Origin of the sequence: Sporosarcina luteola (genome assembly GCF_023715585.1) — a bacterium.
In the GTDB taxonomy this organism is placed as follows: Bacteria; Bacillota; Bacilli; order Bacillales_A; family Planococcaceae; genus Sporosarcina; species Sporosarcina luteola_D.
Window position 1 is genome coordinate 980,297 of sequence record NZ_JAMBOK010000001.1, and the last position, 461,373, is coordinate 1,441,669.

Genomic DNA, 461,373 nt, shown 5'->3' on the forward strand with positions numbered 1-461,373 from the left:
CAAAAATGGAATTGCGATAATCTGCTTCCTAGAAAAAAGTTGATGATAACAAAAAGAAAAGCGAAGACGTTCGCCCACGCAAAATCGTTCGCTGTCAGTCTTCCTCTTCTTTGCAAAAACAATACTAAACTATAAAGGATAATAACGAGGAAAGACCCGATGATCTTCATATCGGAAATCGCCCATTCATCAAGGGCAACTGCTGCCCATTGAGTCCCAAGCACGAGGCTGATGAATAGCATTGGTATGCCTGTATAAATTGACGCTTTCATGCCAGATAACGATTGTTGAAGGGATGGAAGTCGTCCAAATTGCTTTGTCCATTTCTTCTTCTTCAACACTTTATAAACAAGCAAATAAAGAATGGCGAAAACGGAGGACATTGCAAATGCTGCATACGATAGAATTGCAAAGGTGATATGTATGAATAGCAATTCCGAGATGAGAGATTCACCAACGGGAGATTTTTCAATCTGCACCGGAGTAAATGTATGAATTGTCATAAAGATGAATCCGATCACATTTAAAAAGAAGACAGCGAACCCGACCTTTGTAAATACTTGGAGGATCATTGATAAGGAAATGAGCAGCCAAGCATAGAAATAGATCCCTTCGTAAAGGGAAAGGACCGGGAATCGCTGTGTATCAATCACCCGCGCGATAAGTAAGCCGCTCTGCATCAAATAGACGACCGACAAAATTGAAAAAGCGCTGCGATGGGCGATTTTATTGTTATTCAAATAATCGATGAAATAAAATACGAGGCTCACCGCATACAGGACGACGATTACTTCGTGGAATCTCGCCATAGTCATTTCGGCCATGATGCAACCTCTGCCTTTCGCATGGATGTATAGCCCCGGATTACACCTCGGCTAATTTGTGTGTAGCAGTATCAAGGGATTTGGCTTGTGTATGGACGATTTCTTCTTCCTCGTCTTCTTCAACCAATCCGAATATTTGCTTGAATAGAGCCAGCTTTTCAGCTGCCTGTCCATCCAATGCCAACTCTTTTGCCTGCAGGATCGGCTCCTTCAACATTTGGTTGACAATAGACTTTGTATGCTTATTCAATAATTTCTTTTCACGTGCGGTGAGATTCGGCATTTTATTTTCAATGCTGGCCATCGTCTCAGCCTGGATACGGAGCGCCTTTTCGCGTAACGCGGAAATGACTGGCACGACACCGAGCGTTGCAATCCATTCCTTGAATTCGACGATCTCCTCTTCAATCATCAAGCCAATCTCTTCAGCGGCACGTTTACGTTCCGCCAAATTCGCTTCGACAATTCCTTGAAGGTCGTCAATGTCGTAGAGGAAAACATTCGGTAAATCACCGATTCTCGGGTCCAAATCCCTCGGCACGGCAATATCAACCATGAAAATCGGCTTTCCTTTCCGGAGCTTCTCGACGTACTTCATCAATTCGAAATCAATGACAAATTCAGTTGCACCTGTGGAGCTGATTAATACATCCGCTTCCAAAAGCGTGCATTGCAATTCCTGCATCGGTTTAGCGACACCTCCGAATTGCTCCGCCATTTCTTCCGCTTTAGATAGCGTACGATTAACGACAGTCACTTTACCGGCACCGCTGCCATGCAAGTTCTTAATGGCCAATTCTCCCATCTTCCCTGCTCCAAGAATAGCGATATGCTTTCCATCCAACGAACCGAAAATCTTCTTTCCAAGCTCCACTGCCGCGTAGGATACGGAAACGGCATTATCGGCGATCGCAGTTTCTGAATGTGCCTTCTTCGCGAGTGTAATCGACTTTTTGAACAGCTCGTTAAAGACAGTTCCTGTCGTACCGATTTTTTGCCCTTCCAGGAAACTGGTGCGGACTTGGCCTAAAATTTGAGTTTCGCCCAGCACCATAGAATCGATGCCCGCTGATACACGCATCAAATGTTCGATTGCTGCATCATTTTCATAAATAAGTAAATGAGGCGTTAATTCCTCAAGTTCCATGTCGAACCAATTAGCTAAAAACCGTTTTACATAATAGCGGCCCGTATGGAGTTGATCAGCAACAGCGTATATTTCAGTACGATTGCAAGTGGAAATGATTACATTTTCCAAAATGCTTTTCTCTTTTTGCAAAGCTTGCATGGCCATTGGCAATTCAGCTTCTACAAAAGACAATTTTTCCCTGATTTCTACTGGAGCTGTTCGGTGGTTGACACCGACCACGATTGTATACATAAGGTGTTCACACCTCTCCCGTTCTTTTTCACATATACGATTATAACATATTACGCTGTATCTAACGGATGATTTTGTGACTAACTCTTGAACCATCAACGGTCCGTTCCCTGTTTTTGTAGTAATTCTAATCTATTTCCGGTTTCTTTATAATTTAAAATCCGGATGAACGTTTGTTATCATCCGGATAAGAACTACATTCTATTTTCAATCTCGCGCCATGCTTCATCGATCCCCATGCCTTTTTCAGAAGAAAACAGTACTAACGGATCGCCAGCACGCATATTCAATTCGTTTCTCACGATTTTTTTATGCTTCTCCCATTTGCCTTTCGGAATCTTATCCGCTTTCGTTGCGATGACGATTGTAGGAATGTCGTAATGACCAAGAAAGTCATACATGACACAATCATCTACACTTGGAGGATGCCTAAGGTCTACAATAAGGACGACAGCCCTCAATTGCTCCCGACCGGTTAAATACCGTTCAATCATTTTCCCCCATGCTTCCCGTTCCGATTTTGACACTTTCGCATAGCCATAGCCTGGGACATCGACGAAGAATAGTTTCTCTTCAATTTTGTAGAAATTCAACGTTTGGGTCTTTCCCGGTTTCGAAGACGTTCGGGCTAAACTTTTACGTCCAATCATTTTATTAATGAACGAAGATTTTCCTACATTTGATCGGCCTGCCAATGCAAACTCCGGAAAACCATCATCCGGGTATTGCTCAGGTCTTACCGCACTCATGATCATTTCAACTTGATTTACTTTCATTCGGAAGCCTCCTCCAATGCGTACGCCAATACTTCTTCAGCATCTGAGACAAGCTTGAATGTCAGCTCACTCCGTACACTTTCTGGTATATCTTCAATATCACGTTCATTTGCAATCGGCAAGATGATCGTCGTCAAGCCAGCACGATGTGCACTTAACGACTTTTCCTTGACGCCTCCAATTGGCAACACCCTGCCTCGGAGCGTAATCTCGCCTGTCATTCCGACTTCACGTCGAATCGGACGCTTCGTCAATGCTGATACGAGTGCGGTCGCAATCGTGACACCCGCGGAAGGTCCATCTTTCGGAACCGCCCCTTCAGGAACATGTATGTGAATGTCGCACGATTCATGGAAATTAGGATTGATATGAAAATCCACTGCCTTGGATCTGACATAGGACAATGCCGTTTGTGCTGATTCTTTCATGACATCCCCCAATTTGCCTGTCAATATCAGTTTACCTTTGCCCGGTGACAATGAAACCTCAATTTGGAGTGTATCTCCTCCAACCGTTGTATATGCCAATCCGGTTGCGACGCCGACTTGGTTTTTCTTCTCAGCTTGCCCGTAGCTGAATTTCCGCTTGCCTAAAAGAGTTTCAAGCGTCTTTGCACTGACAGTGACAGTTTTCCTTTCCCCGGTAACAATCTGCTTTGCAGCTCTTCTGCAAATCCTGGCGATCTCCCTTTCCAGGCCACGGACACCAGCTTCCCGTGTATAATAGCGGACGATATTTTGAATCGCTTCGTCATTAAAGCGGACTTGCGACTTAGTCAATCCATGCTCCTTCAACTGCTTTGGAATGAGATGGTTTTTCGCGATTGTCCGTTTTTCTAATTCCGTGTATCCAGGAATGGATATGATTTCCATGCGGTCCCTTAACGGACCAGGTATGGAGCTTAGATCATTCGATGTCGCTACGAAGAGTACATCCGACAAATCATATGGCTCTTCTATATAGTGGTCACTGAACGTTGAATTCTGCTCTGGATCAAGTACCTCAAGCATGGCGGATGACGGATCCCCTCTGAAATCGTTGGACATCTTATCAACTTCGTCAAGGAGGAAGACCGGGTTGATCTTACCCGCTTTTTTCATGCCTTGTATAATTCGTCCCGGCATAGCACCGACATAAGTACGGCGATGCCCTCTAATTTCAGATTCATCACGAACTCCTCCGAGGGATATACGGACAAATTTACGGCCCAATGATTCCGCGATGGATCGTGCCAATGATGTCTTCCCAACTCCTGGCGGTCCATCGAGGCATAGGATCGGTCCACGCAATGAGTTGGTCATTTGCCGGACGGCAAGGTATTCCAAGATACGTTCCTTCACCGATTCGAGTCCCTCGTGGTCGCGGTTCAATATTTCCTCGGATCTGGAGATATCCAGCTGATCCTTCGAGGCTGTTGACCACGGCAATGCGACAAGCCAATCGATGTAATTCCTGATCACACCACTTTCAGCGGAAGCGGAATGAGCCTTTTCATAACGATCCAGTTCGCGGAATGCAGCCTGTCTAACATTTTCAGGCATACCTGCCTCTTCAATCTTTTTCGTTAACTCAACGACCTCAATGCTCTTACCGTCTTTGTCGCCAAGCTCTTTTTGGATCGCTTTCATCTGCTCGCGCAGATAAAATTCTTTCTGCGTCCGTTCCATCGCTTCCTTTACACGTGCATTGATCTTCCGCTCCAATTCGAGGATCGCCTGCTCGTCGTGAAGTTTATTGATAAGGAATTCCAATCTCTTCTTAACATCTGTTATTTCCAATATCTCCTGTTTGGCAGACAGCTTCAACGGCAGATGGGAAGCAACCATGTCTGCCAACCGTCCCGGCTCTTCGATAGAAGCAATTGAATCGAATGTTTCCTGGGAAATTTTAGCGGAATAATTCGTGTAGTTTTTGAAGTAAGGAAGTAAAGTACGCATAAGTGCAGTGCATTCAGCATCCACTTCCGTATCATCCGGAATTCTCTTTACATCCACGACAGGATAAAGGTCCGCCTCTTCATAATTGGACCATTCCGCCCGTTCGATTCCTTCAATATTGAGTCGATATGTGCCATTGTTCAATGCTGTTAATGACTTCACATGAGCTAAAAGTCCGATTCGATATAGATCATCGGCATCCGGATTTTCAACACTTGTCTCTTTTTGTGAAGCCAGCATGATGAGATTGTCATTCGCAATGGCATGTTCAATCGCAAAAACGGAGCGCTCTCTCCCGACGTCAATATGTAGAACCATCGTCGGGTAAACTAACATTCCCCGCAAAGGCAATAAAGGCACATTCAGCTTTTTTCGATTCGGCATGCGGAAGTCACCTCCATAAGTTATGTATGTCCATTAGTCATTTTTCTATAAGGTGGAAAAAGCCGACAACCGATGAGCGAATGATTCGCATCGTCGGAGTCAGCTTTACCCCTCCATTTATCAGGCCGTATTTTTCTCTTGATCGAGCTCCATCTGGGTACCATCTTCTCGATAAAGGATAGGACTTGATTTCTTCAGGACGGAATCTTTAGTAATGATGCATTCGGTGACTTCATCAAGTGACGGAAGTTCATACATGATATCCAACATGATGTTTTCGATAATCGACCGCAATCCACGGGCACCCGTCTTCCGATCAATCGCTTCCCTAGCGATTTCAATCAGTGCATCATCTTCAAAACGCAAGGCAACGCCATCCAATTCGACCATCTTTTGATATTGCTTGACGATCGCATTTTTCGGAACTGTGAGGATTTGGTAGAGAGTGTCTTCGTTCAACTGTTCCAACGTTGCAATAACCGGCAAACGGCCGATGAATTCAGGGATCAATCCGAAACGCTGAAGATCCTCAGGAATAAGTTTTGAAAGCAAAGAAGCTTCCTCATTTGACCCCTCTTCAACATTCGAACCAAAACCGATCACTTTCTGTCCAGTACGGCGTTTGATGATTTCTTCCATTCCATCGAAGGCTCCGCCGACGATGAAGAGGATATTTGTTGTATCGATTTGCAGGAATTCCTGGTGCGGATGCTTTCGGCCGCCTTGTGGTGGGACGCTTGCAACAGTTCCTTCTAAAATCTTCAAGAGGGCTTGCTGTACACCTTCACCGGATACATCACGCGTGATCGATGCATTTTCCGATTTACGGGCAACTTTATCAATTTCATCGATATAAATGATTCCTTTTTCTGCACGCTCGATATCAAAATCGGCAGCTTGGATCAATTTCAATAAAATATTTTCAACGTCCTCACCGACATAGCCGGCTTCCGTCAAGGAAGTTGCATCTGCTATCGCGAAAGGAACATCAAGGATGCGTGCCAATGTTTGTGCCAATAATGTTTTACCGCTTCCAGTAGGTCCAATCAGCACGATATTCGATTTTGCAATCTCCACATCGTCGACCTTACTGTTCGTATTGATCCGCTTGTAGTGATTGTACACCGCAACAGCCAATGACTTTTTCGCACGGTCCTGACCAATAATATATTCATCCAAGATCCCTTGGATTTCGCGTGGTTTCGGAACATCCTTCAACTCGAAGTGCTCATCAAGTCCAACTTCTTCCTCGACGATTTCCGCACAAAGTTCAACACACTCATCACAAATATAAACACCTTGGCCAGCAACAAGTTTTCTCACCTGGTCTTGGGTTTTACCACAAAAAGAACAACTTAAATTATCTTTTTCGTCATTAAATTTGAACATCAAGCTCACCCCTATTCAAGTGACAATCTTACAAGATTCCCCCGGTTTTATCAACTATTTAGAACTTATCCTCTATAGTTGCCCAAAAATCCTTACCTATGAAAAACAAGGCACGGAAACCCGTACCTTGTATTTTTCACCAACAATTATTCAGCGACTTTTGCATTTTCCACTAGCAATTCAACAGTCTTGTTGAAACGCAAGTCGTTTTCAAGCACTCTCGTTCCGCCTAATGTCTGCTTGATCTGATCGACGTCCATACCGAATTGCTCAGACATTTTCTCTAGTTCAGCATTGATTTCCTCTTCTGTTACTTCAAGGCCTTCAGCAGCTCCGATTGCTTCAAGTGTCAAGGAAACGCGAACGCGGCTAAGCGCATCGTCTCTCATTTGCGCACGTAAAGCTGCTTCATCTTGTCCTGAGAATTGGAAATACAATTCAAGGTTCATCCCTTGCATTTGGAGGCGTTGACCGAATTCGTCCATCATTCGATCCACTTCGGAGTCGATCATCACTTCCGGGATATCGATTTCGGCATTGCGTGCTGCAGCTTCTACAAGATCGTCACGCATTGCTGTTTCAGAAGCAGTTTTCTTCTCTTGTGCTGTTTGCTCTTTCATTTTTGCACGAAGCTCTTCAAGGGTTTCGACACTCTCATCGATTTCCTTTGCAAGCTCATCGTCCAGCTCAGGAACTTCCTTGGACTTGATTTCATGAACTTTCACTTTGAATACCGCCGGTTTGCCTGCTAATTCTGCAGCATGGTACTCCTCAGGGAAGGAAACTTCAACGTCTTTTTCTTCGCCTTGTTTCATACCAACAACTTGCTCTTCGAATCCTGGGATGAATGAGCCAGATCCGATTTCAAGATCGTATCCTTCAGCTTTCCCGCCCTCAAAAGCTTCACCATCAACAAAGCCTTCGAAGTCAAGGTTGACAGTGTCGCCATTTTCGACAGCGCCGTCTTCCTTCACTACCATTTCAGCCAATGCTGATTGACGATCCTTCAATTGTGCTTCGATCTCTTCATCCGTCACTTCAGTTTCCTGACGTGTCACTTCAAGACCTTTGTATTCGCCTAGTTTCACTTCAGGCTTTAATGTAACATGTGCTTTGAATACGAGCGCTTTGCCTTTTTCCATCTCATCGATCTCGATTTCAGGTTGAGCGATCGGCTCGACATCCGCTTCATCAAGCGCGTTTGAATATGCTTCAGGCAGGATGATGTCAAGTGCATCGTTATATAGCGATTCTACGCCGTACATTCTTTCGAACATTTTACGGGGCATTTTCCCTTTACGGAACCCAGGCGCTTGAACTTTCTTTACTACTTTCTTGAAAGCCTCATCAATTGCTGCATCCACTGTTTCAGCAGGAACTTCTACTGTGAGTGTTCCCTTATTGCCTTCTTCTTTTTCCCATTTAACAGACATTTAAATACCTCCGAATCATTATGACCAGTATATTTTCTCACGTTTATACGCTATTTACAACCCTTACAGTATATCATAGTCTTTTGATCTTTCAACAGATTTACTGCACATCACTTGTCCGGCTGTTGGTCAACTCTTCTGATCCAGGACATCAGATCTGTTGCTTTGAACGGTTCCCCCGTGAACATGCTTTCTATGTATTGCGTATATGCGTCCGCAACTTCGGAAGTTGCATATCCATCCCAGCCAAATGGGTAGGCGATTATGCCATAACGAAGACTGGCGTCGATAGCCATTTGCATGCGCGAGGGATCCTTCTCGAAAAACTCCCCGATTTGATTCACCACTTCAACGGAACGCTCATCCTGACTCGGCAGCTCAAGTTCCGCTGGGATGACACGTTTCGACCTTCCAAACTTCCGGACCGTCACTACCCCTTCATAGCCCCATTCACGCAGCAGGACAAGCGCATACGTGATGACGATCGGGTGCAAGGTTTCTTCTTCGACAATTTGCGACAACAAGTCTATTGTGGCCTTGTCCAATTCCCTGTTTTCAAATAAAGCAAGGATCTCCTGTTGTGTTTCTGTTGTCCCTTCCATGAATTCTTCCATGGTGAACGTTTCCAATTGTCGAGGTTCCAATTCCTCCCGTATGTATTTTGAGGATAATCTTTTATTCAACTCCCGTAAGTAATTGAATTTCTTCTCCATGTTTGGCGGAACGATATCTTCATCAAGCAGGGTTTCGATCGTCATCTCGACTTCTTCATAATCTTGCAGCTGGATGCTGATTGCTAAATATAATTCCATGGCGTCCAGATACTCTGTTGTTCCGCTATGTAATAATTTCGTTGCCACTTCTTTTGCCATAGGAAAATCTTTTGTTTCATATAAAGAAACTGCGTATGGCGCCAATATGCGGGTGTTGTCAGGATCAAAATGATACGCCTGTCCGAAAGCCTCCACAGCTTCCGCATAGTCTGTATCTTCCACAGCATCCAACCCTTTTTCAATCAAGCGTTCCAAGGCGCCAGGAAACACGACGATGTTATCCTTTTTAATTAGCCTTCCATATCTATGTCTCACTGGATTCACCTTCCTTCATCCATCCACTATACCATATAGCATTTTCCAACCGGAAATGAATTATTCACTCCTTGTTACATATGTTCATGTCTGAAAATTTATCGATGCATTTTTCCACAAACCAGCTTCGATCTTTCGATTTTATTAAACCCATGAAATGGAACTTAGTAAGTAAGCACCAAGGGATAATTCTCACGTCCATTCCTTTTAATTAACAAACGTTTAGTATCAAGTAACTGTATTGGGGAATTTCATCCGTTTTGGTAATTATTGTCTTGTTTTGACGATTTTTTCAGTATAGTATTTCTTGTGTAACAGCGCAGAAAAAAATTAAGGAAGGCGGGAATTCCCAACGATGAAAAAATTATTTTTGTATCCGTTTGCAGTTGTATTGTTAGGCTTGTTAATGGGAGCATGCTCTGAACAAGCAACAGAGACAACGGAAAAAACCACATCAGAAAAAGAAGAAGCAGCTGACAGTACCCCAACAGAAACTGAGACAACAGATGCAAACGACTCGAACGATTCAACGAACATGCAATGGTCTTACGATGAAGAAACAGGTCCGGATAATTGGGGGGAGTTGGATCCTTCATACTCAGCTTGCGCAAAAGGAAATGAGCAATCACCAATCAATATCGAATCCTCGCAAGTTAAAACAAATGAAGTGCTAGATAGCTTTAAAATTCAATACAAGCCGTCACAGTTTTCATTTATTGATAACGGACATTCCTTGCAGGCTAATCCTGAAGCACCGGACAATAGCATTGTCATCGATGGAACAGAATACAAACTTGTTCAATTCCATTTCCATACACCAAGCGAGCACCAAATAAATGGTGAAACCATGGATATGGAACTTCATCTAGTACACCAAGATGCAGACGGTGGACTTGCAGTACTCGGTTTAATGATTAAAGAAGGAAAAGAAAACGAAACACTTGCAGCTATTTGGGATGCATTACCGATGAATGAAACAGAGAATGAAATTGATTTAAATGAAACGATTGATTTAAATGCCTTACTTCCTTCGGATCAAACAACTTACACTTACAACGGCTCATTAACGACACCGCCTTGCACAGAGAAGGTGAAATGGATTGTTTTTGAAGAACCAATTGAAATGTCAAAAGAACAAATTCAAGCTTATCAGGAGACTTTCCCTGAAAACCAACGTCCTGTTCAACCAGTAAATGACCGCGAAATAATTGAAGTAGATGAAGTAGATTGAAATAGATAGTAATCGTTTAAAACATCTAGCGCTACTACAAGGATGGCCTTTCATCACTCCTCTGGATTGATGAAAGGCCATTTTTATCAACTAAAACTCAAGTTGAGTAGGTTATATATGTGTTGCGCCCATTTTCCTTCGCCCTGTACAAGGCGTTGTCCGCATTCGTCATTAACTCGTCCATCGTAGTTCCGTCTTGCGGAAACATGGCGATGCCTATACTTGAAGTAGTTGTAAAGGAATTCCCCCTTATTTGCCATGCTTCTTGTAAGCTCTCCAAGACTCGTTCTCCAATTGCCATCGCCTCGTTCTCTTCGGTATCTGGAAGTAGCACGAGAAATTCATCCCCACCTAGACGTGCAAACACATCACTCTCCCGAAGTGAGTGTCTCACCCTCTTAGAAAGTCGTTTCAACAACTCATCACCGACGGAATGGCCATGATGATCATTCACCCACTTGAATTTATCAAGATCCATATAGAGTAATGCACAATTTTCTTTATTTCGCTTTGCTTCCTTTAAAGTTTGGCGCATGATCTCCTGAAAAAGTCTGCGATTCGGCAATCCTGTAAGCTCATCATGAAAAGCCATTTGCGTCAGTTTCTCGCGCATCATCTTTTTTTCTTCGATAACACGGGAGACGACCAAAATAAAACCTTCACCATTCTTTTCATCTACAAAATACGTACCTTTTGCTTCAAGCCATATCCATTCTTTTGTTTTATGCCTATACCTGAACTCCATTTCGGCAGATCCCTTTGATTGGTGCAAAGAAAAAAACTGCTCTTGAATTGCCGGCAAATCTTCCGGATGCACAATGTCTATAGCACTCTTCCCTTCGAAATACTCCAGTGGAAACCCTAGGACAGGGGTAAGTGAGGGGGATCCATAGACGATTACTCCGTCTTTATTTATGATTGTTACTAAATCAGTCATATTCTCGGCTATTAAACGATATTTTTCTTCACTGCGGATCAAGGCCTCTTCAAATCTTTTCCTCTCTGAAATATCACGAGAAATACCGGAAAAAGCAATAATGTTGCCATGTTCATCATGAAGCGGAGATAGCGTTATACTGACCGGGATAAATGTGCCGTCCTTTTTCAAACATTCCACTTCGAGCCCACGGATGCTTTCATTATTTAATACCCGTGCACGGTCTCTTTTTACTTGCTCTCTTTGTTTAGCTGGTATTGTCGGCATTGGTCTTCCTACGATTTCTTCTGCTTTCCATCCATACATTTCTTCGAAGGCTCGATTCACCTGTACAACATTTCCGTCCAAGTCGATAATATCCATTGCTTCGGCAGATGACTCATAAAAAAACATTAACTTTTCCGCAGTTTTTCGAAGTTCATCCTTTGCTTGGACGTGTTCAGTCACATCATTTATGACAATCATTATTTTGTTTGGCTGCTGACCTGATTCACATATGGGAAGGTTTTTCACATACAAATGAAGCAACTTCCCCTCTTTATCATAAGCACTTACACTATAAGAACAAAAGTCCCCATTTAATGTTTTAGCGAAAGATCTAACTATGTCATCAATACTTCTCGGGGCAATTATCTCTTGAAAATCAATGTCCACCCATTCGGATGCTGTATAGCCGAATAAATCCGTTGCCGCCATATTGACATCAAGTACTTCTCCCTTAGCATCTAGCAGGAAGATAGGATCGGGATTAAAAGTCAGAACTCTATTCATCACATCAATCGTGATTCCTTCTAATAGTTTATCCATTTATATTGCCCCTTCCTTCGTGATCACTACGTAACAGTCGTTATGAAAAAGTGTCTGGCTCAAGAAATTTGCAATCATTTATGAAAACAATAGATTCTACCCATTCTTGCAATTATACTATAACTAGTTTTAAAATCCTATATAGCACATACAAATAGATAGTTTGAACCAATATAAAATTGGGTATGTTAACCACAGAGAGGTGAATACTATGAAGGATTTATTTTTACTGGAAGTGGAAATCCAGAAATTGCAGAGTGATGTAAATAGATGTCCTGATAGCTTAAAGCCTACTATTTGGTCTGATATACAGTTACTTAAGGATGTAATTGATTACTGTAATAATAGAAGTTAAATAGATTTCTTGAATAAATTAAGGATGGCGTTAAACTTTGACTTTTCGAAGTTTAACGCCATCCTTATTAATTTTCTATGCATTCGCCCCAGTAAGGTGCGCATCGAACGAATCAATAATCGTTAGGAAATGGTCTGCTTCGCGGTAAACGTGGTCCGCTAATAACGGATGGATAATGCTCTTTATTTTACATTCCTCGATTAAATCTCTTGCCGTCTTTTTGAAATCGCGAAGGGAAACGACAGACACCCGATTTTGATCAAGAAATTGGTCCAACAACGGAACGGTTTGGGAATACGGTCTCATTCCGTCTAAATCTCTAGCTTGGAACAGTAACTCATCAAAATCATTGCTGAAATTCCTTGCGATGTCCACTAGCTTTCTTTCCGAAGGATCGAGTAGATGACCGATGAATTTTGCATGATCGGCCATAATTCGTAAAAAGAACACATTCTCTTTGATGATTGCATCTGCAAGTGGCACTAATTTCCCTTCATTCAACTCAATGAGTCGCTTCCTAAAATAATTGGCTTCCCGACTAATATGGTCAACCAATAACGGGAAGTTGTTTCCACCGGGCAATTGGCAAGAAAGGATCAACCCTAACACTTTCCGTTTAAAAGCGTAAATATTTGCCGCTGCCATCTGAACTTCCGAATTGAACCTTCTGATCGTCATTGGGTCTGTTTGATTCGTAAAAGCATGCGACTGTTGTTCAATCCGTTCAAATAACTGAAAAAAATGATTCGCTTCTGCGATTAGCTGAGTATCTTCGCATCGAAACCCCAATCTGAGAAATAGGGAATGTTCTTTCATGATTCGTGACCAAAACCGAATTTCCTCCAGTGACCGTTCCACAAACTCTGTTGGCGATATGTTGGGACCGCCGGCTTGATACTCTTCATTCCAATACAAACGAATCTCCCCCTCGTATGCAAACGTACTGAATCAATCTATTCCGGGTAAAGTTGTCCCTATTCCAAAAATCTTTTTTGAGACTTAACTTTTCAAATGCACAAGGGATTTTCTGTAATTATTCTATCTCCTCAATCGGTTGAAGTTTCTCTTCAATTTCATTCCGACGCTCTTCTAAAAACGGCGGCAAGTCTAATTTCTCACCCAGCGTTTCAATATTTCCGTCAATTGTAAAACCCGGTCCGTCTGTCGCGATTTCAAATAGAATTCCGTTTGATTCGCGGAAATATATGCTCTTGAAGTAAAAGCGGTCCACGATACCGGATGAATGAAAGCCTTTTGCCCGGACTTGCCCATCCCAATAGGCAAGTTCTTCTTCGTCTTTGACACGGATCGCTAAATGATGAATGCTGCCGCGTCCAGGCTTTTCGGATGGACCGTCTAAAAATCTCACTACAATTTCACCGAAAACTTCACCTTTAACCGATTGAAAGATCGCCTCTTCTTCCGTACGTAGCACTTCCATATAGCCGAATATTTCTGTAAGTGTATTTGCAAGTTTATCGAGCCTGCGCACAGTTATTTCAACTGAACCCATGCCTAAAATTTGATGTTCTTCCGGTACCTTTGATTTTCCCCATGTTTCCCAGTGCTCGACTTTTTCGTCATTTGACACAAGAAGCACCATCCTCAAGCCTTCTGAATCCTCAAAGTGCAAAGCAGGACGATTAGCATACATTGTAATGTCACTATGTTGTATATTAAATTCTTCAAAACGCATTTTCCAATAAGATAAGCTTGTAGCGGATGGGACAAGTAATCCGATTCGGGTGATGGCATTTGTTCCGCGGTGCGTACTTCCTGCAACTGGAATTTCAAAAAATGATAATTCAGTGCCAGGACTTCCAGTTCGATCTCCATAAAACAAGTGATACATTGACGGATCGTCTTGATTTACCGTCATTTTCACACGCCGTAAACCAAGTACTTCTTTATAAAAGTAATTGTTTTGACTTGCATTTTTAGTGATCATTGAAATGTGGTGATGTCCTAGAATTTTGTACATGAGTTTTTTCCTCCTATTTATCGTTCGATTAGACAAGTGAGAAGATAAGAAATTCTTTATAACTTAACTAATTATGATGCAAGAAAAGCATCTCGAATTCTAACTATATGCTTGTCAGTCAGAATATGACGGCACATTTTCCCATCAATAAATGTAAACAGCCAATTACCAGAGTTACTCTAGCAATTGGCTGTATTGACGATAATCATTTCTCCCAAATTTCAATCCATCTTCCTTCTGGGTCAGTAATCCAAACAAAGGTCCCATACTCGCTCTTCTCAGGTTCTTTTATATGTGGTACACCAATTTTCTCGAAGTGCTCCATCCAACCTTCTATATCTTCCACTTGGAAATTTAGCATTACAGATTGTTCAACAGGGAAATAGCTATTTTCTTCTTTGAAAAGAGAAAATATCGTTTCATTATCTAGATCTGATTTGATAATTGTGCCATTCCATTCGCCCATCGAAAATCCCAGCGTTTCTTCATACCAGTTCTTTACATAATCTACGTTTTTTGACCTCAAAAAAACCCCGCCAAAACCTTTTATCTTCATAACACACTACCCCCACTCTTCTTTGTGAACAAACTGTTCCCGCTAATGGTATGTTCAACAAAACGAGCATAAATCCCTTTTTACATCTCGCACTGATTCATACAGCCAAATTAAAACAGGCAGTTCCCCCTACCCGTTATGGGCGGCGGAACTGCCTGTCCAATTAGATTGAATCACTAACAGGGTTAACCTGCGTATGCTTGCCTATGTCTTCAGTCCGGAAGCGGCCTTCCCATTTAGCCATAACAACCGTAGCCATTGCGTTTCCAAGTACGTTGACAACTGTTCGACCCATATCGAGCAATCGGTCGACTCCTGCGATGAAAGCAAGTCCTTCCAATGGGATCCCGACTGTGCCTAGTGTCGCAAGCAATACGACGAATGAGACGCCAGGTACACCTGCGATACCGTTGGAAGTTATCATCAGTACTAACACTAATGTAACCTGTTCCATGATGCTCAGGTCGATGCCATACATTTGCGCTATGAAGATTGCCGCAAGTGCTTGGTAAAGTGTCGACCCGTCCAAGTTGAATGAATAGCCCGTCGGAACAACGAATGACACGATGTCCCGCGGTGAGCCGAATTTCTCCATCTTCTCCATGAGCTTCGGTAGCACAGTTTCAGAACTAGATGTAGAATAAGCCAAAATAAGTTCATCTTTCAACAGTTTAATAATGCTGAAGATGCTTGAGCCGACTAACTTCGCAATTCCGCCAAGTACCACGATTACGAAGAAAATCATCGTTGCATAAACGAGAATCATTAATTTCCCAAGCGGCACGAGCGATTCCAGTCCGAATTTCGAAACCGTCACACCTATCAAACCGAATACGCCAATCGGTGCGAATTTCATAATCAGGTTCGTAACCCAGAACATCGCGTCTGCAGTGCCTTGGAAGAATGCCAGCACAGGTTTGCCGCGCTCTCCAATAGAAGCAACACCTAATCCGAACAATACAGAGAAGAAGATAACCGCAAGCATATCGGCTGATGCCATCGCTTGGATAATATTGCTCGGCACGATACCGACAAGAACGTCCATAAATCCTTCGTTTTGTACACTTTCAGTCGTTTGGACATAGGAGTCGATATCGCCTTTTGCCAATGTCGACATATCAATGCCTTCACCTGGTTTAAAAATATTCGCGGCAGATAAGCCGACGAGGATAGCGATTAATGAAACAACTTGGAAGTAAAGCATTGTCTTTCCGCCAAGTTTTCCTAATTGCTTCAAGTCGCCAGTTCCTGCAACACCTACGATCAAAGTTGAAACGATGATCGGTACAACAATCATCTTAATCATGTTAATAAAGATAGTACCTAACGGCTGTAAATACGTCTCTATTGCCGGATTGCCATAAAAGACCGCACCAACGATGATTCCTGCTATTAATCCGACCAGTATTTGATACGCTAATGGAAATTTGAATTTCTTTTTCATAAATATGCCTCCCTTATCTACCAATGAAAGCGTTTTCTCACTTTTTTCAAGTGTAAGGGCGACTTATCAAATCCGACAAAATCCGACAATGTATTTCATTATTTATTTGAAGGAAAAATATTCATTTTCGCTTATACCTTTCGCTCGTTTCAATATAGAGCACTTGAAGGAACTTCTTACTGTTAATTTTTAATCGAGAAGGAGCTGGGAGGTCATCTTCTATTTGTTTCATACGTAGGCGAATGTCCTGGAAGTCAAAATAGCGCGGTGCATAATATTCGAATTGAGGCGATGTATAATCGACTACTCCCATCGAGGCTAGGTTGTTGACTGCGGCTGCAATTGTTCTGCGGATCCGCTGCTCCATCGCCTTGCTTTCTTTCGCAACATCAACATTTTCAAGATTCCTGGCAGCCGCCTCGTATAACTCCTTTAATGGAGGTAACTGCGATGGCCGTTCTTGTTGCTGCATGAGCAAGTCCATAATGGCTACGATATCATCGCTACCCGCTTCTCCGACAATCCCCATATCATTTAAAATGGATCGGACAACCTCACTTACACTGTGCCTGATTGGTTGTTCACCAGCCGATCCGATATCCGCAAGCGATTCCCGAATCGTTTGCAGTGATTGATGAAGCCGATAGTTTTCCTCAGTCTTCGTTAAAATGCTTCGGACCTCCACACGATTAATTGGCTTATGGATAAAGAACTCTACACCTTTTTCATACGCTTCGCCAACCATTTCCTTGTTGACGATTTGTGAGATCATGATGAATTGGCCGCTGAATCCCTGCTTTTTCAATTGCTCCATTGTTTCAATGCCATCTAATTCAGGCATGAGAAAATCGATTAGTACAACGTCCGGCTGTGTGGAGATGATGGGCACAAGTGATTTCACCCCATTTTCCGCCTCACCTGCAACATAGCCAAGCTCCTCTTCTACGATAATTTGTTCAAGCATTTTCCGACATGCCAAATCATCATCTACGATAAAATAACGCACGATAGATCACCTCATTCCTAATGTATGGGAAGGAATCCGTATTTGAATAGCCGTTCCTATTTCTAGTGATTCAATATGGATCTCCCCTTGCAGCGTTTGAACAATCTGTTGGACATGGGATAGACCAATGCCAGTTGCCGCCACGCCCTGCTCATTGAACTTCGTTGTATAGCCCGGTTCAAACAGTATTGGGATGTCTTCTTTTCGAATCCCTTTGCCTGTATCCCGGATCGTGATGCACAGATCATCCGCTTCATCGAATACTTGAATGTCAACAGTGCCCTTATGCGCGATCGATTCAACGGCATTAGCCGTTACATTGTTCAATAGAGCTAACAGCGGGATATGCTTAGCCGTTTCATAATCAACTGACATGGTTAAACGGAAATCGACAGTCCTCTTCAATAACTCGCTATATTTCCGATTCGATGTAATTACGAGTTCAAACAGATCGGACAAAAGAAAGAAATCAGCGCTCTTTTCTTTTGTAATGTTAGACAATCCTGCTACGATACGCTGATTGTCTTTTTTCACTTCATGGATTTCTTGCGCAATGGCAAGCGCCTGCACACTCAGCTCATGTAGATCTTTCTGCTTCAACTTCCGGTATAAGTCATGGCTGGCGGCCGTTACTTGTTCGATATGATTCATCGACTTCTGTAAATATAACGACTCTGCATACAGATTCGAACCGATTCCGAGCATTTCCCGTACGCGATTTTTCTGCTCAGATATCATAATTGAACTATAGAGGCCAACAACGAAAAAGCTGCGCAATATCGCCACACCAGCAATCAACGCCAAGTCTTTCAACAGTAGACCATCCCGGTCTAGCATGACTATGCGCATGATGCTTTCCGAACTGTTCCCGACAAACTCAAATAATGAAGCCCAAGCCCCTAATATGAGCGGAGAGTCGCGATACTTGTCAAAATGGATGATATGAAAACCCATCGCAAAGACAACATAATATAACATAGTAGGCAAATGATGCTGGAAACCATCCAAAAAAGAAACAGACGTCGACGTCATTTCAACACCTGTTCGAAAAACAACGACAGTCAAACCAGTCACCACCCCTGTCAACGGGAGAGATCCCGCTGGACGTATGAGGAGGAGAAGGAAAAAAGCAATGCTCCCTAAACCAAAACGAAAAGACTCTCCATTGAAAGGAATAAGTTTAAACTCCCCTGCAATTGCCGTCAATAAAGCCGTCAACAATAAGGCTGCAGTATCGATTTTATGTTCTTTTTGGGTTAATTGCTTATTTATCATATACTATCTCCTATTATAAGAAATAATCTTCTTTGGAAATTATAGCATGACAGGTATTCAATCGTTTTATAAATGTATTATTTAATAAAGAAAAAGCGATGCAAACGTTACTATTTCAACGCTTGCATCGCTTTTAAACTTATAAGGGAATACCCTGTGTTATGAATCAAATGCATTTAATGCATTTACACTGTGAGCCAACGCTGAACCTGCTTTTAATGCAGTTGCTACCATAATTGATTCTGCTACTTCTTCCTTAGAAGCGTTCGCATCCTTTGCACCCTTCGTATGGATGTCAATACAGTACGGACATCCTGTAGTGTGTGCTACAGCTACTGCAATCAATTCCTTCTCTTTTACACTTAAGATGCTTTCTTTCATTGATTTCGTATCAAAATCAACAAATGACTTAAAGACATCCCCATTTAGTGTTGAGAACTCCTTTAATCTAGTAAAATAGGATGCTTTGTATAGATCATCGTCGTCAGTTTGGTCGTATGCATTTAAAGCATTCACACCATGAGCAAGAGCCGATCCTGCCTTTAAGGCCGTCGCCACTAGAATCGCTTCCGACATTTCTTCCTTCGAAACTTCTTCTGATCTCGCAGCTTTCACATGAACTTCAATACAATATGGACATCCTGTTGTATGTGCTACAGCAATAGCAATTAGTTCTTTTAACTTTTTAGTTAGTTTCCCTTCAGATAGGGCAAGTTTGTCAAATTGAGCAAAAGCCTTGAATGCTTCTGGAACTAGGTCACTTAGTTCACCAAGACGATTAAAATATGATTTTTTATACAATGCTTCATTACTCATCATTATTTCCTCCTCATTATTTTCTATTTGTTATTTGTAATTCTCAACTTCCAAAATCAGACGTTTAATTTCTGAAGTTCCCTAGCCTTCAATTCCCGACGAAGAATTTTTCCGCTGATCGGTGTCTTCGGCAATTCCTCGAGAAACTCAATTTCTCTCGGCGCAGCATGAGCAGCAAGCCCACTTCGTACAAAAAGACGTAATTCTTGTAGCAGCGCATCACTCGCTTCATATCCATCCCGTAAGACGATAAATGCCTTCACGATTTCTCCTCGCACCGCGTCTGGCTTCCCAATGACACCCACCTCTGCAACCGCTGGATGTTCGATTAGTTTACTTTCCACTTCAAATGGGCCGATTCGCTCGCCCGAAGAATTGATCATATCATCGCTCCGGCCTTGGAAAAAGATATAGCCGTTATCATCGATCGTCGCCAAGTCGCCTGATACATACCATCCTTCGAATGGGAAGTACGTCGAATACTTGGCAGGATCGTTCCACACTTCCCTCATTATTGCAGGCCAATTCGCTTTCAAAGCTAAGTGTCCTACTTCGCCAGGCGCAAGTTTTTCACCATCATCTCCTAGAATTGCCGCTTCAATTCCCGGAAACGGTCTTCCCATCGACCCTGGAATTATTTTGTCGGAGGGCAGATTCACAATGAGCTGGGCTCCTGTTTCTGTCATCCACCATGTATCATGTATTCTGTTCGACAACGTTTTAATCCCCCAACGTATCACTTCGGGATTTAACGGCTCACCCACGCTTAACACATGTCGGATCTTCGACAAATCATAGTTTGATGTCTTTTCATCTTCTTCCGCCATCAGCATTCTGAAAGCCGTAGGTGCACTATACCAAACAGTGACACCCGATTTTTCCAATACAGAAAACCATTCATCGGCATTAAATCTGCCACCGTGAATGACGATCGTTGCCCGATTCAACAAGGGAGCGAAAACACCATACACCGTCCCCGTTACCCAGCCAGGATGTGCCGTGCACCAATATACATCGTCTTCTTTCAAATCCAACACCCATCTGCCTGTAATGTATTGTTGGATCATCGCTCGATGAGCATGGATAATTCCTTTTGGCCGACCTGTCGAACCACTCGTATAATGAATATTAAGCGCATGGTCCAACTCCACCCACTCGATGAGATTCTCTTCAATCTCAACTGCTCGAGCCTCGGCAAACAATGATATTTCATCATCCTTGCATTGTTCTGGCTCTGCCGTTATGAACACCGTTTTCAATGATGGCAACTCGGCACGCGGAACCCGTTTTATGAATTCAGGTGAGGCAATTAAATACGTTCCCTCACAATCGGCAATCCGCTCCTTCACTGCATCTTCCATAAACGCTTCAAATAGCGGTCCGACAACTGCGCCTAGTTTAATGGCAGCGAGCATCGCGATATGACAATCAGGATGCTTCGGTAGAAAGATAAAGACGAAATCTCCTTTTTTCACCCCTTTCTTTTTCAAGACAGTTGCCCAAAGATCGGTTTTCTCTTTCAATTCGCGGTACGTTACTGTGTACTCTTCATTTTCTCCAAAATAATGCAGTGCGATTTTATCTCCGTGCCCCTCCACTACATGGCGATCCACACATTCATAAGCCATATTCACTTTTCCGGTATCAGACCAACTGAAATTTGATTCGATACTTTTCCATGTGAAATCTTTTCTTGAAGGAAGTTCAACTGTAATGTTGTAATTTCCTTTTTGTGGATAAATCACTTCCTCATTTGCCATGTTAGACAACCTCCTTCTCGATATGTAAAAGCTCAAGGATTTCTGCTTTTTTAGCCGCTAAAAACGAATCGCCTCGATCTCTCGGCTTTGCTACATCAATCGACAATTCCGCTTGCAATGTCCCAGGCTGACCACCGAGGATAAAAATTCGATCGCATAAGTAAAGCGCCTCGTCTATGTCATGTGTAACGATTACCATCGTTGTTAGACGGTTCTTTTGGATCTTCAACAATAAGTCTTGCAGCTGCATTTTAGTAAAAGCATCCAACGCACTAAATGGCTCATCAAGAAGCAAGACATCCGGCTCGCCAATAAGTGCACGGGCAATTGCGGTTCGTTGTGCCATCCCACCTGACAAGTCTTTCGGATAATGAGCATCGAAGTCAGACAAACCGACAAGATTCAAATACTCCTGGATTGTTGCTTGTTTCTCCTTCTCATCTTTCGCTCCGAATAAAATATTTTCTCTTACAGTAAGCCAAGGCATCAGTCTCGGCTCTTGAAAGATCATCCCGATTGGCTGCTCTCCTACACCACCAATTTCAATTGCCCCATCATAATTCTGATCCAGTCCGGATAAAACGCGCAGCAGTGTACTTTTTCCGCAACCACTTGTTCCTAAAATCCCAACAGTCTCTCCTTCTTTAATGGAAAATGAAATGTTGTTAAATCCTGCAAGTCCGTTATTAAATGTCCTAGTAGCCTCTTTTACTTTCAACATTGCAATCCCTCCATCATAGTTGGTTTTGAAGATTGTCTTGCCACTTCAATGCACGTGCTTCCAGTGTTTTCAACAGAGAATCAGTCGCTTTCCCTAACAGTGCAAATAAAATAATGCTGGCAATAATGAGCTCCGGTGAGTACGTATTCTGACCAACGACTAGTAAATACCCAAGGCCTTGACTGGCACCCATCAGCTCGGCAGCTACGACGAACATCCAGCCTAATCCGACACCACTGCGCAACCCTACTAGGAATGATGGAAGTGAAGCGGGCAAGATGATACGGCGAACAATTTGCAACGGAGTGAAATGGTAGATCTTCCCGACTTCAATCAACTTGCGATCCACACCTTGAATACCTGAGACAATATTCAAATAAACCGGAAAGAATACACCGACAGCAATTAGCATCACTTTTGATGATTCTCCAATTCCCATCCAAAGAATAAACAATGGAACCCAAGCTAAAGAGGGAATCGCGCGAAATGCTTGAATTAATGGGTCCATCAGCTGTTCAAACCATTTAAAATACCCAACAATAGATCCCAATACAACCGCGGCAAATGTTCCTGCCAGAAACCCGATTAAGACCCGAAAGAACGTGATCCCCACATGTCCCCAAAGTGTACCTTCTTGTGCTAATTCGATTATCTTTTGCAGAATGGTTGTTGGAGCGGGAAAGACATAGGCATCAAGCCAATTTAAGCGGATAGCGGTTTCCCAAACGACTAAAAGAATGAACGGAATGAGTAAGCCAAGAGCTAACCCCCTCACCTTATTTTCAAAGTTAACGTTGACCGACTTTTTTCCTTTAGTTTTAAACAATTCTCTTTCGTCAATATTGACCGTCATGTCCATTCCCCCTAATTCATTGAATTACTTTTTTTGAATACTGATCATTAATTAATTCTTCTACAATTTTTGCGACATCCACATTGCCGTTAATCACATTCTCTGATTGCAACACTTCACCAGCTGCAGTTAGTGATTCAATTTGCTTTGAACCGGGGATTGGATCTGAAAAATCGTTACGTTCTAGACTCTTCTGGGCTACTTCCAATGGCATTTCTGCTTCTTTCGCAAGTATGTCGGCTGCCTCATCCGGGTTTTCGATAACCCATTTCCGAGCCTTTTCGTAGACCTCAATCACTGTTTCTACCACTTCAGGATGTTGCTCGGCAAAGTCAGAACGGACATTCAGCGTTCCGTACGTATTTTTTTCATGGTCACGTAAAAATAACTCGGCACCAGAATCCACTTCAACTTTTGCCATATGTGGATCTAGCCCTGCCCATGCTTCCACTTGACCGGTTAGAAGAGCGTTTGCTCCATCAGAGTGCTGCAAATTCACAATTTCCAAGTCCTTTGACGACAAACCAACTTCCTGTAACGAACGGAGAAGGAATATATACGGATCTGTTCCTAGCGTCGCAGCTACTTTTTTTCCCTTCAATTGTTCGATTGATGTGATTTTGGAATCACCTGTTGCCACAAGTGCAGTCCATTCCGGCTTTGAATAAATATAGACCGATTCAATTGGCGACCCATTAGATTTGGCGATTAATGCAGCAGCACCAGCCGTCGAGCCGAAATCGACGCTCTTCGAATTTAAAAATTCAAGCGCTTTATTGCTTCCATGGCTGAGTACCCATTCCACTTCAATCCCTTGTTCCTTAAACGCATCTTCAGCCCAACCGAATTCTTTCAGCGCAAGGCTAGTTGGTGAGTAGTATGCATAATCCAGTACTACTTTCTTCAACTCTCCCTTTTCCTTCCCTTCACCTTTTGAACAAGCTGTCATCATTAGCGCTGCCCCGATTACCAGTAGCACTCCTGCAATCCATTTCCTCATGTCTATTTCCTCCTAAATTCGTTTTTTATATTGGAATTCATAATAACCTAATTAATATTGTTCATATTGGTATAGTCGGATTTAGCTTTATGAAATTCTAGTTTCCTTTTAATGAATATGAAAAACCCTCTTCATAAGAAGAGGGCTGCAAAAATTCCTCCTCTTATCTTCCAGGCTTAAAAACACCTGTAGGATGTAGCACCTTTTCAGATGAATTCATCTGTTGGTTGCCGGGCTTCTTCGGGCCTATTCCCTCCGCCACTCTAAATAAGAGATGTATGTAGTTGTTAGAATCATTTTTATAACTTCAACTGATTGAAAATTAGTATAAACATATATAAATAAATTGTCAACCATACAATTCATATTATATTAATAATTTAAATTAATATTCGGATTTAATTGCACGCCATGTCTCCTTTTAGGCGCCCCCTTTAGATTTCAAATGCAGCATAACTTCCCTCATCTTCAAAATCTTTCACCATGACAACTTTATCGGAAAACTGTTCCACAGTATTCGTGCTGTTACCTATAATAAAGGATAGGACATTAAAGGCTTTCTCTTTTTTCTTCTTATTGAACTCCTCAAGGAATGAATCTTTTATGCTGTCTTCACCATCCGTCACAAACACTACATCAGCTTTTTTAAAACGGCTTTCATTAATAACACTTAGCGATTTACCAAGAGGCAAAGAAAAATCCGTCCCACCGCTCAAAAAGGTTTGTGCCAGATTCACCATATCCGAAATCTTTAATTTTCCCTTTTCGTATGTAAATACTTGCAAGCGCGTGGAAAATAAAATCAAACAAAAATCCCTTCTCTGCTTTCTGGCAATCGATATGAGGGCTAACGTAAACCCTTTGGATTGAGAATCAAGGTGCTGCATACTACCCGACTGATCCAAGCAAAGTATGATTGGACCTTTCCCAAGGACCTCTTTTCCCTCCTGTTCATATAGCATCGTCTGACCTTCTGCAAACCGACGAAGAAAGTCGTTCCTCGTTATTGGATGCATGTAAAATCCCAGCTCCATCGGCAACAACCGTTCAATATCGCCACCTATTGTGACTCCACTTCTTTCCATCGCATCGTTATATTCGGCCTTTTGTTTTTTACGGGCTGCCTGTTTGAATCGACCAGCCCAGTCTGCAATTTCTTTCATTTTTTTATCAGAAGCTATCTTCTCTGCTAGCGACAGTTGGTCTCGAAGAGGAACTTTTTTCAGTTCTGCATCCCCGCTGCCCGCTCGAGTGCCACCGAACAATGATTTCAAACCCTCCTTCACCTGCTTTGTTTCGTGCAACGCTTGAACCAATGCTTGTGAAAAGCTATTACTATTGCTTTCGAGTTTCTGTTTCAATTTCTCATCAAATCTATCCATTAACTCTGTAATTTTCTCTTCGATTGCACGACTACCATTTCCCGTCTCATCATGCCACTCCTGCCTTTGGAGTTGCCTTTGCACCGCAAGGATTTCCTGCATCTGCTCTTTCAATTCTTCGGCTTGATTTTTTTGGTCAACCAGCCATTGGTTCATCTTCTCTCCGAATTTCACCGTGCCGATAGCTGACGACAAATCATCCAATCGGGTGGTGGTTCGGAAGGTATCAAAGTTTTCGTCCGCCATGATTCTTTCCATGAGTGATTTATTAACCTTTAAAACACTTTCTAGGTCCTCTTCAATAATCTCAGGTTTCATCTTGTATAAGGAAGCCCAAATGTCTGCCAGTAATGAATCGAACATCGGCAGTACACCTTCAGCTCTTACCTTTTGAAGACCTGAAGACATATCGAAAATATCTCTGAAACGTCTTTTATCGAACGCGTCCGTGTTCAAGACCGACCGAATTTCAGTGCGTCTATTACGACTGTTCAAGTAGAACACTCCTTTTCACATTTTAAAGAAGGTGCTAGCGGATTCCTTCTGTTCCTTTCGAGCTTCAAAATACCAAGGTTCTAAAATGTTATTCAAGATTTCATGTTCCATCGTAGTCAATTTAGTAAGTAATGCATCAATATCATCTTTTCGACTATGATAATCACTTTTAAGTTTTTTCAAATCTTCCACTAAGGCTTTCATTTTGTGAGTCGCTTCCATTCCAAATTCGGTCGAAGGATCCTGAAGAATGGTGTAAAACACTTCGTATGCTTCATCTTGTATGGATTGAAGGGCCTGCGTAACGACATCTTGTGAATGATTGCGGATAATGGTAGACACAGCATCTTTTTGGTCTACCGTTTGCCAAAGGACATTTTCAAGGATGACAATGTCGGATACATTCACAACTTGTCTCTGGCTTATCACCGCCTTCGCTTGAAGTACGGAAAGTGACTGTTTAAATCGCCTGTCAGAAGGGCGTATCCCTTCGTCACGTAATTCATTTCGAATCTCCGAGAGTTTTTCATACACTTCATCCGGTATTAAAACACTATCCGTCAACAACTGAAGTTGAATCAATTCGTCCATCGTCATGGAAGGCATAGAATGATTCCTCTCAGTTCCCTTCATCATCGAAACAAAATTCGTTTGATCTGCAATATAATCCAACTCGAATCGTAGTAAGAACCTGTCAAATAGAGCTTCCAGTCCTTCCCCTTCTTCAGGATATTCATTAGAAGCCCCAATAACTGAAAGTAACGGTGCCTTTTCCGGCGCTCCGCTATTATAAAATATCCTCTCGTTTATAAGAGTCAGCAAGCTGTTCAAAATTGCAGAATTGGCTTTAAATATCTCATCCAAGAAAACAAGATGTGCTTCCGGCATTTTAGAAACTGTATTCCGCTTGTATATGCCTTTTTCAAGATCTTTCAACGACAACGGACCAAAAACTTCTTCAGGTGTGCTGAACCTAGTTAATAACCATTGGAAGTATTCTGTTCCGTGTACGATCTTCGCCAACTCGACAGATAATGCAGATTTCGCAGTTCCGGCGGGTCCAATCATGAGCATATGCTGTCTCGAAAGCAGAGCGACAAGAATCCCTTCAACCTCGTTCTCCCGTTCAAAATACTTCGCATTGAGTGCCTGTCTAATTTCCTGTAACTTTTTCAAATTCGCCATAGCCATTTTCTATATCTCCTTACTTTTTGCAATGTGTATAATAATTTCTTTACTTATAGTCTGAAGGATACGAAGTCATTTTAATCTGCCGATCACTAAGTTTTTATCCAAGCGAACGCCGCAATGATAAAAAGCGTTGCAACCGTTGAAGTCACAACGGTTACAGCGCTTTTTATCGAAAATTATTAAATACTTCCTAAGAGAACCTAAATATTTGCCGAGTAACGTTTTTGTTACTGCATTTCCAACTATCTTGTGTTGTATTTGTGTTGTATTTAAACAAATCCGATCCTTGACTGATCTCCTCTTTATGTTTAATAACCCTAAAAAATCTTCAACTAATTATCGTCTCTCCAACCAGTCATAGAGCCAATATCGATCGACCTAGCAAAACTAATTGGTTTTCTCTTTTACCAAATAAACTTCCTTTGTAATAAATCACTAAAATAAACGCAATAATAGCTGATATATTTTGAATAACGGGCAAATCTCCTGATAGTTTTACAAAAAGGGGCATGCCAACAAATCCGATAGATGAAATCAACATTAATAAATTACCCTTAACAATGTTGCTCAAAAATTACATCCCTATAAAAACTACTACGTACGTTTTTTACTTTCACTATCAACAAATTCACAATATTTGTAGTTAATTTACCTTACTAGACATCATATTCTATTACCGGGATCGGGAGGTGATAGATCATATTAAATGTTTTTTTCATTTACTTTATCCTTACGTCATTCTCATATCTATCTGCAATCTTTGTTATTAAAATACCTGCCCCCCAATATATTAGTGCCACCATTAAAAACGCTTCAACAAAGCGGAAATTCTGAGCAGCCATAATTTTTGCTTTTGCAAAAATATCTATGACGGTTATTAAAAAACCGAGTGAAGTAGCTTTAATCGCCACAGTAAAGGAGTTTGCAAAATCGGGTACCGCATGTACAAATGCCTGTGGAACAATAATTCTAGTAAAGGTTTGATAAAAACTATAACCTAAAGAATGGGCAGCCTCAATTTGTCCATAATCTACGGCTAAAAATGCCCCCCTTATAATCTCCGATTGAAAGGCAGATAATGTTAGGCTAACAGTAACAATTAAAATGATAACCGGTGACATATTATTCATATTGTAATTAATACCGAGCAGCGATATGATGAGTTGCCCCATGGCTGGCAATGCATAGTACATTAAATATAGAAAAACAACCATGGGAGTACCTCTTAAAAACAATTTGAACAACCCTATTAGTTGAATTAAAACTGGAATCTTATATTGTTGTATTATGGCTATCACTATACCTAAAAGCGTTGATAAAATAAGTATAGTAACCGCTAACAACAAGGTTTTTGGAAGTAAACCCAGAATTCCTAAAAACATATCGTATGAAGCCTTTAAGTCAAACATTATACCCCCCCTAATTATTCTTATACTACTATCTAAATGATGTTTTCTTCTCAAGTTTTTTAATCAAAAAATCAGCCGTAAAACACATTGCAGAAAACATCAAGGCGATAACAAAGTATATAAATACTTGATTCGTACCATAAGATCTTGATATAAATAATTCAGCAACCCCCATAATATCAATTACACCAATCGCAAAGATAAGCGATGTATCATGGATTAAATAAACTAATCCATTTCCATATCCGGGGAGGGCGACAGGTATTACCTGCGGAAGTATAATTCTAAAAAATTTTTTAGTTGGCGTATAGCCTAAACTATCAGCTGCCTCATGTTGACTTTTATCGACGGACAGATAGGCTGGACGAAATACCTCAGAAATATATCCTGAATGATAAAATCCCATTGAAATGATCGCTGCATGCATTGGGCTTACATCTACCGAATTAAAGCCCATAAGTGATAAAATCTTTGGGATACCAAAGTACGCGATGAAAAGTAATATTAATCCGGGGACGCTTCGGGCAAATGAAACATATAAATCTGCCATTTGACTAATTACCGGAATCTTTTTTATTCTAAGGAATGTTAATAAAATAGCAAAGAGTAATCCAAGTGCTGCCGATAAAATTATTATTATAATATTAATGGGGAGTACTTTTAAAAATTCCAATAACAATTCTAACGTACTCATTTCCAAAGTAATTCCTCCCTTAAATGATAACGTTTCAATTTACTTATGTAATTGCTGTCAATAAATTTTATAATAAAGCCATTAGGGAGTTGTATACTATTATCGTTCAAGGTACACCTGTTTTAATCTTTGTTTACATCCATATCCTCTTTACCTCATTTGATCCCCAAATCAAAGGAGTCTAGAGAATATGGATGTGTTTTTATAGATTGGGGGTATCCAGTACTTAACTAAATAACTTCAGAAGTGATCTCTATCCTCATTTGTCATATTGAAAAACATCTTCATCGTAAAATTCAACAGACAGCTCGGAAAGCTTTCCGGAATCTTTCAATTTCTTTAATCCTTCATCTATTGCTTCCTTCAATTTCTCGTTTTCTTCTGATTTGTGTATCATAAAGAAGGTCGGAATAATCTTTATAGGGTCAGTTGCACGAACAGCTAATTTCTGATCTTCTATAATCTTAATTTGTCCGTAACTTGATGGATAAAACAATGCATCATATTTACCGTTCGATATTTCTTTAAGCCTATCTGCCATAGGTATACCAACATCCGCCAGATCGTATTTAAGTTTATGTTCCGGGTGCTCAGCTTCCCAATCCTTGACTGTTTTCAATGTCGCCCCGGCTGGGGAAAGGGGTGAAATATTCTTTCCGACCAGGTCTTCTATTCCTTCTATGCCGCTATCCTTCCCAACATAAATTTTAATCAAAGCCCGCCCATTAGATTCTGACGGGATTATATATTGTTCTGCACGTTCTTCCGTAAAACCAAGGCCTCCTGCGAGCATATCGTATTTACCGGTTGCTAGCCCGGTTTCACCTGCCGAATCTTCAACAGCAACCAATTCAAATTTATATCCATCTATTACTTTGTCAAGTTCTTTTATAATTTCTGGTTCATAACCAGTGACTTCGCCATCCTTGTCAATCCAACTTAATGGTTTTGAAGTATGCCCGGTTGCCACTTTGATAATTCGAACGTTTTTATCTCCATCACTTTCAGCTTTTGTTTTATCATCATTCGAACATGCGACAAGAAATATTAAAACGAATATACACAAAGTAAATGAAATTAGCCTTTTTCCCATTTAAAATCATCCCTTTTCTGTTATTTTTCTTCTTTCCTAAATTCCCTAGGCATGTCTTGCACTCTCATTCTTTGATTACATAAATTTAAATTCGGAAGTCCCAAATACTAATGAAGCCGTATTTCAGTCGAGTAACCAGTTAGTGCATTTTTTGCAATTCTTGATTTGAATAGAACTTTTTCAAAAACTGTCTTGTTCTTACATTCTCTGAACCTACAAAAATTTGTTCCGGAGATCCTACTTCAACAATGTGACCATTTTCCATAAATACAACTTTATCCGAAATACTTCTTGCAAAGTCCATCTCATGTGTCACTAAGAGTGTCGTCATCCCTGACTTTGCCACTTCTTCGATTACCCGCAAAACCTCCTCTACTAATTCAGGATCAAGCGCTGATGTTGGTTCATCAAATAAAATCAATTCTGGTTCAAGCGCTAGACCACGTGCAATACCTACTCTTTGTAATTGTCCTCCAGATAAACTAGATGGATATTCATCTATTTTGTCTATTAAACCCACTTTTTCTAATTGCCTATAACTATTCTCATATGCCTCATCCTTTGACTTCTTTTGAACTGCAATTTGCGCATCCATCACATTTTGTATGACCGTTTTGTGTTTAAAAATGTTGAACATTTGGAATACCATGGCGGTTTTTCGGCGAAGTCTAAGGATGTCTTGCTTTTTTATATTTTTATAGTCTAAATTTAAATCTCCAAGTTGAATTTCGCCCTCATTAGGTTTTTGTAAATAATTAATACATTTTAACAAGGTTGTTTTACCTGTTCCGCTTGGTCCAATAAAGGAAACTACTTCCCCCTTCTTAACAGATAAATCGATTCCTTTTAAAACTTCATTTTTATCAAATGATATGTGCAAGTTTTTTATGTTTAAAATAATTACTACCTCCCAAAATGCATAATAATTATAATTCGACTTTGTTAACCGCAGACATGTCTAGCAGATTTTCCTTGGTCAAACCATTGAAATTAATTCCATCTTTTCTGTAATCGCTATCCATAAGTAACGATGCTGTACTAATAATTGAGTCAGTATACGGTGTTTCAACCCCCAATATTTTTCCTAACTCTGAAATGGGGACAAGACCAAATGGTATATCTTCTGTCATATACCTGTAATCCAATGTAGTAGGAGCATTTCCGGTCGGGAATAAACCTGGTAGAGCTTCATATAGGGTTGGATAATTTGTTTCATAAAATTCATTCAATACAGTCAAAATACTTTGAGTATCAACTTTTAGCTGACTTGCTATTTGTAGTCTCTCTATATCCAACTTTTCTACGTAGTTAACTGAATAAGGAGATGCACCGTCTGTATAAAACTGAAATGTCTCGGATGCGTCAATCCTAGCTGCGTTAAATAGCGTAATTGGGGGATGTATAACAGCATTCGAATTATTTAATGATGTTTCAAAAACACTGTTGCCTAGAATTAATTGTGGAAACCTATTCATAAATGATGTCGCAATAGGATTTTCTTTACATAATGTACTTATCAGCACGTTGTGTTTGATTTTATTTATATATACTGACCCGGCATTATCCGCTATGCTAACAAAAGGCATGGCGCTGGTTTCTGCCACTGTGATGTTTTTGTTTTTTATCAAGTCACGGCCAAGTATGCGCTTACATTCCGTCGCACCCCAGTATCCCGGAAAAAATATAATTGTTTGGTTGTTTTTCAGTAAAGGTTTAATTTGACTTATAATTGGTTCATGTCCCATAGCCGTGGTTGAAATAATGATGAACTCAGCATCTGAAATAACTTCATCCATAGATGTAGATGCTTCCAACATTGCTTTTCCTGAATATACTCCTTTAACTTCTAATCCATTTGTTGATATTCTTTGCGCCTTACTTGAGTCACGTGTATACAACTTCACGCTTTCCTCTTTCAATGTAAGATATCCTGCTATAGCCTGGCCCGTATTACCACCACCAATTACTGCATATGACATAATTGTTTCCTCCCCTTATGCTGATCCTAAATCAATTATAGTTAATTACCGCTGTGAATTTTTGTAGTTTTCCACTGTTTTTATTGCTTGGTTCATAGAGCCTAATATATGTTTGTTAACTGCTGCTACTGCATTTTCCTTATCCTTTTTGATAATGTAATTAAGAATAATCTCATGCTCATCCACTGACTTTTTAGTGTCGATAATACATTTATGTGCTAAGCGCCTATATCTGTTGATTAAACTATTTATCTGTGATAGAAACCTAACTGCAATTGTATTGCGACTGACTTTATAAATATATTCATGAAATTGGCCACCATAATTATCAATAGTCTCAAAGTCTTCTAAACTTGAAGTCATTCTAAGAATTTCAACAAGATGTGTTAGGTGTTCAATTTCCCTTTCAGTAATGTTATCAATGGCATTTTCAATTACTATACCTTCTAAATTACCTCGAATAATAAATATTTCCTTTACTTCCTGTATTGATATAGGTGCAACATTCATTCTGCCGTTAATACCTCGGCTTATTAATCCCTCCAGTTCCAATCTTTGTAAAGATTCTCGTAATGGTGTCCTGCTAATCTCTAACTCTTTTGCCAACTCTTCTTCCACAATAGGTTGGCCGGGTTCAAGAATACCTTTTACTATTTTTTCCCTCAATTCATTGTAAGCGAGGTCTTTAGTAGATACCCTGCCAGTCATTACTTCTTCGAACACATTTATCAGCACCTTTAAAATAATTGTATACATTTATAATGTTATGCTAACACATAGAATATTAGAAGTAAAGAGAATATTTAGCAACTTTCGAAATATTGTTTTTCGAACAAAGTTATACTGCTTTATTGAGATGGGGAGTTATAGCGAATGAAAATGAAAAGGAGTAGCAAATGCTACTCCTTTTCGTTTAATTTTAATCCATTTAGTGGTGGTGATTTACTTTTTATTTAACGATGTTTTTATTTCAGCATTTAACATTTGGGAAAGATCCTGTTTTTTTGTGAATACTTGGTTGTTAATAGTTCCTAAAGCTTCCGAAAAGAGCTTGTAGTGAGCGGCAATTGCCTTCTCCTTTTAAAAGAGGCGTTAAGCTCTTTGGTTGCCAGTGTGAAATCCAAGTCAAATATCCCCATTTTTTCATCATGAAAAAACCCTCCATTCATTTGAATTGGAAGATAATCTCGTGTCTATTCATACGTTAAATTCAAAGCTACAAAGAAGAGATTCTGCACCAGTGACCGAATCCCTTCTCTTTTTCAAACCCTTTCACATCAAGGCTTGAACTGCATTTTTAAATACGTCCTAGGAAGACGAAAATCAGTACCAATAAACGTCGTTATGATGTTGTTTCCTGGAACATAGTGTGTTGTATTTTATATAATCTCGTCAATAATTTCTTGATCTAGTTAATGCACAAATTGCGCCCACTACTCTTCATTTTTAGTCCTTAATCATTGGTTACTGTTCTCCTTACCTAACGTAGTGATTAACTTATCTAATTTTCCTTCTATTCTTCTATTGATTCGAATTTTTTTTTGTTGATTAATCAATAGTAAACTAAACATTAATGCTAGAAAACAAATGAATGAGATGCCCAATAATACCATCATATTTATTTAACTCCTTTAACTAAAGATAAATGATTTCTAAAGCTATTTCTCTTGGAATATACTCCACAACCCATAAAAAAGCTTCATCTTTGACTGAACTTTTTGCGAGTGAAGTTGACAAAGACAAATTGGAATTATATTTAGGCAATGCTAATGGTTGTGCTGGTAATTTGAAATTATATTTGCATTACCACTATTATCCGTAAGGTATACATTGGATGAGATATCAGCTTGCTAAAGTTATTCAAAATTATTTGAATGAAACACCCACTCTCTTTTGATATTAACACACAAAATTTAACACTAGTATTGGGAAAATTCTTTAGGTTATACTTCTTAATTTCGGACCAAGCCGAAATAATGGGCTTTCACAATTCATTAAGGGTGTTCGCTGAATCAAATTTCCACAAATTCATTCGGGTATTATTAATAGTTTCTGGCAAGCAGCGTTGATCTACTGAACACACAAGGTTCACATCCACTATTTGGGCTTGCCCTCAATTTGAATGTCAGCTTTCAGGGGGAGAACTGGGAACAGAAGATAGTAGATGCCCTCTTTAGCCTTGCTTCCACAAACTCTAATACATGAAGTACATTCTCCTCAAAGAGCCCCGTTTATAGCCCTTCGTTTAGAGACAGTAGATCAATCTTTTTATACTTCTAAATTAACTTGGAGAAGCCGCCATCTACCCCAAACTTTGAGGACATGGCAAGTACGTTGAACGTGTGAAATTTGTGTAAAAATGATTTCATTTTCTATCGTTTCTAAAGGTATTCTCCAAAAACAAAGAATGACCGCAAACGCTGTTATATCAACGTTTGCGGTCATTCTCTTTAACGTGTTCAGTTTTTACTTAATTACGTCCCAGGAGGGATTCGAACCCCCGACCCACAGCTTAGAAGGCTGTTGCTCTATCCAACTGAGCTACTGAGACAAGTTCGTTTAGCAACAGCTGATTGCTAACGACAAACTTTATTATAGGCAGGCTCACTGGAAAAGTCAACACTAATTTGCGATATTTTTCATATCCGCTGTAATTATGGTATCCATGTCCATGTTTTTGAAGTAAATCCGGTAGCCATCATCCCATTCAATTTCTGCAAAGGTAGGCTGCTTGCCCGCCCTTGGAAGCAATGTGCTTCCTGGATTGACAAATAATATCCCTTCCCTCAATTCAGCCGCATATGAGTGGGAATGGCCGAACAGTACGATGTCTGCACCGAGTTCCTGCGCTCCATAATACAAAGGCAGCATTGTCCGTTTGACGTCGTGTTCATGTCCGTGCACCATCCAAATCTTCTTGCCGCCAACTTCTACGATTACCGAATCAGGAAAACGCAGATCCCTATCACAGTTTCCCTTCACGATATGGATTGTATGCACTAGCGGTTCATCCCATGATAATTCACTGTCACCACAATGAAAAACGGCATCCGCCTGCAACGCGGAAACGGTCTTCACCGTTTCCTTATCGCCATGCGAATCACTCATCGCAATAATCCTCATTGCCCTTCTCCCAATGAATCCAATAGCTGCGGCAAATGCTCTTTCAACTGTCGAATAGCTGCACCCCGATGGGATATCTGGCCTTTTTCCTCAGGTGTCAATTCAGCCATCGCCCGTCCTTTGTCCGGCGAATAAAAGATCGGATCGTAACCGAAGCCGTTTACACCTCTTCTCTCTTCGAGAATCAATCCTTCACAGCTTCCCGAAAACGTGACAGTCTCGATACCCGGCCCAGCGACAGCAAGGACGCAGCGAAAACGCGCCGTACGCTTCTCCTCCGGTACTCCCTGAAGCTCTGACAGCACCTTGTCGATATTGGCATCATCATTCTTCGGCTCACCGGCATAACGCGCAGAATAGACGCCTGGAGCCCCTTGCAGCTTATCGATTTCCAATCCACTATCATCCGAGATGACCGTAATGCCTAACAGTTCCGAGACCGTCTCTGCTTTCAAGATTGCATTTTCCTCAAATGTAACGCCTGTCTCTTCCACATCGATGTCTTGTTCCAGGTCGTTCAATGTTTGCACTTCAAAACCGTATGGGCCAAAAAGCGTTTCGAAATCCTTCGCCTTCCCTTTATTGTTCGTCGCAATCAAGATCTTTTTCATCGTTCTTCGTCATCCTTTCCGCCAATAAGCGCACCGATTTCGCCTAGCGCTTCTTTTTGGATGCTGATCAACCGCTCTATTCCTGATTCCGCAAGTTCGACAAGATCATTCATTTCCTGCCTTGTGAACGTCGCTTCCTCGCCAGTTCCCTGCAATTCGACAAATTCCCCAGCGCCCGTCATGACGACGTTCATATCAACAGCAGCAGTCGAATCCTCGGGATAATCTAAATCAAGGATCAAATCACCTTCAACCGTCTTACCTACACTGATTGCAGCCAAGAAGTCTTTAATCGGAAAGCGGCTAAGTTCCTTCTCTTTTGCTAATTTGGAAACAGCGATGCTCGTTGCAACAAACGCTCCTGTAATGGCCGCTGTACGAGTGCCTCCATCCGCTTGGATAACGTCGCAATCAATCCAGATGGTACGTTCACCAAGAGCACCCAGGTCGGTTACAGCACGCAGTGCGCGTCCGATCAACCGTTGGATTTCCATCGTCCTGCCACCGACTTTTCCACGTGAGGATTCCCGTTGAGTCCGCTGGCCAGTAGCACGAGGGAGCATCGAGTATTCAGCTGTCACCCAGCCTTGTCCACTTCCTCTTAGAAAAGGCGGGACCCTTTCCTCAATAGACGCAGTGCAAATCACTTTTGTATTTCCGAAAGAGATCAATACTGATCCTTCAGGGTGAATCAGATAATCCGTTTCAATTGTCACTGGCCTTCCCATCTCTGCAGTTCTTCCATCATGCCTCATATTGGATACCCTCCACAATTCAATTTCAGCATCCATCTTACCATATTCATTTTCGCCATAGCAAAAACCCGGTTGCCTTTATTGGCAGCCGGGTTTCCCTAGTATAATATGTCTGACGTCGGGGCTTTCGATGCCGAGCCAGTCGGTTGCAATCGATTTAAACCCTTCCAATCGTCCTGTCGTGTAAAATATCGGTTCTTTACGTGCACCTGAGATGTTTGCAAGGTTGAATCCAGCTAACGTACTCTCCACATCCCGAACTGTCTCATATGCAGATGACACAATAGTTACACCTGCAGGCAGTTGTTCCTGGATTTGATCGTGCAGAAGCGGATAATGCGTACAACCTAAAATGGCGGTATCAAACTTCATGTGTGCAAGCGGCTCCAATGATTTTTGCATGATTGGCTGAATGTTTTTTTGTTTGTATTGACCACTTTCAACTAGGGGAACAAACTCAGGACAGGCTAGCGGGATGATTTCCACATTAGCCGAGATAGAGGAGATGGCATTCTCATATGCCTTGCTTTTGATTGTGCCAATCGTGCCTAACACTGCGATTTTTCTTGTGGATGAGACATGCACAGCCGCCCTGGCACCCGGTTCAATGACTCCTAACACGGGGAATGGGAAGCGTTCACGCAGCATATCCAACGTCACCGCGGTAGCCGTATTGCAAGCGACGACTAACATCTTGATACCCATTTCGGCAAGTGCCTCAGCCATCTCCATTGTAAATTCCTTCACTTCTTCAACTGAACGTGGCCCATATGGACAACGCGCATCATCACCTATATAAAGAATGGTCTCATTGGGTAAATAATGGTGTATTTCCTTAACGACGGTCAATCCGCCCACACCGGAATCAATGACACCGATCGGCGCTTCATTTAAAATCTTCAATCCTTGATCATCTCTTTGTGCAGTTTTGTCAACAATCGTGAAAACTCGTTTATTTCCATCTCTGAAAAGTCCTCGAGAACTGTATTTAAGTAATTCCGTCGTTTATCGATCACTTCTTCGATGATGCGTTCACCCTCGCCTAATAAATGAATGCGTACGACACGGCGATCCTGTTCATCACGCACCCTCTTCACGAGCTTGTTATTTTCCATGCGATCGACGAGATCTGTCGTCGTGCTGAATGCCAGATACATTTTATTCGACAAATCGCCGATGGTCATGTCCCCATGCTCGAACAACCATTGCAATGCAATGAATTGTGGAGGTGTAATCGTATAATTGCTTAAAATTTTACGGCCTTGCTGTTTAATGATTCCAGATATATATCGGAGTTCCTTTTCCATCCGAGCAATGTTCTCGGTGCCTTCAAGACTCATTGCGTTTTGTTCCGCCACATATACCAGCTCCCTGAAAACGAATACTGTCTACTTATTGTCACCTTTTTCGTCATATAACGCAACAGTTTAAGGAGGATAATAAGTATTTAATTATTTCAGGAAGCTGAGCATATTTATAAATATGACGGTTCATAATGAGTCAGGCCTCAAGGAACGACAATAGATTTTCTCAATTTAGTTTCAGTTCCCCTAATCGCAACAATTCGACAATCGCTTGAGCCCTTCCGGATACTCCTAATTTCTGAATGGTATTCGAAATATGATTCCGGACGGTTTTTTCGCTAATGCCGAGCCGTCCTGCGATTTCCTTCGTCGTGTGATCATCTACTAATAGATTGAAGATTTCTCGCTCCCTTGCTGTAAGCAAAGAACGGTTTTTCATTTCTCCTGTCAAGACGCGCCCCCTCCTATCCACGTTCACTTTACAATATGTGAGGAAGGTTTAGGCTGTGCCGGCTCGTTCATCATTTTACAAGGAAAAACCGGATTTTTGATCACTTTTCCAAGGAACCGATTTACCTGTTGTCCTGTCAATTTGGACAATCGTTCCCCTTCCGGTAAATACGAGTTCCCCCTTTGCGTTCTTCGCCATATAATGAATGTCCACTGAGCTGTTCCCGACGGATGCCGCTTTGACGTAAATCGACAATTGTTCATCGAAGAATACTTGTTTCATATAGTCGCATTGAAGGTCTGCAACGACTGGTATTGACTTTCCGTTCGGGTCAAGCCACTCAACCATGTGACCGACATGCTTTAAATATTCGATCCGCGCATATTCAAAATATGCGAAGGTGACTGTATTGTTTAAATGGCCGTACATATCCGTTTCAGAAAAACGCACGGTAACTGGTACTGAAAATGTGAACTCTTCCATCCATTGTTGCATGTTATCGATATATGTAATTCTCAACTATCCCACTCCCCTTTTATCAATTACGCCTCGGCGTAATTGCGTCCGGATTTTGAATTGTGCTTGAGGGCGACAGGATGTCGTTCATGCAGTCGTTGCGACAGGACGTCGCGCACTTAGACTGCCTTCCATAACACCTTTCAAAATCCGTGACATCCGCCGGAGGCTTTATCTTTGTTCAGCTGGCCAATGGACATCCACTGGACAGGGGATAAAACTTGATTTCATCCCGCCAGCTATTAAGATAGGTTTTTGCTGAACAAAGATAAAATGAATGAACATTCATTCTATTATTATAGCAAATAGATTGTGAATATCCAATAGTACGAGAGATTTACACTGCATGCAGCTCGCAATAGACACGGGATCGGTCTATTTAGGCGCTTGACCGGCTACTTTAGGCGCGGGACGAATCTTTTTAGGCGCGAGACCGAATACTTTAGGCGCGGGATTACTCTCTATAGGCGCGGGAACGGCCACTTTAGGCGCGAGATCAACTGCTTTAGGCGCTAGACCAACTGCTTTAGGCGCAGGAACAACCACTTTAGGCGCTAGACCAACTGCTTTAGGCGCAGGAACAACCACTTTAGACGCGAAATCAACTGCTTTAGGCGCAGGAACAACCACTTTAGGCGCGAGACCAACTGCTTTAGGCGCAGGAACAACCACTTTAGGCGCTAGATCAACTGCTTTAGGCGCAGGAACAGCGCTAGACCACCTGCTTTAGGCGCGGGAACGGCTACTATAGGCGCGACACCCGCCTCTATAGGCGCAGCACTCCTCTCTTTAAGCGCGAGACTGCATTTCCACAAAAAAAGAACTGTCGCAGCAAGTCATTTTTGACTTTCTGGACAGTTCCATTTAAATGTTTATCAGTCAACCATATGGTCGCTTCCGAAGAAGTTTTTAAACATTTGTACCGTCGTTGCGCGGTTCATTGCAGCGATGGACGTTGTTAAAGGAATACCTTTAGGACATGCGACGACACAATTTTGCGAGTTTCCGCATTCGCCGATTCCTCCGTCGGACATGATTGTTTCCAGGCGCTCGTCTTTGTTCATCGCACCAGTTGGATGCGAGTTGAACAGGCGGACTTGGGACAATAGTGCAGGTCCGATGAAGTTCGTTTTGTCGTTGACGTTAGGGCAAGCCTCTAGGCAGACACCGCATGTCATGCATTTGGACAATTCATAAGCCCATTGGCGTTTACGCTCAGGCATACGAGGACCTTCGCCTAAATCGTATGTTCCGTCGATTGGAATCCAAGCTTTGATCCGTTTGAGGGAATCGAACATGAACTCACGGTCTACAACAAGGTCACGCACAACTGGGAATGTTCTCATCGGCTCCAGGCGGATCGGTTGTGTAAGCTGATCGACCAAAGCTGTACAGGATTGGCGAGGGCGTCCGTTGATCACCATTGAACATGCGCCGCATACTTCTTCAAGGCAGTTCATGTCCCAGTTGACTGGTGTCGTTTTCTTCCCTTCGGCATTCACCGGGTTGCGACGAATCTCCATGAGAGCGGAAATGACGTTCATATTCGGTCTGTATGGGATTTCAAAGCTTTCCATATATGGTTTTGAATCAGGAGTATCTTGTCGCTGAATTTCAAATTTGACCGTTTTTCCTGCAGTTTGCTGTTCAAGGACAGCAGTTGTTTGCTCAGTCACTTAAGTCAATCTCCTTTCTTCGCTGAATAGTCACGTTTACGCGGCGGAATCAAGGATACATCCACTTCTTCATAAGAAAGGATCGGCGCAGATTTCCCGTCGAATTCTGCGATAGTCGTTTTCAAGAAGTTTTCGTCGTCACGGTTCGGGAAATCTGGTTTGTAATGTGCCCCACGGCTCTCATTACGATTCAGTGCTCCCAACGTGATGACTCGTGCCAAGTATAGCATGTTTTTCAACTGGCGAGTGAATGTTGCGCCTTGGTTTGACCATTGTTGCGTATCCACAATATTGATGTTTTCGTAGCGCTCAAGAAGCTCTTGGATCTTGTAGTCCGTTTCTTGCAATTTATCGTTGTATCGGACAACCGTTACGTTATCTGTCATGATTTCGCCGAGTTCCCTATGCAGAATATATGCATTCTCGTTGCCATCCATCTTTAACGTATCGTCCCATTTTTGCTGTTCGTCTTTCACAGCAGATTCAAACAAGGATGATGGAAGCTCATCTGCAGTGCGTTTTACGCCGCGCATATACTTGACCGCTTCCGGACCTGCAACCATTCCGCCATAGATGGCAGATAGCAAGGAGTTTGCTCCAAGACGGTTTGCACCATGTTGGGAGTAATCACACTCACCTGCTGCAAACAGTCCAGGGATGTTTGTTTGCTGCTCGTAATCGACCCAAAGTCCGCCCATTGAATAATGGACCGCAGGGAAGATTTTCATTGGCAATTTGCGTGGATCATCGCCAGTGAATTTCTCATAGATTTCAATGATGCCGCCCAGTTTGATATCAAGCTCTTTCGGATCTTTATGGGAAAGGTCAAGGTATACCATGTTTTCCCCGTTAATGCCCAACTTCTGGTTTACGCAGACATCGAAGATTTCACGTGTCGCAATATCACGCGGTACCAAGTTTCCGTAATCCGGATATTTCTCTTCAAGGAAGTACCATGGCTTACCGTCTTTATACGTCCAAATACGGCCCCCTTCTCCACGGGCGGATTCACTCATAAGACGGAGTTTGTCGTCTCCCGGGATTGCAGTTGGGTGAATTTGGATGAATTCACCATTCGCATATTTAGCCCCTTGTTGATAAACTATCGAAGCTGCGGAACCAGTATTGATTACTGAGTTTGTCGATTTACCGAAGATGATCCCAGGTCCGCCAGTCGCCATAATGACTGCGTCTCCAGGGAACGCCTTGATTTCCATGGACTGCATGTTCTGCGCTTTGATCCCACGGCAAATTCCTTCTTCATCCAAGATGACGCCAAGGAATTCCCAGTGCTCATACTTCTGAACAAGACCCGCCACCTCATGACGGCGAACTTGCTCGTCCAATGCGTATAGAAGTTGTTGGCCTGTCGTAGCGCCAGCAAATGCTGTACGGTGATGCAACGTACCGCCGAAACGACGGAAATCCAATAATCCTTCAGGTGTGCGGTTAAACATGACACCCATCCGGTCCATCAAGTGGATGATTCCTGGAGCCGCCTCTGCCATTGCTTTAACTGGAGGTTGGTTCGCTAGGAAATCCCCGCCATATACAGTGTCATCAAAGTGGATTGCAGGCGAGTCGCCCTCACCTTTCGTATTCACTGCGCCGTTGATGCCGCCTTGCGCACAAACGGAGTGGGAGCGTTTTACCGGAACGAGTGAGAACAGGTCTACCCCGACTCCTTCTTCCGCAGCTTTGATAGTTGCCATCAAGCCGGCAAGTCCGCCACCGACGACAATCAATCTGCCTTTTGCCATTGTTGATTCACTCCTCAAATTTTACATATACTTGTAATTCAATGACCATGATTGTTATTAGACAAACGCCAATAATGCTTGTATACCTATTACGGAAAGAACTAAGAACGCAGCAATCGTAATGTAAGAAACAATCTTTTGTGAGCGTGGCGATTGTGCAATCCCCCATGTCACAGCGAACGACCATAGGCCATTTGCTAAGTGGAATGTCGCTGACAGTACACCTGCTATGTAGAACGCAAGCATGAACGGATTAGAGAGGATCTCTTCCATCATGTTGAAGTTCACTTCTGCCCCAAGTGCTTTTTGGATTCTAGTTTCATAGATATGCCACGCTATGAAAATGACTAGGAAAACGCCTGTTACACGTTGCAGCATGAACATCCAGTTACGGAATGTTCCGTAGCGCTGAACATTGTTTTTCGCAGTGAAAGCTATGTACACACCATAAAACGCATGGAACATTAACGGAATATAGATAATGAACCATTCCAAGAACAGGACGAACGGCAAGCTCCCCATGAAATTGGATGCGTTATTGAACGCTTCTTCACCGCGTGTTGCAAAGTGGTTGATGACCAAGTGTTGAGTGAGGAACAACCCAACCGGAATAACTCCGAGCAATGAATGCAGCCGGCGCAAGTAAAAATCTGATTCTCTCGACAAGTCTTTTACCCTCCCTTATTAAAGAGATATGCCAGAAATGCCTCGTCACTGTTTGTACAAATGATAGACGTTGACGGCATGCCTCTTAATGGTACAATATGATAACATGTTCATTGTACTCCTCACTTTTGAGGAGGTCAAGGCGATCTAGGCTTTTTGAAGACCATTATCAAAAAGTTCAATCCATGACCCGATTCTCCTGAAAGGACTGCATAATCGTTGGATAAACTAACTTATGAATCTCCGACACGATTAGGATATGAAATCATAAGAGACCATGTGCTCCCGAACATATTAGGAAAGCATGAAGATGAAATCCTTTATTGGTCCGGAAAAGAGATAGCTAGAAAATTCCCTATATTTTCAATTGATGAATTGCCGGATTTCTTTCGGGAAGCCGGTTGGGGTCCCCTTGTCCCTTACAAAGGGAAAACAGCAAAAGATGAAGCTTTATTCATTCTGGAGCAAAGTGACACAACGCTGCTTAAAAACAGATCTTGTCATCTGGAAGCCGGTTTCATCGCCGAACAGTTCCAGAAACTGAATGGTTACCTCACTGAATGCTATGGCGAAAAAATCCCAAAAGAGAACCACGTGCGATTTCTTGTTAAATGGGATCCAAAGTCGCAAGTATGACTTGTTCTGCTTACTAGCCATCTACTGTGGAAATGCGTGATTGATAGACACCAAAAAAGGGGCTCATCTGCAAAAGATGAGAGCCCTTTTTCATTTCTCCTCTTTGAAGTACTCCACCACCGATTCGGCGACCTTCATTGGAAGCCCTGCATCGTTCAACTCAAGGGCCGTTGCTTCCCGTATTTTCTTAACAGAACCGAAATGCTTCAGCAGCTGCTGTTTCCGCTTAGGTCCGACACCAGGCAATCCATCCAAAACTGAAGTCAAGGAATTGGTATCCCTGCGTTTCCTATGGAATGTTATGACGAACCGATGCACTTCATCCTGTATTCGCTGAAGTAGATAAAATGCTTCACTCGTCCGTTTTAACGGAACGACTTCCACTGGATTCCCATACAGCAATTGGGCGGTCTGGTGCTTGTCGTCCTTGGCAAGTCCGGCAATCGGAATGGACAAACCGAGTTCATCCTCGATCACTTCACGGGCGATTTCCATCTGCCCTTTCCCGCCATCGATGATGATCAGATCCGGCAATGGTAGATTATCTCTTAACACCCTTACATACCGTCTTCTGATCACTTCTCGCATTGCTCCATAATCGTCATGGGCTGCGGCTGTCTTCGTTTTGTATTTCCTATAATCTTTGCGGTTCGGTCTCCCATCGATGAATGAAACCATGGCGGATACCGGATCTCCCCCCCCGGTATGGGAGTTGTCGAACGCTTCAATCCGCAAGGGAGTCGAGATCCTCAACGCCTCTCCCAGATCTTCACAAGCACCGATCGTCCTTTGCTCCTGGCGTTCAATCAGCTGGAATTTTTCACGCAAAGAAATTTCAGCGTTTTTATTCGATAATTTCACGAGATCCTTTTTCTTTCCACGTTGCGGGATGAATACATTCACGTTCAATAGTTGCTGAACAATTTCCTGGTCGATCCCTTCCGGCAGTAATATTTCCTTCGGCAGAAGGTGACCGGTCTTACCGTAGAACTGACCGATGAACGTCAACATCTCTTCCTCAGGGTCCTGATACAAAGGGAATATGGAAACATCCCTTTCAATCAATTTGCCTTGTCGCACAAAAAACACTTGGACGCACATCCAACCCTTTTCAACCGCGTAACCGAATACATCCCGATCAGTAAAGTCATTCATCATCATCGTTTGTTTCTCCATGACCGCTTCGATATTGACAATTTGATCCCGGTATTCTTTAGCACGTTCGAATTCCAGGTTCTCTGCAGCCGCGGACATTTTCTCCGTCAACTCATTCTTAACGCTCTTGTAACCGCCGTTCAGGAAACGGCTGATGTCGTCCACCATTTCCTTGTATGTTTCCTGCTTGATTTCATTCACGCACGGAGCGAGGCATTGGCCCAAATGATAGTACAGACAGACCCGGTCGGGCAGCTGATGGCATTTGCGGTAAGGATATAATCGATCCAACAGCTTCTTCGTTTCATGCGCCGCTGTGGCATTCGGATAAGGACCGAAATACTTACCTTTATCCTTTTTAAGTTGTCTCGTCACAATCAGCTTAGGATGCCGCTCGGAGGTGATTTTTAAATAAGGGTACGTCTTGTCGTCCTTCAGCATGATATTGTATTTCGGGTCATACTGTTTAATGAGGTTCAGCTCAAGAATGAGCGCCTCGATGTCAGATGTTGTAACGATATATTCAAAGTCCTCGATTTCCCCGACGAGGCGCTGTGTTTTCGCATCATGGGATCCTGTGAAATAACTGCGGACCCTATTTTTCAGTATTTTTGCCTTGCCAACGTAAATAATTGTGCCTTGGCGGTCCTTCATCAAGTAGCAGCCTGGCAAGTCCGGCAGCAGGGACAATTTATGCTCTATTTGTTCTTTCATCATTCTCACCTACCAAAAAAACCGGGTTCCAATGAAGGTTCCCGGTTTTCAAGTAATTCATTACGCGTGTTTTTCAATCAGTTCAGCAAGTTGTTCTTTCGGTTGGAAACCGACAACTTTGTCGACAATTTCCCCGTCTTTGAAGAGGACAAGTGTCGGAATTGACATGATGCCGTATTCACCGGCTGTTGCTTGGTTTTCGTCAACGTCGACTTTAACGATTTTCGCTTTACCGTTCAGGTCGCCGTCAAGTTCTTCCAATACAGGAGCGATCATTTTACAAGGTCCGCACCATGTTGCCCAGAAGTCAACAAGGACGAGGCCGTCTTTTGTCTGTTCTTTAAAGTCTTGGTCAGTTGCATGAAGAATAGCCATATGATTATTTCCTCCTTTAGTAAATCAAACTATGATTGCATTATAGCATGTCAAATATAGCCGAGCGAAACATCTGCTTATAGCAGGCGAAAGGCCCCCGCTATTGCAGGAGCCTCTGAAATATCAATTCGTTTTGACTTTCTTGATTTCTTCAATCATCATCGGAATGACTTCAAACAAGTCTCCAACGATGCCGTAGTCTGCTACTTTAAAAATATTTGCTTCTGGGTCTTTGTTGATGGCGACAATCACTTTTGAGTTGGACATCCCGGCCATATGCTGGATAGCGCCTGAAATTCCCGCTGCGATGTACAGATCAGGTGTTACAACTTTACCAGTCTGTCCGATTTGTAATGAATAGTCGCAGTAATCCGCATCACATGCTCCTCGGGATGCACCGACCGCTCCGCCGAGCAAGTTTGCCAATTCTTCAAGAGGTGCAAAACCTTCTGCACTTTTCACGCCGCGTCCGCCGGCAATGACGACTTTCGCTTCCGAAAGATCAACGCCTTCTGTCGATTTGCGTACGACTTCACTAATGACCGAGCGAAGGTTGGTAATGTCGACCGAAACAGAGGAGACATCACCTGAACGGCTATCATCCTTGGCAAGCGGTTCGATGTTGTTTGGACGGACTGTAATGAAGAGAAGGCCGTCTTTGTTCTTTACCTTTTCAAATGCCTTGCCGGAGAAGATCGGACGGATGAAAACTGCGTCATCGCCTTCCCCGTCAATTGCCGTTACATCGGATATCAACCCCGATGCTAGCTTACTAGCAATCTTCGGAGATAGATCTTTCCCTAATGCCGTATGTCCGAATACAATGGCGTCAGGCTTTTCCTGATCATAAACCGCCATGAATGCTTGACCGAAGCCGTCTGATGTATAGTGTTTCAAATGCGGATGTTCCACCGTGATGACACGATCCGCACCGTGTTTGATCATTTCTTCCCCTAATGATTGAACTGCGTCGCCAAATAGCAAACCGACGATTTCCCCGCCGCCCGCCACCGTTTTGGCAGCTGCAATCGCCTCGAATGAAACGTTACGCAATGCCCCTTCACGAGCTTCACCAAGTACTACTACTTTCTTAGACATATAGAGTCCCTCCCATTACGATATGAAATCAACGATTAATCAATTCTTGCTATCAAAGCACCTTTGCTTCTTTATTCAGAAGATCCACAAGCTCTTTCACTTGGTGGGACAAGTCGCCCTCAAGGACGCGTCCCGCCGCTTTTTGCGGAGGAAGATAGATTTCGATTGTTTCCGTCTTCGCTTCCACGTCGTCCTCATCAAGATCCAAGTCGTCCAATTCCAGTTCATCAAGAGGCTTTTTCTTCGCCTTCATGATTCCTGGCAAAGAAGGATAGCGAGGTTCGTTCAAACCTTGCTGTGCTGTGACGAGTAATGGCAAGGAAGTTTCGATTGTTTCGGAATCCCCTTCTACGTCACGGATGATTTTTACGGAAGTGCCTTCGATTTCAAGATTTGTAATTGTCGTTACATAATTGATTCCCAGAAGTTCTGCAACACGTGGCCCCACTTGTCCTGAGCCGCCGTCGATTGCGACGTTCCCCGCAAGGATTAGGTCCGCATTTTTGTCTTTCAAGTACTCGGCGATGATTTTAGCAGCCGTGAACTCGTCCATCTCATCCAAATCATCTTCTGTGTTGATAAGGACCGCTTTGTCCGCCCCCATTGCAAGCGCTGTACGAAGTTGCTTTTCGGCCTCTTCGTCGCCGATCGTGATGACGGTCACTTCACCGCCGTGCTCATCGCGTACTTGGATCGCCTCTTCAATTGCATATTCGTCGTAAGGATTGATGATGAATTCAGCGCCGTCCTCAACGATCTTACCGTTTGATACAGCGATTCTTTCCTCCGTGTCAAATGTCCGTTTCACCAATGCATAAATGTTCATCTTGCAGACCTCCCTGGCTTTTTTAATTCCCTTTGAAATGTGGTTCCCTTTTTTCAATGAATGCTTGAATGCCCTCTTTTGCATCCTCAGAGACGAATACTTCACCGAACGAATCGGCTTCAGCCTTCACCCCTTCGTAGAACGAGTCTGTTTTCGTATATTGGAGCATGCGGAGAGCTGCCTTCATGGCAATTGGACTCTTCTTCGCAATTTTCGTTGCGATTTCCATTGTCTTCGGAAGCAGTTCCTCATCCGGGAACGCACGATTGGCTAGACCCCACTGGACCGCCTCTTCCCCAGTTATGGGTTCACTCGTTAACAGCATTTCCGCAGCCTTCGCCATACCGACATACCGCGGCAAGCGTTGCGTTCCTGCAAAACCGGGAATCAATCCCAATTGCAATTCCGGCAATCCGAGTTTTGCCCTCTCCGTGACAAACCGGATATGGCATCCCATCGCCAATTCGAGACCCCCGCCAAGCGCAGCGCCGTGAATTGCAGCAATAATCGGCTTTTTGAAACTTTCCATCCGTTCGAAGACGTCCTGTCCAGCTGAAGCAAGCTGCGAAAATTGTTCACCGGACGTCACTGTCGTGAATTCCTTAATATCGGCGCCTGCCGAAAAGAATTTCCCGTCCCCATGAAGTACGATGACTCTTACGGAATCATCATTCTCCACCTTGTCGAGCATTTGATCAACCTCTCGGATAAGACCGCTTGATAATGCATTGGCAGGCGGTCTATTGATTGTTGCAACCGCAACTCCGTCTTCAATCGCAATTTTCAAGAACTCCATTCATTCCCCACCCTTTCCGAAATGCCTATTCATCATCGCTCATTCATCGTATGTGTTTACGCTTTCATTCCATTTAAAAGTAAGCGATGGACTTCTGGTGCCAATTTCATCAAATCGTACTTTTGATCATTCATCACCCAGGAGGTAATGGTTTCGTCAATCGTCCCGAATACCATTTGGCGTGCCAACCGAATATCGATTTGCTGGTCAAACTCACCTTTTTTGATTCCTTCTGTCAGGATGGCATCGAGCAAAGTCAAGTATTCTTTCAAAACCTCATTGATTCTGTACCGAAGATCTTTGTTTGATTGCCGAAGTTCCAATTGCGTTACAATGGCTAGGTGGCGGTCGCCATTGAGCAAACTGAAATGGTTTTCTATCATCTTTGCAAGCATTTCTGTCGCAGAGATTTCTTTTTTCAGGATTTCCTGTACGTTTTCTACGAAAACCCCCATCTTCTCCCGGAAAACCGAGATAAGGATATCCTCTTTATTTTTGAAATAGAGATAGATCGTTCCGTCCGCGACGCCCGCTTCCTTGGCGATTTTCGAGACTTGCGCCTGATGATAACCATTTTCGGCAATGACGATGACGGCCGCATCCACTATCTGTTTATATTTCGGTTTATCACGTTTCATTTTTTCACCACCAAAAAGAAAATATGAATGAGTATTCATTCATATTTTCATATTAATCGTTAATTTGATTGTCGTCAAGTCTTTCATTAAGAAGTTTGCAATTCCTGCGCCAACTTCTTTTTCTCCTCATCAACGAGGGCACGCCGCAATATTTTTCCGATTGCGGTCTTCGGCAACTCTTTCCTGAACTCATACTGACGCGGCACTTTGAACGATGCCAATTGTTCACGGCAATAGGTATTCAATTCTTCTTCGGTCACAGATTCTCCTTCTTTTAGAACGATATATGCTTTTACGGTCTCTCCCCGGTAAGGGTCGGGAATTCCCGCGACGACACATTCTTGAATCGCCTCGTGCTCGTAAAGGACTTCTTCGATTTCACGCGGATAAATATTGAAGCCGCTTGCAATGATCATATCTTTTTTCCTGTCAACGACATAGAAATGGCCTTCGTCGTCCATATACCCTAAATCTCCGGTCAATAGCCACCCGTCTCGGAACGTTTCGTTAGTCTCTTCTGGTCGGTTCCAATAACCTTTCATCACTTGAGGACCTCTGACCGCAATTTCCCCGACTTCCCCGTTCGGCAAAGGTTCTGATGATTCCGGTCCTAAGATGCAGGCATCCGTGTCAGGCCAAGGAACTCCGATAGACCCCTTTACACGTCTTTCTTCCCATACAAAATTCGCGATGGCAACAGGCGACGTCTCCGTTAATCCGTATCCTTCCACGAGCTTCCCGCCAGTCACCTTTTCGAATCGATCCTGAAGTTCGACAGGCAATGCAGCCGATCCACTAATGCACGCTTTAATGGATGATAGGTCATACTTCGCGAGATCAGGATGATTCAGCAATCCGATATAGATTGTCGGAGCACCAGGGAAGAGCGTCGGTTTTTGTTTATCGATCGCCTTCAATGCAGTATCGAAGTCGAATTTAGGTATCAGCACCATTTTATTGCCTAACATGACAGATAAGACAAGGACTGTCGTCATGCCATACACATGGAAGAATGGCAGGATTCCCATGACTGTCTCTTCTCCGTCTTCACATTTATACAACCACGCATTGCACATCTGCGCATTGCTGATCAGATTGGCATGCGTCAGCATGACCCCTTTCGGCGGTCCTGTCGTGCCACCGGTATATTGAAGCAATGCAATGTCTTCGTCGAAATTAAAATCATAGGAAACCGGATTGGGTTTAGCTATTTTCATTATTTCCGTGAAAAGATGGTTCATGCCCCGGTGCTCCACTTTCACAATGATGCCATGCTCTTTTTTCTGGATGAACGGATAGATAAGATTTTTAGGAAATGGCAAGTACTCTTTAATTCCGGTAATGATGACATGCTCCAATTTCGTTTCCTTTACGATCTTCGTAATACGCCCGAAAAGAATATCAAGCGAAATGATAGCCTTTGCCCCAGAATCCGACATCTGATAAGCCAATTCCCTTTCTGTATAAAGCGGATTCGTCTGCACGACAATTCCTCCGATATAGAGGATGCCGTAGTAGGCGATTGCACTTTGCGGACAGTTCGGGAGCATGATTGCAACACGATCCCCTTTTTCAAGGCCAAGTGAACGCAAATAGTTTGCAAATTTCAACGCAGACTCATGGAACTCTTTATAGCTTATGTCCTTCCCCATGAAATGCATGGCCGTCTTATCAGGAAACTTGTTTGCTGATCTCGTCAGGAATTCTTGAAGCGGAATCCGATCATAGACAATCGTCTTCGGTATTTCTGCTGGATACATATCCAACCAAGGTCTTGCTGTCATTGTAACCCCCCCTTTTCCCATTCCAATACTTTGAAAATTCCCTCTTAAAATATTATATCGATAAATGAATCCGCTTTCAAATAGAATATTACTTTTCCTGTGAAAAAATGCCTTGACCGGCAAATTTCAGTCAAGGCGTATTTGTGAACATCCAGTAAATTCCTACTAGAATGAAAAGAATACAGACAACGATTAATATCTTAGACAATTTCTCCATATCAAGTCTCCTATGAAATGCTGGCACCGATTACAAACGACAAGCCTACAGATATCGTCAGTGAAATGAATCCGACTGAGCGGTTATCCTCTTCGATCTCCTTATCAATCTGGAACCTCGGTGTAAGGAATTCAAATAGCACATATGCTACTACGAGCAGGAAAAAACCGAACAGGCCCCATCCAATCATTTGTGGCAATGAATTATGCTGCTCGATTGAATAGCGGAAGATATTTGCCACTCCAAATATCTTCCCCCCCGTCGCCATGGCGACCGCTACATTCCCTTTCCGGATCTCTTCCCAGTTATTATATTTTGTCACAAGTTCAAATAGCACCATCGAAAAGATGAGGCAAAGGACTACAACGCTGAAGTAGCCTGTCGTTTCTACGAGAGGATGACTCCAAAAACCGATTTCCGTCATTTATTTTGACTCCTTTGAAATTCATTCATCCAAACGTTTACGGATAGGCGCCCGAAAAGTTTCATTTCGCTTTACTGCTGTTTACTTTAATTCGACGACAGTCACTCCATGCCCGCCTTCGCCCGCTTCTCCATAACGGTAGCTTTTTACACGAGGATGATTCTTCAAATACGTTTGCACACCTTGCCGCAAAGCTCCCGTCCCTTTTCCGTGGATAATCGACACTTGGTGATAATTGGACAGCAAGGCATCGTCCAAATATTTTTCCGTACGATGCAAGGCATCTTCATATCTTTCTCCACGAAGATCCAGTTCTAGTTTAACATAGGAATCTCTTCCTCTGACAGATGCTGAGACGACAGTATCTTTTACTTTTTCGGGCTTCGTATATTCCAGCACGGATTCGTCGAGTTTCATTTTCAAGATCCCGATTTGGACGATCCATTCATTTGCTGACACCTTCTCGACCAAGGTACCCTTCTGTCCGTATGTGATGACCTTCACTTCGTCACCGGCTTCAAGAGGCCTCGGTGCAGCTTTCGCTTTAATCTTTTTCTTCTTCTCTTCGGGAGCTGCTCCTTCCAGCCTTTTACGTGCTTCAATCAGTTCATGCTCTTTGACGTTAGCTCCGGCGTTCAAACGCAATGCACGTAAATCTGAAATGACAGCTTCCGATTCGGCGCGTGCATCGTCTACGATTTTCTTCGCTTTCCCTTTTGCATTCTCGATGAGTTTTTCTTTCATAGCATCGAATTCGGATACTTTCGTTTCCAATTCACGTTTTAATTTTTCCGTTTCGATAAGCAATGCATGCGTCTGCTCGGCATCCTTTTCAGATTGAACCCTGCTCGATTCTAATGAAGCGATCATTGAATCGACTTCACCGCGATCTGTTCCTGTGAATTTCTTTGCCCGTTTGATGATATGTTCATGTAGACCGAGCCGCTGTGAAATTTCGAATGCATTACTTCTTCCAGGAACTCCTATCAATAAACGATAAGTCGGGCTCAACGTATCAATATCGAATTCCACACTGGCATTCGCCACACCCGGACGATTATATCCATACGCCTTCAACTCCGGATAGTGGGTCGTCGCCATGACTCTTGCCCCTGTGCCATGCACTTCATCCAAGATGGAAATAGCCAATGCCGCCCCTTCCTGCGGATCAGTGCCCGAGCCTAGTTCGTCAAAAATGAGCAGCGACCGGGAATCAAATTTCTTCAGGATATCGACAATGTTCACCATATGCGATGAAAACGTACTTAGGCTTTGTTCGATGGACTGTTCATCGCCAATATCCGCGTAGACAGAGTCGAAGACGGCAACTTCAGATCCGTCCAATGCAGGAATCGGAAGTCCCGCCTGAGCCATCAATGTGCACAAGCCTACCGTCTTCAATGTGACGGTCTTCCCTCCTGTATTCGGACCTGTAATGACAATTGTTGTAATCTCTTTGCCGAATTCAATCGTATTGGCAACAGCCTGTTCGATCGGCAGCAAAGGATGACGCGCTTTTGCCAGCCGGATATAGCCTTCATTATTTACGGTCGGTTTCGTACATTTATGCGCAATTCCATACTTTGATTTGGCAAGGATGATATCAATTTCCGATAAAATATCGACAAGGACAAAAAGATCATGGGCCACCTCTTGGACTTTGACAGACAGCTCCTGCAAAATCTTTTCAATTTCATCCTTCTCTTTCATTTTCAAGTTGCGGATTTCATTATTTGCCTGCACGACACCATCCGGCTCGATGAACAACGTATGCCCCGATGATGACATGTCATGGATGACGCCCCCGAAGTGGGATCTGTATTCCGACTTGACAGGAATGACGTATCTGTCATTTCTGATCGTCACGATGGAATCTGAAAGCATTTTCGATGCGTTCCTTCCCCTCGTATAGCCCTCAAGCTTTTCCCGTACACGTCCCTCCTGGATGCGCAAGCTCTGCCGAATAGATCGAAGCGTGCCCGATGCACTGTCGACAACATGCCCATTGTCGTCAATCGCGGCATTAATTTCATGCTCAAGTCCTGTAAGGATTGGCAAAGCTTCTTTCTTAGCTAGAAAATGCGGAATTTCAATATCTTCGTCTGCATCCACCGCTTCGATGAACTGTCTCAAAATCCGGCTCGCACGTATCGTATTCGCAGTTTCCATCAATTCATATGCACTAAGTACACCGCCGATTTGTGCTCGTTTTGCATGTGGTCGAATGTCGCTGATTCCACCCATCGGCACGTTACCACGCACTCTCAAGATTGCAAGCCCCTCGTCCGTCTCTTCAAGTAAACGAACCACTTCCTGGTAGTCGCTAACTGGAACCAGTTTTTCCATATATGTCCGTCCCGCAGATGATGTGCAATAGGTTGCTACAATATCCCGGATTTTATCAAACTCAAGTGTTTTTAAAACACGTTTTTCCAATGCATTACACTTCCCTTCATTTCCGTATAATTTCACGGATGAATTGTTCAAGCGGCCACGTATTTACGACCGTCTCTTTTTTCAACCACGCTTTTTGCGCGTATTTCACACCAATTTTCATATGCTCCAATTGATCGATTGCATGTGCATCCGTATTGATGGCAATTTTGACGCCCGCCTGCTGTGCCATCGCCAAATATTCAACAGCCAAGTCGAAGCGGTGCGGATTGCCGTTTAGTTCAAGAACTTTATCATACGTCTTCGCCCATTCAATTAATTGAGGCACGTCAGGGTTATAGCCGTCCCTCTGGCCTATAATCCTACCAGTTGGATGAGCGATCATCGTAACATACGGATTTTTCATTGCCGCATGCAGCCTGTCCATGATCTTTTCCTGCGGCTGATTGAAATTTGAATGGATGGACGCGATGACGAAATCCAGCTCCTGTAATAAATCATCATCAAAATCAAGAGATCCATCCGGAAGGATATCCATTTCCGTCCCACAGAATATCTCAATATCGTCATATTCCTCATTCAATTTCCGGATCTCTTCAATTTGGCTTCGGACCCTCTCAGGCGTCAATCCATTTGCTATCTTCAAGTATTGTGTATGATCTGTAATTACCATATGGGAGTAGCCCCGATCTCTGCATGCTTCGACCATCTCACGAATAGAATATCCACCGTCAGACCACGTCGTATGCATATGGAAATCGCCTCGAATATCCTCAAGCGTTACCAGTCCCGCAATTTCATGCGCCCGATCGATTTCCTTCCCGTCCTTCCGTAAAGAAGGGGGAATGAAAGGCAGATCAAAGAAGGCGAAGAAATCGGATTCAGATTCAAATGTCTTTACTGTTCCATCTTCCAATTCAACACCGTATTCGCTAATCTTCATTCCTTGTGACTTGGCAAGTTGACGCATCTTCACATTATGGTCTTTCGAACCTGTAAAATGGTGCAACGCCGTCGCAAATTGTTCCTCAGTCACAAAGCGGAAATCTGCATCGACCAGTTCAGCCATATCGAGAACGACCGACAGCTTGGAGTCGCCCGCTGCGACCGTTTCCTCGATCGGCATAACTTCCATCAACTTTTCCCGAACAGCAGCAGGTTCATCCGTTACAATGATGAAATCGACATCGCTGCTTTCCTCTTCTGCACGACGGAAACTTCCTGCTACCGAAAAACGGATGATTTCCTTTATTCCACGTAATTCATCCTCAATTGCTTTGACAATCGATTCCACTTGCCAGACCGGCAGCTTCCCTTTCTTGGTACCGAGCTGTTCAAGTTCGTGCAGGATCTTCTCTTCAGTCTTTTTGCCGAATCCGGGAAGGCCGCTCACTTTGTTCGCTTCACAAGCAAGACGCAACGACTCAATGGAATCGATACCGATCGCTTCCCTAAGTTTGGCAATTCTTTTACCGCCTAGTCCAGGCACTTTCAATAAAGGGATAAGCCCTTTTGGAACTTCCTCTTCAAGCTCCTTCAACAGGTCGGACTCGCCCTTTTCCATCAGATCGATGATGACTGCGCCTGTCCCTTTACCGATCCCCTTTAATTTCAATATATCATCCATTTCCGCTAGGCTCCGCGGATCGAGTTCAAGCACATTCGCCGCTTTCCGGAATGCCCCCACTTTAAATGGATTCTCCCCTAATAACTCCATATATAGTGCGATTTTTTCAAATGTGCGAATGATTGTTTTCTTGTTCATGCGTCACCACTCCTCCATTTACCTAAATCGTTTTCGAAAAAAGGCTTCCCCCCAACCAAGGGGGGAAGCCGTTCAGAATGATTGTATAGGACAGCCTACGTTTTTGCACGGGCCGCAATACATCACTTCATATAGATATACCACCATTTTTTCACCGTTTCAGAAATGATCGGCGTATGTTCAAATATTGCGTCTGCCAACAACGATTTTCCAATCATCTCTTGAATGGAATCCATCGGCAGCATTGACAGTAGATAGAGTAATAGGAATATGAGAATATAAAACTCGATGAAACCTAGTACTGCTCCTCCAAAACGTGATAAAAAGCCCAATACCGGCAGGAACTTAAGGAAATCAAACATGGATGCAACCAACTGCAATACAAATTTGACTACGATAAAAATGATGACAAATGCAAGGACCCTATAAAATGTCTGATCCAGATCAAGCTGTTCAACTGTCCAGCTCAATTTGGATGCCGCCGTCACGCCGGGGTATGGAATCCATAAGACAAACTTCTCAGACAATGGTTTATAGTATATGTAAGCAATGATAAGGGCAATAAAGAAGCCTGTCATATGTATTATCTGTACGATAAGCCCACGCCTAAAACCGGTGATCAATCCTCCCAGAAAGAGGAATAATAGTATTAAATCAAGCATATACGACCGTCAACCCTTCAACTTATTCAATTCTTCTTCAAGGAGCTCAATTCGTTCTTTCAGTTTCAAATAATCGTGCACACTATTTACAGCGGTGAGGACCGCAATTTTTGAACTGTCCAAATAAGGATTTCGAGAACTGATTTCCTTCATTCTCTCATCGACCATCGAAGCGACGAGCTTGACATGACTGCTCGTTTCACTGCCGACAATAGTATACGTCTGTCCATATATGTCAACCGCAACGCGCGTTTTTTGCTCGTCTGCCAATGATGAACCCTCCCTAAATCAATTACGCCTCGGCGTAATTGCGTCCAGATTTTGAATTGAGGCCTACAGGAAGTAGGTCATGCAGTCGTTGCGACAGGACGTCGCGGTCTTAGACTGCCTTCCTCATAACTCCATTCAAAATCTATGACATCCGCCGGAGGCTTTTAGTTGCTTCAGCCAGGAGCTGATGCAACTAAAAAGTTCTGTACCCAATCATACCATGAAATTGTTTTAGTTGAAAAGAGAAGGTAATGGTTTCACTGTTGAATTCCATTTCAGGTGGACTTACAAAAGCACAACATACATCTAACTTCAGGATTATTGTACAATACGGATAGATGGTTATGGAAGGGACGATATATATGAGCCAAAGTGTTCTTCAATTGGATAAAGCTAAGTTGGAAAAATTGATCTCCCATTATGCTGCCCTTAAAGTTATCCGAAATGCACCAGGCGTTGTTTTTGCGGCAAAGCTGCCGGATACGGCGATTACTGCATATAAATCTGGCAAAGTATTGTTTCAAGGCGGAGGCGCAATTCGGGAGGCTGCACTTTGGGGAAGTGTTGAGGGGCAGTCCTCTCCTAAGAAAACAAGCGTGAAAGGTGAAACTTTGCCTGAGCGTTTTTCCGAGCTTTCCGTCATTGGATCTGATGAAACAGGAACAGGGGACTTCTTCGGTCCCGTTACAGTTGCTGCATGTTTCGTCAGTTCAGATCAAGTCAAACTGGTACGTGAATTGGGCGTGAGGGATTCGAAGCAGCTGACCGACGATTTGATGCGGAAAATAGCTCCTAATTTACAAGCAACGCTAATCCACAGCGTCTTGACTTTGACAAATGAAAAGTATAACGAAGTGCAGGCAAAGGGATGGTCGCAAGGCAAAATTAAGGCGTTGCTTCATAACCAGGCATTGAAGCATGTGTTGCGTAAAATGCATGAAGAAAAACCCGATTATATTCTGATTGACCAGTTTGCGGAACGTGGCATTTATTATAGTCATATAAAAAGCGAGCCGGAAATCGTTCGTGAAAACGTCTTGTTTTCGACAAAGGCGGAAGGATTGCATGTAGCAGTTGCTGCTGCATCCATTATTGCAAGGGTTGCTTTTTTGGAAGAGATGGATCGATTGAGTGCGGCAGCCGGCGTCACACTTCCTAAAGGTGCAGGACGCGGTGTGGATGAAGCTGCGGCAAAGATTTTATTAAAAAATGGAGAAGCCGCTCTGAAATCGATGACGAAATGGCATTTTGCCAATGCAGAAAAAGCGAAAAAGATTGCGGCAATGAAAAGGTGATTGTTCTTTGGGCGCATGAAGGCTCTCTTTGGGCGCGTGGGTGCTGATTTTGGGCGTGGAACTGATTACTTTAGGCGTGAAACGGCTGGCTTTGAGAGCTTGAAGGCTCTCTTTGGGCGCGCGGGGGCTGACTTTGGGCGTTGAACTGATTGCTTTAGGCGCGAAACGGCTGGCTTTGAGCGCTTGAAGGCTCTCTTTGGGCGCGCGGGGGCTGACTTTGGGCGTGGAACTGATTGCTTTAGGCGCGAAACGGCTGGCTTTGGGCGCGGGACGGCCGGCTTTGGGCTCAGAGCTGATTGCTTTGGGCGCGGGACGGCCGACTTTGGGCGCTTGAAGGCTCTCTTTAGGCGCGCGGGGGCTGACTTTGGGTGTGGAACTGATTGCTTTAGGCGTGAAACGGCTGGCTTTGGGCGTGGAATTGATTGTTTTGGGCGCGGGACGGCCGGCTTTGGGCGCTTGAAGGCTCTTTTTAGGCGCGCGGGGGCTGACTTTGGGCGTGGAACTGATTGCTTTAGGCGTGAAACAGCTGACTTTGGGCGCTTGAAGGCTCTCTTTGGGCGCGGAACACCCCACTTTGGGTGCAGAATGCCCCTCATTGGACGCGACAATAAAAAAACCGCTTATGGAGATTACATTCCCCATAAGCGGTCTTTCATTTTATCCGCGAAGCTGTGCGCCTGCTTCCTCGGTTAATGCTTTCAATACCTTCTCATGTGCTTTGACGACTTCTTCGTCCGTCAATGTTCGTTCCGGGTCGAAATAAGTCATTGAGAACGCAAGTGATTTCTTGCCTTCTTCTACTTTGTCCCCTTCGTATAAATCGAACAGCTTCACATCTTTCAACAATTTGCCTCCCGCGTTACGGATGATCGTCTCCAGCATTCCTGCTGAAGTTTCGCTCGCAACAACGAGTGCAATATCCCTTGAAATGGATGGGAAACGTGGAACCGGGACATATAGAAGCTCGTCCGTTTCGACAGATAAGATTCTTTCAAGATTTAATTCCATGACATATGTCTCTTTCAAATCGCGTTTCTTCTGCTCTGTCGGATGGATTTGGCCAATCATGCCTATCCGTTCTCCGTTCAATAGAACAGCAGCCGTCCGTCCTGGATGCATGCCATCGATTACTGCTTTTTCAAACGACAGGCCTTCCAACAACCCCAGAAGATCCATCATGCCTTCTACAATCCCTTTGACTACGTAGAAGTCAACTTTCTTCGTCTCCGCTTGCCAAGCATGATCGACCCATTTGCCTGTAAGAACCGCTGATACGTGTTCAACTTCACAAGGAAGGCCATCTTCTTCTTCACCGAGGAAGACAGAGCCTGTTTCGTAAAGTGCAACTGAATCGATGCGACGCGCGACGTTATACGTAGCCGCCTCCAACAGATGAGGGACCAAGCTTTGACGAAGTACGCTCCGGTCCTCGCTCATCGGCATCAGCAATTCCGTTACCGGAGCCGTCTCCAAAGCAAACGCTTGCGCTTGCGCCTTCGACGTCAATGAATATGTGACTGCCTGATAAAGCCCCGCCCCTTCCAGGAACTGACGGACAATCCGACGCTTCGCCTGGTACGGTGTCAACCCGCCCGGTGTCGATTCGGATACAGGGAGTGTCTTCGGAATCTCATCATATCCGTGCATACGTGCAATTTCCTCTATAATATCTTCCTTGATCTTCAAATCCTGCCTGCGTGTCGGCGCATCGATGACCAGCTGTCCATTGATTGCCTGTGTAGGAATGCGTAGACGGTCCAAAATGGTGAGCATTTCGTCCATCGATATTTTCATGCCGAGGCGGCTATTGATGTAATCCGGTGAAATTGTAATGCGTTCTGCCGTTTTATCAAGTTCATCAAAGATGACTGATCCAGCAAGCACTTCCCCGCCTGCCAGCTCTGCCATAAGCTGAGCTGCACGTTCTGCTGCTTCCTGAACCCGGTTCGGATCGACGCCTTTTTCAAAGCGTGTACTTGCATCGCTTCGAAGTCCGACTTCTTTTGAAGTGCGACGAACTGATGATGGGGCGAAATAAGCGGATTCGATGACGACAGTTGTTGTTCCATCATGAACCTCCGAATTCGCTCCACCCATGACGCCTGCTAGAGCGACAGGCTCTTTTCCATTCGTAATGACAAGATTATGCGAGTTCAATTTCCGTTCAACATCATCCAACGTCGTCATTACTTCGCCCTCTTCTGCATGACGAACAACGATTTCACCCGTCTCAAGGCGGTCATAGTCGAATGCATGCAACGGCTGGCCATATTCCATTAAGACGTAATTCGTAATATCGACGACATTATTATGAGGACGGACGCCTGAAGCCATCAACGCATTTTGCAGCCATAGTGGAGACTCTGCCACTTTAATATTTTTCACGACTTTCGCTACGTACATCGGATTGTCGACTGTTGCATCTACACGTAGCTTCAGCAAATCTTCCGCTTTTTCCGTAGCCGTAGGATAATCAATCTCCGGAAGCGCAATCCCTTGTGATAAAATCGCGCTGACTTCATAAGCGACACCTAACATGCTTAGCGCATCTGAACGGTTCGGTGTCAAGTCAAATTCGAGCACTGTGTCGTCCAAACCAAGCAATGGTAGAGCATTTTCACCTGGCACTGCGTCTTCAGGCAGCACATATATGCCCTCCGCGTACGCCTTCGGAACAAGTTTCCCTTCAATTCCAAGCTCTTGCAAAGAACAGATCATTCCATTTGACTCTTCGCCGCGCAGTTTCGCTTTTTTAATCTTAAAATTACCTGGGAGAACCGCTCCTGGCCGCGCAACGATCACTTTTTGTCCTTGTGCGACATTCGGAGCCCCACAAATGATCTGTGTCGTCTCTTCCCCGACATCTACTTGGCAGATGTTTAATTTATCCGCTTCCGGATGCTTCACACACTCCACCACATGTCCGACAACGACATTCGTCATCCCTAGCGAACGATCGATGATGGAATCCACCTCGATGCCTGAACGTGTAATTCTTTCCGCTAAGTCTGCAGGATTGATCCCATTTATGTTGACGTACTTATTTAGCCATTTCGTTGATACTAACATCTAATCTCCTCCTTAAGCTTCCGTCCGATGGAATTGTGATATGAAGCGTACGTCATTCGTATAGAAATGACGGATATCTTCCACACCATATTTCAGCATCGCAATCCGCTCAGGTCCCATGCCGAATGCGAATCCTGTTACGACTGCAGGGTCGTAGCCCGCCATCTTCAGTACATTCGGATGCACCATTCCTGCGCCTAAAATTTCGATCCACCCTGTCTTTTTACAGACATTACAACCGTCCCCGCCGCATTTGAAGCAGGAAATGTCCATTTCAACGGATGGTTCAGTGAATGGGAAGAAGCTAGGCCGCAGACGGATTTCCCTTTCCGCACCGAACATTTTCTTTGCGAACAGGTCAAGCGTCCCTTTCAAGTCGCTCATACGGATATCTTCTCCTACAACGAGCCCTTCGATTTGCGTGAATTGGTGGGAGTGCGTGGCATCGTCATTGTCCCGGCGATACACTTTGCCAGGGCAGATGATTTTAATTGCACTTCCGCCTTTTGCCTCCATCGTTCTTGCCTGTACCGGCGAAGTATGTGTACGAAGAAGAATTTCCTCGGAAATATAGAAGGAATCCTGCATATCTCGAGCAGGATGTCCTTTCGGCAAATTAAGCGCTTCAAAGTTGTAGTAATCCTTTTCAACTTCAGGGCCTTCTGCGATTTCATAGCCCATGCTGATGAAGAAGTCTTCAATTTCTTCAACGACGCGTGTCAATGGATGATGATTGCCCGTTGGAGCCGGACGGCCAGGCAAAGTGACGTCAATCGCTTCTTTTTCCAATTGCGCATTGATCGCCTCTTCTTCCAGCTTTATCATTTTCGCTTCCAGTGATTCCGTCACCGCTTCACGGATGACGTTGACGAGCGCCCCCATTTTAGGACGTTCTTCAGCTGGCAGCTTCCCCATCCCTTTCAACAAATCAGTAATGGGACCTTTCTTGCCGAGGTAAGCGACACGGACGTCATTTAATTCTTTGACGGTCGATGCTTCCTGGATTTTCGTCAATGCTTCTTCTTTCAATTGCTGCAATTGTTGCTCCATTGTCATTCTCCTTTCAAAATAAAAAAACCCCGCCCCAAAAAAGGGACGAGGACGAGTTCGCGGTACCACCCTGATTATTATGCAGAACGCATAATCACTTCATTTGGAATAACGGTCCTCTACCGGCACGCCTTTACAGTTTGCACTGGTCCAAGCGGCAGCTCGCGGGGTGAACTTCAACAGCGTTTCGCCTATCCGCGCTCTCAGTCAAGGCGCCGATTTCCTGTCGGTTTCATACTGTCTACTTTTCCCGGTCATAGCCATTCGAAAGTTATATACACTTTTACTATACCAGATTTCGTTTTGTTCATCAACACCGATATCATTGTTTTCCGTACGTATAAAGCAGGATTCCCGCGGCAATGGCGACATTCAAAGATTCGGCCTTGCCATACAGCGGAATTTTCACGACTGCATCGGCTTTCGATAAATAATCGGCGGCAACTCCGCTTCCTTCATTTCCAACAATAAGTGCAAATTCACTCAACGGATTTACAGTGAAATGATCGACCGCATTGTGCAAACCTGTTCCGATGACTTTAATGCCTGCCGACTTTGCCCGGTCGATCCATTCGCCGAGTTCCCCTCTCACGACAGGGATATGGAAATGCGAGCCTTGAGCAGAACGAACCGTCTTAGGGTTGAATGGATCCGCCGAGCCTTTTCCAAGAATTACGGCATCCATACCAGCCGCATCCGCTGTCCGGATCATCGTCCCGACGTTTCCGGGATCCTGCACGGCATCGATAAGTAGAATCTTTTTCCAGCTATCAGCTTCTTCGTCTACTAGTTCCGGTTGGCGGCAATGGGCGAAGATTCCTTGTGACTGCTCTGTCTCTACCAGTTCTTTTGCGACCGCCTTTGTCACTTGAATCATTTGGAGATTATCGGTTTTCCAACCGGCAGGCAGCTCCAAATCCTCCCTGACAATCAAATGAAGGATTGTTCCTTCCTTCTTCAATGCTTCTTCGACGAGATGGAAGCCTTCAACGAGGAATTCTTCAGATTTGTCGCGATCTTTCTTAGAGGTGACAAGCTTTTTCCAATGTTTTACGAGCGCATTTTGTGTCGATTCGATTCTTTTCATGTATTGTGCGACATCCTTTTTCTTCTAGTGTAACAAATGTCCGTATAGTTGGCGATCATTGTGTCCAAAATGATATCAGGAGGATGATATGATGAATTTTCAAATTCGTGACGCCATCACCGCTAATATGACAAATAACTCCGCGACTGATATTCGGAGCGTTGTTGAGGATGCATTACAGCGAGGCGAAGAACATTTATTGCCAGGTCTAGGTGTATTTTTTGAAAAACTGTGGGTCAATGCCGATGAACAGGAAAAATCGAAAATCAGCGGCGAACTTGCCCAGGCGTTCTCTGCGGGTTCCTAAAAACGTTAAAAGCCACCCATTGGAGTGGCTTTTTACGTTGGTGCCTATAGCAATGCAGCCAAAACAGCTTTTTGTGCGTGCAAACGATTCTCTGCCTGCTGAAAAACATACGAATTTGGACCGTCAATGACGGAAGTTGCAACCTCTTCTTCGCGGTGGGCGGGTAAGCAATGTAAAAACATATAGTCTTTCTTTGCATTTGCAACTAGCTGATCGTTTATCTGAAACCCTTTGAATGCTTCGAGACGCGCAGCAGCCTCTTCCTCCTGCCCCATGCTCGCCCAGACATCCGTATAGACGACATCTGCGTTACTCACCGCTTCAACAGGATTATATGTCTGCATGACAGATCCGCCATTTGCCGAGGCGATTATTTCTGCTTTCTCAAAGAGATCCGAGTTGAACTCATACCCTTTAGGCGTTGCGACCGCCACATGCATCCCCATACTTGCCGCACCGATGACCAGCGAATGGGCCACATTATTTCCGTCGCCTACATACGCGAGTTTCTTGCCGGCAATAGACCCCTTCACTTCAATCATCGTCAATAAATCCGCAAGTGCCTGGCATGGATGGTACATATCCGTCAGTCCGTTAATGACGGGAATTGATGAATGTTTCGCCAGCTCCTCTACCATTTCATGTGAATTTGCACGGATCATAACAGCGTCCAAGTACCCGGATAATACTTTTCCGGTATCATGCACCGATTCTCCACGTCCGATTTGAAGATCATTGGCATTCATATACATCGCATGGCCGCCAAGCTGCACCATGCCGACTTCGAATGAAATCCTAGTACGTGTGGAATGTTTTTCGAAGATCATGCCGAGTGTCTTCCCTTGCAGTATGGGGGGAATTTTCCCTGCAATTGCTTCTTTCTTCATTACCAGCGCTTTTTGCAATAAATAATCGATTTCTTCACTCGTATAATCCAATAACGTCAACAGATCACGGCCTTTTAGCTGACCTTCAATTTTTTTCGCTGTTTTTAATGTGGATATATGCATTTTCACCAAAATGATCATCTCCATCCTGAATATGGTTTGTACGTTCCATTATATGTCTGCATAATTATAAAGTCAATTGAATTATTATGAGCAAATGAAAAATAGGTAGTCAGTCAGAAGTATGCTTTATTATTGGTTTTTTATTCATTGAATAAGAATTTACCAATATTCATTTATACATGAATCAATGCATAAAAAAAAGACCATGCCTGTTGCAGGCACGATCTTTTCTAGGTTATTTATTCAAAAATGATTTTATCAACTGTGTCGCGGTCGAGCTTCTTAATTACTTCCACAATCAGTTTAACCGCGTTTTCGTAATCATCCCGGTGCAGCATCGCAGCATGGGAATGAATGTAGCGAGTTGCGACGCAAATAGCAAGAGACGGCACGCCGTTTCCGCTAACGTGGATGGAACCTGCATCTGTTCCCCCGCCCGGAATCGCCTCGAATTGGTATGGGATGCCGTGTTCTTCTGCTGTATCGACGACTAGATCACGCAAACCTTTATGGGAGACCATCGATGCATCATAGAGAAGGATTTGAGGGCCGTCGCCCATTTTGCTTGTCGATTCCTTTGACGTGACGCCAGGCGTATCTCCCGCAACGCCTACGTCAACTGCGAAGCCGATATCCGGCTTCACTTTTGCAGCAGCCGTTTTTGCACCGCGCAAGCCGATTTCCTCTTGCACCGCACCGACGCCAAATACGATATTCGGGTGATTTTCACCTTTCAGCGCTTTTAGAACATCGATTGCAATTGCACAGCCAATTCGGTTATCCCACGCTTTCGCAAGCAAGTATTTATCATTGTTCATGACCGTGAATTCGAAATACGGGACGACCATATCGCCAGGCAGAACGCCCCATTCCATCGCTTCTTTCTTCGATTCAGCTCCGATATCGATGAACATGTCTTTAATGTCCACCGGCTTTTTCCGGGCTTCCGGAGAAAGGATGTGCGGGGGCTTCGATCCGATGATGCCCGTCACTGTGTCCCCTTTACGCGTAACAATCGTCACTCGTTGGGCAAGCATGACTTGCGACCACCATCCGCCGACCGGTTGGAAGGAAATGAATCCTTTATCGTCAATTTTCGTTACCATGAAGCCAACTTCATCCAAGTGGCCCGCCACCATAACTTTCGGTCCATTTGCATCACCGCTTTTTTTGGCAATCAAAGATCCGAGTCCATCGTATTCAATTTCATCAGCGTATGGCTCGATATATTTCTTCATGACTTCACGCGGTTCACGTTCATTGCCGGGAATCCCCTTCGCGTCCGTCAACTCTTTCAGCATAAGTAACGTATCATCCATCTTCGACATTTATTTCGACCTCCTAATAAAAAACTTCAAATTCAGTATAGATGAAAGATAGCAACAATGGAAGTGCTTTCACAATCACAATATTTCTTTGCGAAGCTGTCCTGCACTCTTCGGAGAAAGCAGTCCTGGGGCGACGTCAAACACGGTTTTTGCGCCTATATCCCCTTTTTCATTCAACCTGTAAGCCGCCCTCGCATAAGCGACGAGTACGCTGGATGTGAATTCAGGATTGCTGTCCAATTTTAATGAAAACTCCATAACCTGATTGTTCGCAGCGCCGGTTTTCCCGCTGCGGATGACAAAACCGCCGTGAGGCATTGCGCTATGGTCTTCTTTCAATTGCTGCTCAGTAATGAAATGGACTGTCGTATCATAATCTGTAAAGTAATTGGGCATCGTCACGATCGCTTGCTCCACCTCGGCTGCGTCGGCACCTTCTTCCAATACAACATAGCATTCACGTGTATGCTTGTCGCGCGTCGTCAGTTCGGGCTGTGATCCGTTGCGCACCTGTTCGACTGCCGATTCAACAGGAATCGTATATTGAACTGCCCCTTTGACCCCCTCGATCCTCCTGACAGCATCCGAATGTCCTTGGCTCAACCCTTTCCCCCAGAATGTATAGGTTGCACCCTCAGGAAGAATCGATTCTCCGTAAAGTCTGTTGATAGAAAATAGTCCTGGATCCCATCCTACGGAAATGATAGCCGTTTTACCATTCGGTCTAGCGGATTCATCTACCGCTTCAAAGTATTCGGGAATTTTTGCATGTGTATCAAAGCTATCGACCGTATTGAACAGCTTCGAAAGCGCAGGTCCTTGTTCAGGAAGATCATCTTTCGAACCCCCACATAAGATCAGTACGTCAATATCATCCACATATTCTTCGATTTCATTCAAACGCAAAACAGGTGCTCCGCTATTCACTTTCAAATTTCCCGGTTCTCTACGGGTGAATACGCCGACGAGCTCAAGATCATCGCTTTGAGCAATTGCCGACTCGACCCCTTTGCCCAAATTTCCGTATCCGGCGATGCCAATTCTGATTTTCGTGTCCACTATGACCATCCCTCTCTTTGCAAGTATTCTCTCATTTTATCGTTTCGCCACAATTTTGGCTAATTATTCTTTTGTTCACAAGCTGTCCTTTTGCCTATTCCGGCATCCATGGTAAAGTAGAATCTGAGTCAATTTTATGAAATGAGGATTCCAGATGCGTGCTTTCGTTTATATAATCGTCTTTTTTTCCTTCTTTGATTTATTTTCACAACTGCCTATCATGAGCCCTTTTGCTTTGTCCTTAGGCGCTTCATCATTCATGACGGGTTTGGCTGTCGGAATGTATTCATTTTCTAATACAATCGGGAATGTCATTTCCGGATTTATGACAGACCGAAGAGGACCGTTCGTCATTCTGCTTATTGGATTATTTGCATCGGGTATTTCCCTGCTTCTTTATTCCTTCGTAATAGGACCAGGTTCCCTTCTCGGGATTCGCTTCGTCCATGGCTTCATGGAAGGGCTAATCGTTCCTGCCGCCTTTACATTCCTCGCCAATCGTGCCGAAGAGTCAAAACGAGGCCGAAGTGTAGCCATTTCAGGCGCCTTTGTAGGAATGGCGGCAATCATCGGTCCTGCCTACAGCGGCATTGTCGCTTCAAAAACGGGTGCTCCATTCATTATGACAGTTAACGGCGTCATTATGTTCATCCTTGCGATCGCTGCATTTTTTGTTCTGCGATCTGTTTCATTTAAAAAAAAGCAAAGGACAAAAGAAGAAGCAAAGCATTTCAGAGTCCGGTATTTGTTCAAGCATCCCGGCATGGTCCGTGCTTTCGCAGGCGCGTTTTTCCTTATGTTTTCACAAGGTGTGTTGGCTTTAGTCTTGCCATTGAAAGTCGAGGCGCTCGGATTTGATACAAAAGCGACGGGCATGCTGCTCAGCACGTTCGGCGTCGTCGCCATCCTGATATTCCTGCTGCCGATCAACCGTATTTTCGATAAAGTGCGTCCGATGCTCACATTGGCTTTCGGCATCTCGATGATGGGGGTAAGCATGATTTTCCTTAGTCAAGTTTCGGAATTGCAGCTCCTGTATTTGGCAATGGCATTGTACGGAATAGGTTTTGCATTTCTATTCCCTTCCATTAATTCTTTGCTCATCGATTCTTCATCACCGGAATTCCGTGGGAAGGCTTACGGCTATTTCTACGCATTCTTTTCCATCGGGGTCGTCGCAGGCTCAAGTCTCATCGGCTATTTGGATTTGACATTCAAGGGCGGGTTCATGCTCACTGGCATCATCCTAGTATGCGTCGCCGTTTATACGATCCTCGGAATGAAAAAGAGTCTGCTATTGACAGAGGAGCCTTGATAGGTTAAAGTCTTACACGAAATGAATAACCCTGTTCGGGAGAGGTTCATAGCGACCCTCTATAAAAAACTATGGATGACGGAATTTTCGCCATGTCCATTTACGCGACATGGCTTTTTTTGTTCTCTATGGCCCCTCCCTGACAACTATAATCATGGAGGTTTTTTAATTGGCTGGAAGAGATGAAAACACATTAACGGATTTAACTTTGCTAGGGAATCAAAATACAAGATACGCCTATGAGTATGACCCTACCATTTTGGAATCCGTCGATAATATGCATACGGAACGGGATTTCTTCGTCAAATTCAACTGCCCCGAATTCACATCACTTTGTCCGATGACAGGACAGCCGGACTTCGCAACCATGTATATCAGTTTCGTGCCGGATAAAAAATTAGTCGAAAGTAAATCTTTGAAATTGTATTTGTTCAGTTTCCGAAATCACGGAGACTTCCACGAGGACTGCGTCAACATCATCATGAATGATCTGATTAAGCTGATTGACCCACGCTATATTGAAGTATGGGGCAAGTTCACTCCGCGTGGCGGACTTTCCATCGATCCTTATTGCAATTACGGAAAGCCAGGTACGAAATACGAAAAAATGGCGGAACATCGAATGATGAACCATGACATGTATCCCGAAAAGATCGATAACCGTTGAGGGGGAAACAATGAAATGCGTTATTATTTAAGCGGGATTTTTGTCGGCCTGTTAATTTTATCGAATATCGTGGCGGTCAAATTGATGAGCATCGGCGATTGGATCGTAATACCGGCAGCTGCCATCATCTATGTTTGCACGTATCCGATATTGGATGTTTTGACGGAGGCCTATGGAAAAGACGCTGCAAGGAAGACGGTTCAGACTGGCTTCATCGCACAGCTTTTAGCAATCGCCTTTATTTGGATCGCAATTCACTTGCCGGCAGCCTCTTTCTATGAACATCAGGAAGCTTTTGAAACGATTTTCAAAGCGGGCTTCCGCGTGACAATCGCAAGCTTAGTTGCGTACCTGATCAGTCAGAACCTGGATGTCACCATTTTCGATAGATTGAAAAGAAAGCATGGCACGAAAAAGTTATGGGTTCGGAACAATGTGTCTACGATGGCGAGCCAACTCGTCGACACGACGATCTTCATTACAATCGCTTTTGCAGGAACGATGCCGATAGGTGCTTTGTTAGGAATGATCGCAAGCCAATACGTTTTCAAATTCATCATCGCCGTTTTGGATACGCCGATCGTCTATCTGCTAGTGTCTGTATGCAGGAAAAAGGAACCTGAAATTACCGGCCAAGCGATTTCAGTGCAAAACTGATTTTAAAGCATGTGTTAATGAAAACTTACCATGGAGTATTGAGAACTTCATGGCCATAAGTTTCCAATTGAAATGCATAAAAAACAGGTGAAGGAGATCATTACTGCGATCCTTCACCTGTTTTGCATTTATTCAACTCATTTAAGTAGAAAAAGCTTTGATTTCTTCCATGAATGCCTCACCGTACCGCTCGAGCTTCGCCGCCCCGACGCCGTTCACTTCAAGAAATTCTTCTTCCGTAACCGGCATTTTTGCCGCCATGTCCCGCAATGACTTATCCGAAAAGACGACGAATGGAGGGACTTCTGCCTCTTGGGCCAGCTTCATGCGAAGGGCTCTCAGCTGGTTGAATAAAGGATCGTCTTTTGCAATCTGCTTCGTTTCGACGGTACCTTTTCTAAACACCTTTATTTTACCAGTCAATACATCCTTGCCTTGTTCAGTAACATAGATGATTGGGAACTGACCGTTTTCCACGCCCAGATAGTTCTCAGAAATGATGAATTCGATAAAATCGGAAATGTCTTTCGCATTCCGTTCTTTCATCAGACCATATGTCGTCAATTTATCAAACCCGAACTCCAACACTTTTTTATTCCGTGAACCCGTAAGAACTTGCGCAATCATCGTTTTGCCGAATCGCTGCCCCATTCGTATGACGCAGGACAGCACTTTCTGCACATCTACCGTCACTTCAAAGCTCTCACGGGTGTCTGTACAGTTTGCGCAACGGCCGCAATCCTGTACATCCGTCTCCCCAAAATATGAAATGATGAACTTTTGAAGACATGATTCGGTATGGCAGTAGTCGATCATCGACTGCAGCTTCTCAAGCTCTGCGGGAATCCGATTTTGATCCTGCGATTGGTCAATGAGGAACCGTTGGGTGATGACGTCCTGCGAAGAGAATAAAACGGTGCACTCACTATCCAGTCCATCCCTTCCTGCACGGCCTGCTTCCTGATAATAACTTTCCATGTTTTTCGGCATCTGATAATGGATTACGTAACGGATGTTGCTTTTATCGATTCCCATCCCAAATGCATTCGTTGCAACCATGATCGTTGCCTCATCCATGAGGAACCGGTCCTGTTCCGCTTGCCGGACAACATCCGAGAGTCCTGCGTGATATTTCGCAACAGGGACTCCGCTTCGTTCTAGTGTGGCATGAATCTGGTCAACCGCTTTACGTGTGGCGGCATAAATGATGCCTGCCTCACCATCATTCTTTTTAACATAATCCTTGACGAACTTGTCCCTGTCCTGTCCTTTTATGACAGAAAAGGTGAGATTACTTCTCTCAAAGCCAGTCATGACTGTGTTTTCATGTTCGATATGCAATTGGCCGCAAATATCTTCCCGGACAGCAGGCGTTGCAGTTGCGGTCAAAGCTAAAACGACTGGTTTCCGTTCGAAGGAAGATATGACTTTGCTCAACATCCGGTAACTCGGCCTGAAATCATGTCCCCATTGTGAGATACAGTGTGCCTCGTCGATGGCAATCATCGGGATATCCATTTTACTGATCTGCTGAATGAATGAAGGGGATTCAAATCGCTCAGGAGCTACATAGAGCAGACGATACATTCCTTCTAGTGCATTTTCAACCGTCCCGAAGTATTCTTCCGTCGATAACGTACTATTGATGTACGCTGCTGGTATATCGATCTGATGCAAGGCGTCCACTTGGTCTTTCATCAATGAGATTAGTGGGGATACGACAAGTACTGTGCCTTCCATGACAAGCGCAGGAACTTGATAGCAGATGGATTTACCGCCACCGGTGGGCATGACGCAAAGTGTATCTTTTCCATCAAGCACATTTCGGATAGCTTTTTCTTGTCCCGTGCGGAAGGAAGAAAATCCGAAATAGGTAGATAAGACGGAGTTAATTTTTTCGATCGGACTCACCTCTCATTATCAATCAAAGAAAAAAGCACCCATTTTCGGCGCTTTCACCTTTCTTACTTCTGGAACAACCGCTCTTCATCGCGGCTATGTATTTCATTGACTACGAACCGTGCATAAAACTTCTGTAAACTGTCAAGCTGAGTTTCCATTATGCATTAGATGCTTTCTTATAGAATAACAGACATTCGTACAAGTCACCAATTGAAATACATTTATATATGTCCCAACTGGATTTCCGCTTCAGGCGGTCGCTTTCCGGGGGGCGGGCGGTGAGCCAATCACCAGCGAAGGGTTCGATTTGCCGTATTTCTGCGCTTTTTGCAGAAATTAAGGCAGCCTTCATCCTGCTCGCAACGCTTCGCTTGTGCTCGCAAACGCCGTTCTTCGTAACGGCGTTCGCTGATCCCCCCAGGAGTCGCCGCCTTCCGCTACAATCCAGAATATATACTACTCGTTTGCCTATTTACTTACAGAATTGTTTAAATGTGATTTCAGTTTTCCCAATGCGTTATGTCCCTTCTTACATGAGTAAGGAATTTTCACTTCATTCACCCATGAAATTTCCCTCTGTACTTTATTGCAATGGAATAGTCAGCTCGATATTTTCTCCAAACGGATTGAAGTAATAGCTGAAATATATTTTTGCTTTGCCTTCATATTCTTCAAATTGCGCCGTTTCAATTACGTACTCATCATCTCGTGAAATTGTGTAACCTTTAAATTCTAACGGCGTTCCATCTTCTTTCACACCATCAAATAGCCTTAAGAGACTACCTCCATTATCCCATTTCTTTACAGCAACTGATACATGATTCGACGTTACGGAAATGTCCCAATCAAAATAACCAGGCTTCGTGAGTACTTCTTTTGTGCCAAAATCAACTTCTATAAAATCCTCGCCCTTTGGAACAGCTTGAACAGCACCTATGTTAATCGTAAGTGAATCTGACTCATGAAAGTAATTGCTTTGCACATAGAGCGTAACTTTTCCGTCGCGAATATCTCCCTGCTTAGCAATGCCATTTATAATACCACCTCTTCGCTCACCACTATCTGTTATGACTGAAATATTATCAAACGCTAATAGTTGCATTGTATTCGCTTCCTCTATTTCAATGTCTATAGCCGTTTTTAATGGCGTACGGCGAATTTGTGTAATCGTAAATTTTTGACCATCAATATCTACAGTACGATTTGCAGCAATAACTTTTTCCTTTGCCATTTCATTTTGTAGTGTAAAAGGGATCTCTATTTCAATATTCCCCTTATCTACATCATGAAAGTGGAAAACGGCTCTAAAATCTTTCGAAGCATAAGCGATTGGCTCTGAAAAATTATATTCTACATAAGAAGAAATGTGTTCTTGCTGACTTGTATTCATGACAAATGAACCTGGGCCTGGTAATTCATCATCTCCTTGGAACACTTGAACTTCATTTAAATATAAATTCGTCATATCAAATAGAGCATCAGCGTCATAAAAAAGTACAAGACCCGAATGATCTGCAATTACGCCTTGCAATGTAAGCGATAGACCATTTTTAGAATTGAGGACATTAACTTCTTCATAATAATCATTGTCTACTATATCTTTCATTCCGGCATCCAGTGAAACCGCAGAGACAAGTGCTTGAAAGCCAGGTATTTTTGCAACATAACTAGCAATCGTAGGAGAAACACGAATTGTAAATAGAATACTTACGCAAAGCAAAGTAACTATGGCAACTGATAAAATGCGCTTTTTTGTTCTTTTTTCCCGCTGAACTTTACGCAAAGCATCCATACGAATTTGTTGAAGCTTCTCTTTTGGAACGTCAATCGATAGTTTACTCATAGCCAGTCCTCCTTTGCTCCAGCAGAATTTCTAAGCTTCTTTAATATGTGGTGAAGCTTAGACTTTACGGTACCCTCAGGAATTTGGTTTAGCTCAGCAATTTCTTTGTTTTTTAGTTGCTGAAAATATTTCATATAGACGAGTTGCTGCTCCGACAAAGATAATTGTTCCAGCAGTCGTTCAAAATCAGAATAGATAACCCATCCAGATAAGTGATGTTCCTTAATTGGAACGGTTGGTCGTCGTTTTCTTAAATGGTCTTTACAACAATTGATTAAAACGCGAACGAGCCATGTTCTGGCATATTCTTTCTGTTTAACGGTATGCATTTTTTTTAGTGCCTTGTACGTAAGATCCTGCATGACATCTAACGTGTCTTGATCATTTTTCATGTATGTAAAAGCCATGCGATATAAAATCTCTTCGTCCATTTCAATCAGTGAGAGTATCGCTTGATGATCCCCAAGAATTGCCCGCTGCACGATTTCAGCTTCCATCCTCCTCGCCCCCTTCCTTCATTAGACGCAACGTTTCTTAATTTCGTTCAAAAAAGTCATCATTATTTAGAAAATCATTATATGCATTACGATTATTTCAACTTAAACGACTGCTTATGCGGTATTTTTTTGCATTATTTTACAATCAATTACTTTTCCGGTTTTAAGTAATTATTAGGAGACACCGTTGATTGAAGCGGAGGGCGGCGACTCCGGCGGGAACAGCGCGAGCTGAAGACCCTGGACTGAGCGAAGCGAGGGAAGCGACTGAAGCCGTGCCCGCGGAACGCGTCTGCCTGCAGCGGAAATCAACATTTCTAAGTATATTAATTCTGCACGAAATGAAAAAAGACTGTAGACAAACACCATAACTTTTGGAGTTTATCTACAGTCTGAGCCGTCCTCAGAATGGAAAACGATTTCAAGCCTGCACACATTATTCAATTGAAATCGAAATGATACCAAAAGTATGCCAGTGTGCTTGCAAACCGCATCATTTCTACATAAACGGAGGCGAGAGGATTTGAACCCCCGCGGCGCGTGAACGCCCTAGCTGATTTCGAGTCAGCCCCCTTCAGCCAATCGAACCAAGAAGAGTTCGATTTGCCGTATTTCTGCGTCTTTTTGCAGAAATTAAGGCATCTCTCTTAAACACTTATCAAAGTAAGTTACACCTTTGCGATTCTAACATTACTCACCATTGCCAACCCGAGGACGACCATGATAATGACGAAAAAGGGAGGTCCTATATAAGGGCTCAGAAAGTATGACAATGTCAATAAAACGCCAGCTGCTGTAATCGGAAGTCCATAAAAGGACCCGTCAAACTCCTTGACATTGTAGCGAGCGAGACGGACGGCTCCAGCGGCGATGTAAAAGACTGTTGCCGCAATTCCAACCCATAGCATCGAAGATAAATCAGTCATATAGATTAGAAGCGCAGGAGCTACCCCGAATGATACAATATCACTTAAGGAATCCAGTTCTTTGCCAAACAATGATTCAGAGTGAAAGTGCCGCGCTGCCATGCCATCGAACCGGTCAAACAAAGCTGCAAGAAATATGAACACCAGGCTCATATGGCCAAGATCCCGGGCGATAAGGATAATCGCTATGATTCCAAAGCTTAAGTTTGTAATTGTAATTGCATTCGCCACTTGGCCTTTTATTTTCGTATAATCTAAGTATCTAGATAAAAACATGACGATACCTCCAGTATTGTTATCCTACTAAACTACCAATCACAAACATAGGAGACGGTTGAATTGAAAAAAATAGTATTTAAACGCTTTGTCGAATTAAGCGGACATCCCACATCTTCCACTTTATTAAAAACAATTGCCACCTCACGCCTAAGCCGGAAACTCATCAAACCGTTTGCGAAGACATACCATATTAACGAAGAGGAAGCAGAATTTCCAATCGATCAGTATGATAGCCTTCAAGCTTATTTTACGCGCAATTTGAAAAAGGGTTCACGGCCGATCGACAGACGTCCCAATACCCTAATTTCCCCGGTTGACGGTGTCGTCACGGAATTCGGAACGATTGGCATGAATCAGACGTTTATGATTAAGAACCATCTATATAGTATAAACCAGGTTTTGGGAGATGAAAAGAGAGCAATTCCATTTAAAGGTGGATTCTTTTATATTTTTTACCTCTCCCCCAGCCATTATCACCATTTCCATTATCCCTACGACGGTGAAATTGTATCGAGATATGCGCTCGGTACAACTTCCTATCCGGTAAATGATCTAGGCTTACGGTTAGGCAACCAGCCTTTTGCGACAAATTACCGAATCATTTCTGAACTGATGACGACTCATGGCAGGATGGCAATGATTAAAGTCGGGGCTCTGAACGTGAATAGCATTCATATCTTGGATTCCTCCACTTCATGTGAGAAAGGCTCAAAGTTCGGTCACTTCTCATTCGGATCAACCGTCATTTTATTCTTAGAGAATAACGGCTCTTTCCGTCCTACAATTCCGGTGAATTCCGAAGTGAAGATGGGACAATCCGTCGGGGAATGGGAGAACTAGTAATAGCTTTCACTCTATAAATGTTATTTATTAATAATCATTATAATTAACTGTGGATTTCGCCTACAGGCTATGCTATATTGAAAAATAAGGATAGTAGATTATTAATTCAAGGGGGCATTATCAATGACGAACAATGATAATCATTCTCAAAAGAAGTTGACGACCGCTGCCGGTGCACCTGTTGTGGACAACCAAAACTCGATGACTGCGGGGCCTCGTGGGCCTGTCCTGTTACAGGACGTATGGTTGATTGAAAAGCTAGCGCATTTCGACCGCGAAGTCATACCTGAACGACGCATGCATGCGAAAGGATCAGGTGCTTACGGAACTTTCACGGTGACAAATGATATCACCCAATACACAAGGGCTAAGTTATTCTCCGAGATCGGCAAAAAGACGGATATGTTCGCCCGATTTTCAACAGTTGCAGGCGAACGAGGTGCTGCTGATGCTGAACGCGACATCCGTGGATTCGCGCTTAAGTTTTATACAGAAGAAGGTAACTGGGATCTGGTCGGAAACAATACGCCCGTCTTCTTCTTTAGAGACCCCCTTCAATTCCCTGACTTGAATCATGCCGTCAAAAGGGATCCACGTACAAATATGAGAAGTGCGACAAACAACTGGGATTTCTGGACTTCCCTTCCTGAAGCATTACACCAAGTGACCATCGTCATGAGTGAACGCGGAATTCCGAAGACATATCGCCATATGCACGGCTTCGGTAGCCATACGTACAGCATGATCAATGCCAACAATGAGCGTGTGTGGGTGAAGTTCCATTTCCGTTCCCAGCAAGGGATTGAGAATTTGACGGACGAGCAGGCAACTGAATTGATCGGCACGGACCGTGAAACTCACCAACGTGATTTATTAGAAAGCATCGACAACGGCAACTTCCCTAAATGGAAAATGTATATCCAAGTGATGACAGAAGAGCAGGCATTGAATATGCCTTATAACCCGTTCGATTTGACGAAAGTCTGGTATAAAGGTGACTTCCCTCTTATCGAGGTTGGCGAATTCGAATTAAACCGTAATCCGGATAATTACTTTGCAGAAGTGGAGCAGGCCGCGTTTACACCAGCGGCGATCGTACCGGGTATCGGCTTCTCACCTGATAAAATGTTGCAGGCAAGATTATTCTCTTATGGTGATGCCCAACGGTATCGCCTCGGCGTCAACCACCATCAGATTCCGGTCAACTCTCCTAAATGCCCATTCCATAGTTTCCATCGTGATGGCGCGATGCGGGTGGACGGCAATCATGGCAGCAGAACTTCCTATGAACCGAACAGCTTCGGAGAATGGAGAGAACAGCCTGATTTCAAAGAGCCGCCGCTTAAAATCTATGACGATGCAGCGCACTGGGATTTCCGTCAGGATGACGATGATTACTTTACGCAACCGGGCAAGTTGTTTAATTTGATGAACGAGGAACAGAAGGAATTATTATTCGGTAATACCGCCCGCAACCTTGGCGACGCCCCGAATGAAATAAAATACCGCCATATCCGCCACTGTTACCAAGCGGATCCCGCTTATGGTGCAGGTGTAGCCGCTGCACTTGGCATATCAATGGACGATGTATTGGTTAAACAAGAAGTTACGAGCAATTGAAACAAAAAATGCCAACGACAGGATTTCTCCTCTCGTTGGCATTTTTCTTGCCGCAAATCAATAAATATATATGACTTGAAAATCTTCTATAGCTCCATTGAATAAATCGGCCAACCCCTCCATATCCTATGGGATAAAGTGAAACTTCAATCAGTGGGTTTTTCCACTGATTAATTGAACAAAGGCTAAGTACGCAACGTCCTGTTGCAACGCCTTTGTGACCTGCTTCATGCAGGCCCGAACCAATCGGGCATTTACTGGGTGTTGATTTCCCACTTGTGGCAAATCTTACAGCCAGTTAGTGCGGGATATACGCCAATTATGTCAGGAGTGATACATATGGAGACGGTCAAGGCGATGCCATCATCCAAGGACAGGTTATTGAATACGTGCTTTCTTCTATTTTGCCTATGCATGATCGATGCAATCTTCACTGATTTCGGCATCCGTTACGGTCATATTGAAGAAGCAAATCCATTAGTCCGTTCCCTTTATGATCTGAATATCATTGCATTCTATTTACTCAAGTCAAGTCTTCCAATTATACTCTTCCTATTTATGAAATACATGAAACCATCATTACTTGTAAAAAACTTGCTCATTGTTGCACTTATCATCTATACAATTGTAACCTTTATCCACATTTCCTGGATCATTGTCGTCACTGCATTCATTTAGCTGATGGGCTGATTGCATTGAATATATTTGCCACAATCAAACCGGTGATGAGAGCAATGACGCTCATTACAAACGGCGTCCCGCTTTCAGGGATGCCCGGGTAAATGACAAATATCGAACCGATGATCAAGCCGATAATGATTGCGAACATGGCATGAGTGAATTTATTCAATAAATAATGGATTGCCTTGCTGCTAATAATGAAGCCTACAATGACTCCAGCACCGATAACAATGATGATAGGAATATTAAAGGTGGATAGTGCGTTGATTGCCGTTGCGTAAACACCGAGCAGCAGCAAAACAAACGAACCGCTCACGCCAGGCAACAGCATGGCCATGCTTCCTGCCCACCCTGCCAAAAACAATCCGACCGTGTTCTGCAAAGTTAATGATGTAATAATTCCTGTTTCTGCGGGCTTGATGAATACGGTCGCAGCCAAAGCAGCACCGACGAGCAGCAAGAGGATGAAATGGCCGATCTTAAAGTTCTTCCTGACACCCGCCTGCCTTGAAATGTACGGCACGACACCGATAATCAGTCCCAAGAAGAAAAATTGTGTAGGTTGGGGATATTCTTTCAACAAGAAGTCGATGACCCTGCTGAAGAGCAGCAATGTCAAGCCGACCCCGATGCCTAACGGAAGTAAAAAGCCGATATGCTTTTTCCACTCCCGGCTGAAAAAGCCGCTGATTGCAAGTAATAATCGATCATATATGCCAAGAATGAACGCGATTGTCCCACCGCTCACTCCCGGAATCAAGTCGCTAATTCCCATCAGGAATCCGCGATAAATGTTTTTCCATTCCATACTGCAGTTCCTCCAATATCTTTTCAATGATAGTAGTATACCATTTACCGTTTGCGGTAAGCCATATAAAGTCCATTCCAATGTTTTTTAAAACTCCAACAATCAACCAATATTACTCTGAATAAAAAACGCTCGGGCGTCAAACCACACCCAAGCGTACATAATTTATTATATAGCAGCTGATGCTTCGTTACGTTTAGCTGCAATCGCTTCAATTCTGTTGTTGAATTCATCCACCGTCATATTCTGTTCGACAAAGTAGCGGTTGCGCGGATGTGTACGGCATTCGTCCGAACAGCTGCGCATATAGAAATGCTCGTTTTCTTCAGAGCATAAGATTTTCGCGTTACACTCAGGGTTGGCACAGTTCACATATCTCTCGCAAGGTGTACCGTCAAAATGATCGCGACCAACGATGACATGTTCAACTTGATTGATCGGAACCGCAATCCTTTCGTCGAATACGTAGCATTGACCGTCCCAAAGCTGGCCTTTCGCTACTGGATCTTTGCCGTAAGTGACAATTCCGCCTTGTAGATGGGCAACGTCCTCGAAACCTTCACGCTTCATCCAGCCTGTGAACTTCTCACATCTGATTCCGCCTGTACAGTACGCAAGAACTTTCTTCCCTTCAAACATTTCCCTGTTTTCTTGGACCCATTGTGGAAGGTCACGGAATGTCTCGACATCAGGTCGAATAGCGCCTCTGAAATGACCAAGATCATACTCGTAATCATTTCTCGTGTCCAACACAATCGTGTTTTCGTCTTGCATCCGCTCCAGGAACTCTTCAGGCTTTAAATATTCGCCAGTCAATTCCAACGGGTTGATGTCATCCTCCAAGCTCAGGTTAACGATTTCCTTCCGATAGCGGACGTGCATTTTCTTGAACGCATGTCCATCTGTTTCATCGATCTTGAACCAAAGATCTTTGAAGCGTTCATCGCTATGCATCTTCTCCATATAAGCATCCGTCTGTTCAATTGTACCGGAACATGTACCGTTAATGCCTTCTTCCCCGATTAAAATACGTCCTTTTAATCCTAATTCCTTACAAAACTCCAAATGCTCGGCAACAAATGTTTCTGGGTCTTCAATGTGTACGTATTTATAGTACAACAATACCCGATATGCTCCTGTTTCCATTTCTTCGACCACCTTCTGTTTGTTTTCTTTGCAGTAGAAATAACAGCTTGATCGGTTTAACAATATTTGATTGTAAACACTTAACAGCTCACCCGTATTTGCAAGATCCGGGCATTTGACAGTATACCATAAAATTGTACTGCTAAAAAGAAGTTTCTCCTCATTAAAATTTTATAAACTCCATATCATTCGACCTTATTTGCCCATCCCCAAACGGTACAAAAGTGTAGTATACTTCTAGTATAAAAGATTCGACATTTTTCCCGATTATCTGAAACTATCCATAGAGTCACTCCGTCTAACTTTACAGGAAGCTCAATCAGGAAGGTTGATAGAATTCTTACAAGAAAATCAAAAAGGGGCCTCGCGAAATGAATAGAAAGCGCCATAACGCGCGATCTGTAGGGATCGACATCACTTTTTCCATTGCTATTGTCCTACTGACAATAAGCGCCATACTCCTCGTCTTCATGACAGAAAAAGACGGGACCGCGTCACAGCCTGATGAGAAGGAGACGATTTCCTCCATCCCTGTGGAAACGGAACAAATAGATTCAAACTATCCAGGCATCAAAATTATTACAAAAACATCAAACGACAAAAACGCTCCTTATGCCATTCAATATCCACAGAGCATACATACCAGTTTCAATACGGAAGTCAAAAGCTATATAGAAGAAGTCCAAGCAAGATACCTTGAAACGATGATTGAGAAAAAACGTCTTGATGGAAAAACGTCGGGAGAATTGAACGTCTCCTACGAAACGCTGCCCCACTCTTCAGGGATTTACTCATTTGTCGTTCTCACTGGCAGCAGCTTCAGCGAATCAGAAGCAGGTAAAATGGAAATCCGTTCATTCCATTTGAATCCAGAGACAGGAGAAGATTTTTCTATTAAGGACTTACTGGCAGGAGATTCCAACCGCCTCCAGACGCTCGCTTCATCTGTGCGCCGGGCGATTCACAAAGATGAAACGCTGCAGGAACATCTTTTTGAGGATGATTTGGAGAAATATACAGAGCCTCGCTGGATGAATTATCGAAATTTTGCCCTCACAGAGGATGCACTCATCATCTACTTCGATGAAAACACGATAGCGGATAGCTTGGTTGGACCACCGATCGTCTCAGTTCCTGTGGACGCTATAGACGAATTGCTATCTTCGGCGTTCAAGCCCGAAGACATGGAAGATGCGATTGAAATCCCGAATCAGGGGTCAATGGATTCATCGAAAGAAGAACAAAACGGTGAGCATCCCGACAAATCAACAGAATCGGATACAGTAAGCGATGAGCAATCTAAGGATTCTCCACCAACTGGAACCGTCCGTAAAAAAGTCGCTTTGACATTTGATGATGGTCCAGATCCAAAAGTGACGAGACAAATATTAGAAACCCTTCAAATGCACGATGCCAAAGCAACATTCTTCATGCTCGGCAGCCGTGTTGAATACTACTCGGACATCGTCAATGAAATGAAGGATGCCGGCCATGAATTGGGCAACCATACATGGAACCATGCAGATTTAACAAAGTTAAGCCCTGAGCGCATTGCAAAAGAGATCGATAAGACTTCTGCAATGATCGAGGATGTGACCGGACAAAAAGTCGAAGCATTTCGACCTCCCTACGGAGCCGTCAATGACGCTGTCAACAATATGACCGGATTGCCGATCGTATTATGGGACGTAGATACACAAGATTGGAAGTATCGCGATCCCGCTAGAATTCTTCAAGTTGTTAAAGAGAATGTGAAGGATGGCAGCATCATACTAATGCATGACATCCACCAATCGACAGCCGACGGACTTGATGCCGTTCTACTGTATTTGAAAAGTGAAGGTTATGATTTTGTTACCGTTAAGGAATTGGAAGAGACATCCCTCTGAACAACTACTTGTTCAGAGGGTTTTCTTTGTTGACTATATATTTTATTTTCGAATCCTGTTATAATGACATTAGAACAGAATGGAGGGTCTGATATGTTCATTCAAATCGAACCGACCTCAGAAATCCCGATATATACCCAGTTGGCGAATCAATTGATAGAGTTGATTGCTTCCGGGACAATAAAACCTTCCGAAGCTTTGCCTTCCGTCCGGTCCCTAGCAGCAGACCTTGGCGTGAATATGCATACAGTGAACAAAGCGTATCATGAACTCGAGAAGAAAAATATAATTGAGATCATCCCGAAATCCGGTGCTGTCATTAATTCGATATCGCCTAAGGGGCCGAGCGATATGCAATTGGACCTTATCAAATTGCATTTGAAGCCTCTTATTGCAGAATCGATTGTATATGGCATGGACAAGGAACAGATTTTATCAATCACTTCATCAATCATTTCGGAAATTACGGAGGGATGAACAATGGCACTTTCAATATTCTTGGCAATCATCTTATTTTTGATTGTTATGCAGGCAGCTATCCCTTACCTTTTGAAAAATACGGTCGTTTTCGGAGTGACGATACCCGAGGGGCATACGGATGACAAAACGCTTGCAATGTACAAGAAAATCTATTCGGCAACAATATTCATCCTTGGTTCAATAGGTCTCCTCGTTTATGTAGTTTGGGCACTCGGAAATCAGGTGCAAGAAGACAAGATCGTTTTCACTGGATTGGCCCTTCAGTTTGGAATCCTGCTGATCAGCATGGGCCTTTACTTGTATTTTCATATTAAGACAATGAAAAGAAAACGGATGCATAAATGGGGAGATAACTTAAAAAGAGTGCGGGTCGCAGATTTGACGAGCCGCTCCAATGATGAAATGCTCCCTTCCCTCATGTTTGCTTTGCCTGTCCCGATTACACTCGGTTTGATCGTCTATACAGCGATTCAATACGGTGCCATGCCGGATATGATACCGATCCACTGGGGCCCTGACGGACAACCGGATGCATTTAGTGAGAAAACCCCATTTTCCGTTATTGCACTGCTGCTGATTCTAGCAATCATGCAGGTTATGATGCTCGCAATCAATTATTTTACGAAGAAATCCGGTGTGAGACTGAATGCGTCGAAAAGGAGTACTTCGCGCATCCAACAATTATCGTTCAGAAAGTACACGAGCTGGCTGCTATTTTTAGTATCCATATCAATGACGGTCCTTATGGGCTTTTTCCAATTGACAACCATCCATGAAAATTTGGGAGGGGCTACCCTCATGATGGTGATGCCTTTAGGATTCCTATTTATTATTTTAATCGCAACTGCAGTCTACGCATTCAAAGTCGGCCAAGGGGGTTCCCGTGTCCAGCTTGAAATTGACGAGGAACCCATCGCAGGTGTAACGGATTATGACGATGACGCCTATTGGAAAGCAGGCGTATTCTATGTAAATAAAAATGACCCTTCCATCTTTGTAGAAAAGAGGTTCGGGGTTGGTTGGACATTGAACTTCGGAAATCCAATCGGTTATTTGATCATCATCGGTCCAATGCTTGTCATATTGACAATTTCATTTTTACTCAATTAAAAAAACCGGCTTTCGCCGGTTTTTTTAGTTGAAGACACTTGTACTGTGCAATGGTTGCAGTCTTGCTTTCGGATCGATGAACGCTTTTGCATGGTTTACAGCCGTTGGAGCTTCGCCTAAACCGACAGCAATCAGCTTCACTTTCCCGTCATATGTCGTGACGTCCCCTGCCGCATAAATGCCTTCTATATTCGTTTCCATTCTAGAGTTGACAACGATTGAGTTGCGGTCCATTTCAAGCCCCCACTCTTTAATTGCTCCGAGGGATGAAATATTACCGTAATTGACGATGACATGGTCTACGTGCAATGCTTCTTCTGAACCGTCCTTTTGGGCGATGATCACTTCATTGACAATGCCATCTTCCCCGACAATCGACTTGACAGCACGGGATGTGAGAACATTTACTTTCGACGACATCAATTGGTTAACGCTTGTTTCATGCGCCGTAAACCTTTCGCGCCTGTGGACAAGTGATACATTCGAAGCGATATCTTCAAGCATCATTGCCCAGTCCACTGCTGAATCCCCACCGCCGCATACAAGTACGTCTTTTCCTGTGAACATGGACAGGTCTTTAATTCCGTAATGCAATGTCTTGCCTTCAAACTCAGCTTCTTCAGCCAAACCAATTTTACGCGGTTGGAAAGCGCCGATTCCTGCCGTTAAAAGAATTGTGCGTGTCAGATGGGTTCCTTTATCCGTTTGGAGGATGAAGTGGTCGCCGTCACGTGTCACCGTTAGCGCAGTTTCACCAAGGTGAATTTCAGGTTTTGAATAATGTGCTTGTGTAACTAGGTTTGCAACTAGATCTTTCGCCAGGATTTTTGGAAAGCCGCCAACGTCATAAATAAACTTATCCGGATACAGCTCAATTAACTGTCCGCCAAGTTGCGGCAAGCTGTCAATGATTTTAACCGACATTTCCCGCATGCCCGCGTAGAACGATGCAAAAAGTCCTGTTGGTCCCCCGCCTATAATTGTAATATCGACTATCTCATTGCTCATCTATAAACACTCCAATGTACTTTGAATTTGGATGGATGTAAGATAAATCCGTTTAATCAGTATCCCTACATATCTACTCTACACATTATCTATTATTTTTCAATAAAAATCACATAATTTGACTTGACGTAATCGGATTTTCAAATCGATAAATTCATTGAATCATTGGATCAGCAACCACCGTAAGAAGGGTGCCGTTCCAATGAGTTTTTTCTTACTCTTCTTCTAACTGATCTTCACAAAAAGCGGCTAGCTGGACAATTTCTTCATCGTCGAGATCAAAATCGATCATCGCCTCTGTCGATCGCTCGAAAAGATGATACGATGCCACTTTTCCTTCTTTCCCATCGACGACATAAATGACACGAATGCCAGTCCCCTTTTCATTGTAAAGTTCATCTTCTTCATCGAATTTTACATATATGCGAAATTCGTATCGATTTCCTGTCAGTATGCCTGTCGGATCGATAAGTTCGATCATGCTATATTCAATTATTTCCACTTGGTCTCATCCTCACATAATGTTTTCATAACCATCTTACAGCAAACTGGACGAAATGGTCACGTAATCACTTTCAACAGATGATCAATTCTGACCCACAAAATTTCTTTTGCATTTTCACAATGATTAGTTAACAATGAAGACAGTGAATGATATTCACATTATTAGATATCGGGGGAATGACGATGCTTACTTTTGAAGAATTTAAGTACAAAAGACCTGACATGAACAGTATCAAGCAAGAGTTCAATGGTCTGCTGGAACAATTCCGTTCAGCAAAGTCTTTTGAAGAACAGAATGGTGTAATTGAAAAACTGAATGCTATCGGAAGCGATTATTCCACTCAATCAAACTTGATGTACATCCGTTCATCCATCGACACGAATGATGAGTTCTATCAAAAGGAACGGGAATATTTCGATGACATAGGACCGGAATTCCAGGAACTCGGTACCGCATTCTATAAAGAGTTGGTGAAGACACCTTACCGTAAAGAATTAGAAGAAAAATGGGGTACCCAGTTGTTTGCTCTTGCGGATAACGCAATCAAGTCCTTCTCGCCGGAAGTCCTTCCCCTTCTTCAACAAGAAAATAAACTTACTTCCGAATATGCAAAGCTCGTTGCTTCCGCACAAATTGAGTTTGACGGAAAGACATTGACCCTTGCGCAGCTCGGACCGTACGCTGAGTCAACTGACAGAGGTGTCAGGAAGTCTGCAATGGAGGCTTCCTATTCGTTCTATGCGGAAAACGGTGATGCGTTTGACCGCATCTATGATGAGCTCGTCAAAGTAAGACATGAAATCGCAATAAAATTAGGATTCAAGAACTTTGTGGAGCTAGGTTATGCACGTATGAACCGGATCGGATATGACGCAGATATGGTGAAAAACTTCCGTCACCAAGTGCGGGACTATATTGTTCCGCTCGCGACGAAGTTATACGAACGCCAGGCTGATCGTATCGGTGTTGATAAATTGAAGTTCTACGACCAGTCCCTTAACTTCCTGAGCGGGAATGCCACACCTAAAGGTTCAGCTGAATGGATCATCGAGAACGGGAAAAAGATGTACGAAGAACTTTCACCGGAAACCGATGAATTCTTCAAGTATATGACGGAAAAGCATCTTCTCGATCTTGAAGCGAAGAAAGGGAAAGAGTCCGGTGGCTATTGCACGTTCATCGATAATTATGACTCACCTTTCATCTTCTCGAACTTCAATGGCACATCTGGGGATATCGATGTGCTCACTCACGAAGCCGGGCATGCATTCCAAGTGTATTCAAGCCGCAATATCGGTATTCCTGAATACGTCTGGCCAACACATGAAGGAGCAGAAATTCATTCCATGAGTATGGAATTCTTCACTTGGCCTTGGATGGAGCTGTTCTTTGAGGAAGATACTGAAAAATATAAGTTTGCTCACTTGAGCAGCGGTCTTTTATTTCTACCATACGGCGTGGCGGTAGATGAATTCCAGCATGCCATCTATGAGAATCCAGAAATGACGCCTGAAGAACGTAAAACGGAATGGAAGCGGATTGAAAAGATGTACTTGCCGATGCGTGATTACGATGGCAATCCTTATTTGGAGGCAGGTTCTATCTGGCAGCGCCAATCGCATATTTATGAAGTTCCATTCTACTATATTGATTACACGTTGGCTCAAATCTGCGCGTTTCAATTTTGGAAGCGTTCGTTTGAGGATCGCGATGCGGCTTGGAAGGATTATTTGCATTTATGTAAGCTTGGCGGATCGAAGCCGTTTACAGAGTTGGTAAAAGAGGCTAATTTGCTATCTCCTTTTGAGGATGGCTGTGTCGAATCCGTTGTTGGTACGATTGAAACGTGGTTGAATTCTGTGGACGACAAAGCTTTATAAAAATTTGAAAGGGCTGCCGTATTAGGCAGCCCTTTTCAAATGGATTACATCAATCCGATCGCATTTCCATTATCGTCTATATCCATTAGTAATGCAGCCGGCTTTTTCGGCAATCCTGGCATCGTCATGATATCTCCAGTCAGGCAGACAAGGAATCCTGCACCAAGCTTCGGAATGATTTCACGGATCGTAATTGTGAAATCTGTCGGCCTCCCAAGTTTCTTAGGATCATCCGAGAAGGAATACTGCGTTTTCGCCATACAAACAGGAAGGATATCCCATCCATTCTGTTCGATCTGCAATAGATCCTTCCTCGCTTTTTCGGTGAGGACGATGCCCTTTCCGCCATAAGCCTTTTGAACAATTGCCGTTATTTTATCAATGACAGGCTGTTCCACATCATATAAAGGTGAAAATTCATTCGGTTCCTCCAGCATTTCTAAAACATGCTTCGCCAAATCCTGGCCACCTGCTCCGCCTTGCCCCCAAACGTCCGTAATTGCTGCACGGACACCTTTCGATGCACACCATTTCATAATGAAATCGAGTTCCGCAACCGAATCTGTAATGAACCGGTTCAATGCGACAACAGGCTGCACACCGAAGGAACGGACGGTTTCCACATGCTTTTCTAGATTTACGATTCCGTCCATTACTGCTTGTACATTTTCCTTCCCAAGCTCCGTCTTCGCCACTCCTCCATGCATTTTCAAAGCACGGATCGTCGTTACAAGAACAACTGCGTCTGGTGCGAATCCGCCTTTACGCGCTTTAATATCCATAAATTTCTCGGCGCCGAGATCTGAGCCGAATCCCGCTTCTGTCACAACGATATCTGCCAATCGTCTCGCTGTATTTGTTGCCATCAACGAGTTGCAGCCATGCGCAATATTTGCGAATGGTCCACCGTGAATCAACGCCGGCGTCCCTTCAATCGTCTGGACAAGATTTGGTTTGAATGCTTCCTTCAACAATAACGTCAAAGCTCCTTCAACACCCAAATCCCTTACAGTGACCGCTTCTCTATCATACGTATACCCGATCACCATCTGTGAGAGGCGTTCCTTTAAATCTGTCAAGCTTGTCGCCAAGCAGAACACGGCCATGATTTCAGAAGCGACGGTAATATCGAAGCCGTCTTCTCTCGGCACACCTTGTCCGGGACCTCCGAGACCGATTGTAATATGGCGCAATGCACGATCATTCATATCCATTGCACGCTTCCATGTAATCCTGCGCGGGTCGATCTGCAATACGTTGCCTTGATGGATATGATTATCGATCATCGCACTAAGTGCGTTATTTGCTGTCGTGATTGCATGGATATCCCCGTTGAAATGCAGATTTATTTCTTCCATCGGCAGCACTTGTGCATACCCGCCGCCAGCAGCGCCGCCCTTCACACCCATGACAGGTCCTAGGGATGGCTCCCGGAGAGCGATCATCGATTTTTCGCCTAGTCTTGCCAGTGCATCCGCAAGTCCTACTGTCACTGTCGATTTTCCTTCACCCGCAGGCGTCGGACTGGTTGCAGTCACAAGTACGACTTTTCCAAAGGATTTCGCGGCAGGCAATTTGGACACATCAATTTTCGCTTTGTACCGTCCGTATGGTTCAACAGCCTCTTCGGGAATTCCCGCATTCCTCGCGATATCCCCGATCGGCTGCATCACAGCAGAAGCAGCTATCGCTAAATCTGTTAATGGTTTTGCTTTTTCTGTCAAAATGTCCACACCCTTCTCAATGCATTCCCTAGATTATTATCGCTTCAGTTAGCTTACTCCTTTATGCTTAACACAAGTTTTCCAAACTGTTCACTGTTCTCCAAGTCCCTGAAGGCATCCAATCCATTCTCAAGACGATATATTTTGTCGATGACAGGTTTTACCCCGTATTCTTCAACATGTTTCAACATGTCCCGAAGCTCTTCCCTGCTGCCCATCGTGGAGCCGAACAGTTGGTATTGTCCATAGAAGAACTTTCGAAGATCCAGTTCGACGACGTCATCTGTCGTAGCACCGAATACAACGATTCTTCCTCCAGGTTTCAAGACGTCCAATGAACGGTTGAATGTTGCCTTGCCAACGCTTTCTATTACAAGGTCAATTGTTTCATCCGCCAGATCCTCTGTCCATTCACCGTTTGTATCAATCGCTAAATCAGCGCCGAGTTCAAGCGCCTTCTTACGTTTTTCTTCAACGCGAGAACTGACGATGACACGTGCTCCTGCATTTTTAGCAAACTGGATAAGATAGGTCGCAACTCCACTCCCGGCGCCCGGAATGAAGACGGTATCCCCTTTCTTCAACTCCCCTTGTGTAAATAATGCCCGGTAGCCTGTTAATGCGGCTAATGAGAGTACTGACGCCTCTTCCATTGATAGATTGGCGGGTTTCTTTTCAATCTGCTCGGCAGAAATGGCAATTCTCTCAGCGAATGTACCGTGATCAGGCATGCCTAAAATATCGAATCCTTCAGGCGGGGCATAACTTTTCCCGAACCAGCGCAGTGATGGATTGATGATCACTTCATCACCGATCTTCCAGTTGCCGACACCTTCACCTATTGACTCGATCACGCCAGCCCCATCTGAACCGAGAATCAAAGGCTCCTCCTTATCCCCACGTCGTTCAGGTATCATAATATCCCTTCGATTCATACCAGCGGCATGCAGTGCTACGACGACTTCACCTGTACCAGCAACCGGCTCTTCCATCTCATCGATTTTCAATTCACCATTTACATGAATGAGCGCTTTCACAACACAACCCCCGTTTAAAATATTCTATGAATTGTATACTATTCCATCATACAACATCCACCCGTCATTTTCATACGGATAATAAAAAACGCAAAGAAGAAATCTCCTTTGCGTTTTCGGTTGTCTATTCAATTGATGATCTCAATGTAACAACAATCACTTCAGGTCGATTGAACACCCGTATCGGAGCAAGGCTGTTACCTAGACCGCGGCTTACAACCATGGACGTTTTATCCTCTTCATAGACGCCTGACGTGTATTTTGGCAACCACCCTTGACCAGGTGCGACCAATCCTCCAATGCCCGGCAACCTTATCTGTCCACCATGGGCATGCCCGCTGAAAACCAAATCGATTTGACTGTCAACATATACATCAAATTGTTCTGGCCTATGCGATAGAAGGATCCTATACATATTTTCAGGAACATTCTTGAATGTTTTTCCTATGGCTTGTTCAACATAGGTTTTCTCATCAAGATTGCTGGACAAGGGGTCTTCGATTCCACCGATGGCAATCTTTTTACCTTTTCGACTGTTAATTGTCACCGATTCATTTGATAACACCTGCACACCTAATCCCGCCAGCTCACTTTTAATGTGCTCTTCGTCATTCGTAGAAATTTCATGATTACCTGTGACGAAATAGAAAGGCGCTGTATCATGCAGCTGCTTGATGATTTCCAAACTATGCTTTAAATCATATCGGTTTCCGTCGATGAAATCCCCTGTAATGAAAATGGCATCAGGAGACAAGGCTTTTACCTTATTCACCAAGTCCAGATTATTAACCCCAAACTCTGAATCATGGATATCAGATAGCTGGACAATTCGATATTGATCGAAGCTCTCGGGGAGACCGGATGCGTTAATCTCCACCTCAGTCACTCCGATTGTCGTATTCTCTTTATAAATATATATGCCGAATAGCAGGATTAGGATGAAGAAAAATAAGGTGCCTTTGTATTTCCTTTGTTTACGTAAGTGCATTTATATTACTGCCAACGTTTCTTGACTTTTGCAAGCTCCAATAATTCAAGTACATCCTTTTTCGGTAATTCCGTCAAAATGGAGAGGAGTTCACGTTCTGCTAATCTTCTTCCTCGGCCGCTTCGATAACGCTCTTTATTTTCAGCGTCTATGGAGTTATATAGTTCAACCAGCTTTTCTTCTTGTTCATCCGACTCTTTAGCGATGATCAGATTTTCACGCAGCCGCTCATAAAGCATATCTACGTTTGATGAGTTGTTTGCAGTGAATGCCCTGGATGTCTTAGGGTCACCCAGAATCAATTCATCTGTTGAGACGTTGAATCTCTCGGATATTTTTGCAATCCAAGCGGCGGAAGGAGCATTCTTACCTTTCTCCCAGTCTTTTATTCTACTGGCGGATGTACCAATCGCTGCTCCAAAAGCCATCATAGAAAGGCCTCTTTGCTCTCTCAAGGTCTTTAGTCTTACGCCGAAATCTTCTTTACTCCAATCATTCACGGTGATGCCTCCTCCTATTTACTTATCTCTATATTATTTTTCTTAGTTCCTTCTGTCAATCTTAATTTATATTTCTATCAAGTTATCAGTAACCTGTTTGTTGACGCTTGTAATTTTCCTCATTTTTATCAACATAGGCTTTCATTATTTCATTATATGAAATGTCAAGCCTTCTCGCTATTGCACCATAATGAATCCAAATACTTTTATAGCTTTCCATATTAGTTGCCACTAAGAATTCCTGAACTGCATTTACCGTTTGCAAGAAGGTTTCCGTCAAATCCCCTTCAACTTCAGCTACCGGCCAAACATCTAAATTATCTAGCTCTTTTTCAATTCCGAGCGACAGAAGAAAATGGATGGAGTCGACATATTCTTCTAGAATAATGTTCCGCTCTGATGGTCCTTTTGTACTCCAAAACTTAAAGCACCTTGTTTCGTTGGCCAGTTCTGCAAGTTCAACGAGAAGAGCCAATCCTTTTTCTTTGAAAACATCTTTTGTTACGAGTTGATTCTGTTGAATGTAAGCGTCAAGTTGTCGCTGCATCGTGAATAATGTTGCCAATTCCATAAAAAAACCTCCGAAATCGTAAGTATCTTGAAACCAAACTGAATCTCATCCGTACAAGTAGAAGACTATATCTATTTTTAGTGAGGGGATGCTGTTATGGGATTGTTGATTCGCTTCATCATCATTGCATTCATCGTCTATTTATTTTATCGCGGTATCCGTTATTTATTGGATCCGAAACGGAAATTGGATGAGGCGTATGAACAAGAGCAATATTATTTCTATGATGATGTGAAAAATGTCAGAAAGAACTTTTTCATCACATATAAAGGCGCCCTCTTTGAAGGTGAAAAATATTTAGGGACAACGGAAAATTCTTTTGATGTCGTGTCCATTTTCGTTTGGGTAAAGGATGATGCAAAGCTTCAAGGGTTTACGAAGGATGATTTTCACTTCTTATCCTCCGAAATTACTTCCAATTATCCAATGGCTGAAATCAGTTGGAAAAACCCCATAGAAGCATTAATGAAGGCCCGTTGATCTAGCGGGCTTTTTTTATTTTTAGACATAGTCCATTCCGAATGGATCTATGCCTAGCAGATAGACAATTATTCCTATGTACAGAAGCGCTAGCAGCAGAAAACCGATTCTGAATTCTGTATGGCGGGTTTTATGGCGGAAGGCCAACATTCCCAGATACGAACCGATTCCTCCGCCCACAATTGCAAATAGCCACAATGTTTTCTCCGGCACTCTGCGTCCCCGCTTCTTTGATTGTTTCTTATCATAGCCCATCATTATAAATGACCAAATTGATATAAATGTAATCCATGTAATTAGTAATGCACTCATATAGTCAACTCCCTATCTTCTATTCTACACTTTATTGATCGTACATAGGAAGAAGAACTATCGTAAGTTCATTAGTTTTCTTTTATTTTTTACATCACAACAAAAATGCCCCGCTGCCGACTGAGGGCGCGGGGCTGTATGTTAGTAAATCGCTTATTTCGCGACTGACTGTTTTGCTGTTTCTGCAAGTTGTGCAAATGCTTGTGCATCTGTTACTGCAAGATCAGCAAGCATTTTGCGGTTCACTTCGATGCCAGCCACTTTAAGGCCGTGCATCAATGTGCTGTATGAAAGACCATTCATACGTGCTGCTGCGTTGATACGTGTAATCCATAGTTTGCGGAAATCACGTTTTTTCTGACGGCGGTCACGGTATGCATAGTTGAATGATTTCATGACCTGTTGGTTTGCTACTTTGTAAAGTCTATGTTTTGATCCAAAATAGCCTTTAGCTAATTTCAATACTCGATTACGGCGCTTGCGCGACACTGTTCCACCTTTTACGCGTGGCATAGTTCATTACCTCCTGCTATTCCTAAAGAATGTTTTAATGGTTAAAAGATTATTTCATGTATGTGATCATTTCACGGATACGTTTGTAGTCGCCAGAAGAAACAAGTGAAGCTTTACGCAAGTGGCGTTTCGCTTTAGTAGACTTGTTGGCAAAAAGGTGACTTGTGTACGCACGGCCGCGTTTCACTTTACCAGTTGCAGTTTTCTTGAAACGTTTCGCGGATCCGCGGTGAGTTTTCATTTTTGGCATGATCTGTTCCTCCTAAATCGTTGGTGTTACTTTTTTTCGGCAGTCGGGGCAAGTATTAGGAACATGCTCCGGCCTTCCATTTTCGGTTTCACTTCAACCGTTGAGAATTCCTTGCATTCTTCTGCGAAGCGGTCCAAAACACGTTGACCGATTTCCTTGTGCGTAATTGCACGACCACGGAAACGGATTGACGCTTTCACTTTGTCTCCTGCTTGCAGGAATTTGATGCCGCTGCGAAGTTTCGTTTGGAAATCATGTTCATCAATAGTAGGGCTTAAGCGCACTTCTTTGAGGTTGATGATTTTTTGGTTCTTTCTGACTTCGCGTTCTTTCTTTTGTTGTTCAAACTTGAATTTGCCGTAGTCCATTACACGTGCTACAGGCGGCTTTGCTGTTGGAGCGACAAGGACAAGGTCCAAGTTCGCGCGTCCTGCAATTTCAAGAGCCTCATTGCGTGTTTTGATTCCAAGCTGGTCGCCGTTGTGGTCAATCAGACGAAGCTCGCGGGCACGGATGCCCTCATTTACGTACATGTCTTTGCTAATAGTAATCCACCTCCGAATGTTGTATCGCGAATACACGGTTTGGGTATACCGTCTAATAGCGCGACGGTCCCATGGTTCATTCGTTTAATAAGAGCCGGACAATAAAAAAAGTAGACAAAAGTGACTTTTGTCTACCCGCTTATGTGTACATGCAAATAATTGCACGGCACGTTCACTTATGTGCAACCTGTCAACAACGATATGCGTCGATCAGGTGAGAAGCGGGCAGCTCCTTCTTATACCACAAACTGTATTCATTAACCTTAATAAGTCTACCATCTAGAACTTTTATTGTCAACAAGAAACTTTTAAACAAAAAATGCAATACAGTTGATTTCCGCTTCGGGCGGACGCTTTCCGCCGGCATGGCTTCAGCCGCTTCCCTCGCTACGCTCAGTCCAGGGTCTTCAGCTCATGCTATTCCGGCAGGAGTCGCCGCCCTACGCTTCAATCAACGGAAAATAATCTTACTGAATATCTCTGTTTTAAAATCTTGCTAAAAACGCCTAAAACAGTTCGAACGTTTATAAATGCCAGTCAACATGCAAAAATGCTACTTTGATAATAATTTTTAAGTGCTTTTATTTGTTCAAAGGCATTTGGCGCGTTTTTGGGTGTTGATTTACTATTTACATGCCCGCGTCCACGGATTAGCTATCGTGGGATACGTCTGCTTTCAATAACTTCAGGAAATCGTCGAATGGCATGCTTTCGGATTTTTGTTCGCCGTATTTTCTTACGTTCACTTCGCCGGATTCGACTTCTTTGTCGCCGAGGACGAGCATGTAAGGGATTTTTTGGACTTGGGCTTCACGGATCTTGTAGCCGATTTTTTCGTCGCGGCTGTCTAGTTCGATTCGGAATCCTGCTGCCACTAGTTTTTCACGTACTTCATTTGCGTAGTCGAAATGTGCTTCTGGTGAAACTGGGATCACTTCGACTTGAACTGGTGCCAGCCATGTCGGGAAGGCGCCTTTGTATTCTTCGATCAAGAATGCGACGAATCGTTCCATTGTTGAGACGACGCCGCGGTGGATGACGACTGGGCGATGGTGCTTGCCGTCTTCTCCGACGTATGTGAGGTCGAAGCGCTCAGGAAGCAGGAAGTCGAGCTGGACAGTTGAGAGTGTCTCTTCCATACCGATTGCCGTTTTCACTTGTACGTCCAGTTTCGGACCATAAAATGCTGCTTCTCCGTCCGCTTCCACATAAGGAAGGCCCATTTCGTCCATCGTTTCTTTCAGCATGCTTTGTGCGCGTTCCCACATTTCGTCATCGTCAAAGTATTTCTCTGTATCTTCCGGATCTCGGTACGATAAACGGAATGAGTAATCTTTAATGTCAAAGTCTTTGTAGACATCGATGACGAGTTGGACGACACGTTTGAATTCTTCCTTGATTTGATCCGGACGGACGAAGATATGCGCGTCGTTCAGAGTCATGCCGCGGACACGCTGAAGTCCCGATAGAGCACCTGACATTTCATAGCGGTGCATCGTGCCAAGCTCTGCAATGCGGATCGGCAAGTTCCGATAGGAGTGAATGTCGTTTTTGTAGATCATCATATGGTGCGGACAGTTCATCGGACGGAGAACGAGATCTTCATTGTCCATGCTCATGACAGGGAACATGCCGTCCTGGTAATGGCCCCAGTGACCGGATGTCTTGTAGAGCTCGACACTTCCGAGCACCGGTGTATAAACGTGGTCATAGCCGAGTTTTTCTTCTTTATCGACGATATAGCGCTCAATGATGCGGCGAATTGTCGCGCCTTTCGGAAGCCATAACGGAAGTCCTTGGCCGACCTTTTGGGAGTTCATGAATAAATTCAGTTCTTTTCCGATTTTCCGATGATCGCGTTCCTTTGCCTCTTCTAGCATCCGGAGATGTTCTTGAAGCTCATCCTTTTTAAAGAATGCTGTACCGTAAATACGTTGAAGCATTTTATTTTTGGAATCACCGCGCCAATACGCACCCGCGATGCTCAGTAATTTGAACTCTTTCAGTTTGCCCGTCGAAGGGACATGAACGCCACGGCATAGATCAAAGAATTCGCCTTGCTCATAGATGGATACTTGCTCGCCCTCCGGAATTGCCTCCAACAGTTCAATTTTGTATGGATCGTCAATTTCCTTGAAGCGCTTTTCGGCTTCGTCGCGGGACACTTCAATGCGATTAATTGGGAGATTCTCACCAATGATCCGCTTCATTTCCTTCTCAAGTTCAGGAAGGTCTTCAGCTGTGATTGGTGTCGGTGAATCGATATCATAATAGAAACCGTTATCAATGACTGGACCGATGCCTAGTTTTGCGTCCGGGAATTTCCTTTTAACTGCCTGTGCCAATAGATGTGCAGTACTATGACGCAAGATTTCCAATGCTTCAGATGATTGCGGTGTAATGATTGCAATATCACCATCTTCTTCAATCGGCGTTTTCAAATCAATGAGCTGATCACCGATTTTTCCTGCGAGGGCGCTTTTTCGAAGTCCAGGGCTGATAGAACCCGCCACGTCTTCTGTTGTTGTGCCTTGCGGAAATTCTTTTATCGCACCATCCGGAAATTTCAATTGAATATTTTCTGCCATTGTCAACACTCCTCACTTATTTTTTTGAACAAAAAAAGCCCCATCCCTAAAAAGGGACGAAGCTGTTGCTCGCGGTTCCACCCTTCTTCCTTCTATCCGGTCATACGAGAGACCGGAAAGATGAAGCTCGAAACGGCTAACGGGCCGGGTCCGTCATCGGTTACTGAAGTAGTTCGCCGATGCTGCTCCAAGGTGGTAAATCGATCATCTTCACTTCAGGGCTTCCAGCCAAACGACCCTGTTCTCTGGTAGTGGATTAACCGATTCATGTCCTCTTCTACACATTTCGAATATAATATCCATTAGTATAAGGAATGTTTACGAAATTTGCAAGTGGATAAATCCTCCTACATTTCTCTTCGGTTTTTTCCTTTCAACTGGATAGGTTTTGATACTGTTTTAATTCGCTCCATAATTCGAGCGGCTTTGACTTCTTCCTTCTCGCCACGCTGTGTGTACGTCAAATGGTGCTGAAGTTCACCGAAATTGAAATTGGAAGTGAAGAATGTTGGTAGTTTTTCCGCCATCCGGTATTGTAAAATCGTTCCGATCACTTCATCACGGGCCCATGCAGACATGGACTCCGCGCCAAAATCGTCCAACATAAGCACGTTTGCTTTCTTCACGAAGTCAATTTTTTCATTTAACGTCTGATCCTGTATTGATTGTTTCATTTCCCTTAAAAATTCGGGGAGATAAACGACAACAGTCCGTATGCGAAGATTGGCAAGTTCATTTGCGATTGCCCCTAAAATAAAGGACTTTCCTGTACCGAAACGACCGTGAATGTAAAAGCCCCTTTCAGGCAACTTTCCTGTTTCGCTAAATTCACCAAAGAACTGTGCCGCGGCCTCAGCAACAATATACCTGCTGCTATCGTGTTCGAGATCCACATTATTCAGGCGCGCTTCCATGACATCCTTCGGCATGTACATGCTTTCAATCATATTGGATATATTTCGACGTTCGTCGTCGACAAGTTTATTCGGACACTTTACATAGTCGAGATCGATGTATCCTTGACTCATGACAAGCTTCGGCTCGAAGCCTTTCATCACGTTGACACACTCTTCAACATTCGGGCATTTCCCGCAATTGTGGGAAGCCGTTGTATATTCATATAGCTTTCCTAAACTTTTGTTGACGACAGCTTTATCGATTTCATTCGAATGATCGGTGATGAACTGTTGGACGCCTGGGGACTCCATCACTTCATTCCTTAATTGTTCATATCTTGACGTTAGATCTGAAGCGTTGAATACTCGCTTCATTGTATTTCCGATTCTTTCCAACTTTATTTCACCCCGCTTGATATTGCATTAAGTTTTTCCTGGAGCAGTCTTTTGCGTTCTTCATCAATTGATGGTTCAGCATCAGATGCGGTTTGCTGATCCTTCTCTTCATCTTTCTGATAAAACCATTCCGGTACTTTCTCGACCCTTGTCGGTTTCCGGGCGGTTGATTTCTTACTTCCTTCATTTTGCCATTTAATGTACTGGTCATGTTCGTTCCGCGAAATTTCCATTGCTTCTTTTGCAGTTGCAATTTTTTTGTTTGCCCAATGGGATGCGATTCTCTCAGCATAATTTTTTGTGATTTTTCCGTCGTTGCGAATAATTATATAGTGCAGCAGCACATTTACAACGCCAACCGGGAAGCCATGGACGGTTATAAGTCTTTCAGCAAGTTCAACGTCAACAGGAAGTGGTTCATTTCCCGTATAGTCTTTCAGCATTTCACGTGGCGCAGTATTTTCCATATAGAAGATGAATTTATCTTCACGAGATTTCGGCTCTTCAGTTGAGATAGCCGGTTCCTTCGCAAAGACCTTCTCAATCGTCGGGACGTTTTGTGAAATATTTGTCTTATAATAATCGACAGCGGCTTTTCTGACTCTGTTTTCAGGCAGCCTTAGGTTTTCGTCTAACGCCATCATGACAACTTTTTGCATGTCAATCGGTGTTAGAGAGTAAAGGAATGCCAATTTCTCGATCAATTCCTTCGACACTGAAGCAAGGGATGATTTTGGCACCATCTGTTCTGAAAGTCCCGAACGGAATAGATTGAAATCAAAATCAGAATAAGCGAACGGGATGCCGGTTGGTTCATTGCGTCCCGCCATTGGGCCACCCTCATCCATCCCTTCCGAAGAACTGTATCGAATAGGCTTGAACACATCCAGGAATGTGCGTGACACTTCCTTATACTGCTCATCGAGAGGATCATCAACCAGAAATCGGGACCTCAGGCTACGATACGCCTGCTCACCGATTTTACTGAAAAGAAATGTGGATAATAGCGGATCATCGAAAAATGACTTTGCATCCAACGGTGGCAATAGTTCGTAACAGAATGTTCGATCCTGATCTACTTGTTTGCAATAGGTACGCAGCAAGCCGATCGCCTCAAGGGATATTCTAGCCTCAAAAACTTTACCTAATGGCATTGTTAATAAATTCATTAAATAATAATGACTGAATTCACTTTCTGTTTCACGCTCTGCATCGGCCCAAAGCGACATGAAGAGGCTCATGGCTTCAGGTCCGATCAATGGTTGGTAGAACAAAGTGAGGAGTTGCCGGTCATAATCCGAAAATGGGTGTGACAACTTGATTGTAAATGTATCGACTGGTTGTAATTCCTGGTAAAGCATTTTGTCGGAACCCCTCTTTCCTTCCTTAATTCAAAATTAGTTTTCATCCTTTTTCTTCTGCAAGCTCTGCAGTTCATCGATAAAAACGGTAATATCTTTGTATTGCCGATAGACAGAAGCAAACCGGACATAAGCGACTTCATCGACATCGGCCAATTTTTCCATAACCATTTCACCGACATCCTTGGAATCGATTTCGACAGTTCCCGAGCTTCGTAATTCTTTTTCTATTAAATAAACGATGTTTTTAACCGCTTCGAGGTCAACCGGACGCTTTTCACAAGCACGTATTAATCCTCTCAACAATTTTTCACCGCTGAACTCTTCCCGCGTCCCATCCTTTTTCACAACGATGAGCGGCATCTCTTCCACTTTTTCGAATGTCGTGAAGCGGAAAGCGCATTTCTCGCATTCACGGCGTCGTCTGATCGATCGATTCTCTTCAGCAGGTCTGGAATCGATGACCCGAGTGCCATTATAATGACAAGCTGGACATATCATTTTTGCTTCCTCCGCAATTCCGTATAGTATATCGATTATAACAGAAATTCATCAACAAAATCGAAATGGATTCATTAATAGTGATTCAAGTTGTTGTGGCTTTTTAAAAAGTAGAATCTTCGAAGTGTTGATTTACGTTCCAGGCGCACGCTTTCCGTGGGGCGGGCGGTGAACCAATCGAACAGCGAAAGGTTCAATCGGTCATAATTTCTGCGTTTTTTTCAGAAATTAAGGCATCTTCCAATTCCCTGCTCGCAAACGCCGTTCTTCGTTACGGCGTTCGCTAATCCCACAGGAAAAGCCGTGACGAAGAACGGCTTTTGCGAACATAAGCGAAGCGTTGAGAGCACATCTTTGCACTTCGGCACCTTCCACTCCAATCAACAGAGATAAATTCTAAAAGTTTAAACCCGTAGAACAACACTATTGAGGGTTATTTATTACCAATTATTGCAACTTATACTCGCTAAGAACGTATCAATATTAATAATATTGTTGTTCCACGAGGCAGTATAGTTGAATAAGGAAAGATCTAAAGACCAATATAGAATCAAGAATAATAGGAGGTAAAACGTGGCTAATGAATTAGAGGAACCAATAGACTTTGTTAATATCGAAGGACGTAAACTGCATATCAATATTATTGGTGACGGAGAAGCTATCGTCTTCCTCCATGGTGGTCCTGGAAGTGAGCATCGTTTTTTTCTTCCTCATGTTTTACCGTTAACCCAAAAGTTTACACTGGTTTTTTATGATCAAAGGGGTTGCGGTAAATCGGAACACGCTAAAAGCAATACATACTCCATGGCAGATGAAGTAAAGACATTAGAATTATTACGCAAAGAATTGAAGTTAGAAAAAATGAATCTTTTCGGAGAGTCTTGGGGTTCTATGCTTGCCTTACTTTATGCAACTACCTACCCGGAAAGAGTTAATAAAATTCTTCTAACAGCTGCTATAGGAATTTCGGGAAAAGGATATAAAACCTTTGAAAAAACACTTTTGAAAAAAATCTCCATTAAGGATAAAATAAAGCTTTTTAAGGCAGATAAAAAAATAAAAAAAGGTTCTGGAACCTATGAAGATATTTTAAATATTCTAGACCCATACTACGTATTTTCACCAGATAGTTTAAAAAGGAAAGAGAAGTCAAGTATGAATAGCTGTGTTAATCAAATAATTGGAAAGGATATTGAGAAGAACTATGACTTGGAAAACGAAATCCATAAATTATCTGAAATACCAATTCTAGTCGCACAGGGAAGTCACGACATTATAACACCAGCAAAAATTAAAGAGTTATTAATAAAGTATATACCACATGCAAAATTAATCGAAATTAAAAATTGCGGTCATTGGACTGTTGTGGAAAAGCCAAACAAAATGAATGCGTTAGCAGAAATTTTTTTCAGTCTCCCAACTTGTTCAACCAACGAGTGATTTATCTTTTCATGTCTTAACTGTTACCATACAGCTTAGAATTTCAAGTACATTCCAATTGATTGGAGTGGAGATCGGCGACTCCTGCGGGAACAGCGCGAGCTGAAGACCCTGGACTGAGCGAAAGCCGTTACGTAGAACGGCTTTTGCGAGCACAAGCGAAGCGTTGCGAGCACAAGCGAAGCGTTGCGAGCACAAGCGAAGCGTTGCGAGCACAAGCGAAGCGTTGCGAGCATAGGCTGCCTTAATTTCTGCAAAGAACGCAGAAATTAAGGCAAATCGAACCCTTCGTTGTTCGATTGGCTGAAGCCGTGCCCTCGGAAAGCGTCCGATCGGAACGGAAATCAATAAGTATTTGTAGCAAACTAGAATTAATAAAATCAACGCCCAAAAATTTTAATTATAAATCAAAAAATAGAACAAAATCGTCCAAGCTGATATCAGCCTGGACGATTTTCATTTTAACAATCAGGAATTTACTTTGGATTTCATTGCATTTCCAACTTTGATAGCCAATTCAACAACGCGGGCGGAGTAGCCCCATTCATTGTCATACCAAGCGAGCACTTTCACTTTGCGGTCGCCCATGACAATCGTCGAAAGACCGTCTATCGTTGCAGACTCTGTAGTCGTGTTGAAGTCGATCGATACAAGTGGTTCAGTCGTGAAACGAAGGATTCCCGCCATTGGACCTTCCGCAGCTTTGATGAATGCCTCATTCACTTCTTCCACTGTTACATCTTTCTTCACGTCAACGACGAGGTCGACCAATGACACGTTCGGTGTCGGAACACGCAGCGCCATTCCGTGGATTTTCCCTTCAAGCTCAGGCAGGACAAGCGATAACGCTTTTGCCGCACCAGTAGAAGTCGGGATGATCGACTGAGCACAAGCACGTGCACGACGAAGATCCTTATGCGGATTATCCAGGTTTTTCTGGTCGTTTGTATAAGCATGAACAGTTGTCATTAATCCGTTTTCAATGCCGAATGTATCATTCAATACTTTTGCCACCGGAGCAAGACAGTTTGTCGTGCAGCTCGCATTGGAGATGACATCATGCTTTTCAATATCAAGCTTGTCATCATTCACACCAAGAACGATTGTAACGTCTTCATTTTTCCCAGGGGCTGTCAGAATGACTTTCTTCGCTCCTGCATCCAAATGAAGGGCAGCTTTGCTACGTTCATTGAATACGCCAGTAGCTTCAATGACGATATCGACACCAAGCTCTTTCCAAGGCAACTTGGACGGATCGCGCTCAGCTAGTAATTTGACCCGCTTTCCGTTGACAACAAGAGCTTCTTCCTCCACAACGACCTCACCGTCAAAAACTCCATGATTAGTGTCATACTTAATCAAATGGGCCAGTGTTTCTGCCGGATAGGATGCATTTATCGCTACTACATCCACGTCATCCTTCGTGATAATTTGTCGGAAAACCATGCGGCCAATCCGCCCAAAACCGTTTATCGCTATCGAAGTAGTCATGAAAAAATCCTCCTGCGTAATGTTATATACTTTTTATCGTTTATCCGTTAATTAGTATAGCACATTTTAACCGCGTGGAAAGAGTTTGTGAATGAAATAGCAATGTTCCACTTTTCAGAGAATAGAATAATAAAAATCAAATTTGAGCTTTCCACTCAAGTAATATTTCATCAAGTTGATTTTCGGTTTCTTCCAATGTTCCATTATTTATTATGATTGCATCCGCGCCCAATTCCTTTTCGGCAATCGGAAGCTGCGAGTTGATGCGGGCATCCGCTTCCTCTGTAGAATAGCCGTTTCTCGCAATCAGACGCTCCCTTTGAATGGTTGGGGTTGCTGATACGACAAGTATTTTATCCACATACGACTGAAGCTTGCTTTCGAATAGAAGGGGGATATCCATGATGACTGTATTTGCTCCTTTATCCAACCATTCTTCCTTTTGCCGGATCATTTCCTCACGGACAGCCGGATGGACAATCCCGTTCAGCATTTTTCGCTTCTCCTCGTCATTAAAGATGAGACTGCCGAGCTTTTCTCTGTTCAGCGCCCCGTCCGGCAGGAGTACATCCGCGCCGAACGCCTGAGCAATTCGATCAAGAACAGGACTACCAGGCTCCACGACGAGCCTTGAAATTTCATCCGCGTCAACAATCGGAAATCCTTTTTGTTTCAGCATCCGCGACACGGTGCTTTTGCCGGTCGCAATGCTTCCTGTCAAACCGATAATCATTGGAATCATCCCTTCCTCACCTTTGGCATTGGGGGCAATATACAGAGGTCCTGCCGGCGATTTTCATGCTTTTCGTCTCTTTGCCGCATGTTCCACACTCTTTCTTTCCATACATTTTCAAACGGGTCTGCATCGTTCCTGCTTCCCCGTTAATATTCCGATAATCCGAGATGGAGCTTCCTCCCGCATCAATGCTTTCTTGCAAGACATCAACGATTTCCCGGAATAATTCCCGTTTCCTTTTTTCACTTATCCGTTCCGCTGCCCTTCCCGGGTGGATTTTCATTCGAAAAAGCGCTTCCGTCGCGTAGATGTTTCCGCAACCTGAAATGACATGGCCATCCATGATTACTTCTTTGATTGGCTTCCGCGCATATTTCGGCAACGAGGCCATTGCGATGAAATGATCTTCAGCTGAAGCATCAAAAGGTTCTGGCGCCATTTTCAGCAATGGTATATAGTCCCCTTCCTTTTGCAACAGCCGCAGTTCCCCGAATCGACGGATGTCGGAATAGACGAGCAGTCCTCCATCCGCCATCTTGAAAACGACATGGACATGGTTTCTGAATTTCTGTTCCACAACGTCTTCCAACGTATCTACATTGAACCAGGCACCAGACATGCCGAGATGGCTGACGAGCAAGTACGGAAGCCCGTTCTTTTCCATATGGAAATAAATATATTTACTTCTTCTTGTGATGTTCACAATCGTCATGGAGGCAAGCTCTTCGATGAAATCTTCAAGGGTTATCCCTTTTACAATCGCTTCCTTGCCCAATTCTTTGGATCTCCTTATTACATCTGAAACTTGCACTTCAGAAATGGTGCGCCCGATGGAGACGGATGATAATTCGCGGACGACACCTTCCACTTCAGGCAGTTCTGGCATTTCTATTCCTCACTTCGTTTCGTACCAAGAATGACCAAACGCCCACTCGGCTTTTAAAGGAACATCGAGGGGCAATGCAGATTCCATCACTTCCGGCACGATTTTCTTCAGTTTTTCGATTTCTTCTTCAGGCGCTTCAAAGATCAGTTCATCATGCACTTGAAGGAGCATGCGCGTCTGCATGTTTTCCTCCTGCAGTCTGGCATCCATATCGATCATCGCCTTTTTGATGATATCGGCGGCAGTCCCTTGTATTGGCGTATTCATTGCCGTCCGTTCCGCAAAGCTCCGCAAGTTGAAATTGGCACTCGTAATATCAGGCAAGTATCTACGTCTGTTCATCATTGTGACGACATAGCCTTTCATTTTCGCCTCGGAGACGATATCTTCCATGTATTGCTTCACTCCAGGGAATGTCTCGAGATACGTGTCGATGAATTTACCCGCTTCCTTCCGGGTGATGTTCAAGCTTTGAGACAGACCGTAATCGCTGATGCCGTAGACAATTCCGAAGTTGACCGCCTTCGCAGTCCGCCTCATGTCTGAGGACACGGCATCTTTATCCACACCGAAAACGTCCATCGCTGTCTTCGTATGGATATCCTCCCCTTCCCGGAAAGCCGAAATCATTTTCTCGTCCTGGGACATATGGGCAAGGACACGTAATTCAATCTGTGAATAGTCGGCTGCGAACATAAGCCAGCCCGGTTCTGATGGAACGAATGCCGCACGGATCTTTCTACCTTCCTCGAGACGGATCGGGATGTTCTGCAAGTTCGGATTGATGGAGCTTAATCGTCCTGTTTGCGTCAATGCCTGTTGGAATCGAGTATGGATTTTTCCGTCCTCGTGGATCTCCTTCGACAAACCTTCAATATAAGTCGAGTTCAACTTCCCGAGCTGACGGTAGGTCAAAATGAAACTGATGATTTCATGCTCGCTTTCAAGCTTCTCCAGCACATCTGCCGCAGTCGAATAACCCGTCTTTGTTTTTTTGATTGGTGTCAATCCAATCTTTTCAAAAAGGATTTCTCCTAACTGTTTTGGTGAATTTATATTGAATGGTTGTCCAGCCATCTCATAGATGATTGATTCGAGTTCGGTCAATCTCGTGGATAGCTGAAGGCCGATTTGCTGAAGGATGCCTAAGTCCGTCTTAACACCCGTCGACTCCATCTTCCCAAGGATTTTTGCAAGTGGCATTTCTAGCTCGCGGTATAATCCGAACTGCTCGTTTTCCCGCAATTTATCTTCTAGTACCGGCTTCAGCTTCCATACCGCTTGTGCCTTTCTGCCGGCATGGTCCGCAAGCGTTTTTTCGTCAGGCAATGCTTTCTTTGCGCCTTTACCGTACACCACTTCATCATGCTGGACATCTGAATAGTTAAATTCCTTGGCGACGGAAGCAACATCCGTATAAGAGGTGGATGGATTTGCAATATAGGTCGCCAGCAATAAATCGAATTCAAATCCATTCACTTCGATGCCATATCGCAATAATGACGCAAAAGCCGCTTTTGAATCGGTCGCAAGCTTCCTTTTCTCTTCATCACGCAGCCAATCTTTTAGACGGTCGGAATGTTGCAAGACCGCGATTGGAATGAATAGTATTTGTTCGCCGTCCGTCATGCTGATACCTGTAACTTCCGAGGACAAGTAATTCTCATCCATCATTTCGACATGGACCGCCATTTCATCCGCGAGTTCTATTGTGTCAGGATTTGTGACGATTTGAACGTCAATTTCCTTTACAGGTTCACTTTCCGTTTGCGGAGCCATTTTTTCAAGCAGCGTCTTGAATTTCAGTTCCTCATAGATCGTCTTGACGTTTTCATCATCCGGTCCTGTATACGTCAAGTCGTCCATCGAAATTGTAATTGGGGCATTCACTTCAATTGTCGCAAGCTTTTTGCTCATGATTGCCTGCTCTTCATTTTCCGTCAAGTTTTCCTTCAATTTCTTGCCTGAAACGGAATCAAGTGATTCATATACATTTTCGACTGAGCCGTATTCCTTCAAAAGTTTAAGTGCAGTCTTTTCGCCAACACCCGGGACGCCAGGGATATTGTCGGAAGGATCTCCCATAAGGCCTTTCATGTCAATGATTTGAAGCGGTGTAATGCCGTATTTCTCCATGACATGTGCTGGTGTGTATTTTTCAAGGTCAGTAATCCCTTTTCGTGTAATGCACACCGTCGTATGGTCGCTCGCGAGCTGCGTCAAGTCTTTATCACCTGAAATGATGACGACTTCCACGCCTTCTTCGTCACCTGACTTGCTTAATGTCCCGATAATATCATCCGCCTCATACTGATCGAGTTCGTATTGCGGGATTTGATAAGCATCAAGCAATTTTCGCAAGTAAGGGAATTGCTCGGAAAGCTCAGGTGGCGTCTTTTGACGGCCGCCTTTATACTCCGTGAATGTGGAGTGTCTGAACGTCGTCTTTCCCGCATCCCAAGCGACGAGCATATGAGTCGGCTTTTCCTCAGCCAGTATGTTTTGCAGCATCATCGTGAACCCGTACACCGCATTCGTATGGATGCCTGTATCGTTCGTCAATAAAGGCAGAGCAAAAAACGCACGATACGCCAAGCTATTTCCATCTAAAAGAACTACTTTCTTTTTTGTCACATGCTTCCACTCCCTTGTTCGTTCCAATTATCAATTGCGCCATGGTGTAATTGCGTCCGGATTTTTATCGAGCTTGAGGCCTACAGGAAGTAGGTCATGCGACCGTTGCGACACGATGTCGCGCATTGGTCGCCTTCCAAACTCCCTTGAAAATCCGTGACATCCGCCGGAGGCTTTAACTTAATCCAGCAAGGATTGCTGATTAAGTTAAAAAAGTCATCTTCATTTATCTTACCACGTGGGCAAGAGTAAATGAAAATGACGTCATCTATTATTCCAAGTATCCTGTCAGTATTTTCGCGTATGGCGAGTCCGCCGGCATGATGATCATCGTTTCTTCCCCGATTGTCCGTGAATAGGACTGCAGCGTACGGTACAGATTATAGAACTCTGGGTCCTTTGAGAAGGTGTTATTGTAGATTTTAGCAGCTTCCGCTTCCCCTTCAGCATGGATGATGGCCGCTTCTTTTTTGGCAGTGGCAAGCATCTCCTGTACTGCCCGGTCTGTTTCCGCCTCTATTTTCTTCTTCTCCGCATCCCCTTCTGACAGATATCTCTGTGCAGTCGATTCACGTTCCGAAATCATCCTTGTGTAGATGGAATGTTCGTTCTCCTCCGGAAGATCGATTCGTTTCATTCGAACATCAATCACTTCGATGCCGAAATTGCCTTCATCTAAAAACTCGTTCACTTTCTTCGTGACAAGATCATTCAAGTTGCCTCGCTTTGAGTTTTCTTCATTGACGACATCTACGTAATCGAGTCGCCCCATCTCGTTCCGAATGACGGAATAGATGAATTCCTCCATCCGCGCTTCTGCATTGATGATGTTTCGCGCGTTGGAAATCATCTTCCTAGCATCCGTAATTTTCCACACGGCATAATTATCAATGATAATACGCTTTTTATCTTTTGTACTGATTTCCGCTTCTGAAACATTGTAGGTCATTTGATTTTTTGGCAAGCTTGTCACTGATTGAATGAAAGGTATTTTCATACTCAGTCCAGGCTCATCTATAATTCTTGTTATTTCACCGAATTGGCGAACAACCCGATATTCAGCTTCTTTTACAACGAATACATTCGCAAGTAGAATAATCACAATTGCAAAGATAACCGTCAAAGTGATTGCTGTCTTTACAAATCTCCTTGTATTAAATGGTTTTTTTGGAGTAATGACCTTGTCTGAGCCAGTCGCCTTTTTCTTTTGTCCACGCTGCATTTCCTTGAATTTATCTTCTATGCTTTTGAATGGGTTATTGTCGTTCGTCATCAGTTTCCGCCCCCTTCCGTTTTTTGGTCCGCAGGTGGTGGTGTTTTGATCTCGAGTTGCTGCAATGGCAAGTATTTCAACGTTTCGCCATTATCGTTCATAATATAGATTTTTGCTTTTGGCAAAACCTGCTCCAATGTTTCAATGATCAAACGCTGGCGGGTAATCGCCTTGCTTTTTGCGTATTCCGCATGCAAATCATTGAACAGAGCGACATCACCGTGAGCTTGCTCAATACGGGCCTTCTTTTGTCCGAGCGCACGCGATTTAATTGCATCCCGTTCTCCGATTGCCTCACTTTCACGCTGATTCTTATACTTTTCGGCTTCATTAATTTTGGTACTCTTAGTCTCACGCGCATCTGTAACGGCAGTGAATGCAGCGCGTACTTCCGCGTTCGGCAGCTCAACATCCTGCAATTTAACGCCTTGAATCGATATGCCAATGTCGTAATTTGTCATAAGTGTAGTCAATAATTCACGGGTCTTTGCCTCAATTTCCGCTTTTCCATCTGTCAATGCCGCATCGATCGTCGAACTTCCGATGATTGACCTGATGGATGCAGATGTAGCATCATGAAGTATTTCTTGAGGGTCTTGCGAGTTGAATAAATACTTTTCCGGATCTGTAATCTTCCATTGGACAACTAAATCCGCAAGAACGATATATTCATCACCTGTAATCATTTTCGTTTCTTTATCAAAGGATACAAGTTCCCCATTTGGATCTTGTTTGTAACCGAACTGAAGACTAAATGTCTCTTTTGAAAGTTTCTCAACATGCTGAACCGGCCAGGGCAGCTTGAAATGCAAACCGGATTCTGTCACTGGTGTACCCGCTTGACCGAAAGTGATGACGATGGCTTGCTCAGACTCATCCACCGTGTACCACGTCGTAAACGCAATGATGAGCAATAACACTCCAGTAATTACAAGCCCCGCAGCGACCGATGCTCGGCGTGTACTCATTTGAATTCCCCCTTTATGTATGTATCTACTGTACATACGGTCAAGGGACAGTTTTGGTTTCAAAAAAATCCGCTAAAGCAGACTTTAGACTGTAGTCAAAGACAAACAACATGAATTTGGGTGTTTGCCTACAGTCTCTTTTCTTTTAAATATAGAGATAAAGCTACAATGTTGATTCGCGCTGCGAGCGGACGCTTTCCGCGGGCACGGCTTCAGCCAAGCGAACCCTTCGTTGTTCGCTTGGCTGAGGGCAAGCCCCCCGGAAAGCGTCCGCCCGGAACGGAAATCAACGTTATTTCAATCTACTGACAGTTAAAATGTACATGTTTAAGTAAAAGGGTTGGAAATCTATGATTTCCAACCCTTTTGTCTAGTCTGAATTCCACCTAAGCGGATTTCTTTGGTAAACGTATAGTAAATATAGACCCTGCGCCTAGTTCACTTTCAACTGAAACCTTTCCGCCATGAGCCTCAATCAGATGCTTAACGATTGCTAACCCAAGACCTGTGCCGCCTGAATCCCTGCTTCGCGCCCGGTCCACTCTGTAAAACCGTTCGAACAGCCTCGGCAGCTCCGTCGGATCGATTCCCATCCCCTCATCCTTCACTTCGATTACTGCTTCATCATAAGTTTCCGATACATTTATGGTTATTGTCGTATGCTCTTTCGAATAATTGATAGCATTGGTCAACAAATTCACCATCACTTGGATCAGTCTGTCTGCATCCGCATCAATTATAATTTTTGATTGATTGTTTAGTACAATGTCCATATTCTTTCTTTCAAGCAATCCATTAATGATCTTTACCGCGTTGTTAACGACATCAGGGACGAAGACCTTGCGATAGTGCAGCTGAAAACCTTCTCTTTCTATTCCCGACAACTCCAAAAGGTCGTTAATCAATACATGCAAACGATCGCTTTCCTTTTGGATGATTCCAAGGAATTCCTTAGATATAGATGGATCATTCATTGCACCGTCCAACAAAGTCTCGGTAAATCCTTTAATGGATGTGATTGGCGTGCGCAGTTCATGGGAAACATTTGCGACGAAATCTTTGCGGATCTCCTCCAATCTTACGAGCTTTGTAATATCATGTGTCACAACAATGATGCCGAGCCAATTGCCATGACGCCCGATAACAGGCGCTCCATAAACATTAAAGTGGGATTGACCGTTCCTGATTTGCCTTTCGTGCACTTGCTCTGTTAAAAAAACGTCTTCAATTAATCTTTCGATGCCTGTTGGCAAGCCGATATCCATGTATGTTTTTCCGATTAATTCATCCCGTTTAAATCCAAACGTTTTTTCAAATACACCATTTAGTAAATTGACAGACCCCTCCCTACCGAACATAAGGAGACCATTGCCCATGCTTTCAATTAATGTTTTCAGTCGTTCCTTTTCCATTGCCCGTAATATGGAAGTCTCCTGCAAATTCCTCGCTACCTGATTAACCGCGATGCCGAGTGAATTATAATTTCCCAAATCATCAATCGGCGTCCTCGCCAAATAATCGCCGCGCGCAACTTTCTCTACCGTATTCGTCACTAGATCGATCGGCTTTGCATACTGCCTAATGACACGGGCACTTAGCATCAGGGAAAGAAGATAAGTTATGGGTAAGATGACAAGTAGAAAAATCCAATACTTTTGTTGGACCTGATATGTTATTCCATCGTCAATCATATGAAAAAACTGGCCAAGGACAACGCCAAGACCAGTCAACAGAATCAAAAGTATGATGGCAAAAGCGATAAAGAGTCTGGAATTGAGACCTTTCATTTTGACTTCTGCTCCTCGAATTTATATCCGATTCCTCTGACCGTCTTAATGAAAACAGGTTTTCTCGTGTTTTCCTCGATCTTTTCACGTAAATGGCTGACATGCACATCAACAATCCGTGTGTCTCCTGCAAAGTCATAATTCCAAACCGCGCTCAATAATTGATCGCGAGTGAGTACCCGGTTTTTATTTTGCATGAAATAAACAAGCAGTTCAAATTCCTTCGGAGTGAATTCCAATACTTCTTCATCGAGATAAGCTTCGTACTGCTCAGGATGGACTGTCAAAGATGCCGAACGGAGGATCTGACCTCCTCCTTCTTCATCAGAGCCAGTTCTCTCTCCGCTGCGTCGAAGGACCGCCTTCACTCTTGCGATCACTTCACGCGGACTGAACGGTTTCGTCATATAATCGTCCGCGCCGATTTCCAATCCTAAAACTTTATCCATCTCTTCACCTTTAGCCGTCAACATGATGATTGGCGTATTAATATTTCGTTGCCTCAGGATTTTGCATACGTCTATTCCATCCATTTTCGGCAGCATGAGATCGAGCAAGATCAAGTCGGGATTTTCATTTTCCACTTTTACTACCGCTTCTTCACCATCAGCCGCCATAATTGTTTCGAAATTGGATTGTTTTAGATTATAGTCCAATAATGTACGAATCGGCTGCTCATCGTCTACAATCAGGATTTTATGCACGATATTCCTAATCCCCCTTAAATGCTCACTGTTATTTGCTCTGTGTTTAAGCTTAGAAGTTTTCCATTGCATCCGAAGTCAAGTCTTCTTGGATGGAGGGCGGGGTGACCGTTATCGTCCCTGAAATGACGTTTTTTCCTTCTTCATTCACGGCTTCTACGCGAATCACGACAGACCCCATATCTCTTTCCACGCGGATCACTTCAAATAGAAAATCGATTGTCTCATAATGATGCACATGATGCGGGAAAGCCAAATGCTGTTCTGTAATATGCGAACCGGGACCAGGCAAGTATTTTGAGATGGCGGAAGTGATAATGCCGCTCAACATGATGGTTGGTACGATTGGTTTTTCAAACTTTGTTTGGGAAGCGTAATCATGCTGAATGTACAGTGGATTCGCATCGTTTGTCAATCCTAGGTAGAGAAGTAAATCCTTATCCTCGATCTTTTCGGTAAGCTTCAGCTTTTCCCCTTCAACGATCCTTTCAATTTCCCTTCCAATCCGTCTTTTTTTTCCTAATATCAAGTTGATTCCCCCTTCATTTACTTGCATGGAATTAGCATTATAGAAAGTGTATCAATTTTCGCTCCAAAAGAGAAGAATCTTGGTGGGCATCAAAAAACCGGGAAGCGTCAAGGCTTCCCGGTTTAAAAATCATTGTAGGTTTTTAATCAATTCATCCGCAAACTCGGATGTTTTCACTTCTGTTGCTCCATCCATCAAACGAGCGAAGTCATATGTGACAACTTTAGATGCGATCGTTTTCTCGATAGAAGTAGTGATCATGTTTGCAGCTTCGTTCCATCCCATATGCTCAAGCATCATAACGCCTGAAAGAAGAACGGAAGAAGGGTTCACTTTGTCTAGACCTGCATATTTCGGAGCAGTACCATGTGTCGCTTCGAAGATTGCATGTCCAGTCAGATAGTTAATGTTAGCACCTGGAGCGATACCGATTCCGCCGACTTGTGCTGCAAGTGCGTCGGAGATATAGTCGCCGTTCAAGTTCATTGTTGCAACAACATCGAACTCTTTCGGACGAGTTAAGATTTGTTGTAGGAAGATATCGGCGATTGCATCTTTAACGATGATTTTGCCAGCAGCTTCTGCATCAGCTTGTGCTTTGTTCGCTGCGTCTGTCCCTTCCGCTTCTTTGATCTTGTCGTATTCGTTCCAAGTAAACACTTTATCGCCGAACTCTTGCTCCGCAACTTCATAACCCCAGTTTTTGAAAGCACCTTCAGTGAATTTCATAATGTTCCCTTTATGGACAAGAGTTACAGACTTACGGCCTTCTTTAAGTGCATAATTGATGGCACCGCGAACAAGGCGCTTTGTACCTTCTACGGATACAGGTTTAATGCCGATACCGGAAGTTTCAGGGAAACGGATATTTTTTACACCCATTTCATTTTGAAGGAATGAAATCAATTTCTTCACTTCATCTGTACCTTCCTGGTATTCAATACCAGCGTAAATATCTTCAGTGTTTTCACGGAAGATGACCATATCGCAATCTTCCGGGCGTTTAACAGGTGATGGAACCCCTTCGAAATAACGAACAGGACGCAGGCATGTGTAAAGGTCCAACTCTTGGCGAAGTGCTACGTTCAATGAACGGAAACCGCCGCCGATTGGAGTTGTCAAGGGTCCTTTGATAGCGATCAGGTACTCCTCAATCGTGTCAAGCGTTTCTTGCGGCAGCCATTCTCCAGTTTCATTGAATGCCTTTTCTCCTGCAAGAACTTCTTTCCATTCGATTTTCTTTTGGCCGCCGTAAGCTTTATCGACTGCCGCTTCCAACACGCGGGAAGCCGCATGCCAAATATCAGGACCAGTGCCGTCTCCGATGATGAAAGGGATTGTTGCGTGATCTGGAACGTTAAGAACTCCGTCAGTTACTGTAATTTTAGCCATTTTACTTTCCTCCATTTCAAGATGAGGGGGCCGATAGTTGTCCTACCGCCCCGATGTATACTTGTGATTCCGGCAGATAATATCCGGAACAAGTTATCTTTCGTTGATTGGCACATATTTTTGCATGTCTGGTCCGATATACTCTGCACGTGGACGGATTAGTCTGTTATTGGAGTATTGCTCCAAGATGTGCGCCGTCCAGCCTGAGAATCTGGAAACCGCAAATATCGGTGTGAATAGATCGTGATCGATCCCGAGCGAATGATATACCGAAGCCGAATAGAAATCAACGTTCGGTGGTAGATTCTTCTCGCCTGTCACGATTGATTCGATTTTAAGGGACATATTATACCATTTCTTTTCTCCGCGGAGTTCTGTCAATTTTTTTGACATCTCACGGAGATGCTTCGCACGCGGGTCGCCTTTACGGTATACACGGTGGCCGAAGCCCATGATTTTCTCTTTATTGTCAAGTTTTTCTCTGATGTATGATTCAACTTTTTCTTCGTCGCCGATTTCCATGAGCATCTTCATGACCTGCTCATTTGCACCACCGTGAAGTGGGCCTTTCAGCGCGCCGATTGCTGCGGTAATTCCAGAATACATATCTGAAAGCGTTGCCACACATACACGTGCAGTGAAAGTGGATGCGTTCAATTCATGGTCGGCGTGAAGCACTAACGCTTTGTCTAATGCTTCGACTGCGATATCTTCAGGTTCTTCACCTGTCAACATATATAAGAAGTTTGCTGCATAGCCAAGTTCCTTTTTCGGGGCTACCGGCTCTTGACCTTTACGGATGCGAGAGAAAGCAGTAACGATCGTTGCCACTTTCGCTTGAAGCTTGATTGCTTTTTCATAATTGGCTTCATCAGACATATCTTCTGCGTTTTCATCGTATAATCCGAGTAGGGAAATTGCTGTGCGCAATGCCGCCATCGGGTGAACTTCGCCGATAGGATATGTCTTAAAATGATCGAGTACAGGCTGTGGAACCGACATATTATCCGCAAGTTGCTGTTTTAATTCCGCTAGCTCGTCCGCTTTCGGCAGACGCTGATGCCATAATAGATAAACAACTTCTTCAAAGCTTGCATTTACTGCCAGATCATCGATATCGTAACCGACGTATGTAAGGGTGTCATCAATAATAGAGCTGATGGCGGATTGTGTCGCTACGATTCCTTCCAAACCTTTTGATGCTGTCATTTAAATCGCTCCTTCAGTCATTATTGCCGTTCATCTACAAAGTCTTGCAAATACGGCAAATCTACTTTTTATTTAGTACTGTCTGAAACGCTTACAATTCCATTATAGCAAATCGTACAGTTTTGTGAATGGAAACGAATGTTTTCTTCATAAAATAATAGAAAAAGGATGAAAACTTGCTAAAAAATCATATTAAACAACAAACTATCCAAACTTTGGCCATGCAATGGATTCCTGCTATACTCGCAGGGGTTTTCATTTATATAGTTCCTCCCGTAGGGATAGCAATTATCATCGCCTACTTCACCGCTCCTATTTTACTAGCGGTCAGAACGATGACAAAACTCCCTTTAACGATCGCCACTTTTTTCGTTATGCTTTCGATTCTGTTCATTTTCAGCTCGTTTAGTTTCATAGCATTGCACGGACTCATGGACACGGTGCCTCTTCTTGAAAAACATTTGTCCACATTCACCGGTAAAACAAATTTGACAGGAAAAGTCCTTTCATTTGTCGAAGAGAAGATCATCGACTATGGACATGCGTTGCTCGAATACGCAATTACGTTCACCGCCACTTTTTTTCAACGGATTTTCAGCATGTTCATCTTTCTCGTCGCCTATTTCTTCGCATTGCGGGAATCAGGTAAAAACAAGTTTTGGTTTCTAGTCTATTTCCCTGTCAGCATGCGTGCGTCAGCCAAACGTATTTTCACAAAGTCCGGCGAATTGTTCGGCACTTTCGCTTTTGTGGAGGCCCGATTATTCTTGCTAACGTTCATCATCCTAATCATTGGGTTCTCGCTCCTCGGATTTGAATCGCCGATAGGAACTGCATTCCTTGTCTCCATCGCCGATAGTTTGCCATTATTGGGCATCGGTTTATTTCTAATCCCGATGGCAGCATTCTTCCTCTACTCCAACCAACTGTTCATTGGTGTATCGCTCGCCCTGCTATATATTTTCGTCGTTGTGACGAGACAAATAGCTGAATCCTATATGTGGGCTTCCGCATTTCGCGTCAAGGCGATTCATGCCTTTTTCATCACGGTATGTTCTTTGTACTTGTTCGGATTGCCAGGCATTCTCTTAACTCCATTCCTTTTATTCGCAGCCCTTAAACTGAAAAAGCATTCGTCTTTCAACGAATGACAATCCTGCCTTGTTTCATTTTTTTGTAAATCCAACCGATGATAAAGGGCCGGATTATTTTCCGAGGCCATCTGAATAACAGCAAAAGCCCCGCAATATCAGTTAGGAATCCGGGCATGATCAATAAAATAGCGCCAAAGAAAATACAGACGCCATCAATTACGGCATTTCCGGGCGCCTCCATCGTTCCCATCCTGTTCTTTAAATCTGTCAGAGCCTTAAAACCTTGCCGTTTTGCAAGATAAGCCCCACCGATTCCACTAACAACGATAAGTAGAAGTGTCGGCATGATACCGATTGTGTTGCCCGAATAGAGCAAGATCATTATTTCCGCGGCTGGTATGAGGATAAATAACGGCAGCAGCCATTTCATTCTACAACAACTCCAATCCTAAAAAGGCCGCTTCCGAACTAAATCGGAAGACAGCCTAAATACATTTTTTTATAAGACTCTTGCATGTCCATTATAAATGACTCCCGATTCCGCATCCATCGTTATGTCTTTTCCAGTGACAATTAATTCAGTCGCCTTCTCGACTCCGACAATGACAGGAATGCCTAAACTAAGACCGACAACAGCCGCATGACTTGTCAAACCGCCCTCTTCTGTTATTAAACCTGCGCATTCTTCAATTGCAGGCATCATATCACGGTCAGAAGAATAGGTGACAAGGATCTTCCCTTTCATGTTATGCGCCAATGCTTCCTGAGCATTATGAGCGACAACAGCTTGTCCGAAAGCAACTGATTTTCCGATCCCTTGTCCTTTCGCTAACATATCCCCGATGACATGGATTTTCATCAAGTTCGTCGTTCCAGCTTCCCCGACCGGCACGCCTGCTGTAATAATGACAACATCGCCATGGGTTACATATTGGTGCTTCACACTTTCCTCGACGGATTCCTGCAAAATCTCATCGATGGAATTCACTCTTTTGCCGATGACTGGATAGATTCCCCATACTAGCGATAATTTCCTTGAGCATTCGTCCGAAGCGGTAATCGCAATGATTGGGCAACCAGGGCGGTATTTGGCGATCATTTTGGCGGTATGACCGCTTTCTGTAGGTGCAAGCACTGCTTTCACCTTTAAATTGATTGCCGTATAAGCTGCAGCCTGTCCGATCGCTTCCGTCATATTGCCGTGTTTTTCCCGGCGGCGTGTAGAGACGACAGAACGGTAATCGACTGCGTTCTCAGCTGTTTTTGCAATCCTGTCCATCGTACGGACGGATTCAACCGGATAGAGTCCCGCTGCTGTTTCCCCTGATAGCATGATTGCATCTGAGCCGTCCAAAATTGCGTTCGCAACGTCACTAGCCTCGGCACGTGTAGGACGAGGATTCCTCTGCATGGAATCGAGCATCTGCGTCGCAGTGATGACCGGTTTGCCAACCTGATTGCACTTTTCAATCATATTTTTTTGGACAATCGGGACTTCCTCTGCAGGGATTTCCACACCTAAATCGCCACGCGCAACCATCAATCCATCGGAAACCGTCAAAATATTATCCAAATTGTCGACGCCTTCCCTGTTTTCGATCTTAGGAATGATATGGATATGCCCCCCATTGTTATTCTCAAGCAATTCCCGTATCTCCATGACATCTGAAGCTCTTCGCACAAAAGAGGCTGCGATGAAATCGACATTTTCTTGGATTCCGAATAAAATATCCTCTTTGTCCTTCTCGGTAATTCCAGGCAGCTGTACAGAAACGCCTGGAACATTCACGCCTTTTTTGTTTTTCAAAGTACCCGAGTTGACAACAACCGTATGGATCAACCCTTTTACCGGATCCTTTCCGGCAACCTCCAATTGAATCAACCCATCATCCAAAAGAATGACAGACCCTTTATCCACATCTTCGATTAGCTTCTCATATGTAACTGAAAAAACATTGTCGTTCCCTTCCACTTCAGTCATCGAAATATCGACATGCTGGCCGGTTATCAATTCAACCTGCCCGTTTTTCATCGAATGCGTCCGGATTTCAGGACCTTTCGTATCAAGCAGGATTCCGACAACCTTGCCTGTTTTCTTCGATGCTTCCCTAATGGATTGAATCCGGGCTTTATGCTCTTCGTGCGAACCATGTGAAAAGTTAAGCCGTGCTACGTTCATTCCTGCCTCAATCAACTGTTCAAGCAGCTCCGGTGATTCGCTGGCTGGTCCGATTGTGCACACAATTTTTGTCTTTCTCATCACAAAACGCCCCTTCGTATTGTACTCATCATATAGAGTAATTTGGTCAAATCGACAATTCTTTGGATAACTTATACAGGTCCATATCCAAAGTATGGTCTGTTGTTGCAAATACCACTTCTAAATCATAGTCTACCACCTTATGGTTTTGCATACCAATGGCTACACCGCCACGTCCTTCACTCAGCACTTCGACAGCTCTTGCCCCATATTGGCTCGCAATGACCCGGTCGCGGGCTGACGGCGAACCCCCGCGTTGGATATGTCCCAAAACGGAAACACGTGTTTCAATTCCCGCATTCTCCTTCAACAACTCTGCTAAAGCCGACCCGGACATGACACCTTCAGCGACAACGATGATGCTATGTTTTTTTCCACGGCCCGTGCCGCTCTTCAATCGACGTATGATTTCATCCATATCATAGCCTTCTTCAGGGATCAGGATCGTTTCCGCACCACCTGCAAGTCCTGCCCAGAGCGCTAGATCTCCGGCATCCCGGCCCATCACTTCAATAATGAAAGTGCGTTCATGCGATGTAGCGGTATCCCGAATCTTATCGATTGCGTCTATGACCGTATTCAAGGCAGAGTCAAATCCAATCGTGAATTCCGTGCCATTAATATCATTGTCGATGGTGGCAGGTACACAAACACATGGAATTCCCAACTTCACTAATTCGAACGCACCCCGGAATGATCCATCCCCTCCAATTACGACGAGGCCATCGATTTGATGTGCCTTCAACTGACGGACCGCTTCCATACGGCCTTCCTCTGTCATGAACTCCGGCGAACGGGCGGATCTAAGCATTGTACCTCCGCGCTGAATGATGTCACCAACAGAACCGAGCTGCAGCAATTCAATCTTTCCTTGGATGAGTCCTTGATAACCATTGAAAACACCAGCAATGTCAAATCCGTCATGTATCGCTTTCCGCACAACTGCACGGACAGCAGCATTCATGCCTGGCGCATCTCCCCCACTTGTCAATACACCGATCTTTTTCAAATGGATCACCCCTTCGTGTTTAGTTCACCTATGTATTGTAATTCATTTCTCATAACACGAAAAGAAAAGATGCGGGGAAAACCCGCACCTTATCATTCTGAAAACACACCAATAGCACGAAACTTATTATAACGGTCATCGATAATTTCATTTGCATTCATTTCGCTAAGCGAGTCTAGTGAAGTTTTCAACACTTTCCTCATTTCAACAGCTTGCGCTTTCGGATCACGATGTGCTCCCCCAAGCACTTCTGGAATAATTTCATCAATGATTCCCATTTCCTTTAGATGTGGAGCAGTAATTTTCATCGCCTCTGCGGCCTGTTTTGATAGGCTTGCATCCTTCCAAAGAATGGACGCTGCACCTTCAGGGGAGATGACGGAGTACGTCGAATGCTCCAACATATGGATATGATTAGCGACACCTAGCGCGAGTGCTCCACCACTTCCACCTTCACCAATGACGATTGAAACGACAGGCACTTTCAATCCAGCCATCTCAATGAGATTCCGGGCGATCGCTTCACTTTGGCCACGTTCTTCAGCCGCTTTTCCGGGATAAGCCCCTTTTGTATCGATAAAGCAAATGATCGGACGGCCGAACTTTTCAGCCTGCTTCATTAACCGTAATGCTTTTCTATATCCTTCCGGATGGGGCATCCCAAAGTTGCGTTTTACGTTTTCTTTTGTATCTTTCCCTCGCTGATGCCCGATCACTGTCACTGGCATCGATTCGAAAAATCCGATTCCACCTATGATTGCTGCGTCGTCCCCAAACGATCGATCTCCGTGCAGTTCCATGAAATCTTCGAACAGTTCGGCGATATAATCCTTAGTCGTCGGGCGTTCCGGATGCCTTGCCACTTGAACACGGTCCCAAGGCTCCATATTGCTATAGATTTCCGTCTCTAAATTGCTTAATCTCGTTTTCAATTTCCCGATCTCTTCGGAAAGATCCACCTCATTCGTAGAAGTGAACTCTTCAAGTTCATTGATCTTTTCCCGAAGTTTCACAATCGGTTCCTCGAATGCCAACGTCTTACTCATGTTAATTTGCCTCCCTTACGTGCAGCCCGACCAGTTTAGCAAGGGTCTCCGTCAAATTACGGCGATCGATGACTGCATCGAGTTGTCCATGTTCCAAAAGGAATTCGGCTGTCTGGAAATTGTCAGGCAGCTTTTCCCTTACCGTCTGCTCGATCACCCGTCTACCTGCAAACCCGATCAGTGCCTTAGGTTCAGCTAGATTGATATCGCCAACGGACGCGAAGCTTGCGGATACGCCTCCAGTTGTCGGATAGGTCATAACGGAGATGTACAGCAGCCCTTTGTCAGCATGGCGCTGCAATGCAACACTCGTTTTCGCCATCTGCATTAAGGACAAGACACCTTCCTGCATACGTGCTCCACCGCTTGCGGAGAAGATGATGACGGGAATACCTTTATCAGTAGCGGCTTCAATAGCCCGTGTAATTTTTTCGCCGACGACCGATCCCATTGAGCCCATCCGGAAATGTGAGTCCATTATCGCCACTGCTACTTCATTTCCGCCGATTTTTCCAATTCCAGTAAGAACAGCTTCGTTCAATCCGGTTTTTTCCGAATCCGATGCAATCTTTTCGGTGTAGGACGGGAATTTCAATGGGTTTTCCGATTTTAAATGGTCATCCATCGATTTGAATGTGTTTTCATCAAAAAGACATTCGACACGCTCCCAAGCCGTCATCTTAAAATGATGATCGCATTTCGGACATACTTTTGCTGTTTTTATTAAATCCTTCGTTAAGATGATCTGCTTGCAATCGGGACATTTCGTCATAATACCTTCCGGTACATCGTTTTTCGCATCAGCCGAAGGTATCGTTATCGCCTGCTTCTTTTTTGTAAAAAATTCACGGATCATTCTTCGTTTTCCCCCTCGATATGTTCAATCCACTCGTCATATGCACTTATCGCTTTTATGACGTCTCCTTCAATTAAATGCTTGAGCAAAGATCTTACAAGGTCGTTTTCTTTCCCTGCTGTCATCTGCTCGTACGGAACTTTGCTATATCGTTTCAGTATAAACCAAATTTTCAATGATAATCGGTTGTCAGTCGCGACAATCATTTCCCGAATGATATCCTCACGGAAAACCTCGCCGTCCTCATCGAGCTTCATGATCAGCCCTTCCCAGACAGGCAAGTTGCGTTTCTGCGCTTCCTCGCAAATCGTCCGGATTGCCGCTTTTTCATGGATGATGCGTGTATCTGTTACATCCATTGCCGCTTTCGGCTGTTGCATGACAAACGTCGAAAGCACTTCGACGAGCTGATGCTTTTTAAAATCTGCAAGGAAAGTCCCTTCACCGCGCCGAGTTTCAATCAGACCAAGCAGCTCGAGGCTTCTTAGTGCTTCACGGACTGTCGACCTTCCGACTTGCAGACGTTCCGCCAAGACACGTTCAGATGGTATTTTGTCACCTGACTTGATGCCCTCTGCCTTGATCATCAGTCTGAGTTCGTCAACGATGTCCAGGAACATTTTAGATGATGGTTTTGTATTTTGCATTCGGCCGCCCCTCTTGGAATTCATAATCCGAGTGGTCTGACCACTTCTTTTACTAGCATACAGAAAAGTCATGGCATCGTAAAGAGAAATCTAGGAATTCCTGATGAAAGGACAAAAAGAGACATGATTCAACATGTCTCTTCAGACTTAGACAAACACCATTTTGGGTGTTTGCCTACAGTCTCTTTACTTTTAAAATAGAGATAAAGCTACAATGTTGATTTGCGCTGCGAGCGGACGCTTTCCGCGGGCACGGCTTCAGCCAATCGAACAACGTAGGGTTCGATTGGCCGTATTTCTGCGTTCTTTGCAGAAATTAAGGCAGCCTCCACATCCTGCTCCCTTAGGGTCGCAAAAGCCGTTCTTCGTCACGGCTTTCGCAGGAGTCGCCGCTCTACGCTCCAATCAACGGTGTTTCCTATATAATGAATAACGCTATGGATAAACATTCGGCTATTCAATTCTCAAATATCCATTAAAGCTTCCTCAAAAAAGCTTGATAAATGGCATGCAAAAACGTTTAGTAGTTTAAGTTAATTCATTCTTTAATTACTTTAACTTCTTTTATCGCACTTATTAAGTCAGTTGTGTTTTTACTAATCAAATGCCCTTCTACAAGTGACATATCATACTCTCCATTTGAAAATGGTATAAAATTTAAATCCTTTTTGTCTTTTTCAAAATAAATAGTGTATTTATTTTTACTCGCTGTATTTAATTCCCAACTAGCACCTACACCTATTACAACACTATCTGATATTTTCTCTGCATAATAGCCTTCCTTGTCCTCAACTAATTCTCCAACAAAAAATATATCCTCTCTCGACTGTACTATTAATAACCTTTCTCCTCTTATCGTTACTATTAAATCGATATTCCCTTTAATTTCTTCCTTGTCAATCAAATAAATTAAAGCTTCCTCTTGTGAAGAGAAATGTTCTATCCCTATTTCAGAACAGGCAGAAATGAAAAAAAGTACCAGTAACATTGAAATTAGTACTAATCTTTTTATGACAATTACCACCTTCACGGATTAATTTAATAATAAAACCGTTACTTAAGGTGACAATATTTATTCACATACATACCAAATTACTCTCTTATTTCCTTCAATTAAACCTTGATGCTAAATGAAGAGCTCCCGTTGATTGGAGCGTAAGGCGGCGACTCCTGCGGGATAAGCGGGACAGGTGAGACCCCGCAGGTAGCGAAGCGGACGAGGAGGCTCACCGCCCGCCCCGCGGAAAGCGTCCGCCTGAAGCGCAAATCAACAGTTTAAGTGAAACAACTATAAGGTAATTTGAGAAATTCTAAACCCTGTTAATCTGTTGAACGATCAGTTGTGCCTGGCCGTTGCGTTTTTCCATTGTCCCTGTGATTTGCACCATAGCTAGCTCTTGTATATGAATATTGCATGCGGCGTATTGTCTTGGAAAAATCGTACAGGATAGTTCTCCTGTTTCGTCCTGGAGAGTCAGGAAAGCCATCGCTTCGCCTTTTTTTGTACGAATCCGTTTTACTTCCCTAATCATTCCGGCGACTTTTAGCATCGTCCGTTCTTTTGCATCGGGAATGAGTACTAAATCCACCACTTGTTCCTCCAAGATCTTTTTCATTTCCAGTGCCGGGTGTTCGGATAAATAAAAGCCGAGCACTTCCCGTTCATATTCGAGCATGGCAAACCTCGGCATTGACCCGCCTGGAGAGTATTTCGGCTTAGCTACTGAATAAATGATTTCGTGGAGCAAATCATCTCCATCGGGACTGACGAACTGTGCATGATTGCGGGCAGCTTCAATCGATGCCAGCAGGACGGACCGGTCTTCTTCGAAATCATCAAGTGCTCCCGCTTTTATGAGAGGGATGATCGTTTTTTCAGTAAAATAAGTTCCTCCGATTGCTGCAGAAAAATCGAAGAGCGTCTTCCATCCTTCAGGCGTACGCGCGTCTTTTATGACATTGTAAAAAGATGGTGTCACGCCTTTGATTGACCCCAACCCGATACGAATAGCACCTTTCTCGACGATGTGGGAGTATTTGCTTTTTTGAATGGAAGGAGGCAGGATCTCAATTCCTTTCCCCCTGATTTCATGGATGTACTCCATTGTCTTCTCTTGGTTTCCGGTGGCCATCGACAACAGCGCAGCATAAAAATAAGCGGGTGCATTCGCTTTTACGTACGCCAACTGATAGGAGATCAATGAGTATGCAACCGCATGGCTTTTCGGGAACCCGTAATCCGCAAATTTGACGATCAAATCATAGATTTCACTTGCGGAGCCTTCAGGGAAGTTATGTTGGACAGCACTTCTTACAAAGTGTTCCCGTTCCTGACTCAGCACTTCGCGTTTCTTTTTGCTGACTGCCCTTCGTAACAGATCCGCTTCCGCCATCGTGAAGCCCGCAATCTGAACAGCGATTTGCATGATCTGCTCCTGGTATACGATGATGCCTTCAGTTTCCTGCAGGATCGGCTCTAGTTGCGGGTGTAAATAATTGATAGTTTCCTTATTATTCTTCCTTCTGCTGTATAGAGGAATATTTTCCATGGGGCCTGGCCGGTATAATGCATTGATTGCGTACAGGTCGCTGAATTCATCAGGTTTAATGAGCCGTAACGCATCTCTCATTCCGTCCGACTCGAATTGGAAAATTCCCGTCATGTCGCCATTCTTGAACAGATCAAAAGTCTTTGCGTCATTCAGAGGAATCTCTTCGAAATGAAGGTTCTTGCCCGTGTCGTATTGAATCATCGATTGGATACGATCCATCAGCGTCAAATTGCGCAACCCTAGGAAATCCATTTTCAATAAACCGATTTCCTCCACATCCCCCATTGCCCATTGAGTCAGATAAATATCATCACCGCCATTTTGGAGCGGTACATTTTCGACTAACGGCATCGGAGACAGGATGACCCCCGCTGCATGGGTGGAAGCATTCCTCGGCAAGCCCTCCAGCGTTTTAGCCGCTTGATACCATTTTGCACGGACAGGATCCATCGCAATCCAGTCTTGAAGGGCTTTAGACTTGCTTACAGACTCTTCCAGCCTTCTACTATGCCCCTCCTGGATCTGTTTTGATAAGAATGACATTTCCTCATTGGAAAAGTCAAATACCCGGGCAACGTTTCTTGCGACAGATTTAGATGAGAGTGTGCCGAAAGTAATGATTTGAGCAACGTGCGCCTTCCCATATTTCTTTGCGACATAATCGATCACTTCAGATCGCCGGTTGTCCGCAAAATCGATGTCGATATCAGGCATTGTAATTCTTCCCGGATTGAGGAATCTCTCGAAAATGAGCCCGTATTTGATTGGATCGACATCCGTGATTCCCAGGGAATAGGCGACGAGGGAACCCGCTGAGGAACCCCTACCCGGGCCTGTCAATATCCCGTTCTCATTTGAAAAACGCATGAAGTCCTCAACAATTAAAAAATAATCTGAGAAGCCCATGTTTTCTATGACTGTAAGCTCTGTACCAAGCCGTTCATAATAAGTCGGGCTGACGGTTCCGAGCCGGCTGATCAACCCTTCCTCGCAATTCTTTTTCAGCAATGAAGCTGCCGTGTGCCCATCAGGCACCGGAAAGGCAGGCATCAACGGACGGCTAGGCGGCAACTTCGCATTGCAGGACAACATGATTTCAGCCATCGCTTCAATCCATTCAGGATGATCGGAAAACCAATGCTGCAACTCTTGCTCGTCCGGAACGTGAGCATCATAGATTTCCTTTTTCGGCCTCGATGGGTCATTCAGCTTGTAACCTGAACGTATTGCCGCAGCTACTTCAAAAGCGAAGGCATCCTCTTGGTCAATATATCTTGATTCGTGAAAGGCGGTAATGAATGTATCCGTCTCCTCGGCAATACGCTGAATTTCCTCTTCGGCGTGGTGCTTCACTCCACCTGGCCGGGAGATTCCGACATAGACATTCCTACATGCTTTTCGGATCTTCAGGATCGTATCGGCTCCACGGCTATCATTCCAAGAACTATCGGTCATCGGACAAATGAAGACACACCCCTCGCTATACGCTTGAAGCCATTTAAGAGGCAGTGTTTCAGGCTCCTTTGTAGAAATCGCACTGCTGATTTTAAGAAGGTTGCTATAACCTCTGTCATCTTTCGCGTAAGCATATAGCAGAAGCTCGTGACTGTCATCCAACTCCAACAGGATCGATAATCCGATGACAGGATGGATGTCGTATTTCTCCATCACTTTGCAAAATGAACGGACGCCATACATCTTCGAATTGACAATCCCAACAGAGCGAGCCCCTCTCCTTTGCAGAAGCGGGGCCAAATGATCAAGTTTTATAATGCCGCGCAGCAGATCGGCGCCGGTCACAATTTGTGGATAGACAAGTACCAATGCAAATCCCTCCGAACCGTTACTTCACTGCACATAATTCTTTCAATTTCGCAATGACCTCATCCGCTTTATCCCACGAATAAATAGACGCCCCCGAAGCGAGCGGATGGCCCCCACCGTCATATTCAGCAGCAAGTTGATTGATAACCGGACCTTTAGAACGGAATCGGACACGGATCTGATCATCTTCTTCGACAAAAATGACCCATGCGCATATACCTTTTACATCCCCGAGGGCTCCGACAAGCTGGGATGTCTCACTCGCTGTTACGCCGAACTTTTCAAGAATCGATTTGTCGATTTTAATGAAAGCAGCCCCATTGTCATCAATCGTGAATTGTTGATACATATAACCTTTCAAATTCAGTAATCTACGGTCTTCTTCATACATTTCCGCAAAGAGCTTCGTCCGATCAAAATCATATTTTATCAAACCGCTAGCAATTTCGAACGTCCTCACAGTCGCACTCGGGAAAAGGAAGCGGCCTGTGTCTCCGACGATTCCGGCGAATAGCAAGCGGGCACAAGCTTCCGACATCTTCCATCCATAATGCTTTTCTCCTTCTTCAAATAGAAGATAAATCATTTCGGATGTGGAGCTTGCATCAGTATCCACCCATCTCATATCTCCATATGGGTCGACATTCGGATGATGATCGATCTTCAGTATAAGATCGGCATTCTTATAAAACTCTGCATCGATCCGCTCTGTATTGCCTGTATCGGTAACGATGACAAGTGCGTTTTTATAATCATCAGGTCCTACTTCATCCTGACCAGCCAAATACGTTAGCATGTCGTCGTGTGTCCCTGCAGCATACACTTTCTTTGCCGGATAATTGGTTGATATCAATTCTTTCAAGCCGACTTGCGAACCGTATGCATCTGGGTCGGGCCGTACATGACGATGGATGATGATTGTGTCGTATTGTTCAATTGTGTCGATGATTTGTCGTTTCAATTTGCCATTCCTCCGGTTTTAATGATTTCTGTTCGCATTTACTGAAAGAAGCCGCTACAATGAAAGAAGTTATTTTATGGAGGCTCTTTTATGAAAACACTCAATTTTCTACTTGTATTTCTTATTATTGCATCAGGCGTTTATTATTTTTATTTCAAGACCCGTCAATTTAGAACACGTCAAGTGTTTCCCATCCGGAAACAGTACTTCGCAAGCAAAGCCGGTACATTTTTAGGGGGATTACTATTCTTTTTCGGAATAAACCAGCTTCTACTGTTCGAAGGGGTTGCAACGTATCTCGTTTCCAGTCTTTTCATCGTACTAGGCGCCTATATCATTTTCTTTAATACGAAAGCTGCGAAGCATTATAAACAATTTATTGATGAAGAGACTAAGTTGAATGAAAACTGATGCGACTGCCGCATCAGTTTTTTTCATTTCAATCATCGATCGAAAAGCTGATACATAACCATCGCTTTGGCGATTAGTTCCGAATCCGAGAAGAGATCGAAGTCCACTTTAACGAATCGCCTGCTCATATGAAGGATTCTCGGTTCAACCAGTACAGTACTTCCGAGCTGAACATGCTTAATGAAATAAATGGTCATATTTTCGGGAACACTTTCTCCCCTTTTCCGCATTTTGATAGCTCGGTTTCCGACATCCGTCAATAGCGTCGTCAGTGCCCCGTATGACAGAGACCCTAATTGGTTTGTCATTTGTGGAACGACAGTGAATTCGATATTCAGCGGCTGATCAGCTACGGCTTTCATTTGGCCCTTGACGATATCATCGATTTTTTCCCCTTGCTGCGGTTGCCTTTGAGTCATCTGAAATGCTTTCAGGACATCTTGGCGGCTGATGATTCCTTCAAGGATTCCACTATCGCTGACGACAGGCATTAAATCAATGCCCTCCCAAATCATGCTATGCCCCGCGGATGCTACGCTCGTTTTCCCATTCACAGTAATGGGGTTTTGTGTCATCACTTTCTCAATCGGGTCGGTCCCAAGCTTACCAACAGCATCACGGGAAGTTACGATTCCAATCAATTTTCCATTTCGATCAATGACAGGATATCCCGAGTGTGCCGTTTTCTGGTTCACTCCATTGAAATGAGCTACATTGTCCTTCGGCGAAAACGTGATTGTTTCAGCGAGAGGGGTAAGGATATCCTCAACAAGTAGAATTTCCTTTTCTATCAATTGGTCGTAAATTGCTCGGTTCAACATCGTCGCAACTGTGAATGTGTCATAACTGGATGAAATGATCGGTAAATTCAATTCATTCGCGAGTTTCTTCGCTTCGTCGGCAACATCGAAGCCTCCAGTGACAAGGACGGCGGCACCTGCGCTGACTGCAAGTTCATGCGCCTTGAGCCTGTTCCCGACGATCAATAAGCTGCCTGCATCTATATACCGCTTCATATCATCGAGCTGCATCGCCCCGATGACGAATTTGGTCAAAGTCTTATGTAGCCCGTCTCTTCCTCCGAGTACGACTCCGTCTACAATATTAACAACTTCGGCAAATGTCAGCCTTTCGATATTCTCTTTTTTCTTCTTTTCAATTCGGATCGTGCCAACACGCTCAATCGTATTTACAAGCTTCTGGTTTTCAGCTTCTTTTATTGCCCGGTATGCCGTTCCTTCACTGACGGATAAGGCTTTGGCAACTTGACGGACTGATATTTTCTCGCCGACTGCCAATCCTTCGATATAGCGTAATATCAGCTCATGTTTTGTCGACATTATTTCACCTTTTTCTCTTTTAACCTGTTCCCATTTTATCATACATCGGAAAGAATAGTATTTGCAGGAAGACTCAGGTCGATAAATGATTTCGTACAGGCGTAAAGAAAAACCGATCCGGCAATGTGCAATCCGGATCGGTGACGGTATTTATAATTCCAGTGAATCTCCTGCTGTCATAATGTTCACTTCATGGTTAACGACGAGATCCTTGAACGTTTGCGGGTCTTGTCTAATTGGTGGGAATGTGTCGTAGTGGATAGGAACGACCACTTTCGGGTTCAGCAATTCAACTGCTGCCGCCGCATCTTCCGGTCCCATCGTAAAATTATCGCCGATTGGTAAGAAAGCGACGTCGATGGAATTCTGTCTTCCGATGATTGCCATATCGCCGAAAAGGGAGGTATCCCCAGCATGGTAAATCGTCTTCCCTTCCGCGGTGAAAAGAATCCCTGCGGGCATGCCTGTATAGATGATTTCGTTCTGATTAGTCGTGTAGGAAGAGCTGTGGAACGCTTGCGTATATTTCACTGTCCCGAAATCGAATGTATGGGATCCTCCGATGTTCATGCCATGCGTGGAGAATCCTTGCCAACCTAAATAGACGGCCAGTTCGTTCGGTGCAACGATAAGTGGATTGCATCGTTTCGCTATGTCAAACGTATCTCCGACATGATCGTTATGTCCGTGCGTCAGCAGGATAACATCGGGATTCTGAACTGAAGCGTCCAAATCCGTCAGTTCATTACCAGTAATGAACGGATCAATCAGTATGGTCTTTCCTTCCGTCTCAAGTTTCACGACAGAATGTCCGTGATAAGAAATTTTCATTTTCAAATCCCTCCAAATCTGTTCATATACACTATACTTCTTTATCTTACCGGAAAATCCTCTTTTTTGATATGATATGTATGTTGAGGAAGTTGATATCGGAGGGATAAGGTTGAACAAAATTAATGAAATCAAAAGTTACTTGCTAGAAAATGATGTGGATGCAGCTTTCATTACAACTCCGGACAATGTTTTTTATGTTTCCGGATTCCGGAGTGAACCGCATGAAAGGCTATTAGGTGTGATGATCTTCAAGGATGCTGAACCATTTGTCATCTGTCCTCTAATGGAAGTGCCTGATTTGAAGGCGTCCGGTTGGCCATTTGAAGCCATCGGACATCAGGATACGGAAGATGCTTGGGAAGTTCTCGCAAACGCCGCCGCGAAAAGAGGAGTTCCACTTCAGACAATTTCAATCGAAAAATCCCATTTAACCGTCGAACGGCTAGAACGAATGGAACAGCTCTTCGAAGGAGCGTCATTCCAACGTCTCGACGAACAGCTGAATAAAATGCGGAATGTCAAAAGCGAGGACGAGCTTGAAAAGCTGCGCAAGGCAGCAGCATTAGCAGATCACGCAATTGAAATTGGCTGTAAAGAAATCGCTGAAGGAAAAACTGAGCTTGAGATTCTCATGGCAATTGAATTTGAAATGAAGAAAATGGGCGCAGAAAAGATGTCCTTCGATACAATGGTATTATCCGGGCCGAAAACCGCTTCCCCGCACGGAACACCGGGGGACCGTAAGATTCAAAAAGGTGACTTCATCCTGTTCGATCTTGGTGTCGTATACAAAGGTTATTGTTCAGATATAACAAGAACAGTCGCATTTGGCGAACCTTCCGAAAAACAGCGTGAAATTTATGAAACTGTCAAAGAGGCAGAACAGACAGCAATCGACATGATCCGCCCGGGCGTTAAAGCAATGGAGTTGGATAAAGCCGCAAGGGACGTCATTGCGAAAGCCGGGTATGGTGACTATTTCACGCACAGACTCGGACATGGGCTCGGCATTTCCGTTCATGAATTCCCTTCGATTACAGGGACAAATGAAATGGAACTCGTAGAGGGAATGGTGTTCACTGTCGAACCTGGGATTTATCATCCTGAAATCACTGGAGTGCGAATCGAAGATGATGTAGTCGTTACGTCTGATGGTGTGGAAGTGCTAACGAAATTCCCGAAAGAACTAAAGATTATCCAGCCTTGAATAGTACAAAAGCGAAGGGCGCCTGCCTAGCAGAGGTTCGCAGTCTAAGTGCACCGCGTCCTGCGGCAACGACTGCATGACCGGCTTCCTGCCGGCCTCAGGCATAAGGCAAAGATGCGGCTTGGCGCTTTTTGCCACAGAGCAACTTTGACTTATGACCCGAGCCAATCGAACTGCGAAGGGTTCGATTTGCCGTATTTCTGCGATCTTTGCAGAAATTAATGCATCCTACCAGCGCCCGGAGTCTAGACGAAAAAATGCTGTCCGAAATTAATCGGACAGCATTTTTTATTATTTGCTAAGCAGTGCCTCTGCCGGAACATACTCCAAGCCTTGTGCGTCTGCAACAGCTTTATAGGTTACGTGGCCTTCCAATGTGTTGACCCCTTTTTGCAATGCAGCATTATCCAAACAAGCTTGTTTATAGCCTTTGTTCGCAATTTGCAATGCATATGGAACTGTAACGTTCGTCAATGCCATTGTCGAAGTGCGCGGCACAGCTCCCGGCATATTCGCAACCGCATAGTGGACGATGCCATGCTTCTCATAAGTTGGATCATCATGAGTCGTCACGCGGTCTGATGTTTCAAAGATGCCGCCTTGGTCGATCGCGATATCCACAAGAACTGAGCCCGGTTTCATCGATTTGACCATCTCTTCTGAAACCAATTTCGGCGCTTTAGCACCCGGAATCAATACACAGCCGATCACGAGGTCCGAATCCTTGACTGATTCAGCGATATTGAACGGGTTGGAAACAAGTGTCTGAATGCTGTCGCCAAACAGTTCATCCAATTGGCGAAGACGATCCACAGACAAATCGAGCACAGTAACTTTCGCTCCCATGCCGACTGCGATTTTCGCAGCGTTCGTTCCGGCCTGCCCACCACCGATTACTGTAACTTTTCCACGGGATACACCTGGGACTCCTGATAGAAGAATTCCCTTTCCTCCGTTGATCTTTTCAAGATATTGCGCACCGATTTGAGTTGCCATACGCCCTGCAACTTCACTCATCGGGGCTAGTAGCGGTAGAGTATTATTCACTTGCACAGTTTCATAGGCGATGCCGACAACTTTGTTGTCTAGCATTGCTTTTGTCAATTCCAGTTCAGGAGCCAGATGCAAATAAGTGAAGAGAATTAGCCCTTCACGGAAATAGCCGTACTCGGAAGCAAGCGGTTCTTTTACTTTCATGACCATATCTGCATCCCATGCCTCTTTCGCAGTAGCTACGATCGTGGCACCAGCTTCGATATAATCCTCATCTGTAAAGCTGGAACCTAGTCCTGCACCAGTTTCAATGAGTACTTCATGGCCTGCTGACTTCAAGTTGAATGCGCCCGCAGGTGTCATCGCCACCCGATTTTCATTATTCTTCACTTCTTTTGGAATCCCAATACGCATTTCTGATCCTCCTATATATAAGAAAGTTAATTGGCCATAAATCGACAATTCGACAAGACCAAGTACTAACAATTCTATCAGAAGTTAAAAGAATTTGCGCTATAAATATAATAAACAAATTCTTCAACATAATACTATTCTATTTTTATTCTGAGAGTTCCAAATTAAGCTCCTATGTTTTTTGAAGTTTGTAGAGGGAATAGTAAGGGTAACCCCGACATTTTTTAGACAAATTCCAGCGATTTCATTTTGAATTTCCAACAAAAGAAGAGGGTTTATTCAATCTATATCGAAGTTAGTAAAAGTAAATATAAATATATTGGATGGAGTGATTGGAATGGTTTTAAAATACGAGCAAATTATCGTGGCTGTGGATGGTTCGAAGGAATCCAGTTGGGCATTCAAGAAGGCAATGGGCATTGCAGCGCGCAATGACGCAACATTGAACTTGGTGAACATCATTGATACTCGTTCCTATGCGGCTGTTGAAGCATACGATCGATCCATCTCGGAACGGGCGCATAAATTTGCAGAAGAGCTGCTAATGGAATACAAGCAAGAAGCAGAGGCAGCCGGGTTAAAGAAGGTAAACATCGTCGTGGAATACGGTTCCCCGAAAACGATGATTTCCCGCGATCTATCGAAGAAGCTTAGTGTGGATCTGATTATTTGCGGTGCTACCGGTTTGAACAAAGTGGAACGTTTCCTTATCGGCAGCGTTTCTGAAAATATTGTCCGTTCAGCGGCTTGCGACGTTCTAGTCGTCCGTACACCGGAAGGAATTTGACAAACAAGTTAAGAACCTGCCCATTATGCCGGGCAGGTTCTTGTCTTATTTTAAGTAGTCCACTGTATTATGTATGTCTACTCACCTCCATGTTCTCCGATGATTTGCATGGCAATGCCTGTCAACTCGTCATGCTCAGTAAATCGTTCTGATAGCATGTCGGTAAGTATATGTTTCAGGAAGTATTTCACACAATTCATGTCATCAAACAGCAGGATTGTTCGCAACGCTTCTTCGTATATCTCTAAAAACAATGGCTCGGGATTCGCCTTTTGAATTTCACCGAATGCTTCATAGAGCAAATCGATCTTATCGGCTACGGATAAAATGCGCCCTTCCAATGTTTCATCTTTACCTTCTTTAAATCGCTCCAAATAAATGGCTTGAAACTCTTGTGGTAGTTCCTTTTCGACAAACTTCCTAGTCATCTCCTCCTCCACTTCACTGAATAGCTGCTTCAACTCTTGCGAAGCATACTTTACAGGCGTTTTTATATCCCCAGTAAAGAGTTCCGCGTAATCATGGTTCAATGCTTTTTCATATAGGACTTTCCAATCCACCTTCTGCCCGAATTCCTCTTCGACTGTTCCTAGAAATTGAGCTATTTTCGTCACCTTAAATGAATGACTGGCAACGGAATGATGCTGATATTTGAATTTTCCTGGACAACGAATTATCTGTTCCAGATCAGATAAGCTTTTAAAATATTGATGTACACCCATCCTTTTTATCACCACTTCTATATTTTTTTGGGACATTCGTATTGAAACTTGTCTTTCAGTCCAATCATAATTATGTCTTGGATAAATGCTTTCCCTTATTCTCACTAAAGTATGCAGGAATGCGGCAACATCACACAATCAATTTAGGAATCCAGCTCATTGAACGCATGTAAAAACCCCTCCCAATCCACGAAAGGATCGGAAGGGGTAAATAAACAAGCTAACTAAAACGACCCGCTTTAGTCATGCGGGATGTAACAGAATTTATAATTCTTCACTTACCCAGTCATCTATCTGTTCAAGGAACCGCGACATCGCTAGTTTATCCGACATATTCGGCACTTTCGAAAGAAGAACATCCGGTTTGGCTTTCATTTCAGCATACGGTTTCTGCAGGATGAAGACACTCTTCTCGTGTGCGGCGCTTCTGAATAAGGAATCCGGTAATTGAAGGACTGCCCTGATGACAGCATTCTTCTTCAAATAGCGATGAAGTTCTGCAGATTGATCAGATTCAAAAAGGGATGCCGGTGTTAGGAATAATGCGTATCCACCTTCCTTTAAGTGATTCATCGATTGTTCTATAAATAAATGATGGGCAAATGCATGTCCTTCCGCAGGCATCATTTCAAAGCTGATGGCATTGTCGTCATCTGGATAATAACCGACCGGAAGATCACATACGACCAAGTCGACAGGATCTACGAGCAAAGGCCGCAATGCATCTTGTACAAAGAAGCGGACAGGCTGTTCGAGGAGCTCAGCAGTGACGGCAGACAATCTGACGAGAAGTTCATCAATTTCCACGGACGTCGCCGTTGCTTTATCTCCAATTGTATTCATGACTGTGAATAGCAGATTGCCTGTTCCTGCCGCCGGATCAAGCAAGGCAACTTGCTCCTTTTGCTGCATCAATTTGTTTGCAAAATGCCCGATGAGCATGCCAATTGCATCTGGCGTCATCTGATGATTCGGCTGCGCTTGCTCTTTCATTCCTTTTAAAACAGCCAGTTGGATCCCTCTTCGGATTTCCTCTTTTGTCACGGAAGGAGACAATCGGGGCATTCTTTCCCCTGACAGCCATTCCTGACATGCCTCAATGACTGCTTCTAAATAGAGGTCTTCTTTGTTTGATTCTGCGTGTTCATTTAAAAATGTGAAGATCTGTTCAGTGTTTGTAACCATATCGTATCCCTCTAATCCAAAATATCTCTTGCTAAAAACCATTTATAACGGTAATGTGGCCCACCCGTTGCCGAGTGGGCCAAGTAATCATTTTGTCAATTCGTTAACGGCTGCAATCGCCTTTTCATAATCCGGATGGTCTGTGCCTTCCATTACATACTCGACATAAGTGACTGTATCGTTCTTGTCGATGACGAAGACTGAGCGAGCCAACAGTCTCAGCTCTTTCATGACGACACCGTACGCTTCCCCGAATGAAAGATCGCGATGATCCGACAATGTCTGGACATTGCTGACACCTTCAGTTGCACCCCATCTCGCTTGCGCAAAGGGAAGGTCGACGGAAATTGTGAGCACTTCCACGTCATCTCCGAGTGAAGTTGCTTCTTGGCTGAATTTGCGCGTCTGTTCAGAACAGACACCGGTATCGATGGACGGAACAACGCTTATCAAGCGGATTTTCCCTTTTGAATCATTCAGCGTAACCGGTTTTAAATCATTGGATAGTACTGTGAAATCTGGAGCTTTGTCGCCTACTGTTACTTCTTTACCGAGCAATGTGACCGGGTTTTGTTTGAAAGTGACATTTACCATGAAGACGCCTCCTATTCATTTCACTTCATTCTACTAAACAATTGTTCCAGCATGCAACTCTTCGCCCCTGCGCTCCTGCCTCGTTTCAATTACTTCAATTTCAAATGCATGTTCATGGATGACGTAGGTGTCAGCGAAAAGGTCGTGCAATGCTTCTTTTTTAGGCATGAAGACAACGAGCAGGTACGGGATTGTCAGGAGTTTTGAAATGAAACGGCCAATCACTTCCCTGAAGAGTACTGTTCCCCACGTAAGTTTTCCGTCGTCTTTTGTGACAACTTTTATCCCCAAAATCATCTTTCCTACCGTCTGACCTGTAAATTTCGTCATAAGTGCGAAATAGGCAAGGAAAAGGATAAGGAGTGCGATTTTGTAAGGACTGAATAAAAGGAAAGATGGATTGGAAATTTTAAAATCCAATACCCTGAATATCGGTTTGATGAAAATTCCGCTGATTGATGATACGACAAGCAAGTCAATGACGTATGCCCAGAAACGTGTCCAAAAACCGGCAAATTTCGGTATGAACCGCTCCGTTCGGACAATCTCGTATGCTGGAAGGCGATCCGGCTCAGGAACGTCACGCATCGACAGGTTATTTTCAAAATGATCCGCCATGCCTTATCCCCTCCTTATTTTTCACCATACAAGTACATCATCCGCGGTGCATCGTAATCAGAAAGCAATTTCCCGATCAATTCCGACTCCATATTCCGACCGAAAAGATTGCCGACTTCCACGCCAAAGAGTGATCCGAAGCTATCCATCGGAGCATATTCAAAGACCGTAGCGCTTTCCAGCTTGTAATCAGCCTTCATTGCATCAATGACATCGCCCATCTTGCCGAAATCATCAGCAAGACCTGAATCAATCGCCTGTCTGCCATTCATTATCCTTCCATCAGCAACTTTCTTCACTTGTTCTACAGACATATTGCGTCCTTCCGCAACAATCGCCACGAACCGTTCGTAAGAGTCGTTGATCATTTCTTGAAGCATAGCGTGCTCTTCCTTTGTCATTTCGCGTGAGCCGCTCATAATGTCTTTATAAGGGCCTGTTTTGATCGTGTTGAAGTCAATTCCATACTTTTCCGCAAGCTTTGCATAATTGACGCTTTCCATGATGACCCCAATTGATCCGGTAATCGTTTCGGGGTGCACGAAGATTTTTTCTGCAGGCGCAGATACATAATAACCTCCGGACGCGGCAAGTCCTCCCATTGCTACGTAAACGGGAATTTCCCTTTCCATCTGGATCGCTTTGATCGCATCATAAATATCCGATGATTCCACCACTCCACCGCCTGGCGTATTCACTGATAGGACGAGACCCTTGATCGTTTGATCGTTCAAGATGTCATGCAGCTGCGACATGAATAATTGGTGATTGTAACCGCCTGATGTGAACAAAGAACTGCCGACATCCTGGATGACACCATCTAATCTTAGAACCGCAATTCGATCCGTGCCTTTTCCTTGTTCGATGACCACTTCGCTATAGCCTGTTTTTCCTGCAGCCATTTCTTCCATGAAGCCGCTGAAATCCCGTGTGAATAGATACGAAAGTGAGTTGATGCCTATTGAAATGAAAACAAGCACTGCAGCTACGATGATCGCAATCCACCGTTTTATTGCCATTATGTAATTCCCCCTTCTTTCTTCCACCATTGTATACGTTTCGTACCCAATAAATGTTTCATTTTACTTGGAAGGATGATGAGCACTCCTTTTTGTTGCAATCGATTCATAAACTTTTGAAACCGTGAAGAGGAGAAGTGCAGACCATATCAACGAAAATGATAATAGTTCAATCCCGCCGAATGATTCCTTGTAGACGACTACTCCAAGGAACAGCATAAGCGTCGGTGCGATGTATTGAATGAACCCCGCGACATATAATGGAATCATCCGCACTCCTTGAGCGTACATAACGAGCGGAAGCGCAGTCGCGATGCCTGTAAGGATGAGGAGAATATCTGTTTTTACATCCGCATGTAGAAAGACGGCCTGTCCTTTGATAAAGAGGAATATGTAATATCCGACTGCGAAAGGTGTAATGAATAATGTCTCGATTGCAAGTCCGCGAAGTGCATCCAATTTAATATTTTTCTTAATGAATCCGTAAATCGCAAACGTAAAAGCAAGACATAAAGCAATCCATGGAAATTTCCCGTAAGAAACCGTCAGGATGATGACACCTGTAAAAGCAAGAAGGAAAGCGACTATCTGAGATGTCGATAGTCTCTCTTTCAGAAAGAAAATGCCGAGCAGAACAGATACGAGAGGATTGATATAATAGCCAAGGCTCGTTTGCACGATGTAATTATGATTGACCGCCCATATGTAAGTGAACCAATTTGCGGTAATTAGCACGGTTGCGATGAAAAGGCCCCAAAATTGTGACTGGCTTTTCCATAACTCTTTGATGTCAGTTATTAGCTCTTTGCCATTTTTCATAAGCAAAACAACTAGAACTGTGGAAACGAATGCCCACACAATCCGTCCCGTTAAAATTTCATCACTTTGTACATGTTCAAGATGCTTCCAATAGATCGGCATGACTCCCCAAAAGAGAAAGGCTCCGACGACCCATAGGACACCAATTTTTTCAGACTGCATTCTGGCACCCTCCTTTCGAATAGGACAATTATAGTCCTTCCAAAACCGTTCGTAAACCCATCAAGGAAAAACCGTCCATGCCATTCCGGCTTTGGACGGTTTAAGCAATTCATTTATTCTGCTCTTGCTTCCTTAATTCCACGCGCATGATTTTACCGGAGGCCGTCTTCGGCAAGTCATTAACAAATTCGATTTTTCTCGGGTATTTATAAGGAGCTGTAAGTGTTTTAACGTGTTCCTGCAATTCTTGTACTAGCTTGTGATCTTGTTTCATTGCAGGATTTCGCAGGACGATGAACGCTTTGACGATGCTGCCCCTCACTTCATCGGGACTGCCGACAACTGCACATTCTCGTACTGCCGGATGCTTCGTCAGCGCATCTTCAACTTCGAACGGCCCGATCGTATAACCTGAGCTGATGATAATATCATCGCCACGCCCTTCAAACCAGAAGTAGCCATCCTCATCGAGCCGTGCACGATCCCCGGTTACATAATATTCTCCCCTGAATTGCATTTTTGTCCTTTCAGGGTCGTTCAGATATTCTTTGAAAAGGGCAGGCGTCGAAACGTGGACGGCAATATCCCCCACCTCTCCGGCAGAAACCGGCTTGCCTTCATCATCAATGATCTCCACACGGTTCCCTGGCGTCGGTTTCCCCATCGAACCAGGTCTTGCTTCCATTTCTAACATCGTTCCGACAAGCAGGGTATTTTCCGTTTGTCCATACCCATCCCTGACCGCAAGATTGAATGTCCTTTCAAAGATATCGATCACTTCCCTATTCAACGGCTCACCCGCGGATACGGCGCTGCGAAGGGAGGAAAGGTCATAGTTCTGTAAGTCTTCGGCTTTTGCAATGAACCGGTATTCCGTCGGCGTACAGCATAGCACATTCACGGCGTATTTTTTCATTAGATCCAAATACGTCTTCACGTCGAATTTCCCGTCATAAACAAGTCCTGTCGCTCCGCTTCCTAGAACGGATAGGAAAGGGGACCAGATCCATTTTTGCCATCCAGGTGCAGCAGTCGCCCACACAACATCATCTTCCTTGATGCCAAGCCAATTTGGTCCTGCGGTTCGTAAATGTGCGTAAGCCCAAGCATGCGTATGGACGACTCCTTTCGGTTTACCTGTTGTACCTGATGTATACGACAGGAACGCCATATCCGTCCCCTTCGTTGCAGGCGCTTCGAATTCCGATGATGCCGATTCCATCATTCGTGTCAATGATTTCTGTCCATCACCTGCTGTTCCGATTACAAACAATTGGACGTCTTGCAAATCTCGCACGTCTTTGAACTGATCCATGAATGCATCATAAGCAACGATCGCTTTAGCTCGACTATGTTCCAACCTGTATTCGATATCCGATGATCTAAGCATTTCAGAGCTTGGAATGACAACAATCCCTGCCATCAATGCACCGATATAGGTTACATATGCTTCAATTGTCCGGGGGACCATGACAAGGATGACATCCCCTTTGCCCAAGCCGTTTTCGATAAAGACATTTGCACATTTTTTTGCAGAAGCCATTAATTCACTATATGTAATTTCTTTTTCCTGTCTATCGGAATTAATATAAATGAGCGCACGCTTATCTTCTCCAGTGGCGAATTTTTCAAATTCAGAAACAAGATTATAGTTCTCCGGTGCAAGTAATTCTTCACGCTTCATCTAATTTCCCCCTTTTCGTATGCTTCAATTATACAAACGTCCAGCGGAAATTTCAAAACATATTCATTTTTCTTGCAAGACCAATGAATAACCGAGTCGTTTGATGTAAAGAATGAGGTGTAATACATAAAGAAAACTGCCCCGGTAGCCCGGGACAGTTTCACTACTCGTTATTTTTTAGAAACCCTTCATTTGTTGTTGGGCTTGACGCACTAATCGCTTAGTAATTTCTCCGCCGACGGAACCGTTGGCACGCGATGTGGAGTCTGGTCCAAGGTTGACACCAAATTCAGCTGCGATTTCGTTTTTCATTTGGTCAAGCGCTTGTTGTACCCCTGGAACTAGAAGTTGGTTTGAGTTGCCGCTGTTGTTGTTAGCCATGTTGTTCTCACCTCCTTGTGCATATAGAATGGACCGTTTCCGGAAATTCATGCAGGAGGTTTAAATGGTAATTATTACCCTTGAATCAAAGCAGATCCTCGAAATCGTCCTTCTCGTTCTGCCGCCAAACTTCGATGACTTCTCTATTTCTAACCGCTTCTTCAATCAATGGTTGAAAATCAAAAAAGCTTTCAAAACGATGGACTTTTTCAAGTTTCGGTTTTGTTTTTGGATTGCTCGGGGTAAAAATTGTACAGCAATCCTCATATGGTCTAATTGAAGTTTCGTAAGTCCCGATCTGTTGGGAAAGCTCGATAATATCCAGTTTGTCCATAGCAATCAAAGGACGAAGAATTGGCGTGGCAGTCACTTCATTGATAGCAGTCAGGCTCTCAAGCGTTTGACTCGCTACTTGGCCGAGGCTTTCCCCGGTGACAAGCGCCAATGCACCGATTTCATCTCTCACTTTATCGGCGATTTGAAGCATCATTCTTCTCGTAGTTGTCATCGATAAATTATCCGGCACTTGTTGGACAATGGCTTGCTGCAATTCCGTAAAAGGAATGACATGAAGACGTACCGGCGCACCAAACGAGCACAGTTTCTCAGTCAAGTCCAACACTTTTCGCTTTGCCAATTCACTCGTATACGGTGGGCTTGCAAAATGAATTGCATCAATTGACACACCGCGTCTCATGAGAAGATATCCCGCGACCGGACTATCGATGCCTCCCGAAAGCATTAGCAATGAATGCCCGTTTGAACCGACCGGCATGCCGCCCGCGCCTTTATACACTTTGGACGTCAGGAAAGCACCTTCCTTCCGGATATCGACATGCAGCAGGATATCCGGCTTTCTCATTTGAACGACAAGCTCGGGATAATGGTGCAATACATGTCCACCGAGTAATTGCTGCAGTTCTGCTGTCACGTATGGGAATGTTTTATCCGCACGTTTAATTTCCACTTTGAACGTTTTGCCTGCCGTCTCTTCAGTACCGACCACTTCGAGAGCCTTCTCTTTTATGGCGTCCAAATCAGCGTCGCACATAGCAACCGGACTGAAAGACTGGATGCCGAAAATATACGGCAGCCGTTCAATTGCCTTCTGCATATCGGACTCTTCATCCGCGATTAAAAACATGCGGTCCCGCTCGGCACGCAATTGAACAGAATGCAGATCACTCATTGCACCCTTTATGTTGTTTCGTAATTTACGCACGAAGTGATTGCGGTTACGCCCTTTAAGCGACAATTCTCCGTATCGTATTAAAATTCCCTTCCATTTCATTCGTTACATCCCCTTCTCAATCAATTCCATAAAGCTTTTTAGTACTTTTATGAATTCGTCAATTTCGTCTTTTGTATTAGTGTTGCCGAAGCTGATTCGGATGACACCGTTTTTAAATTTATTTTCCAATCCGATTGCTTCGATGACATGTCCGGCATTTTTATTTTTCGAGGAGCAGGCGCTTGACGTCGATAGGATGATTCCATTCTCTTGGAAGTAATTCACAGCCACTTCTCCATTTATCGATTTGAATGAAATCGATAAAATATGCGGAGCACCATAGTCGGGCGACAGGATGCGTATGTTTTCATACAAACCGCAGACATCCATCAACAGATTCCGCCACTCCCGGTAATCTGCCCTTTCTTCATGGATACTGCTTATTCTCATCGCCTTCGCCATGGCGACAGCATTCGGAACAGAAACTGTACCACTTCTCAAGCCATTCTCTTGGCCGCCGCCAAAATTGATTGCACGTGGTGTTACGTTTTTTTTCAAAAGCAAAGCACCGGAGTTTTTCAGTCCGTTCATTTTATGCGCTGAGATGGTTATGGCATCCAGACCTAATGATTCCATGCTGACAGGCAACTTCCCGAAACTTTGGACGCAATCCGAGTGAAAAAATGCACGGCTTCTTTTTTTGATCAATTCGGCGCACTGCCTGATCGGTTGTATTGTTCCAATCTCATTATTGACATGCATGATACTGACAAGGATGGTATCCTTTCTGAGTTTCTTCTCCAATTCCTCGATTGAAATAAGTCCTTGGGCGTCCACCTTCAAATAGTCCACTTCAAATCCGATCTCTTCCAACTTTTTACACGCATTTATGATGGAAGGATGTTCGATTTGGGTTGTGATTACATGATTGCCTCTTGAAGAGTATGCCTCAGCAATGCCGAGAATAGCCAGATTATTCGCTTCCGTGCCACCAGACGTAAGGATGACTTCTCCGCTTTCATTATCGACAAGCTTAAGCATTTGTTCTTTTGAACGCTTTAATAAAGCTTCTGCTTCCCTTCCTAACACATGCAGCGATGCGGGATTCGCATAATATTTCATATTAGCGGCAATGAATGATTCGAGGACGCTATCATTCGGCCGCGTCGTTGAGCTGTTATCAAAATAAATCATATGAAATTCCCTTCCTTTTTAGCGTGACAAAGCCACCCGCACTTAGTATGCCGGTGGCCCGTTACTGTCAACCAACTATCGATTATTCCTACCATTAAACTTGTTCCTTCAACATTTCTTCAATCCGCTTCATTGCACCCGGCTCGACTGCCTCCACGGCTGTAGCCGCGTCTTCAAGCGCTTTCGCATAGCGGAATTGTCGGAAGGATTCTTCTGCATCGAGCAATCTTTCGTGCATTTCCGGATTGGATGCACGGTAGCGATTTCCGTATTGGATAATCCTCTCTACAAGCATGACGTTTTCGAGAAGCTCCTCGACTTTTTCGTTCACTTCTTTTACAACGTTTTGCGCATTTGCTAAATACCCTTCAGCAACTGACATATTCAAAGGGATATCCTGCAAGCTTTGACTTACAAGGAAAAGCTGTTCCTCCGCTTCTTCAAGCCTAGCGTCCATTTCATCCGGAATGCCTGGAATATTGCCTCTGTGAAGTTTACGATCAGCATTTTGCAGCTCCCTTGCAAGATCTGCCAGTTTGTTTCTTACATTATTTTCATCGATCCGTAAGTTTTTCATCCGATTGGCAAGACTTTCTTGTTCCTCTGCAATTTCCTCAAGTTCATCGGAAATCCCTTTAAGTTCAGCTTGTATGTAGGAATAGGCGGAATCTTCTTCCTCCATCATAATCTTCAACGCGTCAAAACGATTTTGAATCGTTTCCAACCGTTTCATGCTCGCTTGCGGCAATTTTGCTTCTTTTTCATCCAACCGATAACTTTGTTGGACATAGACGGCTTCATCGGATGTTTCTCTCGTCAATTGTATGATGGCATCGAGCGATTCTTCAATTTCAGAAAAATGAAAGTCAACGTAATGCTTGGCATTGACTTCCTTCTCCAATGAATCGTAGAAGGCATCGATTCGGTCGTTCATATCCATAACATTTTGCCGTACAGCATCGATGTCAAGCTGGGCCAATCGCGTCAATTGTTCGCCGATCCCGTCTTCGATTTCATCTAACTGCTTCTGCAGGTCGAGATGCGCCAGGTTATATGACTGTTCTTCCATTTCCATGATGCCGAGCCGAAGTTCACGTATGGAAGCCGGCATCTTGTTTTGGAGTTCAGTCAGTAATGAAGGTATCTCATGGATTAATGTCGAAAGCCTCTCCCCTTTTGCAGATAGGGTAATGACAATTTCACGTGCCAGCAAATAATTCCCATTCGCCGTCAATTCGTCATATTCCTCGAATTTAGGAGTGAAGGACTCAAGTTCTTTTTCCAATGGCACAACAGTCATACCGTAAGAATGTTGATGGGCTAGAATTGATTTTCTGGCCAATCTGTATTGCTCGCGGAGATTCTCCATTTCGATCCTGTTCTTTTCCTCGCTGCCAATCAATTCATTCAGCTCGTCCAATATGTCGTTTTTCCTCTTATCACAGTCACGGATTTTTTCTTGGATCTCTTTTTCCGTTGCTGTCGCCTTTTTAAACCGGAAACGATCGATCATATCTTCCGCATCAAAGAGCAACGAATCGATTATAGGCATATGTACATCAACGACTTCAGTCCATTCATTTCTCCACCGCTCGAACTTCTCCTCAGTTTCTCCTGTCATATTCAATTGTTTAACTTTCATCATCTCTTCAAAAATCGGTTTGTTTTGAATTTGCATCTTTTCATGTTCCAGTTTGTTGATTTCACTAATATGTTTACGCCTGAACAAAAAGGCGATGGTAATAAGTACAAGTAGAACAATTATTGGAATGATGAAGTATTTCACCATTGTGATCCCCCTATTCCGAAGTCACTGAAATATACTTTTTCCTGCTAGTTAAAACAATATTATCTTATATAGTAACATGTTTAAAGACTTTTCATATGAATTTGGGCGAATTATAGGGAAAAAGTTGTTTTCCGCGCTAAAATCCGCGAAATTTGTAGAATCTTCATGGGAGACTTATACTTAATGTGACTATATTCAGGGGGTGCTATTTTGTTTACTGCAACGAATTATTCGGACATTCCGAAGGAGAAGTATGGACAACTGGCAAAACAGCTGGATGCCTTACTTTCAGGGGAGAGCAACCGCTATGCGAATTTGAGCAATGCATCAGCTTTGCTGAATCAATTCTTTGATCGCATTAATTGGGTTGGTTTTTATATGATGGATGGCGAGGATGAACTTGTGCTTGGTCCATTCCAAGGATTGCCTGCTTGTATACGCATTCCGTTAGGGAAAGGTGTATGCGGGACTGCAGCGCAAAAACAGGAAACCATTTTGGTTGCTGACGTAAATCAGTTTCCGGGCCACATCGCATGTGATGCTGCATCACGTTCAGAGATCGTTGTACCTTTGATGAAAGACGGCAGAGTGATCGGGGTTCTTGATATCGACAGTCCCGAGTATGATCGTTTTAATGAAGATGACCAAGCGGGACTTGAGCACTTTGTAAGCGTGCTTGTTACCCATATATAAGAGAATGAAAAATTGCCCGGCGACTGTCAACGCCGGGCAATTTTTATGCATGTGTCGAATATTTTTGTGTCAATGCACTGAAGGCGGAATCTAAGTCTGCGATAAGATCGTCTGCGTGTTCGAGACCGACAGATAGACGGAGCAAAGAATCTTCAATGCCCATTTGCAGTCGGTCGGCCTCCGGGACGCCTGAATGCGTCATCGTAGCTGGATGTTGCATGAGCGTTTCGGCATCACCAAGACTGACAGCTATTTTGATCAACGAAAGGCTGTCCATGAATGTTTGTGCGCCTTCTTTACCGCCTTTTACTGTAAATGAAATTAGCCCCCCGCCAGCTTTCATTTGTCGTTTGGCAATATTCAATTGCGGATTGCTTTGATCGAAAGGATAGAAAATATTTTCGACAAGCTTTTGTCCTTTTAAATAGGCAAGTATTCTTTCCGCATTTGCCGTATGCCTTTCCATACGGACAGGCATCGTTTTCAATCCACGGATAAGCAACCATGCATCAAACGGGGACATGATTGCTCCGTAATCTTTTTGAACGGTCATTTTCAGCTTTTGGATTTCTTCTGCATCCTTTCCGACAAGCAGTCCAGCAATCACGTCTCCATGTCCGTTAATATATTTCGTTGCGCTATGCAAAACAAAATCTGCTCCGTAATCGATCGGGTTCTGTAAATAAGGGGATGTGAATGTGTTATCTACGACAACTGCCAATCCGTGTTTCCGGGCTACCTCGCAGACCAATTTCAAGTCTACCAATTCCATTGTTGGATTAATCGGCGTTTCCACATAAATGCATACTGTTTCAGGTCTGATTGCCTTTTCAATCTCTTCCTCGGTCGTCATGCTGATCAAGCTGTGGGATATATTATATTTCTCTTTCATGATTCCTAGTAAACCGAATGTACATCCATAGATTCCCCTCGAGCAGATAATATGGTCGCCCGCTTTCGTCAGGTGGACGAGTACGGAGCTGACTGCCGCCATTCCGGAGCCGAAAGCGAGGGCACCTGCCCCATTTTCAAGAGCGGCCATCCTTTCCTCAAGGATACGGACTGTCGGATTGCCGAGCCGTGAATAAATATTGCCTGCCTCCTCACCCGAGAAGCGCTTTTCCCCTTGTTCTGCAGTTTCAAAAGAATATGTCGAAGTCTGATAGAGTGGCACAGCCAAGCTGCCATGGTGTTGAGTGTCATCATAGCCTTCATGGATTACAAGCGTGTCTTTGTGCAGTTTCGATTTATTCATTTCCATTCCGCCCTTCAGTATTGTAAGCACTTACATTTCCTAATTTCATTTTACCCGCTTTCACGAAAAAGAAAAAGAGCAACTTCAGCGCCATTTTAGCGCTGAAGCTGCTCATGCAGAATAAACCTGTTCTTCCCATGGTTTTTTGCGTAATAGAGAGCTTGATCCGTCGCTTGGAAAAGCTCCTTATATGATTTGCCGTCAGTAGGAGACCAGCCACTCAAACCAATCGATACTGTCACGCGCGGATCGGTCGCCTCAGGGATTCCTTCGACAAGTTGTTTGGCCAAATCGAGACCTTCTTCAACTGTTGCGGACGGCATGAAGAGTGCGATTTCCTCACCGCCCCATCTGCTGGCGATTCCCCGACCTTCCACTTTCGAGATGATAAATGCCGAGATCTGCTGTAATACCATGTCCCCTGTCGTATGGCCGCAAGAGTCATTCACCACTTTGAAATCATCGACATCCATCAGGATGAATACGCCGGATTCCTCTCTTTCGATCGTTGCTGTAACAATTTCATCTAAATACGAACGGGTGAATAATTTAGTCAGATGATCCTTATTGACAAGCTCTTGCAACTGATCGCGCAGCATGATGTTGGAGATCGCCAGCGATGAATGGCCGATGAGGGAGCGCATCAATTTAAAACTGTCAAATGAAAAAAAGTATTCTTTCCGGTGCATGAGGATTACGAATCCGATCACCTCGCCGCCATTGCTGATTGGAAGGGCGACAAGCGATTTGAACTCATTGATCTCATCCGTTTGTATATTGGCATCGAAAACTGCTTCTTCCCCTTCTCTGAAACGTGCTGAAACTGAATCTATATATCTTTCACCTGCAGTTTCTTTGAAGAGTGTCGTGGACGAAGGCGAGATGGAATAGTTGTATCGGTCTTCATAAAAGATAAAGGCCATTTCATGCGGGCGGAATGCATTCATAAACTGTTCTTTGAGAAAAGCGATCATTTCATCTAGATCCAAATTGCTGTTCAATTTCCTTGACGCTTCATTCACTAATTGCAGATCATCCACCAGGCGATGGGATTGGTCGTAGAGACTGGCGTTTTCGAGTGCATTGCCTGCACCATTCGCCATCGATCGGACAAAACTCTTCTGCGCAAGAGTAAATTCAGTGTTCTTCGGCGCGGTTATCTGCAAAATACCGTAAATCCCCTGCCTTCCTCGAATGGGTGCATTCAGTAGACTGCTTGCAATATCAACCGCGTTCTCAATCGTCAAATCCCCTGACAGGAATGCATCGACTGCAGACACTCTTTCATTGGCATAGTCAAACAATCGATACTCATTCGTCTTTCCTTTCTGTTCATTTGAAAGGAGCAGATTGACATCGTACGCAGGAAAGGATCCGCAAACCGCTTCCATTAAGCCTTCAAGAATGACATCGCTTTCCATCGTAGAGTTGAAAAGTTCAGCCACTTCAAATAGATGTCTAAATGTCTTTTCACTTTCCGAAATCTTATGCATTTGTACAACTTGGCCAATGAATGTACCAAACGCTTTCTTCAGCGCCTTCAAGTAAGGTGTCTGAGCAAATGCATGCCATTTATCACTCGCCCTGAAAAGAATTGCGGCAAGAGGAGCAAGTTGGACATCCCTGATGATGAGCGAATCATCCGCAAACTCGTATTCCCTGTCTGAAGAATGCGAGATGAATGATACATTGAAGATTGGATGGTCTTTCGCATATGTTTCCAGTCCGCAATTGTTCTGAGAAGATGCAGTATTGAATAGCGGTATAAACCGATTATTATCGTACAGCAGTATTTCAGCATCCTTAATTTCGAATTGACTCATGAACAATTCTTTGAACTTAAGAAGTTTTTCTCCTAAAGGATCTTCATCAGTAAGATTTGACATTAAATCAAAAATGGAACAATTCACTTCATATAATATTAATTCATGAACGTTCATTTCCATCACCCTCATTCACGTTCCCCGTATTTCTACCTATTCCACTATTCTAATACATATAACCTATTATTAATAGTTTTTACATTGATTCTTCTCGTAGATTATGACGGCGAGGAAAAGAGCTTGACTCACCTCCGCATAATTGTTATGATGTTCCTTGTGTAAAATAGTTGCAGCAGTTGTATGATCCATGCTGTCCAGTCTATTCCTTTTAGTAAGGTGCATCGCGTAACCTCGTGGCTGCTGAGGCGAGGATGCAAGATTATAGAATGGCACACGGATTGAATGCATCTGGTTCTTATTTTACAACAAAATAAAACCAAAACAGAGGAGGAGTCTCTCATGGCTCGTTATACAGGTCCATCTTGGAAACTTTCCCGTCGTCTTGGCATCTCGCTAAGCGGAACTGGAAAAGAAATCGAAAAACGCCCTTACGCACCGGGACAACACGGTCCTACTCAACGTAAAAAACTTTCCGAATACGGAATGCAATTACAAGAAAAACAAAAACTTCGTTTCATGTTCGGCGTGAACGAACGTCAATTTAAAACTGTTTTCAACAAAGCTGGTAAAATGCCTGGTAAACACGGTGAAAACTTCATGATCCTTCTTGAAACTCGCCTTGACAACCTTGTATACCGCATGGGTCTTGCACGCACTCGCCGTGCAGCTCGCCAACTCGTCAACCATGGTCACATCCTTGTTGACGGCAAACACGTTGACATCCCATCTTTCAGCGTAAAACCTGGTCAAGAGATCTCACTTCGTGAAAAATCTCAAAACCTTGATGTTGTTAACGAAGCTCTAGAAGTGAACAACTATGTTCCTGAGTACGTTACTTTCAATGCTGACACTAAAGTCGGTACATTCGTACGTATGCCTGAGCGCAGCGAACTAGCTGCTGAAATTAACGAAGCACTTATCGTTGAGTTCTACTCTCGTTAATCGCTTCCTTACGAAAACCCCGAGATTGCATTTGCAATTTCGGGGTTTTTTCTGTGATTTATTGTAGTTCAATTAACGAACTTCTCTGTCTTCCCGACCGACTCCCAGTAGTCATTGCGCAGCTGTACTTTTAAGATCTTTCCGGAAGCATTTTTAGGTAGTTCATCAACAAAGGTGACTCCTGTAATCGCTTTGAAATGGGCGAGTTTGTCTCTAGTGAATTGAATCAGGTCTTCTTCTGTAGCGTTATGTCCTGATCGCAGAACGACGTAGGCATGAGGTGTTTCCCCCCATTTTTCATGGGGAACTGCAATGACTGCCGCCTCCAGAATAGCTGGATGGTCATATAAAACACCTTCGACTTCAATGGAGGATATATTTTCTCCACCCGAGATAATGACGTCTTTTTTCCGGTCGACGATTCCTATCGTTCCATACTCATCCACTACAGCCATATCACCTGTGTAAAGCCAGCCATCACGGATGGCTTCCATTGTCGCTTCTTCATTTCTCCAATAACCTTTCATGACACCATTTCCACGGACAATGAGTTCTCCAATTTCCTTTTCATTCCAAGCCACTTCTTCTCCCAATTCATTTACGACTTTTACATCAGTACCAATCATTTGGTGCCCCGCTTTTGCTTTTAAACGAGACTCTTCATCTCTTGTAAAATCTTTGAAGTGCGTTTGGATTCTTGAGATGGTACTTAACGGACTAGATTCCGTCATGCCGTACACTTGAACAAACTCCCACCCTAGTTCATCTTCCACTCGAGTGACAAACGCTGTTGGCGGAGCCGATCCCGCTATAAATACACGAGTGTTTTGCTCAAGATTCAACTGGTTGTCATCGTAGTATTGCAATAAGGAATTCAAGACCGTCGGAGCCATATGCATGACGGTGACGCCGTGTTTTTCTATCACATCAAAAATAGTTTGCGGCGAGGCTTTTCGTAAACAGACTTGAGTTGCTCCATTAGCAGTGTAGTAGAACGGGGAGCCCCATCCATTGACGTGAAACATCGGCAATACATGTGCAAGTACATCTTGATCTGTTACCCGTAAATGATGCATACATGTTAACGCATGAAGGTAGTTGTTTCGATGCGTCAACATCACGCCTTTAGGATTGCCAGTTGTTCCACTCGTGTATAGTAAGCTGCATACATCTGTCTCTTCCAAGTCTTCACGTTGGAATGCTGCTTTTGAATGAGATTGTAAAAATTCATCATAATTCAATTCATCACAGGAGCCGTCATAATAATGGACTATAATCTCCTCAACGGTTTCCAGCTTTTCTCTAACCGGCAGAATTAAATTGTATAAGTCCTGATCAACAAACAAAACTTTTGATCCGCTATGATTTAAAATATACAGATAATCTTCTGGTTTTAGTCGGATATTCAATGGTACCATGACAGCACCCAGCTGAAACACACCATAGAAACCTTCTAGCATTTCTACTGTATTCGGTGCTAAAAAGGCTACACGGTCGCCTTTTTTTACTCCTAACTTACGAAGGCCGTCTGACAACTGATTGACACGGTCATTCATTTCCCGATAAGTAAATACCCGGTCTTCACAGATTATCGCTTTTTTTTCTCCATAGAGTTTAACGGCATGATCTAAAAACTGTGTGACTAGTAAAGGTACTTCCATGGATATCCCCCCTATTATCATGCGTACAGAATCATAGCATTATAGAACAAATACTATCATAAAATTCAGCCTTTTGTAAATTGGAGGGGGCTATTTCCCCCTCAATACATCTTTCAACTGTTCAAGTACAACTGCAAAATCCTGCTTCTCACCTGCTTGCCTGAAGTCACGGAACGGATCCCCAATCGTTTTCATTCGCTCCACTACAGTGTTGATTGTAAACTGTTCCGGCCGTAATGATGCACCAACTTCATCCCAGTTCAATGGTGTGGCAACAGTTGCCAATTCATTTCCCCTCGGTGAGTATGGAGCGACAATGGTTTTTCCTTCGTGATGCTGCACATAGTCTAGGTATAGTCTGTTTCCTCTGTTCTTTTTCAGGCGCTCAGTTGTGAACCATTGCGGCTCTTGGTCGCATAGGAAATCCGCGATGAATTTTGTGAAGATGCGGGTGTCGTCGTATGTGAATGTATTGAATGGTAGCGGAATATATACTTGCAGACCTTTGCCGCCGGATGTTTTGACGAATGAGGCCAGTTGGAACTGATCGAATATGATTTTTAAGCGTATTGCCGCTTCTACGGAGAGTGTAAAATCCTCAACGGATGGAGGATCTAAATCGAAGACGATTTCGGTCGGCATCCTTGTATCAATCGTTCGGAATGGGATATGGTATTCGATTGCAAGCTGATTCCCAAGCCACAGCAAAGTTGTAATGTCATTGCAGACGATATAGTCAATGTCCTCATCTCTTGACGTCTTCACGAAGTCAGGAGCGTAATCCGGTACGCTTTTCTGATAAAACTTCTCGCCCGGCACGCCGTGCGGATAACGGATTAACGTGAGATGCCGTCCTTTCAGGAAGGGAAGCATGAATGGCGCCGCTGATTGTAAATAAAGTAAGTAATCGTCCTTTACCATACCTACCTTCGGCCAAACCGGTTTGTTTGGATGGGTAATTTGGACACGCTCGGGAATCGGGTTCACTTGCCTAAGCAATTGACGCCACTGGCATTCTTCGGGGTTCACTTCAAACCGAAAAGAATGGAACCTCGGCTCGCGCAAGTGTTTTCCATCAAAGCTAATGCAATTAATATTCGCACAAATGGAAGGCTCGATTTCGTAAACGGAGTCTCCAATATGGTGTCCGTTTGCAAGAAACAACTCACTCAGCGTCTTCATTTCCTTATCTGACATTCCGTGCTTGAATGTCGTTATCTCAAAAAGCTGATCACCTCTGTAAATCGCACCTGTAAAAAATCCGTTCACTTGTTCATATTTCGTTATAATGACTGTGACCAGTCGCCAGTTTTTCACTTTCAACCATTGATTCGTCCGTTTTTCTGGGCTCCAGAAACTCTCTCTCCTCTTAGCAACTGCACCTTCCCCATTGTTCAGCTGGACTGTATTCCATAATTCCTTTTCGTCTGTAAACGTTTCAATTAATTGTATTAGACATTCGTGTCGATAGCTTACAGCAGTTGGCAGCCCAATCTGTTCAAAACAGTTCTTCAGCTGCACCTTCCTCTTTTCAAGTGCCGTGCCCGAAACATCTTTTCCTTTCAGCAATAAAAGATCAAAGACGATGTATTGGCAAGGGAGTCCTCTAGAATGCTGGGAAATGACTTCTTTTTTTCTCATTCTTCCCCTCGTTTGTACAATGGAGAATTCACTACTAAAATCGTTTTGAAGATTGACCACTTCCCCATCAAATGTAATCGGGAGAAACGGTTTAATCAAATGCTCAATGCGGCGGCAATTCTCGATAATTTCCGGAAATATTTCATTCAACAGTTTTTCGTTTCTGCTGTATAGCTGAATCCCCTCGTTATTCCATTGCAGAATCGCACGGAATCCGTCGTATTTCGTTTCATACAGCCAATCTTTCCCAACAGGCAATTCTTCTGCATCCATCAGTAACATCGGTTTCATCTAGATCGCTCCAAGTTTTTGTTAGTGTTTGATGAATCGGATTTCGTATACATAAGAATGAGTCAGCTTTCCATACTAAGAATAAAAGCGGGTGATTTCATTGCATACAGTTTGGAAAGGCAGCATCAGTTTCGGTCTTGTCAATATTCCGATCAAGCTTCATACAGCTACCGAAAACAACGATATTAAATTGCGCCAGCTTCATAAAGAATGTCATTCTCCGATCAGCTATCAGAAAGTATGTCCGATTTGTGATAAGGAAGTGAAGAGTGAAGAAATCGTAAAAGCGTATGAGTATACGAAAAACAAGTTTGTCGTACTTGATGATGAGGAACTCGAAAAGCTGAAGAAGGAAAATGAAGACAAAGCAGTGGAGATCATTGATTTTGTAAAGTTGGAGGAAATCGATCCGATCTATTTTGAACGGAGCTATTTCATGGCACCTGATGCAAATGGCGGCAAAGCTTATGCACTATTACGCAAGGCTCTGAAAGAATCAGGGAAAATCGGTGTGGCGAAAATTATTATCCGTTCGAAGGAGCAATTAGCTGTTGTCCGGGTTTATAAAGACGCTTTGTTAATGGAAACGATCCACTTCCCGGATGAAGTACGCAATGTGCAGGATGTCCCAAATATTCCGGCTGAAGACTCTGTTGTGAAAAAGGAACTGGATACGGCACTACTGTTAGTTGATCAATTAACAACCGCGTTCGATCCCGATAAGTATACGGACGAGTATAGGACTGCTCTAATGGAATTAATTGAAGAGAAAAAATCAGGCAGTGTCACTGTCGCAAAACTGGAGAAACAGGCAATATCGCCTTCCAATACGACCGATCTGATGGCTGCGCTGCAAGCATCGCTCGATAAGACGAAAAAGAAGAAGCCCGCTCCAAGAAAAAAAGCAGCAGCGAAAATGAAAGCGTAGAAATTTCGTGGGCGAACGAAAGGTTATCGCCAACTCTCGAGGGTTTACCACCCTTTCCAACACACAAAAAGGCCATCCCCAAAGGATGGCCTTTTTGCATTAGATGAATTTCACCATTTTATAATTCTTCTTGCCTCGACGCACGATTGTGAACGCATCGTCCAAACGGTCCGCTGCAGTGACTTCATATGCGGTATCCGTCACTTTTTCACCATTTAAGGAAATTGCGCCGTTTGTCACGTCTTCACGGGCTTGCCGCTTGGAAGAGGAAACACCCGCTTCGACGATGAAGTCTACGATATTTTTATCGGCCTTCTCAAGTTCAGCAGTCGGTACGTCTTTGAATGCATCTTTCATTTCCGCAACTGTCAACGCCTTCAAGTCTCCGCTGAATAATGCTTGCGAAATGCGGACTGCTTGGTCTAGCGCTTCTTGGCCGTGGATAAGACGTGTCATTTCTTCCGCCAATGCTTGTTGGGCTTTACGTAGATGTGGTTCATTCTGAACGGATGTCTCGAGCGCCTCGATTTCTTCCCGCCCCATGAACGTAAAGATTTTCAAGTAGTTGATGACTTCGGCGTCTGCAGTGTTGATCCAGAACTGATAGAACTCATAAGGCGACGTCTTTGTTGCATCAAGCCAGACAGAACCGCCAGCAGTTTTTCCGAATTTCGTGCCATCCGCTTTCGTTATGAGCGGCATCGTGATTCCGAATGCTTTCGCTTCTTCACTATGTGTTTTCCTGATGATTTCAAGTCCTGTTGTAATATTGCCCCATTGATCTGAACCGCCGATTTGCAAACGGCATTTGTACTTGTCGTACAAGTGGCTGAAGTCCGCGCCTTGGATCAGCATATACGAAAATTCCGTGAAGGAGATGCCTGTTTCCAGACGGGAAGCAACATTCTCTTTTGCGAGCATATAGTTAATGCTTAAAAGCTTTCCGTAGTCACGGAGGAAGCTGATAGCAGACATTTCTCCAAACCAGTCTTTATTGTCGACTAAGATAGCTCCGTTTTCACTTTCAAAATCAAAGATGTGCTCCAATTGCCGGCGGATGCCCGCAACGTTTTTCGCGATTTGCTCATCTGAAAGAAGCTGCCGCTCTTCCGCCTTGAATGAAGGATCCCCAATCATGCCGGTTGCCCCGCCCACCAGAACGATGGGACGGTGGCCGTGTTGCTGAAAACGGCGAAGTGTCAAAAATGGTACAATATGACCGATATGCAAACTGTCCGCCGTCGGGTCTGTTCCACAATATAATGAAATCTTTTCCTCATTCAATACCTTTTCAAGGCCTTCCTCATCCGTCTGCTGATATAGCAGGCCTCTCCATTTTAAGTCTTCCAGCAATTCGCTTTTCATTACTATCCCTCCTGTAAATTGAAAAAGCCCCTGCACGATTCAATCGAATCATGCAGGGACGTTAAATACAAAAATTAACGCGGTACCACCCGGCTTGAGAATAAATACATTCTCCGCTTTAAGACGCATTAACGCCGCGTACGCGTCACACTCCAAAGCTGTAATTCGCAAACGTTCTACCGGACAGCTTCCACCAACCGCTGCCTCTCTATACGGATCGACCGCTCCTACTCCGGCTTTTTCACCATGTGATGAATGATATAGATTTATTGTAGTCTAAATTATCGTTTTGTCAAACATTTTCTATTGATTTTCACGAAATGTGCTATAATAGGAAGGATTTTAGGGGGGATGAAAACTTGAGCGAAAAACGTAAAAACAAGATAGATCTAATAGAAGAAAAATTTGAATCGATGAAGAAAAAAGGATGGGCAAAGAGCCTCCGCATCACATCAGGAGTCATCTGGAACCTCTTTCTCCTCTTCCTCATCTTCGGGTTGACGCTTGGCGTTTTTGCCGCCTCAGTCGGAGCCGGTTATTTTGCATCACTCGTAGCGAAGGAACCGCTTCGATCTAAAGCAGAAATGCGAGATGATGTCTTCAATTATGAAGAGACTTCGGAAATTTATTTTGCCAACGATATATATCTAGGTAAAGTGAATGCCGATATCGAACGGAAAGAGATAACGTTGAAAGATGTTTCACCATTTGTCATTGATGCGGTTTTGGCGACCGAAGACGAGTATTTTGAAACACATCAGGGAATTGTCCCAAAAGCGATTTTCCGAGGACTGTTTCAAGATGTAACGAATTCTTCTAGTCAAACGGGTGGCTCAACACTTACGCAACAACTTATCAAAAACCAGATTTTGACGAATGAAGTATCCTATGAGCGGAAGGCGAAAGAAATCCTCCTTGCCATGCGGCTTGAACATTTCATGGATAAAGAAGAGATTCTGGAAGCCTACTTGAATATCATTCCATATGGTAGAAATGCAATGGGACAAAATATTGCGGGGATCGAAACTGCAGCTGAAGGTATTTTTGGTGTAACCGCAAAAGAGCTTAATCTTCCCCAAGCTGCCTATATTGCAGGAATTCCGCAAGCACCTTTTGCTTACACGCCTTTTATGAGCAACTATTATGGAGGCGGTTTAAAGAAAGAGGAAAATATTAAGCCTGGAATCGACAGGATGAAAACAGTCCTCTTCCGTATGAAGGAAACGGGCTATATTACTGATAAACAGTATGAAGAAGCGATTGCTTACGATATCACAAAGGACTTCGCTAAAAAGACGAAACGCGCTACCGAACGATATCCATACTTGACCCAAGAAATCCAAGGGGAGACAATTTTAATTCTTGCAAAAATCTTGGCAGAAAAGGATGGTATCGATCCGGAACGGGTTGACTCAGATGAAAAAGTAAAGGATAAATATAAAATTCTTGCAGAACGCGCAATGCGTACTGGCGGATACCGAATTTACTCGACTGTTGAAAAAGACCTCTATGATGAAATGAATAAAGTCGGGCAGGAATTCGAACATTACGGTTTCACGTATACACGTGAAGAGAAGGATTACAGCACTGGGGAAACCATTTTGAAGGATAACCCCGTTCAAGTTGGTGCAATCATGATTGAAAATAATACAGGACGGATCCTTTCCTTCATTGGAGGACGCGATCACCAACTTATCAATACGAACTATGCTACGCAAACTCATCGGTCAAACGGCTCAGCGATGAAACCGCTTCTTGTCTATGCACCTGCGATTGAATATGGGGTCATCGGTGCAGGAAGCCCTGTCGTCGATGTCAAATTTGAAATTCCGGGTTGGAAACCTGCAAACTATAATGCCGATGTGGAAAACGGCATCATCCCTGCAAGGAAAGCATTAGCTCAATCACTGAACCTGCCAACGGCCCGATTATATAAGCAAATAGTGGACAGACGGCCTGCTGAGTTCTTGGAGAAAATGAATTTCAGTCAGCTGCAAAAGGGGGACTACACAAACTATTCCACCTCTATCGGAGGAATGGCTAAGGGTGTAAGTGTCAAGGAAAACACAAATGCATTCGCCACATTTGCAAATGGCGGCAAATTCATACAATCGTATATTATTGAACGAATAGAGGATATGGCTGGCAATGTCGTTTATCAACATGAAATCGAGCCTGTCGATGTATTCAGTCCGGAAACATCTTATATTATTACGGATATGCTACGGGACGTTCTGAAGCCTGGAGGAACGGGTCAGCAATTGCCTGGCTTCATGAATTTCAAAACCGACTTGGCCGCGAAGACAGGTACAACGAATGAATACGCGGATGCTTGGCTTGTCGGTTATAACCCGAACGTTACACTAGGAATATGGTTCGGCTATTATGACCAGTCACGGAAATTATACACACGTGGATCCGGGCAAATGCACCCTACGACACGTACAACGATGTTATTTGGCAGATTGATGAACAGTGCAAATAAAGTACGGCCTGACCTTATCGGTGCAGGAAGCACTTTCAAACAACCTGCAGGCGTAGTATCCAAACCATTCTGCGGAATTTCCGGATTGGCGCCGTCTGCAGCATGTACATCAGCCGGGTTGGTCAGGTCGGATTTGTTCAATTCTAAAGTGATGCTTCCAACAAAACCGGATGACAGCATTATCAACGCTTCCTATGTCTCCGTCAAAGGAAGCCGTTACATGGCGCTTCCTTCTACGCCTGCTGAATTTATCGTTTCAGGCGGAACGGGAGTCAACCAGGCATTCATCGACCGGATGCTAGGTCCATGGGGCGGAGATGCTTCGAAGCTCTTCCCATCTATGTCTGTATTTGCTTCAGGCGTAGTTTCCGGCGCATCCTTTATTGCCGATAATTCTGCACCGGCAGGAGTCAGTGCATCGCTTACCGGATCGACAATGGTCTGGTCAGAGTCCCCATCGAATGACGTAATCGGTTATTATGTATATCGAAACAATGAACGGATTGCGACGGTAAGAGATGGATCTTCCAAATCGATTGCTGTCGGCCCAGGGGATTATTATGTCAGAGCCGTTGATATTACTGGACTGTTATCAGAGAACTCCAATATCGTAACTATCGATAGCCCAGAGCCGCCACCTACTCCGAAAGTGCCGGATGATAAGAATATACCTCCCGTGACACCTCCAGGAAATGAAGGGAATGGCGGTGGCAACGGAAACGGCAGCGAAGACAGCGGGAAAGATGATGGAAATGCTGGCAATAATGGAAATGGCACTGGTAACAATGGAAACGGAAATGGCAATACTGGAAACAACGGAAACGGCAACAACAACGGAGGAGGCACCAAACCTCCATCCGATGATGGTGATGATGGTGATGATGAGTAACAGGTAAATTGAAAAGGGACTTCCGAAAAAAATCGGGAGTCCCTTTTCGTTATATCCACGTCAGTCTTCCATCGTTGACAAGTCGCCTGTCGGCAAGTTCAGTTCCCATGCCTTCAACACACGGCGCATGATTTTTCCGCTTCTTGTCTTCGGAAGCTTATCTTTGAATTCGATTTCCCTTGGCGCAGCGTGTGCGGCAAGTTCCTTTTTGACAAACTGCTTAATGTCAGTCTCCAATTCTTCGGAAGGTTCATAGCCTTCATGGAGTGCGACAAAGGCTTTAATGATTTCACCACGGACCGGATCAGGCTTCCCGATGACTCCCGCCTCGACAATCGCCGGATGCTCAAGTAGCTTACTTTCCACTTCAAACGGTCCGACCCGTTCGCCGCTCGTCATGATGACGTCATCGACCCGACCTTGGAAGAAGAAATAACCGTCTTCGTCCATATAGGCGGAATCCCCGGAAACATACCATTCATCATTCAAGAAATAGGAATCGTATTTCTCAGGATTATTCCAGATTTGCCGCATCATTGCAGGCCAGCCTTTTTTGATTGCCAAATTGCCCATCCGATTCGGCGGCAATACTTGCCCCCGGTCATCGACGATCGCCGCTTCAATTCCTGGAACGGCTTTCCCCATAGACCCCATTTTAATTGGCAATGAGCCAAAGTTGCAGATCGTTTGGGCTCCTGTTTCCGTCATCCACCAAGTGTCATGGATCCGCAGCTTGAACACTTCCATCCCCCACCGGATGACTTCAGGGTTCAACGGTTCGCCGACTGAAAGGATATGACGCAATGAGGATAGATCGTATTTCTCCAACGGTCCTGCACCTGCGCCCATCAGCATCCGGAAAGCAGTCGGTGCGCTGTACCAAACCGTTACACCATACTCTTGAATGGATTCGTACCAGCTGTCTGTAGAAAATCTTCCGCCGACAATCAGTGATGTAGCACCTGCCAGCATCGGTCCGAAGATCCCGTACGCCGTGCCAGTTACCCACCCCGGATCCGCTGTGCACCAAAAAACATCTTCATCCTTCAAATCCAATACCCAGCGTGCCGTCATCAATTGCTGAACCATCGCTTCCTGAACATGTAAAACGCCTTTTGGTTTCCCCGTGGAGCCTGACGTATAGTGGAGCAGTGTCGGAGACTCCTTATCCATCCATTCTACTTTGAAGTGGGAAGACGCACTCTTCAAATGTTTGTTGAAATCTATATGTTTTTCATCTTCTTCAATCTGTTCGCCGACTAAGAAGATCGTTTTCAAATGAGGCAATTTGTCAACTGGAATCCTGTCCAACAATTCGGGCGTCGTTACAATCGCTTTCGCTTCGCTGTCGGAGAGCCGGTCATATACCGCACCTTCCATAAACGCTTCAAAGAGCGGTCCGACAATCGTCCCCATTTTCAGCGCTCCCAGTATCGCAAAATACAGTTCAGGAGAGCGGGGCATGAAAACGAATATACGGTCCCCTTTTTCCAACGTTGAATGGTTCGTCAGTACATTTGCAGCTTTATTGGACATTCGTTTCAGTTCATTATACGTATACGATTCTTTACGCGTCGCATCTTTGTAGAAGAGCGCCACTTTGTTTTTTCGATAGGAATCCGCATGACGATCTACAGCCTCGTGGGCAATGTTGATGAGTCCGGTTTCATGCCAGCTAAATTCCTTCTCTGCGTCAGACCATTTAAATTCCTTTGCTGTTCGGTCATAATCCTGTAATTGATAATCCCCCTGCATTACAGGCAAGTTATTGATTTCCATTCCTATCACCCTTTCGCGAAACATTTACCTCTATTATTCTACCTTACTTACTCTTTATTTGCGAATAAATTACTATTTTTAGTATTGTTATTTAATTTACTGTCAAGAAGTTATTTGCCTTGGACATAATTGTTGTATACTGTGAATAAGGTCTATTTAATTGTAGGACGGTGAGCAGGTTGGAACATAAGAAAACGTATAACGCGATGGAACTCAAACATAAGAATGGCGACTTGATCATTGAAGGCCCGATTCCCGGCAATGAATTGGCAAGCCTTGAATTCCATGAGCATTTGGTCTCTTTCAGACCGCCTGAACAGCAGCACAAGGCGCTTATTGAAATCGCCGATCTCCCCGAAGGTCGGATCATCATCGTCCGTGATATGAATCAAATCGTTGGATATGCAACGTATTTGTATCCGGATCCGTTGGAAAGATGGTCGAAAGGCAAAATGGCAAATCTCATTGAATTGGGAGCCATTGAAGTAATTCCAAAGTTCAGGGGGGGCGGTGTCGGAAAGGCATTGCTCGAAGTGTCCATGATGGACGATGCAATGGAGGACTATATTATTCTAACAACCGAATACTATTGGCATTGGGATTTAAAAGGGACAAAACTGAATGTATGGGAATACAGGAAAGTGATGGAGAAGATGATGAATGCGGGCGGATTGGAATATTATGCGACTGACGATCCTGAAATAAGCTCACATCCCGCAAATTGCCTTATGGCCAGAATCGGCAAGAGGGTAGATCAGGAATCGATTCAACAGTTCGACAGTCTACGTTTCATGAACAGATTTATGTATTGATTGGAGGTTAATCTAGTGTTAATTGAAGAGATTATGAAAAGGGACGTCGTTTCCCTTTCGCCTGAGCATACCGTGAGCGACGCTTTAAAGATCATGCAAGAAAAGAAGATCCGTCATCTCCCAATCGTCTCGGACGCTAAAGGGTTGGTTGGCGTCGTAACAGACCGGGATCTGAAGGAAGTCGTCCCTTCCCTTTATTCCGGTTCCAACGATGCAAACGTCTACAAACTCCCATTATCTGATATCATGTCTGAAAATCCGATCAGTGGCCACCCAATGGACTTTGTCGAAGATGCAGCAGTCATTTTTTACGATAACCAAATCGGCTGCCTTCCAATCGTTTCGGGCGGAAAGCTTGTCGGCATCATCACAGAGACGGATCTGTTGTATAAGTATATCGAATTGACTGGCGTCCACCAGCCAGGCTCACAGATTGAAGTCCGTGTACCGAACATACCGGGCATCCTCTTTGAAGTGTCAAAAGTGTTCCATCAACATAAATTGAATGTGCTAAGTGTTCTTGTATATCCAGATAAGGAAAATGAAGATAATAAAATACTTGTCATTCGCGTCAAGACGATGAATCCGCTGACTGTCATAAATGGCTTGCGGAATAATGGGTTTGAAGTGCTCTGGCCGAATGTACCTGGCATTGACTTATGATGAAAGATGCTGTTTTCATTTATTCCGAAGAACAACTTGGCTATTCTTTTTCTGACACTCATCCATTCAACCAAAAGAGGATTGTATTGACGTTGGATTTATTGAGGCAATGTAATGCCATTTCCGATGATGAAATAATTGTTCCGCGAGTCGCTACTGACGAGGAATTATTATTGGTCCATGACCCGAAGTTCATCGATATTGTAAAAAGGGCTGGCCGGGGGCTTATAAGCGATGAAGTCGGCTCCGTATATGGCATCGGAACCGAAGACACCCCTATATTCCCAAACATGCACGAAGCGAGTGCCATGCTTGTTGGAGGGACGTTGACCGCAGTCGACGAGGTAATGGAAGGAAGAGCGAAATACGCTGTAAACTTGGGAGGCGGTCTCCACCATGGCTTTCAGGGCAAGGCTTCGGGGTTCTGCGTCTATAACGACAGTTCGGTCGCCATCAAATATATACAGAAAAAATACGGGGCGCGTGTGCTGTATATCGACACGGATGCGCATCATGGCGATGGAGTGCAATGGACATTTTATGATGATCCGAATGTCTGTACACTTTCCATACATGAAACAGGACGATATCTTTTTCCAGGCACTGGAGCGATAACCGAACGTGGAAATGGCGATGGGTATGGGACTTCATTCAACTTCCCGATTGATGCATTCACGGAGGACGAGTCATTTCTTGAAATATACAAGACGGCTATCGAGGAAGTCGCCGCTTTTTTCAAACCGGATGTCATCTTGACCCAAAATGGGGCGGATGCTCATTATTTTGATCCCCTCACCCATTTGTACGGAACGATGAAAATTTATGAAGAAATACCTCGCATTGCACGCAAAATCGCAGATCGATACTGTGAAGGAAGATGGATTGCCGTAGGCGGCGGGGGCTATGACATATGGCGGGTTGTCCCGAGGGCATGGGCTCATATTTGGCTAGCAATGAAACAGTTGCCGGCTCCTACAGGTAGATTGCCAGAAACGTGGCTAACTGCCTGGCAGGGCGAATCCCCTGTACCTTTCATTGAAACGTGGAAGGATCCAAATCCGTTGTATGAGCCGATTCCTCGGAAAGCAGAAATAACCGAGAAAAATGCTCAAATGCTTGAACGCGCCTTGCATATAGTGAGGAGTCAACAATCAGTAGTGGAGATCAAGCCGTTGTGTGATTAATTGAGCCCTTGATGGAATAAATGAGCCTTCACATGAAAAAAGCTGTTCCGGATTTATCTCCGGAACAGCTTTTTCATTTCGTCGACTGACGTTCTTCCTTATGGTACGGTAGGATGACATTCAGATCATCGACTTCCTCACCGTTCATCAATTTCGTCAATAATCTCATGGAAACCGCACCCAAGTCGTATAAGGGAACGATAATGGCAGTTAATTGCGGCCTTACTGCACGCGATAACAATGAATGCTGGAAACAGATCACTTCGTAATCATTGGGCACCGAATAGCCATCATCCCGGATTCCATTTAGCACACCTACAGCAATGTCATCATTGCCCGCAAAAATGGCGGTCGGCTTCTCTTCAAGACTTCGGATGACTTTCCACTTTTCATATGCATCATCATACGAGTTATCCGTTTCAATGAAGAATTCTTCAAAAAGAGGAAGACCAGCTTCCTTCACTGCCCGCTCATACCCTACTTTTTTGCATAGCCGATTAATATCCCTCGACATCGGACCACTCACATGCACGATTCGTTCATGGCCATTATCAATCAATTTCTTCACCGCTTCATAGGCCGCTTCCTCATGGTCTATGTTCACCGTCGGCAAGTCGGTGTTATCTCCCAGTGTACCTGCTAATACAATCGGAACGTTTGCCGTCGCCATTTCCGACCGGATTTCATCTGTCAGGGAATCACTCATGAAGATGAGACCATCAACCTGTTTTCCGAGATGGTCCTCCAATAGCTCAAGCTCCCTTGTTGCTCGCTTATCCGAGTTGGACAGTATGATATTGTATTCGTACATCGTCGCAATATCTGCAATACCGCGTGAAAGTTCGGCATAGTAGCTTTTTGAAATATCCGGAACGATGACACCGACTGTTGTCGTTTTCTTACTAGCCAGCCCTCTCGCTACGGCATTCGGGCGATAGCCAAGTCGTTCAATACATTCAAGCACCTTTTTACGTGTTGCCGGTTTTACGTTCTGGTTGCCATTCACAACACGGGAAACCGTAGCCATGGAAACATTCGCTTCTCTCGCTACATCATATATAGTTATTGCCATTGACGAATCTCCTTCCCATCAGTATGTATTCGCTTACTCTCATTATAAACAAAACACCGGATCCTTGAAAGGTCCGGCGCTGTTTATAGAATAATACAAATGTAGTCAATTACGCCTTGGGGTAATTGTGTGCGGATTTTTATCGAGCAAGCTCGATAAACTCCTCTAAAAATCCGTGACATCTGTCGGAGGCGTCTAACTTAATCCAACCTGCCAGGGCTAGATTAAGTTAGACTGTTTGATGGGTGTTCATGAATCTTTGAATTTCAGCGTAGAACTCATCGAATTGTTTGATATCCATCTGCTGTGCTGCATCGGATAATGCAACAGCCGGATCAGGATGCACTTCCGCCATGACGCCGTCCGCGCCGACAGCAATCGCCGCTTTCGCAGTAGGAAGCAGCAAGTCTTTTCTGCCTGTCGAGTGAGTGACGTCTACGAATACCGGTAAATGCGTTTCCTGTTTCAAAATCGGTACTGCCGAAATGTCCAATGTGTTCCGTGTAGCCCGCTCATATGTACGGATTCCACGTTCGCATAGCATGATCTGGCTATTCCCTTTGGAAATGATGTATTCAGCTGCATTGATGAATTCATCAATTGTTGCAGCAAGTCCACGCTTTAGAAGGACTGGTTTATTCACCATGCCTGCTTCCTTCAGCAATTCAAAGTTCTGCATATTGCGCGCCCCGATTTGGATGACATCGATATAATCGAGTGCTTCTTCCAAATGGGATGGCGTAATGATCTCTGTAACGATTGATAAGCCTGTTTCATCGGCGACACGTTTCAATATTTTTAAACCCTCAAGTCCAAGTCCTTGGAAATCATAAGGGGATGTACGCGGTTTATAAGCGCCGCCTCTTAACATCGTCAAGCCCTTCGCTTTGATGGATTGAGCGACTGCCAAAACTTGTTCATATGATTCAACGGCACATGGTCCAAAAATGAAAGTCGGTTCCCCATTCCCGATTTTTTGCCCGTTTACGTCCACAATTGTGTCTTCAGGCTTTCGTTCACGGGAAACAAGCAATGCATTGCGTTGCTCATCCTCCTGGATTTCGAGGGCGGACATGAAGATGCCTTTAAAGATTTGTTCTAATACCCCGTTTGGAATCGGTCCGTTGTTTGATTGAACCAAAGCGTTAAGCATTTCCCTTTCGCGGATCGGATCATATCTGTTGACACCTTGCTTTTCCTTTACTTTGCCAATTTCCTGGACAACTGATGTTCTTTCATTAATTAAGTCCAATATTTTGGTATTCAACTCATCTACCTGACCACGAAGCTGATCTAAATCGTTTTGTCTCATCGTTATGTCTCCTCCCCGCACACATCATTCCCTTTTCGAAGTGGGAAATCTATGTTACATTTTTGTATAATAGAACTAAGTATAATGAAAAGTATTTGAAAAGTCACGTCATTTTTACAAATTGTTAAATTTCGTTAGTAGTTAACGAAAAAGGGGTGTATTATTCTGTCGAAAAAACTTTTCGCACTTGATATCGGCACGCGTTCTGTCGTTGGCATCATCCTGACCGAACAGGAAGGAATTTACCACGTTGCCGATCTCGTCATAGTCGAACATAAGGAACGCTCGATGATCGATGGGCAAATACATAATATTGTAAGCGTCGCAACTGTTATTTCAGAAATTAAATCTATCCTGGAAGAGCGCCATGGGAAGCTAGAGAGAGTAAGTGTCGCTGCAGCAGGACGGGCTTTGAAAACGATGGAAGGATCTATGACGATTGATATTGTGGGGAAACCCCTTTTCACTTCCGAAGATATAAACCGTCTTGAACTGGCAGCGGTACAAGTTGCCCAACAGAAATTACTATCTACAGCAACGACTGCTGACGATTACTACTATTGTGTCGGGTATTCGGTTCTTCATTACAAGTTGGATGGTGACGAAATCGGAAGTCTGATCGATCAAGCCGGAAGGTCTGCAACCGCCGAAGTCATTGCGACATTCCTCCCCCGCGTCGTCGTCGAATCCCTTCTATCCGCGTTAAAGCGTGCAGGACTTGAAATGGAGGCATTGACGCTCGAGCCGATTGCCGCTATTAATGTCCTGATTCCCCCATCAATGCGCAGGTTGAATGTCGCACTTGTAGATATCGGGGCAGGTACATCGGATATTGCTATTACAGATAATAATACGGTCGTCTCGTATGGCATGGTGCCGATCGCGGGCGATGAAATTACAGAGGCGCTCAGCAACCATTTTCTTCTCGATTTTCCGGTAGCTGAAAGTGCAAAACGTTCACTGTCAACAAATGAAAAAATTACCATTTTGGATATCCTTGGATTTGAACAGCAAGTGCCTTCAGCGGAAGTGGTTGCAATCATCAAGCCTGCAATCGACAAGTTAGCGTCGAGTATCGCTGATGAAATCATAAGGCTCAATAACAATAAATCGCCGCAAGCCGTCATGGTTGTCGGGGGAGGAAGCCTTACACCTCTTCTGCCAAAGGAATTGAGCAGCCGGCTTGATTTGCCTGAGAACCGTGTCGGAATCCGTGCACTTGATGCGTTGTCGGATATCACTTTGTCAGACGGCATCGTTTCCACCCCTGCACTTGTCACACCAATCGGCATCGCTATTGCAGCGAGAAGAGCACCGATCCATTACATGTCGGTCAATGTCAATGAAAAGACAATCCGCTTATTTGAACTGAAAGAGATGACAGTCGGCGATGCATTGCTCGCCGCAAATATTAAAGCAAGACAACTCTACGGAAAGCCAGGGATGGGAATGTCAATGACTTTGAACGGCGAGCTCATGACGATCCCTGGTGAACACGGTAGATCAGCCAAAATAGTATTGAACGGTAATCCTGCAAGCACGAAAGATTTGATTGCGAATGGCGATGAAATTACGTTAGAACGCGGCAAGGACGGAAAAGATGCTTCCCTCACCATTCGTGAACTGATCGGTGACATTCGTCCATTCGAAGTGACTGTCAATGGAAATAAGCATACGATTGTGCCGACTATCGAGTGCAACGGCGAGCCGGTTGAGCTCGATGCGGCTATTCATGATAGGGACCAAGTCGTATATTCCCATTCCACAAAACTGAATGACGTGCTCTCAGAAATCAACATCGAAACGTCCAGCCCTTTTGAAGTGTACATAAATAACAAACGAATTCTCCTGGAAGACTGGTCTACTACATTCTTACTAAACGATTTGCCGGTTACCCCTCAGCATCCCCTTAAAGATGGGGATGTAGTCCAGTTCGAGGCGCATGCTTCACCGACAGTCGGGGAAGTTATTTCTTCCCTGGATCAGCCAACTCGATCGGTCGCCTCCATTACATTCAACGGGCAGCCCGTAACGATTACAGACAGCGGGTCTTCTATTCTATTGAATGGTCGGCGAGTGGACAATTCAGCCAAAGTACTTTCTGGAGATCGGCTTTCGATAGAGGAAACGGTTCACCGTCCATTTTTATTCAGTGACATCTTCCTATTCATCGACTATTCTTTGCCGACGACGGCACCCACTTCCTATCAGCTGCTGCGCAACGGAGAACCGATCGGATTCAATGATCCCATCTTCAGCGGAGATGCATTGGAAATCAAGTTTAGCTCATGAATTGCCTATGCTAAAAAGCCAGACAGCCGCTTCATTAAGGGCTGTCTGGCTCTTTTAAATTCACTTTTCTTTCTCTACGGAAATATGGTTTTGGTTCACATTCTTTTCTTGACCATAATTCTCGCTATTGTCATAGGAAACATCACTGTTCCCTGTAGTTACATCCTCAGCGGCTTGTTTGTCCTGCTCCGCTGTAGATCCCGCAAAATCGATTGCTTCCTCCCCTTCGGAAGAGGCTGTACCATCGTCCATAGGGACCGACGTTTTATTTGCCATCGATTTCACTTTGTCCACAATCTGACCGGATTGCTCCTGAATTGATTTCGTCAGTCCATCCGTCTTCTCCTTTGCAACCGAAGTGATTTCCGTTGCTTTATCCTTCGCAACTGCACTCAATTCGATTCCTCTATTCTTCAGATGAACCGCCTGCTCCGAAAAATCGTCGCGCATTTCCCTGCCCGTCTTCGGTGCTAGGAATAATGCCGCGGCAGCGCCGATAACGCCTCCTACCAGCGCGCCCAAAAGAAAGCTCCCCGCCCCAGTATCGTCCTCATCATAGAAATCATCCGTATTGGAACGGTATGGATAGTTGACAGGCAAGTGGGAAGGTTCACCGAAAGTGTTCTTATACTCCTGGTTCCCGTAATATTGGTGATCATAATGAGCGTCATTATAGTTCGGTTTCATTTTATCAGTCATGTGAATTCCTCCAGTATGTTTTTTTCTAACGCGTGAGATCAGCGTCCGTCCGGGCTTGGCAAACGCTTCTGCCCCTTGTCCGGTTGATAAACAGTCCAGCCTGATGATCTTTCCGTTTTCATATCTTTCACTTTCCCGATAATGCCGAATGCGACGTTGCTCCATTGAACAACTTGGGCTATTTTATCACTGTTCTTCTCGGCTTCAACAGTGATCGAATTGGTGACTCTGCGAACTGAATTGTTCAAATCGCTGACAGAGTTCCCTACCCCTTTCACCGCCTCTACGACAGTGTTCAATTTTTCGGATTTCTCCTGAATATCCTCGGCAAGGGCATTTGTCTTATTAAGGAGTTCAGTCGTTTCAGACGTGACCCCTTCCAACTGGTTCGTCAAGCCATCCAATGTTTCGGAAACGCTTCGTAATGTCGTTTTCAATGAACCTAATGTCATTGCAAGGCTGATACATAAAATCAAAAATGCTATTGCGGCAACAATGGCAGCAATGTACAGTAAAACTTCCATGGCAATCCTCCTCCCGATGAACATACATAAGTAATTTCTACCCTTTAAAGTAGGCAAATAAACTTCGCCTACTCTAACCTTTTTCGACATCCTTTGCAAAAATCCTTCATTTTTTCCGAAATAAAATATTTCTGGATAATGTGTATACTGTTTAGGCATGATTGGAAATAGTATTAAATCTAACTCAAATGCTGGGTGATGTGATTTGCACATCACCCTTGTACCTTAGAATTTTCTATATTAAAAAAAGACCATAGACAAACAAATAGACAAACACCAGTATTTCCGGTGTTTGTCTATGGTCTGACAGCTTGATCCCAGGTGGATCAGGCTGTTTCTTCTTTCTTCGTATGTTCGGCGAAGACGTTCAAATACTTCTGGATGTCGCCAGCGCCCATGAAGAGGTACACTGCATTTCCATGCTCATCAAGGTCTTCGATATTCCCTAGTTCAAGGTGTTTTGCACCAGGGATTTTGCCAATGAGGTCATCAATCGTCAAATTGCCTGATTGCTCACGCGCAGAACCGAAGATGTCACATAGATAGACATGATCTGACGCCGCAAGACTGTCGGCAAACTGCTCCAGCAATGCCGCGGTACGCGTGAACGTATGCGGCTGGAAGATCGCAACGATTTCTTTCTCGGGATATTTCTGCCTCGCAGATTGCAATGTTGCCTTGATTTCCGTCGGATGATGGGCATAATCGTCGACGATAATCCGCCCAAAAGATTCCTTCACAGTAAAGCGTCTTTTCACACCATTGAAAGTGGCCAATCTCTCCTCGATGCCATCAACCGGAATGCCTTCGTAATGGCACAGGGCAATGACACCCAAGGAATTCAAGATGCCGTGGTCGCCCGACAATGCGATAGTGAATGAATGGAAGAATTCATTTCGTACATATACATCAAATGTGGCACCCTTTTCGGATTTCACGATGTTTTTTGCAGAGAAGTCATTTATTTCATCAAATCCGTAATAGACGACTGGGACGTTCGCTTTAATCTGCTGTAAATGAATATCATCTCCACAGGCAATGATAGCCTTCTTCACACGTAACGCCATTTGGCCGAATGCATCCAACACATCATCCAAATCCTTAAAGTAATCCGGATGATCAAAATCAATATTTGTCATGATGGCGTAGTCAGGCTCGTAGGCTAGGAAATGGCGTTTGTATTCACACGCTTCAAAAACGAAGTATTCACTGTCCTCGACACCTCTGCCAGTACCATCACCGATAAGGAAAGATGTCGGAGCATTCCCGGAAAGGACATGCGCAAGCAACCCGGTCGTAGATGTCTTTCCATGGGAACCCGTAACACCCACTGAAATGAATTTCTCCATGTATTTGCCTAAAAAGTCATGGTAGCGTATTACTTCAACACCCAATTCATGTGCTCTTTCAATTTCTGGGTGACTATCAGGGAATGCATTCCCTGCGATGACAGTCATTCCGGGCTTAATATTATTTTCATTAAAAGGTAAAATCGTTATAGCTCTTTCATGCAATGGGTCTTCCGTAAAGAAATATTTCTCCACATCCGAGCCTTGCACTGCATATGCTGAATCGTGAAGGATCTGTGCAAGGGAACTCATCCCGGATCCTTTGATTCCTATAAAATGGTACAATGTCATAATGCAACCTCCCGGGATCATAGCTGTTCCCACATTCTGGTTCTTCGGCTGTTTGGAATGGCCGATTCCCCAGTCATTTTTAGTATTTTCTACTCCCGATTCCACTTCATAAGAATCGTCTATCATGTTTTCACATTTCATTAGGCTTTTCATTGCCATTCAAAAAATAATCTAATTCACTTTCGGACAAATAGACTTCCCGTGCTTTACTTCCCCTTTGTTCGGAAATGAAACCTAGTTTTTCCATCCGGTCCATCAATTTAGCAGCACGGTTATAACCGATACTGAAGTTACGCTGCAATAGAGACGTTGAAGCACTGCCTTGATCAATAATGAATTGGCATGCTTCTGCAAATAAAGGATCAGTTTCCTCTTCTTCCATTGTGTTTGCCAATAAATCCTCTTGACCGAACAGGTAGTCCGGCTCTGCTTCGTTTTGAACGTGTTCTATTATACGTTCAATTTCAGCATCCGTGACAAATGTACCTTGCAGCCGCACCGCTGAAGATTGACCGTTACCGAGATAAAGCATATCGCCTTTCCCAAGCAGCCTTTCAGCTCCCGGTGTATCGATAATTGTCCGAGAGTCGATTTGAGAGGAAACGGAAAACGCTATGCGTGTCGGTACATTCGCCTTGATCGTCCCGGTGATGACATCAACCGAAGGGCGCTGTGTAGCAATGATCAAATGAATTCCGCAAGCCCTTGCTTTTTGGGTGATCCGGCTGATCGATACTTCCACGTCAGCTGGAGCCATCATCATCAGGTCCGCCAGCTCGTCAATGACGATGAGAAGATACGGCATCTTCAGAGAGAATTTCCTGTCCTTTTCTGCCATTTCATTATAACGCTCAATATTCCTAGCGCCAACATGGGCAAACAGTTCATACCGGCGTTCCATTTCTCCGACCGCCCATTTCAATGCAGCAGTCGCGGCCTTCACATCGGTGATGACCGGGCTCAATAAATGAGGAATCCCGTTGAATGGCGCAAGTTCCACCATTTTCGGATCGATCAGCAGCATTTTCAAATCAGCAGGTGAAGCTTTATATAATAGACTGATCAGGATCGAATTGATGCACACCGATTTACCGGAACCGGTTGCACCGGCAATCATTCCATGCGGCATCTTTCGTAAATCCAGAGTTACAGGTTCACCCGTCAGGCTAAGTCCAAGTACCGCCTCCAGAGGAGATTCCGAATCTTGGAAGCGTTTTGTTTCAATCACTTCCGAAATCCGGACGGCCCTTGGCTTCCGGTTCGGGATTTCGATTCCAATGGAACTGGTCCCGGGAATCGGCGCCTGGATTCGGATATCTTCAGCTGCCAGTGCCAATTTCAAGTCATCGGTCAGATTTCTGACCTTGCTCACTTTCGTTCCGTGCCCCACCGTCAATTCAAATCTTGTAACGGTTGGTCCTTGCACCGCCTCAATGACATTTGCCTGCACGGCGAAATAGGAAAGTGCCTCTTCAAGCTTATCAGACTGAGACTGAAGCCATTCCGTGTCTTCTACATGTTCTTCAGGTTGTATAAGAAAGCTTTTCGAAGGGAATGCATAATAAGGTTGTTCTTCCAGGTCTTCGTCCGGCTCCTCAGGTGTTGTGATGTCCAAAGCCGGTTCTGTTCGAATCGGATCTTTTTTTGTGGAATCAAGGGCAGGCTGACTGTTGGCTTTTTTTGCACGTTCTTCGAATTTCAGCTTATCATTTTTCAACATAAGGACATTAAAAGGCACAATACTTTCTTTCTTCTGTTCAGGAACAGGTACTGGCTCTCTCACTTCTTCAATTACTGGTTCCGGAGCGGATGAGGGCTCTATGATTTCCTCGTTCAACGCTTCTTCAGTGGATGCAGGGAATTCTTCTTCAGCTATCCCTTCTGAATCACTTGAAGCCTCAAACTCTTCTTCCACTGCTGGATCAGACATTTCACTGATTTGCCATTCCTGCTCAGCGGCATTCGGTTCCGTGTCTACTTCCATCTCATCCGGTTCTGGGGATTCCTTTTCTACCAGTTCACCAATTTTCGTTTCGACTATCATTTCTTTATCCGAAGTATGTGCCTGATCATCTAAATCAATGCGATGAATTTCATCTTCTGCAATTGATTGTTCAATAATTGGTTCGACAACTTTTTGTTCAGCTTCCGGTTCTATTCGGAGTGGATCCGGAGTTTCAACGGATTCCGTTTCCACATCTTCTCCTTGAATGGCATCGAACTGATCTTTTTTCGGCCTTGAATAGCCATAAACCGGTGATGGCACCTCCGTAGGAGTGAAGGGACGGTTACTCCGTTTCTGTATAATTGTCTTTTTGTTCGTCTCAGTTTCGTCAGCTTGCACCTTTTTCGCTTTCGGCGCTGGCACAGATTTCATTTCTTGTTTTGTATTGTATTTCATTGGGGCAGTTGCCCGGTGTATAGTCGGTTTCTCATTTCCACCTGGCCATCTTTCATTTTTATATAACGGCACAGGTGTGAAATCATCATCATTAAGTTCAGTGACTAAATTGTCCGCTTTCCTTCGCTCGTTTTCCGGGTCCGGTTCCCACCCATAGATTTCAGCATCGGTTATGATTGGAAAACGGAAAGCCGGCTTTTCGGCTTGTTCTTGCTCTCTATTTTCTTCGTACTCAATTTCTTCAAATGTTTCTTCGAATTCTTCATTTTTATCTGTTTCAAATATACGGTTCATCATTTTTTTAATCCAAGTCAAATCTATCACTCTTTTCAAGTCGATCATTCTATTTTAGCAGGTTTTCATCGATTAAATCAATCAGATGGCCAAAATAAGAAAAACGTACTGTTTTGGACAGTACGTTTTTTAATATCAAGCTGTAAAAGGTTCACCGGGCGTTGCATCTTCGGCAAGGACCATAATCCCTTTTTCAGCAGGAGCATCTGGAATGCCAAGTTCTTTCGCTGAACAGATCATCCCTGATGAAGCGATTCCCCTTAGCTCCGCATCTCTTATGACCATTCCAGATGGCATGACTGCCCCCACTTTTGCTACGACAACCTTTTGTCCCTCTTCGACATTAGGCGCTCCGCAGACGATTTGCAAAGTTTCATTCCCGACTTCTACCTTGCATACGCTTAGTTTATCTGCATTCGGGTGTTTTTCTTTAGCTGCAACGTGGCCGACCACGAACTTCGGGGAGAAATCTACATCTAATTCAAACTCCACCCCATTGGCTTTAAGTGCCTCCTGCAGTTGCCCGACAATCTCTTCAGTCGTTTCAATTTGTCCGTCCTTTTCCGGCTTCACGTAGCTCGATGCATGGAAGACGTTGAATGCTGCCACTTTACCCGTCGCTGCATCTTTAATAAGTGTGATATCCTTCTTGCTTTCAATTTCTCTATCTTGCGGGCGTTCTGTCGTCATTTGAACGAGGAGTACATCGCCAACTCCATTTTGATTGTAAAAAATATTCATTTCTTTTTACCTTCCTTTCGGGCAACCCGATTTTTCGCCATAATGAAAATCGGTTCCAATTTACCATCTTCATAGATGAATGACAAGGAGGTGACAGGCACTGCCCCTACCGTGAAAAATTGCATGGTCATTTGGGCAAGTACGTCATACCCCGTATCATTCCGGATGTCGCCAATGATCAGAACGTCCTGGTGAGGAACCGATACGGTCATATGCCCTTCAATTTTCCCTTCCATTTCCTTCAGGAAGGTTTGATTCAATATACGGCTTGCATCATATCCGTCATTATTATTAACAAAATAGAAGAAGTTCCCCGCCACTTCATCCTTCTTCATATTCGTTGGCAATGATCTAACTTTAAAGAGGGCTGATTCCATTATTTCCGATTCCGTCATGCCAATGGACTCGAGCATTGATTCATCAATCAGACGGTACGTCGTGCCCAAGTCGAGCGCATAGAAAATTCTCGTTTCAGCTGTATGGTCTTTCGCTACAAAGCGGTCCCCTGCTTTTGATGTTTGCGGGAAAGAAGTTGAGCGGATGACGGGGTAGATTGCATTTTCTTTTACGAACCCTTCAGCCTGCTCTCTCTCCATCGCTTTAAACGTTTCGCCGATCGTGTAGACGACTTCATTGATAGCGGCTTCTTTTTTCATTTCATATTTGGCGAGGATTTCCGGCAAGGAAATATCCATCCCTTTCTTCAGAATGGAATGCTCCAAACGGACCTTATCGGTTTTCCGATCGAAACGCCATTGGAAGTGTTCGGATGGCAGATGCTCTTTTAATAGTTCCACTAATTTTTGTGAATTCACGCACTTCACCCTTTCTTCAAAAATAAACGGCCGCTCGCCGCAAATGCGCCGGGTGACCGAAAGTTTAAGCTTATGAGCCCTGCTCGATGGAGCGTACAATTTCCATCATCTTGCCCATATTCGCTTCAATATTTTTGTTTTTCGTAATGGTCGTTATCTTTATTCCGCCGACGCTCGCAATGAGCTCCGCCTGATCTTCGCCTTGCCTTAGTACAGAGGAAAAACCAAAATAGCCATCTTCAGTGAACACTTCCTCAAACCGCTCTTTGTCCTCCGTCTTAGTAGACAATTCATAAAAGAGCCTGCTATCCCTGGACTCATTCGGGTTAATGAAAAGGAGGAATGTTTCATCGCCCTTTTTCAAAACGATATTCTGGGCATCGGACTTCTCGTCTATCGTAAATCCGGCCGGTTTATAAAACGAAACGCCATATACTTCATCATTCACATGTTGGTCATGCAATTGAAAAGCCTCTTTTGCCGCTGCTATGCCTGCTGCCGCTTGTTCTTCAAATGTTTTACCACACGCGGCTAATACTATTATGGATAGGAGTGCCAGGATTAAGAACTTCCAGAAGCGGAACATTCAGCTTCCTCCAATCGTACATTATTATTCAGTTACCGCTACCTATTTTATAGATTATCATGTCTATATGCAAATCAAGCGGTTTACCTTCATACACCTCAGTAAAGGTAAAGCCTCCGGTGGATGTCACGGATTTTTAGGCGTTCTTGTAGTATTTCAATTGACCGATCAATAATTGCATGACATGTTCGAATAGCTTGTCGCGTGTGACCGCCTGGGCGGTGAACATACCGATTGCACCATCGCTGTAACGGATGCCGCTCGCATTGAAATATTCATCGACCACAACACCCAATTCTCTGTCTTTATTCAGTTCTAAAGAAATTTCTTCTGGCAAGGGGATTTGGGCTCCGCCGGCAGTGAATGATTTCCCTGAAGGCAATACAAGCGCCCCCCAATTACAGACGAACATTTCACTTCCGATGATGCGCACTCCACCTTCCAATCCGATTCCAATTGCGGCCTTTTCTTCATTGGCGGCATTTGCTGCGCGGTTCAACGCACCTGTTCTAGTTTCTTCGTCACTGAAAGGTTGATCTTTCACGCCGGAAGGGACTTTCACTGCGAACAACCCACTTCCGGGAAAATGGCTTTCGATCACTGCCCGTGCCGCTTTGACTTTTGCTTGATTGGTGGAACCTATGATGAATTTCATGCTGTTCTCCTTTCGAGTCAGGAAAAAGCCATCCTATACTGAAAGGATGGCCATATTTATCATTCGCAATGCAATTAGACATTGCCCTTGATAGTTTCGACGGTCGTTTTATCGCAGGCTTTCACTAATTTGACGAGTAGCTCTTTCGCTGCCGCATAATCATCGGTATGGATGATGGAAGCGGATGTGTGAATGTAACGTGAACAGATTCCGATTACAGCACTCGGCACGCCTTCATTTGAGATATGAACTTGTCCTGCATCTGTTCCTCCCATGGAGATGAAATATTGGTATGGAATATTGTTCGTTTCCGCCGTATCGAGGATGAATTCGCGCATGCCGCGGTGTGTCACCATTGAACGGTCGAAGATGCGCAGCAATGTCCCTTTTCCAAGCTGGCCGAATTCGTTTTTATTGCCAGAAGCGTCATTCGCCGGGCTCGCATCCAAAGCGAAGAACAGATCAGGATTAATCATTCGGGCAGCTGCCTGGGCCCCGCGCAAACCGACTTCCTCCATGACATTCGCTCCGGAATACAAGTTATTCGGAAGCGTTTCTCCGTGTACTTCTTTCAATAGCTCGATGGCCAGACCGCAGCCATATCGATTATCCCATGCTTTCGCTAAGATTTTTTTATCATTGGCCATTGGGGTGAACGGGCAGATCGGTACAATTTGCTGGCCAGGACGGATACCAATTTTTTGGGCATCCTCTTTATCATCTGCACCGATATCGATTAGCATATTTTTAATGTCCATCGGTTTATTTCGGACTTCATCACTGAGGAGATGTGGCGGTATGGAGCCAATGACGCCGACGACTGGCCCTTCCTCTGTAATGATCTGAACTCGCTGAGCCAACAGCACTTGGCTCCACCATCCCCCAAGCGGTTGGAAACGGAGCATGCCGTTGTCAGTGATTGCAGTGACCATGAAGCCTACTTCATCCATATGTCCGGCAACCATGATACGCGGACCTTCTTCAGGACCTTTCCGCACGCCGAAAATTCCGCCTAGGTTATCCTGGATAAGTTCATCGGAATATTTTCCGAGCTCTTCGCGCATATAGTTGCGGACCATATGCTCGTTTCCCGGCGCTCCAGGCAGCTCGGTCAACGTCTTGAACATCGTCAACGTTTCGTTGTTCATGAGAATTTCCCCCAATTCAATAGATACTCCTTCTAGTATAGTGCACGAATTTGAAACTTTCCATAATAATATTTAGCTTTCCGAACTAGTTTTTCGAAGAGAGATTTCATCCGTACTCCCCTAGTCCAATAACAGTTAAACATTTTTTTGAAATATGGTACACTTGTTGAAGATTGATGGAGGGGGTTCTCAGACATGAAAGTGAAGGATTTTGTAGCAGGAGTTTTAACAGGCGTTGCTGCCGGGCTCGTTGTCAACCAGGCAATCGGGAAGATGAACCCGAATACTCCGGCTGAGCATGTCTTGGAAGCAGTGAAGGATGCGTTCAAAAAAGAAGGTCCGATAGACGGATCGTGGATTGTCATGAAACCTGAACAGTTTACAAACAACGTTCTATCGATGGAAGTGTACCGTGGCGGCGTTACTAGAATCCGTAATGGCGAACTGGAGCAATTTGAATTTGCAGCCAACTCGCAAACAGGCACCGTCGTCGAATTGATCCAAAAATGAACGTGCGAGTCCGCATACGAAAAGCAGCAGGCGAAAGAGTAGAATGCTCCTCACCTGCTGCTTTTTTTGATTTACCTCGTACGCTCGACCGATTCCGTAATTTCTTTGCCGCTTTCATCCCACTGGATGAGACGATAGACAGCGTCATGATAAAAGATAAACCGATAACCGTTCGCTAATGCTTCTTTCATAAGTCTTTCCTTCGCAAAAATCGAAGTCATCGGGTAGTCGTCGTAAGCTAAAACCCATAATGGATTGCTATGTGCATGCGTCGGCATGATATCCCCCATATGCAGGATTGTTTCTCCTTTTCGAGTCAGCTTAATGACACTATGTCCGTCACTATGTCCCCCTGTATGGATCATTTCAATGCCTGGCAGCACTTCGACTTGATCCTCGAATGTTTTCACCTGATGCTGGACGGTCTCCCAGTTCTCCTTCCAGTACGTATTCCTTGAACGGATATTAGGATTTCGCATTTCATCCCACTCGACTTGCGAAACATGAATTTCCGCATTCGGAAAAATGGAAACGAGCTCCTCATTCGCCCACCCTGTCAATCCTGCAGCATGGTCATTATGTAAATGGGTCATGAGGACAATGTCGATATCGGCAGGCGTCAATCCAAGCTCTGCCAAGCTTTCCTCCACTCGTGTTTCAGAACGGACACCGAGATTCCGCTTTTGCTTGTCCGAGAGCTTCCCTTTCCCGATCCCTGAATCTATTAGGATATGTTTCCCTTCATAGGAAATGTAGATCGGATCAGTCCGAAGCTCGATCAAGTTATTTTCATCAACCGCATATTTACGCGACCACAACGCTTTCGGAACAACTCCGAACATCGTACCCCCATCGAGGAAATTGACTCCCCCATCGAGCCAAACTAGTTTGATATCATGAAAATTGTATGTATCCAAACAAAACATCCCCTTTCAGTCATCAATTGTTGAACATTGCTTCCAACCGGTAGATTGGCTGCCCCTTTGCTGAAAACTTCTCTTCATACTCTGTCATAATATTATCTTCAGGCATTTCCGCATGCAAATCGAGCGATACATCCTGTAGGATCATTCCGTAGGCCGACATGGAAACGAGCGAGTACTCGAAAAGCTTCCTGTTGTCCGTCTTGAAGTGGATTTCTCCTCTATTCTTCAGTACCGCCTCATAGCGGGCTAAAAACGATTCGTGGGTCAAACGCCTTTTTGCATGTCGGGATTTTGGCCACGGATCGGAAAAGTTCAAGTAAACCCTGTCCAATTCCCCAGCTTGGAATAAATCCCCTAAATTCGCACCATTTCCTCTAAGAAGCCGTAGATTGGAAGGCTTCTCCGTCTCTATGACTTTCTCCAGTGCGGACACGATCACATTGTCGAAATGCTCGATTCCGATATAGTTGATGTCCGGATTAGCGATGGCCATCCCGATGATGAATTGACCTTTGCCCGTCCCTACTTCCACATGAATCGGATTTTCATTGCCGAAAACCGATTTCCAATCTATAGTAGTTCCTTCATCTTCGTGGATCAGCACATCAGGATGCTCTGCCATGAAATCTTTTGCCCATGGTTTATTGCGAAGCCGCATAATCATTTACACTCATTTCTATTCAATAGTATCAGGTTGTCCCTGCTCAATCTGTTCTTCAAAAAGTCTGCTCACTGCAGTGGTCTGTCCGACATCCAAAATCGATTGCGCGGCTTTGAATTGGTTGAACTTCATCGGCACAGTCGATTTCCGGAGAGAAGAGAACCACTCCTCGTACATTCTTCGGTCAATGACAGCCGTATCGAATGGCATGCCCGGATAGTCAATGTAACCATTCCTGGAGATAATCAATTTCTTGATAGGAAATTCGATATTCTGTGACGCGAAGATTCCCGACACGATCTTTTCCATGCGGTTCAGTCCGATGAGCGGATTCAATACCCTGGATTCCTCGTCCCCAAATTTCTTCGTCCAAAAACGTTCGCCATCACCGATGAAAGCAGCAGCGTCCTCTCCTTCCAACACCGATATGCATAAGCATTCAATCGGCGTGATGAGAAGAATGTCAAGTTCGACCGGCGCTTTTTTCACTTTCAGGATCGGATAATAAAACAGAAGATAGCTGTCAGGAAGCCGCTGTGTAAAGCTCCTCAGCAATGAATCCCTCATAAAACCTGCATCAAGTTTGGATCTCTCCAACATTGTAGAGCTAGCCCACTTCAGTTGGAAGTGATACAGCTGGTCCAAGTAAAGCTTCCGAAGCTGCTCTAAATTTTTAGGATGATAAATGATGTTTGGATTAAAATCAAAGACATCTGCCTCATCTTGTCGTTCTTTTTCAGCCTCTATCGGCCCCACATCTTCCGAACGGGCTTTCCGATTGCCGAACAGGCGGAATAGAGGGGAGTACCATTTCCCCTCCTCTGTCTGCTCCACCGGCTCTTCAGGCTCTTCAGGGATTTGCCTCCAATCGGAAAGGTCGGCTCCGTGTTCCCATTGTGTTTTCATTCGTATCCACTGGGAGTTTTTTAATCGTATATATTGTGTTGGGTACCGTGATAGATCATTTTCGTAGCGAGAGACATAATCAAGCAGTTTGACGAGCTGCGCCAATTTCATCCACTCCGATCAGTATGAAAATGTTCATCATTCCCCAGCTACGGACAACGGAATCTGCCGTGCAAATGCTTCCTGCAATCTTCTCGTCACCGCTCCCGGCATTCCTGCACCGACCGCTTTTTCATCGATTAATACGACTGGGGTGATTTCCGAGGTTGTCGATGTAATGAAAAATTCATCCATCCCGTACATCTCTTCCGGTGTGAATGCCCTTTCTTCGACTGGAATTCCGTTTTCCTTGCAAAGCCTTAACACCACTTGGCGTGTGATGCCGTTCAAAATGAGATTTGTTGCCGGATGAGTAATGACAACGCCGTCTTTCACGCCGAATGCATTGGAGGATGATCCTTCCATAACTACACCGTCGCGAACAAAAATCGCTTCTGCACAGCCCGCTTCAAAAGCCTCTTGTTTGGCCAGGACATTGGCGAGCAAGTTCAAACTTTTAATATCACAGCGGAGCCACCGAACATCGTCAACCGATTTCACGGAGACTCCGCCCTCAATATTGCTCAAAGGCCGTGGATTATGGATTGCATATGCGGTAACAACCGGAGTCACGGCTGCCGCAGGGAACTGATGAACCCTCGCAGAAGCCCCCCGTGTCACTTGCATATAAATATGGCCGGTTTGCACTTCATTCACCTTAATCAGTTCCTTCGCAATGTCGATCAGCTGCTGTTCCGAATAAGGAATCGCCATTTTGATTTTCGCCGCGCTTTGGAAAAGGCGTCCAAAGTGCTCTTCAGCAGTATACAATTCGCCGTCATACACTTTGACGACCTCATATACACCATCTCCGAAGTAATATCCCCTGTCATCAATCGAAATGTTCAAACTGTCCTTGCTTGTAAATTGACCATCGATAAAATAGGTTGTCATTGGTTTTCCCCTTCCCCTACATTAGACGCCAGACGGCTGATCGCTTCCGTGTAAATGGCGGTCGCCTTCACTAGGTCCTCTATATATACATATTCATCCGCCTGGTGAGCGACATCTTCCCTGCCTGGGAAGAGCATGCCGAAAGCGACACCTTTATCAAGTACGCGCGCATACGTTCCGCCGCCGATTGACAGCAACTCCGCTTCTTCACCAGTATAGGACGTATAAATCTCTTGCAATGTTTTGATGAACGGATCATTTGCATCGACATGGTGGGGCTTCGAGTTGGACTTCACTTCCATTACGAAAGATGTATCCTTAATCCGATCGTTGCACGTTCCGATTTTCTCTTCAAAAGGATAGGTGACGGAATAGCGCATGCTCACTTCAATCCGGCCACCTTGTTCGGGAGTGAATGAGACGATGCCGGCATTCAAGGTCGTGTCGCCTGATATTTCATCATTATAGGCCAAGCCTAAAAAGCGGCCGCGTGTTTCTGCCCCAAAAGCATCAAGAATGAATTGTGTAAAATCCTTTGATTCGCCTTCTTCGAAGATTTTATTCAGGAATGTCGCAAGAAGGACAGCGGCATTTACACCATTATCCGGCTCCATTGCATGTGCGGACTTGCCATGGAAACTTAAAGATGCTTCGCCGTTTTCCTCGACAATCGAAGCTGCAATACCATGTATATTCGTGAAGCTTTCAAATTTACTTTGGATATCCTTGAAGTCGAAACCTTTAATGTGCGCTTCAGCATGATCGGGCACCATATTCGTCCGATCCCCGGATTTGAAATACTGAAGCTGTCCATCTGCTATCTCAGCTTTCTGGTTAAAGACCAACGTAGAAATCCCTTTTTCTGCGTTGATGATCGGGAAATCTGCGTCAGGCGCAAAGCCGATCGTCGGCATCTCTTCTTTTTCAAAGTAACGCTTCACACAGCGGAAACCGCTCTCTTCATCCGTTCCGATAATGAGGCGGACTCTTTTATTCAAAGGAATGCCTGCTTCCTTCACCTTTTTCATGGCATGCCAGGCAGCGATTGTCGGCCCCTTGTCATCAATTGCACCGCGGCCGAACAGCTTTCCGTCCTTTACCGTACCGTCAAAAGGACCGAATGTCCAATTGGCGCCAGCAGGCACGACATCTACGTGGCAAAGGATGCCAAGCAGCTCGTCTCCCTCTCCCATTTCAATATGGCCGGCCATATCATCAATATTTTTCACAGTGAATCCAGCTTTCCTCCCTTCCTCCAAAAGCCAATCAAGCGCACGCTTAGGCTCCGGCCCAAACGGCGCTTCCTCTGTAGCTAAGCTTTCATCCAGAAGGGACGGAATGGAAACCAACTGCTTCAAATCATGAATCAAGAGTTCTTCTCTCTCCGACACTTTCTCTTTCCAATTCACCAATCCAAGCACCTCTTTCCTGATACCCTATTTTCACACGTTCAGCTTAGAAAATAAAGAGCAAAACATTTCTTACAGAACTTTTACAAAAAGTTCATGTACTATTTGCAAAAATGAGTTATACTTACATTGTCAGAACATTGCATCTGACGCAACGTTCTGATGAAAGGAGTGCATTGTCGGGGGCTATTTCAACTAGCATAGGTACATTCAATAGTCTCATGCCCATCGTTTTGGAAAATGAAGATGAAGGAGTGGTTCCAAAGTTGAATCCAGCTACTGGTCGTATGCTTACCCGCATCAAGGATGTATATTTATATATCCTTGACAGGGGTATTGTCACAACGGAAAATGTTGTCGAAGAATTCGGCATCACTAACCGCACAGCGCAAAGGGACTTGAATGTCCTGGAATACAACGAGCTCATCACAAGCCCTGCCCGCGGAAAATGGACAACAACACAGAAAAAAGTTAAATTGCCCTCCTGACATCACTTCAAAACAAAAGCGAAGGGTGGCGGTTAACTGCGACAGGCATAAGGCGGTTCTGCAAAACGGCGATCTTTGCCCTTTAGCAGAGCTGACTTATGACCCGAGCAGTTGCCACCCGGAGTCTAGACGTTACTAAGATAAGAAAAGGCTGAACCGCTTCAACCGGTTCAGCCCTTTTCATGGCGGAGCATTGCGACTTCCTCTTCAGTCAGCTCCCTGTATTCCCCTAAACGTAAGGAGTCATCCAACTCCAACGGTCCCATCGATAGACGTTTCAAATAGACGACCCGCTTCCCGACCGCTTCGAACATCCGCTTCACTTGATGGAACTTCCCTTCAGTGATCGTCAACTCGATTTCAGAAGTTTCACCTGAATGTAAGACGCGAAGCTGGCCAGGTTTTGTGAAATAGCCATCGTCCAATGTCAATCCTTCGGCGAACTTTTCAATATCGGTTTCGTCGACCCGGCCATCGATATGAGCGTAATACGTTTTCGGAACTTCCTTTTTCGGCGATAATAACTCATGCGCCAGCTTGCCGTCATTTGTAATCAATAGAAATCCTTCCGTATCCTTATCGAGCCTTCCTACCGGAAACGGTTCGAAATGCCGGTGTTCCCCATCCAGCAGATCGATGACGGTACGGTCCCGATCATCCTCCGTAGCGGAGATGACGCCTTGCGGTTTATTCAACATCAAATAAATGAACTCTTTGTAGACGACCTGCTCACCGAGGATCGTCACCTCATCCATTTCCGGATCTACGTGAAGAGCCGGATCCTTAACCTGTTCGGAATTTACCTGTACGGCGCCTTTTTTCAATAGCTGCCGAACTTCCTTACGCGAGCCAAATCCCATATTCGCCAATAATTTATCAAGCCTCATTGATTGTTCACCCTCCAAAACCAAGCTTCTTTGTTATCCTTGTCAACCGGTCACCGAACAGCTTCTGTGCAAGCCCGGATTTTAAAGAAAGTGCTCCATAGACTACTACTCCGACAAGCGCGCAAATCATTACATAAAGCAGCGCCTGCATCTTGCCACTCACAGGACTGAATGCGAGCAGCCCTTTTAATGTATAGTGAACGGCAATGAACATGACAACATTGAAGAGCCCGATGAGGATCAATCGCCTGAACACCATTCTCGAATGGTAATGAAGGACTCTTGAAATGACATAAATATTGATCCCCACCGCGATTGCATATCCGATTGCCGTAGCTGCAATTGCGCCGTTCACTTCGAATAGTTTAATGAGCGGGATATTCAAAATCATTTTGAATAATAGGCCGGTCAATGAAGTGAAGATGATCCATTTATGTTTGTCGATCCCTTGAAGGATAGCGGCTGTCACGGAGTAAAGGCCGAACAGGATTGCTACAGGTGCATATGCCGTCAGTACATCGGCACCGATTGGATTTTCACTATAGAAAAATGTATAGATTTCATTTGAAAGGATCATCAGTCCAAGAACCATCGGAACTGTCAGAAACAGCATGATCTGATACGTTTGGTCGAGCGACCTGGTAATTCCCTTCTGATCATTTTTCGTGTAAAAACTTGTAATGACAGGAATTAACGCCATTGAAAACCCTGTCGCAACCATTACAGGTATCATGACAACTTTATGTGTCAAAAAGTTGAGCATCGTAAAATACATAGTCGTGACGTCTTTTAAACCGATCGACTTCATCGCATCTTTGAACGTGATCATATCTACAAATTGATATAAGGGATTGATGACGCCGACGAGAACGAATGGGATTGTATAACCGATAACTTCTTTGTACATATCGAAAAAAGTAATATTACTTGCCGGTGGACTGCTATCATACAGTTGCTTGAACTCGGGTTTATATTTCAACCAGTATTTATACAAAACAACTAGCCCCGCCAACGCACCGATGAAAGCTGCAAACACAGCAAAGTTAACAGCTGTCCTGGGCGAGAGATCCAAAACATTCACTACGATGAATGCTCCAAGAAGTACAACAATGATCCTAACAATTTGTTCGATAAGCTGTGAAACGGAAGTAGGCAAAAACTTCTGATTTCCTTGCAAGTAACCGCGGACAATACTCATAAGCGGGACAACAAGCAATGCGTAGCTCACCCAACGAATAACGGATGTGACCTCTGCAATCGTAAAATTCTTGTCGTCAGGATCTATGACAAGATGCGCTATCGGTTCCGCCATGAAAAATAAAACCAAGAACGATAAAATCCCTGTAATGACCATGACGAGCATCCCAGATTTCATCAATTTCCGACTGGTTGCATAATCTCCGATTGCATTATATTTGGATATGAATTTTGAGATGGCGAGCGGCGCTCCTGATATAGCGACTGCTAGCGCCAAATTGTAAGGGATATATGCGTATTGGTATAATCCGATATTTTTCTCCCCAACAATCGCATAAAACGGAATGACGTATAAAAGACCGAGCGCCTTCGATAAGAAGAGCCCGATTGTTAAAATAGCGGTGCCTTTTACAAGATTTGATGACATATTTGATCCTTCCAATCTTAAGAACTACTCAACAAAGGTACATACCAGTTTACCCCTCACCGGCGCTTTTCACAATGATTAACTGAATCCAGCCTGTGTCCCCTTCTATCAAATAATAGCAGGATGATTGCATATTCTTCCTAAATCAGTGGAAATTAACCTTAGGCTGGATTCAGTTATCCTCCGGAGGATGTCACGGATTTTCAAAGGAATAAGAAGGCAGTCTAAGTTCGCGACGTCCTAGAGGAAGGCGTCCTAAGTGCGTGACATCGTGTCAAAACGGTCGCATGACTTGCATCCTGCAAGCCCCAACGACTGCATGACCCACATCCTGTGGGCCTCAAGCTCGAAAAAAATCCAGACGCAATTACACCAAGGTGTAATTGATTGGACTACCCATGTATAATAGAGAAAAACTGAAAGTGTGGTTCCATATATGTATGACGTCATAATCATCGGTGGGGGTCCCTCAGGACTGATGGCCTCGATCGCTGCAGCCGAACACGGCAATAAAGTACTTCTTCTCGATAAAGGGAAGAAGCTTGGAAATAAATTATCCATTTCTGGCGGTGGGAGATGCAATGTCACGAATCGATTGCCATTAGAAGAAATCGTGAAAAACATCCCAGGCAACGGAAGATTTTTGTACGGCCCATTTTCCGTCTTCAATAATGAGGATATCATTGCCTTTTTTGAAGGACTCGGGGTGCCGTTGAAAGAAGAGGATCACGGCCGGATGTTCCCTGTCTCGGACAAAGCGAAAGACGTTGTTAATGCGTTGCTTTCGGAAATGGATCGGCTTCACGTCGAAGTGAGATTGTCGACACGCGTGAAGAAATTATTGATGGATGATGAAAGGATTTTGGGCGTGCGGCTTGAAGATGGTGAAGAAATCCGCACAAGAGCAGTTGTTGTCGCGGTAGGCGGTAAGGCTGTTCCGCAAACCGGAAGCACTGGAGACGGGTATCCTTGGGCGGAAAAAGCCGGTCATACCGTAACAGACCTTTATCCGACAGAAGTGCCATTGCTGTCCGACGAACCATTCATCCAATCCAAGGAACTGCAAGGACTTGCATTGCGCGATGTGGCTGTCTCCGTATTGAATGCCAAAGGGAAAACCTTGGTTACTCATCAGATGGACATGTTGTTCACCCATTTCGGGTTGAGCGGGCCTGCGATTTTACGTTGCAGCCAGTTCGTCGTGAAGGAACAGATGAAAAATGGCAGGAAGCCCGTTGAAATGCGGATTGATTCACTCCCTTCGGTGAATGAAGAAAAGGCGTTTCAAATGATTCATACGATGTTGAAAGATGATCCAAAAAAAGCGGTGAAAAACAGTCTGAAAGGAATTGCACCCGAACGGTGGCTGCTGTTTTTATTTGACCGGGCAGGCATTGATGAAGCTGATATCGGTGCAGGACTTTCAAATGAAAAGATCCGCAAGCTAGCCGGGCTGCTGAAAGGATTTCCGATGACTGTGAACGGCACGCAGCCGATTGAAAAAGCATTCGTTACAGGCGGAGGCGTTTCAACGAAGGAAATCGAGCCAAAAACAATGGCATCACGGAAGAAGGCTGGACTTTTCTTCTGCGGAGAGATTTTAGATATACATGGTTATACGGGCGGGTATAATATTACATCCGCGCTCGTTACTGGACGGATTGCTGGGATGAACGCCGGGGCGTTTGCGCAAGATGAAGGCTAATATGCTTACAACATCGGTTTCAATGAAGCCGATGTTTTTTTGACGCTTGGAATGGCTTGCTTTGGACGCGGGGAGCCTTGCTTTAGGCGCAGGGAGCATTGCTTTAGGCGCGGGAAGCCTTGCTTTAGGCGCCGGAGGCATTGCTTTAGGCGCGGAGTGTCTTGCTTTAGGCGCGGGAGGCTTTGCTTTGGGCGCGAAGGGCATTGCTTTAGGCGCGGGAAGCCTTGCTTTAGGCGCGGGGGTATTGCTTTGGACGCCGGAGGACTTGCTTTAGGCGCGGGAGGACTTGCTTTAGGCGCGGAGGGCATTGCTTTAGGCGCCGAAGGCTTTGCTTTAGGCGCGGGAGGACTTGCTTTAGGCGCGGAGGGCATTGCTTTAGGCGCCGAAGGCTTTGCTTTAGGCGCGGGAGGCCACACTTTAGGCGCGGGAGGCCACACTTTAGGCGCGGGAGGCCACACTATAGGCGCTCAGCCATTACTTTGGACACGATTCAACTAAAAAAATCCGAAGAGATGGACACGTCCATTTCCTCGGATTTTATTTTATTTTATTTCAATCAAACAGCTACAATATTAACCAATCTGCCTGGAATTGCAATGACTTTCTTCAATTCCTTACCTTCTATCCATTGCTTCACATCTTCGTCAGCAAGTGCGACTTTTTCAAGATCTTCTTTCGTAATGTCTTTTGCGACGTTGATTTTCGCGCGGACTTTTCCGTTGATTTGGACAGCGACTTCCACTGTATCATCGAAAAGCTTCGACTCATCGTATGTCGGCCAAGCTACGTAAGATATGGATTCGCTATGGCCAAGCTTCTCCCATAGCTCTTCAGCAAGATGCGGAGTGATCGGTGAAATCAGTGTGACAAAACCTTCAACGTATTCTTTCGGAATCGAGTCGGCTTTATATCCTTCATTGATGAACACCATCAATTGAGAAATGGCGGTATTGTTGCGCATTCCTTCAAAGTCTTCGGTCACTTTCTTCACGGTTTGGTGATACACCTTTTCAAGTGCACCGCCCGGCTCCCCGCCAACTTTGGAGCTAAGTGTACCGTCTTCGTTGACGAATAGGCGCCAGATGCGGTCCAAGAAGCGGCGGGATCCATCAAGGCCGTTTGTCGACCATTCTTTCGAAGCTTCAAGCGGCCCCATGAACATTTCGTATAGGCGAAGCGTATCTGCGCCGTGCGAATGGACGATGTCGTCCGGGTTGATGACGTTACCAAGCGACTTGGACATTTTTACATGCCCTTCCCCTAGGATCATTCCTTGGTTGAACAATTTTTGGAAAGGCTCCTTCGTCGGGACAACGCCGATATCGTAAAGCACCTTATGCCAGAAGCGTGCGTATAGAAGGTGAAGAACCGCATGCTCCGCGCCGCCGACGTAGATGTCGACCGGCAGCCAGCGTTCTGCAAGTTTCGGATCGATTAGCATTTCGTCATTATCCGGGTCGATATAGCGCAAGTAATACCAGCAGCTTCCTGCCCATTGCGGCATCGTATTCGTTTCCCGGCGGCCTTTCATGCCCGTGACTGGATCAACAACATTGACCCACTCTTCAATATTCGCAAGCGGCGATTCACCTGTTCCGCTCGGCTTAATGTTATCCGTCTTCGGCAGTGTCAATGGCAATTCGGATTCATCGACAGGAGTCATTGAGCCGTCTTCCCAATGGATAATTGGAATCGGTTCACCCCAATAACGCTGTCTCGAGAATAGCCAATCGCGTAGGCGATACGTGATTTTCTTCTCGCCTTTGCCGTATTCAACGAACCAAGCAATCGCTTTTTCAATTGCTTCATCTTTACCAAGACCATTCAGGAAGTCAGAGTTGATATGCTCTCCATCTCCTGTATATGCCTCTTTTGAAATATCTCCACCTGCAACGACTTCCACAATCGGCAAGTTGAATTCAACCGCAAACTCGTAATCCCGCTCGTCATGCGCTGGGACAGCCATGATCGCGCCAGTTCCATAAGAAGCTAGGACGTAATCCGCAATCCAGATCGGCATCTTTTCACCGCTCGCAGGGTTTATTGCGTAAGCGCCTGTGAATACGCCTGTCTTCTCTTTCGCAAGATCTGTACGTTCCAAGTCGCTTTTCGTTTTCACTTTATCCAAATAAGCGTCAACCGCTTCTCGTTGTTCAGCTGTCGTAATTTTGTCGACAAGCTTATGCTCTGGGGCAAGTACAGCATACGTCGCGCCGAAAATCGTATCTGGGCGTGTCGTGAATGCTTCGAATGAAAGATCCGTACCGTCGATTTCAAACGTCAGTTGAGCGCCTTCAGAACGGCCTATCCAATTGCGCTGCATATCTTTCAAGCTATCCGGCCAATCAACGTCTTCAAGGTCTTCAAGCAGGCGATCCGCATATTCGGTAATTCGCAATACCCATTGGCGCATAGGGCGGCGTTCCACCGGATGTCCGCCACGCTCCGATTTCCCGTCGATGACTTCCTCGTTCGCAAGGACTGTTCCAAGCGCCGGGCACCAGTTCACTGGCACTTCATCGATATATGCCAAGCCCTTTTTATACAATTGGATGAAAATCCATTGCGTCCATTTGTAATATTTCGGATCTGTCGTATTTACTTCACGATCCCAGTCATAGGAAAACCCGAGATCATTCATTTGACGCTTGAACGTCGCGATGTTTTTCGCCGTGAATTCCGCAGGGTCGTTCCCCGTATCGATTGCATATTGCTCAGCAGGCAACCCGAAAGCGTCCCACCCCATCGGATGAAGGACATTATAGCCTTGCTTCCGTTTGAATGAACTTAAGATATCCGTTGCGATATAGCCTAGCGGGTGCCCAACGTGAAGTCCCGCTCCGGAAGGATAAGGGAACATATCAAGCGCGTAGAACTTCGGCTTGGAGTCGTCGTTGACCATTTTGTACGTCTTGTTGTCTTTCCAGTACTGCTGCCATTTTTTCTCGATTTCCACATGTTTATAACTCATTGCAGTTCATTCCTTCCCTCTATATTCAAAATGCGCTATGCGGTTCGCGGAAATAAAAAAACTCCCGTCCCTTAAAAAGATAAGGGACGAGAGGTATATGTACTCCCGCGGTGCCACCCAAATTGACGGCAATGCCGCCCAACTTGTTTCCTTAACGCGGAAAACGGCACCGGCTACTATTCGTTCACCGATACAGGCTCGAAGGCGAGTTCATCGTAGTCGTACAGGCTTGCACCAAACCGCCTGCTCTCTTCAATCGACCGGACCGATTACTGATTCCTTTTCAATGCCAACGCTATTTGAATTCAGTTTATTGTAGTGTACCCGAAATTGTTCCAAAATACAACTAGATGTCTTAAATTTTAATGGAAGTCTCTAGGAAATCCAGTGAGTCCAAGGTCCCTTTTTGGTGATAATTCCGCGGATTCAATAGATAACATTGCATATTCAATAGATAACTCCACCGATTCGATAGATAAGTCGCCTGATTCAATTGATAACTTCACCGATCCGATAGATAACTAAATGCCAAGCCCATTAATAAGGACTTGGCATTTGATGATCAACCAATATTCACTTTCAATTCCGCTTCCGTCGAATTCACAACGTCTTCTACTGTGAATCCTTCGAACACTTCCTTCAATTCCAGACCATCAGGCGTCACGTCGATCAAAGCACGTTCCGTGATGATTTTATGGACGACGCCTTTTCCTGTCAACGGCAGCGAGCATTCTTTCTTGATCTTTGCCGAGCCGTCCTTCGCGACGTGGTCCATGATGACGATGATTTTTTTCGCACCGTGTACGAGATCCATCGCACCGCCCATCCCTTTGATCATCTTGCCTGGAATCATCCAGTTGGCAAGGTCGCCTTTTTCGGACACTTCCATGCCGCCAAGGATCGCTACATCGACATGGCCACCGCGGATCATGGCGAATGATTCTGCACTATCGAAAAATGCGGATCCCGGGATTGTTGTCACAGTTTCTTTGCCTGCGTTGATCAGATCCGGATCGACTTGATCTTCCGTTGGATAAGGGCCAATGCCGAGGAGGCCGTTTTCCGACTGGAGCACGACCGTCTTGTCATCCGATATATAGTTTGCAACTAATGTAGGCATACCGATGCCTAGATTGACATAGTCGCCGTCGTTGATTTCCTTTTCCGCACGTCTTGCAATTCTCTCTCTGAAATTCATCGTGAACATCCCCTTCCCTTATTGAGTCGTCAATCTCTCGATCCGTTTTTCCTGTTCCGCTTGTAGCAACCCTTGCACGTAGATGCTTGGCGTGTGGATCGTCGCTGGATCGAGCTGCCCCGTCTCCACGATTTCCTCCACTTCTGCAATCGTGATCTTGCCTGCAGCCGCCATCATCGGGTTGAAGTTTTGAGCGGTCTTGTTATAGATCAAGTTTCCGATTTTATCCGCCTTCGCTGCGCGAACCAATGCATAGTCGGCGACGAGCGCTTCTTCAAGGACATATTCCTTGCCGTTGAAAATCCTTGTCTCTTTTCCATCCGCCACAGATGTTCCGACTCCAGCAGGTGTGTAAAATGCAGGGATCCCTGCGCCGCCTGCACGGATCTTTTCAGCAAGCGTGCCTTGCGGTGTCAATTCGACTTCAATTTCGCCGGACAGCACTTGACGCTCGAATTCCTTATTTTCTCCGACGTAGGAGCCGATCATCTTCTTAATCTGCTTTTCTTTCAATAAAAGACCAAGACCCCAATCATCCACACCACAATTATTCGAAATGATCGTCAAGTCTTTGACGCCTTTTTCGACGAGTGCCAAAATGAGCTGTTCCGGGATTCCGACAAGTCCGAATCCCCCCACCATTAACGTGGAGCCGTCCTTGATTTCTGAAATCGCTTCCATAGCTGTTGAATAAATCGGTTTCATCTAGCATTCCCCCTTTGAATCCTATAGAAAAATTGAAACTACTCTATATTCATTTAATCAGACTCTTGGGTGGGACGCAATCTTCTAAACAGAAAAACCGGAAATCCTCATTGGATTTCCGGCTTTCGTACAGACTTAAGCGGTCTGTCGTATAGAAGAGTTGTGACAAGTGTAATGGCCATGAGACTCGTCAGCAACAGAAGCATCATTTTCATGCCGTGGATTTCAACTAGAATGCCCCCTGCCAATGGGCCGATCATGCGTCCGATTGTTGCAGCGGAGTTGACGATCCCTTGGTAAAATCCGTCCCTCCCTTTCGGCGCCAGCTGACTTGCCAATGTCGGAATAGCCGGCCACACAATCATTTCACCGAAAGTAAGGATAACCATCGAAACGATGAACATTTTGAATGAGCCTGCAAAACTTACAACGATGAAGGAGAGGATGAAGATGACCGTCCCGATGATCATCTGCGCTTTCAGCTGCTTTTCAAGCCGCTTGATGAGCGGTTTGATAAGAGGTTGTCCAATAACAATCAGCAACCCGTTGATCGTCCAAATGAAACTGTACTCTCTTAAGGTAATGCCCAGTGCTAGTGCATGCGTGGAAATCGTCGTCGACCATTGGGAATAGACGAGCCAGGTGATTAAATAGCCGCCGACTAAAATGAGCAAGGCATAGAAAGGGGCTTTATTCTTAATCCGCGCAGTTTCCCGGATGACGTCCGTATGGCGATCGGGTGCAATTTCCAGCTTTTTATATCCGAAGTAGGCAATGAATAGGAAAACAACATAGAAAACCAAATTCGCAAAGAATATATAATCGATATGCACCGACGCTATCAAACCGGCTAGAGCGGGCCCGATTGCGACTCCGACGTTCTGCGCCAGATAGATTGAGTTGAATGCCTTCCTGCCGCCTTCAGGCCAAATTGTTCCGACCATCGCATACATGCTCGGAAATATGATGCCGCCGCTAAATCCTAATACGGTAAGTAAAATAATATATGGATACCAATTATGGTCGTATACGAGATAGGCAAGTGCCAAAATCGAAATGATGATGCCTGCCATGATGGATTTGAAACCGCCGATCCGGTCAAATAAAAAACCGCCAAGCAGATTCCCGACGACACCCGCTCCTGCGTTCGCCATCAGGACAAGACCGGCGACCGCCAACGACTTACCGAGATATTCATGCATATATATCGTATTCAATGGCCAAAGGAACGAGTTCCCTATGACATTGACAAACATTCCTATGATGAGAAGCCAAACTTTATTGGGTATTTCCATTTTGGGCAATTCCATCGCCTCCGATCTCTATCTACTACTCATGAAAGCTACTTCGAGTGTATGTCTTTTTCTGGATTCAGACAACAAAAACGGAATATGTTCCGCAATTCAGATGACACTGAGCAGATCCAAAATGGTACAATCTACTGTTAGAGGAGTTGAAATGATGGATGACTTCATTTATCCGTTCCCTACTGAGGGGAAACGGTATCATACATGGTCCAGGCATTTGAAGGATGAATTCGGGTTCAAAATATTCAAGGTCGCTCTCGATGCCGGCTTTGATTGTCCGAACCGCGACGGAACAGTAGCTTTCGGCGGCTGTACGTTTTGCAGCGTTGCAGGCTCAGGCGACTTTGCAGGAGACCGGGCGAAGCCGATTGAAGTCCAGTTCAATGAAATCCGCGACCGGATGCATCAGAAGTGGAAAGAAGGCAAGTACATCGCCTATTTCCAAGCGTACACGAATACACATGCCCCGCTGCCCGTTTTGAAGGAGAAGTTCGAAGCGGCCCTAGCCCAACCTGGTGTCGTCGGCCTATCCATAGGTACACGCCCCGACTGCCTTCCCGATGATGTCGTCGACTATTTGGCTGAGCTGAATGAACGGACGTATTTATGGGTTGAATTAGGCTTGCAGACTGTTCATGAAAAAACGGCAAAGATCGTGAACAGGGCCCATGATTATGCCACATACGTTGCAGGCGTAGACAAATTGCGGAAGCACGGCATCCGCGTCTGCACCCATATCATCAATGGCCTTCCGCTAGAAGATAGAGAGATGATGATGGAAACGGCAAGACAAGTGGCGAAGCTCGATGTGCAAGGCATCAAGATCCATTTACTGCACTTGTTGAAAGGGACGCCGATGGTCAAACAATATGAAAAGGGTTTGTTGGAGTTCCTTGGGAAGGATGAATATATCAACCTCGTCGTCGATCAGCTGGAAATACTTCCGCCAAGCATGATTGTCCACCGGATCACCGGTGACGGTCCACTCGATCTGATGATAGGTCCGATGTGGAGTGCGTCGAAGTGGGATGTGCTGAACGGCATTGACAAGGAATTGGAACGCCGCAGCAGCTATCAGGGCAAGTTTAATGGAAAGGAGGTTGAACATAGATGAGTGATATTTTATTGCATCGCGTCTTGCCATTTTCGAAACGGTTGATCAGCGAAACTGTTCTACCGGGTGAGACGGTTGTCGATGCGACTGCAGGAAACGGAAATGACACGTTATTCCTCGCGGAGCTCGTTGGTGAAGAAGGACGCGTTTTCGCTTTCGATATCCAGCAAGCTGCTCTCGAGGCGACTGCAAACAGATTGAACAACCTCAATGACCGTGTCTCGTTGATTTTGGACAGTCATGCGAATGTGGATACATACGTCAAGACACCGATTGCGGGAGCGATGTTCAATTTAGGGTATCTTCCGTATAGTGAAGACTTATCCATCATTACAAAACCGGATTCCACAATCGAAGCACTCGATAAGCTTCTGGGCATGCTGAAAAAGGGTGGAATTATAACGATTTCCGTCTATGATGGGCATGAAGGCGGGAAGGAAGAGCGCGATGCTTTGCTCGATTATGTAAAGTCGCTGCACCAGGCAGATGTTCATGTCGTCCGTTATGAATTGCTCAATCAACGAAAAAATCCTCCATTTTTGATCGCAATCGAAAAAGTGAGGGATTTTGAAGAAGTTGTGCGCGTGGAAGAGTAAGAAAACGCTTGGAACCTTTTTGTTCCAAGCGTTTTTTCATTCCCCGATCTGCCGGATATCCGCAATCGGGACCAGCTTATCAAAGTCATCTCGGTCCATCACGGTAATCAGTTTGCTCGCAGTCTCTTCCGCACTGCTTAAATGCCCCTGCTGTTTGTAGTCGACAAAACGGTTGTGCAACGGGAAATCAGCCGGATTGCTTGATCGGATCGTTTCCTGCATGCCGGTGTCGATAATTCCCGGAGCAATCGAGATTACATTTACTGGGTATTTGGCCTTTTCCTGCTCAAGCGATACGACGCGGGAGAAATGATCGAGTCCCGCTTTCGTCGTACAATAAACGCCCCAACCCTCGTACGGATTCCTACCAGCTCCTGACGATATATTTATAATCCTCTTCTTTCCTTCGAAACTTTCAAGCGCGGATATAAACGCATTTGAAAGGATCATGGGTGCTGTTAGATTGACAGCAAGCGCATCTGTCAGTTTCGTTTCGTCGATCGTACCGATCAACCCGATTGGTTCCACCGTTCCTGCATTATTAATCAACGTAAAGGAAGTTGCTGATGTAAGGTTCTCTTCTACAATAGTCACAATGACATCAGCCAATCGATCGGTCAGCGAAAGATCCACAGTCAGCATATCTTCATCCCGACTTTCATTCGTCCGGGCGATGCCGATCACCTTTTCCCCCCTACCCTTCAACTGTTTCATCAATTCAGAACCAATTCCTTTAGATGCTCCGGTTACAATAAATAAGTTCATTTGACTTCCCCTTTCATCTCGATGTCAGTCAGCAATGGCTCCTCTTGAATTGCATCTTCCCCAATTTTTACTTTCTCTGGAATCTCAAAATAAGCAATCCAAATATATAATGCAATTGCAAGTATTGCGATTACCCCGATGATCAACCTTCTCTTCTCCATCTCCACTCCCCATTCCTACACGTTTTACTTCATTTTACCATGACAGATGAGAGATTGGAGGAATTAAAATAGCCAACCCCTTCCAGAATAGAAGAGATTGGCCCTATCGTCATTTCAATATTTTTATTTTCACGTCTTTCCTTCCCCATTTAAACGCTTCGCTTTTTTTAGGGAAGAAGACATCGATTTTATTTCCTTTAATCGCGCCGCCAGTATCGCCTGCGATAGCATATCCGTATCCTTCCACGTACACTTTCGTGCCCAATGCTATAATGGATGGATCAACAGCAATCACTTTTGCATCGGGATTGCGCTTCAAGTTGATGCCTGTTGAGGTGATGCCGGAGCAACCGTTGCAACTCGCCGTATACGCACTTGCGGAAACTGTGATTTCCTTTACTACATTGTCGTCATCGGATCGCGATGGTGTTTTGGCAACCTTTTTTTGAGCAGCTGCAGTCTTAACGACTTTCAAGTTCTGATTCGGATGAATGACATTAGATTTCATGCCGTTCCATGTTTTCAATTCTTTTACCGTTACTTTATGGAGAGCCGCAATTCTATAAAGCGTGTCTCCTTTTTTGACCTTATACGTTGAAGAGGCTGCAAAACTTTCGGTCGTACCACCGATCAATAAAACTACTGTAAAAATAAGCGTCACAATATGTTTTCTCAAGTTTTCTACTCCCCGCCTTTTTTAGTCTACTCATAGATTAGCAGTGAAGTATTACATGCATGTTACAGTTTGCAACCATTCTCGTTACAAAAGAAAAGGAAATATTACGTTGGAAGGAAGATGGGATTGACAGAAATTTTAGTAAGAACAGCCAGAAAGAATGAAGCAAAATCCCTTGCTGACTTGCTTTTCCGATGCCAGTGGTTCACGTATGGAGAGCTGTTCACAAACGCCTATATTGAGCGGTTAATTGAGAAATATTACAATGTCGAACGCGTCAAACAGGAAGTCACAACAACCGACAAAAAGTGGCACGGCTACATTGTCGCTGAAAAGGAAGGACAGCTTCTCGGAGTTATTGGCGGCGGCATGAAACAGGAGACCGATGGAGAGATTTACGTCTTCTATGTTGCCCCTGAAGCAAGAGGCAAAGGAATAGGTTCCAGACTCCTCAATTTTTATACAAAAATACAAAAGCATACGTATGGAGCGGACCGTCAGTGGGTTTCGGTTGCAAAAGGAAATATTTACGGAATCCCATTTTATGAAGCGAAAGGTTTTATCTTTGAGCGGGAAGAAGTTTCTTACGGTGCGACCGAAGCGGATGAAGATATATCACTCGTTTATTCCCGCAGGATCTAACTGATATATTGTATATAAAAAATTTCATCCCGCATTCTTTTCATGTATACTACTAGTACTAGATACGAAGCAGGACATGCTAGTCAAATTGCAAGCAGGATGGTGATCAGCAATGCCGATACCTTCGGAGCATCAAAGACCGACACGCGTGACAGCGAAAGAAAGTGCATTTACTCAATTGCAGCAATGGATAATTGACGGCACATTGCAGCCAGGCGAAAAGCTGAATGATATTGAACTGGCGGAAGCTCTCGGGGTTAGCAGAACGCCAATCCGCGAATCGCTTCAGTTGCTTGAGGTCCAAGGGTTCGTGAAGATGTATCCTGGAAAAGCGACACAAGTGACAGAGGTGGACAAAGAATCGATTAATGACCTCTTGCCCCCGTTAGCTGCCATGCAAGCTTTATCCACAGAGCTTGCAGCCCCTAACCTGGATGAAAACGTCATAATAGAATTGGAAGAGACGAATAATCGTTTTGCCAAGGCAGTCCAGAAAGAGGATTATTTTACGGCATTGAAAATCGACGAAGACTTTCATCAAATCATCGTCGACCAAGCGGCAAACAAATATATTCATTCCATTGTTGCTTCGCTGCAAACCCATGTCCGTCGTTTGTTCTTCCATAACTCGATCATTTTGACGGAAAAATCGATTGACGAGCATAAGGATATTATCAGATTACTGAAAGAAGGCAACGGGGAAAAAGCAGCGTCGATCATGCGTGAAAACTGGCTTCGTGCCATCGACGAATTTCATTCCAAGAAGACAGACTAAAAAAGGACTCCAGCTTTTTAAAATGCACTGAAAAAGTGCATTAAAGTCAGTACCCACTTGGAACACTGTTGATTTGCTCTCCAGGCGGACGCTTTCCGCGGGGCGGGCGGTGAGCCTCCTCGTCCGCGACGCTGCGCTTTAGCTACCTGCGGGGTCTCACCTGACCCGCTTATCCCGCTGGAGTCGCCGCCTTTCGCTCCAATCAACATCAAGGTTCACAGTGCTAGCCGCTTGAAATAAAATGAGCCCGACATCATTGAGATTGATGTTGGGCTTCTTGCGTTTGCTGTATAATAGGTCGGCCATAAAATCAATTTTCAATCCTTCACAGTGACCACTTTGAATGACGTAAATGGTTGTCGATGAATGGTGTAAAATAGCTTAGAGTCACCAAAAACCTCTAACTCCCTGTCAGCTCCATCCCCTAAGAGCTTCACTTTTTGAATAGATAGACCAAATATTTATTTAGACTTAAAGAAATATGCCAGGATAGGAAGTGTAGCTACAATCAGCGCACTTTGAATAAATGTTACAATAATATCTCTCAACCAAGACTTGTTTTCTGGGGAACGATATACTATTTTTTGAAACACAAATAAAATTACCCACCAGATCAGGAAAGATACAAAGATAAAATTAAAACTACCGTAATAATCAACGTACAACTTGACTACCTCCCTTTTTTCAATTTAATAGCTACGTTTGAGGCGCACAAGCAACAGTTAGTATGCAGCGTAATGGCTCTAAAACCGATAAAGGCAAATCATTTATAAAGTAAACGCACCCGGTAATTAAAAGATATTTTTTACCCAAGTCATTATATAAACAATTAAAAATGGTTCAAACCATACAACGAAAAATAAAATAACAAAAAAAGAAACGCCTGATATTATTTTCAATACACCTTTTTCTTTTTTTGAAAGAGCGATGAAACTAAAGACAATCCCAAGCAATAAAAGTAAAAATCCAACGAAAACAATGGGCTCATTTATCTCTGGTAAAATCCAATTAAACAGGAGTGCTAGTAATCCAAGTGTTATAAATACAATCGACCAAACACTAAAAGTTTTCAAATTGGTTCAACCTCCTTTTCTCAACCTCTTAACAAGATGGTCCGATTGAAGCACGGTGCTTCTTCCACAATTGCCCTCGCTATAGCATCTGGTTATTTTTCGCTTCTCCTGTGCATTTTCTCTAGTTTTTAATGGGTCTTCTGAAAACTGATACACAACGAGTTTGTAGTATTCTAAATCTACTGTGGATAAGTTGTTTTTTAAATAACTTTCAATCTCACATATGTCCTGCGCCCGGATTAACGATAATACGTTTCATCCTCTATAAAAGTTCCAAATATAATTCCAATAATCATATTTTGCATTAAAAATAGAAGTGCATCTGAACTGATTATCAAAATTAGTTTGTGAATCCCATTTGAAGATTATCCACATATTGGTGAATAGTCGTCAGTTCTATTTGGCATATTCATTTTTATTTAGGGATACCTTGTGCTTGGAGTGCAGGCGCTCGACTCCTGCGGGAATAGCATGAGCCTTGAGACCCCGCAGGGAAAGCCGTTACGACGAACGGCTTTTGCGAACAAAAGCGAAGCGCTGGGAGCACCCCCGAGGAGGCTTAAGCCATGCCCGCGGAAAGCGAGCGCCGGAACGGAAAGCAACAGCCTGTTGATAGAACTGTATATCTTTAATTCATTTAAGCCTCTCAAAAGAATTACAAAAATACTTGACTACAGGTAAGAAAGCGTCCGCTCGCAGCGCAAATCAACATTGTAGCTTTATCTCTATTTAAAAAAGAAAAAGACTGTAGGCAAACACCCAAATTCATGGTGTTTGTCTACAGTCTCTCTCAGTACTCAATTTTTAATTGGAGTGCTCTTTATATTGCACTGATGGCTGAAATAACTTGGCAATGATGCCAGTGATCAGCATGATAATCACTACCGGTAGAAGCCAGCCTAGGCCTTCACTGTAGTACGGCAAGATCGTGTCATAGAAAGTTACAATATCGCTTAGCCAGTTCGGCCACTGCTGTTCACCTATCCCCAACGTCCCGTAGAGAGTTTTTACACCATCAATAACACTTATCAATAATGCAACAGATGTTGCACTGACGTAGACAATTCTTGAATGGTTGAACAATGGTGAAGTGAATGTCAGCAACATGAGCACGACAGCAAGTGGATATAATAACATCAATACTGGAATTGAATACGTAATAATATTGGACAATCCGAAGTTTGACACAATGAAGCAAAATATCGTGAAAATCGTTACAAAAGACTTGTAGCTCACTTTAGGAATAATTGTATGGAAATATTCACCGCAAGCAGTCATTAACCCGATGCTCGTCGTTAAGCATGCAAGTAAAATGATTACAGCCAACATAACTGACCCAAAAGTGCCGAAGTAATGCGAAGCTGCACCGCTTAATACAGGACCACCGGTTTCAAACAGACCAAATACTTCCGTTGTTGTAGCTCCAAGGTATGCGATCCCTACATAGATGAGTGCCAAAAATCCAGATGCCACAAATCCGGTCTTCGCTGTTGCTGAAAGGATTTGGACATTGTTCGTAACACCCATGGAGCGGATGACATTAATGACGATAATGCCGAACACAAGCGACGCCAAGGCATCCATTGTGTTATACCCTTCCATGAATCCTTTCATAAATGCAGCATCCGCATATACATCCACCGGCGATTGAATCGCTCCGACCGGATTAACAAAAGCTACGACAAGCAACACGAGCAATAAAATAATAATAGCCGGCGACATGATCTTCCCGATGCGGTCGACGATCTTAGTCGGATTTAACGATAGCCACAATGTCACCCCGAAAAAGATGAGTGTGAAGATGAATAAACCGATTTGCTTATACTCTTCCGGAATGTATGAGGAAAAGCCAATATCAAATGCGACTGCGCCTGTCCTCGGAGCTGCAAAGAACGGACCAATTGTTAAATATAATAATGATGTAAAAACTATGGCGTATACAGGATGAATTCGGCTAGCCAAATCTTGCAAGTTCCGGCTACCTGAAAAGCCGATTGCAAGTATCCCGAGAAAAGGCAATCCTACCCCTGTTATGAGAAAGCCGATGACTGCAGGCCACAGGTTAGTGCCTGCATTTTGACCCAATTGAGCGGGGAAGATTAAGTTTCCAGCGCCAAAGAAAAGGGCGAATAGCATGATTCCAATTAAAAGATACGATGAAAAAGACAGTTTTCTTTGCATGGTGTGAGAACCCCTTCGTGTTGAAAATCTCGCTTTATGTTGTATGCAATATATCGCGTTTGTTTATAATAAACCCATTCCTATTAAAATGCAATAGTAAAAAATTTTTAAAATGGATTATTTTATTACATTAGTAATTGGAGTCAAGGCATCAAAAAAGGCGGGAGGCTGTCTATAACCTCCCACCCGCTTCATTTCAAAACAAATCGTGTGACGCTATGTCCTTCTCTGGACTTCTGTACTTCAAGTATGGCCGGGAAGGCAGTTTTCAACTCTTCCACGTGAGAGATGACACCGATCATTCTTCCCGACTTCTGTAAATCGATCAGCGTGTCAACTGCTTTTTGCAATGCTTCCTCATCCAATGTTCCGAACCCTTCGTCGATGAACATCGTTTCAATCGATACTGCACCTTGGTAGCTCTGAATTACATCCGCCATGCCGAGTGCCAAGCTGAGTGAAGCATTGAATTTCTCCCCGCCTGATAACGTCTTCACATCCCTGTTCTGTCCGGTGTAAGCATCATACACATCAAGTCCTAACCCGCTTTGCCTGCCCCTGACTTCCTGACGATTGCTGCGGATCAATTCATATTGCCCGTTGGATAAATTACGCAGCCTTTCATTTGCAGACTGGATGATCCGCTCCAAATAATCGATTTGAATGAAACGTTCGAATGAAAGCTTATGATCATTCTGACCACGGATGACATCGTATAAGTCGGTAATTTTACCGACTTGCCTTTCCAGATCCTCCACGTCTTTAGCCGTCTTTTCAATTTCCAACTTCAACCGGATCAATGCCTTTTCACATTCTATAGAATTATTCCAATCCGCGAACGCTTTTTCATATGCTGACTTCAACGATTGAATCGTCTCCAGTAAACCGTCCAGATCCGTCTTCTCTTTTCCCGCAAGGGCGGCTTCCAGTTCTACAATCGCTTCCTTTACTGTATGAAGTCGCTGTTTGAACTGCATGACGTATTCCTTCAGAAGGAACCTGTCCTCCTCCGCCATCTTCGCTTGCCGGTATTCCTCTTCCGTACTGAATTCCGAATCTCGTAGTGCCTTCTTGAATCTGGCTGCCGCCAAATCTCTTTTTCCAAAGCTTTCATCGACGGATCTCTTCAAATGGTGCTCAGAATTGATGGAAGTGGCCAGTTGTTCTTTTGCCGCTTCCACGTTTTTTCTTACACGTTGCCATGCTTCATCCATATGAAGTTTCTTTGTTTCCGTTTCCTTGATTTCCGTTTGCAGACGAGCCAGGTCCCGAAGCCCTTCCGGAATGGAAGATATCTCTCTATCCAGTAATGCAGATTCCTGCGCATATAACGTTTTTTGCTCAACCAACGCCTGTTCAATTTCCGTCTTGCGGGCAAGCCAATCAGTTGTTTCCTTGTCCGCTTTCTTTTGCTGCTCTTTTAGTGAAGCGAGCTCAGTCCGCACTTTTTTTAAGCTCTCCACTTTCTCGGCTGTTTCCTGACCCTTTGCGACCAAAGCTTCCAGTCCGTCGATGATCTGAAGCTCCATCATTTCCTGTTCTTTTTCTTTCATCAGAGCAAATACACTTTCACATTTCGCCTCAACTGATCGAAATGCGCTTTCAACATCCGCCAAATTCGCCCTTTTCAACTCAAGGGCATCGCGGGAAACAGTTTCGGCATCATGACCGGCACTTTTCGCCGGGTGATGGGCGCTTCCACAGACTGGGCAAGCCTCCCCATCCTTTAACGTCTGCGCCAAATATGCTGCTTGGTTGTTCAACCATGCATTTTGCATAGCCTCAAATTCATTTTTCATTTGAATGAATTTGGCGGATGCACTCTCTCTCTTTTCTGTCCAAATTGTGTAGTCTTTCTTCAGATTTTCAAAATCGCGTGCGACCTTGTAATGCAGCCTGATTGTGTTCAACTCTTCAAGCAGTTCGTCATAAGGGGTGATCGTTTGCTCAGATTTCTCAATTTGCCCATTCAGTTCGGCCATTTTTCTTTTTTCTATTTCTGCCCTTGAAGAAGTTGCTTCGAATTCGCCTTCCAATTTGCCAATCTTCATTTTCAGATTCTGTACTTTTTCTTCCTTAGCCGCCAAATCCTTTACGGCAGGAAGGTGATCGCGCAACCTGATGAGCCGTTCCGCGACCGCTCCCCTATCTTGCTCCTTCCCTTCCTCCACCTTATAGGCAAGCTGTTTCTCTTCCAGCAATTTCGTCGCCTCGTGTACCGCAGCGATTGCATCTTGGTGCTCCTTTTCCTTCGACTTCGCCTCTTCTTCCAACAAGCGGAATTGGCTTTCGATTTCATGGATTATAGATGCCCGCTCGGCGTCAGCAATTCGCTTTTCCTTTAAATGAACAGAAGGGATTTCTTCCTCTAATTTTTCAAGAGCAATTTTTCGTTGATGAAGCTGCTCAAATTGCTCATTGCACTTTTTAGCTGCGTGATACGTCTCCAACATTTCAGCATGCTGTTGATAGGCAGCTGTATACTTCACTTCATCCTCGGAACGTTTCATGCCGTAATGGGAAATTTCCTGTTCGAGCCCAGTCATCACTTGAGAAGCATTCGTAAATTCCTGTGATAAAACTTCGAAAATTAGAGACTCCCGGGATGGAATAATATTTGTGATTTGTTGAATATATCCATCCATTTTCCTTTTTTCACTCATCAACTGTTCATTTGCATCGTCTCTTTTCATCTTCAAGCGATTGACGATTTCCCGGTACTCCTCCGTTTTGAAGATTTTCCTCATAATCGTTTCTTTATTTTCAGTATCGGATGTTAGGAACTTCCGGAATTCACCTTGTGGGAGCATGACGATCTGGCTGAATTGGGCTTGTGTAAACCCGACAAGCTCCTCGACTTTACGATTGATTTCCGAGACGATTTGCCGATCGACGAACGGCACTTCTCCGCCGTCCACCAATTCAAAAAACTCACTTCTTGCAGTCGTCTCTCTTTTATTGCCACTCTTTGTATAGGGGATCTGCCTCATGATCCGGAACACACGGCCATTTATTTCAAAAATCAATTCTACGGCAGTCTGAACAGCATCATCTGCAAAATCGCTTCTCATGGAGCGGAATTCCGTTCTGTCCTCTCCACTCGCCTGGCCATATAAAGCAAAACAGATCCCATCGAAAATCGTTGTCTTCCCAGCACCAGTCGCCCCGGATACAACGAACAGCCGATGGTCTTGAAGCTGGCGGAAATCGATTATCTCCGTCCCTTTGTAAGGCCCGAAAGCAGTCATCGTCAATTGGATCGGCTTCATTTTTCAACGCCTCCTTTAACTTCCTGCAGAACTTCAGCAAAAATCCTCTCCGTTTCAGCATCAGGTTCCATATCATTCATCTGCGAATAAAAGAACCTGAACAGTTTCTGATCATCCGGTTTTTCCGTGGCAGCTGCTGATTGGTGTTCAATTGCAGCTGCTGTCCTCACCAACTTCCTTTCAATATGCATGGCATTCGGATAGACGGACTTCACTTTTTCCATAGGGAATAGGATGGGCGTCTCGTCATTCAGCTTCACAAACACATAATCGTTGCTAGGGGGATGGGCAAGAATTTCTTCCATCGTCCCTTCTACTGTACGCATATCATGCAATGGAGTCAGCGCTCTCTTTTTCACTTCCACTTTGCCTTCGTCGTCCATGTCAACGATGAGAACCCCTTTTGCATGCCTCTCTTCCGAAATCGAATATTTCATCGGAGAACCTGCGTAGCGGATTTTTTCGTCAGAGACATAATGAGCCTGATGCAAGTGGCCGAGCGCTGTGTAATCGAATTGCGTAAACAGATGGGCAGCAACATATTCCGCACCGCCGATTGCGAGCGGACGCTCTGAATCGCTCGTATTCTCCTCTTCCTCGCCAAAAGGAGTGACAAAAGCATGTCCCACGAACACATGTCGCGCAGCCTCATCCATCGATCCTCTAATCCGCTCAATGACTTTCTCCATCGCCGTATGATGGTCGACGACGCCGTCATCTTCGTATAAATGTTTTACAATCGACGGGTCGCAATACGGTACGAGATGGAAATGGACTTCCCCGAGAGAATCCGTCAGTACAACCGGTTCGGATTGCGCAGATAGTTGGCCGACAATATGAAAGCCGTTCGATTGCATCAATCTGCTGCCGAATTGCAGACGTCCGGGGCTATCATGGTTTCCGGCCACCGCAATGACCGGTGTTTTCAGCTCCATGACAATTTCCCAAAGCACTTCATCCAATAAAGCGACCGCTTCCGGCGGCGGAACCGCACGATCATACAAATCACCTGCAATGATGACCGCATCGGGCTTCTCCTCACGTACGGCTTCGACGAATTGTCGAAGGACATGCCGCTGCCCCTCTGTCATATAAACGCCTTGCACCAGCTTGCCAAGATGCCAATCGGCAGTATGAAAAAACTTCATTTCCTTTAACCCCCTGCAAATCTATAGTTTCCTTGCTATCAAAAGCGCATAAATCTCTGAAACGACTCATAAAAGCTCGTAGATACGCATAATTCCCTGTAATTGCGCATAACCGTAAGCAAACGCGCATAACTTCCAAAATCGACGCATAAAAGTCTCTAAATGTGCATTTCGAGGATTGCACGATCATGCAATCTACCATTCATTTTACAGTAAGTACGACCGGAATTAAATCCAAAGGAAAAACGGAACACCCTTTGAAAGGATGTCCCGTCAATCACATGATTCACTTTATTAATCCGTCATGGATCTTTTCAATATTATATCGTAAAAACTTAACATATGTCCCGCCGTCCGTCCCCGGTTTTCCGAGCTCATCCGAATAAAGTTCTGAAACGATTTCAACGCCTGTCTCCTTCGACACGGTTTCCATCGGACGTCGATCGACATTCGTTTCAACAAATAAGGCTGGCACATCGTGCTCCTTGATAAAATCTACCAAGTTCTTGATTTGACGCGGCGTACCGATTTCCTCTGTGTCGATATCCCAGAGGAACGCTTCCTGCAATCCATAGCGATCCGTCATATATTGATAGGCACGTTCGCTAGTGACAAGGATGCGGTGCTGTTCAGGAATCTCGCTAATTTTCGACTTATACAACTCATCGATTTCATTCAATTCCTTCAACAATGCGTCCGCATTCTTCTTATAGGAGTCACTATGGTCAGGGTCGATTTCCGATAAGGCGTCACGTGCATTTTCCACCATTTGTATGCCTACGATCGGATCAAGAAAAGCATGAGGATTAATCTCCTCTTCTTTCCCGTCAGCGGACGTAATATATTTCGGTTCCACGCCGGCCATCAATTCATAGACATCCTTCTCATCTTTTCCGACGGAGGCGATCAGTATGGAAAACCAGCCATTTTTTCCGCCTTCCAAATTCAGGCCGTTATAAAAAACCGCATCCGCATCGGCGGCTTTTTTGATGTCCTCGGGCAACGGTTCGTACTCATGCGGATCAGTGCCTAGCGGAACCATACTATGAACGTCAACCCGATCTCCTCCCACTTCATTTACAATATCAGTTAGTATGGAAAATGTAGCTGCGATTTGGAGTTTATCCTCCTCAGCCCCCTCTTTTTTCCCGCCACAAGCACTGAAAAGCAATGCCGCCATTATAGACATAATGCAAAGCGTCAAAAGTTTACGATTCATTCAAAAGACTCCTTCTTTCTAGTAATTACTCCATTTCTATTTTTCCGGATCCTGACGGAACGCCAATAGATACCTTGTTTAGGTGCAAATACAAAGGCGATCAGGAACAAGACCGTTGTAACGAGAACAATGACCGCACCGGATGATAAATTATGCTCAAAGCTGAAATACAGTCCGATAATTGCTGAGAACGCGCCGAACGCCGCAGAAAGTACAATCATCACGGACAATCGGTTCGTCAATAAGTAAGCTGTCGAAGCTGGAGTGATGAGCATTGCCACAACGAGGATGACACCGACCGTCTGCAGAGAGGCCACCGTCACCAATGTCAGTAGGATCATCAGCACATAATGGATCAGCCGATTCGGCAACCCGTAGGAAGCTGCAAATGTGGGATCGAACGTGCTGACGAGCAGTTCTTTATAGAACAGAATGACGACGAGCAATACGATCGTTCCAATGATTAAAGTCATCCACATATCTGAGGATCTAACGGAAAGTACATTCCCGAACAAAATGCTTGTCAAATCTATGGTTGATTTCGCCTTGGCGATCAAGATGATGCCTAGTGCAAAAAATGAACTGAAAACGATACCAATGGACGAATCATTTTTCACCCGGCTGTTTTGTGAAATAAAACCGATGCCGACAGAAGTCAAGAGCCCAGTGAAGACTGCCCCGTAAAGATAATTGATGCCAAGCATATAAGAGACCGCAATGCCAGGCAGAACCGCGTGCGAAATGGCATCCCCCATCAACGCCATGCCCCGTAGAATGATGAAGCAGCCAATCACTCCGCATATGATGCCGACCATGATTGAAGTAAACAATGCCTTCTGCAAAAACACATAATTTTGGATGTCGGAAATGAAATCCATCATCTAACGACCCCCAATGCATCCCAAACTCCATATTGCGAATGGTATGCGGTTCTCAAGTATTCAGACTGCATGACCCGTGCCACCGGACCAAATGCAATCAACTCTTTATTGAGCAGGAGTAGTTCATCAAAATAATCTTCTACTTTGGACAAATCATGATGAACAACAAATACCGAGTCCCCCCCATCCCTCAGCTCCTTCAGTATGCCGATGATAAGCGCCTCACTCGTGACATCGATGCCGACGAACGGTTCATCCAAAAAGAAGATATTCGCTTTTTGTGCTAGTGCCCGTGCCAAAAATACACGTTGCTGCTGCCCACCCGACAACTCGCCGATCTGCCGGTTGGCAAACTGATCCATCCCGACCTTTTGCAGACATTCCAGTGCCCACCGCTTTTCGGACTTTCCAGGACGCCGGAAGATGCCGACTTGAGGATAGGTCCCTAACAGAACAGTCTTCAGTACTGTTATCGGGAAATCCCAATCGATTGCTGCCCGTTGAGGAACATATGCGACTTTTTTCCGGACATCTTTCATCGGCTTGCCGTCTACCAACACCTCTCCATGATCTCGATGAATCAACTCCAAAATCGCTTTCATCAAAGTGGATTTGCCAGCCCCATTCGGACCAATGATGCCGATCAGCTTCCCGCCGTCCACATTGAAATTGATAGTACTCAATACATTTTCCCCATCATAAGAAACCGATAAATTTCTCACCTCTACTTGATAGGTCATTTAAACATCACTCTTTCTAAATTAAAATTAATTATTATTGCATACCCAATAAGTTTCCCAAAGGCAACTTTCAGCATAAAAAAATAAGACGACACAAATGTTTCCCTCGGGAAACTTTACTCTTCTATATTAATCGATTCATTTCACATTGTAAAGAAGAATTATTCATCAATATAAAAAAGCCGACCGCCCATTTTACATCGGGTAGTCGGCTGCATTCAATTATTCGAAAAACACTTTGTCTACATTATATTTTGCACGCAATGTATTGATGATATACGTTTCATAGATTTCCCGTTCCATCGGATCTTCGATAACGATGACAGAGATCTTGTTAATTTCATCGCGGTGATTTTTCACGGGTGACACATTGTCTTCAAGATGTTTTTTCACTCGCTGACGAAGCTTCCTTGCTTTCCCCGCGAATAGTAGTTCATCACTTTTATTGTAAAAAAGGATGAGTCCCCCTTTATCGCGCGGGATTTCATGAAGATCGATAAAGCCGTTGATCGGTTTGATCGGTGCTTCCTCTGCTTTCATTTCTTGCTTGCGCTGCTGAATGGTGACATCCGGCTTCGGAATTGTAATTGAGATCATTCATTTTCACGTCCTCTTCTTTTGTGAATCTAAATCCTACCATAATTTTGAACGGAATGCGAAATGTTATGCTGTACGGTCATGAACCGACGTATTTATTCAAAAAGGTCATTTGTCATTCCTCGTCACATATACTAGAGGACTTACGGAAAAGAAAGGACGGTGCCAAGTTGGATTTTCCGGTTTCCATATTGACGAAGAAACTTCCAAATACCTCGCCTAAAATCAATGTTTATTACCCGGTTGTAACGCAAATGAAAGATGCACTCATTCAACGGAAAATGAACAGCGCCATCATCCGTACTCTCAATGAAATCCTTGTCGATCAACAATTTTACAATCCTGCACTCGTCGAACTGCTAGCCAATTTTGAAATTAAGAACAATCAGCGTGGCATTCTCAGTTTAAATTTAATTGTTTACTCCTTCACTGGTGGTGCTCATGGGAATACAATCATCAGGTCACTTACGTTTGATACGAAAACCGGCAAGCAATATGAACTCCAAGACCTCTTCAAACCGGGAAGCGATTATGTGAAGAAGTTGTCCGACATAATACGTGTTGACATTGCCAAATGGGACGTCCAATTATTGGACCCCCCATTTACAGTAATCAGACCTGATCAGGACTTCTATATTGCCGACACATCCCTTGTCGTCTACTTCCAGTTGTATGAAATCACACCATATGTATGGGGATTTCCTTACTTCCCGATTCCGATATTGGATATCGCGGATATCATTAAACCTCAAGGTCCTCTCGACCGAATGATGGCTTTTACGTAAAAAGCGTGCAGTGGATATCAGCTGCGCGCATTTTTTTGTTTTTTCTTATATTGGAAACCAAGAAAAATAGCAAGTAAACCAAGAACGAAAAAGCCGAACCCCAACCATGGAATGTCTTCATCTAAAGTTTCCCGTGGACTGTCAGCATTGCTAACTTCCCGACCTTCACCCAGTGCGTTCAAGTCTTCTGCAGCGTTGGAAAGTTCAGTTGTCCTATGACAAATCGTTGTGGATAAAGTGCCCGGTACATACATATTACTTGCCGATGCATACACAAGATATTTTTGCCCCTCTTCAAAGAAGTATCCACAATCCCCGTCAGCATAACCTGTAGTAATGGACGTCACGGATTCATCTATTCCCTTCCAGTTTTTATCCACTTTAAGATGGACTGTTCTGCCATAGGAGCCCCCAAAGAACTTCTTATTCTCGACAATTTCCAGCACTTCGCCACTAAATACTGCATCCGCCTCATCTAATGCTTCTTCCGGCGATGGCGGCATGACGCATGAGCAAGCAGAAGCATCCAATGGTTTCCACCATACTACAACCAAGAACAATAGGCCGACAGGAAGTATATTTTTAACTCTCAAACGATTCCAACCCCTCTCCCTAGTTAACAAGTAGACGTTGTTGGAAGAAGTTCGTTTCAAAATTCAATCAACAAACTGGAACAATAAGATTTGCTTCATTATTCTTCGGTGAATTCACAGCAGATGAGACACTATAGGCATCCATCTGCTTCTCATCGAATGAACGCAACATATTCCCCAGGAAATCCATATCATCATTTCGTGGATCAAGCCAGGCCGCCTCGTCCTCCCTGTTCAAAATGACCGGCATCCTGTCATGAATCGGTTTCATCAATTCATTCGGCGCGGTCGTAATCGCAGTGCAAGTATGGATGACCTGACCGTCAGGAGACTTCCATGATTCCCACAGCCCCGCTATGGCGAATAGCTCATCATTCTTAAGCCTGATGCGCATCGGAATCTTCTCTCCGTCTTTCTTTTGCCATTCATAAAACGAATCCGCTGGAAGGATGCAACGCTGTTTTTGGAAAGCTTTCCGGAAGCTTGGTTTTTCGGCTACCGTTTCAGCCCGGGCATTGATCATTTTGTAACCGATCTTCTCGTCTTTTGCCCACGGCGGGATCAGCCCCCAGCGAAGATGCCCCAACCGGTTTTTCCGACCATCATTGATGACGGCAACGACTTGTTGGGAAGGAGCAATGTTGTAGCTCGGTATATAGTCACTTTCGGAAAAGGCCGACTCAATATCGAATCGGTCGATGATTTCATAATACGGGGCGAATAAAGTGAAACGGCCGCACATAGGCATCCACCTCTTTCTTTAAAGATAATTTAGTTAATGGTACCATTATCTATGGAGAGAATCATGAATAGTGATGCAAAGAAAAGGTGAATTTCATGTCAAACAAACAGTATAAGGCATTGGTTGCAGATCGGATCTTCTTCGGCGGAGTCGATGCAATTGATGAATTGGTGGCTAATGAAAAGATTGACGTAATCTTTGACTTGAGAGCAAAAGTGGACGGACCTTTGCCGAGTAACTTAAGTGTCCATCAGCCTCTATTGGATGACGCGGATGAACAAGATCATTCAATCCGTGAAGCGGTAAACAAAGTTATGGACGCATACAATAGTGGGAAAAATGTCTATTTCCACTGCAATACTGGAAGAGGCCGCGGCGGCACACTCGCGGCAGCCACTTTGCTTGAATTGGGCAAAGCAGAGGATATCGAGGAAGCAGAGCTGATGACACAAATAATCCGTCCCGAAACGAACATTAAACCTGCATTCAAAGCTGCATTAAGCCGCATTTATGCAAAGTGAAAAAGTGGAGGCCGGGGATTTCCCCGCCTCCACTTTTTGGTTTCCTAGACATCAGGCCGATCCCGCTTCCTTCTTCTTGCCTTCTTTTTCACTTCCTGCTCAATCTTTTCAAATTGACGAATGTCAGTTGGCCTGACGGTAATCGGTTCTTTCCCCAACAATTTACCTAGGGATAACATGAGCAAAATGAGAAAGAGCGTGAACGGAAGAGCAGAAACGAGAGACGCTGATTGCAGTGCTTCCAAGCCGCCCGCATAGAGCAAAACTGCTGCAATCGCAGACATAAGGAAACCCCAAATCATTTTGACAACTAGCGGAGGGAACAAGCTCCCTCTCGTCGTCATACTTGCCAGGATATATGTCGCGGAATCCGCAGAAGTAATTAAGAACGTAAAAATAAGAACGACAGACAGAACAGACATGACTCCAGTAAATGGCAAGTGTTTCAGTGTTTCGAAAATGGCCGAGGTGACATCTGCATCTACCGCTTCCGCAATGCGCGTCCCGTTATTCAAATCGCTGTACAATGCCGTCCCGCCCAATGTGGCAATCCACATGCAGGCGAACACAGGCGGAATGATCATCACTCCCGCAATGAACTCACGGACCGTACGACCTTTCGAAACACGGGCAACAAAAGCACCGACGAACGGAGACCAAGCAATTGTCCATGCCCAGTAAAAGATCGTCCACTCTCTCACCCAAGTCCCGCCTTGATAAGGCTGCAGCCTCAAACTATAACGAATGAAATTATTAATGTAGTCCCCAATCGCCAATGTGAAGCTCTCCAAAATGAAGACTTTCGGACCGACGAAAAAGAAAAAGACAAGCATCGCAATCGCCATCGCTAAATTGAAGTTGCCCAAATATGCAATCCCTTTACCCAAGCCGGAAGACGCAGAAATCATATAGGCAACGAAAACAACGAAAATAATGAGCAGCTGTACCCAATATGTATTTTTAGTTTGGAAGACATATTCTAATCCGCCGCTCATCTGCAACACACCCATCCCGAGCGATGTCGCTATTCCCATAACGGTTGCAATAACGGCAAACGAGTCAATTCCCGTCTTCAAATACCGGTTGGAACCGACCAAGGGCTCCAAAGCAGTCGAAATAAGGCCATCCTTCTTTTTACGGAACTGCAGAAAGGCGATGACAAGCCCTACAATGCCGAAAATCCCCCATTGCGAAATCCCCCAATGGAAAAACGAATAGCCCATTGCAATCCTGGCAGCATTATCGGATTGCGGCTCGACGCCATTCACAGGCGAAGCAAAATAATGACTCATCGGTTCCGCCACTCCCCAAAAGACAAGTCCTACTCCAAAGCCAGCTGAAAAAAGCATCCCGATCCAAGTGAAAAATGGATATTCAGGCCTTTCATCATCCCCCCCTAAACGGATTGCACCATATTTACTGATTGCCAATCCAATTAAAAAAGCGATGATAATGAAAACGGTCAATAAATAAAACCAACCAAACTTTGCAGTCGTGAATCCGTATAATTGTCCTGCAACCTTTTCAAAAGGTTTCGGTATGACTGCACCAAGAACTACTAGTACAAAAATGACGACTGCCGATATGGAAAACACCGGGTTCTTCCAAAACTTTCTGTCCAAAGCAAAATCGACTCCCATAAACATAGTTACAGAGTCTATACCCTAAATTTAAGCAAGTTAACGTCCCTCTTCAAAAACCGGCCCAATCCCCCTTCAGCTCTGCCGTTTCCGGATGACCAAAATATATAATGCAAGTACTGCAATCACGAGAAGACTTGATAGCAAATACACATTACGATAACCCATCTGAACTGCAACAATCCCTAAGACATATGATCCAACAGCAAGCCCCGAGTCGAATAACGTGAAGAACGTGGCGGTCGCATATCCGCTCCTTTGATGTGTTGTCGATTGAATGGCAAGCGTCTGCATGCTCGGCACGAGCGCTCCATAGCCAAGCCCGACAAAAGCTCCAGCTATTAGAAATAAACCGGGGGAGCTCATGAAAGAGAGGATGAACAGACCGAAGGAGAATAGCAGGAAACCGGGGATCAAAATATAGGCCGATCCTTTTTCATCAAAAATCCTTCCTGTAAATGGCCGCGTAATGAGCATGACCGCCGCAAAGACGACAAAAAAGAAACTGGCTAGCGCCAATAAACCTTTTTCTTGGGCATAAATTGATAAATAAGATAAGACACTTGCATAAGAAAATGCGATCAAACTCGCCAAAAACGCAATTGGCATCGCTCTTTTCTCAAAGAGGTCGTTCCATGTAAATCTTTTCGACTTGTTTTCATTACGGACCGTTTCAGGCTCGGGAATAAGAAGTGCCATGAGCGCTCCGATAGTCATTAGGACACTCATTAAGATGAATAGTACATCGTAGGAATAGGTTTGGATGATGAAGAGCGCGATGAACGGCCCGATGACAACAGCCAAATTTGTCGACATGACGAAATAGCCAAGTCCCGCTCCGCGTCTCGTTTTCGGAACGATATCCGCGGCAAGTGAACCTGCTGCTGTCGTAACGATGCTGAACCAGATTCCTTGGAAGAAACGCAATGCCAGCAATCCGCCGAATGGAGTAATGAAATAATAAAGTATGGTGCAGATGAGATAGAAGAACAAGCTGATCAACAACATTTTCCGCTTCCCTGCAATATCGAGCAACTTGCCACTAAATGGCCGGACAATTATGGCAGACACTAAGAAGATCGTCATCAACAAACCTGCTTCTTCATCCGTCCGGCTTAAAGCATCTATTGCGTAAAGCGGCAATGTTGATACCAAACCGTAAAACACAATGAAAACGGATAAATTCGTTAAGAATAGACTAATGAACGGCTTTGTCCAAATCGGTTCTTTATGATTCATAGAATCATTCTCCTTCACTTGATATTTTTTTCAGCAATACCATGAGGAGCTCCTCCTCCTCTTCAGTAAGGCCTTTCAAACTTTGCTCTTCAAACCGGATGATTGTTTCTTTTATTTCCGATAGCTGAGTGGCCGCATTTTCTGTCAACCTGACATATTTTTCGCGCCTGTCATTCCCTTCCCGGGTCGCAAGCCAGCCAATCTGCTCCAATCGATTGACAGTACGGGTAATCGTAGGAGCTTCTACATTCAAGTATTTCCAAATTTGCGTCAATGTCATCTCTTCATGTAGATAGACACAGTAAATGACTGTCCATTGAGCCGCGAACAAACCATGTTGTTTCAGTGCCTGATTCAGTTCCTTGCTCAAAAAACGTGCTCTTTGAAACAGCTCATGAAGTAAAGGATTCATTTTCAACACCTCGTTATTTACTTAGGTAACTAATAAAGTATACGCTTATTCAAATATCTTGTAAAGCATCAAAAAAGACCGCCAAATGAATGGCAGTCTTAAGCGCAAGCACCTTTCCAAGCAAGCATCTCCTCCCTATTCAATCGATGGGGGAAGTATTTTATCACTCGGCAGAAGGAGCCATGATTTTTTGATCCTTTGGCAGAGCCAATCCGACTAGGCCGATGAATGGCAGGAAGGAGGCAATGACCATCGTCGGGTAGATGCCGATCGTATCCATCATCTTACCGATAACAACCGCCCCTATCGCTCCCATCCCAAACGCCAAGCCGACAGTCAAACCGGCCATTGTCCCAATTTTACTCGGGACAAGCTCCTGCGCATAAATGACCGTGACAGTGAAGCTGAGCATAATGAAGAATCCGATTAGCACGAGCAGCACCCCCACTGCCCAAATCGGGACATGCGGCAGGAGAACGCAGAGCGGCAACGGAACTAACAACGACACTACGATGACATTTTTTCTTCCGATCCGATCAGCCATCGGTCCACCGAAAAATGTGCCCGCAGCACCAAGCGCCATGAAGAGGAATATGTATAGCTGGCCTTGCTCAATTTTCATTCCATAGTCATTCATTAAGTAAAAGATATAGAAGCTTGTAACATTCGTGACATAGAATGATCTGGCAAAAATGATTGTCAACAATAAAGCGAGAGCAATCCCGATTTGCTTTTTTGTCAGTTCGCCTATTGAAGAAAGAATCACCTTTTTACGGTTATTGCTTTTCTCCAATTCCAATGTGCGTTTGTACCAAGCGGAAATCTTGGTCAAGATGAAAATTCCGAGAGCCGCGACTGCAATGAAAATTGCTGCCCCCTTTTGACCTAGCGGCACTAAGACAAAGGCGCTGATCAGCGGCGCCAATGCTTGTCCCGTATTTCCCCCGACTTGGTAAATCGACTGGGACAGCCCCCTTTTCGTCCCCGCGGCCAAAAAAGATACTCGCGAGCCTTCCGGATGGAATACCGCGGAGCCAAGACCCAGTATGATGACCGACAGGAGAATGAGCCAATAGCTTGGCGCGATTGCCAAGCCCGCCATCCCGATCAGGGAAAATGTCATCCCGATAGGAAGTGCATACGGCATCGGTTTTCTGTCGCTGAAATAGCCAACGACCGGCTGCAGAACGGATGCGACCATATTCAAAGAGAAAAAGATGAATCCGAGTTGTGTAAAACTTAAACCTCTTTCCTTTTCCAACACCGGAAACATCGCCGGTATGACCGCTTGAAGCGTATCATTCAGCAAGTGGCAGGCACCGATGGCAAACATGATCGGGTAGACCGGGTTGGCTGGATTTAGTGTTTGGTTACGAGATGTCAACGAAATCCCCACGCTTTTTTATAAATTTAAATAATAAGACCAGTATACAGCAATCAAAAGAGCGAATGGTAAGAATCCGGAAAAGTCATTTTTTCATGTGCCGCCCGTGTTAAATCACGGTGTTTCCGGGTAGATTACATGGTACTAGCATTCGAAAGGATTGAAGTTGAAATGACTGGCTTTGGCAATATGTCCGTAATGATCTTGTTTCCGATAACCCTTCTGTTGCTCACTATGGAAATTGTCCTCGCCTCCTATAAATCTTCTTCTCCCAAATGGACAGCGGGTCTGGCGTACGGCAATCTAATCATTAACGCCGCTTGGACAATCCTTATTACTTTCCTTCTTCTCAATCCATCGCTCATCTTGCCTTATCTGGCTGACGTCCTCGCTGATGTGTTCCAGAGGTCGCCGGATGATATCATTCCACAAGTACGTTTAATTGTCATGGTTATTGGAATCGCCTCCATTGCAACGGTGATCATCGATGCATTTACCGGTTTTAGAAAGCCCAGGAGCGAAGATGGCGATGTGAACGAAGCGACGCGGGAATGAACTGAGCTCTAAGCAATTAATTGAGCTCTTGATGGATTAATTGAGCCTCTCTTCAATATTCCACGTGTTTAGTAGTGTTGATTCCGGGAAGACATAGAATGGAAACACTTTACTAAATCGGAGGTGATTCAAATGGCGAAAATTGCAGTTGAAAACCCATTTGACGATGTGAAAGTGGCATTGGAGGAAAAAGGCCATGAAGTGAAAATGTTTGAAAGCGATGAAAAACTGAACGGCTATGACATGGGAGTTGTACGTGCGGTCAGCGATGTGAACGTCGATCAATTCGATTTCCCAGTCGTCAGCATTCACGGTATGTCCGTTCAAGATGTTGTAAATGAAGTCGAACAGCGCTTGGAACGTTAAAAAGACCGGAATCCAATACAGGATTCCGGTCTTCTATTTTCATTCACTATCCAATACATTCTCCGTGCCCGCAACAACGACGGCTGCAGAAGCATCCCCGACGACATTCACCGACGTCCGCATCATATCAAGCACCCTGTCGATTCCGGCAATCAATGCAATTCCTTCCAACGGCATATTTACGGAAGTCAACACCATCGCAAGCATAATCATGCCAGCTCCCGGCACTCCCGCTGTCCCGATTGAAGCCAAAATGGTAATAAGGACTACGGTCAGCAACTGGAGGAATGACAATTCCAAGTTGTAAAACTGTGCGATGAAAATGACGGCAACCCCTTGATAAATGGCTGTACCATCCATATTAACCGTAGCGCCGAGCGGAAGGACGAAGCTCGATATCCTATTCGGAACGCCCAGATTTTCATTCGTATTCTTAATCGTTACAGGAAGTGTCCCCGAGCTGCTGCAAGTACTGAAGGCGACTAATGCAGCAGGAGAAATCCCTTTAAAAAACCTTTTCGGACTCATTCCGGCAAATGACTTGACCGCCATCGAATAAACGACGACCGCGTGAAGGATACAGGCAATGTATACTGCCAAGATCACTTTAACGAGCGGCAAAAGGACGGAAAGCCCATATTGACCGATGACCGGAGCAAGTAGGCCTAAAATGCCGATCGGAGCAAATTTCATGACAATCCCGGTAATTTTGTACATAATTTCGGCAAAGCCTTCAAAGAACGTATAGACGGGACGCGCCTTTTCCCCGACCAAGGTTATGGCTAGCCCGACGAATAATGCAAAGAAGATGATTTGTAGAATGCCGCCCGTCGCCAAAGCAGTGAACGGATTTTCAGGTATGATATTCAATATAGTGGTGATGGTACTTTGCGGTTCTTGCGTCGCTGATTCAGGAGCGACCAATCCATCAGATGAAATTGATAAGCCTTTTCCTGGCGAAATCATGAATGCAATTGTAAGTCCAATGATTATAGCGATTGCGGTAGTCGCCAAATAATAGGTGACTGTCTTGACACCCATTCTCCCAAGCTGCTTCGGATCGGACGTACCTGCGACACCAACGACCAAGGTGGATAGAATAAGCGGAGCGATGATGAATTTAATTAACCGTAAAAATAAATCCCCGAACGGCTTCAGAAAATTGATTGAACTTCCGAACAAACTGCCTAAAATAATGGCTAACACGAAGGCGATAAAAATTTGCGTCACGAGATTGAATTTAATCTTCATGCCTCTCCCCTTTCTTATTTTTGTACGAATCTTTGCTACTACCAACATATACAAAACATGTGCATAACATGAATGATAATGGACAATAAAAAAGCCCCCAGACCGCTTTCGCGAAAAGGGGGGCCGATCAGATCCATCTGCCTACAATTGGATAATTATAAGTTTCACCTTGCAACGATTTCACAATCCCTAAGATTGGTACGATGATTGTCATCAGTGCGAAGACGATGATCATCGGAATGCCGATTAAGAAAATGATTAAAATCGCAGATATGAAAATCAATGCGCCCATCACTAATTGGAACAACAGCGCCTGAATGGATACTCTCTTCACTTCTGAATCATCCACAATCAAATAAATTAGGATCGGAACAAGGAATGGTGCAAAAAATGCGCTAGCATGAACTATTACTTTCAAACCTGTGTTTTCCATATAGGATACCTCCTTGTTTCTATTGTACTAGTATATACGGAAAAGCAAGGAGGAAGTTTCAATTTCAATCCATTAATTCAAAGAATTTCTGTTCAATTAAATTCAGATCGATTTCTTCTATTGGATCATCTTTCAATTTATAGCGTTCCTTCAACCTCAATATGCGCCTGACGCTTTCATCAATCCGTTCCTCGGAAATCGTCCCCGCTTCCACCGCGGCCTTCAATGCGTTAATTGTACCGACCTGGTTTCCATAATCTCCAGCTATCAGCAGCAGATCACTGCCCGCAACTAAGGACTGCACTGCCGCTTCCGGCACAGTATGCTCCTTGACAATTGCCCCCATTGTCAGGTCGTCCGTAATAACGACTCCCTCAAACTGCATTTCCTCGCGTAATAAATCCGTTATGACCTTCTTCGAAAGTGAAGAAGGATAATTATCATCAAGTTCTGGGAACATGATGTGCGCAACCATGATCGCGTCGGCCTGTTCTTCAATTGCCCGCTGAAAAGGAATTAGCTCATTTTCACGAAGTTCATCAAGCGTTTTTTCAATGACTGGTAATGATAAATGAGAATCCACATGTGTGTCTCCGTGTCCCGGAAAATGTTTGACGACCGAAATGATGCTTTTATCCGTCATGCCTTTCATCACGGCCGTGCCTAACTCTGCGACTGCATGAGGATCTGATGAGAATGATCGGTCCCCGATGACTGGATTTTCCGGATTACTATGGACATCCAAAACAGGTGCATAGTTCATGTTATAACCAAAGGCGTGCAATAGATCTGCAAGATAGACGCCGGTTTGATAGGCAAGCGTTCTATTACCTATGCGACCGAAATATTCTGCGGCAGGCAGTTTTTTCATTCCCGAAGGCACGCGGGACACGCGCCCACCTTCTTCATCAACCGAAATGAACAATGGAATTCTATAACCTGCATTCGCCCTCTTGCTTTCATTCAATACCTTCAATACCCCGGCAGGATCAGAAATATTCTTGCCTAGTAAAATGATTCCTCCAACATGGTATTGACGAATCAGACGATCCAACTCGTCGCCATACGTTTTCCCGTCCATTCCGACGATGAGCAATTGGCCGATCTTTTCGTCCAACGTCATATCTTCCAGCACTATAACCACTTTTGCAATTGTGATTTCCGGCAACTTAGTCACTTGCGCCCTTTCACTGAATGACGGGGCTTTAGTTCCGAATTTCTCTACTTTCGGACTGCACGCCGCCAATAGAATAAGGACGCATATGACAAACAAACCTATATTGCGGCAGGTCGTATTTCTCCATTTCACTTCCAAATCTCTCTTGCTCTGTCCAGCGAGTCAAGTGAGATGCGGCCCTTTAACATCGGAGGGGGACAATGCCTATTATGTTCTGCAATTTTTTGATTCACTTCATCTACACGCTTTTGCAGATTGGCCTGTTCCCCATTCGCTAATAATGATGAAATTTCATTGATCATGCCCCTGATTTCGTGTTGCAATTTCAACCAATGCGGCTTATAGCCTGCATCTTTTGCAATCCGCTGGAAATGCTGAAACGTGTCACCTGAAAAATACTCTTTCGGCAATGGTTTTCCGAAGCCTTTCAAATTCTCCATGCCATCTTCACTTCCACGTTTTTTCAACATGTCGCCGATCAGGTCATTGTACGGAGGCATCGAATTATCGGACATTCTTATCCCACTCTTTCGTCGATTTTTAGGAGGTCATTTTTGCCGGACGTATAGTCAAGTTTCATTTGCTCCAGCTCAAGCTTCATCTTTTCAGTTTCAATGATGAAATTCTGTTGCTTTAGCTTCTCAAGTTCGATTTCTTCCCTAACCATCTCTGCCTTGAACTTCATCGTCTTCCGCTTATAATCCGTCAAGATGGCGGTTATCGGGACACACATGACAATCGCTACAATCCCCATTACATATAACATCTTCCTATTTCCCCCTTCCTTTAAAAAATTAGCTGTTTTAATTTCCTGTGAATGTAGCTGGCATGACAACTCCGACAACTTCCCCTGTTGCACACAAAACGTCATCTGCAAATACTTCGACATTCACTCTCCATTTCTTTGGATGGATCTCTTCGACCATGCCGACTGCCTTCAGCAATTTCCCTTGTGGAGTCGGCTTCAAATAATTTACGTTCAAAGAAGCTGTGACGAAGCGCGGCACGTCTGCATCATCTCCTGGTTCATATCCATTCTTCCGATACAAAGCAAGTGCGCACGATCCGGTACCATGACAATCGACAAGCGATGCGATCAAACCTCCATACACGAATCCAGGAATCGCCATATGTTTTTGCAAAGGTTCATAATAGGTAACCGTTTTTTCGCCATCCCAGCCTGTACGGAAATGGTACCCTTCCTCATTCAGCCGTCCACATCCGAAACACCAGGCGAAGTCATCTGCGTAAAAGTCTTGAATTGCCTTAGTAAGCTTTTCCATTTTCAAACCTCCATATTCTTTATCATTTGAATACTAGTATAACAGTAAACGTTAACGATCACTTTTAATACTTTTCCGAGGTCTTTAAAAGTATTTCATTTATATTGCTTCGCCGTTAATTAATCTCACCGCAAAATCATAGCATGAGTACTATTCCATATAAGCTACCACTGCGTATACTATACAAACGAAGACTGGAGGAATTGAACATGAAAATACGAGCCTTCCTGCTCATCGCACTCATCATCGGCGGCATGTATACAATGATTGAAACCATCAATGATTTCAAAGAAAAAAGTTTTCCTGAATTCATAGATGCAGTAGATACCGAATTCGCTATGCTGACATTCACAAAGCCGATGATGAATGGCTCTCCAGCAGAAACTTGGAGCATCGATGATGAACATAAAGTCGATGAATTACTTCAATTCCTGGAAAATTATCATGTTAAGAAATTAAAACCGGAAGAAATTGACCCGGATGACAATATCGATGAATTCAGCATCAGTTTGAGAGATTCAGAGGGAAATAACATTACGATCGTTATTGCTGAAAATCTGATCATTCAAAACTCGCTGCTCTATTATGAGATCGTCGATGGGCCACTCGATGTCGATTGGATCGTTCGTTTCTTCGTTAGCAATCAATCCTGAAGCTTCATCATCTCCTGCAAGCATGCGAATTCACGTATAAAACTGTCGAAAGACGCATAAACGTTAGGAAAAACTCATAACTGCGATTAAATACGCATAACTCCCCACAGAAGCTTATAAACTCCTGCAATTACGCATAAAAATTAGTTACTGTTTCTTTTATGCGTAGCTGCATATTGCAGTATCATCGTCCGGATTATCGGATTCATGTTAACAGGTAGATTCTGCAAATTAAAGAAACCTACTTCTGATGTCTCAACGCCGTCGGCCAGCAGTTCACCGCCACGAATATCATCCGTTGCATAAACGACTGTCACCGAATAATATTCGTGGCCATTGTTTAAAACGGTATGAGTTTGTGCGCCGGATACCACGGTTATCAGATCCATCTTTCCGATCTGTATGCCCGTCTCCTCAAGAACTTCCCTCCGAGCCGCTTCTTCAGCAGATTCCCCAAGTTCCATAAATCCCCCTGGAATTCCCCAACGTCCATCCAAATTTTTTTGCAGAAGGATTTCCCCTTTTTCATTGAACACCCCTACCCCTGCACCAGTCAGCAACAATGGTCGGTTCCCGACGATTTCTCTCAATTCCTCAATATATCCCACGGTGTATTCCCCTTTTTATTAATAAACTTAACGGAAAACCTTCGAAGCAATAATTGTAAATGTTCCTGGAAGCCTATCAGCAATTCCTTCCGGTGAACCTACAGGAAATGCCCAGTGAACTCCCTTATCCTCTTTCATTTCTCTTATCTTCAAATTGGAATTAATAAGGGCATTGATGACTTCGGATAGCATCCATTGCCGAATTATATTTTTCTCCATTTTTTGTCGGCTTTGTTTGGGAAGTAAAGTTGAATAGGCCACCTCAACTTCCAAATACTTATCACTAAAATAGTTACCATCCAGTATCACTTCTCCATCTATGATACGTAACGTTTTAAAAACAATTGGATGATAATCTCTTACAATAAATATAGCTCTCTCTTTCATAAGCGTGGATACCTTTTGAAATAAAGGATGTAAATCAACGAAGTAATGAAGTACCCCCATTTCAAGAATGACGATATCGAATGTTGTAATTTCTTCTTCGGTCAATTCAAGCACATCTTTGACAATATAAGTAATCGAAACACCTGCCGCTTTTGCTAATTCCATTGCATAACGTTTATTTTCGGAAGATAGGTCGACTACTGTGACATCAGCTCCAAGAAGCGCAAAACAAACTGCTTTATTTCCTTTTGAACCAAGTAAATTTAGTACTCTTTTTTCTTTCACTTCTCCAATTTCGTTTAAGTAAAAGCTAATTTTATTTATCGGATCTGCCTTTAATTGTTCTGCATAAGTCGTAGGTGTACCATGTCGTGCCACCCATGCATGGTAAGCGTTTTGATTCCAACCCAACTTATTTCTTTCACTCATTTGATGTTGGTTCATGAAATTCCCCTTTCAAGCTTATCGGCTAAACCATCAGGAAATAACACTTTTTCACCTTTTACGAAATCCATTATGTCAATCCACTTTGCAACTGAGACTTTCTCGTTTTCCTGTAAATAAAATAGCTCTCGTTTATAGTTTTTCTTATTCACGAAACCGACTTTGTATACTAGAATCATTTCATGTCCTAGCTGTTCATTAATCATAAAGATGTTTTCAATACAAGCTATAAAACATTCTATTTCCACTGCTTCTTTTACTTCTTCTTTGAATTCCCGAATGAGCGCATCAATCGACTTCTCCCCGAATTCGATTGATCCTCCAATAGGACGATAATAAATCCCTCTTCCTCGCGAATGCTCCCCATTAAATTCTACAACTAATAAGCGATGTCCGGATTGCAGAATGCCGAATACTTTTGCCTTTGGGTAATTTGCGTCTTCTTTGGTCAAGCCTGTATTCCTTGAAATGTATAGGTTATCGATGTTTCCAACATTTCACTAAATCCACCCTCATAGTAAGGCATTGCTTCATTCGCGAATGAAAGATCTTTCCACTCGGCTTCTAAAATGCCGCCTTTATCTAGGACTTCCACTTCACCTTCGACCACTTCCGCCATAAACGTGAAAAACAAAACATGGTTATTTTCCTGTTGCCTGAACGCCTCGTTTACCGTCAGCAAACGCCCGATTCTTACCGTAAGGCCGGTTTCCTCCCATGCTTCCCGCTGTGCTGCTTGTTCCAACGTCTCCCCTTTTTCCACGCTACCACCCGGCAACGTCCAGTTATCATATTTCCTATTCTTCACCATGAGCACTTTTCCCTTTTTTAGAATGGCTGAATAAACAACGTCGACTCGATTCATTATTGAAATCCCCCATTTCATATATACTTAGAATCATAACTTATCGCCGGAGGGATGGACAATGGAATTCAGAAATATCGATGAACAAGTCATACAAAAATACAGGGAGGATGAAACACTGATGATCCGCCTGTTCGTGCAATGGTGCGCGAACAACGAATTGGATCCTCAACTGCTCTACAAAAAAGCGTATCCAGAACAAATCGCAAACCCAGCATTACAAGAAGTAATTGAAGACGATGACGGATTTGACGACCTTCATATAGACAATGAAGCGATGCTCGATGTCCTGCAACTTTTCGGCAATGAAGACCTGGCTTTCATAGTCGCCGATGAAATCGAACGGCTTACGAGAAAGTGAAGAAATATCATAGCTTACAGAAATGACTATTCATTTTTACTTTTCTATAAGTTTGCTATATACTATTCATTAGTTCGACATCCGTAATAAATTGAACTGAAAAGGGAGAGATGAAAATGGTAAAAAGCTTACCGCCGCGTTCAGCAGTGAACATCGAAGAAACATGGAATTTGGAAGATCTATTTAAAACAGAAGAGGACTATAATGCAGCGATTGAACAGCTCGAAAGTGAAGTCGCATCTTTTGAAGAGCGCTTTAAAGGGAACATCACCGATGAGAAAACAATCATCGAAGCTATAGATGGCTATGCTTCCATCATGGGCAAAATGGTACCGATCGGAACTTACACAAGCCTAGCGCATAGTGTGGACCAAACGAATGATGAAGCGCAAATGCGCGCAAGCAAATACGGCTCGATCGCTTCTAAACTTGGAAGCCAGTTATCCTTCTTCACAAGTGAGATTTCCGAGTTATCGAGCGAGCTATTGGAAAATGCAATGAACCAATCCGCGGAGTATAAAAACTATCTTGAGGAACTGATTCGTCAAAAACCACATAAACTTCATCCTGAAGTGGAAAAAACATTGGCGGCATTTTCTTCTGTACTGAACGCCCCATACGGACTGTACAATACGACAAAATTAGTTGATATGAATTTCGATGATTTTGAAGTTGACGGCGAAAAATACCCGTTAAGCTATACGACATTCGAAGGCGGCTGGGAGTCCGAAACGGATACGAAAAAGAGACGGGCAGCCTACGACGCTTTCCACGCTAAATTGAGAGAGTATCAGCATACGACTGCGAAGACGTACGATATGCATTTGCAGAAGGAGAAAACAACTTCCGACTTAAGAGGATATAAAGATGTATTCGAATACCTCCTTTTTAACCAGGAAGTCGATCGCTCCATGTACGACCGCCAAATTGATTTGATCATGGAACATCTTGCGCCTCATATGCGTAAATACGCAAAGCTTCTTCAGAAGGTTCACGGACTTGACGAGATGACTTTCTCGGATTTGAAAATCTCCTTGGATCCGAACTATGAGCCTAAAATCACAATTGAAGAATCAAAGAAATATATCAATGACGCACTGGCCATCATGGGTGACGATTACATGAATATGATCGAGCGTTCCTATAAAGAGCGCTGGACTGACTTTGCACAGAACGCGGGCAAATCGACAGGCGCATTCTGCTCAAGTCCTTATGGCGTACATCCTTATATTTTAATTTCCTGGACAGGCAGCATGGAAGATGTGTTCGTTTTGGCGCATGAGCTAGGGCATGCAGGTCATTTCTACAACGCCCACCAGCACCAGAACATTTTCAATTCACGTCCATCCATGTATTTCATCGAAGCACCTTCGACGATGAATGAGATGTTAATGGCGAACCATTTGCTTTCCAATTCTAATGATCCGAAATTCAAGCGCTGGGTTATTTCCTCCATTGTGGCGCGGACGTACTACCATAACTTCGTCACACACTTATTGGAAGCGGCTTATCAGCGTAAAGTATATGAGCGCATCGATGCTGGCGGCAGTGTGAATGCGAATGTGCTGAACAGCCTGAAACGCGGAGTCCTTGAAGAATTCTGGGGACATGACGTGAAAATTAATGAAGGCGCGGAATTGACTTGGATGCGCCAGCCACATTATTACATGGGCTTGTATCCATACACTTATAGCGCTGGCTTGACGATTTCCACACAAGTTTCGAAACGTATTTTGGAGGAAGGGCAACCTGCTGTCGAAGATTGGCTGAAAGTACTGCAAGCAGGCGGCACGAAGTCCCCTGCGGAGCTTTCTAAAATGGCGGGAGTCGATATTACGACGGAACAACCTTTACTTGATACGATTTCATATATTGGCGAGTTGATTGATCAGCTCGTTGAATTGACAGAAGAGATTGAAGCTGCACAAGTGAAGTGATCTTTGGATGAGCTGTCCCTTTTAAGGAGGGACAGTTTTTTTATTGAAGTTGTCATTCGTTTTTCCATCCGATATGATAAATATAAATCTAGTAATCGCAATTTTTTCTATCATTTATTTTGAAATGAGGGGTTCACTTGTCTTCCACACAATCCAATTGGTATGTCCGGTTCGGCTGTCTTGCGCCTATTATCGGGATAGCTTCCATGTTTTATTTCATAAAGCGTGATGCCTTCCTTCCAGGCTTTATATTTTTCGCCTTATTCTTCGGGTTTGCAATACTCTTTTTATCCCTGTCGACACGGACGGAAGAAAAGTTGAAAGCTAGCCAGAAAGAATACATGTCCACTTTCCAACCGAAATCAACGAGTTATTTCGAATCGCATGCCTTTATTGCCGATGATTTACTTTCAAAGATTGTGGTTGACGAAAGGAATCGCCGAATCCATTTTTGGGAGCCTGCTCCATTAATCGATGGCAAGCGGGTAAGAAAAGCATTTCACAGGATGCCATACATACTTTCTGACTACCCTTATTCTGCGCTGTTGGCGGTGGAAGTTTATGAAAACGGCACACGCCAGAAAACCGTCGTGAACGAAGCCGACGGTACAATGGAACGCATCGAAGCGCTCGGACAATCCGTCACACAGATCATCAACAATAAAATGCCGATTGCAAAAAAGGCGATTCACCGGAGAGTTGCCAATGTTGAATTGAAGATGATCATCGATGACGAGACGAAACCGGTCCGCATCATCCGTTTCTATGCCAATCTTGATAAACGGCTTAAAAGGGATTCAAAGGAATATATGGATTTGCAACGACAGGTCGACCATTGGGTTTCCCTATTGACTTTCATCATGAATAATAAGCAGAATGATTGAAGCCGCAACCCGGTTCGAAACGGGCTGCGGCTTTTTCATTTCCCGCATAAAATCATGTTGAGTTTCCTAAGACGCATATAGTAGAATGAAAGAACAACATAGTCAGACGAGTCAAAAAACTATGAAAACGAGGTCGTTACATGTTGATTGCAAACCGTGTACGAAACATGCCACCCCATTTCTTTTCTTCATTAGTTAAAAAAGTCGATGCAGCCAAAGCTGCCGGATTGGACATTATCAACTTAGGAAGGGGCAACCCAGATCAACCGACACCCGCTCATATTATAAAAGCTTTGCAGCAAGCTGCAGAACGTCCGGATACTCATGGATATTCGCCTTTCGACGGCATTCCTGAGCTAAGAAATGCCATCTCGGCGTTTTACAAACGTGAATATGATGTGGACGTGGACCCGAATACGGAAGTCGCGGTACTAGGAGGCTCCAAAATAGGACTTGTCGAAGTTCCTTTGGCGATGATGGATGAAGGCGAACTGCTTTTGCTGCCCGATCCAGGATATCCCGATTATTTATCAGGAGTCAGTCTTGCGAATATTACTTATGAAACGATGCCCCTCCTGAAGGAAAATGGGTTCATGCCTGATTTCGATGCACTATCTGAAGACGTGAAGCAGAGAGCGAAAATCATGTATTTGAATTACCCGAACAACCCGACAAGCGCCGTTGCAACCGTCCCCTTCTTTGAAGAAGCAGTCTCATTTGCCAAGGAGAATGATATTTTCATTTTGCATGATATGGCGTATGGCGGAATCGGTTTCGACGGCGAGAAGCCTGTCAGCTTTATGCAAGCGGAAGGTGCAAAAGACATTGGGATTGAAATGTACACATTATCGAAGACATACAACATGGCCGGCTGGAGAGTCGCCTTTGCGGTCGGAAACCGACAAATGATCGAGGCGATCAATAAACTGCAGCATCACTTGTTCATCAGCATTTTTCCTGCAGTTCAACATGCAGCGATTGCCGCTTTGACAGAAGATCAGGCATGCGTGCGCGAACTGACTGCATTGTATGAAACACGAAGAAATATACTCATCGCAGAATGTAAACGGATCGGATGGGAGGTGGAAGCGCCGAAAGCGTCGTTCTTCGCCTGGCTGACTGTTCCGCCAGGCTATACAAGTGAGACGTTTGCGGATATTCTTCTACAACAGGCGGGAGTCGTCGTTGCTCCGGGACATGGTTTCGGAACGCATGGTGAAGGATACGTGCGGGTCGGCCTGCTTGCAAGTGAAGAACGCATTGCTGAAGCTGTTCGGAGAATCGAGAAGCTGGGGATATTTTCTGTGAGTGAAGCATGATATGAAAAGGGCCGCCTTCGGTTGAGGCGACCCTTTTTTATGCGCGACGAATTGTGTCTTTGGGCGCGGGGGTGTCTGCTTTGGGCGCGGTAGCTGCCTCTTTGGCGCGGAACCGGCCTCTTTGGGCGCGGAACCGGCTTCTTTGAGCGCGGAATCGCTCTCTTTGGGCGCGGAATCGGCTGCTTTGCGCGGAGCCCACCTCTTTGGGCGCAGAACCAGCTGCTTTGGGCGCGGAACCGGCTGCTTTGGGCGCGGAGCCCACCTCTTTGGGCGCGGGACCGGCTGCTTTGGGCGCGGAGCCCACCTCTTTAGGCGCGGAACCGCTCACTTTGGACGCGGGACCACTCACTTTGGGCGCGGGACCACTCACTTTGGGCGCGGAACCGCTCACTTTGGGCGCGGAACCGGCTGCTTTGGGCGCGGAACCGACTGCCTTGGGCGCGGGACCGGCTGCTTTGGGCGCGGAGCCCACCTCTTTGGGCGCGGAACCAGCTGCTTTGGGCGCGGGACCGCTCACTTTGGGCGCGGAGCCCACCTCTTTGGGCGCGGAACCGGCTGCTTTGGGCGCGGGGGTGTCTGCTTTGGGCGCGGAAGCTGCCTCTTTGGGCGCAGGACTTGCCTCTTTGGGCGCGGAACCGGCTGCTTTGGGCGCGGGACCGCTCTCTTTGGGCGCGGAGCCCACCTCTTTGGGCGCGGAGCCAGCTGCTTTGGGCGCGGGACCGGCTGCTTTGGGCGCGGAACCGGCCTCTTTGGGCGCGGAACCGGCCTCTTTGGGCGCAGGACTTGCCTCTTTGGGCGCGGAACCTGCTTCTTTAGGCGCGGAACCGCTCACTTTGGACGCGGGACCACCCACTTTGGGCGCGGAACCGCTCACTTTGGGCGCGGAATCGCTCTCTTTGGGCGCGGGACCACTCACTTTGGGCGCGGAACCAGCTGCTTTGGGCGCGGAGCCAGCTGCTTTGGGCGCGGAGCCACTCACTTTGGGCGCGGAACCGCCCACTTTGGGCGCGAGACCACTCACTTTGGGCGCGGGACCACTCACTTTGGGCGCGGAACCGCTCTCTTTGAGCGCGCCATCCCCATTCCTACTTCTCGAATCCAATATGGATGGAATCCGCGATATGTTTGTAGCCGATTTCCTTATAAATCTTATTCGATGTCGGGTTCATCATATCCGTATAGAGCACGCAGAATTCATAGTCCTTCAAAAGCTCTTGCGAACCTTGCGCAACCATCGTCCGTGCATATCCTTTTTTCCTCTCCTCTTTCGGTGTAAAGACGAGTGAGACAGTGACGCTGTTTTCCGTTGGTCTTGATTTTTTCATCATTGAGACGACTTTTCCTTCATCCTCCCATAGGAAAACTTCCCCGGCTTCAAGGAATGCGGCTACCCTTTCCTTAATCAATTCCATTGGAGTCCTATCCAAGTTCGTATCTTCCTCGAACAATGCAAACCATTTTTCAATTAGCGGGGCATCTTCTCCAGAAGCGAACCTCCAGCTTCCCGGGCTCATCTCCAGATTCTCCTCAACTTCATCCAACCGATAAAGTCCCTGATCCATAAGCAGTTTTTGCTTCTCCCCTGTTTGAAGCTCCCAATTTTCTGCGAAGGCAACCGCCCATTGCTTCACACTGATGATAGACGGAACAGGCACCGAAGCCGCGCGCAATTCCCGTATGATGAAATCGATCGTTTCATCCTTCTTGCTTTCATTCACAATGACAAGATTCAATGGATGAGGGGGTGTCATTTGCAATAAAGCAAGCTTCTCTCCCCCATCCGACACAACAGCCATGAATGGATTTACATATTTCCCCGCTTTTATCGCTTGCAGAATACCATAGAATAGGCTGAACACATCCTCATTTTTCGCGATGACCGGCTCCGCTACTGCCGCAAATTGCTCAGCATCGTCATATTGAACAAATTCCATCCAAATCTCCCCATTTCGTTTCTGAGCATTATATACTCTGGTGACTGAATTGTCACGATATTTTCCGGTGAATAAAAAAGGACATGCAGCAAACGACTGCACATCCTCATTTTATGTAAGTTAGTATTCATTTCACCAAAGCATCGGTTTTTGCACCATGAGCCAAAGCATGATAAGCATCAGTCCTATATAGATCCAAGCAGTCGTCGTCAGGACGGTCAGAATTTCCCCTTTATTGCTATCGGGCAAATGATATCTTCGGAGAACCTTCGTAAAACCGCTTGACAGGAACACGCCGGATGCCAGTAAAATTGCAAGGGTCGTTATCACCCAGGATGTATACCATGGCCATGGACCGGTCAGCAATAGCAATGCACCGGAAATGACGAGCAGATGACCGGCATGCATGACGAGCCTGATAATAATTTTTATGATCGTCAAGTATGCATTTTCGGTTGGAAGATCGACGTTCCGCAGCCTTTTGATCGTCGGCAACAACAGGAATAACGGGCCGATTGCAAGGACTGCGGAGACGACGTGGACAAATACAATTGCCCCATACATGTATCTCATGTCATCTTATTTTGAGACTGGGCTGAATTCGTGAACCCAAACACTCATTGTCGGAAGCCATGGCATTTTCGGGTGCAAAGCAAGAATTGATTGCTTGTACTCCTCCATGCTGGCAAACCCTTCCTGTTTCGCATGTTCATCGGTCATTTCGCCAAGAGTTTGTTTGTAGAGCTTATCGATCTTAAATTCTTTGCCATCCAACACCATGATTTCATCCGGATACGCATAGACGCCATTCCGTCTCGTTGCGGTTTTTTCACCTTTTAACACTCTCTCCACGTCTTCTGGAATCGTGACGAGCCGTTCAACCGAGCAAGTCTTTTCTGGTAATCCATTCATATTGCATCGCTCCTCTTCTGAATCTACCTCTATCATATCGATTCCTTGTCAATACTTCCAGACGTAATGATTGTAAACTTTGCAGCCCCATAATGGAATTTCACGATACAGTCACAATCATTGCGCGTGGGTTGGCATGAATTCTTATTTCACTTCAACTGTAAATTCCTCGTGCTCATGCAAGCCGTCTGCATTTTTGACATGAATCTTTACCGTGTATGTCCCTGCTTCTTCAAAGGGATGGACGGCAGTATATTCGCCTTGTTCAGTTTCATCTGCATCAATCCAAAGATGCTTTTCCCCAAGTACATCGCTTGAAATTTCATATCGGACATTCGCCTTTTCAAGAGGCTGTCCGTCAATCTGTAAATGGGTCATCAATTCGGTGTCAACACCCGCTACCGCATTTTCCGGCTTCACGAAATGGAGCGCAAAACCGTCTGCATGTCCATGGTCGTGTTCATGCCCCTGTTCCTCGCCTTCAACATGTGCGCCTTGACCGATTGTCACTTGTTTCACCGGCATTGTATGCAAGTCTTTTGCGTCTACATGTACTTGGATATTGAACAGGCCGTCGTGGTCAAATGTTGTTTCCGCTGTATAGGTACCGTCTTTTTCATTGACGGAGTCGATCATGACCGAGTCGTCTTTCTTCCCTTCTTCCCACATTTCATAGACGACTTTATCGGCGTCACTCACCTTTTCATCTCCGTATGTAACGAGGGCTTCCATTTTCACTGTATCTCCTACTTTAGCCTGTTCAGTCACTGTCAATTCGACTTCCAAAGGCAGCACTTCCACCGCAGATCCGTCATCCACGTCTTTTCCGCAAGCGGATAAAATAACTAATCCGATGATCATGCCAAGCAGTTTGTATTTCTTATTCATGATGGTCCCCTCCACTGTTTCTTCTTTTTTGAATAAATAAACGGATTAACCTAATATGATATTATCAAGTAAATGCGAAGTATCAATGAAGTGTAGCTGTTCATAAGTACTTCACATATGCCGAGTAAATTATAATTGATTATATCTGTGAAATGAGGATATTTTGATGAAGCCATATACGATTTTAATTATAGATGATGAACCGCAAATGAGAAATTTAGTGCGCACTTTCCTTACAAAAGATGGTTATGTTGTCGAAGAAGCGACGGACGGCATGGACGCTCTTACGAAAGTGTATAATCTGCAGCCCCACTTATGTATTGTAGATGTCATGATGCCGTACATGAATGGATTTGAATTTGCCAAAGAATTGAAGCGGAACACGAACATCCCTATTATTTTTTTATCCGCCAGAGGAGAGGAATGGGATAAGGTGGAAGGCCTTAAAATTGGAGGCGATGATTATATCGTCAAGCCATTCATGCCAGGCGAGCTGATTGCAAGAGTGGAATCCGTTTTAAGAAGATCATATCAACTCCAACATAACTCGCAGGCATTACTAACAGTAGGTCCTCTCGTCATCGATCATCTTGGTCATAAGGTCACTTTGAATAACGAGCCGATTTCATTAACGGTGAAGGAGTTCGGAATCCTTGAAACACTCGCTAGAAAACCTGGCCGTGTCTATACGAGGGAACAAATTTTGAGCCTCGTTTGGGGCGATCACCACAAAAGCACCGATCGTACCATTGATACACATATTAAGACATTACGGTTAAAATTGGGAGAAGCGGAAAGCATGATTGAAACGGTTTGGGGCATCGGCTATAAGCTTGAGGTGAAATGATGAAAAAGCTCACATTGAGCAGAAAGATTTTAATTGTCCTTTTATCGAGTCTCGCTTTCACAATCCTGTTTTCATTTTTCTTTATACACTTCCTTTATTCCAAACTGTATCTGTCGAGTATAGAGGAATCGATCGTCTATCAAGGAAAACGGACTGCATCCCACTACCATTACGGCGAGTTGAGTGATGAAATCATTGAAAAGATCCATTGGTACAACATCGTATCCGAATACGAAGTAATTGTTGTTGACCAGCTGGAAGACCTGACTTCGTACTTTCCCTACAAAATTAATTATCAAAACCTTGTCAGCAACGAGGACCGGGAAAAGCTCAATAAAGGCGCTTACATTAAGAAAAAAGGCTATGTAGAGGAGTTGGACCGGGAAGTTTTAGGAGCCATTTTCCCGATAAAGGGCGAAACGGGTCTACTCGGATTCATTTACATATATGTCCCGCTCGCAGCGATTCAAGATGTCTTCCGGGAAAGCATTCCCCTGCTGATTTCTGTAGGGACTCTCTTCTTTTTCATTCTGTTTCTTGTCCTGAATCGTGCTTGGCAGTCGCTGTTCAGACCGTTGCAGGAACTCCAGAGGCTTTCGGCGGAAGTTTCTAAAGGGAATTACAGCAGCCGAATCGAAACCGAACGCGAGGATGAGATCGGCCAATTGGCGAATGCATTCAACTCGATGAGCCTTTCTTTGGAAGAGCAGGAGAATCGGAAGAAGGAATTCACTTCCAACCTCGTCCATGAACTGCGGACTCCATTGACGTATATCGGCGGCTATACACATGTCTTGAAGGAAAAGATCTATTCATCACCAGAAGAAGCGGAAAGTTACTTGACGACCATCGAAAAAGAAACTGTGCGTCTGAATAAGCTGATCAATGATTTGGTTGAACTGAATCATCTGCAGGAGGATCTGTATGTCCTTGTCGATGAACCGATTGTCATTGCACAAATCATTTTAGATACGTTGGATTTATTCAATATCCTCATATCCGAAAAAGGATTGGAATTACGGATTGACATTGAGGAAGACTTTATTTTGACCGGGGATCCGAAAAGGATTCAACAAGTTTTCTACAACATCATCGACAATGCCGTCAAATATTCCATTGATAAAGGAACACTGGAAGTTCAGCTGAAGTCTGTCGGACAGTATGTAGAATTCAAAGTGATGAATGAAGGGATTAGCATTCCTGAAGACGATATCGGCAGGATCGGAGAACGTTTTTTCCGAACCGACAAGGCAAGGAACCGGACAACTGGCGGGTCTGGACTTGGCCTATCGATCGTGAAGGAAATCATACGTCTGCATGGAGGCACCTTTTCCATCGAAAGCGACCCGGTGGCTGGGACTACGGTGACTGTACGTCTTCTAAATAAAATGAAAGATGGGGATGTCCATTGAAAACAACCAGATTGCTTTTCATGCTTGTCATTGCCGTGTTTCTGTTATCAGCTTGCGGCCAACCGAATCAAACGGGCAGGCAAGTGACCTCTTTCTCATTCACCGATCAAAATGGAAATCCATTCGGTACCGATCAGCTTTCCGGTAAAGTGTGGATTGCTGATTTTATTTTCACCACTTGCGAATCGGTTTGCATTCCGATGTCCCAAAAAATGGCCGAGCTGCAAACAGCATTCAAGGAGCAAGGCATTGAAGTGGAATTCGTTACATTCACCGTCGATCCGGAAACTGACACACCTCAGCTATTAAAGGAATACATAGGACAGTTTTCACAAGACGAGTCGAATTGGCATTTATTGACGGGCTATTCGCAGGAAGCAATTGAGAATTTGGCATTAAATCAATTCCAGACAATTGTGCAGAAGCCGAATGAATCCCGGCAGGTCATCCACGGAACGAATTTTTTCATCATCGATCAGCAAGGTACGATTGTGAATGAATATAGTTATACCGAGGAATCATTTGAAGAACAGATGATGAGTGAAGTTAAACGTCTTGTGAAATGAACGGCGGATTGATTGGCGTTCGAGCATAAAACTGATAGCATGAATGCAATAAACAATTCCCGGGAGGAATCCGCTTGAAAGAAACCGTTTCTTCTTTACATTATTTCACAATCGAGCGGTCAATCGATTGGTTTACCCAGAAACACCAGCAAACGACCCGCACCCTTCTTTTATCCAAGGAGTCAATTGTCACATCGGAACATACTTTTTCATTGGAGCATGTCCTCGATGTTTCGTATCGGCCATTTTCAAATGGCACAGGGCTTTTCTACCTGCATACGAATCGGGGAGTTTTCACTTTTGGCGTCAAGGAAGATCCAAACGAATTCATCAGATCCTATAAGCGGTTAAAAGGGGATCCATTCTCTATTTAACGTACGGGGCACTTCCTTTTGTTTAATTTGTCTTAATTGAGGTATATAAAGTACAAATACAATTGGGAGGTAATTTTACTATGGTTTTGAAAAAAATCGTTGAAAATGCAGTACAAGCAAAGAAGGAAATTGATGAATTAACGACACAAGGATATACACATGACGATATCTATATTTTTGCCCATGATAAAAAAAGGACCGAACATATTACGGATGCACTTGACACAGAAACTGTCGGCATGAAGGAACAAGGCTTCCTTGACAGCATGAAAAACATGTTCACTTCCCGTGGAGACGAACTCCGCAGCAAAATGGAGGCTGCCGGTTTGACAGCAGAGGAAGCATCCGAAGCGGAAAAAGAGCTGGACCATGGCAAACTTGTATTGATTGCGAAGAAATAATGGAAATACATTGGTTAACCAATGTAATTTAATCCTGGCGGCTGCATTCCCCAATTTTAATGGGAAGCAGCCGCCTTTTCATTTTTATCGTACCTGCATCCTACACGAAACGCTATTTTTCCGTTATGATATGTAATGAAAGCAGGTGCAATTCTTTGGATAACAAATTATGGAAAATAGGTTTTTTTACAGCTCTGACTTCCTTTGTACTGCTCATCTTAGGGATTCGGACCATCTTAGGGACGGAATTAGTATTCAAGAACTACTTAACGTTTGGTGTGTTCAGTCTGACTGTCGGCATACTGGCGTCTTCTTTGCTCTTCTATAAAATGAAGATTGCCTTCCGAATTTTCATGGCCTCCCTCGTATTAGGATTCGCTGAGTTTTTCCGCAGCTTCCTCATGGACAAGAACGGTTTTGGAGACCTGATTGGTGTCCTTTCGCTATTCATTATCACGACGTTCGGTTTCGGGCTCGGCATTATCGTGCAATTCATTGTCATCGGCATCCGAAAAGTAAAAGAATAGGAATGGTTAAATGGCCGCCTCATATATATGGAGTGCGGTCTTTTTTTGTGTTGGATTAAAACTATTGAAAATCAATTGAATAGTTGGTTTCCAAGGGATATAGTGAAATAGGGAGAATCTTTTTCAAAAGGGGATGTTTTTATTGAAAAGAAGAACTGCCGAACCTTACAAGATTAAAAGTGTGGAGACGCTTTCCATGCTAACTTACGAGGAACGCAAAGAGTCACTTGAACGCGCTGGGTATAATACGTTTTTGATTGATTCGCAAGATGTGTACATCGATCTGTTGACCGACAGCGGGACGACGGCAATGAGTGACGCGCAATGGGGAGCGCTGATGACGGGCGATGAAGCCTATGCCGGAAGCAAGAGCTGGAAGCGTCTTGAGCAGGCAGTCCGTGATGTGTATGGTTATCGCTTTGTACTACCGACGCATCAGGGCCGGGGTGCCGAGAACATTTTGTCGCAGCTGAAAATCAAAAAAGGCGATTATGTACCTGGCAATATGTATTTTACGACGACACGCGCCCACCAGGAGATGAACGGAGCAACATTTGTTGACATCATCATCGACGAAGCGCATGATCCATCCATCGATCTGCCCTTCAAAGGAAATGTCGATTTGAATAAACTACGGAATTTAATTCAAAGAGTCGGTGCTGAAAAGATTCCATACGTCTGCCTTGCCGTCACGGTGAATCTAGCAGGCGGTCAGCCTGTCAGTATGAAAAATATGAAAGAGGTCTATGAACTCTGCAAGTCCCACAATATCGATGTCATGCTCGACGCGACGCGCTGTGTTGAAAACGCTTACTTTATTAAAGAGCGGGAGGATGGATATGCAGATCGGCCAGTTTCGGACATTTTAAAGGAAATGATGTCCTACTCTGACGGTTGCACGATGAGCGGGAAAAAGGATTGCCTTGTCAATATCGGAGGATTCCTAGCAATGAATGATGAGGAACTTTATATCCGGTCGCGCGAGCTCGTTGTAGTCTATGAAGGGATGCCTTCCTACGGAGGAATGGCTGGCCGGGATATGGAAGCGATGGCGATCGGTATTCGGGAAGCGGTCGATGATCATTATATCGAGCATCGCATCGGCCAGGTGAAATATCTCGGGCAACAGCTTTTGGATGCAGGCATTCCGATCGTCCAGCCGATTGGCGGCCATGCGGTCTTTTTGGATGCGCGTTCTTTCCTCCCCCATTTGAGCCAGGAAGAATTTCCGGCACAGGCACTTGCCGCCGCCCTCTATTTGGATTCTGGCGTGCGAAGCATGGAGCGTGGAATCATCTCCGCGGGACGTGATGTAAAAACCGGTGAGCATAATCGTCCTAATCTCGAGCTGGTGCGTTTGACGATTCCACGCAGGGTATATACGAATAATCATATGGATGTCGTCGTCGATTCAATTTTGGCGTTGTATGAAAAAAGAGATGCAATCTGCGGGTTGAACATGGTTTACGAGCCGCCGACACTCCGCTTCTTTAATGCACGTTTCGCACCGCTGTCGGAGAATGGAGAGTTGATTGGCGAGGAGAACAGGAAGATTAACGCGTAGGTTGATAATGGAGCTCTTGTTGAAATAATTGAGCCCTTGCGCGATTAATTGAGCCCTTGATGCGAAAAACGCATGCCGTTTTTACCGGCATGCGTTCCTCTACTTTATTTCGCTACTTTATCTTTTTTGATCTGTTTGCTTCGCAATTGTCCGCAAGCCGCGTCGATGTCTGTACCTTGCTCCCATCGAACGCCGCAGTTGATGCCGCGCTTTTTCAACGCATCATGGAATGACTTGATTGCTTCAGGTTTGCTTCGCTGGTATTGCCCGTGCTCATCGACCGGGTTGTACGGGATGAGGTTTACGTAAGACAAATGCCGTTTATTATACAGCAGTTTCGCCAATTGCTCGGCTTCCGCGACGTGATCATTCACGTCATCCAACAGAATGTATTCGAAAGTGATTCTGCGGTTTGTCGTTTCCAAATAATAATCGATCGAGTCCATCAGCTTTTCAATCGGATATGCTTTATTGATTTTCATGATGCTCGTCCGCAAGTCATTGTTCGGCGCATGAAGGGATACCGCCAAATTGATTTGGATGTTTTCTTCAGCAAACTCGCGAATTTTCGGTGTCAGGCCGCTCGTTGAAACGGTGATGTGACGCGCACCGATCGATAACCCTTTCTGGTCATTGATGACACGCAGGAAGTTCATCAAATTCGTGTAGTTGTCGAACGGTTCGCCGATGCCCATGACGACGATATGGCTGACACGCTCTCCATTGCCGACCTCATCAAGATGCTGTTGCACTTTCATGATCTGACCGACGATTTCACCTGCATCCAAATCCCTGTTTTTCTTCAATAAACCACTCGCGCAAAAACTGCAGCCGATATTGCATCCAACTTGTGTTGTTACACATACTGAGTGGCCGTACGGAAATTTCATCAAAACGGTTTCAATCAAGTTTCCGTCCTGCATTTTGAAAAGGAATTTAATCGTCCCGTCGTCGGAAACTTGCTTCACCGACTGCTCAAGCGTCTGTATCACAAAATTTTCATCCATAAGTTGGATGCATTCTTTATTTATATTTTTCATGTCTGCAAAGTCTGTGACACGCTTTTTGTAAAGCCAGTCCCATACTTGTGCAGCACGGAATTTCTTTTGTCCATTTTCGACTAGCCAATCTGTCAGCTGTTCGAGGGTCAAGCCATAAATTGATTTTTTCATGTCAATTCCTCACTTCTCACTTTTGCATTCAGTCATTATATCATAAAAACGGCGAAAACAGAAGAAAAAAGCTGCCACGTCTATAGACAGCTTACATTACTTTGGCTCATTCGCCTTGTTTTTATCCTGTTTTATTTTCATGAGGAGAACGAATACATTCATCAGCGCCAAAACAGTGAAGAATATGGCAATGCCTGTCTGTCCCTTCGTGAAACGGTCAATTGCAAAATAGCCTAAGAAGATGATCAATGCGATATCGATGAATTTTGGTGTAGTCATTTAAATGCCTTCCCCCTTGACGCTAAAACTGCCTTCGACCTCAGTATAGCAGTTCCATGTCCCGCATTGCCATCCTCTTTTTTTAAATTCGGATATCGACTGCTAGCACTTGTTCCAGTTTTCGAAGGAGGCTATCCATCTGTTCGTCCGTACCAACCGAAATGCGTAAATAGTTACCGATTTCAGGTTGATTGAAGTGACGGACGAGAATCCCCGCTTCTTTTAACTGCTTATACATTTCAGCGGCTGCTCTTTCGGCATGCTTGGCAAATACGAAGTTCGCCTGTGACGGCAAGACGTGAAATCCCATCTCCTTTAAAGCTTCAATAAGTCGGTTCCGTGTCTCTTTAATTTTCAACACCGTACTGTTGAAGTATTTCCGGTCCTTGAATGCAGCCGTCGCCCCGGCAATCGCCAGCCTGTCGACCGTATAGGAGTTGAATGAATCCTTAATCCGTACAAGCGCCTCAATTAAATCCGGATGGCCGATTGCATAGCCGACGCGCATGCCTGCAAGTGAGCGGGATTTTGAAGTTGTCTGGATGACAAGCAGATTGTCATACGACCTGACCAATTCCACAGCAGATGCGGTTGCAAAATCAATATACGCTTCATCGATAATGACAATTCGATCGGGGTTATTGAGTAAAATAGATTCGATAGATGAGAGATCCATATAAAGGCTTGTCGGCGCGTTCGGATTCGGTAGGATGACGCCGCCTTCAGAACCGAAGAAGGATTCCGCTGGCAAAGTGAAATCTTCATTCACACGAACTAGCTCATATGGAATATTGAACAGCTTTGCGTATACCGGATAGAAGCTATATGTGATATTCGGAAAGCGGATCGGTTTACCTGGATGGAAGAACGCCATGAATGAAAAAGCCAGAACCTCATCCGACCCGTTCCCGACGAAAACTCCGTCCGTTGATAAGTCGTAGGTTTCTGCAATGGCTTGTCGTAGTTCGTCCGCTGTCGGGGATGGATACAGCCGGAGCTTTCCCTCCAACTCTTCCACTATCGCCTCTTTTACGCGAGGACTTGGTGGATACGGGTTTTCATTCGTATTCAATTTAATGATATCCGGATCATTCAGTTGTTCGCCCGGCACGTACGGCTCGGTCCGTTTCACCATTTCGCTCCAGAGCCTATTCATCCAGCACCACTTCCTTCTTCGGCCTTCTCTCCCGTAGGATCGCCTTCACTTCATCAACAGACACATCGAGCAATTCCATAAGGACAAGCGTGTGATACGTCAAATCGGCAAGTTCATTCGTCACTTCATCCTTATCCCGATTTTTCGCCCCAATGACGACTTCCGTCGATTCTTCCCCGATCTTCTTTAATACTTTATCGACTCCTTCACGGAATAGATAAGAAGTGTAGGATCCTTCCACAGGATTCGCACGCCGGATTTTAATCTCATCAACGACTTCATGCACGACGCTGCGAACTGAACCGCTCTCTTCAAATCCGATGGAATGAAAGCAAGTCGTTTCACCCGTATGGCATGCGGGCCCGGCTGGCGCCACTTGGATGAGGATCGCATCCTGATCGCAGTCCACGGAAATCCGTTTAACAGCTTGTCGATTGCCGGAAGTCGCGCCTTTATTCCAAAGCTCCTGCCTGGAACGGCTGTAAAACCAAGTCTCTTTCGTGTCAAGCGTCTTTTCAATGGATTCCCGGTTCATATAGGCGAGCATGAGCACTTCCCCTGTCCGCTCATCCTGTACAATAGCGGGAACCAAACCGTTCTGATCATATATAAGTGCATCTAGGTTAAAATTCATCATGATTCATTCCCTGCGACTTGTTTTTGTTCGTCCAAATATGTCTTTAATTCACCGATATGGATTTCATCAAAGTGGAATACTGAGGCAGCAAGGGCGGCGCTCGCCTTCCCTTCCGTCAAGACTTCCACGAAATGTTCGGGCTTGCCCGCTCCACCGCTCGCAATAATCGGTATGCTCACCGCTTCAGCCATCGCTTTGTTAAGCTGGATATCATAGCCATCCTTCACGCCGTCTTCATCGATGCTGTTAATGACAAGTTCACCGGCGCCGAGTTGCTCTCCTGTCATTGCCCACTCAATTGCATCCAGCCCGGTTTCTTCCATGCCGCCTTTTGAGAAGACAGACCATTTTCCGGGACCGGTTCTCTTGACGTCCATTGAGAGCATGATCCGCTCGGAACCGAATTTCTCAGCAGCTTCTCGAATCAATTCCGGATTCAGCAAAGCGGCGCTATTAATGGATACTTTGTCTCCGCCGACGGCTAAGATTTTTTCGACGTCATCGATGGTCCTTATTCCACCACCGACGATGAAAGGAATCGTAACCTCTTGCGCAATCTCTTCAATCAAATCAAGGAATATCTCCCTGTTCTTCGTAGAGGCGGATATATCATAAAAGACGAGTTCATCCGCACCGTCCGCTACGTATTTTTTCGCAAGCGTCAGGGGATCTGCAACATCTTGTACATCGAGGAACTTCTTCCCTTTCACAACTTTCCGGTTATCGATGTCCATGCAAGGTATAATCCTATTCTTCATCGTTGCACCTCCAGTACTCTTTCCAAGGATAATGTCCCTTCATACAACGCTTTCCCGATGATGACGCCATATAGATTCATCTGTTTCAGCTTTGCGATATCCTCAATCGTCGATACACCGCCGGAAGCGATGACGTCCATATCGGATGCTTTGCTCACCACATATAACTCATCGAAATTCGGTCCTTGCAGCATGCCGTCTTTCATAATGTCGGTATACACGACCGTTTTGACACCTGCACCTTCAAGCCATCGGAGCAATTTGACCGCCTTGACATCCGTCGTTTCCGTCCAGCCGTCCGTCGCAACGAATCCATTTCGTGCGTCGATCGACACTGCGATTTTTCCAGCATACTTGGCGACCGCTTCTTCGACGAACTGTGGGTTTTGAATGGCAGCCGTCCCGATTATGACCCTGCTGACGCCGCTTGCGATAAGTGAATCGATCGTTTCCATCGACCGAATCCCTCCACCGACTTGGACAGGTATGTTCACAACCTTCACGATTTCCCTAATTGCCTCAGCATTCAATGAATCACCGGTTTTCGCGCCGTCCAAATCGACAACGTGTATGTACGCGGCGCCTTGCGTTTCCCAGTCTTTTGCCACTTTCGATGGTGATTCATGATAGATGGTCTCCTGGGCATAGTCGCCTTGGATAAGACGGACGCATTTGCCTCCTCTAATATCGATTGCTGGAAATAAAATCATTGTCGACTCCCCCTTATAAAATCCCTTTTGTCGATGGAACCCCTTTAATTTCAGGGTTCACTGAACTCGCCATGCGCAGAGCCCTTCCAAAACTCTTGAAAATGGATTCGATGATATGGTGGCTGTTCTTCCCGTATTGCAAATTGATATGCAATGTCACATTTGCATGCCGCGTGAAGGCGAGGAAAAACTCTTCCACCAGCTCGGTATCAAAATCCCCTACTTTGTCTTTCAATCCTTCGACGTTATAGACGAGGAAGGAACGTCCGCTTATATCGAGTGATACCGTAGATAAGGCCTCATCCATCGGCGTCGACACCGTCGCATACCGTTCAATGCCTTCTTTCTCTCCAATGCCGAGATTGAACGCCTGGCCGAGCACGATGCCGATATCTTCGACCGTATGGTGTTGGTCGACGGCGAGATCTCCATCACAATCAACTGAAAAATCGAATCGTCCGTGATTCGCGAACAGCGTCAACATATGGTCGAGAAAGCCGACACCTGTCCGAATATCCGTTTTCCCTGTTCCATCAATCGCAAATTCCAGTTCAATTGCTGTTTCTGCAGTGCTTCTACTAATTTTCCCACTTCTCATTGGGCTCCCCCTTTCCGCAGTTGGATCGACTTGGCATGACCCGCCAATCGCTCTGCTTCCGCCAAAATGATAATGTCATCTGCCACTTCATTGAATGCGTCCTTTGAATAATGGATGATGCTCGACTTTTTAATAAAATCGTAAACACCTAACGGAGACGAGAAAACGGCTGTTCCGCTAGTAGGCAATGTATGATTTGGTCCCGCCATATAATCTCCCAATGCTTCCGGTGAGAACGGGCCGATGAAAATCGCCCCTGCATTCCGGATGAACGGCAATTGTTCCATCGGATTTGCCACCATGATTTGCAAATGCTCCGGTGCGATTTCGTTCACTAGTTCGATCGCTTCATTCAGCGAATCAACGACGATGATGCGACCGAAATCATTTATGGAACAGCGCGCAATCTCCACTCGGTCCATTTCGGGAAGTTGCTCTTCAACTTCCGCCACTAGTTTTTCTGCAAACTGCTCGCTGGTCGTCACACAAATTGCGGCCGCCCGCTCGTCATGCTCCGCCTGTGATAATAGATCTGCTGCCACAAAACTGGGGTTTGCCGTTTCATCCGCCAACACGCAGATTTCACTTGGACCCGCAATCATATCAATTCCAACATCACCGAATACCCATTTTTTCGCCCTTGCAACATATGCATTGCCAGGCCCGGTTATTTTCATCACCTTCCGGATTGTTTCAGTGCCGTAAGCCATTGCTGCAATCGCCTGGGCGCCGCCCACTTTATAGACGATGTCCACCCCTGTTTCCTTCGCAGCGACCAATACATGCGGGTTCACTTTCCCGTCAGGCTGCGGAGGAGTCGCAATCGCAATATAGCCGACTCCGGCGATTTTTGCGGGGATGGCGTTCATTAGAACAGTCGACGGATAGGCTGCCTTCCCGCCAGGCACGTAAATGCCGGCCCGTTCAAGAGGCGTCACTTGCTGACCGAGCAAAACGCCTTTCTCCTGCCGGATGAACCAAGAGCGTTCTTTCTGCTCTTCATGAAAATTGGTAATCCTCCGTTTTGCTTTCCGGAGTGAGGTGATGAAGTTTTCCGAAACGAGCGTATAGGCTTCATCGAATTCATCATCTGCAACAATGAAATTCTCCAACTTCACACCATCGAACCGTTCGGTATACAAATGAAGAGCCGCATCCCCGTTCATACGGATATCGTTGATGATTGAAAGCACTTTCTGGTCAAACTCCAGATCCATGGACTGCTCGTTCCGTTTCTTGATTTCCAACTTATAGTCTTCTGCATTGACGATTTTCATGAATACACCTCCAGCCCCGTCTTGACATCGGCAATGAATTTTTGGATACGCTCTGTTTTGATCGCAAAGCTGGCTTTATTCACAATCAATCTTGCGCTTACTTCCGCAACATCTTCGATAACAACTAAGCCATTCTCTTTCAATGTTGTACCCGTTTCGACGATGTCGACAATACAATCTGCCAAGCCAATGAGCGGTGCCAATTCAACCGACCCATTCAGTTCGATAATAGTGGTGCGGATCCCTTTTTGTTCAAAATGGAGTTTTGCGATCTTCGGATACTTCGAAGCAACTGTCAACTGGGTCTGTTCGTTGAGCTTTTCCGGAAAACCGGCAACGGACAATTTACATTTCCCTATAGCGAGATCCAACAGTTCATAAACGTCCTTGGGATCTTCCAATAGAACATCTTTGCCGATCACCCCGATATCCGCAGCGCCTTGCTCTACGTACGTCGGCACATCCACCGCTTTCACGAAAATTAGCTTGATGGAATTCGAATCATCCATGAAGATAAGCTTTCTGCTTTTATCGGTAAAGTCTGAGAAACAGATATCCGCCTCCTGCAATAGTGCTATCGCCTGATTTGCAATCCTTCCTTTCGCCATCGCAACAGTCAAACAATCCATCAGACATCCTCCTTTTGCTTCTGGTTATCGGAAGCTTTCACTAATGATTCGATTTCACAAGCAAATCCAATTGCCGGCAGGTCAGCTCCGAATTCGACGCCCAATTGATCATACCGCCCGCCCATTATTACCGGTTTGCCAAAACGTCCGACATATCCCTGAAAAAGAATGCCCGAGTAGTAATCCATCCTGTTGATCAACCCAAAGTCGAGGACGAGATGCTCGTCAATTTCCTTTAACCGGCTGCAAACTTCCTTGATATAGGAAAGCGTCTCTTCCATACGTGACGTTGTGGAGATTTCTTCTGCGCGTTTAAGCACTTCTTCCGGTTTCCCGTAAAGATGAGGAATTTGCGTAATGGCATGTTTGACTGCATCGTCCGCTTCAACGTTTGACAGGAGTTCACCAATCTCAACACTGTTCTTCGCCTGTATACATACTTTCAACTGATCGCTTTGTAATTCCGTTAATGGGAGCTGCGACATCATTTCTTGGAAGAAGGCGGTATGCCCAATTTCAATTTTGATGTCATTGAACTCCAAATCCCTCATCGTCTCCAGCGCCAAAAATATTGTTTCCGCATCCACATCTGGCGACCGTTTGCAAAAATATTCAATCCCCGCTTGTGTCCGCTCAATTTTCTCAGTCGGGTCGGATGACCGGCGAAACACTTCCTGTATATAATAAAAGCGGTGTTCACTTGTCAGCTTGCGGTGAGCGTGAGACAATTCCTGTGTAATCGGTATTGTCACATCGGGTCTAAGGACAAGAACGTCTCCAGATGGATCGATCACTTTCACCATCTCTTTTCGGTTAACGGAACTCGTCACTTTGCAATAAAGATCATATCGTTCGAAAGCCGGTGTTGTAATCCGTTGGAACCCATATGTCGAAAATGAATTGCTTAACGTATTGACTACTTGCTCGAACGTCTCAGCTTCTTTCAATCCGGAATTCATGTGCATACCACCTTTACTTCATTACTTTACTACGTTAAAGTTATAACGTACTATAAGTCTATTTTTTTCATTTGTCAACTGATAGGAGGATTTTTTATGTTTGATTACCACATGCATAGTTCATTTTCGGGAGATTGTAATGTTGATATGGAGGAGATGGTGAAAGGGGCAATTGCAAAAGGCCTTTCAGAAATCTGTTTCACGGAACATATCGATTATGATTATCCCGATGATTCGATTGAATTTGATTTTGATAAACGGAAATATGGGGAGCGGATTGATGAATTGCGCAATCGGTATAATGGGGAAATCCGCATCAAGAAGGGCGTCGAGATTGGTGTGCAGCCTCATTTATTGGAACGCTATGATGAAATGCTGAAAGCGGAGTCGTTTGATTTCATCATTTGCTCGATGCATACTGTCGAGCGGAAAGGATTGCATTATGGGGATCTTTTCAAGGGGATTTCGGTGGAGGATGCTTCTTTGAAGTATTACAATGAATTGCTGCATTGCGTGAATAACTTTACGAACTATTCCATTTTAGGACATGTTGATTTGATCAAACGGTATGCGCCTGAAGTCATCGACAATGATTTCCATGATGTGTTGCGTGAAATATTTGGCGTGATCATCCCTGCTGGAAAAGGAATTGAGTTGAATACGTCCGGTGTCCGTTATGGGTTGCCGAATGGATTGCCGAGCCATGATGTGTTGAAGCTGTATAAGGAATGTGGCGGAGAGATCATTACGCTAGGGTCGGATGCGCATAAGCCAGAAGACATCGCTTTCGATTTCAAGGAGTCGCTAAAGCTGCTGCAGTCGATCGGTTTTGATTATATTGCAACGTTTGAAGGGTTGAAGCCGACTTTCCATCCGATCGATTCACTTTAATCAAATTGGAACGTGCATGGTAGGCGCGCTTTGGGCGTAGGAACTGCTTGCTTTGGGCGCGGATCCGCTTTCTTGAGCGCGGAACTACTTTCTTGAGCGCAATACCATAGTCTTGAGCGCGGAAACGCATTGTTGAGCGCGATACCGCATTCTTTGAGCGCGATACCGCATTCTTTGAGCGCGATACCGCATTCTTTGAGCGCGATACCGTATTCTTTGAGCGCGATACCACATTCTTTGAGCGCGATACCGTATTCTTTGAGCGCGATACCACATTCTTTGAGCGCGATACCACATTCTTTGAGCGCGATACCGCATTCTTTGAGCGCGATACCGCATTCTTGAGCGCGATACCGCATTCTTGAGCGCGATACCGCATTCTTTTAGCGCGATACCGCATTCTTTGAGCGCGATACCGCATTCTTGAGCGCAATACCACTTTCTGCTTTCTTGAGCGCAAAACAGCCCGCGTCCAGAGCGGGCTGTTTTGCATCACTATCACTTTCCAACAATAACCGTCTTAATTAGTGCGAACCTTTCCCTTGTGTGCTGCTTCGCGACAACCGACTTCGGTGTCTTCGCAGGTAAGGCGTCCGTTTCCAAACCGAGGCCATCCGCGATCATACGTGCGCGCGTTAAATGGAAATCGCTTGTTATAAGTGTGACCGCATTTACATCTTCCGGCAGCAGCTTCTTCGAATAAAGGATGTTCTCATACGTCGATGTGGACTCGGTTTCAAGCAGCAGCCGTTCTTCTGCCACGCCTCTTTCCACCAAGTATCGACGCATCGCTTCCCCTTCTGCGATGTCTTCATCCGGACCTTGGCCGCCCGATAAGATGAATTTTACGTCCGGATAGGTTTCTGCATAAGATAGCGCTTCTTCCAACCGATAGCGCAAAGTGAGCGAGGGCGTCTCCCCGTTCACCTTAGCGCCTAGGATGATGGCATATTCCAACGAACCGTCCGCCAATGGCTTCATCCCATCCGCCATCCATTTGCCCAACAACAGCCAAGTCGTCACTCCGATTAATGCGACTGCGATTACGATTGTCATCCCCAACTTCTTTATCTTCTTCACTTGATCACCTATTCAAGTTCGTTTTAGTATATGAGAGCGGAGGTGGAGAAATGGCTGATTCAGTCACAATAGCTGTTTCACTTCAATTCCCCGTTCCTTCAGCAATGTTGGATAAAATGGATCGTCACCGATGGAATAGACACGGTCGCAGATATTTATAATTTCATCCATATCGTGCGATGTATACAAAATCATCTTTCCTTCCTTCTTTGCCAAATTCAATAAATAGCTGCCGATTTCCGTTTTTGATTTCAAATCAATGCCTACCGTTGGTTCGTCCAATAAAAGAAGAATCGGATCATGCAATAGGCTGATCGCCAAATTGAGCTTGCGCTTCATTCCACCGGACAGCGAATGGACCGGCTCCTTCCACTGTGTCAGCTGCATATCGAGACAGAGTTTCCTGCACTCCTTCGGCGACCTTCGCTTCCACGAAAGCCTTTCGAAAAAACGCAGATTCTCTTCGACTGTATACTCTTCCCAGACAGAAATATCCTGTGGCACATAACCGATGATCTGACGTAATTGCTTGAAATCATCCTTATACCGCTTACCATCTAAACGCAATTCGCCAGCTGTAGGTTCCATTGCCGTAGCCAAAATTTGCAATAATGTCGATTTTCCGGCACCGTTCTCTCCCACCAACCCGACAATTTCCCCTTCTTTCATTTGTAATGAAACATCTTTCAAGACACTTTTTCGTTTATACCGTTTTTGGACACCTTCTACTTCAAGCAATCCGCTTTCCTCCTTTCACCAACCAGACAGCCAGCATCAGAAGCAATAACATAAGCCATACCACCGGAATCGTCGTCATCATCAATGAACGTACAGGACTGATTATTTCCACCCATTGCCACTTTCGGGAGAAGGCATCGAGCGGTATGACAGCGCCACCAGTGACTGTCAATAGAAGAGCCGCGGCAATTCCCGTCATGTAATACACGAACACTTGACGATAAACGATCGCAAGCAAAAATGCAAACAGATTCAGAGTCAGTCTGAAAGCGAGCATCGGAAGGAGTAAAGACAAAGTAACCGGTTCCTGTAAAATGAAGTGGAAGACAAGTAAAGTAAGCCCATCCGACACCAACGTCAATAATGAATACAAGCCTAGCATCCATAAAGCATGGCGTTTAAACGTTGTTGAGGAATACAGCCATCTCACTTGCATGGAAGGTCGGCTTTCCTTGAGCATCCAATCAAACAAGAAAAATGTCGAAATGATAGCGAAAAATGCCCAGACTGCTCTGCTGTTCAAGAAGTCCATCGGCTTTTCATCGTTCTGCCCTGCTTGCTTGCCGTACGAAAAACTTGTTTTAAGAAGGCTCTCGTTCCTTTGCTTCTCTTCACTTCTCTCGATAATTTCTTCATAATCCCATTCATCATCCATTCCATAATTATGGAACAACTGCTGGATGACCATCGCTGCTTTCGACCTCGAAATATCTTGCTGGGCCAGTGACATGACCATTTCCGAAATTGCCGGATAGGCGAAAGACCGATTGGATGAATAAGCTTCAATCAACCCATTCCGACGATTCGCTGCCACAGATTCGCTGTAGTCTTCCCGTATGACAAATGCACTGTCAAGTTCATGCTGCTTCAACTTATACAACGCATCGTCGAGCTCCATATAACGGACTGACAACATATCATTTTTCTCAATTTCATGTGCCAACTGCCTTGCCAATGGAGATGAATCTTCAACAATGAGCGCAATCGGCACCTTCGCCTCTTCCTGCAAAGCACCGAATGTCTTCATGACAAAAACCGTCAGTAGAATCGGAACGAGCATCCAACAGACGACGCTTTTCCATTCATTTTTCAGCCGATAAAATTGTGCGGGCATTCGAATCATCGACTCCACCTCTCTTTCCAGCTGAACGACATCCACAAGACTAGAAATGCAATAAACGAATAGATAGCCATGGATGTGTAATCTGCATAATTACGGCCTTCAAGCACTAGATCCATCATCCACCCAAGGGCGATCGGTGAAAATAAATAGGAAAGGAGTCCTTGGATTGACTGGGGAAAGTACAATGTCGGAATCAATGCCCCACTTATCAGAACGATGCTAAAAACAAAGATGCATTGCAAAAACAGCCCAATCTTCTTAGACGGAAGCCATGTATCAATTACTGCAATACCACAAAGTAGAATAAAGGCGTATAACAACGTAAATAAACCGAATCGCATCATGTCCACAGCGTAAAATTCAAATTTCAGCAATTGAATCAGTATGAAAAATGCAACTCCAGCAAGCAGTGTACTAACGAGAAACGAAACGAGCAATCTCCCCGCCACCCGCTGGCCAACGCTGACACCAAGTAGTTTCATCCTAACGGCCATCGACTTCGACTCAACATCAACCAGTACGATGTAAAACGATAACAGCCAGACGGAATAGATGATGAACCAACCCGATAACATAAAATAATTTATAGGTGATGATGTTGCCGAGTTCTTCAATACTTCTTCATCCAGCAGTTTATCCTTGCCTAACGTAAAGAGCGTGAAATCGACGAATTGCTCAAACATCATATCCATCCGCTCTTCGCGAGGCATCGGAGTCTCCTTTGCATAGTCATTGATCACCAAAATATTCGCTTGTGCGGCAGCAATGTACCTGGCCAAACTATCGACTAGCTGTTTCGCAATGAAGCTGTCGATCGGCCTGGAAGGGTTGCCGACCATCGGGATTGTCACTGATTCCCCTTCATAAAGGTCTTCGGTAAAGTTTTTCGGCAATGCAAATGACGTGCTGATTTCATCTCTTTCAATTAACCGTCCAGCTTCCTCGCTCGAAGCCGTAATGATTTCTATGTAGTTTTGTCCGCTAGCTGTATCCGTCAGCAACGTGCTGATTAACTTCGATTCCTTCGTTTGATCCTCATCAATCAATGCAACGCGGATCGGAGAGTTCTCGGCTGGAATGAGTAAACCTGCAGCAAGCCCCACTAACAATCCGATCAAAATAACTGGAAATAGAAAAAAAAGAAGAAGGGTCGCCCGCTTCTTCTTCAGCTGTTTCAAGTATTCATTCGTGAAGAACAGCACTTTTCGTACTGATTGCATACAGTCCACTTCCAATCATCAGAAGTTTTCAAGCTCACTTTGGAGGTCGCCCATAAGATCAGTAACCCACTTCTCAAACTCTCGAGCCAACTCATCTCCAAGGTCATCCATTTCGTCACTGCTCATCTTGCCGACATCTACAGTGTTTTTGGATTCATCCGGCATCTCCACTTTTTTCACGATTTTCCCTTCCTGTTTCAAGCGAAGGTGAATATCAGTTGTAGATATCGCTCCGGATGGGTCGATGATTGTGAACTCGTGATCCGCCTTCATCGTATCTTTTTCATGAGTCGCTTTTCCGCTCCAAACGAGTTTAGGAGAAAAGCCTTCGTCGTCAACGGAGATTTCCCGATTGAATTTACGGTCTTTCCCATCCAGCTCTTCTTTCCCTTTATACGTAATGGAAACATCTTCTGCGTTGATGGTAATCGTATCGTCCGATTTCCCATCTTTCCACGTTAAATCACCCTTGAAATTGACGATCTTCTCTTCCTGCATTTGAGGGCCCGTGCCTGTGAATGAGTAATCCCATTTCTGTCCGGATTTCTCCAATAATTGGGCACCTTCGAACTTCAATGTGGCGATTTCACCTTTGGTTTCACCGATAGACATGACGAATTCCCGCTTCACAATGCTGTTCGACTTATGCCAGATTGTCGATTCGATTCCATTCGGAATTTGCCATCCATTGACTTCTTTGATCGCTTCTTCCATTGAATCCTCAAAATCACCAATCAACTCTGTCAGTTTTTGATCGGAAACATCTTCAGTCATTGTAGAAAATGCAATTTGTTCTTTCAAAAGCGCCTTCAATTTTTCATCATCACGCGCTTTCTTGAATAAATCCACGAGAAGAGACTTTACTTGTTCTTCGGAAAGTTTCATTTCCACTTTTTCAGTCTTCATCTTCTCCCCGAATACATCAATCTCTTCTTTATCACTTGTGAACGCATCCTCAGGCAGCTCATGATAGAGGTATTCCATATACTCCTCTTTCACGTATTTCTGGAATTCTCCGTCCATGGAAAATTGCTCTTCAAACATGCGGGATAGTCCAAGTTTTTCCGGACCTTCATAAAAAGCGTCAGTTTCCCTCATCATTTTCCCGAAGTCCTCATCCATGAAAAACAGCAGCTTATCCGTGAACGGCAATGCCGCCAACATTTTTTCAGGTGTAAAATACAATGTCACGAATTCAGTTGAAATAGTGCCGAATTTTCCGCTGAAATTCATTTCCCATTCCTTTTCCACAGGATCCTTCACTTGTGTCATGGAAATAGTCGTGTTATTGAGAATCCTCTGCAGCTCTGCCATATCATACCCCGCGCTTGGATCATCCCATTGTGCAGATAAATCATAAGTAGTTTTAACGGGCTTTTTCTTTTGGACGTCCATCCAATCTACCTCATTTTTATAACGCTCTTCAAATAGGTCTCCGACTTGAGTGAACGTCTTTGTCTCGGCCAACAAGTATTTGACTTTTGGTGACTTATTAAATAAGAAGAAAGCGGAAACGGCGCCGGCACCAATTACTAGTACGGCTGTCAGCACGGCAATCAATAATACGGGCGATTTCCTCTTTGGTTTCTTTTCTTGAACATTCTCCACTGAATTTCCTCCCCATCACAATTATTTTTTCAAAGAAGATTGGTAATCTCATACAAATTTTACTACAAGAAAAGGATAATTGTTCCTTAATTCGTAAATTGGTTAGTAATAGCTAGTCAGGATCATTAGGAGTTATTTACTACCCATTAGAAAACCTCCTGCGGTTTTCCGCAGGAGGCATCGTTACATCAGTTTTTCACTTTTTGCTTTTTATTCACTGAGCTATGGACCTCTGTCGGCAGACCCCATAATTGGATGAAGCCGATAGCTGCCGATTGGTCGAATTCGTCATCGGATGTATAGGTTGCCAACTTTTCATCGTAGAGGGAGTTTGATGATTTTCGACCTTCTACGATTGCATGCCCTTTGAATAATTTCACACGGACAACCCCGTTGACGTATTGTTGCGTCTCTTTGACAAAAGCTTCCAACGCATTTCGCAATGGCGAGAACCATAAGCCATTATAGATCAATTCACTGAGCTTCTGGGAAACGAGCGGCTTGAAGTGGGCGACATCTTTTACAAGCGTGATATCTTCCAATTCCTTATGCGCTTTCAGCAATGTGATTGCACCGGGACACTCATACACTTCACGTGATTTGATGCCGACAAGACGGTTTTCGACATGATCAATTCTTCCAACGCCGTGCTTTCCAGCAAGATCATTGAGCTTCAAAATAAGTTCACTCAATGGGTATTGTTTTCCGTCAATGCTGACCGGTACCCCTTTTTCAAATTTAATTTCAATGACATCCGGTTTATCCGGCGCTTCTTCAATCGATACTGTCGAACCGAATGCCTCTTCGGGCGGCGCGGCCCATGGATCTTCGAGAATGCCGCATTCATTGCTTCGGCCCCATAAATTCTGGTCGATGGAATAAGGGCTGTCCAGATCAATCGGGATCGGGATATTTTTCTCCTTCGCATAAGCGATCTCCTCTTCACGCGACCAGCTCCATTCACGGACAGGTGCAATGACTTCAAGTGACGGGTCAAGCGCTTTGATTGCCACTTCGAAACGAACTTGGTCATTCCCTTTCCCAGTACAGCCATGTGCTACAGCTGTCGCATTTTCCTTATGCGCCACTTCAACTAGCTTTTTGGAAATTAAAGGTCGTGAAAGCGCCGATACGAGAGGGTATTTGTCTTCGTAATATGTGCGCGCCTGCAAAGCAAGCAATGCATACTCATTCGCAAACTCCTCTTTCGCATCGATGACATAACTGTTCACCGCTCCGACTTGCAGCGCTTTCTGTTGGATAAAGTGCAAGTCTTTCCCTTCACCGACGTCCAAGCAGCAAGCAACCACATCATACCCTTTATCCGTCAACCATTGCACTGCCACCGAAGTATCAAGACCACCTGAATATGCTAATACGACTTTTTTATTTCCCATAATTACATCCTCCTCTATACATCATTCTGTATCTTTATTCATCTTTATGTATTTTTATAATAACACATATAATTTGAATATCAATAGATTTGAATGAGAAATTAATTTCCGGAATGAAAAAACCACCTCACATCCGCTTGGGTGTAAGGTAGTTTCTGATAATCATCTTATTCCGTGTGCCACCATCGCATCTGCAACTTTCAGGAAACCTGCAATATTGGCGCCCATGACAAGGTTGCCTGGCTTGCCGAACTGTTCAGCTGCTTCCTTGCAGCTTGCATAAATGTTTTCCATGACCGTTTTCAGGCGCATGTCTACTTCTTCCTCCGTCCAAGCAAGTCGCATGCTGTTTTGTGACATTTCCATTGCAGAAACTGCCACTCCGCCTGCGTTCGCTGCTTTTGCAGGAGCAAAAAGGATGTTGTTTTCGAGGAAGATATCGATCGCTTCGATATTGCACGGCATATTGGCGCCTTCTCCTAGCGCTTTCAGTCCGTTTGCAATGAGCATGTGGGCAGCAATTTCATCGATTTCATTTTGCGTTGCGCAAGGAAGTGCAATATCGCAAGGAATGGACCAGATTGCAGAACAATCATCATAGTACTCTGCATCCGGATGCTCCTTCGTATATTCCCAGATCCGTTTGTTTTCGACTTCTTTCAATCGTTTCACAGTGTCGAGGTTTATGCCGTTTTCATCATAGATATAGCCGGCAGAGTCGCTGCATGCGACGACCTTCGCTCCAAGTTGTTGGGCCTTTTCAATAGCATACGTTGATACATTTCCTGATCCCGAGACAACGACCGTGCTATTTTGGAAAGAAAGCCCGTTTTCATTTAACATCTCTTCGACGAAATAGACGGTTCCGTATCCGGTCGCTTCCTTCCGCCCAAGCGAACCGCCATGCTTCGGATCCTTTCCCGTCAGCACTCCCGCCTCGTAACCGCCTTTCAACCGGTTATACTGGCCAAACATATAGCCGATTTCCCGTTTGCCGACGCCTATATCCCCAGCAGGTACGTCAATGTCAGGGCCGATATGCTTGCATAATTCGGTCATGAAGCTTTGTGTAAAACGCATGATTTCCCTTTCGGACTTCCCTTTCGGATCAAAGTCCGAGCCGCCTTTTCCCGCTCCGATCGGCTGTCCTGTCAATGCATTTTTGAAGATCTGTTCGAACGCTAAAAACTTCATAATGCTATTGTTCACGGAAGGATGGAAGCGGATGCCGCCTTTATATGGACCGAGATCACTGTTGAATTGCACACGATAACCACGGTTGACATGAACTTTCCCTTTATCGTCTTCCCAAGCGACACGAAATGAAATGATCCGCTCAGGCTCTGTGATGCGTTCAAGGATTCCATTTCGAATGTATTCAGGATGTTTGGCAAAGACAGGTCGAAGTGAATCGAATATTTCCCTCGTCGCTTGCAGAAATTCCTTTTCATCCGGATTTCTTCTCTTCACCAATTCATATACCTCATGGACGTAGTCATTTGCCCGGCTACGGTTGCCTCGTGAGTTCTCCATATTTGTCATTAGCCTCATCCTTTCTCAATAAATCGCGAAGAAAACATAGTATGGTGTCTATCAATATCATGAAAATTAATATTTCAAAATCGTCTCTTCGTTTTATTAAGTATTACTGAAATTATGAATATATACAACATCTTTTTCCGTCTATCCTTGTATAATGTGTCAATTTACTTACTTCTGTCGAAATCCGTCGTACGAAAATAAAATCATTTACACATTTCTGAACATAGATTATTATTAGATATATCCAAAGCGAGGATATTTGCGATTTGGAAAACAACTACAAAGAGAAAGAGGAGATGCTTTATGAAATTCAGCAAAATTCTGCGAACTGTAATAGGAGCCAATTTAGTGATTATAATGGCTTTCGCATTCCTACCTGCTCTGATAATCAATCCGGATGTAGACATTTTCCAAAGCGTAATAAATTATATTTCAAAAGATTAATAGTCGCCCCATCAAACGAACCATATGTGCGGTTGCACATATGGTCCGTTTTTTTTTTACTATTATCGTTTTCGCACTGTAAAGTTATCAGTGAGTAGCAGCCAATTTTGAGGGAATGCTAAACCAAGCTTCCAATACATGATTCCCCGTAAGTTGAATTCCTTTATCAAGTTGAATTTAGCTTGGATGCTGCGTGCATCTTCGAACCAGACGTCATGACGAACACCATTATTATCCCAATAAAGGAAGAACGGCGCTTGGGCGATGGTATCATACTGGATATTCGCATTTTGAGTAATCGCTAAATTGATTGCCTGCTGTGGACTAAGTGCTTTTGCCGCAATTCCTGTTTTTGGGGGGTATGGAAATGTCCAGTCATAGCCGTATAAATTTTGGCCTAGGAAGATCTTTTCCCTTGGAATCTGGCTGACCGCAAATTCCACAACTCGACGAACTTGATTGATTGGGCTCACGGGTTGCGGGTCACTATATGAATACCCCCATTCGTACGTCATCAACGTGACAAAATCGCATATTTCCCCGTGTGCTTTGAAGTCAATGCCGCCATAAACCCCTGTCAGAGCGGGACTCGATTTAGGCGGCAGCGCACTGGATAACGTCAAACCGGCCGGATGGAAGCGCGCACGTGCATTTCTCAGAAAAGTATTATACAATTCCCTATCCGCTGGTCTTATAAATTCAAAATCGAAATGAATGTCACTAAAGCCGAACCTTTTCGCAGTTTGAACAATATTTTCAAATAATCGGTTCTGTACCGTTTGATTCGTAAAGAAGACATTTGCCAGATCCCCGCTGAAGGCAAAATTCTCCAAGTTGCTAACGACCATCGCATTCAAAACTCCAGCTTGTGCGGCAATCTCAGGAATATCATCAATCGGCGGGGCTTTCAATGAGCCATCCCGCTGTGCTTCATAGCTGAACATCCCTAAATACGTCAAATCCTCTACTCTGTTTCTCACTTCTTGAACGATTACATCCATAATCGCTTCCCTCGGCTCTACATAAAGAAAGGTATCAATGACCGGTTTCCTTCTTTGAGGAAGAGACAATCGTTGGCCAATCTGTAAAATGCTGTTTGGTGAAATGCCATTGACTCTGGCTAGCTCTTCCACTGTCGTTCCATACAACCGGGAAATTACATACAGTGATTGTCCAGGCAGCACCCAATGATAACTGCCAGCAACCGGAATGACGAGGGCTTGCCCAACTACGATGCGGGAAGGATTCGTCAACTCATTCGCACTAGCGATTTCTTCGTAAGGGATTCCATAAGTTTGCCCGATTCCATATAAACTTTGCCCTTGTTGCACGACATGTATCAGCAATTTTTATCCACTTCCTTTCGTTGACAAAATGTCCTTTATCCCATGCTATTTTTAAAGGCATGGGATTATGCGCGATTAGAAATTTTTACACGCATATGCCGTCTCTTTGAAGCCATACTACTGACGATTGAAAATCATCTACAAAGGAGGAAACCTATTTTGACGCAGAATCAATTCGGTGAAACACATCAAAATATGCACACAGGAACGGTCCCGCAACAGATGAACCATGGAGGACATGAGGTTTTCGATATTCATGAAGTTCTTTCAGGCGTTATCGCCACATTAAACCAGGCAATGATCTTACGCCCCCATGTTAAAGATCCCGAGTTGCTCGACATTTTGGACAGGCAATACCGTTTCACTTTGGACGAATATAATATAACAGTGGAATGTTTCAAGACGGGCATGGATCCTTCCCATCCGACAAGCAGCTACAAAATGAAGCAGGGAAATGATTTTGTTTACGGCATGAAGCCGTCGCAGCCGAAGAAGCCGATGCAAAATGCGAACGAGATTAATGATGAAATGATTTCTGGCTTCCTTCTTGGATCCGCTAAAGCAAATGCTTCGGCGAAAACAATGTCTGCTCTTGAATCGACCAATCCAGTTGTTAGACGTGTATTGGCGGATTCGGTGCCAAACTGCATAGAGATGGCGTATGAGTTGTCGATTTATCAAAACAAACACCATTATTACCAAGTTCCTCAGTTGGCTCAACAAGATATGCAGTCAATTTTAAATGCGTTTGCAACAGTAGGTCAGCCAGGCATGCCGAATCATACGGTCCAATAAGAATAAGCTGCCTTGACGCAATGTCAAGGCAGCCTATTTTATAATGTTTTATTGATAAAAGATGCTGGAATTTGGGATTCGAATTTCATTATTTCTTTGGATACAGGGTGTACGATTGTTAATGCTGTCGCATGCAAGCCCAGTCTTTTAATCGGGTTGACGGTGGAGCCGTACTTTTTGTCTCCTACAACCGGATGCCCGATTTCTTCCATATGGACACGGATCTGGTTTTTGCGGCCGGTTTCCAATTTGACTTCCAGCAATGAATATTGACGGTTCGATTTAACTTTCCGGTAATGGGTGATTGCCAGTTGGCCCCCGTTGTCTGTCGGGTTCGAGTAGACTTTGTATGTCCGTGTTTCCTTCAGCCAGGATTTGATTGTGCCTGATTCTTTACGGACATTCCCTTCAACTAATGCCGTATAAATCCTTTCTTTCACCATTTCATCCCAATTATCCTGCAGTGTAATCTTAACTTGTTCGCTTTTTGCGAATAAGAGGACACCTGATGTATCGCGGTCGAGACGATGGACGATGAAGACCCGCTGTCGTGGATCTTGTCTTTTGACGTACGCAGATACTTCGCTGAATGCCGTTCTTTCGTTTTTATCTTTTGCAGCCATCGATAAGAGGCTGGCTTCCTTATCGATCACGATTATCGCATCATCCTCATAAATAATTTCCAACCCTGTCAGTTTGCTTTCATTCAGTGCTGCCTTATTCGCAAGGATTTCCACTTTATGTCCGGGCAGCAGTTGATGATTATGTTTTGTCACTGCCCTGCCGTTTACGGAGACCTGCCCTCTCGTCAACATTGACTTGACCGAATTTCGGCTGTTCTTTTTCATGTTTTCCAATAAAAACGGCAGTAGTTCCGCTTCTTCATTCACTGAAAACAGAAAGGAATCTTCCCTTCTCTTCTTCTGATTGTTATGCATGTCCAGTCTCCTCACTCTCTCCATCAATTATCCACAAATTGCCCTTTGATTTCAAACGCTGTATCATCATTACTAAATCTGTTTGTATAAATAGGGGGATTTATTCGATGAAAGTTGCAATATTCGATTTTGATGGGACGCTATATTCGAAAGAAACTTTTCAATTATTAATGGAGCATTTGAAGCAGCATCCAACACACCGCTCGAAGTACAAATCTTTCTTTCGTAAGATTCTCCCGCTTTACATTGGGTATAAAATTAAACTTGTTCCTGAAGCAAAGATGAGAGAAGGATCTATGCAAATTTACGCAAATACGTTAGATTCATTAACGAAATGCGAGTTAGACCAGTACTTTGAGGAAATAAAAGAAAACATGCGGAAGCATTTTAATGCGGAAGTAGTGGCGAGGGTCCAACAGCATCATAAAGAAGATATGCATGTCATGCTTGTATCAGGCGCTTATACTCCATTATTACATTCCGTAACGGAAGGTATTGAGTTCGATACGATTATCGGGACTGACATACCGTTTACGGCAAATGGGATATTCGACAAAGGCACTGCCATTTACCCGATCCAGGGGGAACGCAAAACCGAAAAAATCATGGAGAGCCTAGAAGGCAATGAGATTGACTGGGAGCAAAGCTTCGCCTATGGTGATAGCTATTCCGACCTTCCTGTACTTGAACTCGTTGGAAACCCGGTTGCTGTTAAACCTGAAGCGAGATTAGAGAGAATAGCTGTTGAGAGGAATTGGCCTGTCATATAAAATAGAATTCCTAGGTTCTAAAATATTTTGTACTTCTTTTACTAATTCCTTGGAAATTAAATTAAAAGCGGGGAAGCAACTTTCTTTCAAGTTGTTCCCCGCTTTCTACTATTCACGATAAAGCCTTCAATCCAACAACACCAATTACTATCAAAAGTAGGCTGGCGATACGCCCTTTGCTCCTTGACTCACCGAAAAACAGCATATTGATTAAAACTGCGCCGGCAGTTCCTATACCAATCCAGACAGCGTATGCTGTGCTGACCTGCAAATAATTGAACGACATATAGAGAAATGCGAACGCTGCTCCAAATCCTCCGCCGAACAAAATGGTATTGGTAAATGTCTTCTCTTCACTATATTTATTCAACCCGACAACGCCGACAAGCTCGCTAATAGCCGCTGCGAATACAAATAACCAGCCCATCACTTAACCAATCCTTTCTTTTCATCCACGCCGTCAGCAATCTTCAGTCCGATGACGCCGACAACTAAAATTGCAATGAAAAACAGCTTGCCTGCTCCAAGGGTTTCCCCGAATATGAACACATCCATCAATGCGGTCCCAACTGTTCCAATTGCTGCAAAGATGGCATACACCGTACCTGTCGGAAGGTTTTCACAGGCCTTTGCCAAGAAATGAAAATCGACGAAGATGAAAAACAAGATTGGAATCCAATGCCACCATTCGGAGGCGACATTGAAACCGAAAATCCATACCAATTCGAAAAAGCTTGTTAGCGCTACGTAGATCCATGATTTGTTCATAATTTATTTCTCCTAACTTGGTGACTGACTGTCATTCATTTTTAATGACAAGTTGTCAAATGCTTATTGGCTTTTAATACGCAAGGGCTTGCTTCAAGAAATCCTTCACTTCATTCTTTTGAATGACCGCTTCATCTTCCTTGTCAGTGTCATATAAATAAATTTGTTCCGCTGCAGATTCCACGAGGCCGATTACAAGTCGTGACGTCCTTTCTGGATTGACGGTATTCCGGATTACGCCTTCATCGATTGCTTGCTGAAGACCCTCACTCACCCATTTATAGAAAGGCGCGTATACGGTCTCCCAATTTTTCAAGTGCTCTGTCGATGCCAGGCCTGAATAAATGAGTGCTTGAATTTCGTGGTACTCTTCATTCACTTCGAAAATCGCATCGACGAGCTGCTCCATCCATTTTGGGAATGGTGCATTTTCCGAAACTCTATCCGTTACAATCTCTAATGTTTTTGCGACCATCACTTCAGCAATTGCCGGCATCAAAGAAAGCTTTGAAGGGAAGTATAAATAGAACGTCCCTTGAGCAATCCCTGCCACTTTCACGATATCGGATATCTTCGTCTTTTCGATGCCTTGCTTGCGGAAAACGTCTATTGCCGCTGTTATGATCCTTTCCTTCTTATCCAATTGCCGTCCACCTTCCCACTGAATGATTGTCATTCATTATAACGTAAAAAATTGAATTCAGCTCGTTTCTCGATTCCCCGATAATTGGATATGAGGGGGCAGAACAAGCTTCTGCCCCCTCATATATTTTCAATATCTACTTCTTTTCAGTTCGCTGGTCAATATGCAATGTGCCGTCAGTCAGTATTTCCGCATAATATACTTGCTCTACTTTACTGAATCCATTTTTCTTTAGCTGTTCATAAACCCATTCTTCCGTCAGCTTTAATTCAGTCAGGTTTTCTTTAATTAATTTCCCATCAGAAATGATTTCTGTTGGTATATATTTCGGTTCTTTGCCGGGCGCTTTTACGTCTTTGCGCGTCGCTGCCTCTTGAGCCGCTTTTTTCATGACACTTAACTGGCCGTTCGTTTCCAGGATGGCATAATTAACGTCTGCAATTGCAAATATGCTTTGCTCACGAAGCATCATGTTCAGATCGTTCAATGAAATGCGTCCCTTCTTCATTCCCTGTTCACTAATTTTTCCTTTATGAATAACAATGGTTGGTGAATCATCGAATAGCTTCCTTGCTTTGATCGACTTCAATGTTAAGAAGTTCACAAAGATAGTTAGTACAGCCCACCATATCATTGCAACGGCACCATTTAGAAATGGGGTTTCCGATTGCCCGGCAATCTCAGCCGCAATGGACCCGATCGTAATCCCGGTAACATAGTGAAAAAACGTTAATTGTGAAATCTGCTTCTTCCCCATAAATCTGGCAAGTATCATTAAAATAATGAAAGCAAAAGTTGTACGAAGCATCATTTCCCAAAAGTCCAATTTTGAAATCACGTCTGAAATCATCTTTTCACACCTCCGCTAACGCTAGTGTGTGATAAAACTATGACAATATACGGAGAAAAAAATTAAGCGAAGCGGGAATTTTCACTTCCCGCTTCGCTGTCATTTTTCTGGTTTCATTCCCACTCGTAAGGTGTTTCTTGGTAGACATAATAATTCAGCCAGTTTGAGAAAAGAAGATGAGTATGGGAGCGCCACGTGTTCAGCGGCTGCTTTTTCGGGTCGTCATCAGGGAAGTAGTTTTCAGGAACATCGATGTCGATCCCTTTCTTCAAGTCCCGCTCGTATTCTTCGCCAAGCGTGCATGCATCATATTCCAAATGTCCGGTGACCATAATATGTTTGCCGTCTTTGGATAGAACGATGAAGGCACCTGCATCTTCAGAAACTGCCAATAATTGAAGGCGCGGGTCCTGTTTAATCTCATCAATTGAGACCGACGTATAGCGGGAATGGGGTGCATTGAACAAATCATTGAAGCCGCGTGCCAATTCGACAGTCGGATCGGTCAATTGATGACTGAAAACGCCGGATAATTTTTTCGGCAATTCATATTTATCGATTCCGTAATGATGATAAAGCGCAGCTTGCGCCCCCCAGCAAATATGTAAAACGGAAGTTACATTTGTTTTGGACCATTCCATGATCTCTTTCAATTCATCCCAATAAATAACATCTTCGAACTTCAAATGCTCGATTGGGGCTCCTGTGATAATCAGTCCGTCGAAACGGCGGCTTTTGACATGCTCGAATGTTGTATAAAACGAATCCAAATGGTTTTTACTTACATTTTTTGATTCGTATGTTGCGGTATTCAAAAATGAAACATTCACTTGCAATGGAGTATTGCCGAGAAGCCGGAGCAATTGGAGCTCTGTACGTTCTTTTTCAGGCATCAAATTCAAGATTAAAATCGTTAACGGACGGATATCTTGGGTGGTAGCCCGCCCTTCATCCATGACGAAAATCTTTTCTTGTTTCAACAATTCGCGTGCCGGTAATTGTTCCGGTATATTGATTGGCATAGCGTTTCCCCCTTTTAAATATACAAAAGCGAAGGGCGCCCGCCCATAGGCGACAGGCATAAGGCGAAGATGCGGTGTGGCGCTTTTTGCCACAAAGCAGATTTGACTTATGACCCGAGCTTATGGCGCCCTAAGTCTAGACGACAAATAAAAACCCCCGTTCCAAAAGATAGGAACGAGGACTTGATTTGTTTTTCGTTCTTATCTCTCAAGATTCACATCTTGTTGGAGGTAGCACCTTCCTGCAATTGCAGAGGTTGCTGAAGCTTCAAAGGGCCAGTTCCCTCAGCTTCTCTTGATAAGAAATATTCAATTAAGACTATTATATCATCTTTAGTGGGTTTGTATACCGGTTTCTATTAACGATGAACTTTTGCCCTTGAAAAACCGAGTCCCAATATCTCCGAAGCATTGAGAAAAATGACAAAGGATGACGGCTCGGCTGTTTGAAGCAATTTCTTCAAATAAACGGCTTCGGACTGTTCGACAACGCAAAGGATCATTGTCTTCTCATCGTTTGAATAGCCCCCCGTCGACTTTACTTTCGTTAATCCCCTATCGATTTCATTCTTAATGACCGATTGGATTTTCTCTTCGTGTTCAGTAATGATAAGGACAAGCTTTGTCGGCGACGTTTGGAGCTGGACGAAATCGATTACCTTACTCGTCACATAAATCGACATGAGTGCGTACAACGCAAGCTCAAAATTGAAGACAAAAGCTGAAGTGACTACGACAACCCCATCAACGATCAACTGGGAAAACCCGCTTGATATGCCCGTATATTTTTTTAGGAGTTGGGCAATTAAAGCCGTGCCGCCTGTCGATCCATTTCCCCTATAGACGATACCCAACCCGATGCCTAGCATAATGCCGCCATAGATGGAACTTAGAAACGGATTGTCGACGGACAATTGAAGGCCGCCCGTCAAATAGATGACAAATGGGACAAAAAAAGTACCGACAATCGTCTTTGCACTGAACTCTTTACCTGCGAGCAAGAGCCCCAGTATGATGAGCGGGATATTGATCACCCATTGCACATATGCAGGATTATATCCGAATAATTCATAAAGGATTGTACTGACTCCTGAAATGCCGCCAGCCGCGATACGCGACGGCAAGAAAAATATATTGAATGCAAGCCCGACCAGAGTCGCTCCTGCAATGATCTGTATATAGTCAAAAACGACGGGCTTCTTCTGGATGAATGACATGATTGCTTCCCCTTTCTTAAAAGACCTTCCTATTCTATCAAAATAAATTACATACTTAAACGTTTTAAAGCGGGGATAAGAGGAATAGAGAGAATAGGAAACTAAAAGAAAGTATACATTTTTTTGTATTTTTCTAATTTACTGGTATAATAGTGTGAATTATAACAATAAAACATAGTTTCAAGGAGGATCATAATGCGAAGCTTAGGTATTGTCAGAAAAGTTGACCATCTCGGCAGGATTGTAATCCCAAAAGAATTGAGAAACACGTTGAAACTTGAAAAAGGTGCACCAATGGAAATTTTCGTGGATGACGATATGATCATCCTCCGTAAGTATGTTGTGGATTCGGCTTGTATCGTAACCGGGGACATCACTCCGGATAACAAGAGACTATCCAACGGCATGTATCTAAGCCCTGAAGGGGCGGAAATCCTGAAAAAGGAGATAGAACAACGAAAGACTTGGGAGTGACATACTCCAGGTTGTATGGGCAACGGCACTAATTCCGCGCCCTTTTGTTGCGTACAAATTATCATTGGAAACGGAATGAGAGGGACCTACATGGAGATATTCGCACATAGGGGAGCTTCAGGGGATTTTCCTGAAAATACATTCGCAGCCTTCATGGAGGCCGCGCGTCTCCCCGTCTTTGGCGTTGAGTTCGATGTACATATGACAGCAGATGGCGAACTTGTCGTCATCCATGACGAATTGATCGACCGCACATCGGATGGAACAGGATATGTTAAAGACATGTCCTTGGCAGAACTGAAGAAACACGATTTCGGCAACTGGTTTTCCCCTGATTTCCAAGGAGAAACAATACCAACACTCGCCGACGTTCTCGATGTTTTCGACTCGACTCACCACAAATTGAACATTGAGATAAAATCGGATATTTTCCCATACGAAGGAATGGTCAAAAAAGTGCTAGATGTAATTGAATCTAGACAATTGGAATCGCGTGTCATCATTTCTTCATTTGATCATTCTGCCATCCAGGCAGTTGCGAAGCTGAACCCGCGTGTCGAGACAGCTGCTCTGTTCATGGAAGTACTCGTCAACCCACTCGATTATTTACGTAAAATCCCTGCAGATGCACTTCATCTCCTTTTCCCGGCGGCACTCCGACTGTCGATGGCCGAAGTGATTACAAGCGGCATGCCGGTCAGAACGTTTACAGTCAACGATGAAACCCACGCAAAGACCTTGAAACAAGCCGGAGTACAAGCCATCTTCACAGACTACCCGGAAAAAATGAACGCTTTTTTGCATTCCATATAAAAAGAGATATCACCAATCCCTACTAGGATGGCGATATCTCTTTTCATTATGCGCTCAAACTGTCAATAAACGCCTCAATCTCTTCCTTCGTCTTCCGGTCCTTGCTTACAAAACGCCCAACCTCTTCCCCACTATGGAACGCAATAAAGCTCGGAATTCCAAACACATCCAATTGCTGGCAAACCTCAATAAACTCATCCCGGTCCACATAAATGAACTCATACTCAGGATAATCCGCTTCAATACTCGGCAAGAACGGCTCAATCACCCGGCAATCCGGGCACCAATCCGCCGAAAACATGAACATTGTCCGCTCTTCATTTTTCAACTGCTCAAACTGCTCAACCGATTGTAGTTTTTCCATTCGTCCTCTCCCCTTCTTTACTATCTCTCCTAAAGTATATCACTCAAAAATAAAACCATCATTTGTCGAAGCTTCTGTAATGAAAACAAAAAGTCATGAAATCGATCAATCGGGGAATTCTAATCATTCAACAAAGGAGGTTTCCCATTGCGTATCCATCATATAATTGCTTTGGCAGGTATAATATTCTGTTTATTCACGTCCGTCAACATCGTCTCCGCTTCTGATCAAAAAAGCGACAAGGAAATCATGGAAGAACGGATGGATTTTTATTTACGTTTTTCAAATGAATTGGTACCTTGGTATCACCTTGCCGCAATTGATCAATATGAACGAAATATCCAACAAGTGCGCAATGATCTTCCGAAAGCGGAAGGGCCGATTTCCATCCAATTTTCCGCTGAACACTGGTATGGCATATTCAACCCCGAGCGATCCGAAAATTCTCCCGACACCATCGCACTTTTCGGCGGTCACGGCTCTGATGGGAGCGGGGATGGAGTAGCTGACCAAGCAGACCCAGCCGATGTACTCATGACGATGTATTCCCATTTAGCGCTGTACGGACCTGATGAAGATGCATTTAAAGCTGCATTATGGCACTACTATAAACGGGAAGCGACAGTCAACCAGATTATGACGATTGCCAAACTGTATAAGCATTTCGAAACGGCCGAGCTTGATCAGCATGTATTCCCGATCCCCAAAGGACATCATTACACGTACCGCAGTACATGGGGCTCAAGCCGCGGATGGGGAGGTCGCCGGATCCATGAAGGGACAGACCTTTTTGCGGGCTACGGTGTTCCTGTCGTCGCCACTTCCTATGGTGTCATCGAAGTGATGGGATGGAACGAATACGGGGGATGGCGCATCGGCATTCGGGATAACCATAACACCTATCATTACTTTGCCCATTTGGCTTATTTTGATAAAGGCATCAAGGAAGGCGATATTGTAGAACCCGGGACACTTCTCGGCTTTGTTGGCAGCACCGGATATGGCAAAGAAGGAACATCCGGCAAATTCCCTCCTCATCTCCACTACGGATTGTATAAATACAATGGCCGGACTGAATGGGCTTTCGATCCGTATCCAGCCCTTCGGAATTGGGAACGACAAAAATAGGAAGAGGCTGTCTCCCCCCCGAGACGGCCTCTTCTTGTTAAATGGTAACGCCTAACGTTTTGAAGAGAAACGAATAGATATCAGTCTGTTCTTCAATGATCTTGACTGTCGGCTTTCCGAGACCATGTCCCGCATTCTTTTCGACACGAAGCAAGATCGGATTATCTCCGAAATAGGATGCCTGCAACGTCGCAGCAAATTTCATTGCATGGGCAGGAACGACTCGATCGTCCGTGTCAGCCGTCGTAATCAGTGTCGGCGGATAGTCAACGCCTTCCTTGACATTATGCAGAGGGGAATACTTGATCATATAAGCGAAGTCCTCGGCATTCAGCTCCGCATTTCCGTAATCCGTCACCCAATAGCGTCCAACCGTGAATTTGTGGTAGCGGAGCATATCGGTAACAGGCACTTGGCAAATTGCCGCCCCGAACAAATCCGGACGCTGAGTGATGCTTGCTCCCACAAGTAAGCCACCATTGCTGCCTCCCATGATTGCAAGCTTCTCCTTCTTCGTGTAACCTTCTTCAATTAGCCATTCTGCAGCTGCAATGAAATCATCGAAGACATTTTGTTTACGTTCCAAAGTACCTGCCTTGTACCAATCTTCACCGAATTCACCGCCGCCTCTCAAGTTGGCAACCGCATAGACGCCGCCTTCCTCAATACACATGCGCAATGCTGGTGAGAAGGATGGTGTCAAACTGACATTGAAACCGCCATATCCATAGAGGACGACTGGGTTTTCACCATTTAGTTCCAGTCCTTTTTTATGGGTCAAGAACATCGGGATCATCGTTCCGTCCTTCGATGGGTAAAAGACTTGAGTCGTCTCAAATCCTTCCGTCTTGAATTTATTTTCCTCCTGAAATACTGCCGTCAGTTCCCCATCCCCGAAGTTATAGCTTGCGATTGCATTTGGAGATAAGTAGGATGTGTAACCGATGAACATCCATGGTTCCTCTTTCTTGCCTGTCAAACCAGTCAGCGAAATGAATCCCGGCAATTTGACGTCAACGCCACGCTTGCCATCCAGGTCAAAAACTTTCAGTTCATAATGCGCGTTATGCAAATAACCAACTACGATCTTTCCATTAATGATCTTTCCGAAAGACAGTACATCGTCATTCTCCGGAATAACATCGGTCCAATTTTCCTTCCCTGGATTGTCCAAATCCACTGCAATAATTTTTTCGTATGGTGCATCGACATTTGTAAGGAAATAGAAAGTGCGTCCTTCATTGCCGATGAACGAGTATTCGCCATCGCCTTTATCAAACAGATGGACAAATTCACCATCAGTATCTAGGTCTTTATAATAAATTCTGCTTTTATTCTCCGTGCCTTTCCATACATTCAGAATCAGATAATGATAATCATCTGATAACATCGGATTGAAGGAGAACTCTTTGTTGTCAGGATCTTCATAAACGAGCACATCATCGTCCTGGCCAGTTCCTGCTTCATGCCAGTACACTTTGTTGTAATAGCTTTGTTCTTCAGCTGAAACAGTGGATGGATCTGGAAAACGATTGTAAAAGAATCCTGTACCTGCTTCATTCCAGGCGATGCTTGAGAATTTACAAAATCGAATCAAGTCGGATTCATCTTTTCCAGTCTCCAAGTTTCTTATTCTGATTTCTTGCCAATCACTTCCGTTGAGTGAAATCCCATATGCCAATCTCTTACCATTTTTTGAGAATGAAAGATTCGTAATGGCAGCAGTGCCCTCGTCATTCATCGTATTTGGATCCAATACGACTTCCAAGTCTTCGGAGTTCAGATCTTTTGTACGGTAAAAGACGGCTTGGTTTTGCAGACCGTCGTTTTTGTGGAAATAATAATATTCTCCTTCTTTTTGGGGAACAGTATACTTTGCATAGTTCCACGTTTCCGTCAGTTTGCTTTTCACTCTTTCACGATCCGGGAAAGTCTCAAGGAATTCCTGAGTCCTGTAATTTTGTTCATCCACCCATTGTTGCATTTCAGGATCTTCCGGATTTTCCAGCCATCTGTATGGATCGCGAATATCGGTCCCATGAAAATTTTCAACTACATCCTCTTTTCTAGTAAACAATACCATTCCTTTTCCCCCTTTTCACCCTTACAATTGATATTTTACCACACTGTTCAGAAAAGTGAGCATAAGAAAAGCAGCTGAGAATAATCAGCTGCTTTAACTCATTTACTATTAGGGAATGCAGCACCATGCATAGGAGGAGGAATGATCCAACCTTTTTCCTTGTTCAGACGGAGTAATCGCATACCAAACAAAAGTCGGTCTGCATGAAATTTACTGAACATCATTGCGATGTCTTCTCTTAGGCATTGGCCGATCACCTGACTGCATGAGACAAGACCTTGACCGACATTTATAGAAACTGCTCCACTGATTTCAGGGTCCATGTAACGTGCACCGACTGGAATGTCTTCCGCTTTGGCAACTGCCCGATCAGGCAATGTAGGAGGAGGTGTCACACCGTTCTCTTTCAGCACTTTCTCGACTGCCTTATTTTCATCCTTCATCATTTCAACCGCGTCTTTCAGAAGCTCGATCAGATCCTCGTCGCCAGCATGATTGATGAAACCTTGATATCCGCTGATCAATCCTTTGTTCGCACCTGCGTATGCCCAACAACCGAGGACTTCACCGTAGTGCATTGGCTCTTCTTTCGGATTTCCATTTAAAATGCCCAATTTTTCTCCCTCTTTTCTTAAACTTTTCCATTGATATTTATGGTGTTGCAATTATGATGTGATGCCTGTGGTATTTTATACATTTGTTCCTCATCAAAAATTTCTAATTGACATTTCCGAAATGTTTGGTAAGATACATTGCAATACAATATTCAGGAAATCCCGAATTTCTTAGCGTGCATTTAATAACGAACGATTATAAAATAACGTTATGTTTAGTTCGGAATTTATGTGTATCACATGAAGATTTTACTGTAATTTGTTTTTTATATTGTAAATAGACGAACATTGTGTTGACATTCAAAAATTACATGCTATGATTGTCATTAATTAAATAATTCGTTTAACGATTTGGATGGAGACAGGCTTTGCGGATCGGAATCCATAGAGAGCTGATGGTTGGTGGGAATCAGCGTTTCTGACGTAGAGCAGCACTCCTGAATCGGTGGACTGAAACTTCATTTTCTGTTTTTCAGTAGGTTCACCCGGAACATGCCCGTTATGCATGCAATGAAGGCTGTCGTCATGACAGCGAAAAAGGGTGGCACCGCGTAGCTGATAGCTTTTCGCCCCTTGCATGAATTTGCAAGGGACGGAAGGCTTTTTTATATTCCAAGGAGGAGATTGACATGCTACTAGATCAACAATTTTTGCGAATTCCAGGACCGACGCCTATTCCACCAAGTGTACAACGGGCCATGGCTCAACCGATGATCGGCCACCGAGGCAATGAGACGTCCGAACTGCTTCGCTCCATTAAACCCCGATTGAAGAAGGTGTTCGGGACCGACCAGGATGTAATGATTGTGACGGGAAGTGGAACTTCAGGCTTGGAAGCGGCTGTTGTCAATGCCGTGAAACCGCTGGATGAGGTGCTTGTCATTGTGACCGGGGCATTCGGTGCGCGTTTTGTAAAGATTTGTGAAGCGTATGGAATCCGTGTGCACATATATGAAGTCGAGTGGGGCAAAGCCTTTGATCCCAATGAAATCCGGAACTATCTGCGGAGATTCCCCGAGGTCAGTGCCGTTTTCGCAACGTATTGTGAAACGTCAACGGGCGTCATGAATCCCATTCACGAACTAGCTTCCGCAGTGAAAGAAGTCTCCGATGCTCTCATTATCGTTGATGGGGTTTCCTGTGTCGGGGGCGTGGAAACTAAAATGGATGATTGGGGCATCGATATTATGGTGACTGGATCGCAAAAAGCGTTCATGCTGCCTGCCGGATTGCTATTCATCGGGGTAAGCGAGCGGGCATGGAAAGTCATTGATTCCAATCCGAACCGGGGCTTCTATTTAGATTTGACGAAATACCGTAAGGACTTGGATAAGGATACGACACCCTTCACCCCTGCCCTTTCCCTTCTTTTCGGGTTGGACCAGGCGCTAGCCATGATGGAAAAGGAAGGGCTCGAGAATGTGTATGGACGTCACACGCTTATGAAAGAGATGGTGCGTGCGGCATTCATGGCACTCAAAATTCCTTTATTGACGAATGACAAAGATGCGTCGGATACGGTCACTGCCGTCCAACCTGAAGATTTTAACGCAGAGGAGTTCCGGAAAGTGATCAATAAAGAATTTAGACTATCGGTTGCAGGAGGTCAGGATCGTTTGAAGGGCAAAATCTTCCGCATCGGGCATATGGGCTACTGCTCCCCTGCGGATGTTTTGCAGACGCTTAGTATGATCGAAATCGGGTTAATTAAATCCGGAAAGAATATTGAGCTCGGTAAAGGTGTTGCGGCTGCGCAGAGAATCTATTTGGAAAAAGGGGAGAATATGCGATGACCTATCATATATTGATTGCCGATCCGCTAAGCGAGGAAGGGATTCATCCGCTAAGGCAAGCGGATGGATTGGAAATTACAATTGCTACCGACTTGTCGAAAGAAGAACTCCTTGAAAGAATTAAAGGTTTCGATGCTCTTCTCGTCCGCAGTCAGACACAAGTGACTCGGGAAGTGATTGAAGCCGCCAGCAATCTCAAAATTATCGGACGTGCTGGCGTCGGCGTCGACAATATCGATTTGGACGCAGCCACGGAGCATGGCATCATCGTCGTCAATGCGCCTGACGGCAACACCAACTCTGCCGCTGAACATACAATCGCCATGCTGACAGCTTTGGCGAGGAAGATTCCGCAAGCGTTCAATTCACTAAAAAATGGGAAATGGGATCGAAAATCATTCATTGGAGTAGAGTTGAAAAACAAGACGCTCGGCGTCATCGGACTTGGAAGAATAGGCGCGGAAGTCGCCGCCCGGGCGAAGGGCCAACGGATGAACATCGTCGCTTACGATCCATTTTTGACAGAGGAAAAGGCGCAAAAGATGGGGATCGGCTTCGGGACAGTGGACGATGTATTGAAAGCAGCTGATTTCATTACAATCCACACTCCTTTATTGAAGGAGACCCGCCATTTATTGAATGAAGATGCATTCGGGAAGATGAAAGACGGCGTACAGATCATCAACTGCGCAAGAGGGGGAATCATCGACGAAGATGCACTGTACGGGGCAATTGTGTCAGGAAAAGTTGCAGGTGCGGCCCTCGACGTCTTTGAAACCGAGCCGTTTGTTGATCATCCTCTGCTAAGATTGCCTGAAGTGATAGCGACTCCGCATCTAGGAGCCAGCACGGTGGAAGCACAAGAAAGTGTCGCCGTCGATGTCAGTATGGATGTCGTTAACTTCTTCAAAGGAGATGCTGTCCGAAATCCAGTCAACCTTCCATCCGTCCCGAAGGAAGTGTTGGCAAAGATTGCGCCTTTCTACGACTTGGCTGAAAAGCTGGGGACTTTCCTATCGCGAATGACTGATGAAACGATTGAAGAAGTGAATATCAAGTACGCCGGGGAGCTTGCCAACTATGATGTACGCGCATTAACCCGTAATACGGTGAAAGGCATTTTGAAGCGCAACCTTGGAAGCCATGTTAATGATGTTAATGCCAAATTTCTAGCCGAGCGGTTTTATATTAAAGTGAATGAGCATAAAACGACAGCAAGCAAAGGCTTCCTGCACTTGATTACTGCAGAGATCGTAACTGCCAAGTTTACGCATCGCGTCGCAGGTACTTTGCTGAATGGTCTCGGAGCGCGCATCGTAAAAGTCGATGATTATGTAGTCGATGTTGTGCCGGAAGGCCATCTGCTATTCATTAAACATAAAGACCAGCCGGGAGCGATCGGGCGCGTTGGTACATTATTGGCACAGAAAAACATTAATATCGCGACGATGCAAGTCGGCCGTTCCACGGTCGGCGGTGATGCTATCATGATGCTCACAATTGACAATGGGGTTGAACAGGCGGAAATTGGGGATTTGACTGAGTTGGAAGATATTTATGAAGTGAAAGCGATCGATCTTTGACGTAAGTATCGATGCAGATAGAATTCAATGGATCTTGAGGGCGGAAGAATAGACTTAGAGGGCAGATAGTTAAGCCCTTGCTAAGAAGAGTGAGTCCCGGAATCCGGGCTCACTCTTTGTTTACCTTGTCCAATATCGGAAAAAGTTGCTCGAGATGGTGGATTTCAAAAGTCGGTTGGATATCTGGGTTCCCCGCTTTCCCTTCACGGTTAATCCACACGGAACGCATACCTACGCGCGATGAGCCCAGAATATCGGTCAGCAAATTGTCGCCAACCATCAATGCCTCAGCTGCGGAACTGCCTGTTTCCGCCAATACATGCTTAAAAATCGAAGGGTCCGGTTTCCCTTTGCCAAAGGCTCCCGATATAACAATTGAGTCAAAATAAGGGGCCAACTCCGGAGTGATTTCCAATTTCGTATTTTGAAGCGACGGAGAGCCATTGGTCAATAATACCAGCGTATACTTCCCTTTCAACTGCTCCAATACGGAAAAAGTTTCGTCGTATACGAATGGGGATTTTTTTCGTTCCTCAATGAACCGGGCTGCAAGATCCGCTCCTAATTCCGCATTCACAATCCCAAGTTTCGCAAGTCCTCTCGTCCATGCACCGCGTTGGTAATTAGGAATGAATTCTTTCATCCGCTCGAATTCCTTGCCTGGATCGTCGAATGTCCCCCATAAGCCTTCAAAAGGATTGATTCCGATCATTTTAGTGAATTCATATGTATCATAGGCTGCGTAAAGCTCCCTTGCCTCTTCACGGACCGCCGCCTCCAATTCAGAGGCATGTATATCAAGGTTTTCCTCCGCGTATTGACATGTCCTATCGAACGCCGTGGCAATACTTTTTTCATCCCATAATAGCGTATCGTCCAAGTCAAAAATGATTGTACGGATCATCTGTCATCTCCCCCTCTTCTTCATTATACATAAAAAGACGCTCCAAAAAGATATTGGAGCGGCCATTTCATTCGGAATAGATATTTCGGTCCCAAAAGCGCTGTTGGGTTACGGCTTGAATGAAGTCCTCTGGGAAATCGGCTCCGGATGCAGATGCTATCACAATGCCCGGCCCAGTTTCTGCATCGGACTTCCTGAGTAAGTCTTCCCCTGTTGAAGCAAAGCCGATCGGTTTATAATGACGAAATGCTTCATTGATGTATTCCGTAATATCGCTTTCGAATTTCGCTTGGTTCCTCGCTTCTCCTCCGACGACATATAACGAATCATAAAGTACGGGTGATGTTGTTAGAAAGGTTTCATTCAAAATAACCTTCATACCATCAGCTCCCGTCAGGCTGCCTAAATGCTCACCGACAATGTCGACGGCGACTCCATTGTTCAATAAAGTTTTAACGACCGCTTTCACTTCTCTGCCATTAAAACCACCGCCGATCAACACTCCTACTTTAAGTGTATTCGGATATCTCGGCGTCTTCTCCTGGCTGAGTGCAGGGGAAGATGCTGAAACATTGACTTGCTGGCCTTCCGGACGGTTGACGCCGACTGCATCTGCAATGACCGTTGCCAATTCCTTATCCACATTGACAAACATATCGACGACTTGCTGCCTGACGTCGGCTGATTTCACTTTCCCAACTTCAAAGATGAATGCATCTCTAATATGTTCCTTTTCTGGTGGTGTCATGCTGTTCCAGAAAAGTCTTGCTTGCGAAAAATGGTCATTAAATGAATCGCTTCTTGCTCGAATAACATGGCCTTCCACTTTCTCGGCGTAATGGACAAAGCCTCCCTCTTGCCACGTGGAAGTCGACGGAGTGTTGTTGGCAAGCGAGTTTCTATGATAAGCTACTTTTCCGACATCAATCCGCTGACGGCTGAACCCATCCCGCTGATTATTATGGAACGGACAGACCGGGCGATTGATCGGTATTTCAGCGAAATTCGGGCCGCCTAACCGCAGCAGTTGCGTATCCAAATATGAAAAAAGCCTTCCTTGTAGGAGCGGGTCGTTCGTGAAATCGATACCGGGCACAATATTGCCGAGATGCATTGCGACTTGTTCAGTCTCGGCAAAGACATTATCAACATTCCGATTTAATGTTATTTTGCCGAACATCTGGACAGGAACAATTTCTTCCGGCCAGATCTTCGTTGCATCCAAGATATCGAAGTCGAACATGAACTCATCTTCTTCATTGATCATCTGTACTCCGATTTCATATTCGACGACATTTCCATGCTCGATGTTTTCCCATAGATCCCGCCTGTGGAAATCTGGGTCTTTTCCTGCAATTTTCTGTGCTTCATCCCAGACGAGCGAATGGACGCCGAGAACCGGCTTCAAATGGAATTTGACAAATTTGGCGGTTCCTTCTTCGTTAACAAGGCGGAACGTATGCACACCAAATCCTTGCATCATGCGGAAACTCCTTGGAATGGACCGATCGGACATAAGCCACATGATCATATGAGCCGTCTCCTGGTTATTTGCAACAAAATCCCAGAATGTATCATGGGCAGAAGCCGCCTGCGGAATTTCATTATGCGGTTCAGGCTTGATGGCGTGCACGAGATCCGGGAACTTGATGGCGTCTTGTATGAAAAAGATCGGAATATTATTTCCGACAAGATCGAAGTTCCCTTCTTCCGTATAAAACTTGATAGCGAATCCACGTACATCCCTTACCGTGTCTGCGGATCCTTTACTTCCGACAACCGTTGAAAATCTAATGAATACAGGCGTTTTCGAACCAGGATTCTGCAAGAAACCTGCTCTCGTGAATTCCTTCATGGATCGATGCAATTCGAACTCCCCGTGCGCCGCAAACCCCCTCGCATGGACAACCCTCTCAGGAATCCGTTCATGGTCAAAATGGGTCATCTTTTCCCGAAAGTGAAAATCCTCCAATAAGGTCGGTCCGCGCACTCCTGCTTTCAAGGAATTTTCATCATCCGACACTTTCAAGCCTTGGTTTGTTGTCAGTTTCTTTCCGTAGTTATTTACCCGGAACTGTTCCAGTTGTGCGTCTTTTGCATTTTTACTTCTCTCCACCTAATCCCCTTCCGTCTATTTTTAAACCACCATTCCTATTTATATGCAGGTTGAATGCTTTTGGGCACTTTCCCATGTTTCATCAAATTGGAATTGGGCTACAATAGGAGACGAGATCGTTACTAGGGAGGCGTAGAGGATGCATCATCATTACTTCATCGGAATAAAAGCCCCTGCTTCAATTGAAGAGACTGTAAAGCTATACAGGGACAAATACGGTTTATCGAATACCTACAAAGTAATTCCGCACTTGGAGGATCTGCATATTACACTATTGTTCATAGGTGCTCTCCCAGAAGAGAAAGTTGTGCCTTTAAAGGAAAGTCTTGCTGCATTAGCAGACAACCATAGCAATTTCCCTCTGACCGTCGATGGCCTTTCCTTCTTTGGATCCCCAAAAGGTCCACGCGTCGTATATATGTCCGTCCAGCAATCAAAAGCGCTTGATGCACTTCAGCAGGACGTTGCGTCAATAGGAGCAGGTCAATTGGGTATTGAACTCGATAACCGTTTCACTCCTCATATTACAATTGCAAAAAAGCGCAAACTCCATGAAGAGTCTGCAATAAAAAAAGAAACATGTGTACCGCTTCCATTTCACGTCAACGGATTTTCACTCTTCAGGATTCATCCATCGAGGACTCCGAAATATGAAGCCGTACAAACTTTTCCGTTTACCTAACCCTATCAATAAGAGCGGGTCACATTATGACTTATTGATCCGGAACCAGCCTTTATGCGTAAACCAAGCAACCATAGCAACTCCTATGATCAGCATCACTACAAGGACGATCGGATAGCCGTAGCGCAAGTGAAGCTCTGGCATATGATCAAAATTCATGCCATACACACCGGCAATGAATGTCAGCGGAATGAAGACAGAAGAAATGATTGTCAGCGTCATCATTACACTATTCATTTGGTTGGAGTTGATGGACAGTTGGCTATCACGAATATCTGAAGTCAACTGTCGATTGGAATCGAGCATGTCGCTTATTCGAATGAGATGATCGTAAATATCCGAAAAATATGTATGCTCATGAGAAGCGAAATCCAATCTTTTCGATTCGAGCATTCTGTACAGCAATTCCCTCATCGGATAAATCGTCCTTCGAAGACGTAATAAGTCGCCGCGCACTTCAAATACATAATCCATGGATAATTGAACAGTCGTCGGTGATAACTTCTCTTCGATTTCATCCAAATGATCCTCGATATTGTAAAGGATCGGAAAGTATTGATCGACTAGCTTATCCATAATTTCATACGTGACATGAACATGGCCGCGTTCCCATTTCCTTGGGTTTTGCATAATTGCCTCCCGCGCCTTATCGATTTCCTGCAATTTGTTGTAATGAAATGAGACGACAAAGTTTTCGCCCAGGAACAAATCCACTTCTTCCGCAATCAAGTCTTCGTGGCAAATGGAGTGCAGAGCAAAAAATGTATATCCTTCATAATGGTCCAGCTTCGGACGTTGAATTCGGCCATAACAATCCTCCAGTGCCAATGGATGGAACGTGAATAATGATTGAAGCAATGATGCCTCTTCCGCGTCAGGCTGATCAAAGTCAACCCAGAACCATTGTAGGGAGAGCTCGTTGATTTTATGTACAGGGAAGTCGTAAATGAATTCATCGTCCTTTGTGAGTCCCATTGTCCAGATCATATTTCCACCTTCTTTTCATTCGATATGAACTTTCTCTATCCGCATTCGATGACTGTCCTAACCGTATCATAACCATTTTCCCCTCACATACTACTCGTAAACTTTGGATTGAAAACAAAGGCGCAGTGTTATATAAAAAAACAGCTTGGATAAATACCAAGCCGTTCCTCGTTAAAATACCTCATAAAGCGGATGCTTTTGAATTTCAGCAGTGTATTCATTTTCATCTCTGGTTTCACATATTTTTGCTCTGCTGAAGAAGTTTGGATTCTCCTGTTCGCTCCCATTCTTCAACGGTTTCATAAGCTTTTTCAGGAGAATACCCCTTTCCCACAAGTACTCCCATTAAAATAAACTCTTGAAGGATGTGTGTAGAATTTATTCCTCTTCTAACATCCTCTAACCCTTGAGTCACCAGGTATTCCGTATACCTTATCCATTCATCTGGAGTCATGTTAGGAATAGCCGTATTCCCATTGCGATTAGTGTTAACTTTCTTTTCTGCCGCCGCGTCTGCTTTCGTCACCTGGACAGTCCCAAATGGATGGTTAGGAGGAGCGTAGATTGAGTAAAGTTTTAGTGGAATGTTGCCGGTATTAATGACATTATGCCATGTTCCGGCAGGTATCATTATTGCAGAATCATCAGAGACATTTCTTTCAAAGCTTAAGTTATCTTTACTTTTGCCCATCCGAACGACCCCCTGGCCTTGTTCAACCCTTAAGAATTGGTCAACGTTAGGGTGCATTTCCAAGCCGATGTCCTCGCCAACATTGAGACTCATTAAAGTGACTTGCAAACGGTTTCCTGTCCATAAGGCGGTACGGTACGTATTGTTTTGCTTCGTAGCGTTTGTAATATTTACGACAAACGGTTCCTTTCCATAGTCTCTTATCAAGATGTTGTTATCATCACCATTTGAAGATTGCAGAGAACCAGACACATTTCCGTACTCAACCCTAACAGGACTCGCCCAATACCCGGACTGCGTTGCACAGTAACACATAGGCATAGGAATGTAATAAGGATTTTGATACTGATACATATTTGGAACATAATGCATTTTAATCAACCCTTTCACAACAAGTAAAATATCCTATGCAAATTGTTCGGGGACTGTACATTAACTGAAGTTCTCTATGCAAGTTTTTCCACGTTTACTTACTGCAAATGAGCGCACTATATGGGAACAACGTAAAAGGAGTGTTATTTATTATGGACATGAAAGACAAAGTACAAAAAGAACTTGCAAAGATTGACGGAGAAGATAAAGGTCAAATCCTAGAGAATTTCAATCAATTTAAGCAATACCTTGCCGAAAAAGTGCAGCTTGGTGAAAATTTAGGGTTAAGTGATGAAAAGCTTGCAAAAACGACAGAGATCGTTGCAAGGTATCTTGCCAATCATGAAGAACCGCGTAACCGTGAAGAAAAAGTGTTAATGGAGCTTTGGAAATCAGGTTCTGAAGAAGAGCAGCGCGTGTTTTCACAAATGCTTTTGAAAATGGTGAAACAAGCTTAATTAAAAAAAGAAATGCTGCCACTCAAATGAGTGGTAGCCTTTTACCTTGTCTAGGCAAGAAGTGAATCCTACATTAGATGTTTTTCTACCTTATGGGATGTGAAGTTAGGATGGATTTTTTCCAGGCACAAGAAACACTGACCGCAGTCCAATGGGGGCTGCGTGCGGTGTTCGCTTTTTTCTTCTTATTATTCGCTTCAAAGTTGATGGGCGAACGTTCCATTTCCCAATTACGGTTGATTGACTTTACCATTGCCTTGATTATCGGAAATATTTTAGCCCATCCTCTTTCTGATGAAAATTTAGGGATGAAAGGGTCACTAATTACGACAACTGTATTGATCATCCTTTATATTTCTTCTGTGTATGCAACGTTAAAATGGGGGAAGTTACGCAAATTGGTTGAACCATCCCCATACCCTCTCATCAAACATGGGGAAATCGTGTATTCAAATCTAAAAAAAGCTAGAATTACAATCGATCATTTATTATCAGAGCTTCGCAAGGATAAAATTGAAGATATACAGAAGGTGTCATTGGCATTATGGGAACCAGACGGGACGATTTCTTTCTTCCTATCCCCTCAGTATCAAGTGTTGACACCTCAAGATATGCAGCTTGCTACAAATCGATTTTTCTTTCCAATCGTTGTGGTGAAAGAAGGCCAAGTAGATCAGGCGTCTTTGAAGTCTGTTGGAAAGGATATGGAATGGCTGCTGAATAAATTCAAACTTTATAATGTGGCAACATCAGAGATTTTATTGGCGACAGTAGACGGAAGCGATAATTTAAAAATCTTCCTATATCAGGGATGAGTATGTTTCACTTTTTTCATCCATATATACAGGGTTGGAGTCTATATAACTGGAGGTTTTTGCTTTGGATAGTCAACGTGCACATCAGATTGTATCGTCACCGGATGAAATTATGGTCAGTTATAATGGCGTTTCTGTCTGGATTGATAAGATCCATGAGGACGATCGGACCGCAACGGTTCATTTGCGTCAGGCTATGGAGGAAAGGTCTGAAGTTGCAATTTCCGAATTGAAAGAGCACTGATAAATGGGGCTGTCCGGTCGGTTTCCGGGCAGCTTCTGCTTTTAACCCCCAAAAATAAAAACCTCTACAGCTGTAGAAGTTTTAACTGTTAGGATCCGATATTCTCTACAATGATTTGTAAAATCAACGCGACTGTTACAACCCGTAAGATCGGCTTCACAAACTTCGGTTTCAGTTTTTCCGCAATACGTACCCCTGTCTGCGCCCCTGTAATTGACCCTAACATCAATAGTAACGTAAGTGGCCAAATGATTTTGCCGGCAGCTATGTAGGTGATTGCCGCACCGAAGCAGCTCGAGAATGTTGCGAGTCGTACATAGCCGACCGCCCGAATATAGGCAACTTTCATATGACCGAATAAATAAAGATTCAACGTGCCTCCCCCAGGTCCGAAAAGTCCATCGTAAATCCCGATACCATATAACCCCGGCACACTCACTTTGCTGAATTTCAACTTCTCCTGTCCATCGAAATCCCCTTTTCCGATGAACGATGTAATAAATGCAAACGACAAGAGTATAATCGCCAAGATATATAGGTTATCTTCTGACAGCTTCGTTGCAATGAACCCGCCACTGATCCCCCCAATAAGACTTACTGGAATGACCCAAAACGATTCACGTAGAGAAATCTGTTTATGCTTCAATAAGAAAAGGAAGCTTGAGAACGAACTTACCGTGTTGGACACTTTATTCGCACCGATCGCTGAATGGATTGGTATACCGAGCAGCAGCATTGCAGGAAGACTGATTAACCCCCCACCCCCTGCCAGCGTACCGATCGTCGTTGCAATGGCCCCAATGAAAAAGAGTGAAATATATTCCATCATGAACTCCCCCTCTGTATAACTCTATTATACTCTTCTAATCTCCATTAGAAAAATCGATAGTTATTATACAAGAGGATAATATTTACTTATCAATCAAAATCCGATTTCATATTCTTCTCCCTCTTCGTTGATGACTTTCACTCCGCCGTTTTTACGTTCAAGGCCAATGAGTATATAGGGATTGGTTTCGCCGCTATCCGCTTCGACTTCCCTGACCGTAACAATTGTTTCATTTTCCAACACCTCTACGTCAACAGCTTCCAGTTCAAGCTTATTAGTACCGGTAGAAATCACCACCATCTTTTTCCCCTCGGCAATATCAAAGATCTTGAAGCCTTTACGATCCGTCTTATCATTTTGCAAATTATTGACGTACTGCCTCACTGCGGGTTCTTCATCCAATCTCTTCTTATCTAACACCCAATATTCCTTACCACAGCCACTTAGCAGTATCATAATTACAAATAAACCGACCCAAAGTTTTTTCAATTACATCTCACCACTCTTCCTTATTATTGAACAGGCTTTTCTCCAATACGATCCGATGTATCCCCTCGTCGTCAGTGAATGTTTCCGTTATCGTAAATCCATGTTTTAAATTTATTATCAACATATCTCTCCACTTATTTCTCGTCTTCGTTTCAATTATTTTATACCCTTTATCCTTCACAAGCTGATGTTGGTTCTCCATAAGCAAGGAGGCAATCCCTTTTCCCCTAAATCCCTCTTGAACACCGCCATACCAACTATAGTAGCGGTCCTTTGAAAGACTATATCCAATCTTATAACCAACTACGTGATCCTCTATCATTGCAACTACAAATAGGATATCCTGCTGTAATGAAGCCTTTTTCACAAGTTCATCAGCATTTGCAAAAATCTCATTATGTAATTGTAAAATCCCATCTAACGTTTTTTCATCAGGCATTCCCCAGAAATAATGAACGTGTGGCATAGCAACATCCTCCCTTTCCAGTATTATACTATATATTTAATTTATTCATACTATAAAATCTATGAATCAATTTGTCCTACTTGACATAGAGTAGACAAAAGATTCAGAATGGAGATAAAGGAGGGAAAGGGATGGAGCAATTTTTAGAGACGATTGTCGGTTGGTTATGGGGGTTGCCGCTCATCTTCACGGTATTGTTTGTAGGACTATACTTCACAATTGGGAGTAAGCTTTTCCAAGTTAGTTATTTGCCGCATATTTTCAAAGCTACGTTTGGAAGATTATTTTCTAAGAGGGATAAGGACGAGGATGCAAAAGGAATCTTAACTCCTTTTCAAGCAGTAAGTACAGCGATAGGCGGGAGCGTTGGTGTCGGAAATATTGGTGGGGTCGCTACTGCAATCGCAGTAGGCGGGCCAGGTGCCGTCTTTTGGATGTGGGTCACCGCATTATTAGGAATGATGACGAAGACAGTTGAAGTATCATTGGCCGTTCATTATCGTGGGACGGATGAAAAAGGGAATCCTTACGGCGGACCTACGTATTACATGGAAAAAGGATTAGGTGAAGAAAAGAAATTCAAGTATTGGAAAATACCAGCTGTTCTTTTCGGATTCGGTATCTTTACTACGTTTTTTATTACCCTTCAAAACTATACGGTCTCTGAAGCTGTAAGCTCTACATTTAATATCGGCATGATTCCTTCTTCATTGATTTACGTCACGCTCATTTACGTTATTATTTACGGGGGCATTAAGCGGATTGGTGAGATTGCGTCCAAGCTTATCCCATTCATGAGTATCTTTTATGTATTGGCTTCCCTATTCATCATCTTGAAGAACTTTGATCAGATTCTCCCCGTCTTTGGACTAATATTCGAAAGCGCCTTTACGGGAATGGCTGCTGTAGGAGGATTTACAGGGGCAGTCATTGCGCAAGTGATCCGGATGGGAGTTGCGCGTGCCGTTTACAGTAATGAAGCTGGCTGGGGTACGTCCCCGATGATCCACTCCACAGCGAAAACGAATCATCCGATCAAGCAAGGAATGTGGGGAGCGATGGAAGTATTCATCGATACGATCATCATCTGTTCAATGACCGCATTCACTATCATCATTACCGGCGTCTGGTCATCCGGTCTAGACGGGGCAGCCCTCACTTTATCGGCGTTTGAAGCCGGCATCGGAACCACCGGCAGGTATATCATCGCCTTATCCGTCTTCCTGTTCGGATTGACGACGACGACCGGTTGGTATACGTATTACGAAATCATCTTGCGCCATCTGTTCGGTGGCGAAAAGAAAGTCAAAACAAAGAACAAGACAATTTCCTTCTATAAATGGGTCTATCCGATTCCAGGGTTGCTGATGGTCATTTATGCCGTCTATTATGACATGCCTGGCAAGGCGGTCTGGTATTTCGCGGATATCACAACTGCGATTCCGACATTCATCAACTTGATTGTTATTATGGTGTTGAGCAAGAAGTTCTTTGAGCTGCTGCGCGACTATAAGGCAAGGCATTTGAATATCGGGACGATTGATCCGAATTTCAATGTGTTTTATGAGGATAAGGTTAAGAAGTGAATTCAGGCGAGTTAGAATGAGAACTCTTTGGGGCGGAAAGAAAACTCCTGGTGCAGTAACGAGAACTTTTTCGGGAAGAACGAGAACTCATTATAAAAGACGGTTGAAGATTAGCGTTTTGCTATTCTTCAACCGTCTTTTTATCCACTTTCGTTTTTATTTCTGCAAGTGTTTCAACTTTTCCGGATTAGCCACCATAAAAATACGTGAAATTTTATTGTCATGGAATTCCATCGAGACGACATAAGCAACAAAATCATTAATTGATACGACAACACCTGGATATCCATTTACAACTTCGAATGCCATTCTTGAGTTTTCAGGCAGCTTTTTCATAATACTAACTAACAATAATACGATACGCTCAGGTGTATAGATTGGTTTTAACGCGGCTTTTACTTTGCCGCCTCCGTCGGAAATAAATACAGCATCCTCCTTCAATAACTCCAACATTTTAGGTATATTCCCTTTTTGAAGTGCTATCGTAAATTGTTCTATGCTGCTTCTCATCGATTGGAAATCCAGTGCAGAAGCTTTTGGGCGGTTATGCATGCTTTTTTTGGCTCTGTGAAAAATCTGCCTGCAATTGGCAGATGACTTTTCAATCATAGTCGAAATTTCTTGATAGCTATACTGAAAAACTTCTCGTAATACGTAGACGGCTCGTTCATCTTCAGTTAACTGCTGCAAAAGCAAGAGATAAGCGGTCGAGATAGATTCCTTCATCAAATAAGTATGTGCAGGATCATTTCCTTCATCTATCAATGGTTCGGGCAACCACTCTCCAACATAAATCTCACGCTTACTTGCAGCAGATCGCAATTTGTCTATGGAGCTATTCATCACAATCTTACATAAATATGCTTTCTCGTTTTCAATGACTCTTTCACTACTAACACGGTTATACGTTATAAACGCCTCTTGAACAAGATCTTCTGCATCTGCAATTCTCCCCATCATTCGATAGGCGATTGAAAATAACAGAGGTTGATACATCTGATACAATTGTTCCGTCTCCAAAACGATTAACCTTCCTTTGCTACCGGCATGTCGTTTGCTTGTAAAATTTCTAGCGCTGCACGCTTCCCGCTCGAAACCGCGGCATCAGCTAATACTTCTTCATGGCCCGCCCAATCTCCCGCTATAAAGATTCCTTTCATTTCCGGTATGCTTGGACCGGGGTTCTCTATTCGTTTGGTATGTGGAAAATCATGCGATACCGTTAGCTTCGGTAAAAATTGTTGCACTACGACTTCATTTCGCCATCCAGGATGAAGCAAATCCATTACTAATTCTAATTGCAGTTTATCTGTTTTTATATTTATTTCTTCCATTGGATTATGGTATTTTGCTAAACTTACAACCAATGTTCCATCCTCACTTAACTTTGCTGCGCGTGATTGGTTCGTGAAAAACAAAGCTTGGTCGAGTCCTATCGCAAATTGATGTTTGGGGTTAGGCAACTTTTTAATTCCGATATCTAAACAGCATGCCGTAACAGGAATTGCTTGTTCATTCCACAAACGTAAAGAAGTGTGTTCTGCACCGGTCACCATGTTCATTGCCTCTTTTGGAGATGTTGCAATGATACAATTAGGAACATGAATGACCGTACCATCTGAGCATTGTATGATTTGATAATGCTCGTGATGCTCAATATTCGTTACGTTTTTATTGGTTACGATTTCAGCACCCAAAGCTTCTGCCTGCTTCTTAAGTTTCTGAATAACCGTTACCCAGCCTCCATCGATATATAAGACCCCCGCCTGTAATGATCGCTTCACTTGCTTCAAAACAGGCTTTGCCAGCTGTAGAGCCGGGGCATTCACATAGGAAGTCAATCGACAAATTGAGTAAAATAGCTGCCTTACCATCTGATCTGATATTTCAGCATCCACCCACTCCTTTAGGCTAACTTCCTGAACGGAAGAAATATTTAATCTCATAACCTTACCCATTAATTTGCCGAGTATGAGTTTAGCTTTCCACGACAGTAGTGTTGATGACATGATTGATGGAAAATCTGTTGGAATAACATGAACGTCATGATTTAAAATGCCGTGAAGCTGAATAGGTTTCGTAGCGTTCCCACCTGGAAGAGATATTCCTAGTTCAGTTAAAATATTTGCAGCATCCCCAGACACATACAATCCATGAGGTCCCAAGTTCATAAGAACTCCATTTTTATCATTTGTCATCGCCCTTCCACCCAGACGTTTCGTTTTTTCCAAAACAACGATCTTTTTTCCTTCCCTCGCTAAAAAATTAGCTGCTGTCAACCCAGCCAATCCGCTGCCAACGACTGCAACATCATAGGTAAGCATAAAAAACCCCTCCATCATTTGTTTTGTAATCAAAACGAATAATGGAGGGATTTTGTGACAACATTATTTTTGATAAGCACATATTTCCCCTTTTACTGTAAATACTACTTATGAGGTGAAATTAATGATTTTGAAATTATTCCTTGCTATAAATATTTTAACGGCAATTCAACCATTTATTAATCAACATAGTCCTATTACCTCATCCAACCCCGACCTTAAAAGGATTTATACAGATTATCCAAAAGACGGGAATTGGGTGCAGATTCCAAAAGGGACAAAGAACATAACATTTTATGTCGAAGCAGAAAATACAGAAACAGTCTTATTCTGGTTGATTCCAACAGGTACTCAAACTTGGACAGAAAGAAAACTTATCGGATATGACATTCGAGAAAATCCAACTGATAATATTTTTTCTTTAACTTGGACTATTGATAAGTCATACCTACATGATCATTTACACGTTCAAGCTCTGGGTGACGAAATTTTGGAACAAGACACCATCAATTTATCTATGGAGTAAAGCTTGATACTGGTTCAACTGCATAACCCGATAAATAACTACTGATGTCGCTATTCCGTATGTAGCCGGCACGTTCAATATAGAAAAGCCCAATTAGGGATTTTCATCAAGTTTAACTTAAGAGCGCGATTTGAGTTGCAGCGTGAGGACGATGAATTCAAGGTAGTCCATGAAATTGAGCTGATCAAGCCAGATGGTACGTCGGTGGAATCCCAATGAGCAACTGGAAGAGCAGGTAGCTGTTTATAAAATCCCCGAAATTACTTTTCTCCATACTTCCCTTTATTAATTGCCTTTCGATATTTTCCACCTTCCTCAATAGCTATCGCTTCCTCTTTACTAATGCCTTCTATTGAATAAAATTTAGTGCCTTTTTTGTACTTGTTAGAGAAGTCTCCTAAGTATGTTCCTTCCTTGTCCGAATACCTGGTAACTTGACCAATCTCTTCATGGATTTCAACTACATACTCATCGATAATTTCATACATATCGCCATTCCATACAACAAATGAAGAATTCCAATCAGCACTTGATGAACAGCCTGCCATAATCACAAGTAAAAGACCAATAAAAATATTACTATTAGAATGTTTATCCATCATAAGTTCACCCCTACTCACCTATTCTATTCCATAAAACGGCATAAACCCCTGCCTATTCTTGAAATAAAAAATGAAGCGCTTCGTTTACCAGCTATTCACTTATCGTTCAGAATAAGGGGAGTGACATGCTACGTTTATAACTAAAATCATGTAAAATCAATAGTAAAGAGTTAAGGAGGAGTGAAGCATAATGGTGAGTCATAAGACGAATCCAAAGGTCGATGAGTACGTAAGCAAGTCCCAGAAGTGGAAAGAGGAATATGAAAAGCTGCGGAATATCATTCTCGATTGCGAGCTGACCGAAGAATTTAAATGGATGCACCCTTGCTATACGTTCGACAATAAAAACATCGTACTCATACATGGCTTCAAGGAATATTGTGCCCTTCTGTTCCATAAAGGTGCTTTGTTAAAAGATCCTCAGGGAATTCTAGTTCAACAAACAGAAAATGTACAGGCGGCGCGCCAGATTCGGTTCTCAAATGTCGAAGAAATTATTGAAATGGAAAGCGTCTTGAAAGCTTATATTCATGAAGCTGTCGAAATTGAAAAAGCCGGTTTGCAAGTGGAAAAGAAAACAGATTTTGAAATTCCTGAAGAACTTAAAAATGAATTCGCTGAAAACCCTACTTTGAAAACTGCTTTTGAAGCATTGACCCCGGGACGACAACGGGCGTACATTCTTTATTTCTCTCAAGCAAAACAATCCAAAACCCGTGAGTTGCGAATTGAAAAGTATAGAAAGAAAATCATGGATGGTAAAGGGTTAAATGATTAATCCATCATGGAAAACAAAAAAGGATCCTCTTTTGCGGGATCCTTTTATTGGTTTATGCGCAAGTTTTATCGTTTATGAGCTTTTGGAGCGATTTATGCGTTTCTGGAAGGTTTTATGCGTGTTTATTCTCATTTATGGGCTTTTCATCCGGTTTATGCGTGATTCCAGCGGTTTATGCGTTTTTCGGTGATATCAATGGCATTAATGTGTCGGAAAGCAAGTGCAGTTCATGCATCGGCCTTGTCATTGCTACATATAACAGCTTTCGATCGATCGGATGGTCTCTGAATGGTTCCTCGAAAGCCGCGATGATGACAGCGTCGAACTCTAAGCCTTTTGATAAATGGCTTGGCACAATCAACAGGCAATCCCCGTTGATGTCGGAATTCTCGCCTAGCAATTGGACAGGCATGCCCGACTTTTCAAGCTGCTTGTGGATGGCTGTTGCTTCTTTCCGCGTCTTACAAATCAATGCGATCGATCGGTGGCCCCTGCTAAGGATTGCTTCGTAGATTTCATTCACCTTGGAGGCATCGAGTGCGGACTGATTATAAAACTCCGGCTCCCTGCCATGACGGACGACCGGCTCGACCAACGGCAAGTCTTCATCCATCTGCGCAAGGACTTTATTCGCGAGTTGCATAATTTCGATTGTCGTCCGGTAGCTTTTTTGCAAAGTTGTATACGTGGCTCGCGGAAACATCTCCCGAACGGGTTCCCACGACGTCAACGCACGATAGCTATGGATTCCCTGGGCCAGATCCCCGACCATCGTGAACATATCCGTTTCCAGTCCGTCTTGCAGCGCGGCAAGCTGGAATTCGCTGTAATCCTGCACTTCGTCAATGAAGACGACTCGCATTTTCCATTCATCCGCCACGCCTTTCAACTTGGCATGAAGGAAGTAGAGAGCTGCCAAGTCTTCTGTCTCCCACGCAACACTGGCGTGCGCGTCAAAAAAAGCATCCCTTTCCGAATCGGACCAGTGGCATGCCAGTTCAATATGTAATTGCGGATTCGTCAACCATTCCCTGTACAAACTTTTTATATTGAATTTCTTGAATTTCTTCATATAAGAAGAGACCGTCTTTTTCCCTTCCTTTTCAATAGAAGGAAGCCGTTCGTCACGTTCATCCATAATCTTTGTGATCCGCGCCTTTCGCTTCTCATCATCACGGATGCCGTACAGCGCCTTATCGAGCGCTTCTTCATACTTGTCCGATAAGAGCTTATATAATTGTTTCCGTTTCCGGTTCACTTCAGTCTGTATAATGAGCTTGATGCGCTCGATCCTTTTCTCAAGAGGCATATAGTTGAAGTCTTGCAGGAATAGCTTTTTCAGGCGGGACGCCCGGATGATCCGGTATTTTTCAATATAGACATCTTCAAAGAGGGCCGCAGTTTCCTGTTCAAGCTTGTCCACATACCTTTGCATAATTTGACGGTAGCGGAGCGTCCCTTTCATGCGTGCAATGAAGAGATGTTCTTCATTCACAGAATCAGCTGCTGTCAACAGCTCGAGCTTTTTATTCGGATCAGCCAATTTCAGCTTCAAACCTGTAGCGTCCAGTACATATTCCGCGAAAGTCGTCTGGCAAATACGTCCGACTCCCAGTTCGGGGAGTACGTCTCCAATATATTCCATGAACAGCCGGCTCGGTGCCAGAATCATCAGTTTCTCCGAAGGGAAATCGGAGCCCATCGTGTAAAGGAAATAGGAGATTCGGTGAAGGGCGATTGTCGTCTTTCCACTGCCTGCAGCACCTTGGACGATGATTGGCTGTTTCAGGTTCGCACGGATGATTTCGTTTTGCTCCGCTTGGATCGTCGAAACGATTTCGGTCAAACGGACATCCGCTTTTCCCGACAATGCTTCCTGGAGCAATTCATCATTCGTCGTTAAATCAATATCAAGGACTTCCAGCAATTCTCCTTCTTCGATTTTGTACTGCCGCTTCGAGAAGAGATGACCGCTGATTTCTTCGTCCCGCACTTTATACGTCAAATCTCCCAGTCTGCCATCATAGTAAACATTTGCGACAGGCGAACGCCAATCGACGATGATCGGTTCTTGTGTTTCCTGATGAAAGACGGATGTTTTGCCGATATAGAGGAATTCATCCTTCTCCCCTTCCGCCCTAAAATGGATGCGAGCGAAATAGGGCTTCTGCTGAATCGCTTCTAGCCCTTCCTTTTGGGAGCGGGCCATTTCAAAAAAACGGGTGTTCGTTAGGATATTAATATAGCTCAAACTCGAATCCAAGTAGTCCAAGTCGGCCATCGCATGTCGGATTTCATCTTGTGAGGATTGCACACCACGCATCGATTCTTCAAGGAGCTTTTGCATGTAGTGCTTTGTGTAGTCAAGGCGCTGTAATTCAAACTCAAAATCGGGATGTTTCTGCATAGACAGTCCTCCGTTTTGCGTATTTTGCGTCCTGCTGTTCGGGCGAGATGTTGGGGTTTAATTGAGACAGAAATTGATTGTACCATTATGGAATGTTTTAGGCAATATGATTTATTCAGAATCATTATACTTAGGGATAAAAAATCCCCACGCCTTTTATTTGGCGCGGAGATTTTCATCATACTGTAAAACGTCCCATATCGTTTTGTAGTTTTTCTGCTACTTCGGAAAGTGTTTGTGCACTCGAAGCGATTTCTTGGTTGGAAGCCAAATGTTCTTCCGTCGATGCACTTGTCGATTGTGCTTCGGCCGCTGCTTGCATCGCAAGCTCTTGCACTTTTTTAGAGCTGTCCGTCACTTGCTCGCTCATCGTACGAATCTGTTCAATAGCGGCGGAAACTGTTCCGACTTTGCTGCTAACGTCATTTGAGGCAAATTCGATTTCATTGAATACTTCGTTGGTCTTATCGGTGATGCCCAATCCTTCTTTGACACGATCGGTGCCGGCTTCCGTGCTGTCAACCGCCAAAGAGACGTTTTGAATAATGGCATCGATCATTCGGCCGATTTCTTCCGCGGAGGTTTTCGATTGTTCAGCCAAGTTTCGCACTTCATTTGCCACTACAGCAAAGCCTTTACCTTGCTCTCCCGCACGAGCGGCTTCAATCGCTGCATTCAATGCCAACAGATTCGTCTGCTCGGCAATTCCCGTTATAAGCCCTGTCACATTCCGGATCTTTTCCGAATGAACCGCCAGATCAGTGATGATCTCCGTGGATTGCTGGATGGATGCTGAAATGTTGGACATTTGATCGGTTACATCTTTCATGAGGCCCGCGCCTTCTCTTACAAGTCGGGAAACCTCAACAGAAGAAGCAAGCATCGCAGCATTGTCATTTGTAATTTGAGTGATGCCGTTTGCCATTTCAGCCATTGCATTCGCGGAATCATTGACGAGATTCACTTGCATATCGCTTGCAAGTAAATTCTTCTCAGCAATTTCAGCTACCATTTCGGAAGCTGCAAGACTCTCTTCGGAACTTGCCGTCAACTGTTCGGCTTGGGCGGCTAACTGGTATGATGAATCTCTTGTGTTCATAATGATCGTTCGTAGATCGGCCTTCATTTCGTTGAAGGCGGTCGCCATCTCACCGATTTCGTCCCGATTCTTAATCACCAACGGCTCCGCTGCAAAATCCCCTTGTGCCAGCATCTTTAATGCATCTGTCATTTTGCCGACCGGACGAGTAATGATTTTGCTGATCAGATAAGAGATGATCATACTCAGAATGGTGACCAGGCCGAGAACTCCCAGAATGAAAATGCCAGTCGATTTTACCTTCCGTTCAATGGTAGCTTCAGTCTCAATCATCTGCTCGCGTTGATAGTTGATCAATCTCTCCGCGTTAATCATAAAGACGCTTTGATGCGGCTCGGCTTTTTCTGCTAAAACGAGCGCTTCCTCATCTTTTCCTTGATTGAATGCTGCAAGCGATTCTTCGGAATAGACTCTGTATTGCTCTGATGCTTCTTTTAACTCCTCAAGTAAGGCCTTACTTTTCTCTGAATCGAAAGAGGAGTCCATTTTCTTCAACTTTTCATCAACTGATTCTAGCAATTCGCTGCGATTCTTCAAATACTTCGTTTCTTTATATAATAAATAGCCGCGCAGATCATTAGACAGCTCAGTTTGATTGGTTGATAGCTGTTCTAGCAGTAGTACTTTTTCCATCCGATCGTTAATAAAAGACCTATACTCTTTGCTAATGTCTGGTATCGTTAAATAATTCAAAGCTCCTGCGATAATCATTAAGAGTAATAAGGATAGGAAGCCCGTCCACAACTTTTTACTTACTGAACATCTCATAGTTATCCTCCTATATTCGTTACCACATATCATTATAAACTACTATCTGCAATACGAATAGATATAGGTAGATAGATTATTGAAAACAGTCGGAAATGCCCTTAAGAGTAAAATCATTGAATTAATTTGAATAAACGCAGCCCTTTTATACTAAAAACCCGTACGAAGCGACTTTTCACTTCGTACGGGTTTTCAATGTTTATTCATACTTTTGGAATTTCACTTTCCACTTCCCATCGACCTCTTCCAGACCAACGCCTATCCACCCGTCCTTTAATAATGATTGCTGCTCCAAAGTATCTGACATGTCGGCTACGACGGTTAGCGCCCCTAGCCTTTTCTCCTCACGCAGATCTCTCATCAGCGTGTAGCGCAATAGATTCCCATATTTCTTTCCCAATGAGATGATATGCATGCCTAACGAGATTTTGTCCTTCAGGCTCGCGATATTGAACGGAGCTACGGTTGTGAAAACATAGCGATGACGATCCTTGTCCACATTCTCCATGAGGAGTTCGCCGAGAATCCGTTGTAAGCTGTTGCCTCTGTACTCTGGATCCACATTTGTTATTTCAGAATATAGCACAGACGGCAATTCTGAATCAGGCAAGCCGGCATCTTTCCCTAAATGATGCTCGTCAATTTCAGGTTCGAGCATTGCCCTGAATGCAATGAGACGATCATTGTGGAATGCCCCGATCATTGATCCACTTCCGTTTAGGATGAATAGGAATTCGTCTTCGGATAACGGTTGTAAAAAAGCAGTGACTTCCAAGAATGCAATTACTTTCTTCTGCAATTCCATAATTGCTTCGATGTCTTCGTTGACCAGGTGTCGAATTGTCACCTCTTGACCATTTCTCAGTCTCAAATCTTTCTTCATCCTGCCACCCTCTCCGAGAAGACGGTCAATTTAGTTAAGACCGCTTCGTCCACTTCGACACCGAGACCTGGATTTTCCGTCAGTCGGATGAACGGGACGTCATAGGCGAGGTTTCCGATATCTTCGCTGAATTTCAACGGACCTGTCAATTCGACGCTTGTCATGATCTTTTTTGAGAAGGCAACGTGAAATCCTGCCGCGGAGCCTACAGACGATTCGACCATCGAGCCGACTTGGCATTCGATTCCTGCCATTTCCGCCATATGGGCAAGTTTCATAGCCGGATAGATGCCGCCACATTTCATTAGTTTGATGTTCACTTTGTCTGCAGCGCGTTTAGCAATGATTTCCCTCATTTCACGGATTCCGCGGAGCCCTTCATCAATCATGACGGGTACGGAAGTCTTCGATTTGATCTCCACCATTGCATCGATGTCGTCCGCTTTCACTGGCTGCTCCAGCCAATCGAGTGAGCAGGCTTCAAGTTTTGTCAGCGCTTGCAACGTCGTCGAGCTGTTTACCCATCCTTGATTCACATCAATACGGATGGCGATCGACTCCCCTACACGTTCTCGTACAGCTTGAATTCGTTTCACGTCTTCCCACACATCCGTACCGACTTTCATTTTCAATGAACGATAACCTTCCTTGATACGCTGTTCCGCTTCCTCAGCCATATGGGCGGGGGTGCCGATGCTGAGTACGTGCGTGATTGGAAATTCCTTATGATATCTTCCGCCCAACAGATCATATACGGGAACGCCTAGTGCTTTTCCGACGGCATCATAACAAGCAATATCAATTGCGGCTTTAGCAGATGGCACTCCATAAATTTCTGAGTCCATTAGCTCGTGGATCTTTTCCATTTGAGCTGGATCCATGCCGATCAACTTCGGTGCGAGGGTATTTTTCAAAACGGCATATGTACTTTCCCAGCTTTCACCGGTGACGTGCTCATCCGCTACCGCCTCCCCGTAGCCGATATGGCCCGTGTCCGTTGTCAGTTTAACGATAATTGAAGGCATGTAATCATATGTTGCATAGCTTATTATGAATGGCTCCCTTAAAGGCAAGTGAATCGCAAAAATCTCTATTTCCATAATTTTCATTAGTATCTTTCCTTTCTTATTGGGAATCGGCTATACTTATTGTATCACTGTCGTTAAATAGTCGCTAATAGTTAGGAGGTAATTTATTGAGAATTAAAATTGCTGTTATCGGCTCTGAACATTTTTGCCGACGCGCAAAGGATTTATCCGTGAATGAAGGGGATTTTGAGCTGGAATGCCATATATATACCGATCCTAAAGAAGCCGCTGCCATCATCAAGACACTTAAACCAAGTGATGCCATCCTTTTTTCAGGTTCGCTGCCTTATGCCTATGCAAAAGAGGCTGTTCAACAATTCAACGTGCCGACGTTCTATTTGAAACAGGATGAAACCGCTGTCTCTACGACATTACTATCTGTTTTGGCAAATGAGCGCGTTTCATGTGGACGGATTTCTATGGATGTCGCCGAGCAGTCCCATATCGATCATGTGTTGAATGACTTGAATGGAACGATTGAACTACCATACATTCATGTTTTACAGAATGGTGGATCAATCGAGGACGTTATAAATTTCCATCAACGGTTGTCTGAACAAGGCAAGACGGAAATCGCTATTACAAGTATCCATATTGTCTACGAAAAGCTGTTGCAAAGAGGTATACCTGCCCGTATGATGATCGACCCGGAAAGCTCGATTATTAGGAGTCTGCGTTTTGCGCAGCAAAAAGCGATGGTACAGAAAAGCTCTTCTGCCCAAATTGCCGTTGGAATCCTTCAATCATCCGGATTGCCGATCGTGCCTTTCGTAAAAGAGCTCTCTACCATATTGCAAGCGCATTGGTCAGAATCCGACGGGGAATTTTCGCTGTTCACAACGAAGGGCATTATAGAACATTCCATCAAAAACCCGGGATTCATGAATTTTTTCCACCGTCTCCCCCGGAATGTCAAGATGGCTTTCGGTTACGGTGAAACGACGATGAAAGCTGCCGAACATGCACGACTCGCATTGAATTTCATTCAAAGTGGTGAACTGAACAGCTTTTATATTCTCGACTCCAATAAAAGGCTTCATGGCCCGTATCCACAATCGGACGGTGCAATCGATATGAAAGTCGATCATCCCCTACTAGTGGAAATTGCGGAAAAAACAAAATTGGGTCCTGCCAATATTTCAAAGCTCCTGCAGTTCCGCCAATCGAGGACAACGAACCAGTTCTCAGCAACCGATCTTGCCCTCTATATGAATGTTTCCAGAAGGACTGCAGAGCGGACATTAAAAAAGCTCATAGAATTTGAATATGTCCGTGTCGTGGGCGAAGAGATGACTTACAAGCAAGGAAGGCCACGTTCTTTGTATGAAATGAATTTCGCCATCCACTACTAGAAAGCCGCCCAGTGCCAATCATCGGCATTGGGCGGCTCTATTCATACTTATACGTGAACCGCTTCAATTGACTTTTCTTCTTCTGTTTCTGTTTCTGTTTCTGATTCAGCTCTTTCTATTTCCTCTTTTGTCAGCTTCACGATTGTAAAGCCAGTTGCTGCGTAAAGGATGGAAATAAACGGAATGACCAAATTCAAGATTGCATACGGTGCATACTGTGCAACCCCTACTCCGAGTGTTCCTAAGATGAATACGCCGCAAGTATTCCATGGAATGAAGACCGAAGTGATCGTTCCTCCATCTTCTAGTGCCCGTGATAAGTTTTTAGAATGCAAACCCATCTTCTTGTAAACTTTCGTGAACATTCTAGATGGTACAACGATCGAAATATATTGCTCTGCGCATGTTGCATTCGTAAGTACACAAGCGCCGATTGTAGATGTAATCAGTGTGAATGATGATTTCACAACCTTCAGGAGCTGATTCATGATTGACTGAAGCATTCCCGAAAATTCCAAAATACCGCCAAATGTCATTGCCACGATTGTCATAGAAACTGTGTACATCATCGAATCCAAACCGCCGCCATTGAATAGACCATCGACCATTTCATTCCCGGTTTCAATGGCAAATCCGCTTTGTAACGCAACAATCGAATCCGCCAAAGACCCCCCTTGTATGAAAATCTGTGAAATGAAGCCAAGAATAATACCGACGACTAAAGCTGGAACAGCAGGAACCTTCATAGCTACCATGACAATTACCGCCAATGGCACAAGCAACAGCCAAGGGGAAATCAAAAAGCTGTCCTTCAGCACAGAAGCTGTCTGTTGGATTTTTTCTAAGTCTATATTTCCACCTGCAAAACGTCTACCTAAAAATGTGTAAACGCCAAGGGCGATAAGCAATCCGGGAATAGTTGTGTAAAGCATATGCTTAATATGATCGAATAGATCTGTTCCTGTTAAACCTGAAGCCAGGTTTGTCGTATCGGATAGGGGAGACATTTTGTCACCGAAATAAGATCCTGAAATAATAGCGCCTGCCACCATGCCAGCAGGAATCCCCATGCTCAAGCCGATACCCATTCCAGCGACCCCGATGGTACCCATCGTCGACCAAGAGCTTCCAATTGCAAGAGAGACGATTGCACAAATGATTGTAATGGCAACTAGAAACCAACCAGGTGTAATAATCTGCAATCCGTAATAGATCATTGTTGCGACAATTCCCCCACCCATCCAAGAGCCGATTGTCATTCCAACCAACATAATGATGACGACAGCAGGCAGGGCTAGCTTAATCCCTTTGAACATCATTTCCTCTATTTCTTTCCACGTAAAGCCAGAGCGCCAAGCAACCAAAGCAGCCACAGTTGTTCCTATGATGAGTGGAATATGAGGGCCTTGCTCAAGTTTCACAACTGTGAACAGCATAACGATGATCATAATGATCAATGGCAGAATCGCCATTAGAAAACCTATTTTCTTTTTCTCCATATTTTCCATACCAACGCCCCCAAGTTCAGATAATTTTGTCGCTATATAGTCGTTAATTGAATATTAGTCACTTTCACATAAAAAGTCAATTGTTTTTTGAAAGCGATTTCAGTAATTTACAAGTTTTATAGTGAATTTGAACCGAAAAGGGTCATGCTTGCGAAAGTATGATTTGCTTTGTAACAATCGTTATAAAAAAATTGAAGAAGCTGACCAGTTGGACGTGGATGGCGGAGGCTGAAATGATACCCCTGTCTCTAAAGGATTTCCAGTTGATTGGAGTGCAGGGCGGCGACTCCTGGGGGCGCAGCGTGAAGACCCAGCAGGAGCGAAGCGACGAGGAGGCTGAGGGCAAGCCCCCCGGAAAGCGTCCGCCCGGAACGGAAATCAACGTTATTTCAGTCTACTGATAGTTAAAAACATGTTTAAGCAAAAGGGTTGGAAATCTATGATTTCCAACCCTTATTTCTACAGTCTGCGGCAAGGATACGCATCCTTGCCGTTTTTCATTTATCTATATTCACTTATGCTTCGTGGCTAATTTGCCATTCAATGCCAAATTGGTCTTTCAGAGAGCCATAGCTTTTACTCCAGAACGTCTCCTGTAGATCCATCTTTACTGTACCGCCTTTCTTCAACTTATCAAAGACGCTTTTGATCAAATCAATGTCTTTGTTGACAAAAGCGAGGCTGACATTATTCCCTTCGATAAATGGAGAGCCCGGAAATGTATCGGAGAACATGACTCTGTTGCCGTCGATATTCAACCGCGCATGCATGACAAGATCCTTCGCTTCTTCCGGCAACTGATAATCAGGGCTTTGAGGAGCTTCGCCGAATGTCATGATTTGGGTGATTTCCGTGTTGAATACTTCTGCGTAAAATTCTACGGCTTGTCTGCAATTACCATTGAAATTAAGATATACCTCTACTGCCATTGCCACGACCCCTTTTCATTATTCCTTCAATTCAGTTTACCATGTATAAGCTTTCGTGCAAATTTCCTCGTAATGAAAAACGGCAGATCATAGGAATACACCGTTTCGTTTACTCATCCACCGGCTTGAAAGTAACCAAGGAAATTCCGGTAACCCTAAGTTTTTGCCCAACGCGTTGTTGACAATGGAAAAGGCTGTCGCGTTTGTCTAGTTGACAACTGCGACAGCCTTTTATTACTTATGAAACAACTGCTGTTTTATTTTTCGGTTTGTTATCTTTCGTTTTCCATTGGATGGCCACTTGGATGGCGAATAGCACCAGACCGATGATATCCGTAATCGTTTCAGGATAGATTAGTAATAAGCCTGTTACGACAGCAAGGATACGTTCGATCCAATTGCATTTCCGGTACCAATAGCCGATCATCCCCGCTCCGATCGCAATCATGCCGACGATGGCGGAGAAGGTGACCCATATTATTTCAAAAAGGCTGGAATCGATCATGAGCATGGCCGGATTGAAAACGAACATATACGGGATGATGAATGCTGCGATAGCAAGCTTTGCAGAGACGACACCCGTTTTGATCGGATCCCCGCCGGATATACCTGACGCCGCAAATGCAGCGAGGGCAACGGGCGGTGTAATATCCGCGATGATTCCGAAATAGAACACGAACAAGTGAGCAGAGATTGCGACAACAACCGGAACAGTAGTACCTGCTCCCATTTCGCCGCCCATTAGCAATAGAATGATTGCCGGAGCGGCAATTGTCGAAGTAATGACATAGTTCGCCGTTGTCGGTGACCCCATTCCTAATACGAGCGCTGCAAACATCGTGAAGATTAACGTTAAGAGGATGTTCCCGCCAGCAGCAGAAACGAGACCGTTTGCAAGGCTGAGCCCCAATCCAGTTTTCACGACGACGCCGACGATGATACCCGCACAAGCTGTCGCAGCAGCAACTGCCAATGCAGTACGCGCTCCGTCAACAAGCGCCATGATAATGTCTTTGACTCCAAGTCTCGTAGATTTATCAAAGAAGCTGACAACTAATGTGAGAACAATCCCCAATAATGCAGCTTTCATTGTCGGAATCCCCAACAGCAGGAATAAGATGATTCCTAAAATCGGCAAGAGCAGGTAGATCTTTTTCAAAGTCGCTTTTCGATCTGGCATCTGGTCAGGCGACATGCCTTCCAGGCCGACACGCTTCGCCTCAAAGTGAGTCATGATCCAAATTCCAGTGAAGTAAAGCAATGCAGGAATTGCAGCGGCTTTCGCAATGTCCCAATACTTGATGCCGCCAATGAATTCAACCATCAGGAAAGCCGCAGCTCCCATGATCGGTGGCATGATTTGCCCGCCTGTAGAGGCAGCAGCTTCAACGCCGCCGGCAAATTCCTTACGGTAGCCGAGCTTTTTCATCATCGGAATCGTGTAGGATCCCGACCCGACAACGTTTGCTACGGAGCTTCCTGAAATCGTCCCTTGCAATGCACTTGAGAAAATGGCAACCTTTGCAGGACCGCCTGTCAAGCGGCCAGCTAGGACGACAGCCAGATCATTGAAGTAATTCCCTACACCGGTCTTCACGAGGAATGCACCGAATAACAGGAAGACGAAAATGAACGTTGCGGAGACGCTGATCGGCGTTCCTAAAATTCCGTCTGTCGTGTAAAACATAAGCTGTACAATGCTTTTCAAGTCTTGACCGCGATGAGCTAGGAATCCCGGGAAATACCGGCCGTAAAATGCATAGATCAAGAACACTGTCGAAATGATTGTAATCGGCAAACCGACAGCACGTCTCGCTGCCTCCAATGTCAATAGAATTGCGATGACTCCAATGATAAGATCGATGTCTGATACCCTGCCGACACGGAAGACGAGATCACCGTAGAATAGCGGCCAGTATAAACCGACAGCAATGGCAAGCAATGACAGGATGACATCGTAGAAAGGTACTTTATCCCTTTTGACGCCCGGTTTTTTAATTGCCGGGAATAACAGGAATATTAAAGAGAGAGCAAATCCTAAGTGAATGGAACGCTGAATATACGCAGTGAACGGCGTTCCTATCGATGTGTAAAGCTGGAATAAAGAAAATGACAGCAATCCTGCAAAGACGAGAATTTTGAAAATCCCTTTCACATTTCGTGTATTCGATTCGGGATCGTATTTCTGAAGGATTTCTAGTTGCTGTTCTTCCGTAAGCATTTCATTGTTTTCAAGTTGGGACTCATGCTGAGCTTCTTCCCGATTCTTATTTTTAGCCATTCATATTTACTCCTTTCAACAATTGGTAGAATGATTGGCGCTGCACACGAAATGTGTACGATTTTCCTCTAGTCAAATAGTTTTTCAAATTCACTTCATGTCCTTTATACCGGAAAGCTAAATCTGCATTGACATCCCCGACAAAAAGGACAAATGATTGAATGATAGCATCCTCATAAGTAAGCGTATACATTCCATCCTTGACTGACAATGACTCTCCTTCTTCGGCATACCCCGGCAAGCCGATTCCAACATCCTCGTATTGCATCGACAGTGATTGGATAGCGCTTTGCTCAGTGACCCGGTAGGATTCGACGACGTCCGTCAGGAAAATGGAGTGCACGTATCGAATTTGAAACTCCCGGTCATCCCCCATCTTGAGATAATAGGTTTGCGGATGATCAGTTCGATATTCCGTGAAGGTGAACACGCTATGTATCGGCAGAAATAGAATGACGGAGGCGACCAATAGTACAGAGAGCAGAATGGGGAGAATCACTTTCTTCCTTTTCATCCTCTTTTCCCTTTCCGGTAGCAATGCAGAATGGGACGGCTGAAGCATAAAGCTTCACCGCCCCGTTCCACTATTGATTTGTATTCAATTATTTCTTTTCGTCAAAGTACTTTTGAGCGCCTGGGTGAACAGGGATCCCGATACCGTCAAGACCTGTTTCAGCTTTGATCAATGCGCCTTTTGGATGCGTAAGTTTTGATGCGTTGTCGTAGATCGCTTTTGTGATTTCATAAGCAAGATCTTCTGGCACATCATTTTGGATGATCAACATCGCCCCTACAGATACAGTCGGCGTATCTTCTTTGAGGCCATAAGTTCCTGCAGGAATGACTTCTTTTGCATAGTATTGATATTTCGAGATCAATTCGTTAGCTTTTTCATCAGTGACAGGTACGATGTACACTTGAGCTGAAGCGTTCAATGCTTCAACCGCACCAGTCGGCGTACCGGCAGTGATGAATGCAGCGTCAATTTGTCCAGCCTGCAAGCTCTCTTGTGATTCTCCGAAATCCAAGTCCTGTGCCTGGATATCTTTCATTGACAACCCGTGGATTTCAAGAAGCTGCTCAGCGTTCGCATACGTACCGGAACCAGGTGCTCCAACTGAAACCTTTTTACCTTTCAGGTCTTCGAATGACTTGATGCCATTCTTCTCCAATGTTACCAATTGGACTGTTTCAGGATAAAGAGCACCGATTGCTGATACATTGTCGATGACTTCCCCGGCAAACATCATTTCACCTTTTGATGCATAGTAAGCGATATCCGTTTGCACGAAAGCGATTTCAGCGCTTCCGTCTTTCAATGCTGTCATATTCGCTGCAGATGCCTGCGAAACTTCAGCTGTCGTTTTAACGCCTGTTTCCTCAGAGATGATATCTGCAAGTGCTCCGCCGAGTGCGTAATAGGTACCTTGCGTACCACCTGTCAAAATGCTTAGGAAATCATAATCTTCTTTTGTTTTTCCTGAATCGGATCCCTTGCTGGAATCACCCGAGTTACACGCTGAAAGGACAAGCAGTGCAATCATCGAAATGAATGCCAGAATACGAAATCTCTTTTTATTCATAGTTTCATTCTCCCCTTTTGTCTAGTAGTTTTGCAACTTAACACCTATTCTACCACGATTGGTCATTCGCTTGTCAATCCTTCTTAAAAATTTTCAGTAATTTGCAAGCGATTTCATAATAAAAAAAGAAAGTGGAATACGTTTATATTCCACTCAATCAATCATTTTTCATATTTAGGGCGTACATCCAAATATGTGAGACCTGCTTCGTCCAAATCCCTTTTTCGATGAGCTAGACGAGAAGCGGCACATGATGCGACGCTGGCGACAAGATCATCGAGAAAAGTATGGACTCCATTCCCTTTTTTTGTATCCAACTCATTAATAATGCCAATTTTATTTTTATCCAGATGACCGAATGTCGTAACAGCTATGGATCCGTAAGTGAAGACGGCCCCTAATGCGATTGTTTCATCCACACCAAATAGCCCCTCATCAGACTCGACAATTTGTTGGAGCGGTGCCGAGAGCTTTCCTTGTTCGCAAAGCTCATCCAATTCGATGCCGACTAGGATTGCATGCTGAAGCTCCCTCTTCCCTAACACTTTTTCAACTGAATCCACACATTCGGCAAGATCGAGTCCTTCATTATAAGGGACTTGCATTTCATAAACGATTTTTGCGATGTCCTCCAATGTGACGCCTCTCCGGATCAATGCATCTTTTGTAGCTTTCGTTACAACATCGGAATGGACAATGTTTTTTCCAGTGAACATTTATCACTACCTCCTCATTCTTCCTAATGCTCGTCACGTATAATATGACGGCAAGCTTTAGGATGTTTATTCAATTTTACGACTGTTTCTCTTCATACGTGACAGGTTATTCAAGCATTATACCTGTACATTCGCTTATGTTACAATCTTCTTACATCATACAACTGGGAGGACTCGCGGATGGAATACGGAAAAATTGAAGAAATTACTTTTTACAGCAAGGCGCTGGATGAAGACATGCAACTTCTCATCCACCTGCCATATCAGTATTCACCACTTTATAAGTATTCAGTTCTGATCGCTTCCGATGGAAAGGATTATTTTCAATACGGCAGAATCGGCCGGGTAGTGGACGAGTTAGTTTACGAAGGCGATATCAATAATATGATTGTCGTCGGCGTACCGTATAAGAACGTAGAGGAACGCAGAAGGATGTATCATCCTGAAGGCGACCGGCATGAGGAGTATATCCGTTTCCTCGCCCACGAGCTTGTTCCTTATATCGATGAAAAATATCCTACGTACCAAGTGGGCGCAGGCAGGGGTTTGATCGGCGATTCGTTGGCAGCGACCATTTCACTTTTGACCGCTTTGAAATATCCTAACTGCTTCGGCAAGGTGATCCTTCATTCCCCCTATGTCGATGACTATGTGATGGAAAAGGTGGAAGCCTTGAAAGATCCTTCCTCTTTTTCAATTTACCATGTCATCGGCGAAGAAGAAACTGAAGTGAAAACAACTCAGGATGGCACACAGGATTTCCTCACTCCGAACAGGGAATTGAATCAGTTGATTAAAAGTAGAGGGTTTTCGTACTTCTATGAAGAATTCAACGGGAACCATACATGGAAGTATTGGCAGCAGGACGTTCGAAGGGCTATCAAAGAATCCTTTCAGTACGATTAATGCCAAACAGTACAAATAGTGGATGATTCTGTTATAATTATTTTAAGTTGTATATAAACTTTCTATGAGGAGGTAATTTATTATGAAATATGGCATTGTAGCTTTCCCTTCAAAGAAACTCCAAGATTTAGCAAATGGGTACAGAAAACGTTATGATCCACATTATGCGCTTATCACGCCTCACATGACCGTCAAAGGTGTATTTGAAGCAGACGATAAGGAAATCGAGCAGGTTGCAGAAGCCATCCATAAGGTTGTTCGAAGCCATAAGCCTTTTGAGTTGAAAGTGGAAAAGGTGAGCACGTTTGCACCGATTACGAATACAATTTTCTTTAAAGTGACACCTAATGACGAAATTCTATCGCTCCATAAAGATTTGAATGAAGATTTTTTCGGTGAAAAACCTGAATTTTCATTCGTCCCGCATATTACAATCGCCCAAAAACTAGGTTCTGGTGAGCATGACGATATTATCGGCCAAATTAAAATGTTTGGTGTCGATCATACCGAGATCGTCGATCGCATCCACCTTCTCTATCAACTTGAGGACGGATCATGGACAGTTTATGAAACATTCCGCCTCGGCGAGGAAATCTGAAGATTGGTTGAAGTGAAGATTGCCAGTTCAGAGCGGGAACAGGCAGATGCATATGACGTGCGGAAAAAAGTCTTTGTGGAAGAGCAAGGGGTACCATTGAGCCTTGAAATCGATGAGTTTGATGATACCGCTTCCCATTTCATCGTCTATGATGAAAAGCAGCCGATCGGAGCAGGGCGCATCCGTGAAATCGGTCCGGGAATCGGTAAAGTGGAACGAGTATGTGTGTTAAAAGAAATGCGCGGGAAGCATCTCGGAAATCTGATCATGCATGAACTTGAAAATTACGCCAAATCCGCTGAAATGACGAAAATCGTTTTGAACGCACAGTCCTATGCTGTGCCTTTCTATGAAAAACTTGGATATACGGTCACGTCACCCGAGTTCATGGATGCGGATATTCCGCATCGTGCAATGGAAAAGGAAATTACTTCTTAACAGGCAGGTCAATTCATTGAAAAAGAGCAGATCCGCTAACCGGGTGCCGGTTGCAGGTCTGCTCTTTATTTGGATTGCCATTTCATTGCTTCATCTGCTTACGCGTATTCGTTCACTGCGAGCCCTTTTCCTACGAGATGTGCAATTTCTGGCGATAGGTTGGCAGGGTTCGGGTAAATAAACCCCTTCAAGTACGGAGGACGGGATTTGGTGATGACCGGTTCCGCCGCCTCCTCCATGATCCGCTCCTGTTCATGACGGAGTGAATCATCGAATTTATCCATCAGGTCCGGATCCATGTTCACTTTTTCCACCCGATCGACATACGCAAAATTATTGCGCACTGCATTCATCCGATTTGCGTACATTTCGGCTTGCAACGGTTGGACTGGTAGAATATAGCCCATCTTCCCACACCCCTATACATTATTCTCACTTACCCTTTTACCTTCTTTATAGCTTATGAAACATGTTTATCTGCAATTCCCGGAAAAATGATCTTTTTCTATCAGTTTACCTGAGGGAGTATAGGTTAAATGCATCTCATCCTCTAGGACTTATGGATAAGTGGAATACATGTAATTTGGAGTCAGCCCATCATACGCTGGATATCGCTCAAGTTAACGGAATTTCCATTTTTGACGATTGATTTCACTAGTTCATCTTCCATATGCGGCGGGACTTCCTTATTTGCAAGACGCCCGACCTTTCTTACAATTTTCCGCACTTGCCGTTCATCACTGAAATCGGCATATTGGATTGCATTTGCCAATGCAAATACTTCTTCCATTGGAACGCCGGTCTTTGATTCTATTTTTTTGAAGAACGAATCATTCATCCTCTAACCTCCCCCTCAGCAAAAGCTGCTGCCAACAATGATAAGCAAGATGAAGAGAACAACAATCAGAACGAATGTGGAACCGCCATATGATCCTTTTCCATATCCGCCGCCATATCCTCCTACGTTGCCACAACCAGAATAGCATCCACCGAACATAAAAATCCCTCCTTCCCTTCCGTCTATCCTATGCAGATAGCGGAGAGAAGAAGGGGGCGTTTGCACAGTTTTTTTCAAACGGATCCTTTTGGTTTGAAAATAAACGAAGCGATGAAGCCAAATAGGATAGCGGCACTGATTCCCGAACTCGTCACTTCAAACATTCCTGTCAAAACACCAATAAGGCCATGTTTTTCAGCCTCGGCCAACGCTCCGTGTGTCAGTGCGTTGCCAAATGATGTGATGGGAATTGTGGCGCCGGTGCCCGCAAAATCGATCAACGGTTCATATAGCCCTAATCCGTCCAGCACAGAACCCGTTACGACGAGAATGCATAGCGTATGTGCGGGAGTCAGCTTCGCCACATCAAACAACAATTGGCCAATGACACAAATGAGCCCGCCGACAATAAAGGAAGTAATGTAAATCGAAAACAATCAGACCACTCATTTCATCGTTAATTCGACTGCGTGCGCAATGCACGGAATCGTCTCGCCCTGCTGGAACGACAATGGGGAAAGCAGCGCACCTGTCGCGATCAACAGAACTTTTTTATATTCCTTGTCCTTCATTTTCTGATAAACTTCCGAAAAATAAACGGCGGCTGAGCATCCCGCTCCGCTTGCGCCTGCTTTGAAATCCGGATTGTTGCCATAAAACTCCATACCTGCGTCGCTGAAATTGTCGAACTCCGTAATGCCTTGATTTTTTACGAGCTCTTTAAAAATCGAAAAACCGACCGTGGCCAAATCCCCGGTCATGATCAAATCATAATCGCTTGCAGAAGCCCCATGGCCCTCCAAATGCCGTTTCAGCGTATCCGCGGCTGCCGGCGCCATAGCAGCTCCCATATTCAACGGATCAGTCATTCCCATATCAATTGCTCTTCCAACCGTCCCGCGTTCTATTGAAGGAAAACCTTTTTGGAAAGGTACGACGGCCGCGGCACCGGCAGCCGTAACTGTCCATTGGGCAGCCGCTCCTTTTTGTGCACCGTATTCAATGGGATAACGGAATTGCCTTTCGATGGAATTATGATGGCTCGATGAACCCGCAATGGCCAATTTCGACATTCCCGCCTCTGTCAAAAGGGCTGCTGTTAGCAAAGAAGAGACCGATGTTGCGCAAGCTGAAAACATTCCGAGGTACGGAATCCCGACAGTCGTTGCGAAAAAGCTTGAAGGAGTCATCTGGTTGACAAGGTCCCCAGTTACTAAAAAGTCTGCATCCGCCGGAATCTTATCAACCTTGCTCAACGCGATCATACATGCATCTTCCATCAGTTTTGAATGACCCTGTTCATTCGTTTTCAGGTTGCATCGTTCATCATCATACATCTTGTCGAATCCCGCCTGAAAAGCGCTTTTCTTTTCGAGCGGTCCGGCTGTCACGCCCGTCGCTACTATGGAAGGAGTCGAAGGAAATTTCAACAGGCCTTTCATTACCATGAAACGACCCCCATCTTCACCAATATAGTCTTAACCAGCGCGACGAGGAAGGCAGAAAAAACGCCGAACACGATGACCGAGCCAGCCAGCTTGAAAATATTCGAACCGACACCCAACACGAAGCCCTCCGACTTATGTTCAATTGCCGCCGACACGACCGCATTGCCGAATCCGGTTATCGGTACTGCCCCACCCGCTCCTCCAACCTGTCCGATTTTCTTATAAACCCCAAACCCGGTTAACAGCATGGAAATGAAAATCATCGTTGCCACCGTCGGATTGCTCGCTGTCCGTTCGGTAAAATTGAAGAAGGTCATATAGAAAAGTGCAATGAACTGGGCGATGAGGCAAATGGTTCCGCCTACGAGGAATGCTTTAATGACATTTTTGAGCAGCGGCGGTTTTGGCGAGATCTTTTGCTCCAGCTTTGCGTATTTTTCTTTATCCATTATGTCTCTTCCTCCGCTAGTGATATCAATTGATGGATTTTCTTCTTCAAACCCTTTTCATCATCTTTTAGGATAAGTTTATTCGTCTCCGTTAAAATCTTGCTATCCGCAGATACGAATACCGATAGATCGGGATATTCTTCTTTTAATTTCTTTTCAATTTCACGTGCTATTTCTCTTTTATTAAATCTGGAAAAGGTCTTGACACGTATTCCTATGAGCAAGTGATCATCATGGAATAGGGCAGCAACTCCTTTGACGCGATTATCCTTCTTCAATAACTCTTCCGCTTTGCTTGCGTCTTCATCTGTATGATTCTCGAATTTGAATTCATTCGGAATACATCCGGTCAGCAGAAGAAGTACACAAAGCATCATGATTACTTGACGAATCGTCACCATCCCCTTTTTTTAACAGTATGGTGAGTGAACTAGTTTTTTATTCAATCGTGATGTTTGCCCTAGACCTGAGTTATCAAGCGCATAAGGTATAGGGAGTTGAGAAAAGGAGGTGGAATGAATGGGATGTGGAAGAAATGAAGAAGTCAGCGATGTACGGCGCCAGGAAAATTGCATCTGCGAGGTAGTTCGTGCCATTAAGCGTGTGCAGGATATCCGTGATGATCTTGACTGTGACGATTGCAGAACTGACTGTTTCCTGACTCCGCTCGGTAGCCTTGTAAGCCCTGCTAGACAACGAGCCAATACGCGCGTCTTCATGCTATTGGACGAAAAAGGTAATCCATTCAAAGCAATGTTCAAGAGAAGAAGAAGGTTCGAAGAGGGTGAGCACACAACCTCCGAACAAGGTCGAAGAGACTGTGCGACATGTTTCTCGATTTTCTTCAGAGTTCAAAACGTATTCGACAATTGCTGTGCAACAATCCAAGTCCTTGAACCGCGTGATGCCAGAGGTAGAAAAGTCGACTTGTTCAAAGGCGGCAAGTTGGATCTCGACGCAATTTGCGAAGTCGAAAACTTCGAAGCGACAGGCACTTGCGTAACTGTTGATCTGAAATGCTTCTGTGCTATCCAATGCGTAAAAGATGTTTTCATCGATTGTGACGAAGATTGACGGAATAACCTGTGATGCTGACTCTGCCCGATCGAACTCCGATCGGGCAGTTTTTCGGTTTAATTTACATTTGAAGTTAATTGAGACTTTGATCAAATCCAGCCATATAAAAACAAGGCAGACCGGATATACCGGTCTGCCTTGTTTTCAAGATCTCGTGTCAAATGGCTGCCCCCGCCATAAGATATCCTCAATCTTCGCTATTTCAACTTCGGTGGTCATGTCATCGGATTCAATCCACACCATGCTGTCCTCTACTTTTTGAATCGCGCCTTTAATCATATTCCCATCCACTATGAATTGAAGAGGTGTATACGCCTGCCTCTGGAACGGAGCACTCAAATAGCGTAACTTGTTCATAACGACGGGATTGACTTCTAGGCTTGCCGGTTGAATGGATGGCATGATGTCGATCGTCTCCCTCGCCGATGTATCGGTCGGGTTGAAGACGGAGGTGCTTTCTTCCTCTAAAACAGTCATCTTCATAAAGACGGGAGGCCCCTGCACAAATAGCAACGGTTCATTGTAGGAAATGGTAATTCCTCCTTTTGTCCGTAGTATATGCGCCTATCGGGAATGAAGTTCTTTTCCCCGACTTCAAAGGCTGCTGATGAACATTGTCGCCAATCCGAGGTATATGATGATGCTGATGACGTCGTTCAATGTCGTGATGAAAGGGCCTGATGCCACTGCCGGATCGATCTTCATCCGGTGCATGAATAACGGAATGAACGATCCGGAAATCGTTGCGACAAAGATGGAAACGAGAATTGCCGCACCGACGAGCAATGCAATGATGAATTCATGCTTCCAAATGAAGATGAGACCGACAACGAAAATAGCGCAGATGATTCCCGTTATCAGGCCAGTGCCTGCTTCCCGCAATAACAACTTGAATTTGCTTTCATCCTCCACATCACGTGTCGCGATACCGCGAACTGCGACAGCAAGCGCTTGCGTCCCGCTATTTCCAGCGGTTCCCGCAATCAAGGGGATGAATGCGGCGAGCAGAGCGACTTGCGAAATCGTATCCGTGAAAAGGTCGATCAGATTTGCGGTGAGCATGCCTAGCACTAACAGGATGATCAGCCACGGAATCCTTTTCTTTGCCGCTTCAAATGATGTTTTGTCGAAGGAGTCCATATTGGATACGGCAGCAAGTTTGGAATAGTCATCGGATGCTTCTTCATCTAAAACGTCGATTACGTCATCGACAGTAATGATACCCAGCATATGCTGCTGAAAATCGACGACCGGGACCGCTAACAAGTTATAGTCCTGCGTCATCCTTGCAACGTCTTCCTGGTCATCCGAGACGAGGACGCTGACGACACGTTCATTCATGATCGACTGGATTAACGTATCTTCATCAGTAATGATCAGATCACGGAGTGAAACGACGCCTGTCAGACGGTTATCTTCATCTACTACGAAAACATAATAAATCGTTTCTGCGGACGGGGCTTCATTCCGCAAAATCGTCATTGCGGAGCGCACCGTCGAATTTTGCGGAACCGAAACATATTCCGTCGTCATGATCGAACCGGCGGTATACTCTTCATAGTGCAAGAGGGACTTGATCTGTGCAGCCGCTTCTTTGTTCATTAACGTCAAGTAGCTGGCAATCTGCGCCTTATCAAGTTCTTTCAGGACATCTACCGCATTGTCGACGAACATCTGGGAGATCATTTCGGCGGCATATGTCGTGTCCATCTCCTGAAGGAACTGCTTATATTCGTCTTCATCAATTTCACTTGTCTCAAATATTTCCGCCAACTCTTTTGGGGATAGGAAGAAATAAATGGTCTTTCGCTGACCCGGATCCACCTTCTCATAGAAAACAGCTCGGTCATATGGGTGAAGCATTAAATATTCATCACGGAACGTTTTAATATCTTGTTGTTCCAATGAATTTATCAGTTTTTCTTCGTCGATAATACTTTCATCACGAAGTTCTTCATTTACAGTCATGGCTGCACCTTCCTTTCCGCTCCGACATGCTTGAAATACAATAAAAAAGGTATCATAGTAAGCAACAACTCTCAAAAAGGAGAATCGTTATGAAACTAGATATTATTGGTGATATACATGGATGCTATGACGAATTGCTCTCGCTCATCGACAAGCTCGGCTATTCACTCGCATCGGGATTGCCGTTCCACGAAGATGGAAGGCAGCTTGCTTTCGCAGGCGACGCGATGGACCGGGGTCCGTCATCGCTGAAAACATTGGAATTGATGTTCAAACTGCAAGACAATCATAAACTCATCTATTCCCCTGGCAACCATTGCAACAAACTTTACCGCCTCGCAAAAGGCAGAAACGTCCAACAGAAAAACGGGCTGGAAACGACAGTAGCCGAATTGAACGCACTGAAACCAAAAGAAAAGATACGCTTTTTGGATCGGTACAGGCAATTCTATGAAGCTTTGCCGCTGTACGAAAATCTGGACAACGGGAAACTCATTATCGCACACGCAGGAATCCGTGAACAGATGATTGGAGAACCATTTTCAAATAAAATACAGTCGTTCGTCCTCTACGGGGATACGACCGGTGAAACGCTCCCCGACGGCCGTCCCGTCAGAAGGGATTGGGCAAAAAAATATTTCGGGGATGCGTGGATCGTCTATGGGCACACCCCTGTCAAGGAAGCAAGATTCGTAAACCGGACCGTTAATATCGATACAGGATGCGTGTTCGGCGGCAAGCTGACCGCAGTCCGGTATCCGGAAATGGAAATCGTCTCCGTCCCTTCGAAGCAGCCGTTCATTCCGGAGAAATTCACTTATTTTGATTGAACCACACCGGTCTTCAATCGTTCCAAGTCCATTGGCAATTCGCTCATGAACGTCATTGGCTCATTCGTCAACGGATGCCGGAAACCTATGCAAGCGCAGTGCAATGCCTGCCGGCCGAGCAACCCGCGGCTTCCACCATACAAGTCATCGCCTGCAAGCGGGTGCCCGAGCCATTGCATATGAACACGAATTTGATGGGTCCGTCCTGTATGCAGCTTCAAAGAAACGGACGTGAGCTGCACGCCATTACGTTCAAAGCGCCCGAGCACCTGGACATCGGTTCTCGCATGTTGGCCGTCTTGCCTGACCATCCGTTCAATGATGCTGCCGTCTTTCCGCCCGATCGGCTGGTCAATGGTGAAGACATCCTTTTGTACATACCCTTCAACGAACGCAATATAACTGCGCTCAAAACCGGTCGTCTGCATCTGTTCACTGAGCAGATGATGGATATGCCGGTTTTTCGCCATGCAAACGAGGCCCGATGTATCGGTATCCAATCTCGTCACGACATGCACGGTCGAAGGAACGCACTCAGCTTTGAATTTCCCTGCCACGTAATTGGCGACCGTTCCGTTTGGCTGATCACGTGATGGGATCGTCCCTTGGCCGGCAGGTTTATCGACGATCAGAATCGCTTCATCTTCATAAATAATTGCCAGATTGCCAGTTTCAGGAACAAGCCCTACGCTCGGCTCTTCCTGAGGGAATTCAACCATTACAGCATCCCCTCTTCTCAGCATATGCCTCACCGTCTGCTCCAACCCGTTTACGAGCAGCCGGCCGCCATCATATTTCACCGCCGTCAATGTCCGTTTCGAGATTCCTTTTCCATGCAGGAACTCCCGAAGCAAGATCTGTTCTTGCTCGACAATGAACGCCAAGGTGAACTTCTTTTCATTCATGATCGCGTCACTCATCACTTGCGATGAACGAATCGTGCACCCTCGTCCAGAACGGGAACGGACGGAATCTCCCGAAACGAACCTTTTCATCCGCGACCCTATACTCAATCGATTTCACGTCTTTGTGCAACAGCTGCAAATGATCGATCGTCACCATGAAATCCGGCCCCTTGACTGGCGTCAACACACAGCTATGATGTGCAGGAAGGATGAGCGGCGAACCGACCGTCCGGAACACGCGATTATTGATCGAAGCCATTTCAGTCAGTTGGATGGCATGTAGGGATGGGTGAATAATCGCGCCGCCGAGAGCTTTATTATAGGCGGTCGAGCCCGATGGCGTTGACATGCATAATCCGTCCCCGCGGAATCTTTCGAAATGCACACCGTTCAATTCCACATCCATGACCAACGTAACTTCAGGGGATTTGACCGTTGATTCATTGAGCGCAAGATACTTTGCGGCCTTTTCGGAATGACGGTAATTGATGACCACTTCAAGAAGGGGGTATTCGATGACGTTATATTCCTTCCGCGCAATCGACAGGACAAGTTTTTCCATCTCTGCAGGCTTCCAATCAGCGTAGAACCCGAGATGCCCGGTATGGATGCCGATGAAAGCTGTATCCTTCAGGCGATCGATATATTTATGGAAGGCGTGCAGCAACGTGCCGTCCCCTCCTATCGATAAAACGATATTAGGTTCGTCTTCGTCAAAGACAAGCCCGAAATCGGTCAAATAATCCCTTGCTTCATCTTTCAATCGATTTGACAATGGATCATTTCTCGTCTGTATTGCGAATTTCATAATTGTCCCCCCTCTTCCGTTTCTTGTCGCTGTAGTCCCTATCGGCGGTTTCTTTGAATGCACTGAAGTATTGTTGGGCGTCATGGATTTCATCGCGGATGAGCGACATCTCCTCATCCAACCTGAAAGCGGCTTCCGCAGCCCTTTCCAGTCGATGCCTGATGACATTCGGAAGTTCGCCTTGGTATTTGTAGTTCAAGGAGTGTTCGATTGAGGCCCAGAAGTTCATTGCCAGCGTACGGATCTGGATTTCTGCGAGTATTGTCTTTTCCCCATGAATCGTCTGGACGGGATATTCAATGATCATATGGTAGGAACGGTATCCGCTCGGCTTCTTATGTGAAATATAGTCCCTTTCCTCAACGACTTGCATGTCGGTGCGCTGCCGCAATGTATGGACAACTTTTCCGATGTCATCGACGAACTGGCACATGATGCGGAGACCTGCAATATCCGGGAGCTCCTCCGCCAACTCCGCTGAAGGTTTGAATGGGATTCCCTTTTCAAGGGTCTTATCATAGATGCTCGCGAGCGGTTTCACCCGTCCCGTCACAAATTCCACGGGCATATGGACGCCCTCGAGTTCGTATTGTGCACGCAGCCCTTTCAATTTTACCTTCAATTCGGAAACAGCCTGCTTATATGGTTCAAGAAATTGCTTCCACTCCTTCATGAGTAGCCCTCCAAACTATTAATTGATGTTTTGGAGGAAGGCTTCGAATTCCTGCTCCACCGCAGTCGTGAATGCCTCTCCATAATTGTCGTTCCCTTCGATGTTATAGACGAGCATGGTCAGCTCCTCTATAAAGCCGGGCAACGGGATTTTTTCATCGTTCCACAAAAGATACGGATCGCTGCCGGTTTTCAATGCCTTTTCCATGTACGGCCACGTCTCTTTCGGGAAATGTATGTATGTATACCCTTCATCTTCATCCATTAAATAGACAAATGCATGTTCTTCTGAATCGGTTATCATTTTCTTTGCGGGAGTTCCAGTCGGACGGTCAGCTTCCGCGTCCAGTACAAACTGGATTTCGTTGTTGTTCTCTTGCCCTCTCATCACTCGGTTCTTGATTCGCATAGGTCTTCTTCCTTTCAATGATCTTACGTTCAGTCTACCATATGAGAGCTGCTGGTGCAGTCTGTAGCATGCGTTTTTATCCCGAACTTGCTATACTTAATACAGTAGCAACTTTAGATAGTCCTAAAGAAGGAGAGAAACAAAAAATGGATGCACGCGCAATTCGAACAGTAATGGATATCCAGGCGATGCAGACACTAGGTTCGGTGCAAACTTTCGTGAACGGGCAGGAGTCAACCTCCTCCTTGTTCAACATGATGATAAATGATCTGTTAACCGGCATGACGAGCGGTGCTCCGCGACCGGAGACGCTTCCATTTCAATCTTTCGGCATGTTAGGTGGAATTCAGTCTATGAACAGCCTCCAGTATACAGGTCCGAACAACGTTTATTTACCGACAGGCCTTCTGACAGCTATGCATGCTTCACGGCCGGCGAAAAGCGAAGGTCCAGTCGCGAACAATGACTATGGTGATTTCATTCAGCGAGCCGCCGACACATACCGCTTGCCTGTAAATCTGATCTCATCCGTCATCAAGCAGGAATCCAACTTCAATAGCACAGCCGTAAGCGGCGCGGGTGCGATGGGTTTGATGCAACTTATGCCCGGCACTGCCAAACTGCTTGGTGTGAAGGATGGATTCGATCCTGAGCAAAATATAATGGGCGGCGCGAAGTACTTACGGCAAATGCTTGATCAGTTCGGCAATGTCGAAATGGCGTTGGCCGCGTATAATGCAGGTCCTGGAAACGTCCGGAAATATGGCGGGATACCGCCTTTCAAGGAAACTGAACAATATGTTTCCAAAGTGCTAAACTACTATAATCGCTTTGAAATCTGACAATATTCCAATATGCTTGAAGGCTTTATGTTTGTGAAAGAATTGTTTGGTTGTTAAAATGTCCATACAGTCAGAACAAAGGAGATTGGCATACATGACACGAAAACCTTTGATCCCTTATGAGGAAATCGGTGCTGAAAAATTATCGGAACTCATCGATCGTTTTTATGAAAAAGTGGCTGTCCACCCGGACTTACATCCGATTTTCCCTGAAGATCTGACGGAAACAGCACGCAAGCAGAAACAATTTCAAACACAATATTTAGGCGGACCGAATTTATTCACGGAAGAGCACGGACATCCGATGATGAAGGCGCGTCATATGCCTTTTCCGATAACTCCTACACGTGCAACAGCATGGCTCGCCTGCATGGCGGAAGCAATGGACGAAGTAGGCCTTGAAGGACCTTTGCGGGAAGTGTATTATCATAGGCTCGTCATGACCGCGAACCATATGGTCAATCGAAGCGAGGGGGATGTGCAGTGAACAGGGAAACTCTGTTGGAAAGCAGCGCCACTTCTTCAGCCTCCTTGTCAAAGCCAATTGAAATCTACGTCTTCGTAGATCCTTTATGCATGAACAGCTGGGCGCTCCAGCCATTGCTAAGGAGATTACAAGTTGAATACGAGCGTTATTTCACACTGAAGATCGTTCTACGCACTTCTTTGACGAAGACGAATTCATGTTGCATCGTCAATATGGACGATGCGAAGGCGTGCACTAAAAACCATCCGGCGTTTCCGAGCATCGCCTTGAAAGCGGCGGAGTTCCAAGGAAAGCGCGCGGCTTTCCGATTCCTATCCAAGCTGTTCGAATACACCTATTTGAAGAGGAGGAACGTCCTTTCCTTTTCAGTGCTTGTTGAAATAGCGGAAAACCTCGGATTGGATGTCGATGAGTTCATTCTCGATTTCTCATCGAATCATGTGCTGCGTTCCTTGCAGGTCGATTTGCATTTGGCGAATGAAATGGAAGTGGAAGACGCACCTTCCTTTGTATTCTTCAATGAGAATATTGAAGACGAAGGGTTGAAGGTGAACGGATTACACTCCTACGATATATACGAACAGATTTTGGAAGAAATGGTTGGGTACGAGATTACACCCGATTCCCCACCGGCATTGGATGAACTATTCCAGCGTTTTGATGCACTCTCGACGAGCGAAATCGCTGAAATCTACAACATCCCGGAAAAATCCGCCGAGCGGGAATTAAAAAAGCAGCTCCTTCTTCAGAAGATTGAAAGGCTGCCACTCACAGATATGACTTTATGGCGTAAACGCCGTTGAATTGTAAAAGCAGATTGCATGGTCTTCGAATCCCATGCAATCTGCTTTTTTATATGTAGAGATGCTTGCTTTGGGCGTGGAGCGGCTTGGTTTAGGCGCGGGATGGCTCGCTTTAGGCGCGGGGGGGCCTGCTTTAGGCGCGGGGCGGCTCGCTTTAGGCGCGGGGCCGCTCGCTTTGGGCGCGGGATGGCCTGCTTAGGCGCGGGACCGCTCGCTTTAGGCGCGGGGCCGCTCGCTTTAGGCGCGGGGGGGCTGCTTTAGGCGCGGGGCGGCTCGCTTTAGGCGCGGGGCCGCTTAGTTTAGGCGCGGGGTGACCTGCTTTAGGCGCCAAGCCGCTTGCTTTGGGCGCGGGATGGCCTGCTTTAGGCGCGGGACCGCTCGCTTTAGGCGCGGGGTGGCTCGCTTTAGGCGCGGGCTGGCCTGCTTTAGGCGCGGGACCGCTCGCTTTAGGCGCGGGGCCGCTTGGTTTAGGCGTGGGGTCGCTCGCTTTAGGCGCGGGGCCGCTTGGTTTAGGCGCGGGGTGGCCTGCTTTAGGCGCCAAGCCGCTCGCTTTAGGCGCGGGGCAGCCTGCTTTAGGCGCCAAGCCGTTCGCTTTGAGCGCCAGCCATAACTATGTATAACAAAAGAAAAGAGCATCCACTCTTGGGGGAGAGGGATGCTCTTTTACAAAGGGAATGGGAGAAATGTTCACGTTCAAACAAAAGGGGTGTATGTTTGGTATGTGATTTATTTCACATCTATAACTTATCATAAAATAATAGTAACATCAACATTTCACATGAAGTTTCACATCTCTGTCACAAATAAATAACGAAACAAACCTTATACCTAAAGACTTCCATCCACTTGACAAATCGGTTTCACATTCAAGATTTCGAATGTAAGCGCTTTACCAATTGTTATACTAATATAACCCCATAACAACCGAACAGAAAAAACCTGACATAAGCGCTGAAAACGCTTAGTCAGGTCACTTTTTACTTATCCAAGCAATTCTTCCAACTCAGCCAACCGTTCTGCGAATACTTTACACGCCTCTTCAATCGGTTGCGAGCTCGTCATATCGACGCCTGCTTTTTTCAAAACTTCGATCGGATAATCGGATGATCCCGCTTTCAGGAAATGATTGATGTAACGGTTGACAGCTGGCTGCCCTTCCGATAAAATCTGGTGGCTTAGCGCAACTGCAGCACTGAAGCCAGTTGCGTATTGATACACGTAATAATTGTAGTAGAAGTGAGGGATCCTCGCCCACTCAAGAGCGATTTCCTTATCCTCTTCCACTGCTTCGCCAAAATATTTCTTGTTCAAGGCAGCATACTCCTCTGACAATTTATCAGCTGTCAAAGCAACGCCATGCTGATCGAGCTGATGGATCAGGTGCTCGAACTCGGCAAACATTGTTTGGCGGAAGACCGTTCCACGGAAGCCTTCAAGCCAATGGTTCAGTAAATAAATGCGTTTCTGCTTATCGTCGATTGTCTTCAATAAATAATCGTTTAGAATCGCTTCATTTACTGTAGATGCAACTTCAGCGACAAAAATGGAATATCCGCTGTAGTTTACTGGCTGATACTTCCTCGAATAGTAGCTGTGCACACTGTGTCCGAATTCATGAGCCAATGTGAACATATTGTTGACGTTGTCCTGCCAGTTCATCAGGATGTATGGGTTAGTGCCATAGGATCCCGATGAGTAAGCACCTGACCGCTTCCCTTTGTTTTCACGGACATCCACCCAACGGTTATCGAGTCCTTCTTTGACGATTGAAGTGTATTCTTCGCCAAGCGGATGGAAGCTTTCGAGCATAGTTTTGGTAGCTTCCTCATAAGGAATCTTCATTTCCACGTCTTTAACCATCGGTGCAAACATATCCCACATATGGAGTTCATTTAGGCCAAGGACTTTTTTGCGCAACGCTACGTAGCGATGATGCAATCCGAGATTTTTATTGATTGTATTGACGAGATTGTCATACACTTGTTCCGGAATGTGATTGTTCGATAAAGCCGCTTCCCGTGCAGATGTGTAATTGCGGATGCGTGCATTGACGTTATTCCGTTTTACGTTTCCGCTCAACGTGGATGCGAAGGTGTTTTTGAATTCGCCATATTTGCCGTACATCGCCTTGAATGCGTCTTCACGCACGCGAGCATCTTTGCTTTCGAGGAAACGGATATATCGTCCGTGTGACAATTCGGCCTCTTCTCCGTCTTCGTCTTTCACCATCGGGAACGTCAAGTCAGCATTGTTCAACATGCTGAATGTTTCCGACGAGCTGCCCGTCACTTCGCCCATCTGTGCAAGGATCGCTTCCTGTTCAGCAGGAAGGGTATGCGCACGATAGGCATTCATTTCTTCGAATTCATGCTTATATAGTTTCAAGTTCTCGTTGTTTTCCGCGAGACTGTTCAATTCCTCTTCAGGGATGGACAGCAACTCCGGTGTGAAGTAAGAAAGCGCTGTCGAAATTTTGACGTACAATGTTTTCGCACGACTCTCCATCGCTTGATAGAAACTGTTCGTCGTATCCTGATCGCCTTTCAAATGGGCATACGTATACAGTTTCCCCATTCTTTCATAGATTGTATCCCGATAGGAAAGCGCTTCGAACAATGCATCGGCCCCTTGGTTCAATGTGCCTTTGAATGACTCAGCCTTCCTAGAAAGCTCTTCGATTTCCTTAAACTCCTGCTCCCACGCTTCGTCGGTTGGGAAAATATCCTCGAGACGCCATGTTTCTTCAACTTTCACTTGATCGCGCGTCAATACTTTGTTTTTCGGTTCAGTCGTCATTCAAAATCCTCCCCATCATCTTCTTCGTAAAACGAATCATTTTCATTCTCTCAATTTCGTCCTTAATTTGCAAGAAATCTTTCTGAAATGAATCGCAAAACAACATTTTCGACCAATTCCGTCTCTTGCGTTATTGAGCCGATTCCATAACGACTTAAGAATTCGATGTAATGCTCGCATGCCATCGCTCTCCCTTTATAATCCCCGCTAAAACTACGTACAAAACGTTCAATTGAATAGGGCGCTACATCCCAAAATGGAATCTCATTTCGTTTCAGGAAGTGCACCAGACGGAATTGCCATTCAACGTCCGGTTCACGAAATGCCGAGTTTCCCTGGACAGGCATCCCGATCCATGGAGGCAGTTGGGTAGGAAGCATTTTCATTTCATAGCAGCTTCTTAAGAATGGGTCTCTGATGCCCTTTCTATTCAATACAATCCGGTTCTGCACCTCTTTCTGACGTAGTGTTTCGTAAAGATTGGCGTATTGTCTTATTTCCTTCTCGGTGGGTGCTTTAGGAAGTGCGAAAGGGAAAATTTGAAATTGTAGAGGTAGGATTCGATGCATTCCGATATACCGTTGTCCGGCTACATGGAGCAGACTGCTGAAATAGTGAAATGTTTGAGTGTGGGGATTAAATGTGAGGAGAAGGTGATCATTAGGAGATCTGCGGACGATGAACCACTCTTGGAACTTGGAGAACTGAAACACGCCTATACCTTCAGGAAGGTTTGTGAATTTTGCCGGGGTATGCAAAATCCAAATCGGCTCCATGCCAGCACGGAAATATCCGTCTGTCCGTTCTTCCAGAAGAGAGATGGGGATGGTGCTGCATTGAAACTCGATTGGATAGTTTTTATCGCCGGTTTTTACGAGAAGGTCCGGACGTTGTGAAATCCTGTTTAGCATCGGTTCCAATTCAACTTCCTGTTTGCCGTTTACTAAAGACTGGTACAGCAGCTGTTTGCCGTTTAAGTGCTGCTGAGATTCACCTTCAGAAAACGAAGCGCTGCAAGCTGAGTCCTTCCGGTGCGCAAAATGCGGGATGACGATGTCGCCGACTTTCAACTGAACCGGCCCTTTGCACTGCGGACAATAAAAGCTGCGGGTGTTCCTCCACCTTCTCAGCTCATGCCTTTCCAGTTCCAGGGATAAAATAATCAGTCGGCCTTCATCCGAATAAGCAGTTAGTATAGCCCTCACTCCCTTCACTTGTATTGTAAGGAAGGGGGCGTTTTATTTCAAATATTATGAATTCAAATTAATTTAAATCGTATCAAAACGGATTTCCGCTTCAGACGGCACGCTTTCCGGAGGGCGTGTGGTGAACCACCCCGTTCGCTGCGCTTCCGTTGGTTGTTTCACCTGTCCCGCTGATCCTCACGGAGTCCGCCGTCTTCCGCTCCAATCAACTAAGTGTCTGATTATATATGGCAATCGCACCCATCGGTTGAATAATTTAAGTATTTACTAGAAATAACTCTTAAATTAATTTAAAATATCTAAACAGAAGTAAGTCCTAATTCAATAGAAGCGCCTTTTTGCAGAGCAGTCTCGATTTTCACTCCCTTTGAAGGAGAGAAGAGTTTATGGTCTGGTAACATTAACTTATATCAAATGTTTTGTACAATTGTATAGAATGCAATCCCATTTTCCATCAGTATTTTGCAAGATAGTTAAGGAGCAATTATCTATATATGTCGATGGGAACATGGTGGGAAGTAATTGTTGTAACGTTAAACCGATTAAAGCCCCGTGACTGACTAGTAAAATTCGCTTTCCGTTATATGTATAGACCATTTCTTCAAGGAAACCCATTCCTCTTTTCCCAACTTCCTCAAAATTCTCCATTCCAAGATCTATTTCACGCCAATTACTTCCCCACCTTTCCTGTCGGGTCTCTTCGGTTGTACCTTCAATTTCACCACAATCTATCTCCCTGATTCGTTTATCATAATGACTTATTGATAAGTTTAATTTACTCCCAATGATTTGTGCAGTTTCTATAGCTCTTGATAAGTCACTTGAAATAATTACATCCCAATTGCCTTCATCCAGAAGCCTATCGCCAACATTATTGGCTTGCTTTCTACCCAATTTGTTTAATGGTATGTTTGATGTGCCTTGTGCTTTGCCAAGATCATTCCACTCAGTAATTCCATGTCTAATCAGCCCTATAGTTGTCAATCTACATATCACCCTTTATTCTTACTTATTCGCTTACTATTATCCCATCAAGGACAACTTCTTAGTTCGGCAATGACCTCTATTAGTTGAAGGAGATTTGTACCTTAGGAATTACCGTCCCGTGAAAAATATTGTGTGACGTCCCCGATTTTTTAAAAAACGCTTCACTTACTGCAAACACTCCCCCTAGTTCAACGTTTAATTCCGTTTCTTCTTTAACTTCACGAGTAAGCCGCTTCTTCTAGTTTCCCCACCTGCTTTTTATTGACATGGGTCAAGACATACTCGATTGTCTTTTTTGATTTTACATTCATAACTACTGGTGTCTTTTCATAATTCCCAAAAACCTACCCTCATTTATTCGATTTTTTGTCTTCATTTCTGAAATTCCTTTCTTAAACAGCGGCACTGTTGATTGAAGCGTAGGACGGAGACTCCAGCGAACGCCGTCACGAAGAACGGCGTTTGCGAGCACAAGCGAAGCGTTGCGAGCATAGGCTGCCTTAATTTCTGCCAAAAAACGCAGAAATACGGCAAATCGAACCTTTCACTGTTCGATCGGCTGAAGCCGTGCCCGCGAAAAGCGTCCGTCCGAAGCGGAAATCAACTTTTTACACCTCTAATACAAAAAAGCTGTTCCCCATTTTCGATCTGGGAACAGCTGTATATTGTTAATTACCGAAGTATTTTTTCACAGTTGCCAATACGTCAGATTCCATAATGACTTTGCCGTATTCTTCTAGGCGGTGGATCGTCACTTGGGATAAGGAGCCGTATTCTGAAATGAGGCTGCAGAAATCGGATTTATCGTCATCATCCATTTTCGATTCATCATAAATCACATATAGATAGAATTTATTTTCAAACGAATAGAGAGATGATTCAACTGCGTATGGGGGAATGATATTTGACAGCGGAATGAGGTTTTCGAAATCTTCAAAGACGAACATATCGGACGTCCATACAACAGGCTCATCATTCAATTCATTCATAAGCTGTTCGGAATCGGCAAATATGCTGGGATCCGGTTCGAAGGTCTTTCGGGAATCATCCATGCCTAGGTGGGCATCAGATTCATCATTGTCCGTCGCTTGCGCCCGCGTCACGGTTACTTCAATTCCGTTATTCATCGCATGGACTTGTATCCATAATGGACCTTCCACTTCGAATTCGGTCTCATCGTTGATTTCGTCCATCATCTCCCAGAAGAGCTCCTCGCTTTTATCGCGATTGTACCAAACTTCTTCCCGTGTAAAGCCTCGTTCCTCAATGTCGATATACGATAAGTAGAACTTTACGGTATTATCATTGACTCGCTCTATTTCCATCCCTTTTCTCTCCCTTCCTTACAAACAGGCTTGTGCCCATTTCGTTATTTTTAGCAATAAACCTGCAATGCTTATACTTATCATATGACCATCCCGGAGGTTTTGAAAGGGTTATCCTCCGATGGACGGATAATAATCAATTACGTCTCATCATAATTCAGCTGGATTTTGCTGAATTATGTTACTAGCATTGTAGAGAATATCAGCATGATAAGCAAGGGGAAATTAAAAAGCTGATAGGATCGGCAAGATGCCTGTCAACTCCCTATCAGCTATATTATGTCTTTTATTAGTTTACCATGCGCCGCGCTTCAAGAAGCTGATAGGCCCTTACTTTCCGAGGTAGGAAGCGTCTGATTTCATCTTCATTATACCCTACCTGAAGCCTTTTTTCATCTAGGATGATCGGTCTTCTTAATAGGCCCGGATGTTCTTGAATTAATTCATATAACCGTTGCAGTGGAAGGCTTTCCACGTCTACATTCAGTTTTTGGAAGATTTTTGAGCGCGTTGAGATGATTTCATCTGTTCCATCTTCTGTCATTCGCAAAATTTGTTTGATTTCATCAATATTCAACGGTTCGGAAAAAATATTTCGTTCGGAATAGGGAATATCATGCTCTTCTAACCATGCCTTCGCTTTTCTACATGATGTGCAACTTGGTGAGGTAAATAATGTAACTCCCATTCGCTGACACTTCCTTTCAGTCGGCTAACTATCTTATATTTAGAAAATTAAATTAGAATTATTTTAAAGTAATAAGCTTAACTCCTATTATACACATATTCATTCTCAATGAATACACTTTTTCACAAAAAAGTGGAACAGATGGTTTACTTGTCACAATTCCGCAATATTATAGGGTTTACAGCTCCTTCGACTATGTACTTTACTACTTCTTTACTGTTATACCCGATGGAAGAAAAGTTTAAACATCAATGATTGAAATAAATCTTTTCTCATTTAGAATTCCTCGAATGAAAAATATCGCTCCACAACTACTAGTACGACATAGAAGCCTGAAAAGTTTCAATATACATCAAAAAACTCCGGAAACCTTTGCCTCAGGTCCCCGGAATAATTTATGGAGTATAGTCTACTCCATCTGTATATTTATTCTGTGCATTCCATAAGAGGAACTCATCAATGCCATTATCATTCAATGCTTTGATTTGCGCTTCAACTTCTTTTTTCCCATAGCGGAGATAATTCCCGCTTCCAAGCCAGGGTGCACTGAAGTCCTGCAGCCACGGCCGGGAAACCGGCGGATTATCAAGCGCTCCGAGCTTGGCATTCTCCACCTTCGCATATTCCGCCACAAGTCGATAAGGTTCAAGGTCTGGCTTCGCTATACCGAAATACGATGTCCAATGGCTCGGATAAATCATTGAGGATATGACATCGACATTTTCGGAAATCTTCGAGAAGTTCTGTCCGATGCCCGGCGCTTCGGGCAGAGTTGCCGCGTAGCCGAAAATATCGACCGAAACGTCCACATCATAAGGTTTCAGCTGCTCCCGTGCATATGCCACGAAATCCGTTACCGCTTCGACCCTGCGCTGAACCGGATCTAAATCGGAGTCTTTATAGTCATCCATTGAGTATTTCAACGTTTCGTGCCGTTTCTCGAAGCCTTCCGGAAAACGGACATAATCGAACTGGATTTCCTTGAATCCCATCTTCGCCGCTTCAATTGCGATATCGACATTATGATCCCATACTTCCTTCATGAACGGATTGACGAAGGACTCTCCCCTTCCGTTCTTCCACACTTTATCGCCATCCATGAAAGATAGTTCGGGACGCTTCTCCGCGAGAACGCTATCTTTGAACACGACAATCCTAGCGATTGGATAGACCTTCCGCTCCTCAAGCGTCTCTAGCATCTTGCGCGGATCTTTTATGTATGGTTGCCCAATGTCCATTTTGAATAACGGCGAATCTTCTTGCGGCTTATATGTTAAATAACCGAAGTCGTCTTTAATGTCGATGACCATTGCATTCAAGTCCGTCGAATCGATCAGTTTCAATAACCGTTCGAATGCGGAGCCACCTGCCGAATGGCCTGTCACGTAAATGCCACGCACAGCTTCGGGATAGTCAAATGCGAGTCCCGAATGATGCGTGTATAACTTTGAGCTGGCTACGATCCCCTTGTCTATCTCTTCAAATCCATATGTACGTTCAGCAAATTCAATATCGGTCTTTGCATCGCCCGCTTGGACGGACAGTGGCATAGCGACTGCACCCGCAAGCAGCAAAGTAGCGATCCATTTCATTTTCTTCATCTGACACATCCTCTCTCTTTCACTCATTCTAGCAAAGCAAAAAAAATATGAATAGGTAAAGTCATCTATTCCCTCAATTTCCTGTCGAAAAACCTATTCTTTTGTCAAATTCATCCTTAAGAAGCCAACACTAGCATATAATAAAGCAACCAAAAGATATTTGATTTGCTTTATTCGAAATACCGTATTATACTTTTGACAACTATTACGAAAAGCGAAGACGGAAAGAGTATTCTCGTCGCGGCATTGAAGAGAGCCTGTGGTTGGTGAGAACAGGCATGGCGGACGAGAGGAATTGGGTTCCCGAGCTTGACTGGCGAAAGATAGATGTTCATTCATCATTCAGTAGCCTTTCACGTCTCCCCGCGTTAAGGGGTTTGAGTGGCCTGCTTGCAGGCTGATTCGGGTGGTACCACGGTTGATTCACATCAGTCGTCCCTTTTTTAGGGATGACTGGTGTTTTTTTATTCTATTTTTTTTTATTAACTGTTATTAAGTTGATTGTAGTGGAAGGCGGCGACTCCAGCGAAAGCCGTAACGAAGAACGGCTTTTGCGACCAAAAGCGAAGCGTTGGGAGCAGGAAGGGGCTGCCTTAATTTCTGCAAAGAACGCAGAAATTAAGGCAAATCGAACCCTTCGCTGTTCGATTGGAAAGCGTCCGCCTGTAACGGAAATCAGCTATTTTTAGAGGAGGAATTTTGGATGAAGACTATTTTTTCAGGCGTTCAGCCAACAGGGACAGTGACATTAGGGAACTACATCGGCGCATTTAAGCAATTTACGGAACTTCAGCATGAATACGACTGCAGGTTCTGTATCGTTGACCAGCACGCAATCACAGTACAGCAAGATCCGGCTGAACTCGCGAAGACGATTCGTTCGCTAGCAGCCATCTATATTGCAAGCGGTATCGATCCGGAGAAATCGCTTCTGTTCATCCAATCGGAAGTGCCAGCGCATGCCCAGGCCGGATGGATGATGCAATGCATCTCCTATATCGGAGAGCTTGAGCGGATGACCCAGTTCAAAGACAAATCCGACGGGAAAGAAGGCGTATCTGCCGGACTTCTCACATACCCGCCTTTGATGGCTGCGGATATTCTCATTTACAATACCGACATCGTGCCGGTCGGGGATGACCAAAAACAGCATGTCGAATTGACAAGGGACTTGGCAGAACGCTTCAATAGACGCTACGGCGAAGTGCTCACCATCCCGGAAGTGCGCATACCGAAAAATGGCGCGCGCATTAAATCATTGCAAGACCCATTGAAGAAAATGAGCAAGTCCGATCCGAATAAAAAAGGGACGATTTCGCTATTGGATACGCCGAAGGAAATCGAAAAGAAAATCAAAAGTGCAGTGACGGATTCGGATGGCATCGTGAAATTCGACGTAGAGAACAAGCCGGGTGTTTCGAACCTCTTGACAATTGAATCGGCATTAAGCGGCATCTCGATTGCCGATCTTGAATCGAAATACGAAGGGCTTGGCTATGGCGCATTCAAAACAAGTGTAGCCGAGGCTGTGATCGGACATCTTACGCCGATCCAAGAACGCTATGAAGAGCTTCTCAACTCCTCTGAGCTTGATATTCATCTTGATCGCGGAGCCGAGAGAGCGAATGCAATTGCGTCCGCAACGCTTAAAAAAATGGAGTCTGCGATGGGGCTCGGAAGAAGACGGTAATGGCAAGAAGTATGACTGCCATGACGAAAAGCGTGAAGTCGGCCGTTTGGATAATGAACAGCAGGATCTGCTTCCAGCTATAGCCGAGCGATAGATAATTGAAATAGAAGATCATATGTGTAGTCGTAATGACTATGAGTCCGTAACTGATGAGGAAGAAGAAGATACGTGTCATCTATACATCGCCCTTTTGCTTTTCTTCCATTGTATGAATGAAAGCTCCCCTTTTAGAAGAATTCCAAAAGGGGAGCTTTTTCATCTAGTTAATTATATTTTCTTGAATACAAGTGAAGCGTTATGTCCCCCGAAGCCGAGAGAGTTGCTCATCGCATATTCAATATCTTGTTTCCTTGCTTTATTGACAACATAGTCTAAATCGCATTCTGGATCTTCATTCACATAGTTGGTTGTTGGAGGAAGGATCCCTTCCTGCAATGCTTTTACTGTGAAGATCGCTTCCAATCCTCCAGCTGCACCGAGAAGATGGCCCGTCATCGATTTCGTTGAGCTCATCGCAAGCCTGTATGCATGCTCTCCGAAAACCGTTTTAGCAGCGAGTGTTTCGAACAGGTCGTTGTATGGCGTGCTCGTTCCATGTGCATTGATATAATCAATTTTGTCAGGACTGATTTCTGCTTCATCAAGTGCCTGACGCATTGCACGAGCTGCACCTTCACCTTCAGGAGCTGGCGCAGTAATATGGTGAGCGTCTCCTGTAGATCCGTACCCGACCATTTCAGCGTATATTTTCGCACCGCGTTTCACTGCATGTTCGTATTCCTCGAGAATGAGGATGCCTGCGCCTTCCCCGATGACAAAGCCGTCCCGTTCCTTATCAAACGGACGGGAAGCTGTTGCCGGATCAGGATTCAGCGACAACGCTGTATTCGCACAGAAACCAGCTACCGCCATCGTTGTGATCGGAGCTTCTGCACCGCCCGTGATCATGACGTCCGCATCTCCGCGCTTGATGACTTCGAATGCGTCACCGATTGAATTCGTACCCGATGCACAAGCGGTAACTGTGCACGAGTTGATGCCTTTAGCGCCCAGATGGATTGACACTTGGCCTGAAGCCATGTCAGGAATCATCATCGGAACGAAGAACGGGCTGACCCGGCGGTATCCTTTTTCTTGGAATGTCTTGAACTGCTGCTCATGTGTTTCCATGCCGCCGATGCCTGATCCGATCCATACGCCCGTACGCAATCCAGTCTCTTCATCCAATTCAAGATTTGCATCTTTCATTGCCATGATGGAGGCTGCTAGCGCATAGTGCGTGAAGCGGTCCATTTTGCGCGCGTCTTTCCGCGGGATGTATTCTTCGATGTCGAAATCTTTCACTTCCGCAGCGACTTTCACCGGGAATTGTTCACTGTCCAGTCTTGTGAGCGGGCCGATTCCGGACTTTCCGCTCAGTACCGCTTCCCATGATTCTTCTGCGGAATTTCCTACTGGAGAAACTGCTCCAACTCCTGTAATGACTACACGACGTCTTTCCATTTTTGAAAACTCCCCTTCGTTTTTACAAATAGTTATTGATTCATATGCTTCGTTCAAAAGTGTATCTCTAATTTACATTAGTATATAGTAATCCGAAGTTATTTTCCCCATTTAATGCATAGGGCGCCCCATGTTAGGCCTCCGCCGAATCCGACAAGGACGATGATATCGTCATCTTTCACGCGGCCTTCTTGCAGGTCGTCGTATAATGAAATCGGAATGGATGCTGCCGAAGTGTTTCCATATTTATGGACAGACTTGGACATTTTCTCAATCGGCAAGCCGAGCCGTTCGCGCGATGCCTCCATAATGCGGATATTCGCTTGGTGGGGAATCAAATAATCGACATCTTCCGTCGTCAAGCCCGCCTTTTCCGTAACACTCACGGCTGATTCGCCCATTTGACGAACTGCAAATTTGAACACTTCACGTCCGTTCATATGGAGGTACTTGTCTTGGTATAGGTGTTTGCCCCCTGTACCATCGGCTCCTAATTCAAAGGAAAGGATTCCCCGGCCTTCGCTCACTTTTCCGACAACTGCTGCACCGGCACCGTCCCCAAATAGGACTGCCGTATTGCGGTCTTCCCAATCCGTAATCTTCGACAACTTCTCTACTCCGACAACGAGTACATGTTTATACGTTCCTGCTTCAACGAAATGCTTAGCTGTTACAACGCCGTATATAAACCCTGCACATGCCGCTGATATATCCATCGCGGATGCATTTTTCGCGCCTAATCGCTCTTGGATCATTGTCGCAACGGATGGGAATGGACGATCTGGCGTCACCGTAGCGACCAGGATCATTCCAATGTCTTCCGGGTGAAGGCCAGAATTTTCAAGAGCGCTTACCGCCGCTTCATACGCCATGTCGGACGTATTGGTATTATCATCCGCGATGCGTCTTTCTTCAATGCCGGTGCGCGTACGGATCCATTCGTCCGACGTATCGATGCGCTGTTCAAGATCATGGTTTGTGACAACTTGCGAAGGAACAAACTTCCCTACGCCGATCAACCCTGCATTCATCTTACATACCCCGTTCCTTATCATCTATTATTAGTACCTGGTGTTAATTATAGAAGATTCCAGTCTGCTTTTCAATATGTCGACACGATTTCGCCAAAGAATATATCGACAATGCATAATTTTGTTTATAGATTGGACGTGCTATGATATGATTACGAGGAAATAGTTACGATGAGGTGAATTCGATGAAATACATCATGGCATTTGTTTGGTCTTTTCTACTTGTAACGATGGTTAACTATGTAGCAGGTTCAATCGCCGGTATGGCTTTCGACTTCAGAGCGGGACTTGTCGCTTCGATCGTCTTGGCAGTCATCATCCTTTGCATTACTGCAGTCACTCCAGACGGAGAAGTTGCAGATTATTGATCCATCCGTAAAGCCGTTCACTTCGTTGTGGATGGTTTTTTTGTTTGTATGGCTTTTGGAGCTCCTTTGGGTGCGGGGGAACATTCTTGAGCGCGAGAGATGCTCCTTTGAGCGCGGGAGACGATTCTTGAGCGCGGAAGCTACTTCTTTGAGCGCGATAGACGATTCTTGAGCGAGGATGCTGCTTCTTTGAGCGCGAAAGCTATCTTTCTGAACGCGATCAAAAAAAAGCCCTGGCAGCCGATCTAAATCGGAATACCAGGGTTAGTTTTACTTCTTATCAATCTTCAACTTTCCTTCTTCCATGCCCAGTACCAGTTTTTCATCATCCTTCAAGTCGCCTTTGATGATTTCCTTTGCGACAGCTGTTTCGACGTGGCGTTGGATGAACCGTTTCAATGGTCTCGCTCCAAACTCTGCGTCCGTACCTTCCTGGACGATCCAGTCAACAACGTCATCGCTGTATTCCAGCTCGACTTCCTGTTCATCCAGCCGTTTCACAAGGTTCTCGAGAAGCTTCTTGGCAATTAAACGGAACGAGTCGCCTGACAGTGAATGGAAAATGATAATGTCGTCCATCCGGTTCAGCAGCTCCGGTTTGAAATGGCCGCGCAGCTCCGCCATGACCAGATCCTCGGCGGCATGCTTATCAGAATCGAACTGGCCTTGCAGCAAGTATGCCGATCCGATGTTTGACGTCATGATGACGACCGTGTTCGTGAAGTTGACGAGCCGTCCTTGGCTATCCGTTATTCGGCCATCGTCCAAAATTTGTAGCAAGATATTCGCGACATCAGGATGCGCCTTCTCGATTTCATCCAGAAGAACGACTGAGTACGGATTGCGGCGCACCGCCTCCGTCAGCTGGCCACCCTCTTCATAGCCGACATAACCTGGAGGCGCCCCGACGAGCCGGGACACGCTATGCTTCTCCATATATTCGGACATGTCGATCCTGATGAAATGGTCTTCCGAATCGAATAACGTTGCAGCGAGCGTTTTCGCTAGCTCCGTCTTCCCTACCCCGGTTGGACCGAGGAACAGGAATGATCCGATCGGCTTGTCAGGGTCCTTGATACCTGCACGTGCGCGCCAAACCGCTTCCGTGACGAGCTGGACGGCATCATCCTGACCGATGACCCTTTCCTCGAGCGTCTCACGGAGTCGGAGCAATTTCTCTCGCTCCCCTTCGACGAGCTTCGTAACCGGGATGCCCGTCCAGCGAGCGACGATCATCGCGATTTCCTCCTCCGTCACTTCTTCCCTCAGCAACCGGTTATCGGAGTTAGTGACGAGTGATGCTTCCAATTCATGAAGCCGCTTCTCAAGCTCAGGGATTTTGCCATATTGGAGTTCAGCCGCTTTATTCAAATCAAAACGGTTTTGTGCGTCCTCAAGCTCGCGGCGGTAGCGATCAAGCTCCTCCCGCTTTTCCTGGATGCCGCGCAGTGCCTCTTTCTCTTTGTTCCACTGTTCCCGCATGCCAGCGGAAGAATCCTTCAGTTCCTGCAACTCGGCACGGAGCGCTTCGAGACGCGTCTGACTGATCGCATCCGTCTCTTTCCTCAATGCCTGCTCTTCGATTTCAAGCTGCATGATCCGGCGTGTGACCGAATCGAGTTCCTGTGGCATCGAGTCGATTTCCGTCCGGATCATCGCACTCGCCTCATCCATCAGGTCGATTGCCTTATCCGGCATGAACCGTTCCGTCAAATAGCGGTCGGACAACGTAGCGGCGGCTACCAATGCGCGGTCATGGATACGGACTCCATGATGCAGCTCAAAACGTTCCTTCAAGCCGCGCAAGATCGAAATCGTATCTTCAACAGAAGGTTCGCGCACCATAACTTGCTGGAAGCGTCGTTCCAGTGCCGGATCCTTCTCGATATACATCCGGTATTCGTCGAGCGTCGTCGCTCCGATGCAATACAATTCACCGCGTGCAAGCATTGGTTTCAGCATATTGCCAGCATCCATCGCACCTTCCGTCTTCCCGGCGCCGACGATTGTATGGATTTCGTCGATGAAAAGGATGATCTCACCGTCGCTTTCCTTCACTTGCTTTAGAACGCCTTTCAACCGTTCCTCGAATTCACCGCGGTATTTCGCACCTGCGATGAGCGAGCTCATATCGAGTTCAAAGATCTGTTTATCTTTAAGACCTTCCGGCACGTCGCCTTTGACAATCCGTTGGGCAAGCCCTTCAACGATTGCCGTTTTACCGACGCCGGGTTCCCCGATGAGCACAGGATTATTTTTCGTTTTTCTTGATAAAATCCGAATGACATTCCGGATTTCTTCATCCCGCCCGATGACCGGGTCCATTTTACCGTTCTTCACATCTTCAACGAGATTTCGGCCGAATTGTTCTAGTGGTGTACGTTGGTCCTCTTGTACGCCATCCATTCTCATATGCATTCACCTCATAAGTTTGACTTTGACTATCTTTGATTAATTAAATTATATGCTTTTCATTCCGATAAGTAAAGCATTCCGCATGCTTCATTTTCCCTGTCCCGATGGGAATAAACACGTAACAAAAAAAGGCTGCCTGACAATAAGTCAAACAACCTTTTTCCTGTTCTATCTACGTTTATAAACGTTATATTATCGTACGCCAAGCGCCATCTTCGCATAGCGGGACATCATATCCCTCGACCATGGCGGGTTCCAAATAATATTTACGTCTGTGTCCTTCACTTCAGGCAATTCCATCAGTTCCTGTTTGATGTTGGAGACGATTTGCGGTCCCATCGGACAACCCATTGAAGTCAATGTCATTGTAACTTTGGCAGTGCCTTCTTCATCAAGTTCAGCATCATAAACAAGCCCTAAATTGACGATATCAATTCCGAGCTCGGGATCGATCACGTTTTCCAGAGCACCCATCAAACTGCCCTTCATATCATCATTCATTGAAATTCCCCTTTCCGAATCTGTTCTCCCTCCATCATAGCAAGGATGCCCTATTCATTCAAATAAGATGCGAACCAATCGGCGGCACGCAGCATGCCGGGTCTTGAAACGGCGTGTCCAGCCGTCGGATCGGTCATGAACTCGAATTGCTCGGGCGTATCCACATAATCCTTCTTCGCTGCGTTATAGAAATTGAAGGTCGGTTCAAACGGGACCGTCGCATCATTTTTACCATGCCAGAAAAAGACGGGACGGTTGTTGAGCTTTTTCCTTTGTTTCGTCAAATCAAAGATGGCGAGTGTATCGAGAAGAGATTTCCGTTCGTCATCGGTGATCGGCAGTTTGAAGCCGCGCCGTTCGAATTGGGACATCTGCGCTTTTGCGAGCTCTACATAACCTGGTGCACCCATCATGACCGCAGCAGCTTCAATCCAAGGATAAGCAGTCAAGCAGCCTAGCGTCGTAATGCCGCCCATCGAAGTCCCGCCGATACCAATTTTCGAGACACCTCTCTCCTGTAATTCTTTATGAAGGATATCCATTTCCTCGATCGATGTCAGGACAATTTCCCAAAAACGCAGACTTAACTGGACTTCATCCAACCCTTCATCCCTCGAGCCATGAAGATGGGCATCCGGCAGTAGGACGCGGATTCCATTCTTTGCAATATTGTATGCGTAATGCAAATTATGCTCTTTGGCACTTGTGAAGCCATGCAAGAGGATAACTGTTGGTATATTGCTATTTTCCATTGTTTCATCCACAATATGTAATAATGGGATATTGCTCCAATTTTCTTCTTTTACAATCATCTAAACACCTTCTGTACTTTTTCTAAATCGTACCAAAGTTTTATTAGGAAAACAAAAAGGACGGTTTCCCTCCGGAATGTTTTGACTTGCTCCGATAGATAACGCTAAACTGGACAATATAAGGTGAAGCGATTGAGGAAATGGGTATAGAACAAAGAAACTTTCCAAAGGGGGCAAATTTATGAAACCGCATTTGATTGTCCTCGACTTGGACGGGACATTGCTGACGGATGAAAAAGTGATTTCAAAAGAAACTGCACATACATTGAAACGAGCGGAAGAACAAGGGCATCAAGTGATGATTGCCACTGGACGGCCGTATCGTGCCAGTTCGATGTACTACCGTGAACTTGGCCTGAAGACGCCGATCGTTAATTTTAATGGCGCGTTCGTCCACAATCCGACTGACCGTTCATGGAAAACGGTCCATGAAACGATTTCACTTCCTGTCGTCAATGATGTTGTCGATGCGATGCAAGATTTCCGCCTCCATAATATCATTGCCGAAGTGATGGACGATGTGTATCTGCAATATCATGATGAAAAGCTATTGGACATCGTCGGCTTCGGTAATCCCGTCATCAAGCAAGGGGACATCCGTGAGTCGTTGCAAGTTGAGCCTACAAGTTTGCTCATTCAGGCAGATTCGAAATACGTTGAACCGATTCGGAGGCATCTTGCCGATGTACATGCCGAGGCGATCGACCATAGACGTTGGGGTGCACCATGGGATGTCATTGAAATTGTGCGCCACGGCTTGAATAAAGCGGTCGGCATTTCCCATGTAGCCAACTATCTTGGTATCCCGCAAGAGCGAATCATCGCTTTCGGAGATGAAGATAATGATCTTGAAATGATTGATTATGCGGGCGTTGGTGTAGCGATGGGCAACGGGATCGACAGACTGAAATCCATTGCGGACGAAGTGACGTTGACGAATAACGAAGATGGAATCGCAGAAGTGCTGAAGGAACGATTGTTATTATCAAGAAAAACATAAATAGAATATAAGGGGGACCCACAATGAGAATTTTTGCTGACAGTGGTTCTGATTTACCGAAATCATTTTTCGATGAAAACGATGTGACGCTCATTCCATTACGTGTCTTGATCGACGACAAGGAAGGCGATGATGTCCTTGAAATTGATTCGAAAGAAGTATTTGACGCCATCCGCAATGGAAAGCATCCAAAAACATCGCAAGCCTCCCCGGAGAAGTTCCTTTCCACTTGGAAAGAGCTTGCAAAGTCCGGCGAAGATGGACTGTACATCGCTTTTTCGTCCGAGCTTTCAGGAACGTATAACACCGGCGTGATGATGAAAGATCAAGTTAAAGAAGGAAATCCGAACATGAACCTCGTCCTAATCGATTCACGCTGCGCTTCACTCGGATGCGGACTTCTCGTGAAGGAAGCTGTCCGTCTAAGGGATGCGGGCGACGATGTCCGGACGATCGAACGCAAAATCCGTGATATGGCTGCCCATATGGAGCATCTATTCACTGTCGAAGACCTTGATTATTTGGCGAAAGGCGGACGTGTATCGAAGGCGAGCGCATTCATCGGCGGTCTGTTGAACATCAAGCCTTTGCTTCATGTTGAAGGTGGAAAGCTTGTACCGATCGAAAAACATCGGGGCCGTAAAAAAGTTCTTCGCCGCATGCTCGAGTTGATCGAAGAACGCGGTGCCGAATTAACGAATCAGACGATTGCCATCAGCCACGGGGATGACGAAAGCACAGCTCTGGAAATGAAAGCGCTCATTGAAGAGAAATTCCAGCCGAAAGATGTGGAAGTCCATATGATCGGTTCGGCCATCGGATCCCATGCCGGACCTGGCACAATTGCAATCTTCTTCTTGAATAAATAAAATCAATATTTTTAAATGGAAAATGCCTCTTCTGACATGGCCATCACCACGTCAAGAGAGGCATTTTTTTCAATTATGCTGTTTTAGTATCCGTCCGTCTCTTTTCCCGCCCTTTTTTGACCACAAGGAATAGGAAGCCAAGGAACATGACGTAGACGAGAATAGATGCGATCAAATAAGGCGTATTGAAACCTTTATCGTCATCCGCGATATACACTTCTGCCAGTTCTCTGTCCAAAACGACATGGAACATGCCGTCATCTGTTTCCCGGATGAGATCCCCATCCAAAACGCCTCGCAATTTCTTGTTCTTGCCGATCGTTTCGGCTGGGATTGCCAAGTTTGACGTCTTGGATGTGTTGTTAATGGCAATCAGCCACGTTTCATCCTCGGAAGAACGCTTATAGATGAGGAACCCATCTTTGTTGTGCAGCATTTCAAAGTCCCCGCTGCGAAGTGTCTCCGACTCGTTGCGGAGCTGATTCAAATTGCCAATCAGATCTTTGAATTCCATATCCGTCTTAAAATTGAAAAGCGGATGGCTTTCAGGAGCTTCTTTTCCGTTCACTGCAATTTCCGTACCATATGTCATGAGAGGAACGCCTGGAAGTGTAAACAGTGCAGTCGCTGCAACTTTCCACCGGGTAGGTGGGAACATCCGGGCTTCCACCATATCATATGTGAAGCGCGGGCCTGTCAAGTCATCGTACTGGAGCAATTCTTTCTTCCCGGCTTCTTTGAAAAGTTCCATTGGGGAGGAATCCGGATCGAACCTTACGAAGGACTCACGGAGCGCCTGCATCTTTGCATCGCTCGGCTTCAAGTCAAACGCGGCCCCGCTTTCTTCATTCGTTAAAACGTAAGCGCCGTCTTTAGCATTGTGGATTGCGTCGATCATTTCATTCAAGAAAGCTTCATCGAACCCTTCTAGCTTTGTCAGACGAAGTCCGTCCAATTCATAAGCGGTGATGAAGTCTGTCGCAGCGTCGATCAAAGCATCCTTTACTCTCGCATCGCCCGGATTCCAATTTACCGTACCATCCGCGGAATGGATGGACTTATAGGTCGAATCTTTCGCCCATTCATGATCAGCACTTACTTTCCCGAGTGGAAAGTCAGCAATCACTCTCATTTTCTTCTTATGGATTTCCTTCACTAATGCACCGAGCTCTTCCTCCGTGCCGAAATGAGGCTCCAATTCTGTATAGGAAAGCACTCTGTTCCCATCATACGTCTCCGTCTTAAAGACCGGCCCTAACGAAATCATCGTAAAACCCATGTCAATAATATGCTGCAAGCGTCCTTGGATGCCGATGAAGTCACCGCCATTGAAGGCATCTCCTTTATGCGTATCGACATCGATGTCGTTTCGTCCAGCACCGTTATTGAAACGGTCCACCAACAGATCATATATGCTTTCGTCCATTATGCCATGTTCCGACTTGGCAGCAGCTACAGCTGGCGTCAATGTGGAAATGAACAATAAAAAAATGGCAGCTACGCCAATCAAACGTTTCCTATTCACGATAAAGCCTCCTCAAACGAGCTATCTCTTGCCATTTTAACAAAACGGCGCTCTCCCCGCTACGGAATAAAATGAAAATCCTTGTGGAGCTAAATAAATGAGTCGGATTTGTGAATGAGGACGACAAAAGGGATGCAAACTGACGCGACGTTGATTTCCGTTCCGGGCGGACGCTTTCTTACCTGTAGTCAAGTGTTTTACTAGATTTTTTCACAGCTTGAATAAAGGTGTAGGGTCCTGTCAATATACTGTTGCTTTCCGTTCCGGCACTCGCTTTCCGCGGGCATGGCTTGAGCCTCCTCAGTCGCGAAAGGCGCGCGCCCTGCGGGGTCTCAAGGCATTTGATTCTTGGTCATCATATCCATCACCTCATTCAGTTAATAAGAAACACCGTTGATTCGACTCCTGCGGGAACAGCACGAGCTGAAGACCCTGGACTGAGCGAAAGCCGTTACGTAGAACGGCTTTTGCGAGCACAAGCGAAGCGTTGCGAGCATAGGCTGCCTTAATTTCTGCAAAAAACGCAGAAATACGGCAAATCGAACCCTACGTTGTTCGATTGGCTGAAGCCGTGCCCGCGGAAAGCGTCCGCTCGAAGCAGAAATCAACATTGTTAGCTTCAGCCCTATATTAATAGCAAAAAGACTGTATACAAACACCTGAATTCATGGTGTTTGTATACAGTCTATAACCGCCGGCATGTTCGCTGACGGTCTGCTGTTTCATTTTATGCTTTTGGTGTATCGAGAAAATCAATTCCCATCGGCAATCTGAATCCTAGGTACATTGTTGCAAATAGGAGGACGAAGAACAAAATCCACAACGTCGTCACTTTCTTCCCCTTTTGGGAACGTACGAGGACCATTTCCATCATACCGATCGTGAAGAAGCCGAGCAGGAATTTAATGCCGTATTCCATTCCTCTGCCGTAATCCATGCCTTTAATGAAGAGTGCGATTCCCGAAATAAGGATGAGCACGTAGAAAAGGCGTGAAATCATGTGGGTAATCTTTTTTCCTTTCGTTCCGTTCGCCATAGCTGCCGCAACGAGGAAAAGGATAATGCCGACGACCCATGTGAAAATATGAAAATGGGGCGTGCTAGATAACAAGTCCAAAATGTTCACCTCATCGATAATAAATTCCTTTTAATCCTATCATAGAAAAGCTTTCCAGAGTAGGAAATGAACTCATACAAATCGATTGACGAGCGTACCGATGCCTTCAATGGAAATCTTCACTGTATCGCCGGCTTTCAGGTATTCCGGAGGGTTCATCCCTTTTCCGACCCCTGCAGGCGTGCCTGTCAAAATGACATCACCCGGCTCAAGTGTGACAAATTTCGAAATTTCGGCAATCACATCGTCGATCTTGAAGATCATATCGGCTGTATTTCCGTTTTGACGGACTTCATCATTCACTTTTGTGACGATTGAAAGATTATGCGCATCCGGAATTTCATCCTTCGTAACAATATAAGGACCTAACGGGCAAGCGCCATCCAAGCTTTTGCCGAGGAAGAACTGCTTATGTCCGTACTGAATGTTCCTCGCCGTAAGATCGTTCGCAATTGTATAGCCGAATACGTGATCATACGCGAGCTGTTTCGGGATATTGCGCCCTTTCTTGCTGATGACGATCGCCAATTCGCCTTCATAATCGAGGCTGTCTGTAAGATCCGCGTGCGCCGAGAGCTCCTGCTCATCTGCAGCGATTGCTGTAGGCGATTTCGTGAAAATCAATAGCTTTTCAGGCGGCGCTTCCGACCCCATTTCAGCGGAATGGTCGGCGTAGTTCTTGCCGACGCCTAGAACGTTTTTCGGTGTGCGCGGAATCGGCGACAGCCACTCGATTTCAGTGAATGCGTACTTGAATTGTTCCGGATTTTCACTGTTCCGAGCTTGCTCGGCAAGTTTCCTCACCTTTTCAACAAACTCCAAACCTCCTGCAATGCCTTCGATGATTGTTGAAGGGAAATCCGTTTCACCAAATGCTTCGGCAATCGATTTCACATCCCAGACCGCTTCCTCTTTCTTCACTTTCGGACCGAATAATGTCTTTCCTTCAAACCGGAACGATAACAGTTTCATGTACAAGCCCATCCTTCCCTATAATGTGAATAACTTTTTTCATTCAATTGATTTTTTCAGGTACATAACTATATTTCTACAAAGCTTGCCTTTTCTCCTCTTTTTTCGGCATGTTTTTCCCGTACGTCCCTTTCCGCCATAGCCATTCGAAAGGTCCCATCCGGAATTTCAACAACCAGAGCTCGGCAAAAATGACTTGGATGGCAAAGATGCCGACAGCAATCATTGTTCCTGTCTCTATATCCACTTTTCCATAAAGTCCGAAGCCATAACCGTAGAAGAGGAGAGTTGCAATGATTGATTGCATCAAGTATGTCGTCAATGACATGCGCCCTGCTTTTGCAATCGGCCGGAAAATCGTGCGGAAAACAGGCACTCGGCAGAGCAGGAGAATGACAGATGCATAGCCAATCCCCAAAATCGGGCCGCCGATCAGCTGCTGGGTCAGTGTATTATGATAGGCGAATCCATCCGTATATGGCCAGGATTTAATGAAAACACCTGCCGCAAGAGCGATGAGACCAACGATTGCGATTTTGCCTTTCAATTCCGCAGCCCGTTCAAACAGCTTCCACTTCGAGAACGCTGCTCCGAGCATAATTAATGGCAGCACCATGAAAATGCCCAGGAAGGAACCCGACAAGCCGATGAGGAGCCATTCCGTGATCCGGAAAACGAGTGCTTCGCCGTAAGAACCGTGCGCATACGCCGTTATCGCCAATTCGATCCGCTGGATGTCTACGAACCCTTCCATCAACTGGTTCGGATTAAGCTTCTCCAGCAAATAGACGCCGCCAATGAATAGGAAAGTCGGAAGCAGATAGACGATGAGTGCAATCCATAGCAGCCATTTCTTCGGTACGCGAACGACCGCGAGCATGATGAAGCCCATGAGCGCATAAGTGAATAAAACATCACCCGACCAGATGAACAGCGCATGAATCACTCCGAATCCCATAAGAATACCAAGTCGCCTCGCCATCATCGGCACGTATGACGTACCATTCGCAATCGCTTTTTCGTATTGCATATTCAATCCATACCCGAATAGCATCGCGAAAATCGGATAAAAACTTGCTTCTATAAAAATATTGATCAATTTATAAGATGCCACGTCACTTGGCGTACTGAAATACGAATGGGCATCGATATAAAAATAAGGTGAATGGAAAGTGAGCATATTCACGATGAATATGCCGAGGAGCGCAAAGCCCCTCAAGATATCCAACGCTTCAATACGGTTTCCAATCGTTGGTGTTACATTCAAACTGATTCCTCCTGAACATGCATAATCCTCGCCCCGTCGAACAAATAGAGGACCATTTCTTTTATTTTGATTCCCGCAATCGATTCGACCGCTTTTTTATAAAGGCTTAATTGGATGCCGTACCGCTTTTGCATTTCGGCCTCCATCTCATCTTCGGACCGGAATCTCCCGCGGATTTTGTCTGTCTTATAATCAAGCAGCACCCATCCATCTTTTTCTTCGAACAGACAGTCCGCGATTCCTTGCAGAATCTGGTGATCGCCGTCATGTGCGTCGAATGCATACGTGAACGGCACTTCCTTGAGCATCCTTGGAGATCCGGACATCCTCTTGTAAAGCGGCGTCTCGAAAAATTGGACGACCGCCTTCACATCGACTGCATTTGCTTCTTCCGCCGTCAATAATTGGTGCGCCGTCAATTCAGTGACAAGCCGATCCACGTCTTGTACGGTCTGCTTCTTCGACAGATCGATATGCTGCATGATTGTATGCATCGCGGTACCGATTTCCGCCCGCGACAGCGCACGTGACTGCATGAATGCAGGGCGGTCATGCAAATAAGGAGTGCTCACTTCATCATCCTTTGTTGTGAAGAAGTCGTCGAAGTCCGGTTCCATTTCGAGCAGCGCCACCCTTTTCAGGTCGCTCACCGTCTGCTTGGAGCGCTTTTCAACGGAAGCCATGAACGGATAGACATAGTCAAATCTCCGTTTCACCTCATCGGACCAATCCGCGTCGATGACAGTTTCGGTTGTTGTCGGCACAGTTCTATCGACAGTTTCTTCCTCCTGTTCCTCCGTCATCAGGAATGACGAGACTGGATACGCCGCAATTTCCCATTTAGAAGGATTATCAACCGGATGGCCTCCATACATGAAACCGAATTTCTCGAAATCCGGATGGCGTGCGATTGCTGGCCCGATCCAATCTAAATAACCGTTTGCACGCGATCGTGTATATTCCGGGAGCATTTCACCCGCCTCGATCAGCTGCGCGTCTTGCCAGCTGCCGATCGCCTTTTCAATATCCTTGACGGTGGCAATTAATTCAAGATGCTCTTTCGCCCTTGTCATCGCTACATACAGCACGCGCATTTCCTCCGCCCGCATTTCGAGTTCCTTCTTCTCTTTCATCGCTAGAAACGGGAGGGACGTGTATGTAATGCGCAGTTCAGGGTCGATTGCCTTCACCGCCAGACCGAAATGCTGGTCGAATAAATAAGGTTCATTGAAGTCCATCTTATTAAACTGCCTGCCCGCCCCCGCGACGAACACGTACGGGAATTCGAGCCCTTTCGATGAGTGGATCGTCATAATCCGGACAACATCCTCCGTTTCGCTGACGAAACGGGCAGCACCGAGATCGTCTCCGCGCTTCTGCATCCGATCGATGAACCGAAGGAAACGGAAAAGCCCGCGGAAAGACGTCTTTTCATAATCAATGGCACGGTCATGCAGCGCGCGTAAATTCGCTTGCCTCTGCTTTCCGTTCGGCATCGCGCCGACCATTTCATAATAATGCGTATCGGCATACACTTGCCAAATGAGTTCTGATAACGATCCGCGCCTAGCAAGATTGCGCCAATCCTCGAACATGAGGAAGAACCGTTGCATTTTCATTTGCGTTTCCGCCGCAATCCCCGTCCCGCCTGTCGCCATGAACAGCTTCAGCGCTTCGTAAAATGGCTTGTTCTTTGCGGCAAGCCGTACTTGCGCCAACTCGTTTTCCGTCATGCCGACGAACGGCGCGCGAAGGACCGATGCGAGCGGAATATCCTGATACGGATTGTCAATGACACGGAGCGTGTTGAGCATGATCATCACTTCAATCGCCTCGAAATAGCCGCGCGACAATTCGGCATAGATCGGAATGCCCGCAAGCTTGAACTCTTCGGCAATTTCCCCCGACCATGTCATCGAGCGCATAAGGATGACGATATCCCGGTATTCGAGCGGCCGCCGTTTATCCGTGAACGCATCCGTCACTTCAGCGCCAGAAGCCATCAACTCTTTAATTCTCCGGATCATATACCTCGCTTCCGCCTGCGAGCTTTTCAAACTTTGCCCTGTCAGCTCTGTCGCTTCATCTTCGATATCCTCTTCGTCAGCTTCATAAATAAGCGTCAATGCTGCCGGCGACTCCTTATCCGGGTAGCGGGCGCCATATTTCAAAGCGGCGGCTTCATCATATTCGACTTCGCCGACCCGTTCCCCCATCACTTGAGAGAAGATGAAATTTGTTGCGTCAAGCACTTCCCTCCGGCTCCGGAAGTTGGCGTTCAAATCTATTTTTAGACCGTTTTCCCCATCATCCGACGTAAAACGATTATATTTCCCAAGAAATAATCCTGGCTCCGCCAGTCTGAACCGATAAATCGACTGCTTCACATCGCCCACCATGAACAGATTCCCGTCCGACTCGCTGCCGCGCTTCACAAGCTGGATGATCGCCTCTTGCAGAAGATTGACGTCCTGGTATTCATCGACGAGCACTTCTGCAAATCTGTTCAAATAATCAATTGCAATGTCGGATGGTACGAGTTCCCCGTCCTTCTCCGCAGCAAGAATCTGCAAGGCAAAATGCTCTAAATCCGAGAAGTCGACAAGGCCGCGGTCCATTTTAACCTCGCCATATCGCTTACCGAATTCAATGACGAGCCCGACAAGCGTATGCATCATCGGCGCCATGAGACGGATTTCATCCAATAGACGCTTCGGTGTCCTTGTAAAATACGACTCTTTCAATGAATTGACGATTTTCTTCACGGAATCACGGAGCGCCTTCGCCCGTTTCGCCAACTCCTCATCGCATGTGTTTTTCCTGATTGTTCCTGCCTTCACCCATGTGAGCGAACCGAAAAAAGCGTACGTCTCTTCCCAAGTCCCTTCTTCAATCCGCCGCTTCGCCTCCCTGATCCACTGCAGATCAGAATCAGCCGTAGCAGCTAACGGCTCGGGGCCTTCCGGCATCAGGGCGATCCGTTTCATATCCTCTGTCAGATGGATCGCTTCCTCGAGCGTGTGGCGGATCGCCGTCTTCAACGGACCGATGAAATCAAGCTCGTCAATTGTCACTTCATCATCGAGTTCATATTGCATCGGAATCATCCGGAGCCATCTTTCCGGCGAAGGATGTACCCGCGAATAGTCGTACAGCCTGTCGATGAGCGTCTCGATCGACTGGTCGTTCCTGTCCGATGTGAAGCTGTCCGCAAGCCGGTACATCGCTTCCGGATTCTCAGCATTATAAGCATCCTCTAGCACTTCACCGATCGTATCATCGCGCAGCAATGCCGCTTCGGTGCTATCCGCGATGCGGAACCCCGGATCGATGTCGATCAAGTATGCATATTGGCGGACGACGTTCAGACAGAAGGAGTGCAATGTGGATATTTGCGCTTTATTCAACAGGCTCAGCTGCCTGCGCAAATGGATGGAGTCCGGATTAGCGACAATCGCCTCTTCCAACGCTTCCGCCATCCGATGGCGCATTTCCGCTGCGGCGGCATTTGTGAACGTGACGACGAGCAATTCATCCACATCTATCGGATTTTGTTCACTCAGCACTTTCTCGATCATCCGCGTAATGAGCACTTTCGTCTTCCCGGAGCCTGCCGCAGCTGACACGAGGACGTCTTTCCCCGTTGCCCAAATCGCCTTCCACTGGGCATCCGTGAATGTCACGTCGGCCGGTTTAACTGGAATGTCCATCTTCATTCACATCCTTCCGCATCTTCTCTAGCGATTCTTCCGGGTTCAAGCTGTCATAATGCCTGTACTTCTGCTCGGGGTTCGTCGGATCGAATTGGCACACCGAACGGTATGAGCAATATTGGCAAGGCATCTTATCCTTCAACCGGTATGGATACACGCGGGCATCCCCTGCAAGCATCCCGTCCCCAGCTTGTTGGTGGCGTCGCCTTACAAACTTGCGGACGATTTGCAGGTCATCCGTCGACAGTACTTTCGACGCTTTCGTAAACGTCCCGTCCGTCTTCAATGCGGCTGGGATGACTGTCGACGACTTGCCGAGCTGTGCGTCCATCCCCATGACGACTTCGGGGTCATCCAGCAAATAGCCCCTCATCTTATACGACTTCAAAATCTCTTCTTCAATTAAATCCTCTGACATCTCAAGCTCCGTACGGATCATCGGGTTATGGACATGCAAGTAGAGCACGCCCGCCGGATCCGCCTTGAAGCCGATCCACTCCTCCGCATGCTCGACGGCGACATCGAGATACGTCAACATCTGCAAGGAGATGCCGTAATAGACGTCCGTCAAGTCAAGCTGCTTCGAGGATGACTTGTAATCGACAATCCGCACATAATTCTTTCCGTCGATTTCCGTCGCATCGACCCGGTCGATCCGGCCGCGCAAATTCATTTGATTGCCGCGGCGAAGCGGAATTTCAAGAGGCGGCAATTGCTCCCCCGGACCGAACGCCGCTTCGATTGCAATCGGGCGGAACATGCTCTTTGTCGACTGTTTGCCGAGTGCAAAAATCGTCCGCATCACAATATGCGTCAATTTCCTGCGGATATAATGATAACGGCTTGTCGACAACAGGATGCGGTTAAAGAACATCGGCGTTATATGCTCCATTGCGTCCCTCGCCAATTGCCAGCATTGCTCCTTCGACAGCTCCGTCCATGATCTGCCCGTCCGGTTCATTTCATCTGAAACCCATTTCAGCGCCGCGTGGAATAAATCCCCGATTGACGGTGCTTCAAGCGTGAATTCCATCCGCTCCTGCAAACCGAGTCCATAGGAAGCGAAATGCTGGAACGGGCAACTGTAATACGATTCAATCCTGGAAACACTCGACACGAAATTCTTTCCATACAAGCCTTCTGTAATAGCCGGCGCAAGTCGCTCCGTTTCATTGCGGTCATGCATGGGCTTCGTAATGTAGTGCAGGACGGACGACCATAAAGGATCATCCTCGTAATAAGAGAGCACCGCCCGCCATTCAGCTGCAAGCTCGCCGGTCTGCTCCGCTTCCTTCACTTTCATCGATACGTACGGCAGCGCAGTACGAGGGTGGAGGATATAATCGGCCTGCTCTTCGTCATTCAGCAATTCAGAGGGATCCGTCACTGCCAACTGCAGCGCAATCCCCGGCAGTACCTGCTGGATGCGTGTAATGTAGAGCGAAGGCAGCAATGATTTCCCTTCTTCATCCGCGATCGGATAGGAAATGAAGAGCTTGTCCCTCGACGACGTGAACGCCCGGTAGGCCATATACGATTCATCCATGAGCTTCATTTTTGAGGATGGAGCAAGCTCGATGCCGTTCATCGCGAACCATTCCCGGTCCGAGTCCGACAACAGCCCTTCCGAGTCGATCCGTTGGGGCAGAACGCCATCATTGACGCCGATGACGAAGCCCACATCGATTTCCATGAGGCTCGCAAGCTCGATCGTCGTAACCGTCACTTGGTCGAGCGAAGGCGGAATACGCGTAAATTCGAGCGTATCGAACCCTTCATCCAAAATCCGCGCCGCTTCCTTCAACTCCATCTTCTTGTCCCCGAACATGAGGACAAACTGGTCAAGGACATTGATCCACGAATCCCAGGCCTGTTCATGCTCCGTCGCATTCAGCAGGCGTCCCGCACGCTCTTCCTCCGCGCGCAAATCGATGATCTTATCGAATACTTGCAGTGATTCCATGAATAAAAACAGCGCTTCCGCGACATCGCGGCCATTTTTCGAACGCTTCAGCCTGCCTTCCAATTGTGCAAGCGGCTCCCTGATCAGATCCCGGATCAGATGCAACTCCCGCTCCAGCGCAAGTTCCTCGTCGGTCTGGACTGTCGTGTGCAATTCCAGCCCGCGATACCGCTTCACTTTCCAGCGTGCTTCATCGAACCATCGATTGCCGTAGAGTCCATTCGCAAGCACATAGTTTTCAAGACGGTCCGCCCGCTCACGCCACAGGAGCTTATCTTCCCGATGCGGAAAGAACAGATCCGTCTTCACCGCACGGAATACCGATTCATACGTCCAGCCCGATGTAACCGCTTCGAGGACGGACCTTGAAAATTCGATTAGCGGGTGATGAAGCATCGGCTTTTTCCGGCTGATGAATACCGGTATATCGTATTGTGAAAATATCGTTTCAATAAGTTCATCATATTTGTCAGGCTGCCGGTACAAAATTGAAATCTCCTTATACCGTCCGCCTTTCATAACGAGTTCCCGGATTTTCCTCGCCACCGCATGGATTTCAGCCCGCCGGTCCGTCGCCTCGATTAAAGAGACCGCCCCAACGGAAGCCCTTTCTTTCGGCGGATATTTTTCGAACTCGTTTTCGAAATGGCGAAGCTCATCATTATTGAATCGGAGAGGCTGCTCCATATGAATCCCTTCTTCGATGTCGACCGATTCATTGCGAGCAATCTCCTGGAGCTTCATCGATGTACGGACAGGATTGAAGAACAGCTCGTGATCCGCATGTCCCGACAAATCGGACTCCATCGGCAAAACGACAGTCAGACGTGCCCCATGCTTCATCAGTTCCGTTATGATTTCATACTCCCTTGCCGTGAAACTCTCGAATCCATCTATATAAATTTCTGCGCCTTTTATAAGTTCCGAGTGTTTAATCTGGGACGCCAACAATGCTAAATGCCCTTCGCTATCGACATAGGACGTGCCAAGCCGTTCCTCGATTTTCGATACGAGCAAGGAAAGGTCGCTCACCTTGTCCTGCAACGTGCGCGGGGCTTCGGCAATCGCCAGCTGCTGGCGGAATTCGGCCAACGTTTCCCGGTCAAGGCAATAGCGGCTGAATTCCTTCATGAGATCGCCGATTCTTTCCGTGAAGCCTCTCTTATTCGCAGCCTGCTTGAACAGCTTCAGCTCTTCCCGGTTCTCCTCCAATACGCTCCGGACGAGCATCCTGTAGCCGAACCCGTCGACTTCCTTCCGCGTAATGCCGCCAGTCTCCTGCAGCACACGCCACGCAAGCCGCTTGAACGTCGATACTTGCGCGCGAATCAAGCCATTCAAGCCGAAGTTCACCGACAAGCTCAGCTCCATGGAATACGACATCTGATCCGGCACGATTAGGATGACTGCCGGTCCGAGCGGATCCCGTTGAAGCTCCGCCGCAATCTCCCGCTCGATAACCGTCGTCTTCCCCGTCCCGGCTCGTCCGGTCACAAACCGCAATGTCATGGCGTTCTCCTCCTTTCTTCAAATAAAAAAACTGTCTTCCTTCCTTTCATTGTACCGAAAGATAAGGAGGACAGGAACTATTAACATAGTAGTGCCATTGATTTGTAAAATGCATCCAGCGCGACTAGTAATATGCGAAACTAGATTACCTCCCGCGGTTCATGAATCATGCATGAACGTTCGAAAAACGCATAAATCGGTATACTCACGCATAACAAGCTCGAAAAGCTCATAAATCCTTTTATTCACGCATAATACGCTAGCATCGCGCATAAATCTGATTTCTCACGCATAAACAAAGAGATTCCCGTATAAACCGCTCAATCAATCTTCCTCTTCTTCTTTGAAAATTGTGCTGGACTCCTCTTCCACTTTCCGATCCAGCCGCTTCTCAAGCCACTTGCCGACCGCCCAGAGAAGAACGATGATCCCAACGACGATCCCCGTCCGCAATGGCTGCGTCAACAATGCCTTCAAATCATACCCGATGAAGCTGATCGTGAAAATCATCACAAATTTTCCAGCCATCAAAATCATCAAATAGCTTTTCTTCTTCATATTCGACAAGCCCGCCACGAGATTCACCAAAGCGGAAGGCGTAAACGGAAAACAGATGAGCAAAAACAGCGGCGCAAACCCGTTCCGCTCAACCCAGCCGATCAGCTGCTGCACACGCTTATGCCTCGTCAAAAAACGCAAGAAACGGCTGCGTCCGTATTTTCTTATAATCAAAAACACCACATACGAACCTGCAACAGTACCCGCCCACGACAGAATGAATCCGAACCAGAGCCCATATGCGCCTGCATTCGCAAAGACGAACACAAACAGCGGTAAAAAAGGCAAAAACGACTCTATGAAAGGCAGCAGCAGACCGATAAACGGCCCTAACGCCTTATAATGCCCTGACAACTCAATGATTTTATCTACATCCATCCATTCATTCATACGCAACACCCTCGCCTATCAACAATCGACCTATCCTGTACTTACTATCCTTTATACTCTCGAATATTCCCTTTTCCCTTATAGAATAACACCAAAACGTCAAAATATAGTATAATTTCAATCATACATACAAGAAAGACGTGACAGCTAAATGAAAAATCAATTCATTGCCGGCCTGAAAGCGGGTCTCAGCATCGCCATCGGCTACTTCCCGATCGCGCTGACTTTCGGGCTGCTTGCCAAAACGACAGGCCTCTCACTCATGGAGGCAACCGCCATGAGCATCTTCGTCTACGCCGGAGCAGCCCAATACATATCGCTCAATCTGATTTCATTCGGAGTCGACCCGGTCACGATCGTCATCAACACATTCATCGTCAACATCCGGCACTTTCTAATGACGGCATCGCTGAATGAAAAGATGCACCGCGCACCTAAATGGGTGAAAGCGATCTACTCATTCGGCATAACAGACGAATCGTTCTCTGTCCTGGCAACAGGTAAAGAAGAAAAAATACCGACTGCCTACGCATTCGGAGTGACAATCATCGCATACGGCAGCTGGGTCATCTTCACAGCTGCCGGCCACGTCGTTGGCGCCAATCTGCCCGAGTTCCTGCAAGTCGCCATGTCGATCGCCCTGTACGCCATGTTCATCGGCCTCCTCGTGCCGGCCATGAAAGGGAACCGCAAAGTCGTCATGCTCGCAGCACTCGCCGCAGTCATCCACTGCATCATCTATATCGGCGAACTGCTTTCGACCGGCTGGGCGATCCTCGTCTCGACGCTCGGATCAGCGATTCTCATCGAAATCATCTATGCACGGCGCAGCAAAAATGCAACCGTCATGTTCAAGGAAAAGGAGGAATCATAATGGGACCGACCTATTGGTGGATGCTCTTCGGAATGGCGCTCGTCACCTACATCCCGCGGATGGTGCCACTGACATTCCTTGACGGAAAGGAACTGCCTCCGATTGTCAGCGGCGTCCTCAGCAACATCCCATACGCCGTACTCGGGGCACTCATCTTCCCGGCAATCATCTTCGTCCAGGAAGGCAATATCCTTTTCGGCATCATCGGCGTTGCGACCGCCTTCCTGATCGCTATTCTCGGCGGCGGCGTCATGCCAGTCGTCCTCGGCACAATCGGCGTTCTCGCCATCTACAGCTTTTTTATGTAATTCTTTTTTTGAATCGCGTCAACGTGCGTGGATGCTTCGCCATCCCTAATTCGTCCGCACCCACCAAAAAGGCCGCCCCATAACTGGAGCGGCCCTATCCATATTTATTCATCCACTTCATCGCCAAGCCTTCTTGCCTTCTTCACCATCCTTGTCGCATACCAGAAGCCGACCGTCAGCGAAAGTGCATCCGCCGCATACAGGATCCAGTTATGTGTATACCCTGCGTACACCGACGCTGCGATGAGCGCAATCGTCAGCGCAAGCCCGACGAAATGATGGAATGTGACACGCGTGAAAAACACGACGAGCAATCCCGGCAGGAACAAGGCGAGCATCAATTTCGTTTCCAATGTAGCGATATCCATTTTACACCAAACCTTCCGAATGAAATCAAATACGCCTTGGCGTATTTGCGTCCAGATTTTTTCGAGCTTGAGGCCTACACGAAGTAGGTCATGCAGTCGTTGCGAATCGAACAGCAAAGTGTTCGATTTGCCGTATTTCTGCGCGTTCTTTGCAGAAATTAAGGCACTTGTCGCGTCCTTAGACTGCCTTCCTAAGCACCTCTAAAAATCTGTGACATCCGCCGGAGGCTTAGCTGAATTCAGCAGAAGTGGAAGACTTTTGCTGAATTCAGTATTCAATTAACGGACGACTAATAATCCTAACCGATGATGATCATGACGGTAGAGCACTTGTTGCATAAGCCGCACTTCACCGTCCCGGCCGATCACTTGCAGTCGGCAATGGGCCGCGTTCACTTGAATCGCATCGTACAATTCCTTTTCATTCGAAACTTTAATGCCATTGACCTTCCGGATGCACTCCCCTGGAACCAACCCGAGTTTTTCACCCGGGGAGTCCGGCAAGATGCCAGCGATGATGACACCGGCGGATTGAGGTGCAGCCGCAAATCCTCCTTTTCGTTCCCGTACAGCGACAAGGATGGAGAGCATCACTCTGCCGACAACGCCGATAAGTAGCGCTGCCCACCCGAGGATCGGCATCCACCATGCAAATGCGCCGACCACAACGACTACAACGCCGATTGACGTGAGTGCTTGTCCGATTTTCGGAAAGAGAATATCCGGAAAACTTGCTCGTGCGACTTGCGAAAAACCGATTACAACCGGCACAGGGAGAAAACTGAACGCGGTTGCTCCTAGTGTAAATTGCGGCCAATATGGCGCGATTCCCGACAGGAACTCCCCAGGCACTAAAAACACGATCGGCAAAAGCCAGAGCCGCTTGGATTTATAGGCAGCGGCCCGCAATCCGCGGTTCGTCTTTGTCAAGAAAGGAGATGCGTAAGCGGCAGTATGGCGGCGGACGAGGAATCCTTCGACAATGAGGAAAAGCCCCGCGATGACCGGAACCGCCAGCGCCATGTCTCCGAACAGATCGACGTCAGCCGGTGTCCACCCGCGATACGCAAAGTCGGTACCCCATTGCTGGAATGCATACAAGCCGAAAAATGCGATTGCCGCAAAGTAAATCGGCGATGCTGTTTGATAATAGAAGGAGATCATCGATAATATGGCGACTGCAGAGAATAGCGCAATCCAGATAATATCGACGGTCAAGCCGATTCCCGATATGACGATTGATAGGATCAATGCCGGCAGCCATGATTCAGCAAGCAGCCTTCTCATTTCCGTCAAGCCGGGGTGAAGCCGCACAAGGAAACTGCGCCGCTCCCGCTTCACTCGGAAGTACCCTAACCCGACCGCTGCCACTATAGCAATCAACCAAACGGGATTCAGGAAAAATAGTGCAATCGCTTGTAACAGATCCATTAGTACTTGTTCACTCATCAACCATCACCATCCATCTCCGAAAACATGATTATTCCCTATTGTATCAAAAGAAACGGCTTCCGTGTGAGACGGCCGATAAATTTTCTCGAAATTGAATCTTCTTTGCCAGGCAATTACTAGTATTCATAATAAAAACACTCCCTGCGGGTGCAGGGAGTTTGGAGAGTTGGACAGTAATTGAGCCCTGCCCAGTTCAGTCATTCAAAATATGGTGCACATAGCCGATTGCGACTTGGAGCTGTTTGTCGTTCGCCTTGTCTTTACGGTAGCCCTCGACCCGTTCGCGGATGGCCGCGAAGAATTTACGGTCCATGATGCTCTCCGGGGAAACTTTTGCATCGACCCGGAATTCGTGTACGGCAACCGCTGTTGACTCGTCGAAGTAGCCGTCATCGCGTTCGAGCTTATAGCCGAGGCCGGACAGGAGCCGTTGTCCATAAGCGATATCCTCATGGTAATCGCCTGTTGCGTAGACATCCGTCGAGAATCGGATATGCTCGGTGAATAGTTTGCTCTGCTCGGCTTCCAGGTCAGCGGGGACGCCTTTTCCATGGATCCATGTCTCTTTCGGCGTCAGCCATTTATGTGTCGACAACTTCATTTCGCCGCCGTTCGACAGCTCCATCGTATCTTGGACGGTCCCTTTTCCAAAACTGACCTGTCCGATGATGAAGCCCCTTCGCAAGTCTTTCAATGCACCGCTCAACACTTCGCTCGCCGATGCGCTCCCTTTATCCTGCAGCAGGACGACAGGCATCTTCTTCAGTTTTTCATCGAACTTGAATTTCTCGGAAGGTTCCACTTCGAGCGGCGTCAATTCACCTTTCGCGTTTTGCATATAAGCGAAGGTCGAACCATTCTGCAATAAACTTCCGGCAACTTCACCGACTGCCCGCAAATAGCCGCCCGGATTTCCGCGCACATCGATCACTAACGCCTCGGCGCCGCCTTTGATCATTTCATCGGTCGCCTTTTTCCATTCGGCCGCCGTTTCATCTCCGAACATCGTCAACGCTATGTAACCGAATTTTGTGCCCCTTTCCTCCATCAATTCAGCTGACACCGTTTTCACCGGTATGACTTCACGCAGCACTTTCAATTCCAGATGCTTATTCAAGTCTGGCCTGTATATCGTCATTTCCAATGCAGAACCTTCCTTGCCCCGAATTTTCCTGACGACATCCTGCAGCGTTAAACCTCCGAGCGCTTCCCCGTTGATGCGCACGATTTCGTCATAAGGCTGCAGACCCGCTTTCTCGGCAGGGGACCCTTTGATTGGCGCAACAATGATATACTTGCCGCCTGACCTCGTAATTTCTGCACCGATGCCTACCTTTTCACCGGCCAATGACTCCCGGTGCGACTCCGCTTCCTCCTTGGAAAGGTACGTGGAATATGGATCTCCGATGACATCCGCCATGCCGCGCAGCGCCCCTTCGATGAGCCTGTCCCCTTCGACCGGATACACCGCTTTCTCCTGAATGATGCTATACGCTTCGTCAATGACCGGGAACGCCCCTTTCATTGCCGAATCCACCCTTTTTCCTTTATCCGCTGAGCAGCCGTCCAACACTAGAAATACGCCTGCCGCCATTACCGCCAGTATCGCAAAAACTAAAAACCGGCTTCTGCGCATCGATAACATCCCTCCTCCGTCCACTATATGAACGGAATCGGTCTGTTACGACAACAGAAAACCGGCTTTTATGATTAATCAAGATCGTCTATTAGTGTTTTCAAGGTCGATTCATCCATTGGACCTTTTACAATTTGAGATATGGTCCCGTCTGTGTTCAGCATGTACGTCGTCGGGATTTGGAACACTTGATACTCTTCCCCGACAATGCCTGTTTCATCCAACGGAATCTTGAACGTCAACCCGTATGATTCAATAAATTCCTTGACGACTTTCACGCCCCGATTCTCGCTGCTCGTCAAATTGACAGCAACGATTTCCACATTATCATCCGCTGCGGAATTCCGGTAGTAATTTTGCATATGCGGCATTTCGGCCTTGCATGGTGGGCACCAAGTCGCCCAGAAATTAAGGACAACCTTTTTGCCTTTCAGGTCGGATAATTTGAGCTTATCGCCATCCAAAGTTGCCAATTCGAAGTCCGGCGGGAGGTTGCCGAAGCCCAATCCGACTGTGCCTTCAGCTGCATCGCCATCCACACCATCTTTCGATTCAATCAAGACGCTCGATTTGTCAATCGGATCCGCCTTCTTCACATTCTGGTTAATCATGATCACGACCATCGATCCGATGAGCAATGCAGCGATTATGTACCCGATCACTTTTTTATTCATCCTGCTTGACCCCCTTCCGTTTGTTCTATAGGTTCTTTCAAAAAAAGTACAGCGAAAAACAATCCGATCAATACTGTTACAAGCAGGGGCGGATTCATCAACCCTTTCGGCTGGATGGCTGCGGCAAAGACATGTGCCGCTATGAACAGCAACGATAGCATAACAATATGGCTTGCGCTCTGTTCGAGATTATACCAAATGAAAACTAGAAGACTAAGAAAGACGACAGCCGTTCCGACACGCGCGAAAAGACTTCCTTCATTCAACAATACCATCATCACTTGGAATATGGCTTGGACGGACACCGCGCCTATGAATAAGGCAACGAGCATATCCTTGTCAATCCGTCTCTTCCGCCAATCAAGCCAAGTCCGGAATCCAACGAAAGACAATCCGAGGATGAACCCCACCAACCCTCCGTTGAAATAAAGAAGTGCAAACGGTGCATTGATGACAATCTTGAAGTCGGTAATAAGTACAGATAATTTCCAGATGATAATGACATAAAAAATTGCGTCCCCGAACCGGTTTGCACGCTGTTTACCAAACTTCAGCCGGATAGCAATATATGATAGAACGAATGCAATGATGAGAGCGACCCATGTGGACGGCGCTGTAAGATTTCCGATTAAAAACAGTTTAGTGACAGTCATCCGAGCTTAAACCCCTTTGCTCTTTATATGGTTATGCTAAAGGAAAATGATAAACGGTGCGAGCATCTTGCTTCCAGTATTGCGGATAGATGGGAAGTCTTTGTGAAGTTTCGCCAATTATAAAAAAGGAACTGCACTTCCAACCGATTGACGGTTGGGTGCAGCTCCTGAAAGTCTTACTTAAAATGATACGTATCGTAATGGATTTACGGCGCTTGGACCGGATGCAGTCCAGTTCCCGATGTGCATTTCGAAATGCAAGTGAGGACCTGTGGATGCTCCTGTATTGCCGATGGCTCCAATATATGAACCTTTGTCAACGACTTGTCCTGTGCTGACACTGATTTTCGATAAATGTGCATAGACTGTCGTGAAAATACCGCCATCTGTTGAATGTGTAATCATGATGACATTCCCGAAGCCGCCCATGCTTCCCGCATAGGAAACAACTCCGTCCCCAGCTGCCACAACCGGCGTTCCGATTGGTGCTGCAATGTCAGCTCCACGGTGCTGACGCTTCGTACCATAGATCGGGTGCACCCGCCAGCCGAACGAAGAGGTATAAGTTCCATTCGCAGGTCGCGTCCAGAAGCCATTTGAGACTTGCGGCAATGTGACTGATTTGTTTGCTTTGGCTCTTGCTTTCGCTGCCTCTTCTCTCGCTTTTCGCTTCCGTTCTGCTTCTTTACGTGCGATTTCCGCAATACGCTTCTGCTCGGCTACTATTTTCTGCTCAAGCTGTGCATCCACTTCGATCGCTTCATGGAATTCTTTTTCTAATTGTTTCTTTTCTCTTGAAAGCCTTTCCTGCTCAGCTTCCAATTGATCAATTACTCTATTTTTTTCATTTTTCCTTGCTTTCAAGTGCTCTTTCAACTTCTCAAGTTTCGCCTTGTTTTCTCTCAACTCTTTTAATTTCTTTTCAACAAGCGCCTTTTCAGCCTCGAGTTGCTCGATATCTTCCTGCTGTCTACGCATGATATCGCGGTCTGCGTCCATTAGCGTTGTGACTGTGGAAAAACGGTCGATGAAATCAGCGAAACTGTTTGCACCAAGCAGGACGTCTATGTAATTCACATCGTTGCCCTTCACTTGCATCGCCCGCACCCGTTCCCGAAGGACGACGTCTCGTTCAGCGATCTTGTTTTCGAGATCCGCAATGGATTCCTTCAATGCATCGACTTCTTCATTTGTTTTGTTGATCTTATCGATGACACGGTTAATGTTTGCATTCGCTTCTTCAATTTCTTTATTCAAATCACTAATCTGCTTCAAGAACCTCTCAATTTCATTTTCAGTCTTCTTGATTGCATTATCTTTCGTTTCCATATTGGATTTCAGATTGTGCTTTTTCTGCTGATTCTGTTTTTGTTCATTCTTCAAATCATTCAATGTGCTTGCCATAGCTCCTGACCCATCTACAATCGAGGTCATCAGGAAGACGATGACAAAACTTGCTGCTATCCATCTACGCTTGTTCAACTTCTTATTTCCCCCTTTACACTACTGCTGCAGGTTGATTCGTTCACATCGGCTATCGTCGGGGACTACAGCGTTCCCCTCTTTCGTGACAGCCAATTAGACTCTAAGAAATTTGCGGACAGACATGAAGCTGCCCCATACTCCGATGAATACGCCCATAAAGAGAAGCAGGCCATTCACTTGAAGAATGAAAGGTGTTGTATTCAATAATTGGAATAATTCGTTCTGCAATTTTGGCTGCCATTGCGTATACAGCTTGTAATACGAAACGGAAATGACGACCATCGGAATAATCGATCCCAGCACGCCAAGCCAAATCCCTTCAAGTACGAATGGAATCCGTACGAAGCCGTTCGTGGCACCTACGAGTTTCATAATCTCGATTTCTCGTCCTCTCGCAACAATTGTGAGACGGATCGTATTTGAAATTAAGAACATTGCAGTGAATAAAAGTGCCAGAATGAGCACCAATCCAATGTTCCTGCTCATATTGAGCACATTGAACAATTTCTCGATTTTTCCTTCGCCGTATACGACTTGGTATGTGTAATCGTATGAATCGATCTTTTTAGCGACTTCAGCAGTCTTGTGAGGATCGGTCGCTTTTACATAGAGCGCATCTCCTAATGGGTTGCTCTGCTTGTAAAGGTTCAATTCATCTCCGAAGGACTTAATCATTGTTTCCAGTTCTTCGTCCTTTGTCGCATGGACGACCTCGCTAACACCGGGTGTATTCCGGACCTGCTCTCCCAACGCTTTCACAGCCTCGGCATCTGCCGCCGGATCCGTAATGACTTTTATTTCCACATCATTTTCTAGATTATCCGCCAATTGGTTCAAGTTCATCATGATGACGATGAACACACCGACAAGCAGAAGTGTGACGGTAACCGCACTGACAGAAGCGAACGTCATCCAGCTGTTCCGGCCGAGGCTTTTCAGGCTTTCTCTGACATGCCGCCCCATCGTCCTAGCTTTCATAACCGTATACTCCTTCAAATTCATCTCTCGTGATCAATCCGCCTTCGACGACGATGACCCGATGTCTGATTGTATTTACGATCTCTTTATTATGCGTGGCCATGACAATCGTCGTACCGCGCGCATTGATCTGTTCAAAAATCTTCATGATTTCCCAAGATGTATCCGGGTCCAAATTCCCTGTAGGCTCGTCCGCTATGACGACCTTCGGGACATTGACGATCGATCTCGCAATGGAAACCCGTTGCTGCTCGCCGCCCGATAACTCGTTCGGGAACATCCGCGCCTTTTGCGTCAATCCGACAAGCGCCAATACATCATTCACTTTTTTGCGGATCTGCTTCGGTGATTCCTCGATCACTTCAAGGGCGAACGCAACATTCTCGTAAACATTCAACTTAGGAAGTAGTTTAAAGTCTTGGAAAACGACGCCGATCTGCCTTCTCAAGTAAGGGACTCTCTTACTCCGGAGCGTCGCAAGATTAATGCCGTCAATAATGATGTCGCCTTTTGTCGGGGATTCCTCGCGATACATCATTTTAATGAATGTCGATTTCCCCGCTCCGCTCGGCCCAACGACATAAACAAACTCGCCTCGACCGATTTCGACGTTGATGCCATTTGCGGCAACGACACCATTCGGGTATTTCTTATAAACGTCTTTCATCACAATCATGTAAAAACCACCTGAATCATATTGTATTCCGCATTTTTTGCCGACAGATTGATTATAACATGTATAGGCTTGCTAAGTATTACAGATATGTTTCATTTGGCCTGATATAACTCAATAGTCATTTCGGGGTGCCGGCGAATCGCCGTATGATGCGCCATGTTCCCTTTTCCACTATGAACCTACTTGAATTTCATTTGATATAAACATTGTTTTCAGGGCTTACATTGCATCCCCTTGTAATATCCATGCAATAGTCCCGGCTTTTTTTCCAATTTATTCAACAAAAAAACGCAAGGTCCCGGTTAGGAGCCATTGCGCTTTTCGTATTCCTTATTTCTTTTCTGCAAGCCATTTAGTGACTGCATCCAATTCTTCCCCTTGGATCAAACCACCAGGCATGCCGTTCTGACCGTTTTGAATAATGTTATGAATTTCTTCTTCGGACAGCTCTGATCCGACGTGCGTCAACGCCGGAGCATTCCCGCGTCCTTCAAGATTGCCTCCATGACAAGTCGCACAGTTGGCTTGGAAAACTTTGTCCGCATCTACCGCGGCCGTCTCACCGTTTCCGTTGCCGTTGTCTTTTGCATTGTTTCCGCCGCCGCAAGCGCCAAGTACAAGCGCCGCGCCAAACATCATTGCTACAAGCTTGTTCTTCATGTAGTTTCCTCCTTCAATAATTCTCTGCTACATCCCTTAGTATACCAAAGGATCAGGATTATACACCGCAAGGGAAGGTACCCATTTTTATCAAATTCATGACAAATTGGAAACTTTTTCACTTAACGAATCCATCCCGTTGCCTTTATCTTTTACTATAGACATATATCGGGATTTCAAACCTTTCCGGTAGAAATGCAAAGTTATTCAAGGTGAGTCATTAGTCCCGAAATGACGATAATTTTGTGAAATTGACCGATATGTCAAAGGAACTGAACGATAACTGACAAGTTTTGATCGATAAACTTGTGAATTTGATCGATATCGGCCGAGAAATGATCGATATTCCGGAAACCACAATTATATCCTGCTGAATAATAGAAAAAAGCGCACCAAGGTGCGCTTTTTCTAATTTCATTATGAAATTCTAGAACGTAAATAGGCGTTGATGAACATATCGATTTCCCCGTCCATGACGGCGCCGACGTTTCCTGATTCCTCGTTCGTACGGTGGTCTTTCACCATGGAATAAGGGTGGAACACGTATGAGCGGATCTGGCTTCCCCACCCGATTTCCTTTTGTTCGCCCCGGATTTCAAGGAGTCTTGCTTCTTCTTCCTCGAGTTTGATTTGGAGGATTTTCGCTTTCAACAAGTTGAGAGCGCGTTCACGGTTTTTGATTTGCGAACGTTCTGTTTGGCAGGTGACGATTGCGCCTGTCGGAATATGCGTCATCCGGACTGCTGAATCAGTCGTGTTGACGTGCTGTCCGCCTGCTCCACTTGAACGGTATGTGTCGACTTTGACGTCTTCCATTTTCAAATCAATATCGACGTCTCCGTCAAATTCGGGCATGACTTCGATGGAAGAAAATGACGTATGTCGTCTGCCTGATGAATCAAAAGGAGAAATACGGACAAGTCGATGTACACCTTTTTCCGCTTTCAAATACCCATACGCATTATGGCCTTTGATCGATAGTGTCACCGATTTGACGCCAGCCTCATCGCCCGCCTGGTAATCAAGCGTCTCGACTTTGAAGCCTTGGTGTTCAGCCCAGCGAGTGTACATGCGTAGCAGCATGGAAGCCCAGTCCTGGGACTCGGTTCCGCCTGCGCCTGAGTGGATTTCCAGAATTGCATTGCTTTTATCGTATTCATCACTTAACAGCATTTGCAGATCAAAGTCATCCATTTTTTTCTTGAACTCTTTCAATTCTGCAGTGAGTTCTTCCTGCAATTCTTCATCGGCTTCTTCACGAAGCAATTCCAATGTCATTTCGAGATTTTCCTGTGTATCGTTGAGTTCGTTGAATTCACCGACGGTATCCTTCAATGCATTCGATTCCGAAATGACTTTTTGCGCATTTTCCTGGTTATCCCAGAAGCCTGGCTCCAGCATCACTTCGTCAAGTTCCTGTATTCGTGCCTCTTTGTTTTCTAAGTCAAAGAGACCCCCTGAAGTCCGCTAATTTCTTAGCTGTTTTGTCGAGCTCGTTGCGCACATCGGATAATTCCATCATAGTAGTTCCTCCTGAAAATAAATAAAATAGGTAATAACCGGATTTTCGCTACAGGCGGCGCTTTCCAATCGAACAGCGAAGGGTTCGATTTGCCGTATTTCTGCGTTCTTTGCAGAAATTAAGGCAGCCCCATCCTGCTCGCAACGTTCCACTTTTGCTCGCAAAAGCCGTTCTTCGTTACGGCTTTCGCTGGAGTCGCCACCTTTCGCTTCAATCCTTATCAATCCTTAAAAGCACATTCAATAGTTGAAATGTACTTAAAATAGAAACTTCCATCCGTAGACGCGGAATCCCGCGCTGCGGATGGGAAGTCAAGTTGTTGCTGCCAGGCAGCTCTTACTTGCCGTGGCAGTTTTTATATTTTTTGCCGCTTCCGCATGGGCACGGATCGTTGCGACCGATAGTGACTGAGCGGCGCACAGGCTTCTTCGTCACTTTCTCACCGTCTTCTTTCGGGTTGACGGCCTGCCCTTTTGCTACTTCCTCACGCTCGAGGTTGTTGCGGATTTCAGCTTTCATGACATATTTCGCTGCGTCATTTTCAATTGCCGTAACCATTTCTTCGAACATTGCGAAGCCTTCCGCTTGATACGCACGGAGCGGATCCGTCTGGCCATATGCACGTAAGTGGATGCCGTGGCGCAATTGGTCCATCGCGTCAATATGATCCGTCCATTTTGAATCGATCGCCCGCAGAAGGACAACCTTTTCAAACTCGCGCATCTTATCCTCGGACATTTCGGCTTCCTTCTCATTATATCGTTCAATGACCGCATCGTGAATCATTGATTTCAATTCCTCTTCGGTTTTTCCTTCCATATCCGCAACTGTCAAGCGGCCTTCCGGAAGAAGGTTTGCACCGAGGAAATCTTCCAAGCCTTTCAATTTCCACTCGGAATCTTTATCTTCGGGTGCATGCATCGCAATGACCCGGTCGATGACATTCTCAAGCATTCCTTCGAGTACCTCGCGGATATTTTCAGATGCAAGCACTTCATTACGTTCCTTATAGATGATTTCACGCTGCTGACGGAGCACATCATCATATTGCAGCAACCGTTTCCGGGAGTCAAAGTTGTTCCCCTCGACCCGTTTCTGCGCAGATTCAACGGAACGCGACACCATTTTCGACTGGATCGGCGTCGTATCGTCCATGCCCAGCTTCGTCATCATGCCTTTCATCTGCTCGGAACCGAACCGGCGCATAAGCTCGTCCTCAAGCGACAGGTAGAATTGCGTCACACCCGGATCCCCTTGACGGCCTGAACGTCCGCGCAGCTGGTTGTCGATTCGACGGGATTCATGCCGCTCCGTACCGATGACTGCAAGTCCACCGACATCTTGAACGCCTTCTCCGAGCTTGATGTCCGTACCACGGCCCGCCATGTTCGTCGCTATCGTCACCGCGCCTTTTTGCCCGGCTTCCAAGATGATTTCGGCTTCACGTCCATGGTTTTTCGCATTCAATACATTATGCGGAATGCCGTATTTCTTCAAGTAATTCGAGATGATTTCAGACGTTTCGATCGCCACCGTACCGACGAGCACTGGCTGCCCTTTCTGATGGCGTTCTTTAATGTCCTCGGCAACTGCTTTATATTTTCCATCCAATGATGCGTAGATCAGATCCGGACGGTCATCCCGTGCAATCGGCCGATTCGTCGGTATTGCAATGACATTCATATTGTAAATATTACGGAACTCTTCCTCTTCCGTTTTCGCAGTACCCGTCATACCGGATAGCTTGTCATACATACGGAAGAAGTTCTGGAACGTAATCGTCGCGAGCGTCATCGTTTCATTCTGGACTTCCAAGCCTTCCTTCGCCTCGATCGCCTGATGCAAGCCGTCGCTGTAGCGGCGGCCGCTCATCAAACGGCCCGTGAATGAATCGACGATGACAACTTCGCCTTCCTGGACGACATAGTCGACGTCGATATGCATGCTCGCATGCGCCTTCAATGATTGGTTGATGGCATGGTTCAACGTGACATGCTTCAAGTCGAACAAGTTCTCGATGCCGAACGCCTTCTCCGCCTTTTCGATACCCGCTTCCGTCAAAACAACACCTTTCGTCGACTCGTCATAGGAGTAATCCTCTTCTATTTTCAAGGTAATGACAAAGCGGTTCGCCAAACGGTAAAGCTCTGCTGATTTCGCCGCTTGGCCGGAAATGATCAACGGAGTTCGCGCCTCATCGATCAAAATCGAGTCGACTTCGTCAATGACCGCGTAATGAAGCGGCCGCTGCACTTTATGCTCATCATACAGGACCATATTGTCGCGCAAATAGTCGAACCCGAGTTCATTATTCGTCGTATACGTAATGTCCGCCGCATACGCCTCTCGCTTTTCCTCTTTCGACAGGCTGTTCAAGTTCAAACCGACCGTCATTCCGAGGAATTCGAATAGCTCGCCCATCTCTGTTGCGTCACGGCTTGCGAGGTATTCGTTCACCGTCACGACATGGACGCCCTTGCCGTCAAGCGCGTTCAAATAAACCGAGAGCGTCGACGTCAACGTCTTCCCTTCACCGGTCTTCATCTCCGCGATATTCCCTTCGTTCAAAGCAGCCGCACCAATGATCTGTACGCGGAACGGATACATGCCAAGCACACGGCGTGAAGCTTCACGGACGACCGCGAACGCTTCCGGCTGAATGTCTTCAAGCGACTCGCCGTCTGCAACCCGCTTCTGGAATTCTTCCGTTTTTGCTTTCAGTTGCTCATCGGAAAGCTGTTCCATTTCAGTTGCATGTTCTTCTACTCTATCTGCAATCTTTTCTAGACGTTTCAAATCTCTTTTATTCGGATCAAAAATTTTATTCAATACGCCAAGCATTTAGGTCACATCCTCATTAAGTTCACCCTTCATTTTAACACTCTGAAAAGCGCCGTGCAAATAGTCTGGGTAATTTAGAACGTATTTTTTCAAAAATTGTTCCCCATTATAAAACCCCCGGATTTCTCCGGGGGCATGCATATCCAATTAATTCGTTTCGATTAGACCGTATTTCCCGTCTTTCCGTTTGTAGACGATGTGAGTATCCTCGGAATCGGCATCTGTAAAAATGAAGAAGCTGTGGCCGAGCATATTCATTTGAAGGATGGCTTCTTCTTGGTCCATCGGTTTCAAATCGAATTGCTTTGTGCGGACGACTTCGAAATCAGATTCGTCGTTTGCCTGCTCTTCATTGTTGCTTCTTTCCTTCTCGACGGATTGAAGGAAGGCTGCGACGCCTTCGCGTTCGCGGAATTTGCGGTTCACTCTTGTTTTATATTTCCTGATTTGACGCTCGAGCTTGTCGACGATGAGATCGATTGCAGCGTACATATCGTCATGGCGTTCTTCCGCCCGAAGAGTCAAATTCTTCATCGGAATTGTAATTTCCACTTTTGTCTGTTTGTCGTTATACACTTTCAGGTTTACGTGGGCTGTTGCGTTCGCGCCCTCTGTGAAGTATCTTTCGAGTTTCAGTACTTTCTTCTCGACGTACTCACGAATTGCCGGAGTTACATCAAGGTTTTCCCCTCGGATGTTAAAGTCTAGCATATGAACTCCTCCTTTAATTAACCGTTACTGTATACTTCTACATCTATATTCTAATCTCCTTCTTTTATTCGAAGGAAAATTAAAATCTTGTCGAAATGTGACGGATTCATCACGTTTGGAGTTTCTCGGTTTTTCTGCCAGATCAACTGGTTACTTATCTATTCCCTATTTTCAGTATACCAAATCTGGGAACAATTATCGAATTTCAACCAAGTCTTTTGTCCGTCTCATTGTTCCGTCCAATGTTCTGACAATTCGTTCGTTATCAGCGACAGTCGCGTGTACAGTTGCATTCACCTCTTCAACGGAAGCGCTTGATTGCGCCAGCAGATCCGCAAATGCAACCGTCATTTCACCTATGCCTGAGGTTTCATCGGCAATGACCTTCATCTTAGCGTCAAACATTTCAAATCGTCGATGGAGCCCATCCAACGTCTCATGCATCAATTCGATTTTCTGTTCCGCTTGAACGGTCATCGCGCCCTGCGACTTCAATTTTCCGGTGCTTGCCGCTAAATTTTCCTGCGACTGGCCGTTCATCGTATTGACATCATTCAAGTTGCCGTTGATTTTCGTCAACGTCTCGGCCGTCATATTGGCAAGCTTCCGGATTTCTTCCGCAACGACTGCAAACCCTTTTCCGTGATCTCCAGCGCGCGCCGCCTCAATTGACGCATTCAATGCCAACAGATTCGTCTGTCCGGTGATCGTCTCGATCGATTTGGCGAGCGCATTTGTCTGTTCGATATTTTGCGTAAGTGTGCTGAAAGAACCATTCAATTCATTCAACAGCTGCTCGACCTCTTCCATACCGGTACGCATGTTGCGCATCATATCTACAATTTCATTGGACTCCCTGCGCAATTCCGATGCCTCCGCAACCATCGAATGAGTATCGTTTTGCATTTCGAGTACATCGGTCTGTGTCCGTTCTGCATTTTGGGCAATTCTACCGATCTGTTCGGCTTCCTGTTCCACTCCCGCGGCAAGGGTGTTCATAATGCCGAGCAATTCCTGCTGGGAGGCGAGATGCTGCTCAGCAGTCATGCCGATCGACATGAGATCCTCCGCCACTTGCCCGACGTTTTTATTCAAACTGCGATGCTTCCGCTCCTCTTCCAGCGCCAGCTCCGACTGCTCTGCCGTGAATTGATTCACACGCTCCTCCAGTTTCTTCGTCTGCCTGATTTGAATCAGCAGCCCGACAGCCATTAGGATAAGCGGCAGGACCATGCTCCCTTTGCTTGACGCAATCTGTTCCTGATAGGGGTATTTCGTCAAGAACACGATCAGCACGAGCACGGACGTGACGAAGCCGAAAGACATGATCCGCATCGAAACATGCACGCTTGCGATACCCGCAATGAAGAACGCAATGCCTGCAGTCGCGATGGACGGATCCCCGACAACGCCATTGAAAATCGCCGCTGCCCCTGAAATTCCAATGATTGCCCAAGGGAACAACTTCTCAAAGAACGTGAATTTCCTTGATAAAAGATATAGGATGATCGACGTCGTCATAGGGATCGTCATGCTGATCGTCTTCAACGCATCCTGACCGGTCACGAAGTAATAAATTGCACCAATCAGACTCGACGCCCCGAGTGTGATGAATAATATGAAGTTCTTCTTCGCAAATTGCTCCTGCATTAATTTATCCACATGTTCCGCTCCCATACTCATTCCCCCTTGCCTGTTCTGTTAATCACGAGTCTATGTTTTCAATGTATCACGAATAGTCAAATAGTTCCAGATAAAATAATAGCCCAGAAGAACTCCGGGCTATTTCTGTTCCTATTATTCCTTCAAGCGAATCGCTTCTTCGTGTGTCTTTTGTATGTACGAGGCCATCATTTGCTGCTCGTCAACTGCCTCAGTCAGCGTGGCATTCAATTCTTCGATTGCCGCAGTGCTCTGTTGAACGATTGAAGCGAAATCCATCGTCCGTTGCTGGATCCGTTCGCTGTATTGCGAAATCGTCTGGAATTCACCTATGAATGAAGTCAGGTTTGCTTTCAACGCATCCATTGCATTGTAAAGGGAATTGAAGGAATGCATCGATTCATCCGCAACCGTGGACTGGACAGTCAATTGTCCAAGTCCCTCCTCCATTTTCGTGACTGCCAATTCGTTGTATTCATTCACATCGAACAAGTTCTGGTTAATTTTATGGAGTGTCTGGTCCGTCATGCCCGCAAGCTTCCGGATTTCCTCGGCAACAACTGCAAAACCTTTGCCGAATTCCCCTGCTCGGGCTGCCTCGATCGAAGCATTCAGCGCCAATAAATTCGTCTGGTTCGTGATTTCCTGAATGGACGTCGCAAATTCATTGGTCTCCGTAATCTTTGCGGACAGCGCCCGGAAGGTTTCATTGAGATCCTTGAATGAATCTGAAAATAAATCCATATTCTTTTTCAACTCGGACATGTTCGCAGCACCCGTTTCTGCCTGTTCACCAGCTTTTTCAGACTGACTGACGATGTTTTCAAGTCCGATTGATACGCTGCCGACCACTTCATTCGTCTGTTCTGTCTCATCGGCGATGTCCGAAATATGATCTGCCTGATGCTGACTGCCAACACTCACTTCATTGACAGCCAGTAGCATTTCACGTTGGGATGAGGCAGACGTTTCAGAGCTGTGACGAAGCTGCGCAAGATATTCCGTAATCGTCCCGACCGCTTGTTCCATGTTATTTTTCAATCGCTCTTCTTCTTTAACTTTTGCTTGCGTCAACGCCATCAACTCTTCAACTTTTACAAACACCTAGCCATTCTGCCGGACAACTAAAAACAGCACAATGCCCGCAAGGAAGAACAACAGCAGCAGATTGTTTCCGCTCGCCATAACAAGTTCCGGTTCAACGAAATTCAAATGATTCATGAGAAGTGCGATGAAGCCCAGCACTAACCCGAACCCCATGATCAGCATTTTGCCATGGATTGCGGAAAGCGCTAAAATGAGCACGATAATTCCAATTGACCCTAAATTCGCTTCTGAGAAATAAATGACACCGAGCGCTACCGAAAAATTCATTAGGAGCAAAACGTAAGGTACATAAGAGGCAAGCCTGCCCCACTTCAAACTCAAAAAGTAAAAGAGAACCGCTACTGTAAACGGCACAGCGACCGATAGGATGATTGCCGGCGGTGATTGTTGAATGAGCTGCGCAATCAACCCCAGACCTCCGGCAATTCCAAATCCGATCACCATAATCCGGTTCTTCTGCAACCAATCTTCGTGTAGTAACTGATTCATATTCATCAAAAAACCCCCGACCTAAAGTGAATAATATGTAACTTCTGAATGAGTATTCATTCAAAGCACTGCGGCAAAAACACCAACCAGGCGATGCCTGATTGGCTTAGCTTGTTATTGCTTTGTATCGTAGAACGTCCCGTCCCGCGCTACCTTGCCGTATGGATTGACATAGCTTTTGACATGTTCTTTCTTGGACTGGGCGGCAGTGATTTCGGAACGGATCATTTTCATGTAGGAGTCGAGCGCAACTTCGACTTGTTTTTCGAGTGCGACGAGCGCCTTGCCCAGTTCTAGTTCTTCCGGTGTGAAAGGAGCGCTGATTTCTTTTTGGAGAGCATCCCTCTCATCGAGCAATGCGTCGATTTCTTCGATGACGGCATCTCGATGCTCTTCATCGGTACGGCTCGTCGCGGAGAGGAGCAGCTGCGCCGTTTCCTGCCACCGGATCATCGCAGGCCGGATCATATTTCGTCCGTATTCGCGTACTGCTTCGTGCGGTTGATTTGGATCACTTGTTTCCATGTATCGCGAAATTCCGTAATGATTCCCGCAGCTTCATCGTAGAGCGCGACATCGTTTTTAATATTCCCTTCGATCAAACGATTATTGACGAAATCATAGAGAACCATCATATTTTCCGAAACCGGAACGGACATGTCCAATGTGAGCATCAGCTCGGAAACGATCGCCTGCGCCTTTTGCGTCGCGGTGTTCTTTCCTTCGATGTTGCCTTGTTCCATCGCCTTCTTCGCCTGTTGGATGAACTTCAGGCATCCGTTGTAGAGCATGAGCGTCAATTCGCCAGGCGTTGATGTATTCACAGAGTTGTTCTGATACGTTGCATATGGATTGTTAATTGCCATTGATTACATTTCTCCTTTTTTATCGATAAGCATGATTATCATACCGACCAATGTTACATTCCGCCGCCAAATGCGTTCATCAAGCTCATAGACTGGGAGTTCGCACGGTGGATAGCCTTCTCCATTGCTGTGAATTGCTTCCATAGTCGGTTTTCTGTCGTCTTCAAACGATCCTCAAAACGTTCGATTTGTTTGTTCATGCTTTCCAAGCTCTTGCCAAGTGAAAATGTATGATTAACAGATCCGGCAATGCCCGCACGATCCTTAATTACTTTTTGTGTATCATCAACAGCACTACGTAAAAGACGGGCAAGTCCATTTTTTGTTTTATCTGTATCTTTACTGGCGTCATAAGCAAAGAGCTGATGGACTTTATTCGGGTCTTTGGCAATTGCCTCTTTCAATTTATCTTCATTAATGACCAATTTTCCGTTTTCCGAATAAGCGGATGAGGTAGTAATGCCGATATCCTTCAATGACATTCCATTCACCGAAACCAACAACGTACTCCTCATTTTTGTTAGGAGGGCAGAAATATCGGAGTCGTTGCGTAATGTACCACTTTTCGCCTTTTCCTCCCAAAGCTCAATCTCTTTCTCTTTCATATCCTTTTTCTGTTCTGCTGAAAGAGGTTGGAACGAACGGTATTTCGGCTCACGAATTTGCTTGTTCAAGTCTTCAATGAGTTTATTGTAATCATCGACATATTTAACGATGGAATCGAAGATCTTACTTGTGTCTGGCGATGAGTTGAAGGAAACTGTTTTTCCATTTGGCACTACAATATACTGGCCACTCACTTTTATATTACCATTTGCATCTTGCTCTAATGGGGATGTAACTTGTTTTAAATTCATTTCAAAACCATTGATTTGGAAAGTGTTTGAAGAGCGTTCAGTTTGTAGGCCGTTAAATGTGAAGATTGCATTTTGCCCATTGGACACCTCTTGGTTGATCTTTAATGCAGCTGCTAGATCACCCTCGATTTTCAAAGTTCCAGACCCGCTATTTTTAGCAGAAAGAGCAATTTTACCTGTGAATTCATCATAGAACGCATTCACACCTGTTTTTTCATTTATTTGGGCAATTACCACCCCAATTGAATCGTCCACTGAAAACTCAAGTTCTGTTGCTTCAGTTGAACCTGGAGCTGTCACACTTAACTTCACCTTACCTGTTGATTGTATATTTTCTAAAGAGGATAATTTAGTTGTATTCACATCAGCCGATGTTAACTTCTTTCCACCAATCGTAATTTCCCCGCCTTGCATCGTTGCATTCTTCGCCAATTGATGAATCTCAATTGTCCCTGAGAAATCACTTGTGGAACTCAAATTCTTCACAGCCACTGCGTCCGGCGATGAAACACTCACATTCTTCGCTGTAAAGTTCTTTGACAGAATCATATTGTTGAACGTATTCTGGCTGAAGTCGAATAGCTGGCGGTTCACTGAACGATAATCATCCAACTGCCATTCCAAGTATTGCTTCTTCTGTGTAATCTTATCTAAAGGGATCCGGTTCGCAGTCATCATTTCCTTAATGATCTGCTCTGTATCCATCCCTGACGCTAATCCGCTTACTCGCATAGTTTGTTACTACCTCCTCAGATTTTGCGGTCGATGAGTAATCCGACAAACTCCTTCATTGCCGCATGGATATCCAATAACTTTTTCGAAGGAATCTCTCGGACTACTTCGTCTGTTCTGGAATCGACAATCGTCACATAGTATTCATTCAGTTCATCATGCAATTTAAATCGTAATTGGGTGTTCACGCTTTCCAGGAATTTATTCATACTATCAGTCATCTGCTGCGCTTTTTCAACGGGCAGTTGACGTTCTTCCCCTGTTTGCTGTTCGTTTTTTACTGAGATCGCCTGTACTTCCGCCACCACGACTTCCTTGTCAGGCGTTGTGCTCTCCACCTTTGCGCTCAATTGCTGCGTGCCGTTCGCTCCTCCAATGCGTCCAACCATATTCCCAGCCTCCCTGTAATCGAAAATCCCATTGTTGCTTATATCGGCTGATACCCCCGATAGTTGAGCGGATTCGAGAAAAACAACCGTAAAATTGGAAATAAAAATAGCGGCAACCCGTAGGCCGCTCGCCATTACTCGTGCATATTTGTTAAGATGTCCTGAATTATATGATTCGTCAAGTTCGGCACGATCTCCAATGAATATGTCATTTCCATCCGCTCAAGCTTTTTATGGCCGTCAATTCCGTATGGACCTATGTTGATGACTGGAATATTCAACTCGTGCACATCTTCATATGCGACATGTAGTTTCTTGCCCCATGATGGCGTATTTTCCACCATATATTCAATATCATCCATATTATCACTCATCGCAATGAAACTCATATCCGATATATGCGGGAAGAAGTTTTTTGCAATTATCGGATGGTCGTAATCCGGCTGTACCGCATTAATTGCATTATCCAGTGCTTGCAATAATCTTTGTTCATCTTCCGTATCCCCTATCAATGCAACTCGTGGTGAGTATAATGAGGAATAAAAGACGATGATAGCTGGACTTTTATCCGGCATGAACTTCCATGATTCCTCAACGACACGAGCAGCAAACATTCGAGTATCAAGCGTTTCATCTTGTACTAATTCCTCTTTGAACTCTTTCATATGATTTTCATATTGTTCGCCATGTGCCTTTGTTAACATTTCTTGCATTTCACTATATGTATACACTCTTGGCTTCCAAGGAAGCGAACGAGTTGCCTGACCGCTCATCCTGCAATATTTTTGATAGCGTTCTTCAAATGACGTTAAGGCGTTCGTGAATGCGAGAGTTGCTTGTTCTTTTAATAAATCAAGGACTTTTTCAGGTGACCAGGAGTGGACGAAAAAATTATAATACACATACGCAGATAGTGCTGTTTGTACAGTATAAGACGGTTTTAAGTCAGTTTGTTTCAATGAGACCGGTGGCATTGTTGTTTCTCCTAAAGCCGTGTCACTCAGATCGGGATTGTAGTTAATTTGCTTCGTTAATTCAGCAGCGATGAAATTCGGGTCCAGGCCATCAAAAGCTGATCCGACATGGGTTTCTTCACCTGTAATGAAAAAGGAAGGCAATAACTTGCCGACAGTGCCTTTATATACATAACGATTTTCATCACCTTCATATGCCGGGGCGACAAAATCGCTATTAATGGCTGCTACATACTTAAATGCATGTTCCTTCTTCCAGTTTTTTAATGTTTGTAAAGCAGATAAAATACCGTGGGAGCTATCCTCTTCATCACACTCCGCAATGAAGACAAGGTTGCCCTCAAGCAGTTCTGGATGTTCCGCATAATAAGTCAGTAAATACATATTGCTCGCAAGACCGCTTTTCATGTCAAGAACCCCTCGCCCGAAAAGCCAGTCGCCTGACTCCAACTGCTTTTGTGCTGGTTCCGGTATGTTCTCATTTTGTAAGAAATCCATCCAATCATCGGGGGAAAAAGCTAAATCACGCTGTTTGCCGAAGTCATCAACTCCGACCGTATCGAGATGCCCCATTAAAACGACTGTGCGATCGCTTTCTCCCTTCGTTCCTTTCACGAACGAAAGGACGTTATATCGTTCTCTCTCGTCTTTGGTCGTTTGTTCCATGACGAGTTGGGAACGGTTTGCCGTAAAATATGGATGGGACGCCAAATAATCGTAAATGAATTTTGCCATGTCCTTTTCTCCATCCGTATTGACAATGCTTTCAACACCTACAAGCTTTTTTGTAATCGACAAGATTTCATTGCGGCAATGAAGCTCCTTCCTATCCATCTTCATACGACATTCCCCCGGTCTCTGGCACTATATTTTTTCTACTAAATAATTTTCAGGTAATTCATTACATTCCATGTTAGCAAATAAAATAGGTATCTCCAAGCCACAAAATCGGCTTACGAGATACCTATTACTTCATTAGCATTTTGCACAGGCTTCCGCTATCGATTTTCCCCACATGGGTTTTTGGCAGCTCCGACAAGATAATAATTTTTTTCGGAACTTTATAGGATGCGAGAGTTGCCTTGCAATGCAAAATCAATGATTTTTCATCAAATTGTTCTTCCTCTTCAATCGCCACAAAAGCGACAACCGTTTCACCCCACACATCGTCAGCCATGCCAACGACCGCCGCTTCACGGATGCCGTCGTACGTGACAAGGCATTGTTCCACTTCTTGGGGATAAACGTTTTCCCCGCCCGTAATGATCATGTCTTTTTTTCTTCCGACGATAAATGCGTCTCCATCGTCGTCGATCTTAGCCAGATCACCTGTTTGGAGCCACCCATCCTTCATGACTTTCTCTGTTTCACGCGGTTTATTCCAATAGCCGGAAAACAGATGCGGACCTCTTACTAATAATTCACCGATTTCCCCATTAACACATTGCTTCCCTTTTTCGTCCAGCACTTGTATTTCATTAAACAGCATGCTCTTCCCGACCGATCCGATTTTGCGCACTGCATCATCCGGGCGTATGAAAAAATTATTCGGTCCCGCCTCCGTCAACCCGTATCCTTCCTTGAACCGCAAACCTTTCCGATGAAATGATTGATAGATCGTCTTCGGACAAGGCGCGCCGCCTGACAAAAACACATTCATCGACGGGAAGGATGATTGATGGAAATAGGGAGTCTGGATCATCATCTGGTACATCGTCGGAACAAATAAAGAAATCGTCGCTTCATATTGATCCGTTGCCAACAATGCTTCTTCGGGGTTGAATTGGTGTCCAATAACGACAGTCCCGCCCGCCATGAGCAACGGGATGCATAATGCATTCAATCCCCCCGTGTGGAAGAGCGGCATATAATTGATCGTCTTGTCGCGATCCGACAAACCCCAACTTGTGATTGTGTTGAGCGCATTCCAATTGACCGCTGCATAGGAAAGCATGACCCCTTTCGGCAACCCGGTCGTGCCGCCCGTGTAGATGATCATCCACGTATCGGAACGATTGCCTTGTTCAACTAGATGCCAGTTTACCGGAGCAAGCACCGTCTCGATGATTGACAGTGAAACGGAGTTTTTCACTGTCAATCCATCGATTCGATTTTCAAACTCATTATGGAATAAAAGCAAAGCAGGCAAGCAATCATCAAGCAGCGACTGCAGTTCCAATTGGCTCAGCCGCCAATTGAGCGGGACGTAAATCAACCCTAGTTGCTCGCAGGCGAAGAGTACGGCGAAGAGCTCCGGACTGTTCGGCGAATAAACGGCGATACGCTCCCCACGCTTATAGCCTTGCGCCTGGAAAAAAGCAGCCCAGCGCATGACCCGATTTTTCAAGTCCGCGTAAGTCCAGCATGTGTCCGTATGGACGTCGATCAATGCAGGCCGTTCCGCCGAAAGTACAGCCCTTTTTAATATCCAGCCATGCTCATGGAACACGCGGCCCCCTCCTTCCCTTACATCATTATTCCGCCGTCAACATGCAGAACATGGCCGTGGACATAGTCCGACTCAGCACTTGCCAGGAAGAGATACGCATTTGCGATATCTTCCGGCTTCCCGAGCCGTTGCAATGAAACAACAGAAGCCATCTGCTTGATGACATTTTCCGGCATCTTAGCAACCATCGCAGTCGCCGTGAAGCCGGGTGCCACTGCGTTAACATTGATCCCTTTCCGCCCCAATTCCTTCGCCCATGTCTTCGTCATTCCCACAACCGCCGCTTTTGTCGCCGCGTAATTCGTCTGCCCGAAATTCCCATACACGCCGCTGACGGAAGACGTGTTAATGATCTTCCCTGCACCGGCTGAAATCATATGAGGTGCAACCGCTTGTGTACAGTTGAAGACCCCCGTCAAATTCACGTCAAGCACCCGCTGGAAATCAGCAGGATCCATTTTCAGAAGCGTCGCGTCTTTTGTGATGCCCGCGTTATTGATCAGCACATCAATTTTCCCGTGCTGTTCTAGCGTTTGTTCCACTAAACGGCTGACGCTTTCACGGTCGACGACATCGACTTGCATGAATGTGACGTCATGCCCTTTCTCCTTCAGTACGGCTTCCTGTTCTTTGCCTGCCCTCTCATCGAAATCCGCCATGATGACGGAAGCTCCCTCTTCCGCAAACCGCTCACATGCAGCGAGGCCGATCCCGTTCGCTCCACCCGTGATGATGGCCACTTTTCCCGATAGTCTCATGTTGTCATCCCCTTATTCCAAAAATGTTTCGATTGTTTTCTTCAGTTCATCCAGATTATCTATTAGTGGTGAGTGCCCCATATCTTCAAGTGAAATGAATGTCGCATTGTCGCCGAGTTCTTCCATGATTTCTTCCTGCATCTTTGTGGTCACGACATAGTCGCGATCCCCGTGCAAGACGAGTACTGGAATGTCGATATCTTTCGCCTGATCGGACCCTTCATTGACGCCGTTATGAGTGGCGCTAATATTGAATGTGTTCAATGAATGGTATACATCCGCCAAATTACGCTGCGTGAGCATATCGTCCACATATTCATCGTATTTCGCTGTATCCGGCTGATTATGCGTGTAAATCAATGCGTTCCAGACGGCCTTCAGCCCATCCCGGTTCTTAGTGTCATACAGCCCTTGCATCGCAAGCGTCTTGCCGGGATCCTGCTCAACGTCTTCAATCGTTTGAAGGCGATGTTCGAGATCCGGGCTGCCGTCCTCCTTCGTACCGAAAAACGGATACCCCCGAGTCGACGCCGAGGCGAGCAATACAAGCTTTTCACATTTCCCCGGATGGTCCGCCACGTATTGCATGCAGACCGCGCCGCCCGTCGACCAGCCGATCAGATGGATATCTTCGAGTCCTAAAGCGCCAAGGAACTCATGCAGATCCTCCGAAAAATCGCGAATGCCTGTCACTCTAACGTTATACGTCGATTCCCCAAACCCTCGGAGATCCGGTGCATAAATCTTATACTTCGGATCCATGCTCTCCATCAGAACGTCCCAATGCTTCGACGATGTCATATTGCCGTGGACAAGGACGACGACCTGCTTGCCGCCTTCCCGTTCACGAAAAGCAAGCTGTTCACCATTCTTCAATTCCACTTTCCGCAGTTCCGTTTTATTCAATGACATTTCAGTTCTCCCCCTCACTCTTCCCCCATTTCACCGTGATCGCCCCCCACGCATACCCGATGCCTGCGCTGACGAGAACGGCGATATCTCCATCATTCAATTTATTTTCTTCCAAAGCAAGCTCCAAAGACAAAATCTGGTCCATTTGCCCGATATGCCCGTATTCATCCAAATAAACAGATTGCTCTTCATTCAGCCCAAGCTCACGCAGAACGAATTCATGCGCTGATTTCTTCATATGCAAAATCGCTAGATAATCAATGTCCTTTTCTGCAAACCCGCTTTTCTGCAATGAACTGCGGATGACTTACAGGAAGTTTTCCATCGACTTCTGTTCAAGGCGTGCTTTCATGCCGATCGGATCAAGCACATCAAGACGGTATAGCCCTTCTTCAAGATCGCTAGCAGTGAGCGGCTTTTTCGTACCGCCGACCGGAACGACGACATCCTCCGAAAACGAACCGTCCGTGATGAGCTCAGCCTCCAGCACGATGTTTTCCGTGTGGTCGCGACTCAAAATCATCGCAGCCCCACCTGCAGCCAAATTGAACATGAACCGGGTTCTTTCATTTCTGTAATCGATGAAATCACCGTTCCGATAGCCGCCTGCAAGTAAAACCGTCTGGATGTCCGGATCGGCCAGCATAAGACTTTTCGCCACTTTCATTGCCATGATCGCCGTTCCGCAACGGAGTGCCACGTCGAATGCCCAGGCGTGGTAGGCGCCAAGCTCCTCCTGCATCTTGATGGCGGCCGTCCATAAGGGATATTCCTTATGCTCTTCGCCGATATAGATGATGACGTCGATTTCCTTCGGGTCAACTTGCCCTTTCCGAAGCGCCTCGCGAGCTGCCCAGACACCCATCGCAACTGTATGATCATGCTCCCCGGGAATCGGCTTTTCCGTAATTCCCATCTTCGTCTTCACAACGTCGACCGGCAATCCAGACCGTTCAGCGATTTCCTCGGCAGTCATTTTCATCGAAGGGATGTACGTGCCCGTGCTGACTATTCCTACTGTCGTCATGAGACCTCCCTCTTTTCGACCGGCCGCGTTTTCTTTTTTCGCTTCCAAAGCTTTTCACGAACCGTTCCGACGATGCCGCGCGGGAAAAAGATGACCGCAAGAATATAGACGATGCCGAAGAAAATGATCCATCGTTCGAAAATTGGATAGTCTTTCGCGAGTCCGGATAAATAATGCTGGGTCAATTCAATGACTCCCGCACCGACAATCGGCCCGATCAGAGTGCCGACGCCGCCGATAATCGTCATGAGCAATGCGTCGAGTGTAATATCCATCGTCAAAACACTTGTATTGACGAACCGCAGGGATACCGCATAAAGCGAACCCGCCAAGCTAGCAATGACGCCCGCCACGACGGAGGCCATGACTTTATAATGCAAAGTATTGAATCCAAGTGATCTTGTACGCTGTTCATTTTCCCTGACCGCGACAAGAACGCGTCCGAACGGGGAATTGACAAAACGTTGCAGCAGTAAGTAGACGAGCACAAGGCAGATCAGTGTCACGAAATAAAACATCATTCGGTCCTTGAAAAACTCGGGCGCTTTGAACGTAAAGCCATCATTCCCGTGCGTAACCGTCCGCCACTTTTCCGCAAGCACCAAAAACAATCCCGAAACAGCCAAGGTGAGCATCGCAAAGAAATGACTTTTCAGACGCAGCGTTAATAGCCCTATGAAAAAGCTGATTAACGCGGCAAGCAGCATCCCGCAAACAACAGACAGGATGAAGATGCCGATGGAAGGTTCCATCCGTTTCAGCATGACAGCGGTCGTATACGCACCCATCCCGAAAAACATCGCGTGCCCGAACGACACGATGCCCGTATAGCCGAGCAAAATATCATAGCTCATCGCCAAAATCGAAAAGATGAAAATCTGTGTCAATAAAATCGTCCATGTCCTCGAATCCGAAACAAACGGGAAAACGACGAGTACAACAACAATAATTGCGAGAAATAGGTTGTTCCATTGAAATTTGTTTTTCATGCCGTCACCCCTTTCCCGTGAAAAGCCCTTGCGGACGGAAAATTAATACGATGGCCATGAGCATCATATTAACCGCAAGTGAGAGAGCGGGGACGTAGTACGCCATATAACTTCCCGCGAGACCTACCAGAATGGCAGCGAACAGCGATCCCGGGAAGCTGCCCATTCCGCCGATGACAACGACGATGAACGCCAAGATCGCAAACTCGAATCCCATTTCTGCGTAGATGACTCCCGAATATGGCGCCATCAATACTCCGCTCAACGCCGCAAGTGCAGATCCCGCCATGAAGACGTACAGGAAAACGCGCTTAATGTTAATGCCAAGCGCTTGCACCATGTCTTTATCCATGACACCTGCCCGGACGATCAAGCCGATTTTCGTCTTCTGCAGCATGTACTGGAAGACACCGAAAACGACGAAGCCGACAATGATGATGAACAGCCTGTATTTGATGATAAGGACGTCCCCGAATTCCCAGCTTCCCGCCAAGTACGACGGTACTTTCGCAGCCATTTGATTCGGACCCCAAACGACTTTCAACAGCTCCGTCAACACAAGCATGAAGCCGAGCGTAATAAGGATCTGTTGGACGTGATTGCCATAAACCGGCGTGATGATCAGCTTTTCGGTAATGAAGCCTAGAATGATTCCCGTAATGATTGCGCCAAGAATTCCGATAAGGAAGCTCCCTGACAATGTATAGAACCAGACGCCCGAGTAAGCACCCCATGCGAACAGTCCGCCATGCGCGAAATTCAGCACGCTCATCAGACCGAAAATGAGCGTCAATCCGGAAGCGAGAAGGAAGATGAGCATGCCCGTCGCCAAACCGTTCACCGTCAAATTGATGAGTAATTCCATCGTGCAGCCCCCTTCATCCGATTCCTAAGTATTTTCGTTTCACTTCTTCGTTATGAATTAGATCCGCCATCTCGCCAGCATGAACCGTCTCCCCGTCATCGATGAGCGTATAACGGTCTCCGATTCTGCTTGCCATCATGAAATTCTGTTCGACGAGCACAATCGTCGTGCTTTTCTTCACCTCTGTGATCGCTTCCATCACCTTCTCGATGACGATTGGCGCCAATCCTTTTGACGGCTCATCGATGAGGAGCAGTTTGCTGTCATTGACGAACGCCCGCGCCATCGCAAGCATCTGCTTCTGACCGCCCGACAGATGCCCTCCGTCCTTTTTCCAGAACGTCTTCAAATCCGGGAACAACTCCAACACATAGTCCTGTCGGGCAAACGCGACATCATCTTCCTTCCGCATGGCGACTTTCATATTCTCCTCGACAGTCAAATCTCCGAAGATGCCCTGGTCTTCCGGCACATAGCCGATGCCGCCGTTCGCAATCGTATACGTCGGCTTTTTCGTGATGTCCTGTCCATTGAATTGGACGATCCCTTTGGATGCCGGCGTTAAGCCCATGATCGTCTTCAGCGTTGTCGTCTTCCCTGCACCGTTGCGCCCTAGCAGCACGCTCACTTCCCCTTCACGCGCTTCAAAGAAAACCCCTTGAAGGATATGGTACTGGCCAATATGCGTATGGATGTCCTCAACTTTCAGCAAGGTTTTCATCGTAAAGCCCTCCCAAATACGCATTTTGGACGGTCTCGTTGTCCATGATCTCCTGCGTGCTCCCATCCGCCAGCAATTTTCCGTTGAAGAGCACCATGATGGAATCGGACAGATCCAAAATCATATCCATTTTGTGTTCTATTAATAAAATCGTTTTCTCGCCTGTCTGTTTGATCTTCCGGATGACGTCCAATATCGCCGGTACTTCCTCGAGCGACATGCCGGCAGTCGGTTCATCGAGCAGCAGCACTTCCGTATCGAGCGCTAGCAGCATCGCGATTTCGAGCTTCCGCTTCTCCCCGTGCGATAATTGGCTCGCGATGGCGTGCTCCTTGCCGTCGAGCAGTACGAGGGCGATCAGTTTCTCCGCCTCTTCGATTAGCTGCTTATAGTGCAGAAAGTGGCGGACCATCTGATACCGGATCTTCTCTTTTGATTGGACGGCCAGCCGGACATTTTCCAGCACGGTCAAATTCGGAAACACATTCGTAATTTGGAATGAACGGCCAAGCCCCTTCCGCGTCCGAGCGACTGCCGATAAGGACGCCATCGATTCTCCCTTGAAGAAGACATCCCCTTCCGTCGGCTTCAGCTCACCGCTCAATAAATTGAAAAACGTAGTTTTGCCAGCCCCGTTCGGCCCGATGATCGATTTCAAGTGTCGTGGCGGCATTTCAAAATTCACACGCGATACGGCCGTATGCCCGCCGAATCGGATTGTCAGGTTTTCAGTTCTGATGATCGGTTCCACTCGTTCTCCCCCTTCCCCGTCCTTCTCGACCAGATAGACGGTTCTATCCGATTGAGAAGGACAGCGATGCCACTGTCCTTCTGTATTTTATTCCCATTCATGATCAGTTTTTGATCGGCGGTTCGGTTTCGTCAGCTGATAGCTCTCTGATAAGAACCGGCACCGGATACGGAACGCCATCCTGCTTTTCAAGCTTGATGGAATAAAGCGTCTGCAATGCTTGGTGATCTTCTGCACGGAATGTCATTGTCCCTTTCGGTGTTTCGAAAGACATTCCTTCCATTACATCGATCAGTTTGTTGCCATCCGCATCCCCATTCGACTTCGTCAACGCTTCGACAATTGCGATCGCTGCGGACATGCCGCCCGGTGTGAATAAATCAGGAACTTCGCCGTTATAGCGCGCCTTATGTTCTTTGACGAGCCAATCATTCACTTTATTGTTAGGAAGCGTGTGATAGTAAACGGAGAAACCTTCCATGCCGACGAGCGGCTCCATGATGGAAAGTGCCGGAATATCCGGTGCGCCTGTCGAAATCTTGATGCCTTTTTCCTGCATCTTCAAATCAGCAATCTGGTTCCAAGGCGAGTTCGCTCCAGCCCAGACGACAAACAAATAATCTGGTTTCGCTTCAATGATTTTCTGCAAATTGGATGTGAAATCGGTTGCCGCTGGATCTGCGAATTCCTCGATAATAACTTCTGCACCAAGTGCTTCGGCCGCATCCTTGAACGCTGCTACGCCATCCCAGCCGAATGAATAATCCGGTGCGAATGTAGCGATTTTCACTCCAGGACCTGCGATCGCAGCAGCTCCGGCTACAGCGTCCTGCGACGAGTTACGCCCCGTCCGGAAAATGAACGGATTGAATTCTGAACCTGTAATGCTATCCGCAACCGCTGGCTCGACGACCATGATCTTCTCGTACTCTTCCGCTAGAGGAAGGACCGCGAGCGTATCACCGGAGCTTGAGGAACCGACGAGGAAATCAACTTTATCCTCTTCCAATAGCTTCGTCGCTTTTTGGACAGCGACTTCCGGCTTCGTTTCCGTATCTTCAAAAACAACTTCGATTTTCTTCCCCGCGACTTCCATCGTGCCGCCCGTCGCATATTCAAGACCGAGCTCGAAGCCTTGCTTCGTCTGCTTGCCGTACGACTCAAGCGCACCGGTCAAAGAGGCGAGGACACCAATTTTAATGGTTCCGCCTTCTTCACTGGTTGCTTCTCCCGATACGGGCGTTGTGTTCGTCGGGGTTTCTTTTTCCGTTGACGCTTCGCCTTCTTCCGATTTACTGCAAGCCGCGCTGATGACAAGCATCATTGCAAATAAAAGGACCAACCACAATTTCTTCTTCATACCGCAACTCCTCTCTCCACTCGTTTTGTAAACGCTTTCTTTCTGTCTACTACTCTATTGGATGGGAGTTGCAATAGAGTTACAAGGTAAGTGAAACTGTTGATTTTCGCTTCAGGCGGACGCTTTCCGGGGGGCGGGCGGTAAGCCGCTTCCTTCGCTACGCTTCGTCCAGGGTCTCACCTGTCCCGCTAATCCCCCAGGAGTCGCCGCCTTTCGCTTCAATCTACGGAACTTCCTTTATCAATCAAGTTACAATCAAGCAATAAAGAAAAGGCGAAGGGAATAATCATTCCTTCGCCTATTAGTGTCTTTTATTTAGGAGCTAGCTATCAGCGTAACGGCCCTATATTTCATTCATTATCATCTTATACATCTGTTCGGTCGTTTCCATAGGTTCAATCGCGAGCTCTTCTTGCAATACAGCTTGGCATTTCCGATACCATTTGATCGATTGTGGTCGGTTTTGAAGTTGGTAATGGGCGTACATGAGCAGACGGTATGCTTCTTCCCATGTTCGATCGATCCGCAAAAGCTTCTCTGCCAACTCGATTGTTTTGCCGTAGTCTTGCAATCTCGTATATGACTGGGCGAGGCGTTCAAGTGCCTGGATGTACAGCTGCTCGACACGTTCACGCTCTTGAGCAATCCAATCGACGGAGAGCTTTTCCTCGAACAGTTTCCCTTTATATAACTCTTCTGCTTTCAATAGTTGGTCGACCGCTTTTTCTGCGGTCTTCTCCGACAAGCCTGTTTCAACAAGCCTTTTAAAACGTTCAAGATCCGTCCGGATATCCGCTTTCGGGTTCAGCCGGTACATCGTCTGTTTGCGGAGAATGAAAAACGGATTTTCCCGTGCATTCCGGTTCGGCTCAATCACTTTCAGCAAGGCGTTTAACGCCACTTTGAAATCCCGGTCGGCGCTCTTGTCATCGGCATCCCCCCATAGCGCCTGCATGATTTCCTCTTTCGGAACATACCGGTTTTTATTCAACAGCAAATAAATGAAAATCTCCTTCGACTTATCCCGCTGCCACTTCCTGTCGGCCACTTCCTCGAGCCCGAGATGAAGTGCGAACGGACCTAATAGCTGTACTTCAATTCTATAACCCGGATGTGAAACGGCGTCCTCCAAGCCAAGAAGGTGGATTGCATGCTGAATGTCAATGTTTTCTTTATTCAAACGGGCAGCTTTGAGTACTAAAGGATGGATGGATTGCCGATCCAACGGACTGAAAATCGTATCGGTGACTAAAAAAAATGGGTAGTTCCTGCATAGCTTGAAGAATTGTTCTGCATGCTCCAAAAACCGTCCGTCATCTTTCATCCGGTCACACAAATTCATCGACCAAAACGCTGTTACCATTTCCCCGTAAAGATCGCCGCATTCCCGGAAAAGCCGTTCCGCTTCACTCAGATGTTGTGCCATGTCCTCCTCGTTATGAGCGTAAAAATGAACAATTGAAAGTCCGATATGAATTAAAGCGGACAGCCATCCGTCATTGACCTTTTCCGTCTCCCGCAAGCCCGCTTCCCCGTACCGGATCGCTTCCGCGAATTCTCCTTGGCGAGCTGCAACAATCGACAAGCCCATATACGGCTCTGCATTGCCGCGCGAAACGTTCAATTCGTCCATCCGCTCGATTGCCCGTATATAATGGTCTTTCGCAATCGCCACATTGCCCGGATCAGCTATAATCTTCGCATGCCCCATCCGAATGAGCCCAACCGCTTCGATAAAGCCCGATTTCTCCTTGCGACCAAGCTGGATTCCCCTTGAAGCACTTTCCAGGGCGAGCTCATTCTCACCGGTCATCGAGTAGATCAAGGATAGAAGAATATCCGTTTCCCGGTGTGCATCAGGCAGCGTCAAACTGTCCACCCGTTCTGACAAGTAGGCCTTCGCCTCCTGTAACCTTCCCGTCCGCAAGGCAATCCTCGCATCTAAATTTCCTTCCTGCAAGACGCTTTTATCATGGATTTCCTGCTCCACCCATTTCGCGGCGTCCGCGGCTTTCCCAAGATTGACGAGATTTTCTGCAAACTGTCGCTTTAGCAATTCCATTTCTAATTCGCTCGTCCTGTCGCTTTTCTCGGCGAAGAGGATCGCATTCATCAAGTACGGATCCGCCAAACCGGGTTGGATCGTATCAAGATAAATGTTCGCGATACCGGCATGGGCACGCCCGGCAAAATAATCGTCCCCCTGTTTTTCAGCCGCTGCAATACATGCCGAATACGCCACACGCGCTTTTTCATAAAATGCGCGGTACCGATGTGCCTCCCCTTCGAAGAAAGAAAGAGGGTAGAACTGTGCGAAAACGTCTGGCGACAAGCCTTTGATGATTTCAAGCAGCCACTCGAACTGGCCGGCTTTAATAATAGCAGCGCCGTTGTCGACGATAATTTGACCGATGAAAGAAGCATCCCCACTTTTCACGGCATGGGAAATCGCTTGAATCGGGTTTGATTGCCGGAGATAAAATTCCGCCGCCCGTTTTTGGGTTGCATAAAACTGCCCGGGATTGACCGCTTGCCATTTCCTTTCTAAAAATTGTTGAAAAAGTGCGTGATACCGGTATGTTCCTTCCCCAAGCGATTGGATGAACACATGGCGTTCCGCAAGTTGCCGGAGGGTGATTGCCGCTTCATTCCCATAAAATTCACAGACAATATCAATGGAATATGTCGGGAAAATTGAATAGGCGAGTAACCATTCCTTTTCTACTTCACTCATCCGATTGAACACTTCTTCAGATAGGTAGGCGAACAAGTCATGCAGTGCGGGCTTCATCGCGGTCGGCAAATGGGTTTCCCCTTCGACCAGATGGAGCGCCAGCAAATTGACCGCAATCGCCCATCCTTCTGTCAATCGAATGACGGATGCTGCCTCGACTTCCGTAAGTTTCTGTTCAAAATAATCCTCATAGAAGACGGACACTTCCTCCTCCGAAAATAGAAAGTCCTCCTCCGTCAATTCGCATAACTGCCCCGTCAATTTTAGTTTCACAAGAATCGCCCAACGCGGACGATTCCGCGTTGCGATGATAAGATGAACGTTTGGAGGCATAGAACCGACCATTTTTTCTATGAGATAATTCACTAAAAACACATGATCGACATGATGGAAATCGTCAATGACAATGAAAAGTGGTGTGTCGATTTTACAAAGCTCATTCATGAATAGGGCGAGCCATCGAGTAAGCTCCATTTCCTTCGGATGATCCCATTCAGACAAGGAAGCGCCGAATCCAGGCACGACACGGCGGATGCTTTGCGTCAAATAGGTTATGAATGGCAGGACATCGTCGTCTTCATCCGTCACGGTATACCAGCTAAATGGCGTTTTTGCGTCGTGGAAATATGCGGAGAGTCCCGAGCTCTTCCCGTATCCCGCCCCGCTATGCAATAACGTCAGATTCACCCGGTCCGCCATCTTCATTTTTTTAACGAACGAAGCTCTTCGCATATACGTTGCGGACGGCGTCGGAGGCATCAGCTTGGAAAGTAAAATGGGCTTTGTCTGCATCGCTACTCACCTACCCCAGTGTCTCTTTTTAACTATTTTATCATAAGAAGGTTCTGAATTGGGTGACATTGGGAGTTGGAAATAAAAAAATACCTCCTTTTTCGATTCGTTACGAACCGAGAAGGAGGCGTGATCATGCTCTATAAAAACTTATTCGTTAAGCGTCTGTTACTCCTCACCAAGCGACAATCGTGCCATCCGTCCTTGATTCCGTGCCGCCTGAAAGGACGCCTGTTTCCGGGTCGCGCCAAATGATCTGCCCCCTGCCGAATGATCCGCTGTCCAATGTCGGTACGATCTGATGCCCCAATCGGGTGAGTGCTTGCGCGATATGGTTCGGGAAGTTCGGCTCCACATGGACTTTATTCCCCTCGATCCATTGCCAACGCGGTGCATCAAGCGTCGCTTGCGGATTCAGATGATAATCGACGGTGTTGACGATGACTTGGAAATGGCCTTGCGGCTGCATGAACCCGCCCATGATGCCGAACGGCCCTACCGCTTGTCCATCCTTCGTCAGGAATCCCGGGATGATCGTGTTATAGGATCGCTTGCCTGGCTTCAAGACGTTCGGATGTGTCGGATCTAGCGAAAAATCCATGCCGCGGTTTTGAAGCGTGATTCCCGTCCCCGGCACGACAACACCGGATCCGAAGCCCATATAATTCGATTGGATGAACGAAACCATATTCCCCTCTTCATCTGCAGTTGCCAAATAGATCGTTCCGCTTCTCGGCAATTCGTACGGCTCCGGAACTGATGCCCGTTCCGTAATTGCAGCGGCCCGCTTTTTCGCATATTCCTTCGACAGCAAGTGCTCGATATCGATCGGCATATCCTTTTCTTCAGTGATGAATGCCTTCCCGTCAGTAAACGCCAGCTTCATTGCCTCGATCTGTTCGTGCAGCGACTGCACGTCGTTTATTGCCGCTGGATTCAATTCCGAAAAGATATTGAGCGCCATGAGCGTTACGACGCCTTGCCCGTTCGGCGGGATTTCCCATACGTCATAGCCTTTGTAATTCGTTGAGATCGGGTCGACCCATTCCGCTTTATACTTCTCCAAGTCGGATTTACGGAGATAGCCATTGTTTTCCGCTACATGCGTGGCAATCAAATCCGCAAGTTCTCCTCTGTAGAATGACTCCGCATTCGTTTCACCGATTTCACGCAGCGTCTTCGCATGATCCGGCGACTTCCACATTTCACCGATTTCAGGAGCCCTCCCATCCGGCGCAAACACCCTGAACCATTCATCAAATTTATCGTCAAGCTCTACGAATTTCTTGTAGGCTATGCGCCAATACTTCCCTAAAATCGGCGTGAGCGGATACCCTTCCTCCGCATAGCGGATTGCCGGAGCAAGCGACTCAATCAAAGGCAGCTTGCCGAATCGTTTCGACAGCTCTGCCCAAGCAGACGGAACCCCAGGCACCGTAATTGGCGTATACCCTACTGCAGGAATCTTCTCATGCCCCGCCTCTTTCATCGCCTCAAGCGTCAACGCTTCCGGCGCTGGCCCCGACGCATTCAAGCCGTACAGCTTGTCCTTCATCCACACGATCGCAAACGCATCGCCGCCGATTCCGTTCGTCGTCGGCTCGACGACAGTGAGCGCAGCGGCAGTCGCAATCGCCGCATCGACCGCGTTTCCACCCTTCTGCATCACTTCAATGCCAGCCTGAGCCGCCAGCGGTTGTGACGTCGCCACCATCCCTTTTCGCGCAAATACGGTGTGGCGAGTTGTCGTGTAAGGGTTGTATAAATAGTCCAATGGAATTCCCCCGTTTTTTTCTTCTATTATACGATACTTTCAAACAAATGAATCAGTTTTCTGATGGCGGTTCGGGCAGTCAGTTCGGTGCCTGTGCATCACACATTTATGACAATTCATCAAAATTGATAATAATACAGTAATCTGTCGACTGTCAGTGGAGACAGCTGACTTATTGGTTTTCCTTATACAATTGTAGTGCATAGTCTGAATAGTTTCTTACACAGGCACCGAAAACCGCAGTACCAAAAAAATCCCGCATTGGCTATGTGCCAAGCGGGATTTCTCTTATGCTTTTTTAAACTTCGGATAGCCAATCAAGATCGCAACAACACAGCAAATCCCCATCAGCACAGGGTAGAACGAATAGACGATGATGCTTAGCGGTGAAATAGCCGCTAGTCCGGCAGCGGCCAATACTTGGACTCCGTACGGCAAGACGCCTTGCCAGACGCTTGAAAACGTATCAAGCAAACTGGCGGATTTGCGGGGATCGATGCCATACTCATCCGCGATGCTCTTCGCGACCGGTCCCGTGATAATAATTGCGATTGTATTATTGGCGGTCGCAATATCCGCAGCGCTCACTAATCCTGCAATACCGAATTCTGCGCCTTTTTTCGACTTGATCTTGCGAGTGATGACCCGCAATAAGTAATCAATGCCGCCATTATGCTGAATGATCCCAACGATTCCGCCGATCAAGATCGCAACAATCGCTAAATCCTCCATCGATATAATGCCAGCCGAAGCTGTCTGCAAGAAGCTTGCTAAATCATAGGAACCGTCCAGCAGACCAATGACACCAGCAAATATCGTACCGCCAACGAGCACGATCAATACATGCGCACCGAGCAATGCCGCCACTAACACAGCCACATACGGCAAGATTTTAATGAATTCAAACGGGTATTCACCTGTAAGCTCCGCTGAGTTGCCATGCGTCAACACCGCGAGAAGAACCATCGTCACGATCGCACCCGGAAGGACAATGAAGAAATTCACTTTGAACTTGTCCTTCATTTTTGTCTGCTGCGTCCGGACCGCCGCAATCGTCGTATCCGAAATCATCGACAAATTATCCCCGAACATCGCGCCGCCAATGACCGTTGCCATGGCGAGTGCTAAAGGGACGTCCGTTTGCGCGGCAATCCCGACACCAATCGGCGCCAAGGCAACAATCGTGCCCATTGACGTCCCCATCGAAATCGATATGAAACAGCCAATAACAAACAAGCCGACAATGAGCAGATTCGCAGGCAGCAAGGACAATCCCAGATTGACCGTCGATTCAACGGCTCCCATCCCTTTCGCCACACCTGCAAAAGCTCCTGCCAAAAGAAAAATGACAGCCATTAAAATAATATTCGGATGCCCCGCATGCTTCGTAAAAACATCGACTTTTTTACTGAACGTCTCCCGTCGATTCATCGTAAGCGCCACAGCCGCCGCGATCAGCATCGCCACGTTCAAAGGCATATTGTAAAAGTCTTTCGTCACAATCCCCGACCCGATAAACAGGACTACAAAGACAATAAGCGGCAAGAACGCCAAAAGACTCCCTTTTTTCATTTGTTCATTCGACATATGCACATTCCTCAACTTCATTATATTCAATACTGCAAGCAACCAAGTATAACATAAAAATCAGCTTTTCAAACGAGATAACTACTCGAATGAAAGCTGATTTTTACTCGCTGAACAGATGCTAAAAAATCCCACAGCAAGCATTACGCCTGGGCGGGATTTTTGTTTCATTATCTCTTTAGATACTCCAAGAAATTCTGCAGGAATCTTTCGCTGTCAACACCGACGCAGATGTTGACGTTCGGTTCTTTTTTCAGGATGTTTCTGAAGTCACAGATCGTTTGGCCGTAACACAGCTCGGATTGTGTTTCTACGTCTACATAATATTTTTCTGTTTGAACGAATGTCGGATCCAAAGCGACACCGACCGATAACGGATCGTGCAGCGCACAGCCATTTATGCCGTACAAGTTAATCGAAAACTGTCTGTAGTCGACAGTGCTTTGCTTAACAAAATCGTAATACTTCGTACCTTTTAATTCCTCGATATGCTCTTCTGTCAGCAGCACTTGTCTCGTTACGTCTAGGCTTACTAACGTAATGTTCATTCCTGAATGAAAGACCATCCTTGCTGCTTCAGCATCCGCATAAATATTGAATTCAGATGTCGGGATTGTATTTCCTCTTCCCGCTGATTGGACAAGGCCTCCCATAATGACGACTTCTTTCAGCCATTCAGCCAATCTCGGCTCTTTACGGACAGCCAACGCAACGTTTGTAAGCGGCCCGACTGCAATTAGGGTAAGTTCACCTTTATGCTTTTTCGCTTGCTCGATAATAAAGTCCGGAGCAAAAACATCATTTTCAGGGAAATCGATCGCAATATCGTCAAGCGCTCCGCCGACACCGTCATTTCCGTGTACTCTGAACTCGTGGTAAGGCTGTTTTAAAAGTGGACGGTCTGCACCTTTGTATACCTTGATTTGGTCTTCCACTCCCAACAGCTTTACAATCCTATTGGTATTGATATTCACTTGCTCAAGCGGGACATTCCCGGAAACTGCTGTAATCCCTAAAATATCCAGTTGCTTACTATTGACAGCATATAGAATCGCGAGTGCATCATCCACACCCGTATCAACGTCCAAAATGACTTTTTTCAAACCACTCACTCCTCTTTGTTAGTTTTTATTGCTTAGAAATGCCTGAACTTCAGTAGCAGTCGGCATTCCCGTTTGTGCACCGAGCTTAGTCGTCGATAAAGCAGCTACTGCATTGCCATATTGGCATGCAGCTTCTACAGACAGACCCTGCCCTAATGCCACTGCAAACCCGGCATTGAATGAATCACCGGCACCCGTCGTATCTACAACATCAATCGTATAAGCCGGGATATTCGTCTCCTTACCCTCCTGGAAATAAGAAACACCCTCATTTCCTTTTGTCAGGATCACTTTCCCAATAAGCTCCGCATGATTTTCCTCAGTCGTCAAATGCTTAAACTCATGTTCGTTCGGAGTTAAGTAATCGACGCTGTTAAGCAGATCAGCTGGCAGTTCACGGATAGGAGCTGGATTCAATATGACAATCACGCCATTTTCCTTCGCAATTTCAACTGCCTTTTGAACGCCTTCCAATGGTATTTCAAGCTGCAGGATCAGTATATCGCTCGCTGCAATTACGTCTCTCTTAGCTTCGACGAATGAAGCCGTCACATGATTATTCGCACCCGGTACAACAATAATATTATTATCTTTATTGGAAACGGTGATGGAAGCAGTTCCAGTCTGCGTAGCAACTTGTTCCACATTGCTCACGTCAACGCCTTCGCTGTTAAGGTGTGCGATCAACTCATTACCGAATAGATCTTCACCTACACAGCCAATCATTTGAACGGCTGCACCAAGTCTCGCGGATGCGACCGCCTGGTTTGCACCCTTTCCGCCAGGATTCATTTGAAACTGCTGACCGAGTATCGTTTCGCCCATTTTAGGCAGTTGATCGGTAATCGTCACGATGTCCATATTGATGCTTCCGACGATTGTTATTTTAGGGGCTTGTCCCATGATGATTTCACCCTCCTTACGTTGAATCTCTTTCCACTAATTGAACATTAAACTGATAAAATGTTTTTTCGATGTCCTGCCCTTTTATGAGCTTGATGAGCACTTTCGCAGCCGTCTGACCTAACTTATACAGAGGCTGTTCGATTGTTGTCAGTTCTGGTATGGACGCCTTCCCTAGAGCGATGCCGTCAAATCCAATGATCGATATCTCTTCAGGAACCTTCAATCCATGCTGGTACGCCGCTTTTATCGCGCCAATCGCCATCGTATCATTTGCAGCAAAAATCCCATCAATTTCGGGATGCTGCCGTAAGAGCTCCAGTACAACCTCTGTTGCCGTTTCCATTCGGTAGTTTCCATTGACGATATAACTTTCTTTGAACCATTGTTCGCCTGATACTACTTCTCGATAGCCTTCGCAGCGTTCATTGGCGTTTACGATATCCATCGGACCTCTAATATGGGCAATCTTCCTTCGCCCTTTTTCTTTTAAAAAACGTGTAGCCATTCGCGCGCCTTTTTTATTATCTACGACAATCGTCGGGATCTCTTTACTAATTTCCCGGTCTATGCAAACGACAGGGATATTCAGCTCGCGAATCGTCTTCTCCAGTATTGTGTTGGAGGAAATGATAATGCCATCTACATATTTCTGAAGCAAAACGTCTATGTACCGCTGTGCTTTTTCCTCATCTTCATCGGAATTGCATAAAATCACGGTATACCCAAGTTTAGATGCAGTATCTTCAATCGCCCGGGCTAATTCAGGAAAGAATGGATTCATAATATCTGGGAGAATTAATCCGATCGTCTTCGACTGCTTTTTAAACAAGCTTCTTGCAACTTCATTCGGTCGATAGTTGAGGTCCGCAATGGCGGCCTCCACTTTCTTCCGTGTTTCCGCACCCACATACCCTTTGTCATTCAACACCCGTGACACGGTTGCAACGGATACGCTTGCGTATTTTGCAACATCTCTAATCGAAGCCATTACAAATCACCCCATTGGTAATTATCGGTAACCGGTTACAGATAGTTTGCATGACAAAAGGTTGTGAGTCAAGATTATCAATTAGTTTATTGTTTAGAAGAAGAACAAACCTACAATCGCTCCGTTTAGCAAGTTAGCTAACGTAGCAGCAATCAATGCTTTAAGAGCCATCGCCTGGATATCCTTTTTACGAGTTGGTGCGACACCGATCATGATACCGAGAATGATTCCGATCGATCCGATATTCGCAAAACCGGATAATGCAAATGTCAGAATTGCAATCGATTTTTCGGAGAACTGCTCCATCATTGTTGAAAGCGATGTAAATGCAACGAATTCATTCAAAATCATCTTTTGGCCAAGCAAGTTCCCTGCAGCCAACGCTTCACTCCAAGGAATACCGATGATGAGCGCGACCGGCGCAAAGATATACCCCATGATCGTTTCAAATGAAAGCTCAGGCAATCCGACTAATGAGCCGACTCCGCCCAATATTCCGTTCAACAATGCCACAAGCCCGATAATAGAGATCAAGATGATCCCTGCATTGACAGCGAGGTTTAACCCTTCTCTCGAGCCATTAATAATGACATCCATAATATTGGTATCTTTTTTAGATTCACCCATGTAGTCATCCATCTCTTTCCATTCATTCGGATTGAGAGGTTCTGTTTCAGGAATGATGAGCTTCGCTAGCATTAAACCTGCAGGTGCGGACATAATCGCTGCAGAAAGCAAATACTGAATTGGAATGCCCATTGCTGCCAACCCAATTAAGACCGCTCCGGAAACGGAAGCCAATCCACCTACCATGATGGCAAAGATTTGCGACCTGGACATCCGGCTAATATACGGTTTAACGGAAATAGCCGATTGTGTCATACCCAAAAAGATATTCATCGCAGCATTCGTTGATTCGACATAACCTGTTTTCATAAACTTTGAAATTAACCCGCCCATTACTTTGACAATAAATTGCATGATGCCAAAATAATATAATAGAGAGATAAGGGCAGATAAGAAAACCATAATTGTTAGTACATTAATTGCAAATATCGATCCAACCGGGCCATTTTTATCGGCTAATGATCCGAATACAAAGGAGAGACCTTCCATCCCATAACCCATGACTTTATTGACACCGTCAGAGACAAACTCCACGACTGCGATTCCGGCTCCCCATTTCAGGACGATAAATCCTAATAGGACTTGCGCAAAGAACCCAACGAGCGCCGTTCGAACATTAATGATCTTTTTGTTTTCGGACATCAGATATGCAATAAAGATAATAACTGCACATCCAAAGATCCCCCATAGTATACTCATTCTCAATATCCTCCTCAGTTTTTTCAGAAAAGTAGGTAACCGGTTACACATTTTCTATAAAAAAATATAGCAACCTGTTTTTCTTCCTTTTTCTTAGACAAGTTCATCACTATGTCCATATACTTCCTCAATGTGTAACCGGTACCACAAAACGGCGCACGGTTTTCTAGAAAATGCTACTCTAATGAGTATTACATGCAAATAGTGTAACACATTACTCAAAAAGTGTATTCTATTGGATTTGGAATGTCAATATGAATTTTCAGGAGGGAAATAGTTCGAGTTTTCACGAAATTAGTCATTATTATTTATCAAATGTGGAAGAAAAAAACCGTCCTATCGTACTCACTTTAAGCAGTGAATGCGATGGGACGGTTTGTTAGAGGGTTAGAGTTATTTTCCGTTGCCTACTGGTTTGCCAGAGCGATTCTGAGCGGTCAAAAATTCAATTCAAATCCTTACGAATAAACTCCGAATCGATCGTTGCTCCAAATTCCTTTTCGAGTCGTTCAAAAATCGGCAATAGACCATTCTTAATAATTGTGGAAATTTGATTGTTTTTCTTCCTTTCAATCGCTTTCCCTAGTTTTGACAACTCAGCTTGCATGTTGGACGTCATCTGTTGATACATTTCCCAGTTTGAAGGGCGTTCTTTGCTACTGCAAACCACCTTGAGCATATCATTGAGCCATTCCATCCCGCCTAACAACATCTCAAATCTGTCCCACGTATCGCTGGTCGGAACACGGTTGAAATCATCGGCAAGTGTACTCACATCAGGGATTGCACGCTGCAGATATTCCTCTGCCGACAGAATGACATCATTCATGAATTCCTTCTCTGTCTTAATGACAATTTCAAGCTCCTTGATCTCGTCCAAGTTGCTTTCCAGATACTCCTCGTGCTCATCATAAACTTCCGTACCATCGGAAATAAAATGGCTGAAATAATACCCTTCCGCCACGCTCTCATTAATCCGTTCAATCAATTCATCCGCTGACGGCTTCTCTTTATACTCAATATGTTGTTCCCCGATAATCAATTTCAAAATTTTATCCTCCATCAAGTCCAAATTTGCAGTTCTGTTGTTTATATCGGTTAGTATGGGCATTATTTCAGTTTATCATCAAAGGTGCACCAAGTAAGGATGCAGAGTAGAAGAGAATTTCGGGAAGGTTGAATAGTAGATAGTTTGTGATCTAAGGCGGTTAGCGGTGTAAGAAGAATGAACAATCTATTCAAGAGTTTTTTCATGAAAGGGTGCAAGCCACTAAAATACATAATACCTGCACCCTATTTAATTACCACTTTTAGAGTCAGCGTTTATTACATTCATTCGAACAATAATAACAGCCGTCTGCTTTGGCAAAATATTTCTTTGCTTCTAGTACTGCTCCCTTGCAATTAATAAATGAACCCAGATACATACGGTTTGCAAGGGAAGGTAAACGGTCACAAGTGCTTACATGCACTTCATGATCCCCATTTGGCTGAGGATTCATATTCACATAATAAATTCCCATATAAACACCTACTTTCATACTGTAATTTATGGAAACACATGTTCTCGTTAACAATATTATAGAATACGCGTTCCTATTAGTCAAGTCCTTCTTGGTTAACATATCTTCAAACGGCATCTAAGTTTCAGTACCAAAACGCAAAAAAAGACCCTCTGCGGAAACAGAAGGCCATGTTGTTACACGGATTATTTGTTTGCTACATATTTCTAAAGTCATACCGTTCAGTGCATGCCAACGAGATATTCGGACGGCGAAGAACACGCATCAGTCCCCTTAGCACATCACTACTCTTAATTCTTCTTGATCGTTTAAGACATCCTGGATGTCGACGTGTTCGTTCACTTCGCCTACGACTCCAATACAAAGTTTACGATGAGGAACTGCTTCTGGATGGATGGCCTCCACTCTTGCTTGAAAACTACTTCTCTTCTCAATGACTTCAAACATCCATCCACTGTAAAAAGCAGGGATGAAACCTAACTTTTCCCCATTTACTGACATCACGACAACGGCTTTATGGTCATGTTTATTTTCAGGGTCTAACAAAAACTCTACATCGTCACCTACTTGAAGCTGATCAATTGCAAGGTCGCCATTATAATAGCGCCAACCTGCCACAAAGAAATCCATCACAAAGATGTCGTTTTCAACCAGGATTGGTGATACGAACTCATAGGAATCTGTTGCTAAAATACCTCCTGTGGCTCGTAAAACATCCATTTCTGTGCACTCCGCTGTAAGGCCCAATTCTCGAAGTACAATCGGGTAATCGGGTCTGCGTGTATCTGGTAAACGGCGCGCAAATGGACCAAAAAGTTTTTTGGAAATATACGTCTTATTGATGTCCGGGAATGCTAAGTGAGGTCGATAACCATTGTCCATAGCTTCTGCCAATTTTCGTCTATATCCGTCTGTCTCGTATGAAAATGTATAGACCCCATTTTCATGAAGCAACCTACCCACGTGGTAACGTTGCCGCGTCTCGACATTTTGCCAAATCAGCCACAGTTCAAAAGGTCTGTTTCTCATGCTTTCACACTCCTTCCAACCAATTCAGAATCCAATTTTTCCGGTATAGTAATAGGCGGATAACCCAATCTTTATTTACATCACACATTATGTTGTTCGGAATTTCATTAAGTATAGATAGTAGCATTCCCTCATTCAGCTGTTCTAACCTCGTCACGGCCATTTTGAGTTCGTCTGGTAAATGAATGTGAAGATAAGATAGCAATTCAAAATGCTTCGGCTTTTTTCTACCTGGTAATCCAATACTGGGTTTTCCCCTATTACAGAAGCCAGCCAACATCCCATCATTTGTCAGCATCATCTTCTTTTTATCTATGACTTCGTTAAAACCAAGGGATGAGCCATTATCATAGATAGGAGCCAAACGCATCTCTTCAGGTCCACTTAGGACACCCCAATTGTCACAATGCCGATCGTTGTTGGCAATCAATGCATCATAAACTGGTAAAGTCACAAACTCCTTCTCCAAATCATATGCCGCAAGGAGTTCTATGATGTGGGGCAACTCGTAATCAGTCAATGAACGACGATCAAAATGTTCGAATTGTGCCAAGAACAAATCTCCGCCTTCATACAACTCCTCTGTCTTTGCTCGAAAGTTTTTAGATATTGTTCCTACAACACCTTGGTATTCAGCCAGCTCTACTTCGGCTGTTTGAAATCCTAACTGCTTTCCTACTTTACTTGCTACAAATTCGGCCCAGTGGCCACCTGTTCCTTCAGTAGGAATCTTAAAGAGATATTTAGTTGGATCTTCAGGATCTGTTCCAGGTTCAAGTAGCCAAAATTTCGATCGAGTTCCTGAGGCTTGGCTTTTCTCATCTCGATTCCAGAGCGAAGCATCAATCATTTGTCATCGCTCCTCCAACTAAAGTCGCTAGTATCTATAAGTATAGCGAACATGTCACACATTGTCACTTGGAAAACAAAAACGCTCAATGAGCATTCGCTCTCCAGTAAGCATATCTTCAACATGAATTCTATGCTTCCCCTCTCGTCAAATCCAACACGAATTCAGTCGCTCTCCTATTCGGCAGCCCTTAAACTTGCCCCTTGCGTACTTTGCGATCCTGCGTTACTTGCGCCACCATCTGATTCCAATTCCTCCTCAATGCTGCTGGGGATAATATAACCGTCTGCCAAAAATGATGTTGCTATGACCACGCAATAATATGCTGGACCTGCTCGAATGTCCTTTGATCATGTACTAAGATGCGCCTCATCTCGTTCGTCCATTTTCCAAGATCAGGCTCCCTCTGGTCGGAATGATTGACCCGAATCCCTTCAAGTAACGCAAATGCCAATTGATGATACTCGGATGACTCATCGGGAACAGCTCTCGGATAATTAATTATTTCATTCTTTACATTCTTGTTAGATGTTAGCTGCCTGTTGGCCATCTGTTGACTGTCTGTTACCTCACTTGTCCCAGACTTGTCCTTACGTTGATAAACATCCCAATTCACAATGGAAATGAGCCGATTTTGATTTGTTGATTCATCTGTCAGAAATCCGTATTTCGCAAATCGTTTCAGCGCCGTGCGGATTTTCTGTACACTCACACCTTTATCGCATTTTCTCACAAGTGACGGTAGCGACGTTATCATTTGTCCAGGCTTCAACGAATACTGAACCCCTTTCCATTCCCAATGCCTTTCATCATGTGTCGCCATCATCAGCAACGTCACCAGAACCACTTTCTGCTCGGATGTCGCCTCCGTCCAAATTGGCTTATCCAACAGTGACCTATGTATTTTAATCCATCCTTGTTCCATTTTCCTTCACCTCAAATAGATATTTGTATGAAAAGACGCTTCATCTGCTATATAGACAGTTCATTTGGAAAGGGATACTGGTTGGTGGAAATAAATTTTGGGGAGTATTTGAAAGAAGTAGTTTGGAATACTCTTTTTTGTTTGATATTCATTTTTTGCACCGCATCTTTATTCTCCTTTTATAATGTATAGTACAAAGGTGGTTCTTTCACATGCAATTGAGAAATAAAAAAACGCGGCCATAAATATCTGGGCTGCGTTACTCTTCAACTTATTAAGTCAAGATAGGTGTATTGTTCTTAATTTAACTTCATCCTTCAATTTAATATGGTAATGGGTACCTTTTTCATATTTACTGGCCCCGCAACAATATTTAAACTTTGTACCACTATCACAAGGACACAGATCATTACGTTTAACATTATCATACTTTTCGTTATAGTAGTACTTATCTATATCAATAACAGAAAATAGTAAAAGCGGGTTTGTATTATTTTCAACAAAGTAATTTAATAGATTAAACTTTTCCTTTTCGGTTCTATTGTCATCACTAATTTCAATAATACAACGTTTATCCATTGGATGTTTAACTAGTGCTACTGCTTGAAATACTATGTCCTTACAAATAGAAACTGCCATTTGTCCCCAATATAAATTGCCTGGAATATGAATGCAATCCACGTCTAATACTGATTTACCACAGATACTACATTCCTCTGTTTTTCTCACCATTTCACTACTAGCAAAAACACGATAAGGATAAAGTTTTTCTAATTCTTGTAAGTGAGAATTAAATGCATTTATTGCAAAGTCACTATGACATTTTGTGAACTTTGTTACATTAATCAATCTATCAATAGTATCTTGTAAAACATTCCATGAATCTTTATATCTGCCCTCAAGCAAGGTTTTCCAATAAATAGAGTAGTTTTTCATCATACCACAATATTCACTTATAACGAACATAGAGTTTGCTATCTCTTCATATCCCATTTTAACTGCTTTTTCCTTTATTCTTATACAATTGGTAATACTCGTATCGCATGTTTGGATTACTGCATCATAATTACTATCTTTTAATTCATTATAAATTTTATTTATGTTTGTTCTAAGTAGTGTAAGCTCACTGAAATCGGTTATTTCTCTTGTTAAAACAGAGAGCATACTCTTAATCCTCCCACAGTTTATTAACATCAATTTTCTCAAAACTTTTCTTAAAATCCTTAGCTGACCCTTTATAGCTTAGATGTTTACTTTTTCCCTTTTCTTTATCTTCAACTAATAAGTCGAAATGAACGGTCGGTTCATCATTAGGTCTACCTTTCATCTTATCATAAACGAAACTGCTAACTAAGTTAATGGTTAAAGGTAATAACACAGTACTCCCTATATAAATGAAGGGAATCCAAATATCAAATGAATGTAGCGCTAATGTCTTTTCTTCACCTTTATTTTCTAGTAATTCAAATTTAAGTTCATTACCTTTATTTGCAATGGAATATTTATAAAAAGATACTGTGTCCGGTTGGAATGCCCTATCAACACCTCCCGCGACTTCGAAGTTTGGTAATAAAACAATATCGGCTTCAATTACACGTTTTTTTGTGTCATTATTGAAAACATCCATTTCTAAAAAAGTATTTAATGCACTTGATGTGTCGTGAATCTCTAACATAAAATCTCTCCTTACTGATGTGTTTTTACTAATCGAGTTGCTTAAGCTATTTTGCTGCAAAAATAATTTTTATCCTATAAGATTTCGATTCGTTATAAATCCTTGGGAGTATAAAAAGAGACTCTAGAAAAACTAGAGTCTCCTGTAAAAATCCAGAAATTAACGAAGAAGTTGTAGAACTCCTTGTGGTTGTTGGTTCGCTTGCTTTGCGACTGTATCTTTCGATTACAGAATAGACTATATCTTCACCCTCAAGTTACCTTGTAGGGGCTGGGCACTTCGAATGCTACGACTCGTAACACCCTACGGATTTCATCGTCATAGCGTTCGCCTTAGACGGTATATCCTAGTCGTTGAACGTTCCCCACGGTTTCCCGACAGGGGCTTCGCTGCTGATTGTCCAATCTCTCCGTTTTTCAAGCCATCGCGTTTACCGTTTCCAGTTCCGCTGTGGCAGAAGAGCTCTCAGGAGGTTCCAGCAATTCACCCAGTGATGCTCTAACTCGTTACCAAGTTAGACGCCCGGTCACAACATTATCGAAGAAGTTGTAGAACTCCTTGCGAAGATTGCTGTGCTTGAGCCAACATTGCTTGTGCTGCTTGAGAAAGAATCGAGTTCTTTGTTTGTTCCATCATTTCTTTCGCCATATCTACGTCACGGATACGAGATTCCGCGGCAGTTAGGTTTTCGGAAGATGTGTTCAAGTTATTGATTGTGTGCTCCAAACGGTTTTGAGCCGCACCTAATGACGAACGTTGAGTTGAAACTGCTTTAATTGCATCATCTAAAACAGTTGTTAATGCATCAGCTTTAGTTTTGCTATCAACTGCTGAATTGTTCGTAATCTTGTCAGAAATCATATTTCCTAGGCCAGTACCTAATGTTGTTGCGTCCATTTTCGCAAAATTCACTGATAAAGTTTCATTTGCTAATCCGTTACTTCCAATCATAAATTGAGCCGCACCTGATCCTGCTGCAGTAACAACTATGTCATTCGCAGTTGCTACCAAATTGTCACGTAAGTTTGCAGCTGTTTCAGTACCGGCAATATCAAAGCTTATACCTAAAGTTGAAAAGTTTACTGTTTGGCTGTTTGCACCTAACTTTACAGTCTCAGTAACATTTTTTCCTGCAATTGTTGCAGACATTGTTAATTCATCTGCAGCTGTGCCTGCTGACAGAGTAAATGTAGTTCCTGCAGCTGCCTTAGAAACATCTACTTTTGAGATTGCAGATGTTGCCCCCAGTAAAACTCCTTGTTTCAATTCAGAACCTGCTGCCAAAGAAGTAGTCATACTTCCATCTAACAAGCCTTTACCATTAAATTTAGTAGTTCCAGAAATACGATTAATCTCATCTTTAAGTTGTACCAGCTCGTCTCCTATTGCTTGGCGGTCATCTGTGTTGTTCGTATCATTTGATGCCTGAACTGATAGTTCACGCATACGTTGCAGTATATCATGCGTTTCATTTAAAGCACCCTCAGCTGTTTGAATCATAGAAATACCATCTTGTGAGTTTTTAGCTGCTTGGTCTAGTCCCCGAATTTGCCCACGCATTTTTTCAGAGATTGCAAGACCAGCTGCATCATCCCCAGCACGGTTAATACGAAGACCTGAAGCCAATTTCTCCATTGATTTAGATTGTTGAGTTGTAGCAGCACTCAATTGACGATGCGTGTTCAATGCTGCGATGTTGTGATTAATTCTCATTATAATTTCCTCCTTGAATGTGTAGCTCACGTCCTTGTGAGCTTGGTTTTATTTTGAAGAGAGTGTGGTCGGCCGACCTTTGTTTTCCCTTACATAGTTAGTATCGGATTGGTTGTCTGATTGTTTAATAGGATTCTCAAATTATTTGTCGGATTTTAGGAATTCGATAAAGTTGTTGACGTTTATTGCTTCTGTATTAGATTCTGATACTTCTTTTCGTAGTTCGCCGCGCAGGATGCTGATGTTTTTAGGGGCGTTGATGGCGATGCGGACTTGTTCGCCTTTTACTTCAGTGATGGTGATTTCAATGTCGTCGCCGAGCCAGATGGATTCACCTTTTTTTCTTGATAGGACTAGCATGTCGTCACCCCTCCTGCCCGTTGATTTTTGATTCAATTGAATGCCTAATCGGGTAATCTGACTTTTCCAGGATGCATTGTTTTGCTTTCCTGTTTTTCGTGTTGATGACGACAGGCGCTTTTAAATTAATCGTAGATGTTTGAAAAGGTTTTTTCACGGTGACGATGGCTACAACGATGACATCTTCTACTGACTCGATTTGAAGCATGTCGACGGTTGCTTCATCCAACTCGAAGTTATAGTCTTTGGTGAATAAATAGGGATTGGCGGTTACAAATCCGACTTCCTTTGCTTCGGTCGATTGGAGGACTTGGAAGACTTCATTCCCCTCGACTGCTTGTAAGATGAATTTCTTTTCATTTTCAAAGCCTGGTAAACCGTTTTCGAAAATGAGCAGTTCAGACTCATTCACTTCGATTTCGCCTAATATTGCTGATTGTACTTTCATTTTGTTCATTCCTCCCTTGTTATACTCTCCAATCAATTTGGATGGATGGGTTCTGAAGCATTTCTGTTGTTACTTTTCCGGGTGTATATGTATGAATCGGTTTGTTTGCTTTGCTGTTGTTGATCACTTGCTGCGGTTCGACTTGGATGTCGACTTGTCCTGGTTCGAAAGAGACGTTGACACTGCCGTGTGAGGGAATGAAGTTGACGGACAATCCGCTGTATGGCTGCTTGTATGCTCTCTTAGCAATTTCGCTCAATGGATTGCCTCCGTTTTCAATCATCATTAGTTCTCTACCCTCTTGCGCCCTGCGCTCAAGCCCATTTAATAGAGTGGATTGCGCATAATGGGCAACTTCTGCGGTGCGGCGGCTTGAACTCATTAAATCCATATCCGCTCTAGCTTCTGTTGTGTCGATGGACAACTGGGATTTAGCCGTCTGAATCGACATTTTCGCTTGCGGCTGCTGCAAGTCGAGTGTCGCACTCGGCTGCTCAATTTCCTGGATCGAACGCTGGGTTGAGAGTCCTATCATCGCTTTTGTCGTCATAACTTGGAGTTGTGGGATGTTCACGCAATCACCTTCCGGAAATAGTGAAATCGGGTGCCGGGTACTGCTTGATTCGCTTGGTTGCGAATAGCTTTCAGTACTTGGCACCCGAATGTTCGAGGGTATTTATCGTAAAAAGTCTACAAGTGACGGTTGGATGATACGGGCACCGACCGAAAGCGCTGCACGGTGGATCGATTCCTGGGTGATCATATCTGTAATCACTTTTTCGTAGTCGATATCTTCATTCTCACTCATTAATTTCTTGGCGGATGCCTCTTGGGAAGAAAGACGATTTTCCATCATTTCCACGCGGTTTTGACGTGCTCCAATTTCCGAGCGGGTCGTCAAGACTTTGTCCAATCGTTTATCGATATCAGCAATCGCCTTGCTGAAATCCGAGTCGACTGTAAAGCTAGCGAAAAGATCATCGATTTCTTTGAAAACCGCTAGTCCATTCGTATTCACTTTCAAGGATACCCCGTCAAACACTTCAATCTCTACATCCTTTTCAAAAGGAGTAGGAGCGTTCGAGTTACTAGAAGGCATCGGGTATGACTGCCCATCATAGAGCGCTGTTGATGTCTTTGTACCGCTAAATATATATTTATCCCCGACTTTCGTGTTCGCCAAGTTTTGAATATGTTCACGAAGCTGATTCAGTTCACTTGTCACTTTCTCTCTATCGGAAGATGACATCGTCCCGTTCGCTGCGCTTGTGACGAGCTCTTTCGCCCGATGGAGCGCGGAGCCGACTTTATCGAGTGCGTCATCCGAGCTGTCCAGCCAGTTATGGACCTCTCCCAAGTTCCGTTGATATTGAGCCACCTTATCAACTTGCATGCGGTAGCCCATCCCTTTCATGACGACGACAGGATCATCGGACGGACGGTTGACTTTCTTTCCTGTATTCAACTGATCTTGGAGCTTTCCCATCTTGTTATAGCTGGTTGTCAGATTCCGAAGCATATTATTGGAAAGCATCGATTGCGTAACACGCATTAGTTAGTTCCCCCTATCTTACCTGCCGCCGATACCCATGCCGTTAATGATTTTATCCAGTGTTTCATCGATAACTGTAATCATTCGCGCGGATGCATTGTAAGCTTGCTGGTATTTGATCATATCTGTCATTTCTTCATCTAGTGAGACGGAGCTGATGGAAGCTCTTCGATGTTCAACAGAAGCTTTCAACACTGCTGTATTCCCCGTCATCCGTTCCGCCTGCTGTCCGTTGACTCCTAGTTCACCGATGATGCCTTGGAAGAAGGTTTGGACGGTAGAGCCGTTCAGTCCGTCTGCTCCGGGAATCCCTTTGAATTGAATATTGCCAAGGGCTTTCGCGTTTTTGCCGTTCCCCTCTTCGGCGCTACCTATTTCAGAGTCGGACGCTGCGATCAAGTTGGGATTCTTTTTAATCATGCTTGATACGGAGATGTTCCCTGCCGTGAATTCAATGTCCTTGTCTGTATGGATGAAAAAGTCCTCGCCTTTATTCCCAGTCAAGTCCGTCCCCAATCCATGGACTTTATTGAACTCTTCCGCGAAAGCTTTTGCCATTCGGTCCAAGCCTGAGAACATTTCCGGATATAACCCTTTTCCATCGCTTGTCCCGTAGGAATTCATCAATGATTTCACTTTTCCATTGTCTTTGAAGTCCGAGAAGCCACGTGTTGCGCCAGATGTTGTGACATCAGGGGAAACGCTTAATGCAGAGATCTTCAATCCGGCAATTGGTTGGTTCGTGACAGTTCCGTCCGGATCGACCTTTAGTAAAGGATTAGGGTCTGCTTGAATTTGGACGTGCTCGCGTCCGCTTACAAGGACGATATCTTCCCCATTCTGCATTTTGACGGATACGGTGACGGATCCTTCTGCGATGGATAAAGCGCGTCCACCGGATTTGTCATAATTCGTTTCGATAGGGAAATATTCGGATAGCTGGTCGATCAGCACATCACGGGCATCGTATAAATCATTCGGCAAATAGCCGTTCGGTTCGATTTCTTGGATCTGGCGATTGATATCGCTGATTTGCTTCAATAACGAATTCACTTCATGTGTGGTTGCATTGATTTCATGTCCGAGGTTCGTTTGGATTTCCTTCAAGGATTTGTCCATGTAATTAAAGGATTCCGCCACCGACATGCCTCGTTCCACGACTACAGCTCGGGCGCCATTATTTTCCGGGTTCACTGCAAGATCCTGCAGCGACTGCCAAAACTGGCTTAATGATTTCTGCAAACCGTAATCGGATGGTTCATTTAAGACATCTTCCATCTGGGAAATGGCTTTTGATCGTGATTCCCAGTAGCCGAGTTTGTTGGATTCCTGTCTGAACTGCTGATCTACGAACGTATCACGGATTCGTTGGATCGAACCTGCTTCGACGCCTGTTCCGAGGAAACCGGGCATTGTAGGTGTGTTGAGACCGACGCCAGGGAAGCCGGCAGTTGCCTGCATGTTGACGCGTTGGCGGGTGTAGCCCGGTGTGTTGGCGTTGCTGATGTTGTGGCCTGTTGTATAGAGAGCGGATTGTTGTGTAAACATGCCGCGTTTGTTTGTTTCGAGTCCCATGAATGTGGAGCGCATGTTGTTCCTCCTTAGGCTTGCGAGTCGAAGTTCGGTATGTCCTTCGTCCCTTTTCTGCCCGTAATTTCAGTTTTTGAGTAGGTGGCTGATTCCAGACGCGGGCGAACCATGTCCAGCGACAGATTCACGAATTGAAGGGATTGGTACGTAAGTTTCTGGTTTAGCTCGTTTTGCCATTTCAATTCATGAATCGCATGCAGGAGACGTTCCTTCGCCTCCACAAGTGGTTTATTTTCCGGTTCAGGTGTTGCTTCGATCAGATTGGAGATCGTCGGGTTCATAGGCACGGGACGTCCTTGTCCCTTCAAGTACGCGATGACCGCTTTTTGCCGGTCAATGTCGATTTGGACGATGGCGGCTAGATGGGCCTGCTCTTCTTTCATAAGCTGGTCGATTCCGTTAATGTCGCCGTTTTTAATGAGCGCCGTTTTTTCGTTTGCGATGCGAAGCAGGCTCTTATGCAGTTTTTCCAAGTTGTCGAGTATGGAAAGGATTGTTTCGATTGACATAGGGTCCCCTGCTTTCTATCTTTGTTATTTTTTGAAGTGCTTGATCAGGTTGGCAGCGAGTTTTTCAGGCTCGACTTTGTAGGTCCCTGATTCAATTTGTGCTTTCAGCTGTTGCACGCGTTCGTTCCGTTCAGTTGTAATCGGTGAAGTTTCTGAAAGCTGCTTGGCTTGTGATGAGATTTCCAGCTTATCCGTTTTGATTTTCGTCTGTTCCTTCGCCTGTTCCGTTTTCAGCTGATTAGTACGGTATGGGTTGACGGGTGGAATGTTGATTTTATTGATTTTCATTTGCCTCGCTCCTCTCGATTTGCTTCTATTGTTTATTTCGGCAGATTTGTGAGAACGTTTAGGGCCTTTCGGACGAAAACAGAAAGTGATCTTTATTCCATACTAGTGTTTCCTTTTAAAGCAGGAAAAAACCGACCTTTACTGGGCGGTTTTCTGCAATTATGCGCGTATGGAGGGATTTATGCGTAAGTATCGGCGGTTATGCGTTTCTGGAGACGATTATGCGTACTTTTTACCCTTTATGCGCTTCTGGGCGAGTTTATGCGTGAATATAGGTATTTATGCGTTTATCGTCATTCTGTATTGAATGAGCTGACTCTCTTCGCCCATATATTCTTCACTGCCGATTCTGCTGACTTCCTGAAATCCTAGTTTCCGGAGCATTTTTTGCGAGCGTTGATTTGATTCGTGTGTTTCCGCGTTGAAGACGGTAATGGCTAGTTCCGAGGAAGCGTAGTTCATTAAACTTAACGCAGAATGATAGCCGATTCCTTTTCCCCACATAGTCGAGTCACCGATTGCAATACCGATTTCGGCGGAGTGCCCTTCTATATTTGCAAGGTCAGCATAGCCGATGAATTTCCTGTTGAACTCAATTCCCATTCTGATGAAATCATCGGCTTGGTTGTTTACACAATGAATCCACCATTGGTAGAGCTCTTCTTCGGTTCGATTTAGTTCCCATTCATTCGCGGAACAGAAGAGGTCGTCCTTGCTCCAGTTCAGGACGGCCTCGTAATCATCAAATCGCAATGGTCTTAAGGCGATTGATTCTTTATTCATCTCATTTTCTGCCAGACAAATATGTGCCGGTTTCGCTTTTAGTTACCGCTTCCCTGAATTCCTGAGCGGCATCGAATTGGCGGAGCCCGCTTTTCAGTTCTTCTGTACAACCGGCGCATAGCTTCCCTGTTGTCGTCAGCTTGCCACAGTTGTCGCATGGATAGCCGAGGTTCGGGAATAGTGCCGGTTGAAGTCTTCCTTTTCGTACCCATTTATGGAGCAAAGTTTCGGTGACGCCTGTCACTTCGACGATCCGCTCGATTGTTGCTGCTCGATTTTCGCGTCTTCTGAGGAAGCGGTATACTTCCTCGTACATTTCTTCTTCGCCGCGTGCGCATTTGGCGCATACATCGCGGACGCCTGTGTAATTGAAAAAGTCGCCGCATGTTGGGCAATGTTTGAGTTCTGCCATGATCTGTTCCTCCTATTTTTCGGCACGGATGAGCGTGATCGCCTCCACCCGCTTGGCGCCCGCTTCCTTCAAAACGGACGCGGCGTGGCGGAGTGTCGTGCCTGTTGTGTAAATGTCATCGACGAGGATGTAGGTTGTATTATGGATGGTACTTCCCGGTTTGATAGCAAATAAATTGCGCATAGAAAGCCGCTCTTCCCTCGTCTTTTCTCCCATTACTTCTGTGTTGGTCTTGATGAGCAAATCTTTAAATGGAATGCGAGCTGACGCTAGCATTTCTTCGACGTGTGCGAAAGTCCGCTCAATCTTTTTCTGTGGATGCATCGGAATTGGTACGACGATGGCGTCTTTCCGGGCGAGCTCGCTGCGCAATTCATTCGCGAAGACGCCTGCGAGTGCGACATCCTGCAGGAATTTGTATTGATGGAGATATTCGCGCATCGCTCCGTTGTATGTATAGATGGACGTGATTTGGTCGATTACATCGCCTTCCTCTTTTATGTCGACACGTTCGAAGCTTTTTGAACAGTTCTCGCAAATTAATGATGTTTTTTCGACTGCTAAAAGGGATTTCCAGCTCGGTATGGAGGCAAGTCTCTGCTCGCAAAGGAGGCAGTTCACGTGCGGACGCCTCCTTTATTCAACTTATCGATTTCAGTTTTGGCTTCGTCCATCGCATACGTAATGCCGTTATGGAACAGGATGAAATCGCCTGTCGGATAGTCCGCGGAACGACCGACGCGCCCGCCGATCTGGATGAGAGCACCCTTGTCGAAGATTTGCTGTTCCGCGCCGATTACCGCCACTTGGACATTCGGGATCGTGATGCCTCGTTCGAGGATGGTCGTTGTGAGTAGGCCGGGAAGCTCTTTATTCCGCAATGCTTGCACATGCTCTTTCCGGTCGGGATGTGCTGCATGGACGGAGCGGATGCGTGGATCGATAAGCTGGAATAAGGGCTCCGCTTCCTCCATTAAGCCGATATGGTGGAAGAAGATGAGGAACGGTTCTTTGTTGGCGAGCCGCTGTTTCGTCCAATCGATGAGTTTGCGCGGCAGCTTCCCTTTCCGGATTTGCTTTTCATAGTTCCATAACGGAATAAATTTCGGGATGGGCAATGGATGGCCGTGGTAGCGGCGGTTGATGATCGAGACGACGCCCGTCTTTTTCATTTCTGACAGCAGCTTATCTGATGGGGTGGCGGTGACGTAATGGACTGGAGATCCCGGTTTAACCGCTTTCTTGACAGCCTTTTGCAATGTTGCATCCGCTTTATATGGGAATGCGTCTGCTTCGTCAACGAAGACAGCATCGAACGCATGAAGGAATCTGTACAGCTGATGAGTTGTCGCGAGGACGAGCTGAGAGGCTTCCATCGTGGGCTTTGAGCCGCCGTATACCGCTTCAATTTTTGTATTCGGGAATGCCGAGCGCAGTCGCGGTTCGAGTTCCAATATGACGTCGACTCGGGGAGCAGCGATGCAGACTCGTTTCCCTTCAGTGAGTAGCTTATGTATGGGTGGGAACAAAATTTCCGTTTTTCCAGATCCGCAGACTGCGTAGATAAGATGGGACACGCGTTTGTTTTGACTGTCGGTCAGCTCGTCGGATGCCTTTTGCTGGTACGGTGTGAGTGTGCCTTGCCAAGCGATTGTGTGGTTCGTCGGGTATTGCGGCTTCTCGCCGTTCCAGACAATGAGTTCCGTGCATGATGAAACGCGCCCCATTTTGAGGCATTGCCTGCAATACGTGCACGGCCCTTCGCATTTGGCACAATGGAATGTCGTGAAACGGGAGCTGTCTTCGTTTTCACACCGGTTGCATAGATGGCGTTTTTGATTCAGGAAGGAAGGTTTCGATTCGATACCTTTGATTATTTGAATATGCCCCGCATCGATTAGTGCATCGATTTCTTCGGACGTAAAAGGGGTGTGCATACGCAGCCAAATACGGCCGTCCAGGAAATCACGGATTGCCGGATTGAATGGTTTCGTCATGAACACACCCCCATTTTTGTTTTGTTGTAATAATACGCGGTTGGATTTTGATTGAATGCAGCTTTGGACCGCGCTAAATGCTTTTGACAAATTAACGGTTGCGTCATTTATGAGCACGTAGGCGGCGTTTATGATCACTTGTCACGGTTTATGAGCGTACGAACGGCATTTATGATCACTTACAACGTTTTATGAGCGCATAAACAGATTTATGAGCACTTGCAACGTTTTATGAGCGCATAAACAGATTTATGAGCACTTGGCTGCTTACGCTCTTCGCTTCACCCATCCAAGTCCCATCGATCCCTCGCCTAAATGTGTGCCAATCACCGGACCGAAGTGGCTGATTGTGAAAGCAACATTTGGCATGCGCTCTTGAAGTTCCACTTTCCATGCTTCCGCTTCCTCAGGCTGATTTGCATGGATAATAGCTGCTTCGAGCGGCATTTTCTCCGAGTCTTCCGCGAGCATATCCGCGATCCGTTTCATCGCTTTTTTGCGTGTGCGGATTTTTTCGAAGGGGACGATCACTTTGTCATGGAAGTGAAGGATCGGCTTCACTTGGAGCAATCCGCCGATTAAGGCTTGTGCACTTGATAGTCTGCCGCCACGCTGCAAATGAGAGAGGTCGTCCACCATGAAATAGGCGCGCATCGTCTTTTTCATTTCCGCGAGCTCCGCCATAATCTCGTCGGGACTGGCTCCTTGTTCCGCCATTTTAGCTGCCCGGATGACATAAAACCCTTGGATATAGCAGGACAGTTCCGAATCGAATGCGTGAACTTCGATGCCTTCCACCATTTCCCCCGCTTGGACGGCGCCTGCGTATGTGCCGCTTATGCCGCTAGACAGGTGGATGGAAATGACCGTGTCGTGATCCGCTTTCAATGATTCGAACAGCTCGACGAATTTTCCGACCGGCGGCTGGGACGTTTTCGGCAACGGACCTTCGCCACGCACCTTCTCGTAGAAATCCGCTGACGTCAGGTCGACTTCCTCTTCGTAGGAATGTCCGTCGATCGTCACCGTCAATGGAATGACGTGGATATCAAGTTTCTCCACTATATAATACGGCAAATATGCCGTGCTATCTGTTACAATTGCTGTTTTCACTACTAATCAACTCCTGCATCATATTCTACTGGAAATGCAGGTCAAAAGAAAATCCCTATTCGGTTCATCTTTCAAGCTGTTGCGCCCAATGGTTCGCTTTGTTGGAGTATGCAGCAATCTCCTCTTTTGATAAGCCGAATCGTTTGCTGATGTCATTGATTTTCTCCATATCGAAACGCTCCGTAGCGATTGCGAGCTCCAAATATGGCGTCATATCGGTCTTCTTTCCCTGCAGCGTCTCCGCCACCTCCTCGGAAAACGGGAACATCGGCAGGATGTCCTCCCAATCGCGGTTCATGATGGCATCGAGTAACGAAAATAGCCCGACAAAGAAGTGTTCATCGCCATTTGGATACCCAGTACGGATGGCGACGAGCTCGCACATTTTTGCCCGTGACATCGAGTAGGAGACGAGCGCTTTGACTCGGCCGCTCGATGAATGGTCGCTAATGTCCTGCAGCATCAAAATCCGCATCCATTTCTTCAGCTCGCGCAGTCCGATCAGAACGATTGCCTGTTTGACGGAGCCGACGCTTTTCGGGACGCTGAAGTTCAGCGTGTTTATGAATCGTAGCAGTTTGTACGTCAGTGAGATGTCATGGAGTATGAGATTGGCAATTTCGTCAATGTTCGGGTTGCGATCATTCAATTTGCCGATGATCTGTACATGCAGATTGAGGTTCGCAGGGATTTCAACGCCTTTGATGATTTCCGGCTTTGCAAAGAAATATCCTTGGAACAAGTCGTACCCGCTCTGTTTCGCAATTTGGAACTGTTCTTCAGTCTCGATTTTTTCCGCAAGCATCTTGATATGCGGGTATCTTTTAATGAACCTCTCGATGTCCCGCCTGCTTTTGTCGTCCACGGCGAGGAAATCCACTTTCACGTAATCGATCAGTTCGAACAACTCGGTATGTAAGGCATATTGGTCTTGCATGATGAAGTCGTCCAGTGCAAGCTGAAATCCGTCCTGCTTGATCTCACGTATCCTCGAGATGAGCATTGGAGTGATTTCAACGTCCTCCAAAATCTCGATAACGACATATTCCGGCTTCAAATTCGAAAAGATGTCCTTAATGAGCAGGTCACCGGAAAAGTTGATGAATGACTTTGACTTCCCAGAAATTTGATCGACACCGATTGACAGGAATGTATTGACGAGCAAATGGATGGTCGCCTGTTCGGGGTCGATGTCCGGGAAGCTGTTCTGTTCGCTATTTCGGTACAGCAACTCATATCCGTAAATCTGCCCTTCACTGTCCAAAATCGGCTGTCTGCCTACAAATATTTGTAACTCCATTATCTCACCTCTCAATAAAAATAGTATATCAGACCTACCTCTATTTCACTATCAATTTTTCAAACTATTTTAATAGCGGCATATTGGGAAAAATGATATGTTGGAAGATAGTTAATGGGAATGGGAGGATTCATGATGGAAACACTTATGTTTGAACAAAAAGGGCATATTGCAAAAGTGACGCTGCACCGTCCTGAAGCGATGAATGCTTTCAATTACGATATGTTATCGGAACTTGGACAAGTGATCGAGTCGATTCGCATTAATCCCGATATCCGGGTTGTCATTTTTACGGGCTCTGGGAACCGTGCATTCAGCGTGGGGGCTGATTTGAAGGAGCGGAGGATGCTGTCCGATTCGCAAGTGAGGCGGAATATTTACAAGATCGGCGAAGTATTCACGATGGTGGAAAATCTTCCGCAGCCGACCATTGCGGTGTTGAATGGCTATGCGTTCGGCGGCGGAATGGAGCTTGCGCTTGCATGTGACTTCCGGTTCGCGGCGGATTCAGCGGTCATGGGGCTGACGGAGACGGGGCTTGCGATCATACCGGGAGCCGGCGGAACGCAGCGACTGCCGAGGCTGATCGGGGAATCAAAGGCGATGGAGCTCATTTTGACGGCGAGACGGCTCAAGGCGGAAGATGCGCAATTGTACGGGATGTTGACGGGTGTCGCTCCAGCTAACTTTTTGCAGGAGACGGTGGACCGTTTTGTCGGAGAGCTGCTTGCGAATGGGCCGATCGCATTGCAGCAGGCGAAGTTCGCAATCAAGCACGGGATGAACGCCGATTTGCAGACAGGGCTTGCGATCGAGCGGAAGGCGTATGAGGTTACGATTCCGACGGAGGATCGTTTGGAAGCGCTTGCTGCATTTGCGGAGAAGCGGAAACCGGAGTTTAAAGGAAAATGATGATGGGAATGGTCGCGGGGCTGTGAGTTCTCGTTGTTTACCGAGGACTGCTCATTAATGCTGAAAAAGTTCTCGTTCACAAGCAATCCGTCGTGAAATTCCTGCGGCGCGTCACTTGATGGGGAGACTTGCCGTGACGCGATTAACCGCCAGCAACTAGATTTGCTTGTGAATCAGAGTATCCATAGTATGATGTCGTTGTTTTCGGAGTGAGTAGGCTTTGGGGATTCTCCAAGCCTACTCTTTTTTTGCGTTTTCGCAGCGGGGTGATGCGGAGACGATGCGGGCAGCCTTCACGACGGTGGAGAGGATGTTCGTGGCGCCTTGCCGGTCGGCGACGTGTTCTGCGCGGATGACTGGACTTAGTTTATCGTTCACGATGTAGCGCGGCTTGATTTCGTTGAGTGAAATGGCCATGATGTCGTCTTTGCATCGGTCACAATCGCATGTGAGATTGAGTTCGGTTTCGTATTGTTGGAGTACGTTTTGGACGACTTCTTCCATTACGTTATATACTGGCATGTTTCGTACCCCCTTTTTTAAAGAATTATTTTCCATTCATTGTAGCACTAAAGGAAATAGATGCGAATTGTAGGAAAGGAGCATTATTGTCGTGAGACTTTATAGGTACTTGGCAGGATTTATGAGCGGTTTGCGACTTTTATGCGCAATTCCAGGGAGTTATGCGCGAATTAATTGATTTATGCGTGATTCAGTAGAGTTATGCGTTTCTGTAGGAATTTATGAGCCTTTCGTTGAAAATAAATCTTTTCATAACAAAAAGCCGAATTCCCATCTAGTAGGAACCGACTTTCAGTAAGTTGATTATTCTTCTGTGTCTTCATCGTTTTTGTATTCTAAGATGTCTCCAGGCTGACAGTCCAACGCCTTGCAGATCGCCTCTAGTGTTGAGAATCGGATTGCTTTTGCCTTTCCGTTTTTCAATATGGAGAGATTCGCCATTGTGATTCCGACCTTCTCCGTAAGTTCGGTTACGCTCATTTTCCTTTTGGCTAGCATTACGTCAATGTTTATGATAATCCCCATTGTTTTCACCTCAGACCGTTAAATCATTTTCAGATTTTATCGTGATAGCTTCCTGCAACAGTCTTTGGAGAAGTGCAGCAAAGACCGCGATTACAAACGGAGCAAAAATAGGAACCATGCCGATAATGATGAGACCTGGCGCATCATCAAGCTCCGCAACCATTGCCACGAATGGCAGTACAATCACATACACACCACTGATTGTAAATGCAAAAAGTTTAATTTTCTTAAGAGCTGTAACGGATAGTCCAGAGAAAGCCTGGTTCTTGTCGATGTAGCTGAGCAGTTTGAACGCCTGCAGCAATGCTCCGAAGAACGGTATGACAGAGATATACATGCCGATCACGATTGGATAGAGTATATGCGCATAATCCGGGTTGGCTGGATTTTTCATTAAATAATAGAGCCCGTATATGCCTAACGCAAGAACTGGAGCCCCAATAATAAATACTGCTATCCTCAAAAATAAGGTTGATCCTCGTTTCATAAAAAGCACCTCGCATTTTTAGTATGAATTGATTATAGCTTGTTATTTATCGAATATCAATAAATAATTATTGATTAGTGTTAAATTAATGTTGTTTATGGATATGTAGACGGATGTTGGAGTGGAGTTATGCGTATGCGGAGCGGATTATGCGCGAGTTATGGGATTTATGCGCATCTGGGGCCGGTTATGCGTGATCCGAGAGATTTATGCGCTTCTGGGATGGGTTATGCGTGATTCTAGAGATTTATGCGCTTCTGGGATGGATTATGCGTAATTCAGCAGTTTTATGCGCATTTAGGTTTTATTCCAACAAAAAAAGAAGGTCGGGACCTTCTTTTTCATTCCTCCGGTGCTAGACCTTTTTTGAGGAAGTGAATCATTTGATTGATTTCCTCGTCATCGTTCCACTTCGGATCGATGATGTATTTGGTGGCGAAGTAGCCCATGATGGATGAGGCGGTTAGTCTGAGGACGGTCGTTGCCGGCAGATTGACAATCTGGCCTTTCGATTGGTAATGCTCAATGATCTGGATGAATCGGTTGACGACTTTCATTCCGATATGTTCGATGAATTGTTCGCGCAGTTCTGGGTGGAACGGGATTTCCTGGAGAAAGATCTGTACAACTTTCAAGTTTTTATCGAGAAATTCCTGACGGTTTTTAATCATTGCGCGAACGAATTCTTCGAAGTGCTCGAAGTCTTCGTCGAGCACTTTGTTCAAGTCTTTGATAATAATCGGACCGAGCATTTTGACCATCATCGGCGTAACAATTGAAAGGAGCAGGTCCTTTTTTGTTTTGTAATGGCGGAAGATCGTGCCTTCCGCAACGCCCGCTTTTTTGGCGATTTCATTCGTCGAAGTGGCGGCGAAGCCTTTTTCCGCAAACATTTCTGTTGCTGCTACGAGAATTTTCCGTTGTTTGTCGGTCAGGCTATCGTCTTCCTGCAGCATTTCCTCGAGCAGATTATTTTCTTCTGTCATGATGTCCTCCTTATATTTTGCGGTATTTGCTCAGAACGGCGATATTTATTCCAATGAACAGCAGGCAGAATCCTGCAAGTATAAGCAAATTTATAATGATATCGCCAAATCCGGCACCCCTCACCATGACGTCGCGCAATGCTTCTGCGGCGTAATAGAGAGGTGTCAAGTGGCTGATCCAGCTGAGCCATTCGGCGATCGTCTCCAAGTTGAACAGACCGGAAAAGAAGATTTGCGGCACGACGACAATCGGGATGAATTGCATCATTTGCAGCTCGTTATGTGCAAATGACGATAACAGGATACCGAGTGTCAGTGCAGTCAACGCGAGGATGAGGATGATCAGGAGCACATAGATGAAAGCTCCTTCCATGACCATGCCGAGCACGTAAATCGCGTACGCTGTTATGATTGTAGACTGGATCGTCGTGAAAAGGCCAAAGCCGAGAACGTAGCCGGCGACGATTTCCCATTTGCGCAATGGGCTTGCGAGTAGCCGTTCGAGTGTGCCTGTCGTCCGTTCACGCAGGAATGAAACACCAGCAATGAGGAACACGAAGAAGAACACGAAAAATCCGAGCAGGACCGGACCGAAATAATCGAACTGCCCCATGTCGATTGAGCCGTGCAAGTAGTCAATCATCGGTTCCGGAATGTCAATGGCTTGGGGCGGTTTAGGAAATGCGTTCTGCAGCCATTTCATCGTTGCACCTGTTACACTCGGATCGCTTCCTTCAAGGACGATTGACGGTGTGTTGTCTTCGATCTTCAGGTAGCCATCGAGTTCCTGCGCGGCGAGTTTTTTCATCGCTTCCACTTCCGTTTTGAAGGTGGTTACTTGAGCCCCTTCGGTAGCGATCTGGTCGGCGAGCATTTCCGGCACATTGACCAACCCAATTTTCGGAGTGTAGTCGTCGCCGTTGAAAACGAAATAGAGCATCGTCAGCACGAGGATCGGCGCGAAGATAAGCAGCCCGATTGTCCGTTTGTCTCTGACAAGTTGACGGAGAATCCGTTTCACCAATGCCAGTACTCTCATCGTTCTGCACCTCCATAGACGAGGAATGCTTCCTCGATTGTTGAGGAGTTTGTTTCCTTTTTCAATTCCGCGGGTGTGCCGACAGCGATTAGTTTTCCATTGCGTATGAGCCCGAGTCGATCGCATTTATCGGCTTCATCCATGACATGGGTCGTGACGATGAGCGTCTTCCCTTGCGCTTTTAGATCCGCGAATGCGTTCCAGATGCTTTTCCGCAGGACTGGGTCGATTCCAACAGTCGGCTCGTCGAGGATGAGCAATTCCGGTTCGTGGAGCAGTGCGATCGCAAGGGAGAGGCGTCTTTTCATCCCACCCGAGTAGTTCGACACGAGTTTCGTAGCGTCGCCGGAAAGTTGGACGAGCTCCATCACTTCATTGATGTGCTCCGCTTGTTTCTGCCCTTTCAATCCGTATAGTTCAGAGAAGAATTGAAGATTTTCCTTCGCCGACAAGTCCTCGTATAGGGCATCCGATTGCGCCATATACCCGACCCGTTTGATGAGATTCAAAGAAGGCATTTTCTCGTTGAATAAACAATTTTCCCCTTCCGTCGGTTCGTCAAGTCCCGCCAGTTCCTTTACCAACGTCGTCTTCCCCGCTCCGGAAGGTCCTAGCAAGCCGAAGATCTCGCCTTCGTAGATGTCGAGGTTAATGTTTTGAAGAACTTGATGCTTGCCAAAACTTTTGGAGACATTGCGGATGGAGACGCATACTTCTCTTTCATTCATGATTGTCACCTCTTTATAAGTAGCGAGTGATTACTCACTTTATTTTAATCTATGAAGATACGGTTTGTAAAATGAGTATGTAGTTTTGAAACGCTGACCGTAACGTACTCAAAACAAAAAGAGAGGGATGATTACCCTCCCCTCTCTCATTTCCCTTTATGCAATTCCCATTCCTCGCGCAGCATGCCCATGCGAATGGAGTCGTAGTAGACGCCGTTCCAGTAGCGGACTTTGCGGATGCGCGCTTCCATCGTCATGCCGAGCTTTTCGGCGACGCGGATCATGCGCTCGTTGCCGGACCAAGTCGTGAGGCCGACGCGGACGAGCGGAATTTCGTTGAATAAATGATCGATCCACATTGTGAGCGCCTTCGTTCCGTAGCCGCCGCTCCAATATTTCGGCTCGTAGATGAGGATGCCCATTTCAAGCCAGAGGGACGGCTTGTGCTCCCAATAGTAGCTGACCATGCCGATGAGCTTGCCGCCCACTTCGATACCCCAGTAATCATCCGTATCGACGACATTGTCTTTCCGTTCGAGAAATGCTTCATACGTTATTGTTTTATGCGGGTAGTACGGGGCATCCCATTTCTTCCATTCGGGATTTTCCTCTTTGAACGTCAATTCCCACATGCGGTGCAAATCTTCTTCTTTTATCGGCCGGATTGTTACGCCGTCTAGAGTGTATGTCAATCTGTTTCCTCCAAGATTATAGGTATTTCGCGAACCAGCCCGTAATCTCGTTCAACCGCTCAATACGCAGATTCGGTGCGCCGGTCCGCGATAGGTTGTGGTCTGCATCCGGGAAGCGGACGAATTCCGTCTCTTTCCCCATGCTTTTCAATGTAATAAATAACTGCTCCGCCTGTTCGATCGGGCAGCGGAAATCTTTTTCCGAGTGGAGAATTAAAAGCGGAGTCTCCACGTTTTCCGCATATTTCAACGGAGAGTGTTTCCAAAGCGTTTCGACGTCCTTCATGTCTGCCCCAATTTGCCAGTCGCTGAAGTAGTAGCCGATGTCGGATACACCGAAGAAACTGATCCAGTTGCAGATCGAGCGCTGTGTGACCGCCGCTTTGAAGCGGTTCGTATGGCCGACGATCCAGTTCGTCATGAACCCGCCATAGCTGCCGCCAGTTACGCCAAGGCGATTTTCGTCGATCCATTCATTTTCCGCTAGCACATGGTCAACCGACGCCATGATGTCTTCATAGTCGCCACCACCGTAATCGCCGCGGACGGCATCGACGAATTGCTGGCTGTAGCCGTGGCTGCCGCGCGGATTGATATAGAGCACTCCGTATCCTTTTGCGGCGAGCAGCTGCATTTCATGGAAGAATGTATTGCCGAACATCGCGTGCGGTCCGCCATGGATATCGACGATGAGCGGATACTTCTCGCCCTCCTTGAAGTCGGCCGGTTTCATGAGCCAGCCGTGGACATCCCATTCCTTTGCCCCTTTGAAGAAGATGGATTCCGGCTCGACGAGTTTTACTTCCTGCAAATAGTCTTTATTAAATGTAGTGAGTGCTTCCCTTTCGCCTGTCGCAATCGTCAATTGATAAATCTCTCCCGGATTTACGGGATCGCTCGCTGCGACTAATGCGAAATCGCCTTCCGTATTCACGTCATAACCATACACATGCTCGTTTTCCTGTGACGCCGGGTATAGCTCCCCTTCGAGCGTGGCGAAATAAAGGCGGACGTCGCCCATTACAGACAGTTGGAAGTACAGGTCATTGTCCTTCGTCCAAACTATGCTCGGCGCGGTCGCCCCCTGCTGATGATCCGCAACCGTATAGTCGCCAACGGGAGCATCGACGCTTTCCGTAATATTGATCGTATTGCCGCGTGGCGTATCGTACACATACAAACTGCTATGTGTAGCATTTTGGAACGTGCGATCCGAGCCGATAAATGCGATATAGTTATCGTCGAATGAGAAACGGGCACCGCCATAATAGCCTTCCTCGTCGACGATGACCGTCTCTTCTTTCGATTCGACATCGACCAAATGGAGCGGCTGGCGGAATGCCCAGTCCAAATCCTCATCCCGGTTCACGCCAATGACAAGCTTTTTGCCATCATGCGAAACCGCCTGTAGCGTATGCTGATGATTCCCTTCCGTAAACTGCGTTACCTCCCCCGTTTCAAGGTCGATGACACCGATTTGTTTGAATGAATCCTGCGGCAATAAACCGACGCCGTCCATTTTATATTTCATCTTCGTCACGCGGACGGGTTCAGGCTTCTTCTTTTCATCCTTCTCCTCTTTATCCGTGAACGCCTTGCCTTCCTTCACCGAAGCGTCAAACCAGATTTTCGTTCCGCACGGCGACCATTCGAAGCCGGATATGCCGTTTTCAAAGGATGTAAGTTTCTTCGCTTCGCCTCCGCGGGCGGATAGGATGTACAGCTGATTTTTCTCGTCGCGATTCGACAAAAAAGCGATCTGCATGCCGTCTGCCGACCATTTCGGCGAGCTGACGCGATGTTTTCCATGCGTCCATTGCGTTATTTCCTTCGTGTCGAGGTCGATGTGGTACAGGTTTGCGATATATTTGTTTTCCTCTTCGTCGATATGCGTTTTGATGAACAGCGCTTCTTTTCCGCCAGGCGATAGTTGCGGGTTCGTGACGGACTGCAGTTTGAATAAATCTTCAGTTTGTAGGTTTCTCATAGGAATTCCCCCTTCAATTATCTAGTTTACATATTTCGACACCCGCAGGAGCTTCCCCTTTTAATTTCATGATTTTCTTCCGATGTAGACGGATTGCGGGCAGAGGATTGACTCCTAGTGCTTTTAATTGAGCCTTAGTTGGAATAAGCATCCGCATGCCGCACTCAAGAATCGCATACCGCGCTCAAAAAGCCCTTCCGCGGACATACCGTGGAAGGGCCCTCTCATTTTATTGCCTAACTTGATCTTTCAACGACCTACGCAAAATCTTGCCTGTCGTATTTTTAGGGAGTTCATCCAAAAACTCGATTGTTTTCGGAACTTTATATTTTGCCAAACGGTTGGCGCAGAATGCCTTCAGCTTTTCAGCGTCCGCTTTCGCGCCTTTTTTCAACACTACGAATGCTTGGACTTCTTCGCCGAAATCAAGGTCCGGGACGCCGATGACTGCTGCTTCGACGATGTCGTCGTGTGTGAATAGCACCTCTTCGACTTCGCGTGGATAGACGTTGTAGCCGCCGACGATAATCATGTCTTTCTTGCGGTCGACGATATAGAAGTATCCGTCTTCATCCTGCCGTGCCAAGTCGCCTGTGTACAGCCAGCCGTCACGGATTGTAGCGGCGGTTTCTTCAGGCATTTTGTAATAGCCTTTCATGACGTTCGGCCCTTGGACGACGAGTTCGCCGACTTCGCCGACTTGCACTTCATCGCCATATTCGTCGAAGACTTTATTTTGCACATTGACGATATTCGTGCCGATCGATCCCGGTACCCGTTCGCGGTCCAGCGGGTTGAAGCATGTGACTGGTGACGCTTCGGACAGGCCGTACCCCTCTGAGACCCGTACATTGAATTTATTCTCGAAGTTATGGAGCAGCGCGACGGGCAGTGATGCACCGCCGGATATTGCGAGCCGGATCGTGTTGAAATCAGCCGGATCGCCTTCCGGGTATTGATAAAGGAAATTGTACATCGTTGGCACGCCTGCGAAGATAGTCGCCTGCTGCTCTTTGATCGTCTCGAACACTTCCGCTGGGCTGAAACGCGGTACGAGCAAGATTGTCGCACCTTTCAATAACGGCGCGTTCACAACGACGGTCAGCGCGAACACGTGGAAAACGGGCAATGTCGCAACAACGCGGTCGTTTTCCGAGAATCCTAAATAGTCTCCGACATCCCTCGCGTTCGAGTAGAGATTTTCATGTGTCAGCATCGCGCCTTTCGGACGGCCCGTCGTTCCTGACGTATACAAGATGATAGCGGTTTCATTTCCGTCAACTTCAATCGGAGCGAGATCCGGCCGTCCTGTTGCGATGAGTTTGGAAAACAGCTGGACTTTCGCTTTTGCTTTATCTGACAGCGCCGCCACTCTCTTACCTACATCTGCGCTCATTTCACAGATGACATAGTTCTCGATCGATGGAAAGAGCGTCGCGGATTTTTCGACTAGCGGAAGCAATTGGTCGAGCGCGATGACCGCTTTGGCATCGCTGTTATGTAGAATGTATGAGATTTCATCAGGTGAATAAATCGGATTAACCGGAATCGCTGTCGCCCCGATCCGCATCGTCGCATAAAGCGATATGAGGAAATGAGGTGTATTCCCCAACAACAATGCGATGTGATCGCCCTTTTCGACTCCCAAGTCTTGCAATGCAGAGGCAAACATGGCCACGGACTGGTCGAACTCGGCATACGAAGTGTCTTTCCCCATGAAGTGATAAGCCGTTTTCCCAGGTTGCAGCTTCGATGTTTCATAAACTTGTGAAACCAAATTCATACTGAACATCCTCCCTTTTGTTTGAAATGAACCACCATTCATTAAACCCATCTATTATTATATAAGAAAAATTAAAAGTTCACAATACTTTTAGAAAACTACTGCAATCACTATTGGGTGGAGACTCTTTTTTTATTTTAGGAAAATGATTGAAAAATGCCTTCCCTGTAAGTGGAGGGAAGGCATTGATTATCCGTTTTATGCGTCGATTTGTGCGTTTATGCGTTTCTAGTAGGATTTATGCGTGTTTATCACCAGTTATGGACTTCTAAACGGTTTTATGCGCGATTATCGCGACTTATGGACTTCTCCAGGCATTTATGCGCTTTTCATTCCACTTCTACTCCGGTGTTCGGATGTGCGCCAGATAGCGCCAGCGGATGAGGTAGAAATAAATGATTTGCAGAGCTGTGAAGCCGACGAGCACCATCATCAGTTCGCGGACGATGGAGATTTCCGCGAGAGCGTCCCAGATGACTTGCAGCGACAGGAACGCAAATGAGCTATGAACGAGCGCAACGCCCCATGGGACGAAAAATTGAGGGATGAGCTGCCGGTTGACGATTTTCTTGAATTCCTTGTCGGTGATGCCCATGCGCCGGAGCACGTTGAACTGCTTCCGATCGCTGTCGAGCGATGTATAGAGCCGGAAGTAGATGAAGCTTCCTGCAGCTAAAAGGAATACGCCTGCAAGCAATAGGCCGATGAACAGCAGCAATGTAAATGTCGTCCGCATGACGGAATAGTTCAGACCGGGATTATCGAAGTTGAAATGCAGTTTCCCGCGCGTGTCGGTCAAAAGTGATTCCGTCACGGAATGCTCGATCGTCAGTCCGATGTTCTTCGTCTTTTGCCAATCCGGAATGTCGAATGCGTGATAGACGGACGTCGGCGTTACGAGTAACGCTAATTTTTCATAGTCGGCGTCGTTCAAAATGATCGTATTCGTACCGATCGCATGCGGCGGGAACAGTTCATATGGATAGGCCCCGTTGATCCGCACTGCAAGGCCACTTTCCTCGAGCACGGTCTTGACGGATTGCTTGTTCAGCTGCTCGAATGTGGAAGCGGTCGGCGGCAGGAACAGCGCCTCCCCTTCTTCCAATGCAAACGACTGGTGTCCGAAAGACCTCGACAGCCTGTTGACGCTTTCAAGTTTGATGATCGTGACTGTATAGTCCGTCAGCGCCGAACGCTGTCTCAGCACCGGGAAGCGGACGTGAGTGTACCCGATTTCATTCTTTCTCAGTTCATGCTCGAGCCGATTGATATGCTTCTGCTCCATTTCATTGCCCGGAAAGCTTTCGTACACAAGGCCGAGCGGGTTCATTTCCCGGTATTGGGAAGCGAATGAAGTGAGCGATGCGAGGATGCCGACCGACATGAAGGCGACCGTCGATACGATCGTCACGATGAAAAACATCCGGGCATTCTCCTTCAGCCGGATGACGCCTTCTGAAATCGCGAGCAGGCGGAAATGCCGCCAATAGAACTCTTTCCGCACTTTGAACAGATGAAGGATGAATGGCAAGGAATCCGTGAAAAAAAAGTACGTACCAAGCGTTGCGAGCGGCGGCAGCAGGAAGATTAGCCCGACGACGATGCTGTTCGACGTGAAAGCGGCCATGCCATAGGACAGTCCTAGCAGCACAAGGCCGATCGCCCCGCGGATTTTTGAAAATCCCTGCGTCGTCATTTCAACGCCATCTCCACGAATCAGTTCTCCAAGATTGTCTGTACGTATGGACACCGGAGCGACCCATGAAATGATGATGAACAGGCTCAAAAAAGCGCCGACCGTCAAAGCGAACGGTTCCCATGATAAATACAAGGGAAGCGCGGGCAGCATGATGATCCTCTTAACGACCATAAAGAAGAATTTCGAAAACATATATCCTAAAAAGGTGCCGACCCCTATCGAGGCCGCTCCGATAATAAATGTTTCAATAAAAATGAGCCGGTGCAATTGCCGTTTCTCCATCCCTAAATGGAGGAGGATGCCGAACTCCTTCGTCCGCGCCTGCAAGAACGCCCGCATCGAATAGAACAGGAAGAACATCGTGAATATGTACAGGATGATTTCAGCGATGCCCATGCCGAGCACCGCGATGTCCTGTAGCGCGCTCCCTTCGATCGACGGATGAAACAGCAGCATGGAATAAAGGAAAAACACCATGACCGAAAAAACGCTCGCCATGAAAAAGGCTGCGTAAATCCGCCGGTTGCGCATGACATTCCGGAATGCAAATTGGCGAAATGTCATTAAGCCCCCCTCCCTATTCGCATGTCCCTGTTACAGCATCCGCAAGTCATTGACATTCCCTCCAAGTAAACTGAGCACATTCAAAATCCGTTGGAAAAACGTCTGGCGCCGCTCATCTTTATAGATTTCATTGAAAAATTCGCCGTCCTTGATGAACAGCACGCGGTCGCAATAGCTCGCCGCTATCGGGTCATGCGTCACCATGATGATCGTCGTCCGCTCAGTTTCATTGACAAGGCTGAGCAGTTCGAGGACTTCCTTTGCCGAATTCGAATCGAGATTCCCTGTCGGTTCGTCCGCAAGAATGAGCTTTGGATTATGGATCAACGCCCGTCCGACAGCGGTCCGCTGGGCTTGTCCGCCTGACAGTTCATCGGGACCCCGGTTGAGGATCTCTTTCAGACTCAATTGCCCCGCCAGCCGGTCGACACGTTTTTGCATTTCCATGATTGGCAGCCCGTCCAATGTGAGCGGCAGTACTAGATTTTCTTCCACTGTCAAACTTTTAAGCAGATTGATGTCCTGGAAAACGAAGCCAAAATTATGACGTCTGAACAGCGCAAGTTCATTCGCATTCAACGCTTCGGGCTCGATGCCGTCAATCAGGACCCGTCCGTATGTCGGCATGTCGATTGTTGAGATGATGTTCAGCAAAGTCGTTTTTCCGCTTCCGGACGGCCCCATGATAGCGATGAATTCCCCCGCTTCCGCCTCGAAGTCAAGGCGATTCAGCGCGCGGTGCATCACTTTCCCTTCATAGATCTTCGTCACTTGCTCCATTTTTACGATCGAGTTCTTCATCCGCTTCACCTATCTCTCCATTTGTAAACAGAATCTTGACGGAAGTCCCTTGCCCCACTTCCGATTCAATCGTCAATGGATGGCCGAGCTTCGAACACACTTCGTCGGCGATATACAAACCCATCCCCGTCGATTCGCCGGTCAGCCTGCCGTTCTCGCCTGTGAAAAACGCCTTCGTCACACGCTTCATGTCGGATGCCGGAATGCCGACTCCTTCATCGCGGATCGTCAGCTCAAAGCCTTTCGCGGTCTGTTCCGCCGACAAATAAAGGCGCTTCCCTTTTTCAAACGTATATTTCACTGCATTCGTGATGAACTGCCCGATGACGATTTTCATCCATTTCCCGTCCGTCGCGACGACGAGCGACTCGTCGATCGAAATGACCGGAAAGACGCCATTTGTAATGAACAGCCGCTTATGATCCGTCACAATCTGTTGGATTAGGCTCTTCAAGCCGACCTGTTCAATCTGCATGTCTTCCTCAAATGTTTCAAGCCGCGCGTTGACGAGGACGACATCAAGGCCACGCTGGATTTTATCGACTTCCTCGCGCAGGCTCCGCTTGTCGAGCTCGCCATCTTCCTGCAGCAGCAAGTTGATGACGGAAATCGGCGTCTTCATTTGATGCACCCATTGATTGACAAACTGTAGCTGACGGTGCTGCGATGCGTAAAGCGACTGCACTTCCGTTTGGTACAAGCCGTACAAACTGCGCATGAACTTTGCTGATTGGCGCTGTTCCGTCGTCTGTATATTGCGGATGAGCGCATCTTCCATCTTCTCAGGTTTACGCAAGATCGCTTCGTAATACGGTCGCTTTGTAATGAATTTCCCGATGAGGAAGCCCCCCGTCAACAACAAGCTCATAATGATCGAGTAGATCGCCGTATTGATTCCTCGGAAGCCATCCAGCCAATACAGGACGAGGATGAATGTGACAAGCATCACTTCGAAAATGATCCAAGACAAATGCTCCCTTAGGAATAAAACAATCTGCCTCATGATTCCTCCGGCGCGACGAGGAAGCGGTAGCCTGATCCGCGAACTGTCTCGATGACGGACTGCACGCCGTAATCGGTCAGCTTTTTCCGCACGCGCGTCATATTTACATTCAATGTGTTTTCATCGACAAATGACTGGTCATCCCATAATTCTTCGAGCAGCGTCTCCCGGGAAACGACTTTCGGCGACGCCTCCATCAACAGCTCAAGGATGACACACTCCTTCTTCTGAAGCGGTATCTCCTCATCGCGCAAATGCAGCTCCATCCGTTCAATGAATAGTTCGAGTGATCCGCGCTTCACCGTGCGCTCCCCTTGGCTCGGTGCATATTCCCCGAACGCCCTTCTCAAATGGCTTCTGATCTTCGCAAGGACGATCTCATAATGGAAAGGTTTCGTTATGAAATCATCCCCTCCGTTCTCGAGCGCAAACACTTGGTCCATATCGCCCGAGCGCGCAGAGATGAAAATGATCGGGCACGTCGTCGTCTGGCGAAGCTGCCGGCACCAATAATAGCCGTCATATGAAGGCAGATTGATATCAAGGAGGATCAGATGCGGATCGAACGCCGAACATTCCGCCTCCACATTATCAAAATCCTCCACAATCGCTACGTCATACTGATATTTGCGCAGCGTTTCCGCCAACAGCCTCGCAATTTTCTTATCGTCCTCAACAATGAAGATACGATGGTTCCTCATCGCAAATTCCCCCTTCGCTATTCCAACTAGTATATCGCAAAATTGGAATGCTCGCTCGCGAGGCGCGGGCTGTGAGTTGGAAATGGGTTATCACCGACTTAGCAAGGGTTATCACCGACTCTCACCTTGTTATCAACGATTCACTGTTTTACCACCGATTCTTGAGGCATTACCACCGGTTCTTTAGGCGTTACCACCGATTCGAGGAACTTTACCACCGATTCTCCGCCTGTTACCACCGATTTTCAAATTTATCACCGCTTAGGTGGAGTTTATCACCGCTCGGAAGAGGGTTATCACCGTTCAGACAGACTTTATCACCGCTTACGCCCACTTTATCACCGTCCGGCCATTAAATGGATAAAAATTATTCATCTCCAAGCCTATTTCAATGACTACACTCCCCCAATCGTTCCTGCATATAATAGAGCAAAAGAAAAAACCGGCTATGCGCCGGTTTTCAACTCAATAGATTAAATTAATGAATTCTTCTTTCGTGATTCCGCCCAATACGGTCGGGATGTCGACAGCATCGAGTGCTTTCGTAATTGATTCACGATCGTATTGAACGCTCTTCAGACTTTCTTCAACAACCGCCACGTCGCCGACGCCGAAAAAGTCGCCGTATATGCTGACGTCATCGATTTTCCCTTTTTCGACTTGCAGGCGCACATCGATGCCGCCGACAGGGAAGCGGTGGGAATGCTGCATATTGAATTTCGGGGATTTGCCGTAGTTCCAGTCCCAGTTGCCGTAACGCTCTGCGGATAAAGCGCGGATGTTGTCCCAGTCCTCGTCGGTCAGCTCCCAATACTGTACGTTCTCTTCGCCGCCAAAAATTGATTTCAGAATCTCTATACGGAATTGTTCGATTGTCATCGGCTCTTCGATGAACTCTGAAATGTTCGCGACACGGCTGCGAATCGACTTGATCCCTTTCGATTCGATCTTGTCCTTCCTTACTTTCAATGCAGACACAACACGCTCGATTTCCGTATCAAACATCAACGTCCCGTGAGTGAACATGCGCCCTTGTGTCGCAAATTGGGCATTGCCCGAAACTTTGCGCCCTTCAACTAGAATATCATTACGGCCGAGCAATTCCGCTGTTACGCCCATTTCCGCCAATGCCTTGATGACCGGCTCGGTGAATTTCTTGAAGTTGCGGAACGATTCCCCGTCATCTTTCGTGATGAAGCTGAAATTGAGGTTCCCTAGGTCATGATACACCGCGCCGCCGCCTGAAAGCCTGCGGACGACGTGGATGCCGTTCGCATCGACGTATTCGGTATTGATCTCCTCGACTGTGTTCTGATTCTTTCCGATGATGATCGATGGTTCGTTGATATAGAACAGTAGAAACGAATCTTTGTCGATGTCCATATTTTTCAATACATACTCTTCGATCGCAAGGTTGATCCTCGGATCGGTAATGCCTTTATTATCAACGAAATACACAATAATCGCTCCCTATGTAAATGAATTCACTTCTATTTTATCCGAAATGAACAGAAAAGTGTTGACATTTGATCTACTGTTATAATACAATCATTCTAACAAATTTAGTTATAGAACAAGAGGAGGAAGATGAAATGGTCGAGAGTATCGTAGAATTTTTCAGAAACCTGCCTGCCAAAGCCTGTGACGTTTGTGGAGAGAAAATCGAAGAACAGCATGAATGCTACAGTAATAAATGTAACGAGTGCAATATCGTCTAATTTTTTTACCTATGCTGTTATACTACACCTGCCCAATTACCTAATTAGTATTAGTACAAATAGACAGGAGGGAACACCGATGCTAGAGAATGTCATTGAGTTTTTCAAGAACCTGCCTGCGAAAACCTGTGCCGAATGCGGAAAAGAGATTGAGGAACAGCATGAATGCTACAGCAATAAATGCGATGAGTGCAACATCATCTAATACAGAAAAGGACTGCCCGGAAAGTCGATTAATCGTCTTCCCGTAGCAGTCCTCTTTGTATGAAACGGCTGTTATAATCACTCACCGGGTTTTATGATCACTCACCGGTTGTTTTCTTCGTCCAAAAGATCAGGTTCGTCCGTAGCGATGCCGTTGACGCCCATCGCTTTCAAGCGCAAGGCGGCTTCGGCGTCATTCACCGTGTAAGCATAAACCGCGAGACCCTCGTCGTGCATTGAGTTGACGAAAGGAGGCGTCAATGCTTCGTAGCTCACGTTGACGCCTGAAGCGTACGAGAGAATATCCTTCAATTCCTTCTTCGTTAGTGCCGCTTCCTCCCCTTCGTCGAAAGAGACCAGTTGAATCAGCGGAATCTCAGGGTCGATCTTATGCACTTGCTTCAACGCCTTCTTGTCGAAAGAAAGGATGACCGCTTTCGGATACCCTTTGGCGTCGTGACCGATCAACTCCTGCTCTTCCATGAGTCTGACCAATTCCTCCTCGATGCCGGGGTATTGTTCTGTATCTTTCAACTCGATAACAAAGCGGAGGTCTCCTTTCATCTGTTCAACCACTTCCCGCAATGTAGGGACTTCATACTCTTCTTCGTCTCTGCCGCTGGCGGCGATTTTCTTGCCTTTCTTCTCATCCGCGGTCAGCTGTTTCAATTCGGCCAATGTAAAGTCCTTTATCTTCCCGGCCGCTTCTGTCGTACGTTTCACGTCATCGTCATGCATGACGATCAATTCCCCATCCTTCGTCAAATGGACGTCAAGCTCGACATAATCCGCATTGAGATCTTCCGCGAGCTCGAAGGAAGGCAACGTATTTTCCGGCTCGTACGCAGATGCGCCGCGATGCCCGATAATGAGAAACCCTTCTTCCGGCATTGGATTGTCCCACTCATTTCCGATGGAACAAGCAGATAATAGGATGGCTGTGCTAAGTAGTAGTAACAGTTTTTTCATATATACTTCCTTCCAATTGAAAAAGTCCGCGCAGGGCGGACTCTAGATTTTATTTCTTAATCAAATCAGCAATGACTTCTTCGACGGCCGCTTTGCCTTGATCGATGCAGTCCGGCAATCCGACACCGTCATAAGAGGCGCCTGCCAGTTTGACGTTCGGAAACGCATGTTTCAGTTCTGCACGGGCGGCGTCTATACGCTCGCGATGCCCGACCCGGTATTGCGGCCGGTCATCCTTGAAGCGCGTAATGACCGTGAAGTCCGGCTTGCCTTTGATCGGAATGATCTTCCCGAGGTCTTCGAGGACGATCCGTTCGATTTCGTCATCCGGCAAATCGACGATCGCGTCTTCCCCTACCCGCCCGACGAAAGCACGCAGCAAAACTTTTCCTTCCGGCGTCGACGTCGGCCATTTCCGGGAGACCCATGTGCATGCCGTAATGGAGTAATCGCTGCTTCGGGAGACGAGGAAACCCGTCCCTTCCATATCTTGGACGACATGTTCCTCTGGAAATGCAAGTGCAACAGTCGCGACGGATGTCGTATGGATTTCCTTCAATCCTTGCAGGAGTCCGTGCGGGGCGAACAGTTGGCTTGCCGCCATATGGCCGGTCGTCAAGATGACGGAATTGGCCACAATCGTTTCACCGGTATTCAGCTTGAGTACGTTTTGATCCCCCTGCTTCGAAATACTTTCGATGCGGATCCCTTTTTGTACCGTGCCGGGTTCCAACCGCTGTTCTGCCGCCTCGACGATCGATTCAAGCCCGTTCCGAAGCGAATGGAACGCCCCTTTTTGGGAAGCGCCATGTCCGTCTTTCTGCGGCACTTGCTTCGGCGTCGTCTTCTTCATGCCGAGGATAAGACTGCGGTGTTTCTTTTCTACTTCATAAAACTGCGGAAACGTCGATTGCAGGCTCATATGGTCGATATCGCCTGCATACACTCCCGATAACAGCGGCTCGATGAGGTTTTCAACGATTTCCGGTCCGAATCGGCGACGGAAGAAGTGGCCGAGTGACTGGTCCCCTTCCGCCCCTGAACGCGGCAAGACGAAATCCCCTGCCGCCCTCAATTTTCCCGCCCATGAAAACAGGTCTGATTTCAGGAATGGGCCGACCTTCGTCGGGATGCCCATGACGGAGCCGCCCGGAATCGGCTGCAGCCGGCCGTTCACGAGGATATACGCCTGCCCCGTCGCATTGCGCACAAGATCGTCGCCTATGCCGACATCCTTCGCGAATGTGTCCATGCTTTTCTTTCGGATGAGGAAGCTGTCCGGCCCCCGTTCGATGACAAAGCCGTCACGGCGGACCGTTTGGATTTTTCCACCCAGCCGGTTCGTCGCTTCGATCAGTGTCACTTCGATCGGCAAGTTTTGCTCACGGGCCACTTTTTGCAGATAAAATGCTGCGGAAAGCCCGGTGATCCCTCCACCGACGATGACGACTCTTTTCTTTTGTCCACTCATGTCATCACTTCCTAGCTGCCCTCAGGCTTCCTTCAATTGCTCAAGAACCGCATCCGCCATTGCGGTAATGAATAGCGGGTCCGTATTCGGCATTGCGGGACGGTAATAGGATGCACCGATTTCGTCGCAAACGACTTTACACTCATGGTCATTGTCATAAAGCACTTCCAAATGGTCCGATACGAAGCCTACCGGTGTATAGACGAATGCCTCATAGCCTTTCTGCTCATGCAAATCGCGCGTCAAGTCCTGGACATCAGGTCCGAGCCATGGCTCTCCCGTCTGCCCTTCACTTTGCCAGCCGACTGCGTACTGTTCGACTTCCGCCGCTTCCGCAATCAGTTTCGCTGTCTCATCCAATTGTTCCGGATACGGATCTCCGAATTGCTTGATCTTTTCAGGCAAGGAGTGCGCCGAAACGACGAGGCACGCTTTTTCACGTTCTGCATCACTCATACCTGCATACGTGCTGCGAATCTTATCCGCCCAGTATTCGATGAACTTCGGCTGCTTGTACCAGCTTTCGACCGACGTCATGGAAATGCCGTGCTTTTCGGCTTCTTCCTTAGCGCGTTCATTATATGATTTCACGGAGAATGAAGAATAATGAGGTGCCAATACGATTGACACCGCTTCTTTAATTCCGTCAGCTTCCATCTGTTCAACCGCTTCTTCGACAAATGGCGTAATATGCTTCAAGCCAACATAGACGTTGAATTCGATTTCATCCTGCATCGCATTCAAACGGTCGCCAAGTGTATTCGCCTGGTTTTCCGTAATTTTCGCGAGCGGGGAAATTCCGCCGATCGCTTGATAACGTGCCTTCAGATCTTCCAGTTGTTCCGGTGCAGGCGGACGGCCGCGCCGGATATGCGTGTAGTACGGTAAGATATCCTCTTCCTTATATGGCGTTCCGTACGCCATGACTAAAAGTCCCATTTTCCTTTTTGTCATCAGTTGCACCTCATTTTTCGTTTTCTACGCAATTTATTTGCGGAGCTGCGCGCTGTATTCGTGAACGAATTCTGTCAATCGTTTCAATGTTGCCGGCTGGACTTCAGGGAAGACGCCGTGTCCTAAGTTGAAAATGTGGCTGCCGTGCTCGACGCCTTGTTCAACGATGACTTTCGCACGCTCTTCGATGATGTCCCAATCTGCTAGAAGCAATGCAGGATCCAAGTTTCCTTGCAATGTCTTCGTCAATCCTCTTTCCCCGGCTTCCTTGACTGATAAACGCCAGTCCAAGCCGACGACGTCGACTGGAAGGTCATGCCATTCGTTCGCCAAATGGCTCGCTCCGACGCCGAACGTGATCAATGGCACATTCAATTCGCGAAGTTCATTAAAGATGCGTGTCATGACTGGCTTAATGAAGACTCTATAATCGGAGACATTCAATGCGCCGACCCATGAATCGAACACTTGGATCGCGGCTGCTCCCGCTGCCACTTGTGCTTTGATCGATGTGATGATCGTATCGCCCAACTTATCCATGAGCGCAAACCAAGCTTCAGGCTCGGAAACCATGAACGATTTCGTCAAGTTATAGCTTTTCGACGGACCGCCCTCAATCATGTAGCTCGCCAGTGTGAATGGCGCTCCGGCAAAGCCGATCAATGGCACATTCAATTGTTCTTTCAAGATCTTGATCGTGTCGATGACGAATGGAATATCGTCCTCCGGTGAAAGCTCCCCGAGATTATGGACGTCCTGCACCGAGCGGATCGGATTTGAAATGACAGGGCCTACACCCGCTTTTATTTTTACATCCACCCCGATTCCCGGAAGTGGCGTCACGATATCCTTATATAAAATCGCAGCGTCGACATTGTATTGGTCGACAGGCAGCTTTGTCACATACGCGCAAAGCTCCGGCTGATGAGTGATCTCTTCTAATGAATATTTCTCTTTGATCTTGCGGTATTCAGGCTGAGAACGGCCCGCTTGCCTCATGAACCAAACCGGTGTATGGTCGATTTTTTCTCCTCTTGCAGCACGAAGCAGTGTATCGTTAAATGTTGTCATAAATCGATTCCCACTTTCTTTATAATAATTATCGAAGTTCGCTTATTCGTCTTCAAATATAGACGTTTCCCCTTGGAATGTATAGTGTTTGAGCCAAATTGTCATCAAATTGTGCTCATATTTCCTGCCCGCCGCCACCAATTCGACAATGTTTGTTTTAATTGTCTCGAACAGGGAAAATATGAAGAGTATCTACTCTTTCGGACTGTCGACAATCGGTCCGATCTGAAATGAAGGCAGTAAGTAAGTTTCTAAAGGAGGTTTAGGGAATGTATATGTATTTGACTACCGGAACAAGGGATTTTATGGAGAAGCTTCAGGAGCGCCATTCAGATAAAGGGATGGTCCTCATGCATGGCGGAGGCCAGTCGCTTCTCTTGCATGAAACGGACGGAAAGTCGGTCTTCCAGACCCCAAGACGGTATGAGGTGGTAAGTTCTTTCGGCCAATTGATGGATGAGGGCTACTTCGTTTTCAATAACATCCCCGTCACGGATGAAGGGCGTCCAATCTTTGAACACCGCTTTTCCGGCGGTGGCGGTAAGATTGAAAGCCAGCAAGGGTTCATCGCTTTCCGTCTTCTCCGACCGCTCGATTCGGACACCTACATCGTCATGACCGAATGGGAGGATGCGTCAGACTTCGACCGTTGGAAACATTCACCGGCGTTCAAGGAGTCGCATCAATCGACAGACATGAAGGAATTCGCCGGCAATACAACGCATATTTTCTCAAGTGCATCTTATATTACGACGTATACTGCGAAAATTGAAGAAGACGAATGATGCCTGACCGGATTGCTTCACTCAAAACGTATTGTTATAATTGCGAATATAACTAATGCGTTTTGAGAGGGGTAGTTGGAATGAATAAGCAACTGTTCGAGAAGTTGGATTGCGCTTACGAAGAAATGGTCGTCATCCGAAGACATTTGCATATGCACCCGGAATTATCTTTTCAAGAGGAAAAGACCGCGCAATACATCCATGGCTTCTATGCAGATCTCGGCGTCGATGTCCGTACAGGCGTCGGGGGCAATGGCGTAGTTGCACGTATCAAAGGAGCGCGTCCCGGCAAGACGGTCGCGTTGCGTGCAGATTTTGACGCATTGCCGATCCAGGATGAAAAAGACGTCCCTTATAAATCGACAGTTCCAGGCGTCATGCACGCTTGCGGACATGACGGCCATACAGCGGCATTGCTGCAATTGGCGAAGGCGATCCATGAGCTGCGGGAAGATCTCGCGGGGGAATATGTCTTCATCCACCAACATGCCGAGGAATTTGCGCCGGGCGGAGCCATCTCAATGATCGAAGACGGTTGCCTGGACGGTGTCGACGTGATTTTCGGCACACATCTCTGGTCTCTCATCCCCTACAAAACTATCGAATATTCAACAGGACCGGTCATGGCGGCTGCCGACCGATTTGAAATTACGATTCAAGGGGCAGGAGGCCATGGAGCGGCGCCGCATCAGACGAAGGATGCCATCGTTATCGGTGCCCAGCTCGTCATGAATTTGCAGCAGCTCGTATCCCGCCGCGTCGACCCGATTGAATCTGCCGTTTTGTCCGTCGGTTCATTCGTTGCGGACAACGCGTTCAATGTCATCGCCGATTCCGCAAAGCTTGGCGGCACGGTGCGTACGTTCAATCCCGATATCCGCGACATGATGGAACGGGAAATAGCCCGGGTCGTGGAAGGCACTGCACTTGCCAATGATTGTGAAATCCGGTTCGACTATTTCCGCGGTTATCCTGCCGTCGTGAACCATACAGTAGAAACCGAGTTTTTGAAATGCATTGCTGAATCAGTTCCCGGCGTCGAACATGTCGTGGAAGGAAAGCCGCAAATGGGCGGCGAAGACTTCGCATACTATTTGGAAAAAGTGCCTGGCACTTTTTTCTTCACAGGCGCTCAGCCGGCTGACACCTATCCTCATCATCATCCGAAATTTGATTTTGAGGAACAGGCGATGCTGCTTGCCGCGAAAACGCTCGGTGCTGCCGCATTAGGTTATCAAGCTGAATAAGCCGTTTATCCCCCGTTCATGACGGGGGATTTTCTATATGACCACAGTAAATTTGCACTTCTTTTCACATAGTTCAAATTATTCATATAAAAGACTTGTTTTTCTAATTACTTACCCTATAATACTAGTAAGGGATGGAAATATTAGGATTGGGGGAAAATAGTATGAATGAATTCGAACCACGGTATCACCTATCGTTTGATACCCTCATGTTACAACCGAAGATAGATGGCAATAAGGTTTTCACGAGGGTCATTGAACGGGAAAGGACATTGATTGTTCCAAAGAAACCGATACATATTATAACCGGATCCTGCACTTTCTATGGATCCAGTTATACAACTGCCATGAATACGTCCAAGCGATTATTCGGAGATAATAAGCAGAAAGCGCCTTTTTTGCTGGCAAACTCTTTTGGCATTCCATTCATTTTCATTCCGACATTATCTCCTTATTCAGATCAGAATGTGTGGATCTCCTACCATGCAATTGATTTTTTTGATGCGGACGGGCTTGGAACTTCCGTTACATTGGAGAATGGGCAGAAATACAAGTTGGATATTTCGGTTTTGACGATGAACCGGCAATATACGCTGGCTAAATTGCTTGAAAGGGATTTCTTGAAAAGGCAAAAGAACTTCCACGGTTCTTTACAGTTCCCGCCTAAAGGTTCGTCAAAGAGTTACCCAAGCGTGTAAAATACAGCTCCAGTAACTCTTCCGTCCGGTTGCGGAGCCGGACATTCAAGTAGCGGCGGTGGTCTTCATAGCCGCCATTGATGAAAATGTATTCCGTAAACATACTATCCCTCGTTTTTCGGATTACTTTCATATTATTGCGCCGCAAATAGAATGTCGTTTCCTGCAGCTCGCTTTGGACTTGCTTCACCGTATTGTCGATAATCTTTAAGTAAGGCCCCTTCAACTTGAACGGGCCTTTTTCAAATAGCTCCCGATCTCGCTCCAGTACGATCAAGACCATCGGCAAGTAGATCATGTTTTCAAAATGAGGCAATGCCTTCGCCGGAATTAAAGGCATTACGGTTTCCTCCCTTCAAAAGGAACATTTGTTCCCATTATACCTTTTTCATTTCTGGAAAGCAATATGGTTTGCGAAGGTAATTTTTGCATCCTCAATAATAAAAACTGCCCAGTTATGCACCTGGACAGTTTCAGTTTGTGGATATTCGATTGTTACTAAACGTTATTTCTGTTCTTCCATATAATAAACGGAATTGACTTTCCAATCTGCGCCCTCTTTCGTAAAGACAGTCACTTGCCTTCCCTCACGGCTTGTCTCCAAGCCTGTGGACTTCTGTTTCATGTTCGTCACCAAGTTTGCGAACACTTGGGCTTCACCCGTTTCTTCATCAAATTTTACGATTGTAATGTCTTTTGCTTCGCGGGATAGTTCGTATTGCTCAAAGACGCTTTCAATATACGCGCGCTCTTCATCTAAGTCGAAGCTTTTAGGCTTCTCGGACAGCGTTCCCATATATTCATCGATGTCCTGATTGTTGAACGCATGGATATATGTGTCGAACGATTGGATGATCAGCTCTTTCTCTTCTGCCGGCACGTTTGCCGCCTCTTCAATTGTACCGCCCGATAAGTTGAAGCCTACTTTATTCTCATCCACGCCGTGATCGATCGACCCGAATTCGCTCGGCGCTTCCCCGTCATTCACTGAACCTTGATTTGTTGCGTCTTCCTTTTTAGAACATGCCCCAAGGACGAGCATGAAGATGAGCATTGCAAGAACAAGAATTTTTTTCATCATTATTCCTCCTGTACGGTAAAAGGGACCATCCCAGTAGGAGGTCCCTTTTAGTATATCATCACTTTACTTCGACCCATCCGTTTTTGATTGCTGTTACAACAGCTTGTGTACGGTCGTTGACACCCATTTTCTGCAAGATGCTCGAAACATGGTTTTTAACCGTCTTCTCGGAAATGAAAAGCGTTTCCCCGATTGTCCGATTGCTTTGTCCATCTGTCAATAACTGCAAAACTTCGCATTCGCGCTTCGTCAATAGATGAAGCGGACGGCGGATGTCATTTTGTTGGAATGATCCTTTATGCTCGCGTTCGCTGAGACGGCGGAATTCCGACACAAGATTATGCGTCACTTTCGGATGCAAATAAGATCCGCCTGCAGCAACGACCTTGATTGCTTGTACAATCGCGTCTGCGTCCATTTCTTTCAGCATATAACCGAGTGCACCCGATTTCAATGCATGCGAAACATATGATTCGTCATCATGGATGGAAAGCATGATGACTTTCGCATCAGGAAATTCATTTTTCAGGAGTTCCGTTGCTTCTACTCCATTCATGCCTGGCATATTAATATCCATCAAGACGACATCCGGCTCAAAGCGGCGGTATAATTCAACCACTTCACTGCCATCGTCCCCTTCTCCCACTACTTCGAACGAGTTTTCAAAGTCAAGGATCCGCTTGACTCCTTCACGGAATAGCTGATGATCATCTACAATTAAAATTTTCGTCATGGTCATTTCCCTCCCAATACCCTATTCAATTATATTTTCATGTAACGGAATACGGAATAACACAGTGGTTCCATTGCCAATTGCCGACATGATTTTCATCTCGCCTTTCAGCAGTTCGACGCGCTCCCGCATCCCTATAATGCCAAATGATTTATCTTTAGTTTGACTCGGGTCGAACCCCTTGCCATTATCCTTCACGACAATATTCATTGTATCACGAAGCCATTCGACTTTCACCCAAACATCTCTTGCATTACCATGTTTAAGTGCATTTGAAATACATTCCTGTACGAGACGGAATATCGCGACTTCGATGCTGGATTCGAATCTTTTCTCCGTTCCATTATTCATGAAATGGATTGTGATTCCTTTTTCATATTCCATGACCGTTGAAGAATATTTCCGCAGTGTCGGAATCAATCCAAGGTCGTCCAACGCCATCGGACGGAGATCATAGATGATGCGTCTTACTTCAAGAAGGGCATTCCTGACCATTTCCTTCAGTTGGTTCAGTTCGGATAGCGCAGCATTCGGGCCTTTTTCGGAATAGGTCTTTTCAATGAGCCCTGATCTAAGCAGAACATTGGCAAGCATCTGAGCAGGTCCGTCATGGATATCTCGTGACAGCCTTTTGCGTTCCTCTTCCTGCGCTTGAATGATTTGAATGGCGAACTCCTGTTTCTGTCGGGCTGTTTCCAGCACTTCACCGACCTTTTTCAAATCGGATGTCAAATATGTAATGACCGTCGTCACTTGATTGACTAGATGATCCGCCTTTTCAATCGTCTCCAAAAGGGCCACAATGCGACGGTCCAGCTCGTCCCTCCGAACGCGCAACTGCTTTTCTTCCATTCGGTTGATCGACAGCCTGACGAGTAAATCATTAGCGACTTCATAGGCTTGACGCACTTCTTCCTCGGTATAATTCATGAAGTTTTTGGAAACATCTGCCAGCCGCCTTCGAGATTGGCGGGTCATATCCTCTAAATAATCCCCTTCTGTGATTACCCGGGAAATATCTTCTTTAATAAGAACAAGTTCAGTTTGCATCTCCTGGAAGGTTTGACGGCTTTGTTCGCTTATAGTGAAAATATCATTTTTAGATTGATCCATTACATTAACCATGTTATCGAATATCTTTTCCAAATTGTGGATATCCACCATATTTTCTGCCATCTCTACCCCTCCCTTCTGGAAGCTTACATCGAAACGTAGGCACTGTTGCAGTATTCCTTAATTCCTTATACACTTTATTATTATATCATCATAAAACTTTTTGCGTATTAAGATTGTATTACAAGTGAGAGGAGCACTGCAAATGCGAGCAGATTACAAAACGGTCAAATTGTCCGGCGAAAGTGAGATCGTCATCCAAAAGTCCAGATTCCTCACATACGTCAAGCGTGTGGAGACCGAGGATGAAGCGCTGGACTTCATTCAAGAGATCAAAAAGATGCATCATACTGCGACACATAACTGCTCTGCCTATATTATCGGTGAGCATGATCAGATACAGAAAGCGAATGACGATGGAGAACCGTCCGGAACGGCAGGATTCCCCATGCTTGAAGTTCTGAAGAAGCAAGGGTTGAAAGATACCGCAGTTGTCGTCACACGTTACTTCGGCGGCATCAAATTGGGGGGCGGCGGCCTCATCCGTGCATATGGCCGCGCAACTACTGAGGGGATTGCCGCGACAGGCGTCGTCGAGCGCAAGCTTCACAGACTCATGAAAGTATCCATAGACTATACATGGCTCGGCAAAGTTGAGAATGAAGCGAGGCAGTCGCCTTATCCACTCGAAGAGATCCTCTACGAGGAGGACGTCAGCTTGCTCCTTCATGTTCCAATCGCTGAAACCGATGCATTTATCAGTTGGATGACAGAATTGACGAATGGGCAAGCAAAAATTTCGGAAGTCTCGACATCTTTCCTCGAATTCGATTCGTAATAACAGTATACGACAAAGGAAATTAATAGTATAATAGTGAAAGTTGACGATTCATTATGTATTCTGCGGATTCCATCTATGATACGTCAACTTTCCGTTTTTTCATGGAACATTAAATCTGCTTGGGAAGAATCCTTAGCCGATGGTGGAGGCCTATGCAAGCTATGAATAGAAAAGACTATAGAAAAATGAAAAAGAAGACCTCGAAAGCGAGGCTCGCTATTAAGATCGGGCTATTAGTTTCGCTGACTGCTTTGCTTGCAATTGCAGCTTACGGCCTTTCATTGCGCAACCAAGCGGAACAGGCAGTTGATAGAGCGTTTGAAGCGGTCCCTGCCACGCAGAAATCCGACTTAAGGGGCGAGGCAAGAGTAGAGCCTGCGAAGGACAATGTTTCCCTTCTATTAATTGGTGTGGATGATAGTGAGGCACGTATGCAAGGGGACGGCAATAGCCGTTCAGATGCGCTTCTCGTCGCTACCTTCAATCCCCAAGAGAAATCTGTAAAGCTTTTGAGCATACCGCGCGATTCATACGTCTACATCCCGAAAGTCGGGTATAAGGATAAAATTACCCATGCCCATGCTTTCGGTGGAACGCATGCGGCAATCGAATCGGTTGAAGAAATGCTTGATATCCCGATCGATTACTATGTGAAGATGAACTTCAATGCTTTCATCGAAGTCGTTGATGCACTCGGCGGCATTACAGTCGACGTCCCGTATAACAGACTTGAAAAAGATGAAAACGACAAAAACACCATTCAATTAATTAAAGGGCGGCATGAGCTTGACGGCAGACATGCACTCGCACTAGCGCGGACACGTAAGCTCGACAGTGATCTCGAGCGCGGAAAACGGCAGCAGATGATCTTGCAGGCGGTCATCAAAGAAATGGTATCTGTGAAATCCATATCGAAATACGGCGATGTCATCGAAGCGGTCGGAGACAATATGAAAACCGACATGACGTTCAAAGAAATGACTTCCTTCTGGGAATATGCAAAAGGCGGTATGCCGCAAATCGACACGATCAATCTGCAAGGCTATGACGATTGGTCGACAGGCGCCTATTATTATAAGTTGGAAGACAGTGATTTGGAGAATGTGAGGCAGCTGCTGAAAGCTCATTTGGGCTTGATACCGGATTCCTCTTCATTAACCGATAGCGGAAATTCGCATGTAATCGGAACGGCGGACCAAACTGCCGAGAAAAGCGATGATTATTAAGTTGAATAGATGAATGAACTTCCCATCCCGGCTGAATCCCTTTCAGCGGGATGTTTTTTTATTCGTGGAGAGAAGGGAGTTACGGTGAGCCAAAGGTCCTGAAATGACGATAACTCTTGGGAAATGATCGATAACTACCCGGAAGTGACCGATAACTGCCCGGAAGTGATCGATAACCTGCGGCAAGTGATCGATGTATTTTCCCAATAAAAAAAGGTGATATGCGAATTCCGCATATCACCTCTATTGCATTGCATTCATTTATTTTCCGATCATACGGACTAAGTTCAATAATGGCCGGTAATTTGTTCCCGCGAGACCGATGATTTCGACGAACAGCTCAATAGCAATGAGCATGACGACGATCAGGACGATGGCGCCCCATACAGTCGCTTGCGAGAAGAGTACTGCTGCTACACCGAAAAGGATAGCCAATCCATAGATGATTAGGACACTCTGCCGGTGAGAGAAACCCGCTCGCAGCAAGCAGTGATGCAAGTGCGATTTATCCGGTGCTGAAATCGGCTGCTTCATCCGAATCCGGCGGATGATCGCGAAGAATGTATCGGAAATCGGAACGCCAAGTATGATGATCGGGATGACTAGTGAAATCATCGCGACGTTCTTAAATCCTAGCAACGCCAATACGGAGATCATATATCCAAGGAACAGTGCCCCTGTATCCCCCATGAAAATCTTGGCAGGATGGAAATTATAGAACAAAAAGCCGAGTGTGCTCGCGGCCAATATGGCAGCTGTCGCTACAACGAACACGTCCCCCATGATCACTGCCATGACTGTGATGGAAATGAGCGCGATTGTGGATACGCCCGCCGCCAGTCCATCCAATCCGTCGATGAGATTGATAGCGTTCGTAATGCCGATGATCCAAAGAATCGTAATCGGGATACTTAAGTAGCCAAAGTCAAACGGGCCGAAAAATGGCAAGTTAATGAATTCAATTTGTAAACCGCCCCATGTCACAACGACGATCGCAGCAGCCAACTGGCCGAACAGCTTCGCCTTGGCGGAGATTTCAAGCATATCATCGAGGAAGCCTGTAATGATGATGATGAGAGCCCCTACAAGAATTCCGATCGCATGCTCATCTGAGGGAGTCAATAAGAGATACCCGATGACGAATGCACCGAAAATTGCTATTCCTCCAATACGCGGCATGACAGAAGCATGCACCTTGCGATAATTTGGACGATCAACCGCCCCGATACGGAAAGCGAATTTTATGACGAGCGGAGTCAGTATGATGGAAGCTATGAATGCAGCAGCCATTGCAAGGAATAACATGTCCTTCCTCCCCGTAAATAACAATAATTTAGTTAACCACAAGTATTATAGCACGTATGAACCCGGAAAGCATCCCAGTTAGCGAATCTGGGCACTCAATACTACCTTACCCTTTTGTAAGATAGTGTATCCTTGCCTGACTGGGCTCAATTTCGTTACAAGGTAGTCTTTTCGTATATAGTTTGATAAAATAGAACCTAGTATCCTTAATAGAAGGATAAGATAAAGGAGCGCCAAATCATATGTTATCAATATTCAAACGTTCAAATCAAACAAGCGAAAGACAACTTCGCAAATACCGCAAAGTTGTTCAACACATAAATGACTTGGAATCGAAATACGAAACATTGTCAGATGAAGAGCTGGCCCATATGACGGAAGTGTTCAAACAGCAGATCCAGGAGGGGGAAACCGTTCAGGCCATCCTTCCAGACGCATTCGCCATCGTCCGTGAAGCATCGAAACGGGTACTCGGCATGCGTCATTTTGACGTTCAGCTTATTGGCGGCATGGTTCTGTCCGAAGGCAATATCGCGGAAATGCCTACTGGTGAAGGGAAGACGCTCGTCGCTTCCCTTCCCTCCTATTTACGTGCGTTGGAAGGCAAAGGCGTACATGTCATTACAGTCAACGACTATCTTGCAAAGCGTGACTATGAGCAGATCGGCCAGATCCACCGATTCCTCGGATTGACGGTCGGTTTAAACGTACCGATGATGCAAGGGCCTGAGAAGCAGGATGCCTATTCGGCTGATATTACGTATGGTGTCGGAACCGAATTTGGCTTTGATTACCTACGTGACAATATGGTCCAGCACACTTCCCAGAAAGTGCAGCGCCCGTACCATTTCGCCATCATTGATGAAGTCGACAGCGTCTTGATCGACGAAGCGAAGACGCCGTTGATCGTCGCAGGCAAGATGAAGGCGGACCCTGATCTTCATTTCATAGCCGCCAGACTCGCAAAGCAATTCAAAAAAGGCGTTGATTTTGACTTTGATGATGAGACGAAAGCGACTTCACTTACGGAAGCAGGAATCGAGAAAGTGGAGAAATCATTCGGCATCGACAATCTTTACGAGCTCGAGCACCAGACGCTTTATCATTATATGATCCAGGCTGTTCGCGCCCATGTCATTTTCGAACGGGATGTCGACTATATCGTGAAAGATGAAAAAGTGGAACTTGTCGATATGTTCACAGGCCGGATCATGGAAGGCCGCACGTTATCGGACGGTCTTCACCAGGCGATTGAGGCGAAAGAAGGACTGCCGATCACGGATGAAAATAAAGCGCAAGCCCAGATTACGATCCAGAACTATTTCCGGATGTATCCGAAGCTCAGCGGGATGACAGGAACTGCGAAGACTCAGGAAAAGGAATTCCGTGAAGTGTATAATATGGAAGTCATCCAGATCCCTACGAACCGCCCTCGTGCCCGTATCGATTCGCCGGATCGCGTATATGAAACGATCGAACAGAAATACGAAGCGGTTGCCAAAGAAGTGGCGGAGCGTCATAAAAAAGGGCAACCGGTGCTTGTCGGTACCACTTCCATTCTCCAATCTGAAAAGGTTGCGGAGTATTTGGACCGCAAGAATCTATCCTATCACCTACTGAACGCGAAAAGTGTCGAGCAGGAAGTGGATCTCATTTCCCAAGCTGGCCAATACGGCCATATTACGGTCGCAACAAATATGGCGGGACGCGGAACGGATATCATGCTCGGTGAAGGCGTCGAGGAAATCGGCGGATTATTTGTGCTTGGAACGGAAAAGCACGAAAGCCGCAGAATCGACAACCAGCTGCGCGGACGTTCCGGTCGTCAAGGGGACCATGGGGAAAGCCAATTCTATATCTCGCTTGAAGATGACATGTTCAAACGTTTCGCGAAGGATGATCTTGAGAAATTCAGTAAAAAAATTGTCGTCGATGAAGATGGGCTTGTCCAGAATGCCGACGTGAATGAGCTCACCGAACGTACCCAGCGAATCGTCGAAGGCGCCCACTTCTCCATGCGAGAATACAATCTGAAGCTGGATGATGTCATCAACGACCAGCGCGGTGTCCTCTATTCGCTGCGTGATAAAGTACTTGAGCGCGAAAACCTTTTCGATCAATTGAAAACGATGATGTCCGAGGTCGTGGAATTCGTCGTCTACGATAGCTGTCCGGAAAACGAAACTCCGGATAACTTCGATTTTGATCGAATTGAACGTACGATGGATGGGCTGTTATTGGAGCCCGTCGCACTTCCGCGCAATCTTGAAAAGCCGTCTGACATCTTGAAAATTTACGAAGAGCCGGTTGCAGCCCTATTTGCGTATCTGGATACGTTCGCTGATAATGAACAGGTGAACGAGATCATTCCGCAAGTGATGTTGAGCCATATCGATACCATGTGGGTGAAACACCTGGATGTAATGGCCCGTCTCAAAGAAGGAATCGGATTACGGTCATATGGCCAAGAGGATCCGATGCGTATTTATCAACGGGAAGGCTTGCAATTATTCGGCACGAACTATCAAAAGCTTCGCCGGAATATTGCATCCGAAATCATCGGCTTTATGAAGCTTATCTCACAACAACAGGAGGCCCAATAATCATGAAACTTTTCAACCTTTTCAAGAAAACCGAAAAAACAGGTTCAGACAGCACGATTGATTCAGAAGAGATTCTGGAAGGTAGCGCGCAGTCAATTGATGCCGATGAAGTGGAAACAGCTCTTTCCTTCCACCCACAATGGACACTTTCGCAAGAACAGGAATACGTTTTCCGCTTTCTTGCAAATGAACTGGAGCCCCTGAAGCCGAACCAGATTTCCCTCTCAGGGATCGATATTGACGTCGAACCTGCAAATGGGGAGTGGTTAGTCAAAGCATTCTTCAGATCTTCTCTGGATCAGCAAATTTCGATTGGGCCGGTTGAATTATTACTATTGGATGACAAAGGGGAAGTGATCGCTTCCCAAGAGTTCGATTTAAATGAATTAGGCGAACTTCCGGCACGCAGTGCACGCCCATGGGTTTTTGTTTTCCAGAAAGAAAATACGTTCCTGGAAGAGCCGCCAGCCGAAAATTGGAAGCTTGCTTTCAATGTGCAATCAATGGTGCCTCATAAACTCGAACTTGAACAAGCATGGGAAGATGGACTTACAACTGATCAAAAAGATGCACTAACAAAAGTCGTCGACCAAATGCCTAAATTGAAACCACGCGAAGTGAACTTTGCCGGCTTCCAGGCAAAGCAACAGGATGATGGCGGCATTGCGGTATCCCTCTTCATCCGCAACGGACACTCGAAACATATCAATGTGGAACAGCTGCCGCTGGAATTATTGGATGCGACTGGCGATGTTGTAGCACGCGGTTCATTTAACCTAGGTAAACTGGAAGTAAAGGCAAACACGTCAAAACCTTGGACGTTCATCTTCCCGAAGGAAATGGTCAAAAAAGACAATCCGGATTTCTCCAGATGGATTATCCAAGTACCTCAAAATTAATCCAAACTAAGAGTACTTCTGAGCCTGTGAATCAGGTAAAACGAAAAGGACTGTTCCAGAAAATCGGTGATAACAGATTTTCTGGGACAGCCCTTTTTTATTTGGCATGAGAATTATCAACTTATTTAGACGCAACCTCAGTAACGCCTGTGATTCGTTTAGCACCAACATATCGCTTGCCCCAATAGTGCGGGTCATTAAGCTTATCGACTTTCACGCCTTTAGATGAAGAGGCATGGGCAAACTTTCCGTCGCCAATGTAAATGCCGACATGTGAAACACCTTTACCACCTGTATTGAAAAATACCAAATCGCCAACAGTCAAGTCGCTCTTTGCAACCTTCGTTCCAGTCGCATACATTCCTGAAGACGTACGTGATAGATTGATGCCATGTTGTTTGAAGACAAATTGGACAAATCCTGAGCAGTCAAAGCCCGATTTTGACGTTCCCCCGTATACATATCTAATCCCTTTAAGGCTTGTGGCAGTTTCGGAAATTTTAACTGAATCTGATGATGAAGCTTCTGCTTGACCCATGAACGGTGACATAAATAGTAAAAATGACAACCCAAAAACAGCAATAGGCTTTTGCAAGTATGTTAATTTTCTCATATGTTCCCCCAGGTTTTTTTATATTTATCTATTTATCTGAAAAATCTTCTAAATACACTTTAACACGAAGTATGCTCGTCCAACATTACAGTTCCGTAACAAAGTCATTACAAATAGTCGCAAAGTTACATAGTTAATTTGATTGTCCACATATCAATAAAAACGCCAAAAGACCACGTCCTCTCTTCTGAGGAGCGTGGTCTTTCACCTTACAATCACAATTTCAAGTCTGTAATAATTGTAACATCATCATGCTCTAGGAGATAGGTAATGGTCCAGTCAGGGTCAATTTTGCCTTCTAGAAATTTTGTGATGGCTGGACGCTTCTTCTCTCCGAATGCAAGCAGGACCAATTTCTTGGCACTCATGATGGAGGCGATTCCCATCGTCAATGCAGTGTTGGGGATTTTCTCATCGTTCTCGAAGTATTGGCTGTTTACGCCAAGTGTCGAGTCCGTCAATGTTGCAACGTGTGTGACGGAATCAGGAGGCGTGCCCGGTTCATTGAAAGCGATATGACCGTTTTCACCGACGCCTAGTAGTTGAATGTCGAGTTTTGCATCTTGCAACGCTTGCTCATAGCGTTTGCACTCTTCCTCCAGATTCTCAGCCATGCCATTCGGTATATTTGTATCTTTAAAATTCTTCTTATTGAATAAGTGATCGTTCATGAAATATGCATAACTGTTCGGGCTGGATGCTGGCAGACCGACATATTCATCTAAATTGAAAGTAGTCACTTCTGAAAAGTCCAGTTCCGATTCCGTTAATCTTTTGTAGACAGGAATCATTGTACTTCCTGTTGCCAATCCAAGCACATGAAGTCGATTATGCTCTAGCTCTTCTTTTAGCAGCTGGTAAAATTGCTCTGCTCCTTTTTCAGGGTTTTCCACATAAACAAGTTTACATTTCTCCATCATTCTCAACCGACTTTCATTATAGATTTAGTTGTACTGTCTAATTGTAATTTCCAAAAACAGTATGGTCAAATAAAAGAATAATTTACACAACAACGCTGACCACACTTCTATTCCCTTTTTCTCTCCTATAAAACACATTTCCTTGCCGATGACGTATATGTCTAAATTTTGAAGACGATGTGACCAAAATGTGGACTCTTTTCAAATCTTAAGATTCATAGGGATTTCCCTAATTCTCTAATTTCCCTCCGCGACTATGATAAAAGTATGAGATGCGCGATATCAATCAATTAATCAATGCAGGAGGTGGATCGTATGACTACAGGCAAATCAAGGAAGCGTCCGGTAATAGAATCCGGAAATCCGCAAACCGGAATCAATCTGAAAGGGACCTTCATCTCAGTCATGCTGTTAGGTGTCTTCATCCTAGTGACATGGTTCGGGCTTTACGCACTATTTTTATCAAGATAATGAGACTCGTTAGGAGGAAGTACAATGCATTTGCATAAATACGAAAAGATCTGGCTTACGTTCGGATTAGGGTCACTCGCACTTTTCCTGGTAATTATCGGTTTCGCTGCATTCTGGAAAGGGACGCATCCGATGAGCCATATCGAAACGATCGATCCCCAGAACGTTGAAGCGCACGAATCGTTTAAACCTGAAAACCTTGGCCTGCGTGAAGTGGCTGAAGGAAAATACGCTGTCAATATCGTTGCTTCTGCGTTCAATTATAATATCGGCACGGACGCTGACGGCAAGCCTGTCAAAAAGATCCGTGTGCCAAAAGGTTCCACTGTTTTATTCCAGATCACTACTAAGGACGTCGTGCACGGCTTTCAAGTTGCAGGCACGAACGTCAATATGATGGTTGAGCCGGGGCATGTGAGCAGGCTTGAGACGGTGATGAAAAACGCTGGTGAATTCACTGTCGTCTGCAACGAATATTGCGGAATCGGGCACCATCAAATGTTTGCAACTGTGGAGGTGTATGAGTGATGCTGAAAAATACGCTGTTTCCAAAGAAAGAAGCCCGGCTATATATGGCGTTCATGCATGTGACATTCGCGTCACTGCTGATCGGCGGACTAATGGGGCTCCTACAGACACTATCCCGTTCAGGCCAATTCAAATTGCCGTTCGGAATTAATTACTATACGATTTTAACGGTGCACGGCGTTATTCTGGGATTAGTATTGACTACGTTCTTCATCGTCGGATTCCAGTTTGCCCTTATGGGGAAAACGGTCGGAATATCTGACAAACAACGTAAATGGGGATGGATTGCATTCTGGACGATGCTCATCGGTACAATCATCGCGGCTACTACGATTCTGGTCGGTCAGGCGAATGTACTGTATACATTCTATGCACCGCTCCGTGCGCATGCTGCATTTTATATCGGTTTGGCATTGGTCATCGTCGGCAGCTGGATTGCCGTGTTCGTCAACTTCCGTCAGCTGTACGTCTGGAAAAAAGCGAATCCCGGGCAGAAGTCGCCATTGCTCGCTTTCATGGTCACGATCAATATGGCGATGTGGTTCATTGCTTCACTCGGGGTTGCAACATCCGTCTTGGTTCAATTCATCCCTTGGTCTTTAGGGTACGCAGCTACGATCAACGTGCTGCTCAGCCGTACGCTGTTCTGGTATTTCGGTCATCCGCTCGTCTATTTCTGGCTCCTGCCGGCATATATGGCATGGTATGCAATCATTCCGAAGATCATCGGCGGTAAATTATTCAGCGATTCCCTTGCAAGGATGTCATTCATTCTCTTGCTTATGTTCTCAATTCCCGTCGGCTTCCACCACCAATTGACGGAGCCGGGAATCGATCCAACGTGGAAATTCATTCAAGTTGTTCTGACATTCATGGTCGTCATCCCGACATTGATGACAGCATTCTCGATTTTCGCGACATTTGAAATTACAGGCCGTCGTAAAGGACATAAAGGGCTTTTCGGCTGGTTCAAGCGCTTGCCTTGGAAGGACGTCCGCTTCCTTGCGCCGTTCATTGGGATGGTCGCCTTCATTCCAGGAGGCGCGGGCGGTATCGTCAACGCATCCCACCAGATGAATACGCTCATTCATAATACGATCTGGGTGACAGGCCACTTCCACTTGACGGTTGCGACGACAGTCATCCTGACCTTCTTCGGGATTGCCTATTGGCTCGTCCCACATTTGACGGGCAGGCGGTTGACTCCGAAGCTAAATAAACTCGGCATCATTCAAACGATCATATGGACTGTCGGAATGACAATCATGTCGACATCGATGCATATCCAAGGTCTTCTTGGCGGCCCGAGACGTTCCGACTTCTCGAATTATGCAGGCGGCGAGCAAGTCAGCACATGGATCAGCTACCAGGTGGCACAGGCCGTTGGAGGAACGATCCTGTTCATCGGGATTATCCTGATGATTTACATCTTCATCCAACTCGCATTCTTCGCACCACGCGGCATACAGGAGTTTCCGATTGCGGAAGAAGAGGTCGATGCAGACCCGACACCGAAAATCCTGGAGAATTGGTATCTATGGATCGGAATCACGGTCGCACTTATCCTTTTCGCCTATACAATTCCGGTCATCGACATTATCAAGCACTCCCCTCCAGGGTCACTGCCGTTTGACTGGCCGATTGGAAGATAACAAAAGCGAAAGCCGTTACGGAGAACGGCTTTTGCAACAAAAATAAGCCTTACACACTAGATTTCCCATTGTGTAAGGCTTTTTCTATTAGTAGATCGAAGGTAGGAGCAATTTACCTGCTCTTCCATGATTGCGGATCAATGCATCGATTTCTTCGACCGGAACGGGTCTGCTGAAATAAAATCCTTGCAGTTCAGAGCACCCGAACTGTTTCAAGAGATCCCATTGCTGCTGCGTTTCGACGCCTTCCCCGATCGTTTGCAATCCGAGCATCTCTGCAAGATGAATGATTGTCTGAACAATTCCCGAGCTCTTTGGATCGTTTCCGAGTCCATTGATGAATTGGCGGTCGATCTTGATTTGCTGGATCGGGAAGTGCTGCAAGTAGATGAAAGCAGAATACCCTTTTCCAAAATCGTCGATGGAAACGGAGTACCCCATTGACGTCAAGAGATTGATCCGGTTGGCGACGGCCTCGGTGTCTTCCAAAGCGACGTTTTCCGTTATTTCCAGCACAAGGCTTTTCGGCTTGATATTTGCCTCCGTGATGCATTTTTCAAGATAGGTAGGCAGATTATGGTGCAGGAAATGTCTTGGCGATAAATTCACGGACACCGTAGCATTCCTCAACCCTTGCTCTATCCACTCCCGGATTTGGCAAGCGGCCTGCTTGATGACCCATTCCCCTATCGGTGTAATGAGTCCCGTTGACTCGGCGAGCTCGATGAATTCTCCCGGGAAAATGAGGCCTCGTTCCGGATGTTGCCACCGGATCAGCGCTTCGAAACCGCTTACTTCTCCTGTTCGACAATTCACTTGCGGCTGGTAATGCAACTTGAATTCATTCAAGTCAAGGCCCCTCCGCAAGTTCATTTCAGAAAGCATCGTCTCTTTCAAGTACGTGTGCATCTCCGGGTCATAGAGGTTCCCACCTTTCCGGTTTGAGGCCTCTTTTCCCGATTGGAGCGCCATGTAAGCCGCTTGAATCCCATATTTCACGTTCGTCGCATGCTCAGGATAGACGGAAACCCCGTAGCTGAACGTCATATACACTTCCTGTCCACTTACATGCATCGGCCGTTTCAACCGATTGACGACCCGCTCAACCCTTGCCATCTCGCACTCCAATTCACCTACAAATGGGATGAAAATGACAAAATGATCGAATGCCAGTCTTGCGATCTGTGCGGGATTCGGAAACTGGATCTTCAGCCGGTTCGCTGTAATCTGGAGCAATTTATCCGCTCCATCGGGTCCGAGAACGCCTTGTACTTCCGTAAATTGATCCATGACAAGATAGACGAAAGCGCCCCGCTGGCCATTTTGGAATTCGCCGATCTGCTTCGTCACATTTTCGGTGAATGAATATTGATTGTCGATACCGGTCAGCAGGTCGGTATAGGCGAGTCGATGGACGTGCTCTTCCACTTCAATCCGCTCCAACCGATCGAATATGAAGGAAAGCATATCTGCAATGGACGCTGCAAGGACCCTATCAAGATATGACCAATTTCTCGAACGCGTTGATTCGCAGCAGACCACACCGCCAATCCCCTTGCTTAAGATGATCGAGGCATCTATGATCGATTTTACTTTCCCGCCGTTATAATACGCATGTTGATACAATTCCCGGGTGGCGGGATTTGTTGATACGTCTGCAACGGCTAGAATCCGTTCATGTTGGACCGCTTTGAAATAAGATGGCAGCTCTTCGGCAATGATCACTTCTCCAGCTGTATGAGTTCCATTTATATGTAAAACACTTTGTGCGGTCAAAGACGTTCGTTCTTCATTGAATAACCAAATGCTCACTCGATCGCACGCCATAATTTTTGATATGCGAATACACAATTCTTCTATGACAGGGGCAATCGAATGTCGCGAAAGGTCCGACCGTTTCGCCTGCGTAAATATGAAATCCTGTATTTTTTGAAGTTCATCCAATACGATATCGAATTTTTCATTAGAACGGTTCATCGGACTTATACAACCCCTTTCTGCTAACTACTTCTACTACTCCTTTCTATCGGCACGATTATATGATTTTTGAGGCTGTCACGTATTTTTTCATTATTCTATTAGCGTCTGTGGTATACTGAGTGAATAGTCACTCATTACTGAAAAAGAAGGTGTTCCGAATGAATTTGGAAGAAATGACGATGGAACAGATTTGGACAGAAATTGATGCGGAGCTGAGCACCAATAAAGGGCCCCTTGCAGGAATGAACGCATCATATTCATTCGATTTGGCCGGTGAGGATGGCGGTATGTATGGATTGAAGTTTGCAGACGGCGAGGCGGAAACGTTCCGCAGCGACCCGGGAGAAGTCGACTGCGCTTTGATGATGAGCGTCACGGATTTCAAGAAATTGCTTGGCGGCAACTTGAACTCCACTGCTGCTTTCATGATGGGAAAACTGAAAGTGAAGGGCAATGTCGGCCTCGCATTGAAACTTGAGAATTTATTGAAACAGTACACATTTTGATTATTTATAGCCACACCGCCGTTCGCCAAGTGCAAACGGTGTTTTTTTAGATCGTATGGTTATGGCAAATTCCTCACGTCGCACTCTAAATAATCATAACTAAAATTTTTATTGGGCATAAGATGAAAATAAGTAGTCTAAAGTAGTGATTCTTTTTCAATAAAGTCTTCCCTATTTCTTCATAATGGATTAGTATAGTCATGTGTCTTGACATCTATCTTGATTATAAAAAAGGAGAATACAAATGAAAAAGAAGCGTATGTGGTCCTTGCAGTTTTCAACAGCTGCGTTTGTACTGATTCCCGCGGCGGTAGGCATCAACTTCTTGGGGAAATTGTTTGCGGACGTGTTAAAGCTGCCTCTATGGATCGATGCCATCGGAACGGTCTTAGCGAGTATGCTTGCAGGACCGCTCGTCGGTGCAATTGTCGGTGTCATCAATAATATCGTCTATGGCTTTACGACGAGTCCAGTCTCTTTCGTCTATGCCATCACCCAGGCCGTCATCGGATTAGTAGTAGGAATCATGGCGTACAAAGGATGGATTTCGAATGTCGGCAAAGCGGTTGTCCTCGGGCTTGTCGTCGGATTCATTGCAGCGATTGTTTCTACTCCACTCAATATCATGTTTTGGGAAGGGACGACCGGAAACGTCTGGGGGGATGCATTGTTTGCAACGATGCTCGCAAAAGACATGCCATTATGGCTCGCTTCGTTTGCTGACAGCATCGTCGTCGATGTGCCTGATAAAGTCGTCACTGTACTGCTCAGCTTCTTGATCTTCAAAGGGCTGCCGAAAAATGTGAAGCTCATGTATGACAATCAAGGGGAGATTGAAAGGTTATAAGCATCGCCCGCAGGAGGGATTCCAATGAACAACATGACATTGTATGTAAATAGGGATTCGCCGGTCCATCGGGTGGATCCTTTGACAAAGCTCTTATTCGTCTTCATTTCCATCACATCGACATATATTTCAGCAAATCATCTGGCTGTGTTCGGAATCCTCCTGTTCACATTCATCATCCTTATGACCGGCAACGTGTTCAAATCCATTTTGCCGGTCATCGGGGTCAGCTTTCTGTTAATCGCATCGATCATCATCGTCCAAGGATTTTTTCATCCCGACCGGGCAACGGTACTGTTCGAAATCGGCCCGATCGCTATTTATAAAGAGGGGTTTTCAATCGCGTTGCTGATCACACTCCGGGTCGTCAATATGGTGGCCGCGTTTGGGGTGCTTATTTTGACGACGAAGCCGGATGATCTTGTAGAAGCATTGCTGCAGAAAGGTCTGTCTCCGAAATTCGGTTATGTGCTGCTGTCGGTACTGCAGATCATCCCGCAAATGGTCGCATTGACAGGTAAAATAACCGATGCTCAGAGGGCTCGGGGAATGGAAACGGAAGGCGGAATTTGGATGAGATTCAAATCATTCCTCCCCCTTCTCGGTCCCGTCGTCCTGAACTCGCTCACGGAAACCCGGGAGCGGTCGATCGCACTCGAAATCCGCGGATTCAATGCCAAAGGGAATCGGACGTTTTTGTATGAACGGGAAACCTACCGATATAGCATGCCTCTCAGAATCGCATTGATCATCTTCTTTTTAGCTGTCATCGTTTGGAGGGTGATGTCATGAGTGTATTGCGTGTTGTAAATTTGAAATATAAATATCCCGATAGCTCCCATTTTGCGCTCGATGATATTTCATTCACGGTGGAAAAGGGCGAATTCGTCGGGATTATCGGCATGAATACAGCCGGGAAGACGTCGTTAGGTTATGCACTGAGCGGACTCATCCCCCACTTTTTCAAAGGTGCATATGGCGGGGATGTGTACATTGGCGAGATGGATGTGTTGTCGCATGAAATAAGTGAAATTACGGCAAAGGTCGGTCTCGTCTTTGAAAATCCTTTTTCGCAGATGACCGGTGCTAAGTTCACTGTCTATGATGAAATTGCTTTCGGCCTTGAAAATCAAGGCGTGCCGCGGGATGTCATGCATGAACGAATCCGGGAAAGCATGAAGCTGCTCGATATTGAAGGATTGCAGGGAAAGAATCCATTTTCACTATCCGGCGGGCAAATGCAACGGGTCGCAATTGCAAGCGTCATTGCCATGAAGCCCGACATCCTCATACTTGACGAACCGACTTCGCAGCTAGATCCGGAAGGCGCAGAAGAAGTGTTCCGCGTCGTTGAGAAATTGGCGGATGAGGGCATGACAATCATCATGGCCGAGCAGAAAATGGAGAAGCTTGCTGCATATGCCGACAGGATCCTCTTGCTGCATGACGGCAAATTGATTGAGGATGGGAAGCCGGAAGAAGTCTTTTCAAGGGATGATCTACGTGAATTCGGCGTGGAACCTCCTGTCTATGTGAAAGTTGCACGGACTCTCGGCATTCGAAGTGAGAAGACCGGGCAGTATCCGATTTCTTTGGATGAAATGCCGAGGGAGAGGGAGCTTCGATTCCATCCAAGTGATTACATCAAGAGTAAGACAACCGAGGCGAACGGCACAACCACCGCTGAGCTCATCGTCCGTGATCTTCATTTCGGCTATGAAAAGGGTCAGGACGTTATCCGTGGACTGAATGTCACGATGAGTGGCGAGCCGATCGCAATCATCGGGCAGAATGGTGCAGGGAAAACGACATTTGTCAAATTGTTGAAAGCGCTGCTCAAGCCGGACTCAGGTGAAATATACTTGGACGGAAATCCGCTTTCCAGGACGACGGCTGCTAAACTGGCTAGCCGGATTGGGCTCATCTTCCAAAATCCGAATGACCAGATTTTCAAGCATAAAGTAATTGACGAAGTGATGTTCGGCCCGCTGAATATCGGACAATCCAGCAAAGAAGCGCTCGCTAATGCCAAAGAGATGCTGGACCTCGTCGGACTTGCCGACAAAGCGGATGAGAATCCATATGATCTTAGTCTTGCGGAGCGGAAGATGGTTGCGATGGCGTCCATTCTCGCGATGGATACGGATATCGTCATTTTCGACGAACCAACGATGGGGCAAGATGTCCGCGGCAAGTCGAAGGTGAAGGAAATCATCCATTCACTTCATGAAAAAGAAAAGCTCGTTATCTGTATTTTGCATGACATGGATTTCGTTGCGGAGACTTTCGGACGGACAATCATTTTTAGCGATGGCGGCATGCTGTTTGACGGCCCTACGCGTGAAGCGTTTGCACAGGGGGACGCATTGCGGCTCGCGCGGGTCGAGCAGCCGCATATTACGAAACTCGTGCAGCGGATGGGATATGACCGTATTGTATTGAAGGAAACCGAATTGATGTAGAGGGGTGCCCGGAAAATCAGTGCAAGCTGACTTTCTGCGGCACCCTTTGCTGGTTTGAGTGTGGGGACGACTTGCTGTGGACGCGGGGAAGCCGGCTTTGGACGCGGGAATGCTTGCTTTGGACGCGGGACCGCGGACTTTGGACGCGAGACCACCGACTTTGGACGCGTGCATGCCAACTTTGGACGCGGGACTGCCAACTTCGGACGCGAGACCGCCTTTTTCACTCACGGGACCTTGCTAGTACTGCGTTTGTCGCTTATAATGAAGATAGGAAATATTTTTACAAATTATGTGGAAGAAGAGTGACCGCCTTGTTCAAAGATCAGCGTTTTATTGATTATAATGCGTCAGGATTTCGGAAGGATCTGCTTTCGGGGATAACTGTCGGTATCGTAGCCATTCCACTTGGGATGGCTTTTGCAATTGCCTCCGGCGTTAAACCGGAGTATGGCTTGTACACGACGATCATCGCCGGGTTCCTAGTCGCTCTCCTAGGAGGATCCCGTTTTCAGATCGCCGGTCCAACCGGGGCATTCATCCCGATCCTTCTTGCAATCGTCCTTCAATACGGTTATGAAGATTTGTTGATTGCAGGATTTCTGGCTGGTATTTTCCTAGTAATCATGAGTTTCGCAGGCATCAGCAATCTCATTCACTTCGTTCCCCGTTCCGTGACGATCGGGTTCACCTCGGGAATTGCCATCATCATTTTCACAGGGCAATTCGGGAACTTTCTTGGCCTATCGGGGCTCGAAAGCAAGGAGTTCTTTCATGAGAATATGATTGATGTCGCCAAGCATCTTCATACTGTGAATATCTTCAGTGTACTCACCGCCATAATTGGGCTGGCTTTGATCTTCATCTTGCCGAAAGTTGCCCCTCGGGTTCCATTATTGCTCTTCGCTCTCTTGATTCCAACTATAATATCCGTCTTGTTCTTCCCAGGCAAAGTGGAAACGATCGGCACGGCATTCGGAGGGATCCCCCAATCATTGCCCGGCTTCCAATTTCCTCAAATCACGTTATCCAAGCTCGTCAGTCTTTGGCAGCCTGCATTGGTCATTGCTGCACTCGGCGCGATTGAATCGCTATTGTCTGCGGTCGTTGCAGATGGAATGAAGGAAGGACCGAAGCATGATTCGAAGCGGGAATTGTTCGGGCAGGGAATTGCAAATATCATTACGCCATTATTCGGGGGCATCCCCGCTACGGGAGCGATTGCAAGAACAGCGACCAATATCCGGTCAGGCGCAGTAAGCCCGGTTTCCGGCATGATGCAAAGCATCTTCGTCTTATTGTTCATTTTGGTTTTCGCCCCATTCGCCTCTTATATTCCTCTGGCTGTGATGGCGCCTATTTTAATGTTTGTCGCTTGGAATATGAGTGCGAGAAAGGCTTTCGTTCATATTTTGTCTGTCAGATCGGGCGATTCGATTGTACTGATAACGACATTCCTGCTTACGATCTTCATCAATCTGACTGTTGCCGTCCAGGTCGGGGTTTTATTGGCCGCCCTTTCATTCTTGCGTAAGATGAGTGGCAAGCTTCACATTGTGCCAGATAAACTTACCGATGTCGAGATTCACAAATTCGGAGATGACATAACTAAATTCGTCATTGAAGGACCGTTATTCTTCGGTACTGCGAAAGTGTTTGAAGATAAGATGCCTACAATCCTCTCGACAGACACTGCAAAGATCATTTTGGATTTGGAGCATCTCTCCATGATTGACGCAACGGGTGAAGCTGCGCTTTCCGCGTTATTGGACGGTGCCAGCAAAAAGAATGTAAGAATCATTGTGAAGAAGTTGCCCAAGCAGAAACTTTCATTGTTCAAGAAGAGCGGATTATACGACCGGATCGGTGAAGAGAATTTCTTCATGTAAGGACGAGAGACGTTTATGGGCGCAAATCTGGATTTATGAGCGCGGGCGCAGCGTTTATGGGCGCGATCCCGAGTTTATGAGCGCGAGCGCAGCGTTCATGAGCGCGATTCCGGATTTAAGGGCGCGGGCGCAGCGTTTATGGGCGCAAATCCGAGTTTATGGGCGCGGGCGCGGCGTTTATGGGCGCGATTCCGAGTTTATGGGCGCGGGCGCAGCGTTTATGGGCGCAAATCCGAGTTTATGGGCGCGGGCGCAGCGTTTATGGGCGCGATTCCGAGTTTATGGGCGCGGGCGCGGCGTTTATGGGCGCGATTCCGGGTTTATGAGCGCAGTTCCAAGTTTTCATGCAAAAAACTGTCACCGATTTTTCCAGGTGACAGCTTTTTGCTTTATTCATCTATGCAACGACTTCTTTAATCGTCTGCTCTTCTTCCGGTCTCCTTCTTTGGATGAACCAGATGATTGTAATAAGCAGAAGTCCAATGGCGCTTGTCGTCAGCTCTGGAATGATGAGCAGCAGTCCCCCTGCGAATAAGACGATTCGTTCCCAAATGCGTGCATCCCTTACGAAGTAGCCGATGACGGCGCTGCTGACACCAATCATGCCGATCAGTGCGGTCGCGATGCCGAGTATGAGCTTCACGGGAGTTACATCGACGAAAACAAGAATCGGATTATAGATGAAAATAAATGGAATGATGAATGCGGCGATTGCCAGCTTCACGGCGGTCATCCCAGTTTTGAACGGATTCGCCTTTGCTATCCCCGCCCCTGCATAGGCAGCTAAGCAGACCGGCGGCGTTATGTCGGCGACGATGCCAAAGTAGAAGACGAACATATGCGCAGCAATCGGCGCGATGCCGAATTCATTGATGAGCGCGGGAGCCGCAATTGTTGCAGTGACAACGTAGTTTGCTGTTGTCGGCAATCCCATCCCTAACACGATACATGCAATCATTGTAAAGAATAGCGCCAATATCAGGTAGCCGTTCGATAAGGCGATAATGCCCGAAGCAAATTTCGCGCCCAAGCCCGTCATGCTGACAACACCGGCGATGATGCCGGCTGTCGCTACTGCTGCAATTACAGGAAGAGCCACCCTGCCGCCTTGTTCCAATACATAAATGATTCTCTTCACACCGAACTCCGACTCCTTTCGGAAGATCGCATTGAAGATCCATACGATAACAGCGGACAGGATGCCGAATAATGCTGCACGCTGCGGTGTGAAGCCAGACATGATTGTGACGATGATGACCAAAAGCGGAATGATCATATAGCCGTCACGAACAAAGATCTTTTTGAAAACAGGCAACTCCGACTTTGGCAGCCCAAGGATTTTCAGCCGTTTTGCCTCGAAATGCGTTCCGATGAAAATCCCGGTAAAGTACAGGATTGCCGGAATGAGTGCTGCCAGCATGATAGTTGCATAGCTGACACCTAGGTACTCCATCATAATGAAGGCGGCTGCCCCCATCATCGGAGGCATGATCTGGCCGCCTGTCGATGCGGATGCTTCCGTGGCTGCTGCAAATTCCGGCTTGAATCCCGCTTTTTTCATCATCGGGATCGTAAAGCTTCCAGTCGCCACAGTGTTACCGACGGAACTTCCAGATACAGTCCCTTGAAGAGCGCTCGCAACGACGGCCGCTTTGGCGGTTCCGCCCGTATAGCGCCCGGTCAACGAGAAGGCAAGGTTGTTAAAAAATCTTCCGATTGGCGTATTTACGAGAAGCACTCCGAAAAACAGGAACAGGAAAATGAATTTCGCGGAAATTTGAATCGGCGTTCCGAACACGCCGCTTTCGCGATACCACAGATTCGTCATCGTCCGGTCGAGCGCAAATCCTTCATGGGATAAAATGCGCGTCGGGATAAGGTTTCCGTATATTGCATACAGCATCGCAACGCTTGCCACAATGACGATGGGAAGACCTACCGTTCTCCGCGTCGCTTCCAATACGAGCAATACGCCGACGATGGAAATGATGATATTCAAAGAGCTGTAGCCCGATACCCTGCTTTGGAGGATGGAATCATAAAAGAATATTTTATGGTACGCCACATACATAGCGGTAAACGCTAACAATATATCGTACCAAGGGATTTTTTTCTGAGTTTTTCTCCATGCCTTTTTTGCCGGATATAGAAGGAAGATGATTCCTAAAGCAGTTCCAAGGTGGATGGCCCCTTGCTGTTGCGATGGAAGAACGCTCGTTGACCCCGTATAGAGATGAAAGACCGTCAGCGAGACTGCGAGAAAGGTTACGACATAAGCCCATTTGCCGATTTCTACACGGAACTGATTTTCCTTGTCATATTTTTCGAGTATCTCTTGTGCATCTACCACCTTATTTTCTTTCATTTTTCGCCGCCTTTCCGCTTACTTGGCTGTTTTCACTTCAAATCCTCAAAGCCGTTGATCTTCATTTTCTCCCGCGTCACAATTTGGACGACTTCTGGATAAATGTGGCCGATGAACGCTGCATTTTTCACTGGGTTCCCTTCAAAATCCGCTTTTCCATTCAATGCATTCAACGCAGGCACGTGAACGGTCATCCCAAGATCCATCTGACCTTTGCTGATGGAAGATAAGTTTTCAACGGACGCCCCTGTTTCCATATTCGTCACATTGATGCCGTCGATATATTTATTCCAAAGGTTCGCCATCTCCCCGCCGAGCGGATAATACGTACCTCCTTGGCTGCCTGTGCCAAGTGTCAGTTCTGTTTTCCGTTTTCCTGCTGTGGCCGTCAACTCAGCCACTTCATTGTTGACCGTCAATCCTTGTTCTTCGTAATATTTTTTCGCACCTGGGTGGATCAACAGCCCTTCCGCCCCGTTCAATGCATTCTCGAGGATCATCTGCTTCGCTTGCGCATGTGTATTTTCGCTTGCATTCTCGATCATGCTCTTCGCCAATTCGTATCCGAGCTCTTCATCGATCGTATCTGTATTCCCCATTAAAATAGCAAATGCCGTTACCGTCTGTACATCTTCTGTGAGAAAATCATAAGACTCTTTCGGAATCGTGAAGCGTTTGTAGCCCGACTCCGCTTCGATTTTTGCAATCGCGTCGTCGGAGAGGCTGATCATTTTCACGTCTCCCGCGGATGCCTGCAAGCTTTCTATACTTGCTGCCGGGAGTCCCAAAATTCCGATTGAGATGTCGATATTGCCATCCTGGACTCCGTCAGCCGCAGCCCCGAAAGCTTCCTGGAAAGCCTTGTAGTCACCATCACCAATTCCATAGGCATCAAGAATGATTTTGGAGAGATTATTTGTCTCACTGGCTGGCGGGCCGATTGCAATATTCTTCTTTCCGCCCCCACCACAAGCCGATAAAACGAGCAAAGCACCTAGCACTAGTACTAACAAGCTTCTTGCGCCAATTCTTTTCAATGTCAGTCCCCCTCATTTTTCATTTTCCCTTTTCGTAAGCGCTTACAAAAATGAAGGACAATGGAGCTCTTATGGAGGTGAGTACGCTATGAAAAAAGGAGTCTACCATTAATTATATCTAAATATAGCCAATAAGCAATTAATTTTCACTTAATTCTGATTAAACATAGTAAACGCTATATAGAAAAACTCCGTCAATACGGGAGGTCATCCGCTTGATGGAGTTTCGTCTATGGGTTTCATTTCGAGTAGCTTTAAGTCGATTTACGAGGAACCATATTACTTTTTCCCTTCTTTTGACACCGCCGAATAGATTTCCACTAATCTCTCAGTAATGACATCATATGTATGTTCAGCGACTATTTCTTCAGCAATTTTCTTTCTATCTTCCGAAGGTTGCTCCAAGGCTTGCTTCAATCCATTTGCAAGGGATGCCGGATTATGAGGCTCTACGAGAATTCCCGCTTCATTGCCCAATAGGAATGAAAGTCCCCCGACGTCAGTGCCGACTACTGTAGTTCCCACAGCCATTGCTTCAAGCGCAACAAGTCCGAACCCTTCGTGATGGGATGGCAACACAAAGACATCTGCGGCTGCGATCCATTTCGCGACTTCCATTTGCGGAAGCGGTTCCTGATGGGAGGCATTAATTTTCATTTCCGACAAATGCTCTTCTAATTTTTGCATAAAGCCTTCATCTTTACTCGACCCGATCATATGAAGCACGGCGTCCGGATGATCTTCTTCTACCATCTTAAATGCTTCGATTAGATCGAGAATCCCTTTTGCTTGGATCATATTTCCGACAAACAAAACAATCTTCTTATCTAAAGGGAGACCCAATTCAGTGCGGGCATCCACTTTTGGTATCGGTTTGAAAACTTCCGTATTTACGCCCATGCTCATTACATGGACATGCTTCTCCTTCACACCAAAACGTTCAACTACATCCAATTTTAATCGTTCCCCTACAACAATAACGGCGTCAGCATTCTGTAATGTGAATCTAGTAATCGACTCAATCATCTTATTTTTGGCTGCCATTTTGTCGATATCTCCACCATGGACTGTGATGACATAAGGCAAACCAAAAATCTTTTTTCCAATGAACGATAGCAAGCCTGTCGGAAACGTGTAATGAGAATGAGTTAACGATACTTCAGACTTCTTTGTCAGCATATGGACCATTGCCTTTACGAACCAGGTAAAATACTTTTTCAAAGCAGCCTTCCCTTTTGAAGGATTGTCGATTGCAACGACATTCACTTTCAAACCTTTTGAACGGAGGTGTTCTACTTGGTTCTTTACAAAAATACCGAATGTCGGGTGCTTATGCGAAGGGTACATATTGCTGAATACAGTAAGTTGACGCATCAGAGTTCATCCTATCTTTTGAAATTCCATAATTATTTCAGTTGGTTATTCATTGAGCGATTATACCATATGCAAGAAAAACTGAACAACTCTCCACAATCTCCCTGTCATCGCATTCTATACAAACCGTTCCAACTGTAACCATATCGTAATGTGAATGTAATAATATTTGATGTTTATCCATGTTAGGATTGATTCACACATAAAGCACAGCTTCATTTTTGTGCGAAAGGGGAATTTGGGAAAAAATATGAAAAGAATCATCTTCTTAGTTTTTGCATGCCTATTGATCTCAACGTCCACTCATGACACGGCTTCAGCAAGCACATCGAATTCCCTCGTCAGTACGGCTAAAGCGTACATGGGAACACCATATAAATATGCGGGAACTACTACTTCAGGTTTTGACTGTTCCGGTTATACACAATACGTTTTCAATAAAGAAGGAGTTTCAATTCCTAGAACTACTTCCCAGCAATACTCTACTGGCAAGTCCGTTGCAAAGGCAGATTTGCAGTCTGGTGATCTCGTATTTTTCAATACGAGCGGAGCCGGCGTATCACATGTTGGAATCTATATCGGATCAAGCAATTTCATTCATGCCTCGACCAGTAGAGGTGTTATGATTTCATCAATCAATGACCCGGCTTATTGGGGTAAACGATATATTGGCGCTCGCCGTGTAACAGACTTCTCGGCTGAAACAACAATTGCTTCAACACCTCAAGTCAATTATGCAACGAGAGGCGAAGTCGCAGAAATCCTTGCTCAGGAATTGAACCTTTCAAGTAAGGCAAGCAATCAGGGGTTCACCGATATCTCGGCGTCTCATCCCCAGCATGATGCTATTGCTGCAGTTGGAGAGGCAGGGATTTTCACGGGTAATACAGCTGGAGAGTTCATGCCGAATAACTATTTGACAAGAAGTGAGCTTGCAAAAGTCTTAGTCGGCGCATTCGATCTCTCGTTAACTCCTGGGACAACCCCTTTCAGTGATGTATCCACATCCAACTGGGCGAATGACTATATTAATACGCTCTACACGAACAAATTGACAATGGGCTATGCCGATGGAACATTCGGAACAACAAAAAAGGTCACTTCAAATGAACTTCTATTATTCATTGATAGACTAAAAAAATAATACACAAATGCCCTCTGCACATAATCGTGCGGAGGGCATTTTTTCATTCAGACAAGCCGACATGTTCGGCAACCCACTTCTCATCAAAACTTGTCCTGCCAACTGCGTCTTGTAATGGCACGACTACGAATCTTTCATTCTCGTCACGGATGACAGCTGTGGGATGAAATGTCGATTTCTCCACTTCCATGAAACGTCTTCCCGCCAATTCAAAGACGGAAAGATGTACTTTCCCAATGCCGCCAATATTTGTAGAATCAAATGCTTGCGCGGAATAGAAGTTTCCGAGCGAATAAAAAACTTCCGTATGGCCGATTCTTGCATGAGGTTGCAAGACATGCGGATGGTGGCC

444 protein-coding genes, 1 tRNA gene, 1 pseudogene, 3 riboswitches and 5 other annotated features (2 of these 454 only partly in view) are annotated in these 461,373 nt (G+C 45.2%); of the genes and pseudogenes, 107 read left to right on the forward strand and 339 right to left on the reverse strand.

The window, feature by feature from the left end:
* The 7 genes from M3193_RS05070 to M3193_RS05100 form a co-directional block, all read right to left on the reverse strand.
* Nucleotides 1-824: the 5' portion of a cytochrome c biogenesis protein gene (locus M3193_RS05070; protein WP_251624798.1), read on the reverse strand. It extends 7 nt beyond the left edge of the window; 824 of the gene's 831 nt are visible here — the first part of the coding sequence; its start codon is at nt 822-824; its stop codon lies beyond the left edge, outside the window.
* Between the two features lie 40 nt (nt 825-864).
* Entirely contained in the window at nt 865-2,205 is a 1,341-nt protein-coding gene (gene hemA / locus M3193_RS05075; protein ID WP_251624800.1) for a glutamyl-tRNA reductase, read from the reverse strand.
* 194 nt (nt 2,206-2,399) lie between these two features.
* Nucleotides 2,400-2,981 (reverse strand): ribosome biogenesis GTP-binding protein YihA/YsxC, encoded by a 582-nt coding sequence (yihA, locus tag M3193_RS05080; RefSeq protein WP_251624802.1) that lies wholly within the window; start codon nt 2,979-2,981, stop codon nt 2,400-2,402.
* Nucleotides 2,978-5,302, reverse strand: coding sequence for an endopeptidase La (gene lon, locus M3193_RS05085; RefSeq protein WP_251624804.1), 2,325 nt, complete (start codon nt 5,300-5,302; stop codon nt 2,978-2,980). The genes yihA and lon overlap by 4 nt, the downstream gene beginning before the upstream one ends.
* A gap of 120 nt (nt 5,303-5,422) precedes the next feature.
* Nucleotides 5,423-6,691, reverse strand: a complete 1,269-nt coding sequence (gene clpX, locus M3193_RS05090; RefSeq protein ID WP_251624806.1) for an ATP-dependent protease ATP-binding subunit ClpX — start codon at nt 6,689-6,691, stop codon at nt 5,423-5,425.
* Nucleotides 6,692-6,837: 146 nt separating this feature from the next.
* Nucleotides 6,838-8,124, reverse strand: a complete 1,287-nt coding sequence (tig, locus tag M3193_RS05095; protein WP_251624808.1) for a trigger factor — start codon at nt 8,122-8,124, stop codon at nt 6,838-6,840.
* Between the two features lie 110 nt (nt 8,125-8,234).
* Nucleotides 8,235-9,212, reverse strand: a complete 978-nt coding sequence (locus M3193_RS05100) for a tetratricopeptide repeat protein (protein WP_251624810.1) — start codon at nt 9,210-9,212, stop codon at nt 8,235-8,237.
* Between the two features lie 355 nt (nt 9,213-9,567).
* Here M3193_RS05100 and M3193_RS05105 point away from each other — a divergent pair, with 355 nt between their 5' ends.
* Nucleotides 9,568-10,443: a carbonic anhydrase gene (locus M3193_RS05105; protein WP_251624813.1), complete on the forward strand. Its 876-nt coding sequence runs from the start codon at nt 9,568-9,570 to the stop codon at nt 10,441-10,443.
* A 97-nt stretch (nt 10,444-10,540) separates the two neighbouring features.
* On the opposite strand, the gene M3193_RS05110 is transcribed toward M3193_RS05105, so the two are convergent.
* The 30 genes from M3193_RS05110 to M3193_RS05250 all read right to left on the reverse strand — a co-directional run bounded on the left by M3193_RS05110 (nt 10,541) and on the right by M3193_RS05250 (nt 38,960).
* A complete protein-coding gene (locus M3193_RS05110) occupies nt 10,541-12,187 on the reverse strand; it encodes a sensor domain-containing protein (protein ID WP_251624815.1) in 1,647 nt (548 codons plus the stop codon).
* A gap of 430 nt (nt 12,188-12,617) precedes the next feature.
* Nucleotides 12,618-13,457 carry a DUF2935 domain-containing protein gene (locus M3193_RS05115; protein ID WP_285851831.1) on the reverse strand — a complete coding sequence of 280 codons (840 nt, stop codon included), beginning with the start codon at nt 13,455-13,457 and terminating at the stop codon, nt 12,618-12,620.
* A 118-nt stretch (nt 13,458-13,575) separates the two neighbouring features.
* The gene (locus tag M3193_RS05120) at nt 13,576-14,523 is read right to left on the reverse strand and encodes a ring-cleaving dioxygenase (protein ID WP_251624817.1); all 948 of its coding nucleotides are present in this window, start codon (nt 14,521-14,523) and stop codon (nt 13,576-13,578) included.
* 205 nt (nt 14,524-14,728) lie between these two features.
* Nucleotides 14,729-15,079 (reverse strand): VOC family protein, encoded by a 351-nt coding sequence (locus tag M3193_RS05125; protein WP_251624819.1) that lies wholly within the window; start codon nt 15,077-15,079, stop codon nt 14,729-14,731.
* Nucleotides 15,080-15,242: 163 nt separating this feature from the next.
* Nucleotides 15,243-16,523 carry a cation:dicarboxylate symporter family transporter gene (locus M3193_RS05130; RefSeq protein ID WP_251624822.1) on the reverse strand — a complete coding sequence of 427 codons (1,281 nt, stop codon included), beginning with the start codon at nt 16,521-16,523 and terminating at the stop codon, nt 15,243-15,245.
* A 121-nt stretch (nt 16,524-16,644) separates the two neighbouring features.
* Entirely contained in the window at nt 16,645-17,529 is an 885-nt protein-coding gene (locus M3193_RS05135) for a response regulator (RefSeq protein ID WP_251624824.1), read from the reverse strand.
* A gap of 6 nt (nt 17,530-17,535) precedes the next feature.
* The gene (locus M3193_RS05140) at nt 17,536-18,804 is read right to left on the reverse strand and encodes a sensor histidine kinase (RefSeq protein WP_251624826.1); all 1,269 of its coding nucleotides are present in this window, start codon (nt 18,802-18,804) and stop codon (nt 17,536-17,538) included.
* A 159-nt stretch (nt 18,805-18,963) separates the two neighbouring features.
* The gene (locus tag M3193_RS05145) at nt 18,964-19,620 is read right to left on the reverse strand and encodes a carboxymuconolactone decarboxylase family protein (RefSeq protein ID WP_251624828.1); all 657 of its coding nucleotides are present in this window, start codon (nt 19,618-19,620) and stop codon (nt 18,964-18,966) included.
* Between the two features lie 56 nt (nt 19,621-19,676).
* On the reverse strand, nt 19,677-21,380 hold the full coding sequence (gene acsA, locus M3193_RS05150; protein ID WP_251624831.1) for an acetate--CoA ligase: 1,704 nt from the start codon (nt 21,378-21,380) through the stop codon (nt 19,677-19,679).
* A 1-nt stretch (nt 21,381) separates the two neighbouring features.
* Entirely contained in the window at nt 21,382-22,101 is a 720-nt protein-coding gene (locus M3193_RS05155; RefSeq protein WP_251624832.1) for an ABC transporter ATP-binding protein, read from the reverse strand.
* Between the two features lie 13 nt (nt 22,102-22,114).
* Complete coding sequence (locus M3193_RS05160; protein WP_251624835.1) at nt 22,115-22,954, reverse strand: ABC transporter permease; 840 nt, start codon at nt 22,952-22,954, stop codon at nt 22,115-22,117.
* 16 nt (nt 22,955-22,970) lie between these two features.
* The gene (locus M3193_RS05165; protein WP_251624837.1) at nt 22,971-23,954 is read right to left on the reverse strand and encodes an aliphatic sulfonate ABC transporter substrate-binding protein; all 984 of its coding nucleotides are present in this window, start codon (nt 23,952-23,954) and stop codon (nt 22,971-22,973) included.
* A gap of 160 nt (nt 23,955-24,114) precedes the next feature.
* Nucleotides 24,115-24,228, reverse strand: a riboswitch (SAM riboswitch).
* Nucleotides 24,229-24,388: 160 nt separating this feature from the next.
* Nucleotides 24,389-25,831, reverse strand: a complete 1,443-nt coding sequence (locus M3193_RS05170) for a VWA domain-containing protein (RefSeq protein ID WP_251624839.1) — start codon at nt 25,829-25,831, stop codon at nt 24,389-24,391.
* 15 nt (nt 25,832-25,846) lie between these two features.
* On the reverse strand, nt 25,847-27,022 hold the full coding sequence (locus M3193_RS05175) for an AAA family ATPase (protein WP_251624841.1): 1,176 nt from the start codon (nt 27,020-27,022) through the stop codon (nt 25,847-25,849).
* Nucleotides 27,023-27,377: 355 nt separating this feature from the next.
* Nucleotides 27,378-27,593 carry a hypothetical protein gene (locus M3193_RS05180; protein WP_251624843.1) on the reverse strand — a complete coding sequence of 72 codons (216 nt, stop codon included), beginning with the start codon at nt 27,591-27,593 and terminating at the stop codon, nt 27,378-27,380.
* A 148-nt stretch (nt 27,594-27,741) separates the two neighbouring features.
* The gene (locus M3193_RS05185) at nt 27,742-28,431 is read right to left on the reverse strand and encodes an amino acid ABC transporter permease (protein WP_251624845.1); all 690 of its coding nucleotides are present in this window, start codon (nt 28,429-28,431) and stop codon (nt 27,742-27,744) included.
* Between the two features lie 28 nt (nt 28,432-28,459).
* A complete protein-coding gene (locus M3193_RS05190; RefSeq protein ID WP_251627219.1) occupies nt 28,460-29,125 on the reverse strand; it encodes an amino acid ABC transporter permease in 666 nt (221 codons plus the stop codon).
* 259 nt (nt 29,126-29,384) lie between these two features.
* Nucleotides 29,385-30,218, reverse strand: a complete 834-nt coding sequence (locus M3193_RS05195; protein ID WP_251624847.1) for a transporter substrate-binding domain-containing protein — start codon at nt 30,216-30,218, stop codon at nt 29,385-29,387.
* A 139-nt stretch (nt 30,219-30,357) separates the two neighbouring features.
* Nucleotides 30,358-31,116 (reverse strand): amino acid ABC transporter ATP-binding protein, encoded by a 759-nt coding sequence (locus tag M3193_RS05200; protein ID WP_251627220.1) that lies wholly within the window; start codon nt 31,114-31,116, stop codon nt 30,358-30,360.
* Nucleotides 31,117-31,144: 28 nt separating this feature from the next.
* Entirely contained in the window at nt 31,145-32,197 is a 1,053-nt protein-coding gene (locus tag M3193_RS05205; RefSeq protein WP_251624849.1) for an NAD/NADP octopine/nopaline dehydrogenase family protein, read from the reverse strand.
* 45 nt (nt 32,198-32,242) lie between these two features.
* Entirely contained in the window at nt 32,243-32,920 is a 678-nt protein-coding gene (locus M3193_RS05210; RefSeq protein WP_251624851.1) for a GntR family transcriptional regulator, read from the reverse strand.
* A gap of 298 nt (nt 32,921-33,218) precedes the next feature.
* Nucleotides 33,219-33,347, reverse strand: a complete 129-nt coding sequence (locus M3193_RS16690) for a hypothetical protein (protein ID WP_285851833.1) — start codon at nt 33,345-33,347, stop codon at nt 33,219-33,221.
* Nucleotides 33,348-34,674: 1,327 nt separating this feature from the next.
* A tRNA-Arg gene (locus M3193_RS05215) sits at nt 34,675-34,748 on the reverse strand.
* 71 nt (nt 34,749-34,819) lie between these two features.
* Nucleotides 34,820-35,320 (reverse strand): metallophosphoesterase, encoded by a 501-nt coding sequence (locus tag M3193_RS05220; protein ID WP_251624853.1) that lies wholly within the window; start codon nt 35,318-35,320, stop codon nt 34,820-34,822.
* Nucleotides 35,317-35,931, reverse strand: coding sequence for an XTP/dITP diphosphatase (locus tag M3193_RS05225; protein ID WP_251624855.1), 615 nt, complete (start codon nt 35,929-35,931; stop codon nt 35,317-35,319). Before M3193_RS05225 ends, M3193_RS05220 begins: the two co-directional genes overlap by 4 nt.
* On the reverse strand, nt 35,928-36,686 hold the full coding sequence (gene rph / locus M3193_RS05230) for a ribonuclease PH (RefSeq protein WP_251624857.1): 759 nt from the start codon (nt 36,684-36,686) through the stop codon (nt 35,928-35,930). The genes M3193_RS05225 and rph overlap by 4 nt, the downstream gene beginning before the upstream one ends.
* Before the next feature lie 78 nt (nt 36,687-36,764).
* Entirely contained in the window at nt 36,765-37,589 is an 825-nt protein-coding gene (gene racE / locus M3193_RS05235; protein WP_251624859.1) for a glutamate racemase, read from the reverse strand.
* Nucleotides 37,586-38,026 carry a MarR family winged helix-turn-helix transcriptional regulator gene (locus tag M3193_RS05240; protein WP_251627221.1) on the reverse strand — a complete coding sequence of 147 codons (441 nt, stop codon included), beginning with the start codon at nt 38,024-38,026 and terminating at the stop codon, nt 37,586-37,588. The genes racE and M3193_RS05240 overlap by 4 nt, the downstream gene beginning before the upstream one ends.
* Before the next feature lie 190 nt (nt 38,027-38,216).
* Entirely contained in the window at nt 38,217-38,429 is a 213-nt protein-coding gene (locus M3193_RS05245) for a helix-turn-helix domain-containing protein (RefSeq protein WP_251627222.1), read from the reverse strand.
* A gap of 87 nt (nt 38,430-38,516) precedes the next feature.
* Nucleotides 38,517-38,960 carry an acyl-CoA thioesterase gene (locus tag M3193_RS05250; RefSeq protein ID WP_251624861.1) on the reverse strand — a complete coding sequence of 148 codons (444 nt, stop codon included), beginning with the start codon at nt 38,958-38,960 and terminating at the stop codon, nt 38,517-38,519.
* 460 nt (nt 38,961-39,420) lie between these two features.
* Between M3193_RS05250 and M3193_RS16810 the strand changes: the two genes are divergently transcribed.
* The gene (locus M3193_RS16810) at nt 39,421-39,687 is read left to right on the forward strand and encodes a hypothetical protein (RefSeq protein WP_353056393.1); all 267 of its coding nucleotides are present in this window, start codon (nt 39,421-39,423) and stop codon (nt 39,685-39,687) included.
* Nucleotides 39,688-39,832: 145 nt separating this feature from the next.
* Here M3193_RS16810 and sdhB read toward each other — a convergent pair whose 3' ends face one another.
* From sdhB to M3193_RS05265, 3 genes are read right to left on the reverse strand one after another with little or no spacing between them, the layout of a single operon-like run.
* Nucleotides 39,833-40,633 carry a succinate dehydrogenase iron-sulfur subunit gene (gene sdhB, locus M3193_RS05255; RefSeq protein WP_251624863.1) on the reverse strand — a complete coding sequence of 267 codons (801 nt, stop codon included), beginning with the start codon at nt 40,631-40,633 and terminating at the stop codon, nt 39,833-39,835.
* A gap of 5 nt (nt 40,634-40,638) precedes the next feature.
* Nucleotides 40,639-42,393, reverse strand: a complete 1,755-nt coding sequence (gene sdhA, locus M3193_RS05260) for a succinate dehydrogenase flavoprotein subunit (protein WP_251624865.1) — start codon at nt 42,391-42,393, stop codon at nt 40,639-40,641.
* Between the two features lie 57 nt (nt 42,394-42,450).
* A complete protein-coding gene (locus M3193_RS05265; protein ID WP_251624867.1) occupies nt 42,451-43,059 on the reverse strand; it encodes a succinate dehydrogenase cytochrome b558 subunit in 609 nt (202 codons plus the stop codon).
* 219 nt (nt 43,060-43,278) lie between these two features.
* On the opposite strand from M3193_RS05265, the gene M3193_RS05270 reads away from it, so the two are divergent.
* Nucleotides 43,279-43,695 (forward strand): YslB family protein, encoded by a 417-nt coding sequence (locus tag M3193_RS05270; RefSeq protein ID WP_251624869.1) that lies wholly within the window; start codon nt 43,279-43,281, stop codon nt 43,693-43,695.
* Between the two features lie 90 nt (nt 43,696-43,785).
* Here the strand turns inward: M3193_RS05270 and uvrC are convergent, their stop codons facing one another.
* From uvrC to zapA, 12 genes are all read right to left on the reverse strand, one after another.
* Nucleotides 43,786-45,564, reverse strand: a complete 1,779-nt coding sequence (uvrC, locus tag M3193_RS05275; RefSeq protein WP_251624871.1) for an excinuclease ABC subunit UvrC — start codon at nt 45,562-45,564, stop codon at nt 43,786-43,788.
* A gap of 60 nt (nt 45,565-45,624) precedes the next feature.
* Nucleotides 45,625-45,939 carry a thioredoxin gene (gene trxA, locus M3193_RS05280; RefSeq protein ID WP_251624873.1) on the reverse strand — a complete coding sequence of 105 codons (315 nt, stop codon included), beginning with the start codon at nt 45,937-45,939 and terminating at the stop codon, nt 45,625-45,627.
* 123 nt (nt 45,940-46,062) lie between these two features.
* Nucleotides 46,063-47,037: an electron transfer flavoprotein subunit alpha/FixB family protein gene (locus M3193_RS05285; protein ID WP_251624875.1), complete on the reverse strand. Its 975-nt coding sequence runs from the start codon at nt 47,035-47,037 to the stop codon at nt 46,063-46,065.
* Between the two features lie 52 nt (nt 47,038-47,089).
* Nucleotides 47,090-47,863 carry an electron transfer flavoprotein subunit beta/FixA family protein gene (locus tag M3193_RS05290; RefSeq protein WP_251624877.1) on the reverse strand — a complete coding sequence of 258 codons (774 nt, stop codon included), beginning with the start codon at nt 47,861-47,863 and terminating at the stop codon, nt 47,090-47,092.
* A gap of 22 nt (nt 47,864-47,885) precedes the next feature.
* Nucleotides 47,886-48,659, reverse strand: coding sequence for an enoyl-CoA hydratase (locus M3193_RS05295; RefSeq protein WP_251624879.1), 774 nt, complete (start codon nt 48,657-48,659; stop codon nt 47,886-47,888).
* Nucleotides 48,660-48,715: 56 nt separating this feature from the next.
* Nucleotides 48,716-49,297, reverse strand: a complete 582-nt coding sequence (locus M3193_RS05300) for a TetR/AcrR family transcriptional regulator (protein ID WP_251624881.1) — start codon at nt 49,295-49,297, stop codon at nt 48,716-48,718.
* Between the two features lie 86 nt (nt 49,298-49,383).
* On the reverse strand, nt 49,384-51,081 hold the full coding sequence (locus M3193_RS05305; RefSeq protein ID WP_251624883.1) for a long-chain-fatty-acid--CoA ligase: 1,698 nt from the start codon (nt 51,079-51,081) through the stop codon (nt 49,384-49,386).
* Nucleotides 51,082-51,308: 227 nt separating this feature from the next.
* On the reverse strand, nt 51,309-51,722 hold the full coding sequence (locus tag M3193_RS05310) for a DUF350 domain-containing protein (RefSeq protein ID WP_251624885.1): 414 nt from the start codon (nt 51,720-51,722) through the stop codon (nt 51,309-51,311).
* An 81-nt stretch (nt 51,723-51,803) separates the two neighbouring features.
* Nucleotides 51,804-54,158, reverse strand: coding sequence for an endonuclease MutS2 (locus M3193_RS05315; protein WP_251624888.1), 2,355 nt, complete (start codon nt 54,156-54,158; stop codon nt 51,804-51,806).
* 16 nt (nt 54,159-54,174) lie between these two features.
* Nucleotides 54,175-55,881, reverse strand: a complete 1,707-nt coding sequence (gene polX, locus M3193_RS05320) for a DNA polymerase/3'-5' exonuclease PolX (RefSeq protein ID WP_251624889.1) — start codon at nt 55,879-55,881, stop codon at nt 54,175-54,177.
* A gap of 122 nt (nt 55,882-56,003) precedes the next feature.
* Nucleotides 56,004-56,543: a CvpA family protein gene (locus tag M3193_RS05325; protein WP_251624891.1), complete on the reverse strand. Its 540-nt coding sequence runs from the start codon at nt 56,541-56,543 to the stop codon at nt 56,004-56,006.
* Nucleotides 56,544-56,552: 9 nt separating this feature from the next.
* Nucleotides 56,553-56,813: a cell division protein ZapA gene (zapA, locus tag M3193_RS05330; protein ID WP_251624893.1), complete on the reverse strand. Its 261-nt coding sequence runs from the start codon at nt 56,811-56,813 to the stop codon at nt 56,553-56,555.
* Nucleotides 56,814-57,175: 362 nt separating this feature from the next.
* Between zapA and rnhC the strand changes: the two genes are divergently transcribed.
* Nucleotides 57,176-58,108, forward strand: coding sequence for a ribonuclease HIII (rnhC, locus tag M3193_RS05335; RefSeq protein WP_251624895.1), 933 nt, complete (start codon nt 57,176-57,178; stop codon nt 58,106-58,108).
* 657 nt (nt 58,109-58,765) lie between these two features.
* Here the strand turns inward: rnhC and pheT are convergent.
* The 3 genes from pheT to M3193_RS05350 form a co-directional block, all read right to left on the reverse strand.
* Nucleotides 58,766-61,177, reverse strand: coding sequence for a phenylalanine--tRNA ligase subunit beta (gene pheT / locus M3193_RS05340; RefSeq protein ID WP_251624897.1), 2,412 nt, complete (start codon nt 61,175-61,177; stop codon nt 58,766-58,768).
* Nucleotides 61,178-61,189: 12 nt separating this feature from the next.
* Nucleotides 61,190-62,227 carry a phenylalanine--tRNA ligase subunit alpha gene (gene pheS, locus M3193_RS05345; protein ID WP_251624899.1) on the reverse strand — a complete coding sequence of 346 codons (1,038 nt, stop codon included), beginning with the start codon at nt 62,225-62,227 and terminating at the stop codon, nt 61,190-61,192.
* 38 nt (nt 62,228-62,265) lie between these two features.
* Nucleotides 62,266-62,494 (reverse strand) — a binding site (T-box leader).
* A gap of 55 nt (nt 62,495-62,549) precedes the next feature.
* Entirely contained in the window at nt 62,550-63,314 is a 765-nt protein-coding gene (locus tag M3193_RS05350; protein ID WP_251624901.1) for a TrmH family RNA methyltransferase, read from the reverse strand.
* A gap of 91 nt (nt 63,315-63,405) precedes the next feature.
* Here M3193_RS05350 and sspI point away from each other — a divergent pair, with 91 nt between their 5' ends.
* Nucleotides 63,406-63,621, forward strand: coding sequence for a small acid-soluble spore protein SspI (gene sspI, locus M3193_RS05355; protein ID WP_251624903.1), 216 nt, complete (start codon nt 63,406-63,408; stop codon nt 63,619-63,621).
* Between the two features lie 44 nt (nt 63,622-63,665).
* On the opposite strand, the gene argF is transcribed toward sspI, so the two are convergent.
* The 3 genes from argF to M3193_RS05370 form a co-directional block, all read right to left on the reverse strand.
* Nucleotides 63,666-64,631, reverse strand: coding sequence for an ornithine carbamoyltransferase (gene argF / locus M3193_RS05360; protein ID WP_251627223.1), 966 nt, complete (start codon nt 64,629-64,631; stop codon nt 63,666-63,668).
* 239 nt (nt 64,632-64,870) lie between these two features.
* Nucleotides 64,871-65,959: a M42 family metallopeptidase gene (locus M3193_RS05365; RefSeq protein ID WP_251624905.1), complete on the reverse strand. Its 1,089-nt coding sequence runs from the start codon at nt 65,957-65,959 to the stop codon at nt 64,871-64,873.
* Between the two features lie 75 nt (nt 65,960-66,034).
* Entirely contained in the window at nt 66,035-67,018 is a 984-nt protein-coding gene (locus M3193_RS05370) for a diaminopimelate dehydrogenase (RefSeq protein WP_251624907.1), read from the reverse strand.
* A gap of 154 nt (nt 67,019-67,172) precedes the next feature.
* Between M3193_RS05370 and M3193_RS05375 the strand changes: the two genes are divergently transcribed.
* The 3 genes from M3193_RS05375 (at nt 67,173) to M3193_RS05385 (ending at nt 69,657) form a co-directional block, all read left to right on the forward strand.
* Complete coding sequence (locus tag M3193_RS05375) at nt 67,173-68,333, forward strand: MFS transporter (protein ID WP_251624909.1); 1,161 nt, start codon at nt 67,173-67,175, stop codon at nt 68,331-68,333.
* A 35-nt stretch (nt 68,334-68,368) separates the two neighbouring features.
* Nucleotides 68,369-68,412: riboswitch (PreQ1 riboswitch) on the forward strand.
* A gap of 90 nt (nt 68,413-68,502) precedes the next feature.
* Nucleotides 68,503-69,000 carry a preQ(1) synthase gene (queF, locus tag M3193_RS05380; protein ID WP_251624911.1) on the forward strand — a complete coding sequence of 166 codons (498 nt, stop codon included), beginning with the start codon at nt 68,503-68,505 and terminating at the stop codon, nt 68,998-69,000.
* A 15-nt stretch (nt 69,001-69,015) separates the two neighbouring features.
* Nucleotides 69,016-69,657, forward strand: coding sequence for a queuosine precursor transporter (locus M3193_RS05385; RefSeq protein ID WP_251624913.1), 642 nt, complete (start codon nt 69,016-69,018; stop codon nt 69,655-69,657).
* A 141-nt stretch (nt 69,658-69,798) separates the two neighbouring features.
* Here M3193_RS05385 and recQ read toward each other — a convergent pair whose 3' ends face one another.
* From recQ to M3193_RS05400, 3 genes are all read right to left on the reverse strand, one after another.
* Nucleotides 69,799-71,568 carry a DNA helicase RecQ gene (gene recQ, locus M3193_RS05390; RefSeq protein ID WP_251624915.1) on the reverse strand — a complete coding sequence of 590 codons (1,770 nt, stop codon included), beginning with the start codon at nt 71,566-71,568 and terminating at the stop codon, nt 69,799-69,801.
* A gap of 574 nt (nt 71,569-72,142) precedes the next feature.
* Nucleotides 72,143-73,402, reverse strand: a complete 1,260-nt coding sequence (locus tag M3193_RS05395; RefSeq protein WP_251624917.1) for a DUF4179 domain-containing protein — start codon at nt 73,400-73,402, stop codon at nt 72,143-72,145.
* Entirely contained in the window at nt 73,399-73,899 is a 501-nt protein-coding gene (locus tag M3193_RS05400) for a sigma-70 family RNA polymerase sigma factor (RefSeq protein ID WP_251624919.1), read from the reverse strand. Before M3193_RS05400 ends, M3193_RS05395 begins: the two co-directional genes overlap by 4 nt.
* Nucleotides 73,900-74,090: 191 nt before the next feature.
* Here M3193_RS05400 and M3193_RS05405 point away from each other — a divergent pair, with 191 nt between their 5' ends.
* The gene (locus M3193_RS05405) at nt 74,091-74,270 is read left to right on the forward strand and encodes a hypothetical protein (RefSeq protein WP_251624921.1); all 180 of its coding nucleotides are present in this window, start codon (nt 74,091-74,093) and stop codon (nt 74,268-74,270) included.
* Between the two features lie 297 nt (nt 74,271-74,567).
* Here the strand turns inward: M3193_RS05405 and pssA are convergent, their stop codons facing one another.
* On the reverse strand, nt 74,568-75,101 hold the full coding sequence (gene pssA, locus M3193_RS05410) for a CDP-diacylglycerol--serine O-phosphatidyltransferase (protein WP_251624922.1): 534 nt from the start codon (nt 75,099-75,101) through the stop codon (nt 74,568-74,570).
* Nucleotides 75,102-75,164: 63 nt separating this feature from the next.
* Between pssA and asd the strand changes: the two genes are divergently transcribed.
* The 3 genes from asd to M3193_RS05425 all read left to right on the forward strand — a co-directional run bounded on the left by asd (nt 75,165) and on the right by M3193_RS05425 (nt 78,245).
* Nucleotides 75,165-75,944 (forward strand): archaetidylserine decarboxylase, encoded by a 780-nt coding sequence (gene asd / locus M3193_RS05415; RefSeq protein WP_251624924.1) that lies wholly within the window; start codon nt 75,165-75,167, stop codon nt 75,942-75,944.
* Between the two features lie 126 nt (nt 75,945-76,070).
* Nucleotides 76,071-77,567, forward strand: coding sequence for a catalase (locus M3193_RS05420; protein ID WP_251624926.1), 1,497 nt, complete (start codon nt 76,071-76,073; stop codon nt 77,565-77,567).
* A gap of 339 nt (nt 77,568-77,906) precedes the next feature.
* Complete coding sequence (locus tag M3193_RS05425) at nt 77,907-78,245, forward strand: DUF5658 family protein (protein ID WP_251624928.1); 339 nt, start codon at nt 77,907-77,909, stop codon at nt 78,243-78,245.
* Here the strand turns inward: M3193_RS05425 and M3193_RS05430 are convergent.
* Both M3193_RS05430 and M3193_RS05435 read right to left on the reverse strand, forming a co-directional pair.
* Entirely contained in the window at nt 78,238-79,056 is an 819-nt protein-coding gene (locus M3193_RS05430) for a DUF368 domain-containing protein (RefSeq protein WP_251624930.1), read from the reverse strand. The two genes, M3193_RS05425 and M3193_RS05430, sit on opposite strands and share 8 nt — an antisense overlap.
* Before the next feature lie 168 nt (nt 79,057-79,224).
* The gene (locus M3193_RS05435) at nt 79,225-80,202 is read right to left on the reverse strand and encodes a rhodanese-related sulfurtransferase (protein WP_251624932.1); all 978 of its coding nucleotides are present in this window, start codon (nt 80,200-80,202) and stop codon (nt 79,225-79,227) included.
* Nucleotides 80,203-80,573: 371 nt separating this feature from the next.
* Here M3193_RS05435 and M3193_RS05440 point away from each other — a divergent pair, with 371 nt between their 5' ends.
* The 3 genes from M3193_RS05440 to M3193_RS05450 all read left to right on the forward strand — a co-directional run bounded on the left by M3193_RS05440 (nt 80,574) and on the right by M3193_RS05450 (nt 83,681).
* The gene (locus M3193_RS05440) at nt 80,574-82,091 is read left to right on the forward strand and encodes a polysaccharide deacetylase family protein (RefSeq protein ID WP_251624934.1); all 1,518 of its coding nucleotides are present in this window, start codon (nt 80,574-80,576) and stop codon (nt 82,089-82,091) included.
* A gap of 93 nt (nt 82,092-82,184) precedes the next feature.
* A complete protein-coding gene (locus M3193_RS05445; protein WP_251624937.1) occupies nt 82,185-82,568 on the forward strand; it encodes a GntR family transcriptional regulator in 384 nt (127 codons plus the stop codon).
* Between the two features lie 3 nt (nt 82,569-82,571).
* Entirely contained in the window at nt 82,572-83,681 is a 1,110-nt protein-coding gene (locus tag M3193_RS05450; protein WP_251624939.1) for a DUF1648 domain-containing protein, read from the forward strand.
* Nucleotides 83,682-83,705: 24 nt separating this feature from the next.
* Here the strand turns inward: M3193_RS05450 and M3193_RS05455 are convergent, their stop codons facing one another.
* Together M3193_RS05455 and M3193_RS05460 are read right to left on the reverse strand one after the other, a co-directional pair.
* A complete protein-coding gene (locus M3193_RS05455; RefSeq protein ID WP_251624941.1) occupies nt 83,706-84,689 on the reverse strand; it encodes an NAD(P)/FAD-dependent oxidoreductase in 984 nt (327 codons plus the stop codon).
* Between the two features lie 214 nt (nt 84,690-84,903).
* The gene (locus M3193_RS05460; RefSeq protein WP_251624943.1) at nt 84,904-85,191 is read right to left on the reverse strand and encodes a DUF6509 family protein; all 288 of its coding nucleotides are present in this window, start codon (nt 85,189-85,191) and stop codon (nt 84,904-84,906) included.
* A gap of 185 nt (nt 85,192-85,376) precedes the next feature.
* Between M3193_RS05460 and M3193_RS05465 the strand changes: the two genes are divergently transcribed.
* The gene (locus tag M3193_RS05465; RefSeq protein WP_251624945.1) at nt 85,377-87,074 is read left to right on the forward strand and encodes a M3 family oligoendopeptidase; all 1,698 of its coding nucleotides are present in this window, start codon (nt 85,377-85,379) and stop codon (nt 87,072-87,074) included.
* A 44-nt stretch (nt 87,075-87,118) separates the two neighbouring features.
* Here M3193_RS05465 and M3193_RS05470 read toward each other — a convergent pair whose 3' ends face one another.
* From M3193_RS05470 to M3193_RS05490, 5 genes are all read right to left on the reverse strand, one after another.
* Complete coding sequence (locus M3193_RS05470) at nt 87,119-88,798, reverse strand: formate--tetrahydrofolate ligase (RefSeq protein ID WP_285851841.1); 1,680 nt, start codon at nt 88,796-88,798, stop codon at nt 87,119-87,121.
* A gap of 53 nt (nt 88,799-88,851) precedes the next feature.
* A complete protein-coding gene (locus M3193_RS05475) occupies nt 88,852-89,835 on the reverse strand; it encodes a zinc-binding dehydrogenase (protein WP_251624947.1) in 984 nt (327 codons plus the stop codon).
* Nucleotides 89,836-89,959: 124 nt separating this feature from the next.
* Nucleotides 89,960-90,823, reverse strand: a complete 864-nt coding sequence (locus tag M3193_RS05480) for a metallophosphoesterase (protein ID WP_251624949.1) — start codon at nt 90,821-90,823, stop codon at nt 89,960-89,962.
* A gap of 5 nt (nt 90,824-90,828) precedes the next feature.
* Nucleotides 90,829-91,323: a helix-turn-helix domain-containing protein gene (locus M3193_RS05485; protein WP_251624951.1), complete on the reverse strand. Its 495-nt coding sequence runs from the start codon at nt 91,321-91,323 to the stop codon at nt 90,829-90,831.
* 85 nt (nt 91,324-91,408) lie between these two features.
* The gene (locus M3193_RS05490; RefSeq protein ID WP_251624953.1) at nt 91,409-91,894 is read right to left on the reverse strand and encodes a dUTP diphosphatase; all 486 of its coding nucleotides are present in this window, start codon (nt 91,892-91,894) and stop codon (nt 91,409-91,411) included.
* A 96-nt stretch (nt 91,895-91,990) separates the two neighbouring features.
* On the opposite strand from M3193_RS05490, the gene M3193_RS05495 reads away from it, so the two are divergent.
* On the forward strand, nt 91,991-92,374 hold the full coding sequence (locus M3193_RS05495; RefSeq protein ID WP_251624955.1) for a sigma-w pathway protein ysdB: 384 nt from the start codon (nt 91,991-91,993) through the stop codon (nt 92,372-92,374).
* Nucleotides 92,375-92,395: 21 nt separating this feature from the next.
* Here the strand turns inward: M3193_RS05495 and M3193_RS05500 are convergent, their stop codons facing one another.
* The 8 genes from M3193_RS05500 to nrdR all read right to left on the reverse strand — a co-directional run bounded on the left by M3193_RS05500 (nt 92,396) and on the right by nrdR (nt 99,736).
* Nucleotides 92,396-92,686, reverse strand: a complete 291-nt coding sequence (locus M3193_RS05500) for a DUF1294 domain-containing protein (protein ID WP_251624957.1) — start codon at nt 92,684-92,686, stop codon at nt 92,396-92,398.
* A gap of 153 nt (nt 92,687-92,839) precedes the next feature.
* Nucleotides 92,840-93,199, reverse strand: coding sequence for a 50S ribosomal protein L20 (gene rplT / locus M3193_RS05505; RefSeq protein ID WP_251624959.1), 360 nt, complete (start codon nt 93,197-93,199; stop codon nt 92,840-92,842).
* A 49-nt stretch (nt 93,200-93,248) separates the two neighbouring features.
* Entirely contained in the window at nt 93,249-93,449 is a 201-nt protein-coding gene (rpmI, locus tag M3193_RS05510; RefSeq protein WP_041075504.1) for a 50S ribosomal protein L35, read from the reverse strand.
* Nucleotides 93,450-93,475: 26 nt separating this feature from the next.
* Complete coding sequence (gene infC, locus M3193_RS05515; RefSeq protein WP_251624961.1) at nt 93,476-93,982, reverse strand: translation initiation factor IF-3; 507 nt, start codon at nt 93,980-93,982, stop codon at nt 93,476-93,478.
* A 662-nt stretch (nt 93,983-94,644) separates the two neighbouring features.
* Nucleotides 94,645-96,582, reverse strand: a complete 1,938-nt coding sequence (thrS, locus tag M3193_RS05520; RefSeq protein ID WP_251624963.1) for a threonine--tRNA ligase — start codon at nt 96,580-96,582, stop codon at nt 94,645-94,647.
* 347 nt (nt 96,583-96,929) lie between these two features.
* Entirely contained in the window at nt 96,930-97,874 is a 945-nt protein-coding gene (dnaI, locus tag M3193_RS05525; protein ID WP_251624964.1) for a primosomal protein DnaI, read from the reverse strand.
* Between the two features lie 2 nt (nt 97,875-97,876).
* Nucleotides 97,877-99,235, reverse strand: coding sequence for a replication initiation and membrane attachment family protein (locus M3193_RS05530; RefSeq protein WP_251624966.1), 1,359 nt, complete (start codon nt 99,233-99,235; stop codon nt 97,877-97,879).
* A 36-nt stretch (nt 99,236-99,271) separates the two neighbouring features.
* The gene (gene nrdR, locus M3193_RS05535; RefSeq protein WP_251624968.1) at nt 99,272-99,736 is read right to left on the reverse strand and encodes a transcriptional regulator NrdR; all 465 of its coding nucleotides are present in this window, start codon (nt 99,734-99,736) and stop codon (nt 99,272-99,274) included.
* Between the two features lie 573 nt (nt 99,737-100,309).
* Here nrdR and M3193_RS05540 point away from each other — a divergent pair.
* Nucleotides 100,310-101,176, forward strand: a complete 867-nt coding sequence (locus tag M3193_RS05540; protein WP_251624970.1) for an alpha/beta fold hydrolase — start codon at nt 100,310-100,312, stop codon at nt 101,174-101,176.
* A gap of 468 nt (nt 101,177-101,644) precedes the next feature.
* On the opposite strand, the gene M3193_RS05545 is transcribed toward M3193_RS05540, so the two are convergent.
* The 11 genes from M3193_RS05545 to citZ form a co-directional block, all read right to left on the reverse strand.
* On the reverse strand, nt 101,645-102,667 hold the full coding sequence (locus M3193_RS05545) for a glyceraldehyde-3-phosphate dehydrogenase (protein WP_251624972.1): 1,023 nt from the start codon (nt 102,665-102,667) through the stop codon (nt 101,645-101,647).
* A gap of 136 nt (nt 102,668-102,803) precedes the next feature.
* The gene (gene coaE / locus M3193_RS05550; protein WP_285851921.1) at nt 102,804-103,400 is read right to left on the reverse strand and encodes a dephospho-CoA kinase; all 597 of its coding nucleotides are present in this window, start codon (nt 103,398-103,400) and stop codon (nt 102,804-102,806) included.
* 16 nt (nt 103,401-103,416) lie between these two features.
* Nucleotides 103,417-104,289, reverse strand: coding sequence for a DNA-formamidopyrimidine glycosylase (gene mutM / locus M3193_RS05555; protein WP_251624974.1), 873 nt, complete (start codon nt 104,287-104,289; stop codon nt 103,417-103,419).
* A 9-nt stretch (nt 104,290-104,298) separates the two neighbouring features.
* Nucleotides 104,299-106,923, reverse strand: coding sequence for a DNA polymerase I (gene polA, locus M3193_RS05560; RefSeq protein WP_251624976.1), 2,625 nt, complete (start codon nt 106,921-106,923; stop codon nt 104,299-104,301).
* Between the two features lie 271 nt (nt 106,924-107,194).
* Nucleotides 107,195-108,196: a protease modulator HflC gene (gene hflC, locus M3193_RS05565; RefSeq protein WP_435372014.1), complete on the reverse strand. Its 1,002-nt coding sequence runs from the start codon at nt 108,194-108,196 to the stop codon at nt 107,195-107,197.
* A complete protein-coding gene (gene hflK / locus M3193_RS05570; protein WP_251624978.1) occupies nt 108,196-109,164 on the reverse strand; it encodes an FtsH protease activity modulator HflK in 969 nt (322 codons plus the stop codon). Before hflK ends, hflC begins: the two co-directional genes overlap by 1 nt.
* A gap of 386 nt (nt 109,165-109,550) precedes the next feature.
* A complete protein-coding gene (pnpS, locus tag M3193_RS05575; protein WP_251624980.1) occupies nt 109,551-110,951 on the reverse strand; it encodes a two-component system histidine kinase PnpS in 1,401 nt (466 codons plus the stop codon).
* Nucleotides 110,948-111,658: a response regulator transcription factor gene (locus M3193_RS05580; protein WP_251627227.1), complete on the reverse strand. Its 711-nt coding sequence runs from the start codon at nt 111,656-111,658 to the stop codon at nt 110,948-110,950. Before M3193_RS05580 ends, pnpS begins: the two co-directional genes overlap by 4 nt.
* 49 nt (nt 111,659-111,707) lie before the next feature.
* Nucleotides 111,708-112,184 (reverse strand): MaoC/PaaZ C-terminal domain-containing protein, encoded by a 477-nt coding sequence (locus tag M3193_RS05585; protein ID WP_251624982.1) that lies wholly within the window; start codon nt 112,182-112,184, stop codon nt 111,708-111,710.
* Between the two features lie 129 nt (nt 112,185-112,313).
* Complete coding sequence (gene icd / locus M3193_RS05590) at nt 112,314-113,576, reverse strand: NADP-dependent isocitrate dehydrogenase (RefSeq protein ID WP_251624984.1); 1,263 nt, start codon at nt 113,574-113,576, stop codon at nt 112,314-112,316.
* Between the two features lie 93 nt (nt 113,577-113,669).
* The gene (gene citZ / locus M3193_RS05595) at nt 113,670-114,785 is read right to left on the reverse strand and encodes a citrate synthase (protein WP_251624986.1); all 1,116 of its coding nucleotides are present in this window, start codon (nt 114,783-114,785) and stop codon (nt 113,670-113,672) included.
* Nucleotides 114,786-114,961: 176 nt separating this feature from the next.
* Between citZ and M3193_RS05600 the strand changes: the two genes are divergently transcribed.
* On the forward strand, nt 114,962-115,936 hold the full coding sequence (locus M3193_RS05600) for an AI-2E family transporter (RefSeq protein WP_251624988.1): 975 nt from the start codon (nt 114,962-114,964) through the stop codon (nt 115,934-115,936).
* Here M3193_RS05600 and M3193_RS05605 read toward each other — a convergent pair.
* From M3193_RS05605 to M3193_RS05645, 9 genes are all read right to left on the reverse strand, one after another.
* Entirely contained in the window at nt 115,926-116,309 is a 384-nt protein-coding gene (locus M3193_RS05605; RefSeq protein ID WP_251624990.1) for an FxsA family protein, read from the reverse strand. The genes M3193_RS05600 and M3193_RS05605 overlap by 11 nt on opposite strands.
* A gap of 69 nt (nt 116,310-116,378) precedes the next feature.
* Nucleotides 116,379-118,139, reverse strand: coding sequence for a pyruvate kinase (gene pyk / locus M3193_RS05610; RefSeq protein ID WP_251624992.1), 1,761 nt, complete (start codon nt 118,137-118,139; stop codon nt 116,379-116,381).
* Between the two features lie 46 nt (nt 118,140-118,185).
* Entirely contained in the window at nt 118,186-119,148 is a 963-nt protein-coding gene (gene pfkA, locus M3193_RS05615) for a 6-phosphofructokinase (RefSeq protein WP_251624994.1), read from the reverse strand.
* Nucleotides 119,149-119,240: 92 nt separating this feature from the next.
* A complete protein-coding gene (locus M3193_RS05620) occupies nt 119,241-120,194 on the reverse strand; it encodes an acetyl-CoA carboxylase carboxyltransferase subunit alpha (protein WP_251624996.1) in 954 nt (317 codons plus the stop codon).
* Between the two features lies 1 nt (nt 120,195).
* Nucleotides 120,196-121,050: an acetyl-CoA carboxylase, carboxyltransferase subunit beta gene (accD, locus tag M3193_RS05625; RefSeq protein WP_251624998.1), complete on the reverse strand. Its 855-nt coding sequence runs from the start codon at nt 121,048-121,050 to the stop codon at nt 120,196-120,198.
* Nucleotides 121,047-121,697 carry a FadR/GntR family transcriptional regulator gene (locus M3193_RS05630; protein ID WP_251625000.1) on the reverse strand — a complete coding sequence of 217 codons (651 nt, stop codon included), beginning with the start codon at nt 121,695-121,697 and terminating at the stop codon, nt 121,047-121,049. Before M3193_RS05630 ends, accD begins: the two co-directional genes overlap by 4 nt.
* Nucleotides 121,698-122,235: 538 nt before the next feature.
* Entirely contained in the window at nt 122,236-122,685 is a 450-nt protein-coding gene (locus M3193_RS05635; protein ID WP_251625002.1) for a hypothetical protein, read from the reverse strand.
* A 322-nt stretch (nt 122,686-123,007) separates the two neighbouring features.
* A complete protein-coding gene (locus tag M3193_RS05640; RefSeq protein ID WP_251625004.1) occupies nt 123,008-126,073 on the reverse strand; it encodes a DNA polymerase III subunit alpha in 3,066 nt (1,021 codons plus the stop codon).
* A gap of 19 nt (nt 126,074-126,092) precedes the next feature.
* Nucleotides 126,093-127,034: a DHH family phosphoesterase gene (locus M3193_RS05645; protein ID WP_251625005.1), complete on the reverse strand. Its 942-nt coding sequence runs from the start codon at nt 127,032-127,034 to the stop codon at nt 126,093-126,095.
* A gap of 90 nt (nt 127,035-127,124) precedes the next feature.
* On the opposite strand from M3193_RS05645, the gene M3193_RS05650 reads away from it, so the two are divergent.
* A complete protein-coding gene (locus M3193_RS05650; RefSeq protein ID WP_251625008.1) occupies nt 127,125-127,445 on the forward strand; it encodes a YtpI family protein in 321 nt (106 codons plus the stop codon).
* Nucleotides 127,446-127,477: 32 nt separating this feature from the next.
* Here the strand turns inward: M3193_RS05650 and M3193_RS05655 are convergent, their stop codons facing one another.
* Together M3193_RS05655 and M3193_RS05660 are read right to left on the reverse strand one after the other, a co-directional pair.
* Nucleotides 127,478-128,785, reverse strand: a complete 1,308-nt coding sequence (locus tag M3193_RS05655) for a DRTGG domain-containing protein (RefSeq protein ID WP_251625010.1) — start codon at nt 128,783-128,785, stop codon at nt 127,478-127,480.
* 150 nt (nt 128,786-128,935) lie between these two features.
* Complete coding sequence (locus M3193_RS05660) at nt 128,936-129,616, reverse strand: metal-dependent hydrolase (protein ID WP_251625012.1); 681 nt, start codon at nt 129,614-129,616, stop codon at nt 128,936-128,938.
* Nucleotides 129,617-129,728: 112 nt separating this feature from the next.
* On the opposite strand from M3193_RS05660, the gene M3193_RS05665 reads away from it, so the two are divergent.
* Complete coding sequence (locus M3193_RS05665) at nt 129,729-130,826, forward strand: M24 family metallopeptidase (RefSeq protein WP_251625015.1); 1,098 nt, start codon at nt 129,729-129,731, stop codon at nt 130,824-130,826.
* A gap of 291 nt (nt 130,827-131,117) precedes the next feature.
* Here M3193_RS05665 and ald read toward each other — a convergent pair whose 3' ends face one another.
* Nucleotides 131,118-132,233, reverse strand: a complete 1,116-nt coding sequence (ald, locus tag M3193_RS05670) for an alanine dehydrogenase (RefSeq protein ID WP_251625017.1) — start codon at nt 132,231-132,233, stop codon at nt 131,118-131,120.
* A 337-nt stretch (nt 132,234-132,570) separates the two neighbouring features.
* Between ald and M3193_RS05675 the strand changes: the two genes are divergently transcribed.
* Complete coding sequence (locus M3193_RS05675) at nt 132,571-133,020, forward strand: universal stress protein (protein ID WP_251625019.1); 450 nt, start codon at nt 132,571-132,573, stop codon at nt 133,018-133,020.
* 77 nt (nt 133,021-133,097) lie between these two features.
* On the opposite strand, the gene M3193_RS05680 is transcribed toward M3193_RS05675, so the two are convergent.
* From M3193_RS05680 to ezrA, 11 genes are all read right to left on the reverse strand, one after another.
* A complete protein-coding gene (locus tag M3193_RS05680) occupies nt 133,098-133,742 on the reverse strand; it encodes an HD domain-containing protein (protein WP_251625021.1) in 645 nt (214 codons plus the stop codon).
* A 264-nt stretch (nt 133,743-134,006) separates the two neighbouring features.
* Entirely contained in the window at nt 134,007-134,927 is a 921-nt protein-coding gene (locus M3193_RS05685; RefSeq protein ID WP_251625023.1) for a class I SAM-dependent methyltransferase, read from the reverse strand.
* Between the two features lie 87 nt (nt 134,928-135,014).
* On the reverse strand, nt 135,015-135,521 hold the full coding sequence (gene tpx / locus M3193_RS05690) for a thiol peroxidase (protein ID WP_251625025.1): 507 nt from the start codon (nt 135,519-135,521) through the stop codon (nt 135,015-135,017).
* A 33-nt stretch (nt 135,522-135,554) separates the two neighbouring features.
* Entirely contained in the window at nt 135,555-136,139 is a 585-nt protein-coding gene (locus M3193_RS05695; RefSeq protein WP_251625027.1) for an RDD family protein, read from the reverse strand.
* Between the two features lie 14 nt (nt 136,140-136,153).
* Nucleotides 136,154-137,158 (reverse strand): signal peptide peptidase SppA, encoded by a 1,005-nt coding sequence (sppA, locus tag M3193_RS05700; protein WP_251625029.1) that lies wholly within the window; start codon nt 137,156-137,158, stop codon nt 136,154-136,156.
* Between the two features lie 63 nt (nt 137,159-137,221).
* Nucleotides 137,222-138,139, reverse strand: coding sequence for an EamA family transporter RarD (rarD, locus tag M3193_RS05705; protein ID WP_251625032.1), 918 nt, complete (start codon nt 138,137-138,139; stop codon nt 137,222-137,224).
* Nucleotides 138,140-138,248: 109 nt separating this feature from the next.
* Complete coding sequence (mbcS, locus tag M3193_RS05710) at nt 138,249-139,823, reverse strand: acyl-CoA synthetase MbcS (protein WP_251625033.1); 1,575 nt, start codon at nt 139,821-139,823, stop codon at nt 138,249-138,251.
* A gap of 177 nt (nt 139,824-140,000) precedes the next feature.
* Nucleotides 140,001-140,204: an alpha/beta-type small acid-soluble spore protein gene (locus M3193_RS05715; RefSeq protein WP_251625035.1), complete on the reverse strand. Its 204-nt coding sequence runs from the start codon at nt 140,202-140,204 to the stop codon at nt 140,001-140,003.
* Between the two features lie 85 nt (nt 140,205-140,289).
* Nucleotides 140,290-141,495 carry a tRNA uracil 4-sulfurtransferase ThiI gene (thiI, locus tag M3193_RS05720; protein WP_251625037.1) on the reverse strand — a complete coding sequence of 402 codons (1,206 nt, stop codon included), beginning with the start codon at nt 141,493-141,495 and terminating at the stop codon, nt 140,290-140,292.
* Between the two features lie 3 nt (nt 141,496-141,498).
* Nucleotides 141,499-142,629: a cysteine desulfurase family protein gene (locus M3193_RS05725; protein ID WP_251625040.1), complete on the reverse strand. Its 1,131-nt coding sequence runs from the start codon at nt 142,627-142,629 to the stop codon at nt 141,499-141,501.
* 94 nt (nt 142,630-142,723) lie between these two features.
* Nucleotides 142,724-144,418 carry a septation ring formation regulator EzrA gene (gene ezrA / locus M3193_RS05730; protein WP_251625042.1) on the reverse strand — a complete coding sequence of 565 codons (1,695 nt, stop codon included), beginning with the start codon at nt 144,416-144,418 and terminating at the stop codon, nt 142,724-142,726.
* A gap of 210 nt (nt 144,419-144,628) precedes the next feature.
* On the opposite strand from ezrA, the gene M3193_RS05735 reads away from it, so the two are divergent.
* Nucleotides 144,629-145,111, forward strand: coding sequence for a GAF domain-containing protein (locus M3193_RS05735; RefSeq protein WP_251625044.1), 483 nt, complete (start codon nt 144,629-144,631; stop codon nt 145,109-145,111).
* Nucleotides 145,112-145,154: 43 nt separating this feature from the next.
* Here the strand turns inward: M3193_RS05735 and megL are convergent, their stop codons facing one another.
* Entirely contained in the window at nt 145,155-146,366 is a 1,212-nt protein-coding gene (gene megL, locus M3193_RS05740) for a methionine gamma-lyase (protein WP_251625045.1), read from the reverse strand.
* Nucleotides 146,367-146,461: 95 nt separating this feature from the next.
* Nucleotides 146,462-148,306 (reverse strand): sensor domain-containing diguanylate cyclase, encoded by a 1,845-nt coding sequence (locus M3193_RS05745; protein ID WP_251625047.1) that lies wholly within the window; start codon nt 148,304-148,306, stop codon nt 146,462-146,464.
* A gap of 342 nt (nt 148,307-148,648) precedes the next feature.
* On the opposite strand from M3193_RS05745, the gene rpsD reads away from it, so the two are divergent.
* On the forward strand, nt 148,649-149,251 hold the full coding sequence (gene rpsD / locus M3193_RS05750; RefSeq protein WP_251625049.1) for a 30S ribosomal protein S4: 603 nt from the start codon (nt 148,649-148,651) through the stop codon (nt 149,249-149,251).
* A 68-nt stretch (nt 149,252-149,319) separates the two neighbouring features.
* On the opposite strand, the gene M3193_RS05755 is transcribed toward rpsD, so the two are convergent.
* On the reverse strand, nt 149,320-150,912 hold the full coding sequence (locus M3193_RS05755; protein ID WP_251625051.1) for a long-chain-fatty-acid--CoA ligase: 1,593 nt from the start codon (nt 150,910-150,912) through the stop codon (nt 149,320-149,322).
* Between the two features lie 90 nt (nt 150,913-151,002).
* Nucleotides 151,003-152,844 (reverse strand): DNA ligase D, encoded by a 1,842-nt coding sequence (locus tag M3193_RS05760; protein ID WP_251625053.1) that lies wholly within the window; start codon nt 152,842-152,844, stop codon nt 151,003-151,005.
* 100 nt (nt 152,845-152,944) lie between these two features.
* Between M3193_RS05760 and M3193_RS05765 the strand changes: the two genes are divergently transcribed.
* On the forward strand, nt 152,945-153,772 hold the full coding sequence (locus tag M3193_RS05765) for a Ku protein (protein WP_251625055.1): 828 nt from the start codon (nt 152,945-152,947) through the stop codon (nt 153,770-153,772).
* Nucleotides 153,773-153,871: 99 nt separating this feature from the next.
* Here the strand turns inward: M3193_RS05765 and tyrS are convergent, their stop codons facing one another.
* Nucleotides 153,872-155,137 carry a tyrosine--tRNA ligase gene (gene tyrS, locus M3193_RS05770; RefSeq protein WP_251625057.1) on the reverse strand — a complete coding sequence of 422 codons (1,266 nt, stop codon included), beginning with the start codon at nt 155,135-155,137 and terminating at the stop codon, nt 153,872-153,874.
* Between the two features lie 51 nt (nt 155,138-155,188).
* Nucleotides 155,189-155,391: a binding site (T-box leader), on the reverse strand.
* Between the two features lie 159 nt (nt 155,392-155,550).
* On the opposite strand from tyrS, the gene M3193_RS05775 reads away from it, so the two are divergent.
* Complete coding sequence (locus M3193_RS05775; RefSeq protein ID WP_251627228.1) at nt 155,551-158,511, forward strand: transglycosylase domain-containing protein; 2,961 nt, start codon at nt 155,551-155,553, stop codon at nt 158,509-158,511.
* A gap of 60 nt (nt 158,512-158,571) precedes the next feature.
* Here the strand turns inward: M3193_RS05775 and acsA (M3193_RS05780) are convergent, their stop codons facing one another.
* The gene (gene acsA / locus M3193_RS05780) at nt 158,572-160,290 is read right to left on the reverse strand and encodes an acetate--CoA ligase (RefSeq protein ID WP_251625059.1); all 1,719 of its coding nucleotides are present in this window, start codon (nt 160,288-160,290) and stop codon (nt 158,572-158,574) included.
* A 179-nt stretch (nt 160,291-160,469) separates the two neighbouring features.
* Between acsA (M3193_RS05780) and M3193_RS05785 the strand changes: the two genes are divergently transcribed.
* Genes M3193_RS05785 through M3193_RS05795 form a run of 3 tightly spaced genes read left to right on the forward strand, consistent with a single transcriptional unit; the run spans nt 160,470 to nt 162,949 of the window.
* Nucleotides 160,470-161,102: a GNAT family N-acetyltransferase gene (locus tag M3193_RS05785; RefSeq protein ID WP_251625061.1), complete on the forward strand. Its 633-nt coding sequence runs from the start codon at nt 160,470-160,472 to the stop codon at nt 161,100-161,102.
* A 15-nt stretch (nt 161,103-161,117) separates the two neighbouring features.
* On the forward strand, nt 161,118-161,765 hold the full coding sequence (locus tag M3193_RS05790; RefSeq protein WP_251625063.1) for an acetoin utilization AcuB family protein: 648 nt from the start codon (nt 161,118-161,120) through the stop codon (nt 161,763-161,765).
* Nucleotides 161,765-162,949 (forward strand): acetoin utilization protein AcuC, encoded by a 1,185-nt coding sequence (locus M3193_RS05795; protein ID WP_251625065.1) that lies wholly within the window; start codon nt 161,765-161,767, stop codon nt 162,947-162,949. The genes M3193_RS05790 and M3193_RS05795 overlap by 1 nt, the downstream gene beginning before the upstream one ends.
* Nucleotides 162,950-163,022: 73 nt before the next feature.
* On the opposite strand, the gene ccpA is transcribed toward M3193_RS05795, so the two are convergent.
* Together ccpA and M3193_RS05805 are read right to left on the reverse strand one after the other, a co-directional pair.
* Nucleotides 163,023-164,021, reverse strand: coding sequence for a catabolite control protein A (ccpA, locus tag M3193_RS05800; protein WP_251625067.1), 999 nt, complete (start codon nt 164,019-164,021; stop codon nt 163,023-163,025).
* A 229-nt stretch (nt 164,022-164,250) separates the two neighbouring features.
* The gene (locus M3193_RS05805; protein ID WP_251625069.1) at nt 164,251-165,333 is read right to left on the reverse strand and encodes a bifunctional 3-deoxy-7-phosphoheptulonate synthase/chorismate mutase; all 1,083 of its coding nucleotides are present in this window, start codon (nt 165,331-165,333) and stop codon (nt 164,251-164,253) included.
* 288 nt (nt 165,334-165,621) lie between these two features.
* Here M3193_RS05805 and M3193_RS05810 point away from each other — a divergent pair, with 288 nt between their 5' ends.
* Complete coding sequence (locus M3193_RS05810; protein WP_251625071.1) at nt 165,622-167,625, forward strand: cell division FtsA domain-containing protein; 2,004 nt, start codon at nt 165,622-165,624, stop codon at nt 167,623-167,625.
* 60 nt (nt 167,626-167,685) lie between these two features.
* Here M3193_RS05810 and M3193_RS05815 read toward each other — a convergent pair whose 3' ends face one another.
* From M3193_RS05815 to M3193_RS05855, 9 genes are all read right to left on the reverse strand, one after another.
* On the reverse strand, nt 167,686-168,324 hold the full coding sequence (locus M3193_RS05815; protein ID WP_251625073.1) for a YtxH domain-containing protein: 639 nt from the start codon (nt 168,322-168,324) through the stop codon (nt 167,686-167,688).
* Between the two features lie 38 nt (nt 168,325-168,362).
* Complete coding sequence (locus tag M3193_RS05820; protein WP_251625075.1) at nt 168,363-168,848, reverse strand: DUF948 domain-containing protein; 486 nt, start codon at nt 168,846-168,848, stop codon at nt 168,363-168,365.
* Between the two features lie 326 nt (nt 168,849-169,174).
* The gene (gene murC / locus M3193_RS05825) at nt 169,175-170,488 is read right to left on the reverse strand and encodes a UDP-N-acetylmuramate--L-alanine ligase (protein WP_251625077.1); all 1,314 of its coding nucleotides are present in this window, start codon (nt 170,486-170,488) and stop codon (nt 169,175-169,177) included.
* Between the two features lie 130 nt (nt 170,489-170,618).
* A complete protein-coding gene (locus tag M3193_RS16695) occupies nt 170,619-173,204 on the reverse strand; it encodes a DNA translocase FtsK (RefSeq protein WP_285851843.1) in 2,586 nt (861 codons plus the stop codon).
* 114 nt (nt 173,205-173,318) lie between these two features.
* Complete coding sequence (ytpR, locus tag M3193_RS05835; RefSeq protein WP_251625079.1) at nt 173,319-173,924, reverse strand: YtpR family tRNA-binding protein; 606 nt, start codon at nt 173,922-173,924, stop codon at nt 173,319-173,321.
* A complete protein-coding gene (locus M3193_RS05840; RefSeq protein WP_435372031.1) occupies nt 173,921-174,748 on the reverse strand; it encodes a DUF1444 domain-containing protein in 828 nt (275 codons plus the stop codon). The genes ytpR and M3193_RS05840 overlap by 4 nt, the downstream gene beginning before the upstream one ends.
* A gap of 61 nt (nt 174,749-174,809) precedes the next feature.
* Nucleotides 174,810-175,325 (reverse strand): hypothetical protein, encoded by a 516-nt coding sequence (locus M3193_RS05845; RefSeq protein WP_251625083.1) that lies wholly within the window; start codon nt 175,323-175,325, stop codon nt 174,810-174,812.
* Between the two features lie 136 nt (nt 175,326-175,461).
* On the reverse strand, nt 175,462-175,980 hold the full coding sequence (locus M3193_RS05850; protein ID WP_251625086.1) for a DUF84 family protein: 519 nt from the start codon (nt 175,978-175,980) through the stop codon (nt 175,462-175,464).
* A gap of 74 nt (nt 175,981-176,054) precedes the next feature.
* Nucleotides 176,055-177,128 carry a M42 family metallopeptidase gene (locus M3193_RS05855; RefSeq protein ID WP_251625087.1) on the reverse strand — a complete coding sequence of 358 codons (1,074 nt, stop codon included), beginning with the start codon at nt 177,126-177,128 and terminating at the stop codon, nt 176,055-176,057.
* Nucleotides 177,129-177,323: 195 nt separating this feature from the next.
* Here M3193_RS05855 and M3193_RS05860 point away from each other — a divergent pair, with 195 nt between their 5' ends.
* Complete coding sequence (locus M3193_RS05860; RefSeq protein WP_251625089.1) at nt 177,324-177,638, forward strand: hypothetical protein; 315 nt, start codon at nt 177,324-177,326, stop codon at nt 177,636-177,638.
* 71 nt (nt 177,639-177,709) lie between these two features.
* On the opposite strand, the gene M3193_RS05865 is transcribed toward M3193_RS05860, so the two are convergent.
* The 5 genes from M3193_RS05865 to pepV form a co-directional block, all read right to left on the reverse strand.
* Nucleotides 177,710-178,555, reverse strand: coding sequence for a YtnP family quorum-quenching lactonase (locus M3193_RS05865; protein ID WP_251625091.1), 846 nt, complete (start codon nt 178,553-178,555; stop codon nt 177,710-177,712).
* A 22-nt stretch (nt 178,556-178,577) separates the two neighbouring features.
* Nucleotides 178,578-179,222, reverse strand: coding sequence for a tRNA (guanosine(46)-N7)-methyltransferase TrmB (gene trmB, locus M3193_RS05870; protein WP_251627229.1), 645 nt, complete (start codon nt 179,220-179,222; stop codon nt 178,578-178,580).
* Nucleotides 179,223-179,240: 18 nt separating this feature from the next.
* Complete coding sequence (locus M3193_RS05875) at nt 179,241-180,131, reverse strand: nuclease-related domain-containing protein (RefSeq protein ID WP_251625093.1); 891 nt, start codon at nt 180,129-180,131, stop codon at nt 179,241-179,243.
* 138 nt (nt 180,132-180,269) lie between these two features.
* Nucleotides 180,270-181,124, reverse strand: a complete 855-nt coding sequence (gene dat, locus M3193_RS05880) for a D-amino-acid transaminase (RefSeq protein ID WP_251625095.1) — start codon at nt 181,122-181,124, stop codon at nt 180,270-180,272.
* Complete coding sequence (pepV, locus tag M3193_RS05885) at nt 181,121-182,533, reverse strand: dipeptidase PepV (protein WP_251627230.1); 1,413 nt, start codon at nt 182,531-182,533, stop codon at nt 181,121-181,123. Before pepV ends, dat begins: the two co-directional genes overlap by 4 nt.
* Nucleotides 182,534-182,799: 266 nt before the next feature.
* On the opposite strand from pepV, the gene M3193_RS05890 reads away from it, so the two are divergent.
* Nucleotides 182,800-183,021, forward strand: coding sequence for a DeoR family transcriptional regulator (locus M3193_RS05890; protein WP_251625097.1), 222 nt, complete (start codon nt 182,800-182,802; stop codon nt 183,019-183,021).
* 170 nt (nt 183,022-183,191) lie between these two features.
* Here the strand turns inward: M3193_RS05890 and M3193_RS05895 are convergent, their stop codons facing one another.
* Together M3193_RS05895 and M3193_RS05900 are read right to left on the reverse strand one after the other, a co-directional pair.
* Nucleotides 183,192-183,908, reverse strand: a complete 717-nt coding sequence (locus M3193_RS05895) for a pseudouridine synthase (RefSeq protein ID WP_251625099.1) — start codon at nt 183,906-183,908, stop codon at nt 183,192-183,194.
* Between the two features lie 7 nt (nt 183,909-183,915).
* Nucleotides 183,916-185,532, reverse strand: a complete 1,617-nt coding sequence (locus tag M3193_RS05900; RefSeq protein ID WP_251625101.1) for a putative polysaccharide biosynthesis protein — start codon at nt 185,530-185,532, stop codon at nt 183,916-183,918.
* Between the two features lie 436 nt (nt 185,533-185,968).
* Between M3193_RS05900 and M3193_RS05905 the strand changes: the two genes are divergently transcribed.
* The 3 genes from M3193_RS05905 (at nt 185,969) to M3193_RS05915 (ending at nt 187,735) form a co-directional block, all read left to right on the forward strand.
* Nucleotides 185,969-187,237, forward strand: a complete 1,269-nt coding sequence (locus M3193_RS05905; protein ID WP_251625103.1) for an NAD(P)/FAD-dependent oxidoreductase — start codon at nt 185,969-185,971, stop codon at nt 187,235-187,237.
* A gap of 61 nt (nt 187,238-187,298) precedes the next feature.
* Nucleotides 187,299-187,511 (forward strand): hypothetical protein, encoded by a 213-nt coding sequence (locus tag M3193_RS05910; RefSeq protein WP_251625105.1) that lies wholly within the window; start codon nt 187,299-187,301, stop codon nt 187,509-187,511.
* On the forward strand, nt 187,487-187,735 hold the full coding sequence (locus M3193_RS05915; RefSeq protein ID WP_251625107.1) for a hypothetical protein: 249 nt from the start codon (nt 187,487-187,489) through the stop codon (nt 187,733-187,735). The genes M3193_RS05910 and M3193_RS05915 overlap by 25 nt, the downstream gene beginning before the upstream one ends.
* A 58-nt stretch (nt 187,736-187,793) precedes the next feature.
* Here M3193_RS05915 and leuS read toward each other — a convergent pair whose 3' ends face one another.
* The 4 genes from leuS to M3193_RS05935 form a co-directional block, all read right to left on the reverse strand.
* On the reverse strand, nt 187,794-190,208 hold the full coding sequence (gene leuS / locus M3193_RS05920; RefSeq protein WP_251625108.1) for a leucine--tRNA ligase: 2,415 nt from the start codon (nt 190,206-190,208) through the stop codon (nt 187,794-187,796).
* 79 nt (nt 190,209-190,287) lie between these two features.
* Nucleotides 190,288-190,504: a binding site (T-box leader), on the reverse strand.
* A gap of 266 nt (nt 190,505-190,770) precedes the next feature.
* On the reverse strand, nt 190,771-191,415 hold the full coding sequence (locus M3193_RS05925) for a 3-oxoacid CoA-transferase subunit B (RefSeq protein WP_251625109.1): 645 nt from the start codon (nt 191,413-191,415) through the stop codon (nt 190,771-190,773).
* A gap of 9 nt (nt 191,416-191,424) precedes the next feature.
* Complete coding sequence (locus M3193_RS05930; protein WP_251625110.1) at nt 191,425-192,111, reverse strand: CoA transferase subunit A; 687 nt, start codon at nt 192,109-192,111, stop codon at nt 191,425-191,427.
* Between the two features lie 107 nt (nt 192,112-192,218).
* A complete protein-coding gene (locus M3193_RS05935) occupies nt 192,219-193,400 on the reverse strand; it encodes an MDR family MFS transporter (protein ID WP_251627231.1) in 1,182 nt (393 codons plus the stop codon).
* 172 nt (nt 193,401-193,572) lie between these two features.
* Between M3193_RS05935 and M3193_RS05940 the strand changes: the two genes are divergently transcribed.
* Both M3193_RS05940 and M3193_RS05945 read left to right on the forward strand, forming a co-directional pair.
* Complete coding sequence (locus M3193_RS05940) at nt 193,573-194,532, forward strand: TIGR01212 family radical SAM protein (protein ID WP_251625111.1); 960 nt, start codon at nt 193,573-193,575, stop codon at nt 194,530-194,532.
* A complete protein-coding gene (locus tag M3193_RS05945) occupies nt 194,529-195,128 on the forward strand; it encodes a class I SAM-dependent methyltransferase (RefSeq protein WP_251625112.1) in 600 nt (199 codons plus the stop codon). The genes M3193_RS05940 and M3193_RS05945 overlap by 4 nt, the downstream gene beginning before the upstream one ends.
* 36 nt (nt 195,129-195,164) lie before the next feature.
* Here the strand turns inward: M3193_RS05945 and M3193_RS05950 are convergent, their stop codons facing one another.
* The 3 genes from M3193_RS05950 to M3193_RS05960 form a co-directional block, all read right to left on the reverse strand.
* Entirely contained in the window at nt 195,165-195,893 is a 729-nt protein-coding gene (locus tag M3193_RS05950) for an SDR family NAD(P)-dependent oxidoreductase (RefSeq protein ID WP_251625113.1), read from the reverse strand.
* On the reverse strand, nt 195,890-196,054 hold the full coding sequence (locus M3193_RS05955; protein ID WP_251625114.1) for a hypothetical protein: 165 nt from the start codon (nt 196,052-196,054) through the stop codon (nt 195,890-195,892). The genes M3193_RS05950 and M3193_RS05955 overlap by 4 nt, the downstream gene beginning before the upstream one ends.
* Nucleotides 196,055-196,163: 109 nt before the next feature.
* Nucleotides 196,164-196,730, reverse strand: coding sequence for a LysM peptidoglycan-binding and 3D domain-containing protein (locus M3193_RS05960; RefSeq protein WP_251625115.1), 567 nt, complete (start codon nt 196,728-196,730; stop codon nt 196,164-196,166).
* 126 nt (nt 196,731-196,856) lie between these two features.
* Between M3193_RS05960 and M3193_RS05965 the strand changes: the two genes are divergently transcribed.
* Together M3193_RS05965 and M3193_RS05970 are read left to right on the forward strand one after the other, a co-directional pair.
* A complete protein-coding gene (locus M3193_RS05965) occupies nt 196,857-197,372 on the forward strand; it encodes a GNAT family N-acetyltransferase (protein ID WP_251625116.1) in 516 nt (171 codons plus the stop codon).
* 112 nt (nt 197,373-197,484) lie between these two features.
* Nucleotides 197,485-198,147, forward strand: a complete 663-nt coding sequence (locus M3193_RS05970; protein ID WP_251625117.1) for a GntR family transcriptional regulator — start codon at nt 197,485-197,487, stop codon at nt 198,145-198,147.
* Between the two features lie 791 nt (nt 198,148-198,938).
* Here the strand turns inward: M3193_RS05970 and M3193_RS05975 are convergent.
* The 8 genes from M3193_RS05975 to M3193_RS06010 form a co-directional block, all read right to left on the reverse strand.
* A complete protein-coding gene (locus M3193_RS05975; protein ID WP_251625118.1) occupies nt 198,939-199,220 on the reverse strand; it encodes a hypothetical protein in 282 nt (93 codons plus the stop codon).
* A gap of 804 nt (nt 199,221-200,024) precedes the next feature.
* Complete coding sequence (gene brnQ / locus M3193_RS05980; protein ID WP_251625119.1) at nt 200,025-201,401, reverse strand: branched-chain amino acid transport system II carrier protein; 1,377 nt, start codon at nt 201,399-201,401, stop codon at nt 200,025-200,027.
* 191 nt (nt 201,402-201,592) lie between these two features.
* Nucleotides 201,593-204,670 carry an AAA family ATPase gene (locus M3193_RS05985; protein ID WP_251625120.1) on the reverse strand — a complete coding sequence of 1,026 codons (3,078 nt, stop codon included), beginning with the start codon at nt 204,668-204,670 and terminating at the stop codon, nt 201,593-201,595.
* Complete coding sequence (locus M3193_RS05990) at nt 204,667-205,818, reverse strand: exonuclease SbcCD subunit D (RefSeq protein ID WP_251625121.1); 1,152 nt, start codon at nt 205,816-205,818, stop codon at nt 204,667-204,669. The genes M3193_RS05985 and M3193_RS05990 overlap by 4 nt, the downstream gene beginning before the upstream one ends.
* Nucleotides 205,819-206,104: 286 nt before the next feature.
* Entirely contained in the window at nt 206,105-207,037 is a 933-nt protein-coding gene (locus M3193_RS05995) for a metal ABC transporter solute-binding protein, Zn/Mn family (RefSeq protein WP_251625122.1), read from the reverse strand.
* Nucleotides 207,034-207,915, reverse strand: a complete 882-nt coding sequence (locus tag M3193_RS06000; RefSeq protein ID WP_251627232.1) for a metal ABC transporter permease — start codon at nt 207,913-207,915, stop codon at nt 207,034-207,036. Before M3193_RS06000 ends, M3193_RS05995 begins: the two co-directional genes overlap by 4 nt.
* The gene (locus M3193_RS06005) at nt 207,915-208,658 is read right to left on the reverse strand and encodes a metal ABC transporter ATP-binding protein (protein WP_251625123.1); all 744 of its coding nucleotides are present in this window, start codon (nt 208,656-208,658) and stop codon (nt 207,915-207,917) included. Before M3193_RS06005 ends, M3193_RS06000 begins: the two co-directional genes overlap by 1 nt.
* A 222-nt stretch (nt 208,659-208,880) precedes the next feature.
* Nucleotides 208,881-209,255 carry a nucleotide excision repair endonuclease gene (locus M3193_RS06010; RefSeq protein ID WP_251625124.1) on the reverse strand — a complete coding sequence of 125 codons (375 nt, stop codon included), beginning with the start codon at nt 209,253-209,255 and terminating at the stop codon, nt 208,881-208,883.
* Nucleotides 209,256-209,425: 170 nt separating this feature from the next.
* Here M3193_RS06010 and M3193_RS06015 point away from each other — a divergent pair, with 170 nt between their 5' ends.
* The gene (locus M3193_RS06015; RefSeq protein WP_251625125.1) at nt 209,426-210,040 is read left to right on the forward strand and encodes a DUF3298 and DUF4163 domain-containing protein; all 615 of its coding nucleotides are present in this window, start codon (nt 209,426-209,428) and stop codon (nt 210,038-210,040) included.
* Between the two features lie 17 nt (nt 210,041-210,057).
* Here the strand turns inward: M3193_RS06015 and M3193_RS06020 are convergent, their stop codons facing one another.
* Nucleotides 210,058-210,633, reverse strand: coding sequence for a hypothetical protein (locus M3193_RS06020; RefSeq protein WP_251625126.1), 576 nt, complete (start codon nt 210,631-210,633; stop codon nt 210,058-210,060).
* Between the two features lie 67 nt (nt 210,634-210,700).
* Nucleotides 210,701-211,375 (reverse strand): SOS response-associated peptidase, encoded by a 675-nt coding sequence (locus M3193_RS06025; protein ID WP_251625128.1) that lies wholly within the window; start codon nt 211,373-211,375, stop codon nt 210,701-210,703.
* A gap of 95 nt (nt 211,376-211,470) precedes the next feature.
* Between M3193_RS06025 and M3193_RS06030 the strand changes: the two genes are divergently transcribed.
* Nucleotides 211,471-211,896: a protein-tyrosine phosphatase family protein gene (locus M3193_RS06030; protein WP_251625130.1), complete on the forward strand. Its 426-nt coding sequence runs from the start codon at nt 211,471-211,473 to the stop codon at nt 211,894-211,896.
* A gap of 44 nt (nt 211,897-211,940) precedes the next feature.
* Here the strand turns inward: M3193_RS06030 and M3193_RS06035 are convergent, their stop codons facing one another.
* The 4 genes from M3193_RS06035 to M3193_RS06050 all read right to left on the reverse strand — a co-directional run bounded on the left by M3193_RS06035 (nt 211,941) and on the right by M3193_RS06050 (nt 216,520).
* Complete coding sequence (locus M3193_RS06035) at nt 211,941-213,518, reverse strand: BCCT family transporter (protein WP_251625132.1); 1,578 nt, start codon at nt 213,516-213,518, stop codon at nt 211,941-211,943.
* A 93-nt stretch (nt 213,519-213,611) separates the two neighbouring features.
* Entirely contained in the window at nt 213,612-214,775 is a 1,164-nt protein-coding gene (locus M3193_RS06040) for an MFS transporter (protein WP_251625133.1), read from the reverse strand.
* 4 nt (nt 214,776-214,779) lie between these two features.
* Entirely contained in the window at nt 214,780-215,187 is a 408-nt protein-coding gene (locus tag M3193_RS06045; RefSeq protein ID WP_251625135.1) for a MarR family winged helix-turn-helix transcriptional regulator, read from the reverse strand.
* A 163-nt stretch (nt 215,188-215,350) separates the two neighbouring features.
* Complete coding sequence (locus M3193_RS06050) at nt 215,351-216,520, reverse strand: MFS transporter (RefSeq protein WP_251627233.1); 1,170 nt, start codon at nt 216,518-216,520, stop codon at nt 215,351-215,353.
* Between the two features lie 189 nt (nt 216,521-216,709).
* Between M3193_RS06050 and M3193_RS06055 the strand changes: the two genes are divergently transcribed.
* Together M3193_RS06055 and M3193_RS06060 are read left to right on the forward strand one after the other, a co-directional pair.
* Nucleotides 216,710-217,126, forward strand: a complete 417-nt coding sequence (locus M3193_RS06055) for a hypothetical protein (RefSeq protein ID WP_251625137.1) — start codon at nt 216,710-216,712, stop codon at nt 217,124-217,126.
* A 132-nt stretch (nt 217,127-217,258) separates the two neighbouring features.
* Complete coding sequence (locus M3193_RS06060; protein ID WP_251625139.1) at nt 217,259-217,492, forward strand: YkuS family protein; 234 nt, start codon at nt 217,259-217,261, stop codon at nt 217,490-217,492.
* Between the two features lie 39 nt (nt 217,493-217,531).
* On the opposite strand, the gene M3193_RS06065 is transcribed toward M3193_RS06060, so the two are convergent.
* The 6 genes from M3193_RS06065 to M3193_RS06090 form a co-directional block, all read right to left on the reverse strand.
* Nucleotides 217,532-218,737 carry a dicarboxylate/amino acid:cation symporter gene (locus M3193_RS06065; RefSeq protein ID WP_435372032.1) on the reverse strand — a complete coding sequence of 402 codons (1,206 nt, stop codon included), beginning with the start codon at nt 218,735-218,737 and terminating at the stop codon, nt 217,532-217,534.
* Nucleotides 218,738-218,870: 133 nt separating this feature from the next.
* Nucleotides 218,871-219,176, reverse strand: coding sequence for a DUF4870 domain-containing protein (locus M3193_RS06070; protein WP_251625144.1), 306 nt, complete (start codon nt 219,174-219,176; stop codon nt 218,871-218,873).
* Between the two features lie 64 nt (nt 219,177-219,240).
* Nucleotides 219,241-220,485, reverse strand: a complete 1,245-nt coding sequence (gene nagZ / locus M3193_RS06075) for a beta-N-acetylhexosaminidase (protein WP_251625146.1) — start codon at nt 220,483-220,485, stop codon at nt 219,241-219,243.
* Nucleotides 220,482-220,868 (reverse strand): DnaJ family domain-containing protein, encoded by a 387-nt coding sequence (locus M3193_RS06080; RefSeq protein WP_251625148.1) that lies wholly within the window; start codon nt 220,866-220,868, stop codon nt 220,482-220,484. Before M3193_RS06080 ends, nagZ begins: the two co-directional genes overlap by 4 nt.
* A 2-nt stretch (nt 220,869-220,870) precedes the next feature.
* Nucleotides 220,871-221,119 (reverse strand): hypothetical protein, encoded by a 249-nt coding sequence (locus M3193_RS06085; RefSeq protein ID WP_251625150.1) that lies wholly within the window; start codon nt 221,117-221,119, stop codon nt 220,871-220,873.
* Nucleotides 221,120-221,156: 37 nt separating this feature from the next.
* Nucleotides 221,157-221,636 carry a PaaI family thioesterase gene (locus M3193_RS06090; RefSeq protein ID WP_251625152.1) on the reverse strand — a complete coding sequence of 160 codons (480 nt, stop codon included), beginning with the start codon at nt 221,634-221,636 and terminating at the stop codon, nt 221,157-221,159.
* A 209-nt stretch (nt 221,637-221,845) separates the two neighbouring features.
* Between M3193_RS06090 and M3193_RS06095 the strand changes: the two genes are divergently transcribed.
* Entirely contained in the window at nt 221,846-222,289 is a 444-nt protein-coding gene (locus M3193_RS06095) for a hypothetical protein (RefSeq protein ID WP_251625154.1), read from the forward strand.
* Nucleotides 222,290-222,432: 143 nt separating this feature from the next.
* On the opposite strand, the gene M3193_RS06100 is transcribed toward M3193_RS06095, so the two are convergent.
* The 4 genes from M3193_RS06100 to M3193_RS06115 are packed head-to-tail and all read right to left on the reverse strand — an operon-like array spanning nt 222,433 to nt 224,593.
* On the reverse strand, nt 222,433-222,897 hold the full coding sequence (locus M3193_RS06100; protein WP_251625156.1) for an NUDIX hydrolase: 465 nt from the start codon (nt 222,895-222,897) through the stop codon (nt 222,433-222,435).
* Nucleotides 222,898-222,924: 27 nt separating this feature from the next.
* Nucleotides 222,925-223,728 (reverse strand): class I SAM-dependent methyltransferase, encoded by an 804-nt coding sequence (locus M3193_RS06105; protein ID WP_251625158.1) that lies wholly within the window; start codon nt 223,726-223,728, stop codon nt 222,925-222,927.
* The gene (locus M3193_RS06110) at nt 223,725-224,180 is read right to left on the reverse strand and encodes an NUDIX hydrolase (RefSeq protein ID WP_251625159.1); all 456 of its coding nucleotides are present in this window, start codon (nt 224,178-224,180) and stop codon (nt 223,725-223,727) included. Before M3193_RS06110 ends, M3193_RS06105 begins: the two co-directional genes overlap by 4 nt.
* Nucleotides 224,177-224,593, reverse strand: coding sequence for an NUDIX hydrolase (locus M3193_RS06115; protein ID WP_251625161.1), 417 nt, complete (start codon nt 224,591-224,593; stop codon nt 224,177-224,179). The genes M3193_RS06110 and M3193_RS06115 overlap by 4 nt, the downstream gene beginning before the upstream one ends.
* 61 nt (nt 224,594-224,654) lie before the next feature.
* Here M3193_RS06115 and M3193_RS06120 point away from each other — a divergent pair, with 61 nt between their 5' ends.
* The 4 genes from M3193_RS06120 (at nt 224,655) to M3193_RS06135 (ending at nt 229,094) form a co-directional block, all read left to right on the forward strand.
* Nucleotides 224,655-224,954 (forward strand): hypothetical protein, encoded by a 300-nt coding sequence (locus M3193_RS06120; RefSeq protein WP_251625163.1) that lies wholly within the window; start codon nt 224,655-224,657, stop codon nt 224,952-224,954.
* Nucleotides 224,955-225,070: 116 nt separating this feature from the next.
* Nucleotides 225,071-226,891 carry an oligoendopeptidase F gene (gene pepF / locus M3193_RS06125; protein WP_251625165.1) on the forward strand — a complete coding sequence of 607 codons (1,821 nt, stop codon included), beginning with the start codon at nt 225,071-225,073 and terminating at the stop codon, nt 226,889-226,891.
* A 137-nt stretch (nt 226,892-227,028) separates the two neighbouring features.
* The gene (locus M3193_RS06130; RefSeq protein WP_251625167.1) at nt 227,029-227,775 is read left to right on the forward strand and encodes a hypothetical protein; all 747 of its coding nucleotides are present in this window, start codon (nt 227,029-227,031) and stop codon (nt 227,773-227,775) included.
* A 140-nt stretch (nt 227,776-227,915) separates the two neighbouring features.
* Nucleotides 227,916-229,094, forward strand: a complete 1,179-nt coding sequence (locus M3193_RS06135; RefSeq protein WP_251625169.1) for a pyridoxal phosphate-dependent aminotransferase — start codon at nt 227,916-227,918, stop codon at nt 229,092-229,094.
* 1,085 nt (nt 229,095-230,179) lie between these two features.
* Here M3193_RS06135 and M3193_RS06140 read toward each other — a convergent pair.
* From M3193_RS06140 to M3193_RS06155, 4 genes are all read right to left on the reverse strand, one after another.
* Entirely contained in the window at nt 230,180-231,028 is an 849-nt protein-coding gene (locus M3193_RS06140) for a GNAT family N-acetyltransferase (RefSeq protein WP_251625171.1), read from the reverse strand.
* 132 nt (nt 231,029-231,160) lie between these two features.
* The gene (locus M3193_RS06145) at nt 231,161-231,601 is read right to left on the reverse strand and encodes a hypothetical protein (protein WP_251625173.1); all 441 of its coding nucleotides are present in this window, start codon (nt 231,599-231,601) and stop codon (nt 231,161-231,163) included.
* 6 nt (nt 231,602-231,607) lie between these two features.
* The gene (locus M3193_RS06150; protein WP_251625174.1) at nt 231,608-231,940 is read right to left on the reverse strand and encodes an ASCH domain-containing protein; all 333 of its coding nucleotides are present in this window, start codon (nt 231,938-231,940) and stop codon (nt 231,608-231,610) included.
* A gap of 144 nt (nt 231,941-232,084) precedes the next feature.
* Complete coding sequence (locus M3193_RS06155) at nt 232,085-232,828, reverse strand: FixH family protein (RefSeq protein WP_251625176.1); 744 nt, start codon at nt 232,826-232,828, stop codon at nt 232,085-232,087.
* 166 nt (nt 232,829-232,994) lie between these two features.
* Here M3193_RS06155 and M3193_RS06160 point away from each other — a divergent pair, with 166 nt between their 5' ends.
* From M3193_RS06160 to M3193_RS06190, 7 genes are all read left to right on the forward strand, one after another.
* Nucleotides 232,995-233,675: a response regulator transcription factor gene (locus M3193_RS06160; protein WP_251625178.1), complete on the forward strand. Its 681-nt coding sequence runs from the start codon at nt 232,995-232,997 to the stop codon at nt 233,673-233,675.
* Nucleotides 233,675-235,087, forward strand: coding sequence for a sensor histidine kinase (locus tag M3193_RS06165; RefSeq protein WP_251625180.1), 1,413 nt, complete (start codon nt 233,675-233,677; stop codon nt 235,085-235,087). The genes M3193_RS06160 and M3193_RS06165 overlap by 1 nt, the downstream gene beginning before the upstream one ends.
* Complete coding sequence (locus tag M3193_RS06170; RefSeq protein ID WP_251625182.1) at nt 235,084-235,653, forward strand: SCO family protein; 570 nt, start codon at nt 235,084-235,086, stop codon at nt 235,651-235,653. Before M3193_RS06165 ends, M3193_RS06170 begins: the two co-directional genes overlap by 4 nt.
* A 74-nt stretch (nt 235,654-235,727) precedes the next feature.
* A complete protein-coding gene (locus tag M3193_RS06175; protein WP_251625185.1) occupies nt 235,728-236,027 on the forward strand; it encodes a hypothetical protein in 300 nt (99 codons plus the stop codon).
* An 80-nt stretch (nt 236,028-236,107) separates the two neighbouring features.
* Entirely contained in the window at nt 236,108-236,428 is a 321-nt protein-coding gene (locus M3193_RS06180) for a general stress protein (protein ID WP_251625187.1), read from the forward strand.
* Between the two features lie 155 nt (nt 236,429-236,583).
* Nucleotides 236,584-236,955, forward strand: a complete 372-nt coding sequence (locus M3193_RS06185) for a hypothetical protein (protein ID WP_251625188.1) — start codon at nt 236,584-236,586, stop codon at nt 236,953-236,955.
* A gap of 142 nt (nt 236,956-237,097) precedes the next feature.
* Nucleotides 237,098-238,519 (forward strand): tyrosine phenol-lyase, encoded by a 1,422-nt coding sequence (locus M3193_RS06190; protein WP_251625190.1) that lies wholly within the window; start codon nt 237,098-237,100, stop codon nt 238,517-238,519.
* A 104-nt stretch (nt 238,520-238,623) separates the two neighbouring features.
* On the opposite strand, the gene rlmN is transcribed toward M3193_RS06190, so the two are convergent.
* The 10 genes from rlmN to M3193_RS06240 all read right to left on the reverse strand — a co-directional run bounded on the left by rlmN (nt 238,624) and on the right by M3193_RS06240 (nt 246,694).
* Nucleotides 238,624-239,691, reverse strand: a complete 1,068-nt coding sequence (rlmN, locus tag M3193_RS06195) for a 23S rRNA (adenine(2503)-C(2))-methyltransferase RlmN (RefSeq protein ID WP_251625192.1) — start codon at nt 239,689-239,691, stop codon at nt 238,624-238,626.
* A gap of 96 nt (nt 239,692-239,787) precedes the next feature.
* Nucleotides 239,788-239,970: a hypothetical protein gene (locus M3193_RS06200; protein WP_251625194.1), complete on the reverse strand. Its 183-nt coding sequence runs from the start codon at nt 239,968-239,970 to the stop codon at nt 239,788-239,790.
* Between the two features lie 82 nt (nt 239,971-240,052).
* Complete coding sequence (gene hisC / locus M3193_RS06205) at nt 240,053-241,126, reverse strand: histidinol-phosphate transaminase (RefSeq protein WP_251625196.1); 1,074 nt, start codon at nt 241,124-241,126, stop codon at nt 240,053-240,055.
* A complete protein-coding gene (gene hisIE, locus M3193_RS06210) occupies nt 241,119-241,763 on the reverse strand; it encodes a bifunctional phosphoribosyl-AMP cyclohydrolase/phosphoribosyl-ATP diphosphatase HisIE (protein WP_435372015.1) in 645 nt (214 codons plus the stop codon). Before hisIE ends, hisC begins: the two co-directional genes overlap by 8 nt.
* The gene (gene hisF, locus M3193_RS06215; RefSeq protein ID WP_251625198.1) at nt 241,760-242,521 is read right to left on the reverse strand and encodes an imidazole glycerol phosphate synthase subunit HisF; all 762 of its coding nucleotides are present in this window, start codon (nt 242,519-242,521) and stop codon (nt 241,760-241,762) included. The genes hisIE and hisF overlap by 4 nt, the downstream gene beginning before the upstream one ends.
* Nucleotides 242,518-243,231, reverse strand: coding sequence for a 1-(5-phosphoribosyl)-5-[(5-phosphoribosylamino)methylideneamino]imidazole-4-carboxamide isomerase (gene hisA, locus M3193_RS06220; RefSeq protein WP_251625200.1), 714 nt, complete (start codon nt 243,229-243,231; stop codon nt 242,518-242,520). Before hisA ends, hisF begins: the two co-directional genes overlap by 4 nt.
* Before the next feature lie 13 nt (nt 243,232-243,244).
* Complete coding sequence (hisB, locus tag M3193_RS06225; RefSeq protein ID WP_251625202.1) at nt 243,245-243,829, reverse strand: imidazoleglycerol-phosphate dehydratase HisB; 585 nt, start codon at nt 243,827-243,829, stop codon at nt 243,245-243,247.
* A complete protein-coding gene (gene hisD, locus M3193_RS06230) occupies nt 243,826-245,106 on the reverse strand; it encodes a histidinol dehydrogenase (RefSeq protein ID WP_251625204.1) in 1,281 nt (426 codons plus the stop codon). The genes hisB and hisD overlap by 4 nt, the downstream gene beginning before the upstream one ends.
* On the reverse strand, nt 245,103-245,735 hold the full coding sequence (gene hisG, locus M3193_RS06235) for an ATP phosphoribosyltransferase (protein WP_251625207.1): 633 nt from the start codon (nt 245,733-245,735) through the stop codon (nt 245,103-245,105). The genes hisD and hisG overlap by 4 nt, the downstream gene beginning before the upstream one ends.
* Nucleotides 245,735-246,694, reverse strand: coding sequence for an ATP phosphoribosyltransferase regulatory subunit (locus M3193_RS06240; RefSeq protein ID WP_251625209.1), 960 nt, complete (start codon nt 246,692-246,694; stop codon nt 245,735-245,737). Before M3193_RS06240 ends, hisG begins: the two co-directional genes overlap by 1 nt.
* 96 nt (nt 246,695-246,790) lie before the next feature.
* Here M3193_RS06240 and M3193_RS06245 point away from each other — a divergent pair, with 96 nt between their 5' ends.
* Nucleotides 246,791-247,585: a histidinol-phosphatase HisJ family protein gene (locus M3193_RS06245; protein WP_251625211.1), complete on the forward strand. Its 795-nt coding sequence runs from the start codon at nt 246,791-246,793 to the stop codon at nt 247,583-247,585.
* On the opposite strand, the gene M3193_RS16815 is transcribed toward M3193_RS06245, so the two are convergent.
* The 9 genes from M3193_RS16815 to M3193_RS06290 all read right to left on the reverse strand — a co-directional run bounded on the left by M3193_RS16815 (nt 247,488) and on the right by M3193_RS06290 (nt 258,083).
* Nucleotides 247,488-248,078 (reverse strand): hypothetical protein, encoded by a 591-nt coding sequence (locus M3193_RS16815; RefSeq protein ID WP_353056367.1) that lies wholly within the window; start codon nt 248,076-248,078, stop codon nt 247,488-247,490. The two genes, M3193_RS06245 and M3193_RS16815, sit on opposite strands and share 98 nt — an antisense overlap.
* A 5-nt stretch (nt 248,079-248,083) precedes the next feature.
* Nucleotides 248,084-248,665: a YdcF family protein gene (locus M3193_RS06255; RefSeq protein WP_251625215.1), complete on the reverse strand. Its 582-nt coding sequence runs from the start codon at nt 248,663-248,665 to the stop codon at nt 248,084-248,086.
* A 63-nt stretch (nt 248,666-248,728) separates the two neighbouring features.
* Entirely contained in the window at nt 248,729-249,403 is a 675-nt protein-coding gene (locus M3193_RS06260) for an ABC transporter ATP-binding protein (protein WP_251625217.1), read from the reverse strand.
* Nucleotides 249,396-250,526 (reverse strand): ABC transporter permease, encoded by a 1,131-nt coding sequence (locus M3193_RS06265; protein WP_251625219.1) that lies wholly within the window; start codon nt 250,524-250,526, stop codon nt 249,396-249,398. Before M3193_RS06265 ends, M3193_RS06260 begins: the two co-directional genes overlap by 8 nt.
* Entirely contained in the window at nt 250,523-251,746 is a 1,224-nt protein-coding gene (locus tag M3193_RS06270; protein WP_251625223.1) for an ABC transporter permease, read from the reverse strand. The genes M3193_RS06265 and M3193_RS06270 overlap by 4 nt, the downstream gene beginning before the upstream one ends.
* A gap of 18 nt (nt 251,747-251,764) precedes the next feature.
* On the reverse strand, nt 251,765-253,354 hold the full coding sequence (locus M3193_RS06275) for a DUF6583 family protein (RefSeq protein ID WP_251625225.1): 1,590 nt from the start codon (nt 253,352-253,354) through the stop codon (nt 251,765-251,767).
* Nucleotides 253,355-253,542: 188 nt separating this feature from the next.
* Entirely contained in the window at nt 253,543-254,751 is a 1,209-nt protein-coding gene (locus M3193_RS06280) for an argininosuccinate synthase (RefSeq protein ID WP_285851846.1), read from the reverse strand.
* 162 nt (nt 254,752-254,913) lie between these two features.
* On the reverse strand, nt 254,914-256,293 hold the full coding sequence (gene gdhA, locus M3193_RS06285; RefSeq protein WP_251625227.1) for an NADP-specific glutamate dehydrogenase: 1,380 nt from the start codon (nt 256,291-256,293) through the stop codon (nt 254,914-254,916).
* Between the two features lie 506 nt (nt 256,294-256,799).
* The gene (locus M3193_RS06290; protein ID WP_251625229.1) at nt 256,800-258,083 is read right to left on the reverse strand and encodes a LysM peptidoglycan-binding domain-containing protein; all 1,284 of its coding nucleotides are present in this window, start codon (nt 258,081-258,083) and stop codon (nt 256,800-256,802) included.
* A 159-nt stretch (nt 258,084-258,242) separates the two neighbouring features.
* On the opposite strand from M3193_RS06290, the gene M3193_RS06295 reads away from it, so the two are divergent.
* Nucleotides 258,243-258,878 carry a spore coat protein gene (locus M3193_RS06295; protein WP_251625231.1) on the forward strand — a complete coding sequence of 212 codons (636 nt, stop codon included), beginning with the start codon at nt 258,243-258,245 and terminating at the stop codon, nt 258,876-258,878.
* 38 nt (nt 258,879-258,916) lie between these two features.
* On the opposite strand, the gene M3193_RS06300 is transcribed toward M3193_RS06295, so the two are convergent.
* Nucleotides 258,917-259,816: an RluA family pseudouridine synthase gene (locus tag M3193_RS06300; RefSeq protein ID WP_251625233.1), complete on the reverse strand. Its 900-nt coding sequence runs from the start codon at nt 259,814-259,816 to the stop codon at nt 258,917-258,919.
* Nucleotides 259,817-259,923: 107 nt separating this feature from the next.
* Here M3193_RS06300 and M3193_RS06305 point away from each other — a divergent pair, with 107 nt between their 5' ends.
* On the forward strand, nt 259,924-260,586 hold the full coding sequence (locus tag M3193_RS06305; protein WP_251625235.1) for an HAD family hydrolase: 663 nt from the start codon (nt 259,924-259,926) through the stop codon (nt 260,584-260,586).
* A 112-nt stretch (nt 260,587-260,698) separates the two neighbouring features.
* On the opposite strand, the gene M3193_RS06310 is transcribed toward M3193_RS06305, so the two are convergent.
* The 6 genes from M3193_RS06310 to M3193_RS06335 form a co-directional block, all read right to left on the reverse strand.
* Nucleotides 260,699-261,013, reverse strand: a complete 315-nt coding sequence (locus M3193_RS06310) for a DMT family transporter (RefSeq protein WP_251625237.1) — start codon at nt 261,011-261,013, stop codon at nt 260,699-260,701.
* Nucleotides 261,013-261,354: a DMT family transporter gene (locus tag M3193_RS06315; protein WP_285851847.1), complete on the reverse strand. Its 342-nt coding sequence runs from the start codon at nt 261,352-261,354 to the stop codon at nt 261,013-261,015. The genes M3193_RS06310 and M3193_RS06315 overlap by 1 nt, the downstream gene beginning before the upstream one ends.
* A 73-nt stretch (nt 261,355-261,427) precedes the next feature.
* Nucleotides 261,428-261,997 carry a TetR family transcriptional regulator gene (locus M3193_RS06320; protein WP_251625239.1) on the reverse strand — a complete coding sequence of 190 codons (570 nt, stop codon included), beginning with the start codon at nt 261,995-261,997 and terminating at the stop codon, nt 261,428-261,430.
* 136 nt (nt 261,998-262,133) lie between these two features.
* A complete protein-coding gene (locus M3193_RS06325) occupies nt 262,134-262,847 on the reverse strand; it encodes a YetF domain-containing protein (RefSeq protein WP_251625241.1) in 714 nt (237 codons plus the stop codon).
* Nucleotides 262,848-262,960: 113 nt separating this feature from the next.
* Nucleotides 262,961-263,869 carry a homoserine O-acetyltransferase MetA gene (metA, locus tag M3193_RS06330; protein ID WP_251625242.1) on the reverse strand — a complete coding sequence of 303 codons (909 nt, stop codon included), beginning with the start codon at nt 263,867-263,869 and terminating at the stop codon, nt 262,961-262,963.
* A 198-nt stretch (nt 263,870-264,067) separates the two neighbouring features.
* Nucleotides 264,068-264,174, reverse strand: a riboswitch (SAM riboswitch).
* A 54-nt stretch (nt 264,175-264,228) separates the two neighbouring features.
* Complete coding sequence (locus M3193_RS06335; RefSeq protein WP_251625244.1) at nt 264,229-265,086, reverse strand: YitT family protein; 858 nt, start codon at nt 265,084-265,086, stop codon at nt 264,229-264,231.
* Nucleotides 265,087-265,281: 195 nt separating this feature from the next.
* Here M3193_RS06335 and M3193_RS06340 point away from each other — a divergent pair, with 195 nt between their 5' ends.
* Nucleotides 265,282-265,560: an AbrB/MazE/SpoVT family DNA-binding domain-containing protein gene (locus M3193_RS06340; protein ID WP_251625245.1), complete on the forward strand. Its 279-nt coding sequence runs from the start codon at nt 265,282-265,284 to the stop codon at nt 265,558-265,560.
* A gap of 90 nt (nt 265,561-265,650) precedes the next feature.
* Complete coding sequence (locus tag M3193_RS06345; RefSeq protein WP_251625247.1) at nt 265,651-266,373, forward strand: glycerophosphodiester phosphodiesterase; 723 nt, start codon at nt 265,651-265,653, stop codon at nt 266,371-266,373.
* 46 nt (nt 266,374-266,419) lie between these two features.
* On the opposite strand, the gene M3193_RS06350 is transcribed toward M3193_RS06345, so the two are convergent.
* Nucleotides 266,420-266,737, reverse strand: coding sequence for a thioredoxin family protein (locus M3193_RS06350; protein ID WP_251625248.1), 318 nt, complete (start codon nt 266,735-266,737; stop codon nt 266,420-266,422).
* A 147-nt stretch (nt 266,738-266,884) separates the two neighbouring features.
* Here M3193_RS06350 and M3193_RS06355 point away from each other — a divergent pair, with 147 nt between their 5' ends.
* On the forward strand, nt 266,885-267,865 hold the full coding sequence (locus M3193_RS06355; RefSeq protein ID WP_285851848.1) for a M23 family metallopeptidase: 981 nt from the start codon (nt 266,885-266,887) through the stop codon (nt 267,863-267,865).
* 37 nt (nt 267,866-267,902) lie between these two features.
* Here the strand turns inward: M3193_RS06355 and M3193_RS06360 are convergent, their stop codons facing one another.
* Together M3193_RS06360 and M3193_RS06365 are read right to left on the reverse strand one after the other, a co-directional pair.
* Nucleotides 267,903-269,948: a prolyl oligopeptidase family serine peptidase gene (locus M3193_RS06360; RefSeq protein WP_251625250.1), complete on the reverse strand. Its 2,046-nt coding sequence runs from the start codon at nt 269,946-269,948 to the stop codon at nt 267,903-267,905.
* A 98-nt stretch (nt 269,949-270,046) separates the two neighbouring features.
* The gene (locus tag M3193_RS06365; RefSeq protein WP_251625252.1) at nt 270,047-270,562 is read right to left on the reverse strand and encodes a DUF3231 family protein; all 516 of its coding nucleotides are present in this window, start codon (nt 270,560-270,562) and stop codon (nt 270,047-270,049) included.
* A 343-nt stretch (nt 270,563-270,905) separates the two neighbouring features.
* Nucleotides 270,906-271,139: a binding site (T-box leader), on the forward strand.
* 52 nt (nt 271,140-271,191) lie between these two features.
* Here M3193_RS06365 and M3193_RS06370 point away from each other — a divergent pair.
* Together M3193_RS06370 and serA are read left to right on the forward strand one after the other, a co-directional pair.
* Nucleotides 271,192-272,355 (forward strand): pyridoxal-phosphate-dependent aminotransferase family protein, encoded by a 1,164-nt coding sequence (locus M3193_RS06370; RefSeq protein ID WP_251625254.1) that lies wholly within the window; start codon nt 271,192-271,194, stop codon nt 272,353-272,355.
* Nucleotides 272,352-273,938, forward strand: coding sequence for a phosphoglycerate dehydrogenase (gene serA / locus M3193_RS06375; protein ID WP_251625256.1), 1,587 nt, complete (start codon nt 272,352-272,354; stop codon nt 273,936-273,938). The genes M3193_RS06370 and serA overlap by 4 nt, the downstream gene beginning before the upstream one ends.
* A gap of 109 nt (nt 273,939-274,047) precedes the next feature.
* On the opposite strand, the gene M3193_RS06380 is transcribed toward serA, so the two are convergent.
* Together M3193_RS06380 and M3193_RS06385 are read right to left on the reverse strand one after the other, a co-directional pair.
* A complete protein-coding gene (locus M3193_RS06380; protein WP_251625258.1) occupies nt 274,048-274,842 on the reverse strand; it encodes an HAD family hydrolase in 795 nt (264 codons plus the stop codon).
* Between the two features lie 67 nt (nt 274,843-274,909).
* Nucleotides 274,910-276,958: a catalase gene (locus M3193_RS06385; RefSeq protein ID WP_251625260.1), complete on the reverse strand. Its 2,049-nt coding sequence runs from the start codon at nt 276,956-276,958 to the stop codon at nt 274,910-274,912.
* A gap of 139 nt (nt 276,959-277,097) precedes the next feature.
* On the opposite strand from M3193_RS06385, the gene thpR reads away from it, so the two are divergent.
* Nucleotides 277,098-277,640, forward strand: coding sequence for an RNA 2',3'-cyclic phosphodiesterase (gene thpR / locus M3193_RS06390; protein WP_251625262.1), 543 nt, complete (start codon nt 277,098-277,100; stop codon nt 277,638-277,640).
* A gap of 24 nt (nt 277,641-277,664) precedes the next feature.
* On the opposite strand, the gene corA is transcribed toward thpR, so the two are convergent.
* The gene (gene corA, locus M3193_RS06395; RefSeq protein WP_251625264.1) at nt 277,665-278,627 is read right to left on the reverse strand and encodes a magnesium/cobalt transporter CorA; all 963 of its coding nucleotides are present in this window, start codon (nt 278,625-278,627) and stop codon (nt 277,665-277,667) included.
* 235 nt (nt 278,628-278,862) lie between these two features.
* Nucleotides 278,863-279,690, reverse strand: coding sequence for a cupin domain-containing protein (locus tag M3193_RS06400; RefSeq protein ID WP_251625266.1), 828 nt, complete (start codon nt 279,688-279,690; stop codon nt 278,863-278,865).
* Between the two features lie 152 nt (nt 279,691-279,842).
* Between M3193_RS06400 and M3193_RS06405 the strand changes: the two genes are divergently transcribed.
* From M3193_RS06405 to M3193_RS06415, 3 genes are all read left to right on the forward strand, one after another.
* On the forward strand, nt 279,843-280,148 hold the full coding sequence (locus M3193_RS06405; protein WP_251625268.1) for a DUF3243 domain-containing protein: 306 nt from the start codon (nt 279,843-279,845) through the stop codon (nt 280,146-280,148).
* Between the two features lie 110 nt (nt 280,149-280,258).
* On the forward strand, nt 280,259-280,963 hold the full coding sequence (locus M3193_RS06410) for a DUF421 domain-containing protein (protein ID WP_251625270.1): 705 nt from the start codon (nt 280,259-280,261) through the stop codon (nt 280,961-280,963).
* A gap of 64 nt (nt 280,964-281,027) precedes the next feature.
* Entirely contained in the window at nt 281,028-281,207 is a 180-nt protein-coding gene (locus tag M3193_RS06415; protein ID WP_251625272.1) for an H-type small acid-soluble spore protein, read from the forward strand.
* A gap of 88 nt (nt 281,208-281,295) precedes the next feature.
* On the opposite strand, the gene M3193_RS06420 is transcribed toward M3193_RS06415, so the two are convergent.
* From M3193_RS06420 to M3193_RS06430, 3 genes are all read right to left on the reverse strand, one after another.
* Nucleotides 281,296-282,033, reverse strand: a complete 738-nt coding sequence (locus M3193_RS06420) for a sulfite exporter TauE/SafE family protein (RefSeq protein WP_251625274.1) — start codon at nt 282,031-282,033, stop codon at nt 281,296-281,298.
* 96 nt (nt 282,034-282,129) lie between these two features.
* A complete protein-coding gene (locus M3193_RS06425; protein ID WP_251625276.1) occupies nt 282,130-282,525 on the reverse strand; it encodes a hypothetical protein in 396 nt (131 codons plus the stop codon).
* 7 nt (nt 282,526-282,532) lie between these two features.
* Complete coding sequence (locus tag M3193_RS06430; protein ID WP_251625278.1) at nt 282,533-282,991, reverse strand: GNAT family N-acetyltransferase; 459 nt, start codon at nt 282,989-282,991, stop codon at nt 282,533-282,535.
* 131 nt (nt 282,992-283,122) lie between these two features.
* On the opposite strand from M3193_RS06430, the gene M3193_RS06435 reads away from it, so the two are divergent.
* The gene (locus M3193_RS06435; protein WP_251625280.1) at nt 283,123-284,577 is read left to right on the forward strand and encodes an alanine/glycine:cation symporter family protein; all 1,455 of its coding nucleotides are present in this window, start codon (nt 283,123-283,125) and stop codon (nt 284,575-284,577) included.
* A gap of 156 nt (nt 284,578-284,733) precedes the next feature.
* On the opposite strand, the gene M3193_RS06440 is transcribed toward M3193_RS06435, so the two are convergent.
* Both M3193_RS06440 and M3193_RS06445 read right to left on the reverse strand, forming a co-directional pair.
* Nucleotides 284,734-285,597, reverse strand: a complete 864-nt coding sequence (locus tag M3193_RS06440) for an RNA polymerase sigma-70 factor (protein WP_251625282.1) — start codon at nt 285,595-285,597, stop codon at nt 284,734-284,736.
* A 5-nt stretch (nt 285,598-285,602) separates the two neighbouring features.
* Nucleotides 285,603-286,901, reverse strand: coding sequence for a phytoene desaturase family protein (locus M3193_RS06445; RefSeq protein WP_251625284.1), 1,299 nt, complete (start codon nt 286,899-286,901; stop codon nt 285,603-285,605).
* Between the two features lie 124 nt (nt 286,902-287,025).
* Between M3193_RS06445 and M3193_RS06450 the strand changes: the two genes are divergently transcribed.
* The gene (locus M3193_RS06450; protein ID WP_251625285.1) at nt 287,026-287,427 is read left to right on the forward strand and encodes a hypothetical protein; all 402 of its coding nucleotides are present in this window, start codon (nt 287,026-287,028) and stop codon (nt 287,425-287,427) included.
* A gap of 260 nt (nt 287,428-287,687) precedes the next feature.
* Here the strand turns inward: M3193_RS06450 and M3193_RS06455 are convergent, their stop codons facing one another.
* Nucleotides 287,688-288,029, reverse strand: coding sequence for a hypothetical protein (locus tag M3193_RS06455; protein ID WP_251625288.1), 342 nt, complete (start codon nt 288,027-288,029; stop codon nt 287,688-287,690).
* Between the two features lie 190 nt (nt 288,030-288,219).
* On the opposite strand from M3193_RS06455, the gene M3193_RS06460 reads away from it, so the two are divergent.
* Nucleotides 288,220-288,807 carry a YdeI/OmpD-associated family protein gene (locus M3193_RS06460; protein ID WP_251625290.1) on the forward strand — a complete coding sequence of 196 codons (588 nt, stop codon included), beginning with the start codon at nt 288,220-288,222 and terminating at the stop codon, nt 288,805-288,807.
* Nucleotides 288,808-288,979: 172 nt separating this feature from the next.
* Here M3193_RS06460 and helD read toward each other — a convergent pair whose 3' ends face one another.
* From helD to M3193_RS06480, 4 genes are all read right to left on the reverse strand, one after another.
* The gene (gene helD / locus M3193_RS06465; RefSeq protein ID WP_251625291.1) at nt 288,980-291,214 is read right to left on the reverse strand and encodes an RNA polymerase recycling motor HelD; all 2,235 of its coding nucleotides are present in this window, start codon (nt 291,212-291,214) and stop codon (nt 288,980-288,982) included.
* A gap of 178 nt (nt 291,215-291,392) precedes the next feature.
* The gene (locus M3193_RS06470; RefSeq protein WP_251625293.1) at nt 291,393-293,081 is read right to left on the reverse strand and encodes a methyl-accepting chemotaxis protein; all 1,689 of its coding nucleotides are present in this window, start codon (nt 293,079-293,081) and stop codon (nt 291,393-291,395) included.
* 199 nt (nt 293,082-293,280) lie between these two features.
* Complete coding sequence (locus M3193_RS06475; protein WP_251625295.1) at nt 293,281-293,964, reverse strand: GNAT family N-acetyltransferase; 684 nt, start codon at nt 293,962-293,964, stop codon at nt 293,281-293,283.
* Nucleotides 293,961-295,073, reverse strand: a complete 1,113-nt coding sequence (locus tag M3193_RS06480) for a mandelate racemase/muconate lactonizing enzyme family protein (protein ID WP_251625297.1) — start codon at nt 295,071-295,073, stop codon at nt 293,961-293,963. Before M3193_RS06480 ends, M3193_RS06475 begins: the two co-directional genes overlap by 4 nt.
* Before the next feature lie 86 nt (nt 295,074-295,159).
* On the opposite strand from M3193_RS06480, the gene M3193_RS06485 reads away from it, so the two are divergent.
* Entirely contained in the window at nt 295,160-296,404 is a 1,245-nt protein-coding gene (locus M3193_RS06485) for an HTH domain-containing protein (protein WP_251625298.1), read from the forward strand.
* 47 nt (nt 296,405-296,451) lie between these two features.
* Here M3193_RS06485 and nhaC read toward each other — a convergent pair whose 3' ends face one another.
* The 6 genes from nhaC to M3193_RS06515 form a co-directional block, all read right to left on the reverse strand.
* Nucleotides 296,452-297,903 carry a Na+/H+ antiporter NhaC gene (gene nhaC / locus M3193_RS06490; RefSeq protein ID WP_251627238.1) on the reverse strand — a complete coding sequence of 484 codons (1,452 nt, stop codon included), beginning with the start codon at nt 297,901-297,903 and terminating at the stop codon, nt 296,452-296,454.
* A 524-nt stretch (nt 297,904-298,427) separates the two neighbouring features.
* A complete protein-coding gene (locus M3193_RS06495) occupies nt 298,428-298,841 on the reverse strand; it encodes a VOC family protein (RefSeq protein ID WP_251625300.1) in 414 nt (137 codons plus the stop codon).
* 238 nt (nt 298,842-299,079) lie between these two features.
* Nucleotides 299,080-301,122 (reverse strand): TRAP transporter permease, encoded by a 2,043-nt coding sequence (locus tag M3193_RS06500; RefSeq protein ID WP_435372016.1) that lies wholly within the window; start codon nt 301,120-301,122, stop codon nt 299,080-299,082.
* Nucleotides 301,115-301,636 carry a DUF1850 domain-containing protein gene (locus M3193_RS06505; protein ID WP_251625301.1) on the reverse strand — a complete coding sequence of 174 codons (522 nt, stop codon included), beginning with the start codon at nt 301,634-301,636 and terminating at the stop codon, nt 301,115-301,117. The genes M3193_RS06500 and M3193_RS06505 overlap by 8 nt, the downstream gene beginning before the upstream one ends.
* An 88-nt stretch (nt 301,637-301,724) precedes the next feature.
* Nucleotides 301,725-302,705 carry a TAXI family TRAP transporter solute-binding subunit gene (locus M3193_RS06510; RefSeq protein ID WP_251625303.1) on the reverse strand — a complete coding sequence of 327 codons (981 nt, stop codon included), beginning with the start codon at nt 302,703-302,705 and terminating at the stop codon, nt 301,725-301,727.
* A 161-nt stretch (nt 302,706-302,866) separates the two neighbouring features.
* On the reverse strand, nt 302,867-303,421 hold the full coding sequence (locus M3193_RS06515) for a phosphatidylglycerophosphatase A family protein (protein ID WP_251625304.1): 555 nt from the start codon (nt 303,419-303,421) through the stop codon (nt 302,867-302,869).
* 180 nt (nt 303,422-303,601) lie between these two features.
* Here M3193_RS06515 and M3193_RS06520 point away from each other — a divergent pair, with 180 nt between their 5' ends.
* The 3 genes from M3193_RS06520 (at nt 303,602) to M3193_RS06530 (ending at nt 305,363) form a co-directional block, all read left to right on the forward strand.
* A complete protein-coding gene (locus tag M3193_RS06520) occupies nt 303,602-304,327 on the forward strand; it encodes an alpha/beta hydrolase (RefSeq protein WP_251625307.1) in 726 nt (241 codons plus the stop codon).
* Nucleotides 304,328-304,409: 82 nt separating this feature from the next.
* Nucleotides 304,410-304,925: a YjcG family protein gene (locus tag M3193_RS06525; RefSeq protein ID WP_251625310.1), complete on the forward strand. Its 516-nt coding sequence runs from the start codon at nt 304,410-304,412 to the stop codon at nt 304,923-304,925.
* A gap of 3 nt (nt 304,926-304,928) precedes the next feature.
* Complete coding sequence (locus tag M3193_RS06530; protein WP_251625312.1) at nt 304,929-305,363, forward strand: GNAT family N-acetyltransferase; 435 nt, start codon at nt 304,929-304,931, stop codon at nt 305,361-305,363.
* A gap of 98 nt (nt 305,364-305,461) precedes the next feature.
* Here the strand turns inward: M3193_RS06530 and M3193_RS06535 are convergent, their stop codons facing one another.
* The 7 genes from M3193_RS06535 to M3193_RS06565 all read right to left on the reverse strand — a co-directional run bounded on the left by M3193_RS06535 (nt 305,462) and on the right by M3193_RS06565 (nt 308,658).
* On the reverse strand, nt 305,462-305,770 hold the full coding sequence (locus M3193_RS06535; protein WP_251625314.1) for a hypothetical protein: 309 nt from the start codon (nt 305,768-305,770) through the stop codon (nt 305,462-305,464).
* Between the two features lie 182 nt (nt 305,771-305,952).
* On the reverse strand, nt 305,953-306,201 hold the full coding sequence (locus M3193_RS06540; RefSeq protein ID WP_251625316.1) for a stage VI sporulation protein F: 249 nt from the start codon (nt 306,199-306,201) through the stop codon (nt 305,953-305,955).
* A gap of 15 nt (nt 306,202-306,216) precedes the next feature.
* Nucleotides 306,217-306,360 carry a YjcZ family sporulation protein gene (locus M3193_RS06545; RefSeq protein ID WP_251625318.1) on the reverse strand — a complete coding sequence of 48 codons (144 nt, stop codon included), beginning with the start codon at nt 306,358-306,360 and terminating at the stop codon, nt 306,217-306,219.
* Between the two features lie 74 nt (nt 306,361-306,434).
* A complete protein-coding gene (gene spoVAE / locus M3193_RS06550) occupies nt 306,435-306,797 on the reverse strand; it encodes a stage V sporulation protein AE (protein ID WP_251625320.1) in 363 nt (120 codons plus the stop codon).
* Nucleotides 306,798-306,806: 9 nt separating this feature from the next.
* A complete protein-coding gene (locus M3193_RS06555) occupies nt 306,807-307,808 on the reverse strand; it encodes a stage V sporulation protein AD (RefSeq protein WP_251625322.1) in 1,002 nt (333 codons plus the stop codon).
* Nucleotides 307,802-308,257, reverse strand: coding sequence for a stage V sporulation protein AC (gene spoVAC, locus M3193_RS06560; protein WP_251625324.1), 456 nt, complete (start codon nt 308,255-308,257; stop codon nt 307,802-307,804). The genes M3193_RS06555 and spoVAC overlap by 7 nt, the downstream gene beginning before the upstream one ends.
* A complete protein-coding gene (locus tag M3193_RS06565; protein WP_251625326.1) occupies nt 308,257-308,658 on the reverse strand; it encodes a YhcN/YlaJ family sporulation lipoprotein in 402 nt (133 codons plus the stop codon). The genes spoVAC and M3193_RS06565 overlap by 1 nt, the downstream gene beginning before the upstream one ends.
* Nucleotides 308,659-308,776: 118 nt before the next feature.
* On the opposite strand from M3193_RS06565, the gene M3193_RS06570 reads away from it, so the two are divergent.
* Nucleotides 308,777-309,331, forward strand: coding sequence for a CotY/CotZ family spore coat protein (locus tag M3193_RS06570; protein WP_251625328.1), 555 nt, complete (start codon nt 308,777-308,779; stop codon nt 309,329-309,331).
* Nucleotides 309,332-309,478: 147 nt separating this feature from the next.
* On the opposite strand, the gene M3193_RS06575 is transcribed toward M3193_RS06570, so the two are convergent.
* Nucleotides 309,479-309,817 carry a hypothetical protein gene (locus M3193_RS06575; protein WP_251625330.1) on the reverse strand — a complete coding sequence of 113 codons (339 nt, stop codon included), beginning with the start codon at nt 309,815-309,817 and terminating at the stop codon, nt 309,479-309,481.
* A 111-nt stretch (nt 309,818-309,928) separates the two neighbouring features.
* Nucleotides 309,929-311,302 carry a magnesium transporter gene (mgtE, locus tag M3193_RS06580; protein WP_251625332.1) on the reverse strand — a complete coding sequence of 458 codons (1,374 nt, stop codon included), beginning with the start codon at nt 311,300-311,302 and terminating at the stop codon, nt 309,929-309,931.
* Nucleotides 311,303-311,391: 89 nt separating this feature from the next.
* Here mgtE and prpE point away from each other — a divergent pair, with 89 nt between their 5' ends.
* Nucleotides 311,392-312,132, forward strand: coding sequence for a bis(5'-nucleosyl)-tetraphosphatase PrpE (prpE, locus tag M3193_RS06585; RefSeq protein WP_251625334.1), 741 nt, complete (start codon nt 311,392-311,394; stop codon nt 312,130-312,132).
* Here the strand turns inward: prpE and M3193_RS06590 are convergent.
* Genes M3193_RS06590 through M3193_RS06605 form a run of 4 tightly spaced genes read right to left on the reverse strand, consistent with a single transcriptional unit; the run spans nt 312,120 to nt 314,926 of the window.
* Nucleotides 312,120-313,127: an RluA family pseudouridine synthase gene (locus M3193_RS06590; protein ID WP_353056369.1), complete on the reverse strand. Its 1,008-nt coding sequence runs from the start codon at nt 313,125-313,127 to the stop codon at nt 312,120-312,122. The two genes, prpE and M3193_RS06590, sit on opposite strands and share 13 nt — an antisense overlap.
* Nucleotides 313,045-313,845 (reverse strand): NAD kinase, encoded by an 801-nt coding sequence (locus tag M3193_RS06595; RefSeq protein ID WP_251625336.1) that lies wholly within the window; start codon nt 313,843-313,845, stop codon nt 313,045-313,047. Before M3193_RS06595 ends, M3193_RS06590 begins: the two co-directional genes overlap by 83 nt.
* Complete coding sequence (locus M3193_RS06600; RefSeq protein WP_251625338.1) at nt 313,817-314,518, reverse strand: GTP pyrophosphokinase; 702 nt, start codon at nt 314,516-314,518, stop codon at nt 313,817-313,819. The genes M3193_RS06595 and M3193_RS06600 overlap by 29 nt, the downstream gene beginning before the upstream one ends.
* Nucleotides 314,519-314,536: 18 nt before the next feature.
* A complete protein-coding gene (locus tag M3193_RS06605) occupies nt 314,537-314,926 on the reverse strand; it encodes a hypothetical protein (protein ID WP_251625341.1) in 390 nt (129 codons plus the stop codon).
* A gap of 146 nt (nt 314,927-315,072) precedes the next feature.
* Here M3193_RS06605 and M3193_RS06610 point away from each other — a divergent pair, with 146 nt between their 5' ends.
* From M3193_RS06610 to M3193_RS06630, 5 genes are all read left to right on the forward strand, one after another.
* Nucleotides 315,073-315,768: a lytic transglycosylase domain-containing protein gene (locus M3193_RS06610; RefSeq protein ID WP_251625342.1), complete on the forward strand. Its 696-nt coding sequence runs from the start codon at nt 315,073-315,075 to the stop codon at nt 315,766-315,768.
* Nucleotides 315,769-315,862: 94 nt separating this feature from the next.
* Nucleotides 315,863-316,255: a globin gene (locus M3193_RS06615; RefSeq protein WP_251625344.1), complete on the forward strand. Its 393-nt coding sequence runs from the start codon at nt 315,863-315,865 to the stop codon at nt 316,253-316,255.
* Nucleotides 316,252-317,058, forward strand: a complete 807-nt coding sequence (locus M3193_RS06620; RefSeq protein ID WP_251625345.1) for a DsbA family protein — start codon at nt 316,252-316,254, stop codon at nt 317,056-317,058. Before M3193_RS06615 ends, M3193_RS06620 begins: the two co-directional genes overlap by 4 nt.
* Nucleotides 317,059-317,092: 34 nt before the next feature.
* Nucleotides 317,093-317,257 (forward strand): hypothetical protein, encoded by a 165-nt coding sequence (locus tag M3193_RS06625; RefSeq protein ID WP_251625348.1) that lies wholly within the window; start codon nt 317,093-317,095, stop codon nt 317,255-317,257.
* A 142-nt stretch (nt 317,258-317,399) separates the two neighbouring features.
* Nucleotides 317,400-317,678 (forward strand): hypothetical protein, encoded by a 279-nt coding sequence (locus M3193_RS06630; protein ID WP_251625350.1) that lies wholly within the window; start codon nt 317,400-317,402, stop codon nt 317,676-317,678.
* Nucleotides 317,679-318,039: 361 nt separating this feature from the next.
* Here the strand turns inward: M3193_RS06630 and pepF (M3193_RS06635) are convergent, their stop codons facing one another.
* The 6 genes from pepF (M3193_RS06635) to M3193_RS06660 form a co-directional block, all read right to left on the reverse strand.
* Nucleotides 318,040-319,854, reverse strand: a complete 1,815-nt coding sequence (pepF, locus tag M3193_RS06635) for an oligoendopeptidase F (RefSeq protein ID WP_251625352.1) — start codon at nt 319,852-319,854, stop codon at nt 318,040-318,042.
* 62 nt (nt 319,855-319,916) lie between these two features.
* Entirely contained in the window at nt 319,917-321,068 is a 1,152-nt protein-coding gene (locus M3193_RS06640; RefSeq protein ID WP_353056371.1) for a competence protein CoiA, read from the reverse strand.
* Nucleotides 321,069-321,464: 396 nt separating this feature from the next.
* Nucleotides 321,465-322,043: a histidine phosphatase family protein gene (locus M3193_RS06645; protein WP_251625356.1), complete on the reverse strand. Its 579-nt coding sequence runs from the start codon at nt 322,041-322,043 to the stop codon at nt 321,465-321,467.
* A 671-nt stretch (nt 322,044-322,714) separates the two neighbouring features.
* Nucleotides 322,715-323,371 (reverse strand): adaptor protein MecA, encoded by a 657-nt coding sequence (gene mecA, locus M3193_RS06650; RefSeq protein ID WP_251625358.1) that lies wholly within the window; start codon nt 323,369-323,371, stop codon nt 322,715-322,717.
* 289 nt (nt 323,372-323,660) lie between these two features.
* Nucleotides 323,661-324,059: a transcriptional regulator SpxA gene (spxA, locus tag M3193_RS06655; RefSeq protein WP_191694934.1), complete on the reverse strand. Its 399-nt coding sequence runs from the start codon at nt 324,057-324,059 to the stop codon at nt 323,661-323,663.
* 395 nt (nt 324,060-324,454) lie between these two features.
* On the reverse strand, nt 324,455-325,660 hold the full coding sequence (locus tag M3193_RS06660) for a putative glycoside hydrolase (RefSeq protein WP_435372017.1): 1,206 nt from the start codon (nt 325,658-325,660) through the stop codon (nt 324,455-324,457).
* Nucleotides 325,661-325,868: 208 nt separating this feature from the next.
* Nucleotides 325,869-326,103 (forward strand) — a binding site (T-box leader).
* Nucleotides 326,104-326,363: 260 nt separating this feature from the next.
* On the opposite strand from M3193_RS06660, the gene trpS reads away from it, so the two are divergent.
* The gene (gene trpS / locus M3193_RS06665) at nt 326,364-327,350 is read left to right on the forward strand and encodes a tryptophan--tRNA ligase (RefSeq protein ID WP_251625360.1); all 987 of its coding nucleotides are present in this window, start codon (nt 326,364-326,366) and stop codon (nt 327,348-327,350) included.
* On the opposite strand, the gene M3193_RS06670 is transcribed toward trpS, so the two are convergent.
* The 3 genes from M3193_RS06670 to M3193_RS06680 all read right to left on the reverse strand — a co-directional run bounded on the left by M3193_RS06670 (nt 327,307) and on the right by M3193_RS06680 (nt 329,884).
* A complete protein-coding gene (locus M3193_RS06670) occupies nt 327,307-327,525 on the reverse strand; it encodes a hypothetical protein (protein ID WP_251625362.1) in 219 nt (72 codons plus the stop codon). The two genes, trpS and M3193_RS06670, sit on opposite strands and share 44 nt — an antisense overlap.
* A 92-nt stretch (nt 327,526-327,617) precedes the next feature.
* A complete protein-coding gene (gene fabF, locus M3193_RS06675; protein ID WP_251625364.1) occupies nt 327,618-328,853 on the reverse strand; it encodes a beta-ketoacyl-ACP synthase II in 1,236 nt (411 codons plus the stop codon).
* A 98-nt stretch (nt 328,854-328,951) separates the two neighbouring features.
* Nucleotides 328,952-329,884 (reverse strand): beta-ketoacyl-ACP synthase III, encoded by a 933-nt coding sequence (locus tag M3193_RS06680; protein ID WP_251625366.1) that lies wholly within the window; start codon nt 329,882-329,884, stop codon nt 328,952-328,954.
* 185 nt (nt 329,885-330,069) lie between these two features.
* Between M3193_RS06680 and M3193_RS06685 the strand changes: the two genes are divergently transcribed.
* On the forward strand, nt 330,070-330,252 hold the full coding sequence (locus tag M3193_RS06685) for a DUF2929 family protein (protein WP_251625368.1): 183 nt from the start codon (nt 330,070-330,072) through the stop codon (nt 330,250-330,252).
* Nucleotides 330,253-330,522: 270 nt separating this feature from the next.
* Here M3193_RS06685 and M3193_RS06690 read toward each other — a convergent pair whose 3' ends face one another.
* The 3 genes from M3193_RS06690 to M3193_RS06700 form a co-directional block, all read right to left on the reverse strand.
* Nucleotides 330,523-332,658, reverse strand: coding sequence for an ATP-dependent Clp protease ATP-binding subunit (locus M3193_RS06690; RefSeq protein ID WP_435372033.1), 2,136 nt, complete (start codon nt 332,656-332,658; stop codon nt 330,523-330,525).
* Nucleotides 332,659-332,859: 201 nt separating this feature from the next.
* The gene (locus tag M3193_RS06695) at nt 332,860-333,168 is read right to left on the reverse strand and encodes a metal-sulfur cluster assembly factor (protein WP_251625372.1); all 309 of its coding nucleotides are present in this window, start codon (nt 333,166-333,168) and stop codon (nt 332,860-332,862) included.
* A 50-nt stretch (nt 333,169-333,218) separates the two neighbouring features.
* The gene (locus tag M3193_RS06700; protein WP_251625374.1) at nt 333,219-333,980 is read right to left on the reverse strand and encodes a prolyl oligopeptidase family serine peptidase; all 762 of its coding nucleotides are present in this window, start codon (nt 333,978-333,980) and stop codon (nt 333,219-333,221) included.
* Nucleotides 333,981-334,161: 181 nt separating this feature from the next.
* Here M3193_RS06700 and M3193_RS06705 point away from each other — a divergent pair, with 181 nt between their 5' ends.
* Nucleotides 334,162-334,980: a Cof-type HAD-IIB family hydrolase gene (locus M3193_RS06705; protein ID WP_251625376.1), complete on the forward strand. Its 819-nt coding sequence runs from the start codon at nt 334,162-334,164 to the stop codon at nt 334,978-334,980.
* Between the two features lie 23 nt (nt 334,981-335,003).
* Nucleotides 335,004-335,849: a DegV family protein gene (locus M3193_RS06710; RefSeq protein WP_251625378.1), complete on the forward strand. Its 846-nt coding sequence runs from the start codon at nt 335,004-335,006 to the stop codon at nt 335,847-335,849.
* A gap of 73 nt (nt 335,850-335,922) precedes the next feature.
* Here M3193_RS06710 and M3193_RS06715 read toward each other — a convergent pair whose 3' ends face one another.
* The 7 genes from M3193_RS06715 to M3193_RS06745 all read right to left on the reverse strand — a co-directional run bounded on the left by M3193_RS06715 (nt 335,923) and on the right by M3193_RS06745 (nt 348,863).
* Complete coding sequence (locus M3193_RS06715) at nt 335,923-337,374, reverse strand: alpha-amylase family glycosyl hydrolase (protein ID WP_251625380.1); 1,452 nt, start codon at nt 337,372-337,374, stop codon at nt 335,923-335,925.
* A 727-nt stretch (nt 337,375-338,101) separates the two neighbouring features.
* Nucleotides 338,102-338,491, reverse strand: coding sequence for a YisL family protein (locus M3193_RS06720; protein WP_251625382.1), 390 nt, complete (start codon nt 338,489-338,491; stop codon nt 338,102-338,104).
* Nucleotides 338,492-338,563: 72 nt separating this feature from the next.
* Nucleotides 338,564-339,463: a fumarylacetoacetate hydrolase family protein gene (locus tag M3193_RS06725; protein ID WP_251625384.1), complete on the reverse strand. Its 900-nt coding sequence runs from the start codon at nt 339,461-339,463 to the stop codon at nt 338,564-338,566.
* Nucleotides 339,464-339,539: 76 nt separating this feature from the next.
* Nucleotides 339,540-340,730, reverse strand: a complete 1,191-nt coding sequence (locus M3193_RS06730; RefSeq protein ID WP_251625386.1) for a DUF418 domain-containing protein — start codon at nt 340,728-340,730, stop codon at nt 339,540-339,542.
* Nucleotides 340,727-344,446 carry a helicase-exonuclease AddAB subunit AddA gene (gene addA, locus M3193_RS06735; protein ID WP_251625388.1) on the reverse strand — a complete coding sequence of 1,240 codons (3,720 nt, stop codon included), beginning with the start codon at nt 344,444-344,446 and terminating at the stop codon, nt 340,727-340,729. The genes M3193_RS06730 and addA overlap by 4 nt, the downstream gene beginning before the upstream one ends.
* On the reverse strand, nt 344,424-347,915 hold the full coding sequence (gene addB / locus M3193_RS06740) for a helicase-exonuclease AddAB subunit AddB (protein ID WP_251625390.1): 3,492 nt from the start codon (nt 347,913-347,915) through the stop codon (nt 344,424-344,426). Before addB ends, addA begins: the two co-directional genes overlap by 23 nt.
* Before the next feature lie 324 nt (nt 347,916-348,239).
* Complete coding sequence (locus tag M3193_RS06745; protein WP_251625392.1) at nt 348,240-348,863, reverse strand: TVP38/TMEM64 family protein; 624 nt, start codon at nt 348,861-348,863, stop codon at nt 348,240-348,242.
* Between the two features lie 151 nt (nt 348,864-349,014).
* On the opposite strand from M3193_RS06745, the gene M3193_RS06750 reads away from it, so the two are divergent.
* Together M3193_RS06750 and M3193_RS06755 are read left to right on the forward strand one after the other, a co-directional pair.
* Entirely contained in the window at nt 349,015-349,737 is a 723-nt protein-coding gene (locus tag M3193_RS06750; protein ID WP_251625395.1) for an AzlC family ABC transporter permease, read from the forward strand.
* Nucleotides 349,737-350,045, forward strand: coding sequence for an AzlD domain-containing protein (locus M3193_RS06755; RefSeq protein ID WP_251625397.1), 309 nt, complete (start codon nt 349,737-349,739; stop codon nt 350,043-350,045). The genes M3193_RS06750 and M3193_RS06755 overlap by 1 nt, the downstream gene beginning before the upstream one ends.
* A gap of 104 nt (nt 350,046-350,149) precedes the next feature.
* Here M3193_RS06755 and M3193_RS06760 read toward each other — a convergent pair whose 3' ends face one another.
* From M3193_RS06760 to M3193_RS07035, 56 genes and pseudogenes are all read right to left on the reverse strand, one after another.
* On the reverse strand, nt 350,150-350,413 hold the full coding sequence (locus M3193_RS06760) for a CsbA family protein (protein ID WP_285851849.1): 264 nt from the start codon (nt 350,411-350,413) through the stop codon (nt 350,150-350,152).
* A gap of 279 nt (nt 350,414-350,692) precedes the next feature.
* Complete coding sequence (locus tag M3193_RS06765; protein WP_251625399.1) at nt 350,693-351,862, reverse strand: PDZ domain-containing protein; 1,170 nt, start codon at nt 351,860-351,862, stop codon at nt 350,693-350,695.
* A gap of 196 nt (nt 351,863-352,058) precedes the next feature.
* On the reverse strand, nt 352,059-353,501 hold the full coding sequence (locus M3193_RS06770) for a S41 family peptidase (RefSeq protein WP_251625401.1): 1,443 nt from the start codon (nt 353,499-353,501) through the stop codon (nt 352,059-352,061).
* Nucleotides 353,502-353,575: 74 nt separating this feature from the next.
* The gene (locus M3193_RS06775; protein WP_251625403.1) at nt 353,576-354,175 is read right to left on the reverse strand and encodes a peroxiredoxin family protein; all 600 of its coding nucleotides are present in this window, start codon (nt 354,173-354,175) and stop codon (nt 353,576-353,578) included.
* On the reverse strand, nt 354,172-354,828 hold the full coding sequence (locus M3193_RS06780; protein ID WP_251625405.1) for a hypothetical protein: 657 nt from the start codon (nt 354,826-354,828) through the stop codon (nt 354,172-354,174). Before M3193_RS06780 ends, M3193_RS06775 begins: the two co-directional genes overlap by 4 nt.
* Before the next feature lie 180 nt (nt 354,829-355,008).
* Nucleotides 355,009-356,310: a murein hydrolase activator EnvC family protein gene (locus M3193_RS06785; protein ID WP_251625407.1), complete on the reverse strand. Its 1,302-nt coding sequence runs from the start codon at nt 356,308-356,310 to the stop codon at nt 355,009-355,011.
* Nucleotides 356,311-356,406: 96 nt separating this feature from the next.
* On the reverse strand, nt 356,407-357,291 hold the full coding sequence (gene ftsX, locus M3193_RS06790; RefSeq protein ID WP_251625410.1) for a permease-like cell division protein FtsX: 885 nt from the start codon (nt 357,289-357,291) through the stop codon (nt 356,407-356,409).
* Nucleotides 357,281-357,967 (reverse strand): cell division ATP-binding protein FtsE, encoded by a 687-nt coding sequence (gene ftsE / locus M3193_RS06795; protein WP_251625412.1) that lies wholly within the window; start codon nt 357,965-357,967, stop codon nt 357,281-357,283. Before ftsE ends, ftsX begins: the two co-directional genes overlap by 11 nt.
* Nucleotides 357,968-358,297: 330 nt before the next feature.
* On the reverse strand, nt 358,298-358,627 hold the full coding sequence (gene cccB, locus M3193_RS06800; RefSeq protein WP_251625414.1) for a cytochrome c551: 330 nt from the start codon (nt 358,625-358,627) through the stop codon (nt 358,298-358,300).
* Between the two features lie 417 nt (nt 358,628-359,044).
* Nucleotides 359,045-360,146, reverse strand: a protein-coding gene (gene prfB, locus M3193_RS06805) for a peptide chain release factor 2 (protein WP_251627243.1) whose coding sequence is annotated in 2 segments (ribosomal slippage) — nt 359,045-360,073 and nt 360,075-360,146 — 1,101 coding nt in all. Because the reading frame shifts where the segments join, the coding sequence is not laid out codon by codon here.
* 339 nt (nt 360,147-360,485) lie between these two features.
* Nucleotides 360,486-362,990, reverse strand: coding sequence for a preprotein translocase subunit SecA (gene secA, locus M3193_RS06810; protein ID WP_251625417.1), 2,505 nt, complete (start codon nt 362,988-362,990; stop codon nt 360,486-360,488).
* A gap of 147 nt (nt 362,991-363,137) precedes the next feature.
* The gene (hpf, locus tag M3193_RS06815) at nt 363,138-363,701 is read right to left on the reverse strand and encodes a ribosome hibernation-promoting factor, HPF/YfiA family (protein ID WP_251625419.1); all 564 of its coding nucleotides are present in this window, start codon (nt 363,699-363,701) and stop codon (nt 363,138-363,140) included.
* Between the two features lie 195 nt (nt 363,702-363,896).
* Nucleotides 363,897-365,378, reverse strand: a complete 1,482-nt coding sequence (locus M3193_RS06820; protein WP_251625421.1) for a methyl-accepting chemotaxis protein — start codon at nt 365,376-365,378, stop codon at nt 363,897-363,899.
* Between the two features lie 120 nt (nt 365,379-365,498).
* Nucleotides 365,499-366,467, reverse strand: coding sequence for a methyl-accepting chemotaxis protein (locus M3193_RS06825; RefSeq protein ID WP_251625423.1), 969 nt, complete (start codon nt 366,465-366,467; stop codon nt 365,499-365,501).
* Complete coding sequence (locus M3193_RS06830) at nt 366,468-366,965, reverse strand: hypothetical protein (RefSeq protein ID WP_251625424.1); 498 nt, start codon at nt 366,963-366,965, stop codon at nt 366,468-366,470.
* Nucleotides 366,966-367,073: 108 nt separating this feature from the next.
* On the reverse strand, nt 367,074-367,484 hold the full coding sequence (locus M3193_RS06835) for a flagellar protein FliT (protein ID WP_251625426.1): 411 nt from the start codon (nt 367,482-367,484) through the stop codon (nt 367,074-367,076).
* On the reverse strand, nt 367,424-367,825 hold the full coding sequence (gene fliS / locus M3193_RS06840) for a flagellar export chaperone FliS (protein ID WP_251625428.1): 402 nt from the start codon (nt 367,823-367,825) through the stop codon (nt 367,424-367,426). Before fliS ends, M3193_RS06835 begins: the two co-directional genes overlap by 61 nt.
* Before the next feature lie 53 nt (nt 367,826-367,878).
* Nucleotides 367,879-369,414, reverse strand: coding sequence for a flagellar filament capping protein FliD (fliD, locus tag M3193_RS06845; protein ID WP_251625430.1), 1,536 nt, complete (start codon nt 369,412-369,414; stop codon nt 367,879-367,881).
* A 17-nt stretch (nt 369,415-369,431) separates the two neighbouring features.
* Nucleotides 369,432-369,803 carry a flagellar protein FlaG gene (gene flaG, locus M3193_RS06850; protein WP_251625432.1) on the reverse strand — a complete coding sequence of 124 codons (372 nt, stop codon included), beginning with the start codon at nt 369,801-369,803 and terminating at the stop codon, nt 369,432-369,434.
* Nucleotides 369,804-369,937: 134 nt separating this feature from the next.
* Nucleotides 369,938-371,617, reverse strand: coding sequence for a M20/M25/M40 family metallo-hydrolase (locus tag M3193_RS06855; RefSeq protein ID WP_251625434.1), 1,680 nt, complete (start codon nt 371,615-371,617; stop codon nt 369,938-369,940).
* Nucleotides 371,618-371,744: 127 nt separating this feature from the next.
* Nucleotides 371,745-373,226, reverse strand: coding sequence for an AMP-binding protein (locus tag M3193_RS06860; protein WP_251625436.1), 1,482 nt, complete (start codon nt 373,224-373,226; stop codon nt 371,745-371,747).
* Between the two features lie 17 nt (nt 373,227-373,243).
* Nucleotides 373,244-373,984 (reverse strand): 3-oxoacyl-ACP reductase FabG, encoded by a 741-nt coding sequence (gene fabG / locus M3193_RS06865; protein WP_251625438.1) that lies wholly within the window; start codon nt 373,982-373,984, stop codon nt 373,244-373,246.
* Nucleotides 373,985-373,996: 12 nt separating this feature from the next.
* Nucleotides 373,997-374,896, reverse strand: coding sequence for an intracellular short-chain-length polyhydroxyalkanoate depolymerase (gene phaZ / locus M3193_RS06870; RefSeq protein WP_251625440.1), 900 nt, complete (start codon nt 374,894-374,896; stop codon nt 373,997-373,999).
* Between the two features lies 1 nt (nt 374,897).
* Nucleotides 374,898-375,923 (reverse strand): annotated as a pseudogene (locus M3193_RS06875) (3-oxoacyl-ACP synthase).
* The gene (locus tag M3193_RS06880) at nt 375,920-376,912 is read right to left on the reverse strand and encodes a branched-chain amino acid ABC transporter permease (protein ID WP_251625442.1); all 993 of its coding nucleotides are present in this window, start codon (nt 376,910-376,912) and stop codon (nt 375,920-375,922) included. The pseudogene M3193_RS06875 and the gene M3193_RS06880 overlap by 4 nt, the downstream one beginning before the upstream one ends.
* A gap of 4 nt (nt 376,913-376,916) precedes the next feature.
* Entirely contained in the window at nt 376,917-377,777 is an 861-nt protein-coding gene (locus M3193_RS06885; RefSeq protein ID WP_251625445.1) for a branched-chain amino acid ABC transporter permease, read from the reverse strand.
* 13 nt (nt 377,778-377,790) lie between these two features.
* Nucleotides 377,791-378,498, reverse strand: a complete 708-nt coding sequence (locus tag M3193_RS06890; protein ID WP_251625447.1) for an ABC transporter ATP-binding protein — start codon at nt 378,496-378,498, stop codon at nt 377,791-377,793.
* Complete coding sequence (locus M3193_RS06895; protein WP_251625449.1) at nt 378,476-379,249, reverse strand: ABC transporter ATP-binding protein; 774 nt, start codon at nt 379,247-379,249, stop codon at nt 378,476-378,478. Before M3193_RS06895 ends, M3193_RS06890 begins: the two co-directional genes overlap by 23 nt.
* Before the next feature lie 103 nt (nt 379,250-379,352).
* Complete coding sequence (locus M3193_RS06900) at nt 379,353-380,609, reverse strand: substrate-binding domain-containing protein (RefSeq protein WP_251625450.1); 1,257 nt, start codon at nt 380,607-380,609, stop codon at nt 379,353-379,355.
* Nucleotides 380,610-380,952: 343 nt separating this feature from the next.
* Entirely contained in the window at nt 380,953-384,135 is a 3,183-nt protein-coding gene (locus M3193_RS06905) for a BTAD domain-containing putative transcriptional regulator (protein WP_251625452.1), read from the reverse strand.
* Nucleotides 384,136-384,310: 175 nt separating this feature from the next.
* A complete protein-coding gene (locus tag M3193_RS06910) occupies nt 384,311-385,909 on the reverse strand; it encodes a gamma-glutamyltransferase family protein (protein ID WP_251625454.1) in 1,599 nt (532 codons plus the stop codon).
* 288 nt (nt 385,910-386,197) lie between these two features.
* Complete coding sequence (locus M3193_RS06915) at nt 386,198-387,496, reverse strand: Na+/H+ antiporter NhaC family protein (RefSeq protein WP_251625456.1); 1,299 nt, start codon at nt 387,494-387,496, stop codon at nt 386,198-386,200.
* A gap of 170 nt (nt 387,497-387,666) precedes the next feature.
* Nucleotides 387,667-388,599 (reverse strand): nucleoside hydrolase, encoded by a 933-nt coding sequence (locus tag M3193_RS06920; RefSeq protein WP_251625459.1) that lies wholly within the window; start codon nt 388,597-388,599, stop codon nt 387,667-387,669.
* Between the two features lie 18 nt (nt 388,600-388,617).
* Entirely contained in the window at nt 388,618-389,502 is an 885-nt protein-coding gene (gene rbsK, locus M3193_RS06925; RefSeq protein WP_251625461.1) for a ribokinase, read from the reverse strand.
* A gap of 16 nt (nt 389,503-389,518) precedes the next feature.
* Nucleotides 389,519-390,493: a LacI family DNA-binding transcriptional regulator gene (locus tag M3193_RS06930; protein ID WP_251625463.1), complete on the reverse strand. Its 975-nt coding sequence runs from the start codon at nt 390,491-390,493 to the stop codon at nt 389,519-389,521.
* Between the two features lie 93 nt (nt 390,494-390,586).
* Nucleotides 390,587-391,819, reverse strand: coding sequence for a NupC/NupG family nucleoside CNT transporter (locus M3193_RS06935; protein WP_251625465.1), 1,233 nt, complete (start codon nt 391,817-391,819; stop codon nt 390,587-390,589).
* A gap of 445 nt (nt 391,820-392,264) precedes the next feature.
* Nucleotides 392,265-392,867: a hypothetical protein gene (locus M3193_RS06940; protein ID WP_251625467.1), complete on the reverse strand. Its 603-nt coding sequence runs from the start codon at nt 392,865-392,867 to the stop codon at nt 392,265-392,267.
* Between the two features lie 748 nt (nt 392,868-393,615).
* Nucleotides 393,616-394,371 (reverse strand): HIRAN domain-containing protein, encoded by a 756-nt coding sequence (locus M3193_RS06945; protein ID WP_251625469.1) that lies wholly within the window; start codon nt 394,369-394,371, stop codon nt 393,616-393,618.
* Nucleotides 394,372-394,375: 4 nt separating this feature from the next.
* Entirely contained in the window at nt 394,376-395,221 is an 846-nt protein-coding gene (locus tag M3193_RS06950) for a HipA domain-containing protein (protein WP_251625471.1), read from the reverse strand.
* Between the two features lie 304 nt (nt 395,222-395,525).
* Complete coding sequence (locus tag M3193_RS06955; RefSeq protein WP_251625473.1) at nt 395,526-396,146, reverse strand: hypothetical protein; 621 nt, start codon at nt 396,144-396,146, stop codon at nt 395,526-395,528.
* Between the two features lie 279 nt (nt 396,147-396,425).
* Entirely contained in the window at nt 396,426-397,310 is an 885-nt protein-coding gene (locus tag M3193_RS06960; RefSeq protein WP_251625475.1) for a YecA family protein, read from the reverse strand.
* A gap of 4 nt (nt 397,311-397,314) precedes the next feature.
* Nucleotides 397,315-397,821 (reverse strand): hypothetical protein, encoded by a 507-nt coding sequence (locus M3193_RS06965; RefSeq protein WP_251625477.1) that lies wholly within the window; start codon nt 397,819-397,821, stop codon nt 397,315-397,317.
* A 534-nt stretch (nt 397,822-398,355) separates the two neighbouring features.
* Nucleotides 398,356-399,534, reverse strand: a complete 1,179-nt coding sequence (locus tag M3193_RS06970; RefSeq protein WP_251625479.1) for a flagellin — start codon at nt 399,532-399,534, stop codon at nt 398,356-398,358.
* Between the two features lie 141 nt (nt 399,535-399,675).
* Entirely contained in the window at nt 399,676-399,894 is a 219-nt protein-coding gene (gene csrA / locus M3193_RS06975) for a carbon storage regulator CsrA (protein ID WP_251625480.1), read from the reverse strand.
* 4 nt (nt 399,895-399,898) lie between these two features.
* Nucleotides 399,899-400,342 carry a flagellar assembly protein FliW gene (gene fliW / locus M3193_RS06980; protein WP_251625483.1) on the reverse strand — a complete coding sequence of 148 codons (444 nt, stop codon included), beginning with the start codon at nt 400,340-400,342 and terminating at the stop codon, nt 399,899-399,901.
* Nucleotides 400,343-400,361: 19 nt separating this feature from the next.
* Nucleotides 400,362-400,916: a DUF6470 family protein gene (locus M3193_RS06985; protein WP_251625485.1), complete on the reverse strand. Its 555-nt coding sequence runs from the start codon at nt 400,914-400,916 to the stop codon at nt 400,362-400,364.
* 102 nt (nt 400,917-401,018) lie between these two features.
* Nucleotides 401,019-401,894, reverse strand: coding sequence for a flagellar hook-associated protein FlgL (flgL, locus tag M3193_RS06990; RefSeq protein ID WP_251625487.1), 876 nt, complete (start codon nt 401,892-401,894; stop codon nt 401,019-401,021).
* An 18-nt stretch (nt 401,895-401,912) separates the two neighbouring features.
* Nucleotides 401,913-403,484 carry a flagellar hook-associated protein FlgK gene (flgK, locus tag M3193_RS06995; protein ID WP_251625489.1) on the reverse strand — a complete coding sequence of 524 codons (1,572 nt, stop codon included), beginning with the start codon at nt 403,482-403,484 and terminating at the stop codon, nt 401,913-401,915.
* A gap of 11 nt (nt 403,485-403,495) precedes the next feature.
* Nucleotides 403,496-403,993, reverse strand: a complete 498-nt coding sequence (locus M3193_RS07000; RefSeq protein ID WP_251625491.1) for a flagellar protein FlgN — start codon at nt 403,991-403,993, stop codon at nt 403,496-403,498.
* A 24-nt stretch (nt 403,994-404,017) separates the two neighbouring features.
* The gene (gene flgM / locus M3193_RS07005; RefSeq protein WP_251625493.1) at nt 404,018-404,281 is read right to left on the reverse strand and encodes a flagellar biosynthesis anti-sigma factor FlgM; all 264 of its coding nucleotides are present in this window, start codon (nt 404,279-404,281) and stop codon (nt 404,018-404,020) included.
* Nucleotides 404,282-404,560: 279 nt separating this feature from the next.
* Nucleotides 404,561-405,064, reverse strand: a complete 504-nt coding sequence (locus tag M3193_RS07010; protein ID WP_251625495.1) for a GNAT family N-acetyltransferase — start codon at nt 405,062-405,064, stop codon at nt 404,561-404,563.
* A gap of 1 nt (nt 405,065) precedes the next feature.
* Nucleotides 405,066-405,476 carry a TIGR03826 family flagellar region protein gene (locus M3193_RS07015; protein ID WP_251625497.1) on the reverse strand — a complete coding sequence of 137 codons (411 nt, stop codon included), beginning with the start codon at nt 405,474-405,476 and terminating at the stop codon, nt 405,066-405,068.
* Between the two features lie 12 nt (nt 405,477-405,488).
* Nucleotides 405,489-406,097: a ComF family protein gene (locus tag M3193_RS07020; protein ID WP_251625499.1), complete on the reverse strand. Its 609-nt coding sequence runs from the start codon at nt 406,095-406,097 to the stop codon at nt 405,489-405,491.
* Nucleotides 406,094-407,473 (reverse strand): DEAD/DEAH box helicase, encoded by a 1,380-nt coding sequence (locus M3193_RS07025; RefSeq protein ID WP_251625501.1) that lies wholly within the window; start codon nt 407,471-407,473, stop codon nt 406,094-406,096. Before M3193_RS07025 ends, M3193_RS07020 begins: the two co-directional genes overlap by 4 nt.
* 267 nt (nt 407,474-407,740) lie before the next feature.
* Nucleotides 407,741-408,586 (reverse strand): DegV family protein, encoded by an 846-nt coding sequence (locus M3193_RS07030; RefSeq protein WP_251625503.1) that lies wholly within the window; start codon nt 408,584-408,586, stop codon nt 407,741-407,743.
* A 64-nt stretch (nt 408,587-408,650) separates the two neighbouring features.
* Entirely contained in the window at nt 408,651-409,886 is a 1,236-nt protein-coding gene (locus tag M3193_RS07035) for an EAL and HDOD domain-containing protein (RefSeq protein ID WP_251625505.1), read from the reverse strand.
* Between the two features lie 135 nt (nt 409,887-410,021).
* Between M3193_RS07035 and M3193_RS07040 the strand changes: the two genes are divergently transcribed.
* Nucleotides 410,022-410,798 carry an enoyl-CoA hydratase-related protein gene (locus M3193_RS07040; RefSeq protein WP_251625507.1) on the forward strand — a complete coding sequence of 259 codons (777 nt, stop codon included), beginning with the start codon at nt 410,022-410,024 and terminating at the stop codon, nt 410,796-410,798.
* 237 nt (nt 410,799-411,035) lie between these two features.
* On the opposite strand, the gene M3193_RS07045 is transcribed toward M3193_RS07040, so the two are convergent.
* The 14 genes from M3193_RS07045 to M3193_RS07110 form a co-directional block, all read right to left on the reverse strand.
* Complete coding sequence (locus tag M3193_RS07045) at nt 411,036-411,320, reverse strand: late competence development ComFB family protein (RefSeq protein ID WP_251625509.1); 285 nt, start codon at nt 411,318-411,320, stop codon at nt 411,036-411,038.
* 303 nt (nt 411,321-411,623) lie between these two features.
* Nucleotides 411,624-411,845, reverse strand: a complete 222-nt coding sequence (locus M3193_RS07050) for a helix-turn-helix domain-containing protein (RefSeq protein WP_251625511.1) — start codon at nt 411,843-411,845, stop codon at nt 411,624-411,626.
* Nucleotides 411,846-411,855: 10 nt separating this feature from the next.
* A complete protein-coding gene (locus tag M3193_RS07055; RefSeq protein WP_251625513.1) occupies nt 411,856-412,332 on the reverse strand; it encodes a DUF2975 domain-containing protein in 477 nt (158 codons plus the stop codon).
* Nucleotides 412,333-412,673: 341 nt separating this feature from the next.
* A complete protein-coding gene (locus tag M3193_RS07060) occupies nt 412,674-413,318 on the reverse strand; it encodes a TetR/AcrR family transcriptional regulator (protein ID WP_251625514.1) in 645 nt (214 codons plus the stop codon).
* A gap of 10 nt (nt 413,319-413,328) precedes the next feature.
* Nucleotides 413,329-414,357, reverse strand: coding sequence for an ABC transporter permease (locus tag M3193_RS07065; RefSeq protein ID WP_251625516.1), 1,029 nt, complete (start codon nt 414,355-414,357; stop codon nt 413,329-413,331).
* The gene (locus M3193_RS07070) at nt 414,354-415,085 is read right to left on the reverse strand and encodes an ABC transporter ATP-binding protein (RefSeq protein ID WP_251625517.1); all 732 of its coding nucleotides are present in this window, start codon (nt 415,083-415,085) and stop codon (nt 414,354-414,356) included. The genes M3193_RS07065 and M3193_RS07070 overlap by 4 nt, the downstream gene beginning before the upstream one ends.
* Nucleotides 415,086-415,231: 146 nt before the next feature.
* Nucleotides 415,232-415,777 carry a GNAT family N-acetyltransferase gene (locus M3193_RS07075; protein WP_285851850.1) on the reverse strand — a complete coding sequence of 182 codons (546 nt, stop codon included), beginning with the start codon at nt 415,775-415,777 and terminating at the stop codon, nt 415,232-415,234.
* 16 nt (nt 415,778-415,793) lie between these two features.
* Complete coding sequence (locus M3193_RS07080) at nt 415,794-417,764, reverse strand: S9 family peptidase (protein ID WP_251625518.1); 1,971 nt, start codon at nt 417,762-417,764, stop codon at nt 415,794-415,796.
* A 229-nt stretch (nt 417,765-417,993) separates the two neighbouring features.
* Nucleotides 417,994-419,547 (reverse strand): fatty acid--CoA ligase family protein, encoded by a 1,554-nt coding sequence (locus tag M3193_RS07085; RefSeq protein WP_251625519.1) that lies wholly within the window; start codon nt 419,545-419,547, stop codon nt 417,994-417,996.
* Between the two features lie 340 nt (nt 419,548-419,887).
* Complete coding sequence (locus M3193_RS07090; RefSeq protein WP_251625520.1) at nt 419,888-421,810, reverse strand: FtsX-like permease family protein; 1,923 nt, start codon at nt 421,808-421,810, stop codon at nt 419,888-419,890.
* 30 nt (nt 421,811-421,840) lie between these two features.
* On the reverse strand, nt 421,841-422,611 hold the full coding sequence (locus M3193_RS07095) for an ABC transporter ATP-binding protein (protein WP_251625521.1): 771 nt from the start codon (nt 422,609-422,611) through the stop codon (nt 421,841-421,843).
* The gene (locus M3193_RS07100; RefSeq protein ID WP_251625523.1) at nt 422,565-423,614 is read right to left on the reverse strand and encodes a sensor histidine kinase; all 1,050 of its coding nucleotides are present in this window, start codon (nt 423,612-423,614) and stop codon (nt 422,565-422,567) included. Before M3193_RS07100 ends, M3193_RS07095 begins: the two co-directional genes overlap by 47 nt.
* Nucleotides 423,611-424,315, reverse strand: coding sequence for a response regulator transcription factor (locus tag M3193_RS07105; RefSeq protein WP_251625524.1), 705 nt, complete (start codon nt 424,313-424,315; stop codon nt 423,611-423,613). The genes M3193_RS07100 and M3193_RS07105 overlap by 4 nt, the downstream gene beginning before the upstream one ends.
* 465 nt (nt 424,316-424,780) lie before the next feature.
* Entirely contained in the window at nt 424,781-425,773 is a 993-nt protein-coding gene (locus tag M3193_RS07110) for a lipoate--protein ligase (RefSeq protein ID WP_251625526.1), read from the reverse strand.
* Nucleotides 425,774-425,907: 134 nt separating this feature from the next.
* On the opposite strand from M3193_RS07110, the gene yhfH (M3193_RS07115) reads away from it, so the two are divergent.
* Together yhfH (M3193_RS07115) and yhfH (M3193_RS07120) are read left to right on the forward strand one after the other, a co-directional pair.
* Nucleotides 425,908-426,033, forward strand: coding sequence for a protein YhfH (gene yhfH, locus M3193_RS07115; protein ID WP_251625528.1), 126 nt, complete (start codon nt 425,908-425,910; stop codon nt 426,031-426,033).
* A gap of 79 nt (nt 426,034-426,112) precedes the next feature.
* Nucleotides 426,113-426,238, forward strand: coding sequence for a protein YhfH (yhfH, locus tag M3193_RS07120; protein WP_082713641.1), 126 nt, complete (start codon nt 426,113-426,115; stop codon nt 426,236-426,238).
* 101 nt (nt 426,239-426,339) lie between these two features.
* On the opposite strand, the gene M3193_RS07125 is transcribed toward yhfH (M3193_RS07120), so the two are convergent.
* From M3193_RS07125 to hemE, 4 genes are read right to left on the reverse strand one after another with little or no spacing between them, the layout of a single operon-like run.
* On the reverse strand, nt 426,340-427,206 hold the full coding sequence (locus tag M3193_RS07125) for a glycerophosphodiester phosphodiesterase (RefSeq protein ID WP_251625530.1): 867 nt from the start codon (nt 427,204-427,206) through the stop codon (nt 426,340-426,342).
* A gap of 49 nt (nt 427,207-427,255) precedes the next feature.
* Nucleotides 427,256-428,677, reverse strand: coding sequence for a protoporphyrinogen oxidase (gene hemY / locus M3193_RS07130; protein WP_251625532.1), 1,422 nt, complete (start codon nt 428,675-428,677; stop codon nt 427,256-427,258).
* Nucleotides 428,678-428,698: 21 nt separating this feature from the next.
* On the reverse strand, nt 428,699-429,631 hold the full coding sequence (gene hemH, locus M3193_RS07135; RefSeq protein ID WP_251625534.1) for a ferrochelatase: 933 nt from the start codon (nt 429,629-429,631) through the stop codon (nt 428,699-428,701).
* 33 nt (nt 429,632-429,664) lie between these two features.
* Nucleotides 429,665-430,702 (reverse strand): uroporphyrinogen decarboxylase, encoded by a 1,038-nt coding sequence (gene hemE / locus M3193_RS07140; protein WP_251625537.1) that lies wholly within the window; start codon nt 430,700-430,702, stop codon nt 429,665-429,667.
* Between the two features lie 269 nt (nt 430,703-430,971).
* Between hemE and M3193_RS07145 the strand changes: the two genes are divergently transcribed.
* The 3 genes from M3193_RS07145 to M3193_RS07155 all read left to right on the forward strand — a co-directional run bounded on the left by M3193_RS07145 (nt 430,972) and on the right by M3193_RS07155 (nt 433,432).
* Nucleotides 430,972-431,487 carry an antibiotic biosynthesis monooxygenase family protein gene (locus M3193_RS07145; RefSeq protein WP_251625539.1) on the forward strand — a complete coding sequence of 172 codons (516 nt, stop codon included), beginning with the start codon at nt 430,972-430,974 and terminating at the stop codon, nt 431,485-431,487.
* 80 nt (nt 431,488-431,567) lie between these two features.
* Complete coding sequence (locus tag M3193_RS07150; RefSeq protein WP_251625542.1) at nt 431,568-432,734, forward strand: M20 family metallopeptidase; 1,167 nt, start codon at nt 431,568-431,570, stop codon at nt 432,732-432,734.
* Nucleotides 432,735-432,898: 164 nt separating this feature from the next.
* Complete coding sequence (locus M3193_RS07155) at nt 432,899-433,432, forward strand: competence protein ComK (RefSeq protein WP_251625544.1); 534 nt, start codon at nt 432,899-432,901, stop codon at nt 433,430-433,432.
* Here the strand turns inward: M3193_RS07155 and M3193_RS07160 are convergent.
* The 4 genes from M3193_RS07160 to M3193_RS07175 all read right to left on the reverse strand — a co-directional run bounded on the left by M3193_RS07160 (nt 433,398) and on the right by M3193_RS07175 (nt 436,422).
* Nucleotides 433,398-433,772 (reverse strand): hypothetical protein, encoded by a 375-nt coding sequence (locus M3193_RS07160; RefSeq protein WP_251625546.1) that lies wholly within the window; start codon nt 433,770-433,772, stop codon nt 433,398-433,400. The genes M3193_RS07155 and M3193_RS07160 overlap by 35 nt on opposite strands.
* A gap of 165 nt (nt 433,773-433,937) precedes the next feature.
* Nucleotides 433,938-434,510 carry a nuclear transport factor 2 family protein gene (locus M3193_RS07165; RefSeq protein WP_251625548.1) on the reverse strand — a complete coding sequence of 191 codons (573 nt, stop codon included), beginning with the start codon at nt 434,508-434,510 and terminating at the stop codon, nt 433,938-433,940.
* Nucleotides 434,511-434,571: 61 nt separating this feature from the next.
* Nucleotides 434,572-435,246, reverse strand: coding sequence for a response regulator (locus M3193_RS07170; RefSeq protein ID WP_285851851.1), 675 nt, complete (start codon nt 435,244-435,246; stop codon nt 434,572-434,574).
* Nucleotides 435,247-435,267: 21 nt separating this feature from the next.
* A complete protein-coding gene (locus M3193_RS07175) occupies nt 435,268-436,422 on the reverse strand; it encodes a sensor histidine kinase (protein ID WP_251625552.1) in 1,155 nt (384 codons plus the stop codon).
* A gap of 142 nt (nt 436,423-436,564) precedes the next feature.
* Between M3193_RS07175 and M3193_RS07180 the strand changes: the two genes are divergently transcribed.
* Complete coding sequence (locus M3193_RS07180; RefSeq protein WP_251625555.1) at nt 436,565-437,197, forward strand: YigZ family protein; 633 nt, start codon at nt 436,565-436,567, stop codon at nt 437,195-437,197.
* A 164-nt stretch (nt 437,198-437,361) separates the two neighbouring features.
* Nucleotides 437,362-438,426 (forward strand): LCP family protein, encoded by a 1,065-nt coding sequence (locus M3193_RS07185; protein ID WP_251625557.1) that lies wholly within the window; start codon nt 437,362-437,364, stop codon nt 438,424-438,426.
* A gap of 261 nt (nt 438,427-438,687) precedes the next feature.
* Here the strand turns inward: M3193_RS07185 and M3193_RS07190 are convergent, their stop codons facing one another.
* On the reverse strand, nt 438,688-439,731 hold the full coding sequence (locus M3193_RS07190) for a glycosyltransferase family 4 protein (protein ID WP_251625559.1): 1,044 nt from the start codon (nt 439,729-439,731) through the stop codon (nt 438,688-438,690).
* Nucleotides 439,732-439,973: 242 nt separating this feature from the next.
* Between M3193_RS07190 and secA2 the strand changes: the two genes are divergently transcribed.
* Nucleotides 439,974-442,334: an accessory Sec system translocase SecA2 gene (secA2, locus tag M3193_RS07195; protein ID WP_251625561.1), complete on the forward strand. Its 2,361-nt coding sequence runs from the start codon at nt 439,974-439,976 to the stop codon at nt 442,332-442,334.
* A gap of 2 nt (nt 442,335-442,336) precedes the next feature.
* A complete protein-coding gene (locus tag M3193_RS07200) occupies nt 442,337-443,233 on the forward strand; it encodes an accessory Sec system S-layer assembly protein (protein WP_251625563.1) in 897 nt (298 codons plus the stop codon).
* A 121-nt stretch (nt 443,234-443,354) separates the two neighbouring features.
* On the opposite strand, the gene M3193_RS07205 is transcribed toward M3193_RS07200, so the two are convergent.
* Nucleotides 443,355-443,846 carry a C40 family peptidase gene (locus M3193_RS07205; protein ID WP_251625565.1) on the reverse strand — a complete coding sequence of 164 codons (492 nt, stop codon included), beginning with the start codon at nt 443,844-443,846 and terminating at the stop codon, nt 443,355-443,357.
* Between the two features lie 215 nt (nt 443,847-444,061).
* Complete coding sequence (locus M3193_RS07210) at nt 444,062-444,763, reverse strand: glucosamine-6-phosphate deaminase (protein WP_251625567.1); 702 nt, start codon at nt 444,761-444,763, stop codon at nt 444,062-444,064.
* 318 nt (nt 444,764-445,081) lie between these two features.
* On the opposite strand from M3193_RS07210, the gene M3193_RS07215 reads away from it, so the two are divergent.
* Genes M3193_RS07215 through M3193_RS07225 form a run of 3 tightly spaced genes read left to right on the forward strand, consistent with a single transcriptional unit; the run spans nt 445,082 to nt 447,417 of the window.
* Complete coding sequence (locus M3193_RS07215; protein ID WP_251625569.1) at nt 445,082-445,237, forward strand: cytochrome c oxidase subunit 2A; 156 nt, start codon at nt 445,082-445,084, stop codon at nt 445,235-445,237.
* 24 nt (nt 445,238-445,261) lie between these two features.
* Nucleotides 445,262-445,765, forward strand: a complete 504-nt coding sequence (locus M3193_RS07220; RefSeq protein ID WP_251625571.1) for a cytochrome c oxidase subunit II — start codon at nt 445,262-445,264, stop codon at nt 445,763-445,765.
* Nucleotides 445,765-447,417: a b(o/a)3-type cytochrome-c oxidase subunit 1 gene (locus M3193_RS07225; RefSeq protein ID WP_251627245.1), complete on the forward strand. Its 1,653-nt coding sequence runs from the start codon at nt 445,765-445,767 to the stop codon at nt 447,415-447,417. Before M3193_RS07220 ends, M3193_RS07225 begins: the two co-directional genes overlap by 1 nt.
* 87 nt (nt 447,418-447,504) lie before the next feature.
* Here the strand turns inward: M3193_RS07225 and M3193_RS07230 are convergent, their stop codons facing one another.
* A complete protein-coding gene (locus tag M3193_RS07230) occupies nt 447,505-449,394 on the reverse strand; it encodes a sensor domain-containing phosphodiesterase (RefSeq protein ID WP_251625573.1) in 1,890 nt (629 codons plus the stop codon).
* A 161-nt stretch (nt 449,395-449,555) separates the two neighbouring features.
* Here M3193_RS07230 and M3193_RS07235 point away from each other — a divergent pair, with 161 nt between their 5' ends.
* The 6 genes from M3193_RS07235 (at nt 449,556) to M3193_RS07260 (ending at nt 455,101) form a co-directional block, all read left to right on the forward strand.
* Entirely contained in the window at nt 449,556-449,903 is a 348-nt protein-coding gene (locus M3193_RS07235) for an SCP2 sterol-binding domain-containing protein (protein WP_251625575.1), read from the forward strand.
* A gap of 244 nt (nt 449,904-450,147) precedes the next feature.
* The gene (locus M3193_RS07240; protein ID WP_251625578.1) at nt 450,148-450,750 is read left to right on the forward strand and encodes an ECF transporter S component; all 603 of its coding nucleotides are present in this window, start codon (nt 450,148-450,150) and stop codon (nt 450,748-450,750) included.
* 24 nt (nt 450,751-450,774) lie between these two features.
* The gene (locus tag M3193_RS07245; RefSeq protein WP_251625580.1) at nt 450,775-451,542 is read left to right on the forward strand and encodes an energy-coupling factor transporter transmembrane component T family protein; all 768 of its coding nucleotides are present in this window, start codon (nt 450,775-450,777) and stop codon (nt 451,540-451,542) included.
* Complete coding sequence (locus M3193_RS07250; RefSeq protein ID WP_251625582.1) at nt 451,539-453,212, forward strand: ABC transporter ATP-binding protein; 1,674 nt, start codon at nt 451,539-451,541, stop codon at nt 453,210-453,212. The genes M3193_RS07245 and M3193_RS07250 overlap by 4 nt, the downstream gene beginning before the upstream one ends.
* A 76-nt stretch (nt 453,213-453,288) precedes the next feature.
* Nucleotides 453,289-453,456 (forward strand): hypothetical protein, encoded by a 168-nt coding sequence (locus tag M3193_RS07255; protein ID WP_251625584.1) that lies wholly within the window; start codon nt 453,289-453,291, stop codon nt 453,454-453,456.
* A 70-nt stretch (nt 453,457-453,526) separates the two neighbouring features.
* On the forward strand, nt 453,527-455,101 hold the full coding sequence (locus M3193_RS07260; RefSeq protein ID WP_251625586.1) for a SulP family inorganic anion transporter: 1,575 nt from the start codon (nt 453,527-453,529) through the stop codon (nt 455,099-455,101).
* A gap of 397 nt (nt 455,102-455,498) precedes the next feature.
* On the opposite strand, the gene M3193_RS07265 is transcribed toward M3193_RS07260, so the two are convergent.
* The 3 genes from M3193_RS07265 to M3193_RS07275 all read right to left on the reverse strand — a co-directional run bounded on the left by M3193_RS07265 (nt 455,499) and on the right by M3193_RS07275 (nt 459,877).
* Nucleotides 455,499-457,466, reverse strand: coding sequence for a TRAP transporter permease (locus tag M3193_RS07265; protein WP_251625588.1), 1,968 nt, complete (start codon nt 457,464-457,466; stop codon nt 455,499-455,501).
* 32 nt (nt 457,467-457,498) lie between these two features.
* Nucleotides 457,499-458,503, reverse strand: coding sequence for a TAXI family TRAP transporter solute-binding subunit (locus M3193_RS07270; RefSeq protein ID WP_251625590.1), 1,005 nt, complete (start codon nt 458,501-458,503; stop codon nt 457,499-457,501).
* Nucleotides 458,504-458,782: 279 nt separating this feature from the next.
* Nucleotides 458,783-459,877, reverse strand: coding sequence for a glycosyltransferase (locus tag M3193_RS07275; RefSeq protein ID WP_251625592.1), 1,095 nt, complete (start codon nt 459,875-459,877; stop codon nt 458,783-458,785).
* Between the two features lie 250 nt (nt 459,878-460,127).
* Here M3193_RS07275 and M3193_RS07280 point away from each other — a divergent pair, with 250 nt between their 5' ends.
* Nucleotides 460,128-461,021, forward strand: a complete 894-nt coding sequence (locus M3193_RS07280; protein ID WP_251625594.1) for a C40 family peptidase — start codon at nt 460,128-460,130, stop codon at nt 461,019-461,021.
* Nucleotides 461,022-461,064: 43 nt separating this feature from the next.
* Here M3193_RS07280 and M3193_RS07285 read toward each other — a convergent pair whose 3' ends face one another.
* Nucleotides 461,065-461,373 carry the end of a CapA family protein gene (locus M3193_RS07285; RefSeq protein WP_251625596.1) on the reverse strand. Its footprint extends 771 nt past the window's final position, so the window shows 309 of its 1,080 coding nt (coding positions 772-1,080); the start codon falls outside the window, past its right edge; the stop codon is at nt 461,065-461,067.

Excerpts from the sequence above, each read along its gene's own strand:
- hemA (WP_251624800.1), bottom strand. The coding sequence starts at position 2,205 with ATGTATACAATCGTGGTCGGTGTCAACCACCGAACAGCTCCAGTAGAA.
- yihA (WP_251624802.1), bottom strand. The coding sequence starts at position 2,981 with ATGAAAGTAAATCAAGTTGAAATGATCATGAGTGCGGTAAGACCTGAG.
- lon (WP_251624804.1), bottom strand. The coding sequence starts at position 5,302 with ATGCCGAATCGAAAAAAGCTGAATGTGCCTTTATTGCCTTTGCGGGGA.
- clpX (WP_251624806.1), bottom strand. The coding sequence starts at position 6,691 with ATGTTCAAATTTAATGACGAAAAAGATAATTTAAGTTGTTCTTTTTGT.
- tig (WP_251624808.1), bottom strand. The coding sequence starts at position 8,124 with ATGTCTGTTAAATGGGAAAAAGAAGAAGGCAATAAGGGAACACTCACA.
- M3193_RS05105 (WP_251624813.1), top strand. The coding sequence starts at position 9,568 with ATGAAAAAATTATTTTTGTATCCGTTTGCAGTTGTATTGTTAGGCTTG.
- M3193_RS05110 (WP_251624815.1), bottom strand. The coding sequence starts at position 12,187 with ATGGATAAACTATTAGAAGGAATCACGATTGATGTGATGAATAGAGTT.
- M3193_RS05120 (WP_251624817.1), bottom strand. The coding sequence starts at position 14,523 with ATGTACAAAATTCTAGGACATCACCACATTTCAATGATCACTAAAAAT.
- M3193_RS05125 (WP_251624819.1), bottom strand. The coding sequence starts at position 15,079 with ATGAAGATAAAAGGTTTTGGCGGGGTTTTTTTGAGGTCAAAAAACGTA.
- M3193_RS05130 (WP_251624822.1), bottom strand. The coding sequence starts at position 16,523 with ATGAAAAAGAAATTCAAATTTCCATTAGCGTATCAAATACTGGTCGGA.
- M3193_RS05140 (WP_251624826.1), bottom strand. The coding sequence starts at position 18,804 with ATGATAAATAAGCAATTAACCCAAAAAGAACATAAAATCGATACTGCA.
- M3193_RS05145 (WP_251624828.1), bottom strand. The coding sequence starts at position 19,620 with ATGAGTAATGAAGCATTGTATAAAAAATCATATTTTAATCGTCTTGGT.
- acsA (WP_251624831.1), bottom strand. The coding sequence starts at position 21,380 with ATGGCAAATGAGGAAGTGATTTATCCACAAAAAGGAAATTACAACATT.
- M3193_RS05155 (WP_251624832.1), bottom strand. The coding sequence starts at position 22,101 with ATGTTGAAAGTAAAAGAGGCTACTAGGACATTTAATAACGGACTTGCA.
- M3193_RS05160 (WP_251624835.1), bottom strand. The coding sequence starts at position 22,954 with ATGACGGTCAATATTGACGAAAGAGAATTGTTTAAAACTAAAGGAAAA.
- M3193_RS05165 (WP_251624837.1), bottom strand. The coding sequence starts at position 23,954 with ATGAGGAAATGGATTGCAGGAGTGCTACTGGTAATCGGGGCAGCGCTA.
- M3193_RS05175 (WP_251624841.1), bottom strand. The coding sequence starts at position 27,022 with ATGGCTATGGCGAATTTGAAAAAGTTACAGGAAATTAGACAGGCACTC.
- M3193_RS05185 (WP_251624845.1), bottom strand. The coding sequence starts at position 28,431 with ATGTTTGACTTAAAGGCTTCATACGATATGTTTTTAGGAATTCTGGGT.
- M3193_RS05190 (WP_251627219.1), bottom strand. The coding sequence starts at position 29,125 with ATGAGTACGTTAGAATTGTTATTGGAATTTTTAAAAGTACTCCCCATT.
- M3193_RS05195 (WP_251624847.1), bottom strand. The coding sequence starts at position 30,218 with ATGGGAAAAAGGCTAATTTCATTTACTTTGTGTATATTCGTTTTAATA.
- M3193_RS05205 (WP_251624849.1), bottom strand. The coding sequence starts at position 32,197 with ATGTCATATGCAGTAATTGGTGGTGGTAATACGGGCCAGGCTATAGCA.
- M3193_RS16690 (WP_285851833.1), bottom strand. The coding sequence starts at position 33,347 with ATGATGAAAAAATGGGGATATTTGACTTGGATTTCACACTGGCAACCA.
- M3193_RS05220 (WP_251624853.1), bottom strand. The coding sequence starts at position 35,320 with ATGAGGATTATTGCGATGAGTGATTCGCATGGCGATAAGGAAACGGTG.
- M3193_RS05225 (WP_251624855.1), bottom strand. The coding sequence starts at position 35,931 with ATGAAAAAGATCTTGATTGCGACGAACAATAAAGGGAAGGCGAAGGAT.
- rph (WP_251624857.1), bottom strand. The coding sequence starts at position 36,686 with ATGAGGCATGATGGAAGAACTGCAGAGATGGGAAGGCCAGTGACAATT.
- M3193_RS05240 (WP_251627221.1), bottom strand. The coding sequence starts at position 38,026 with ATGAGTCTTGAAGGCACCGAGAACATTGCTCGGATGGAAAAGGAACTC.
- M3193_RS05245 (WP_251627222.1), bottom strand. The coding sequence starts at position 38,429 with ATGAAAAACCGTTCTTTGCTTACAGCAAGGGAGCGAGAAATCTTCAAT.
- sdhA (WP_251624865.1), bottom strand. The coding sequence starts at position 42,393 with ATGGCAAAAGGCAGATTGATTGTCGTCGGTGGCGGACTTGCCGGCTTG.
- uvrC (WP_251624871.1), bottom strand. The coding sequence starts at position 45,564 with ATGAAAGAACAAATAGAGCATAAATTGTCCCTGCTGCCGGACTTGCCA.
- trxA (WP_251624873.1), bottom strand. The coding sequence starts at position 45,939 with ATGGCTATTCTTCATGCAACTGACCAAGACTTTAAAGAACAGACAAAA.
- M3193_RS05285 (WP_251624875.1), bottom strand. The coding sequence starts at position 47,037 with ATGTCTAAGAAAGTAGTAGTACTTGGTGAAGCTCGTGAAGGGGCATTG.
- M3193_RS05290 (WP_251624877.1), bottom strand. The coding sequence starts at position 47,863 with ATGAACATTTATGCATTGGTGAAACGGACATTTGACACGGAGGAAAGA.
- M3193_RS05295 (WP_251624879.1), bottom strand. The coding sequence starts at position 48,659 with ATGGAGTTCTTGAAAATTGCGATTGAAGACGGAGTTGCGGTTGCAACA.
- M3193_RS05300 (WP_251624881.1), bottom strand. The coding sequence starts at position 49,297 with ATGAAACGTGATAAACCGAAATATAAACAGATAGTGGATGCGGCCGTC.
- M3193_RS05305 (WP_251624883.1), bottom strand. The coding sequence starts at position 51,081 with ATGACAGCAAGACCTTGGTTGGATATGTATCCAGCAGAAATACCGAAG.
- M3193_RS05310 (WP_251624885.1), bottom strand. The coding sequence starts at position 51,722 with ATGACGGAAATCGGTTTTTGGAGTCATCCTCTCGTAGAAACGACAGGC.
- polX (WP_251624889.1), bottom strand. The coding sequence starts at position 55,881 with ATGAACAAGAAAACAATCATTCGCACATTTGAAAAAATCGCACTATAT.
- M3193_RS05325 (WP_251624891.1), bottom strand. The coding sequence starts at position 56,543 with ATGCTTGATTTAATACTATTATTCCTCTTTCTGGGAGGATTGATCACC.
- rnhC (WP_251624895.1), top strand. The coding sequence starts at position 57,176 with ATGAGCCAAAGTGTTCTTCAATTGGATAAAGCTAAGTTGGAAAAATTG.
- pheT (WP_251624897.1), bottom strand. The coding sequence starts at position 61,177 with ATGTTAGTATCAACGAAATGGCTAAATAAGTACGTCAACATAAATGGG.
- pheS (WP_251624899.1), bottom strand. The coding sequence starts at position 62,227 with ATGGAGCAACAATTGCAGCAATTGAAAGAAGAAGCATTGACGAAAATC.
- M3193_RS05350 (WP_251624901.1), bottom strand. The coding sequence starts at position 63,314 with ATGAAAAGAATCGAATCGACACAAAATGCGCTCGTAAAACATTGGAAA.
- sspI (WP_251624903.1), top strand. The coding sequence starts at position 63,406 with ATGAATTTTCAAATTCGTGACGCCATCACCGCTAATATGACAAATAAC.
- argF (WP_251627223.1), bottom strand. The coding sequence starts at position 64,631 with ATGCATATATCCACATTAAAAACAGCGAAAAAAATTGAAGGTCAGCTA.
- M3193_RS05365 (WP_251624905.1), bottom strand. The coding sequence starts at position 65,959 with ATGTCGAAGATGGATGATACGTTACTTATGCTGAAAGAGTTGACGGAC.
- M3193_RS05375 (WP_251624909.1), top strand. The coding sequence starts at position 67,173 with ATGCGTGCTTTCGTTTATATAATCGTCTTTTTTTCCTTCTTTGATTTA.
- M3193_RS05385 (WP_251624913.1), top strand. The coding sequence starts at position 69,016 with ATGCGTTATTATTTAAGCGGGATTTTTGTCGGCCTGTTAATTTTATCG.
- M3193_RS05395 (WP_251624917.1), bottom strand. The coding sequence starts at position 73,402 with ATGAGTAAACTATCGATTGACGTTCCAAAAGAGAAGCTTCAACAAATT.
- M3193_RS05400 (WP_251624919.1), bottom strand. The coding sequence starts at position 73,899 with ATGGAAGCTGAAATCGTGCAGCGGGCAATTCTTGGGGATCATCAAGCG.
- pssA (WP_251624922.1), bottom strand. The coding sequence starts at position 75,101 with ATGTTTTTATCTAGATACTTAGATTATACGAAAATAAAAGGCCAAGTG.
- M3193_RS05420 (WP_251624926.1), top strand. The coding sequence starts at position 76,071 with ATGACGAACAATGATAATCATTCTCAAAAGAAGTTGACGACCGCTGCC.
- M3193_RS05425 (WP_251624928.1), top strand. The coding sequence starts at position 77,907 with ATGGAGACGGTCAAGGCGATGCCATCATCCAAGGACAGGTTATTGAAT.
- M3193_RS05430 (WP_251624930.1), bottom strand. The coding sequence starts at position 79,056 with ATGGAATGGAAAAACATTTATCGCGGATTCCTGATGGGAATTAGCGAC.
- M3193_RS05435 (WP_251624932.1), bottom strand. The coding sequence starts at position 80,202 with ATGGAAACAGGAGCATATCGGGTATTGTTGTACTATAAATACGTACAC.
- M3193_RS05440 (WP_251624934.1), top strand. The coding sequence starts at position 80,574 with ATGAATAGAAAGCGCCATAACGCGCGATCTGTAGGGATCGACATCACT.
- M3193_RS05445 (WP_251624937.1), top strand. The coding sequence starts at position 82,185 with ATGTTCATTCAAATCGAACCGACCTCAGAAATCCCGATATATACCCAG.
- M3193_RS05450 (WP_251624939.1), top strand. The coding sequence starts at position 82,572 with ATGGCACTTTCAATATTCTTGGCAATCATCTTATTTTTGATTGTTATG.
- M3193_RS05455 (WP_251624941.1), bottom strand. The coding sequence starts at position 84,689 with ATGAGCAATGAGATAGTCGATATTACAATTATAGGCGGGGGACCAACA.
- M3193_RS05465 (WP_251624945.1), top strand. The coding sequence starts at position 85,377 with ATGCTTACTTTTGAAGAATTTAAGTACAAAAGACCTGACATGAACAGT.
- M3193_RS05480 (WP_251624949.1), bottom strand. The coding sequence starts at position 90,823 with ATGCACTTACGTAAACAAAGGAAATACAAAGGCACCTTATTTTTCTTC.
- M3193_RS05490 (WP_251624953.1), bottom strand. The coding sequence starts at position 91,894 with ATGGAATTGGCAACATTATTCACGATGCAGCGACAACTTGACGCTTAC.
- M3193_RS05495 (WP_251624955.1), top strand. The coding sequence starts at position 91,991 with ATGGGATTGTTGATTCGCTTCATCATCATTGCATTCATCGTCTATTTA.
- M3193_RS05500 (WP_251624957.1), bottom strand. The coding sequence starts at position 92,686 with ATGAGTGCATTACTAATTACATGGATTACATTTATATCAATTTGGTCA.
- rplT (WP_251624959.1), bottom strand. The coding sequence starts at position 93,199 with ATGCCACGCGTAAAAGGTGGAACAGTGTCGCGCAAGCGCCGTAATCGA.
- rpmI (WP_041075504.1), bottom strand. The coding sequence starts at position 93,449 with ATGCCAAAAATGAAAACTCACCGCGGATCCGCGAAACGTTTCAAGAAA.
- infC (WP_251624961.1), bottom strand. The coding sequence starts at position 93,982 with ATGTACGTAAATGAGGGCATCCGTGCCCGCGAGCTTCGTCTGATTGAC.
- thrS (WP_251624963.1), bottom strand. The coding sequence starts at position 96,582 with ATGGCAGAAAATATTCAATTGAAATTTCCGGATGGTGCGATAAAAGAA.
- M3193_RS05530 (WP_251624966.1), bottom strand. The coding sequence starts at position 99,235 with ATGCTTTACCAGGAATTACAACCAGTCGATACATTTACAATCAAGTTG.
- nrdR (WP_251624968.1), bottom strand. The coding sequence starts at position 99,736 with ATGATATGTCCAGCTTGTCATTATAATGGCACTCGGGTCATCGATTCC.
- M3193_RS05545 (WP_251624972.1), bottom strand. The coding sequence starts at position 102,667 with ATGACTACTTCGATAGCGATAAACGGTTTTGGGCGGATTGGCCGCATG.
- coaE (WP_285851921.1), bottom strand. The coding sequence starts at position 103,400 with ATGATTATCGGTTTGACAGGAAGCATTGCGACCGGCAAAAGCACCGTG.
- mutM (WP_251624974.1), bottom strand. The coding sequence starts at position 104,289 with ATGCCAGAACTGCCTGAAGTGGAAGGTGTCGTCCGCGAATTATCATCC.
- hflC (WP_435372014.1), bottom strand. The coding sequence starts at position 108,196 with ATGACGAACGACAATAACCCATTCAAAAGCATAGAAGATAAATTCAAG.
- hflK (WP_251624978.1), bottom strand. The coding sequence starts at position 109,164 with ATGAGTACACGCCGAGCATCGGTCGCTGCGGGGCTTGTAATTACTGGA.
- pnpS (WP_251624980.1), bottom strand. The coding sequence starts at position 110,951 with ATGAAAGGTCTCAATTCCAGACTCTTTATCGCTTTTGCCATCATACTT.
- icd (WP_251624984.1), bottom strand. The coding sequence starts at position 113,576 with ATGGCTAAAATTACAGTAACTGACGGAGTTCTTAACGTTCCAGATCAC.
- citZ (WP_251624986.1), bottom strand. The coding sequence starts at position 114,785 with ATGACAGCATCAAAAGGTTTGGAAGGAATCGTAGCGACACAATCCGCC.
- M3193_RS05605 (WP_251624990.1), bottom strand. The coding sequence starts at position 116,309 with ATGAAATGGCTGCTGCCGTTATTTATCCTCATACCAGCCGCGGAAATA.
- pyk (WP_251624992.1), bottom strand. The coding sequence starts at position 118,139 with ATGAGAAAGACAAAAATTGTGTGCACAATCGGACCAGCCAGCGAATCA.
- M3193_RS05620 (WP_251624996.1), bottom strand. The coding sequence starts at position 120,194 with ATGAGTAAGACGTTGGCATTCGAGGAACCGATTGTGAAACTTCGGGAA.
- accD (WP_251624998.1), bottom strand. The coding sequence starts at position 121,050 with ATGATCCGTGAATTTTTTACAAAAAAGAAGCAGGCGATAACGATACCT.
- M3193_RS05630 (WP_251625000.1), bottom strand. The coding sequence starts at position 121,697 with ATGCAAAATACAAAACCATCATCTAAAATGTTCCTGGACATCGTTGAC.
- M3193_RS05635 (WP_251625002.1), bottom strand. The coding sequence starts at position 122,685 with ATGTTACTGGTACTTTTTTTCATTTCTGCCTGTTCTGAAATAGGGATA.
- M3193_RS05650 (WP_251625008.1), top strand. The coding sequence starts at position 127,125 with ATGAAAACACTCAATTTTCTACTTGTATTTCTTATTATTGCATCAGGC.
- M3193_RS05655 (WP_251625010.1), bottom strand. The coding sequence starts at position 128,785 with ATGTCGACAAAACATGAGCTGATATTACGCTATATCGAAGGATTGGCA.
- M3193_RS05660 (WP_251625012.1), bottom strand. The coding sequence starts at position 129,616 with ATGAAAATTTCTTATCACGGACATTCTGTCGTGAAACTTGAGACGGAA.
- ald (WP_251625017.1), bottom strand. The coding sequence starts at position 132,233 with ATGCGTATTGGGATTCCAAAAGAAGTGAAGAATAATGAAAATCGGGTG.
- M3193_RS05675 (WP_251625019.1), top strand. The coding sequence starts at position 132,571 with ATGGTTTTAAAATACGAGCAAATTATCGTGGCTGTGGATGGTTCGAAG.
- M3193_RS05680 (WP_251625021.1), bottom strand. The coding sequence starts at position 133,742 with ATGGGTGTACATCAATATTTTAAAAGCTTATCTGATCTGGAACAGATA.
- M3193_RS05685 (WP_251625023.1), bottom strand. The coding sequence starts at position 134,927 with ATGGTTACAAACACTGAACAGATCTTCACATTTTTAAATGAACACGCA.
- tpx (WP_251625025.1), bottom strand. The coding sequence starts at position 135,521 with ATGGTAAATGTCACTTTCAAACAAAACCCGGTCACATTGCTCGGTAAA.
- M3193_RS05695 (WP_251625027.1), bottom strand. The coding sequence starts at position 136,139 with ATGGCGGATCATTTTGAAAATAACCTGTCGATGCGTGACGTTCCTGAG.
- sppA (WP_251625029.1), bottom strand. The coding sequence starts at position 137,158 with ATGGCAATAAAACGGTGGATTGCGATCATCGTAGCTGCAGTGCTTGTT.
- rarD (WP_251625032.1), bottom strand. The coding sequence starts at position 138,139 with ATGCAGTCTGAAAAAATTGGTGTCCTATGGGTCGTCGGAGCCTTTCTC.
- mbcS (WP_251625033.1), bottom strand. The coding sequence starts at position 139,823 with ATGAAGCGTGAAGAATTACTTGCACCGGAGAACTATAATCTTGTTTCT.
- M3193_RS05715 (WP_251625035.1), bottom strand. The coding sequence starts at position 140,204 with ATGGCTAACAACAACAGCGGCAACTCAAACCAACTTCTAGTTCCAGGG.
- thiI (WP_251625037.1), bottom strand. The coding sequence starts at position 141,495 with ATGAAATGGAAGGGAATTTTAATACGATACGGAGAATTGTCGCTTAAA.
- M3193_RS05725 (WP_251625040.1), bottom strand. The coding sequence starts at position 142,629 with ATGATTTATTTTGATAACAGCTCAACGACGCGGCCGAATGATAGCGTC.
- ezrA (WP_251625042.1), bottom strand. The coding sequence starts at position 144,418 with ATGGTGAAATACTTCATCATTCCAATAATTGTTCTACTTGTACTTATT.
- megL (WP_251625045.1), bottom strand. The coding sequence starts at position 146,366 with ATGAATAAATCGAAACTGCACAAAGACACGCTTGTAATCCATGAAGGC.
- M3193_RS05745 (WP_251625047.1), bottom strand. The coding sequence starts at position 148,306 with ATGAACGTTCATGAATTAATATTATATGAAGTGAATTGTTCCATTTTT.
- rpsD (WP_251625049.1), top strand. The coding sequence starts at position 148,649 with ATGGCTCGTTATACAGGTCCATCTTGGAAACTTTCCCGTCGTCTTGGC.
- M3193_RS05755 (WP_251625051.1), bottom strand. The coding sequence starts at position 150,912 with ATGGAAGTACCTTTACTAGTCACACAGTTTTTAGATCATGCCGTTAAA.
- M3193_RS05760 (WP_251625053.1), bottom strand. The coding sequence starts at position 152,844 with ATGAAACCGATGTTACTGATGGATGCAGAAGAATTGCCTGTTGGGAAA.
- tyrS (WP_251625057.1), bottom strand. The coding sequence starts at position 155,137 with ATGAAAAGCGAATTGCTGGAAGACTTAAAATGGAGAGGCCTGCTATAT.
- M3193_RS05775 (WP_251627228.1), top strand. The coding sequence starts at position 155,551 with ATGAAGAAAAAAGGATGGGCAAAGAGCCTCCGCATCACATCAGGAGTC.
- acsA (WP_251625059.1), bottom strand. The coding sequence starts at position 160,290 with ATGGAAATCAATAACTTGCCTGTAATGCAGGGGGATTATCAATTACAG.
- M3193_RS05795 (WP_251625065.1), top strand. The coding sequence starts at position 161,765 with ATGAAAGATGCTGTTTTCATTTATTCCGAAGAACAACTTGGCTATTCT.
- ccpA (WP_251625067.1), bottom strand. The coding sequence starts at position 164,021 with ATGGCAATAACTATATATGATGTAGCGAGAGAAGCGAATGTTTCCATG.
- M3193_RS05805 (WP_251625069.1), bottom strand. The coding sequence starts at position 165,333 with ATGAGACAAAACGATTTAGATCAGCTTCGTGGTCAGGTAGATGAGTTG.
- M3193_RS05810 (WP_251625071.1), top strand. The coding sequence starts at position 165,622 with ATGATCGATGGGCAAATACATAATATTGTAAGCGTCGCAACTGTTATT.
- M3193_RS05815 (WP_251625073.1), bottom strand. The coding sequence starts at position 168,324 with ATGACTGATAAAATGAAACCGAACTATAATGACGCTCATTATGATCAC.
- M3193_RS05820 (WP_251625075.1), bottom strand. The coding sequence starts at position 168,848 with ATGGAAGTTTTACTGTACATTGCTGCCATTGTTGCCGCAATAGCATTT.
- murC (WP_251625077.1), bottom strand. The coding sequence starts at position 170,488 with ATGACATTGTACCATTTTATAGGAATCAAAGGATCCGGGATGAGTTCC.
- ytpR (WP_251625079.1), bottom strand. The coding sequence starts at position 173,924 with ATGAATATTTTTTACAATCAAAATGGAGTTGGCGATGTACTCCTCGTT.
- M3193_RS05845 (WP_251625083.1), bottom strand. The coding sequence starts at position 175,325 with ATGTTCCGCTTCTGGAAGTTCTTAATCCTGGCACTCCTATCCATAATA.
- M3193_RS05850 (WP_251625086.1), bottom strand. The coding sequence starts at position 175,980 with ATGAAATTCATCATAGGTTCCACCAATCAAGCAAAAGTCAAAGCGGCA.
- M3193_RS05855 (WP_251625087.1), bottom strand. The coding sequence starts at position 177,128 with ATGAACAACGAAACGTTGACGATGTTCAAGACGTTGACCGAGCTGCCT.
- M3193_RS05860 (WP_251625089.1), top strand. The coding sequence starts at position 177,324 with ATGAAAGTGAAGGATTTTGTAGCAGGAGTTTTAACAGGCGTTGCTGCC.
- trmB (WP_251627229.1), bottom strand. The coding sequence starts at position 179,222 with ATGCGGCTTCGCAATAAACCATGGGCAAAAGATTTCATGGCAGAGCAT.
- M3193_RS05875 (WP_251625093.1), bottom strand. The coding sequence starts at position 180,131 with ATGAAAACACAATGGGAACACGGAGCCGACCTTTCCGATTGGAGGCAA.
- dat (WP_251625095.1), bottom strand. The coding sequence starts at position 181,124 with ATGACAACCTATTTTATCGATGGTCAATTTACAAGCAAGGACAGTTTG.
- M3193_RS05895 (WP_251625099.1), bottom strand. The coding sequence starts at position 183,908 with ATGAGGCTTGATAAATTATTGGCGAATATGGGATTTGGCTCGCGTAAG.
- M3193_RS05900 (WP_251625101.1), bottom strand. The coding sequence starts at position 185,532 with ATGTCATCAAATCTTGTAAAAGGCACCGCTATTTTAACAATCGGGCTC.
- M3193_RS05905 (WP_251625103.1), top strand. The coding sequence starts at position 185,969 with ATGTATGACGTCATAATCATCGGTGGGGGTCCCTCAGGACTGATGGCC.
- leuS (WP_251625108.1), bottom strand. The coding sequence starts at position 190,208 with ATGAGTTATAAACATGTGGAAATCGAGAAAAAATGGCAGCAGTACTGG.
- M3193_RS05925 (WP_251625109.1), bottom strand. The coding sequence starts at position 191,415 with ATGTTCACGATGAATTTCAGAGAGAGAATTGCAAGACGTGCGGAAAAG.
- M3193_RS05930 (WP_251625110.1), bottom strand. The coding sequence starts at position 192,111 with ATGAAACCGATTTATTCAACAGCTATGGAAGCGATTTCAGAAATCAAG.
- M3193_RS05940 (WP_251625111.1), top strand. The coding sequence starts at position 193,573 with ATGGATGACTTCATTTATCCGTTCCCTACTGAGGGGAAACGGTATCAT.
- M3193_RS05945 (WP_251625112.1), top strand. The coding sequence starts at position 194,529 with ATGAGTGATATTTTATTGCATCGCGTCTTGCCATTTTCGAAACGGTTG.
- M3193_RS05950 (WP_251625113.1), bottom strand. The coding sequence starts at position 195,893 with ATGAACTTATTTATTGTAACCGGAGCATCTAAAGGAATTGGTTCTGAA.
- M3193_RS05955 (WP_251625114.1), bottom strand. The coding sequence starts at position 196,054 with ATGGAGAAGAGAAGGTTGATCATCGGGGTAATCGCAATACTTGCAATT.
- M3193_RS05970 (WP_251625117.1), top strand. The coding sequence starts at position 197,485 with ATGCCGATACCTTCGGAGCATCAAAGACCGACACGCGTGACAGCGAAA.
- brnQ (WP_251625119.1), bottom strand. The coding sequence starts at position 201,401 with ATGCAAAGAAAACTGTCTTTTTCATCGTATCTTTTAATTGGAATCATG.
- M3193_RS05985 (WP_251625120.1), bottom strand. The coding sequence starts at position 204,670 with ATGAAGCCGATCCAATTGACGATGACTGCTTTCGGGCCTTACAAAGGG.
- M3193_RS05990 (WP_251625121.1), bottom strand. The coding sequence starts at position 205,818 with ATGAAGTTTTTTCATACTGCCGATTGGCATCTTGGCAAGCTGGTGCAA.
- M3193_RS05995 (WP_251625122.1), bottom strand. The coding sequence starts at position 207,037 with ATGAATCGTAAACTTTTGACGCTTTGCATTATGTCTATAATGGCGGCA.
- M3193_RS06000 (WP_251627232.1), bottom strand. The coding sequence starts at position 207,915 with ATGGATTTCATTTCCGACATCCAAAATTATGTGTTTTTGCAGAAGGCA.
- M3193_RS06005 (WP_251625123.1), bottom strand. The coding sequence starts at position 208,658 with ATGACCTATCAAGTAGAGGTGAGAAATTTATCGGTTTCTTATGATGGG.
- M3193_RS06010 (WP_251625124.1), bottom strand. The coding sequence starts at position 209,255 with ATGATCTCAATTACAATTCCGAAGCCGGATGTCACCATTCAGCAGCGC.
- M3193_RS06025 (WP_251625128.1), bottom strand. The coding sequence starts at position 211,375 with ATGTGCGGCCGTTTCACTTTATTCGCCCCGTATTATGAAATCATCGAC.
- M3193_RS06030 (WP_251625130.1), top strand. The coding sequence starts at position 211,471 with ATGTCAAACAAACAGTATAAGGCATTGGTTGCAGATCGGATCTTCTTC.
- M3193_RS06040 (WP_251625133.1), bottom strand. The coding sequence starts at position 214,775 with ATGAATCATAAAGAACCGATTTGGACAAAGCCGTTCATTAGTCTATTC.
- M3193_RS06045 (WP_251625135.1), bottom strand. The coding sequence starts at position 215,187 with ATGAATCCTTTACTTCATGAGCTGTTTCAAAGAGCACGTTTTTTGAGC.
- M3193_RS06050 (WP_251627233.1), bottom strand. The coding sequence starts at position 216,520 with ATGTTTGCCATCGGTGCCTGCCACTTGCTGAATGATACGCTTCAAGCG.
- M3193_RS06055 (WP_251625137.1), top strand. The coding sequence starts at position 216,710 with ATGGTACTAGCATTCGAAAGGATTGAAGTTGAAATGACTGGCTTTGGC.
- M3193_RS06060 (WP_251625139.1), top strand. The coding sequence starts at position 217,259 with ATGGCGAAAATTGCAGTTGAAAACCCATTTGACGATGTGAAAGTGGCA.
- M3193_RS06070 (WP_251625144.1), bottom strand. The coding sequence starts at position 219,176 with ATGGAAAACACAGGTTTGAAAGTAATAGTTCATGCTAGCGCATTTTTT.
- M3193_RS06080 (WP_251625148.1), bottom strand. The coding sequence starts at position 220,868 with ATGTCCGATAATTCGATGCCTCCGTACAATGACCTGATCGGCGACATG.
- M3193_RS06085 (WP_251625150.1), bottom strand. The coding sequence starts at position 221,119 with ATGTTATATGTAATGGGGATTGTAGCGATTGTCATGTGTGTCCCGATA.
- M3193_RS06090 (WP_251625152.1), bottom strand. The coding sequence starts at position 221,636 with ATGGAAAAGCTTACTAAGGCAATTCAAGACTTTTACGCAGATGACTTC.
- M3193_RS06095 (WP_251625154.1), top strand. The coding sequence starts at position 221,846 with ATGAAAATACGAGCCTTCCTGCTCATCGCACTCATCATCGGCGGCATG.
- M3193_RS06105 (WP_251625158.1), bottom strand. The coding sequence starts at position 223,728 with ATGAACCAACATCAAATGAGTGAAAGAAATAAGTTGGGTTGGAATCAA.
- M3193_RS06115 (WP_251625161.1), bottom strand. The coding sequence starts at position 224,593 with ATGAATCGAGTCGACGTTGTTTATTCAGCCATTCTAAAAAAGGGAAAA.
- M3193_RS06120 (WP_251625163.1), top strand. The coding sequence starts at position 224,655 with ATGGAATTCAGAAATATCGATGAACAAGTCATACAAAAATACAGGGAG.
- pepF (WP_251625165.1), top strand. The coding sequence starts at position 225,071 with ATGGTAAAAAGCTTACCGCCGCGTTCAGCAGTGAACATCGAAGAAACA.
- M3193_RS06135 (WP_251625169.1), top strand. The coding sequence starts at position 227,916 with ATGTTGATTGCAAACCGTGTACGAAACATGCCACCCCATTTCTTTTCT.
- M3193_RS06140 (WP_251625171.1), bottom strand. The coding sequence starts at position 231,028 with ATGGAATTTGTTCAATATGACGATGCTGAGCAATTTGCGGCAGTAGCG.
- M3193_RS06145 (WP_251625173.1), bottom strand. The coding sequence starts at position 231,601 with ATGAGATACATGTATGGGGCAATTGTATTTGTCCACGTCGTCTCCGCA.
- M3193_RS06150 (WP_251625174.1), bottom strand. The coding sequence starts at position 231,940 with ATGAATGGATTACCAGAAAAGACTTGCTCGGTTGAACGGCTCGTCACG.
- M3193_RS06155 (WP_251625176.1), bottom strand. The coding sequence starts at position 232,828 with ATGAATAAGAAATACAAACTGCTTGGCATGATCATCGGATTAGTTATT.
- M3193_RS06160 (WP_251625178.1), top strand. The coding sequence starts at position 232,995 with ATGAAGCCATATACGATTTTAATTATAGATGATGAACCGCAAATGAGA.
- M3193_RS06165 (WP_251625180.1), top strand. The coding sequence starts at position 233,675 with ATGAAAAAGCTCACATTGAGCAGAAAGATTTTAATTGTCCTTTTATCG.
- M3193_RS06180 (WP_251625187.1), top strand. The coding sequence starts at position 236,108 with ATGGTTTTGAAAAAAATCGTTGAAAATGCAGTACAAGCAAAGAAGGAA.
- rlmN (WP_251625192.1), bottom strand. The coding sequence starts at position 239,691 with ATGAAAAAATCAATTTATGGCTTGACCCTCGAACAGCTGACAGATTGG.
- M3193_RS06200 (WP_251625194.1), bottom strand. The coding sequence starts at position 239,970 with ATGACTACACCAAAATTCATCGATATCGCATTGATCATCTTCTTAGGC.
- hisC (WP_251625196.1), bottom strand. The coding sequence starts at position 241,126 with ATGAATAGGCTCTGGAGCGAAATGGTGAAACGGACCGAGCCGTACGTG.
- hisIE (WP_435372015.1), bottom strand. The coding sequence starts at position 241,763 with ATGATGAATTTTAACCTAGATGCACTTATATATGATCAGAACGGTTTG.
- hisF (WP_251625198.1), bottom strand. The coding sequence starts at position 242,521 with ATGAAGAATAGGATTATACCTTGCATGGACATCGATAACCGGAAAGTT.
- hisA (WP_251625200.1), bottom strand. The coding sequence starts at position 243,231 with ATGATTTTATTTCCAGCAATCGATATTAGAGGAGGCAAATGCGTCCGT.
- hisB (WP_251625202.1), bottom strand. The coding sequence starts at position 243,829 with ATGAGAAGTGGGAAAATTAGTAGAAGCACTGCAGAAACAGCAATTGAA.
- hisD (WP_251625204.1), bottom strand. The coding sequence starts at position 245,106 with ATGAAAATCGTCAATGCAGAAGACTATAAGTTGGAAATCAAGAAACGG.
- hisG (WP_251625207.1), bottom strand. The coding sequence starts at position 245,735 with ATGGATTGTTTGACTGTTGCGATGGCGAAAGGAAGGATTGCAAATCAG.
- M3193_RS06240 (WP_251625209.1), bottom strand. The coding sequence starts at position 246,694 with ATGAATTCCGGATTGAAAGAAGCTGAGACGTTCGAGCAAGTAGTCAAT.
- M3193_RS06245 (WP_251625211.1), top strand. The coding sequence starts at position 246,791 with ATGTTTGATTACCACATGCATAGTTCATTTTCGGGAGATTGTAATGTT.
- M3193_RS16815 (WP_353056367.1), bottom strand. The coding sequence starts at position 248,078 with ATGCAAAACAGCCCGCTCTGGACGCGGGCTGTTTTGCGCTCAAGAAAG.
- M3193_RS06265 (WP_251625219.1), bottom strand. The coding sequence starts at position 250,526 with ATGATTCGAATGCCCGCACAATTTTATCGGCTGAAAAATGAATGGAAA.
- M3193_RS06270 (WP_251625223.1), bottom strand. The coding sequence starts at position 251,746 with ATGCAATCAGTACGAAAAGTGCTGTTCTTCACGAATGAATACTTGAAA.
- M3193_RS06280 (WP_285851846.1), bottom strand. The coding sequence starts at position 254,751 with ATGGGAAATAAAAAAGTCGTATTAGCATATTCAGGTGGTCTTGATACT.
- gdhA (WP_251625227.1), bottom strand. The coding sequence starts at position 256,293 with ATGACAAATATGGAGAACTCACGAGGCAACCGTAGCCGGGCAAATGAC.
- M3193_RS06300 (WP_251625233.1), bottom strand. The coding sequence starts at position 259,816 with ATGCATAACAATCAGAAGAAGAGAAGGGAAGATTCCTTTCTGTTTTCA.
- M3193_RS06305 (WP_251625235.1), top strand. The coding sequence starts at position 259,924 with ATGAAAGTTGCAATATTCGATTTTGATGGGACGCTATATTCGAAAGAA.
- M3193_RS06310 (WP_251625237.1), bottom strand. The coding sequence starts at position 261,013 with ATGGGCTGGTTATTTGTATTCGCAGCGGCTATTAGCGAGCTTGTCGGC.
- M3193_RS06315 (WP_285851847.1), bottom strand. The coding sequence starts at position 261,354 with ATGAACAAATCATGGATCTACGTAGCGCTAACAAGCTTTTTCGAATTG.
- M3193_RS06325 (WP_251625241.1), bottom strand. The coding sequence starts at position 262,847 with ATGATTTCAGACGTGATTTCAAAATTGGACTTTTGGGAAATGATGCTT.
- metA (WP_251625242.1), bottom strand. The coding sequence starts at position 263,869 with ATGCCAATCAATATACCGGAACAATTACCGGCACGCGAATTGTTGAAA.
- M3193_RS06335 (WP_251625244.1), bottom strand. The coding sequence starts at position 265,086 with ATGTCATTCATCCAGAAGAAGCCCGTCGTTTTTGACTATATACAGATC.
- M3193_RS06340 (WP_251625245.1), top strand. The coding sequence starts at position 265,282 with ATGCGAAGCTTAGGTATTGTCAGAAAAGTTGACCATCTCGGCAGGATT.
- M3193_RS06345 (WP_251625247.1), top strand. The coding sequence starts at position 265,651 with ATGGAGATATTCGCACATAGGGGAGCTTCAGGGGATTTTCCTGAAAAT.
- M3193_RS06350 (WP_251625248.1), bottom strand. The coding sequence starts at position 266,737 with ATGGAAAAACTACAATCGGTTGAGCAGTTTGAGCAGTTGAAAAATGAA.
- M3193_RS06360 (WP_251625250.1), bottom strand. The coding sequence starts at position 269,948 with ATGGTATTGTTTACTAGAAAAGAGGATGTAGTTGAAAATTTTCATGGG.
- M3193_RS06370 (WP_251625254.1), top strand. The coding sequence starts at position 271,192 with ATGCTACTAGATCAACAATTTTTGCGAATTCCAGGACCGACGCCTATT.
- serA (WP_251625256.1), top strand. The coding sequence starts at position 272,352 with ATGACCTATCATATATTGATTGCCGATCCGCTAAGCGAGGAAGGGATT.
- M3193_RS06380 (WP_251625258.1), bottom strand. The coding sequence starts at position 274,842 with ATGATCCGTACAATCATTTTTGACTTGGACGATACGCTATTATGGGAT.
- thpR (WP_251625262.1), top strand. The coding sequence starts at position 277,098 with ATGCATCATCATTACTTCATCGGAATAAAAGCCCCTGCTTCAATTGAA.
- corA (WP_251625264.1), bottom strand. The coding sequence starts at position 278,627 with ATGATCTGGACAATGGGACTCACAAAGGACGATGAATTCATTTACGAC.
- M3193_RS06400 (WP_251625266.1), bottom strand. The coding sequence starts at position 279,690 with ATGCATTATGTTCCAAATATGTATCAGTATCAAAATCCTTATTACATT.
- M3193_RS06405 (WP_251625268.1), top strand. The coding sequence starts at position 279,843 with ATGGACATGAAAGACAAAGTACAAAAAGAACTTGCAAAGATTGACGGA.
- M3193_RS06410 (WP_251625270.1), top strand. The coding sequence starts at position 280,259 with ATGGATTTTTTCCAGGCACAAGAAACACTGACCGCAGTCCAATGGGGG.
- M3193_RS06420 (WP_251625274.1), bottom strand. The coding sequence starts at position 282,033 with ATGGAATATATTTCACTCTTTTTCATTGGGGCCATTGCAACGACGATC.
- M3193_RS06430 (WP_251625278.1), bottom strand. The coding sequence starts at position 282,991 with ATGCCACACGTTCATTATTTCTGGGGAATGCCTGATGAAAAAACGTTA.
- M3193_RS06435 (WP_251625280.1), top strand. The coding sequence starts at position 283,123 with ATGGAGCAATTTTTAGAGACGATTGTCGGTTGGTTATGGGGGTTGCCG.
- M3193_RS06445 (WP_251625284.1), bottom strand. The coding sequence starts at position 286,901 with ATGCTTACCTATGATGTTGCAGTCGTTGGCAGCGGATTGGCTGGGTTG.
- M3193_RS06450 (WP_251625285.1), top strand. The coding sequence starts at position 287,026 with ATGATTTTGAAATTATTCCTTGCTATAAATATTTTAACGGCAATTCAA.
- M3193_RS06455 (WP_251625288.1), bottom strand. The coding sequence starts at position 288,029 with ATGATGGATAAACATTCTAATAGTAATATTTTTATTGGTCTTTTACTT.
- M3193_RS06460 (WP_251625290.1), top strand. The coding sequence starts at position 288,220 with ATGGTGAGTCATAAGACGAATCCAAAGGTCGATGAGTACGTAAGCAAG.
- helD (WP_251625291.1), bottom strand. The coding sequence starts at position 291,214 with ATGCAGAAACATCCCGATTTTGAGTTTGAATTACAGCGCCTTGACTAC.
- M3193_RS06470 (WP_251625293.1), bottom strand. The coding sequence starts at position 293,081 with ATGAGATGTTCAGTAAGTAAAAAGTTGTGGACGGGCTTCCTATCCTTA.
- M3193_RS06475 (WP_251625295.1), bottom strand. The coding sequence starts at position 293,964 with ATGAAGAAAGATTTGAGACTGAGAAATGGTCAAGAGGTGACAATTCGA.
- M3193_RS06480 (WP_251625297.1), bottom strand. The coding sequence starts at position 295,073 with ATGAAAATTATGGAAATAGAGATTTTTGCGATTCACTTGCCTTTAAGG.
- nhaC (WP_251627238.1), bottom strand. The coding sequence starts at position 297,903 with ATGGAGAAAAAGAAAATAGGTTTTCTAATGGCGATTCTGCCATTGATC.
- M3193_RS06495 (WP_251625300.1), bottom strand. The coding sequence starts at position 298,841 with ATGGCAGTAGAGGTATATCTTAATTTCAATGGTAATTGCAGACAAGCC.
- M3193_RS06500 (WP_435372016.1), bottom strand. The coding sequence starts at position 301,122 with ATGGCTAAAAATAAGAATCGGGAAGAAGCTCAGCATGAGTCCCAACTT.
- M3193_RS06505 (WP_251625301.1), bottom strand. The coding sequence starts at position 301,636 with ATGAAAAGGAAGAAAGTGATTCTCCCCATTCTGCTCTCTGTACTATTG.
- M3193_RS06510 (WP_251625303.1), bottom strand. The coding sequence starts at position 302,705 with ATGAATAAAAAGAGATTTCGTATTCTGGCATTCATTTCGATGATTGCA.
- M3193_RS06515 (WP_251625304.1), bottom strand. The coding sequence starts at position 303,421 with ATGTTCACTGGAAAAAACATTGTCCATTCCGATGTTGTAACGAAAGCT.
- M3193_RS06520 (WP_251625307.1), top strand. The coding sequence starts at position 303,602 with ATGGAATACGGAAAAATTGAAGAAATTACTTTTTACAGCAAGGCGCTG.
- M3193_RS06525 (WP_251625310.1), top strand. The coding sequence starts at position 304,410 with ATGAAATATGGCATTGTAGCTTTCCCTTCAAAGAAACTCCAAGATTTA.
- M3193_RS06535 (WP_251625314.1), bottom strand. The coding sequence starts at position 305,770 with ATGGGCTATATTCTACCAGTCCAACCGTTGCAAGCCGAAATGTACGCA.
- M3193_RS06540 (WP_251625316.1), bottom strand. The coding sequence starts at position 306,201 with ATGAATGATTCGTTCTTCAAAAAAATAGAATCAAAGACCGGCGTTCCA.
- M3193_RS06545 (WP_251625318.1), bottom strand. The coding sequence starts at position 306,360 with ATGTTCGGTGGATGCTATTCTGGTTGTGGCAACGTAGGAGGATATGGC.
- M3193_RS06555 (WP_251625322.1), bottom strand. The coding sequence starts at position 307,808 with ATGGTAATGAAAGGCCTGTTGAAATTTCCTTCGACTCCTTCCATAGTA.
- spoVAC (WP_251625324.1), bottom strand. The coding sequence starts at position 308,257 with ATGGATAAAGAAAAATACGCAAAGCTGGAGCAAAAGATCTCGCCAAAA.
- M3193_RS06565 (WP_251625326.1), bottom strand. The coding sequence starts at position 308,658 with ATGGTGACGATTCGTCAAGTAATCATGATGCTTTGTGTACTTCTTCTG.
- M3193_RS06570 (WP_251625328.1), top strand. The coding sequence starts at position 308,777 with ATGGGATGTGGAAGAAATGAAGAAGTCAGCGATGTACGGCGCCAGGAA.
- M3193_RS06575 (WP_251625330.1), bottom strand. The coding sequence starts at position 309,817 with ATGAAGATGACTGTTTTAGAGGAAGAAAGCACCTCCGTCTTCAACCCG.
- mgtE (WP_251625332.1), bottom strand. The coding sequence starts at position 311,302 with ATGACTGTAAATGAAGAACTTCGTGATGAAAGTATTATCGACGAAGAA.
- prpE (WP_251625334.1), top strand. The coding sequence starts at position 311,392 with ATGAAACTAGATATTATTGGTGATATACATGGATGCTATGACGAATTG.
- M3193_RS06590 (WP_353056369.1), bottom strand. The coding sequence starts at position 313,127 with ATGAAAAGGTTCGTTTCGGGAGATTCCGTCCGTTCCCGTTCTGGACGA.
- M3193_RS06595 (WP_251625336.1), bottom strand. The coding sequence starts at position 313,845 with ATGAAATTCGCAATACAGACGAGAAATGATCCATTGTCAAATCGATTG.
- M3193_RS06600 (WP_251625338.1), bottom strand. The coding sequence starts at position 314,518 with ATGAAGGAGTGGAAGCAATTTCTTGAACCATATAAGCAGGCTGTTTCC.
- M3193_RS06605 (WP_251625341.1), bottom strand. The coding sequence starts at position 314,926 with ATGCGAATCAAGAACCGAGTGATGAGAGGGCAAGAGAACAACAACGAA.
- M3193_RS06610 (WP_251625342.1), top strand. The coding sequence starts at position 315,073 with ATGGATGCACGCGCAATTCGAACAGTAATGGATATCCAGGCGATGCAG.
- M3193_RS06615 (WP_251625344.1), top strand. The coding sequence starts at position 315,863 with ATGACACGAAAACCTTTGATCCCTTATGAGGAAATCGGTGCTGAAAAA.
- M3193_RS06625 (WP_251625348.1), top strand. The coding sequence starts at position 317,093 with ATGCAATCTGCTTTTTTATATGTAGAGATGCTTGCTTTGGGCGTGGAG.
- pepF (WP_251625352.1), bottom strand. The coding sequence starts at position 319,854 with ATGACGACTGAACCGAAAAACAAAGTATTGACGCGCGATCAAGTGAAA.
- mecA (WP_251625358.1), bottom strand. The coding sequence starts at position 323,371 with ATGGAAATAGAGCGAGTCAATGATAATACCGTAAAGTTCTACTTATCG.
- spxA (WP_191694934.1), bottom strand. The coding sequence starts at position 324,059 with ATGGGAGTTACATTATTTACCTCACCAAGTTGCACATCATGTAGAAAA.
- M3193_RS06660 (WP_435372017.1), bottom strand. The coding sequence starts at position 325,660 with ATGAAGAAAATGAAATGGATCGCTACTTTGCTGCTTGCGGGTGCAGTC.
- trpS (WP_251625360.1), top strand. The coding sequence starts at position 326,364 with ATGAAGACTATTTTTTCAGGCGTTCAGCCAACAGGGACAGTGACATTA.
- M3193_RS06670 (WP_251625362.1), bottom strand. The coding sequence starts at position 327,525 with ATGACACGTATCTTCTTCTTCCTCATCAGTTACGGACTCATAGTCATT.
- fabF (WP_251625364.1), bottom strand. The coding sequence starts at position 328,853 with ATGGAAAGACGTCGTGTAGTCATTACAGGAGTTGGAGCAGTTTCTCCA.
- M3193_RS06680 (WP_251625366.1), bottom strand. The coding sequence starts at position 329,884 with ATGAATGCAGGGTTGATCGGCGTAGGGAAGTTTGTTCCTTCGCAAGTT.
- M3193_RS06685 (WP_251625368.1), top strand. The coding sequence starts at position 330,070 with ATGAAATACATCATGGCATTTGTTTGGTCTTTTCTACTTGTAACGATG.
- M3193_RS06690 (WP_435372033.1), bottom strand. The coding sequence starts at position 332,658 with ATGGATGGCGTACAAGAGGACCAACGTACACCACTAGAACAATTCGGC.
- M3193_RS06695 (WP_251625372.1), bottom strand. The coding sequence starts at position 333,168 with ATGAATGATGATATGAAGGGCAGTTTGATGGGTGCTCTGGAAAACGTG.
- M3193_RS06700 (WP_251625374.1), bottom strand. The coding sequence starts at position 333,980 with ATGATTGTAAAAGAAGAAAATTGGAGCAATATCCCATTATTACATATT.
- M3193_RS06705 (WP_251625376.1), top strand. The coding sequence starts at position 334,162 with ATGAAACCGCATTTGATTGTCCTCGACTTGGACGGGACATTGCTGACG.
- M3193_RS06710 (WP_251625378.1), top strand. The coding sequence starts at position 335,004 with ATGAGAATTTTTGCTGACAGTGGTTCTGATTTACCGAAATCATTTTTC.
- M3193_RS06725 (WP_251625384.1), bottom strand. The coding sequence starts at position 339,463 with ATGAAACTGTTATCGTTCCGGTTTGAAGGAAAGACATTATTCGGTCCG.
- addA (WP_251625388.1), bottom strand. The coding sequence starts at position 344,446 with ATGAAGATGGACATTCCAGTTAAACCGGCCGACGTGACATTCACGGAT.
- addB (WP_251625390.1), bottom strand. The coding sequence starts at position 347,915 with ATGACATTGCGGTTTGTGACCGGACGAGCCGGGACGGGGAAGACGACG.
- M3193_RS06745 (WP_251625392.1), bottom strand. The coding sequence starts at position 348,863 with ATGAATGAATGGATGGATGTAGATAAAATCATTGAGTTGTCAGGGCAT.
- M3193_RS06750 (WP_251625395.1), top strand. The coding sequence starts at position 349,015 with ATGAAAAATCAATTCATTGCCGGCCTGAAAGCGGGTCTCAGCATCGCC.
- M3193_RS06755 (WP_251625397.1), top strand. The coding sequence starts at position 349,737 with ATGGGACCGACCTATTGGTGGATGCTCTTCGGAATGGCGCTCGTCACC.
- M3193_RS06760 (WP_285851849.1), bottom strand. The coding sequence starts at position 350,413 with ATGGATATCGCTACATTGGAAACGAAATTGATGCTCGCCTTGTTCCTG.
- M3193_RS06765 (WP_251625399.1), bottom strand. The coding sequence starts at position 351,862 with ATGAGTGAACAAGTACTAATGGATCTGTTACAAGCGATTGCACTATTT.
- M3193_RS06770 (WP_251625401.1), bottom strand. The coding sequence starts at position 353,501 with ATGCGCAGAAGCCGGTTTTTAGTTTTTGCGATACTGGCGGTAATGGCG.
- M3193_RS06775 (WP_251625403.1), bottom strand. The coding sequence starts at position 354,175 with ATGAATAAAAAAGTGATCGGGTACATAATCGCTGCATTGCTCATCGGA.
- M3193_RS06780 (WP_251625405.1), bottom strand. The coding sequence starts at position 354,828 with ATGACTGTCACTAAACTGTTTTTAATCGGAAATCTTACAGCGCCGTCC.
- ftsX (WP_251625410.1), bottom strand. The coding sequence starts at position 357,291 with ATGAAAGCTAGGACGATGGGGCGGCATGTCAGAGAAAGCCTGAAAAGC.
- ftsE (WP_251625412.1), bottom strand. The coding sequence starts at position 357,967 with ATGATTGTGATGAAAGACGTTTATAAGAAATACCCGAATGGTGTCGTT.
- cccB (WP_251625414.1), bottom strand. The coding sequence starts at position 358,627 with ATGAAGAACAAGCTTGTAGCAATGATGTTTGGCGCGGCGCTTGTACTT.
- secA (WP_251625417.1), bottom strand. The coding sequence starts at position 362,990 with ATGCTTGGCGTATTGAATAAAATTTTTGATCCGAATAAAAGAGATTTG.
- hpf (WP_251625419.1), bottom strand. The coding sequence starts at position 363,701 with ATGCTAGACTTTAACATCCGAGGGGAAAACCTTGATGTAACTCCGGCA.
- M3193_RS06820 (WP_251625421.1), bottom strand. The coding sequence starts at position 365,378 with ATGGGAGCGGAACATGTGGATAAATTAATGCAGGAGCAATTTGCGAAG.
- M3193_RS06830 (WP_251625424.1), bottom strand. The coding sequence starts at position 366,965 with ATGAATATGAATCAGTTACTACACGAAGATTGGTTGCAGAAGAACCGG.
- M3193_RS06835 (WP_251625426.1), bottom strand. The coding sequence starts at position 367,484 with ATGGAAACAAGTGATCCAAATCAACCGCACGAAGCAGTACGCGAATAC.
- fliS (WP_251625428.1), bottom strand. The coding sequence starts at position 367,825 with ATGGCAATTAACAATCCATATGCAACGTATCAGAACAACTCTGTGAAT.
- fliD (WP_251625430.1), bottom strand. The coding sequence starts at position 369,414 with ATGCGAGTAAGCGGATTAGCGTCAGGGATGGATACAGAGCAGATCATT.
- flaG (WP_251625432.1), bottom strand. The coding sequence starts at position 369,803 with ATGGTTGGACGCATTGGAGGAGCGAACGGCACGCAGCAATTGAGCGCA.
- M3193_RS06855 (WP_251625434.1), bottom strand. The coding sequence starts at position 371,617 with ATGAAGATGGATAGGAAGGAGCTTCATTGCCGCAATGAAATCTTGTCG.
- fabG (WP_251625438.1), bottom strand. The coding sequence starts at position 373,984 with ATGAGACTATCGGGAAAAGTGGCCATCATCACGGGTGGAGCGAACGGG.
- phaZ (WP_251625440.1), bottom strand. The coding sequence starts at position 374,896 with ATGTCATTGAATAAAACGGAACTGCGGAAAGTGGAATTGAAGAATGGT.
- M3193_RS06880 (WP_251625442.1), bottom strand. The coding sequence starts at position 376,912 with ATGAAAAACAAATTTCAATGGAACAACCTATTTCTCGCAATTATTGTT.
- M3193_RS06885 (WP_251625445.1), bottom strand. The coding sequence starts at position 377,777 with ATGGAATTACTCATCAATTTGACGGTGAACGGTTTGGCGACGGGCATG.
- M3193_RS06890 (WP_251625447.1), bottom strand. The coding sequence starts at position 378,498 with ATGAAAACCTTGCTGAAAGTTGAGGACATCCATACGCATATTGGCCAG.
- M3193_RS06900 (WP_251625450.1), bottom strand. The coding sequence starts at position 380,609 with ATGAAGAAGAAATTGTGGTTGGTCCTTTTATTTGCAATGATGCTTGTC.
- M3193_RS06905 (WP_251625452.1), bottom strand. The coding sequence starts at position 384,135 with ATGCAGACAAAGCCCATTTTACTTTCCAAGCTGATGCCTCCGACGCCG.
- M3193_RS06915 (WP_251625456.1), bottom strand. The coding sequence starts at position 387,496 with ATGTCGAATGAACAAATGAAAAAAGGGAGTCTTTTGGCGTTCTTGCCG.
- rbsK (WP_251625461.1), bottom strand. The coding sequence starts at position 389,502 with ATGGGACAAGCCCCTAAAATAACAATCGTCGGAAGCATCAATATGGAC.
- M3193_RS06930 (WP_251625463.1), bottom strand. The coding sequence starts at position 390,493 with ATGGCTTCGATTAGAGATGTTGCAAAATACGCAAGCGTATCCGTTGCA.
- M3193_RS06935 (WP_251625465.1), bottom strand. The coding sequence starts at position 391,819 with ATGAGTATACTATGGGGGATCTTTGGATGTGCAGTTATTATCTTTATT.
- M3193_RS06945 (WP_251625469.1), bottom strand. The coding sequence starts at position 394,371 with ATGAGAAACAGACCTTTTGAACTGTGGCTGATTTGGCAAAATGTCGAG.
- M3193_RS06950 (WP_251625471.1), bottom strand. The coding sequence starts at position 395,221 with ATGATTGATGCTTCGCTCTGGAATCGAGATGAGAAAAGCCAAGCCTCA.
- M3193_RS06955 (WP_251625473.1), bottom strand. The coding sequence starts at position 396,146 with ATGGAACAAGGATGGATTAAAATACATAGGTCACTGTTGGATAAGCCA.
- M3193_RS06960 (WP_251625475.1), bottom strand. The coding sequence starts at position 397,310 with ATGCTCTCTGTTTTAACAAGAGAAATAACCGATTTCAGTGAGCTTACA.
- M3193_RS06965 (WP_251625477.1), bottom strand. The coding sequence starts at position 397,821 with ATGTTAGAGATTCACGACACATCAAGTGCATTAAATACTTTTTTAGAA.
- M3193_RS06970 (WP_251625479.1), bottom strand. The coding sequence starts at position 399,534 with ATGAGAATTAATCACAACATCGCAGCATTGAACACGCATCGTCAATTG.
- csrA (WP_251625480.1), bottom strand. The coding sequence starts at position 399,894 with ATGCTAGTCCTATCAAGAAAAAAAGGTGAATCCATCTGGCTCGGCGAC.
- fliW (WP_251625483.1), bottom strand. The coding sequence starts at position 400,342 with ATGAAAGTACAATCAGCAATATTAGGCGAAATCGAAGTGAATGAGTCT.
- flgL (WP_251625487.1), bottom strand. The coding sequence starts at position 401,894 with ATGCGTGTTACGCAATCGATGCTTTCCAATAATATGCTTCGGAATCTG.
- flgK (WP_251625489.1), bottom strand. The coding sequence starts at position 403,484 with ATGCGCTCCACATTCATGGGACTCGAAACAAACAAACGCGGCATGTTT.
- M3193_RS07000 (WP_251625491.1), bottom strand. The coding sequence starts at position 403,993 with ATGTCAATCGAAACAATCCTTTCCATACTCGACAACTTGGAAAAACTG.
- flgM (WP_251625493.1), bottom strand. The coding sequence starts at position 404,281 with ATGAAAATCAATAAAATCAACATTCCACCCGTCAACCCATACCGTACT.
- M3193_RS07010 (WP_251625495.1), bottom strand. The coding sequence starts at position 405,064 with ATGAATAAAGAATCAATCGCCTTAAGACCATTGCGATTTGATGATTAC.
- M3193_RS07015 (WP_251625497.1), bottom strand. The coding sequence starts at position 405,476 with ATGGCAGAACTCAAACATTGCCCAACATGCGGCGACTTTTTCAATTAC.
- M3193_RS07025 (WP_251625501.1), bottom strand. The coding sequence starts at position 407,473 with ATGACGAAACCATTCAATCCGGCAATCCGTGATTTCCTGGACGGCCGT.
- M3193_RS07035 (WP_251625505.1), bottom strand. The coding sequence starts at position 409,886 with ATGGAGTTACAAATATTTGTAGGCAGACAGCCGATTTTGGACAGTGAA.
- M3193_RS07040 (WP_251625507.1), top strand. The coding sequence starts at position 410,022 with ATGGAAACACTTATGTTTGAACAAAAAGGGCATATTGCAAAAGTGACG.
- M3193_RS07045 (WP_251625509.1), bottom strand. The coding sequence starts at position 411,320 with ATGCCAGTATATAACGTAATGGAAGAAGTCGTCCAAAACGTACTCCAA.
- M3193_RS07050 (WP_251625511.1), bottom strand. The coding sequence starts at position 411,845 with ATGGGGATTATCATAAACATTGACGTAATGCTAGCCAAAAGGAAAATG.
- M3193_RS07055 (WP_251625513.1), bottom strand. The coding sequence starts at position 412,332 with ATGAAACGAGGATCAACCTTATTTTTGAGGATAGCAGTATTTATTATT.
- M3193_RS07060 (WP_251625514.1), bottom strand. The coding sequence starts at position 413,318 with ATGACAGAAGAAAATAATCTGCTCGAGGAAATGCTGCAGGAAGACGAT.
- M3193_RS07065 (WP_251625516.1), bottom strand. The coding sequence starts at position 414,357 with ATGAGAGTACTGGCATTGGTGAAACGGATTCTCCGTCAACTTGTCAGA.
- M3193_RS07070 (WP_251625517.1), bottom strand. The coding sequence starts at position 415,085 with ATGAATGAAAGAGAAGTATGCGTCTCCATCCGCAATGTCTCCAAAAGT.
- M3193_RS07080 (WP_251625518.1), bottom strand. The coding sequence starts at position 417,764 with ATGAGAAACCTACAAACTGAAGATTTATTCAAACTGCAGTCCGTCACG.
- M3193_RS07085 (WP_251625519.1), bottom strand. The coding sequence starts at position 419,547 with ATGAATTTGGTTTCACAAGTTTATGAAACATCGAAGCTGCAACCTGGG.
- M3193_RS07090 (WP_251625520.1), bottom strand. The coding sequence starts at position 421,810 with ATGACATTTCGCCAATTTGCATTCCGGAATGTCATGCGCAACCGGCGG.
- M3193_RS07095 (WP_251625521.1), bottom strand. The coding sequence starts at position 422,611 with ATGAAGAACTCGATCGTAAAAATGGAGCAAGTGACGAAGATCTATGAA.
- M3193_RS07100 (WP_251625523.1), bottom strand. The coding sequence starts at position 423,614 with ATGAGGCAGATTGTTTTATTCCTAAGGGAGCATTTGTCTTGGATCATT.
- M3193_RS07105 (WP_251625524.1), bottom strand. The coding sequence starts at position 424,315 with ATGAGGAACCATCGTATCTTCATTGTTGAGGACGATAAGAAAATTGCG.
- yhfH (WP_251625528.1), top strand. The coding sequence starts at position 425,908 with ATGGTCGAGAGTATCGTAGAATTTTTCAGAAACCTGCCTGCCAAAGCC.
- yhfH (WP_082713641.1), top strand. The coding sequence starts at position 426,113 with ATGCTAGAGAATGTCATTGAGTTTTTCAAGAACCTGCCTGCGAAAACC.
- M3193_RS07125 (WP_251625530.1), bottom strand. The coding sequence starts at position 427,206 with ATGAAAAAACTGTTACTACTACTTAGCACAGCCATCCTATTATCTGCT.
- hemY (WP_251625532.1), bottom strand. The coding sequence starts at position 428,677 with ATGAGTGGACAAAAGAAAAGAGTCGTCATCGTCGGTGGAGGGATCACC.
- hemH (WP_251625534.1), bottom strand. The coding sequence starts at position 429,631 with ATGACAAAAAGGAAAATGGGACTTTTAGTCATGGCGTACGGAACGCCA.
- hemE (WP_251625537.1), bottom strand. The coding sequence starts at position 430,702 with ATGACAACATTTAACGATACACTGCTTCGTGCTGCAAGAGGAGAAAAA.
- M3193_RS07145 (WP_251625539.1), top strand. The coding sequence starts at position 430,972 with ATGTATATGTATTTGACTACCGGAACAAGGGATTTTATGGAGAAGCTT.
- M3193_RS07150 (WP_251625542.1), top strand. The coding sequence starts at position 431,568 with ATGAATAAGCAACTGTTCGAGAAGTTGGATTGCGCTTACGAAGAAATG.
- M3193_RS07155 (WP_251625544.1), top strand. The coding sequence starts at position 432,899 with ATGAATGAATTCGAACCACGGTATCACCTATCGTTTGATACCCTCATG.
- M3193_RS07160 (WP_251625546.1), bottom strand. The coding sequence starts at position 433,772 with ATGCCTTTAATTCCGGCGAAGGCATTGCCTCATTTTGAAAACATGATC.
- M3193_RS07165 (WP_251625548.1), bottom strand. The coding sequence starts at position 434,510 with ATGAAAAAAATTCTTGTTCTTGCAATGCTCATCTTCATGCTCGTCCTT.
- M3193_RS07170 (WP_285851851.1), bottom strand. The coding sequence starts at position 435,246 with ATGACGAAAATTTTAATTGTAGATGATCATCAGCTATTCCGTGAAGGA.
- M3193_RS07175 (WP_251625552.1), bottom strand. The coding sequence starts at position 436,422 with ATGGCAGAAAATATGGTGGATATCCACAATTTGGAAAAGATATTCGAT.
- M3193_RS07180 (WP_251625555.1), top strand. The coding sequence starts at position 436,565 with ATGCGAGCAGATTACAAAACGGTCAAATTGTCCGGCGAAAGTGAGATC.
- M3193_RS07185 (WP_251625557.1), top strand. The coding sequence starts at position 437,362 with ATGAATAGAAAAGACTATAGAAAAATGAAAAAGAAGACCTCGAAAGCG.
- M3193_RS07190 (WP_251625559.1), bottom strand. The coding sequence starts at position 439,731 with ATGTTATTCCTTGCAATGGCTGCTGCATTCATAGCTTCCATCATACTG.
- secA2 (WP_251625561.1), top strand. The coding sequence starts at position 439,974 with ATGTTATCAATATTCAAACGTTCAAATCAAACAAGCGAAAGACAACTT.
- M3193_RS07200 (WP_251625563.1), top strand. The coding sequence starts at position 442,337 with ATGAAACTTTTCAACCTTTTCAAGAAAACCGAAAAAACAGGTTCAGAC.
- M3193_RS07205 (WP_251625565.1), bottom strand. The coding sequence starts at position 443,846 with ATGAGAAAATTAACATACTTGCAAAAGCCTATTGCTGTTTTTGGGTTG.
- M3193_RS07210 (WP_251625567.1), bottom strand. The coding sequence starts at position 444,763 with ATGGAGAAATGTAAACTTGTTTATGTGGAAAACCCTGAAAAAGGAGCA.
- M3193_RS07215 (WP_251625569.1), top strand. The coding sequence starts at position 445,082 with ATGACTACAGGCAAATCAAGGAAGCGTCCGGTAATAGAATCCGGAAAT.
- M3193_RS07220 (WP_251625571.1), top strand. The coding sequence starts at position 445,262 with ATGCATTTGCATAAATACGAAAAGATCTGGCTTACGTTCGGATTAGGG.
- M3193_RS07225 (WP_251627245.1), top strand. The coding sequence starts at position 445,765 with ATGCTGAAAAATACGCTGTTTCCAAAGAAAGAAGCCCGGCTATATATG.
- M3193_RS07230 (WP_251625573.1), bottom strand. The coding sequence starts at position 449,394 with ATGAACCGTTCTAATGAAAAATTCGATATCGTATTGGATGAACTTCAA.
- M3193_RS07235 (WP_251625575.1), top strand. The coding sequence starts at position 449,556 with ATGAATTTGGAAGAAATGACGATGGAACAGATTTGGACAGAAATTGAT.
- M3193_RS07240 (WP_251625578.1), top strand. The coding sequence starts at position 450,148 with ATGAAAAAGAAGCGTATGTGGTCCTTGCAGTTTTCAACAGCTGCGTTT.
- M3193_RS07245 (WP_251625580.1), top strand. The coding sequence starts at position 450,775 with ATGAACAACATGACATTGTATGTAAATAGGGATTCGCCGGTCCATCGG.
- M3193_RS07250 (WP_251625582.1), top strand. The coding sequence starts at position 451,539 with ATGAGTGTATTGCGTGTTGTAAATTTGAAATATAAATATCCCGATAGC.
- M3193_RS07265 (WP_251625588.1), bottom strand. The coding sequence starts at position 457,466 with ATGAAAGAAAATAAGGTGGTAGATGCACAAGAGATACTCGAAAAATAT.
- M3193_RS07275 (WP_251625592.1), bottom strand. The coding sequence starts at position 459,877 with ATGCGTCAACTTACTGTATTCAGCAATATGTACCCTTCGCATAAGCAC.
- M3193_RS07280 (WP_251625594.1), top strand. The coding sequence starts at position 460,128 with ATGAAAAGAATCATCTTCTTAGTTTTTGCATGCCTATTGATCTCAACG.